Source organism: Rhodococcus sp. D-46 (assembly GCF_011290655.1).
In the GTDB taxonomy this organism is placed as follows: Bacteria; Actinomycetota; Actinomycetes; order Mycobacteriales; family Mycobacteriaceae; genus Rhodococcus_F; species Rhodococcus_F qingshengii.
The window spans coordinates 515,550-964,093 of record NZ_JAANTF010000001.1; the positions used below are offsets into that span (position 1 = coordinate 515,550).

The 448,544-nt window shown below is 62.8% G+C and carries 420 protein-coding genes, 7 tRNA genes and 4 pseudogenes (1 of these 431 only partly in view); 260 read left to right on the top strand and 171 right to left on the bottom strand.

Translation table 11 applies throughout. From position 1 onward, the window contains the following. The 3 genes in view from G9U53_RS02495 to cofC are tightly spaced (at most 51 nt apart) and all read right to left on the bottom strand, a layout consistent with a single transcriptional unit that may run on beyond the window. A protein-coding gene (locus G9U53_RS02495) for an NUDIX hydrolase (RefSeq protein ID WP_007729338.1) crosses the window boundary here: on the bottom strand, nt 1-73 show its beginning. Its footprint begins 854 nt before the window's first position; the window shows 73 of its 927 coding nt (coding positions 1-73); its start codon is at nt 71-73; its stop codon lies beyond the left edge, outside the window. A 17-nt stretch (nt 74-90) separates the two neighbouring features. After that, on the bottom strand, nt 91-2,334 hold the full coding sequence (locus G9U53_RS02500) for an RNA degradosome polyphosphate kinase (protein WP_003942685.1): 2,244 nt from the start codon (nt 2,332-2,334) through the stop codon (nt 91-93). 51 nt (nt 2,335-2,385) lie between these two features. Then, nucleotides 2,386-3,135, bottom strand: a complete 750-nt coding sequence (gene cofC / locus G9U53_RS02505; protein ID WP_080552786.1) for a 2-phospho-L-lactate guanylyltransferase — start codon at nt 3,133-3,135, stop codon at nt 2,386-2,388. 126 nt (nt 3,136-3,261) lie between these two features. On the opposite strand from cofC, the gene G9U53_RS02510 reads away from it, so the two are divergent. The 3 genes from G9U53_RS02510 to G9U53_RS02520 all read left to right on the top strand — a co-directional run bounded on the left by G9U53_RS02510 (nt 3,262) and on the right by G9U53_RS02520 (nt 6,586). Then, complete coding sequence (locus G9U53_RS02510; protein WP_030535420.1) at nt 3,262-4,260, top strand: NAD(P)H-dependent glycerol-3-phosphate dehydrogenase; 999 nt, start codon at nt 3,262-3,264, stop codon at nt 4,258-4,260. Beyond that, the gene (locus G9U53_RS02515) at nt 4,257-5,408 is read left to right on the top strand and encodes a cystathionine gamma-lyase (protein WP_003942728.1); all 1,152 of its coding nucleotides are present in this window, start codon (nt 4,257-4,259) and stop codon (nt 5,406-5,408) included. The genes G9U53_RS02510 and G9U53_RS02515 overlap by 4 nt, the downstream gene beginning before the upstream one ends. 71 nt (nt 5,409-5,479) lie before the next feature. Further along, a complete protein-coding gene (locus G9U53_RS02520; RefSeq protein WP_165638291.1) occupies nt 5,480-6,586 on the top strand; it encodes a D-alanine--D-alanine ligase family protein in 1,107 nt (368 codons plus the stop codon). On the opposite strand, the gene G9U53_RS02525 is transcribed toward G9U53_RS02520, so the two are convergent. Then, nucleotides 6,587-7,279: a DUF3515 domain-containing protein gene (locus G9U53_RS02525; RefSeq protein WP_003942765.1), complete on the bottom strand. Its 693-nt coding sequence runs from the start codon at nt 7,277-7,279 to the stop codon at nt 6,587-6,589. Nucleotides 7,280-7,356: 77 nt separating this feature from the next. On the opposite strand from G9U53_RS02525, the gene G9U53_RS02530 reads away from it, so the two are divergent. From G9U53_RS02530 to G9U53_RS02540, 3 genes are read left to right on the top strand one after another with little or no spacing between them, the layout of a single operon-like run. Further along, a complete protein-coding gene (locus G9U53_RS02530; RefSeq protein ID WP_080726669.1) occupies nt 7,357-8,388 on the top strand; it encodes a thiamine-phosphate kinase in 1,032 nt (343 codons plus the stop codon). Nucleotides 8,389-8,397: 9 nt separating this feature from the next. Beyond that, on the top strand, nt 8,398-8,919 hold the full coding sequence (locus G9U53_RS02535; protein ID WP_042450835.1) for a gamma carbonic anhydrase family protein: 522 nt from the start codon (nt 8,398-8,400) through the stop codon (nt 8,917-8,919). After that, nucleotides 8,919-9,590, top strand: coding sequence for a uracil-DNA glycosylase (locus G9U53_RS02540; RefSeq protein WP_042450832.1), 672 nt, complete (start codon nt 8,919-8,921; stop codon nt 9,588-9,590). Before G9U53_RS02535 ends, G9U53_RS02540 begins: the two co-directional genes overlap by 1 nt. A gap of 66 nt (nt 9,591-9,656) precedes the next feature. Here the strand turns inward: G9U53_RS02540 and G9U53_RS02545 are convergent, their stop codons facing one another. Together G9U53_RS02545 and rpmB are read right to left on the bottom strand one after the other, a co-directional pair. Then, nucleotides 9,657-10,451, bottom strand: a complete 795-nt coding sequence (locus tag G9U53_RS02545; RefSeq protein WP_042450830.1) for an enoyl-CoA hydratase-related protein — start codon at nt 10,449-10,451, stop codon at nt 9,657-9,659. A gap of 145 nt (nt 10,452-10,596) precedes the next feature. Beyond that, nucleotides 10,597-10,788 (bottom strand): 50S ribosomal protein L28, encoded by a 192-nt coding sequence (gene rpmB, locus G9U53_RS02550; protein WP_003942669.1) that lies wholly within the window; start codon nt 10,786-10,788, stop codon nt 10,597-10,599. A 333-nt stretch (nt 10,789-11,121) separates the two neighbouring features. Here rpmB and G9U53_RS02555 point away from each other — a divergent pair, with 333 nt between their 5' ends. The 24 genes from G9U53_RS02555 (at nt 11,122) to trmD (ending at nt 39,440) form a co-directional block, all read left to right on the top strand. Further along, nucleotides 11,122-12,831 carry a DAK2 domain-containing protein gene (locus G9U53_RS02555; RefSeq protein ID WP_003942755.1) on the top strand — a complete coding sequence of 570 codons (1,710 nt, stop codon included), beginning with the start codon at nt 11,122-11,124 and terminating at the stop codon, nt 12,829-12,831. 73 nt (nt 12,832-12,904) lie between these two features. Next, nucleotides 12,905-15,166, top strand: a complete 2,262-nt coding sequence (recG, locus tag G9U53_RS02560; RefSeq protein ID WP_003942757.1) for an ATP-dependent DNA helicase RecG — start codon at nt 12,905-12,907, stop codon at nt 15,164-15,166. A gap of 120 nt (nt 15,167-15,286) precedes the next feature. Beyond that, on the top strand, nt 15,287-18,691 hold the full coding sequence (locus G9U53_RS02565; protein ID WP_003942675.1) for a pyruvate carboxylase: 3,405 nt from the start codon (nt 15,287-15,289) through the stop codon (nt 18,689-18,691). Further along, nucleotides 18,688-19,254, top strand: coding sequence for a 16S rRNA (guanine(966)-N(2))-methyltransferase RsmD (rsmD, locus tag G9U53_RS02570; RefSeq protein WP_003942746.1), 567 nt, complete (start codon nt 18,688-18,690; stop codon nt 19,252-19,254). The genes G9U53_RS02565 and rsmD overlap by 4 nt, the downstream gene beginning before the upstream one ends. Further along, nucleotides 19,251-19,745, top strand: coding sequence for a pantetheine-phosphate adenylyltransferase (gene coaD, locus G9U53_RS02575; RefSeq protein WP_003942776.1), 495 nt, complete (start codon nt 19,251-19,253; stop codon nt 19,743-19,745). The genes rsmD and coaD overlap by 4 nt, the downstream gene beginning before the upstream one ends. Nucleotides 19,746-19,876: 131 nt before the next feature. Then, nucleotides 19,877-20,638, top strand: coding sequence for a DivIVA domain-containing protein (locus tag G9U53_RS02580; RefSeq protein ID WP_003942696.1), 762 nt, complete (start codon nt 19,877-19,879; stop codon nt 20,636-20,638). Between the two features lie 189 nt (nt 20,639-20,827). Then, complete coding sequence (locus G9U53_RS02585; RefSeq protein ID WP_007729319.1) at nt 20,828-21,388, top strand: YceD family protein; 561 nt, start codon at nt 20,828-20,830, stop codon at nt 21,386-21,388. A gap of 2 nt (nt 21,389-21,390) precedes the next feature. Continuing rightward, nucleotides 21,391-21,573, top strand: a complete 183-nt coding sequence (gene rpmF, locus G9U53_RS02590) for a 50S ribosomal protein L32 (RefSeq protein WP_007729318.1) — start codon at nt 21,391-21,393, stop codon at nt 21,571-21,573. A 19-nt stretch (nt 21,574-21,592) separates the two neighbouring features. Then, the gene (gene rnc / locus G9U53_RS02595; RefSeq protein ID WP_003942759.1) at nt 21,593-22,366 is read left to right on the top strand and encodes a ribonuclease III; all 774 of its coding nucleotides are present in this window, start codon (nt 21,593-21,595) and stop codon (nt 22,364-22,366) included. A gap of 8 nt (nt 22,367-22,374) precedes the next feature. After that, nucleotides 22,375-23,244, top strand: a complete 870-nt coding sequence (mutM, locus tag G9U53_RS02600; protein ID WP_165638292.1) for a bifunctional DNA-formamidopyrimidine glycosylase/DNA-(apurinic or apyrimidinic site) lyase — start codon at nt 22,375-22,377, stop codon at nt 23,242-23,244. 42 nt (nt 23,245-23,286) lie between these two features. Continuing rightward, the gene (locus G9U53_RS02605; protein WP_003942740.1) at nt 23,287-23,739 is read left to right on the top strand and encodes an OsmC family protein; all 453 of its coding nucleotides are present in this window, start codon (nt 23,287-23,289) and stop codon (nt 23,737-23,739) included. Beyond that, on the top strand, nt 23,739-24,662 hold the full coding sequence (locus G9U53_RS02610) for an SMP-30/gluconolactonase/LRE family protein (RefSeq protein WP_064444395.1): 924 nt from the start codon (nt 23,739-23,741) through the stop codon (nt 24,660-24,662). Before G9U53_RS02605 ends, G9U53_RS02610 begins: the two co-directional genes overlap by 1 nt. 5 nt (nt 24,663-24,667) lie before the next feature. Further along, on the top strand, nt 24,668-24,952 hold the full coding sequence (locus G9U53_RS02615; RefSeq protein ID WP_007729313.1) for an acylphosphatase: 285 nt from the start codon (nt 24,668-24,670) through the stop codon (nt 24,950-24,952). Nucleotides 24,953-24,978: 26 nt separating this feature from the next. Beyond that, nucleotides 24,979-28,566 carry a chromosome segregation protein SMC gene (gene smc / locus G9U53_RS02620; protein ID WP_165638293.1) on the top strand — a complete coding sequence of 1,196 codons (3,588 nt, stop codon included), beginning with the start codon at nt 24,979-24,981 and terminating at the stop codon, nt 28,564-28,566. Nucleotides 28,567-28,608: 42 nt separating this feature from the next. Continuing rightward, entirely contained in the window at nt 28,609-30,042 is a 1,434-nt protein-coding gene (gene ftsY, locus G9U53_RS02625) for a signal recognition particle-docking protein FtsY (RefSeq protein WP_165638294.1), read from the top strand. Nucleotides 30,043-30,289: 247 nt separating this feature from the next. Beyond that, nucleotides 30,290-31,549: an ammonium transporter gene (locus tag G9U53_RS02630; protein WP_042450902.1), complete on the top strand. Its 1,260-nt coding sequence runs from the start codon at nt 30,290-30,292 to the stop codon at nt 31,547-31,549. A 56-nt stretch (nt 31,550-31,605) separates the two neighbouring features. Next, nucleotides 31,606-31,944, top strand: coding sequence for a P-II family nitrogen regulator (locus G9U53_RS02635; protein WP_003942772.1), 339 nt, complete (start codon nt 31,606-31,608; stop codon nt 31,942-31,944). Continuing rightward, a complete protein-coding gene (locus tag G9U53_RS02640; RefSeq protein WP_003942689.1) occupies nt 31,934-34,441 on the top strand; it encodes a [protein-PII] uridylyltransferase in 2,508 nt (835 codons plus the stop codon). Before G9U53_RS02635 ends, G9U53_RS02640 begins: the two co-directional genes overlap by 11 nt. Nucleotides 34,442-34,556: 115 nt before the next feature. Further along, complete coding sequence (gene ffh, locus G9U53_RS02645; protein ID WP_003942713.1) at nt 34,557-36,134, top strand: signal recognition particle protein; 1,578 nt, start codon at nt 34,557-34,559, stop codon at nt 36,132-36,134. A 3-nt stretch (nt 36,135-36,137) separates the two neighbouring features. Further along, the gene (locus tag G9U53_RS02650) at nt 36,138-37,220 is read left to right on the top strand and encodes an amidohydrolase family protein (protein ID WP_050656640.1); all 1,083 of its coding nucleotides are present in this window, start codon (nt 36,138-36,140) and stop codon (nt 37,218-37,220) included. A 209-nt stretch (nt 37,221-37,429) separates the two neighbouring features. Then, nucleotides 37,430-37,900 (top strand): 30S ribosomal protein S16, encoded by a 471-nt coding sequence (gene rpsP, locus G9U53_RS02655; RefSeq protein WP_003942818.1) that lies wholly within the window; start codon nt 37,430-37,432, stop codon nt 37,898-37,900. Further along, nucleotides 37,897-38,139, top strand: a complete 243-nt coding sequence (locus tag G9U53_RS02660) for an RNA-binding protein (RefSeq protein ID WP_003939023.1) — start codon at nt 37,897-37,899, stop codon at nt 38,137-38,139. Before rpsP ends, G9U53_RS02660 begins: the two co-directional genes overlap by 4 nt. Nucleotides 38,140-38,153: 14 nt before the next feature. Next, on the top strand, nt 38,154-38,726 hold the full coding sequence (rimM, locus tag G9U53_RS02665) for a ribosome maturation factor RimM (RefSeq protein ID WP_050656639.1): 573 nt from the start codon (nt 38,154-38,156) through the stop codon (nt 38,724-38,726). A 9-nt stretch (nt 38,727-38,735) separates the two neighbouring features. Beyond that, nucleotides 38,736-39,440 carry a tRNA (guanosine(37)-N1)-methyltransferase TrmD gene (gene trmD / locus G9U53_RS02670; protein WP_003942745.1) on the top strand — a complete coding sequence of 235 codons (705 nt, stop codon included), beginning with the start codon at nt 38,736-38,738 and terminating at the stop codon, nt 39,438-39,440. Here trmD and G9U53_RS02675 read toward each other — a convergent pair. Next, nucleotides 39,437-40,012 (bottom strand): dihydrofolate reductase family protein, encoded by a 576-nt coding sequence (locus tag G9U53_RS02675; RefSeq protein WP_063316583.1) that lies wholly within the window; start codon nt 40,010-40,012, stop codon nt 39,437-39,439. The two genes, trmD and G9U53_RS02675, sit on opposite strands and share 4 nt — an antisense overlap. 68 nt (nt 40,013-40,080) lie before the next feature. Between G9U53_RS02675 and G9U53_RS02680 the strand changes: the two genes are divergently transcribed. After that, nucleotides 40,081-40,659 (top strand): TetR/AcrR family transcriptional regulator, encoded by a 579-nt coding sequence (locus tag G9U53_RS02680; RefSeq protein WP_003942695.1) that lies wholly within the window; start codon nt 40,081-40,083, stop codon nt 40,657-40,659. Nucleotides 40,660-40,663: 4 nt separating this feature from the next. Here the strand turns inward: G9U53_RS02680 and G9U53_RS02685 are convergent, their stop codons facing one another. Then, nucleotides 40,664-41,110 (bottom strand): GtrA family protein, encoded by a 447-nt coding sequence (locus G9U53_RS02685; protein WP_063316582.1) that lies wholly within the window; start codon nt 41,108-41,110, stop codon nt 40,664-40,666. Continuing rightward, nucleotides 41,107-43,305 (bottom strand): hypothetical protein, encoded by a 2,199-nt coding sequence (locus G9U53_RS02690; protein WP_063316740.1) that lies wholly within the window; start codon nt 43,303-43,305, stop codon nt 41,107-41,109. Before G9U53_RS02690 ends, G9U53_RS02685 begins: the two co-directional genes overlap by 4 nt. A gap of 172 nt (nt 43,306-43,477) precedes the next feature. Between G9U53_RS02690 and G9U53_RS02695 the strand changes: the two genes are divergently transcribed. Beyond that, nucleotides 43,478-44,464, top strand: a complete 987-nt coding sequence (locus tag G9U53_RS02695; protein ID WP_003942691.1) for a glycosyltransferase — start codon at nt 43,478-43,480, stop codon at nt 44,462-44,464. Beyond that, a complete protein-coding gene (rffA, locus tag G9U53_RS02700) occupies nt 44,454-45,596 on the top strand; it encodes a dTDP-4-amino-4,6-dideoxygalactose transaminase (RefSeq protein ID WP_003942806.1) in 1,143 nt (380 codons plus the stop codon). The genes G9U53_RS02695 and rffA overlap by 11 nt, the downstream gene beginning before the upstream one ends. 26 nt (nt 45,597-45,622) lie before the next feature. Here rffA and G9U53_RS02705 read toward each other — a convergent pair whose 3' ends face one another. Continuing rightward, nucleotides 45,623-46,609, bottom strand: coding sequence for a serine hydrolase (locus G9U53_RS02705; protein ID WP_007729299.1), 987 nt, complete (start codon nt 46,607-46,609; stop codon nt 45,623-45,625). Nucleotides 46,610-46,684: 75 nt separating this feature from the next. On the opposite strand from G9U53_RS02705, the gene G9U53_RS02710 reads away from it, so the two are divergent. From G9U53_RS02710 to G9U53_RS02735, 6 genes are all read left to right on the top strand, one after another. Then, nucleotides 46,685-49,024, top strand: coding sequence for a Tex family protein (locus G9U53_RS02710; protein WP_003942690.1), 2,340 nt, complete (start codon nt 46,685-46,687; stop codon nt 49,022-49,024). 104 nt (nt 49,025-49,128) lie between these two features. Further along, nucleotides 49,129-50,016: a hypothetical protein gene (locus tag G9U53_RS02715; protein ID WP_003942742.1), complete on the top strand. Its 888-nt coding sequence runs from the start codon at nt 49,129-49,131 to the stop codon at nt 50,014-50,016. An 89-nt stretch (nt 50,017-50,105) separates the two neighbouring features. Beyond that, nucleotides 50,106-50,447, top strand: a complete 342-nt coding sequence (gene rplS / locus G9U53_RS02720; protein ID WP_003942791.1) for a 50S ribosomal protein L19 — start codon at nt 50,106-50,108, stop codon at nt 50,445-50,447. Between the two features lie 55 nt (nt 50,448-50,502). Beyond that, on the top strand, nt 50,503-51,306 hold the full coding sequence (gene lepB / locus G9U53_RS02725) for a signal peptidase I (protein ID WP_003942787.1): 804 nt from the start codon (nt 50,503-50,505) through the stop codon (nt 51,304-51,306). A gap of 50 nt (nt 51,307-51,356) precedes the next feature. Then, nucleotides 51,357-52,037: a ribonuclease HII gene (locus G9U53_RS02730; RefSeq protein ID WP_165638295.1), complete on the top strand. Its 681-nt coding sequence runs from the start codon at nt 51,357-51,359 to the stop codon at nt 52,035-52,037. Nucleotides 52,038-52,074: 37 nt separating this feature from the next. After that, a complete protein-coding gene (locus G9U53_RS02735) occupies nt 52,075-52,380 on the top strand; it encodes a DUF2469 domain-containing protein (protein WP_003942715.1) in 306 nt (101 codons plus the stop codon). An 84-nt stretch (nt 52,381-52,464) separates the two neighbouring features. Here G9U53_RS02735 and G9U53_RS02740 read toward each other — a convergent pair whose 3' ends face one another. The 3 genes from G9U53_RS02740 to G9U53_RS02750 form a co-directional block, all read right to left on the bottom strand. After that, nucleotides 52,465-53,646, bottom strand: coding sequence for an RtcB family protein (locus G9U53_RS02740; protein WP_050656825.1), 1,182 nt, complete (start codon nt 53,644-53,646; stop codon nt 52,465-52,467). A gap of 97 nt (nt 53,647-53,743) precedes the next feature. Continuing rightward, nucleotides 53,744-53,962 carry a hypothetical protein gene (locus tag G9U53_RS02745; RefSeq protein ID WP_003942716.1) on the bottom strand — a complete coding sequence of 73 codons (219 nt, stop codon included), beginning with the start codon at nt 53,960-53,962 and terminating at the stop codon, nt 53,744-53,746. An 81-nt stretch (nt 53,963-54,043) separates the two neighbouring features. Beyond that, on the bottom strand, nt 54,044-55,051 hold the full coding sequence (locus G9U53_RS02750) for an iron-siderophore ABC transporter substrate-binding protein (protein WP_207623858.1): 1,008 nt from the start codon (nt 55,049-55,051) through the stop codon (nt 54,044-54,046). 144 nt (nt 55,052-55,195) lie between these two features. Here G9U53_RS02750 and G9U53_RS02755 point away from each other — a divergent pair, with 144 nt between their 5' ends. Continuing rightward, entirely contained in the window at nt 55,196-56,002 is an 807-nt protein-coding gene (locus G9U53_RS02755) for an AraC family transcriptional regulator (protein ID WP_165638296.1), read from the top strand. 114 nt (nt 56,003-56,116) lie between these two features. On the opposite strand, the gene G9U53_RS02760 is transcribed toward G9U53_RS02755, so the two are convergent. Next, nucleotides 56,117-56,851, bottom strand: a complete 735-nt coding sequence (locus G9U53_RS02760; RefSeq protein WP_165638297.1) for a hypothetical protein — start codon at nt 56,849-56,851, stop codon at nt 56,117-56,119. 433 nt (nt 56,852-57,284) lie between these two features. Here G9U53_RS02760 and G9U53_RS02765 point away from each other — a divergent pair, with 433 nt between their 5' ends. Continuing rightward, entirely contained in the window at nt 57,285-59,717 is a 2,433-nt protein-coding gene (locus G9U53_RS02765) for a DUF262 domain-containing protein (RefSeq protein ID WP_165638298.1), read from the top strand. Nucleotides 59,718-59,989: 272 nt separating this feature from the next. On the opposite strand, the gene G9U53_RS02770 is transcribed toward G9U53_RS02765, so the two are convergent. From G9U53_RS02770 to G9U53_RS02780, 3 genes are all read right to left on the bottom strand, one after another. After that, nucleotides 59,990-60,238, bottom strand: a complete 249-nt coding sequence (locus G9U53_RS02770) for a hypothetical protein (RefSeq protein WP_165638299.1) — start codon at nt 60,236-60,238, stop codon at nt 59,990-59,992. 572 nt (nt 60,239-60,810) lie between these two features. Then, on the bottom strand, nt 60,811-61,041 hold the full coding sequence (locus G9U53_RS02775) for a hypothetical protein (protein ID WP_156888919.1): 231 nt from the start codon (nt 61,039-61,041) through the stop codon (nt 60,811-60,813). A 50-nt stretch (nt 61,042-61,091) separates the two neighbouring features. After that, entirely contained in the window at nt 61,092-61,739 is a 648-nt protein-coding gene (locus tag G9U53_RS02780; RefSeq protein ID WP_081557719.1) for a hypothetical protein, read from the bottom strand. A gap of 95 nt (nt 61,740-61,834) precedes the next feature. Here G9U53_RS02780 and G9U53_RS02785 point away from each other — a divergent pair, with 95 nt between their 5' ends. From G9U53_RS02785 to G9U53_RS02795, 3 genes are all read left to right on the top strand, one after another. Then, on the top strand, nt 61,835-62,440 hold the full coding sequence (locus tag G9U53_RS02785) for a GIY-YIG nuclease family protein (RefSeq protein WP_081557720.1): 606 nt from the start codon (nt 61,835-61,837) through the stop codon (nt 62,438-62,440). A gap of 465 nt (nt 62,441-62,905) precedes the next feature. Beyond that, nucleotides 62,906-63,256 carry a hypothetical protein gene (locus G9U53_RS02790; RefSeq protein WP_165638300.1) on the top strand — a complete coding sequence of 117 codons (351 nt, stop codon included), beginning with the start codon at nt 62,906-62,908 and terminating at the stop codon, nt 63,254-63,256. Nucleotides 63,257-63,618: 362 nt separating this feature from the next. After that, nucleotides 63,619-64,179, top strand: a complete 561-nt coding sequence (locus G9U53_RS02795) for a CAP domain-containing protein (RefSeq protein WP_081557722.1) — start codon at nt 63,619-63,621, stop codon at nt 64,177-64,179. A gap of 111 nt (nt 64,180-64,290) precedes the next feature. Here the strand turns inward: G9U53_RS02795 and G9U53_RS02800 are convergent, their stop codons facing one another. Further along, the gene (locus G9U53_RS02800; RefSeq protein ID WP_232330022.1) at nt 64,291-64,713 is read right to left on the bottom strand and encodes a hypothetical protein; all 423 of its coding nucleotides are present in this window, start codon (nt 64,711-64,713) and stop codon (nt 64,291-64,293) included. Nucleotides 64,714-65,201: 488 nt separating this feature from the next. Here G9U53_RS02800 and G9U53_RS02805 point away from each other — a divergent pair, with 488 nt between their 5' ends. Continuing rightward, a complete protein-coding gene (locus tag G9U53_RS02805; protein ID WP_081557724.1) occupies nt 65,202-65,465 on the top strand; it encodes a hypothetical protein in 264 nt (87 codons plus the stop codon). A gap of 128 nt (nt 65,466-65,593) precedes the next feature. Continuing rightward, nucleotides 65,594-66,298: a hypothetical protein gene (locus G9U53_RS02810; RefSeq protein WP_156888920.1), complete on the top strand. Its 705-nt coding sequence runs from the start codon at nt 65,594-65,596 to the stop codon at nt 66,296-66,298. A 729-nt stretch (nt 66,299-67,027) separates the two neighbouring features. On the opposite strand, the gene G9U53_RS02815 is transcribed toward G9U53_RS02810, so the two are convergent. After that, nucleotides 67,028-67,819: a transglycosylase domain-containing protein gene (locus tag G9U53_RS02815; protein ID WP_165638301.1), complete on the bottom strand. Its 792-nt coding sequence runs from the start codon at nt 67,817-67,819 to the stop codon at nt 67,028-67,030. 193 nt (nt 67,820-68,012) lie between these two features. On the opposite strand from G9U53_RS02815, the gene G9U53_RS02820 reads away from it, so the two are divergent. From G9U53_RS02820 to G9U53_RS02840, 5 genes are all read left to right on the top strand, one after another. Further along, nucleotides 68,013-68,369, top strand: a complete 357-nt coding sequence (locus tag G9U53_RS02820) for a YraN family protein (RefSeq protein ID WP_037130401.1) — start codon at nt 68,013-68,015, stop codon at nt 68,367-68,369. Continuing rightward, nucleotides 68,369-69,877 (top strand): YifB family Mg chelatase-like AAA ATPase, encoded by a 1,509-nt coding sequence (locus G9U53_RS02825; protein WP_007734866.1) that lies wholly within the window; start codon nt 68,369-68,371, stop codon nt 69,875-69,877. The genes G9U53_RS02820 and G9U53_RS02825 overlap by 1 nt, the downstream gene beginning before the upstream one ends. Then, nucleotides 69,874-71,001 carry a DNA-processing protein DprA gene (gene dprA / locus G9U53_RS02830; RefSeq protein WP_165638302.1) on the top strand — a complete coding sequence of 376 codons (1,128 nt, stop codon included), beginning with the start codon at nt 69,874-69,876 and terminating at the stop codon, nt 70,999-71,001. Before G9U53_RS02825 ends, dprA begins: the two co-directional genes overlap by 4 nt. Before the next feature lie 461 nt (nt 71,002-71,462). Continuing rightward, nucleotides 71,463-71,822 carry an Lsr2 family protein gene (locus tag G9U53_RS02835; protein ID WP_003942721.1) on the top strand — a complete coding sequence of 120 codons (360 nt, stop codon included), beginning with the start codon at nt 71,463-71,465 and terminating at the stop codon, nt 71,820-71,822. A 293-nt stretch (nt 71,823-72,115) separates the two neighbouring features. Next, nucleotides 72,116-72,886 carry a siderophore-interacting protein gene (locus G9U53_RS02840; RefSeq protein WP_030535667.1) on the top strand — a complete coding sequence of 257 codons (771 nt, stop codon included), beginning with the start codon at nt 72,116-72,118 and terminating at the stop codon, nt 72,884-72,886. On the opposite strand, the gene G9U53_RS02845 is transcribed toward G9U53_RS02840, so the two are convergent. Then, entirely contained in the window at nt 72,883-74,055 is a 1,173-nt protein-coding gene (locus tag G9U53_RS02845) for a multidrug effflux MFS transporter (RefSeq protein ID WP_165638371.1), read from the bottom strand. The two genes, G9U53_RS02840 and G9U53_RS02845, sit on opposite strands and share 4 nt — an antisense overlap. A gap of 84 nt (nt 74,056-74,139) precedes the next feature. Between G9U53_RS02845 and G9U53_RS02850 the strand changes: the two genes are divergently transcribed. Beyond that, a complete protein-coding gene (locus G9U53_RS02850; RefSeq protein WP_165638303.1) occupies nt 74,140-75,066 on the top strand; it encodes a tyrosine recombinase XerC in 927 nt (308 codons plus the stop codon). Nucleotides 75,067-75,189: 123 nt separating this feature from the next. Beyond that, nucleotides 75,190-76,299 carry a MinD/ParA family protein gene (locus tag G9U53_RS02855; protein ID WP_003942711.1) on the top strand — a complete coding sequence of 370 codons (1,110 nt, stop codon included), beginning with the start codon at nt 75,190-75,192 and terminating at the stop codon, nt 76,297-76,299. A gap of 25 nt (nt 76,300-76,324) precedes the next feature. On the opposite strand, the gene G9U53_RS02860 is transcribed toward G9U53_RS02855, so the two are convergent. Next, nucleotides 76,325-76,825, bottom strand: coding sequence for a M23 family metallopeptidase (locus tag G9U53_RS02860; protein ID WP_047271297.1), 501 nt, complete (start codon nt 76,823-76,825; stop codon nt 76,325-76,327). 307 nt (nt 76,826-77,132) lie between these two features. Here G9U53_RS02860 and rpsB point away from each other — a divergent pair, with 307 nt between their 5' ends. The 6 genes from rpsB (at nt 77,133) to G9U53_RS02890 (ending at nt 82,180) form a co-directional block, all read left to right on the top strand. Beyond that, nucleotides 77,133-77,990 carry a 30S ribosomal protein S2 gene (rpsB, locus tag G9U53_RS02865; RefSeq protein ID WP_003942709.1) on the top strand — a complete coding sequence of 286 codons (858 nt, stop codon included), beginning with the start codon at nt 77,133-77,135 and terminating at the stop codon, nt 77,988-77,990. Between the two features lie 152 nt (nt 77,991-78,142). After that, nucleotides 78,143-78,970, top strand: a complete 828-nt coding sequence (gene tsf, locus G9U53_RS02870) for a translation elongation factor Ts (RefSeq protein ID WP_007734877.1) — start codon at nt 78,143-78,145, stop codon at nt 78,968-78,970. 200 nt (nt 78,971-79,170) lie between these two features. Further along, nucleotides 79,171-79,899 carry a UMP kinase gene (gene pyrH / locus G9U53_RS02875; protein ID WP_003942722.1) on the top strand — a complete coding sequence of 243 codons (729 nt, stop codon included), beginning with the start codon at nt 79,171-79,173 and terminating at the stop codon, nt 79,897-79,899. 43 nt (nt 79,900-79,942) lie between these two features. Beyond that, nucleotides 79,943-80,500, top strand: a complete 558-nt coding sequence (frr, locus tag G9U53_RS02880; protein WP_003942777.1) for a ribosome recycling factor — start codon at nt 79,943-79,945, stop codon at nt 80,498-80,500. Nucleotides 80,501-80,548: 48 nt separating this feature from the next. After that, nucleotides 80,549-81,445, top strand: coding sequence for a phosphatidate cytidylyltransferase (locus G9U53_RS02885; protein WP_003942673.1), 897 nt, complete (start codon nt 80,549-80,551; stop codon nt 81,443-81,445). 6 nt (nt 81,446-81,451) lie between these two features. Continuing rightward, nucleotides 81,452-82,180 (top strand): class I SAM-dependent methyltransferase, encoded by a 729-nt coding sequence (locus tag G9U53_RS02890; protein WP_047271300.1) that lies wholly within the window; start codon nt 81,452-81,454, stop codon nt 82,178-82,180. A gap of 79 nt (nt 82,181-82,259) precedes the next feature. Here the strand turns inward: G9U53_RS02890 and G9U53_RS02895 are convergent, their stop codons facing one another. Both G9U53_RS02895 and G9U53_RS02900 read right to left on the bottom strand, forming a co-directional pair. Then, the gene (locus G9U53_RS02895; protein ID WP_030535660.1) at nt 82,260-83,102 is read right to left on the bottom strand and encodes a CoA ester lyase; all 843 of its coding nucleotides are present in this window, start codon (nt 83,100-83,102) and stop codon (nt 82,260-82,262) included. A 95-nt stretch (nt 83,103-83,197) separates the two neighbouring features. Then, nucleotides 83,198-83,608, bottom strand: coding sequence for a lipopolysaccharide assembly protein LapA domain-containing protein (locus tag G9U53_RS02900; protein WP_207623860.1), 411 nt, complete (start codon nt 83,606-83,608; stop codon nt 83,198-83,200). A 102-nt stretch (nt 83,609-83,710) separates the two neighbouring features. Between G9U53_RS02900 and rlmN the strand changes: the two genes are divergently transcribed. Next, nucleotides 83,711-84,820, top strand: coding sequence for a 23S rRNA (adenine(2503)-C(2))-methyltransferase RlmN (rlmN, locus tag G9U53_RS02905; RefSeq protein WP_003942816.1), 1,110 nt, complete (start codon nt 83,711-83,713; stop codon nt 84,818-84,820). Nucleotides 84,821-84,898: 78 nt separating this feature from the next. Here rlmN and G9U53_RS02910 read toward each other — a convergent pair whose 3' ends face one another. Beyond that, nucleotides 84,899-85,168 (bottom strand): DUF2631 domain-containing protein, encoded by a 270-nt coding sequence (locus G9U53_RS02910; RefSeq protein WP_003942762.1) that lies wholly within the window; start codon nt 85,166-85,168, stop codon nt 84,899-84,901. 120 nt (nt 85,169-85,288) lie between these two features. Between G9U53_RS02910 and dxr the strand changes: the two genes are divergently transcribed. The 5 genes from dxr to G9U53_RS02935 all read left to right on the top strand — a co-directional run bounded on the left by dxr (nt 85,289) and on the right by G9U53_RS02935 (nt 91,748). Further along, nucleotides 85,289-86,446 carry a 1-deoxy-D-xylulose-5-phosphate reductoisomerase gene (dxr, locus tag G9U53_RS02915; RefSeq protein ID WP_003942815.1) on the top strand — a complete coding sequence of 386 codons (1,158 nt, stop codon included), beginning with the start codon at nt 85,289-85,291 and terminating at the stop codon, nt 86,444-86,446. 7 nt (nt 86,447-86,453) lie between these two features. Next, nucleotides 86,454-87,671 carry a site-2 protease family protein gene (locus G9U53_RS02920; protein WP_007734886.1) on the top strand — a complete coding sequence of 406 codons (1,218 nt, stop codon included), beginning with the start codon at nt 86,454-86,456 and terminating at the stop codon, nt 87,669-87,671. Between the two features lie 87 nt (nt 87,672-87,758). Continuing rightward, nucleotides 87,759-88,916 carry a flavodoxin-dependent (E)-4-hydroxy-3-methylbut-2-enyl-diphosphate synthase gene (ispG, locus tag G9U53_RS02925; RefSeq protein ID WP_007734888.1) on the top strand — a complete coding sequence of 386 codons (1,158 nt, stop codon included), beginning with the start codon at nt 87,759-87,761 and terminating at the stop codon, nt 88,914-88,916. A 111-nt stretch (nt 88,917-89,027) separates the two neighbouring features. Further along, nucleotides 89,028-89,864 carry a GNAT family N-acetyltransferase gene (locus G9U53_RS02930; protein ID WP_003942692.1) on the top strand — a complete coding sequence of 279 codons (837 nt, stop codon included), beginning with the start codon at nt 89,028-89,030 and terminating at the stop codon, nt 89,862-89,864. A 69-nt stretch (nt 89,865-89,933) separates the two neighbouring features. Continuing rightward, complete coding sequence (locus G9U53_RS02935) at nt 89,934-91,748, top strand: penicillin-binding transpeptidase domain-containing protein (protein WP_042450801.1); 1,815 nt, start codon at nt 89,934-89,936, stop codon at nt 91,746-91,748. A gap of 4 nt (nt 91,749-91,752) precedes the next feature. On the opposite strand, the gene G9U53_RS02940 is transcribed toward G9U53_RS02935, so the two are convergent. Further along, a complete protein-coding gene (locus G9U53_RS02940; protein ID WP_058038632.1) occupies nt 91,753-92,562 on the bottom strand; it encodes a LuxR C-terminal-related transcriptional regulator in 810 nt (269 codons plus the stop codon). 178 nt (nt 92,563-92,740) lie between these two features. On the opposite strand from G9U53_RS02940, the gene G9U53_RS02945 reads away from it, so the two are divergent. Beyond that, on the top strand, nt 92,741-94,363 hold the full coding sequence (locus tag G9U53_RS02945) for an AMP-binding protein (protein ID WP_042450797.1): 1,623 nt from the start codon (nt 92,741-92,743) through the stop codon (nt 94,361-94,363). Between the two features lie 55 nt (nt 94,364-94,418). Here G9U53_RS02945 and G9U53_RS02950 read toward each other — a convergent pair whose 3' ends face one another. Genes G9U53_RS02950 through G9U53_RS02975 form a run of 6 tightly spaced genes read right to left on the bottom strand, consistent with a single transcriptional unit; the run spans nt 94,419 to nt 100,161 of the window. Beyond that, nucleotides 94,419-95,204: an ABC transporter permease subunit gene (locus G9U53_RS02950; protein ID WP_058038633.1), complete on the bottom strand. Its 786-nt coding sequence runs from the start codon at nt 95,202-95,204 to the stop codon at nt 94,419-94,421. Further along, complete coding sequence (locus tag G9U53_RS02955) at nt 95,179-96,081, bottom strand: 2-aminoethylphosphonate ABC transporter permease subunit (protein WP_042450795.1); 903 nt, start codon at nt 96,079-96,081, stop codon at nt 95,179-95,181. Before G9U53_RS02955 ends, G9U53_RS02950 begins: the two co-directional genes overlap by 26 nt. After that, a complete protein-coding gene (locus G9U53_RS02960; protein WP_058038634.1) occupies nt 96,078-97,253 on the bottom strand; it encodes an ABC transporter ATP-binding protein in 1,176 nt (391 codons plus the stop codon). The genes G9U53_RS02955 and G9U53_RS02960 overlap by 4 nt, the downstream gene beginning before the upstream one ends. Before the next feature lie 2 nt (nt 97,254-97,255). After that, nucleotides 97,256-98,305, bottom strand: a complete 1,050-nt coding sequence (locus tag G9U53_RS02965; RefSeq protein WP_165638304.1) for a 2-aminoethylphosphonate ABC transporter substrate-binding protein — start codon at nt 98,303-98,305, stop codon at nt 97,256-97,258. A gap of 25 nt (nt 98,306-98,330) precedes the next feature. Beyond that, nucleotides 98,331-99,008 (bottom strand): phosphonatase-like hydrolase, encoded by a 678-nt coding sequence (locus G9U53_RS02970; protein ID WP_058038635.1) that lies wholly within the window; start codon nt 99,006-99,008, stop codon nt 98,331-98,333. Nucleotides 99,009-99,033: 25 nt separating this feature from the next. Further along, nucleotides 99,034-100,161 (bottom strand): TIGR03364 family FAD-dependent oxidoreductase, encoded by a 1,128-nt coding sequence (locus G9U53_RS02975; RefSeq protein WP_007734899.1) that lies wholly within the window; start codon nt 100,159-100,161, stop codon nt 99,034-99,036. A gap of 96 nt (nt 100,162-100,257) precedes the next feature. Between G9U53_RS02975 and G9U53_RS02980 the strand changes: the two genes are divergently transcribed. Both G9U53_RS02980 and G9U53_RS02985 read left to right on the top strand, forming a co-directional pair. After that, nucleotides 100,258-101,001, top strand: a complete 744-nt coding sequence (locus G9U53_RS02980; RefSeq protein ID WP_165638305.1) for a GntR family transcriptional regulator — start codon at nt 100,258-100,260, stop codon at nt 100,999-101,001. A gap of 5 nt (nt 101,002-101,006) precedes the next feature. Further along, complete coding sequence (locus tag G9U53_RS02985; protein WP_165638306.1) at nt 101,007-101,603, top strand: methyltransferase domain-containing protein; 597 nt, start codon at nt 101,007-101,009, stop codon at nt 101,601-101,603. A 20-nt stretch (nt 101,604-101,623) separates the two neighbouring features. On the opposite strand, the gene G9U53_RS02990 is transcribed toward G9U53_RS02985, so the two are convergent. The 7 genes and pseudogenes from G9U53_RS02990 to G9U53_RS33420 form a co-directional block, all read right to left on the bottom strand. Then, the gene (locus G9U53_RS02990) at nt 101,624-102,751 is read right to left on the bottom strand and encodes an NAD(P)/FAD-dependent oxidoreductase (RefSeq protein WP_165638307.1); all 1,128 of its coding nucleotides are present in this window, start codon (nt 102,749-102,751) and stop codon (nt 101,624-101,626) included. Nucleotides 102,752-102,760: 9 nt separating this feature from the next. After that, nucleotides 102,761-103,447 carry a TetR/AcrR family transcriptional regulator C-terminal domain-containing protein gene (locus G9U53_RS02995; protein ID WP_064688877.1) on the bottom strand — a complete coding sequence of 229 codons (687 nt, stop codon included), beginning with the start codon at nt 103,445-103,447 and terminating at the stop codon, nt 102,761-102,763. Nucleotides 103,448-103,753: 306 nt separating this feature from the next. Next, nucleotides 103,754-104,899 (bottom strand): serine hydrolase domain-containing protein, encoded by a 1,146-nt coding sequence (locus G9U53_RS03000; protein ID WP_165638308.1) that lies wholly within the window; start codon nt 104,897-104,899, stop codon nt 103,754-103,756. Between the two features lie 126 nt (nt 104,900-105,025). Beyond that, nucleotides 105,026-105,931, bottom strand: a complete 906-nt coding sequence (locus tag G9U53_RS03005) for a hypothetical protein (RefSeq protein WP_207623864.1) — start codon at nt 105,929-105,931, stop codon at nt 105,026-105,028. A gap of 126 nt (nt 105,932-106,057) precedes the next feature. Continuing rightward, entirely contained in the window at nt 106,058-107,416 is a 1,359-nt protein-coding gene (locus tag G9U53_RS03010; protein WP_165638310.1) for an L-serine ammonia-lyase, read from the bottom strand. Continuing rightward, the gene (locus tag G9U53_RS03015; protein ID WP_165638311.1) at nt 107,413-108,627 is read right to left on the bottom strand and encodes an amidohydrolase; all 1,215 of its coding nucleotides are present in this window, start codon (nt 108,625-108,627) and stop codon (nt 107,413-107,415) included. Before G9U53_RS03015 ends, G9U53_RS03010 begins: the two co-directional genes overlap by 4 nt. A gap of 655 nt (nt 108,628-109,282) precedes the next feature. Continuing rightward, a pseudogene (locus G9U53_RS33420) lies at nt 109,283-110,056 on the bottom strand (DUF3100 domain-containing protein); the annotation flags it as partial. Nucleotides 110,057-110,192: 136 nt separating this feature from the next. Between G9U53_RS33420 and G9U53_RS03025 the strand changes: the two are divergent. Next, nucleotides 110,193-111,191 carry an Lrp/AsnC family transcriptional regulator gene (locus G9U53_RS03025; protein ID WP_228402203.1) on the top strand — a complete coding sequence of 333 codons (999 nt, stop codon included), beginning with the start codon at nt 110,193-110,195 and terminating at the stop codon, nt 111,189-111,191. Between the two features lie 36 nt (nt 111,192-111,227). Here the strand turns inward: G9U53_RS03025 and G9U53_RS03030 are convergent, their stop codons facing one another. From G9U53_RS03030 to ppk2, 4 genes are read right to left on the bottom strand one after another with little or no spacing between them, the layout of a single operon-like run. Continuing rightward, nucleotides 111,228-112,193 (bottom strand): endonuclease/exonuclease/phosphatase family protein, encoded by a 966-nt coding sequence (locus G9U53_RS03030; protein ID WP_083057411.1) that lies wholly within the window; start codon nt 112,191-112,193, stop codon nt 111,228-111,230. A gap of 48 nt (nt 112,194-112,241) precedes the next feature. Further along, entirely contained in the window at nt 112,242-113,936 is a 1,695-nt protein-coding gene (locus G9U53_RS03035) for a SulP family inorganic anion transporter (protein ID WP_003942720.1), read from the bottom strand. 17 nt (nt 113,937-113,953) lie between these two features. After that, entirely contained in the window at nt 113,954-116,695 is a 2,742-nt protein-coding gene (locus tag G9U53_RS03040) for a cation-transporting P-type ATPase (protein WP_118602629.1), read from the bottom strand. 27 nt (nt 116,696-116,722) lie between these two features. Further along, nucleotides 116,723-117,553, bottom strand: a complete 831-nt coding sequence (gene ppk2, locus G9U53_RS03045) for a polyphosphate kinase 2 (RefSeq protein WP_347570801.1) — start codon at nt 117,551-117,553, stop codon at nt 116,723-116,725. Nucleotides 117,554-117,744: 191 nt separating this feature from the next. Between ppk2 and G9U53_RS33425 the strand changes: the two genes are divergently transcribed. Both G9U53_RS33425 and G9U53_RS03055 read left to right on the top strand, forming a co-directional pair. Then, nucleotides 117,745-117,996, top strand: a complete 252-nt coding sequence (locus tag G9U53_RS33425) for a hypothetical protein (protein WP_007734945.1) — start codon at nt 117,745-117,747, stop codon at nt 117,994-117,996. A gap of 133 nt (nt 117,997-118,129) precedes the next feature. Beyond that, nucleotides 118,130-118,507 carry an SHOCT domain-containing protein gene (locus G9U53_RS03055; RefSeq protein ID WP_007734948.1) on the top strand — a complete coding sequence of 126 codons (378 nt, stop codon included), beginning with the start codon at nt 118,130-118,132 and terminating at the stop codon, nt 118,505-118,507. Here the strand turns inward: G9U53_RS03055 and G9U53_RS03060 are convergent. Beyond that, a complete protein-coding gene (locus tag G9U53_RS03060) occupies nt 118,485-119,930 on the bottom strand; it encodes a hypothetical protein (protein WP_165638313.1) in 1,446 nt (481 codons plus the stop codon). The genes G9U53_RS03055 and G9U53_RS03060 overlap by 23 nt on opposite strands. Nucleotides 119,931-120,005: 75 nt before the next feature. Beyond that, nucleotides 120,006-120,404: a hypothetical protein gene (locus G9U53_RS03065; RefSeq protein ID WP_007734954.1), complete on the bottom strand. Its 399-nt coding sequence runs from the start codon at nt 120,402-120,404 to the stop codon at nt 120,006-120,008. Between the two features lie 162 nt (nt 120,405-120,566). On the opposite strand from G9U53_RS03065, the gene G9U53_RS03070 reads away from it, so the two are divergent. Further along, nucleotides 120,567-121,160, top strand: a complete 594-nt coding sequence (locus G9U53_RS03070) for a GNAT family protein (RefSeq protein WP_050656477.1) — start codon at nt 120,567-120,569, stop codon at nt 121,158-121,160. Nucleotides 121,161-121,177: 17 nt separating this feature from the next. On the opposite strand, the gene G9U53_RS03075 is transcribed toward G9U53_RS03070, so the two are convergent. The 4 genes and pseudogenes from G9U53_RS03075 to G9U53_RS03090 all read right to left on the bottom strand — a co-directional run bounded on the left by G9U53_RS03075 (nt 121,178) and on the right by G9U53_RS03090 (nt 123,962). Continuing rightward, nucleotides 121,178-122,254 carry an iron-siderophore ABC transporter substrate-binding protein gene (locus G9U53_RS03075; RefSeq protein WP_223304443.1) on the bottom strand — a complete coding sequence of 359 codons (1,077 nt, stop codon included), beginning with the start codon at nt 122,252-122,254 and terminating at the stop codon, nt 121,178-121,180. Between the two features lie 142 nt (nt 122,255-122,396). Beyond that, a complete protein-coding gene (locus tag G9U53_RS03080) occupies nt 122,397-123,233 on the bottom strand; it encodes an AraC family transcriptional regulator (RefSeq protein WP_063316566.1) in 837 nt (278 codons plus the stop codon). 55 nt (nt 123,234-123,288) lie between these two features. Beyond that, nucleotides 123,289-123,615, bottom strand: a pseudogene (locus tag G9U53_RS03085) (SMR family transporter). After that, nucleotides 123,612-123,962: an SMR family transporter gene (locus tag G9U53_RS03090; RefSeq protein ID WP_003942817.1), complete on the bottom strand. Its 351-nt coding sequence runs from the start codon at nt 123,960-123,962 to the stop codon at nt 123,612-123,614. The pseudogene G9U53_RS03085 and the gene G9U53_RS03090 overlap by 4 nt, the downstream one beginning before the upstream one ends. A 53-nt stretch (nt 123,963-124,015) precedes the next feature. Here G9U53_RS03090 and G9U53_RS03095 point away from each other — a divergent pair, with 53 nt between their 5' ends. From G9U53_RS03095 to G9U53_RS03115, 5 genes and pseudogenes are all read left to right on the top strand, one after another. Continuing rightward, on the top strand, nt 124,016-124,600 hold the full coding sequence (locus tag G9U53_RS03095; protein WP_165638314.1) for a transglutaminase domain-containing protein: 585 nt from the start codon (nt 124,016-124,018) through the stop codon (nt 124,598-124,600). 29 nt (nt 124,601-124,629) lie between these two features. Further along, entirely contained in the window at nt 124,630-125,487 is an 858-nt protein-coding gene (map, locus tag G9U53_RS03100) for a type I methionyl aminopeptidase (protein WP_007734970.1), read from the top strand. Between the two features lie 8 nt (nt 125,488-125,495). Beyond that, a complete protein-coding gene (locus tag G9U53_RS03105; protein ID WP_003942774.1) occupies nt 125,496-127,007 on the top strand; it encodes a cobyric acid synthase in 1,512 nt (503 codons plus the stop codon). An 84-nt stretch (nt 127,008-127,091) separates the two neighbouring features. Beyond that, nucleotides 127,092-127,661: a sigma-70 family RNA polymerase sigma factor gene (locus G9U53_RS03110; RefSeq protein ID WP_007734974.1), complete on the top strand. Its 570-nt coding sequence runs from the start codon at nt 127,092-127,094 to the stop codon at nt 127,659-127,661. 76 nt (nt 127,662-127,737) lie between these two features. Next, nucleotides 127,738-128,570: pseudogene (locus tag G9U53_RS03115) on the top strand (GAF and ANTAR domain-containing protein). On the opposite strand, the gene G9U53_RS03120 reads toward G9U53_RS03115, so the two are convergent. Together G9U53_RS03120 and G9U53_RS03125 are read right to left on the bottom strand one after the other, a co-directional pair. After that, a complete protein-coding gene (locus G9U53_RS03120; RefSeq protein ID WP_165638315.1) occupies nt 128,567-128,992 on the bottom strand; it encodes a DUF6069 family protein in 426 nt (141 codons plus the stop codon). The pseudogene G9U53_RS03115 and the gene G9U53_RS03120 overlap by 4 nt on opposite strands. Before the next feature lie 88 nt (nt 128,993-129,080). Next, nucleotides 129,081-129,950: a PhzF family phenazine biosynthesis protein gene (locus G9U53_RS03125; protein WP_228232590.1), complete on the bottom strand. Its 870-nt coding sequence runs from the start codon at nt 129,948-129,950 to the stop codon at nt 129,081-129,083. A 121-nt stretch (nt 129,951-130,071) separates the two neighbouring features. Between G9U53_RS03125 and G9U53_RS03130 the strand changes: the two genes are divergently transcribed. Together G9U53_RS03130 and G9U53_RS03135 are read left to right on the top strand one after the other, a co-directional pair. Then, nucleotides 130,072-130,533 (top strand): PPOX class F420-dependent oxidoreductase, encoded by a 462-nt coding sequence (locus tag G9U53_RS03130; protein ID WP_063316564.1) that lies wholly within the window; start codon nt 130,072-130,074, stop codon nt 130,531-130,533. A 211-nt stretch (nt 130,534-130,744) separates the two neighbouring features. Continuing rightward, entirely contained in the window at nt 130,745-131,290 is a 546-nt protein-coding gene (locus G9U53_RS03135) for a hypothetical protein (RefSeq protein ID WP_003942671.1), read from the top strand. Nucleotides 131,291-131,367: 77 nt separating this feature from the next. Here G9U53_RS03135 and mtr read toward each other — a convergent pair whose 3' ends face one another. Beyond that, nucleotides 131,368-132,744 carry a mycothione reductase gene (gene mtr, locus G9U53_RS03140; RefSeq protein WP_165638316.1) on the bottom strand — a complete coding sequence of 459 codons (1,377 nt, stop codon included), beginning with the start codon at nt 132,742-132,744 and terminating at the stop codon, nt 131,368-131,370. Further along, nucleotides 132,741-133,790 (bottom strand): alpha/beta hydrolase, encoded by a 1,050-nt coding sequence (locus G9U53_RS03145; protein ID WP_003942674.1) that lies wholly within the window; start codon nt 133,788-133,790, stop codon nt 132,741-132,743. The genes mtr and G9U53_RS03145 overlap by 4 nt, the downstream gene beginning before the upstream one ends. Nucleotides 133,791-133,936: 146 nt before the next feature. Between G9U53_RS03145 and mqo the strand changes: the two genes are divergently transcribed. The 10 genes from mqo (at nt 133,937) to G9U53_RS03195 (ending at nt 145,336) form a co-directional block, all read left to right on the top strand. Further along, complete coding sequence (gene mqo, locus G9U53_RS03150; RefSeq protein ID WP_083057389.1) at nt 133,937-135,475, top strand: malate dehydrogenase (quinone); 1,539 nt, start codon at nt 133,937-133,939, stop codon at nt 135,473-135,475. Between the two features lie 11 nt (nt 135,476-135,486). Continuing rightward, nucleotides 135,487-135,963, top strand: a complete 477-nt coding sequence (locus tag G9U53_RS03155; protein WP_003942808.1) for a GNAT family N-acetyltransferase — start codon at nt 135,487-135,489, stop codon at nt 135,961-135,963. 224 nt (nt 135,964-136,187) lie between these two features. Next, nucleotides 136,188-138,149 carry a magnesium chelatase subunit D family protein gene (locus G9U53_RS03160; protein WP_054188596.1) on the top strand — a complete coding sequence of 654 codons (1,962 nt, stop codon included), beginning with the start codon at nt 136,188-136,190 and terminating at the stop codon, nt 138,147-138,149. Between the two features lie 21 nt (nt 138,150-138,170). After that, complete coding sequence (cobO, locus tag G9U53_RS03165; protein ID WP_165638317.1) at nt 138,171-138,785, top strand: cob(I)yrinic acid a,c-diamide adenosyltransferase; 615 nt, start codon at nt 138,171-138,173, stop codon at nt 138,783-138,785. Beyond that, a complete protein-coding gene (locus G9U53_RS03170; RefSeq protein ID WP_054828139.1) occupies nt 138,779-140,155 on the top strand; it encodes a cobyrinate a,c-diamide synthase in 1,377 nt (458 codons plus the stop codon). The genes cobO and G9U53_RS03170 overlap by 7 nt, the downstream gene beginning before the upstream one ends. 13 nt (nt 140,156-140,168) lie before the next feature. Next, a complete protein-coding gene (locus tag G9U53_RS03175; RefSeq protein WP_007734999.1) occupies nt 140,169-140,552 on the top strand; it encodes a cobalamin biosynthesis protein in 384 nt (127 codons plus the stop codon). After that, nucleotides 140,549-141,775: a uroporphyrinogen-III C-methyltransferase gene (gene cobA, locus G9U53_RS03180; protein ID WP_047271356.1), complete on the top strand. Its 1,227-nt coding sequence runs from the start codon at nt 140,549-140,551 to the stop codon at nt 141,773-141,775. The genes G9U53_RS03175 and cobA overlap by 4 nt, the downstream gene beginning before the upstream one ends. A gap of 107 nt (nt 141,776-141,882) precedes the next feature. Continuing rightward, entirely contained in the window at nt 141,883-143,283 is a 1,401-nt protein-coding gene (locus G9U53_RS03185) for an MFS transporter (protein WP_228402275.1), read from the top strand. 80 nt (nt 143,284-143,363) lie between these two features. Next, nucleotides 143,364-143,792, top strand: coding sequence for a CBS domain-containing protein (locus tag G9U53_RS03190; protein WP_007735005.1), 429 nt, complete (start codon nt 143,364-143,366; stop codon nt 143,790-143,792). Between the two features lie 35 nt (nt 143,793-143,827). After that, on the top strand, nt 143,828-145,336 hold the full coding sequence (locus tag G9U53_RS03195) for a protein adenylyltransferase SelO (RefSeq protein WP_165638318.1): 1,509 nt from the start codon (nt 143,828-143,830) through the stop codon (nt 145,334-145,336). A 12-nt stretch (nt 145,337-145,348) separates the two neighbouring features. Here G9U53_RS03195 and yaaA read toward each other — a convergent pair whose 3' ends face one another. Then, the gene (gene yaaA / locus G9U53_RS03200; protein ID WP_047271360.1) at nt 145,349-146,092 is read right to left on the bottom strand and encodes a peroxide stress protein YaaA; all 744 of its coding nucleotides are present in this window, start codon (nt 146,090-146,092) and stop codon (nt 145,349-145,351) included. Nucleotides 146,093-146,147: 55 nt separating this feature from the next. Between yaaA and G9U53_RS03205 the strand changes: the two genes are divergently transcribed. The 5 genes from G9U53_RS03205 to G9U53_RS03225 all read left to right on the top strand — a co-directional run bounded on the left by G9U53_RS03205 (nt 146,148) and on the right by G9U53_RS03225 (nt 151,891). Continuing rightward, nucleotides 146,148-147,893 carry a proline--tRNA ligase gene (locus G9U53_RS03205; protein WP_054188575.1) on the top strand — a complete coding sequence of 582 codons (1,746 nt, stop codon included), beginning with the start codon at nt 146,148-146,150 and terminating at the stop codon, nt 147,891-147,893. A 79-nt stretch (nt 147,894-147,972) separates the two neighbouring features. Then, complete coding sequence (locus G9U53_RS03210; protein ID WP_020969392.1) at nt 147,973-148,644, top strand: O-methyltransferase; 672 nt, start codon at nt 147,973-147,975, stop codon at nt 148,642-148,644. Between the two features lie 22 nt (nt 148,645-148,666). Continuing rightward, nucleotides 148,667-149,326, top strand: coding sequence for a rhomboid-like protein (locus G9U53_RS03215; RefSeq protein ID WP_165638373.1), 660 nt, complete (start codon nt 148,667-148,669; stop codon nt 149,324-149,326). A 58-nt stretch (nt 149,327-149,384) separates the two neighbouring features. Further along, on the top strand, nt 149,385-151,115 hold the full coding sequence (locus tag G9U53_RS03220; protein WP_007735018.1) for an acyl-CoA dehydrogenase family protein: 1,731 nt from the start codon (nt 149,385-149,387) through the stop codon (nt 151,113-151,115). Further along, the gene (locus G9U53_RS03225) at nt 151,112-151,891 is read left to right on the top strand and encodes a ketosteroid isomerase family protein (RefSeq protein ID WP_081557748.1); all 780 of its coding nucleotides are present in this window, start codon (nt 151,112-151,114) and stop codon (nt 151,889-151,891) included. Before G9U53_RS03220 ends, G9U53_RS03225 begins: the two co-directional genes overlap by 4 nt. A 75-nt stretch (nt 151,892-151,966) precedes the next feature. Here G9U53_RS03225 and G9U53_RS03230 read toward each other — a convergent pair whose 3' ends face one another. Further along, nucleotides 151,967-152,392, bottom strand: coding sequence for a pyridoxamine 5'-phosphate oxidase family protein (locus G9U53_RS03230; RefSeq protein ID WP_003942732.1), 426 nt, complete (start codon nt 152,390-152,392; stop codon nt 151,967-151,969). Between the two features lie 159 nt (nt 152,393-152,551). Here G9U53_RS03230 and G9U53_RS03235 point away from each other — a divergent pair, with 159 nt between their 5' ends. Further along, nucleotides 152,552-153,847, top strand: a complete 1,296-nt coding sequence (locus G9U53_RS03235) for an aromatic acid/H+ symport family MFS transporter (RefSeq protein ID WP_165638374.1) — start codon at nt 152,552-152,554, stop codon at nt 153,845-153,847. Between the two features lie 91 nt (nt 153,848-153,938). Further along, nucleotides 153,939-154,895, top strand: coding sequence for a DMT family transporter (locus G9U53_RS03240; protein ID WP_030535619.1), 957 nt, complete (start codon nt 153,939-153,941; stop codon nt 154,893-154,895). Here the strand turns inward: G9U53_RS03240 and G9U53_RS03245 are convergent. From G9U53_RS03245 to G9U53_RS03255, 3 genes are all read right to left on the bottom strand, one after another. Next, a complete protein-coding gene (locus tag G9U53_RS03245; RefSeq protein ID WP_003942723.1) occupies nt 154,857-155,690 on the bottom strand; it encodes an SDR family NAD(P)-dependent oxidoreductase in 834 nt (277 codons plus the stop codon). The two genes, G9U53_RS03240 and G9U53_RS03245, sit on opposite strands and share 39 nt — an antisense overlap. Then, on the bottom strand, nt 155,687-156,184 hold the full coding sequence (locus G9U53_RS03250) for a nuclear transport factor 2 family protein (protein ID WP_165638319.1): 498 nt from the start codon (nt 156,182-156,184) through the stop codon (nt 155,687-155,689). The genes G9U53_RS03245 and G9U53_RS03250 overlap by 4 nt, the downstream gene beginning before the upstream one ends. A 93-nt stretch (nt 156,185-156,277) precedes the next feature. After that, nucleotides 156,278-156,913, bottom strand: a complete 636-nt coding sequence (locus G9U53_RS03255) for a helix-turn-helix domain-containing protein (RefSeq protein ID WP_003942694.1) — start codon at nt 156,911-156,913, stop codon at nt 156,278-156,280. Between the two features lie 83 nt (nt 156,914-156,996). Between G9U53_RS03255 and G9U53_RS03260 the strand changes: the two genes are divergently transcribed. Then, a complete protein-coding gene (locus G9U53_RS03260; RefSeq protein WP_165638320.1) occupies nt 156,997-158,421 on the top strand; it encodes an MFS transporter in 1,425 nt (474 codons plus the stop codon). A 51-nt stretch (nt 158,422-158,472) separates the two neighbouring features. Here the strand turns inward: G9U53_RS03260 and G9U53_RS03265 are convergent, their stop codons facing one another. Continuing rightward, on the bottom strand, nt 158,473-158,928 hold the full coding sequence (locus G9U53_RS03265; RefSeq protein ID WP_003942700.1) for a ferritin-like domain-containing protein: 456 nt from the start codon (nt 158,926-158,928) through the stop codon (nt 158,473-158,475). Beyond that, complete coding sequence (locus tag G9U53_RS03270; RefSeq protein ID WP_063316736.1) at nt 158,925-159,374, bottom strand: hypothetical protein; 450 nt, start codon at nt 159,372-159,374, stop codon at nt 158,925-158,927. The genes G9U53_RS03265 and G9U53_RS03270 overlap by 4 nt, the downstream gene beginning before the upstream one ends. A gap of 271 nt (nt 159,375-159,645) precedes the next feature. Between G9U53_RS03270 and rimP the strand changes: the two genes are divergently transcribed. From rimP to G9U53_RS03330, 12 genes are all read left to right on the top strand, one after another. Beyond that, nucleotides 159,646-160,266, top strand: a complete 621-nt coding sequence (gene rimP, locus G9U53_RS03275; protein WP_063316556.1) for a ribosome maturation factor RimP — start codon at nt 159,646-159,648, stop codon at nt 160,264-160,266. Continuing rightward, nucleotides 160,263-161,294 carry a transcription termination factor NusA gene (gene nusA, locus G9U53_RS03280; protein WP_003942738.1) on the top strand — a complete coding sequence of 344 codons (1,032 nt, stop codon included), beginning with the start codon at nt 160,263-160,265 and terminating at the stop codon, nt 161,292-161,294. Before rimP ends, nusA begins: the two co-directional genes overlap by 4 nt. A 44-nt stretch (nt 161,295-161,338) precedes the next feature. Then, nucleotides 161,339-161,689, top strand: a complete 351-nt coding sequence (locus tag G9U53_RS03285; protein ID WP_019748063.1) for a YlxR family protein — start codon at nt 161,339-161,341, stop codon at nt 161,687-161,689. Between the two features lie 108 nt (nt 161,690-161,797). Further along, nucleotides 161,798-164,743, top strand: a complete 2,946-nt coding sequence (infB, locus tag G9U53_RS03290; protein WP_063316555.1) for a translation initiation factor IF-2 — start codon at nt 161,798-161,800, stop codon at nt 164,741-164,743. Nucleotides 164,744-164,856: 113 nt separating this feature from the next. Then, entirely contained in the window at nt 164,857-165,147 is a 291-nt protein-coding gene (locus G9U53_RS03295; protein WP_003942205.1) for a DUF503 domain-containing protein, read from the top strand. Between the two features lie 266 nt (nt 165,148-165,413). Then, nucleotides 165,414-165,893, top strand: a complete 480-nt coding sequence (gene rbfA, locus G9U53_RS03300; protein ID WP_003942248.1) for a 30S ribosome-binding factor RbfA — start codon at nt 165,414-165,416, stop codon at nt 165,891-165,893. Between the two features lie 12 nt (nt 165,894-165,905). Beyond that, nucleotides 165,906-166,898, top strand: a complete 993-nt coding sequence (locus tag G9U53_RS03305) for a bifunctional oligoribonuclease/PAP phosphatase NrnA (RefSeq protein ID WP_165638321.1) — start codon at nt 165,906-165,908, stop codon at nt 166,896-166,898. Between the two features lie 76 nt (nt 166,899-166,974). Further along, nucleotides 166,975-168,312 carry an MATE family efflux transporter gene (locus tag G9U53_RS03310; RefSeq protein WP_347570802.1) on the top strand — a complete coding sequence of 446 codons (1,338 nt, stop codon included), beginning with the start codon at nt 166,975-166,977 and terminating at the stop codon, nt 168,310-168,312. Continuing rightward, a complete protein-coding gene (locus G9U53_RS03315) occupies nt 168,297-169,220 on the top strand; it encodes a metallophosphoesterase (protein ID WP_007735051.1) in 924 nt (307 codons plus the stop codon). Before G9U53_RS03310 ends, G9U53_RS03315 begins: the two co-directional genes overlap by 16 nt. 13 nt (nt 169,221-169,233) lie before the next feature. Continuing rightward, nucleotides 169,234-169,893, top strand: coding sequence for a 4'-phosphopantetheinyl transferase (locus tag G9U53_RS03320; protein WP_003942126.1), 660 nt, complete (start codon nt 169,234-169,236; stop codon nt 169,891-169,893). A 24-nt stretch (nt 169,894-169,917) separates the two neighbouring features. After that, nucleotides 169,918-170,838 carry a tRNA pseudouridine(55) synthase TruB gene (gene truB / locus G9U53_RS03325; RefSeq protein WP_020907442.1) on the top strand — a complete coding sequence of 307 codons (921 nt, stop codon included), beginning with the start codon at nt 169,918-169,920 and terminating at the stop codon, nt 170,836-170,838. Next, on the top strand, nt 170,835-171,311 hold the full coding sequence (locus tag G9U53_RS03330) for a GNAT family N-acetyltransferase (protein ID WP_030535608.1): 477 nt from the start codon (nt 170,835-170,837) through the stop codon (nt 171,309-171,311). Before truB ends, G9U53_RS03330 begins: the two co-directional genes overlap by 4 nt. 9 nt (nt 171,312-171,320) lie before the next feature. Here G9U53_RS03330 and G9U53_RS03335 read toward each other — a convergent pair whose 3' ends face one another. Continuing rightward, nucleotides 171,321-172,067 carry a metal-dependent transcriptional regulator gene (locus tag G9U53_RS03335; protein ID WP_030535607.1) on the bottom strand — a complete coding sequence of 249 codons (747 nt, stop codon included), beginning with the start codon at nt 172,065-172,067 and terminating at the stop codon, nt 171,321-171,323. A gap of 117 nt (nt 172,068-172,184) precedes the next feature. Between G9U53_RS03335 and G9U53_RS03340 the strand changes: the two genes are divergently transcribed. The 22 genes from G9U53_RS03340 (at nt 172,185) to G9U53_RS03445 (ending at nt 197,164) form a co-directional block, all read left to right on the top strand. Then, nucleotides 172,185-173,165: a bifunctional riboflavin kinase/FAD synthetase gene (locus G9U53_RS03340; protein ID WP_003942148.1), complete on the top strand. Its 981-nt coding sequence runs from the start codon at nt 172,185-172,187 to the stop codon at nt 173,163-173,165. A 158-nt stretch (nt 173,166-173,323) separates the two neighbouring features. After that, complete coding sequence (gene rpsO / locus G9U53_RS03345; RefSeq protein ID WP_007735061.1) at nt 173,324-173,593, top strand: 30S ribosomal protein S15; 270 nt, start codon at nt 173,324-173,326, stop codon at nt 173,591-173,593. A 480-nt stretch (nt 173,594-174,073) separates the two neighbouring features. Beyond that, entirely contained in the window at nt 174,074-176,344 is a 2,271-nt protein-coding gene (locus G9U53_RS03350; RefSeq protein ID WP_003942275.1) for a polyribonucleotide nucleotidyltransferase, read from the top strand. Nucleotides 176,345-176,471: 127 nt separating this feature from the next. After that, nucleotides 176,472-177,830, top strand: a complete 1,359-nt coding sequence (locus tag G9U53_RS03355; RefSeq protein ID WP_003942169.1) for a pitrilysin family protein — start codon at nt 176,472-176,474, stop codon at nt 177,828-177,830. 28 nt (nt 177,831-177,858) lie between these two features. Beyond that, nucleotides 177,859-178,971, top strand: coding sequence for an alcohol dehydrogenase catalytic domain-containing protein (locus G9U53_RS03360; RefSeq protein WP_207624013.1), 1,113 nt, complete (start codon nt 177,859-177,861; stop codon nt 178,969-178,971). 181 nt (nt 178,972-179,152) lie between these two features. Continuing rightward, a complete protein-coding gene (locus tag G9U53_RS03365; RefSeq protein ID WP_007735070.1) occupies nt 179,153-180,847 on the top strand; it encodes a cutinase family protein in 1,695 nt (564 codons plus the stop codon). 160 nt (nt 180,848-181,007) lie between these two features. Further along, entirely contained in the window at nt 181,008-181,337 is a 330-nt protein-coding gene (gene hypA, locus G9U53_RS03370) for a hydrogenase maturation nickel metallochaperone HypA (protein ID WP_075835262.1), read from the top strand. A gap of 2 nt (nt 181,338-181,339) precedes the next feature. Continuing rightward, on the top strand, nt 181,340-182,152 hold the full coding sequence (gene hypB, locus G9U53_RS03375) for a hydrogenase nickel incorporation protein HypB (protein WP_030535604.1): 813 nt from the start codon (nt 181,340-181,342) through the stop codon (nt 182,150-182,152). 181 nt (nt 182,153-182,333) lie between these two features. Continuing rightward, nucleotides 182,334-183,449 carry a hydrogenase expression protein HypE gene (locus G9U53_RS03380; protein WP_042922651.1) on the top strand — a complete coding sequence of 372 codons (1,116 nt, stop codon included), beginning with the start codon at nt 182,334-182,336 and terminating at the stop codon, nt 183,447-183,449. Between the two features lie 54 nt (nt 183,450-183,503). Then, nucleotides 183,504-185,297, top strand: coding sequence for a nickel-dependent hydrogenase large subunit (locus tag G9U53_RS03385; protein ID WP_058038665.1), 1,794 nt, complete (start codon nt 183,504-183,506; stop codon nt 185,295-185,297). A 3-nt stretch (nt 185,298-185,300) separates the two neighbouring features. Then, nucleotides 185,301-186,203 carry a NifU family protein gene (locus G9U53_RS03390; RefSeq protein WP_003942277.1) on the top strand — a complete coding sequence of 301 codons (903 nt, stop codon included), beginning with the start codon at nt 185,301-185,303 and terminating at the stop codon, nt 186,201-186,203. A gap of 19 nt (nt 186,204-186,222) precedes the next feature. Further along, nucleotides 186,223-186,843 (top strand): DUF5947 family protein, encoded by a 621-nt coding sequence (locus tag G9U53_RS03395; protein ID WP_058038667.1) that lies wholly within the window; start codon nt 186,223-186,225, stop codon nt 186,841-186,843. After that, complete coding sequence (locus G9U53_RS03400) at nt 186,840-187,478, top strand: DUF6084 family protein (protein WP_007735081.1); 639 nt, start codon at nt 186,840-186,842, stop codon at nt 187,476-187,478. The genes G9U53_RS03395 and G9U53_RS03400 overlap by 4 nt, the downstream gene beginning before the upstream one ends. Continuing rightward, on the top strand, nt 187,475-188,836 hold the full coding sequence (locus G9U53_RS03405) for a hypothetical protein (protein ID WP_058038668.1): 1,362 nt from the start codon (nt 187,475-187,477) through the stop codon (nt 188,834-188,836). Before G9U53_RS03400 ends, G9U53_RS03405 begins: the two co-directional genes overlap by 4 nt. Before the next feature lie 174 nt (nt 188,837-189,010). Beyond that, the gene (locus G9U53_RS03410; protein ID WP_047271381.1) at nt 189,011-189,505 is read left to right on the top strand and encodes a hydrogenase maturation protease; all 495 of its coding nucleotides are present in this window, start codon (nt 189,011-189,013) and stop codon (nt 189,503-189,505) included. Between the two features lie 3 nt (nt 189,506-189,508). Next, entirely contained in the window at nt 189,509-189,796 is a 288-nt protein-coding gene (locus tag G9U53_RS03415) for a HypC/HybG/HupF family hydrogenase formation chaperone (protein ID WP_007735086.1), read from the top strand. Then, nucleotides 189,793-192,081 (top strand): carbamoyltransferase HypF, encoded by a 2,289-nt coding sequence (hypF, locus tag G9U53_RS03420; RefSeq protein ID WP_050655148.1) that lies wholly within the window; start codon nt 189,793-189,795, stop codon nt 192,079-192,081. Before G9U53_RS03415 ends, hypF begins: the two co-directional genes overlap by 4 nt. 16 nt (nt 192,082-192,097) lie before the next feature. Beyond that, the gene (locus G9U53_RS03425; protein WP_003942168.1) at nt 192,098-192,397 is read left to right on the top strand and encodes a HypC/HybG/HupF family hydrogenase formation chaperone; all 300 of its coding nucleotides are present in this window, start codon (nt 192,098-192,100) and stop codon (nt 192,395-192,397) included. Then, entirely contained in the window at nt 192,394-193,506 is a 1,113-nt protein-coding gene (hypD, locus tag G9U53_RS03430) for a hydrogenase formation protein HypD (protein WP_007735088.1), read from the top strand. Before G9U53_RS03425 ends, hypD begins: the two co-directional genes overlap by 4 nt. Continuing rightward, nucleotides 193,496-194,566 carry a hydrogenase expression/formation protein HypE gene (gene hypE / locus G9U53_RS03435; RefSeq protein WP_058038669.1) on the top strand — a complete coding sequence of 357 codons (1,071 nt, stop codon included), beginning with the start codon at nt 193,496-193,498 and terminating at the stop codon, nt 194,564-194,566. The genes hypD and hypE overlap by 11 nt, the downstream gene beginning before the upstream one ends. After that, nucleotides 194,566-195,315, top strand: coding sequence for a DUF6390 family protein (locus G9U53_RS03440; RefSeq protein WP_054825611.1), 750 nt, complete (start codon nt 194,566-194,568; stop codon nt 195,313-195,315). The genes hypE and G9U53_RS03440 overlap by 1 nt, the downstream gene beginning before the upstream one ends. A gap of 31 nt (nt 195,316-195,346) precedes the next feature. After that, entirely contained in the window at nt 195,347-197,164 is a 1,818-nt protein-coding gene (locus G9U53_RS03445) for an ABC transporter ATP-binding protein/permease (RefSeq protein ID WP_058038670.1), read from the top strand. A gap of 82 nt (nt 197,165-197,246) precedes the next feature. On the opposite strand, the gene G9U53_RS03450 is transcribed toward G9U53_RS03445, so the two are convergent. After that, nucleotides 197,247-199,652 (bottom strand): LuxR C-terminal-related transcriptional regulator, encoded by a 2,406-nt coding sequence (locus tag G9U53_RS03450; RefSeq protein ID WP_082661457.1) that lies wholly within the window; start codon nt 199,650-199,652, stop codon nt 197,247-197,249. 153 nt (nt 199,653-199,805) lie between these two features. Between G9U53_RS03450 and G9U53_RS03455 the strand changes: the two genes are divergently transcribed. The 3 genes from G9U53_RS03455 (at nt 199,806) to G9U53_RS03465 (ending at nt 203,977) form a co-directional block, all read left to right on the top strand. Next, on the top strand, nt 199,806-201,470 hold the full coding sequence (locus G9U53_RS03455; protein ID WP_047271397.1) for an alpha/beta-hydrolase family protein: 1,665 nt from the start codon (nt 199,806-199,808) through the stop codon (nt 201,468-201,470). A 103-nt stretch (nt 201,471-201,573) separates the two neighbouring features. Further along, a complete protein-coding gene (locus G9U53_RS03460) occupies nt 201,574-203,001 on the top strand; it encodes a hypothetical protein (protein WP_058038671.1) in 1,428 nt (475 codons plus the stop codon). A 313-nt stretch (nt 203,002-203,314) separates the two neighbouring features. After that, complete coding sequence (locus G9U53_RS03465; protein WP_058038672.1) at nt 203,315-203,977, top strand: GAP family protein; 663 nt, start codon at nt 203,315-203,317, stop codon at nt 203,975-203,977. A gap of 51 nt (nt 203,978-204,028) precedes the next feature. Here G9U53_RS03465 and G9U53_RS03470 read toward each other — a convergent pair whose 3' ends face one another. Beyond that, nucleotides 204,029-205,492 (bottom strand): cellulase family glycosylhydrolase, encoded by a 1,464-nt coding sequence (locus tag G9U53_RS03470; protein ID WP_165638324.1) that lies wholly within the window; start codon nt 205,490-205,492, stop codon nt 204,029-204,031. A gap of 176 nt (nt 205,493-205,668) precedes the next feature. On the opposite strand from G9U53_RS03470, the gene G9U53_RS03475 reads away from it, so the two are divergent. Then, the gene (locus G9U53_RS03475; RefSeq protein ID WP_030535590.1) at nt 205,669-206,589 is read left to right on the top strand and encodes an alpha/beta hydrolase; all 921 of its coding nucleotides are present in this window, start codon (nt 205,669-205,671) and stop codon (nt 206,587-206,589) included. A 51-nt stretch (nt 206,590-206,640) separates the two neighbouring features. Here the strand turns inward: G9U53_RS03475 and G9U53_RS03480 are convergent, their stop codons facing one another. Continuing rightward, on the bottom strand, nt 206,641-207,804 hold the full coding sequence (locus tag G9U53_RS03480; RefSeq protein WP_063316732.1) for a helix-turn-helix domain-containing protein: 1,164 nt from the start codon (nt 207,802-207,804) through the stop codon (nt 206,641-206,643). Between the two features lie 196 nt (nt 207,805-208,000). Here G9U53_RS03480 and G9U53_RS03485 point away from each other — a divergent pair, with 196 nt between their 5' ends. The 5 genes from G9U53_RS03485 (at nt 208,001) to G9U53_RS03505 (ending at nt 212,565) form a co-directional block, all read left to right on the top strand. Next, entirely contained in the window at nt 208,001-208,258 is a 258-nt protein-coding gene (locus G9U53_RS03485; protein WP_003942271.1) for a DUF3311 domain-containing protein, read from the top strand. Next, nucleotides 208,255-209,751, top strand: a complete 1,497-nt coding sequence (locus tag G9U53_RS03490; protein ID WP_003942149.1) for a sodium:solute symporter — start codon at nt 208,255-208,257, stop codon at nt 209,749-209,751. The genes G9U53_RS03485 and G9U53_RS03490 overlap by 4 nt, the downstream gene beginning before the upstream one ends. Continuing rightward, a complete protein-coding gene (locus G9U53_RS03495) occupies nt 209,748-211,337 on the top strand; it encodes an amidohydrolase (RefSeq protein WP_063316540.1) in 1,590 nt (529 codons plus the stop codon). The genes G9U53_RS03490 and G9U53_RS03495 overlap by 4 nt, the downstream gene beginning before the upstream one ends. 50 nt (nt 211,338-211,387) lie before the next feature. Further along, on the top strand, nt 211,388-211,543 hold the full coding sequence (locus G9U53_RS03500) for a hypothetical protein (RefSeq protein ID WP_155419219.1): 156 nt from the start codon (nt 211,388-211,390) through the stop codon (nt 211,541-211,543). A gap of 107 nt (nt 211,544-211,650) precedes the next feature. Beyond that, nucleotides 211,651-212,565: a tyrosine-protein phosphatase gene (locus tag G9U53_RS03505; RefSeq protein WP_007735104.1), complete on the top strand. Its 915-nt coding sequence runs from the start codon at nt 211,651-211,653 to the stop codon at nt 212,563-212,565. 174 nt (nt 212,566-212,739) lie between these two features. Here the strand turns inward: G9U53_RS03505 and G9U53_RS03510 are convergent, their stop codons facing one another. Beyond that, nucleotides 212,740-213,315 carry a TetR/AcrR family transcriptional regulator gene (locus G9U53_RS03510; RefSeq protein ID WP_030535586.1) on the bottom strand — a complete coding sequence of 192 codons (576 nt, stop codon included), beginning with the start codon at nt 213,313-213,315 and terminating at the stop codon, nt 212,740-212,742. Between the two features lie 108 nt (nt 213,316-213,423). On the opposite strand from G9U53_RS03510, the gene G9U53_RS03515 reads away from it, so the two are divergent. The 3 genes from G9U53_RS03515 (at nt 213,424) to G9U53_RS03525 (ending at nt 216,051) form a co-directional block, all read left to right on the top strand. Next, nucleotides 213,424-214,605, top strand: coding sequence for a GDSL-type esterase/lipase family protein (locus G9U53_RS03515; protein WP_030535585.1), 1,182 nt, complete (start codon nt 213,424-213,426; stop codon nt 214,603-214,605). Between the two features lie 71 nt (nt 214,606-214,676). Then, entirely contained in the window at nt 214,677-215,183 is a 507-nt protein-coding gene (locus tag G9U53_RS03520) for a glyoxalase/bleomycin resistance/dioxygenase family protein (protein WP_030535584.1), read from the top strand. A 52-nt stretch (nt 215,184-215,235) separates the two neighbouring features. Further along, nucleotides 215,236-216,051 carry a MerR family transcriptional regulator gene (locus G9U53_RS03525; RefSeq protein WP_064688888.1) on the top strand — a complete coding sequence of 272 codons (816 nt, stop codon included), beginning with the start codon at nt 215,236-215,238 and terminating at the stop codon, nt 216,049-216,051. A 19-nt stretch (nt 216,052-216,070) separates the two neighbouring features. On the opposite strand, the gene G9U53_RS03530 is transcribed toward G9U53_RS03525, so the two are convergent. After that, nucleotides 216,071-216,226, bottom strand: a complete 156-nt coding sequence (locus G9U53_RS03530) for a hypothetical protein (RefSeq protein ID WP_165638325.1) — start codon at nt 216,224-216,226, stop codon at nt 216,071-216,073. A gap of 276 nt (nt 216,227-216,502) precedes the next feature. On the opposite strand from G9U53_RS03530, the gene G9U53_RS03535 reads away from it, so the two are divergent. After that, nucleotides 216,503-217,552, top strand: coding sequence for a biotin/lipoate A/B protein ligase family protein (locus G9U53_RS03535; RefSeq protein ID WP_003942269.1), 1,050 nt, complete (start codon nt 216,503-216,505; stop codon nt 217,550-217,552). 45 nt (nt 217,553-217,597) lie between these two features. Here the strand turns inward: G9U53_RS03535 and G9U53_RS03540 are convergent, their stop codons facing one another. Both G9U53_RS03540 and G9U53_RS03545 read right to left on the bottom strand, forming a co-directional pair. Continuing rightward, nucleotides 217,598-218,758 carry a hypothetical protein gene (locus G9U53_RS03540; RefSeq protein ID WP_058038677.1) on the bottom strand — a complete coding sequence of 387 codons (1,161 nt, stop codon included), beginning with the start codon at nt 218,756-218,758 and terminating at the stop codon, nt 217,598-217,600. Then, the gene (locus G9U53_RS03545; protein WP_030535581.1) at nt 218,758-219,705 is read right to left on the bottom strand and encodes a metal-dependent hydrolase; all 948 of its coding nucleotides are present in this window, start codon (nt 219,703-219,705) and stop codon (nt 218,758-218,760) included. Before G9U53_RS03545 ends, G9U53_RS03540 begins: the two co-directional genes overlap by 1 nt. Before the next feature lie 225 nt (nt 219,706-219,930). On the opposite strand from G9U53_RS03545, the gene G9U53_RS03550 reads away from it, so the two are divergent. Further along, nucleotides 219,931-220,587, top strand: coding sequence for a TetR/AcrR family transcriptional regulator (locus G9U53_RS03550; RefSeq protein ID WP_007735111.1), 657 nt, complete (start codon nt 219,931-219,933; stop codon nt 220,585-220,587). Here the strand turns inward: G9U53_RS03550 and G9U53_RS03555 are convergent. Next, entirely contained in the window at nt 220,553-221,287 is a 735-nt protein-coding gene (locus G9U53_RS03555; protein WP_042450697.1) for an energy-coupling factor transporter transmembrane protein EcfT, read from the bottom strand. The two genes, G9U53_RS03550 and G9U53_RS03555, sit on opposite strands and share 35 nt — an antisense overlap. Then, nucleotides 221,284-223,323: an ATP-binding cassette domain-containing protein gene (locus G9U53_RS03560; protein ID WP_030535578.1), complete on the bottom strand. Its 2,040-nt coding sequence runs from the start codon at nt 223,321-223,323 to the stop codon at nt 221,284-221,286. The genes G9U53_RS03555 and G9U53_RS03560 overlap by 4 nt, the downstream gene beginning before the upstream one ends. A 102-nt stretch (nt 223,324-223,425) precedes the next feature. On the opposite strand from G9U53_RS03560, the gene dapB reads away from it, so the two are divergent. Further along, nucleotides 223,426-224,190, top strand: coding sequence for a 4-hydroxy-tetrahydrodipicolinate reductase (gene dapB / locus G9U53_RS03565; protein ID WP_003942179.1), 765 nt, complete (start codon nt 223,426-223,428; stop codon nt 224,188-224,190). Then, nucleotides 224,187-224,651: a hypothetical protein gene (locus tag G9U53_RS03570; protein WP_003942246.1), complete on the top strand. Its 465-nt coding sequence runs from the start codon at nt 224,187-224,189 to the stop codon at nt 224,649-224,651. Before dapB ends, G9U53_RS03570 begins: the two co-directional genes overlap by 4 nt. A 34-nt stretch (nt 224,652-224,685) precedes the next feature. Here G9U53_RS03570 and G9U53_RS03575 read toward each other — a convergent pair whose 3' ends face one another. Then, on the bottom strand, nt 224,686-225,294 hold the full coding sequence (locus G9U53_RS03575; RefSeq protein ID WP_202427056.1) for a DUF3105 domain-containing protein: 609 nt from the start codon (nt 225,292-225,294) through the stop codon (nt 224,686-224,688). 96 nt (nt 225,295-225,390) lie between these two features. Further along, entirely contained in the window at nt 225,391-226,338 is a 948-nt protein-coding gene (locus G9U53_RS03580) for a hypothetical protein (protein WP_165638326.1), read from the bottom strand. Between the two features lie 200 nt (nt 226,339-226,538). Between G9U53_RS03580 and G9U53_RS03585 the strand changes: the two genes are divergently transcribed. Further along, nucleotides 226,539-226,937, top strand: a complete 399-nt coding sequence (locus G9U53_RS03585; protein WP_007735116.1) for a DUF1801 domain-containing protein — start codon at nt 226,539-226,541, stop codon at nt 226,935-226,937. Between the two features lie 7 nt (nt 226,938-226,944). Here the strand turns inward: G9U53_RS03585 and G9U53_RS03590 are convergent, their stop codons facing one another. After that, nucleotides 226,945-228,102, bottom strand: a complete 1,158-nt coding sequence (locus G9U53_RS03590) for an isochorismate synthase (protein WP_020969440.1) — start codon at nt 228,100-228,102, stop codon at nt 226,945-226,947. 199 nt (nt 228,103-228,301) lie between these two features. Between G9U53_RS03590 and G9U53_RS03595 the strand changes: the two genes are divergently transcribed. The 9 genes from G9U53_RS03595 to G9U53_RS03635 all read left to right on the top strand — a co-directional run bounded on the left by G9U53_RS03595 (nt 228,302) and on the right by G9U53_RS03635 (nt 248,071). Beyond that, entirely contained in the window at nt 228,302-228,532 is a 231-nt protein-coding gene (locus G9U53_RS03595) for a phosphopantetheine-binding protein (protein WP_003942230.1), read from the top strand. Beyond that, the gene (locus G9U53_RS03600) at nt 228,520-229,320 is read left to right on the top strand and encodes a 2,3-dihydro-2,3-dihydroxybenzoate dehydrogenase (RefSeq protein ID WP_003942103.1); all 801 of its coding nucleotides are present in this window, start codon (nt 228,520-228,522) and stop codon (nt 229,318-229,320) included. Before G9U53_RS03595 ends, G9U53_RS03600 begins: the two co-directional genes overlap by 13 nt. Before the next feature lie 41 nt (nt 229,321-229,361). Beyond that, complete coding sequence (locus G9U53_RS03605; protein ID WP_165638327.1) at nt 229,362-231,026, top strand: AMP-binding protein; 1,665 nt, start codon at nt 229,362-229,364, stop codon at nt 231,024-231,026. 34 nt (nt 231,027-231,060) lie between these two features. Next, entirely contained in the window at nt 231,061-231,708 is a 648-nt protein-coding gene (locus G9U53_RS03610; RefSeq protein ID WP_003942132.1) for an isochorismatase family protein, read from the top strand. A 47-nt stretch (nt 231,709-231,755) separates the two neighbouring features. Beyond that, the gene (locus G9U53_RS03615; protein WP_165638328.1) at nt 231,756-232,208 is read left to right on the top strand and encodes a flavodoxin family protein; all 453 of its coding nucleotides are present in this window, start codon (nt 231,756-231,758) and stop codon (nt 232,206-232,208) included. 207 nt (nt 232,209-232,415) lie between these two features. Then, nucleotides 232,416-244,877 (top strand): amino acid adenylation domain-containing protein, encoded by a 12,462-nt coding sequence (locus tag G9U53_RS03620; protein ID WP_347570799.1) that lies wholly within the window; start codon nt 232,416-232,418, stop codon nt 244,875-244,877. A 40-nt stretch (nt 244,878-244,917) separates the two neighbouring features. Then, nucleotides 244,918-245,931: an ABC transporter substrate-binding protein gene (locus G9U53_RS03625; protein WP_003942170.1), complete on the top strand. Its 1,014-nt coding sequence runs from the start codon at nt 244,918-244,920 to the stop codon at nt 245,929-245,931. After that, nucleotides 245,928-247,229, top strand: a complete 1,302-nt coding sequence (entS, locus tag G9U53_RS03630) for an enterobactin transporter EntS (protein ID WP_165638330.1) — start codon at nt 245,928-245,930, stop codon at nt 247,227-247,229. The genes G9U53_RS03625 and entS overlap by 4 nt, the downstream gene beginning before the upstream one ends. Beyond that, the gene (locus G9U53_RS03635; protein ID WP_165638331.1) at nt 247,226-248,071 is read left to right on the top strand and encodes a siderophore-interacting protein; all 846 of its coding nucleotides are present in this window, start codon (nt 247,226-247,228) and stop codon (nt 248,069-248,071) included. The genes entS and G9U53_RS03635 overlap by 4 nt, the downstream gene beginning before the upstream one ends. Here G9U53_RS03635 and G9U53_RS03640 read toward each other — a convergent pair. Then, a complete protein-coding gene (locus G9U53_RS03640) occupies nt 248,020-249,468 on the bottom strand; it encodes an MFS transporter (protein WP_165638332.1) in 1,449 nt (482 codons plus the stop codon). The genes G9U53_RS03635 and G9U53_RS03640 overlap by 52 nt on opposite strands. Before the next feature lie 522 nt (nt 249,469-249,990). On the opposite strand from G9U53_RS03640, the gene G9U53_RS03645 reads away from it, so the two are divergent. Further along, nucleotides 249,991-250,401: a hypothetical protein gene (locus G9U53_RS03645; RefSeq protein WP_050655779.1), complete on the top strand. Its 411-nt coding sequence runs from the start codon at nt 249,991-249,993 to the stop codon at nt 250,399-250,401. An 88-nt stretch (nt 250,402-250,489) separates the two neighbouring features. Here G9U53_RS03645 and G9U53_RS03650 read toward each other — a convergent pair whose 3' ends face one another. From G9U53_RS03650 to G9U53_RS03765, 24 genes are all read right to left on the bottom strand, one after another. After that, nucleotides 250,490-252,115 carry an ABC transporter permease gene (locus G9U53_RS03650; RefSeq protein WP_165638333.1) on the bottom strand — a complete coding sequence of 542 codons (1,626 nt, stop codon included), beginning with the start codon at nt 252,113-252,115 and terminating at the stop codon, nt 250,490-250,492. Next, entirely contained in the window at nt 252,112-252,903 is a 792-nt protein-coding gene (locus G9U53_RS03655) for an ABC transporter ATP-binding protein (protein WP_019748159.1), read from the bottom strand. Before G9U53_RS03655 ends, G9U53_RS03650 begins: the two co-directional genes overlap by 4 nt. A 120-nt stretch (nt 252,904-253,023) precedes the next feature. After that, a tRNA-Cys gene (locus G9U53_RS03660) sits at nt 253,024-253,094 on the bottom strand. 104 nt (nt 253,095-253,198) lie between these two features. Next, entirely contained in the window at nt 253,199-253,825 is a 627-nt protein-coding gene (locus tag G9U53_RS03665; RefSeq protein WP_003942244.1) for a class I SAM-dependent methyltransferase, read from the bottom strand. A 20-nt stretch (nt 253,826-253,845) separates the two neighbouring features. Continuing rightward, entirely contained in the window at nt 253,846-254,562 is a 717-nt protein-coding gene (locus tag G9U53_RS03670; RefSeq protein WP_030535570.1) for a hypothetical protein, read from the bottom strand. Continuing rightward, nucleotides 254,559-255,143 (bottom strand): sigma-70 family RNA polymerase sigma factor, encoded by a 585-nt coding sequence (locus G9U53_RS03675; protein ID WP_165638334.1) that lies wholly within the window; start codon nt 255,141-255,143, stop codon nt 254,559-254,561. Before G9U53_RS03675 ends, G9U53_RS03670 begins: the two co-directional genes overlap by 4 nt. A gap of 30 nt (nt 255,144-255,173) precedes the next feature. Beyond that, a complete protein-coding gene (locus tag G9U53_RS03680; protein ID WP_065455660.1) occupies nt 255,174-255,857 on the bottom strand; it encodes a lysoplasmalogenase in 684 nt (227 codons plus the stop codon). A gap of 4 nt (nt 255,858-255,861) precedes the next feature. Further along, nucleotides 255,862-257,457: an NADH-quinone oxidoreductase subunit NuoN gene (nuoN, locus tag G9U53_RS03685; RefSeq protein WP_165638335.1), complete on the bottom strand. Its 1,596-nt coding sequence runs from the start codon at nt 257,455-257,457 to the stop codon at nt 255,862-255,864. Further along, on the bottom strand, nt 257,454-259,058 hold the full coding sequence (locus G9U53_RS03690; RefSeq protein ID WP_070161253.1) for an NADH-quinone oxidoreductase subunit M: 1,605 nt from the start codon (nt 259,056-259,058) through the stop codon (nt 257,454-257,456). The genes nuoN and G9U53_RS03690 overlap by 4 nt, the downstream gene beginning before the upstream one ends. Beyond that, complete coding sequence (gene nuoL, locus G9U53_RS03695) at nt 259,052-260,944, bottom strand: NADH-quinone oxidoreductase subunit L (protein ID WP_165638336.1); 1,893 nt, start codon at nt 260,942-260,944, stop codon at nt 259,052-259,054. Before nuoL ends, G9U53_RS03690 begins: the two co-directional genes overlap by 7 nt. Before the next feature lies 1 nt (nt 260,945). Then, the gene (gene nuoK / locus G9U53_RS03700; protein ID WP_003942238.1) at nt 260,946-261,245 is read right to left on the bottom strand and encodes an NADH-quinone oxidoreductase subunit NuoK; all 300 of its coding nucleotides are present in this window, start codon (nt 261,243-261,245) and stop codon (nt 260,946-260,948) included. Then, a complete protein-coding gene (locus tag G9U53_RS03705) occupies nt 261,242-262,039 on the bottom strand; it encodes an NADH-quinone oxidoreductase subunit J (RefSeq protein ID WP_165638337.1) in 798 nt (265 codons plus the stop codon). Before G9U53_RS03705 ends, nuoK begins: the two co-directional genes overlap by 4 nt. Then, on the bottom strand, nt 262,036-262,593 hold the full coding sequence (gene nuoI, locus G9U53_RS03710; protein ID WP_003942192.1) for an NADH-quinone oxidoreductase subunit NuoI: 558 nt from the start codon (nt 262,591-262,593) through the stop codon (nt 262,036-262,038). Before nuoI ends, G9U53_RS03705 begins: the two co-directional genes overlap by 4 nt. Then, entirely contained in the window at nt 262,586-263,926 is a 1,341-nt protein-coding gene (gene nuoH / locus G9U53_RS03715; protein ID WP_054827146.1) for an NADH-quinone oxidoreductase subunit NuoH, read from the bottom strand. Before nuoH ends, nuoI begins: the two co-directional genes overlap by 8 nt. Continuing rightward, nucleotides 263,923-266,352 (bottom strand): NADH-quinone oxidoreductase subunit G, encoded by a 2,430-nt coding sequence (locus G9U53_RS03720; RefSeq protein WP_165638338.1) that lies wholly within the window; start codon nt 266,350-266,352, stop codon nt 263,923-263,925. Before G9U53_RS03720 ends, nuoH begins: the two co-directional genes overlap by 4 nt. Next, complete coding sequence (gene nuoF, locus G9U53_RS03725) at nt 266,349-267,668, bottom strand: NADH-quinone oxidoreductase subunit NuoF (protein ID WP_007735149.1); 1,320 nt, start codon at nt 267,666-267,668, stop codon at nt 266,349-266,351. The genes G9U53_RS03720 and nuoF overlap by 4 nt, the downstream gene beginning before the upstream one ends. 1 nt (nt 267,669) lies before the next feature. Beyond that, entirely contained in the window at nt 267,670-268,494 is an 825-nt protein-coding gene (gene nuoE, locus G9U53_RS03730; protein ID WP_003942123.1) for an NADH-quinone oxidoreductase subunit NuoE, read from the bottom strand. Beyond that, nucleotides 268,491-269,822: an NADH dehydrogenase (quinone) subunit D gene (gene nuoD / locus G9U53_RS03735; RefSeq protein WP_007735150.1), complete on the bottom strand. Its 1,332-nt coding sequence runs from the start codon at nt 269,820-269,822 to the stop codon at nt 268,491-268,493. Before nuoD ends, nuoE begins: the two co-directional genes overlap by 4 nt. Then, nucleotides 269,822-270,484 carry an NADH-quinone oxidoreductase subunit C gene (locus tag G9U53_RS03740; RefSeq protein WP_030535562.1) on the bottom strand — a complete coding sequence of 221 codons (663 nt, stop codon included), beginning with the start codon at nt 270,482-270,484 and terminating at the stop codon, nt 269,822-269,824. The genes nuoD and G9U53_RS03740 overlap by 1 nt, the downstream gene beginning before the upstream one ends. Then, the gene (locus tag G9U53_RS03745) at nt 270,481-271,035 is read right to left on the bottom strand and encodes an NADH-quinone oxidoreductase subunit B (RefSeq protein ID WP_003942234.1); all 555 of its coding nucleotides are present in this window, start codon (nt 271,033-271,035) and stop codon (nt 270,481-270,483) included. The genes G9U53_RS03740 and G9U53_RS03745 overlap by 4 nt, the downstream gene beginning before the upstream one ends. 80 nt (nt 271,036-271,115) lie before the next feature. Further along, nucleotides 271,116-271,475 carry an NADH-quinone oxidoreductase subunit A gene (locus G9U53_RS03750; protein ID WP_064688795.1) on the bottom strand — a complete coding sequence of 120 codons (360 nt, stop codon included), beginning with the start codon at nt 271,473-271,475 and terminating at the stop codon, nt 271,116-271,118. A 211-nt stretch (nt 271,476-271,686) separates the two neighbouring features. Beyond that, nucleotides 271,687-272,079, bottom strand: coding sequence for a response regulator transcription factor (locus G9U53_RS03755; protein ID WP_042450864.1), 393 nt, complete (start codon nt 272,077-272,079; stop codon nt 271,687-271,689). Nucleotides 272,080-272,260: 181 nt separating this feature from the next. Continuing rightward, on the bottom strand, nt 272,261-272,695 hold the full coding sequence (locus G9U53_RS03760; RefSeq protein WP_003942203.1) for an SRPBCC family protein: 435 nt from the start codon (nt 272,693-272,695) through the stop codon (nt 272,261-272,263). 87 nt (nt 272,696-272,782) lie between these two features. Beyond that, the gene (locus G9U53_RS03765) at nt 272,783-273,262 is read right to left on the bottom strand and encodes a toxin-antitoxin system HicB family antitoxin (RefSeq protein WP_003942206.1); all 480 of its coding nucleotides are present in this window, start codon (nt 273,260-273,262) and stop codon (nt 272,783-272,785) included. Between the two features lie 154 nt (nt 273,263-273,416). On the opposite strand from G9U53_RS03765, the gene thyX reads away from it, so the two are divergent. From thyX to G9U53_RS03795, 6 genes are all read left to right on the top strand, one after another. Next, on the top strand, nt 273,417-274,169 hold the full coding sequence (gene thyX, locus G9U53_RS03770; RefSeq protein ID WP_003942250.1) for an FAD-dependent thymidylate synthase: 753 nt from the start codon (nt 273,417-273,419) through the stop codon (nt 274,167-274,169). Between the two features lie 43 nt (nt 274,170-274,212). Further along, entirely contained in the window at nt 274,213-275,118 is a 906-nt protein-coding gene (gene dapA, locus G9U53_RS03775; protein WP_003942142.1) for a 4-hydroxy-tetrahydrodipicolinate synthase, read from the top strand. Continuing rightward, nucleotides 275,119-277,128: a ribonuclease J gene (locus G9U53_RS03780; RefSeq protein WP_054188536.1), complete on the top strand. Its 2,010-nt coding sequence runs from the start codon at nt 275,119-275,121 to the stop codon at nt 277,126-277,128. It abuts the gene before it with no gap. Between the two features lie 59 nt (nt 277,129-277,187). Further along, nucleotides 277,188-277,811: a TIGR03085 family metal-binding protein gene (locus G9U53_RS03785; RefSeq protein WP_003942175.1), complete on the top strand. Its 624-nt coding sequence runs from the start codon at nt 277,188-277,190 to the stop codon at nt 277,809-277,811. A 124-nt stretch (nt 277,812-277,935) separates the two neighbouring features. After that, nucleotides 277,936-280,707 carry a DNA translocase FtsK gene (locus G9U53_RS03790; protein ID WP_030535561.1) on the top strand — a complete coding sequence of 924 codons (2,772 nt, stop codon included), beginning with the start codon at nt 277,936-277,938 and terminating at the stop codon, nt 280,705-280,707. Between the two features lie 45 nt (nt 280,708-280,752). Then, entirely contained in the window at nt 280,753-281,733 is a 981-nt protein-coding gene (locus tag G9U53_RS03795) for a TerC family protein (protein ID WP_019748181.1), read from the top strand. 16 nt (nt 281,734-281,749) lie between these two features. Here G9U53_RS03795 and G9U53_RS03800 read toward each other — a convergent pair whose 3' ends face one another. Together G9U53_RS03800 and G9U53_RS03805 are read right to left on the bottom strand one after the other, a co-directional pair. Further along, nucleotides 281,750-282,034, bottom strand: a complete 285-nt coding sequence (locus tag G9U53_RS03800) for a YciI family protein (protein ID WP_003942124.1) — start codon at nt 282,032-282,034, stop codon at nt 281,750-281,752. A gap of 58 nt (nt 282,035-282,092) precedes the next feature. Further along, a complete protein-coding gene (locus G9U53_RS03805; protein ID WP_007735157.1) occupies nt 282,093-282,617 on the bottom strand; it encodes an amino-acid N-acetyltransferase in 525 nt (174 codons plus the stop codon). Between the two features lie 120 nt (nt 282,618-282,737). On the opposite strand from G9U53_RS03805, the gene pgsA (G9U53_RS03810) reads away from it, so the two are divergent. The 5 genes from pgsA (G9U53_RS03810) (at nt 282,738) to G9U53_RS03830 (ending at nt 286,190) form a co-directional block, all read left to right on the top strand. Then, nucleotides 282,738-283,379 carry a CDP-diacylglycerol--glycerol-3-phosphate 3-phosphatidyltransferase gene (pgsA, locus tag G9U53_RS03810; RefSeq protein ID WP_003942125.1) on the top strand — a complete coding sequence of 214 codons (642 nt, stop codon included), beginning with the start codon at nt 282,738-282,740 and terminating at the stop codon, nt 283,377-283,379. Further along, nucleotides 283,376-283,873 carry a CinA family protein gene (locus G9U53_RS03815; RefSeq protein ID WP_030535560.1) on the top strand — a complete coding sequence of 166 codons (498 nt, stop codon included), beginning with the start codon at nt 283,376-283,378 and terminating at the stop codon, nt 283,871-283,873. The genes pgsA (G9U53_RS03810) and G9U53_RS03815 overlap by 4 nt, the downstream gene beginning before the upstream one ends. A gap of 90 nt (nt 283,874-283,963) precedes the next feature. Continuing rightward, the gene (locus G9U53_RS03820) at nt 283,964-284,344 is read left to right on the top strand and encodes a helix-turn-helix transcriptional regulator (protein WP_003942191.1); all 381 of its coding nucleotides are present in this window, start codon (nt 283,964-283,966) and stop codon (nt 284,342-284,344) included. Nucleotides 284,345-284,500: 156 nt separating this feature from the next. Next, nucleotides 284,501-285,313: a phage shock protein PspA gene (gene pspA, locus G9U53_RS03825; RefSeq protein ID WP_054188533.1), complete on the top strand. Its 813-nt coding sequence runs from the start codon at nt 284,501-284,503 to the stop codon at nt 285,311-285,313. A 31-nt stretch (nt 285,314-285,344) separates the two neighbouring features. Beyond that, entirely contained in the window at nt 285,345-286,190 is an 846-nt protein-coding gene (locus G9U53_RS03830) for a hypothetical protein (RefSeq protein WP_234551380.1), read from the top strand. 38 nt (nt 286,191-286,228) lie between these two features. On the opposite strand, the gene G9U53_RS03835 is transcribed toward G9U53_RS03830, so the two are convergent. From G9U53_RS03835 to G9U53_RS03845, 3 genes are read right to left on the bottom strand one after another with little or no spacing between them, the layout of a single operon-like run. Then, the gene (locus tag G9U53_RS03835; RefSeq protein WP_042450682.1) at nt 286,229-286,834 is read right to left on the bottom strand and encodes an energy-coupling factor transporter transmembrane protein EcfT; all 606 of its coding nucleotides are present in this window, start codon (nt 286,832-286,834) and stop codon (nt 286,229-286,231) included. Next, nucleotides 286,831-287,511 (bottom strand): ABC transporter ATP-binding protein, encoded by a 681-nt coding sequence (locus tag G9U53_RS03840; protein WP_007735161.1) that lies wholly within the window; start codon nt 287,509-287,511, stop codon nt 286,831-286,833. The genes G9U53_RS03835 and G9U53_RS03840 overlap by 4 nt, the downstream gene beginning before the upstream one ends. A 6-nt stretch (nt 287,512-287,517) precedes the next feature. Continuing rightward, nucleotides 287,518-288,114: a biotin transporter BioY gene (locus tag G9U53_RS03845; protein WP_007735162.1), complete on the bottom strand. Its 597-nt coding sequence runs from the start codon at nt 288,112-288,114 to the stop codon at nt 287,518-287,520. Between the two features lie 237 nt (nt 288,115-288,351). On the opposite strand from G9U53_RS03845, the gene G9U53_RS03850 reads away from it, so the two are divergent. The 8 genes from G9U53_RS03850 to recX all read left to right on the top strand — a co-directional run bounded on the left by G9U53_RS03850 (nt 288,352) and on the right by recX (nt 294,830). Next, nucleotides 288,352-288,528, top strand: a complete 177-nt coding sequence (locus G9U53_RS03850) for a hypothetical protein (RefSeq protein WP_003942133.1) — start codon at nt 288,352-288,354, stop codon at nt 288,526-288,528. Between the two features lie 17 nt (nt 288,529-288,545). Then, on the top strand, nt 288,546-289,259 hold the full coding sequence (locus tag G9U53_RS03855) for a PIG-L deacetylase family protein (protein ID WP_050655791.1): 714 nt from the start codon (nt 288,546-288,548) through the stop codon (nt 289,257-289,259). Nucleotides 289,260-289,332: 73 nt separating this feature from the next. Further along, entirely contained in the window at nt 289,333-289,971 is a 639-nt protein-coding gene (locus G9U53_RS03860; protein ID WP_050655792.1) for a TetR/AcrR family transcriptional regulator, read from the top strand. A gap of 2 nt (nt 289,972-289,973) precedes the next feature. After that, complete coding sequence (locus G9U53_RS03865; RefSeq protein WP_058226267.1) at nt 289,974-291,509, top strand: glycerol-3-phosphate dehydrogenase/oxidase; 1,536 nt, start codon at nt 289,974-289,976, stop codon at nt 291,507-291,509. A gap of 12 nt (nt 291,510-291,521) precedes the next feature. Continuing rightward, the gene (locus G9U53_RS03870; RefSeq protein ID WP_042450679.1) at nt 291,522-292,685 is read left to right on the top strand and encodes a nucleotide disphospho-sugar-binding domain-containing protein; all 1,164 of its coding nucleotides are present in this window, start codon (nt 291,522-291,524) and stop codon (nt 292,683-292,685) included. A 52-nt stretch (nt 292,686-292,737) separates the two neighbouring features. Next, on the top strand, nt 292,738-292,932 hold the full coding sequence (locus G9U53_RS03875) for a DUF3046 domain-containing protein (protein WP_003942185.1): 195 nt from the start codon (nt 292,738-292,740) through the stop codon (nt 292,930-292,932). Between the two features lie 273 nt (nt 292,933-293,205). Continuing rightward, entirely contained in the window at nt 293,206-294,243 is a 1,038-nt protein-coding gene (recA, locus tag G9U53_RS03880) for a recombinase RecA (RefSeq protein WP_007735170.1), read from the top strand. A gap of 8 nt (nt 294,244-294,251) precedes the next feature. Then, on the top strand, nt 294,252-294,830 hold the full coding sequence (recX, locus tag G9U53_RS03885) for a recombination regulator RecX (RefSeq protein WP_050655795.1): 579 nt from the start codon (nt 294,252-294,254) through the stop codon (nt 294,828-294,830). A gap of 115 nt (nt 294,831-294,945) precedes the next feature. Here the strand turns inward: recX and G9U53_RS03890 are convergent, their stop codons facing one another. From G9U53_RS03890 to gluA, 4 genes are all read right to left on the bottom strand, one after another. Further along, nucleotides 294,946-295,842, bottom strand: a complete 897-nt coding sequence (locus tag G9U53_RS03890) for an amino acid ABC transporter permease (protein ID WP_054188531.1) — start codon at nt 295,840-295,842, stop codon at nt 294,946-294,948. Further along, a complete protein-coding gene (locus G9U53_RS03895) occupies nt 295,839-296,519 on the bottom strand; it encodes an amino acid ABC transporter permease (RefSeq protein WP_019748198.1) in 681 nt (226 codons plus the stop codon). Before G9U53_RS03895 ends, G9U53_RS03890 begins: the two co-directional genes overlap by 4 nt. 99 nt (nt 296,520-296,618) lie before the next feature. Continuing rightward, nucleotides 296,619-297,455 (bottom strand): glutamate ABC transporter substrate-binding protein, encoded by an 837-nt coding sequence (locus G9U53_RS03900; protein WP_020907523.1) that lies wholly within the window; start codon nt 297,453-297,455, stop codon nt 296,619-296,621. Nucleotides 297,456-297,581: 126 nt separating this feature from the next. After that, nucleotides 297,582-298,310 carry a glutamate ABC transporter ATP-binding protein GluA gene (gluA, locus tag G9U53_RS03905; protein ID WP_007735175.1) on the bottom strand — a complete coding sequence of 243 codons (729 nt, stop codon included), beginning with the start codon at nt 298,308-298,310 and terminating at the stop codon, nt 297,582-297,584. A gap of 231 nt (nt 298,311-298,541) precedes the next feature. Here gluA and miaB point away from each other — a divergent pair, with 231 nt between their 5' ends. Both miaB and G9U53_RS03915 read left to right on the top strand, forming a co-directional pair. Further along, nucleotides 298,542-300,089, top strand: coding sequence for a tRNA (N6-isopentenyl adenosine(37)-C2)-methylthiotransferase MiaB (miaB, locus tag G9U53_RS03910; RefSeq protein ID WP_047271495.1), 1,548 nt, complete (start codon nt 298,542-298,544; stop codon nt 300,087-300,089). Beyond that, the gene (locus G9U53_RS03915) at nt 300,086-300,676 is read left to right on the top strand and encodes a hypothetical protein (RefSeq protein ID WP_003942155.1); all 591 of its coding nucleotides are present in this window, start codon (nt 300,086-300,088) and stop codon (nt 300,674-300,676) included. Before miaB ends, G9U53_RS03915 begins: the two co-directional genes overlap by 4 nt. A gap of 94 nt (nt 300,677-300,770) precedes the next feature. Here the strand turns inward: G9U53_RS03915 and G9U53_RS03920 are convergent, their stop codons facing one another. Beyond that, on the bottom strand, nt 300,771-302,156 hold the full coding sequence (locus G9U53_RS03920) for a DUF349 domain-containing protein (protein ID WP_003942193.1): 1,386 nt from the start codon (nt 302,154-302,156) through the stop codon (nt 300,771-300,773). A 139-nt stretch (nt 302,157-302,295) separates the two neighbouring features. On the opposite strand from G9U53_RS03920, the gene G9U53_RS03925 reads away from it, so the two are divergent. The 7 genes from G9U53_RS03925 (at nt 302,296) to G9U53_RS03955 (ending at nt 309,571) form a co-directional block, all read left to right on the top strand. Then, the gene (locus tag G9U53_RS03925; protein ID WP_075833047.1) at nt 302,296-303,057 is read left to right on the top strand and encodes a class III extradiol dioxygenase subunit B-like domain-containing protein; all 762 of its coding nucleotides are present in this window, start codon (nt 302,296-302,298) and stop codon (nt 303,055-303,057) included. After that, nucleotides 303,045-303,980: a tRNA (adenosine(37)-N6)-dimethylallyltransferase MiaA gene (miaA, locus tag G9U53_RS03930; protein ID WP_007735177.1), complete on the top strand. Its 936-nt coding sequence runs from the start codon at nt 303,045-303,047 to the stop codon at nt 303,978-303,980. Before G9U53_RS03925 ends, miaA begins: the two co-directional genes overlap by 13 nt. A gap of 84 nt (nt 303,981-304,064) precedes the next feature. Next, the gene (locus G9U53_RS03935; protein WP_003942243.1) at nt 304,065-304,736 is read left to right on the top strand and encodes a class F sortase; all 672 of its coding nucleotides are present in this window, start codon (nt 304,065-304,067) and stop codon (nt 304,734-304,736) included. A 32-nt stretch (nt 304,737-304,768) separates the two neighbouring features. Then, nucleotides 304,769-305,638, top strand: coding sequence for a diaminopimelate epimerase (gene dapF / locus G9U53_RS03940; RefSeq protein ID WP_054188586.1), 870 nt, complete (start codon nt 304,769-304,771; stop codon nt 305,636-305,638). A 75-nt stretch (nt 305,639-305,713) separates the two neighbouring features. Further along, a complete protein-coding gene (gene hflX / locus G9U53_RS03945; protein ID WP_003942213.1) occupies nt 305,714-307,189 on the top strand; it encodes a GTPase HflX in 1,476 nt (491 codons plus the stop codon). Next, nucleotides 307,182-308,189 carry a hypothetical protein gene (locus G9U53_RS03950; RefSeq protein WP_073512239.1) on the top strand — a complete coding sequence of 336 codons (1,008 nt, stop codon included), beginning with the start codon at nt 307,182-307,184 and terminating at the stop codon, nt 308,187-308,189. The genes hflX and G9U53_RS03950 overlap by 8 nt, the downstream gene beginning before the upstream one ends. Before the next feature lie 56 nt (nt 308,190-308,245). Further along, nucleotides 308,246-309,571 (top strand): alpha/beta hydrolase-fold protein, encoded by a 1,326-nt coding sequence (locus G9U53_RS03955; protein ID WP_228232994.1) that lies wholly within the window; start codon nt 308,246-308,248, stop codon nt 309,569-309,571. 39 nt (nt 309,572-309,610) lie between these two features. Here the strand turns inward: G9U53_RS03955 and G9U53_RS03960 are convergent, their stop codons facing one another. The 4 genes from G9U53_RS03960 to G9U53_RS03975 all read right to left on the bottom strand — a co-directional run bounded on the left by G9U53_RS03960 (nt 309,611) and on the right by G9U53_RS03975 (nt 313,813). Next, nucleotides 309,611-309,868 carry an HPr family phosphocarrier protein gene (locus G9U53_RS03960; RefSeq protein WP_003942144.1) on the bottom strand — a complete coding sequence of 86 codons (258 nt, stop codon included), beginning with the start codon at nt 309,866-309,868 and terminating at the stop codon, nt 309,611-309,613. 97 nt (nt 309,869-309,965) lie between these two features. Next, entirely contained in the window at nt 309,966-312,035 is a 2,070-nt protein-coding gene (locus G9U53_RS03965) for a fructose-specific PTS transporter subunit EIIC (protein ID WP_064075597.1), read from the bottom strand. 18 nt (nt 312,036-312,053) lie between these two features. Beyond that, the gene (locus G9U53_RS03970; RefSeq protein ID WP_042450660.1) at nt 312,054-313,049 is read right to left on the bottom strand and encodes a 1-phosphofructokinase family hexose kinase; all 996 of its coding nucleotides are present in this window, start codon (nt 313,047-313,049) and stop codon (nt 312,054-312,056) included. Next, nucleotides 313,046-313,813, bottom strand: a complete 768-nt coding sequence (locus G9U53_RS03975; protein ID WP_003942134.1) for a DeoR/GlpR family DNA-binding transcription regulator — start codon at nt 313,811-313,813, stop codon at nt 313,046-313,048. Before G9U53_RS03975 ends, G9U53_RS03970 begins: the two co-directional genes overlap by 4 nt. Before the next feature lie 191 nt (nt 313,814-314,004). Here G9U53_RS03975 and G9U53_RS03980 point away from each other — a divergent pair, with 191 nt between their 5' ends. The 3 genes from G9U53_RS03980 to G9U53_RS03990 all read left to right on the top strand — a co-directional run bounded on the left by G9U53_RS03980 (nt 314,005) and on the right by G9U53_RS03990 (nt 318,366). Continuing rightward, nucleotides 314,005-315,678, top strand: a complete 1,674-nt coding sequence (locus G9U53_RS03980; RefSeq protein WP_050655800.1) for a putative PEP-binding protein — start codon at nt 314,005-314,007, stop codon at nt 315,676-315,678. 75 nt (nt 315,679-315,753) lie between these two features. Next, nucleotides 315,754-317,034, top strand: a complete 1,281-nt coding sequence (locus tag G9U53_RS03985; RefSeq protein ID WP_020907537.1) for a solute carrier family 23 protein — start codon at nt 315,754-315,756, stop codon at nt 317,032-317,034. A gap of 189 nt (nt 317,035-317,223) precedes the next feature. Then, nucleotides 317,224-318,366, top strand: coding sequence for an acyl-CoA dehydrogenase family protein (locus tag G9U53_RS03990; RefSeq protein ID WP_007735194.1), 1,143 nt, complete (start codon nt 317,224-317,226; stop codon nt 318,364-318,366). Between the two features lie 92 nt (nt 318,367-318,458). On the opposite strand, the gene lexA is transcribed toward G9U53_RS03990, so the two are convergent. Further along, nucleotides 318,459-319,187: a transcriptional repressor LexA gene (lexA, locus tag G9U53_RS03995; RefSeq protein ID WP_007735195.1), complete on the bottom strand. Its 729-nt coding sequence runs from the start codon at nt 319,185-319,187 to the stop codon at nt 318,459-318,461. A gap of 278 nt (nt 319,188-319,465) precedes the next feature. On the opposite strand from lexA, the gene G9U53_RS04000 reads away from it, so the two are divergent. After that, nucleotides 319,466-320,179, top strand: coding sequence for a LysM peptidoglycan-binding domain-containing protein (locus G9U53_RS04000; protein ID WP_030535544.1), 714 nt, complete (start codon nt 319,466-319,468; stop codon nt 320,177-320,179). Nucleotides 320,180-320,373: 194 nt separating this feature from the next. Then, nucleotides 320,374-320,871 (top strand): transcriptional regulator NrdR, encoded by a 498-nt coding sequence (gene nrdR, locus G9U53_RS04005; protein ID WP_030535543.1) that lies wholly within the window; start codon nt 320,374-320,376, stop codon nt 320,869-320,871. Nucleotides 320,872-321,157: 286 nt separating this feature from the next. On the opposite strand, the gene hrpA is transcribed toward nrdR, so the two are convergent. Continuing rightward, entirely contained in the window at nt 321,158-325,063 is a 3,906-nt protein-coding gene (gene hrpA, locus G9U53_RS04010; protein ID WP_165638339.1) for an ATP-dependent RNA helicase HrpA, read from the bottom strand. 101 nt (nt 325,064-325,164) lie between these two features. Here hrpA and G9U53_RS04015 point away from each other — a divergent pair, with 101 nt between their 5' ends. Continuing rightward, nucleotides 325,165-325,794, top strand: a complete 630-nt coding sequence (locus G9U53_RS04015; RefSeq protein WP_003942129.1) for a Pr6Pr family membrane protein — start codon at nt 325,165-325,167, stop codon at nt 325,792-325,794. On the opposite strand, the gene G9U53_RS04020 is transcribed toward G9U53_RS04015, so the two are convergent. Then, complete coding sequence (locus G9U53_RS04020; protein WP_003942194.1) at nt 325,765-326,082, bottom strand: DUF2322 family protein; 318 nt, start codon at nt 326,080-326,082, stop codon at nt 325,765-325,767. The genes G9U53_RS04015 and G9U53_RS04020 overlap by 30 nt on opposite strands. A gap of 132 nt (nt 326,083-326,214) precedes the next feature. On the opposite strand from G9U53_RS04020, the gene G9U53_RS04025 reads away from it, so the two are divergent. Then, nucleotides 326,215-327,438, top strand: a complete 1,224-nt coding sequence (locus G9U53_RS04025; RefSeq protein ID WP_172827079.1) for an aminotransferase class III-fold pyridoxal phosphate-dependent enzyme — start codon at nt 326,215-326,217, stop codon at nt 327,436-327,438. 2 nt (nt 327,439-327,440) lie between these two features. On the opposite strand, the gene G9U53_RS04030 is transcribed toward G9U53_RS04025, so the two are convergent. After that, entirely contained in the window at nt 327,441-327,707 is a 267-nt protein-coding gene (locus G9U53_RS04030; protein WP_007732799.1) for a hypothetical protein, read from the bottom strand. Between the two features lie 17 nt (nt 327,708-327,724). Between G9U53_RS04030 and G9U53_RS04035 the strand changes: the two genes are divergently transcribed. Then, nucleotides 327,725-328,423, top strand: a complete 699-nt coding sequence (locus G9U53_RS04035) for a hypothetical protein (protein WP_030536898.1) — start codon at nt 327,725-327,727, stop codon at nt 328,421-328,423. On the opposite strand, the gene G9U53_RS04040 is transcribed toward G9U53_RS04035, so the two are convergent. From G9U53_RS04040 to G9U53_RS04050, 3 genes are all read right to left on the bottom strand, one after another. Continuing rightward, nucleotides 328,409-329,089, bottom strand: a complete 681-nt coding sequence (locus tag G9U53_RS04040) for a PhzF family phenazine biosynthesis protein (RefSeq protein ID WP_003942237.1) — start codon at nt 329,087-329,089, stop codon at nt 328,409-328,411. The two genes, G9U53_RS04035 and G9U53_RS04040, sit on opposite strands and share 15 nt — an antisense overlap. An 80-nt stretch (nt 329,090-329,169) precedes the next feature. Continuing rightward, the gene (locus tag G9U53_RS04045) at nt 329,170-329,709 is read right to left on the bottom strand and encodes a carboxymuconolactone decarboxylase family protein (protein WP_003942122.1); all 540 of its coding nucleotides are present in this window, start codon (nt 329,707-329,709) and stop codon (nt 329,170-329,172) included. Nucleotides 329,710-329,711: 2 nt separating this feature from the next. Further along, nucleotides 329,712-330,299, bottom strand: a complete 588-nt coding sequence (locus G9U53_RS04050; RefSeq protein WP_003942119.1) for a peroxiredoxin — start codon at nt 330,297-330,299, stop codon at nt 329,712-329,714. 229 nt (nt 330,300-330,528) lie between these two features. Here G9U53_RS04050 and G9U53_RS04055 point away from each other — a divergent pair, with 229 nt between their 5' ends. Then, nucleotides 330,529-331,449 carry a hydrogen peroxide-inducible genes activator gene (locus G9U53_RS04055; RefSeq protein WP_020907545.1) on the top strand — a complete coding sequence of 307 codons (921 nt, stop codon included), beginning with the start codon at nt 330,529-330,531 and terminating at the stop codon, nt 331,447-331,449. A gap of 28 nt (nt 331,450-331,477) precedes the next feature. Here the strand turns inward: G9U53_RS04055 and G9U53_RS04060 are convergent, their stop codons facing one another. Then, nucleotides 331,478-332,878, bottom strand: coding sequence for an FAD-linked oxidase C-terminal domain-containing protein (locus tag G9U53_RS04060; protein ID WP_165638340.1), 1,401 nt, complete (start codon nt 332,876-332,878; stop codon nt 331,478-331,480). A 122-nt stretch (nt 332,879-333,000) separates the two neighbouring features. Beyond that, complete coding sequence (locus tag G9U53_RS04065) at nt 333,001-333,849, bottom strand: LysR substrate-binding domain-containing protein (protein WP_003942255.1); 849 nt, start codon at nt 333,847-333,849, stop codon at nt 333,001-333,003. 56 nt (nt 333,850-333,905) lie between these two features. On the opposite strand from G9U53_RS04065, the gene G9U53_RS04070 reads away from it, so the two are divergent. Next, nucleotides 333,906-334,313, top strand: a complete 408-nt coding sequence (locus tag G9U53_RS04070) for a DUF5997 family protein (protein ID WP_007732807.1) — start codon at nt 333,906-333,908, stop codon at nt 334,311-334,313. A gap of 53 nt (nt 334,314-334,366) precedes the next feature. Here the strand turns inward: G9U53_RS04070 and G9U53_RS04075 are convergent, their stop codons facing one another. From G9U53_RS04075 to G9U53_RS04085, 3 genes are all read right to left on the bottom strand, one after another. After that, nucleotides 334,367-336,871, bottom strand: coding sequence for a DEAD/DEAH box helicase (locus tag G9U53_RS04075; protein WP_165638341.1), 2,505 nt, complete (start codon nt 336,869-336,871; stop codon nt 334,367-334,369). Nucleotides 336,872-336,897: 26 nt separating this feature from the next. Next, on the bottom strand, nt 336,898-337,935 hold the full coding sequence (locus tag G9U53_RS04080; protein WP_007732813.1) for an alpha/beta hydrolase: 1,038 nt from the start codon (nt 337,933-337,935) through the stop codon (nt 336,898-336,900). Between the two features lie 181 nt (nt 337,936-338,116). Further along, nucleotides 338,117-339,076, bottom strand: coding sequence for a PAC2 family protein (locus tag G9U53_RS04085; protein ID WP_003942198.1), 960 nt, complete (start codon nt 339,074-339,076; stop codon nt 338,117-338,119). A 355-nt stretch (nt 339,077-339,431) separates the two neighbouring features. Between G9U53_RS04085 and G9U53_RS04090 the strand changes: the two genes are divergently transcribed. Both G9U53_RS04090 and G9U53_RS04095 read left to right on the top strand, forming a co-directional pair. Next, nucleotides 339,432-340,187, top strand: coding sequence for a sensor domain-containing protein (locus G9U53_RS04090; RefSeq protein WP_007732815.1), 756 nt, complete (start codon nt 339,432-339,434; stop codon nt 340,185-340,187). A gap of 155 nt (nt 340,188-340,342) precedes the next feature. After that, the gene (locus tag G9U53_RS04095; protein WP_207623870.1) at nt 340,343-341,476 is read left to right on the top strand and encodes a DUF4192 domain-containing protein; all 1,134 of its coding nucleotides are present in this window, start codon (nt 340,343-340,345) and stop codon (nt 341,474-341,476) included. On the opposite strand, the gene galE is transcribed toward G9U53_RS04095, so the two are convergent. Both galE and G9U53_RS04105 read right to left on the bottom strand, forming a co-directional pair. Next, nucleotides 341,473-342,462 (bottom strand): UDP-glucose 4-epimerase GalE, encoded by a 990-nt coding sequence (gene galE / locus G9U53_RS04100; RefSeq protein WP_003942257.1) that lies wholly within the window; start codon nt 342,460-342,462, stop codon nt 341,473-341,475. The two genes, G9U53_RS04095 and galE, sit on opposite strands and share 4 nt — an antisense overlap. Before the next feature lie 8 nt (nt 342,463-342,470). Beyond that, nucleotides 342,471-343,157 carry a metal-dependent transcriptional regulator gene (locus G9U53_RS04105; protein WP_003942150.1) on the bottom strand — a complete coding sequence of 229 codons (687 nt, stop codon included), beginning with the start codon at nt 343,155-343,157 and terminating at the stop codon, nt 342,471-342,473. A 176-nt stretch (nt 343,158-343,333) separates the two neighbouring features. Between G9U53_RS04105 and G9U53_RS04110 the strand changes: the two genes are divergently transcribed. Next, the gene (locus G9U53_RS04110; RefSeq protein ID WP_165638343.1) at nt 343,334-344,605 is read left to right on the top strand and encodes an acetoin utilization protein AcuC; all 1,272 of its coding nucleotides are present in this window, start codon (nt 343,334-343,336) and stop codon (nt 344,603-344,605) included. Further along, entirely contained in the window at nt 344,598-347,309 is a 2,712-nt protein-coding gene (locus G9U53_RS04115; RefSeq protein ID WP_030536893.1) for a bifunctional GNAT family N-acetyltransferase/acetate--CoA ligase family protein, read from the top strand. The genes G9U53_RS04110 and G9U53_RS04115 overlap by 8 nt, the downstream gene beginning before the upstream one ends. A gap of 124 nt (nt 347,310-347,433) precedes the next feature. Here the strand turns inward: G9U53_RS04115 and G9U53_RS04120 are convergent, their stop codons facing one another. From G9U53_RS04120 to G9U53_RS04130, 3 genes are all read right to left on the bottom strand, one after another. After that, nucleotides 347,434-348,405: a sigma-70 family RNA polymerase sigma factor gene (locus tag G9U53_RS04120; RefSeq protein WP_003942639.1), complete on the bottom strand. Its 972-nt coding sequence runs from the start codon at nt 348,403-348,405 to the stop codon at nt 347,434-347,436. Nucleotides 348,406-348,564: 159 nt separating this feature from the next. Further along, entirely contained in the window at nt 348,565-350,064 is a 1,500-nt protein-coding gene (locus tag G9U53_RS04125; RefSeq protein WP_075833058.1) for a methyltransferase, read from the bottom strand. Between the two features lie 26 nt (nt 350,065-350,090). Then, entirely contained in the window at nt 350,091-350,450 is a 360-nt protein-coding gene (locus G9U53_RS04130; RefSeq protein WP_003942638.1) for a DUF3099 domain-containing protein, read from the bottom strand. An 83-nt stretch (nt 350,451-350,533) separates the two neighbouring features. Between G9U53_RS04130 and G9U53_RS04135 the strand changes: the two genes are divergently transcribed. Continuing rightward, nucleotides 350,534-350,770 (top strand): DUF3039 domain-containing protein, encoded by a 237-nt coding sequence (locus G9U53_RS04135; RefSeq protein WP_003942602.1) that lies wholly within the window; start codon nt 350,534-350,536, stop codon nt 350,768-350,770. Here G9U53_RS04135 and G9U53_RS04140 read toward each other — a convergent pair. After that, entirely contained in the window at nt 350,743-352,005 is a 1,263-nt protein-coding gene (locus G9U53_RS04140) for a YihY/virulence factor BrkB family protein (RefSeq protein WP_165638344.1), read from the bottom strand. The genes G9U53_RS04135 and G9U53_RS04140 overlap by 28 nt on opposite strands. A 256-nt stretch (nt 352,006-352,261) precedes the next feature. Here G9U53_RS04140 and G9U53_RS04145 point away from each other — a divergent pair, with 256 nt between their 5' ends. Then, nucleotides 352,262-354,040 (top strand): DEAD/DEAH box helicase, encoded by a 1,779-nt coding sequence (locus G9U53_RS04145; RefSeq protein ID WP_003942642.1) that lies wholly within the window; start codon nt 352,262-352,264, stop codon nt 354,038-354,040. Nucleotides 354,041-354,173: 133 nt separating this feature from the next. Here the strand turns inward: G9U53_RS04145 and G9U53_RS04150 are convergent, their stop codons facing one another. Next, nucleotides 354,174-354,365: a hypothetical protein gene (locus G9U53_RS04150; protein WP_003942643.1), complete on the bottom strand. Its 192-nt coding sequence runs from the start codon at nt 354,363-354,365 to the stop codon at nt 354,174-354,176. A 234-nt stretch (nt 354,366-354,599) separates the two neighbouring features. Here G9U53_RS04150 and G9U53_RS04155 point away from each other — a divergent pair, with 234 nt between their 5' ends. The 4 genes from G9U53_RS04155 (at nt 354,600) to G9U53_RS04170 (ending at nt 357,557) form a co-directional block, all read left to right on the top strand. Continuing rightward, entirely contained in the window at nt 354,600-354,977 is a 378-nt protein-coding gene (locus tag G9U53_RS04155; RefSeq protein WP_007732832.1) for a DUF952 domain-containing protein, read from the top strand. 86 nt (nt 354,978-355,063) lie between these two features. Next, nucleotides 355,064-355,546, top strand: coding sequence for a cation:proton antiporter regulatory subunit (locus G9U53_RS04160; protein ID WP_021344116.1), 483 nt, complete (start codon nt 355,064-355,066; stop codon nt 355,544-355,546). A gap of 7 nt (nt 355,547-355,553) precedes the next feature. Continuing rightward, nucleotides 355,554-356,726 (top strand): cation:proton antiporter, encoded by a 1,173-nt coding sequence (locus G9U53_RS04165; RefSeq protein ID WP_003942634.1) that lies wholly within the window; start codon nt 355,554-355,556, stop codon nt 356,724-356,726. 21 nt (nt 356,727-356,747) lie between these two features. Then, nucleotides 356,748-357,557: a tyrosine-protein phosphatase gene (locus G9U53_RS04170; RefSeq protein WP_054781895.1), complete on the top strand. Its 810-nt coding sequence runs from the start codon at nt 356,748-356,750 to the stop codon at nt 357,555-357,557. A gap of 69 nt (nt 357,558-357,626) precedes the next feature. On the opposite strand, the gene G9U53_RS04175 is transcribed toward G9U53_RS04170, so the two are convergent. Together G9U53_RS04175 and ppgK are read right to left on the bottom strand one after the other, a co-directional pair. Further along, the gene (locus tag G9U53_RS04175; protein WP_019748245.1) at nt 357,627-358,985 is read right to left on the bottom strand and encodes an RNA polymerase sigma factor; all 1,359 of its coding nucleotides are present in this window, start codon (nt 358,983-358,985) and stop codon (nt 357,627-357,629) included. A 178-nt stretch (nt 358,986-359,163) separates the two neighbouring features. Then, nucleotides 359,164-359,931, bottom strand: a complete 768-nt coding sequence (gene ppgK, locus G9U53_RS04180) for a polyphosphate--glucose phosphotransferase (protein ID WP_042449945.1) — start codon at nt 359,929-359,931, stop codon at nt 359,164-359,166. A 169-nt stretch (nt 359,932-360,100) separates the two neighbouring features. On the opposite strand from ppgK, the gene G9U53_RS04185 reads away from it, so the two are divergent. Next, complete coding sequence (locus tag G9U53_RS04185; RefSeq protein WP_165638345.1) at nt 360,101-360,979, top strand: inositol monophosphatase family protein; 879 nt, start codon at nt 360,101-360,103, stop codon at nt 360,977-360,979. 6 nt (nt 360,980-360,985) lie between these two features. Here the strand turns inward: G9U53_RS04185 and cei are convergent, their stop codons facing one another. After that, the gene (gene cei / locus G9U53_RS04190; protein WP_003942618.1) at nt 360,986-361,669 is read right to left on the bottom strand and encodes an envelope integrity protein Cei; all 684 of its coding nucleotides are present in this window, start codon (nt 361,667-361,669) and stop codon (nt 360,986-360,988) included. 533 nt (nt 361,670-362,202) lie between these two features. Between cei and G9U53_RS04195 the strand changes: the two genes are divergently transcribed. Next, nucleotides 362,203-362,505: a DUF4193 domain-containing protein gene (locus G9U53_RS04195; protein WP_003942593.1), complete on the top strand. Its 303-nt coding sequence runs from the start codon at nt 362,203-362,205 to the stop codon at nt 362,503-362,505. 80 nt (nt 362,506-362,585) lie between these two features. Here G9U53_RS04195 and G9U53_RS04200 read toward each other — a convergent pair whose 3' ends face one another. Continuing rightward, nucleotides 362,586-363,083 carry a DUF3093 domain-containing protein gene (locus G9U53_RS04200; protein ID WP_003942596.1) on the bottom strand — a complete coding sequence of 166 codons (498 nt, stop codon included), beginning with the start codon at nt 363,081-363,083 and terminating at the stop codon, nt 362,586-362,588. Between the two features lie 41 nt (nt 363,084-363,124). On the opposite strand from G9U53_RS04200, the gene dut reads away from it, so the two are divergent. Then, a complete protein-coding gene (gene dut / locus G9U53_RS04205; RefSeq protein ID WP_003942635.1) occupies nt 363,125-363,619 on the top strand; it encodes a dUTP diphosphatase in 495 nt (164 codons plus the stop codon). Between the two features lie 3 nt (nt 363,620-363,622). Next, nucleotides 363,623-364,462 (top strand): DUF3710 domain-containing protein, encoded by an 840-nt coding sequence (locus G9U53_RS04210; RefSeq protein WP_003942585.1) that lies wholly within the window; start codon nt 363,623-363,625, stop codon nt 364,460-364,462. An 11-nt stretch (nt 364,463-364,473) separates the two neighbouring features. On the opposite strand, the gene G9U53_RS04215 is transcribed toward G9U53_RS04210, so the two are convergent. Continuing rightward, complete coding sequence (locus G9U53_RS04215; protein WP_058038715.1) at nt 364,474-365,199, bottom strand: alpha/beta hydrolase; 726 nt, start codon at nt 365,197-365,199, stop codon at nt 364,474-364,476. Between the two features lie 138 nt (nt 365,200-365,337). On the opposite strand from G9U53_RS04215, the gene G9U53_RS04220 reads away from it, so the two are divergent. Beyond that, nucleotides 365,338-365,712: an OB-fold nucleic acid binding domain-containing protein gene (locus G9U53_RS04220; RefSeq protein ID WP_030536883.1), complete on the top strand. Its 375-nt coding sequence runs from the start codon at nt 365,338-365,340 to the stop codon at nt 365,710-365,712. Nucleotides 365,713-365,764: 52 nt separating this feature from the next. After that, nucleotides 365,765-366,478 carry a DUF3159 domain-containing protein gene (locus tag G9U53_RS04225; protein WP_003942611.1) on the top strand — a complete coding sequence of 238 codons (714 nt, stop codon included), beginning with the start codon at nt 365,765-365,767 and terminating at the stop codon, nt 366,476-366,478. Here the strand turns inward: G9U53_RS04225 and G9U53_RS04230 are convergent. The 3 genes from G9U53_RS04230 to G9U53_RS04240 all read right to left on the bottom strand — a co-directional run bounded on the left by G9U53_RS04230 (nt 366,471) and on the right by G9U53_RS04240 (nt 368,212). Next, on the bottom strand, nt 366,471-366,764 hold the full coding sequence (locus G9U53_RS04230; protein ID WP_003942641.1) for a GNAT family N-acetyltransferase: 294 nt from the start codon (nt 366,762-366,764) through the stop codon (nt 366,471-366,473). The genes G9U53_RS04225 and G9U53_RS04230 overlap by 8 nt on opposite strands. Nucleotides 366,765-366,797: 33 nt before the next feature. Beyond that, nucleotides 366,798-367,460 carry a TrkA family potassium uptake protein gene (locus tag G9U53_RS04235; RefSeq protein WP_003942632.1) on the bottom strand — a complete coding sequence of 221 codons (663 nt, stop codon included), beginning with the start codon at nt 367,458-367,460 and terminating at the stop codon, nt 366,798-366,800. Between the two features lie 86 nt (nt 367,461-367,546). After that, nucleotides 367,547-368,212: a TrkA family potassium uptake protein gene (locus G9U53_RS04240; protein ID WP_003942587.1), complete on the bottom strand. Its 666-nt coding sequence runs from the start codon at nt 368,210-368,212 to the stop codon at nt 367,547-367,549. Nucleotides 368,213-368,383: 171 nt separating this feature from the next. Here G9U53_RS04240 and G9U53_RS04245 point away from each other — a divergent pair, with 171 nt between their 5' ends. The 4 genes from G9U53_RS04245 to G9U53_RS04260 all read left to right on the top strand — a co-directional run bounded on the left by G9U53_RS04245 (nt 368,384) and on the right by G9U53_RS04260 (nt 373,990). After that, nucleotides 368,384-370,378, top strand: coding sequence for an APC family permease (locus G9U53_RS04245; RefSeq protein WP_007732857.1), 1,995 nt, complete (start codon nt 368,384-368,386; stop codon nt 370,376-370,378). Between the two features lie 48 nt (nt 370,379-370,426). After that, nucleotides 370,427-371,695: a TRAM domain-containing protein gene (locus G9U53_RS04250; protein WP_050656625.1), complete on the top strand. Its 1,269-nt coding sequence runs from the start codon at nt 370,427-370,429 to the stop codon at nt 371,693-371,695. A gap of 154 nt (nt 371,696-371,849) precedes the next feature. Next, nucleotides 371,850-372,338, top strand: a complete 489-nt coding sequence (locus tag G9U53_RS04255) for a MarR family winged helix-turn-helix transcriptional regulator (protein ID WP_003942624.1) — start codon at nt 371,850-371,852, stop codon at nt 372,336-372,338. A gap of 74 nt (nt 372,339-372,412) precedes the next feature. Next, nucleotides 372,413-373,990: an MDR family MFS transporter gene (locus tag G9U53_RS04260; protein WP_047269338.1), complete on the top strand. Its 1,578-nt coding sequence runs from the start codon at nt 372,413-372,415 to the stop codon at nt 373,988-373,990. A gap of 51 nt (nt 373,991-374,041) precedes the next feature. Here the strand turns inward: G9U53_RS04260 and G9U53_RS04265 are convergent, their stop codons facing one another. Together G9U53_RS04265 and glsA are read right to left on the bottom strand one after the other, a co-directional pair. After that, nucleotides 374,042-374,707, bottom strand: a complete 666-nt coding sequence (locus G9U53_RS04265) for an SIMPL domain-containing protein (protein ID WP_003942616.1) — start codon at nt 374,705-374,707, stop codon at nt 374,042-374,044. A 9-nt stretch (nt 374,708-374,716) separates the two neighbouring features. Beyond that, the gene (glsA, locus tag G9U53_RS04270) at nt 374,717-376,543 is read right to left on the bottom strand and encodes a glutaminase A (protein ID WP_003942619.1); all 1,827 of its coding nucleotides are present in this window, start codon (nt 376,541-376,543) and stop codon (nt 374,717-374,719) included. Between the two features lie 252 nt (nt 376,544-376,795). On the opposite strand from glsA, the gene dxs reads away from it, so the two are divergent. Next, nucleotides 376,796-378,742, top strand: coding sequence for a 1-deoxy-D-xylulose-5-phosphate synthase (gene dxs / locus G9U53_RS04275; RefSeq protein WP_058038717.1), 1,947 nt, complete (start codon nt 376,796-376,798; stop codon nt 378,740-378,742). Nucleotides 378,743-378,839: 97 nt separating this feature from the next. Here dxs and G9U53_RS04280 read toward each other — a convergent pair whose 3' ends face one another. The 3 genes from G9U53_RS04280 to G9U53_RS04290 all read right to left on the bottom strand — a co-directional run bounded on the left by G9U53_RS04280 (nt 378,840) and on the right by G9U53_RS04290 (nt 382,023). Then, the gene (locus G9U53_RS04280; RefSeq protein WP_007732869.1) at nt 378,840-380,282 is read right to left on the bottom strand and encodes a sugar porter family MFS transporter; all 1,443 of its coding nucleotides are present in this window, start codon (nt 380,280-380,282) and stop codon (nt 378,840-378,842) included. A gap of 213 nt (nt 380,283-380,495) precedes the next feature. Beyond that, on the bottom strand, nt 380,496-380,966 hold the full coding sequence (locus G9U53_RS04285) for an SRPBCC family protein (protein ID WP_242692391.1): 471 nt from the start codon (nt 380,964-380,966) through the stop codon (nt 380,496-380,498). A 40-nt stretch (nt 380,967-381,006) separates the two neighbouring features. Next, nucleotides 381,007-382,023, bottom strand: coding sequence for an iron-siderophore ABC transporter substrate-binding protein (locus tag G9U53_RS04290; RefSeq protein ID WP_007732870.1), 1,017 nt, complete (start codon nt 382,021-382,023; stop codon nt 381,007-381,009). Between the two features lie 124 nt (nt 382,024-382,147). Here G9U53_RS04290 and G9U53_RS04295 point away from each other — a divergent pair, with 124 nt between their 5' ends. Together G9U53_RS04295 and G9U53_RS04300 are read left to right on the top strand one after the other, a co-directional pair. Then, nucleotides 382,148-382,699: a TetR/AcrR family transcriptional regulator gene (locus tag G9U53_RS04295; RefSeq protein ID WP_003942617.1), complete on the top strand. Its 552-nt coding sequence runs from the start codon at nt 382,148-382,150 to the stop codon at nt 382,697-382,699. 102 nt (nt 382,700-382,801) lie between these two features. Next, nucleotides 382,802-384,373, top strand: a complete 1,572-nt coding sequence (locus tag G9U53_RS04300; protein WP_082661446.1) for a GMC oxidoreductase — start codon at nt 382,802-382,804, stop codon at nt 384,371-384,373. 65 nt (nt 384,374-384,438) lie between these two features. Here the strand turns inward: G9U53_RS04300 and G9U53_RS04305 are convergent, their stop codons facing one another. The 5 genes from G9U53_RS04305 to G9U53_RS04325 form a co-directional block, all read right to left on the bottom strand. Next, a complete protein-coding gene (locus G9U53_RS04305; RefSeq protein WP_007732875.1) occupies nt 384,439-386,544 on the bottom strand; it encodes a 3-hydroxyacyl-CoA dehydrogenase NAD-binding domain-containing protein in 2,106 nt (701 codons plus the stop codon). Next, a complete protein-coding gene (locus G9U53_RS04310) occupies nt 386,545-387,765 on the bottom strand; it encodes a thiolase family protein (protein ID WP_003942598.1) in 1,221 nt (406 codons plus the stop codon). 161 nt (nt 387,766-387,926) lie between these two features. Next, on the bottom strand, nt 387,927-389,216 hold the full coding sequence (locus G9U53_RS04315; protein WP_064688814.1) for a ribonuclease D: 1,290 nt from the start codon (nt 389,214-389,216) through the stop codon (nt 387,927-387,929). An 11-nt stretch (nt 389,217-389,227) separates the two neighbouring features. Next, the gene (locus G9U53_RS04320) at nt 389,228-390,634 is read right to left on the bottom strand and encodes a wax ester/triacylglycerol synthase family O-acyltransferase (protein ID WP_058038720.1); all 1,407 of its coding nucleotides are present in this window, start codon (nt 390,632-390,634) and stop codon (nt 389,228-389,230) included. A 60-nt stretch (nt 390,635-390,694) separates the two neighbouring features. Continuing rightward, on the bottom strand, nt 390,695-391,285 hold the full coding sequence (locus G9U53_RS04325) for a DUF3000 domain-containing protein (protein WP_003942604.1): 591 nt from the start codon (nt 391,283-391,285) through the stop codon (nt 390,695-390,697). 198 nt (nt 391,286-391,483) lie between these two features. Between G9U53_RS04325 and hemE the strand changes: the two genes are divergently transcribed. The 7 genes from hemE (at nt 391,484) to G9U53_RS04360 (ending at nt 398,720) form a co-directional block, all read left to right on the top strand. Further along, entirely contained in the window at nt 391,484-392,551 is a 1,068-nt protein-coding gene (hemE, locus tag G9U53_RS04330) for a uroporphyrinogen decarboxylase (RefSeq protein ID WP_172403457.1), read from the top strand. Beyond that, a complete protein-coding gene (locus G9U53_RS04335) occupies nt 392,548-393,909 on the top strand; it encodes a protoporphyrinogen oxidase (protein WP_165638346.1) in 1,362 nt (453 codons plus the stop codon). The genes hemE and G9U53_RS04335 overlap by 4 nt, the downstream gene beginning before the upstream one ends. 4 nt (nt 393,910-393,913) lie before the next feature. Then, nucleotides 393,914-394,609, top strand: a complete 696-nt coding sequence (gene hemQ, locus G9U53_RS04340; protein ID WP_003942644.1) for a hydrogen peroxide-dependent heme synthase — start codon at nt 393,914-393,916, stop codon at nt 394,607-394,609. Between the two features lie 54 nt (nt 394,610-394,663). Continuing rightward, nucleotides 394,664-396,940, top strand: a complete 2,277-nt coding sequence (locus tag G9U53_RS04345) for a molybdopterin guanine dinucleotide-containing S/N-oxide reductase (protein ID WP_042449932.1) — start codon at nt 394,664-394,666, stop codon at nt 396,938-396,940. 82 nt (nt 396,941-397,022) lie between these two features. After that, nucleotides 397,023-397,496 carry a YbaB/EbfC family nucleoid-associated protein gene (locus G9U53_RS04350; RefSeq protein WP_244993305.1) on the top strand — a complete coding sequence of 158 codons (474 nt, stop codon included), beginning with the start codon at nt 397,023-397,025 and terminating at the stop codon, nt 397,494-397,496. Continuing rightward, nucleotides 397,489-397,800, top strand: coding sequence for a hypothetical protein (locus G9U53_RS04355; RefSeq protein ID WP_165638347.1), 312 nt, complete (start codon nt 397,489-397,491; stop codon nt 397,798-397,800). The genes G9U53_RS04350 and G9U53_RS04355 overlap by 8 nt, the downstream gene beginning before the upstream one ends. Next, entirely contained in the window at nt 397,800-398,720 is a 921-nt protein-coding gene (locus G9U53_RS04360) for a hypothetical protein (RefSeq protein WP_165638348.1), read from the top strand. The genes G9U53_RS04355 and G9U53_RS04360 overlap by 1 nt, the downstream gene beginning before the upstream one ends. Nucleotides 398,721-398,774: 54 nt before the next feature. On the opposite strand, the gene msrB is transcribed toward G9U53_RS04360, so the two are convergent. From msrB to G9U53_RS04380, 4 genes are read right to left on the bottom strand one after another with little or no spacing between them, the layout of a single operon-like run. After that, nucleotides 398,775-399,206, bottom strand: a complete 432-nt coding sequence (msrB, locus tag G9U53_RS04365; protein ID WP_003942631.1) for a peptide-methionine (R)-S-oxide reductase MsrB — start codon at nt 399,204-399,206, stop codon at nt 398,775-398,777. Between the two features lie 9 nt (nt 399,207-399,215). Further along, complete coding sequence (locus tag G9U53_RS04370) at nt 399,216-400,499, bottom strand: glycosyltransferase family 87 protein (RefSeq protein WP_054828358.1); 1,284 nt, start codon at nt 400,497-400,499, stop codon at nt 399,216-399,218. Nucleotides 400,500-400,559: 60 nt separating this feature from the next. Continuing rightward, complete coding sequence (locus tag G9U53_RS04375) at nt 400,560-402,113, bottom strand: alpha/beta hydrolase (RefSeq protein WP_063316496.1); 1,554 nt, start codon at nt 402,111-402,113, stop codon at nt 400,560-400,562. A 19-nt stretch (nt 402,114-402,132) separates the two neighbouring features. After that, nucleotides 402,133-402,882: a pyrimidine reductase family protein gene (locus tag G9U53_RS04380; RefSeq protein ID WP_165638349.1), complete on the bottom strand. Its 750-nt coding sequence runs from the start codon at nt 402,880-402,882 to the stop codon at nt 402,133-402,135. Nucleotides 402,883-402,925: 43 nt separating this feature from the next. Here G9U53_RS04380 and zapE point away from each other — a divergent pair, with 43 nt between their 5' ends. After that, nucleotides 402,926-403,942 carry a cell division protein ZapE gene (gene zapE / locus G9U53_RS04385; RefSeq protein WP_003942629.1) on the top strand — a complete coding sequence of 339 codons (1,017 nt, stop codon included), beginning with the start codon at nt 402,926-402,928 and terminating at the stop codon, nt 403,940-403,942. A gap of 12 nt (nt 403,943-403,954) precedes the next feature. Here zapE and G9U53_RS04390 read toward each other — a convergent pair whose 3' ends face one another. Then, nucleotides 403,955-404,488, bottom strand: coding sequence for a GNAT family N-acetyltransferase (locus G9U53_RS04390; RefSeq protein ID WP_007732909.1), 534 nt, complete (start codon nt 404,486-404,488; stop codon nt 403,955-403,957). A 67-nt stretch (nt 404,489-404,555) separates the two neighbouring features. Continuing rightward, entirely contained in the window at nt 404,556-405,752 is a 1,197-nt protein-coding gene (locus G9U53_RS04395) for an MFS transporter (protein ID WP_165638350.1), read from the bottom strand. A gap of 116 nt (nt 405,753-405,868) precedes the next feature. On the opposite strand from G9U53_RS04395, the gene G9U53_RS04400 reads away from it, so the two are divergent. Then, nucleotides 405,869-407,254: a GH1 family beta-glucosidase gene (locus G9U53_RS04400; protein ID WP_003942640.1), complete on the top strand. Its 1,386-nt coding sequence runs from the start codon at nt 405,869-405,871 to the stop codon at nt 407,252-407,254. 174 nt (nt 407,255-407,428) lie between these two features. After that, nucleotides 407,429-407,905 carry an alpha-isopropylmalate synthase regulatory domain-containing protein gene (locus G9U53_RS04405; protein WP_042919911.1) on the top strand — a complete coding sequence of 159 codons (477 nt, stop codon included), beginning with the start codon at nt 407,429-407,431 and terminating at the stop codon, nt 407,903-407,905. 146 nt (nt 407,906-408,051) lie between these two features. Here the strand turns inward: G9U53_RS04405 and G9U53_RS04410 are convergent. The 5 genes from G9U53_RS04410 to G9U53_RS04430 all read right to left on the bottom strand — a co-directional run bounded on the left by G9U53_RS04410 (nt 408,052) and on the right by G9U53_RS04430 (nt 408,555). Then, a tRNA-Val gene (locus G9U53_RS04410) sits at nt 408,052-408,126 on the bottom strand. A gap of 16 nt (nt 408,127-408,142) precedes the next feature. Then, a tRNA-Gly gene (locus G9U53_RS04415) sits at nt 408,143-408,218 on the bottom strand. Nucleotides 408,219-408,310: 92 nt separating this feature from the next. Then, nucleotides 408,311-408,385, bottom strand: a tRNA-Val gene (locus G9U53_RS04420). 1 nt (nt 408,386) lies between these two features. Continuing rightward, a tRNA-Cys gene (locus G9U53_RS04425) sits at nt 408,387-408,457 on the bottom strand. Nucleotides 408,458-408,482: 25 nt separating this feature from the next. Further along, nucleotides 408,483-408,555: transfer RNA gene (locus G9U53_RS04430), tRNA-Gly, on the bottom strand. Nucleotides 408,556-408,848: 293 nt separating this feature from the next. Here G9U53_RS04430 and G9U53_RS04435 point away from each other — a divergent pair. The 9 genes from G9U53_RS04435 to pdxS all read left to right on the top strand — a co-directional run bounded on the left by G9U53_RS04435 (nt 408,849) and on the right by pdxS (nt 417,167). After that, a tRNA-Val gene (locus G9U53_RS04435) sits at nt 408,849-408,920 on the top strand. 171 nt (nt 408,921-409,091) lie between these two features. Beyond that, nucleotides 409,092-409,544 (top strand): TIGR02611 family protein, encoded by a 453-nt coding sequence (locus G9U53_RS04440; protein ID WP_030536868.1) that lies wholly within the window; start codon nt 409,092-409,094, stop codon nt 409,542-409,544. A gap of 133 nt (nt 409,545-409,677) precedes the next feature. Continuing rightward, entirely contained in the window at nt 409,678-411,735 is a 2,058-nt protein-coding gene (gene thrS / locus G9U53_RS04445; RefSeq protein WP_063316453.1) for a threonine--tRNA ligase, read from the top strand. Then, the gene (locus G9U53_RS04450) at nt 411,732-412,286 is read left to right on the top strand and encodes an HIT domain-containing protein (protein ID WP_003943307.1); all 555 of its coding nucleotides are present in this window, start codon (nt 411,732-411,734) and stop codon (nt 412,284-412,286) included. The genes thrS and G9U53_RS04450 overlap by 4 nt, the downstream gene beginning before the upstream one ends. A gap of 81 nt (nt 412,287-412,367) precedes the next feature. Further along, nucleotides 412,368-413,045, top strand: a complete 678-nt coding sequence (pgsA, locus tag G9U53_RS04455) for a phosphatidylinositol phosphate synthase (protein WP_037130749.1) — start codon at nt 412,368-412,370, stop codon at nt 413,043-413,045. Beyond that, complete coding sequence (locus G9U53_RS04460) at nt 413,042-413,944, top strand: phosphatidylinositol mannoside acyltransferase (protein ID WP_042919909.1); 903 nt, start codon at nt 413,042-413,044, stop codon at nt 413,942-413,944. The genes pgsA (G9U53_RS04455) and G9U53_RS04460 overlap by 4 nt, the downstream gene beginning before the upstream one ends. Then, nucleotides 413,941-415,068 (top strand): glycosyltransferase family 4 protein, encoded by a 1,128-nt coding sequence (locus G9U53_RS04465; protein ID WP_003943332.1) that lies wholly within the window; start codon nt 413,941-413,943, stop codon nt 415,066-415,068. Before G9U53_RS04460 ends, G9U53_RS04465 begins: the two co-directional genes overlap by 4 nt. Then, complete coding sequence (locus tag G9U53_RS04470) at nt 415,065-416,087, top strand: NUDIX domain-containing protein (RefSeq protein WP_083057282.1); 1,023 nt, start codon at nt 415,065-415,067, stop codon at nt 416,085-416,087. Before G9U53_RS04465 ends, G9U53_RS04470 begins: the two co-directional genes overlap by 4 nt. A 171-nt stretch (nt 416,088-416,258) precedes the next feature. Then, nucleotides 416,259-417,167 carry a pyridoxal 5'-phosphate synthase lyase subunit PdxS gene (pdxS, locus tag G9U53_RS04475; RefSeq protein WP_003943338.1) on the top strand — a complete coding sequence of 303 codons (909 nt, stop codon included), beginning with the start codon at nt 416,259-416,261 and terminating at the stop codon, nt 417,165-417,167. 101 nt (nt 417,168-417,268) lie between these two features. Here the strand turns inward: pdxS and G9U53_RS04480 are convergent, their stop codons facing one another. Next, on the bottom strand, nt 417,269-417,745 hold the full coding sequence (locus tag G9U53_RS04480; protein WP_050656607.1) for a RidA family protein: 477 nt from the start codon (nt 417,743-417,745) through the stop codon (nt 417,269-417,271). Between the two features lie 162 nt (nt 417,746-417,907). Between G9U53_RS04480 and G9U53_RS04485 the strand changes: the two genes are divergently transcribed. The 3 genes from G9U53_RS04485 (at nt 417,908) to G9U53_RS04495 (ending at nt 420,906) form a co-directional block, all read left to right on the top strand. Continuing rightward, nucleotides 417,908-418,330, top strand: a complete 423-nt coding sequence (locus G9U53_RS04485) for an NUDIX domain-containing protein (protein WP_054827788.1) — start codon at nt 417,908-417,910, stop codon at nt 418,328-418,330. Between the two features lie 128 nt (nt 418,331-418,458). Then, entirely contained in the window at nt 418,459-419,970 is a 1,512-nt protein-coding gene (locus tag G9U53_RS04490) for an HNH endonuclease signature motif containing protein (protein WP_083057280.1), read from the top strand. 114 nt (nt 419,971-420,084) lie between these two features. After that, nucleotides 420,085-420,906, top strand: a complete 822-nt coding sequence (locus G9U53_RS04495) for an acyl-CoA thioesterase II (protein ID WP_003943337.1) — start codon at nt 420,085-420,087, stop codon at nt 420,904-420,906. 35 nt (nt 420,907-420,941) lie between these two features. On the opposite strand, the gene G9U53_RS04500 is transcribed toward G9U53_RS04495, so the two are convergent. Then, entirely contained in the window at nt 420,942-421,565 is a 624-nt protein-coding gene (locus G9U53_RS04500; protein ID WP_003943324.1) for a hypothetical protein, read from the bottom strand. A 79-nt stretch (nt 421,566-421,644) separates the two neighbouring features. Between G9U53_RS04500 and tesB the strand changes: the two genes are divergently transcribed. Continuing rightward, nucleotides 421,645-422,514, top strand: a complete 870-nt coding sequence (tesB, locus tag G9U53_RS04505; RefSeq protein ID WP_165638351.1) for an acyl-CoA thioesterase II — start codon at nt 421,645-421,647, stop codon at nt 422,512-422,514. Beyond that, entirely contained in the window at nt 422,514-423,119 is a 606-nt protein-coding gene (gene pdxT / locus G9U53_RS04510) for a pyridoxal 5'-phosphate synthase glutaminase subunit PdxT (RefSeq protein ID WP_007732937.1), read from the top strand. The genes tesB and pdxT overlap by 1 nt, the downstream gene beginning before the upstream one ends. A gap of 25 nt (nt 423,120-423,144) precedes the next feature. Here pdxT and G9U53_RS04515 read toward each other — a convergent pair whose 3' ends face one another. Continuing rightward, a complete protein-coding gene (locus G9U53_RS04515; RefSeq protein ID WP_165638352.1) occupies nt 423,145-423,822 on the bottom strand; it encodes a response regulator transcription factor in 678 nt (225 codons plus the stop codon). Then, nucleotides 423,777-424,991 (bottom strand): histidine kinase, encoded by a 1,215-nt coding sequence (locus G9U53_RS04520; protein WP_230359835.1) that lies wholly within the window; start codon nt 424,989-424,991, stop codon nt 423,777-423,779. Before G9U53_RS04520 ends, G9U53_RS04515 begins: the two co-directional genes overlap by 46 nt. 111 nt (nt 424,992-425,102) lie before the next feature. On the opposite strand from G9U53_RS04520, the gene G9U53_RS04525 reads away from it, so the two are divergent. Both G9U53_RS04525 and G9U53_RS04530 read left to right on the top strand, forming a co-directional pair. Continuing rightward, nucleotides 425,103-425,303 (top strand): hypothetical protein, encoded by a 201-nt coding sequence (locus G9U53_RS04525; RefSeq protein ID WP_003943331.1) that lies wholly within the window; start codon nt 425,103-425,105, stop codon nt 425,301-425,303. A gap of 1 nt (nt 425,304) precedes the next feature. After that, nucleotides 425,305-426,006 carry a GAP family protein gene (locus G9U53_RS04530; RefSeq protein WP_081557824.1) on the top strand — a complete coding sequence of 234 codons (702 nt, stop codon included), beginning with the start codon at nt 425,305-425,307 and terminating at the stop codon, nt 426,004-426,006. Nucleotides 426,007-426,019: 13 nt separating this feature from the next. Here G9U53_RS04530 and G9U53_RS04535 read toward each other — a convergent pair whose 3' ends face one another. Both G9U53_RS04535 and G9U53_RS04540 read right to left on the bottom strand, forming a co-directional pair. Continuing rightward, entirely contained in the window at nt 426,020-426,940 is a 921-nt protein-coding gene (locus G9U53_RS04535; protein ID WP_042919898.1) for a hypothetical protein, read from the bottom strand. Beyond that, complete coding sequence (locus tag G9U53_RS04540; protein WP_030536855.1) at nt 426,937-427,293, bottom strand: GntR family transcriptional regulator; 357 nt, start codon at nt 427,291-427,293, stop codon at nt 426,937-426,939. The genes G9U53_RS04535 and G9U53_RS04540 overlap by 4 nt, the downstream gene beginning before the upstream one ends. A 145-nt stretch (nt 427,294-427,438) precedes the next feature. On the opposite strand from G9U53_RS04540, the gene G9U53_RS04545 reads away from it, so the two are divergent. The 10 genes from G9U53_RS04545 to G9U53_RS04590 all read left to right on the top strand — a co-directional run bounded on the left by G9U53_RS04545 (nt 427,439) and on the right by G9U53_RS04590 (nt 439,018). After that, nucleotides 427,439-428,191: a YebC/PmpR family DNA-binding transcriptional regulator gene (locus G9U53_RS04545; RefSeq protein ID WP_007732951.1), complete on the top strand. Its 753-nt coding sequence runs from the start codon at nt 427,439-427,441 to the stop codon at nt 428,189-428,191. 124 nt (nt 428,192-428,315) lie between these two features. After that, nucleotides 428,316-428,885, top strand: coding sequence for a crossover junction endodeoxyribonuclease RuvC (ruvC, locus tag G9U53_RS04550; RefSeq protein ID WP_003943325.1), 570 nt, complete (start codon nt 428,316-428,318; stop codon nt 428,883-428,885). Continuing rightward, a complete protein-coding gene (gene ruvA / locus G9U53_RS04555) occupies nt 428,882-429,481 on the top strand; it encodes a Holliday junction branch migration protein RuvA (protein ID WP_007732953.1) in 600 nt (199 codons plus the stop codon). Before ruvC ends, ruvA begins: the two co-directional genes overlap by 4 nt. Next, a complete protein-coding gene (gene ruvB, locus G9U53_RS04560; RefSeq protein ID WP_003943304.1) occupies nt 429,478-430,575 on the top strand; it encodes a Holliday junction branch migration DNA helicase RuvB in 1,098 nt (365 codons plus the stop codon). The genes ruvA and ruvB overlap by 4 nt, the downstream gene beginning before the upstream one ends. Nucleotides 430,576-430,713: 138 nt before the next feature. Beyond that, complete coding sequence (gene yajC, locus G9U53_RS04565; protein ID WP_003943339.1) at nt 430,714-431,061, top strand: preprotein translocase subunit YajC; 348 nt, start codon at nt 430,714-430,716, stop codon at nt 431,059-431,061. A 197-nt stretch (nt 431,062-431,258) separates the two neighbouring features. Next, nucleotides 431,259-432,980: a protein translocase subunit SecD gene (secD, locus tag G9U53_RS04570; protein ID WP_007732956.1), complete on the top strand. Its 1,722-nt coding sequence runs from the start codon at nt 431,259-431,261 to the stop codon at nt 432,978-432,980. Further along, a complete protein-coding gene (gene secF / locus G9U53_RS04575) occupies nt 432,977-434,200 on the top strand; it encodes a protein translocase subunit SecF (RefSeq protein WP_165638353.1) in 1,224 nt (407 codons plus the stop codon). The genes secD and secF overlap by 4 nt, the downstream gene beginning before the upstream one ends. Before the next feature lie 2 nt (nt 434,201-434,202). Continuing rightward, nucleotides 434,203-435,933, top strand: a complete 1,731-nt coding sequence (locus G9U53_RS04580) for an ABC transporter substrate-binding protein (protein ID WP_165638354.1) — start codon at nt 434,203-434,205, stop codon at nt 435,931-435,933. A 41-nt stretch (nt 435,934-435,974) separates the two neighbouring features. Beyond that, nucleotides 435,975-436,508, top strand: coding sequence for an adenine phosphoribosyltransferase (locus G9U53_RS04585; RefSeq protein WP_209448728.1), 534 nt, complete (start codon nt 435,975-435,977; stop codon nt 436,506-436,508). A 98-nt stretch (nt 436,509-436,606) separates the two neighbouring features. Beyond that, nucleotides 436,607-439,018, top strand: a complete 2,412-nt coding sequence (locus tag G9U53_RS04590; RefSeq protein WP_003943344.1) for a RelA/SpoT family protein — start codon at nt 436,607-436,609, stop codon at nt 439,016-439,018. 52 nt (nt 439,019-439,070) lie between these two features. Here G9U53_RS04590 and G9U53_RS04595 read toward each other — a convergent pair whose 3' ends face one another. Then, complete coding sequence (locus G9U53_RS04595) at nt 439,071-439,865, bottom strand: peptidylprolyl isomerase (RefSeq protein ID WP_165638377.1); 795 nt, start codon at nt 439,863-439,865, stop codon at nt 439,071-439,073. Between the two features lie 17 nt (nt 439,866-439,882). After that, complete coding sequence (locus G9U53_RS04600; RefSeq protein WP_165638355.1) at nt 439,883-440,764, bottom strand: peptidylprolyl isomerase; 882 nt, start codon at nt 440,762-440,764, stop codon at nt 439,883-439,885. Nucleotides 440,765-440,959: 195 nt separating this feature from the next. On the opposite strand from G9U53_RS04600, the gene G9U53_RS04605 reads away from it, so the two are divergent. The 4 genes from G9U53_RS04605 (at nt 440,960) to G9U53_RS04620 (ending at nt 444,602) form a co-directional block, all read left to right on the top strand. Then, entirely contained in the window at nt 440,960-441,640 is a 681-nt protein-coding gene (locus G9U53_RS04605) for an MBL fold metallo-hydrolase (protein WP_007732970.1), read from the top strand. Nucleotides 441,641-441,655: 15 nt separating this feature from the next. Beyond that, nucleotides 441,656-442,927 (top strand): histidine--tRNA ligase, encoded by a 1,272-nt coding sequence (gene hisS / locus G9U53_RS04610; protein WP_007732972.1) that lies wholly within the window; start codon nt 441,656-441,658, stop codon nt 442,925-442,927. Further along, nucleotides 442,917-443,546 (top strand): hypothetical protein, encoded by a 630-nt coding sequence (locus G9U53_RS04615; RefSeq protein ID WP_007732974.1) that lies wholly within the window; start codon nt 442,917-442,919, stop codon nt 443,544-443,546. Before hisS ends, G9U53_RS04615 begins: the two co-directional genes overlap by 11 nt. Nucleotides 443,547-443,612: 66 nt before the next feature. Next, nucleotides 443,613-444,602, top strand: a complete 990-nt coding sequence (locus G9U53_RS04620; protein WP_042452093.1) for a malate dehydrogenase — start codon at nt 443,613-443,615, stop codon at nt 444,600-444,602. Between the two features lie 12 nt (nt 444,603-444,614). Here G9U53_RS04620 and G9U53_RS04625 read toward each other — a convergent pair whose 3' ends face one another. Together G9U53_RS04625 and G9U53_RS04630 are read right to left on the bottom strand one after the other, a co-directional pair. Continuing rightward, nucleotides 444,615-445,850: a hypothetical protein gene (locus G9U53_RS04625; protein ID WP_347570800.1), complete on the bottom strand. Its 1,236-nt coding sequence runs from the start codon at nt 445,848-445,850 to the stop codon at nt 444,615-444,617. Then, nucleotides 445,847-446,176, bottom strand: coding sequence for a type VII secretion target (locus tag G9U53_RS04630; protein WP_037130770.1), 330 nt, complete (start codon nt 446,174-446,176; stop codon nt 445,847-445,849). Before G9U53_RS04630 ends, G9U53_RS04625 begins: the two co-directional genes overlap by 4 nt. A gap of 173 nt (nt 446,177-446,349) precedes the next feature. On the opposite strand from G9U53_RS04630, the gene otsB reads away from it, so the two are divergent. After that, a complete protein-coding gene (otsB, locus tag G9U53_RS04635; RefSeq protein WP_207623875.1) occupies nt 446,350-447,138 on the top strand; it encodes a trehalose-phosphatase in 789 nt (262 codons plus the stop codon). Nucleotides 447,139-447,337: 199 nt separating this feature from the next. Here the strand turns inward: otsB and G9U53_RS04640 are convergent, their stop codons facing one another. Beyond that, the gene (locus G9U53_RS04640; protein WP_007732982.1) at nt 447,338-448,129 is read right to left on the bottom strand and encodes an ABC transporter permease subunit; all 792 of its coding nucleotides are present in this window, start codon (nt 448,127-448,129) and stop codon (nt 447,338-447,340) included. Beyond that, a pseudogene (locus G9U53_RS04645) lies at nt 448,129-448,544 on the bottom strand (ABC transporter ATP-binding protein); the annotation flags it as partial. The gene G9U53_RS04640 and the pseudogene G9U53_RS04645, both read right to left, overlap by 1 nt.

A 448,544-nucleotide genomic window follows, 5' to 3' on the forward strand; every position in this document is an offset into this window, starting at 1 on the left:
GATCCTGAGGAGCCTTCCGCCACAGAACCGCGCCTGCGGCAAAGATGTTGGCTTTGACCGGCTTGTCGCTCATTGTGTGATCCGAGCCCGTCAAGACCCGCTGGCGGTGCGGCTGCGCATCAACGACTGTTGATGCTCACGTACGTCCTCACCGCGTTCGGGGGCAGCGACCCAACTCCCGTCCGGATGCAGTACCCAGCAGCGAGTTCGGGGATCGAGCGCGGAGTCGAAGATGTCACCGAGTTGCTTCGACAGTTTCGGGTCCTTGACCTGCACCATGACCTCGACGCGGCGATCGAGGTTGCGGTGCATCATGTCTGCGCTGCCGATCCAGAATTCGTCGGCCGAGCGGAAATGGAACATTCGCGAGTGTTCGAGGAAGCGTCCGAGAATGGAACGTACTTCGATGTTTTCGCTGAGGCCGGGAACGCCCGGCTTGAGCGCGCAGATTCCGCGAACCACGATCTCGACGGGGATACCGGCCTTGGACGCGCGGTACAACGCGTCGATGACCTGCTCGTCGACCAATGCGTTGGCCTTCAAGCGGATACCGGCATCGCGGCCTGCGAGCTTGTGCGCGATCTCGTTGTCGATCCGCTCGATGATCCCGCGGCGAACCCCATACGGCGCTACGAGAAGGTTGCGGTAGCTCGTCTTTCGGGAGTATCCGGTCAGCGAGTTGAAGAGGTCGGTGAGGTCTGCACCGATCTCCGGTGCTGCAGTGAGCAATCCGACGTCCTCGTACATGCGCGCGGTCTTCGGATTGTAGTTGCCCGTGCCGATGTGGCAGTAACGACGAATGGTCGAGCCCTCTCGCCTGACGACGAGGCACGTCTTGCAGTGAGTCTTGAGACCGACGAGACCGTAGACGACGTGAACGCCGGCCTGCTCGAGTTTGCGTGCCCACTTGATGTTGGCCTGCTCGTCGAAGCGGGCCTTGATCTCCACCAGCGCGACAACCTGCTTGCCCGCTTCGGCGGCGTCGATCAGTGCATTGACGATGGGGGAGTCGCCGGAAGTGCGGTACAGGGTCTGCTTGATCGCGAGCACCTGGGGGTCGGCGGCGGCCTGTTCGATGAAGCGTTGAACGCTTGTGGAAAACGAGTCGTATGGGTGGTGGACGAGCACGTCGCCTTCGCGCAGGGTCGAGAACACGCTCTTCGGAGTCTCGCGTTCACCGAACGCCGGATGCGTCGCCGGGACGAACGGAGCGTCTTTGAGAGCGGGGCGGTCGACGGCGTAAACCTGCCAGAGGCAGGACAAGTCGAGGAGACCGGAAACCTCGATCACGTCGGCCGGATCGACGTCGAGTTCACGCAGAAGCAGTTCGAGCATGTGCTCGGTCATGTCGTCGGCAACTTCGAGGCGAACGGGTGAACCGAAACGACGACGCGCCAATTCACGTTCGAGTGCCTGCAGCAGATCCTCGTCCCGATCTTCTTCGACCTCGAAATCGGCGTTGCGTGTGATTCGGAAAGCGTGATGTTCGACGATTTCCATTCCGGGGAACAGCACGTCCAGATGAGCCGAAATCAGTTCTTCCATCGGGAGGAAAGAATCGATGGTGGACGAAGATGTCGTGCTCTTGACTCGCACGAACCGGCCGACGTTGTCGGGAACCTTGACGCGAGCGAAGTGTTCGCCGCGGGTGACGGAGTCCTTCACTGTCACGGCGAGGTTGAGGCTCAGTCCGCTGATGTAGGGGAACGGGTGGGCGTGATCGACTGCCAACGGCGTCAGTACCGGGAAGACCTGCTCGTGGAAATGCGCCGAGAGCCGGCCGTGATCGTCGGCACTGAGGTCGGCCCATCGAACAATTGAAATGCCTTCTGCCGCCAGGGCAGGGCGGACCGAGTCGAGAAACACGTGTGCGTGCTTGTCAGCGAGTTCCTGGGTGCGACGCGCGATGAGCGCCAATTGTTCGCGTGGGGAGAGGCCGTCGGCGGACCTGACCGACAGTCCCGTCTCGTCGCGGCGCTTGAGTCCGGCGACCCGGACCATGAAAAATTCGTCGAGATTGGAAGCGAAGATGGCGAGGAACTTTGCGCGTTCGAGCAACGGCAGTGACTCGTCGGCAGCCAATGCGAGAACACGGGCATTGAAATCGAGCCAGCTGAGTTCGCGGTTGAGGTAACGATCCTCGGGAAGTCCGACGAGCAATTCGGGTAGCTCTGCCTTGGTAGCTGCAGGGGGAGCGCCCGGGATGTTGGTGGCGACCGCGACGGCCTGAGATCGCGGCGAGGTGGCCGCGCCGTTCTCGTGCCGGCCGGAGCTGTGGTCTCCGTCCGACTGGTCTTCGGAAATACGGTTTTCGAGTGCTTCGCCATTGCTCACTCGTCGATCATCCCCCACAATCGCGCGGTCCGACAATCGATGAAAGAAAATTCATCGACTGTTCGACGGCGTGGCCTTGAGTCTGGTCAACGAAGCCGATGTCGCGGGGCCTACTCCCAGTGCTCGCACAGTGCCGAGATCGGCATGGGTGTCGACGTCGGTGCGCAGTCCCGGCCATTGGCCGTTGAGTGGACGAGCACCTGAATTGGCATGTCCAAGTGCGGATTCCGGCCCGAACCGAGGGTCGAGCGCGCTTTCGCCGCACGCAAACAATGCGGAAGTGCCGGTGCCGTGGTGATCGACGACGACTGAACGTCCGCCGCTTCGGGCCGCGGCCACGGCCTCCGTCAGTTCGCTCGGTTGCATGGCGGGCAAGTCGGCTTGCAGCACAACGAGGTCGACCACTCCGCGCTTGGCTCGGATATCGGCGGCCGCTGCACTCAACGCCGCGTTGAGGGTTTCCTCCGTGCGCGGTGTTGCGCCGTTGGTTCGGGCGCCGTCGGGAGCTGGATCGGCGTAGACCGTCACGCCGACGGAATATGCAAGGGCGGCAACGGTGGGGTCTGGGGTGACCACTGTGACGCTGTCGATGGCCGAGACGGCTGCAACTGTGGCGAGGGTGTCGTGAAGCATGGCCAACACGAGGTCTGCACGCGCGTCCGAGTCGAGTTCGCCCGCGAGGCGGGACTTGGCCGATCTCAAGGACTTGACGGCCACTATCGCATGCATGGGGCGTTCGATCTCCGTGCGCGCATGCGGTGTCTCCACGGCGTGTGGGTACGGGGGTTCCGCGCTGTCCATCCCTCGATCTTGCCAGTCATCACGCTCGGTGTCCGCGGCTGCCCACCGCAGTGCACCACAGGCGATACTCTGTGCAGACGATTTTTCTGGCGGCGACCCGCTTCGCCGGGTAGACGGGGTGAGCGTGTGAGTAAGGCAGCTGTATTGGGCGCAGGTTCGTGGGGAACGGCGTTGGCGAAGGTGATGGCCGAGGCCGGAACCGACGTGACGATGTGGGCCAGGCGTGAAGAGGTCGCGAAGCGCATCGACACCACGCACGAGAACAGCGACTATCTGCCAGGCATTGCTTTGCCTTCGTCGATTCGCGCGACCCACCACCACGAGGAGGCGATGGCAGGTGCTGACTTCATCGTGCTGGCGGTTCCCTCGCAGTCGCTACGAGCAAACCTGGAGCAGTGGAAAGGCTCGATCGGACCCGATGCGACTCTGCTGAGTCTGGCCAAGGGAATCGAGACCGGGACGCTCATGCGCATGAGCCAGGTCATCGTGTCGGTGACCGGCGTGGAACCGGGGCGCGTCGCGGTGCTCTCGGGCCCGAACCTTGCACACGAGATCGCCGGCGGGCAGCCCGCGGCGACGGTGATCGCCTGTTCGGATTCCTCGCGTGCCCTCGCTCTCCAGGATGCTTGTGCTACCGGCTATTTCAGGCCGTACACCAACTCCGACGTCATCGGATGCGAGATCGGTGGTGCGTGTAAGAACGTGATCGCGCTGGCCTGCGGCATGGCCGCCGGCAGTGGATTCGGCGACAACACGGTTGCCAGCATCATCACCCGTGGGCTCGCCGAGACGATTCGTCTCGGCGTTGCGCTCGGCGCCAAGGCGTCGACTCTTGCAGGCTTGGCGGGTGTCGGTGACCTGGTAGCGACATGCACGTCCGAGTTGTCGCGAAACCGGACGTTCGGAGAGCGGCTCGGACGAGGAGGGTCGATGGAGTCGGCACAGAAGGCAACCAACGGTCAGGTCGCCGAGGGCGTGAAGTCGTGCACGTCGGTACGCGCACTCGCTGCCGGATACGACGTGGAGATGCCGTTGACCGACGCGGTCCACCGGGTGTGCCACGAAGGCATGGCCGTCAGCGATGCGATCGGTCAGTTGCTCGGACGCCGGACGAAGCCGGAATGAGTGAAATCGGTGTGGGTCGCTTCGAGGATTACGGGGATTCGACGCGCAGCGTGAGCGCCGTCGCGCGCGAACACGCCGCGGGTCAGCCCATGCAACTGGGCCCGATATTCGCTGCGCCGTACCAACTTTCGGCGGACGAAGGTTCCGAGTCCGATACCTATGCACGTGCGTCGAACCCGGGTTGGCGCGGACTCGAATCCGCGCTCGCGGCGCTCGAGAGAGCGGACCACGCCCTCGTCATGGGATCGGGGATGTCCGCGATCACCGCTACCTTGCGCAGCGTCCTCGTCGCGGGGGATACCGTCGTCGTGCCCTCGGACGGGTACTACCAAGTGCGGTTGTACGCGAACGAGCGCCTCGCGCCGTTGGGAATCACCGTTCGCGAGGTTTCGACTCTGCAGATGGGCGACGCGAGCTTCGTAGATCTGCTCGACGCGTCACCGGGCCGCGTGGTCGTCGTCGCCGAGACGCCGTCCAACCCGGTGCTGGACGTGGTCGACCTTCGCGTGCTCGCCGACGTGTGCCACCGTTCGGGTGCGCTGCTGATCGTCGACAACACGACCGCGACACCGCTGGGTCAGCGCCCGCTCGAATTGGGTGCCGACGTCGTGGTGGCCAGCGGTACCAAGGCTCTCAGCGGGCACAGTGACCTCCTGATGGGTTACGTCGCCACCTCCGATGCGGCAGTGAGTCGGCGAATCGAGCGTGAGCGACTTCTCTCGGGAACGGTGCTCGGCCCCTTCGAGACGTGGCTTGCGCACCGGAGCCTCGGCACGGCAGGCCTGCGATTCGGGCGTCAGTGCGACAACGCGCTGGCGCTTGCCGAGATGTTGGTAAATCACAAAGCAGTCCGGTCCGTTCGTTACCCCGGCCTTCGCGGTGACCCGTCCTATGCAACGGCATCCGGTCAGATGAATCGATTCGGTGGATTGGTGAGCGTCGAGTTGGATTCGGCTCAGGCATTCCACTCGTTCGTCGAAGCGAGCGCTCTCGTCACGGCTGCTACCAGCTTCGGCGGGATCCACACGACGGCGGATCGCCGTGCGCGCTGGGGCGATCCGGTCAGTGCGGGGTTTGTCCGAATCGCTTGTGGCATCGAGGACACCGCCGATCTCCTGGCCGACATCGAGCGCGCACTCGACGCGTAAACGGGCCGGGTCGACGAAATCGGTCCGGCCCGATCGCGTGCCGCAGTCGATTCGGCGGTACGGTTTGACGCGTGAACAGCAGTCGTACCCGCGTGGCCGTGATCTTCGGTGGCCGGAGCAATGAGCATTCAGTGTCCTGTGTTTCCGCCGGAAGCGTCCTGAGCAACCTCGACCCCGATCGGTACGACGTCATACCGATCGGCATCACTGTCGACGGTTCCTGGGTGCTCGGTTCGAGCGACCCCAGTTCCCTCGCGATCAGCGGGCGCGCGCTGCCGTCGGTCGACAAAGACGGAACGTCGGTGGTCCTCAGCGCGGACCCCACCCGCGAGGGCGAGGTCATCTCCTTCGACGGCTCCGACGCCGGTGCTGTGCTCGCGTCGGTCGACGTCGTGTTCCCCGTTCTTCATGGGGCTTACGGCGAAGACGGCACGATCCAGGGTCTGCTCGAACTTGCCGGGGTTCCGTACGTCGGACCCGGAGTTCTGGCCAGCGCCGCCGGCATGGACAAAGAGTTCACGAAGAAGCTTCTTGCTGCTGAAGGACTTCCCGTCGGAGTGCAGGTCGTGCTTCGACCGGGAACCGCAACGCTGACCGAAGAGCAGAAGGCGGAATTGCGCCTTCCGGTTTTCGTCAAGCCCGCTCGTGGAGGCTCGTCCATCGGCATCACTCGGGTGAGCAATTGGGACGGTCTGGACGGGGCGATCGCTCATGCACGCCTGCATGATCCCAAGGTGATCGTCGAAGGCGCGATCATCGGCCGCGAGGTGGAATGCGGCGTCCTCGAATTCCCGAACGGCGACGTCAAGGCGAGTGTGGTCGCCGAGATCCGGATGCCGGATTCCGACGCCGATTCGGACGCGTTCTACGACTTCGACACCAAGTACCTCGACGACGTCTGTGAATTCGACATCCCCGCGAAACTCGACGAGTCGGTGAGCGACCAGATTCGAGAGCTTGCTGTCCGCGCGTTCAAGGCACTCGATTGCCAGGGACTCTCGCGGGTCGATTTCTTCGTCACGGCTGACGGCCCGGTGATCAACGAGATCAACACGATGCCCGGGTTCACTTCCATCTCGATGTACCCGAAGATGTGGAACGCCACCGGAATCGATTACCGCACTTTGATTTCGACTCTGGTCGACACCGCCATCGCTCGCGGCACCGGCCTTCGCTGATCAGGGAACCGCGACCGGCGCCGGGTCGAGAGGCTTCTGTTCGAGAGTCGCCGTGATGGTGTCGGAGATTTCCTGAATCGGCGTCGGACCGGTCCCGTCGGGGATCGTGATACCGATGTATTCACCGCGGTCTACGGCAAACCAAGTGCTCGCCGCCAAACCGATGTCGGTTCCCGAGACCTGGAACCACTGGACACCGTTCACGACCTGTAGTGCTGCAGCCTGGTCGAACTCGGACGGACGGTCGAGTCCGCAGCGCAAGACGATCGGCTCTCCTTCGCTGCGCTGCCACGCTGCCGCACCGGCCGGAGCAGGTTCCACCAATTCGGCTTTCGTGAAGTCGTCGATCTTGTCGGGGAGCGCGCCGAGAAGGGAAACGCAGGCCGGCGACTCCGCTGCCGGTGCCGGTACGGGTCCCAATGCAACCGGCGAGAGTTCAGGGTTGTTTCCCGCGACGACGGCCGCGATCACTACTCCGACGATCAGGGCTACCGGGAGTGCGATGGCGGTGGCGATCAGCGCCGGACTGCGGCGCTCTGACGGATCGTCGTCGCCGTCGGGGTCGATGTCGGCGTTGTCTGCGGTGGAGGTGTTTTCTGCCATGCTCAGTTCTTCGCTCGGGTCCTGGTCCAGTCGATCAGCGGTCTTGTCACTTCTGAGAGCATGTCGGTGAATCGGTAGGATTGCCGACACACGCGTGAGCTTGCAGAAGCATTCACGACCACAGCTAGAAGGTACCGCAGGCCGCTTACGAGCGAATTGCGTCGGCATTGGAGAGACTCATCGCATCATCGGAGTTCACTGCATCATCGGAGTTCGGGTCGGAGCCCACTGTCGAGCAGGTGGGGGAGTTCGACGTGATCGCGCGATCTCTTCTCGGCCGAATCCAACCGGTCACCACTGAATTGGGGCCGGGTGACGATGCCGCCATCGTGACTTCCGGAGACGGCCGTGTGGTTGTCTCGTCCGACATGTTGGTCGAAGGTCGACATTTCCGAATGGATTGGTCTTCACCACGCGACATCGGCCGGAAGGCAGTGGCACAGAACGCTGCTGATGTGGTCTCGATGGGAGCGCGGCCGACGGCCTTCACGGTGTCTCTGGGGTGCCCGCCTTCGACACCCGTCGACGTGGTCGACGCAATCTCCGCGGGAATCTGGGACGCGGCAACCGATCTGGGTGCCGGTGTGGTCGGCGGTGACCTGGTCCAGTCACCGGTGATCGTGGTGTCGGTGACCGTGCTCGGCGATCTCGGTGGCCGTGCGGCAGTTCTGCGTTCGGGAGCAAAGATCGGTGACAAGATCGCGGTCGCCGGGTTGTTCGGTTGCTCGGCAGCAGGGTTGGCACTACTGCTCGACGAAGCCGTACTGCTCGACAAGCCCGCAAACTTTCCAGATTTGCTTGCCTCCCATCGCGTTCCGAATCCGCCGTATCAATCGGCATGGGACGCCGCAGAATCAGCACATTCCATGACGGACGTGTCCGACGGATTGATCGCGGACCTTCGACATCTCGCAGAGGCCTCGCACGTGCGGTTCGACATCTTCTCGGCTGCGGTTCCGACCTCACCGGATGTCGCATCGGCGGCCGAGGCGCTCGACGTCGATCCGCTGGACTGGATCCTCTCCGGTGGTGAAGATCACGGATTTGCAGCAACTTTCGGGCCTGAGGTCGAGATTCCGTCGGGTTGGATCGTGATCGGTGAGGTTGCCGCCGGTTCGGGCGTGAGCGTCGACGGTTCGCTTCGCGAGAGCGGCGGGGGCTGGCACAGCTTTTCGACCACCGGTACCACCGCGGTATAGGTTGCTTTCATGGCTGTATACGCACTTGGAGACAGAGTTCCGGACATTCATCCGGACGCATACGTCCACCCGGACGCGGTGGTGATCGGCGCCGTGACTCTCGCATCGGGTACCTCGATCTGGCCGCAAGCGGTATTGCGTGGTGACTACGGAACCATTTCGGTGGGAATCGGATCGAACATCCAGGACGGAACCGTCATCCATTGCACCGCCGTCGATGCGACTGTCATCGGTTCCGGTTGCGTCGTGGGCCACAACGCGCACATCGAGGGATCGACCATCGAGGACCATTGCCTGATCGCGTCGGGGTCAGTTGTTCTCAACGGAACGGTGATCGGGACGGGGTCGATCGTCGCCGCTGGTGCGGTGGTGGCCAACAAGATGCAGGTTCCGCCGCGCAGCATGGCACTCGGTGTCCCCGCCAAGGTCCGTGCGGGATACGAGGTTCCGCTCGGTCACCTCGACGGCAACGTCAAGATGTACGCAGCCAATGCGGCGTACTACCGCGACGCGTTGCGCAGGCTCGACTGATGGCGCCGCTTGCAGAGATCGTCGACCCAGGGTGGGCGCGAGCACTCGAACCGGTGTCGGAGCAGATCACCGCGATGGGTAAGTTCTTGCGCGAAGAGATCGCTGCGGGACGGGAGTACCTACCGGCGGGGGAGAACGTCTTGCGTGCGTTCACGAACCCTTTCGAGGACGTTCGAGTGCTCATCGTCGGTCAGGACCCTTATCCGACGCCCGGTCACGCTGTCGGGTTGAGCTTTTCGGTTGCACCGGACGTGCGGCCGGTTCCGCGAAGTCTCGGCAACATCTACAAGGAGTATCACCAGGATCTCGGGTTGCCGATACCGCCGAACGGCGATCTGACGCCGTGGTCGAAACAAGGTGTGCTGCTTCTCAATCGCGTTCTCACCGTGCAGCCGGGTCAAGCCGCTTCTCATCGTAAGAAGGGCTGGGAGCCGGTGACCGAGCAGGCTATCCGCGCTCTGGTCGCGCGGTCGTCGCCGATGGTGGCGATCTTGTGGGGTCGTGACGCGGCCACTCTCGCGCCGATGCTCGGCGACACACCGATCATCGAATCCGCGCACCCGTCACCGCTTTCGGCCTCGCGTGGCTTCTTCGGTTCGCGCCCCTTCAGTCGTGCGAACGAACTCTTGACCGGACTCGGAGCCGATCCGGTCGACTGGAATCTGGGCTGATCGAACGGTGTCTGCACGAACCGGCCTGCCGAACGTCGAGTCGCGACGTTCGGCACGGCAGTTCGACTAGCCCTGCTTTGCGGAAGTGAAATCGGGCCGACGCTTGTCGACGAACGCGTCGACGCCCTCGCGTCCGATCGGGCTGTTCGCTGCGATGGCGATGGACGCGGCTTCGGCGTCGAGTTGCTCGGCGAGCGAGTTCGTCCGCGACGAACGCAGCAGTGCTTTGATTCCCGAGTACGACGTACTCGGTCCGTTGGCCAGAGCGCGGGCGAGGCGAGCTGCCTCTTCTTGGACCTCGTCGTCGCCGACGAGTCGGGTGAGGATCCCCAGGCGGACGGCTTCGTCGCCACCGATCACCGAATCGTTGAGAAGAATCTCGCGAGCGCGTGCCACGCCGACGATGCGTGGAAGCGTCCACGACATTCCGCCGTCCGGGGTGAAACCGATGGAGGGGTACGCGGGGCGAAGCTTGGTGCCGGTGCCGCCGATTGCGACGTCGGCGAGGCAGACCAGGCTCATTCCGGCGCCGGCAGCCCATCCGTGGACCCCGGCCACCACTGGAGCGGTCGCAGCGTCGAGCGCGCGAACGAACACGTGGAAGACGCGGGCAACCTCGGCGACGTACTCGCCGCGGTCAGGGGCTGCGGCGAACGCACGGACGTTGCCGCCGGCACAGAAGTTTGCGCCTTCGCCGACCAGAAGGATGCTCCCGATGTCGTTTCCGACTGTCTCGAGCGCCTGCGCGCCCTGAACCAGTCCTTCGTCGTCGAGGGAGGTGCCGTTGGCGGCGGTGGAAATGGTGATGCGGAGTACGCCCTCGTCGAGGGTCACTTTGCTCAGGTCATCGATGGAAGTCACTCAACGCACATTACGGGTGTCGGACAGCCATGCGAAACACGGGGACACATAGATACAGCCACATAGATACAGCCACATGGATACAGCTCTGCCCCCGTCACCGAAGTGACGGGGGCAGAGCCTGCAATAGTTTGTGCTCGGGCAATCAGCCCCGAGCGACCTTGCCTGCCTTCAGGCAGGAGGTGCACACGTTGACCTTACGGGTGTTACCCGGGGCAACCTCGGTACGAACAGACTGAATGTTCGGGTTCCAGCGACGATTGGTACGCCGGTGCGAGTGCGAGACCGACTTACCGAAGCCGGGCCCCTTGGCGCATACGTCGCAGACGGCAGCCATAGTCGCGAACTCCTTGTTAGAAATGAATATTGAAGTGGTTACCCTACACGGTAGGGCAGCCAGAATTACAATCCGAATATACTCGACTTCGAACCGATCCTTGACCGCTCACTGTGCAGTCGAACGTGAAAACAGTCAATCAGCAACAAACAAAGTGCAGCATTATTTCGTGTAGCCCGTTCGAGGCAACCGTGTAAGAGTAACCGCTTCCGGCCCGAATGGCCAAACCGCCCGGTAATGACGGTTGCGCAGAAGCGTCGGACTACCCTCGACTGCACCGATCACCGATCTCTTTTTCATCGTCAGTCTTTCCATCGTCGAGGGGAACCGTCAGTGGGGGAAGTGCAACGCGTCGCCGAGGAAGCGGAATCCGTCGCGGACGGACATCTGCTGCGGCGCTGGGCCCGCCGGGCGGTCGACAGCCTCCAGAAACGTCGCGGTGAGATCAACAGCCTCAACGTCTTTCCCATCCCTGATTCGGATACCGGCACCAATCTGCTGTTCACGATGCGGGCTGCACTCGATTCCGCCGAGACGATCGAGGACGACGTCCGCAGTGCGGGCCGCGTCGCCAACGCTCTGGCTCGGGGCGCCGTGTCCGGTGCTCGCGGTAATTCCGGAGTGATCCTCTCCCAGGTGATCCGGGGCATCGCCGAGAGCGTTCAAGGTGAGCACATCGACGGCCGTAGCTTCGCGAACTCGCTGACCACGGCGACGACGCTGGCCTCTCGGGCTGTCTCCGATCTGGTGGAAGGCACCATCGTCACGGTATTGCGCGCATCGGGAGAAGCAGCGCAGGAGTGCGTCGACACCAGGACACCGAGCGGCGAGGATCTTGCATCCGTGGTTGCCGCCGCTGCCGACGCCGCTGCGGTCGCACTGAACAAGACGCCGGAGCAACTGGACGTTCTCGCGTCCGCCGGGGTGGTCGATGCCGGGGGATTCGGTCTGGTTCTGATCCTCGACGCTTTTGTCGAGGTGCTGACCGGGAAGCCGCAGGTTCGCGAAGATCTGGGGACGCCGGACCCGAGGTCGAGCGCAGTTGTCGACGTCAGCGCATTCGATCACGATTGGGCTCACAAGAGCCCGATCGAATGTGGTGATCACTCGGAACAGGATTTCGAGGTCATGTACCTCGTCGACGACTCCGACGACGATCGCATGACGGCGCTGCGCACGCGGCTGTCCGTCCTCGGAGATTCGACGGTCATCGTCAGCGACGGTTTCGGCGGCTGGTCGGTGCACGTGCATTGCTGCGATGCCGGTGCAGCCGTGGAAGCCGGCCTCGAGGCCGGGAAGGTGCACGGTATTCGCATCAGCAGTTTTCTCGTCGACGAACGCGACCAGTTGGTGGCACGGGCGGAGAGGCGATTCCCCGGGGCCGGCGCGCGCGGCGTACTGGCCGTCGTTGCCGGTGACAGCGCGGCGGCGTTGTTCGAGAGTGAGGGTGCGACGGTTCTTCGGTGCGACGATGCGCCGGTGACACGCGCACAACTGCTCGGCCGCATTCGTCAGATGGAACGCAGCGAAGTTCTGGTGCTTCCGAACGGAGCTTTGACCGCGCAGGAACTCGTCGCAGTCAGTGCCGCTGCACGCGATCCGCTTCACCAGGTTCTGCTGCTGTCGACATCGTCGATGGTCCAGGGCTTGGCAGCACTTGCCGTTCACGACCCTCAGCGCAACGTCGCCGACGACGGCTTCACGATGTCCGAGGCGGCGGCCGCCACGCGCTGGGGATCGTTGCGGATCGCGGTCGAGCGTTCGCTGACCTACGTCGGGACATGTGATCCGGGTGACGCGATCGGTCTGATGGGGCACGAGGTGGTGCTCATCGGTCCCGACGTCGCGGAGTCGAGTGCGCGACTGGTCGACCTCGCGCTCGGATCCGGTGGCGAACTCGTGACCCTACTCATGGGCGCCGACGCGCCGGACGACCTGGCCGGGCAGCTCGAGGCGCACGTCGTCGCGCACCACCCGGGCGTCGACGTGCTCGTCTATCAGGGTGATCAGCCGGGTGACCTGTTCCAGTTGGGCGTGGAGTGATCGAACCGGGTCTGTCGGTGACTGCTGATATACGAACACGTGTGCTTACCGCGACACTATGCTGGAGGAACTGATGGCGACGCTCGCCGACCCACTCGATCGGCTGCTGGGAAAGAAGACCGCGGACGCGCTCGACGAGGCATTCGAGATCCGCACCGTCGAGGACCTGCTGCGTCACTACCCACACCGGTACGCGTCGGCAGGCAAGGAACTTGCCGAGAAGGAGCCGCCCGAGGGTGAGCACATCACCATCATCGCGCGGGTGGCGTCGGCCGCCGTCGTGAAGATGAAGAACCGTCCGGGGCAGATGTTGCGAGTATCGCTGGCGACTGATTCGCAGACCGTCGACGTCACGTTCTTCAACCCGCAGAAGGTGCGGCACGTCATCAAGCCCGGCGTTCGGGCGATGTTCTCCGGGACGGTGAAGTACTTCCGCGGCAAGTGGTCTCTCACTCATCCGAGCTACCTGATTCTCCCGGAACCTCGTGTCGGCGAAGAGGATTCGGTAGTTCCGCTTGCATCCATCAAGGGAGCCGGTGACCTTGCGGGCCTGGCTCGCGCAAATCAGGATCCCGGCGCCGAACTCGATCTGTCCGTCTTCGACCGCGCGTTGATCCCGCTGTACCCGGCGACCCGCGAGGTCGAGAGCTGGACCATCATGCGATGCGTGCGGCAAGTGCTCGACCAACTCGATCCGATCGAGGAGCCGTTGCCCGCCGAGACTCGGGCCGAGCACGGATTCATCGGTTTGGACGAGGCGCTGCGCACCGTTCACCTGCCAGATACCAAGGAAGACATCGAACGAGCACAGGATCGTCTGCGTTTCGACGAGGCGCTGTCTCTGCAGTTGGTCCTCGCGATGCGTCGTCACGACAATTCCGAGCGTGTGGCTCCGGCCTGCGCTCCGGTCGCCGGCGGGATCGCGGACCAGTTCGAGGAGATGCTCCCGTTCACTCTGACGGAGGGACAGCAAGCAGTCGCGGAGGAGATCTCCACCGACCTTGCCCGCCCACACCCGATGAGCCGCCTTCTTCAGGGCGAGGTCGGGTCAGGCAAGACGATCGTGGCTCTGCGCGCGATGCTGCAGGTCGTCGATGCGGGTTATCAGTGCGCGTTGCTCGCACCCACCGAGGTCCTGGCAAATCAGCACGCGCGATCACTGCGCAAGATGATGGGCTCGCTGGCTGCAGGTGGTGAACTCGGTTCTGCCGAACATTCCACCCGTATCGCCCTTCTTACCGGTTCGCTGCCTGTCGCTGCGAAGCGCGCAGCGCTGCTCGAAGCCGTGACCGGCGACGCCGGGATCGTCATCGGTACCCATGCGCTCATTCAGGACAACGTCGAGTTCTTCAACCTCGGCATGGTTGTCGTCGACGAGCAACACCGCTTCGGCGTCGAGCAACGTGATCAGTTGCGATCACGTGCCCGTGAAGGACTGAGTCCGCATCTGCTGGTGATGACGGCAACGCCGATTCCGCGAACCATCGCCATGACCGTGCTCGGCGACCTCGAGGTCTCGACCCTGCGAGAGCTTCCACGTGGGCGAACCCCGATCAAGAGCAGTGTCGTGCCCGCGAAGCAGAAGCCGCAGTGGGTCGATCGCGCATGGGAACGAATCCGTGAGGACGTCGCCGACGGCCGTCAGGCGTATGTCGTGTGCTCGCGGATCGGTGACGGCGAGCAGGGTGCAGGCGAAGATCAGTTCACCGAGGAGAAGCAGCCCGAGACCAAGTCGGCGGTCGACGTCTTCGAAGAGCTGTCGAGTGGTCCGCTGGCCGATCTGCGAGTCGGGTTGCTGCACGGTCGACTGCCTTCCGACGAAAAGGACGTGGTGATGAGCGCGTTCAACGTCGGTGACATCGACGTCCTCGTCTGTACGACCGTTGTCGAAGTCGGTGTCGACGTTCCGAATGCGACGGTGATGGTGATCGTCGACGCCGAGCGGTTCGGCGTCAGTCAGCTCCATCAGTTGCGTGGCCGCGTCGGTCGAGGGAAACACCAGGGACTGTGCATCCTCGTCACCGGAAGCAATCCCGGGGGGCCGGCGTACGAGCGGCTCTCGGCGGTGGCAGCGACCAACGACGGGTTCGAACTGGCTCAACTCGACCTCGCGACCAGACGTGAAGGAGACATCCTCGGTGCGGCGCAGTCGGGCACAACCTCGAATCTGCGGCTGCTTTCCCTCATGGCCCATGGAGACATCCTCGAGTCCGCCAGGGAGTTCGCTCAGGGAATCGTCGACTCCGATCCGTCGCTCGACGGTCATCCCGCCCTCGCTTCCATGGTGACCGCTGCCCTGGACTCCGACCGGATCGAGTACCTCGAGAAGTCGTGAAGGGTATGACGACAAGCTGAAATCGAATAGCACGAGGACCGCCGGGTTGGTTTCTCGATTCAGTCCGAAATATGAGACTCCGCATGTAGACGCAAGATGAAATCGGGGTAGTTTTCTCGAATGTTCTCCAAAGTGCTCGTCGCGAACCGCGGCGAAATTGCGATCCGTGCCTTCCGCGCCGCCTACGAACTAGGTGCCGGAACCGTCGCGGTGTTCCCGTACGAGGATCGGAATTCGATCCACCGTCTCAAGGCAGACGAGAGCTACCAGATCGGGGAGAAGGGTCACCCCGTTCGCGCGTATCTCTCGGTCGAGGAAATCGTCGCCGCCGCCAAGAGCGCCGGAGCCGACGCCATCTACCCCGGTTACGGCTTCCTCTCCGAGAACCCGGACTTGTCGGCGGCGTGTGCCGAGGCAGGCATCAAGTTCGTCGGCCCGTCCGCCGAGATCCTCGAGTTGACCGGAAACAAGGCTCGGGCCATCGCAGCGGCAAAGGCCGCCGGTCTCCCGGTGCTCGCGTCTTCGGAGCCGTCAGCGGACATCGACGAGTTGCTCGCAGCCGCCGAGGACATGACCTTCCCGCTCTTCGTCAAGGCTGTCGCAGGCGGCGGTGGGCGCGGAATGCGCCGCGTTGCGGAGCGCTCACAGCTCAAGGAATCGATCGAAGCCGCAGCACGCGAAGCGGAATCGGCCTTCGGCGATTCGACGGTCTTCCTCGAGCAGGCCGTCATCGACCCCCGGCACATCGAAGTGCAGATCCTCGCCGACGAGCAGGGCAACGTCATCCACCTCTTCGAGCGTGACTGCTCGCTGCAACGTCGCCACCAGAAGGTGATCGAGCTCGCTCCGGCGCCCAATCTCTCGGAAGAGTTGCGCGCCAAGATCTGTGCCGACGCCGTCGCCTTCGCGAAGGAGATCGGATACACGTGCGCGGGCACCGTCGAGTTCCTTCTCGACAAGCGCGGCAACCACGTCTTCATCGAGATGAACCCGCGAATTCAGGTCGAGCACACCGTCACCGAAGAAGTGACGGACGTGGACCTGGTCCAGTCGCAGCTCAAGATCGCGTCCGGTTCGACGCTTGCAGAACTTGGTCTGTCACAGGAGACGATCAAGCTTCGCGGCGCGGCGCTGCAGTGCCGCATCACGACCGAGGATCCGGCAAACGGATTCCGCCCGGACACCGGCCGTATCACCGCGTACCGCACCCCGGGCGGAGCCGGTATCCGCTTGGACGGTGGCGCCACACTCGGCGCCGAGGTCGGAGCGTACTTCGATTCCATGCTGGTCAAACTCACTTGTCGCGGTCGCGACCTAGAAGCCGCTGTGGCGCGAGCTCGCCGCGCGGTCACCGAGTTCCGCATTCGTGGTGTCTCGACCAACATTCCGTTCCTGCAGGCGGTTCTCGACGACCCGGACTTCCGGGCCGGACGCGTGACAACCTCCTTCATCGAGGAACGTCCTCAGTTGCTGACTCTGCGTTCTTCGGCAGACCGCGGCACGAAGATCCTGACCTACCTCGCGGATGTGACTGTCAACAAGCCGCACGGGGAGCGTCCCTCGGCGGTGTACCCGCAGGACAAGCTGCCCAAGATCGATCTTTCGACACCCCCTCCTGCCGGTAGCCGTCAGCGCCTGCTCGAACTCGGACCCGAAGGTTTCGCGAAGGCACTGCGTGAGCAGAAGGCCGTCGGCGTCACCGACACCACCTTCCGTGACGCGCACCAGTCGTTGTTGGCCACGCGAGTTCGAACCAGCGGACTGCTCGGAGTTGCCGGGCACGTTGCGCGGTTGACGCCGGAACTGCTCTCGATCGAAGCCTGGGGCGGCGCGACCTACGATGTGGGACTTCGCTTCCTGCACGAGGATCCGTGGTACCGGCTTGCCGCATTGCGCGAGGCGATTCCCAACATCTGCCTCCAGATGCTTCTTCGCGGTCGAAACACGGTGGGCTACACGCCGTATCCCGAAAAGGTCACGCGCGCATTCGTTCAGGAAGCCACCGACACCGGCATCGACATCTTCCGAATCTTCGACGCGCTCAACAACGTCGACCAGATGCGCCCTGCCATCGACGCGGTGCGTGAGACCGGAACGGCCCTCGCCGAGGTGGCGTTGAGCTACACCGGCGATCTGTCGGATCCGAACGAAACGCTGTACACGCTCGACTACTACCTGAAGTTGGCAGAAGAGATCGTCGATGCGGGCGCTCACGTGCTCGCGATCAAGGACATGGCGGGCCTGCTGCGCGCTCCGGCGGCCACCAAGCTCGTGACGGCGCTACGCAGCAACTTCGATCTTCCGGTTCACGTCCACACGCATGACACCCCCGGTGGACAGTTGGCCACGTATTTCGCCGCGTGGCAGGCGGGCGCCGACGCAGTCGACGGTGCTTCGGCGGCACTGGCCGGAACCACCAGTCAGCCTGCGCTCTCGGCCATCGTTGCCGCCGCTGCGCACTCCGAGTTCGACACCGGACTGAACCTGCAGAACGTGTGCGACCTCGAACCGTACTGGGAGGCGCTGCGAAAGGTGTACGCGCCGTTCGAATCCGGACTGCCGGCGCCGACGGGACGTGTGTACACGCACGAGATTCCGGGCGGCCAGCTCTCCAATCTCCGGACCCAGGCCGTTGCTCTCGGTCTCGGCGACCGGTTCGAAGAGGTCGAAGCCAAGTACGCCGACGCGGACCGCATGCTCGGGCATCTCGTGAAGGTGACGCCGTCGTCGAAGGTCGTCGGCGACCTCGCCCTCCACCTTGTCGGCGCCGGCGTGCCTTCGGAGGAGTTTGCCGCAGATCCGGCGAAGTTCGACATTCCCGACTCCGTGGTGGGCTTCCTGCGCGGTGAACTCGGTACGCCTCCCGGTGGTTGGCCGGAACCGTTCCGCAGCAAGGCACTCGAAGGACGTGGCCAGGCCAAGCCCGAAGCGACGTTGTCCGCTGAGGACGAGGTGCTGCTCGAGGGCTCGTCGAAGGACCGTCAGGCGACGCTGAACCGTCTGCTGTTCCCCGGCCCGACAAAGGAATTCCTCGAACACCGCGAGAAGTACGGTGACACGTCGCGGCTTTCGGCGAACCAGTTCTTCTACGGTTTGCGGCGCGGCGACGAGCACCGGGTCGAGTTGGCTCCCGGCGTGGAACTGATCATCGGTCTCGAGGCGATCTCCGAGCCCGACGAGCGCGGCTACCGCACTGTCATGTGCATCCTGAACGGCCAGCTGCGCCCGGTCTCGATCCGCGATCGCTCCATTGCCAGTGACGTACCGGTGGCGGAGAAGGCCGACAAGAACAACCCGGGCCACGTGGCTGCACCGTTCGCGGGCGTCGTGACGCTCGCGGTGAAGGAAGGCCAGAAGATCGAGGCCGGCGACACCGTGGCCACGATCGAAGCAATGAAGATGGAAGCGGCGATCACCTCGCCGCGCGCCGGCGTCGTCTCTCGGATCGCGATCAGCGCCGTCCAACAGGTCGAGGGCGGAGACCTGCTGGTAGTCGTCTCGACGGGGGAGAGCGCCGCAGAGTGACACGCATCATCTCGGGACTCGCGGGCGGTCGACGCCTGCGAGTCCCGCCGAGCGGCACCCGTCCGACGTCGGATCGGGTTCGTGAGGCGCTGTTCAGTGCTCTCGAAGCGCGCATCGATCTCGAAGGGTGCGCGGTTCTCGACCTCTTTGCGGGTTCGGGTGCTCTCGGCCTCGAGGCGCTCTCGCGGGGAGCCGAGCACGTTGTTCTCGTGGAATCGGATGCCAAGGCTGCTGCCGTCATCAAGGCGAACATCGGCACTGTCGCGTTGCCTGGGGCGACGGTTCGCGCCGCTCCGGTTGCGGCCGTGGTCTCGGGTCCGAGCGCGCGTGAATACGACATCGTGATCGCGGACCCACCGTATGCGGTGACCGACGAAGCCGTCGTGTCCATGCTCGCTGATCTGCAGGCCAACAAATGGGTGGGGGAGGGCACGATCGTGGTACTCGAACGATCGTCGCGCTCGCCGGAGACCGTGTGGCCTCAGGGCTACGAGCCGATCAAGGCCAAGAACTACGGTGAAGCCCGCATCGAGCTGGCCACCTGCTACGGTCTGGACTCATGACTGGCGCCGTCTGCCCCGGATCCTTCGACCCTGTGACCAACGGTCACCTCGACGTAATCGGAAGAGTTGCTGCGCAATTCGACGAGGTCGTGGTCACCGTGCTGATCAACAAGAGCAAGCGTGGCATGTTCACGATCGACGAGCGGATCGAGATGCTCGAAGACGCGACGAGTCACCTGCCCAACGTTCGCGTCACGTCGTGGCACGGATTGTTGGTCGACTACGCGAAACAAGAAGGCCTCAGCGCGATCGTCAAGGGTCTGCGCGGCGCGAACGACTTCGATTACGAGCTGCAGATGGCTCAGATGAATCAGAAGCTCACGGGCGTCGACACACTGTTCGTCGCCACGAATCCGACGTACAGCTACCTGTCGAGTTCTCTGGTGAAGGAAGTCGCGACTTTCGGCGGCGACGTCTCCGACATGTTGCCGGCCAAAGTGCATTCTCGGCTACTTGCACGTATCGCCGAGCGAGCAGCCGAAAACAGCTGATCCCCGACACACCGACCGCGACGACACCCCGTTGGCCGTTCTTCCGGCAAACTTGGACAGGAACGGGCACAGGTCCGAGTGGACCGGTGACGATGTGGGCCGATTTCGGCCGGTAGAGATTGGGGTTGCTTGTGTACCGCGTATTCGAGGCACTGGACGAACTGGTCGCAATTGTCGAAGAGGCGCGCGGTGTTCCCATGACCGCAGGGTGTGTTGTGCCTCGCGGTGACGTACTCGAGCTACTCGACGACGTCCGGGACGCAATTCCGAGCGAGCTGGACGACGCTCAGGACGTCCTCGATCATCGCGACAAATTGGTCGGTGATGCGCGAGCAAACGCCGAGAAGACTGTCAGCAGCGCCAATGCCGAGGCAACCTCGACTGTGGAGAACGCACGCGACGACGCCGACCGGATTCTGTCCGATGCCAAGGCTCAGGCCGATCGCATGGTTGCCGAAGCGCGTGCGCACGCCGATCAGTTGGTCGAGGACGCCGAAGCAGAAGCGGAACGGACCGTCACCGACGGCCGTCGTGAGTACGAGGCCGTCACCGGGCGGGCGCGTGCCGAGGCCGATCGGATGATCGAGTCCGGCCAGGCCTCGTACGAACATTCGGTGGCGGAGGGAACGGCAGAGCAGGCTCGTCTGGTGTCCCAGACCGAGGTTGTCCAGTCAGCTCACGCGGAATCCGCGCGAGTGATCGACGCCGCTCATGCCGAGTCCGACAGGATGCGTTCGGAGTGTGACCTGTACGTGGACACCAAGTTGGCCGAGTTCGAAGAGTTCCTCACCGGAACGGTTCGATCGGTCGGGCGTGGTCGTCAACAGCTTCGAACGGGTTCGGGGGTTCCCGACTACCAGGACGACGATCGTCGTTCCGAGCGGCGCCGATAGAGCAGACAAGTCAGTCGAGGGTCGGTCGTCCGATATGGGGCGGCCCACTTTTTCGTGGATCGAATTGGGATTTGCCTTGTAGCTGCCGTATTGTGGAGTGGTTGCCCATACCAGTTTCAACAGTTAGGTGAGTTCTCTTTGTCAACGCATCGTCGTAGTTCGTCGCATCAGTCAAGTGATGCGGGATTTTTGCTGGACACGGTCAAGCTCGGTCGTCGTCCAGGGTCGATGCGTACCGTCGAGAGAACAATTCAGTCCCCGAACCGTATCGGTCTCGATCTGATCGCGATCGAAGCGGGCGCGGACATAGATCTCGATCTTCGTCTCGAAGCAGTGTCCGAAGGCGTTCTCGTCACCGGAAACGTGCACGCACCCACCAAGGGTGAATGCTCGCGGTGCCTTGAACCTTTCACCGACACCGTGGACATCTATCTCACGGAGTTGTTCGCTTACCCGGACAGCACCACCGAGGAGACGACGGAAGAGGGAGAGGTCTACGCGGTCGAAGACGACGAAATCGACCTCGAACCGGTCATCGTCGATGCAGTCGGGCTGGCGCTTCCGCTCCAGCCTCTGTGCAGTGACGATTGCCTGGGATTGTGCTCAGAATGTGGCATTCGCCTGGCGATTGCGGAATCTGGGCATGGGCATGACATACTTGATCCTCGCTGGGCTGGTCTCGCGGCCAAATTTGGCGTGGAATCAAACACCAGCGAAAATCTTGTGATCACCGAAGCCGAGGAGAAGTAGAAGTGGCTGTCCCCAAGCGCAAAATGTCGCGATCCAACACGCGGTCGCGTCGTAGCCAGTGGAAGACCACTGTGCCCACCCTCGTTACCTGCCCCAACCGTGGCTGTGGCGAGCAGACCCTTCCCCACATCGCATGCCCGTCATGCGGTACTTACAAGGGCCGCCAGGTAACCGCTGCTGTCTAGTTCTCCCCGGAGAAAGACTATGACGAGCGAAAATACAGTTTCAGCCGCCGGCGGCGAGGGCAATCACGACAAGCTCCTCGCCGCTGTCGGCGTAGATATAGAGCCCGGTCTTCTGACCCTGGCTCTCACGCACCGCTCGTACGCGTACGAGAACGGCGGACTGCCCACGAACGAGCGCCTCGAGTTCCTCGGGGATTCCGTTCTCGGCGTCACGGTGACCGAAAATCTCTACCTGTCCCACCCGGACAAATCCGAAGGTGATCTGGCGAAGATCCGTGCCAGCGTGGTCAACATGCATGCACTCGCCGAGGTTGCCAGGACTCTGGGTGAAGGTGGACTCGGAGCACACCTGCTGCTGGGTAAGGGCGAGGAAATGACGGGCGGCCGTGACAAGCCGTCCATTCTCGCCGACGGTATGGAGTCGATTCTCGGCGCCATCCACCTGCAGCACGGCATCGAGACTGCGCGACGCGTCGTCCTCGATCTGTTCGACGATCTACTCACTCGCGCACCGCTTCTGGGCGCGGGTCTGGATTGGAAGACGAGTCTGCAGGAACTGACCGCAGAACACGGTGCCGGAGTTCCCGTTTACGAGATCACCGCCACCGGACCCGATCACGACAAGGAATTCACGGCCACCGTTCTCATCAGTGGCAAACCCTTGGGTGTCGGTGTCGGTCGTTCCAAGAAGGAAGCCGAGCAGAAGGCAGCAAGTTCGGCATGGAAGACGATGTCGGAGAATGCCGCTGCTACCGCAGTCGCTGCTGACGACACGCCTGATCTTGCCGGCTGAGTTCACTCTTGCCTGAGCTTCCCGAAGTCGAAGTCGTTCGCCGCGGCCTACAGTCTCATGCTGTAGGTGCGGCGATCGAGGCCGTCGAGGTACTCCATCCCCGCGCGATCAGGCGCCACATTCTCGGTTCCGAGGACTTGATCGGCCAACTCACCGGGCAGACCATCGCTTCGGCAGAGCGTCGCGGCAAGTACCTGTGGCTGGTTCTCGAGCCTGCCGGTGTCGGACTGGTGGTTCATCTCGGGATGAGCGGACAGATGCTGGTCCAACCCCCGACAGTCGACTGGGAAAAGCACCTACGCATTCGGTTGGCCCTCGATTCCGGGGCCGATCTTCGATTCGTCGATCAGCGGACCTTCGGTGGCTGGTCGATTTCACCCCTCGTCGAGGTCGACGGAACGATGCTGCCCGAGTCGGTGGCGCACATCGCCCGCGATCCCATGGATGCGGCGTTCGATCTCGAATCCGTCGTGAAAGTCCTGCGGGGCAAGCACACCGAGATCAAGCGCGCGATTCTCGACCAGACGGTGGTCTCCGGAATCGGAAACATCTACGCCGACGAATCATTGTGGCGCGCCAAGATTCACGGCAACCGAATCGCCGAAACGCTTACCAGGCCCAAACTTCGAGAACTGTTGACCGCGGCACACTCGGTGATGGGTGAAGCGCTCGATCAGGGCGGTACGTCCTTCGACGCGCTGTACGTGAACGTCAACGGGGAATCGGGCTACTTCGACCGGTCGCTGTCGGCGTACGGGCAGGAAAACCTCCCGTGCCCGCGATGCGGCGCGCCGATCAAGCGTGAGAAGTTCATGAATCGATCGTCGTTCAGTTGCCCGCGGTGCCAGCCGACCCCGAGGGTACGGCGAATCGCCTAGGTCTCCCGCCCCTTCGGTTCGGCGGAGTGGCAAGATTGCGTCATGGCTGAACAGACTCCCGACACCACTGCAACCGCCCCGGCTCACACGGAGCTTTGGGTCGAACGAACCGGAACCCGCCTCTACACCGGCAAGAGTTCGCGCGGCGCAGAGGTTCTCATCGGCTCCGAATCGGTGCCAGGAGTCTTCACGCCCGGCGAACTCCTCAAAATTGCACTGGCCGCATGCACCGGGATGAGCTCCGACTTCCCGATCTCGCGCCGGCTCGGTGACAACTACGACGCGACGGTCCGAGTGTCCGGAGCCGCCGATCGTGAAAACGAGGTCTACCCGCAGCTCGACGAGGTCCTCGAGCTCGATCTCAGCGAGTTGGATGCCGAGGCACAGCAGCGCCTCATCACTCTCGTCGAGCGTTCCGTGGACAAGGTATGCACGGTCGGGCGCACGCTCAAGGCCGGAACCAAGGTCACTCTGTCGTTCGACACGGAAGCCTGATGTTCCGCGCCGGCAGCGTTGTCGCTGCGATCGCACTGGGTTCCGTTGTGGCGCTGAGTGCTCCAGCGCAGGCCTCGGTCCCGGCCGACGGCTCGGCCGGTAGTTGCGGCACATGGACGTCGAGCGTCGTGACGACTGGTGCCGGAATGCTCGAGAACCTCGAATTCGACGGCAACGGATCGATGGTGTTGTCGCAGTCGGCTCTGATCGGGCCGGGTGCACTGCTGAAGGTGGCGCCGGACGGAACACGGACAACTTTGGTCGGTGACGTCACCGGACCCGGCGGTCTGGTCGCGCGTGAGGGATCCGTGTACTTCACCACGGGCAACTCGACTGTCTCGGGACTGTTCGGAATCGCCGACGGCAGCCTCCGCAAGGTCGACGTCGCAGACGGGTCGGTGACAACGATCGCCGACGGTCTGGTGATGCCGAACGGGCTTGTGCAGCTGGACGATAACCGTTTCCTCACTGCCCGCACACTCACCAGGCCGGGGCTCACGGTCGTCAACAGTGACGGAAGCAGTTCGATCGTTCGTGAAGACCTCGGCACCGTCGACGGCCTCGCACGCTCCGGTTCGACGATCTACGTGAGCACGACCTTCGACATGGTCACCGCCGTCCACATCCTCGACGCAAACGATCTGGGCGGGCCGGTGCGAACGATCACGCTCCCCGGGTTCGGTCCGGCAAACATGGCGGACGATCTGACCGTCGGACCGGACGGCGCGTTGTACGTCGCATTCAATGCAGGCGGCAAAGTTGTTCGCGTCGATCCGGATTCGGGATCTTCGTGTGAGATCGCCTCGGGTCTGCCGTTCACATCTGCGGTCAAGTTCGGCGCCGGACCGGGCTGGGATCCCAACGCGCTCTACACCACCGGATTCCTGGGTGACGTTCACCGTCTCGAACGTGTGGCGGGCTGAGCGTCATGGCTGAAGCAGCGCCTGTGCGGTTGACGGCGTGGGTTCACGGATACGTTCAAGGCGTCGGGTTCCGGTGGTGGACCAGGGCCCGCGCTCTCGAACTCGGATTGATCGGATATGCGTCCAATCAGCGTGACGGTCGAGTGCTCGTCGTGGCGGAAGGCCAACGCACGCAGCTCGAGCGATTGGTGGAGCTGCTGCGCTCCGGCACTACCCCGGGCACGGTGGATCTCGTGGTCGACAGCTGGGACACCGCCAGGGGCGACCTGACAGGGTTCGTCGAACGCTGACCGGTTTGGCGGTAAAGTTTCCCCCCATGCACCTCAAGAGTCTGACACTCAAGGGATTCAAATCCTTTGCGTCGGCAACGACTCTTCGGTTCGAGCCGGGAATTACCTGTGTGGTCGGCCCGAACGGCTCGGGTAAATCCAACGTCGTCGATGCGTTGACCTGGGTGATGGGCGAGCAGGGCGCCAAGGCCCTGCGCGGCGGCAAGATGGAAGATGTCATCTTTGCCGGCACCTCCGGCCGCGCGCCGCTGGGCCGCGCCGAGGTGACCTTGACCATCGACAACGCCGACGGGGCGCTCCCGATCGAGTACTCCGAGGTGTCGATCACGCGCCGCATGTTCCGCGACGGCGCGGGGGAGTACGAGATCAACGGCTCGTCCTGCCGTCTGATGGACGTCCAGGAACTGCTCAGCGACTCCGGCATCGGCCGCGAAATGCATGTCATCGTCGGGCAGGGACGGCTCGCCGCGATCCTCGAATCCCGTCCCGAAGATCGACGCGCCTTCATCGAAGAAGCCGCGGGAGTCCTCAAACATCGCCGCCGCAAGGAAAAAGCGGTGCGCAAACTCGATTCCATGCAGGCCAATCTCGCTCGCCTCAGTGACCTCACCGCGGAACTGCGTCGGCAACTCAAACCGCTGGGACGCCAAGCCGAGGTTGCTCGGCGAGCACAGACGGTCCAGGCTGACCTGCGTGATGCAAAGATGCGTCTGGCCGCTGACGATCTGGTGACCCGTCGAAACCAGTTGAACGACCAGGCACAGGACGAGAAAGCGGCCCGTGAACAGCACAACCAGGTGGCGGCTGCGCTCGACGAGGCCAACCTCGAACTCGGGCGCCAGGAGCAAGCTCTCGCTCGTCTGACTCCGGGATCGGAAGCCGCTGCGCAGAGTTGGTTCCAGCTTTCCGCGCTTGCCGAACGCGTGAACGCCACTGTGCGCATCGCCCGCGAGCGTGCGCGTCATCTCGACTCCGAACCCGTCGGCAACCGCGGCCAGGACCCGGACGAGATGGAGGCGCGCGCCGAACGTCTTGCTGCCGAGGAGGCCGAACTCCTCGAAGGCGTCGAAATCGCGCGAGCGGCCTCGGAAGCTGCTCGGGACCAGCTCGCAGCCACCGAAGATGCTGCAGCAGAAGCGGAACGGGCGCACATGGCGGAAGTTCGTGCCGTCGCCGACCGCCGTGAAGGTCTTGCTCGACTCTCCGGTCAGGTCGACACTCTGCGTACCCGCGTCGAATCCGTCGACGCGGAAGTGTCTCGGCTGACCGAGGCGATCGACGAGGCTCGTCTGCGTGGCGATGCCGCACAGGCCGAGTTCGACACGGTGCAAGAAAGCATCGGGGACCTCGACGCCGGTGAAGTCGGCCTCGATACCAATCACGAACGCGCCATCGAGGCTCTCGAGATGATCGACGCGCGCGTCGAAGAGCTTCGTGAGGAAGAAAAAACGAGCGGGCAACGCATCGCTTCGCTCCGGGCGCGCATCGAGGCACTGTCGATGGGTTTGCAGCGCAAGGACGGTGGCGGCTGGCTGCTCGAACACCGCGGCGACGACGGCATCACCTCGCTGGTCGGATTGATTCACGTCGAACCCGGCTACGAGGCCGCGATCGCTGCCGCGATGGGGCCGGCGGCGGACGCCGTCGTGGCGCAGTCGCTGGACTCTGCTCGTTCCGCTGTCACAGCACTGGCCGATCAGGACGGTGGACGTGCATCACTGATCGTGAGCGGTGAACCGGCGATCAAGCGCGAGGCCGAGATCGCGCCGGGTAGTCGTCCGGCCGTCGACGTCATCGACTGCCCTGACGAGTTGCGTGCCGGATTGACCGCCATCCTCGATGGCGTCGTCCTGGTCGAGACTCTCGATGACGCGATTCGAGTTGTTGCTGACCACAAGGGAATTCGCGCAGTGACGCGTTCTGGCGATCTGCACGGTTCGGGGTGGATGATCGGTGGCTCGGATCGGCAACCGAGCACGCTCGAGGTGCAGGCGGCGATCGACGCGTCAGCAGCGGAACTGGCGGCAACGGAGAGCCGATCCGAGGAACTCGACGCGGCGCTGTCCGGCGCTCTGGCCGAACAGGCCGCTCGACGCGAGACCGCGGAGCAAACTTTGGCCGCGCTCAACGAGTCGGACGCTGCCATGTCCGCCATCTACGAGCAGTTGGGCAGATTGGGGCAGGCAGCACGAGTCGCCCACGCGGAATCCGAGCGGTTGACCGCCCAGCGAGTGCGTGCCGAGGAGGGCCGCGGTGAGTCGCTGACAAAGCTCGCGGATCTGGAGGAACGTCTGCGCGTCGCCGAAACCGACGGCAGTGCACCGGGACACGGTGCGGAATCGACCGCTGCCGATCGCGAAATGGCCGCAGCAGCGCTCGCCGAAGTGCGCATCGTCGAAATGGATGCTCGCCTTGCCGTGCGCACCGCCGAAGAGCGTGCGGAATCCGTACGCGGAAAGGCTGATTCGCTTCGCCGCGCCGCGGCCGCCGAACGAGAAGCGCGGATCCGCGCCGAACGGGCTCTGCGCGCCAGGGCGCACGCTGCGGAGGTCGCAGCTGCCGTGGCCGAATCGGGACAGCGTGTGGCGGCCGAACTCGAGACCGTCGTCGCCGCGGCTCTTGCTCACCGTGACGAGTTGGCTCGGGCCCGCACCGAGTGCACGGCCAAGCTGGATCAGGTCCGCGAGATAGTCCGAGCACTGACTGGACAACTCGCTTCGCTCACCGACGCCGTCCACCGCGACGAGGTAGCGAAGGCACAGGCAGCGCTGCGCATCGAACAACTCGAGGAGTCGATCCTCGATCAGTACGGTATCGGCCTCGACGATCTGATCGCCGAGTACGGGCCCGAGGTCGAACTGCCGCCGACCGCTCGCGAAATCGAGGAGTACGAGCAGGCCAAGGAGCGTGGGGAGCAGGTCACCGCCCCCGCTCCGCTTCCGTACGACCGCGCGACTCAGGAACGGCGCGCCAAGCGGGCCGAGAAGGACCTCGCCACCCTCGGCAAGGTCAATCCGCTGGCGCTCGAGGAATTCGCAGCTCTCGAGGAGCGGTACACCTTCCTCTCCACTCAGCTCGAGGACGTCAAGACCGCACGCAAGGACCTTCTTGCTGTGGTCGCAGACGTCGACGCACGAATTCTGCAGGTGTTCACCGAGGCCTATGCCGACGTCGAGCGTGAGTTCGTGGGAGTGTTCGAGAAATTGTTTCCCGGGGGAGAAGGGCGGCTGGTCCTCACCGATCCCTCGGACATGCTCACCACCGGCATCGAAGTCGAGGCGCGTCCGCCCGGTAAGAAGGTCAAACGGTTGTCGTTGCTGTCGGGCGGCGAGAAGTCGTTGACCGCGGTGGCCATGCTGGTCGCGATCTTCCGGGCACGCCCGTCCCCGTTCTACGTGATGGACGAAGTCGAGGCGGCGTTGGACGACACCAACCTGCGGCGGCTGATCGGACTCTTCGAACAATTGCGGGAGAAGTCGCAGTTGATCGTGATCACTCACCAGAAACCGACGATGGAAATCGCCGATGCGTTGTACGGCGTCAGCATGCGCGGCGACGGCATCACCACCGTGATTTCGCAGCGACTTCGCGGTCAAGACATGGCCTCGACGTAAGCCCTGCTCACTTTCCGGGTCGGAGCCTGAAACAATGGGCCGGTGACTACCCAGGCTTGGATCATCATCGCGGCTGTAGCGGCCGTACTACTCGTCGTTCTCGTTGCCGGATTCCTGCGCTACCGCAAGGGGCAGGTATCGCTGAAGGCACCCGAGACGAAGCCGGAGCTCGGCGCCCCCGAGAAGGACAAGTCAGGCGGCTACAGGGCCGGCGGCGGGTTCAACTTCAGTCAAGGCTCGACGGCAACGGCGCCACCTCCGGTGGTTCCGACACCTCCGGTCGCCGAGAAGCCGCCCGTCGTCGAAGAACCTGTCGTCGAAAAACCGATCGTCGAAGAACCGGTTGCAGAGAAGCCGGCCGTCGTCGAGGAGCCGGTTGTCGAAGAACCCGCTGTCGTCGAGGAACCGGTTGTCGAAGAGCAGGTAGTAGAAGAGGCGCCGGTAGCAGAACCGGTCGTCGAAGAACCTGTTGCCGTTCCCGAGCCCGTTGTCGTACCCGAGCCCGTCGTCGTTCCCGCGCCAGTCGAGCCTGCACCGCGCGTGCTGGACGAGATCGACCCGACCGAGGGTCGGCTGGACCGATTGCGCGGGCGCCTTTCCCGCTCGCAGTCAGCAGTCGGCAAGAGCTTGCTGGGTCTGCTCGGTGGCGGCGATCTGGACGAGGATTCGTGGGAAGAAGTCGAGGACACCCTCCTCATCGCAGACCTCGGCTCCGCGACCACGGAAAAAGTCGTCACGAAGCTTCGTGAGCAGATGGCGGCCCGCAGCGTCCGGACCGAGGCTGCCGCCCGCGCCCTTCTGCGCGAGGTGTTGATCGCCGAACTGCGTCCCGAACTGGACCGCTCCATCCGCGCATTGCCGCACGATGATCACCCGGCTGTTCTGCTCGTCGTCGGCGTCAACGGGACCGGCAAGACAACGACCACCGGCAAGCTGGCTCGCGTGCTCGTCGCCGACGGTCGTCGCGTAGTGCTCGGTGCCGCGGACACGTTCCGCGCCGCCGCCGCCGATCAGCTCCAGACGTGGGCCGAGCGTGTCGGCGCTGAAGTTGTTCGTGGCAAGGAGGGTGGCGATCCCGCTGCGATTGCCTTCGACGCCGTCTCACGGGGCATCGCGGACGGCGTCGACGTGGTCCTGATCGACACCGCCGGCCGTCTGCACACCAAGACCGGTCTGATGGACGAGCTCGGCAAGGTCAAGCGGGTTATCGAGAAGAAGGCCTCGGTCGACGACGTTCTGCTGGTTCTCGATGCGACGGTCGGCCAGAACGGACTGGCGCAGGCTCGAGTGTTCGCGGAGGTCGTGGACATCACCGGCGTCGTACTGACCAAGCTGGACGGAACCGCCAAGGGCGGAATCGTCTTCCAGGTTCAGCATGAACTGGGTGTGCCGGTGAAGTTGGTCGGTCTCGGTGAAGGTGCCGACGACCTGGCGCCCTTCGAGCCGGGTGCGTTCGTCGACGCCCTCCTGGGCTGACGCCCCCGTGCGCCTTTTTGGTAGCGCGAACTACCAAAAAGGCGCACAGGGTCGGTAGAACTCCCTGGCGAAACCTGTTTGCAACAAAGTTGGGCAATTGGTTCACGTCTGCGAAACGCGACAGCGCCATGGACGAAACACCAGCCCAGCACTCTTCTCCTTAACGACGTGCTGCCCGGCACGTGCGACTAGGAGGTAGTAAGTGAGTACCGACGATTTGTTGGCGAACTCCGGTAACGCCGCATGGATGCTGATGGCTGCATCTCTGGTCTTGCTGATGACACCCGGCCTCGCTTTCTTCTACGGCGGGATGTCTCGGTCCAAGTCCGTCCTGAACATGATGATGATGTCCTTCGGGGCCATGGCCGTCATCGGCGTCATCTACGTTCTGTGGGGATGGTCGATGTCCTACGGCACCGAGAACATCGGGGGCATTTTTGCCAACCCGTTCGAGTTCTTCGGCCTCAAGAACAGCATCACCGATGCTGACGGCAACTTCATCGCCGGCGCCTGGGGCTACCCCAACGTCATCGACATCGCGTTCCAGGTGACGTTCGCGATCATCACCACCGCCCTCATCAGTGGTGCCCTGGCCGAGCGGGTCAAGTTCGGCACCTGGCTCCTGTTCTCGGGTATCTGGGTCACCGTCGTCTACTTCCCGCTCGCACACATGGTGTGGGGCGGCGGACTCCTCTCGGGCTCCGAGGACGGCATCGCGGCAAAGCTCTTCGGCACCACGGTCAACGACGACGGAGTCACCGTCGCCAACGTCGCTCCGATCGACTTCGCCGGTGGCACAGTCGTTCACATCAACGCGGGTATGGCCGGTCTGGTCCTCGCACTCATCGTCGGCAAGCGTCTCGGCTTCGGCAAGACCGCCTTCCGTCCGCACAACCTGCCCTTCGTGATGCTCGGCGCCGCACTCCTCTGGTTCGGTTGGTTCGGCTTCAACGCCGGCTCGGCATTCGCCGCCGACGGTAACGCCGGTCTCGCCTGGGTCAACACGACCACCGCGACGTGTGCCGCAGTCCTGGCCTGGCTCGCTACCGAGCGTATTCGTGACGGCCACGCCACCAGCCTCGGCGCAGCTTCCGGTGCGGTCGCCGGTCTGGTCGCCATCACCCCTGCTGCCGGTGCGCTCAACCCGGTCGGTTCCATCTTCCTCGGCGCAGTAGCCGGCATCCTGTCCGCTCTCGCAGTCGGCCTGAAGTTCCGCTTCGGCTTCGACGACTCGCTCGACGTCGTCGGTGTTCACCTTGTCTCCGGCCTGTGGGGCACGATCGGTATCGGATTCTTCGGCACCGCAACCGGCCTCTTCTACGGCGGCGACTACAAGCAACTGGTGGTTCAGATCGTGATCGCACTCGCAGCACTCGTCTTCACCGGCGTTCTGACGACGATCATCGGCTTCGCACTCAAGCCCCTGGGCTGGCGAATCTCGGCCGAGGACGAGGCACGCGGCATCGATGAGACCGAACACGCAGAGACCGCATACGACCTCGCGTGATCAGCACGTGATTAAAGTGAATTCAGGCACTTCAGAGTTTGGAAAGGGATGAGCACATGAAGCTGATCACAGCAATCGTCAAGCCGTTCACGCTCGAGGACGTCAAGACCGGACTCGAGCAGGCCGGAGTGCTGGGTATGACAGTCAGCGAAGTTCAGGGCTACGGCCGACAGAAGGGCCACACCGAGGTGTACCGAGGCGCGGAGTACTCCGTGGACTTCGTACCCAAGGTCCGGGTCGAGGTCGTCGTCGACGACGCGGCCGTTGACAAGGTGGTCGAGGTGATCGTCGAGGCCGCTCGAACCGGCAAGATCGGTGACGGCAAGGTGTGGGTCTCGCCAGTCGAGTCGGTCATCCGGGTTCGCACCGGGGAACGCGGTGGCGATGCACTCTGACCCGAAAGGGTCCGAGAACTTCGGCCCTGGTTCCGTCGCGAAAGCGACGGGGCCAGGGCCGGTCTCGTCAGGGGGATCCGACGAAGCTGCGGACCTGGCCCGCGCACGCAAGGCCCTACTCACCGGAGGCGTCAAGAACAGGAGGCTCGACGCCCCCGCGCTGCGACATGCACTGGTCGATTTGCACGAATTCTGGTTGACCACCAAGGGGACCGAACTGGGCATCAAACCGGATTGTGGGTTTGCCATCGTCGCCGTGGGTGGTCTCGGCCGACGCGAACTGCTGCCGTATTCCGATCTCGATCTGATTCTGCTGCACGACGACATGGACCCGGCGGTCGTGGCCCAGGTCGCGGACAGCCTGTGGTACCCGCTGTGGGACGCGCACATCAAACTCGACCACAGCGTGCGGACGCTTCCGCAGGCGCTTCAGGTTGCGGCCACCGACATGACGGCAGCACTCGGAATGCTCGAAGCACGCCACATTGCCGGCGACGTGGAGCTGAGCAACCTGTTGATCAGTGGTGTCCGACGACAGTGGCGCATGGACATCCGCAGCCGATTCGACGAATTGATCACCCAGACCCGTACGAGGTGGGAGCGCAGCGGCGAGATCGCCCATCGCGCCGAACCGGATCTCAAGAGCGGTCGTGGCGGGCTGCGAGACGTCCAACTGCTCAACGCCCTGTCCATCGCGCAATTGACCGACGGGATGCCGGGGCTGGGACCCAACTCGCCCGGCGGCGGTCTGGCACTTGCGCACAGGCGGTTGCTCGACGTGCGCACCGAACTTCACCGCGTTGCCGGTCGCGCCCGCGACCAACTGCGAGCACAGGACGCCGACGAGATCGGTGCGGCGCTACGGATCGGTGATCGCTTCGATCTGGCGCGACTTCTCAGCGAATCGGCGCGCACCATCAGCTATTCGGTCGACGTCGGTATCCGTACCGCCGGAAACTCCTTGCCCCGGCGTGGTTTGTCGCGGCTGCGTCGCGCGCCGGTGCGACGGCCACTGGACGAGGGCGTCGTCGAGCATGCCGGCGAAGTAGTTCTGGCGCGCGATGCGAGACCGAAGAAGGATCCCGGTCTGGTGATGCGGGTCGCGGCAGCGGCGGCCACCAACGGCATGCCGATCTCCGCGTCGACGCTCAATCGCCTGGCCGACAATGCCCCCGAATTGCGTGAGCCGTGGCCGAAAAATGCAGTCAACGATCTCTTGGTCGTGCTGGGTTCGGGATCGCGTGCGGTTCCGGTGATCGAGGCGATGGACCGGACCGGGCTCTGGGGTCGACTCCTGCCGGAGTGGGGGACCATTCGCGATCTTCCGCCGCGCGACGCCGTCCACACGTGGACGGTGGATCGGCACCTGGTCGAAACCGCCGCGTATGCAAGCGGATTCACCACTCGCGTCGCTCGGCCGGATCTGCTCATGCTCGGTGCGTTGATCCACGACATCGGGAAGGGGCGAGGGGGAGACCACAGCGTCGTCGGTGCCGAATTGGCCACCGCGATCGGAAATCGCTTGGGACTCTGGCCTTCCGACGTCGCGACGTTGACGGCGATGGTGCGCTACCACTTGCTGTTGCCGGAAACCGCCACCCGTCGCGACCTCGACGATCCGGCAACGGTGCAGCGAGTGGTCGACGCACTCGAGGGAGACGGGACCCTTCTCGATCTCCTGCATTCGTTGGCGGAAGCGGATTCGCTGGCCACCGGGCCTGGTGTCTGGGGCGACTGGAAGTCGTCGTTGATCGGCGAGCTGGTGCGTCGTTGTCGTTTGCTGATGGCAGGGGAGGAGCTCCCGCAACCCGATCCACTCGCTCCCGAGCAATTGGCCATCGCCGAGGAGGGCGGGGTTCACGTCTCGCTCGTTCCGGCCGAGAATGCGCACACCTACGTCGTGACCGTCATCGCGCCCGACGCTCCCGGGCTGCTGTCTCGGGCTGCCGGAGTTCTGGCGCTGCAGTCCTTGCGGGTGCATTCCGCATCGCTGGGGTCGCATGCAGGTTCGGCGGTCAACTCGTTTGTCGTGACGCCGAGGTTCGGCACACCCCCGCAGGCGGTGCTGCTCCGGCAGGAATTGATCCGGGCTTCGGCCGGTGAACTGAATTTGCTCGAACTTCTCGACGCGAAGGACGAGGAGGCACGGGCAGAGCAGTGGGACGACCCGATCCAGACCAACAAGGATTCCGCGGTTCCAGTGCTCTATGCGCAGGCGCCACCGCGGGTCATCTGGTTCGACGCGCCCGGTGACGGTCAGGCGATCCTCGAATTGCGTACCGAGGACCGCGTCGGCCTGCTCTGCCGACTGGCCGCAGCACTCGAACACAGTGGAGCCGACATCCGGTGGGCGAAGGTCGCCACCTTGGGTTCCTCGGTGGTCGACGCGTTCTGCCTCGACTTCGGTGAGGCCGATACCCGCGCGGCGCGAGAGCGCGTCGAGGAGGCGGTGCTGGCGGTGGTTCCGGTGCCACAACCCAAGAAGAAAGAGGATTGACGGACCGGTTTCGGCAGTTACGCCCGCATCGGCTGGGATCGGTGCGGGCGTAGCGGCTAGGCTGGTGCCCGAGAATATCCACGGCTAACTCGCACGACCTTCAGGAGCGCACTCGGTGTTCGAATCCCTTTCCGACAGATTGACCGGATCTCTCAAGGATCTGCGTGGCAAGGGTCGTCTGTCCGGCGCCGACATCGACGCTACGGCCCGCGAGATCCGCCTTGCCCTGCTCGAGGCCGACGTCGCGCTTCCCGTAGTGCGCAGCTTCATCGCCAAGATCAAGGAACGCGCCAAGGGCGCCGAGGTCTCGGGTGCACTGAACCCGGCTCAGCAGGTCGTCAAGATCGTCAACGAAGAACTGGTCGAGGTTCTCGGCGGCGAAACTCGTCGACTGCAGTTCGCCAAGACGCCGCCGACGGTCATCATGTTGGCCGGTCTGCAGGGTTCCGGTAAGACCACGCTGGCCGGAAAGTTGGCCAAGTGGCTCAAGGATCAGGGGCACACGCCCCTCCTCGTCGCCTGTGACCTTCAGCGTCCCGGCGCCGTCACTCAGCTTCAGATCGTCGGTGAGCGTGCAGGCGCCGCAGTCTTCGCGCCGCACCCCGGCACCTCCATCGGCGGCGGCGAGAACGCACTGGGCGTTTCCGCAGCCGACCCCGTCGAGGTCGCCCGCGCCGGCGTCGAAGAAGCACGCAACAAGCATTACGACGTCGTGATCGTCGACACCGCCGGTCGCCTCGGTATCGACTCGGAGCTGATGGCGCAGGCCGCCGGTATCCGTGACGCCGTCAACCCGGACGAGACCATCTTCGTCCTCGACGCCATGATCGGTCAGGACGCGGTCAGCACGGCCGACGCTTTCCGTGAGGGAGTCGGCATCACCGGTGTCGTCCTCACCAAGCTCGACGGCGACGCCCGCGGTGGTGCCGCGCTGAGCGTCCGCGAGGTCACCGGCCAGCCGATCCTCTTCGCGTCCACCGGCGAGAAGCTCGAAGACTTCGACGTCTTCCATCCCGATCGCATGGCCAGCCGGATCCTCGGTATGGGCGATGTCCTGAGCCTCATCGAGCAGGCCGAGCAGGTTTTCGACGCCGATCAGGCCGAAGCGACCGCAGCGAAGATCGGTTCCGGTCAGCTCACCCTCGAAGACTTCCTCGATCAGATGATGGCCGTCCGCAAGATGGGCCCGATCGGCAACCTCCTCGGTATGTTGCCGGGTGCCGGCGGCATGAAGGACGCGCTGGCCAACGTCGACGAGAAGCAACTCGATCGCATTCAGGCCATCATCCGCGGTATGACGCCGGCCGAGCGCGACGATCCGAAGATCATCAACGCCTCACGCCGACTGCGCATCGCGAACGGTTCGGGCGTCAAGGTTTCCGACGTCAACCAGTTGGTGGACCGTTTCTTCGAAGCCCGCAAGATGATGGCTGCCATGGCCGGCCGTATGGGTATGCCCGGCGCGCGTAAGCAGGTTCGCAGCAAGAAGGGCAAGAAGGGCAAGAAGGGCGGCAAGGGCCCGACGCAGCCCAAGATGCGCGGAGGATTCCCCGGCATGGGCGGATTCCCGGGTATGCCCGGCGGAATGCCGGCCGGCATGCCCGACCTGTCGAACATGCCCAAGGGTCTCGATCAGTTGCCGCCCGGACTGGAAGGCATCGATCTCTCCCAGCTCAAGCTGCCCAAGAAGTAGTCGGTGGCTGCGCTTCATCTGCGGGGTATCGGTCTGCCCGATGCCGAGCCGATCGAATTGTGGATCGTCGACGGGCTAATTTCCTTCGAGCCGGTGTCCGGTGCGGAGACGATCGTCGAATCGGGTTGGATCACACCGGGTCTCGTGGATGCGCACTGTCACGTCGGTATCCGCTACGGCGGTGGCGGGGGCGAAACCGTCGACGGCTTGCTGGGGCAGGCGAAGACCGAACGTGACGCGGGCGTGCTGTTGCTCCGCGACGCCGGATCGCCGGTCGACACCAGGTTCATCGACGAGCGCCTCGATCTGCCGCGGATCATTCGCGCAGGCCAGCACATCGCAGCACCGAAGCGGTACATCCCGGGCCTGCCGGTCGACCTGGACGACGAATCTCAGTTGCCGGCCGAGGTGGTGCGTCAGGCACGCGCCGGTGACGGTTGGGTCAAGCTCGTCGGGGACTGGATCGATCGTTCCATCGGTGACCTCGCCCCGTTGTGGAGCGACGAGATTCTGGTCGAGGCCATCGCTGCCGCCCATGCCGAAGGCGCAAGGGTCACCGCTCACGTCTTTGCCGAGGATGCTCTGCCCGGCCTGATCAACGCCGGCATCGACTGCATCGAGCACGGCACCGGATTGACGGACGCGACCATCGAGTTGATGGTCGCTCACGGCACGGCCTTGGTTCCGACGCTGATCAACATCGCAACTTTCCCCGAGATCGCGGACTCTGCCACGCGGTATCCGATCTACGCGGCGCACATGCGGGATCTGCACGCTCGTCGACATCGGACGATCGGTGCCGCTCACGAGGCCGGGATTCCGATCTATGCCGGAACGGATGCCGGCGGATCGATCAGGCACGGGCGGATCGCCGACGAGATCGCCGAACTCGAAGTTGCCGGTTTGACGGCGCATCAGGCGCTGGGCGCAGCCTGCTGGGACGCGCGGAGTTGGCTGGGTGCGCAGGGGATCGAAGAAGGAGCGCCCGCCGACCTGGTGGTTTATTCCGAAGATCCGCGCGGAAACCCCGATGTGCTCGCGAAGCCGATGCGTGTGATCCTCCGCGGAACCCCCGTGAGTGGTTAGGGAGTCCCCGCACTCTCGAAGCGCGCACAGGGTGGTTTCCGAACGAGCCCACACATCTGGCACAATGGACCATTGTTCGTCGCAACCGGTTACGTACCGCTGCGACGGTCACAGGATAGAGGCAAAACCGGGCTCACAAATCGTGTGGGTCGCTGAATTGCACGTGACATGCGCAGCACTGTTGTGCGCGCTGAAGGAGAACTGCAGCTGTGGCTGTCAAAATCAAGCTCACCCGCCTCGGCAAGATCCGCAACGCTCAGTACCGCGTTGTCATCGCCGACTCGCGCACCCGTCGTGACGGCCGTGCGATCGAGACCATCGGCAAGTACCACCCCAAGGAAGAGCCCTCGCTGATCGACATCGATTCCGAGCGCGCTCAGTACTGGCTGTCCGTGGGCGCACAGCCCACCGAGCCCGTCGAGGCACTCCTCAAGATCACCGGTGACTGGCAGAAGTTCAAGGGCCTGCCGGGCACCGAAGGCACCCTGCGCGTCAAGGAAGCCAAGCCCACCAAGCTCGAGCTCTTCCAGGCTGCGCTCGCGCAGGCCGAGAACGAGCCGGTTGCAGAAGCAATCACCCCCAAGAAGAAGAAGGCTGCAAAGGCTGACGAGGCCAAGGCAGAAGACACCGCGGCTGACGCCGAGGCTCCCGCTGCAGACGCCGAGGCTGCTGACAAGTGAGTGCCGTCGTCGCTGATGCGGTAGAGCATCTCGTGCGTGGCATCGTCGCCAATCCCGACGATGTGCGTGTCGAGCTGATCACCGGACGTCGGGGACGGACCGTCGAGGTGCACGTGCACCCCGACGATCTCGGCAAGGTCATCGGTCGGGGTGGTCGCACGGCGACCGCTCTGCGGACCTTGGTCTCCGGCATCGGTGGCCGCGGTATCCGTGTTGATGTCGTCGACACCGATCAGTAGACGGCAGTAAACAGGTGGAACTCGTAGTCGGTCGTGTCGCGAAGTCGCATGGCATCAAAGGTGAATTGGTAGTCGAGGTTCGTACAGACGAGCCCGAGGATCGTTTTGCCGTAGGTTCCGTGCTGCGTGGGCGCAAGCCGCGCGAGTCCACACTGAAGTCGTACACAGTGGAAGCCGCCCGGGATCATTCCGGGCGGCTTCTGCTGCGCCTGGAAGGCGTCAGTGACCGTGGCGACGCAGATGCGTTGCGCGGCACACTGTTTGTCATCGACAGTTCCGAACTCGAGCCTTCGGATGATCCGGACGAGTTCTACGATCACGAACTCGAAGGACTGAAGGTCGTCCTCACGGACGGCACCGAGATCGGTTCGGTCATCGAGGTATTGCATTCCGCCGCAGGTGAATTGCTATCGATTCGCCGCGCCGGTGAGACGTCCGGTGAATTGCTGATCCCGTTTGTCGCAGCCATCGTCACCTCGGTGTCGATCGCCGACGGCGTCGTGGTGATCGAGCCCCCCGAGGGACTGCTCGACCCGGACTTCGGTGACAAGTCGAACAGCGACAATTCGAACGCCGACAGCGACTGATCGCTTGTCATGCGTCTCGATGTAGTCACCATCTTTCCCGAGTATCTCGAACCGCTTCGTGCTGCCTTGCTGGGCAAGGCAATCGAACGCGGCTTGATCTCGGTCGACGTCCACGATCTGCGGTCGTGGACCCATGACGTACACAAAGCCGTCGACGATTCCCCGTACGGCGGCGGACCCGGCATGGTCATGAAACCCACCGTCTGGGGCCCGGCACTGGACGACGTGATCGGGCGCTCCGATTCTTCCGGCCCCGATGATGCCGAGACCATTCTGGTGGTGCCCACCCCCGCCGGCGTTCCGTTCACCCAGGAGACCGCGCACCGCTGGTCCAACGCCAAGCACCTTGTGTTTGCCTGCGGCCGATACGAAGGTATCGATCAACGGGTTTTCGACGACGCCGCCAAGCGGGTCAGAGTCGAAGAAGTCAGCATCGGCGATTACGTCCTGATCGGCGGCGAAGCAGCCGTGCTGGTGATGGTCGAGGCTGTCGTGCGACTGATGCCCGGCGTTCTCGGCAATCAGCTGTCACACCAAGAGGATTCATTCTCCGACGGCCTTCTCGAAGGGCCTAGCTACACTCGCCCGGCTGTGTGGCGCGACCTCGAAGTTCCGCCGGTGCTTCTCTCCGGTGATCACGCGAAGATCAAAGCGTGGCGCCATGAGCAGTCGCTGCAGCGCACGGCCGAGCGTCGACCGGATCTACTTCCTTAGGTATTTCGCTTCAACCAGGTGATGCTTGCGCCGTCGTCGAGCGATTCGGTTGCAGTCGGTGTGAACAGTGTCGGCTCGAAGTTACCTCTGATCATCGGTATGCCTGCGCCGGCGACTACCGGATACCTCTTGATGATCAACTCGTCGATCTCTGGTAGTAGTTCGCCGGCGAGAGTTCCGCCGCCGCACAGCCAGATATATTGTCCTTCTTCCTCTTTGAGAGATCTGACTACCCCAAGCGGATCGGCGCGAACGATGGTGACGGGGGGATCCTCGGCGTCAGGGATGGTTGTGGAGACGACGAACTGACGCAGGTGCGCGAAGGGGCTTTTCACTCCGGCGGCCAGCCCGGGCTCGTAGGAGCCGCGGCCCATGACGACCGTGTCGAAGGTCTTGTTGGGAGCGTCCTCGATTCCGAGAGCGGGCCGCACATGCGTTGGCACGGTTTCAGGATATCGATCGCATATCCAGGCCGTGATCTGTTCGGAGACCGGGAGGAAATCGAATTCGCCACCAGGCCCCGCGATGTATCCGTCGAGGGAAGCTCCCACGTAGTACACAAGCTTTCGCATATAACGCTCCGTTCGTAGTACTATGTTTGTAGTGGTTTAACTTAGGGTCGTGTCAGGAGTGATGTCAAGTGCGAAAGAACCCGGAACGCCGGCTTGCCCTGATCGACGCGGCAATCGAGGTGTTGGCCCGAGAGGGTGCTCGAGGCTTGACGTTTCGAGCCGTCGACGCCCAGGCAGCAGTGCCGAACGGGACAGCGTCGAACTACTTCTCCAATCGCGACGACCTGCTCACTCAAGCGGGTGGCCGGATCTACGAGCGACTGATTCCGGAGGACCTCGAAGGGATGATCGATCCCGTCAACGGCACCGATCGTGAGCGCCTGGTGACGCTCATGCTCGACGTGGTCGAGCGCGTCACCTCGTTCGGAACGGGTTTCCTCGCGCTCATGGAGTTGCGACTGGAGGCGACGCGTCGACCGGACCTGCGAGCGGTGCTGACCGTCCGCATCCGAGAAGACTTCGATCTGAACGTAGCCAATCATCTGGCGTCGGGCGTGCCGGGTGATGCGATGACCGTTCGCCTGCTCTATTTGTCGCTGAACTGGCTCGCACTGGATCGACTCACATTGCCGAACCTGTTTGGAGAGGAAGATATTCGGACGATCGTCGAGGCGGCAGTGGATCGAGCGCTACCCCGCGAATCGTAGAAGGTCAGTGCCGTTCGGCAGGTTTGCGGCGGAACGAGAAGTATCGATGACCGAAGAAGCTCACACCGGCGACGATCAACATGACAACCGCCTGGGCGGGAAGCGGCGGGGCATGCAGAATCGACACCGCGATTGTTCCGAGTATCAGATTCAGCACCAGGCCACCGGAATTGACGACGATGAACGCTCCCAGGTCGCGTGCCACATGTCCGCGGACACGGAAAACCAGAGTCCGATGCAGAACGAAAGCGATGAGCACGCTGATGGAGTACGCGCCGATCACAGCCACTTGATACAGATCCTTGTTGTCGAGGATCAACGACCACATCACGAAGAGCACGTATCCGATCGCCGTATTAGCCACTCCGACAATGGCAAATGCGATGGGCTGATGCTTGACCACCCGAAGCAGTGGGCCGGGGTTCTCGGGTGATGCGATGTCTTCGGTCATGAAGACTCGGTTTTCACGGTGTTGATCCCGTCCTTGCGTCGGTTCCGCAGATACATCCACTCGAGCACGCCGAGTCCGAGGACTCCGGCGACCATCGAAGCGCCGCCGACCTTCCATCCCGGGGGACGCCACGTCAGGACAAGTTCCGCGTCTTTCGTACCGGCTGGAACGTCTACGGTGACAAAGGACTTCGCGACGACGTCGATCGGGACAGGCTGACCGTCGATGCTCGCCCGATATCCGGGCCAGCCGAGCCGTGCGAACACAACCTTGCCGCCGGTCTCCGAACTGACACGAAGGGTGCTCGACATGTTCGATTCCGCGATCGACGTAGCCTCGACGCCGTGGGCGTCGGCGATGCGTCCGTTGCGTGTCGAGACGGGGCCGTCGACGCGTTCGAGTACCGAGATGTAGTTCTCGTGTCCGGGGTAGTCGACCCATTTCCATCCGTCGGGAGCCGGGTTCTTGCGTGCATCGGGGTAGAGAGCGTTCTGAAGTACGACGCGGTCCACGTTCATCAGGTCGACGATGGTGCTGCCGGTGGTGGGTTCGACGGTGAATGCGCGCCGAAAGGCGTCGGGGCAGACGCTCATGTCCCAGCGCATGCAGAGCAGATCACCGAAGTAGAAGTGCCCGTTGGGGGTGTAGCCGCTGGTGTAGGTCAGTTCGAGGTCTTTGGGGTAGTTGCCGAAAGCCAGGGAACCGTACGCTCCGTCGAGGGTTTTGTCCCCGGGTGCGATGAGTGCACGGTCGCCCAGTTGCAGTGTCGTGCCTTCGAAGTCGGGGAAGGCCTCTTTCATCTCCGAGCGGGATTCGGGCAGGTTCCAGCTCATCGGGGTGGGTTGCGCGGCCCGAACCTGGGCGTAGGCGATGGGGGAGACCGCGACGATCGCTACGAGGCATGCGAAAGCAGTGCCCTTGGTACGGCCGAGCCAGACCATCGCGGCGCCGAGTGCGGCAACGAGCAGGGCCGAGATCACATGCCATTTCGCGAGCCCGGGAGCTGCCGAGGCTGACCGAATCAGAAGCAGGCCCACGAGGATTCCCGCTGCAACGCAGCGCCCGCGCAACTTGTCGGTCGTGGCGTAACGCCCGAGCAGGATGCACACCAGAAGCAGGAGTCCGATGGCCACCATCGGAAGTACGCGCGCGGGCCACCGCAGTGGGCCGATCGTGCTCGGCCCGGCAGTCCACATGAGGACGGCGACCGTGAAGATCCCGACGGCGGTCAATTCGCGTGCCGCGGCGCGTGCCTTGCCCCAGTCGATGAATGCCAGGGCGGGTATGAGGAACCAGGCGATGTAGACCATGGGCATGGTCTGGATGTATCCCCACCACGAGGTGAACGCGGGCATCGTGCTCGGCAGGCTCGCGTTCAGCGATTCCGACCACGGGACGGCGAGGAATGCATCGTTCTTGACTTCGGATGCACCGCGCCAGGTGACGTCCGCGGTGAGCAGGCTCGGCAGATACGTCGCGAGACCGGCCAGAGCGGCACACGCGGACACCGCCAGAAGCCGCAGTGACGGCAGCCAACGCCGCTGATAGACAACTTCGCCGATTGCGACCGCGCCGATCATCAAGCCGGATTCGACTGCGGGGAAAACATATTGGACCGACATCGCGAGATACAAGAACACGAAGGTCGGGATCGGACCGCTCTTACCTCGGGCGTAGCGGATTGCCGACGCCCACGCCTGAACCATCCAGGCAGTGCCGGTGAAGGCAGTCATCCAACTGGCCGAGTCGAAGAACAGCAGGAAACCGGTGAACGGAATCGAGACGCCGGCGACGGCAGCCCACGTGGGCTTCGAGCCGTACTCGAGGCAGATCCGATAGACGCCGAGTGCAAGGATGATCGCGAAGATCAACTTCACGATCGTCGCGTACAACGCCAGGTTGTCGAAGGACGGTGCGATCAGGTCGATCAGGAGTTGCGGTGGATTGAGAAGGCCTGCTTCCTCGATCGCGTAGTTGCCCGCCATCCAGTTCTCGGGGACGAGCACCGGGAGGTGTCCTTCTCGCAGACTGCGGCCGAGCATGACCCACAGCGGCGCGTATTGGGACTCGGTGTCGTCGGTGTAGAAGTGACGAGCATTCGCGAGCACCACGGCCAGATAACCGGCGATGACACCGATCGCCGTGACGGCGCCCCACTTGTACACGTCTGCCCGGGCGAGAGTGCGAGTTTCCACCACGAGTTCCAGACCTTAACAGGGCAGGTGGGGCGTGCGGAGACGCGAGCGCGTCACGCGCCGCCGGCATCCGAAGTCAAGACATCTCTGCGTGTTAAAGTTCGCGACGGTGTGGGCCCGATCGTGCCTGTCTCTCGGCGCCAGTCGAGCCCCCTGAAGGGAGTGGAAGCGAGTGCACTCGATTTCCGTCGTAGTGCCCGTTTATCAGGGCGAAAAGACGATCACGGCGCTCGTCGAGGAGTTGGACGGCCTGGGCACACCGAGTGCGACGCCCGGTGGTGCGCAGTTCTCCGTCGACGAGATCGTGCTGGTTCACGACAACGGCCCGGATCGCTCCGACGTCGTGTTACTCGAATTGGAGCGCCGTTTCGAGCAGGTGCGTGTCGTGTGGCTCAGCCGCAACTACGGCCAGGACGCGGCGACCATCGCCGGCATGGCCGCTGCAACTGGACAGTGGATCGTGACGATGGACGAGGACGGCCAGCACGACCCGGTGCACATCGGGGCTTTCCTCGACACCGCGCTGACGGAGCGATCCGATCTCGTGTATTCCAAACCCACGAACACACGCCCGCACGGATTCTTGCGGAACCTGACCTCGCGCGGCGCAAAGATCGTCTTGGCGACGGTATTCGCGTTCCCTGATTCGACGAGATTCGAAAGTTATCGCCTGATCCGCGGTGACATCGGCCGACAGTTGGCCGGCGTCGCGGCCAACGGCGTGTATCTGGACGTTGCGCTGACGTGGGTTGTCGGTAACACGGCCACGGCGCCGGTGACACTTCGAGCCGAAGGCCGCGAAGAATCCGGGTACAACTACCGCCGTTTGTTCTCGTTGTTCTGGAAGATGGTGTTGTGTAGCGGAACACGCGGTCTGCGGCTGGTCAGCCTGCTCGGAGTCACCCTGGCGTCGGCCGGCGTGATCATGGCCGCGGTGATCTTCATCGGGGCCATGACCGGCGACAACAATGATCCCGAAGGATGGGCGTCGATCATCATGGCGCTGCTGGTCTGTTCGGGTGCGATTCTGTTCTCGCTCGGGCTCATTGCCGAATATCTCGGTGTGGCACTGCACGTCCTTGTCGGAAAGCCGCTGTATCTGACTGTCGACTCCCCGCGGCCCGGAACCTCGATCGATCGGCGTAGTCGTGAGCACTGATCGCATCATCTTCTCCCGCCCCTATCGGGCATCGAACGAATTGTCGAATCTGGCAACGGTTCTGGAGTCCGACCACATTCACGGTGACGGACGTTTCACCAAGTCCGCGACTGCAGCGCTCAAGGCGATCACCGGATCCACGCATGCTCTGCTGACCACCTCGTGCACGCATGCACTCGAATTGGGTGCGCTGCTGCTCGAATTGGGCCCGGGCGACGAGGTAATAGTTCCGAGCTTCGCGTTCAGTTCGGCGGCGACCGCCGTCGCGTTGCGCGGGGCCACTGTTGTTTTCGTCGACATCGATCCGAGTACCGGCAACATCGACCCGGCGTGCGTCGCGGCGGCGATCACCGAACGCACCAAAGCTGTACTGGTCATGCATTACGGCGGAGTCGCCGCGGACATGGAACCTCTCCTCGACCTCGCGGAACTCCACGGCGTTGCGTTGATCGAAGACAACGCTCACGGACTCGGCGGAAAGTGGCGCGGGCGCTCGCTCGGCACCATCGGAACAATCGGAACGCAGAGTTTTCACGACACCAAGAACGTTCACTGCGGTGAGGGCGGCGCGCTGTTGCTCTCCGACGATCAGTTGATGACTCGCGCCGAAATCATCCGTGAGAAGGGGACCGACCGTGCGCGTTTCCTGCGCGGGCAGGTCGACAAGTATTCGTGGCAGGACATCGGGTCGAGTTATCTGCCCAGTGAACTCAATGCCGCCGTCCTCGACGCACAACTCTCCGAGTTCGACGCGATTCAGGCGGCCAGGCATCGCGTCTGGGATGCCTACAGCGTGAGTCTGGGCGAGTGGGCGGCCGCGAACGGTGTCGTGCCCATGGCGGTGCCCGATGATCGCGAGCACACTGCGCACCTGTTCTATCTCAAGATGCCGACCGAAGAGAGCCGTGACGGCTTGATTCGGCACCTTGCCGGTGACGGAATCGTGGCGCCGTTCCACTACGTTCCGCTCGATACGAGTGCGGCCGGTGTGCGCTACGGACGAACACCGCAGCCGTGCGTGCGTAGTGCCGAGTTCTCCGCGTCGATCCTTCGACTGCCGCTGTGGCCCATGCTCACGTTCGAACAACAGGACCGTGTCATCGGTTCGGTGCTCGAGTACAAGCAGGCTTGAGGACGAACACGACCGCGTGGATCGAATCAGGGCCCGGAAGCTTCGGGCATCGCCGAATCCGCGGTCGTGGATGCCGCTGCCCAGTCGTCGATGCTTCCGCTCGGGAAGAGAATCTGCGTGACGCCGGTGACCGTGTCGCGAGCGTGCAATGCACTTTCGTCGTCGACGGCATCGGTGAACGAGGTGTCGGGATAGAAGCTGTCCTCATCCGTGTACTGGACGTCTTCTCGCGAACCGATCGCGATGATGTATCGGTTGTCGTCACCGACGATGCCGGTGGACAGATGGATCCACTTGTCCTCGACACAGCACATCCAGCCCTGTTTGACTCCTATGACGGGCTCGCCGAACAAGGCCTCGGGCAGGCCGAATCTCTGGTCGTAACCGTCGGTTCCTTCGGGAGTGGATTGCCGCAGGTACTCGACGAACTGCTCGACCCGTTCAGGTCCGAGTTGATCGGAGTCGTCGAGGACACCGCTGTAGAAGGTGACCAGGTCACGTGTCGTGGTCTCGGTGTTCCACCACATTCCGTCCCAGGGCGGCGTCGTCGCGGTCAGTGCGTAACGCTCGGCGACGCGGGTGATCACCTCTTGGCCGCCGACCTCGTCCCACAGGAGGTTGGCTGCGGTGTCGTCGGAGGATTCGAGCATCGCCGCCATGAGGGTGCGATCGTCGTCCGTGATGGGTCGCTCACCGCGCGCATCCTGATGAAGTAGATCCTCGGCGATGAAAAGTTTTGCCACCGAGGCTGTTTCGATCTGCTGGTCACCGGCGACGTCGAGGTACTTGTCCGAGGAGCGGTCGAGGATGGCGATGGAGACGTCCGCACCACGCCCGAGCGCAGCCACCTGAGCCTGTCCCAGACGGCCGTCGAGGGTCTCGGCTACCGGAACATTGGTGTCGGGAAAGGCGGGGGTCTGCATCGGATCATCCGGGTTCTGTCCACCGCTGCACGAAGCCGCAAAAGTAACTGCGGCCACCATTGCGGCAATCCGGACGTACCGCGTACTCATTTGTTTCCCCCGGTAGCCCTGACACGGCACTGTTGCCGATCTTCTTGTCTCAGGATAGCGGTAGGGTCGGATCTCGTGATTCTCAAGACCGTGAACCAGCGCATTGCCGAGGAACTCGACGTCCGCGAAGGCCAGGTTGCAGCAGCAGTCGACCTTCTCGACGGCGGAGCCACGGTGCCCTTCATCGCCCGGTACCGCAAGGAAGTCACCGGCACGCTCGACGACGCCCAGCTGCGACTCCTGGACGAGCGGCTGCGGTATCTCCGCGAGCTCGACGACCGTCGTGACGCCGTGCTCACGGAGATCGACTCTCAGGGCAAACTCGACGATCAACTGCGCGGTCAGATCATGCTGGCCGAGACGAAAGCGCGGCTGGAGGACATCTACCTCCCCTTCAAGCCGAAGCGGCGCACCAAGGCGCAGATCGCCCGCGAGGCCGGCCACGAGCCCGTCGCCGATGCTCTCATCGGAGATCCCACCACCGATCCCGCGCAGTATTCGGACGAGCAACTCGACGGTGCCCGGTCGATCCTCGTCGAGCGCTTCGCCGAGGACGCCGATCTGGTCGGTGAGTTGCGTGAGCTGATGTGGAATCGCGGCCAGGTCGTCTCCTCGGTCCGCAAGGGCAAGGAAACCGATGGCTCGAAGTTTGCTGACTACTTCGAGTTCTCGGAACCGTTCTCCAAATTGCCCTCGCACCGCATCCTCGCCGTCCTGCGCGGCGAGAAGGAAGAAGTGCTGTCGCTCAACATGGCGGCAGACACCGAAGAACTCGCGCCGGGGGAGCGCACGGTCTACGAAGGCCGCATCGCGTCGCGGTTCGAGATCGCCGACCGTGGTCGGGCCGCCGACGGGTGGCTTCTCGACACCGTCAAGTGGGCGTGGAAGACGAAGTTCGCCGTCACGCTCGGTATCGACACTCGGATGCGTCTGCGGCAGTCGGCCGAAAAGGACGCCGTCGACGTCTTCGCCACCAACCTCAAGGATCTACTCCTCGCAGCTCCCGCCGGCGCCCGACCCACCATGGGACTCGACCCCGGATTCCGCACCGGAACGAAGGTTGCCGTCGTCGACGGAACCGGCAAAGTTGTTGCCTACGAGACGATTTACCCGCACCAGCCGCAGAACAAGTGGGACGCGGCTCTCGCGACGCTTGCCGGACTGGTCGCCGAACACGGCGTCGAACTGATCGCCATCGGCAACGGCACGGCATCTCGCGAGACCGACACGCTCGCTACCGAACTGATCAAGAAGACCGGCGCGCCCAACCTGACCAAGATCGTCGTCTCCGAGGCAGGCGCATCGGTGTACTCGGCTTCGGCCTACGCGTCGCAGGAACTTCCCGACCTCGACGTCTCGATTCGCGGTGCGGTGTCCATTGCGCGTCGCTTGCAGGATCCGTTGGCGGAGTTGGTCAAGATCGATCCCAAGTCCATCGGCGTCGGTCAGTACCAGCACGACATCACCGAATCGCTGCTCTCGCGTTCCCTCGACGCCGTCGTCGAGGATGCCGTCAACTCGGTCGGCGTCGACGTCAACACCGCGTCCGTGCCGCTGCTTGCTCGGGTGTCCGGAATTGCAGGATCCCTTGCAGAGAGCATCGTCGCGCATCGGGACCAGAACGGTCCGTTCAAATCCCGCAAGGGTCTCAAGGATGTCTCCCGACTGGGACCCAAGGCATTCGAGCAGTGCGCAGGCTTCCTGCGGATCACCGACGGCGACGACCCTCTCGACGCGTCGAGCGTCCACCCGGAGGCATATCCGGTGGTTCGCAAGATCGTCGCGAGTGCAGGCGGGGACGTGCGCACCGTGATCGGAAACTCGCAGGCACTTCGATCGGTCAAGGCGTCCGACTACGTCGACGAGCGATTCGGTCTACCGACCGTCACCGACATCATCTCCGAGTTGGAGAAGCCGGGACGAGATCCACGACCCGAATTCAAGACCGCAACCTTTGCCGCAGGTATCGAGAAGGTCGCGCATCTCAAGCCCGGCATGACCCTCGAAGGCGTGGTCACCAACGTCGCAGCCTTCGGTGCCTTCGTCGACATCGGAGTTCATCAGGACGGTCTGGTTCACGTCTCGGCGATGTCACACAACTTCGTCAAGGACCCACGCGAGGTCGTCAAGTCAGGTGACGTCGTCAAGGTGAAGGTCCTCGAAGTGGACGAGGCACGCCAACGCATCGGGCTGACGCTTCGTCTCGACGACGAGGTGGGAGCGCCCCGCAAGTCCGAAGGCCAGCGAGGTGGGCAACCCCAGCGTCAGGGCCAGCCGCAGGGCCAGCGTCAGGGGCAGGGTCAGCAACGAGGAAATGGCGGACGCCAGGGCGGACGCGAGCAGCGACCGGACAACCGCGCGCCTGCTGCCGGGTCGATGGCCGACGCTCTGCGCAAGGCGGGCTTCGGCAAGTAAATTTGTCCGCCGGGTTTTCGAAGTCCGTATCGTCACAATCGAGTCGGTTGGCGGTATGAATCCGATCAGGGTCGGATCATGAATTCGGTGAAGGGAGGACAGTGATGCGGGAGTGGCTCGAGCGCGAGATCATCGCCCATGGCCGATTGCCGTTGCTGTTCTTCCTGCTCGGGTTCCTGTCCGCCTTCCTTTTCATCCGCCTCAGCGTCCGGATGATTCGCGCGCAAGTGAAATGGTGGCCGGGCAACATCGCGCCCGGAGGCCAGCATGTGCATCACGTCGTGTTCGGTGTGATCGCCATGATGATCTCCGGTGGTGCGTTGATCGCGGTCTACGTCGATGGTTCGCAGACCACCGGTGCCGTCCTGGCGGCGATCTTCGGTATGGGTGCGGCGTTGGTGCTCGACGAGTTCGCACTGATCTTCTATCTGAAGGACGTGTACTGGTCCGAACAAGGTCGGACCTCGGTGGATGCGGTCTTCGTCGCGATCGCCGTGACCGGCCTGGTGCTGCTGGGTTTCCGCCCGCTCGAACTTCTCGACGTCGCCGGATTCCGTGAAGAACGCGATCCGTGGATCAAGTTGGTCTTCGTTTTCGTCGCGTTGATCAACTTCGCCTTGGCAGCCATCGTGATTCTCAAGGGGAAGATCTGGACGGGGCTCGTCGGTCTGTTCGTTTTCCCGTTGCTGGTAATCGGAGCGGTCCGCCTGAGCCGGCCGGGTGCGCCGTGGGCTCGCTGGCGGTACACGCGCAAGCCTAAACGGATGAACCGCGCGCTCGAGCGTGAGCGGAAGTGGCGGCGACCGGTCATCAGGGCCAAGATCTACGTCCAGGATCTGATTGCCGGATCGCCGAGCGTCGAGCATGCGATGACGGCGGCCGAGCAGGAACTGGACCACACCATCCACGCAGCTCCGCCGCCACCGATTTCCCCGCTGGTATCCGCGTCTGGCACAATGGACGGGTTGCCTGGACCAGGCAGCAGCACTTGATCTGGGCACGAACCAGACGAGCGCCGTTTCGGGAGACCGAAACGCGTGCCGCTCGGTTCCTCTGCTCCTGCGAAATACAAGGATGACATATGAACACCCTGGACTTCCTGGACAAAAAGTCGCTCCGCGACGACATCCCCGAGTTCCGTCCCGGCGACACGCTCAACGTGAACGTCAAGGTTATCGAAGGCTCCAAGGAGCGCGTGCAGGTCTTCAAGGGCGTCGTTATTCGTCGCCAGGGCGGCGGCGTTCGCGAGACCTTCACCGTCCGTAAGGTCTCCTTCGGCGTCGGCGTCGAGCGCACCTTCCCGGTTCACAGCCCCACGCTGGCCTCCATCGAGGTTCTGACCCGCGGTGACGTCCGTCGCGCCAAGCTGTACTACCTCCGTGAGCTTCGTGGCAAGAAGGCGAAGATCAAGGAAAAGCGCTGATCTTTCCGATGAGCCCGGCACCGCGTACGCGCGGTGTCGGGCTAATCTGGTTTCTGTGGCAGATTCTTCGAAGGAGCAGGCATTGTCGTCCGGACCCGAGAATCACGAGGGATCAAGCGGTTCCGCGGAACCGACCTCACATCGGCCGCAGAAGAAACAGCGATCGTTTCTGCGAGAACTCCCTGTTCTGATCGGCGTAGCGCTGGTACTGAGCATCGTCCTTCAGGCATTTGTCTTCAGAGTTTTTCTCATCCCATCCGAGTCGATGGAACCGACACTGCACGGCTGTGCGGGATGTACCGGTGACCGCATCGTGGTGGAGAAGATCGGATACCGCTTCGGCGATCCGGAACCCGGCGACGTCGTCGTCTTCAAGGGACCCGATTCGTGGAACACGAAATATGTGTCCAATCGGTCCGACAACGTTGTCGTCCGCGGCATTCAAGAGGTCGGTTCGTGGGTCGGCCTCGTTCCGCCGGACGAGAACGACTTGGTCAAGCGAGTGATCGCTACCGGCGGCCAGACCGTCGAATGCTGTGACGATCAGGGCCGAGTCCTGGTCGACGGCAAGCCGCTCGACGAGCCGTACATCAAGATGGATTTCCCGTTCACCCCGGGAACACAGACGTGTGACACCGAACTGAAGTCGGGCCGCTGCTTCGGGCCGATCACCGTTCCCGAGGGCCACGTGTGGGTCATGGGTGACAACCGCAGCAATTCTGCCGACTCGCGCTACCACGTCGACGACGAGTTCCAGGGAACCGTCCCGATCGACAACATCATCGGTCAAGCGCGATTCATCGTCCTTCCCCCGTCGCGAATGGGCGGCATCGATGCGCCTGATATTCAGGGCAACTGAGTTGTCGGACCGCACACATGGATTCGCGTAGTTCCGAGTAGGCAGAGACAGTGAGTAGTTGGCCCCCTCGCGTTGTCATTCGCAGATCGGCAGGTCTGCGGACGATGGAGTCTGCGTTGGCGCGAACCGGACTCGGTCCGGTGGCCGGCGTCGACGAGGCCGGGCGCGGAGCGTGCGCTGGTCCACTTGTCATTGCAGCGTGTGTCCTGGCGCCGAAACCGCAAGCAGCCCTCGCGCGGCTCGACGATTCGAAGAAGCTGACCGAACGTGCGCGCGAGGAGCTTTTCCCGGCGATCAAGCGCTTGGCTTTGGCGTGGAGTGTCATCTCTGTTCCCGCTGCGGAAGTCGATCAGATCGGCATCCACGTCGCCAACATCGAGGGGATGCGGCGAGCAGTTGCGGGCCTCGACCTCGAACCGGGCTACGTTCTCACCGACGGATTCCGGGTTCCGGGTCTGACGGCTCCGTCGCTACCCGTCATCGGCGGTGACGGCGCCGCTGCATGCATCGCCGCGGCGAGCGTTCTCGCGAAGGTGACCCGAGATCGTGTGATGACCGAGATGGACGGCACTCATCCGGGATACGGCTTCGCGATTCACAAGGGATACAGCACGCCACTGCACATGGACGCACTCGACGAGCTGGGGCCGTGCCCTGAGCACCGCATGACCTATGCCAACGTGGTGGCTGCGGGAGTCCGGTTGGAACAACGCGCGGGCCGTACGGGATGATGGACGTTCAGACGAACTGGGAGGACTGGCTAAACCGATGAGTGCCGAGGATCTCGAGAAGTACGAAACCGAGATGGAGCTGTCGCTCTACCGTGAATACCGGGACATCGTCGGACAGTTCTCCTACGTCGTGGAGACCGAACGACGTTTCTACCTGGCCAACACGGTCGAGTTGCTGCCCCACAATTCAGACGGGGAGATCTACTTCGAGCTGCGGATGTCCGACGCCTGGGTGTGGGACATGTACCGCCCGGCGCGATTCGTGAAATACGTACGCGTCGTGACCTTCAAGGACGTCAACATCGAAGAGCTGGACAAGCCGGATCTGCGCCTTCCTGACTGATCTGCGCTTGCCAAACTGATCTCGACAACGAAGTGCCCCGCCGATATCGGCGGGGCACTTCGTATTTCGTGGAGTTGTGCGGGGTCAGTTGCCCTTGACGTTCACAATCTGACGCAGCGTGTGTCGAATCTCGACCAAGTCCTTCGCGTCGTCCATCACGACGTCGATGTCCTTGTACGCACCCGGGATCTCGTCGAGGAACGCCGCGGAACGCTTGTATTCGATGCCGACCATTGCCTTGTCGAGATCTTCGATGGTGAAGGTCTTGCGTGCCTGGTTACGTCCGTACACCCGACCCGCGCCGTGGGGGCTGGACTTGAACGACGGTACGTTTCCCTTCCCGACGACGACGTAACTCGCCGTCCCCATCGAACCGGGGATGAGCCCGGGCGTGCCCTCGTCTGCCTTGATCGCACCCTTACGGCTCAGCCACACACCCCTGCCCATGTGGAACTCCTTCTGGGTGAAGTTGTGGTGGCAGTTGATCCGCTCGACTTCGTCGATGATCGCGGGTTTGCCGTCTCCCATGAAGTGCGCGAAGTCCTTCACGACGCGGTCCATCATCTCTTCGCGGTTGAGCAGAGCGAAGTGCTGAGCCCAGTTGAGATCGGTGATGTACGAGTCGAATTCGGGTGTCTTCTCGACCAGGTAGGCAAGATCCGGATCGGGAAGGTTGATGTACCACCGCTCGCACAAGTCCTTGGCGATCTTGATGTGATGCTGCGCGAGCTTGTTTCCGATACCGCGGCTTCCCGAGTGCAGGAACAGCCAGACGCCGTCGCTTTCATCGAGTGTCACCTCGATGAAGTGGTTACCAGAGCCCAGCGTTCCGAGCTGAAACCTCCAGTTGTTCTTGAACTTGTCGTAGAAGGCCAGGCGATCGCCCGCCATTGCCTCGAGTTCTGCGATGCGGATTTTCGCCGTGTCGCTCAGCGTCTTGTTGTAGACACCTGCCGAGAGCGGAACGGAGCGTTCGATGCTGTGGCGAAGTACGCTCAGGTCGCGGCCTTGAAGGTCGCGTGCGTTGAACTGGGTTTTGACCGCGATCATTCCGCAGCCGATATCGACTCCGACGGCGGCGGGCATGATTGCGCCTTCCGTCGGAATGACCGAACCCACCGTCGCTCCCGCACCGAGGTGCGCATCCGGCATCAATGCCAGATGTGGACGGACAAAAGGCATCTGGGACGTGCGCAGCGCTTGCTCGCGAGTGTTTTCGTCGAGTATCGATGCCCAGTTCCACAGCCTCTTGGTGATCTTCTCCATCAGATTTCTCCCACATAGTTCACAGCCGAACCGATCGGTCCGGTGTGTCGTGCAGGAATGACCATGCGCTCGGTCAGTGGTTGTGTGCAACCCCTTTTCAGGTTCGCAGGCCGTCTGCGAGTTCGTAGATTCGTCCGACGTACTTCTCCTGGAAGGCTTTTCGGGCAGCATCTGCTTGTTGCCGTGCGCCCATCTGGGAGTAGAGGTACTCGAGATGAACCAAACTCTCGCCGATGTCGACGCGTCGCTGGTCGAGAACCGTCAGCTCGTCGACCAGTCGAGCCAGATCTAACGCGGTGTCCGGTACCTCGTCCATGGTGATCCTCGATGTCCGTGAGTGCTTCCTGACCCCGAGGCTAACACTCTTCGAACATATTTTCGATACCTGCCCTGTAGTTTACTTCGACAACGTGGCTGTCAGTTGGTCGATGGCATACGGAATGCTCAGGACGGTATTGCCGGACATCGCCGCGCCGACGGGTGGATCTGCGGTGTACCGCACGACCATCGCATTTCCGCTCTTCACGGCGGGTAGTCGCTGGTAGAGCGTGTTGCCGGCGAGGGCCTTCTCTCCCTCCGGGTCGGCCATCACGATCAAACGATCAACGGGTTCGAGGATGTCGTATCGCTCGTTCGGCATCCAGTCGCCGAACTGGTCGCCGACGAATGCGTCGACGGTCGCGGGGAGGGTGAACCCGAGTGACGAGAGGAAAATGCCGCGTGGATCGTGCGACGAGAACACGTAGCCCTCGGGAGTGTCGAGGTTGACGATCGTTGCGGTTTGCCCGGCAAACTCCGGGTGTGCAGCGCGGGCGGCGGCAAACGCGTTTTCGGTATCCGTGATCAGTTGCTGAGCTTGTGGTCCTTTGCCGAGGGCGCGCCCGGCGGTGAGCGTCATGTCGGTCCACGGCGTTGTGTACGCGTCGTAGTCCTTGCTCTGCGCGACAGTCGGCGCAATCGAGGTCAGCTTCTTGTAGGTTTCCGTGTCGATGTCGGCGTACAGCGCGAGGATCAGATCTGGTGCGAGGGAGGCGATTTGCTCGAAGTTGAAGTCTCCGCCGCTGTTGATGTAGGTCGGAGTTTTCCCCTTCCAGTAATTCTTCGTCCACGGCCAGCTTTCATCCATGCCGGACCCCCACCATTCGGCCATGCCTACGGGTTCGACTCCCAAGGCGAGCAGTGGTTCGTGATCGGTGTATCCGAGTGTCACTACCCGCTGCGGTTCGGCATCGATTGTCGTCGAACCCTGTGCGTGCTCGATCGTCACGGGGAATGCGTCGTTGCTCTGGGTCGCTGATGCGGTGTCGAAGCCTTGCGAGGTTCCACAGGCGGTCGAGAACCCGATGATCGCGGCCGTCGTGAATAAGGCGGCGAGGATTCGGGTGCTATGTGAGGGCACGTGCATGCTCCTTCGAAGTGGTGGGCGAAGTGATCTGAGGTCCGCGTGAAGTGCTGAGCTGGTCGCGTCAGCAATAAAGTGAGGCTAACCTTTGCAGGATCGTCGGTCCATCCTTCAGGATGGACTCGGATACGCTCAGAAAGACGCAAAATGTCCACTATCGAGTACTCGACTCGCCCAAAGTCCTTGCTAGCGCTGCCCGATAGTCGCGGACGGACATTCAAAGATTTTCAGGTCTACACCAACGTCGTCGAGGGCGTGACCGCGTACGGGGCTCACCGCCACCCGGAGCATCAGATCGCCTGGATGAGTGAAGGGACGATGCAGATTGCTGCCGGGGGCAACGTGTGGCACCTGCACAGCGAGCACTTGGTCTGGTTGCCGGGCACCGTTCTCCACGACATGACGCTTCTGTCGGCGGGATGCATGATCGCGGCCTATGCGCGTCCGGATCTACGCCCTGGCGAGCCCAGGTGGACTCAGCCACTGGTTCTCGAAGTCGATGCTTTGTCCGCTCAATTGCTGCGCCATCTCGCAGATCGGACCATCGACGATGCTCGGCGGTTGATGAGTCAGGAGTTGCTCTACGACATTCTTGCTGCCGCGCCCGAACGGCACGACGTCCTCGCGGTTCCTCGCAATGCTGCGGCGAGTTCGGTTTCTGCCCGCATCCTTGCCGATCCGGCAGACGCACGGACGCTGGGGGAGTGGGCGGGCGAACTCGGGGTCAGTTCCAAGACCTTGATGCGCGCCTTTGTCGCCGATACCGGGATTACCTTCGGGCAGTGGCGGACTCGCGCCCGAATGTATGCGTCGCTCGAGATGCTCGCGCGGGGTGAGGGTGTCAACGACGTTGCCCCGCAGGTGGGTTACCGAACCAGTAGCGGGTTCATCGCCGCATTTCGGGAAACCTTCGGTACAACGCCGGCCCGGTACGGCGGAAAGCTGACGCGGTGATTTGCTGATGATTTCTTGAACTCGGTTGACGGCAGAGCTTTGTTCGGCAACGTAGAAATGGGCCGAGCTACCAGCATGTGCTGGTGGCTCGGCCCATTTCTAATTCGAACTGAGTCAGCTCATGTTGCCGAGCACATTGCCCAGGACACCGCTGATGACATTGGTCATCGACCCCTGCGGGTCGGTGAGGGAGCCGAATACCTGGCCCGATCCGGAGTTGAGTGAGCCGAAGCCCATGTCCTCGAGGCTTCCGGCGCCCGCCTCGACGGGGTTCGGCTGCCGGATGGTGACGCAGACGCCCATCGGATTGATGTTCCAGTCGCCCGCCGCCAGCACAATGTTGGTGCCGGCGCCGCTGTCGAGCTGCGTGCCTACAACTGCGTTATCGGGAACCTTGTAGGTGGTCTCCAATGCGATGACGCCGCCGCCCGCAGTGGTCCATCCGCCGCCTTTTGCCACCACGGAGTTGTTGCCGACGACGACGGTCTTGGTGACGTCGTCCCACTTCTGGTCGCCGATAAGCCATTTGACGTTCAGGCGAGCCTTGACCAGCTGGAATCCTGCCGGGTGGAAATCGCGGATCTGATTGACGAGTGCTCCCGAACCGGAAACCTTTGTCAGGTAGGTGACCGTCTGTCCCGGGGCGACCTTGCCGTCGCCGACAACCTCCTTGCTGACGGTGTACGGCGTCCCGAGGGAACCGGCCCAACTGTCGGTGACCGACTGGTTGAGTGCGCATGCCGGTGCTGCTTGCGCCACCGAGGCTCCAAGTCCAACAGTGACGCCGGCGGCGATGAGAACGAGGGATGTAGTGGTTGCTACTGCGTGGCGAAGTGAGCGGCGGGCCATGTAGAACTCCATTCGGCGGGGTGCGTGACGGTTTGAGCAAAACTGTAACTAGTTCTACTGGACTTTCGTCCAAATTGTGAGGATTTCAGAAAATTGTGGGGGTCTTGCCGAATTCCGCAGGCTCTGGGTTGTCAACAGGTCGTCCGGCTGAGGGCAAGCGGGGGTAGCGATGGCCACGGGAACAGATGGTGGTTTGCTGCACAGTCCTAAGCCGAGTCGGTTTAAAAGTGATACCTGAGAGGCTGTCGCCCGATCAGGGAGCGTGAACCGGTCCGGCTTGCTCTCCTCGCGTCGAGGTATTACCGGCCAAGTTGCCCGAACTTGTCTGCGGTGGCAGGCATGATGCCCCAAGGAATATTGGCCGCGTCACTACCCAGGATTGGTGGCGCCTAGTGTCCGTCGACGCGACGAGCGGCGTAGAGAAGGAATATTGATGGAGACCACCGTACTCACCCCGCAGCAGGTGTTCTTCCTCCCTCAGCATCTGATGGTGCCGCTCTTTCAGCGCCCGTACGTGTGGGAGGAGATGGACCAGTGGCAGCCGCTGTGGCGGGACATCGCAAGATTGGCAGAGTTGCGCTACCGCGATCCCTATAGCGGTGCGCAACACTTCCTGGGGGCAGTGGTGTTGCAGGCCAACGACGTGGCCCACGGATCGACGCCGACGAAGAACGTGATCGATGGGCAGCAGCGGCTTACTAGCCTCCAGCTACTCATCGATGCCACTGCTGCGGTCCTGAGTGAGCTCGGGGTCGACAGCCTCGCGAGGCAGCTTGATGACCTCACCCACAACAGGTCCTATGACGCTGCTGTCGAGCCGACGTTGAAACTGCTGCACACCAACCGCGATCGGGATGCGTTCGTGGAGGTAATGAATGCTGAGCCCCCGGTAGATTACGCCGACCTCACGCACTCGGGTTCGTTAATCGTTGGCGCGCACAGGTACTTCTGCCAGACGGTCGCCGGATGGCTTGCAGATTCAGACGGCGAAGTGGACCAAGCGCGTGCCGGTGCGCTGGTGCACGTTCTCTCCAAAGGGCTTCAGATCGTGGTTATCGACTTGAAGGCGCAGGAGAACTCCCAGGAGATATTCGAAACGCTCAATGCTCGCGGCACCCCGTTGACTGCTGCTGACTTGATCAAGAACTTCGTGTTCCAACGGCTGGAAGCAGAGGGCGTCGACACTGCGAAGGCATACGCCGAGGACTGGCCTTTTGAGACGGCGTTCTGGGAGGCAGATGTCAGCGTCGGCCGGGTGACGATGAGTCGCGGCTCTCTGTTCCTTGGTCAGTGGCTCGCGGCTCGGCTGGGCGAGGAGATCTCGCCGAAGCAGACGTTCAGCCGCTTCAAGCACCATGTCGACTACGAGGCGAACACGAAGATGAGCGATCTGCTCGCCACCATTAAGACCCAGGCCAGAATGTATCAGCAGTGGACATTGGGGGCCGCGGACACCAGCCGGATCCTGTCGGTCCCCGAGCGCGCCGTATACCGGATGCAGTGTGCTGGGATGGAACTCCTCAAGCCGGTTCTAATTTGGGTCCACGACCCTGCGCTCGACATACCGCAGGGCGTAGCCGACAAGGTGATTGGTTATTTCGAATCGTGGGTGATCCGACGCCAGTTGCTCCGATTAACGACAGCCCAGCTGGGTGCGGTCGTCTCCGACGTCATCCATACCCATCGAACCGCTCCGCCCGCTGAGCTCGGGCAACGCGTCAGTGCGCACCTCGCACGTCTGTCAGTTGCTTCGACGTACTGGCCGGGCGACGAAGAACTCCGGGGACATCTGCGCACCGAGCAGGTCTATCGCCGCTTCCAACGGCCCCGGCTGCGGATGTATCTGGAGGCCATCGAGGACAGCCTTCGTGCCCGCCACGGATACCCGGCCATGCCTCGGCAGAACAATCCGATCGAGCATGTTCTCCCGCAGAAGTGGCAGACGCATTGGCCTGTCAGCGGGCTCGAAGCGGAGGTTGCCCGTAGTGAGCACGTCCACCGGCTCGGCAATCTAACCTTGCTCTCGAAGAGCCTCAATAGCAGCGTTTCGAACGGTCCTTGGACTGGCGAGAAGGGAAAGCGGTCCCGAATCGTCGAACATGACGTCTTTCTGATCAACCGCAGCTTCCTCGACGCGCAGTCATGGGACGAGAACGCTGTCGACGCTCGCACCGAGTCCATGATTGGCGCGCTGCTCATCACCTGGCCCGTACCTGATGGGCACACGGGGAAGATCGACGATCCAGATATCAAGAGTCAGACTTGGGTGGAGATCAAACATCTCGTCGCTGCTGGAATTCTTGAGCCCGGCACAGTCATTCGACCGAAAGGTGCGAGCGACGTCGTCGCTCGGATTACCGATCAGGCGCACATCGAAATCGGTGGTCAAATATTCGAGAGCCCCTCGGCTGCAGCGCGTCACGTTCGTGAAGGCAGGCACACGAACGGTTGGAGGTACTGGCAACTCGACGACGGTCGTAGCCTCTTCGACGTGCGAGCCGAGTTCAGGGGAGATCAGGCGGACAACCAAGCCGGATTCGACTGGTCACCATTGCATCAGATCCTCGAGCAACTCCCCGAGGGGCGCTGGACCTCCTACGGTGAGCTTGCCGATGCGATCGGTACCGCCCCGCAGCCGCTCGGCAATCACATCGTCAACTGTCGCCATTGCGTCAACGGCTGGCGCGTCTTAACCTTTGACGGCCGGATCGCACCGGCATTCCGGTGGAACGATTCAGACGATGATCGTGACCCCGTCGACGTCCTACAACATGAGGGCATCGCCTTCGCCAAGGGCAAGGCCGCTGCTGAGCGACAGCTCGGGAGCGAGGATCTCGCTGCCTTGGCGCAGGCCCGGACCGTTTGAAGATCCTAGACTTGACGCCATTGTCGAGGACTTCGCCATAGTCACGGCGCGAAACAGACATCTAATCATCTTAGGTACCTCGCCGATATGCTCGAAGCTACCGATGCTGTTCACCTGAAGAGTTCGAGGATAGGGAGAACGCATGAATAGATCGCCATCTTCAGTGCCTCCGGCTACAGCGATCAGGCCATCAAGTGCGCCAACCAGGTGAACATCTTGCTGATGACCTACGACCCGCTCGGCGCAGTAGAAGGCGTGAACCAACCGGCGAATCAGTTCCTAGCGACGGTGACCACAGTGCCGACTACGTATAGTCCTTCTACCGACTGGCGACTTGTCGGCATCGTGGTCTTCATCTTGATCGTGGTGACGACCGCGATCGTCGTGAGGAGTCCCGCGAGTCCCTGTAGGCACAGCGCTATCGTGGCGATGCGGGCTTTAACTCCTATTGCACGTCCGAGAGATTCGATGACATCGATGTCGGTATCGGCGCAGATCCGCCGCACTCCGACATACCCCATGCGTCGTTGCGGCTGACGAAGTTGCGAAGAGTCTCGGTTGTCGCCGCACTGGACCGCCACGTGGAGTTTTGAGCAAAGATCCGTAAGGCGATGACGAAGAGGGCCATGGCGACCAGAAGCACCACGACGGCGACCGGACTCGTCACTTTGGCGCCCTGGTCAGTCCGCTGACTAGGAAGGTTAGCCCAAAGATGAAGGAAACTAGAGCCCCACTCGATGCAACAATTGTGGACCCGCGATCTTCAATTCTTTTTCGGGCCTCGAACTCAGTCATTTTACGCTCAGCGATATATGCGCACAGCGTCTCGTAACCATCGTCAGTCATTCAGCGTTTGCGACGTGTCTCAGACTGCGGCGGCTTGCTGTTGTAAGAGCTGGGTGTGTCGGTGTTCTATGACGACCGAACTGATGTGTGCGACTTTTTAGGTGCCAACGGAATCATGGCTTTGCGGGTTTCTCGGCGGGATCGGTCGATTTGCGACGCTCGGGCTGAATCACGAACTCGATAGGAAGCTCACTCGGTATCTCAATGTCATCGGCGAAGAATCGGTAGGCGGCCTTCTTTTGTAGATTCATTCCTGCTTCGTTCGCATCGTTGGTCTTGCGTAGAGCTTCTTCCCAGTCGTTGTCTTGGTCAGCCGTGGTAAAGCACTTCGCTGCTCTTGCATGTTCTTAAACACGCTCGACACCGCCTTGACGAGTTCGGGAGTGGTGATCTGGAACATCGCAGTGCGGACAGTCATCATGCAGTCGTTCACCGTGCCCAGCAGTGCCATCTGACTGGTCTCGTTTCGGATGATCATCTGGACTGTGTATCGAGTCTTGTCGGGATCGGACATAGTCTTCGAATTCCCTAGGTCCTCAGTGATGCCGTCGCTGGTTTCGAGTACACGGACTGGTTGTAAACGCCGGCGATGAACTTGCCGAGAGCGCCGAGTATTGCCTGAGCGGAGTTGTACTCGCGCTGGCGAACCTCCTCACGCTGCCGGTCGTTGGATTCTTTTGCGATCCGGGTGACGTCTGCCTCGTAGCGAGCCTTCTGGGTGTTCATCTGTTCACGGTGCCGTTCTCCAGCCGCTTCAGCGTCGCGCTCGTTTTGAGCTTCGGCGGCGTCAAGTTGGACCTTCAATCGTTTCTCAGCAGCATCGATTTCTTCCTGGTGCCGCCGAGCTGTGAGGGCAGCCTCGTCCTTCGCCCGCTGTTCGGCTTCCCGTGCCTGGCCGTTGGCCTGCACAGCCAACCAGACCGACGCGAGGGCAAGAGCCGTGGCACCAACTGCACTGGCCCATGCTCCAGCCGATGCAGCCTTGGTCTCGCTCTCGTTTTCTCCGGCAATCCAGCCGAACAGTGTGAATCCAAGCAATCCGGCCGCCACTGCGAGCACGATTCCGATGACCCCGCCGAGTATTGCACGGACCCACGGCACCCGAGATATGTCAATCGGTTCGAGGTCATTCGACTTCCGCAAGTCGGGGTCTTTGTCGACGTTCTCAAGGGTCACCCGCTGATTTAAGCAGATCCGACCGATCGTCCTTCACTGTCAGACAACTATGCGAACATCCTCGCTATGAACCTGACCCCACCACTGGCGCTGCCATGGAGGAAAGCACCCTTTACCTGGCAGCGTCCCCCCACACTCGCGCTCAGGTTCTAACAACTCCGTGCCCCGTGCCGGCCACTCCAGGTTCCTACGGCTGGTGGTTCCGAGAGTTGCCCGCTGAGATCAACACGTCAGGGTGTGCGAAGAAGGACGGGCTGACCTTGCTGTATCCGGGGATCAGCCCATCAGCACTTCTCGTTAATGGGAAAGCTCCGAGCAAGCAGACTCTTCGGACTCGGATCAAGACTCACTACAGGGGCAATGCCGCAGGTTCGACGTTGCGGCTGGCTCTCGGGTGCTTAATGTCGGATCAACTGGGGGTCGAGCTGCGTCTGGTTGGTTCAGGCAAACGGCTGACGTTCGTTGCAGGCGAGAAGGTGCTGTCCGAGTGGATGGCTGAGAACGCGTTGGTCTCGTGGGTTCTGAACCCCGAGCCTTGGGTATTGGAGCACCAGCTCATCTCAAGCCTGGACGGTTCTTTTAACTTGGATGCCAACGCGCACAACAGTTTCTTCCCAACTCTGAAGGCTGCGCGACAGTCGGCACGCGATCGGGCGCGGGAATTGCCAGTGGTGCCGAACCCTGGAGTTGGCGGTAAGTAGCTCATCCATCGTGCTTTGTCCGAGATGTAACGATTTCATGATGCTCTACGACTTCGTGGTGAGAATCGTTCATTTAAAGAGGGGGATCGGCTATGGGCAAGGTCGTTGTAGTGGTGCTAGGAATGCTTCTGCTCTTCTGGATGGTCGGTTCCTGTTCGGAAGATGAAACAGACGATTCACCTGGAGGTGGATACACCAGGGGAGTCACATACAGCGAAGATGAATGCCTTGTGCTGAGGTTCATCATGCTTGACGATTCAGAAAGTGCTTCGCGTCAGAGTTCAGCTGCGGCGGACTACGCGAGCTATTGCTGAACGAGTGCAGTCACTCCTGGCCTGTGGTCATTCGTCTATTGTGCAGGGTAACGCACGAGTTTTCCACAGGCCAGGATAGCTTCGCTATTGCGTTTTTGATTAGTTTGGCTCAAAGTTATTTGCATAGTAAATAAGCAGGAATCAATTCAATATGAGTTCATACGATCAACCTAATAAGAACCGCCGCGGCCTCGTAGTCTTTCTACCATTAATCGTCGCCTCCGTCGCCTCCGTCGCCGTCGCAGCCTTCAATCAAAAGACCGACCAACCAACTGGCCTCATAGTTCCGACTGAAACCTCGACACCAGCACCCGCGCAACAGAAGTCTTGGCGCAAGGTCATCGAGCTGTCCGGCTCGACAAGCAAGCACAATGACATCTTTCAGCTGAACAGCTCCAAGCAACGGATCACTTACACAGTGAACGGTGAGTACAGCCCGTTCGTGAACATCTATGTGATGACAGAGGGTAAGTCCCTCGACAAGAACGGCGGAATCCCTTAGGTCGCCATGGCTCCAGTATGTGGAGATACGCTGATGTACAAGGCATCTGGCGGCTACTACCTCGATGTTTCGGGGAATGGTGAGTGGACGGTGATCGTCGAGGAAGAGATCTAGGATGGGGACTTTTCCACAAACCCTCACAGTCGGACCTTTGCAATTCCGTATCTGCGGCGTCACTTACGACGGTGTCTATGGTCGTGCGTACTACGCCACCGTTAGTATTGAGTATCGCACTGACGAAGTCTCGGTCGTCGGTAGCGCTGCGGCGATAGACGCCGCACTTACTGTCAAAGGTAGTGGTCAATCAATGGATGATGCTGAGGTAGCAGCACTCGCTGAGATCAGCGCCTTGAGGGTAAGTCATGAAGTCTGGAAGCTTCAAATTCACACTCCGCCCACTCGACATCGTTGCGTTAATCATGCTGATCGGCGGAATCGGATTCGTAGGGATCTTGAATCTCGCTGGGGTGTTCACGGTCCACAGAACCGGACCAACGCTAGTTGAACCCGCCGCCGTCTCTACCGACGAAGTTATCCCGAATCCCCTCGAATCCTTGGTCAACGCCGAGCGAACCAAAGCAGGAAAACAACCCTTCACAACAAATGAAACGCTCAGATCGAGTGCGTGCGCCAAAGCGGATCACATGCTCGCACAGGACTATTGGGCGCATACCTCACCAGATGGCGTGACTTCCTGGACCTTCATCGAGAAGGCCGGCTACCGCTACACAACTGCGGGGGAGAACCTTGCGAAGTCATACCCCGACGATGCGAGTCTTGTTGCTGCCTGGATGAACAGTCCATCTCACCGAGAGTACGTACTTGGAGACTTCAAAGACCAAGGGATCTGCCAGAAGACTGCCACATTGCAAGGGAAGACGACGACGGTGACTGTGCAGCATGTTGGAGTGCGGTCACGCTGAAGCCTCTTGTGTACTAGATCAAATCTGCAATGTGTACGAACCCAGGTTGTTAGCCGTAAAGCCGTAGGAGATCGTTAAATACGCTCCTACGGCTTTTTGGCGGCCAGGTCGTTACGAGCGTTTTGCCATAGCCCGAGCCACTGTGAATGAGGTGACGCAGAGCGCAGCGCCACAGAGTAGGACGACCCAGAGGCCCCATCCGATCGAGGGTCCGATGGTCGATCGCAAGACAGTGGTTTCTTGGTTGGAGAGGTTCGCCGCGTCGACAATTGCGATGACAAGGGTGATTGCGCCTAGTGCAGGGGCAACCCACCGGTCGCCGAACTTGGCCTTGCCTCCCCTGGAAAGAATGCTGAAGAGTGCGATTGCCGCGATGACGCCGAGGATCATGGTCAACATGCCATCGCCGTCGATCCCTGCCTTCGAGAAGTTGAGGAAGGTCGCCCATGGTCCGAGACTGCCGACCACTATCCCGACGCACGCCAGTAGACCCGCGATCATGTTGGGCATGTAATTGGTAGGCAGTGCAGACAACACCGCTGCCTGCCCGACTGGGGGGACACCCGCGAAGTGTGGCGCCGGTGTTGGTTGCTGGATTTGTGGAGGAGGTTGTTGGTTACGGGCCCGCCATGCTTCCGCTGATGCCGGCTCGCGATTAGGCGGGCGATAGGGTTGATTAGTCATAGTGCCGTTTCTCTCAGTGCAGTGATTCGATAGAACTTGGAATGGATTGTAAAGCGCGTTCGTTTTCCAGGGATCAGAGTTGAAGTAAATAGGGAACCCGAGCGTTATTCGTAAAACTTCAACCTGAAAGTCGATATGTGTGGTAGTGACTAAATCGTCTCGCTGTCGTACGTTAAGAACATATGGGTAACCAACCAATCATGATCCGGCGCAGTCTCTTTGGTCTAGTTGGGCTGATTCTGGTTGGCCTTCTGATTGCTTGATTCATCTACGGTCTGGCGTGCTTCCTCCGCACTCAGAATTCACGGGACACGACACCGATTGCGATCCTCCAGTTGATGGAAGTAGTCGTCCTGATCTCCATAGCGGTAACGGCCATCGTCTACAACCTGCACTCCATGACGCTCAACGAGAGCGGCGTGATGATCAAGAACTGGGGGAGTCTGTTCTTCAGCAGCGAGACACACTGCGATTGGAATGAGATCGAAGACCTCAGCGTGCAGCGAGGGGGGCTGTTGGCGTTCGTTGGTGGTTACGGCAATTCTAATCCAGACAGCAGGCACCGAGACGAACCTTCGTTTCAACTACTGCCCACGTCCTGAGTACTGGCGTGACTACGTCGACCAACGCAGCGAGGCGTCGCCTCAGCTAGTTCAGAGTGTCTCGTAATCACGTTTGTCGGTTATGCCCTACTGTTTGACGACCAGACTTACTGCAAGGAGAAACCGACGTGGGATATCCCGCACCGCCAGGCGGACAGCAGCCTTTTCAACAACCATCACGTAACAACACTCCGCTGTTCATTGCGTTGGGTGTCTGTCTTGTGGTGATAGTGGCGCTTGCCGTTGTCGTGGTGGCGCTTACTCGCGGCAATACGGATGCGAGTCAGGCGGTATCTGCGCCTTCTTCATCGAACCAGGTTTTACCGGGGGCGAATGCAACACCTGGCTCAGTAACCGAAGTGGTGGAGACAACCGAGCCTCCATCAACGACGGCGGTGTCTGGTGCGGGTCTCTTTGACAAGCAGCAAGTGTCGCCAGGGATGTGCGAGTCCAACGGCGTCTGTCGAATCGCTAGTCCTAGTGGCAATTTCATGTGCTATATCACCCCGGACAGTGCGCACTGTTCAGCCCCACAAGGCGAGCCGCTCGTCACTGGATTGCTTGTCCCTCTAGATGGTGGATCGGATAGAGAGATTCCAGCCACGTCAATCTCCGTAGACAAGACAGGGAAGACCTCGGTCTACGCGATCACCGCTGGCGTATCGAAGATGGAAACCCGTGATCAGTTGCAGCCATACATCTTCCCGTACGGCAGCCAGATTCAGGTGCTGGGTTTCACGTGCGCAATGGATGCTGATACCGGGGTTAGCTGCCGCAATGATTCGACCGATACAGGGTTCTCGGTGACACGCCAGGGATACACGTTCTTCTGAGCGTTCCAAGATTTCATATCTAGTAGGGAGTGCAGTGTTGCGTAGGTCAACTGGCTACAGGTTCGCCGCGTCATTTGCGTTGATCGGATTGGCACTTGCGTCTGGGGTGGCTTGTTCATCCGATCAGGATGAAAACTCTGGCGTAAACCGATCCTGGCCGAACGGAATTGAGCGCGCTCCGGTGCCAGAAGACGGCGACGAGGGATTCGTTGACGCGAATGTGCGGGACTATCGAGAATCAGGCGTCTACCCGCGTGCGCGTGCACACGTCAGCTACGTTGCCGACTCCACCGATCCGGTCGTGATGCAAAATCTCGCAAAAGCTTGTATCCAGCACTATCTCCCCGACTTTCCAGGTGTTGATTGTCGGGTGTACCCGACCCAGGCTGACTTCGAAGTATTGCCCCCAGGAGCGGAAGAGATTCCAGTTGAGGATCTTTTGCGGCCGTGTTTCAGCGTTTTCGGCTACATTCCGCCGTCTGGAGGCGACTACAACTTCGTTCCCTTCGACGGAACTGGACCTCTCCCTCCCGAGTGCCCTAGCGCGGGGTGAACCTCAGCGGAATCCGTCTGAGATCAATCGCTCAGCAACGCTGTCAGGCATGGTCGAGCAAGAATCTTCGCCGCGATCTTCCGCGTGGTCGAGTGCGGAGTCGGGAATCCCCACGGTTGCAACCGTGCCTTCCCATCCACCAAGCGCAGCTATCGAACCAGGGTTGAACCTCGCGGCTATGTCCACCTTCTCAATCGCGAGCTGATCAGCATCGGGCCCGAGGTAGATCCCGCCGTCTGCTTCCCGTTCGATGTATGCGGGTAGAGGGAGTCTCCCGATAGTTGGTTGGCGTTGTACTCACTCATGAACCAAGGCGGGGTGTTGAAGTAGTACCAACTCGCAGCACAGACCCCGTAAAGGTCAGAACTGAACTGTGTGTAGTTGAGGTACAGCTCCAAGATCCGCTGGTCTGACATCGAGTAGCTGAACTCGGTCGCCATAATTGCTTCGAGTCCCTTACGGATAGCACTACGTCCAGGCCAGAGGAAGATGTTCTTCACCAACTGCTGGAGGATGGTTGATCCACCTACTCCAGCATTGCCGTCCATGTATTCCCTTGCCTTAGAGGTCAAGTCGCTGATCTCAAACCCACCAGCTCGCATACCAAGTCGCTGATCTTCGTGAGCGATTACTGCTGCAATCATGTATCGGCTGATGTGGTCGAGATCGACGTACTGATAAACGATCGGGCCTTCGTCTTGCACCATGAACGATGTCCGAGGTGGCGTGAACCATCGGTGTAAGAGGGTCATCATCTCCGAAAGCACTAGGGGAGTGAGCATTACGAGCGCAACGTATATCGTCCATCGACGCCAGCGGGGGCGATGCCTGCGGGTGGCCGGCAGGTGTTCCGGCTCGTAGATCTCGTACTCGGGTTCCGGTGTGTGTACCCGCTGAGACTCGGGGAGCAGATCGTCGAGGGAGAGTCCCCGTGACCTGTCGAAAGCTGTGGTGTTGGCGGTATCCATGGGTGGCCTCCCAATTCTCTGGAAAATCACGCACGGGACAAATAGCCAGTGCATGTTGAGTTTGTCCACAGGTTCTGAGTTGTCAACAGGTTGTTTTCGGATGGCTTGGTTTTGTGGTGGTGGGTTGAGGGTGGTGGTTGGGACGCGCTTCGTATGGGGCGGGCGCGCGGTCGTGTGAGTGGTGGGGGCTGCGATGGCGAGGAATATGGCGTTGGGGGCTCGGGGCGAGGATGTGGCTGTCGAGTTCCTGATCGATGCGGGTTTGGAGATTGTCGAACGCAATTGGCGTTGTCGGTACGGCGAGTTGGATGTTGTTGCGACGTCCGGTGATCGGATTGTGTTCGTGGAGGTGAAGACTCGCTCTGGTGTCGGGTACGGGAGTCCGGCGGAGTCGGTGACGTTCGCGAAGCAGCGTCGGATTCGGGTGTTGGCGATGCAGTGGCTCACTGATTCGGGTCGGTCGTGGTCGAGGGTGCGTTTTGATGTGGTGGCTGTGTTGATCGGTCGCGACGGTGTGCCTTCGGTCGAGCATTTTGTGGATGCGTTCTGATGGCGTTGGGGCGGGCGCATTCTGTTGCGGTCAGTGGTGTGGACGGGCAGATCGTGGAGATCGAGGCGGATATCGGGCGCGGGTTGCCTGCGGTGCATTTGGTGGGGCTGCCTGATACGGCGTTGCACGAGTCGCGTGATCGGATTCGGGCCGCGGTGACCAATTCTGGTGAGGAGTGGCCGGACAGCAAGGTGATTTTGGCGTTGTCGCCGGCGACGTTGCCGAAGGTGGGCAGTGTTTACGATTTGGCGTTGTCGTTGTCGGTTCTCGATGCGGCGAAGAAGTTGCCGCGGAAGTTGTTGCGGGAGACTGTGTTTTTGGGGGAGTTGGCGCTCGACGGTCGTTTGCGGACGGTGCGTGGTGTGTTGCCTGCGGTGCTTGCGGCGAAGCGGGCGGGGTGGGGGACTGTGGTGGTTCCGGCTCGGGCGTTGGCTGAGGCGGGCTTGGTGAAGGGGATCGAGGTGCTGGGCGCTGACGATCTGTCCGCGGTGATCGGGTGGTTGCGTGGGGAGTTGGCGCTGGCTGTTCCTGATGTTTTCGAGCGTGCTGGTGTGGTGGCGGTGCGGGATTTGAGTGAGGTTGTCGGGCAGACGGATGCTCGGTGGGCGATCGAGGTTGCTGCGGCGGGTGCGCATCATTTGATGTTGACGGGTCCGCCGGGGATCGGGAAAACGATGTTGGCGCAGAGGCTTCCGGGGATTCTTCCGCCGTTGACGGAGGGGGAGTCGTTGGAGGTGACGGCGATTCATTCGGTGGCGGGGGTGTTGCCGGAGGATCGGCCGTTGATCGATATGCCGCCTTTCATTGCGCCGCATCACAGTTCGTCGGTCAGTTCGCTGGTGGGTGGTGGTAGTGGGATGGCTCGTCCTGGTGCGGTCAGCCGCGCCCATCGCGGCGTGCTGTTTCTCGACGAATGTGCCGAGATCGGGGTGAAGGTGCTCGAAGCGTTACGCACGCCACTCGAAGACGGGGAAGTGCGAATCGCCCGGCGGGACGGAGTTGCGCGGTACCCGGCGCGGTTCCAGCTGATCCTGGCCGCCAATCCCTGCCCATGCGCGCCGCCGCGAGACGCGGACTGCGTCTGCGCACCCGCGGCGCGTCGCCGTTACCTGGGGAAATTGTCCGGCCCGCTCTTGGACCGAGTCGACATCAGGGTCCGGATGCAGGCCGTTGCAACCGGCGCGCTGATCGACGAAGTGGGAGAAAGCACCAGCGATGTTCGTGCGCGCGTGGCGGCGGCTCGAGACACTGCGGCCCAGCGGTGGAGTGAGTACGGGTGGCGGACCAACGCGGAGGTACCAGGGCCGGCGTTGAGACAGAAGTTCAGACTCTCGCGTGCAGCGCTGGCGCCGGTGGAACGGGCGCTGCGTAAAGGTGTCATCACTGCTCGTGGGGCGGACCGAGCGTTGCGGGTTGCCTGGAGTGTCGCCGATCTGGCAGGTGAGGCGATGCCCGGACCAGACCAAGTTGTCACCGCACTCGACTTCCGAGACAGGGGATTCCAATGACTACACACGATCCACGACTACTCGCTTGGGCATATCTGTCCCGCGTCGTGCAGGGCCCAAGCGCGTATATGTCCATGTTGATCGACGAGCTCGGGGTCGAAGAAACTGCGAGGGCGGTCCGCAACGGCGATCTGCCACCCGCGATCGAGGAGAAGACACGAGCCCGCGCTCACATCGACACAGCCCAACGAGACCTCGACCTGATGGAGGCGATGGGTGGCAGGCTCGTAACACCGAACTGCGCCGATTGGCCGGCGTGGCGAATGCTTTCCTTCGACGGACTCGATCCCTCCGGGGGTGAGACGGCGCCATTTGTGTTGTGGGTGTTGGGGTCCGGGGATTTGGTTGATCTGACCGAGAGATCGGTTGGAATTGTGGGCACGCGGGCATCTACTGCGTACGGCGAACACGTGACGGCAGAGATTGCCGGTGACCTCGCTGTCGACGGATGGACCGTGATTTCCGGGGCGGCCTTCGGTATCGACGGGGCCGCGCACCGCGCTGCATTGGGCGTAGGTGGAAACACACTGGCTGTCTTGGCCTGTGGCGTGGATCGAGCGTATCCGTCAGGGCATGCGCGACTACTCAAACAGATAGCGAGTTCGGGTGCAGTGATAAGTGAATATCCGCCGGGCACAACACCTGCAAAGTTCCGGTTTCTGGCAAGGAATCGACTGGTAGCTGCGTTGTCGGACGGAGTAGTGGTGGTCGAGGCGGGTTGGCGCAGTGGTGCACGCAATACCGCCAATTGGGCTCGGAAGTTAGGCCGTCCCGTGATGGCGGTGCCCGGACCGGTTACCTCGGCATCGTCGACCGGATGCCACCGGATGATCCGAGAAGGTGAAGCGCAACTCGTGTCCAATGCCGTGGATGTAGTCGAAGCGTCAGGCCCATTTGGTGTCGGGGATTCCGCGGAGGATGCGGCCGCGACGCGTGACATCGACGCATTGCGAGGCAATTCTCGATTGGTATACGAAGCATTGCCGGGAACGGGGTCTCGCAGTACGCGTGAGTTGTCCGAGGAATCGGGATTGCTCATAGCTCAGGTTCGTGCCACTCTTCCTCTGCTCGAACTGGAGGGATTTGCAAGTTCTGATTCCAGTGGTTGGTTTCGGACGCGGTAGTACGTGAACTACTTCTGCGCCCGTCAGACCATGCGTGGCGATGCTCACTAATCGTTTGCGAAGACCGTGAATCGTCAATACCCGCAGCGCATCGGAAATGGCACGTCAGGGCTATTTTTCACGAATTTGCTCGACTGTGTGCAATGTAATTCTCGATGCGTTTCGCCGACCCGACCTGCAAGTTCGACGGGTCTCAGGAAAGCCTCAGGTCAATGTGCATGGAAGTCCGATTAGTCTGGATCACGATGACGGCGGGCATTGATTGACACCCGGCATCCGAGGGATGAATGGGCAGAATTTTCAGGGTCGTGTTCGGTCGAGGCAATGCCGCTAACCCGCTGCTAATTCGGACCATTGAGTCTGTTCGGAAACGGTGAAGGCTTTCGAACTTCTTTTGTTCATCAACGCTCTATCTGTGTATTGTGAAGGAGAATTGAATCGATCATTGAAAGAGGAGTGCAATGGCTGAGAAGCTGATTCGGCAACTCATCGACGACCTTGATGGTAAGCCGATTGACGATGGATTCGGTGATCGAATTGAGTTCTCTTACCAGGGAACGGATTACGTGATCGATCTGCGCGCCACCAATGCAGAGAAGTTCGACGCTGCGGTGAAGCCGTTCGTGGAGGCTGCTGCGAAGGTGAGCGGGAAGCGCGGCAAGAAGGCTCAGGCTGCATCTCCGCAGGCCACATCAGGTTCCGGACGCTCCAAGGAAACGCTCCAGGCCATCCGTGACTGGGCAGGTAAGAACGGTTACGAAGTTGCTCCGCGTGGGCGTATCAAAGCGGAAATCATCGACGCTTTCGACGCTGCACACTAGATCGAATTAAATACACCTCTGGCTCTCGGCGAACTCGCCGGGAGCCAGAGGTGTATTTTACTGTTGCTTTGCCGAGTTCTCGGACAGCTTTGTCCGACAGGTCGTCCGTGTGAAGCTGATCAGATAATTCGTCTAAACAGCACCGAATTTACCCAGCAGATTGGTCGGTTTCTTTCGCTCTGCACAAAGGTCGACAGAGCGCTATGTGGAGTCGCCGGCGAGGTATTTCGCCCTCGTGCTGCAATTGTCGTGTACATTAGTTAGGTAACACTAACTTTCGGAAGGATCTTTCTGTGGCCAAGCCGACAACTGCATTGACGGTTCTGCGGACCGAACAATTGACCCCCCATATGGTACGAGTGTTTCTCGGGGGACCAGGCTTCGAGTCGTTCACTCCCAGCGAATACAGCGATTCCTATGTAAAGATCGAATTCGGCACTCCTGATCAGCCGACACTGCGCACCTACACGATTCGTTCGTACGATCTTGATGCCAAAGAGATTGCAATCGATTTTGTCGTCCACGGCGACATGGGTGTCGCAGGTCCTTGGGCCGCGTCAGTTCAGCCGGGCGCTGAGATTACTCTGCGGGGACCCGGTGGCGCGTTTTTGCCGTCACCAACCGCTGATTGGTATCTCTTCGTCGGAGACGAGACCGCAATACCCGCTATTTCCGCGTCGATAGCGCGATTGGCGCCGAATGCGGTCGGCTACGCCGTCGTCGAGGTCGGGGGACCGGAAGACGAAATCGCGCTCGATGCCCCAGAAGGTATTGCCGTGACCTGGCTGCATCGCGGGGCATCGTCCGACGCGGTCGGCGAAGAATTGGCGGGCGACAACGCTCCGGTTGTCGCCGCGGTCAAGGCGCTCGAGTGGTTGCCGGGCGAACCGCACGTGTTCATTCACGGTGAAGCGCAAGCCGTCATGCACAACCTCCGGCCGTACATTCGCAAGGAACGAAATGTCCCGGCGTCGGCCGCTTCTATTTCCGGCTATTGGCGTCGTGGTCGCACCGAAGAGGGCTTCCGGGTCTGGAAGTCCGAACTCGCTGCGGCCGAAAACTAACTTGCGGCGGCCGTGCCGCGAGTCAGCAACACGAGCGCAACGGCCGCAAGAACTCCGAAGGTGGGAATTGCGATTGCCATCGGAACTGCCGTGTCTTCTCCCGCAATTCCCACCAACGGCGAAACCAGCGCCGCCAAGCCGAACTGGCCCGCTCCCATCAGCGCTGAACCGGTCCCGGCCGCGTTGGTGACCTCTCCTTGGGCGAGAGCGGTCGCATTGCCCATGATGAACCCGATGCTCGAAATTGCCACCAACAGTGGGACCAAGATCAACCAGGTATTCGTGGAACTGAAAACCACGCTGGTGCAGAACAATACGGCGCCGCCCATGAGGAGTAGGCACACGCCGAAACGCAGCAGCGTGCGTGCTCCGACGCGACCGAGCAGGCGAGTGGTGATCATCGCTGCCGTGACCATTCCGGTGGCGTTCACTGCGAACACGATCGAGAATTGTGACGGACTCAGTCCGAGAACGTTCTGAACGACGAACGGTGACGCGGAGATGTACGCGAACAAGGCGCCGAATCCGAAGACGAATGCGAGCGCATATCCGAGGTAGTGCCGATTGCGGACCACGTATCGCAGATTCGAGATCAGGGCCTTCAATCCGCCGCCGTGGCGTCGCTCGGGCGGAAGTGTCTCGGGAACGAGCAAAACGACACCAGCCACCATCACGGCGCCCGCGACAGCCAGGACCCAGAAGATTCCGCGCCATCCGACGGGGCCGAGAAGTGCGCCGCCGATCAGTGGCGCGACGACGGGAGCGATACCGCCGATGATCATCATGATGCTGAAGAGCTTCGCTGCGTCGTCGCCGCGCGCTCGGTCGGCAATACAAGCGCGGGCAAGAACGATGGCAGCGCCTCCACTCAAGCCCTGGACGAGTCGTGCACCGATGAGAAACTCGATGTTCGGCGCCACCGCGCATGCCGCGCCGCTCAGTGCCGTGATGATTGTCGCGGCCAGCAGTATTCGTCGCCTGCCAAGTCCGTCGGAGATCGGACCGATGATCAGCTGGCCGATTCCGAGGCCTGCCATGAAGGTGGTCAGCGTGAGCTGAACGCTGGCCGCAGTAGTGTCGAGTGCATCCGCCATCAACGGTAGGCCGGGCAGGTACATGTCGATGGACAGTGGAGCGATTGCGGAAATCAGTGCCAGTACGCACAACATCTTCAGAGGAATTGCTCGATTCACCGATCAACCCTATCGGCGAGGGAGCTTGCAGTTTCAATCGCGGCGAGCGAGCGTGTGTTCATGACTGACGCATTGCCGGCGAGCTTGAGCGTTCACCTCGATGCGTATGCCGAGCACCTCCGACTGAGCCGAGGCCGGTCGGAACACACGATCCGCGCCTACGTCGGTGACGCGCGGGCATTGCTGACCCATTTCTCCGCGGGTTCGGAGAATGCAGATCTCGACCGCCTCGACCTAAGTGTCATGCGTTCGTGGTTGGCCGCCCAGAATGCCGTTCGAACAGCCCGTACGACGGTAGCTCGACGGGCTTCTTCGGCGCGTGGGTTCACTGCGTGGCTCGCGCAGACCGGACGCATTTCCGTCGACCCGGGCACACGTCTGGCGGCTCCACCAGCTCGCCGGACGCTGCCGACGGTGCTGCGTCAGAGCCAGGCCCTCGACGCAATGGATGCGGCGGAAAGCGGTGCGCAGCAACAAGAGCCGCTCGCTCTGCGAGACCGACTCATCGTGGAATTGTTGTACTCCACCGGAATTCGCGTCGGCGAGTTGTGTGGACTGGACGTCGAGTCGGTCGATGCCGATCGACGATTGCTTCGTGTTCTCGGCAAGGGGAACAAGGAGCGGTCGGTGCCATACGGCCTGCCCGCAGAATCGGCACTGAACGGCTGGCTGGAGCACGGACGACCCGCGCTGTGTTCGGATCGGTCCGGGCGAGCGTTGCTCCTCGGAGTTCGAGGCGGCCGGCTCGATCAGCGTCAGGCGCGTTCGGTGGTCCACGAAACCATGGCTGCAATTCCAGGGGCTCCCGACATGGGTCCGCACGGGCTTCGGCACTCGGCTGCGACACATTTGCTGGAGGGTGGTGCGGACCTTCGTGTGGTCCAAGAACTCCTCGGTCATGCGAGTTTGGCGACCACTCAGCTGTACACGCACGTGTCGGTCGAACGGCTTCGATCCGTCCACGATCAGGCCCATCCGCGCGCCTGATTTGTGGAGCGACGCGAGTTCTCGGCTGGTATTTGGTAGCGTCGCAGCTCAGAAGAGTGAACAATCGGCAAAGTTCGATCGTCGTATCGAGACACTCGATTACATGCGATATCCGGGGGATTCGTGAACCGCCAAGATGTGAAGCACCTGCCGAACAGCGGCCAACCAGCCTGGCTGTCCGAATCGCCGCAACCGGCTCCCGAGCCGGCGCCGACGCCGGAGCCTGTGGCGCGACTGCAAGAGGTCTGGTCCACGCCACCGCCACCGTCGAGCCAACAGCAGGTGACAAACCAGGATCTGGTTGCCGAAGCTTTACTGAAACGCCCGAAACGGACGCCGCGTGGCGGCTGGCGTAGGGGATTGCATCGTGCGACCGGAGGTGTGGTCAATCTGGGGGATTCGACCAACGAACAGCGCAACCGTGCACTGGCCGCCCGAATCGAGCAGCCGATCCGCAACGACTACCGAGTCGCTCTGCTCTCGCTCAAAGGGGGAGTGGGCAAGACGACGGTCACGGTCGGACTCGGTGCGACGTTTGCTTCGCTGCGTGGTGACTGCGTCGTGGCGGTTGACGCCAATCCCGATTTCGGGACCTTGGCACAACGTGTTCCGCTGCAGACCAATTCGACAGTGCGCGATCTGATTGCTGCTAGACCGGACATAAAGAGCTATTCGGACGTTCGAGTGCACACATCCCAGTCGTCGAGTCGTCTCGAGGTGCTGGCGAGTGAGCAGGATCCGGCGATTTCGGAGGCATTCAGCGAGGCCGACTATCGCCAGGTCATCGACATCTTGCAGGTCTACTACAACATCATCCTCACTGATTGCGGTACCGGGATCATGCACTCGGCGATGAACGGCGTTCTCGATCTTGCCAATTCGTTGGTTCTGGTCAGTTCGCCGGCAATCGACGGAGCGCGCAGTGCAGCGGCAACGCTCGACTGGCTTCAGTTGCACGGATACGGCCATCTGGTCGAGCGGACCGTCGTCGTCATCAGCGCCGCCAGACCAGGGTCGAGCGTCATCGACATGGACGCGTTGGTGGACTATTTCATGCGTCGATGCCGCGCCGTCGAGGTCATTCCTTTCGACGAGCATCTCGCGGAGGGGTCGGTGATGGACCTCGAATTGATGCGACCGGCCACCAGACGAGCGTTCATGGAACTGGCAGCGATGGTGGCCGACGACTTCGCGGACGCTGTGGGTCGGCACGCCGTTTCCGAGTGGCACTGATTCTGCGACCGATTTCTGCGACCGATCAGCCTCCTTTCAATGGCTTGAGCCTGAGCGGTTGCGACCGAACCAGTCCGAGTGGATCGAGATACTCGCGTCCTCTGCGCAAGCCCCAGTGCAAACATGCTTCGACAGCGCACCCTTCGTGCCCCGTTTCGAGGGTTCCGATCACTGACCTGGCTGCGACGCGTTCACCTGTGCGAACGACTGCGGTGACGGGTTCGTAGGTCGTGCGTAGGCCGCCGGAATGATCGATCGACACCGTCGGCTTTCCGGCGACCACTCCCGCGAACACCACGATGCCGTCGCCGGCCGCGAGGACGGATTGGCCGGCGCTGCCGCCGAGATCGACCCCGCGATGACCCGGCAGCCAGTTCTCGGCCGGTTTGTCGAAAGCGCGTTCCACGTGCGGCCGAGGAGCGAGCGGCCAGTCGAATCGCGTGTCTGCTGACGCCGTGCCTACGGCGACACAGCAGGAGATCACGGCGAAGGCCACGCCTCGTCGAGCTCCGCGCAACATCGTCATTCCTTGATCTTGCGTGGAGTAGCGCACGCTTCAATGCAGATCAGACGGGTAATCCACAAGGTAGCCGCCGATCCACAACCGCCGGTTCGGTCTGTTGCTTCCGGGGTGGTTATGGCATCGGGGGACGAGGACGTACACTTGTCGAGCGGTCTGTGCTCGCACAGTCCGACTTCGCGCGCCCGCGCACGTTTTCCGGCCTCGGCTGGTCCTGGTTCTCACGAAACAGGTCCGACGGCCGTGCGGGTGCCAGGGCAGGGATCACCCGATCGCCTGCATCAACCGGATTGAAAGTTTGAGGTACACAGCCATGGCTGTCGTAACCATGAAGCAGATGCTCGATAGTGGAACCCACTTCGGACATCAGACCCGTCGCTGGAACCCGAAGATGAAGCGATTCATCTTGACCGACCGCAACGGCATCTACATCATCGACCTCCAGCAGACGCTGACGTACATCGACAAGGCGTACGAGTTCGTCAAGGAGACCGTTGCCCACGGCGGCACCGTTCTCTTCGTCGGTACCAAGAAGCAGGCGCAGGAGTCCATCGCTTCCGAAGCGACTCGCGTCGGAATGCCCTACGTCAACCAGCGTTGGCTCGGCGGCATGCTCACCAACTTCACCACCGTTCACAAGCGTCTGCTTCGCCTCAAGGAGCTCGAGGCAATGGAGCAGACCGGTGGATTCGAAGGTCGCACCAAGAAGGAAATCCTCATGCTCACGCGTGAGATGACCAAGCTGGATCGCACCCTCGGTGGTATCCGCGACATGGCCAAGGTTCCTTCCGCGGTGTGGATCGTCGACACCAACAAGGAGCACCTGGCAGTTGCCGAGGCTCGCAAGCTGAACATCCCGGTCATCGCGATCCTGGACACCAACTGCGACCCTGACCTCGTCGACTACCCGATCCCGGGCAACGACGACGCCATCCGTTCCGCAGCACTGCTGACCAAGGTTGTCGCTTCCGCGGTTGCCGAAGGTGTGCAGGCACGTGCAGGACTGAGCGCCGACAAGGACGCGAAGCCCGAAGCCGGCGCAGGCGAGCCCCTCGCCGAGTGGGAGCAGGAACTGCTCTCGCAGGCAGCTCCGGCCGCAGAGGCTGAGGCAGCTCCGGCTGCAGAGGCTGAGGCAGCCCCCGCCGCAGAGGCACCGGCCACCGAGGCCTGATTCGTTGAAACCGGCCCTGACCAAGAGTTCTTTTGGTCAGGGCCGTTTCACCGTTAGGCCCGAGCACCACCGTCAGGCCGTGCTTCACCGTTAGGCCGTGCTTCACCGTTAGTCCTAGGTCCGAAACAGACACATGAGGAGGCTCGCTAATCATGGCGAACTACACCGCCGCTGACGTCAAGCGGCTCCGTGAGCTCACCGGCTCCGGAATGATGGCATGTAAGAACGCACTCGCAGATGCAGACGGCGATTTCGACAAGGCCGTCGAGCAGCTGCGCATCAAGGGCGCGAAGGATGTCGGAAAGCGCGCAGAGCGCACCACCGCTGAGGGTCTCGTCGTCGCCAAGGACGGCGTCATGATCGAGATCAACTGCGAGACCGACTTCGTCGCCAAGAACGACGAGTTCATCAAGCTGGCCGACGAGATCGTGACCGTCGCTGCTGCTGGTAAGCCTGCTGACCTCGACGCTCTCAAGGCGCTCGAGCTCGACGGCAAGACCATCGACACCGTCATTGCGGAGCAGTCCGCGAAGATCGGTGAGAAGCTCGAACTGAGCCGCGTCGCTTCCTTCGACGGCCCCGTTGCCGTTTACCTGCACAAGCGCAGCTCCGACTTGCCGCCCGCTGTCGGCGTTCTCGTCGAGTACACCGGTGAAGGCGATGCTGCTGCTGAGGCCGCTCGCGGCGCTGCAATGCAGGTCGCAGCACTCAAGGCGAAGTACGTCACGCGTGACGAGGTTCCCGAGGAGATCGTCGCTTCCGAGCGTCACATCGCCGAAGAGACCGCCCGCGCAGAAGGCAAGCCCGAGCAGGCACTGCCGAAGATCATCGAAGGCCGCGTCAACGGTTACTTCAAGGACGTCGTTCTGACCGAGCAGTCTTCGGTCACGGACTCCAAGAAGACCGTCAAGGCGATCCTCGACGAGGCAGGCGTGACCATCAAGCGCTTCGTGCGTTTCGAGGTCGGCGCCTCCGCTTAATTCGGAGCCCGCACACATGGACCCCGCCTGAAGAGCATTTGCTCTACCGGCGGGGTCTACGTGTACCTGGGGCCTCCGATGAGGCAGGATGAGAGTGCCTCGGGACGAGTCCCGGGGGCTTTCCTATGCCGCGGTGTCCGATTCGGCGGCAGAAGAAGAATGAAGGACCTACACGGTCTTGTATCGAACTGAGGAGAACAATGTCCGAACCAGCCAACGAACGTCCAGGATTCAAGCGGGTCCTGCTCAAACTCGGCGGCGAAATGTTCGGAGGCGGCAAAGTCGGTCTCGATCCCGACGTGGTCACCAAGGTGGCTGAGCAGATCGCAGAGGTCGTTCGATCGGGCGTACAGGTTGCAGTGGTCATCGGCGGCGGAAACTTCTTCCGCGGAGCGGAACTGCAGCAGCGTGGCCTCGATCGCGCGCGCTCCGACTACATGGGCATGCTAGGCACCGTCATGAACTGCCTCGCTCTGCAGGATTTCCTGGAGAAGGCGGGCGTCGATTCTCGCGTGCAGACGGCCATCACCATGGGCCAGGTCGCCGAGCCGTACCTCCCCCTTCGCGCACGCAGGCACCTCGAGAAGGGGCGCGTAGTCATCTTCGGTGCCGGGATGGGTATGCCCTACTTCTCGACTGACACCACTGCTGCGCAGCGCGCGCTGGAGATCGGTGCCGAGGTAGTGCTGATGGCCAAGGCTGTCGACGGCGTCTACTCGGCCGACCCGCGTCTCGACCCGGACGCGACGATGTACGAACAGATCACGCACCGTGAGGTCATCGAACGTGAGCTCAAGGTCGCGGACGCGACGGCATTCAGCCTGTGCATGGACAACTCGATGCCGATGATGGTCTTCAACCTCCTCACCGAAGGAAACATCGCTCGCGCGGTGTCCGGTGAGAAGATCGGCACCCTGATCAAGTCGTGAGTGACACCCAAAAAATGATGCAGAACAACATGGAGGAACAGCCGTGATCGATGAAGCGCTCTTCGAGGCAGAAGAGAAGATGGAAAAGGCTGTCACGGTAGCCAAGGACGATCTCGGCTCGGTTCGCACCGGACGCGCGAACCCCGGTATGTTCTCGCGCATCGTGATCGACTACTACGGTTCGATCACGCCGATCACGCAGCTCGCGAGCATCAACGTCCCCGAGGCCCGCATGGTCATCGTCAAGCCGTACGAGGCTTCGCAGCTCAACGCGATCGAGACGGCGATCCGCAACTCGGATCTCGGGGTGAACCCGTCCAACGACGGCAGCATCATTCGCATTTCGGTTCCGCAGCTCACGGAAGAGCGTCGACGTGAACTGGTGAAGCAGGCCAAGTCCAAGGGCGAGGATTCGAAGGTCACGCTGCGCAACATCCGCCGCAAGGCGATGGACGAACTCGGCCGGATCCAGAAGGACGGTGAAGCCGGCGAGGACGAGGTCGGTCGCGCAGAGAAAGAACTCGACAAGACCACGGCGAAGTACGTGCACACGGTCGAGGAACTCGTCAAGCACAAGGAAGCAGAGTTGATGGAGGTATAGCCTCCTCATTTGCAGTGTTTGTCGTCGGGAGTAGATCAGGGAGTTTGGGTGCACGCACAAGAGGGAACCGCCGGTGGTCCCGTCACGGACGGGCCTACGGGCGGCGCTGAGGGCGCGCAACCGCCGAAGTCGAAGGCGGGCAGGAACCTACCTGCCGCCATCGGCGTCGGAGCTGGCCTCGGCGCCTTGGTCATCGGCACTTTGATCTTCCTGCCCCCCGGATGGATCGCCGTCGTTGCGATCGCGATGTTCATCGCGACGTGGGAGGTCACCACGCGGCTTCGTGAAGCCGACATCGAGGTGCCGCGAATTCCGCTTCTCGTCGGCGGGCAAGCCACGATCTGGCTCGGCTGGCCGTGGGGACCGGTCGGGGTGCTCAGCGGATTCACCGCGACCGTCCTGGTATGCATGGTGTGGCGGTTGTTCGACCACGGCCTCAAGGCGACCCCGAAGAACTTCCTGAGAGACACCTCCATCACGGTGTTCGTTCTGGCGTGGATCCCGCTGTTGGCGTCATTCGGTGCGTTGATGGTGCTCGAAGACGACGGCCCCGGTCGCGTCTTCGTCCTGATGATCGGTGTCGTGTGCTCCGACATCGGCGGCTACGCGGCTGGAGTGCTGTTCGGGAAGCACCCGATGGTGCCGGCTGTGAGCCCGAAGAAGTCCTGGGAAGGATTCGTCGGCTCCCTCATTTTCTGCGTCATCGGCAGTCTGCTTTCGGTGACGTTGATACTCGACGCGAATTCGATGATCGGCGTCCTGCTCGGTGTCGTCCTGGTGGTAGTCGCGACGGTCGGCGACCTGATCGAATCGCAGATCAAGCGTGAACTCGGCATCAAGGACATGGGAACCTTGCTTCCCGGCCACGGCGGAATCATGGACCGCCTGGATTCACTCCTGCCGTCGGCATTTGTCACCTGGCTGATTCTGTACGCACTCGTCTGATTTCTCGTGCGTGATTTTTTCTCCGGCCGATCCAAGCCCATTCCCAGTCCGAACATCTGGCATTGGCCGGACGTCTACGAGGTCGAGAACCGCGCGCAGGACGTCGACGGTTCCATCTGGGCCGCGATGGGAGCCCAGGTCGACTGGTCTGGACGCGATGTCGTCGATGTCGGCTGTGGGGCAGGGTTCCATCTACCGGAGTTCGCTCGTACTGCCCGTCGTGTTGTCGGAGTGGAGCCGCATGCACCGCTGGTGAAGTCCGCACGGGAACGAACCCGCGATTCGGCGTCGATCGACGTAGTCCAGGGTTCAGCAGAGTCCACGGGTCTGGTGGATGCTTCAGTCGATCTCGTCCATGCCCGTACGGCGTACTTCTTCGGAAAAGGCTGCGGCCCGGGAATTCGTGAAGCAATGCGCATCCTGAGGCCCGGGGGAGCCCTGCTGATCGTGGATCTCGATGTGAGCGCCGGCCCGTACGGGGAGTGGATGAGGGCGGATCTGCCCAAATACGATCCCGCGGCGGTCGAAGCGTTCTTCGAGGCTCAAGGATTCTCGCTCACGCGCGTCGACACCCGGTGGGAGTTCGAGAATCGAGACGATATGCGGCGGGTGCTCGGAATCGAATTCACCGAGAAGACTGCCGAGCGTGCGTTCTCGCAAGTAACAGGGCTTGCCTTCTCGGTGCGATACCGGATCCATGTTCGATCCAAACCACGATCGCTCGAACTTGCGTGAGGGCGGGCCCAAAAGACGAACGTCAGGCGCTCCGACTTGAGCGCCTGACGTTTTCTGCACCGATTCAGTAGTAAAAAAATCAGTGATCGGTGGGGATGTGGAACAGGGTGGCCAGCTTGTGAATCTTCTTGGCCTTGGCAAGCTTGGGCAGGTCGCTGCCGTCGCGCACGCGTGAGCCGTCTTCGCCGAGATCGTCGATGACATTCTGAGCCCAGATCGCGTCGGCCACGGAGGGACTCAGTCCCGCGTTGACGGGGGCAGTCTGTGCGGTGGTCATGCAGAGTTTGCCGGCCATGCCGAGTGACAAGGTGATCGCACAGTCTCGGGCGAGCAGATCCAGATCGGGGCCGAGCGTGGGACCGTCGATCGGCGGAGCGATGCGTGCCGCGCGGCTGGCGATGGTGAGCCGCGAACGCGGGTACGACATCGACGTGGGGGAGTCGTCCATCCCAGTGTCGCGCCGGAAGTCGCCGCTGCCGAATGCGAGACGGAAGATGCCGTCAGTGCGTGCGATCTCGGGCGCAGCCTCGAGTCCCACCGCGGATTCGACGAGAGCAAGAATCTTGGTGCCGTCGGGAAGTCGCTCGGCCGTGGCGTCGGCCTGCTGACCGCTTTCGGTCTTTGCGAGCATGACACCCTCGAGTCCGGGGAGGCCCGCGAGTACGGCCAGATCCTCTTCCCAGAACGGTGTCGTGGCGTCGTTGATCCGAACCCAGGCGTGATTGTGTTCGCTCAGGAATGCGGCGACATCGCGGCGGGCAGCTGGTTTGTTGGGTGCGGTGACGGCATCCTCGAGGTCGAGAATGACGGCGTCGGCCGCACTCGCGAGTGCGGCGTCGAAGGTGTCCGGTTTGGACGCGGGGACGAGGAGCCAGGATCTTGCCTGCTGCGGGGCAATTCGCGAGGTCACAGGTCTCTCCATGTGAGTAGTCACATCAGGGCCTTTCCGGTGATTTCCACGACATCAATGATGCCTGCTGGCCCATCGATCGACCCAATTGCGTAACTAGATTTCAGTCACATCTGCCGCTTCGCTGCGCGCCGGATCTGAATGATGCGAACGCCACCTGCCAACGCCATGATCAACGCGCCCGCGATGGCGGAAAGCAGGATCGTGATTCCGAGCGGAAAGTCGATCTGCCAGGCGAGGATCTTGACGGAGACGCTCTCGAGGTTCTGCAGGATGAACACCAGCAGTAAGATCAGCACAATTGCGCCTATAACCAGGCCAACCCAGGTCGTCGCAGCCCTGGTTCGGTCGGTGACCGACGTTCCGGTCGGCACCGGTTCAGGCGTCGGTGTCGGTTCCGGATCGTGTTTTTCCACTGCCTTTTTCTCGTCCACCTTCGGAAGTTCCGGATCGGGGCCGAAACCGTCGGCTGGGCCGTACACGGGGGAATTCGACGGATCCTCTGGTGTGGTTGACATGACATGATCATCACTCAACCTGCGCGAAGTTGCACGGGTAATCCGGCCACAATCGGGTGGCAGTGGGGTAGCACCCCAAAACAATGGGACAATGGTGTAACTATGGCTGCCTCTCTTCCCCTCGTTTTCACTGCACCCAAGCGCGGAATGCCTCCACGGCACCTCGCCGATCTCGATTCCGCCGAGCGCAAAGAAGCGGTGAAAGAGCTCGGCCTTCCGGCTTTCCGGGCCGATCAGCTGGCGCGTCAGTACTACGCGCGGCTGGAAGCCGATCCGGAGAAGATGACCGATCTCCCCGCATCGGTGCGCGAGAAGGTTGGGGAGTCGCTGTTCCCGACCTTGTTGACCCCGATCAAGCACCTCGCGTGCGATTCGGGCGACACTCGCAAGACCCTGTGGAAGGCACATGACGGAACGCTCCTCGAAAGCGTCTTGATGCGCTATCCCGACCGGGCAACACTTTGCATCTCGAGTCAGGCAGGCTGCGGAATGGCCTGCCCGTTCTGTGCGACGGGTCAGGGCGGCCTCGACCGCAACCTCTCGACCGCCGAGATCGTCGATCAGGTTCGCGAGGCAGCGGCTGCCATGCGCGACGGTGAAGTTGCCGGCGGCCCCGGACGCCTCTCGAACGTCGTGTTCATGGGTATGGGCGAGCCTTTGGCGAACTACAAGCGCGTGGTGGCAGCGGTACGACGGATCACCTCGCCTGCACCCGACGGCCTCGGCCTGTCTCAGCGGTCCGTCACGGTCTCGACCGTCGGCCTAGCTCCCGCTATCCGCAAGCTCGCTGACGAAGGCCTGAGCGTCACGCTGGCGGTATCGCTGCACACACCGGACGACGAACTGCGCGACACTCTTGTCCCGGTCAACAATCGCTGGTCAGTTTCGGAGGTACTTCAGGCTGCCCGGTACTACGCAGACAAGACCGGTCGCCGTGTGTCCATCGAGTACGCGATGATCAAGAACGTCAACGATCAGCCGTGGCGCGCGGACATGCTGGGCAAGAAGCTGAAGAAAGCACTTGGCGGGTTGGTGCACGTCAACCTGATTCCGCTCAACCCGACTCCGGGCAGCGAGTGGGACGCGAGCCCCAAGGACGTCGAGCGTGAGTTCGTGCGTCGGGTCATCGCCCAGGGCGTCTCGTGCACGGTGCGCGATACGCGCGGTCAGGAAATCGCCGCAGCCTGTGGCCAGCTGGCAGCCGAGAACTGAAGCGTTCCAGGCCTGAAACACGTAAAGAGAAGGCCTCCACGAACTTTCGTTCGTGGAGGCCTTCTCTTTGTCAGGTTTCTAGCGCGGGCGGCGACGGATGACGATGTCGCGGACCAGAATGAAGATCATCAATCCGGCGGTGCCGATGAGCCACAGATCCTCGACCTTGCCGTGATGGTTTCCGATCATCATCAGAAGCAGGAATATTGCGAAGAACCATCCGAGGAAACGGAAAAACTTGAGTCCTTCACCACTCCACCCCCATGCGGCAGAGGGAACCTCGGCCTCATCGACGTGCGAGACCACGACGGGGGCGCTGGACTTGACGTCCAACTGGGTATCGGCCACGGTCGATCCTCCTGCTCATTCGGTTGCACTACTGCCCAATATGGTGACATACGACTGCCTGTCGTACGTAGTTGGGCGTCGATAAGGTTGTTCTCAGGTGTTATCAGGAACAATGGGCGAGTGCAGGAAACCACACGTACCCGCGTCCTCCTCCTCGGCAGTACCGGTTCGATCGGTACCCAAGCGCTGGAGGTCATCGCTGCCAACCCCGACCGTTTCGAAGTAGTCGGTCTTGCAGCGGGCGGCAACAACGTCGAGTTGTTGGCCGAACAGATTCGTGCAACCGGCGTCACGGACGTCGCCGTCGCCGATCCTGCAGCGGCATCGGCGCTGGAATCGGTAACCGCCCGTTCGGGACCGAGCGCCGTGACAGAACTGGTTCGGGACAGCGGTGCCGATGTTGTCCTCAATGCGCTCGTCGGTTCGTTGGGACTCGAACCGACACTGGCGGCTTTGAACTCGGGAGCGCGCCTGGCGCTGGCGAACAAGGAATCGCTTGTCGCCGGCGGAGCTCTGGTGACGAAAGCCGCCGCCCCCGGTCAGATCGTGCCGGTCGACTCGGAGCATTCGGCGCTTGCCCAGTGCCTACGTGGTGGAACAGGCGACGAAGTGGCCCGGTTGGTTCTCACCGCTTCGGGTGGGCCGTTCCGTGGCTGGAGCGCCGAGGATCTCGAAAGTGTGAATCCGGCTCAGGCAGGTGCGCACCCCACCTGGTCGATGGGCCCCATGAACACCCTCAACTCGGCAACTCTGGTCAACAAGGGCCTCGAGTTGATCGAGACGAACCTGCTGTTCGGGATCGACTACGACCGCATCGACGTCACCGTGCATCCGCAGTCGATCGTGCATTCCATGGTGACCTTCTTCGACGGATCGACGCTGGCACAGGCGAGTCCACCGGACATGAAGCTCCCGATCGCTCTCGCTCTCGGCTGGCCGGACCGCATCGAAGGTGCGGCGTCGGCATGCGACTTCACCACCGCCTCCACCTGGGAATTCGAGCCGCTCGATTCGTCGGTGTTCCCCGCCGTCGATCTGGCGCGAAGCGCAGGCAAATCCGGAGGTTGCTTCACCGCGATCTACAACGCGGCCAACGAAGTGGCGGCTCAGGCATTCCTCGACGGTGTCATTTCCTTCCCGGCGATCGTCCGCACGGTGGCTGCTGTTCTCGACGATGCAGGTCAATGGTCCGCAGAACCGGTTACCGTGGACGACGTTCTGGCCGCAGACGGCTGGGCACGCACACGAGCGCGTCAGCTCGTGAAGCAGGAGGGCTAGAGCTTTCATGGTTTTTGCACTGGGCGTAGTGCTGTTTGCCCTCGGCATCGGCGTGTCCATCGCCCTGCACGAAGCCGGTCACATGTGGACGGCCAAGGCTTTGGGAATGAAGGTTCGCCGCTACTACATCGGCTTCGGACCGAAAATCTTCTCGTTCCGTCGAGGTGAGACCGAGTACGGCCTCAAGGCGCTGCCGCTGGGCGGATTCTGCGACATCGCGGGCATGACGGCCCTCGACGAGATGACGCCTGAAGAAGAGCCGCACGCGATGTACAAGAAGGCGGCGTGGAAGCGCGTCGTCGTCATGTCCGGCGGTATCGCGATGAACTTCATTCTCGGGTTCCTCCTGATCTACGCATTGCTCCTCGGTTGGGGTCGAACCAGTACGGAGCCGGCACCGCCTGTTGTCAAGGGCGTGACGTGTGTTGCTCCGACGCAGCTCGGACAGGATCAGGGGTGGAAACTCGCGGATTGCACCGGTACCGGCCCGGCGGAGGCAGCCGGAATTGCTGCCGGCGATCGGATCGTCGCGGTGGACGGTCAACCGACGGACACTTTCGCCAAGGTTTCCGCGGCGATCCGCGACAAGTCCGGGACAGTCACGCTCACAGTCGAGCGCGGCGACGAGACTGTTCAAGTTCCGGTCGACGTATCGCCGGTTGAGCGTTACGTAGCCAAAGACGGCAGCACAACGCCGGAACTGGCAAAGGTAGGCGCTGTCGGAATTGAGGGTGTCAGCAATCTGATCGAGTACAACGCGCTCACTGCTGTTCCGGCGGCCTTCGACTTCACCGGCCAGATCATGGTCGACTCGGTAAAGGCGTTGGCTGACATTCCGTCGAAGGTGGGGGCTCTGTGGGAGTCGATCACGGGCGGCGAACGCGCCCAGGACACACCGATCAGCGTGGTTGGTGCCAGCGTGATCGGCGGTGAAGCGGCGGACCGTGCACAGTGGGCGACGTTCGTCGGACTGCTCGCATCGATCAACTTCTTCCTCGGTGTTTTCAACATTCTGCCGCTGTTGCCGCTCGACGGCGGTCACATCGCGGTGGTCTTCTACGAGAAGATCCGTGATTGGTTCCGCGCCCGCCGAGGCTTGATTCCCGGCGGCCCGGTCGACTACACCAGACTCCTTCCGATTACTTACGTATTCATCGTGATCGGTGGCGCGTTCATGTTGCTGACACTCACGGCTGACATCGTCAATCCGATCAAGATCTTCTGACCGTGTGAGAAGGGTGACGGTTGCCGCGCGGTAGTGCGGCGATCGCCCGGCTAAACTTGCAGTGAAGCTATGAAAGAAGGCACAGACGTGACCATCCCTATCGGACTGGGAATGCCCTCGGCACCCGCAGCGATTCTTGCTCCTCGACGCAAGACACGGCAGCTGCAGGTCGGCACGGTAGGTGTGGGCAGCGATTTCCCCATCTCGGTGCAGTCCATGTGCACCACGAAGACGCACGACGTCAATGCAACGCTGCAGCAGATCGCGGAACTGACCGCGTCCGGTTGCGACATCGTTCGTGTCGCCTGCCCGCGTCAGGAAGACGCGGACGCTTTGTCGATCATTGCGAAGAAGAGCCAGATCCCGGTTATCGCCGACATCCACTTCCAGCCGCGCTACATCTTCGCGGCAATCGATGCGGGATGCGCTGCGGTGCGCGTCAATCCGGGCAACATCAAGGAATTCGACGGCCGTGTCAAAGAGGTGGCCAAGGCTGCCGGTGACGCAGGCATTCCGATCCGTATCGGTGTCAACGCGGGATCGCTCGATCCTCGGTTGATGGAGAAGTACGGCAAGGCGACGCCCGAAGCGTTGGTCGAGTCCGCGCTGTGGGAGGCCGGGTTGTTCGAAGAGCACGGCTTCGGTGACATCAAGATCTCCGTCAAGCACAACGATCCGGTGATCATGGTCGAGGCTTACCGCCAACTCGCCGCCAAATGCGATTACCCGTTGCACCTCGGCGTCACGGAGGCAGGGCCGGCGTTTCAGGGCACGATAAAGTCCGCGGTCGCCTTCGGTGCGCTGCTCGCGGAGGGTATCGGCGACACGATCCGGGTTTCGCTCTCGGCCCCGCCGGCCGAGGAAATCAAGGTCGGTAACCAGATTCTGCAGTCTCTGAACCTGCGTCCCCGCAAGCTCGAGATCGTCTCTTGCCCCTCGTGTGGCCGTGCACAGGTCGATGTCTACACCCTTGCCGACGAGGTCTCTGCCGGCCTCGAAGGCATGGAGATCCCGCTGCGCGTGGCAGTCATGGGTTGCGTTGTGAACGGACCGGGCGAAGCGCGTGAGGCCGACCTCGGTGTGGCGTCCGGCAACGGCAAGGGCCAGATCTTCGTCAAGGGCAAGGTCATCAAGACGGTGCCCGAGGCACAGATCGTCGAGACGTTGATCGAAGAGGCGATGAAAATTGCCGAAAGCATGGAGGGTGACGCCTCGGAGGGTGCGCCGGTCGTCACCGTGAGTTGAGTGATTGCCGGATGAATCTTCCCCGTCGGTGTCAGGTTCGTGGCAATCTGAGTGCATCATGATCGGGTAGTGATATTCGTGGACGCGCAGTCGAGTCGAGGGGGTTGACGGATGCTCAAACTCCTCGGAGCCAAGCAGGTCGGAAGTCGAGATCTCGAAGACGTCCGACGGGTACTCGACGCCGATCCGGTGGCGGCCTGCATGATTGCCGCGCGCGTCGAAGAATGCGGCGTCGACCCACGAATGATTCACGGCGAGCTGTGGAGTCGAGGGGGGCCGTTGTCCTCACTGTGCTTTGCCGGGGCGAACCTGGTTCCGCTTCGAGGCGATCCGGATGACATTCGGGCATTCGCCGACCGTGCCTGTCGGATTCCGCGCATGTGCTCGTCGGTGGTCGGCCGCGCCGAATTGGCGTTGCCGCTGTGGGAGATGCTCGAGCTCGACTGGGGAACTGCGCGGGAGGTTCGCCCCGAACAGCCGTTGCTCGCGGTTTCCGAGCCGCTGGCGTGCCCGTCGGATCCACTGGTCCGGCAGGTTCGCTCGGACGAACTCGAGATCTATCTGCCTGCCGCGATCGCGATGTTCATCGAAGAGGTCGGAGTCGACCCGCGTGCCAACGACGGTGGGCGCGGATACCGGCACCGTGTCGCTAGCCTGATCGCCGCTGGTCGAGCGTGGGCGCACATCGAGGACGGCCAGGTCGTTTTCAAGGCGGAGGTCGGTTCGATGTCTGCTCGCTGTGGCCAGATCCAGGGTGTGTGGGTCAACCCGGAATTTCGTGGGCAGGGCTTCGGCGTGACCGGTACAGCGGCTGTAGCGGAGTCGATCATGGCGACCGGTCGCATTGCGAGCCTGTACGTCAACAGCTTCAATACGATTGCGCGGTCGACCTATTCGCGGGTGGGGTTCCGACAGGTCGCGACCTTCTCGACGGTGCTGCTCGACTGACCGTACAAGCTGCGTGCAATGGTCGCGCCTACGCTGGGTGGAGCATTTGTCGCCCTACTATGGGGCTCGATGAACACTCGGCATTTCTCTCGTAGTCGCTCGGCCCAACTGTTGGCCTCCTGCACCGTGATTTTCTTGGCGGTGGGGATCAGTTCGTGTACTCCGAAACCCGCCGGCCCCGAGCCCGTCGCGCAGCAGTTCCTGAGTGCGTTCGGTGACAGGGATATCGACGAGGCAGCAAAACTGACGGACCGGCCTGACTCCGCGGGTCCTGTATTGAGTGACACCTGGGATGCGCTCCAGGCCGAGTCGATGACTGCCGAGACCACGTCGGTGAAGATGAACGGTGACACTGCGACGGTCGGCTACACCTACGAGTGGCACCTTCCGAAAGACCGCGTGTGGACGTACGACGGCGAGCTGCAGATGGGACGCAAGGACGGCGACTGGTCCGTCCGGTGGAGTTCGACGGACGTTCACCCGCGCCTCGGTGACAAGCAGACGATGTCGTTGCGGGCAACCGCGGCGCCGCGAGCGCGGGTCAACGAGCATTCGGGCACGGATGTCCTGGTGCCGGGAATTGTCTACCGAGTGAAGTTCGATCGCTCCAAGAGCAACGACATCATCGGTTCCGCAAACAATCTCGCAAGTGTTCTCGGTCGGTTCGATTCTTCGCTGACGGGTCAATCGATCGCCGAATCCTCGACGGCCGTCAAGGGCGACTATCTGGTGACCCGCCTGCGCAGTGACGACTACGACCAGGTATCGGCGCAACTGGGAGCCATCTCGGGAGTATCTGTCTCGGACGAATCGGATCTCGTCTCGACGGACCCGGAGTTCGCGCCGGACCTTCTCGGGCAGATCAAGAAGACGATCATCGACGAGGTCGACGGCAAAGCCGGCTGGAGTGTCGTCACGGTCAACCAGAACGGCGTCGACACCGATGTGCTGACCGAGACTGCGCCGCAACCTGTTCCGTCGTTCAGTATCAGTTTGGATCGCAACATTCAGATCGCTGCTCAGCGTGCCGTGAACGTGAACAAGGATCAGGCGATGATGGTAGTCATCGAACCGTCGAGTGGGGCGATCCTGGCTGTCGCACAGAACAAGGCAGCAGACCGCGACGGACCGGTCGCGACGATGGGTCAGTACCCGCCCGGTTCGACGTTCAAGATCATCACGGCAGGCGCCGCAATTTCGACCGGTCAGGCGACCCCCGACACGATGGTGCCCTGCCCGGGCCGGATCGAGATCGGTGAGCGCAGCGTCCCCAACTACAACGAGTTCTCACTCGGCACGGTGCCGATGGCAACGGCCTTCGCGCGTTCGTGCAACACGTCCTTCGCCAAGCTGGCCAGCGAGATGCAACCAGACACGTTGACCACTGCCGCAGCGCAGTTCGGCATCGGCCAGGACTACAACGTGGTGGGATTGCCGATCGATTCCGGTTCGGTGCCGCCGGCGTCGGACCTGGTGCAGCGGACCGAAGACGGGTTCGGTCAGGGAAAGGTCGTGGTCAGTCCGTTCGGAATGGCGATGGCAGCGGCGACGGTCGCGAACGGTTCGACTCCGGTGCCGCAACTGATTTCAGGGCGCGAAACCACCATCGACGGTGAGCGCCCGGCGATCTCGCCCGCCATGGTCGACGGCCTGCGCGGCATGATGCGACTCGTGGTCACCAGCGGTACTGCAGAACGCGTCGAAGATCAGGGTGAGGTGTACGGCAAGACCGGTGAAGCCGAGGTCGAAGGGGGATCGCACGCGTGGTTCGTCGGCTATCGCGGGAACCTGGCCTTCGCGACTCTGGTTGTGCGGGGCGGAAGTTCGGACAACGCCGTCGCAGTCACCCGCGACATGCTCACCGCCCTGCCTGAAGGCTACTGACCCGTCAGGGGAGCAGTCCCAACCTCCGGGCGGTCACCACGGCTTCGTGGCGTGAGCTCGCGTCCAGCTTTCCCATCGCGCTTCGCAGATAGCTCTTGACTGTTTCCGGGCGAAGGGAAAGCCGTTGGCCGGCTTCGATGTTGGTGCAGCCGAGTGCGACCTGAGAGAGAACGTCCACTTCACGCGGGGTGAGCGTGACTTCGGATTCGGCGTCGGCGGTAGGACGCAGCAGGTTGGCCAAACGCTGGGAGAGTCCGCGGAGTTTGGTCTGCAAGTCGGTGTCGGTGACGGTCTGGGCGACACTGCGTAGTTCGGCGTGGACTCCGCGGATCTCTTCCGAAGACATACCGTCGGCGGTAGTCGCGGCGGCGGCCTGCAGTAGTTGCAGGCGACGATCGACTTCGTCGCGGATGGCGAACTCCATCCCGAGACGCCGGGATGCGCCGACCATGACGTCTGCTGTGCGGTCACCCAACGGAGCGGAATCGCGGATCGCGGCGTAGAGCACAGCGCGCGATTTTCCCGAAACCATGACCGGAACGGCGATGATCGAATGCAGGCCCTCGCTGAGAACAGGACGGTCGAAGTGATGAGTGATGGACTGCGAATTGCCGTAATCGTTGACGGTGATCGGTGAACCCTGGGCTACGACGCGTCCGCCCATGCCCGAGCGCGGCGGGATGGCCAAGCCCTTGAGGTTGTTGGTGCGGGTGCCGACGAATTCGCTCAGGTGCAGGGTTCCGTCCTGGACCTCGCCTCCGAACAGCACGGGAACAACGCCCTGAGCTGCGATTGTGCGGAGTTCACCTCGCATTGCGTCCCCGTCGCGGGGGCGCAGAAGTGACGAAGCATGTCGGTTCACGCAGGTACCCCTTTCTGGGGGTAGTGAAGTTCTCTTGTGAGCTAGATCATAGGGGGTGAACAGTACGTATGACGAGCCGCCAACGTAACCGGTCGGGCCAACCATACGACGATCGATAAGGAGCAAGTTGATGAGCACCGATCCCACCGCACGGGTGCGCGAGCTGCTGGACCAGTACGACACCCCGCATGCCAGCGCCGCAGAATTGCTCTGCGATCGGCATCCCGCGGATGGCGTTGCATTCACCGTCGTCGAGGCAGACCTTAGCTCGGTGGACCTCACGTACGGTCATCTACGTGAGCAGTCGGCGCGTTTCGCAGCAGCTCTGGCGGACCTCGGAGTCGAGCCGGGTGACAACGTAGCGACTCTCATGGGCAAGTCAGCGGATCTCGTGGTCGCGCTCCTCGGGATCTGGCGCCGCGGCGCGGTCCACGTGCCGTTGTTCACGGCATTCGCCTCGCCCGCCATCGCATTCCGCTTGACGGCCAGCGGTGCGAAGGTCGTCATTTCCGACGCCAATCAGCTCGAGAAGCTCGCGCCGGGAGAGGACATCCCCGCCGACGCAGCGTGGCAGGTCATCGTCGCGGGCGGCGCGGCCGGTGACGAGTTGGACTTCGACGCACTTGTCGCAGCTCAGGATGCCGAAGACGCGAAGGGCGCTGCTCAGGCCGTCGGCGGAAATGCACCGATGGTGCAGTTGTTCACCAGTGGCACCACGGGAACACCCAAGGGCGTGCCGGTACCGGTGCGTGCGCTCGCGTCGTTCCACGCCTACCAGGAGTTCGGCCTCGACGTCCGAGAGGACGACGTGTTCTGGAACGCCGCAGACCCGGGCTGGGCGTACGGGCTGTACTACGCGTTGCTCGGCCCGCTTGCCGCCGGCACGCGAAGCCTTCTGCTGCACGCCGGATTCTCCGCGCCGCTGACGTGGCAGATCATCGAGAAGTTCGGTGTCACCAATTTTGCCGCCGCTCCGACCGTCTACCGCAGTCTGCGTGCCGACAAGGCGCCGGTTCCGGAAGGCATCTCGCTGCGCCGCGCTTCCTCGGCCGGTGAGCCCTTGACTCCGGATGTTGTTGCGTGGTCGAAGAACTCGTTGGGCGTCGAGGTCCGTGATCACTACGGCCAGACCGAGCACGGCATGTTCATCGTCAACGCCTGGGCCGACGGACTTCGCGACGATGTCCGTCCCGGATCCATGGGTCGTCCGTTGCCGGGTTGGTCTGCCGCTGTGCTGGAAGACAATTCGGATGACATTGCACCGGCCCGCACTCAGGGCCGCGTGGCGATCGATACTCACAACAGCCCGTTGATGTGGTTCACCGGGTACGTCGATGCGCCGGAGAAGACGAAGCAGCGATTCAGCGAAGACGGCCGCTGGTACATCACCGGTGATGCGGGAATGACGGACGAGGACGGATTCTTCTTCTTCTCCTCGCGCGACGACGACGTCATCATCATGGCGGGCTACCGCATCGGTCCCTTCGACGTCGAGAGCGTGCTGGTCATGCACGAGCACGTCATCGAGGCCGCCGTGGTGGGCATGCCCGACGAGTTGCGTGGTGAGGTTCTCGAGGCGTTCGTCGTTCTTCGCGAAGGTGTCGACGGTGACGACGAACTCGAGAAGGAACTGCAAACCCTGGTGAAGAAGAAGTTTGCAGCGCACGCATACCCGCGCACAGTGCACTTTGTTCCGAACCTGCCCAAGACCCCGAGTGGCAAGGTTCAGCGGTACATCTTGAGGAAGGGATAAACCCTGCTGTGCGCCTTTATTAACCCCCGGCGGTTAATAAAGGCGCACAGCAAGGTCAGCGCCGACGAATTCTGCCGACCACCATGAGGGCGACCAGGGTGACTGCGAGCAGCAGTGTCGTATTTGCTGCGGCAAGAAATACCTGGCCACGGTCGGTGAGTCCGAAGATGCTGACCGGCAAGGTCTTCCATGTCGCCGGGTAGACCATGACCGTTGCGCCCAGCTCACCCATCGACAGTGCGATGGAAAGCCCGGCGGCCGCACCCAACGCTGGGAGCAGCAGCGGTAGCGTTACCCGTGTCAGCACCCGCACCGGGCCGGCGCCGAGTGATTCGGCAGCTTGACGGTAGGCGGGATCGAGCCGTTCGAGCGCGGCCGATACGGAACTGAAGGCAAAGGCAAGCACCAAAACCGTGTGAGCGAGAATCACGATCCACTTGGTGCCGCCGAGCAGTAGCGGGCGCTCGTTGAAAGTGATGAGCAGACCCAAGCCGATCGAGACCGACGGAACCGCAATCGGTAAATGGAATACGGCATCGGTGATGCGCCGCAGCCACATCGGTGCCTCACGCGAGGCCAGCGCGGCCCACGTTCCGACGATCAATGCCAATGCCCCCGCGATGAATGCAGTCTGCAAACTGACGATCAGGCTGGCGAAGTGCTCATCGGACAGCGCCGTGGAGAAGTTCTTGCCGCCGAGATTCGACGGGAGTGGACCGGTCCACGATCCGGCCAAGGCAGCCGCGACGACGGTGGCGATGGGCGCGACGAAAACCACCGCGACGACCAGGGTGAAGAATCCGAGTACGAGGGCCCTAGAGCTTCGTGTCCACAGCAGCACGGCTGCCTCCCATCAATCTGTTGAAGGTGAATCGGTAGAGGCAGTACAGGCCGAGTGAGAGTGCGACCTGGACCGTCGCGATCACTGCCGCGCCGGGCAAGTCGAAGGTGACAATCCCGCGGGTGTAGATGAGGACCGGAAGAGTTACGACGTCTTTAGCCCCGGTGAAGAGCACGATGCCGAATTCATTCAGTGTCATCAGAAGTACGAGCGATCCACCGGCCAGGAGGGCCGGCCACGCTTCCGGCATCACCACCTGCCGCAGAACTCGGACGGGTGACGCGCCGAGACTGGCTGCCACGTCGAGTTGTTCACGCGGAATCTGGGTGAACGCTGCCAATAGCGGACGCACGACAAAGGGTGTGAAGAAAGTGATTTCGGCCGCGATCACACCGAACGGAGTGTTGAGGAAATTCAGTGGGCCGCTCGCATCGCCGGTGATGCGGACGATCAAGGCGTTGACGGCGCCGGCTGTCCCGTACAGGAACGTGAACGCCAGCGTGATCAGGAAAGACGGCAGGGCGAGCACCGTGTCGATCAATCGCCCCACCACCTTGGATCCGGCGAACGGAACGAAGGCCAGCACCAAGGCGAGGAAGGTTCCCAGGATCAGGCAACCCAGGGTCGACGCCACGGCGATTTGGATGGTCCGCCAGAGCGCGGTTCTGAACAGTTCCGAACCGAGCACCGAAGACCACGTGGACAACCCGGTGCCATCTGCGGTGCTCAGAGATTCCGTGAGGACACGCGCAGTGGGATAGACAGCAAACACGAGGACAAGAAGCAGTGGTGGCAGCGTCCAGCCGATCCGGCGCCACGCGATCGGGTCTTTGTGCTGGGGCGCAGCGGTTTCGGGGCGTTCCAGGGTTGTCGTCATGGGTGGCGATCCGCCGGAACCAGGACACTGCCGTCCGTGGGCAGGACGACGCCCACTTCGGTGTCGACCGGTCGTTCGTCGTGCCCTGGAACATCCGCGTCGACGCGGACATCGTCGAGGCCACGTACAGCCAGCGTCAGACGCGTCGTGGAACCGCGCCAGACGCTCGAGACGATGCGCGCCGGGAATGATCCTCGTGCGCCGAGGCCGGTTACGGCTACCGCGTGTGGACGAACACACAGGTAGGCGTCCATGTCGGACTCCCATTCGATGTGCCCGATCTCGGGCTGCGGGGCGTGAGCAGTGAACGGCGTGCCACCGATCGAGACCAGCGCGGAGGTGCCGATGACGCGTGTGACGGTGCAGGGCAGCAGGTTGGCACCCCCGAGGAACGCCGCGGTGAAGCTGGACGGCGGACGTTTCCACAAGGCCTCAGCGGTGTCGATGTCCGCGAGTGTGGCGTTGCGCATCACTGCGATTCGGTCTGCCAGCGCCAGGGCTTCACTCTGATCGTGCGTCACATAGAGCATGGCTGTGTCAGGTAGTGCTGCGCGCAGTCTCGCCAGTTCGCCGAGCATGCTCTCGCGAAGTTGAGCATCCAGGGCGGCCAGTGGTTCGTCGAGGAGGAGTACTCCAGGGCGAATTGCCAACGCTCGGGCAATGGCGATTCGCTGCTGTTGACCGCCGGAAAGTTCACGGGGAAGCCGCTTTCCGTACGCCGACATCCCGACCATGTCGAGGGCTTCGGCCACGCGAGGGCCGATCTCCGACCGCGGCACGCGATGGGCTCGGAGTCCGAAGGCTACGTTTTCGGATACTCGCATGTGCGGGAAGAGAGCGTACGACTGAACGACGACGCCGATACCGCGTTGTGCGGGAGGCAGATTGGTGATGTCTCGGGTGCCGAGCTTGACGGAACCGGACGTGGGGCGGACAAATCCCGCGAGGGCCTTCAGAGCGGTCGACTTGCCGGATCCACTGGGCCCCAGCAGTGCCACAGTTTCACCCGGCGCCACTCGTAGATTGAAATCGACGAGTGCATGGGTTGCGGTCTTCCCGCGGCCGTAGGCGACGTTGACGCGATCGAAGGTGATGGCCGGAGCAGAATGTTCGATCGCTCCGTGAACACCGACGGTCTCGGGGAGCGTCCGCCCCAGTCTGGTTCTTGCCATGATCAGCTCCCGGTGGCTTTCTGGTAAGCGGCGATGTCGGCGTCGAGCGAGCTGAGGACGTCGTTCCAGTCCGGGGTCCACACATTCACGCCCTGCAGAACTCCGGAAGGCGTGTTCTTGTCGGTGGATTCTCCGGCAGCGCTTCGGACGTCCTCGCGGACTGATACGCCGAGTGCATCGGTGGCGACGGTCTTCTGCGATTCTTCGGAGAGCAGGAACTCCATCAACTTCTTGGCTTGTTCGCTGCTCGGTGCGCTCTTGGCGAGGCCCATCACGTAGGGCAGTGCAATGGTGGTGCGAGTGCCGTCGGCTCCAGCGGGGAAGAAGATGTCGAACTTCGATCCGTCGTCGGCGATGGAGGCGAGGTTCATCTGGACGTCACCGTTGGCGACCAGCAGCTCTCCGTTACTGACCTTGGGCTGGAGCTTTCCGGTGGAAGACGAGGGTCCGACGTTGTTGGCCTGGAGCTTTCCGAGGTAGTCGAGTGCTCCTTCCTTACCCATCAGGTGCTGGAGCAGCAAGAGCACCGCGGTACCGTCGCCGGCCTGGCCGGGCGTGGAGTACTGCAACTTGCCCTTGAACTGGTCAGTGAGCAGATCGTCCCAAGATTGTGGGGCGGGTGATGCAGTCGGATTGGCGATGAACGAGAGGTAATTCTCGACGACGGGTACGTACTTGCCGGCGTCGTCCTTCTCGTCGGCAGGAACGGCGGAGGTGTCGATTCCGCTGGGCTCGAGCAGACCTTGGGCGTCGGCCTTCTGGATGAACGGGGGCAGCGTGATGATCACGTCTGCCTGTGGGTTGGACTGCTCCTTTTCGACGCGGGAGACGACCTCGCCGGATCCGGCTTCCACGAGGTTGACGGCGATACCGGTCTGCGCGGTGAAGGCGTCGAATCTTCCCTTGTACCAACCGGACAGGCCGTCGGCGCTGTATACGGTGACGGTCTCGGTGTCTGATCCGGCAGCAGTGCCGGTGCCACCGCAGGCAGTGGTGAACGAAAGGACGGACACGGCGAGAGCGGCCGCAGCGATGCTCGGGCGTAGACGCATGACGATTCCTTTTTCGGAGGTGAGATCAGGAGTGGGTGAGGAGTTCGGCGAACTCCGTCACGGACGGGACGATGTGGGTGGCTCCGGCGTCGCGAAGCTGTTGCTCGTCGTGTGCGCCGGTCAGAGTTCCGGCGACGATGGATGCGCCGGAACGAATGCCGCTGAGCACGTCGTTGGACGTGTCGCCGAGTACGGCGATCTGGTGGACGTCGTCGATCGAAAGTTTGAGCAGGGCAGCCAGAATCAGGTCCGGGTGCGGTCGACCGCGACCGGCCTCGGCGGGGGAGAGGGTGAGATCGGCGAGGGTTTCCCAGCCGAGCGCGACGAGGAGTTTGTCCTGCGTCGATCGGCTGAACCCGGTGGTCAAGGCAACTTTGATGCCGGCCTCGCGCAAAGTGGTGATGGCTTGCTCGGCGCCGGGGATCGGCTCGGCCAGGCCCTGGTCGATGAGGGAGTCGTACGTGGTTTCGAAGGCGGCGTTCGCGGCCTGGGCGCGGTCTTCGTCACCGAAGATCGCCCGGAACACGACGATCTTCGACTGGCCCATCGTGTCGAGGACGTACTGGCGAGCGGCGTCGGCTTCCGGGCCTTCGGCGGGCAGTCCGCCGGCTTCAGCGGCGGCAGCGAAGGCGCGAAGAACCAGTCCGTCGTCGGCGACGGTGGTGCCGGCCATGTCGAGAACGGCAAGGGTGATCGGAGACATGAGAAGTCTTTCTTGTCGGAGAGATTCAGAGACCGAGCTGGTCGGCGGTTTGTTCCGCCAGTGCCGGGCCGAGCGTCATACCGCGGCCACCGGGGCCGGCAACCACCCAGACGTTGTCGGCAGCTTGTGCGCGGTGAACAAGTTGTGAGGGGTCGATGCACTGGCTGTAGACGCCCGCCCAACGCTTGACGATTGGCGGAAGATCGCGTCCCAGAAGTGTTTCCACGACTCCGGACAGATGGCGATAGGGCGCCTCGTCGACATCGAAGTCGAAGGGTTCTTCGTATTCGTGGGTATCGCCGATGGTCAGCCCGCCGTGCAAGCGCTGCACGCACAGGAGTTGCATGCGGTGCTCCTCGGCAGTCGGTTCCTGCGGCTGTACTGTACGGAGGTGATCGAGGGCAGATCCGGCGAAACCCGGGTAGTAGCGGAAGCTGTCACCGTCAGCGATTGCGGTGGTGAGCTTTTCGCCGAGTGGGGCGCTCTGCATCATCTGCAGGCGCACACGGCGCAACGGGAGATCGCCGGCGAGATCGCGAGCCAATCCGCCGAGTGTTGCTCCGGGGCAGACGATCACGAGATCGGCGTCGAAGCTGCGACCGTGGTCGTCGCGGATGTGTGCGCCGGAGGTGGTCGTCGTGATCTCGCGGGCTTCCGTTCCGGCGTGGAAGGTGTAACGGCCGGTGGATTCGAGGTAAGAACGGATGGCGGGGAGCGCTTGCCGTGACTCGACAGCGGCGTCCAGCGTGCAGTGCAGTCCGCCGAGAAACTTGCCCCGGAGCGCGGGGTTGACGACGCGAACGGCGTCGGGATCCAGAAGCGCGAACCCTCGGTTGTCGGCGTCCGGCCGAGAGAACGCTTCCTGCGCGACCGCGACCTCCTCCTCGGTGCGCATGAGGGTGATGGAGCCGGCTGGGCGGTATCCGACGCCGGGGACACGGGCGGCAAGGTCTGCCCACAGTTCGCGCGAGCGCAGCGCAGCTTCGAGTTCGTGCGGGGCTCGCCCGGATACCCAGACGAGGCCGAAGTTCCGTACCGTGGCACCGCGGGCTTCGGGCTCACGTTCGAGATGGATGACGTCGTGTCCCCGACGGATTGCCTCGTCGGCGTGCGCCGTTCCGAGGATCCCTCCGCCCACAATCAAAATTCGCATGTAGAGATAGTGACGTTTGGTCTAGACCAATAGGGGGAATCGAGACGAACTCCAGGTTAACAATTGGTATAGACCGAATTCTTGTACGCTTGCGCCATGAATCAGCAGACGTCCACCGGGCCGGGGACCTCGAGCGTCGTGATCGAACCGGAGTTGAAGTACTACCGGGTGCACACCGAGATCGAGACCATTCTCAGTGGGCTCGAGGAGGGCGACGCAGTCCCGTCCGAGCGGGAATTGGCGGCGCGGTTCACAGTCGCTCGCGAGACGGTCCGTCAAGCGCTTCGTGATCTTCTTGTCGAAGGGCGAATCGAGCGGCGGGGGCGGGGCACTGTCGTCGCGAGTCCGAAGTTGGTTCAGCCGCTATCGATTCGTTCCTATACCGAAGGTGCTCTGAGCGCTGGGCGAGTACCCAGTCGTAAGGTTGTGACCTTCGAACGAATGTCGGCCGACGACGGTCTCGCCACGGAATTGGGTATCGAACCAGGTGACAGCGTCGTTCACCTCGAGCGTGTTCTCTTCGCCGACGGAGAGAAGATCGGACTCGAATCAACGTTCCTGCCGGACAGCAGGTTCGGTGAGATGCTCGACGCTTTCGATGCGACGACGTCGCTGTACGCGGCTATCCGTTCCATCGGCGTGGTCTTTGCCTCCGCAACCGAACGGATCGAGACGGTGCTCGCTTCACCGCGGGAGGCAACCCTCGTCGAGTCCACCACCTCGATGCCGATGCTTCTATTGCACCGGACCTCCGTCGATCCGGACGGTGTGCCGATCGAGCGGGTTCGCTCGCTCTACCGCGGCGACCGCATTGCCTTCTTGACGACGTTGCGGGAGTGATGGCCGTGGACGACGCAGGCGACATCACACTCGCGAGTTATGAGGCCGGTGCGAATCTGTATGCAGCTAGACCGTATGTCATGGGGGAGGCGATGGTCCGGTACCTCGCCCGGATCGCCAAGCTGGTGGACGGAGGGACGATTCTGGAACTCGGCAGTGGTCCCGGCCGTGATGCCGAGTACCTCGAATCTCTCGGAGTATCGGTGGCGCGCACTGACGGCGCACTCGCCTTCGTGGAAATGATGAGGGCAGAGGGTTTTACAGCTGAGGTTCTCGACATGCGAACTGGGCAGTTCAACGGAACGTACGATGCCGTGGTGGCAAATGCAGTCCTGCTTCATTTGCGACGCGACGAGTTCGAATTCGTCGCGAGAAAGTCGCGAGGTGTAGTCGGGGCAGAGGGAATTTTCGCGTTCACGGTCAAGAGGGGCGACGGAACCAGTTGGAGCAAAGCGAAATTGGGGTTGCCGCGCCACTTCACATTTTGGCAGGAGGACCAACTTCGTCAGGTGCTCGGCAGAAGCGGGTGGGAAACTTTGTCAATCGACGCCGTGGTCGGTCCCACTGCCGATTGGTTGCATGTCATTGCACGGGCGAACTGACAATCAGGCAACGGCTCCGGTCACGCGTGTGAGGTGAACATGTCCACGAGCCCCTGGGGTGCGTTCTCGCCGAAGCACATGTCCAGTCCATCAGCGGACTGTTGTGCCTCCGCGGCGCTGCGTGGGAATAGGCGCTCTTCGTAGACAGCTAGCCCTTCCTCCGTGCTGCTGTGCGACGCGATCGCCTGGCCGAGTTCCGCGCCGTCGAGCATTGCCAGGTTCGCACCCTCTCCGGCAAACGGCGACATGACGTGTGCCGCGTCCCCGAGCAGAGTGACCCCGGGAGTACGGCTCCAACTGTGGCCGATGGGAAGGGCATGGATGGGGCGAGGGGTCAGCGAGCTGTCGGCTTCGACGATCAGTGAACGCAGTGACTCGTCCCAGTCCGAGAAGTGTTCCAGCAGAACCTTCTTCGCGATGTGATCGTCGGAGAAGTCGACACTCGCTGCCCAGCTCTCGGGAACTCGCAGGGCGGCATAGATGTGCAGACTGTTGTCGGTCTCACGGTGGGCAAGGAAGCCCTTGTCGGCACTGAGTGCGAACATCATTCCGCCGCCGACGGTTTCAGCGGCATCCACGTGCTGGTTGTCGGCGTCGTGAAGGTCGAACTCCACGAATGATATTCCGGTGTACGCAGGAGTGTCGTTTGAAACCAATGGACGGATTTTCGACCACGCACCGTCGGCGCCGACCAGGAGATCGGTGGTGAAGTGGGTTCCATCCGCGAGGTGAACTTCGTGTCGACCATCCGGCAACGGATGAGCACTGCGGACCTTGGCTCCCCAGTGGATTGTTTCCTTCGGAATTGAGCTGAGCAGTAGGTCACGGAGCTGGCCGCGGTCGATTTCCGGGCGGTCGCCGTCTCCGGTGTCCTGCTCGCTCAGGTGCACGACGGCATTTCGATCGAGGACGCGTGTCTCTTCCCCGCCTTGATGAACGAGGGCGCGGAACTCCTCATAGAGGCCGGCGGCACGAAGCGCGATCTGACCCGAGTCTTCGTGGATGTCGAGCATCCCGCCTTGAGTTCTGGCTGTCGGTCCGGATTCGAGATCGAATACCGCCGAATCGATTCCGCGGAGATGGAGGACTCGGGCGAGGGTGAGGCCGCCGAGGCCGGCGCCGATGATTGCGATGGGGTAGTGGTTCATGGTGGGTTCCTAAGAAGTGAGTGGGGTGTTCTCGATGCCGGTGATGAGCGTGCGGAATCCCCAGGAGAGGCGCGCCGAGGGTTCACCGGCAAGTAGAGCTGTTGCATGTCTTGCGACGAGTGGGTGCGTCTGCGGGTTTGCGTTCTGGATTGCGTCGGTCAACGCGCTCCATCGGGCATCCGCGTCGGCGGAATTGTTCGGCGCCGAGTGTTCGGCAGCAGTGGACGTCGCGTACTGCAGTAGCAAGTCCACGCCCCACGCGGCTTGACCTGGAGGGACTTCGCCTTCGTCGAGCAATGCCAGCAGGCGCTCGAGCAGGCGTACGTAGTGAACTCCGCTGGGTCGGGAAACGAGTGCCGACTGGGCGAGACCGGGATGATCGAACAGCACGGCCGTGTACGAGGTCAACACCCGTTCAAGGCGAGCTTGCCAAGTGCCGGAGGAATTTTCGGCGAGGTCAACCACTCCGAGAAGTGTGTCCAGAACGGCGGCGTGCAATTCGGCGGTATTGCGCACGTACACGTACATCGATGCCGGCCCGGTGTCGAGTTCGAGGGCGAGTCGACGCATGGTCAACTTCTGCAACCCCTCCGATCGCAAGATTTCCACCGCGGTACTGACGATGCCCTCGCGTGTCAGAGCGGGTTTGGCCGGACGATTGCGTCGGCTCGATGGACTTGCTGGCTGGTTGGGCATGTTTTTACCGTACACGAACATGTTCGTAACGAACATGTTCGTTGGATCACGCACTGAACGTCCACCGCTGTGCGGAGCCATATCGGGAGCGGTGGGTTACATGCCTGTACCGCCGGAGAGCATTGCGATCGTCAGCAGGATGCCGCCGACTATGCCCACGAGCGGGCTATCGCTGTCGAGAAGCCAGTCGTTCAACGATCCCATGAGTGCCTCTTTCGGGTTTCGATCTGTCGACGGTCGAGCCTATCGACAGATCGAAACCCGAGATGTCACTTTCGTCCGAATTGTGGATCGGACCCGAGGTGATCAGCCGTAGACGTTGCCCGGGCTGATCAACTTGGTGATCGGCACCATCAAAGCACTGGTCAGGTCGGTCTCTCCGTCGATGTCGGTGTTGATGAAGACGACCAGGGTTGTGTCCTTCTCGGGCAAGTAGACCGAGACTGTCTTGTAGCCGGGCAGGCTTCCGTTGTGACCGATCCAGCCGCCGCTGTTGAACAATCCGAGTCCGTACCCGGAGTTGTCGTCCCCTTCGCCCAGGGGCTCGGTGTGCAGGCGCTGCTTCTGAGTGTCGTCGGCGAGGAGATCGCCCTTGGCCAAGGCCGGAACCCAGATGCGCAGGTCGTCCAACGACGAGATCATTGCGCCCGCGGCGCCTCCCCACGACGGGTTCCAGTCCGTTGCTGCGGTCACGGATTCGTCGAGTGTTTGGTTGGTGTATCCCTGTGCGTGGGGGTTCGGGAACGCGTTGGTGGTGGGAAAGCTGGTGTGCTCCATTCCGAGTGGTGTGGTGATCTTGGTGTCGATGACGTCCGACAGTGTTGAGCCGGTGACCTTCTCGATGACCATGCCGAGCAGAAGGGTGTTGGTATTCGAGTAGTCGACAGTGGTTCCTGGTCGAATTTGGAGTGGGAGGTCCTTGACGTATCCGAAGAGCTCTTCGGATGTGAATGATCGGCGAGGGTCGGAAAGAACATCCATGACAAACTGTTCGGACGTCGTGTAGGCCACGAGGCCGCTGCGCATCCCCGCCAGCTGGCGCAGGCTGATCGCATCGCCTTCCATGACGCCGTCGACGTACTTGGAGATCGGATCATCGAGACCGATCTTTCCCTCGTCGACCAATTGCAGCAGGGCGGTCACGGTAAATGTTTTGGTGACGCTACCGATCCGGTGGTAGAAGTCGGTTTCCATCGGCGCTTTGGTTGCCGTATCCGAGACTCCTGCAACCTTGACGTAGTTGCCGTCGGGCCCCCAAATGCCCACCATCGCACCGGGAATCCCGGTCGAATTCACCGCTGCGTCGACGATCGAATCGAGCTGGTCGGTGATGGTCGAGTCCATGATCTTGTCGGATGTGTCTGTGGATTTGTCCGTGCTGCAGCTGATTACAGCTCCAACCATGGCGCTGCACAGGCCGACAAGCAGGATGCGTCTTGCTCCGGTTTTCATGAGTCGAACTCTGCCTGCCCGAGGGCACTCACACATCGACCCCGGGTACGGCAGACGCAGTCCCCAGGTACCTCCTCAACCGGTACCGGGGGACTACGGAACCCTGGCCTGAACCCTTGACTTGGGTCAGAGTCCGCCGTCGAAGAACGCCGCCAGCGCGGGTGCCGGGTCTGCCGCGGTGCCCATATTTGCTACGCCGACAACGATCAATCCCAGCGTGAACAGTGCAGCGAGAAGACCGATCGACCCCGACACGAATCTCGTCCGTCGCTCGGATCGCGCCGTTCTCGCGAAGCGTGCCCACACGACCACAGTCACGGCCAGTGATATTGCTGCCGCGATCAGCGCGATCACCGCCATGGCCAAGTGATACCGCGCGAAGTCGCTGATTATCAGTTCGAGGACAGGGCTTTGCTGGTTTCCGGTGCCCGTCGACTGAGCGAGCTGTTGGCGGACCTGCCCGACAGTGTCGCCAGGTGCCCCATCCGCCTGGGCCACGGGCAACATCGAGATCAGCGAAGAGAAGGGTGCAACGACACCTTGGATATTTGCCATCACGAGTACCGAGGAAAACATCGCGAGGAGCGTGACCAGCCCTCCCGCCGAGACGAATGCGAGCTTCTTTCCAGCCGTCAGGGGGCCGGCGTTCACGAACGACGCCTTGAGCATCCGGCCGAGTGCGAGCAGAACCGTCAGCAGGATTACCGCGATCACGGCCTTGGCCACGTGGTACCGCAGCCAGTAGTCGACAGCGGACTCCAAGCTCGGCGAGAAGGCTTGGACACCGGAACTCCAGTATTCGACGAACGCGGCGCGGACCGTCTCGACGAGTTCTCCCTGGTCTGCGTACCCATCACCCGGCCTACTCGTCAGCATGCCCGGGGCGAGAACGAAGGCAGCGGAGAAACCGGCGACCAGCGCGATCAACGCGGCGATCTTGCGACCTGAGGACTGCGTCGAGCGCGACGGCCCCGCAGTGTTGTGCCGTGAAGAATTGTGCAGTGGGATTCCTCCAGCGTGATGAGCGATCATCTGGTCACCGTCCACAAAGTCATGTCACCGAGTGTAGAAATCGGTACACCGGACTTCATCGTTCGAGAGGATGATATTTCCGGCGACGGCGTCCGCCCGCCCTCGCCGCTGCCGTCGACATCCTCCTCAGCACTCGACGACATTGACGGCGAGCCCGCCTTCACTGGTTTCCTTGTAACGCACGGACATGTCGTTTCCGGTTTGGCGCATGGTTTCGATGACGGTATCGAGGCTCACCACATGCGTCCCGTCGCCGAGGTATGCGAGCTGAGCTGCGGTGACTGCAGTCGAGGCGGCTACGGCATTTCGTTCGATGCATGGGATTTGGACCAGGCCACCAACCGGATCGCAGGTCAGCCCCAGATGGTGTTCCATGGCAATCTCAGCGGCATTCTCGATTTGTCGTGGCGATCCGCCCATGACAGCGCACAAGCCGGCTGCCGCCATCGCGCAGGCAGCTCCGACCTCGCCTTGGCACCCCGCCTCCGCGCCCGAGATCGAGGCATTCGCCTTGATGATCGATCCGATTGCGGCAGCGGTGAGGAGAAAGGTTCGAACGTCGTGAACACCGGCGCCCGCCGCACGTATGTGGTGGTATAGCACTGCCGGCACGATGCCTGCGGCACCGTTCGTCGGAGCCGTTACCACGCGGCCACCTGCTGCATTTTCTTCGTTGACCGCCATGGCGTAGACGGTCAGCCACTCGCGTGAGGAGGGTGCGCAGTTACGTTGTTCCAGTTGAATGTTCGCAGACCGTGCTCTTCGGCGAACTCCGAGACGCCCGGGCAATACACCTTCGGTCTGGGTGCCGCGTTCGATGCAGTCGCGCATCGCGGACCAGATCGCGTCGATGCCGGTGAATGCCCGATCCTGGCCGTGTATCGCGATTTCGTCCGACAGTGCCAGTTCGGCGATAGTTCCGGAGCCGCATTCCGCCAGTAGCTCTTTCGCGGTTCGATAGCGTGAGTTGATCGAATGCGCGCTTGCTTGCGTCTCCGTTCCGGCACGCAGTACGAATCCGCCACCGATCGACAGATATGTACTCGTACAGACGATTTCGCGACCGCTGAAGGCGGTCAGTGTCATCGAGTTGGGGTGCCCGTGACGGCGAACTAGCGGCTCGAACACCATGTCCTCGTGAGTGAACACAACGTGCCCGAGTGAGCCGCCGACGAGCTTCACCGATCCGCCGTCCGAGAGCTCGGCCCAACGCCCGTGAACGTCGTTCGGCTCGCACGTTTCAGGATCCATCCCACGAAGTCCCGCGATCACCGCGTCGGGAGTGCAGTGCCCTATTCCGGTGGCGGCGAGAGAGCCGTGCAGATTGCAGCGAATTCGGTCGACCGACGCGGTCAAGCCGGCGTCGGAGAGCTCGCCGACAAAAGTGCGGGCGGCTCGCATCGGACCGACCGTGTGTGAACTGGAGGGCCCGATGCCGATGGAGAAGAATTCGAGCGCGGAAACATAGACGCCGGTGGTGCTCATTCGGCGCTCGTGACGGTAGTCGCTCCTGACTCGCGCTGGGCCGCAATCGTCAGTAGGTTGGAGCGCGAGTCCCCGGTGGCGGCTCGGATCACAGTGCGTGCCATTGCAATTGCTCCGTGCAGAACAGCTTCGTCGCCCGCTGCGGAGCGGGCATCAGCGGCAAACTCGATCGTGTGAGGAACTCCGGTAACGCCGCGTAACGCGATCATCGGGTGGATCGAGGGAACCACCTTCGACACGTTGCCCATGTCTGTCGAGCCGCCGGTCAGGGGAGTTCGGGCGGCCGCGGTGCGGCCCAGGCTCGCGATCTCCTCGTCCCAGATCGTCGCCAGCACGCGATGTTGAACAAGCTCCTCGTAGCGCGGTTCGGCGCGTTCAGTCGACCAGGAGCAGTCGCTGGCCACAGCTGCGCCCTCGAAGCAGGCGAGCATACGACGCTTGGCGTCCAACAGCACGTCGAGTTCTGCGGCCCGAACTTCCGCTCGCACCAATGTCGAGGCCGGAATGATGTTTGTTGCTTCGCCGCCGTGCTCGACATAGGCGTTGAGCCTGACGTCGGAAGGAAGTTGTTGACGGAGAAGTCCGATGGCGACCAAGGCGATCGTGGCGGCGTCACCTGCGTTGATGCCCTTGTGTGGCGCAGCGGCCGCGTGTGCGGCTCTTCCGGTGTAGGTCACGTCGAACCGGTCGACTGCCTGCGTTCCGGTGACGGTGCAGCTGACGTCTTCACCTGCAGCGCCGTGGACCATGATCGACATCGCCGCGCCCTCCCATGCGCCACGTTCGAGCAGCAAGACTTTCCCGCCGCCATGTTCTTCGGCCGGCGTACCGAGAAGGACGACGGTCAGGCCGTGTTCCTCCGCGACCTCTCCGAGCGCGATCGCTGCTCCCAGTCCGGCAGCGGCGATGACATTGTGTCCACACGCATGACCGATGTCGGGAAGGGCGTCGTACTCGGCGCAGACGACGACGCGGAAATGGCCGGAGCCCCGCACCGCTTCGAATGCCGTCTCGAGGCCGTAGGCGGCGCGAGTAACCGTGAAGCCGGCTTCCTGCGCGGCGTCCGCCAAGAGGGCCGACGCATGATGCTCTTCGAATGCCAATTCTGGGTGAGCATGGATGGTGTGGCTGACGTCGATGAGGCGTGATGCCCACTTCTCGATCGTGCTCGAAACCGAGTCTGTGCGGGTGCGGGTGTCTGCGATGGACATGGGTATTGTTTCCTTTCAACATCTTTGGTTCTCTGTGTCTTCGGATCGCGGTGTCTTCGGTTCTCAGCGTCTTCGGGTGCAGTTCTAGTGCCAGAGGCCCAGCGCGAACCTCCGCGACGACCACGGAAAGTAGGTAAGAGGCGAGGATCGCGACGATTCCGACGGGCACGATCTTCCAGCCGATCGTCTTGAGCAAGGGAAGGTCCTTGCCGAGGCTGAGACCTGCGACAGTCAAGGTGAGGGTGCAGATCGAGAGAAAGTCGACACTCCCGACGGTGCTCGAGACGAAATCACCGATGGGGGACCACGGTGTTGTCGCCAAGGCGCCGATGGTGATGATTGCGATCATCGCCGCGATCTTGCCGCGGGTCAGGCGGGCCACGCCGACGCCCAGGAGCAACAATCCGGTGAGGATCAAGTAACCGACGATGATCGATCGAGATACGCCACCCGCTGCGATCGAGGAGACGATGACCCCACCGACGAACAGAATCGGAACGATCGTGGTCAGCGGCACGGTGGCGCTCGGCGCAACCGCTCGTGGGGCAGTGTCGGCTTTCCGTTCGCTGGTCGTCTTCGAGCGCTTGGTGAGTGCGCCGTAGATTCGATCAGCAAGGGGGAGTGCGACATACATGCCGACATACACGCCGAGGAGGCCGGTGATGATGTTGGATGTGGCCGCCACGGCGAGTACCTGGTCGGCCATCTCGGGGTGCGCCGAAACGACGCTGGCGGCAGCGGCAGCCATCATCGAGCCGGATCCGACGCCGGCACCCATCGCCAACGCGAGGGGGTCGAAGATGTTGAAGGATGTAGCCAGTGACGCAATCAGGCTGATCAGCACGGCACCGAACAGAGTGCCGAAGACGTACATCGACAGGACTCCACGGTACTGGTCGGAATCGGGGCCGTAGCGTTCGCTGACCATCGCGAAGGAACCCTCGCGGTCGATGGAGAAGGTTGCTCCGACGGTGGCCGGCCCCATCCGAAGGAGTACCGCCAGCGGGAGTGCGAGAGCGATAGTGCCGAACAAGTGCCCCAATTCCTGCAGTAGCAGTGCGGGGCCCGCCTCGAACAACAATTGGATGTTCGGGCCGATGGTGAAAGACAACCTTGCACAAAGCAAGAGAACAGCCAGGCCCATGATTGCCGAGGCCGCAGCCTGAAGGTCGAGGCCGAGTGGTTTCCACTTCTGGCTCGAGACGACACCGCCGGCAATCAGTCCCCACACCATGGGCAGGATCGTGATGGCGGCAGCGCCGACGGGAATCACTGCGGGGCCGATCAGTTGCGCGCCTGCCGCAAGCCCGAGGAGCAAAGTCACCACGATCCACAGGCGTGGCGTCTGCATGGCGAAAACGACTTTTTGCGTCGCGTTTTGATCGCTGACTGGGGAATCGTCATGCGAGACAGGGAATGCTTCGGTCATGTCGGTGTCTTTCTCGAGGGGGCGAACGAACGCAAGAAGTAAGGGTTCTCGAGGCTCAGGATTTGGTGGACTATTGATGTGATGAAGTTAGGATCGACGCGTTTCGATCCTGTTTCGGTGCAGCATTCTTTTGAAAGTGAGGTCCTCGGTGCAGGATCAGATGCTCAAGGACGACGATCTTCGGCTGTTGAACGCACTGCAGATCAGGCCGCGAGCGTCGTGGTCCGAGCTTTCACGCGCGATCGGTTCCGACCCGGTCACCCTGACCAGGCGTTGGGAGCGTCTGCACTCGCAAGGAATAGCGTGGATCGCTGCGTACCGTGGTGGACCCATCGTGTCGGCGACCGCACTTCTCGAGATCGAATGCGCACCGGCACAGACCATGAGCGTTGCCGAACAGATCGCGCACGATCCCGAAGTTCTCACAGTCGATCTCACAACCGGCAATCGGGATCTGCTCGTCACGCTCACCTGCACTGACCTCGATCAATTGTCCAGGTACGTGTTGGAGCGAACACAATCCCTGCCGATGATCACCGCGATGCGAACTCAGATCGTGTCCTCGGCGAACTCCGACGCGAGGAACTGGCGTCTACGTGCTCTCGATGCGGAAGAAATTGCCGCGCTCGAGTCGGCCCCGGCGGGAAAGATTCGTGGTGTACGCGCCGGCGAAGAGGAACAGTCGCAGCTGTTCGACATTCTTTCTCGCGAACCACGTGTCACCGTCTCGGCACTCGCTGCGGCCCTCGGAGTCACGCCGGCTCGCGCTGGGGCGCTCCTTTCTCACGAGCTGTCGACGGGGCGACTGGTCGTCCGCACGGAGATTGCTCGGCCCTACTCCGGCTGGCCGGTCTACGCCTGGTACTTCTTACGTCTCGACGGGCGAAAGGAGGCAATTGCTCAGCGTCTTTCGCACCTGCGTGAGGCGAGGCTTGTTGCTTCTACGATCGGCAGCTACGACATCGCATTGGCGGTGTGGCTGCGCTCGATCGACGACGTGCAGCGTCTGGAAGGTTATCTCGCCGAGCAGTTTCCGGGCGTATCCGTGGTGGACCGGTCGATCGTCCTGCGTACGCCGCATCACCTGCATCGGACGATCGATGTGTCGGGTCGAAGCATGCCGAAGCACGGGTGATCCGCAACTCGTTCGCTCGGGTCGGGTGCTCTCCGACTAGTTGGGGATCGCCACGTCGACGATCAAGCCGAAGTGATCGGAACCTTCGATCTCGATCCGCTCGAGTGACTTCGCCTGTCCGCCCCGCAGAAGTACATGGTCGATGCCGACGATCGCGGGAAATTTCTTGTCCGCCGGATAGGTGCGCACGATGCCTACTCCCAATTGGTCTGCGGCATCGGAGTAGCCGACATCGAGGAGGTCACGGAATTGCTTGTGCGTGAATGTGGTGTTGAAGTCGCCACTGACGATGACGGTTTCCTCGGCGGCAGCAGCGTCGAGCGCGTTTCGCAAAGTGCTCAGCTCGGCAGTCCACACGTCGGGCGGGGTCACGTACGCCGGTCCGGGGTGAACCGCCAGAAGGGTGAACGGAGTCGAGAAGCCGACTTCGGCAACAAGATTGGTCGGTCCGAATCCGTTCAATTCCCGAGTTTCCGTCAGCGGATAACGGCTGTAAATACCGGCGCCACCCCCGCCGGCCTCGTCCGGTACCAAGTAGTGATGCGGCAGCAGTTGCTCGAGTCCTTGATCTCTGAGAGAGCCTTCGAGTGATGTGGTCAGTTCCTGAACCGTCAGGACGTCGACTGCCTTCTCGCGCACCGTCGCAGTCAAACTGGCGGGATCTGCCTGCCCGAAGAGAAGGTTTGCTTGCATTACGCGCAGAGTCGGCCCGTCGATTTCGGAACTGTTTGCCACATACAGTGGACTGATCACCGACGCGCCCACCGCAATCAGTACCACCGAGATCGCCAGCAGGATCCAGCGGCGAAAGACCAGGCATATCAGGGACGCTGCGAGTGTGACCGCAAGCAGTATCGGGACGAAGGAGGCCACGGCGATCAACGGGTTGATCGGCTTGGTGGAGTACAACGCGATCAGCGAGACAACGCCGACGGCGATACCGCCCACGCCGGCGACCTGAGCGATACGGCGTGCCGGAACATTGTCCGTCGTGAATCCCATACCAAACGGTACCCAATGCAGCCACGGCTCCCGACTGCTTGGCGTTTGTCAGTCGCCGGTTCGGGTGCGGAATGCGTTCACGGCGGCTTCGACGGTCGGGTAGAAGTGCGTCGAATCGAATCGATCCCCGACTCCGAATCGGATGAGTCGATCCTTGATCGGACCTTTCATCTCTGCGAATGCCAACCGAATTCCTTTGCCTTCGAGGAATGTATCCAGATCGACGAGTTCGTCGACTGCCGTTGTGTCGAGTCCGGTGATCGGTTCGGCGGCTATAACCACCCAGTCGACCGGATCTGGCGCCTTGGCGACGACGGAGCGAACGTATTCGTCGAAGATCTCGCCGTTCGCGAAAAACAGTGGCGCGTCAAACCTCACCAACACCAGGCCGGGGATGCGATGCCCATCTGGATGGCGTTCGATGTCGTGGAATCCAGCGGGTTCGCCCGTCTCGACGAGTTCGGTTCGATGTGGCTGCCATACCTGCGCGATGACCGCTGCGAAGGACAGTCCGATCGCTACAAGGATGCCTTGTAGCACACCGACCAGGGCGACGCCCAGAAACGCCGCGACGGCGAGGCCGAATTCCACGGTGCTCATGCGCCACATGCGGACCATGCCGCCCACGTCGATCAGTGCACACGCGGCGACGATGACGACGGCGGCCAGTGTTGCATCGGGCAGATATGCCGTGAGTCCGGGAGCGACGAGGACGAACACCAGGACCGCGAGCGCCCCGACGACGCCGGCCAATTGTGTGTGCGCCCCACTCTGTTCGGCTACCGGAGTTCGTGACCCGCTCGCCGAGATCGGAAACCCGCCGAACAGCCCGCCGGCCACGTTCGCGACACCGATCGCCTTCATTTCGGTACTGCCGTTCACGTCCTCGCCGTGGCGGGCGGCGAAGGTGCGCGAGAGAACGCCGGTGTCGGCGAAGGCAATCAATGCGATACCGGCGGCGGGCCCGATCAGATGGCCGACGTCCTGCCAGGTGACTCCACCGACGGAAGGGAGGGGGAGTCCTTCCGGCAGTGCGCCGACCATGCCGATGTCATCGGTGAGACCGGCGGCAGCGGACAAGACTATGGCCGCGACAACGGCCACCAGAACGCCGGGAACAACAGGTACCCAGAGCCGGAAGGCGACTATGACGACTAGCGAACCGACACCGATGGCGGCAGCGAGGGGGTCGACGTCGCCACCCACCAGGGCCTTTGAGATTCCGCCGATTTCACCGAGTAGACCGGACGCGTCGACGGAGAATCCGAGCAGCTTGGGAATCTGACCAACTACGACGACGAGTGCAATGGCGTTGAGGTAGCCGAGGCGGATCGGTTTCGAGAGGAGTTCGGTCACGAAGCCGAGACGAAGGAATCCGCCGATCACGAGGATGAGTCCGACAAGAATGGCGAGAACACCGGCTAGTGCAAGCGCATTCTCCGAATCGCCGACCACTGCCAGCGGTATGACCGCGGCGGCAATCAGCGGCGCCAGTGACGAATCAGGTCCGAGTACAAGGATTTTCGAGGGCCCGACTACCGCGTAGGCGAGCAAAGGCACGATGGTGGCGTACAGCCCGGCGTACGCAGGCAACCCGGCGGCCTCGGCGTAGCCCATGCCTGCCGGGATGAGCAGGGCAGTCAAGACGAGTCCGGCAGTGACGTCTGTTCGCAACCACTCGCGGCGATACCCACGGGCAGTCGCGACGCCCGGTAGCCGACCTAGACTCTCCGCCCACATCATCGTTTGATTGTCCTCCCTCAGTGGAGCGAACGGGCGCGCTCGGGGGCAACCGCGGTGGTCGCAGGGAGGGGCGCAGGTGCCTGTGCGAGGCGGCGGCGTCGAATTGCCTTGTCCAACTCGACGACAACCGGGATGATCAGCGACCAACCCAGGCAGGCGAGCCACTGGGCGCCGGTCAGTGAGGTTGTCATGAGGAGGTCCTGGAGGACGCCCGCCTCGACGGCGAATACGGTCACGACCGTGGGGATCGTCAAGATCTTGATGGCACCGAGAACCGGTGGAACCACGCCGGACTCGGGATCACGCCGCATGGTAAGCCCCGCGAGAATCGAACCGAGAGAGAGCACTACGAATGCTGTGGTCATGGGAACATTCGCCTCGGAAGTACTCATTTCACCGGGTGCGAGAAGCATCGCCGCGAGTGTCACGGCAAATTGCAGGACACCGTACGCGAGCCACTGAGCGACTGCGCTTCGATGTGCGATCGGCATCTTGGGATCGCGCGGAGGCTTGTTCATCAGATCCGGTGGCGGCGGGTCGAGCATGATCACGGCGACGGGGAACAGTGTGATGAAGAAGTGCTGGAACAGCACCATCAGTGGCGTCAGTGCCACACCCTCGTTGATGTTGAAGATGCTCGCAGCGAGGAAGAGGAGAACCAAGGAGAAGAGTTTCGACATCTGGTAGCGGATGTACGAGACGATTTTTCCGTAGATGTTGCGGCCCAAAGTGATCGCGGTGATGAGGGTGCCGAAGTTGTCGTCGGTGAGCACCATCTTGCCCGCCTGTTTGGTCACCTCACTGCCCGAGCCCATGGCGACGCCGATGTCTGCCTTCTTCAACGCGGCGGCGTCGTTGACCGCGTCTCCGGTCATCGCGACGACGGCGCCACCGCTCTGCATGACATCGACCAAGCGAAGTTTGTCCTGCGGAGTGACGCGGCCGAACACGTGCAGGTTCGGCAACGCGGTCGACAGTTCTTCATCGGTCATCGCTTGCAACTCGCCTCCGCCCACCGAGCCCGGGCCGAGTCCGAGTTCGGCACCGATCGCTGCGGCGGTGATGGCATGGTCGCCGGTGATCATGCGGACCTCGATGCCGGCCCGGTGTGCGGTGCGCACCGAATCGACCGCCTCCGGGCGTAGCGGGTCGATGATGCCTGCCATGCCGACAAACGTCAGGTCCTCGACGCAGGACATGGGGTCGGCCACGACAGCGTCTTCCCGTCCGTCGAGTCGCCTCACAGCGAATGCAAGCACCCGAAGGCCCTTTTCGGACATCGACTGATTGGCGGCCGTGAGTTCCTCTCGGACTTCCTCGATCGGTACCGGTCGGCGGCCGGGGAGGAAGGCCGAAGAACACCGAGCGAGGACGACATCGGGTCCGCCTTTGACCAATCCGACGAACTGGCTTTCGCCGTCGACTTCGAGGTGGTGGTACGTGGCCATGAACTTGTACGCGGAATCGAACGGAACCGTTGCCACCCGCGGGTAGGTCCGTCTGGTCAGTGGGGCGTCGGCACCGATCTTTGCCGCGAGCACCACGAGCGCGGCCTCGGTCGGGTCGCCGACAACTTCCCCGGAATCGGAAACCGTGGCATCGCTGTCGAGACACAGTCCGTATGCGAGAAGGGTGAAGTCGGGCGGCGCCTCGCCGGCAACCTGCGTTATCCTTCCCGCTTTGGCATAGCCTTCGCCCTCGACCGTGTACCAACGGCCGTGGACGTACAGCGATCGGACGGTCATCTGGTTCATGGTCAGCGTGCCGGTCTTGTCCGAGTTGATTGCACTGGTCGCGCCGAGTGTTTCGACGTCGGTCAGGTTCTTCACGACGGCCTTGGCGTCGGCCAGTTGACGGGCACCGTAGGCCAGCATCGCCTGGACGAATGTTGGCAGGCCGGTCGGAATCGCGGACACTCCCATTGCGATACCAAGGAGCAGAAGCGTAGTCAGATCCTGCCCACGAATGAGCCCGATGACGACGATGACGATCACTGCCGTCCACGCGATGATTCCGAGAAGTTTGGTGAGAGAGTCCAATTCACGTTGAAGTGGCGACTTGCCAGGGGCGACCGCCGACAACATCGACGCGATCCGGCCTATCTGCGTCTGCATCCCGGTCTCGGTGACCACCATGGTCGCCGTGCCGCGGGTGACCGAGGTGTTCTGGAAGACCAGATTGCTGCGGTCTCCGAGCGGAATATCCTCGTTGTTCAGCGTATTCGGGTCCTTCGGTATCGGCGCGCTTTCCCCGGTCAATGCGGCTTCCTGTGTCTCCAGGGTGGTGGTGGCGAGCAACCGTCCGTCGGCAGCGATGATGTCTCCTGCCTCGACTTGGACGATGTCACCCGGCACCAGTTCGGTAGCGTCGAGTTGTATCAGGTTCCCGTCACGAATGACCCGTGCTTGGGGCGTCTGCATCTTGGCGAGGGCGTCGACGCTGGCCCGTGCCTTCAACTCCTGTCGAGTTCCGAGGACGATGTTGAGCACGACGAGCACCGCCACCACGATTGCTGTCGGCACTTCACCGATGGCGATGCTGACCGCGGCCACGGCGACGAGCATCAAGTTCATCGGATCTTTCAGCTGCAACAGCGCGATCGACCACGTCGACGGCGGTGGCGTCGAGGTGATTTCGTTCGACCCGTAGCGTCGTCGCCGTTGGTCGGCCTCATCCGACTGCAGTCCGCGCTCCGGGTCCGACTGCAGTACGGACACGACTGATTCGCCACTCTGCGCATGCCACGGCGTGGGGCTCATGACCGCACATCCTTTCCTTGGCGATCGTCAATACCGGGTCGGAATCCAGTGCAGCGGTTGTTTGGGCGTCTGGTAGCCGTGAGCCTTCTGCCGTTTCGGCAGGGTGATGTCCGTGGATTGCACGGGCTCGTAGGGGATCTGACTCAGAATGTGGCTGATGATGTTGAGTCGTCCGCGTTTCTTGTCATTGTTGTTTGCGACATACCATGGCGCCCAGCCGGTGTCGGTGAAGCGAAACATCTCGTCGCGGGCACGCGAGTAGTCGTACCAATGACTGAACGACTTCAGATCGAGATTCGACAGCTTCCAGATCTTTCGAGGGTCGTCGATCCGGCTCTGCAGACGTAAGAGCTGCTGTTCTTCGCTGACCTCGAGCCAGTACTTGAGCAGAATGACTCCCGATTCGACGATCGCGCGTTCGACGGTCGGAATGAGCTGGAGAAATTGATGTGCTTGTTCTTCGGTGCAAAAGCCCATTACTCGTTCTACACCGGCACGGTTGTACCAACTTCGGTCGAAGATGACGATCTCACCGCCAGCCGGAAGATGCGGGACGTAGCGCTGGACATACATCTGCGAATGCTCTCGCTCGGTCGGGGCGGGTAACGCAACGACCCGGAACACTCGCGGACTCACTCGCTCGGTGATGGCTTTGATGACACCGCCCTTCCCCGCGGTATCTCGACCTTCGAATACGATGCAGACCTTGGCTCCAGACGATTTGACCCACTCCTGCAAAGCCACGAGTTCGCCGTGCAACGGCTTGAGTTTGCGGCGGTACACCTTGTTCTTCATCGGCTTTTCTGCCACGGGCGGCGTGTCGTCGGTAAGGGTCGACGGGGTGTCGTCGTGAAGAATCCGAGCGTTCTTTCCCACTTCCACTCCCTGGCATCATGAGCGCAACGCGAGCGCGCGGGGAACCGTCCGCCCTTATGTGTATGCCCCATATTCGGTGAACCTATTCTCTTCGCAATCGAGACCCGAATCGTGTTGTTTTCGAACCCTTTCCGAGTCTTGACGTGCTCGGCTGGACGGACGACCATTAATGGATGACTGGCGACGAAGAGTTGCTCCACGTCGAGCGGGTGATCACTCGCCTCATTTCCCGCTATCCCGCCGTTCCTCCACCGGAGATCGAAAACAGAGTGCGAACAATTCACCAGCGTTTTGCGGGATGTCGGATCCGCGACTTCGTGCCTCTTCTGGTCGAAAAAGCGGCCAGACAAGAGATCTCGGATCGGAGAATCGTGATTCCGATAATGGATGAGCGGTCGGCGAGTCTGAACTCTCTCGAGCTGTAGCCGGAACGGGGATCGTCGGCGCATACTGAAATGACCTTGGACCAGGGAGTTCTGGCCGAATGCAGGAGCTCAGGCGCGGAACGTCAGCCTCCCGAACTCCTGATGTGTAAAACCGAGTACAGGGAGCGTTGACATGGAAGGCTTCTGGGAATTCTTCTGGTTCATCTTCGTCTGCTTTGCCTTTGTGGCGTACTTGAGCGTGTTGTTCTCGATCATCACCGACTTGTTCCGTGATCACGAGACTTCGGGCTGGGCCAAGGCGTTGTGGATGATATTCCTCTTCGTCATTCCATTCCTGTCCGCGATGATCTACGTGGTCGTCAAGAATGACGGAATGACGAGGCGGTCGATGGAAGCCGCTCAAGAGCACATACACGCGCAGAGTGATTACATTCGAAAGGTCGCCGGGAAATCGCCGACTCAGCAGATCGCCGACGCCAGAGAGCTTCTCGACTCAGGCGCGATCAACGAAGAGGAATTCCAGGCCATCAAGGCAAAGGCGCTGGCGTAGTTTTCGTATCTTCTGCCCCGGGCCTGGCGTCGTCGGTTCCGCCGTCGTCAGGCCCGGCGTCCTGCGCGGCGGCGCGTGCGGGACGAACCAACACTTCCAGTGCGACGAGAGCAACGAGCGCAATGACGACGATCCAACCAACGACCCATCCGGTGGGGTAGCGCCAGAAGAGCAGCAACAGGGCGGCGATGCCGATGATGGCACAGCGCAGTGGGACACGAAGCTGATTGGCCCACCGCTCCACCTGATTCGGCGTTCGGCCGCTTGCAGAATGCCGGACGAAGTCCAACGCCTGCCCGTAGCCTCGACGAACGGCGATCGCCGACGACGACCCACCGATCAGGTAGGCGCCGAGCCCCACCACCACACCGAGGACCGCAACCGCGCGAAGGCTCGTCCGAAGCGGAACCAGAACTGTGTCGATGACAGCGGTGGCGGCGTCTGGCGAGAGGATATCGGTAGGGACACTGTCGAGGTAGATTGCGCGCCCGATCAGAATTCCGATCGCAAGAACAAGCATTCCCAACGCAATCGACAGTCCGACCAGGGACAGCGTACGAAGCCTGCGACCGGTTGGCGCAACGGCGACAGCGGCTGCTGCGCAAGCAATTCCCAACCACGGCAGCACCGCCGAGACCTTGTCGAGTGCCGAGACGGCTCGCTGCGCCTTCACCAGCTCGGGGGACTGGAAGAGAACAAACTCCTTGTCCACGGACGGGATTTTGTCTGCGAAAGCGAAGCCGCGGTCGGTCAGCGCCGTTTTCACCCGGTCGATGATCGTGCTCAGTGAAATGCTGACCGTTCCGCTCTGGTCGACCTCGACCGAGTCGGGTCCGTAGTTTCCGGTCATGACGGCGACGAGGGAGTTGTGCGCCGCTCGGTTCGCCTGAATCCAAAGGTCTTCGAACTGCTGCGTCCGAACGAGCGAGGCCACTGTGTCGTGGACGAAACTCTTCGCCTGGCCGGCGATCACCGGGGCCAAACCCACCAACGCCTGGTCCACGCGAGGCGCGTTGGCTTCGAGATTCGACACATCCGTCAATGCCGTGAGTGCCTCGGTGGTGAGCCCTTCGACGTCGACGCGATCGAAGATCTCGTCCGTGACTTGATTCGTGATCTCCGCTTGCACGGCTGGATTCTCACCCAGTGGCGCTACCGTGCTGACGTAGCGGTCCGTGTCGAGGATCTGACTACGTACGAAGCGGGTGGTTACCGACAAGACTGCGAGCAGTGCGACCAGCACCAGCAGGATTGTCACCGCGGTCCACCGCAGCCCATGTCGAGGTGGTCGGGAGACTTTCTCGACGGTCGTTTCGCGGGCGCTGGGAGTCTGCTCGCGAAGTGTTGCTACCTCTTCGCGCAACCGGGCTAGTTCGGCACGTTCGTCCTCCTGGAGTGGTCCGTCGCTCGTGCCGTTTGCCATGATGGTCCTCCCGGGACGGAAACTACTGGCGCACAGTTGAAATGCTGAACTGCGAAGATGATTCGGCGGGTGACCTCAGATGACCTCGGGATTCCAGGTCGCGACGGCCCAGATGACGAATACGTCGAGCGCGATGATGATGATCGACCACCACGGCGAGTGGGGTAGCCACAGGAAATTCGCGAGGATCGACAGAGAACAGATGACTATCGCGCCTACCCGTGCCCACGTCGCGCCGGTGAAGAGCATGATTCCGACAGCGGTGACGAGCACACCGAGTACGAGGTGGATCCATCCCCACGAAGTGAGGTCGAATTGGTACGTGTATTCCGGGCCGACGACTGTCACGTCGTCCTCCGATATCGCCGAGATGCCTTGGAGGATTTCGAGCACGCCGACTGTGATGAGGAGAACGGCTCCGCCCAGCGCGCTTCCTTTTGCCACACCCTGCTTTACCAGTGAATCCTCGGACATGACCGCCCCTAGATTTCAAGCGCGAAATAGCCTGGCATATTTCCCTGTCCCGACCTTTTACGGTGGTGAAGTAGCCCGTCGGAGGGCAAATCAAACATTGAGCGCTGCACAGCATTGCGATATTCATTCGCCTACGAATTCGAAAGAACCTACCGTGACGGCATGGATATGGCGGACGTAGGTGTGGCGATGAGGCCTGCACCGGGTGTGATCCGGACGGACCGGCTGGTGCTCCGTACCTACCGCCCAGGCGATCACCGGGATCTTCTCACCTTCTACGGGCGCAGCGACGTATGCCGATATTTGCTCAACGAACCCTGGAGTCTCGCGGAGGCTCGGGAGGCCGTGCAGACCAGAATGTCTCGCCGCGACCTGGCATCGGGCGCGGTGGCACTTGTTGTCGAGTACGGGGGCCGGGTTGTCGGAAGCGTGAGTGCTTGGCGAGTCGAAGAATCTGATTGCACAGCCGAAGTCGAGCACACCGCCGAACTCGGGTGGGCATTTTCGCCCGAGTTCGGCGGCCGAGGATTCGCGACGGAAGCAGTGACCGCTCTGATCGACCTCGCGTTCGCGACACCCCGATTGCGCCGCGTGGTCGCGCGAATGGATTCGAGAAACGAATCCTCGGCGCGACTCGCGCAGCGGATCGGTATGAGGCGAGAGGGACATTTTCGGCAGAACGCGTGGATCAAGAACGAGTGGACCGACACCGTGGTTTTCGCGACACTTCGCGGTGAGTGGCCTTCAGTTGCTTGATCAGACCGAGCGGGCTGCTATTTTGCGACCAGTTCGGTCAACTGTGGCACGAGTTCGTCGGTCGCCCACGGAACACTCAGAAGGCTGACGTACATTGTCGCTGCAGTCAGGCGATTGTCGGTGATCCACAGGTCCTTGCCGTTGGCGATGACCGGCCACCGCGAGAACAGAGTGTTGGCCAATGTGCTGTCGACTTCCGACTGATCGCTTGCCCAACCGAGATACACGTCGGTGTCGATCGTGTCGAGCTTTTCCATACTGATGCCGAAAAGGAACGAGTCGCCGGCAAAGTTCTTGGCGCCGTTCACCACGTCGGGAGCGACTGTGAGCCCGAGGTTTTCGACAAACTTGACGCGCGGATCGTCCGGACCGTAGATGGCGGTTTCGGTTTCTCCTTCACGGATGTAGGAACCGAAGGCGAAAGTGACTCCGTTGAATTCGGGATGACTCGCCTTCGATTCCTGGACCGATTCCTCAACCGACTTGATCAGCGCCGCGGTTTGAGCGGGACGCCCGAGTGCCTTGCCGACATCGGTGGCGAGGTTTTGCCACGAGCTGGGCTGATACGGCTTGGTGTCGTACGGGAGGGTCGGGGCGATCGAGCTCAGGCGCTGGTAATCCTGCTCGGAGAAGCCCGAGTACGGGGCAAGAATCAGATCAGGCGCGGCATTGAGAATCTGCTCGAACAGTAGCTCGCCGCTGTCGGAGTAGTACGGCGCAGGCGTGGGCAGCGTCTGGCCCGACTTTTCGAGTTCGGCGCGGGTCCACGGCAGGAACCCGTCGGCGTCGCCGGCCCAAGAGTCCTTCTGCATCGCGATCGGAGTGACACCCAGGGCGATGACCGTGTCTGCCGCTGCGGAATCGAGGGTGAGGATCCGTGTCGGCTCCTTGTCGATGGTGGTCCCGCCGAAAGCGTGCTTGATCGTCACGGGATAGGCGCCGTCCTCGACGGCGGATGCCGATGAATTGTTTTCCTGGGCGTCCGATGACGACTGTGTGCAGGCGGTCAGAGGCAGTGCCGCCGCCAGCATGAGCGCAACAACGATTCGTCGCCTCCGCTGGGGACGAATTCTCTGACGGGCAGATCTGAACACGCGAAACTCCTCGGGATTGATCAGGGAAGTGCTTGCACGACTCAGCGCAGTACGCGCATGAGAGCAGGCTTACCTAAGTGAATGTAGGGCGCGTGCGTGTAGCGAAGGGGCCAGCTGATGTCGACAACAGGTCAGGCTCGAGTCAGTTGGCAGCGGCGAGCGCATTGCCGGGGGTGTAGCCGACCGTCTTGCGAAAAGCGGCGATGAAGGAACTCGACGTCCCGTAACCGACACGGCGGCTGACGGCGTTCACACTCATTCCGGTCCCGAGCATGCCGAGGGCCGTGCTCATACGAACCAGAGTGCGCCACTGCGCAAAGCTCAAGGCGAGTTCCGCGGCAAAAATCCGGGTGACCGTACGTCGGCTGAGATTGAGAACGTGAGCCCACTGATCGAGTGATCGATCGTCGGCGGGATCCGACAGCACTTTGTCGACGAGCATCCGTAGCCGCGGATCTCGGGGGATCGGTACGTCGAAGTGAGGTGCCGATGCCGGGGTGAGGAGATCGACACAAACCTGCTGTGCCCGAAGGCGTTGTTCTGCAGGCATTCCGGTGTGGGCGAGGTGTATCAGCAGTGCCCGGGCTGCCTCACTCAGTGTCACGATGCACGGTTCGTTCCAGGCGGGAGTCCACAGCTCGGGGGTGAAGAGCGTGGCGCGGAATGCGACGTGGGGATTTGCCTGACCTTCGTGGAGGACCCCGCGGGGGATCCACAGGCCGACGCCAGGCGTGACGGTCCAGAGTTGATTGTCGATGATCATGTTGACGACACCGCGGTCGGACCAGATCAGTTCGTGCTCGACGTGAGCGTGCTCTGGCCACCGGGTGATGTGGTCGGTCTCGACGATGTAAGTCGTGAGTTGGAACGGCGCCGGGACGGCGCGCGCCATCGGAGTGTGGCGGTCGGATTCCCGTAAGTGGGAATCGTCGTCCAGCTGTGGACCGTCGGCGATTTCACGAAGGGCAGGGATCAGCACCGTGGACTACCTCCAGAGCAAAGTTAGGTAAACCTTACACTGATGTGTGCAGCGATCAGTGACTCGCACCGAGTTCGATGAGAAGCACGCCTGCCGCGATGAGGCCGATCCCGACCATCATGAGCCTGGTCAGCGGTTCGCGAAAGAGAATGCGGGATGCGATTGCCGTCAACGCCACTCCACATGCGGTCCAGATTCCGTATGCGACGCCGATGGTGAGGCCCGCGTCGAGCGCGAGGGTCAGGAAGGCGAAAGCGGCGAGATACCCCACGGTGACAACCGCGAGCCATCGTTTGTCGCTGCCGTCCTACGACGCCATCCGTAGTGACAACGTCGCGGTGACCTCGGAAATAATTGCAGCGATCAGAAATACGAAGGTCATGCTGGGTCCGCCGGCCCGCTGTCGGCGGCAGCCTGAGAGCCGAGTTCGACGCACAGCACTCCGCCGATGACCAGTGCAATCCCGACGCCCATGGTGGCCGTCAGAGGATCTCCGAAAAGGGCCGTTGCGAATACTGCGGTCAGGACAACTCCGGTTGCGCCCCAGATTCCGTATGCAACACCGAGTCCCATGCCCTCCCGCAGGACGAACGACAAGGCGGTGAATGCTGCGAGATATCCGCCGACGACCACGATGTACCAAGCCGGGTGATCGAGGGCGGCGCGCAACGACAGCGTCGCAGACACCTCGGTGAGGATCGCGGTGATCAACAACAGCCATTTCTTCACGGTTGGGATTCTGTCAGGCTCCACCGATTCCGGTCGCGCACTACGGTCGAGACATGACGTGCGTACTGCTCGGTGGAATCCGCAAAGGTGACATCCGCCACGACGCGTCGGTTGGCGATGTGGCCGCAACTCCGATCCTCGACTGGGGCCACGACGACGTGGCCCGCCTCTACGAGGACATTGCAGAAGGTGCGATCCAGTCGGCGCAGGAGTTCCTGGTGTCGGCGCATCGCAGCGTCGCTGCAAATATTCGGCCGGTGTACGGCCTCGACGACCGGCAACCCGTCTCGGTGACATTGAGTCGAGAGCGCGGATCCTGCAGTCAGAGACTGGCTATCGTCGAAGCGTTGGCTCGCCGCCGAGGTATCGCCACCCGAGTATGCGGTCTCGTACTACGCGGGGAATTCTGGTACCCGAGATTTCGGCGTCTACATGCGGTGATTCCGAAGTCAGTGCTGCTGGCGTGGCCGGAATTTCTGGTCGACGGACGCTGGCAGGACATCTCCGAATTCGTCGACCGCGATCTGGGCACCTTCGAATCTCGCGACGTGCTCTTCGAGGAATTCGGACAGACGATGTCGACCCCCGTCAGAATTCTCGTCGACCCGGTTTTCCGGAACTGGAGTGCATCCGGCTGACGCGCGACGCGAGGTCTAGGCTGTTCTGCATGTCTGTGCGTACCCCATTGGTCCCTGGAACCGTCTCTCCCGTCCTCGCTGTGCCCTCGAAGATCGAGCGGCCCGAGTACGCGTGGAAGCCGACCGCCAAAGAGGGCAACGAGCCCTGGGTTCAGACGCCGGAAACGATCGAGGCGATGCGCATCGCCAGCAAGATCGCTGCAGGCGCGCTGCAGGAAGCCGGCAAGGCTGTCGCTCCCGGTGTCACGACCGACGAACTCGACCGCATCGCACACGAGTTCATGCTCGACCACGGTGCATACCCGTCGACGTTGGGCTACAAGAGCTTTCCCAAGTCGTGCTGCACGTCTCTCAACGAGGTGATCTGCCACGGAATCCCCGACTCGACTGTGATCCAGGACGGCGACATCGTCAATATCGACGTCACCGCGTACATCAACGGGGTACACGGCGACACCAATGCGACATTCCTCGCCGGTGACGTGTCCGAAGAGAACCGCTTGCTCGTCGAGCGCACACACGAGGCAACGATGCGGGCCATCAAAGCCGTCAAGCCCGGCCGCGCGCTCAACGTGATCGGACGTGTCATCGAGTCCTACGCCCATCGGTTCGGGTACGGCGTCGTCCGGGACTTCACCGGACACGGAATCGGCGAGACCTTCCACAACGGCCTCGTGATCCTGCACTACGACGAGCCCGCGGTCGAGACGATCATCGAACCGGGCATGGTCTTCACGATCGAACCGATGATCAACCTCGGTGGTATCGACTACGAGATCTGGGAGGACGGTTGGACCGTCGTCACCAAGGACCGTAAGTGGACGGCGCAGTTCGAGCACACCTTGGTGGTCACCGAGACCGGTGCAGAGATTCTCACCCTGCCTTGAGTTCGGAGATGCGCGGCGCTCTGCTGGTAGCCGGCACGACTTCCGACGCAGGCAAGAGCGTTCTGGTGGCCGGATTGTGTCGCATGTTGGCGCGTCGAGGCGTCCGAGTGGCGCCGTTCAAGGCGCAGAACATGTCGAACAACTCCGTGGTCACGCTGGACGGCGGAGAGATCGGCCGTGCGCAGGCACTTCAGGCGCGGGCATGCGGTCTGGAGCCGAGTGTTCGATTCAATCCCGTGCTGCTCAAGCCTGGAAGTGACCGCACTTCGCAACTGGTCGTTCGGGGCAAGGCGATGACCACAGTGGGTGCTCGCGACTACATGCAGCATCGGCAGTGGCTTCGCGCCGTCGTGGCCGAAGATCTCGAATCGCTTCGATCCGAGTTCGACGTCGTGATCTGTGAAGGCGCCGGTTCACCGGCCGAAATCAACTTGCGCGCAACGGATCTTGCCAACATGGGATTGGCTGAGGCTGCGCGGATTCCGGTCGTCGTCGTCGGTGACATCGATCGCGGCGGCGTCCTGGCCCATCTGTTCGGGACCGTTGCTGTGCTCTCGCCGAGCGACCAGGCATTGATCGCGGGATTTGTGATCAACAAATTCCGCGGTGACGTTGCACTGTTGGAACCCGGACTGGAACAACTGCGCAGCCTCACCGGTCGACCCACTCTCGGAGTGATCCCGTTTGCCGACGATCTTTGGCTCGACGCCGAGGATTCGCTTGGCGTCACCGGCAATGCCCCGGTAGGGCGCCCTGGCCCACCCGTCGGTTCGGCCTGGCTCACCGTTGCTGCGGTTCGGCTCCCGCGCATCTCCAACTCCACGGACGTCGAGGCACTGGCATGTGAACCGGGCGTGGCAGTTTCGTGGGTGACCGATCCGTCGCGGATTCGCGACGCGGACCTCGTGGTGATCCCCGGTAGTAAGTCCACCGTGAGTGACCTCGAGTGGTTGCGAAGTACCGGCCTGGCCGACGAGATCGTCGCGCGAGCAGGTCGCGGGCAAGCAGTCCTGGGAATCTGCGGCGGTTACCAGATGCTGGGTAATTCCATCGTCGACGACGTCGAATCAGGATCAGGGACCACCGCGGGACTGGGTCTGCTGGACCTCGATGTCGAGTTCGCTCCGGACAAGGTGCTGGCGCAGATGACCGGTACGGCAGACGGTATCTCGGTGTCCGGGTACGAGATTCATCACGGACGCGTCGTGCGCAACGGGGACCACCCATTGCTGGCGGACTCGAGCGGTATGCCGGAAGGCAGTGTGCGAGGGCCTGTTCGAGGGACACACTGGCACGGTCTCCTGGAAAGTGACGACTTTCGGCGCAGCCTGCTGCGTGAGCTCGCGGTTCCCGGTTTTGTTGCTGCACCCGACACCGCGGTTGCCGCGGTGCGAGAACAACAACTCGACCTTCTCGCTGATCTCGTCGAGCAGCACCTCGATCAGGATCTACTCGAGAAACTGATCAACGGTGGGGCGCCTATCGGGCTCCCCGTCATTGCTTCCGCACTCGAAGCCTGAGAGCGCTCCCGCGGGTGTCGACGTGGACGCGGTAGAATAGCCAGGCCTCACTCCCGCGACGGCTCCCTAGTAGGAGTGTGCGCGGTGACAGATCAATTCGACGGCTTGCTGACCGACTTCAGTGACGAGGTGCTGGTCGACTCGGCAATGCTCGGCGATCACGCGGCCTTCGACGTCATCGTCCGCCGATACGGCCCGCACTTGTATCGATTTGCCCGTCGACTGCTCGCGAGCGAGAGTGACGTCGACGACATCGTCCAGGAAACCTGCGTCGCTGCGTGGCGCCAACTTCCGGGGTTTCAGCGGCGCTCGAGCACCAAGACCTGGTTGTTCGCGATCTGTTCTCGCAAGATCTCGGATTTCTATCGAAAAGTCGGCTCCTGCGCCGCCGATATGGACGAACTCCGGGAAGAAGCTGATCCCCGTTTGCGTGATCCGAGCGAAGAAGTCTGCGGCACAGCATTTCTCGACGCCCTGGAATCCGAACTCGATCGCCTGCCACTGCGTCAGCGTGCTGCCTGGGTCTTGCGAGAAGTGGAGGGCATGACGTATCCACAGATCGCTGTTGTCCTGGAACTGAGTCCGGACGCGGTTCGTGGCCAGCACACTCGGGCGAGGCGGAATCTCGGTGTCGCACTCGATCGATGGCGATGACGACTCGGCGGTTTGCCGGGGTCTGTCACCGAACTCACTCTCCTTGGTGCCCGTGAAACTGGAAGAATGCTTCGTCGTGGATACCGCTTTCGACCCCAGAGGCTTCGACCCGAGAACCGAGGATTCGGTGCCGTCGGTACTGCCGGACGATGCGACGGCAACGGGTGCTGACGTCGCCGTCGAGGCTGCGGAAACTCGGCTGACGGCACGTGCGGTCAGAGAGTTGCTGGCAGCGCTCGGGGAAGTATCGGCGACGAGGACGAACTCGTGGTTCTCCTCCAACGCGCCGTCGAAATCGCGAACGACGCCATCGACGGCGCCGACAGCATCGGCGTCACCATCGATCTTGCCGGGCAGACCTACACCGCCGTTCACACCGATTCGCGGACCCTGCGCGTCGACATCGAGCAATACGACGCCGGCGACGGACCATGTCTGCACGCGGCTCGAACCGGTGAAACCGTAGTCGTTGATGCCGAGACCAGCGCAGATCGCTGGCCGCGGTTCGCGGCGGCCGCGAAGGACGAAGGGATCAAGTCCTTTCTCGCGGCGCCGCTCTTCACGCCGGATCAGCGACTCGGTTCGTTCAACTTGTACGGACGTGCCCCAGCGGCCTTCGACAGCGTCGACGCGGAAGTCATGGAGATTCTCACGACAACAGTCTCACGCGCGATCGGAGACTTCTCCCGTTTCAAATCTGCCAAGGCCGTAGCTGACGCCCTGCAACGCGCGCTCGAGACTCGGGCGCCGATCGAACAGGCCAAAGGCATGCTGATGGCCATCCATCGGATCGACGCCGACACCGCATTTCACATGCTGCGCAGGCAGTCTCAGACCACGAACACCAAGTTGCGTGACGTGGCAGCCGAGATCGTCGAGACGTATTCCGCGCCGCCTACCGCGGTCTAGTTCGACGGAGACCGACGTACGGCCTCGAGCGCGACGACCACGCTCGCGGCGACAACCACGTGCATCAGCGCGAGCGTGACCGTGCTGGCGGCGTCGAAGTCCGCGGCAATCGTCAGGGCGATGGTGCCGAGCGCAAACACTGCACCCACGACCTGAGCGATGCGGATGATCGGCTCCCACTTCAGTGAGATCAACATTGCGAGCGACAAACCGACCAGCAACGGCACTACCGTAAGTGTGATGACCCCGCCGGGAGCTACGCTCGCCACCTTTCCCTGATCTGTCATCTCGAACGATCCGCCCGATGCCAGGCCGATCAACCACAGGATCAGGTTGGCGACGAGGGCCATGACCGTGGCCCCGAGTACGGCACGCGGCTTGGTGAGGTGGAGGTTGTGTGCGGTTGAAGCGATTGTAGACATGATGTTCTCCCGGCTCGATGCGATGCTCTTGTGACGTCGCTCTGGTGAATAGACCCGCCGGCGGGGAGAAACTCATCGCTGAGGTTGACTATTGCCCGTCGACGACGGGCACTGCGGTGCCGGTGACCGAGATACCGCCGTCGACCGGGATGTCGACTTCGAGCACACTGGGACGCCCGACGTGTCGGCCCTGGTGGATGGTGATCCGCCGCGGAGTGGCCGCGGGTTCGAGTTTGCGCAGGTAACCGCCGGTCGATGCCGCTGCGGACCCGGTTGCGGGATCCTCGACGATGTTTCCCACCGGAAACAGATTTCGGGCTTCGAAGGTGTTGTCGTCGAGGGGATGCAGGATCGTCACCGTGCCGGCCCACCCCTGCGCGTCCATCAGAATTCGCATTGCGGATGGATCGAAGGTGAACTCGTCGAATGTCGACTGATCACGAAGTACGACGATCGGGTGAGTGTTGCCGGCGTACGAAAGCATTGCGGGATACCGCGCGTCGAGCGCAGACGAATCGACGCCGATGAGCCCGAGCAGCGCTGTCAGCACGGCGTGATCGATCGGCGAGACCGACGGTTCGACGCTGGTGAAGGTCGCGGTGGACCTTCCGTCCTCGTCGGTCGCCGTGTCGATGGATACCGGTCCGATCGGTGTTTCGAATGTGAAGGTTCCCTCACCGTCTCGCTCGGTGAGAGCGATGGCCGTCGCAATAGTGGCATGACCGCAGAACGGTACTTCGGCGATAGGGGAGAAGTACCGGATCCGGCTGTGGCGCGGGTTGCCTCCGAGCACCGGTTCGATGAGGAACGCCGTCTCGGCATACCCGACTTCGGCTGCAACAGATTGTAATTCGGAGTCGTCGAGTCCACGCGCGTCGAGCACTACGCCGGCCGGATTACCGCCGGCCGGATCCGAACTGAACGCAGTCAGCCGGAGGATGTCGCGAGAAGTTGCCATGTCGACCATCTTTGTCCGCTGTCGTCCATCGAGGGAAGAGTGATCGCGCGATTGCGGTCCGCGATCTTCGAACTGGACTGCCTCCGGAACAAACCGGCCGCACGGCGTCGTTGGTGCAGACATGAGCAATGACACAGACACCGACGACGCGTTGTTCGCACTCGTGGCCGAGGGAAAACAAGGTGTGCTGGCAACCGTCAAGCGTGACGGCCGCCCACAGTTGTCCAACATCATTTACCGCTGGGATGACGAGTCGAAGACGGCTTCCGTGTCCGTCACGGCCGATCGCGCCAAGAGTAAAAATGCGATCCGCGATCCGCGGGTTTCCCTTCACGTCAGCGCGCCCGACTTCTGGAGCTACGCCGTGATCGAAGGACTTGCTGTGGTGACACCCGCAGCGGCCGATCCTCACGACGAAGTGTCGGACGCCCTGGTCGAGCTGTACCGGGACATCAGCGGCCAGGAGCATCCCGATTGGGAGGAGTACCGCGAAGCGATGGTGGCAGAGCGTCGACAGATCCTCACGGTGCGCGCTGATCACGTCTACGGAATGACGAGGCTCCCCAAACCGTCCGGTACCTAGAGCCGCGCCCCACTGGAGTTCGGCCCACCCCCACTTTCGAGCGAACGGTACGTCCGTCGCCTCAGATGCGCCGAAAGCCACTTTCGCTCCGAGTGGAGGCGGTACAGAGCGAACAAATCGGACTCGCCGCCGGTGGTGAGAGTGTATGAGTGGTCATACTTCTGTCGACTCCAGGGTCCTCCACTGTGTGGATCGCGTACCGTTTCCAGACATGGAATTGACTCGAGTAGCGGTGGGCAGTGGTTCGTGCACCGTTCGGATCGACGGGCCGGTCAGCAAGCATGCGGTACTCCTGCTCCCCGGCAAGGGCGACCCCGTCGACTTGTACGACGATGTGTGTGAGCGACTGCATCATTCGGACCTGCGGACCGTCGCGGTGGAATCGATCGAGAATCTCGACGAGACCTCGGCAGTGGTACTTCTGGACGAGTTGAACATCGCCTGGGTGAATCTGGTCGGTCACCGGGAGGGCGCCGATCTCGCGTGGCTGTTGGCTGCACGTCAGTTCGGCCGCTTCGCGAGTTTGATCGCCGTGGACCGTGGGCATCCGTCGGCCAGCGATATTGCCGGCGTTCCGCCGGTCGAGGTTCCGACCACCGTAGTCGTGGGCAGTGGAGGTCGGGCCATCGCCGACGCCAGCGGTCGTTTCGTGTACTCCGACTTCCGCGTGACGGAACTTCCGGGTGTCGACGACGTCGTCAAGTCGGCACCGGCCGAACTCGCAACCGAGATCGTGCTGCGTACCAGCCCCTGGTGAAACTCTGACCTACGAAAAGGCGGGCATTCCCATTGCGAGGAGTGCCCGCCTTTTCGGCGTCATAAGGGCTGCGGGGCTCAGATGTCGAGGCCGAGCAGCGCGTTCTCGACCACTTCGGCCAAGGCCGGGTGGATCCAGTACTGGCCGCGCGCCATGTCCTGAGCTGACAAACCGAAGCTCATCGCCTGAATGAGCGGCTGGATCACCGTCGGAGCCTGCGTACCCATGACGTGGGCACCGAGAATGCGTCCGGTGCCGCGCTCGGCGATCACCTTGCAGATGCCCTCCTGATCCTCCATCGCCCAGCCGTAAGCGACGTCGCCGTAAGCCTGCACCTTGACCGTGATGTCGAGTCCGGCGTCGCGAGCCTGCTTCTCCGTCATTCCGACGTCGGCGATCTGCGGGTCGGTGAACACGGCTGCCGGTACGAAGCGGTGATCGGTGCTGCGAAGCCCGGACGTGTCCTTCCACGCGTCCTGGAGCAGGTTGTGTTGAACAACGCGCGCTTCATGGTTGGCGACGTGCTTGAGTTGGTACGGCGAGGAGACGTCACCGAGTGCGAAGACGCCCTCGGCGGTGGTGCGTTGGTATTCGTCGACCACAATCGAGCCCTTGTCGTCGAGTTCGACGCCGGCCTTGTCGAGACCGAGTAGGTCACCGTTCGGCTGACGACCGACCGCGACGAGGAGAACGTCACCGGAAACGACTGTGCCGTTTGCCAGTTCGACGGCGATGTTGTCGCCGTCGCCGCCTACCGACGTGAGGGGGGAGCCCAGATGGACGTCCCACTTCTGTTCGGCCAACTCGGTGAAGCGCTCGGAGATCTCGTCGTCGAGGTGCCGCAGCAGTCGCTGGCTGCGACCGATGATCGACACGCGAGAACCCAACGCGGAGAACACGTGTGCGAACTCGGTGGCGATGAATCCAGAGCCGACGATCACGAGGTGCTCGGGAAGTTCGGGCAGTCGCATGATGTCTTCGTTGGTGTAGTACTTCACACCACTCGACGCGATCTCGTCCGGGATGATCGGACGCGAACCGGCTGCGATGACCACCTGGTCAGCGGTGATCGTCCCGCCGGTTCCGGTGTCGATCGTCTTGTCGCCGGTGAACGTGGCGTGGCCGCGGTAGACGGTGGTGTTGGGACTGTCTTCGCTGCGGTACCGCTCACCACCTGCAGAAATGGGATCGATGCGGCCGAAGACGCGCTTGACGATGTCGGACCAACGAACGCCGTCGAGCGTGGCGTCGACGCCGTACTTCTCGGCAGTGGTGACGGTTCGTGCCACCTCGGCGGCGTAGACGAACATCTTGGTCGGGATACACCCGACATTGAGGCACGTTCCGCCGAAGGTGCCCTCTTCGAGGATTGCGATCTTCTTGCCGTCGAACCGCTCGTCGGGCAGCGAGTTTCCGGATCCGCTGCCGATGATTGCAAGGTCGTAGTGCGTCACTGCGCGATCTCCTGTGTGTTGCTTGCTGTGCTTGCCGAACTTTCTGCGGCCGGGGTGAGGTGGCCGTCGAGCCACTCCAACCACAGGTCGAGTTCGGAAAAGGCTGTGGCCAAAGGCTTCTCGGTCGAAAGGAACACGTCGTGACGGGCGCCGTCGATCGGGACGATGGTGGTGCGATCGCCGAGGCAACCGGCCCAACGTGCGATCTGCTTGACGTCGAGCACGGAATCGGCGAGGTCGACGCTCGGGTTGTACGCCTTCGCGAACTGCGACTTCTTCGAGCGCAGAATCAGCGCGGGCACTCCGATGTCTAGGCCGCGGTGAAGTTTTGCGTGACCCGCTCGGACGGCCCGCATCCAGCCGAAGGTAACGGGGCAGCCTGCCAGCGGCTTCCAGTCGAGGTTGTAATCCCAGACGCCGTTGGCCGAAACATGAAGACTGGAACCGTAAGTCGGTAGCCCAGTTCCCGGGATCACCGTCTTCGCCGATACCCGTCCGAGCGCATCGATCGCCGTAGTACCGACGTTGCGCACCACTGAGGGACCCTGAAGGTCGAACCAGGGGCTGTTGAGTACCAGCCCGCAGATTCCGGCGCCGTCGCTGCCACCGGGCTTGCGCTGCAAACGGTTCAGCCAGAGCGGAACGATCAGACCGCCGGTGGAGTGCGCCATGAGCAGCACCTCGCTGCCCTCGGTCTCGCTGCGGACGATGCGCAGCGCTTCGTTCAGTTCGGCGTCGTAGAGCGCAAGGTCGGAGACGTAATGAGCTGTGTGCCCCGGTTTGAGGGAGCGGCCGCACTTACGCAGGTCGAGTGCGAAGAAGGCGTAACCCTGCTCGGCAAAGTGCTCGGCGAGGTGCTTCTGGAAGAAGTAATCGGTGAAACCGTGCACGTACAAAACGGCACGGTGTGTCTTCACCGCCTCCTTCTGCGGTTGGTAGCGGACCAGTGTTGCGTCCACCTCGCCTTCGCCGTCCGGATCCGTTCCGAGCGGGATCGTCAGCTGCTGATATCCGTCACCGAGGACGTCTGGAACCCAAGTAGTCACAAATCACAATCTAATCGTCGTTTCGAGTGCGCGTTGTAGAGCACAATTGGGGGTGGTGAACCGCGCGTGTACGCACGGGTAACCTATTCGGCGTAACACAGCAGGCGGATGCGCGCACGGCTAATGACAAGGAAGTCGATTCTCCAGTGTCGAATCAGAACGCGGTAGAGACGAAGACGGATGTAGTGCTCGTGGGCGCAGGCATCATGAGCGCCACGCTGGGTGCATTGCTGCGCCAGCTGCAGCCCGATTGGTCGATCTCGACCTTCGAGCGGCTCGATGCCGTCGCAGCCGAGAGCAGCGACCCCTGGAACAACGCGGGAACCGGTCACTCAGCCCTGTGTGAGCTCAATTACACACCTGAGAACTCGGACGGCACGGTCGACATCAAGAAGGCCGTCAACGTCAACGAACAGTTCCAGGTGTCACGCCAGTTCTGGGCACACGCGGTAGAGCAGGGCGTCCTGACGCAGCCCAAGGAATTCATCAACCCCATCGCGCACGTGAGCTTCGTTCACGGTGAGGCCAACGCCAAGTACCTCCGTGCTCGTTACGACGCACTTGCCGGCCACACGCTCTTCCGCGGTATGGAGTACATCGACGATCCGGCCGAGTTCAGCAAGCGTTTGCCGCTCATGGCCAAGGGACGCGACTTCTCCGATCCCATCGCCCTGAACTGGAGCCAGGACGGCACCGACGTCGATTTCGGAGCGCTCACCAAGCAGCTCATCGGCTACATCGGCAAGACCGGCGGCAAGATGTACTTCGGCCACGAGGTCACCAACCTGACCCAGAACTCGGACAAGTCCTGGACCGTCAAGGTCACCAACCGTCGCACCGGTGAAAAGCGCACCGTTCGCTCGCGCTTCGTGTTCGTCGGTGCCGGTGGCGGCGCCCTGCACCTGCTGCAGAAGTCGGGCATCAAGGAAGCCAAGGGCTTCGGTGGCTTCCCGGTCAGCGGTGCCTTCCTGCGATGCACCAACCCCGAACTCATCGACCAGCACAGCGCCAAGGTCTACGGCAAGGCTGCCGTCGGCGCCCCGCCCATGTCGGTGCCTCACCTGGACACCCGTGTCATCGGCAACAAGCCGGGTCTGCTGTTCGGTCCCTACGCTGGTTGGTCGCCGAAGTTCCTCAAGCAGGGTCGCGTCACCGACCTGCCCGGCTCGGTCAAGCCGAACAACATCCTCTCGATGCTCGGTGTCGGTGTCAGCGAGCTCGGCCTGGTCAAGTACCTGGTCAGCGAGCTTGCCAAGAACGAAGCCGGTCGCATCTGGGATCTGCGTGAGTTCGCGCCCAAGGCGCAGGCCCAGGACTGGGAACTCATCACCGCGGGCCAGCGCGTCCAGGTGATCCGCCGTGCCAAGGGCAAGGGTGGTGTCCTCGAATTCGGTACCGCTGTGGTCGCCGCTGAGGACGGTTCCATCGCCGGCCTGCTCGGTGCTTCGCCCGGTGCGTCCACGGCCGTCCCGGCGATGCTGGACGTACTCGAGCGCTGCTTCCCGACCGAGTTCCAGGGTTGGAAGGGCAAGCTCCGCGAGATGGTTCCGTCCATCGGCGTCAAGCTCACCGACAACGAAGGCCTGTTCAACCAGGTCTGGGATTGGTCCTCGAAGGTTCTCGAGCTCGATTCCGCCGGTGCTTCCGAATCGTCTCCGGTCGCGGATACCGCCGCGACTGTGTGATAGTCCAACCCATGACGGCAACAGCAGCTTTGAAGCGTTCATGGGCACTCGATCTCGACAACAAGACGTTCTACGAGTTGTTGAAGCTTCGAGTGGAGGTCTTTGTCGTCGAGCAGGCTTGCCCGTATCCCGAGTTGGACGGGCGGGACCTGCTGACGGAAACACGCCACTTCTGGCTCGAGCAGGACGGCCAGGTGGTGTGCACGCTCCGGCTGCTCGAAGAGCACGACGACGGAAACAAGAGCTTCCGAATCGGACGCCTGTGCACGTCGCGTCAGGCGCGCGGCCAGGGCCACACGACCCGCCTCCTGCAGGCCGCACTGGCCGAGGTCGGCGAAGCGCCGTGTCGGATCAACGCCCAGACCTACTTGGTCGAGATGTACGCCAAGCACGGATTCAAGGCTGACGGCGAAGAGTTCATCGAAGACGGCATCCCGCACACCCCGATGCGTCGTGGTGGGGGAGAGCCTTTCGTGGCCGTCAGCTAGTTTGTCGGAGAATTGACCCTGGTCGGCTCGTGGGAAAGCGAGCCGACTAGGGTTTTTTCGATACCGAATGTTCGCGGGGAAGTCCTGTTCGATCCAGGCGCGGTCCCGCCACTGTGAAAGATCTCTCCTCTACCGATAAACCGGGAGATCTCAGCCAGGTCGCCGCGACATTCGAGTGCAGCCAAATTCTCGGCGAGGAAACCGAGAGGTGGAGGGATATCGACGTGCGAAGTGAAGAAGATCGACCAGTGGCGGGCTTCCCGTTCAGTGCTGTGGTCGGCCAGGATCAATTGCGATTGGCGCTGATCCTGTGTGCGGTGCATCCAGGGATCGGCGGGGTCTTGGTCCGCGGTGAGAAGGGAACTGCCAAGTCGACGGTCGTGCGCGCGCTGACTGCGCTGCTGCCCGCGGTCGACGACGCCGGAACGACACGACCGGCCCGCTTGGTCGAACTGCCCGTGGGCGCCACCGAAGACCGGGTGATCGGTTCGATCGACCTGGAGAAGGTTCTGCGTGACGGTGAGCGCGCATTCCAACCTGGACTGCTCGCCGCCGCTCACCAGGGTGTTCTGTACGTCGACGAGGTGAATCTGCTTCACGACCACCTGGTCGACGTGCTTCTCGACGCCGCGGCGATGGGCCGGGTTCACATCGAGCGTGACGGCATCTCCCATTCGCATCCGGCCAAGTTCGTACTCGTCGGCACGATGAATCCCGAAGAGGGAGAACTGCGTCCGCAACTTCTGGACCGTTTCGGTCTGGCTGTCGACGTCGCCGCTTCCCGCGACGTCGACATTCGCATGGAAGTGGTGCGTCGCCGACTCGACTACGAGCGTGACCCCGAGGCATTTGTCGCTCGGTACGTATCCGCCGATGAGGAGTTGGCGTCCGAAATCCTCACGGCGCGTGAGAAATTGGACTCGGTCGAGCTGAGCAACCGCGAACTGCGTCGTATCGCCTCGCTGTGTGCGTCGTTCGACGTCGACGGTATGCGCGCGGACTTGGTGCTGGCGCGCACCGCGACGGCCCACGCTGCCTGGCGCGGCGACAGTGAAGTCACTGCGGAGGACGTACGAGTAGCGGCGGAACTGACGCTGCCGCATCGCCGCCGCCGCGATCCGTTCGACGAGCCCGGCTTGGATCAGCAGCAGTTGGACGATGCGCTCGAGCAGGCCGATCAGGATGCTCAGTCGCAGGTAGAGGACGACGCGCGCGACGGAGAGCCCGAACCTCCCGAGAATCCCGAAGACCGTGGCCCGGAAGATGGCGGCTCCGATGACGGCGGTCCCGGAGACGAAGGGCCGGACGACGACGGGCCTGACGACGACGGCCCGGACGACCCTGACGGACCTGGTGGGGGAGTGCGCGCCACCGATCGTCCCTCGGCTCCACCGGCCGGCGAATTCAAGGCCAAGCTCCTCGAAGTTCCGGGAGTCGGTGAAGGTGCACCGGGACGACGCTCGCGGTCCATGTCGTCCCGTGGACGAGTTGTGCGGTCCACGCGGGAGCGTGGGCACGGATTGCATCTGACGAGCACGGTCTTTGCCGCAGCCGAGTCTCAAGTTGCCCGTGGTCGCACTGCTGGACGGTTGCGGCTGGCACCGGCTGACCTCCGCGGCGCGATACGTGAAGGGCGAGAAGGCAATCTGATCGTTTTCGTTGTCGACGCGTCGGGGTCGATGGCAGCACGCGACCGCCTCTCCGCGGTCACCGGTGCGGTTGTCTCGTTGCTCCGCGACGCCTATCAGCGCCGCGACAAGGTCGCCGTCATCACTGTCCGTGGTCGTGAAGCGGAGCTCGTACTGCCGCCGACATCTTCGGTGGACATCGCTGTCCGTCGCTTGCAGTCGATGCGTACCGGCGGCAAATCCCCACTCGCAGAGGGATTCCTGCGTGCTCGCGAAGTGGTTCTGCGTGAACGACTTCGTGACCCGCAGCGTCGCGCCCTCGTCGTCACACTCACCGACGGCCGGGCAACCGGCGGCAAGGACGCGCTGCACCGCGCCCGCGTCGCCGCGCATCTTCTCGCCGACGCGTCCGTCGCGTCCATCGTCGTCGACTGCGAGACCGGCCTCGTGCGTCTGGGGCTGGCGGCCGAGTTGGCGCGAGAACTACGTGGCGGATACGTCCGCCTCGCCGAATTGTCAGCGCAGCAGGTCGCGGGTGTCGTCCGCGCCGCAGCCTAGATCCCAGCTCAGGAGTTCACGATGCCCAAGGGTGTTCCCGAGACAGTTCCCGACGACGGTCTGACCACGCGTCAGCGTCGTAACGCGCCGGTACTTGCCGTGCACACCGGCGCGGGAAAGGGTAAGTCCACCGCCGCTTTCGGCATGGCGCTGCGTGCCTGGAATCAGGGGCTCGACATCGGCGTGTTCCAGTTCGTGAAGAGTGCCAAGTGGAAGGTCGGAGAGGAAGCCGCGTTCCGCGCGCTCGGAAACCTGCACGACGAAACCGGCGTCGGTGGGCCGGTGCAGTGGCACAAGATGGGCGAAGGTTGGTCATGGACACGCAAGGCCGGTAGCGAGGAAGATCATGCTGCTGCCGCTGCGGAGGGTTGGCAGGAGATCGCGAGAAGGCTTGCGAGCGAGGAACATCGATTCTATGTCCTCGACGAGTTCACCTATCCGCTCAAGTGGGGCTGGGTCGACGTCGACGAGGTCGTGCAGACACTGCGCGATCGTCCGGGCAACCAGCACGTTGTCATCACGGGACGCGACGCCCCGCAGGCGTTGATCGACGCCGCCGACCTCGTGACCGAGATGACCAAGATCAAGCACCCGATGGATGCCGGCCGAAAGGGCCAACGGGGCATCGAATGGTAAGTCCTTCCACTCCGGCCGTGGTGATTGCCGCTCCTGCCTCGGGTAGCGGAAAGACCACGGTGGCAACGGGATTGATCGGCGCGCTGCGACGGTCCGGTAGCAGCGTTGCACCCTTCAAGGTGGGGCCGGACTACATCGACCCGGGTTATCACGGACTCGCGGCAGGGCGGCCCGGACGCAACCTCGACACTGTTCTGGTGGGCCCGGATCGCATCGGACCGCTCTACCGGCATGGAACCGCTGGTTGCGACATCGCCGTGGTCGAAGGCGTCATGGGTCTGTTCGACGGGAAGATCGACGAGGCAAACTCGCAGCCGTCGGCGGAGGGATCGACGGCGCAGGTCGCGTCGATCCTCGGTTCGCCGGTAGTGCTCGTGATCGACGCCCGTGGGCACAGTCAGAGTCTGGCCGCCGTACTCCACGGCTTCGCGACCTACGACGCAGGTGTGCGCATCGGCGGCGTCATTCTCAATCGCGTCGGGAGCGCTCGTCACGAGCAGGTGTTGCGTCATGCGTGCGACAAGGTCGGCGTCGCAGTGCTCGGGGTTGTGCCACGGTTGACGGAACTCGAAGTTCCCTCCCGGCACCTCGGCCTGATTCCGGCGGCCGAGCACGGCGCCGCCGCTGTGGCCGCAGTGGACGCTATGTCCGATTTGATTGCCTCGCACGTCGATCTGGGTGCTGTTCGCGCACTGGCCGCCTCGAACGTGAGTGCAGCTGCATGGGATCCGGTTGGCGAGGTCGGCGCACACGCAGAGTCTCGGCCTGTGGTTGCCATGGCGGGTGGCCCGGCCTTCACCTTCGGCTACGCCGAGCACCGGGAGCTGTTGACTGCTGCCGGCGCGGACGTGCAGGTGTTCGACCCGTTGCGGGACGAGCTTCCTGCGGGAACTGCCGCTCTGGTCCTTCCCGGTGGCTTCCCGGAAGAACACGCGGTAGACCTTGCGGCCAATACCGTACTGCTGCAGCAGGTTCGCGATCTGGCGGACGGCGGCGCACCGATCCACGCCGAGTGTGCCGGTCTGCTCTACCTCGCTCGCAGCTTGGACGGTCACAGCATGGCCGGTGTTGTCGGGGTGGATGCGACATTCGGGAAACGCCTGACCCTCGGGTACCGCGAAGCAGTGGCGATCAGCGACTCCAGCCTCTTCGAAGCAGGCTCCCGCGTCACCGGTCACGAGTTCCACCGAACGTCTCTCGTCTCGGCAGACGCGGACGGTTGCGGAAGTGCGTGGGGGTGGCGGCCCTGGGACGGCGGCAGTGTCCGCGAAGGATTTGTTCGCGGCGGCGTCCACGCGTCGTATCTCCACACTCATCCGGTGGGGCAGCCCGAATCGATCGCGAAGTTCGTCGATGCCGCACGGGGATGACCTCTGTATAGGCGTGGGATTCACGACGAGTGTCACCGCGAAGAACATCGTCGCTGCGGTGAAGGCTGTGCCGGCGGCGCAAGGGAAGATCGTGGTACTCGCCACTGTGGCGGCAAAAGCTGAGTCTTCGGCTCTTCTGACAGCGGCCCATGAACTGAACGTCCCGATTGTGAGTTTCGCCCCGGACGTACTTGCGCGAGTTCAAGTTCCGTCACCATCGCCTCGCGTCGAGAACGCCGTCGGAACGGCAAGCGTCGCGGAAGCGGCTGCGATCCTCGCGTCCGGGGGCGGCCGACTTGTGCTGGCCAAGACTGCCAGGGATGGAGTGACCGTGGCCGCGGCCCGTAAAGTTCCCTCCAGCTTGACCAATTCTGACAACGAAACGGAGTGCGAGTGAGCGAGTCCACCGCAGACGAGACCAACTACCTGGTCGGCCTCAACCTGACCGATCGACGCGTGGTCGTGTTCGGCGGCGGCACTGTGGCTCAGCGCCGACTCGGACTGCTGGTCGCCTCTGGTGCCCGCGTTCACGTCATCAGTCGCGCGTTCACTCCAGCCGTCGAAGGTATGGCCACTGCCGGTCAGATCACGGTCGAAGAGCGCCCGTACGCCGACGGCGACCTCGAAGGTGCGTGGTACGCCATCGCCTCGACCGACGAGCCGGAAACCAATGCGGCGATCGTCGCCGAAGCGGAGCGTCGCCACATCTTCTGCGTGCGCGCCGACAACGCGAAGCACGGCACCGCCGTCACTCCCGCGAGCGCCGAGTACGACGGTATGAGCATCGGAATTCTGGCGGGCGGCGATCACCGCCGTTCGGCAGCAGTCCGCACCGCCGTCGTCGAAGGTCTTCAGTCGGGCGTGCTCGCCGATACGGCCGAGCCTGCCGCTGCGGGTGTTGCTCTCGTCGGTGGTGGCCCCGGTGATCCCGATCTGATCACCGTGCGCGGACGCCGTTTGCTCGCCCGCGCCGACGTCGTCGTGGCCGACCGATTGGCTCCGCCGGAGTTGCTCGCCGAACTGGGTCCGGACGTAGAGGTGATCGACGCCGCGAAGATCCCGTACGGCCGTGCCATGGCTCAGGAGGCCATCAACGCCGCGCTGATCGACAACGCGAAGGCAGGCAAGTTCGTGGTCCGCCTCAAGGGCGGGGACCCGTACGTCTTCGGACGGGGATACGAAGAACTCGAAGCGTGTGCCGCTGCCGGCGTTCCGGTGACCGTAGTGCCCGGAATCACGAGCGCGATCTCGGTCCCGTCGGCCGCAGGCATCCCGGTCACCCACCGCGGGGTCACCCACGAGTTCGTCGTCGTCAGTGGGCACGTGGCTCCGGATCATCCGGATTCGCTGGTCGACTGGTCGGCGCTGGCCAAGTTGCGCGGCACGATCGTGCTGCTCATGGCGGTCGAGCGCATCGATCAGTTCGCGAAGGCACTCGTCGACGGTGGACGCCCGTCAACCACGCCGGTCACCGTGATCCAAGAGGGCACTCTGCGCACCCAGCGTGAACTTCGGGCCGATCTGGCGACCGTTGCTCAGCGCGTCAAGGACGAGGAGATCAAGCCTCCGGCGATCATCGTGATCGGGCCGGTCGCGGGCTTTTCCGTCGACGCTGGGTAACGTGAAGTCTTGTGTCTGACTCCCCAACATCTGAAACCGCTTCGGCGAATGCCCCGGTAGCGACTCGAGTCATCGGGCTTGCCATCATCGTCCTGAGTGGTTTGCAGATGATGGTGGTGCTCGACGGTACTGTCGCGAACCTCGCTCTGGCGCCATTGCAGGCCGACCTCGGGCTGAGCGACAGCGGCCGCAACTGGGTGTTGACCTCCTACGCGCTTGCGTTTGGTGGGCTCATGCTCCTCGGTGGTCGGCTCGGCGACGCGTTCGGACGCAAGAAGATGTTCATCGCGGGAGTCTCGCTGTTCACGGTGGCGTCGTTGCTCTGTGGACTCGCCCTGAACGAGGGCATGTTGATCGCAGCGCGGGCGCTTCAAGGTGTCGGCGCAGCCGTGGCGTCGCCCACTGCCTTCGCCCTTGTTGCCACGACTTTCGCCGCGGGTCCGGCTCGTAATCAGGCCATCGCGATTTTTGCCGCCATGACGGGCGTCGGATCGATCGCCGGTCTGATCATCGGCGGCGCATTGACCGAGGTGTCGTGGCGTCTGATCTTCCTCATCAACGTCCCGATCGGCATCGCGCTCGTCGGCATGGCGTTCCGCGCCCTTCGCGAGACGAATCAGACGCGTCTGGCTTTGGATGTCCCCGGCGCGATCCTCGCGACTCTCGGGTGCACCGGTGTTGTTTTTGCTCTCACCGAAGGCCCGGAAATGGGATGGGGGAGTATCGCCGTCATCGGGGCATTGGCGGCCGGATTGGTCGCCCTCGCCGCCTTCCTCTTCGTCGAGCGAACTGCGGACAACCCGCTCTTGCCCTTCTCGTTGTTCGCCGATCGCAACCGTGTCGCGACGTTCCTCGCCATCTTCTTCGTCGGTGGCGCGATGTTCAGCATGACGGCTTTCGTCGCGCTGTTCGTGCAGGACATCATGCAGTATTCGCCGTTGCGTGCCGGTATCGCGTTCATTCCGTTCGCGTTCGGATTGGGCGCCGCCGCGTCGGTTGCTTCCAAGCTCGCCGTGAAGGTTCAACCCCGCTGGCTGGTCCTCACCGGCGTCGTGATCATGATCGTCGGACTCCTCTACGGCTCTACTCTCGATTCCGACTCCACCTACCTGGCCAACTTGTTCGTGCCCGTGATCGGGATCGGATTCGGTATCGGCCTCGCGATGGTGCCCTTGCCACTGTGCGCGATCGCCGGTGTCCCGGAGACCGAGATCGGCCCGCTGACCGCAATCTCCCAAGTTGCCCAGACGCTCGGTGGACCATTGGCGCTGTCGGTGATCGGTGCAATGGCGACGTCCAAGACGCTCTCGCTCGGCGGCACTTCGGGCAAGGCAGCGGACATGAATCCGGCGCAATTGATCGCACTCGGAGAGGGGTACACCTTCGCACTTGTGGGCTGCGCGGTCTGCGCCGTGTTCGCCGGTATCGCGGCGCTGTGCATCAGGTTCACACCTTCTCAGGTAGCCCAGGCTCAGGCTGCGGAGAAGGCAGCTCAGGGAATCGCCTGATCAGTCCTGTTTTTCCGCTTCGCTAGCCGATACGATCGTTGCAGGACGTGCCGAGAGTCTCGACGGATCGGGGTGCCGTGATGCGGATCGCGGACATATTGCGAAACAAGGGCAACAGCATCGTCACGATCGACGCCCACACGACGGTCAACGGGCTGCTGTGCGATCTTGCCCGCCACAACATCGGAGCCATGGTGGTGGTCGACGACGACGCGGTGGTCGGCATCATCTCCGAACGCGATGTCGTTCGACGCCTGCACGAGCGTGGCCCGGACCTTCTCGGGATCCAGGTTTCCGAGGTCATGACCGCTCTGATGTACACGTGCGTTCCGGCAGACGCAGTGGACAGCATTGCCGCGATCATGACCGAGCGTCGAATCCGGCATCTGCCGGTGATCGAGGACGGCAACCTCCTCGGCATCGTCAGTATCGGTGACGTGGTGAAGAGCCGCATCGACGAGCTCAAGAGCGAACGCGATCAGCTCGAGTCGTACATCGATCAGGGCTGATCGATAGGTTGTCGCACGGTGACTACTCTCGTGTGATGGCCGCATTCCAGGAATCCACAGCAGACACGGTCACCATCGTGGCCGGCCTCGAGAGCACGTTCGCCGACGAACTCGGCGCTCTGACGGTGCCGTGGCAAGGTGCTGCCGCCCCTGACCCGCAGTTGCTCGTGGTGAACGAGCAGCTGGCTGCGTCGTTGAGATTGGACGTAGCAGCGCTGCGAAGTGTGGACGGGATCGGCGTCCTGTCCGGGTCGACGGTGCCGGACGGGGCCACACCGGTGGCGATGGCGTATGCGGGTCATCAGTTCGGTGGGTATGCACCAATTCTCGGAGACGGTCGGGCGTTGTTACTCGGCGAACTCGTCAGCAGTGCCGGGCAGCGAGTGGACTTGCATCTGAAAGGCTCCGGGCGCACACCGTTCTCTCGGGGCGGCGACGGGTATGCGGTCGTAGGGCCGATGCTGCGCGAATATCTCGTCAGCGAGGCGATGAATGCCCTCGGTGTCCCCACTACGCGCGCGCTGTCGGTGGTGGCGACGGGCCGAGACGTTCGCCGCAACGGCGCAGAACCCGGTGCCGTGCTTGCACGGATCGCGTCGAGTCACCTACGCGTTGGGACCTTCGAGTTCGCGGCCCGGCAGGGCGAGGTCTTGCAGCCGCTCACCGACTACGCGATCGCCCGGCACTACCCGGAGCTGACCGAACTTCCGTCAACGGGTACACACAATCGCTATCTGAGGTTCCTCGAGGCGGTCGTCGAGGCGCAGGCGTCACTGGTGGCGAGGTGGATGCTCATCGGTTTCGTGCACGGGGTCATGAACACCGACAACACGACAATTTCGGGAGAGACCATCGATTACGGTCCGTGCGCCTTCCTCGACGCATTCGATCCGGCGGCAGTGTTCAGCTCGATCGACCACGGGGGCCGCTATGCGTTCGGCAATCAGCCCGCTGTACTGAAGTGGAATCTGGCGCGCTTGGCAGAAACACTGTTGCCGCTGATCGATTCCGCACCCGACAATGCGATTTCCGCGGCGTCGGCAGTTCTCGAGACCTTCGACGAGCGCTACGAGGGACACTATGCGGCCGGTCTCGCGGCAAAGATCGGTCTGGCCCAGCCGTTTGTCGATCGGGCGCTCGTCGACGATCTGCTGACGTTGTTGGCGGAACACGGAGCAGATTGGACAGGCAGTTTCCGCGCACTCGCAGACGAATTGCGCGGAAATTCGGCGCCTCTCGACCAACTCGTGCCACGGGAGCACATCGCGCCCTGGTTGCAGCGGTGGCAGGGAGCCCTGACCGAAAACGGACAAGGGGCCGCGGAGACCGCGAGCGCGATGGATCGCGTCAACCCGCTGTACATTCCGCGTAATCATCGGCTCGACGCTGCCCTGCGCGCCGCGACCGACGGCGACCTCGCTCCATTCGAGAAGCTGCTGGAGGTTGTCACGCATCCATTCGACCGACGCGACGAGTGGGCTGACTACACCGAGGCGGCTCCGCGGTCTTTCAGCGAGACGTTCCAAACCTTCTGCGGCACTTGACAGACGAAGCCATCAATCCGTCAGGATGATCAGTTCACGCTCCGACGCGATTTCCACCCGCAGGCCGGCCTTCGACGCCACCCGCGCGACACCCTTGATATCGGTCGGTTCGGCGCGCGAGACCACCAGCGCACGGGCGAGCAGACCCTTGTGGTGCTTGTTGAAGTGACTGACCACCGTCCGGGTGCCGTCCGGCTTCTCGGTGAGGACCGTTGCAATCAAGGCGTCCGGAACGGGACCGAGGTCTTGGTACGTACCCGATCGCAGATCGACGACCAGCCCGTCGGCTTCGGCAGCCAACGCCTTCGGCAGTTCCGGCTTCCACAGGGAGCGGAGCGTGCCCATTCCGGGCAGCTTGGACCCGCCGGAAAGGCGGTAGGCGGGGATCAGATCTCCTGCGCGGACAGCACCGAACAGAGCGGAACCAATGGCGATCCGATCGAGCGCCTTCGCCTTCTGGGCGCGGGTGAACGACTTTGCGTCGAGGGCGTCGAAGAGCACGCCGGTGTAGCGCTGCAGTGCGGGCCGCGTCGCGGACACCCACAGCTTGGCGTTGCGTTCCACTTCGTCTGCTTGCGTCGGACCGAGCCCGAGCGCTTCGCACGACGCCTCGACGTCAGCGGCCAGATCGACCAGCGTCTGAACCAGCAATTCGCGCGTTTCGGTCAACTGTGGCATCGACAGTTCGGCCAGATCGAGGGGCGCATCCTTGCCGCCGTCGGACTTGGTTTCTGAGGGAGGCAGCAGTACAAGCACGCTGTAACCGTACCGAGGCCCGCTCGGCCGACTGCGGCGACTATCCTTACACCTCGTGATTACCCGTCTGTCCCACCTGTTCCTGCGTACCCTGCGTGACGATCCCTCGGACGCCGAAGTTGCCAGCCACAAACTGCTGGTTCGTGCCGGCTACGTGCGTCGTATCGCTCCAGGCGTCTACTCGTGGTTGCCGCTGGGATTGCGGGTGCTGCGCGAGGTTGAGCGTGTTGTCCGTGAAGAAATGAATGCAATTGGCGGACAGGAAATCCTGCTGCCTGCGCTGCTCCCGCGCGATCCCTACGAAGCGTCGAACCGCTGGACCGAGTACGGCCCCAACCTGTTCCGCCTCAAGGACCGCAAGGGCAACGACTACATGCTCGGCCCGACCCACGAGGAGCTCTTTGCTCTGACGGTCAAGGGTGAGTACAACTCCTACAAGGACTTCCCGGTCACCCTGTACCAGGTGCAGACCAAGTACCGCGACGAAGAGCGTCCGCGTGCCGGCATTCTGCGCGGCCGCGAGTTCCTGATGAAGGATTCCTACTCCTTCGACCTGACCGACGAAGGCCTGACGGAGTCGTACCAGGCGCATCGCGGCGCCTACGAGAAGATCTTCACGCGTCTGGGCGTCAAGTACGTCATCGTCTCGGCCACCTCCGGTGCGATGGGCGGCAGCGCGTCCGAGGAGTTCCTTGCCGAGAGCGAGATCGGCGAAGACACCTACGTCCGCTGCCTCGAATCCGGCTACGCCGCCAACGTCGAGGCCGTCAAGACTGTTGTTCCCGATTCGATTCCGTTCGACGGGCTGCCCGAAGCCAAGGTGTACGACACCGCGAACACACCCACCATCGACACCCTGGTGGACTGGGCGAACGGCGCTGATCTCGGCCGTACCGTCACCGCCGCCGACACACTCAAGAACATCATGGTCAAGACCCGCCTGCCCGGCGGCGAGTGGGAACTGCTCGGTATCGGCATCCCCGGCGACCGTGAGGTCGACGAAAAGCGCCTCGAAGCTTCGCTCGAGCCGGCCGAGTTCGTGATGATCACCGAGACCGACTTCAAGAACAACCCGTTCCTGGCCAAGGGTTACATCGGCCCGAAGGCTCTGCAGGCCAACGGCGTTCGCTATCTTGTCGATCCGCGTGTCGTCGACGGCACCAGCTGGATTACCGGCGCCGACGAAGACGGCAAGCACGTGGTCGGCCTCGTTGCCGGTCGCGACTTCACCCCTGACGGAACCATCGAAGCCGCCGAGGTTCGTGACGGCGACGCCTCTCCCGATGGAGCCGGCACGCTGGTCTCGGCTCGCGGTATCGAGATCGGGCACGTTTTCCAGCTCGGCCGCAAGTACACCGACGTCTTCACCGTCGACGTCCTCGCCGAGAACGGCAAGCCCGTCCGCCCGACCATGGGTTCGTACGGCGTCGGCGTCTCGCGTCTGGTGGCCGTCATTGCCGAGCAGCATCACGACGAAAAGGGCCTGCGCTGGCCTGCCGAGGTTTCACCGGCCGACGTCTACCTCGTCATCGCGAACAAGGACGAGACCGCGCGCGAAGGCGCCGAAGGCCTCGCCGCGCAACTCGACCGTGCCGGACTCGAAGTAATCCTCGACGACCGCAAGGCATCGCCGGGCGTGAAGTTCAAGGACTCCGAGCTGATCGGCGTTCCACTGATCGTTGTCGTCGGACGCGGTTGGGCCGACGGCAAGGTCGAAATTCGCGACCGCTTCACTGGCGAGAGCCGTGAGATCGACGCCGACTCGGCGATCGAGGAGATCATCAGCGCAGTTCGCGGCTGATTCGAATAGTCGTCTGGGCCGCCGCAGCCACCTTCCGAGGTGTCTGCGGCGGCCCTTCTTTTCTGCCACAATCGTGGCTATGGAACGCGAACCGGATTGGGCAGAAGTCGACGGTTACCTTGTCTCCACGTTGGTAGGTGAAGATCCGGTTCTCGACGCGGCACTCGCCGCCAATTCCGAGGCAGGTCTCCCGCCCATCGACGTGGCGCCGAACCAGGGCAAGCTCCTCAATCTTCTGGCGCGAATGTGCCTGGCGCGCAATGTTCTCGAGATCGGAACGCTCGGCGGATACAGCACGATCTGGCTCGCTCGCGCGGTCGGCCCCTCGGGCCAGGTCATCACGCTGGAATTCGATCCCACCCATGCGGATGTCGCTCGGGCGAATATCGAGCGCGCCGGCTTGGCTGACCGTGTCGACGTCCGCGTCGGGGCCGCGCTCGACAGCCTCCCGTCGATCGCGAAGGAAGAGTTGGGACCTTTCGACTTGGTCTTCATCGACGCCGACAAGGAGAACAACACCGAGTACGTGCGGTGGGCGTTGGCCCTTTCGCATCCCGGAACCGTCATCATCGTGGACAACGTGGTGCGTGGGGGACATGTGTCCAACCCGGATATCGACGACGAGCGCGTCAAAGCGAGTCGAGCGGTGTTGGAGATGATCGCGGCCGAGCCGAAACTCGACGGCACCGCCATTCAAACCGTGGGTTCGAAGGGATGGGACGGGTTTGCCGTTGCAGTAGTGAACGAGTGAGCGCAGACTCGAAGCGGTGAGGATGCTGGGGGCAGCAAAGGCGGCATGGCGATGGGTGCGCAGTGCTCCCGGTACCTACGTCTGGTTGCTGGCCCTGCTGTTCACCACGCTCTTCCTTCGGCATCTGCCCGACAATGTCGAGGAGCGTTTTCTCGGCAAGCGCTCGACCAATCTGCATCACCTGGCCGAAGACCCGCTGCGAGTCCTGTTCTCGAGTGCCTTCTGGCTCGAAGGTGGCGGTTGGTTGGGATACCTGGTTCTCTTCACCATCTTTCATGCAACGGCTGAGCGTTGGCTCGGGACGTGGCGGTGGCTGTGTGTTGTCGTCATCGCCCACGTCGGAGCCACGTACATCAGCGAAGGTGTTCTGTACGAAGGTATTCGGCACGGATACGTGGCGGATTCGGCGGTCAACACTCTCGACGTGGGAGTGAGCTACGGTCTGGCCGGCATCATGGGGATTCTGGTGTACCGCATCGTCGATCCGTGGCGATACATCTATCTCGCGGGGTTGCTGCTCTTCTATGGTGTACCTCTGATTTTCGCCACCAATTTCACCGCCATCGGCCACATGTCTGCGTTGTTGCTCGGGTTGGCGTGCTACCCGATGACGCGCGCTCGGGCCGGCACGTGGAATCCGATGGACCTGTGGCATTCGCGAAGAATCGCAGGTCTTCCATGAATCGCACCGCGGAAAGTTACCCGCTGGTAGTTTAGCGTCATCGACGAAAGGTAATGACGTGTCTGGCACCGATGGATTGCTCTTCAACCCCCATACTTACGACCCAGCTCAGTTCGATCCGGAGACCCGCCGTTTGCTGCGAGCCACCATCGAATGGTTCGAGAGCCGCGGCAAGAAGCAACTTCTTCAGGACGACCTCGACGCCGTGTGGGTCTCCGACTTTCTCGAATTTGTCGGCAAGGAGAAGTTGTTCGCGACGTTCCAGACTCCGGCGGCATTCGCCGACGGTGACGAGAACCGTCGTTGGGACGGTGCCCGCAACGCAGCTCTGAGCGAGATCTTCGGTTTCTACGGGCTGGCGTACTGGTACGCGTGGCAGGTCACGATCCTCGGACTCGGACCGATCTGGATGAGTGACAACGACGCTGCGAAGAAGCGTGCAGCGCAGGAACTTGCCGACGGTGGTGTCATGGCGTTCGGGCTGTCCGAGCGCGACCACGGCGCCGACGTGTACTCCACCGACATGCTCCTCACTCCCACCGACGGCGACGTCGCCTTCCGCGCGAGCGGCGAGAAGTACTACATCGGAAACGGCAACGTAGCCGGAATGGTGTCTGTGTTCGGGCGTCGTACCGACGTCGAGGGCCCCGAAGGCTACGTGTTCTTTGTCGCCGACAGTGCACATCCGAACTATCAGCTCGTGGACAACGTCCTGCGCGGGCAGATGTATGTCAGCAATTTCCGCCTCGACGATTACCCGGTGCGCGAGGAAGACATTCTGCACACCGGCGTCGCCGCATTCGAGGCCGCGCTCAACACGGTCAACGTCGGAAAGTTCAACCTCTGCACCGGCTCCATCGGCATCACCGAGCATGCGTTCTTCGAGGCAATCACTCACGCGCAGAATCGAATTCTGTACGGCAATCCCGTCACGGATTTCGCCCACGTTCGCGCCGCCTTCGTCGACGCGTACTCACGTCTGATCGCGATGAAGCAGTTCAGTGCGCGGGCGGTCGACTACTTCCGCAGCGCCAGCCTCGAGGACCGTCGCTACCTGCTGTTCAATCCCATGACCAAGGCCAAGGTCACCTCCGAAGGTGAGAAGGTGGTCGGGTTGCTGCACGATGTGATCGCAGCCAAGGGATACGAGAAGTCCACGTACTTCCGCGAGGCAGCGCAGATGATCGGCACGCTGCCCAAGCTCGAGGGCACCGTCCACGTCAACGTCGGCCTGATTCTCAAGTTCTTGCCGAACTATCTGTTCAACTCGGCGCAGTTCCCGGAGATCGTCACGCGCGACGACGCCGCCGACGACGAGTTCTTCTGGAACCAGGGGCCTACCCGCGGCGCTGCGAAGATTCAGTTCCACGAGTGGAAGCCCGTCTACGAGAAGCACTCTTCGATTCCGAACGTCGCCCGTTTTTACGAGCAGGCGATCGCGCTCACCGAATTGCTCACTGCTGCAGCGCCGGACGCGCAGCAGCAGAAGGATCTCGATTTCATGCTCAACGTCGGGCACCTGTTCTCTCTCGTCGTCTACGGTCATCTGATTCTCGAACAGGCCGAGATCAGCGGGCTCGACGCCGACGTTGTCGATCAGATCTTCGACTTCCAGATTCGTGACTTCTCGGGATACGCGATCGCACTGCACGGAAAGCCGTCGTCGACACCCGAGCAACAGAAGTGGGCCCTGGCCGCGGTGCGGAAGCCTGTTGTCGACAGTGAACGCTTCGACCGGGTGTGGCAGCAGGTCAAGGCGTACGACGGTGCATACGAGATGCGCGCATGACCGCGCCGGTGACGCGCGAGCAGTTGATGGCCGTCGTGGAGGGATCCCCGAAAGCCGTCGGCGCGCATGACCGCTCGACCTGGGTGGCCCTGTTTGCCGGCGACGGACAGGTCAACGACCCTGTAGGTTCACGTCCGCACAACGGTCAGGCGGCGATCGAGAGTTTCTACGACACGTTCATCGCCCCCAATTCGATCACCTTCCATGTCGAGCGCGACATCGTGTGCGGCCGGACGGTGTGGCGCGATCTGGGCCTCGCTACCGAGATGTCGACCGGAGTCGTTCTCGACGTTCCGATGCACTTGCGCTACGACTTGGTGGGGGAGCCCGATTCCTTGCGGATCGGAACCCTCTACGCGCATTGGGAATTGGCGACGATGTTGAGCCAGCTCGCGACTGCTGGTGTGGCGGGGGTGAAGGCGGCCGCGAAGTTGACGCCGCAGTTGCTCTCGAACCAGGGGATCGGCGGGGCGCTCGGGTTCTCGCGCGGCATCTTCGGCGTCGGAGACAAAGGCAAGAAGGCAGCGTCGCGGTTCCTCGATGCGGCCGCTGTCGGCCGAACGCCGCCGGTACCCGTCGAGCTTCCGGCGGGGACGCAGTTGTCCAACGCTGATGTCAACGCTCTGCTCACCGGCGTGACGAAGAGCAAGATGCTGGTTGCCGGTCGCACCGTGACGGCGAGCGTCATCGTGTGCGGGGAACCGGCCATCGCATTATTCGGCTTCGAGGCGAGCGGTCATCGACTCAATCGGGTGCGTTTCTTCACCGAGAGCTGACATAGAGCCCTCCACATGCAGGTCAGGCTCGGCGCGCCACTCCGGCGCGCCGAGCCTTCGCTTTTCTGAGAATTGTCAGATCGCCCCGAGATCCGCAGACAGCCAGTGCTGCGGATTCATGTAGATCGCTACCTGTTCGCCCAACTGCGATCGCGCGAATTCGAGATACCCGTCGACCTTGTCCGGAGCCAGGTAACGCCGCGAGACTTCGACCAGCATCTCGTCGGTGCCCGGAACGATCTTGTCGACGGATCCGCTGACGCTGACGTAACGGATTGTCGGATCGAGCCTTTCGGCCATCAACGAGAAATGCCCGGCCGACTCGATGAGTCGTGCCTTTCGCGAATCCTTGCCCGTGAGGATCCATGGTTTGCCACCGGGTGAGTACAGGTACCAGATCGGGACGGTCAACGGACCGCGCTCGGTGCCGTCCGCCACGGACAGCGCCCCGATGTGGGGTTCGGCCAGGAACTGTTCACGCTCATTTTCGGAGAGTGCCATTCCTCGAGATTACCGCGACGTTTGACATGGCGTTGTGACTCCGTACACAATCGGTGTGCTCATTATGAACAGGCGTTCGCAATGCGAACACGTTTCGATCCGAACTACTGGATCCCAACCGGTCGCGAACGCCCACAAGCAGTGAATGTCGAGGATCCGATGACCGCACCGCATACGCAGTCGAGTTCAATCACCGGTTCGCCTGGGGCGCGTGCCGCAATGTGGGTAGCACCGTTGTGTTGGATCGCTGTGCTTCTGGACGGATTCGACCTGGTCGTACTCGGCGCGGTCATTCCTTCGCTTCTCGACTACGACGCGTGGGGTTTGAGTACCGGCACGATCACGATGATCTCGACCTTCGGGCTCATCGGCATGACCATCGGCGCCCTCGTCATCGGCACTCTCACCGACGTCATCGGTCGACGCCGCGCGCTGCTGTACGCCGTTGCCGCATTCTCGATTCTGACTCTGTTGTGCGCAATTGCGCCCAATCCGTTCATCTTCGGGCTGCTGCGCTTCTTTGCCGGTGTGGGGCTGGGTGGCGCCCTACCGACGGCATTGGCTCTGGTCAACGAATTCTCGAAGAAACAAGGCGGTGGATCTGCGTCGACCATGCTGATGACCGGCTACCACGTCGGCGCCGTTGCCACCGCAGCGCTGGCGCTCGTCGTGATCGAACCTTTCGGTTGGCGAGCGATGTTCGTTGTCGGCGCACTTCCTGCCGTCGCCCTGATTCCACTCATGTTGCGGTATCTGCCGGAATCCCCGTCGTACCTTCTCGCTCACGGAAAGCGTGCCGAAGCCGAGGAAATCGCTGCCCGTTACGGAGTCGAACTCGAGATTGCGCCCACGTCCGAAGTTGAGCGCGCCGAAGCCGCCAATCCCGTTCGCGCACTGTTCTCTTCGAAGTTCCTGCGCAACAGCATCGCCATCTGGATCACCAGTTTCATGGGCTTGCTGCTCGTCTACGGATTGAACACGTGGCTTCCGACGATCATGCGTGAGGACGGTTACAACCTCGGGGCGTCGTTGACGTTCCTTCTGATCCTCAATGCCGGCGCCGTCGTCGGACTCTTGATCGCCGGGGGCGTCGCGAACAAGATCGGCCCGCGGACTGCAGCCATCGTGTGGTTCGCCGGAGCTGCACTGTTCCTGGCGCTTCTGAGTGTGAAGGTGTCGTTCGGAATCTACGTGATGGTCTTCCTCGCCGGATGCTTCGTATTCAGTGCGCAGGTACTGGTCTACGCCTTCACGAGCGCCAATCACCCACCTCAGATTCGCGCGACCGCGCTCGGATGGTCGGCAGGTGTCGGCCGGGTCGGTGCGATCTGTGGCCCGATCCTGGGCGGAGTCCTCCTGGGTGCGGGTTACGCCGTGCCGTGGGGCTTCTACGCTTTCGCGCTCGTCGGACTGCTCGGAGCAATTTCGATCTCCTGCACACGGGTGCGCACCTGAAATACCAGTTTCGCTGGTTGGCGTGCTACTGCTATCGTAAAACATGAGTATGAAGAGTAGCGCTATCGTCGCGCCGCAGGAACCGCTACCGATGCCATCGTCTCGATCCGGTTTGTGGTGGGGCTTGCTCGGTGTGCTGGCGTTCTCGTTCACCGTTCCGCTCACGAGGGTCGCCGTCGCGGATCTCGACCCCCTGTTCGTCGGTGCGGGCCGCGCTGTCGTTGCCGGGGCCCTTGCGATTGTGATGCTGTCGGTTACTCGCGCGACGCTTCCGACGCTTCGGCAGTGGTTTCGCATCGCACTCGTGACTGTTGGTGCGGTACTGGGGTTTTCACTGTTCACCACGTTTGCGTTGCAGACATCGCCGGCGAGTCACGCGGCAGTCGTGATCGGGCTACTTCCCGCTGCGACCGCGGTATTTGCGGTCGTCCGAGGAAAAGAGCGTCCCAGTAAGGGATTTTGGTGGGCAAGCGCCGCCGGCGCGGTATCGGTCGTAGGGTTCGTGGCGATTGCAAACGGCGGACTCGGCTCGTTTCATCTCGCTGATCTTCTTCTGTTCGCCGCGGTGGTGTGTGCAGCGCTGGCATATTCGGAAGGTGCGTTGCTGGCCCGCGAGATCGGGTCGTGGCAGACGATTGCCTGGGCATTGATTCTCGGACTGCCGGTCACGATTGCGTTGACGGTGGCGTCCATGGCCCAGGCTCCGGTCTCTGCCGATGTGAATTCGTGGCTTTCGTTTGCCTACCTGGGATGCGTGAGTATGTTTCTCGGGTTCTTTCCTTGGTACCGGGGTCTGGCGATCGGTCCCATTTCCACTGTGAGCCAAACACAGTTGGTTCAACCGGTGCTCAGCATTGCCTGGTCGGCGCTGATACTCGGTGAGACGTTGTCACCCTCGATCGTGGCCGGCGGTGTCGTCGTCATCGGGTGTGCCTGGCTTGCCCTGAAGGCGCGAGTGGCAGCGCCGCGTGCTGTGCCGGCACGCGACGCGACCACTGCTACTGATGAATCAGAAAAGCGGGCCGCCACCGAAGGCACTGCGGTGTGACGCCGGTTGTTTCCCGTTGGCGTCGGTGATTCCGTACTCGACGGCCGTCTCGGCGGTGATCAGTGTGTGACCGCTGCGCGCGTTCACTTCTGGATCGTTGGCCAATGCAGTGATGACTTGGCCGACGAATTCCGGGGTTTCGGCCTCGGCCAGTGAGAAGCCTTCGAAGCTCTCGATCCCACTCGCCTCCATCCGCTCGTTGCGGATCAACCCGAGCCAGAAGGAAAGTGCGGTGACGCCGGTCCCCTTCAATTCGACAGCCATGTCCGCGGCCATCTTGTCCAAACCTGCCTTCGACATCCCGTACAGGACAGAGTGCAGGTACCCGCGGGTGCCGAACGACGAGATGTTGCCGATCACTCCACTGCCCCGGGGAACCATCAACTTCGCCGCTTCCACCGAAGCAACGTAGTGGGCGCGCAGTCCGATTCCGATCAGCGAATCCCAATCGTCGATCGGCCTCTTCCAGAACGGATCGGCGAAGCCTGCATAACCCGCCGGGTTTGCCCAGACGTTGTTGACCAGAAGATCGAGGCGGCCTGACTGTTCCTCGGCGATGCGTGCAAACAGGTCGACGATCTGTTGATCGTCGGCGTGATCGCACTGCACGGCAATGCCGTGACCACCGCGCTCGGTGATCTCGGCTGCGGTGCGATCGAGTGGGCCGTCGTCGCCGACGGTTCCTCGGGCCGTCACGTACACCGTCCATCCGTCGCTTCCCAGCGCGAGGGCAATGCCCTTGCCGACGCTCCGGCTGGCACCGGTTACGAGCGCAACTTTTCCGTTCGTCGTCATCGCGGCCCACCCAACGAACCCTCGGCGATGTCAGCGTCCGGGGAAAGGGGAGTGGTGTTCGACCACGTCTCCGTGAAATGGCATTGACTCATTTTCCACATACCGTCCTCGATCACGTACTTGTCGTCGTATTCGCCGGTCATCAACTTCTCGGTGCGCCCGACGGTGTCGATCTGGCGGAACTGCAGAGCCCATCGCCCCACCGCCGACGTCTCCGAGGTCAGTGTGATGTCGGGATGCAATCCGTGATGCATGTCGAGGACCGCGTACCGGCCGTCGACCTTGCGAAGAGCGATCTTCTCGAAGATGTCCGCCATCGGCCCCGCGTCGTCGAAGGCGCCGAGGCGGCCGTAGTCGATCGACGCTCCGGAACGGATGAAGCTGTTGCGGAACCCAACTGGATCCTTGGCATCACATGCTCGCCAGTAGCCGTGCTTGAGCTTCTTGATTTCCTCGATCTGTTCGAGCGCGTCGAGGCGTTGTGCGAGATCCAACGTCGGTCCTTTTCGTCTGGGTTTCCCGGAGACATGTCGGATCGACTGTAGGGTGTCCTCAGTCACATGTGTGTAGTTTTTCCCAGTGACCGGTCAGGAATCGGTGTCGGTTTCGCTCGAGGATTCGTCGCCGGTGAGCGTGATCGCAGTCGAGTCGCTGAAGACGCTGCCCCAGAGCTCGCCGAGGGCTGGATCTTCTTCGGCGTGTTCGGGCGCCATCATTGCGAGCAGATTGTTGATCAGCATCCCGTTCGCGATGAACAAACGCGCTTGCTCGGGTGTGCAACCGGTGCGCTCGCGCAGCAAGGTGTAGATGCCGGACATGGCGTTCCGGGAGACGGCGGCGACATCATCGGTGCTGGTGGCGAAGCCGTGCAACATGACAAGCAGTAGATCTCGGTCGAGAACCAGCTCGCCGTAGGCGGATCCGAGTTCGGCCCAGAACTGCGGATTGCTCGGATCGATCGTGACCGTATCCAATTTGTCGTTGAAGGTGCGGACGATTTCGTCGAGCGCGCGCGTGAACACTGCGTGGAACAAATCTGCCTTGGTTCCGAACATACGCACGACGTAGGGCTGCGAGACACCGGCTTCCTTGGCGACGGCGTCCGTACTGGTCCCCGAGTATCCACCCTTTGCGAATGCTCGCGTTGCCGCGGCAAGGACCAACGCGCGACGTTCCGGTGCGCTCATCCTGCGGGTACGTGGTTCAGCTGCACCGATCGACATGTTGACACGTTATCACCGGATAGCTTAGTTTCGACCTAAGTAATCATTCGATGCCTTAAGGCACCTTCACTCGAGGAATCACGATGACCGTTTTGACGAAGTCCGGATCGGACGCCGCATCCGGGTCGGAAAGCAGTGGAGGACGTAAGGTTCCGATCGCGATAGTGATGGTTGCTGCCTCTCTGCCCATGTTCATGGCCACCCTCGACAACCTCGTGATGACGAGCGCGCTGCCGGTGATCGAGAAGGAGCTGAATGCGTCCGTCGGGCAACTTCAGTGGTTCATGAATGCGTACACGCTCTGCTTTGCGACGCTGATGCTTTCGGCGACGACGCTCGGCGATCGGTGGGGGCGCCGCAAGATGTTCGTGTTCGGGATCGGGCTGTTCACGGCGGCGTCGATTGCTTCGGCGTTGTCGACGACACCAAGCCTGCTCATCGCGGCCCGAGCCTTTCAGGGCGCCGGCGCTGCCGCGATCATGCCGCTCTCACTCACTCTCCTCGTGGCAGCGGTACCGGAAGCCAAGCGTGCCATGGCAATCGGCGTGTGGGGTGGCGTCTCCGGCCTGGGGATCGCGATGGGTCCCGTGGTCGGTGGAGCGGTAGTCGACGGGTTCTCGTGGCAGGGGATCTTCTGGATCAACGTGCCGGTTGCGATCGTCGCTGTTCCTCTCGCGTTGTATGCGTTGCGTGAATCGACCGGTCGCACACAGCCTCTCGACCTTCCCGGTGTCGCACTCGCCGGACTCGGTGTGTTCCTGGCGGTGTGGGGGATCGTTCACGGCAACGACGAGGGCTGGGGATCGCTTGGAGTAGTTGCGTCGTTGGTCGGTTCCGCAGTCGCGTTGGCACTGTTCGTTTTTCGCGAGATGAAGACCTCGCATCCGGTCATGCCCCTACGTCTGTTCCGCTCACGCAGCCTCTCGATGGCGAACGTCATCGGCTTGACCTTCTCGATCGGAATCTTCGGGGCGGTGTTCCTGCTCTCGCAGTACCTCCAGATCGTGATGGGCTACAGCCCGTTCCAAGCAGGCCTGCGGACGCTTCCGTGGACGGCAGCGCCGATGATCTTCGCGCCTCTCGCCGGTTTTCTGGCGCCGAAGGTCGGGCTCCGTTCGCTTCTGCTGACCGGTCTGTTGCTCCAGGCCGGAGCATTGTTCTGGTTGGCAGCGTTGATCGGTCCCGACGTGACGTACGGGTCGCTGGTTCCGGCTCTACTGATGGCGGGCATCGGCATGGGCCTGACCTTCGCGCCGAGCTCGACGGCGGTACTCGTCGACATGGACGAGCCTGATCACGGAACGGCCAGTTCGACCAACTCGACGCTTCGTGAGATCGGTGTTGCACTGGGAATCGCGGTTCTCACTGCAGTCTTCCTTGCCGCCGGCGGTGCCCTCACGCCACTCGGTTACGGAGATGCGCTGACACCTGCACTGCGCGTCGGCGGTTGCTTCGTGTTGGTGGCCGTGGTCGCGGCGTGGTTCGTGCCCTCGCATCGCAAGGCCTGAGCCGCTGTGCGCCTTTATTAACCGCCGGGGGTTAATAAAGGCGCACAGCAGTTACGAAGTCGGGTCCCCCGGGAACGCTGAGGTGGCCGGAGCGGTTCCCAGCGCGGACCGCCATCCGGCACCGCGGATTGCCGCATCGGTCAGGCCGTCGATTCCGAACGTGCGGAGTTGGTCGGTATCGACCTGTTCGACGAATGCCCGGTAGGTCACGGCGGTGTCGGATTCGATCTGTGCTGCCAGCTGTGCCGCGGTAACGGCGTCCGTCACCGGAAACGGGATCTCGTACGCTGCCGCGGCTGTCGGCGGGGTCACGCCCGCGTCGGTCGACAGGGCAACCAGCGCATCACGTCGCGCGCGGTGCGCTGCTGTGTGCGTGGCAACCTCGTTGACACGGGCAGGATTCGAAAACGCGGCAACCACTCCGTAAGCGAAGATCGCGGCATTCTCTGATTCGATTGCGGTCAGCAAGGCAGAACTCTCGGATCGACGGGTGTGCGAAGTGATCACGGAAGCAACACCGCAACCTGAGTCGAGCACGACGCGCTGATCGAACCGAGCAGGCCCGCGCGATAGCCGGACATCGTCCGAGCGAGGTCCGCGGCACTGCGCGCCGAATCGGCCAGCGAGGTACTCAAGGTTTCGACGCCCGCAGGAGCGTTTGCGACCGAGGTCGACGGGGGCGCTGTGGTCGTAGCGGCGCCGCTGCCCGCTGCTCGCGCAATCTCGGCGTCGAGTTCGAGTGCATGCGCTGTGCGTTCGGCGCTGATCGTGGTCAGTGATGCCGACTTGTCCGGTGCGAGTGCGATGGCGGCGGTTGCGGCTGCCGCGTCGGAGCGGGCTCGATCGGCCTGGGCCGTCAGCTGGTCGACTTCTGCAGCCGCCTCCGCTGTGCCGTTGTCGGTGCAGGCGGACAACGAGAAGGCAGCAGCGCCCAACGCTGCTGTTCCCGTCATCTTGAGCGCACTCCGCCGGGAGAGTGGGGTAGTAGTCATGGGCGTCAGCACCAGTCCATCGTGCCAGGTGGTCGGCCGATCGTTCGAATCCGCGGCACGTGTTCAAGTGTGACGTGCGTCGGGCACTCTGGTCACGGAGACGCGCAATGAGCGGTACTCTTGGATGCTTGCAGCATGTGGCACCTGGTGTCTTTTCATGCTCGCAGCCGCCCACGTCGACAGTCGACACAAGTCGGACAATCGACGACAACTGAAATGAGGAGTTCGCGAGATGCCGGTGCCATCCAGGGAGAGGGTGATCGAGCTGATCTCCGAACTCGTGCACGCCCAGGGTTATGACGTCGAAGACGTTGTCGTGACCAGTGCGGGCAAGCACAGCGCGGTGCGCATCATGGTCGACAGCGATGCCGGGATCGAGCTCGATGCCGCCGCGGAGATCAGCAGACTCGTTTCGGAACTTTTCGACACCCTCGAGGAAATCGGTGAAACGCCGTACACCCTCGAGGTGACCTCTCCGGGAATCGATCGCCCACTGACGCTCGATCGTCACTGGCGTCGGGCTCGCGGACGTAAAGCGCGAATCGATCTGGCCGGCGAGACCGTGGTGGGCCGTATCGGAACGTTGAACGACGATTCCGTGGCAGTTGTCATCGGTGGCCGTGGCGGACTGACCGTGCGCGAGATTGCACTGGGCGACGTTCAGAAGGCTGTAGTTCAGGTGGAGTTCTCGAAGCCCAGTGAGGCGGAGTTGGAACTCGCGGGCGGCATCCCGGAGGGGCGCGCAGTTCCCTCCGATGCGGTTGACCTCACCGAGGACTCGGGCGTGGACAGTGTCGAAGACGACGAAACAGAATTAGAAGACGTAGAAAACGAAGAAGGGTTCGACAAGTGAATATCGACATTGCAGCGTTGCGAGCGATCGAAGCCGAAAAAGGTGTCTCGATCGAAACTGTGATCGCCACGATCCAGACCGCGCTGCTGACGGCGTACCGCCACACCGAGGGGCACAAGCAGAACGCTCGGATCGATGTCAACATCAAGACCGGTTCGGTGCGAGTGATGGCGCACGACACCGATGCCGACGGCAACATGATCGGTGAGGAGTGGGACGACACTCCCGAGGGATTCGGACGCATCGCGGCCACCACCGCACGCCAGGTCATCCTGCAGCGTCTGCGCGACGCCGAGCACGAGCGCAGTTTCGGTGAGTTCTCGACCCATGAGGGTGAAATCGTCGGCGGTGTCATTCAGCGTGACACGCGTGCGAATTCCCGCGGAATGGTCGTCGTCCGAATCGGCAGCGAATCCAATGGCGCCGAAGGATTGTTGCCGCCTGCAGAACAGGTTCCCGGCGAGAACTACGAGCACGGTGAGCGCATCAAGTGCTACGTCGTCGGGGTTGCTCGCGGAGCCCGCGGCCCACAGATCACCCTCTCGCGGACCCACCCGAACCTGGTTCGCAAGTTGTTCGCACTCGAGGTTCCAGAGATTGCGGACGGCAGCGTCGAGATCATCAACGTCGCGCGCGAAGCGGGGCATCGTTCCAAGATCGCCGTCGCCTCACGTGTGCAAGGGCTCAACGCAAAGGGTGCATGCATCGGCCCGATGGGTCAGCGCGTCCGCAACGTCATGAGCGAACTCGCGGGGGAGAAGATCGACATCATCGACTTCGACGAAGATCCCGCGACGTTTGTGGGCAACGCACTTTCCCCGTCGAAAGTGGTCTCCGTCACTGTCGTCGATCCCGAGGCTCGTGCGGCCCGTGTCATCGTGCCCGATTTCCAGCTTTCGTTGGCCATCGGAAAAGAGGGTCAAAATGCCCGCCTGGCTGCGCGGTTGACGGGTTGGCGTATCGACATTCGTAGCGATGCGGCACCCGTTGGCGACGCGTCCGACCGGCCCGCCACGTCCAACGGATAACGGTGGAATGCAGTGATCGAGACGGTTCGGCGGTAGAGTGGACAATGGTTCGACGTGAGTCCTCGGATTCGGCGCGCGTGAAACCCGGTTCGCCGGTAAGAACGTGTGTGGGATGCAGGGAACAAGGGTCGGCTGTCGATCTGTTGAGGGTCGTGGTTGGTGAGCAGGGGCCGGAGGGTTCCCCGCTCGTCCCCGACGTATCGCGAAGACTCCCCGGTCGAGGTGCATGGCTGCACCTGGATCCGAGTTGTCTGAGCCTGGCAGAGCGGCGCCGAGCATTCAGCAGAGCACTGCGAGTGTCCGGAAATCTGGACACGTCCGCTGTCGACCAGCTGGTCGACGCAGTTCACACAAAAGCAGTACCTCTCGAGAAGAACAGGCACAAGCACTCATGAGCACACCGTGAAGCACCAACGATGAACGTCCATCGGCGATAACCCGAGGTCGTGCGGGACCCACATCTGTGGGATGCCTCCTGCTCGACCTCATCAGTGAGGAGAGCAGTGGCAGGCAAGGCCCGCGTGCACGAGTTGGCTAAAGAACTCGGTGTCACCAGCAAGGAACTACTCGCAACGCTCAAGGAGCAAGGCGAGTTCGTGAAGTCTGCGTCATCCACAGTGGAGGCGCCCGTCGCCCGTCGTCTGCGGGAGTCGTTCCCGTCGGCAGGCGGAGCAGAAACCAAGTCCGAGACCGGCGCAGCCGCTCCGGCGGCTCGCCCCGCGGCAAAGCCCGGCGCACCGTCGCCGTCGGCGGCAAAGCCTGGCGCACCGCGTCCCGGCCCCAAGCCGGCCGCACCCGCACCGGCTGCTCCCGCAGCTCCGGCCCCGGCAGCCCCCGCGGCTCCCGCAGCCGCTGCTCCAGCAGCACCGTCAGCGCCGGTCCCCACACCGACGTTCAACGCTCCGAAACCAGCACAGCCGGCACGTCCGGCTCCGGCTGCTCCCGCAGCGTCGGCACCGGCAGCCCCCGCGGCTCCGGTCGCACCGTCCACCGGCGCAAAGCCCGGCGGACCGCGTCCGGGACCGAAGGCACCTCGCGTCGGTAACAACCCGTACTCCTCGGCACCCGCCGAGCGTCCGGCACCTCGTCCGGCTCCCGGCGCACCGCGTCCGGGCGCAGGTCAGGGCGGTTCTCGTCCGGCTCCGGGTCAGGGCGGTCCCCGTCCGGCTCCCGGTCAGGGTGGACCTCGTCCGGCTCCGGGTCAGGGCGGTCCCCGTCCGGCTCCCGGCCAGGGTGGACCCCGTCCGCCTGCAGGTCAGGGCGGACCCCGTCCCAGCCCCGGCTCCATGCCTCCTCGCCCGAACCCGGGTGCAATGCCTGCTCGTTCCGCTCGTCCCGCGCCCGGTGGCGGCGGACGTCCGGGTCGTCCCGGTGGCGCTCCCGGTGGTCGTCCGGGTGGCGGCGGCGGTGGATACCGCGGCGGCGGCGCTCCCGGCGCCGGTGCTGGTGCAGGTGCTCCCGGTGGAGCAGCTCCGGCCGGTGGATTCCGCGGTCGTCCCGGCGGCGGTGGCCGTCCCGGTCAGCGCGGCGCAGCGGCAGGTGCATTCGGTCGTCCCGGCGGAGCAGTTCGCCGTGGACGTAAGTCGAAGCGGGCGAAGCGCGCCGAGTACGAAAGCATGCAGGCTCCCGCAGTCGGCGGCGTCAGGCTGCCACGCGGCAACGGCGAGACCATCCGTCTCGCTCGCGGCGCATCTCTGTCGGACTTCGCGGACAAGATCGACGCGAACCCCGCAGCACTCGTGCAGGCGTTGTTCAACCTCGGTGAGATGGTCACGGCAACTCAGTCGGTCAACGACGAGACGCTGGAGCTGCTCGGCGGCGAAATGAACTACGTCGTGCAGGTCGTCAGCCCGGAGGACGAGGATCGCGAGCTGCTCGACAGCTTCGACCTCACCTACGGCGAGGACGCCGGCGGAGAAGAGGACCTCGAGTCCCGTCCGCCTGTGGTCACCGTCATGGGCCACGTCGACCACGGTAAGACCCGTCTGCTCGACGTGATCCGTAAGGCGAATGTCCGTGAGGGCGAAGCCGGCGGCATCACGCAGCACATCGGTGCCTACCAGGTGCTGACCGAGCTCGAGGGCAACGAGCGTCTCGTGACGTTCATCGACACCCCGGGTCACGAGGCCTTCACGGCCATGCGTGCTCGTGGTGCCAAGGCCACCGACCTCGCGATCCTTGTTGTCGCAGCCGACGACGGCGTCATGCCGCAGACGGTGGAAGCGATCAACCACGCCCAGGCGGCCGACGTGCCGATCGTGGTCGCGGTGAACAAGATCGACAAGGAAGGCGCGAACCCGGACAAGATCAGGCAGCAGCTCACCGAGTACGGACTGGTGGCCGAGGAGTACGGCGGAGACACCATGTTCGTCGACATCTCGGCGAAGCAGGGTCTCAACATCGACGCACTGCTCGAAGCAGTGCTGTTGACGGCCGACGCTTCCCTGGATCTGCGCGCCAACCCGGACATGGACGCTCAGGGTGTTGCCATCGAGGCGCACCTCGACCGTGGCCGCGGCCCCGTCGCTACCGTGCTCATTCAGCGCGGAACGCTGCGGGTCGGCGACTCGATCGTTGCCGGCGATGCTTACGGCCGCGTCCGCCGCATGGTGGACGAGCACGGTCAGGACGTCCACGAGGCACTGCCTTCACGTCCGGTCCAGGTCATCGGCTTCACGTCGGTCCCCGGTGCAGGCGACAACCTGCTCGTGGTCGACGAGGACCGTATCGCTCGTCAGATCGCGGACCGTCGCAACGCACGTAAGCGCAACGCGCTTGCAGCGAAGAGTCGTAAGCGCATCAGCCTCGACGATCTCGATGCAGCTCTGAAGGAACATTCACAGCTGAACTTGATCCTCAAGGGTGACAACTCGGGAACCGTGGAGGCCCTCGAAGAGGCTCTCCTCGGAATTCCGATCGACGACGAGGTGCAGTTGCGCGTCATCGACCGCGGTGTCGGTGGCATCACGGAGACCAACGTCAACCTGGCTGCTGCGTCCAACGCGATCATCATCGGCTTCAACGTCCGCGCCGAAGGCAAGGCAACGGAGCTGGCGAACCGCGAGGGCGTCGACATTCGCTACTACTCGGTGATCTACCAGGCCATCGACGAGGTCGAGAAGGCACTCAAGGGTCTGCTCAAGCCGGTGTACGAAGAGGTCGAGCTGGGCAAGGCAGAGATCCGCGCCATGTTCCGTTCGTCCAAGATCGGCAACATTGCCGGTTGCTTGGTCACGTCGGGCAGCATCCGTCGCAACGCCAAGGCACGTCTCATCCGCGACAGCAAGGTCATTGCCGAGACGGTCACCATCTCCTCGCTCAAGCGGGAGAAGGAAGACGCTACCGAGGTTCGCGAAGGCTACGAATGTGGTTTGACCGTCACCTATTCCGATATCAAGATCGGTGACGTTCTCGAGTGCTACGAGCTTCGCGAGAAGCCGCGCGACTGATTATGTCGACACGGGCGTTGGGGCGGACGCACGTGAGTACTAGCTGACATGGACTCTCTCGGACTTGAACATACAAGTCCGAGAGAGTCCATTCGGCTCTGTATAGGGGGAAAATGTTTGTAGGGGCACTGGAGTTCGACATCCTTTTCGGCGATGTCCACTCACTCAAGGAAAAGCGTTCGATGCTGTCGCCGATCCTGACGGAACTCCGTCGATTCGGTGTGAGTGCAGCGGAGGCGGGGGAGCAGGGACGCCTGCGTCGTGCGCTCGTGGGCGTCGGTGTGGTCAGTTCGTCTGTCGATCACCTGCACGACGTTCTCGATCATTGTGAGCGGGCGGTCGCCGAGCGTCCGGAGATTCAGTTGCTGGCTGTGCGAAGGCGAATCTTCGGCCCGGAAGACTGAGCGTCATCGGGCGGTGTCGATGAGCCACGCTTCCAGACGGCGTACCGAATCGAGTTCGTCGGCAAGGGATTCGGTGGCTTCGGGACCAACTGTGGCGGTGTTTGTGCTCACGCTCGACGCATGCGACAACTGACCTCTACCGATGGTGATTTGGTTGCCGGGTAGCCGATGGACGAGACTGTTGTCGGTAATAATTCTTGTTAACCAGAACTTTGATCGATCGAGTCACCTCGATTCGAGTGGCCAGGTAGAGGAGACTGACAGTCATGGTAGATCCAGCCCGGGCACGCAAGTTGGCAAAGCGTATCGGAACCATCGTCGCGACCGCGATCGATCACGAGATCAAGGATCCGCGACTCGCATTCGTGACCATCACGGACACCAAGGTCACCAACGATCTGCACGACGCGACGGTGTACTACACAGTCATGGGCGAGAAGGTCGATTCCGCACCCGATGTGGAAGCCGCCGCCGCAGGTCTCGAGAAGGCCAAGGGTGTTCTCCGCTCGAAGGTCGGTGCCGGAACCGGAGTTCGCTTCACACCGACTCTGACGTTTGTCGCCGATACCGTTCCAGACACCGCGCGTCATATGGAAGAACTGCTGGCCCGTGCCAAGGCCGCCGACGACGAGGTCGCCAAGGCGCGTGAGAATGCACAGCCGGCCGGAGATGCAGATCCGTACAAGGAGCCGCGAGTGGCTTCGGACGAAGACGAGGCGTCGCCAGATGTTCGTGAAGCCGACTGACGCGCACCGAGAATGACGATCACCGCACTTTCGGACGTCGACCCCTGCGAGGCGAAGTTCGCTCAGGTGGCCGAGGTTCTCGAATCGGCACACACGGTGACAATTCTCTGCCATGTGCAGCCGGATGCGGACACGATCGGCAGCGGACTTGCGCTCGGTCTCGTTCTCGAGCGTCGGGGAGTTTCGGTGCAGGTCGCGTTCAGTCGGCCGTCGGCGCTGCCCGAGTCGATGCGCGATTTCCCCGGTCTCCACTTGCTCGTGGCGCCCACTGATGTTCGGGAAAGTGTCGATGTACTGGTGACGGTGGATGTCGGCAGCGAGGGCCGTCTCGGTGAGTTGTCGAGTCGACTCGCCGGCGCGAATCGCACGATCGTCCTTGATCACCATCGCTCCAATTCCGAATTCGGAAGTATCAACGTCGTCGACGAAGCCGCGGCTTCGACGACGGCGCTCATCGCACGATTCTTCGATGCGTGGGGAGTCGCGATCGATCGCGATATCGCGCACTGTCTCTATGCCGGACTGGTCACCGACACCGGCTCCTTCCGGTGGGGAGGTCCGCTTCCGCACGTGCTCGCGGCGCGTTTGCTGGCGACCGGCATCGACGGCGACGCGATTGCGCGAAAGCTGCTCGACACCCATCCGTTCGGGTGGTTGCCGATGCTGGCTTCGGTACTCGGGTCCGCGGTGCTGGTCCCGGAAGCCGCGGACGGCCGTGGGCTGGTGTACGCGGTCATCCGACGCAGTGACATCGGCGATCTTCGCTCCGAGGAGATCGAGAGCGTCGTCGATATCGTGCGAACCACTTCGGAAGCCGAAGTTGCCGCAGTACTCAAAGAGTCGGTTTCCGGAAGCTGGTCGATCTCGTTGCGTGCAAAGTCGGCGATCGACGTGTCGGCGGTCGCTGAAAGTCTTGGTGGCGGCGGGCACCGGCTGTCGGCCGGATACACGTCGACCAGTTCCAGCGACGAGATTGTTGCCGCGCTCGTCGCGGCACTCGGCTGAATCCGCGGCATTGAGCGAATCTGACGCCACCTCGGCGGGATCTTCGGCAGCTGATTTCGACGTCACTGGGCGACGAATCTTTTCCCTGGCGTTTCCGGCACTCGGGGTGCTGGCAGCCGAGCCCCTCTATCTGTTGTTCGACATCGCCGTGGTCGGCCGACTCGGGGCACTCCCGCTGGCCGGGTTGGCGGTCGGTGGTCTGATCCTGTCGTTGGTGAGTACGCAGCTGACCTTCTTGTCGTATGGGACGACGGCGCGCGCGGCACGGCTGCACGGAGCGGGGCGCGAGCGTGATGCGGTGGGCGAGGGTGTTCAGGCGACCTGGCTGGCGGCCGCGATCGGCCTGGCCTTGGTCGTGATCGTGCAGGTGATCGCCGGCCCGCTGACTTCGGCGGTGGCCGGGACTCCCGACATCGCCGCGGCTGCGGAAAGTTGGCTCCGGATAGCGGTGTTGGGTGTTCCACTCATCCTGGTGGCCCTGGCCGGCAACGGCTGGATGCGCGGGGTTCAGAACACGGTGCGACCGCTGCGGTTCGTCCTTGTCGGCCTGGGTATTTCGGCGGTGTTGTGTCCAATTCTGGTGCACGGCTTGCTCGGTGCTCCGCGTCTGGAACTCGAAGGATCAGCTGTTGCGAATCTGGTGGGCCAGAGTGTTTCGGGTGTGCTGTTCGCCTGGGCGCTCTTTCGTGAACCGGTTTCGGCTCGACCACATTTTGCGATCATGCGGGCGCAGATGCTGATGGGCCGTGACCTGATTCTGCGCAGCCTCGCATTCCAAGCGTGTTTCGTTTCCGCGGCTGCAGTGGCGTCGAGGTTCGGTGCGGCCGTAGTCGGTGCACACCAAGTCGTCCTCCAACTGTGGAACCTGGTTTCGCTCCTTCTCGATTCCTTGGCGATCGCAGCTCAGACGCTGATCGGAGCGGCGCTCGGCGGTGGATTCGCAGCCGCGGCGAAAAGGATGACCTGGCGGATCACCGCATGGTCGACGGTATTTGCCGTGGTGCTCGCGATCTTCTTCGCCGCCGGCCACTCCGTGATCCCCGGACTCTTCACGTCCGACGCCGAGGTGCTCGGTCAGATGTCGATCGCATGGTGGTTCTTCGTCGCGATCATGCCGGTGGCGGGAATCGTCTTCGCACTCGACGGTGTTCTACTCGGCGCCGGGGACGTGGTGTTTCTGCGCAACGCGACCATGCTGTGCGCAGTTCTCGGGTTTCTGCCCGCGATCTGGCTCTCTCTCGCCTACGACTGGGGGCTCGCCGGAATTTGGGCAGGGCTTACCGTGTTCGTAGTACTTCGGATGGTCGCGGTGTCGTGGCGAGCGTTTTCCGGCAAGTGGGCAGTGACAGGTCCGGCGCCGGCGAAGCGCGGAAGTTCAACTGAGGAAGCAGAGGGATCGTGGCAGCAAAGCTGATGGCGGTGAGCGACATTCATGTCGGTCACAACGGCAACAAGCCGATGACGGAGGAACTGTTTCCGGATTCGCCTGACGACTGGCTCATTCTCGCCGGAGATGTTTCCGAGAAAACTGACGACATTCGGTGGGCGTTGAAGCTCCTTCGCAGCCGATTCGCAAAGGTCATCTGGATTCCGGGCAACCACGAACTGTGGACGACCGCCAAGGATCCGGTTCAGATTCACGGAGCGCCGCGCTACGAGTATCTGGTCAACATGTGCCGCGAACTCGACGTCATCACACCCGAGGACCCGTTCCCGGTGTGGGAGGGAGACGAGGGACCGGTCACGGTCGTCCCGATGTTTCTTCTCTACGACTACTCCTTCCTGCCGGAAGGTGCGCGAGACAAGGAACACGGGCTCGAGATCGCGCGTGACAAGAACGTCGTCGCCACCGACGAGTTCCTACTGTCACCGCAGCCGTATGCGACGCGCGACGCATGGTGCCGGGCGAGGATCGAGTACACCCAGGCGCGGTTGGATGCGCTTCCCGAAGGCACAAGAACCGTTCTCGTGAACCATTTCCCGATGGTCCGGCAGCCGACGGACGTGCTCATGTATCCGGAGTTCGCACTGTGGTGCGGAACCACCGCTACCGCCGACTGGCACGTGAAGTACAACGCGGTGTGCTCGGTGTACGGGCACCTGCACATCCCTCGAACCACGTACTACGACGGCGTCCGCTTCGAGGAAGTCTCACTCGGATACCCGCGCGAGTGGCGTCGGCGTGGACTGCCGGAGAAGTTGTTGCGTCAGATTCTTCCCGTTCCGGAGTACCCGCCGGGAACGCTCAACAAGTGGGGTGGCCACTTCAAGGTCACGCCGGAGCAGGAAGCCGAAGTCGAGCGCATGCGCGCCGCACGCTGAGAGGTATCGCTACGTGATCGAACAGATTCTTCCCGGTGGAGTTGCGACGGCCGAGGCCTTCGTCGATCCGCCCGGTCTGGTTCCGCACCCCAGTGAGGAAGCGTTGATCGGCCGCGCGGTCGAGAAGCGTCGTCGTGAGTTCGTGACCACCCGGCACCTTGCGCGTCAGGCGATGGGCAAGCTCGGTGTTCCGTCTGCCGCTGTCATGCGCGGTGAGCGTGGTGCTCCACTCTGGCCGCAGGGAGTGGTCGGGAGCCTCGCCCATTGCGACGGCTACCGCGGCGCTGTCCTGGCGTACTCCATGCAGGTCCGCTCACTCGGTATCGACGCCGAACCGCACGGCCCGCTGCCGGACGGGGTATTGCCCGCGGTCAGCATCGAGGCGGAACGAACGTGGTTGGACACTCAGGAAACCGGCGGTCCGGTGCACTGGGATCGAGTGCTCTTCTGCGCGAAGGAAGCCACGTACAAGGCGTGGTTTCCGCTCACCGGGCGCTGGTTGGGTTTCGAGGACGCCCACATCACGTTCGAGGCGGAGTCGGAAACGTCCGGCACTTTCAACTCGCGTCTGCTGGTCCCCGGTGAGGCGACGTCCGGTCCGCCGCTCACCTCTTTCGACGGCAGGTGGTTGGTGTCGGACGGACTCATCCTGACGGCAATTTCGGTGCAGTGAGCGCGACTGGCAGAATCGGCACACGTGTCAGCTCGTGAAAAGCCTTCCTCCGGTCTTGTCGGCGCCGGAATTCTGATTGTCGACAAAGAGGCGGGTATCACCAGCCACGACGTGGTCGCTCGGTGCCGCAAGTTGTTGAACACCCGGAAGGTGGGACACGCCGGGACGCTGGATCCCATGGCGACCGGTGTTCTCGTTCTCGGCGTCGAGCGTGCGACCAAGTTGCTCGGACTCCTGGCGCTGACAACCAAGGCGTACTCGGCGACCATTCGCCTCGGGGCAGCGACGGACACGGACGATGCCGAGGGGGAGGTCCTGACCTCCGCAGACGCTTCGCAGGTGACGGACGCGGAGATCGCGGCGATCGTGGCCACGCTGACCGGGGACATCAAGCAGATCCCGGCAAGCGTGAGCGCTATCAAGGTCGACGGTCAGCGCGCACATGCTCTGGTGCGTGCGGGAGAAACCGTCGAGCTGGCGCCGCGTCCGGTAACGGTGTCGACTTTCGAGGTTCTGGCTCGGCGAGATGTCCCGGGTGGCTTCGTCGATCTGGACGTCGACGTGGAGTGCTCGTCCGGTACGTACATCCGCTCGCTTGCCCGCGACCTCGGTCGTGAATTGGGCGTCGGCGGTCATTTGACGGCACTGCGCCGCACCCGCGTCGGGCCGTTCACTCTCGAACATGCGCGCACGCTCGAAGATCTCGCGGATCAGCCGGGTGTGAGCCTCGACATCGATCAGGCCGCGCAGACGGCTTTTCCGCATCGGCAGATCACGGCGGAAGAAGCCGAGGCGATCAGCCAGGGGCGCTGGCTCGAGCCGATCGGGATGAAGGGGATCTGTGCGGCGATCGATCCCACCGGTCACACGATTGCGCTTCTGCAGGAGAAGGGTCGACGCGCCAGTTCGGTGATGGTCGTGCGACCGGCGACGCTTCGCGGGTGATCGTCCGCGAGCGTGTCGACGGCGACCTCGACGGTTGCGTCGATGCGCTGGCACAGGTCCACGAGTGCGACGGATATCCGAACACGTGGCCGCAGAACCCGCACCGCTGGCTCAGTTCGCCCACGGTGGTGAAGGCGTGGGTCGGTGAGAGCGACGGTCGTGTTGTCGGTCATGTGGCCGTCGACAGCGAGGTCGCAGGTGCGCCCACAACCGCGGGATCGATAGCCGTGTCGCGACTGTTCGTTCATCCTGGCTCACGTGGAAACGGCCTCAGCGATGCGCTACTCGATGCCGTGACGGATTTCGCAGCCGAGAGTCGGTTGGAACTGGTGCTCGACGTCGTCGACGACGCTCTGCCGGCGATCGCACTGTACGAGCGTCGAGGGTGGGTGTACGTCGACGAGAGGCTCGCCGACTGGACCCGGACCGACGGCGTCCGGCCCGTGGAACGCCGATACCGACTGCCGCTTTGACTACCTCGGCTAGACGAGCCAAATTGCTTGAGCGACTGGACTTCCCAAGTCGATGGTGTTGGGGCTGTCGCCGAGTCGAACGGATACTGTCCCGGCGAAATCGCGGCGCTCCTCGACGGTGATCTCGACATCGAGACTGACGCCGACGGAATCGAAGTACCGGAGCATTTCGGGATCGGAATCGGAGATCCGGGCAACGCGGCCCCGCTCACCGTTGGCGAAGTCGCTGAGCTGGCGGGCCGGGGGAGTCGGCACCGAACCGTCGGTGGCGGGAATGGGATCACCGTGCGGGTCACGTTCGGGGAAGCCCAGTTTGGCGTCCATCCGAGAGATCATCAGATCGGAAACGGCGTGTTCGAGGACTTCGGCCTCGTCGTGGACTTCGTCCCAGCCGTATCCGAGTTCCTGAACCAGATAGGTCTCGATCAACCGGTGGCGCCGGACCATGGAGACGGCGGCGGCGCGGCCGCTGTCGGTCAGGGCGATGGATCCGTAGCGGGCGTGATCGACCAGGCCTTGGTCCGAGAGTTTGCGGATCGCCTCGGAGACCGTCGAGGCCGAGACGCTCATTTTCTCGGACAGGAGCTTGGTGGAAACCCGCTCGTGGGACCATTCCTGGATAGTCCAGATGACCTTGAGGTAGTCCTGGGCCACCGACGAGAGTGCGAGCGTGTCGATTGCCGCGTCGTGCGCCGAAGTGCTGTCGCCGTCCGACGTCGATGATGCTTCCGAGGTTCCGGTCTTGTGAGCTGCCACAACGCTTAGCTTAGGCTACGAAATCCGGAACTTCCGTACGTGAGCGGCAGCACAGCGGTGATTCGCTGGGCGGGTCCGAACGTGACCCGCCGCCGGTGGACCCGTAGGCTGCCAATCGTGCTGAGATGGCGTGGTCTCGACGAAGTTCCGGCCGATTGGGGTCGTTGTGTGCTCACTATCGGTGTGTTCGACGGTGTGCATCGTGGGCATGCCCAATTGATAGCGAGAGCGGTTACCGCTGCCCGCAAACGTGGTGTTCCGAGCGTGTTGATGACGTTCGACCCGCATCCCATGGAGGTTGTGCGGCCGGGTAGTCATCCAGCCCAGTTGACGACGCTGCAACGGCGTGCGGAATTGGCTCAGGATCTGGGCATCGACGTGTTCTGCGTGATGCCGTTCACCGCTGATTTCATGAAGCTGACGCCGGAGCGCTACGTCCACGAGATTCTCGTCGAACGTCTACATGTCGCCGAGGTCGTGGTGGGGGACAACTTCACCTTCGGCAAGAAGGCGCTCGGCAATGTCGATCTTCTTCGTGAAATGGGCGCTCGCTTCGGCTTTGCCGTCGACGGCGTCCAGCTGCTCGCCGAGCATGCGGTGACGTTCTCGTCGACCTACATCCGCTCGTGCGTCGACGCAGGCGACATGGAAGCGGCTACCGAAGCTCTGGGCCGTCCACATCGTGTCGAAGGTGTGGTCGTCCACGGTGACAAGCGTGGACGCGAGTTGGGGTTCCCGACGGCCAACGTTGCACCGCCGATGTTTTCGGCGATTCCGGCCGACGGCGTGTACGCGGCGTGGTTCACGGTGCTCGGTGCCGGCGAGGAACTCGGAACCGTCGTTCCCGGTCGCCGATACCAAGCCGCGGTATCTGTGGGTACCAATCCGACCTTCTCCGGCCGGACCCGAACCGTCGAGGCATACGTTCTCGACACCGAAGCAGACCTGTACGGACAACACGTCGCGGTCGACCTGGTTTCGCGGATTCGCGGTATGGAGAAGTTCGACTCGATCGAGTCGCTCATCACGGCGATGAACCGAGATGTCGAACGCGCACGCCGGATTCTGAGTGAGGATGCAGAACGTAGCGTCGGTTGAGTTCCTCCTGTGTCAGTGGCGGCCGCCACATTCGCTCCAGGTGGGCGAGAGCGCCTCATTGCTGCTGGTAGGATCTTCTCTCGGTGCGTGCTGCGGTTTGCGGTGGCCGCGCCCGATCTAGTTCCTTTCACGCAAACGTCATCACAGGAGTGAATCAAGTGGCATTGACCACGGAAGAAAAGAAGGCCGTTCTCGGCGAGTACGGCTTGCACGAGACCGACACGGGATCGCCTGAAGCTCAGGTGGCAATGCTCACCAAGCGCATCACCGATCTCACCGAGCACCTCAAGACCCACAAGCATGACCACCACTCGCGTCGTGGACTGCTCTTGATGGTCGGTCGCCGTCGTCGTCTGCTGAAGTACGTGGCAAAGACCGACGTCGCTCGCTACCGCACGCTCATCGAGCGTCTCGGCCTGCGTCGCTAGATTTTTCTCACGACGCTGATCGAAAGCAACACGGCATGCTTCGGTTTGCCGAACACTCCGTCAGCCGGCGAAGCCACGCATATACTGGGCTTCGCTGGCTTTCGGCGTTAGCTGCCGCAAGGCAGTTTCCGCTGTCGGCGCTATGCGCAGTTGTTTATGCGCAGTTGTTTATGCGCAGTTGTTTATGCGCAGTTGTTTATGCGCAGTTGTGCAGTACGCAGCCAGCACACCGTATGCACCAGAGAACGTGGTGTCGGTTGTCGGTAGTGGTTCTCCGGACCGGGCAAGAGCCCGAAAGCTCCGGCGGACTTCGATCGACGGCCGCCCGAACGTCGTGACGTCCCGAAGCAGAAATCGCTCGCATCGCAAGGAGCGTCTGCAATTCAAGAGGGGGACGTCCCTCGGTGCGCAGTTTCCACCAGGAGGGTGGAAACGCCCGCGCGGGTACGGCGAAGACGAGAGGGAAGTGAAGAGAAAAGAATGACAGAGAATTCCGTAGTAGAGGTCGACGAAGGCGTGTTCGAATCCACCGCCGTGATCGACAACGGGTCCTTCGGTACCCGCACCATCCGTTTCGAGACCGGACGCCTTGCTCAGCAGGCCGCCGGCGCCGTCGTTGCTTACCTGGACGACGAGACCATGCTGCTGTCCGCCACGAGCGCCAGCAAGCACCCCAAGGAGCACTTCGACTTCTTCCCCCTGACGGTGGACGTCGAAGAGCGTATGTACGCAGCGGGCCGCATCCCCGGTTCGTTCTTCCGTCGTGAGGGACGCCCCTCCACCGACGCGATCCTGACTTGCCGCCTCATCGACCGGCCGCTGCGCCCGTCCTTCGTCGACGGTCTCCGTAACGAGATCCAGGTCGTCGTCACGGTCATGAGCCTCAACCCGCAGGATCTGTACGACGTCGTGGCCATCAACGCTGCTTCCGCGTCGACGCAGATCGCGGGCCTGCCGTTCTCCGGACCCGTCGGTGGCGTGCGCGTTGCACTCATCGTCTCGGACGAGAACAAGACCGGCCAGTGGGTTGCATTCCCGACGGTCGATCAGCTCGAGAACGCCGTCTTCGACATGGTCGTCGCCGGCCGCGTCGTTTCCGGTAGCGGTGACAACGCCGACGTCGCGATCATGATGGTCGAGGCCGAGGCCACCGACAACGTCATCGCGAAGATCGCCGACGGCGCTCAGGCACCGACCGAGGCCATTGTCGCCGAGGGCCTCGAGGCCGCCAAGCCGTTCATCGCACGCCTGTGCGCTGCACAGGCAGCACTTGCATCCAAGGCTGCAAAGCCCACGGGTGACTATCCGGTCTTCCCGGCGTACCAGGACGACGTTTTTGCTGCCGTCGAGGCTGCTGCGTCCGAAAAGCTCAATGCCGCACTGACAATCGCCGGCAAGCAGGAACGCGACGACAAGACCGACGAGGTCAAGGTCGAGGTTCTCGAGCAGGTTGCACCCAACTTCGAAGGCCGCGAGAAGGAACTGGGAGCAGCGTTCCGCTCGCTCACCAAGAAGCTGGTTCGCCAGCGCATCCTGCGCGATCAGTTCCGCATCGACGGCCGCGGCGTCACGGACATCCGTTCGCTGTCCGCCGAGGTCGCGATCATCCCGCGCGCACACGGCTCCGCACTGTTCGAGCGTGGCGAGACCCAGATCCTGGGTGTCACCACTCTCGACATGGTGAAGATGGCTCAGCAGGTCGACTCGCTCGGTCCCGAGACCACCAAGCGCTACATGCATCATTACAACTTCCCGCCGTACTCCACCGGTGAGACGGGCCGCGTCGGTTCGCCGAAGCGTCGCGAAATCGGTCACGGTGCACTCGCCGAGCGCGCTCTCATGCCGGTTCTGCCCAGCGTCGAAGAGTTCCCTTACGCGATTCGCCAGGTCTCCGAGGCTCTGAGCTCCAACGGTTCCACCTCGATGGGCTCGGTGTGCGCGTCCACGCTCGCACTGCTCAACGCCGGTGTGCCGCTTCGCGCTCCGGTTGCCGGTATCGCCATGGGTCTGGTCTCCGACCAGGTCGACGGCGAAACCCGCTACGTCGCGCTGACCGACATCCTCGGCGCCGAAGACGCCTTCGGCGACATGGACTTCAAGGTCGCAGGTACCAAGGACTTCGTCACGGCCCTGCAGCTGGACACGAAGCTCGACGGCATCCCGTCGCAGGTCCTCGCCGGTGCACTCTCGCAGGCGAAGGACGCACGGACCACGATCCTCGAGGTCATGGCGGAAGCCATCGACACCCCGGACGAGATGAGCCCGTTCGCTCCCCGCGTGACGGCCATCAAGGTCCCCGTCGACAAGATCGGTGAGGTCATCGGCCCCAAGGGCAAGATGATCAACTCCATCACCGAGCAGACCGGTGCCAACATCTCCATCGAAGACGACGGCACCGTGTTCGTCGGCGCCACCGATGGACCGTCTGCACAGGCCGCGATCGACATGATCAACGCCATTGCCAACCCGCAGCTCCCCAAGGTCGGCGAGCGGTTCCTGGGCACGGTCGTCAAGACCACCGCCTTCGGTGCCTTCGTTTCGCTCCTGCCGGGACGCGACGGACTGGTGCACATCTCGAAGCTGGGCAGCGGTAAGCGCATTGCCAAGGTCGAAGACGTGGTCAACGTCGGATCCAAGATTCGCGTCGAGATCGCTGACATCGACGCACGTGGCAAGATCTCGCTGATCCCGGTCGAAGAGGGCAACGACGAGGCTGCCGCTCCGGCCGCCGACGAGGCTGCTTCCGAGTAGATCTCACTTCGTACTCTGATGCGGCCCCGCGCGGATTTCCGTGCGGGGCCGCATCTGTACTGTCTGTAGACACAGAGCCTGTAGATACCTGATTGACCACTTGCACCGAGGACTGCTGAACCTTTTCATGGCAAAGACCACTCCCAACACCACGCGCAGCCGCAGCGCTGTGCTGAAATCTCCGATCGATGCGACTCCCGAATCCGGAGTACAGCGCACGGTCCTTCCCGGCGGCCTGCGCGTCGTCACCGAGTTCATTCCCGGTGTGCGTTCCGCCTCCGTCGGTGTGTGGGTCGGAGTCGGCTCGCGCGACGAGCAGCCGAGTGTGGCCGGTGCCGCGCATTTTCTCGAGCACCTGCTGTTCAAGTCGACGCCGTCACGGACGGCGTTGGACATCGCGCAGGTCATGGATGGTGTGGGCGGCGAACTCAATGCATTCACGTCGAAGGAACACACCTGTTTCTACGCGCACGTGATCGACGACGACCTTCCGATGGCGGTTGACCTTGTCGCCGACGTCGTGCTGCGAGGGCGTTGCAGAACCGCGGACGTCGATGTCGAGCGGCAAGTAGTGCTCGAAGAGATCGCGATGCGTGACGACGATCCGGAAGACTTGCTCGGCGACGCGTTCCTGACCGCGTTGTTCGGCGATCATCCTGTCGGCCGTCCGATCATCGGTAGCGTCGAATCGATCGAGTCGATGTCGCGCAATCAGTTGCATTCCTTCCATGTTCGGCGTTACACACCGCAGCGGATGGTGCTGGCCGTAGCGGGAAACGTCGACCACAAGCAGGTTGTGACGCTCGCTCGCCGTGCATTTGCCGGACATCTCGAGCGCGGGGTCAAGCCGGCGCCGCGGCGCGAAGGCACTCTGCGTTTGCGAACGATGCCTGAACTGAGCTTGACCCACCGCGACAGCGAGCAGGTCCACCTTGCGCTCGGGGTACGCGCGTTCGGCCGGCACGAGGGCCATCGCTGGGCGCTGTCGGTGCTCAACGCCGCAGTGGGCGGTGGGCTGAGTTCTCGTCTGTTCCAAGAGATTCGGGAGAAGCGCGGGCTGGCGTACTCCGTCTATTCCGGCGTCGACACCTTCGCGGACACCGGAGCGTTCTCCGTGTATGCAGGTTGCCAGCCGGAGAACCTCGGGGAGGTTGCTACGGTGATCCGCGAGGTACTCGCGAACGTGGCGACGGACGGAATCACCGATGCCGAGATCGCCCGCGCCAAGGGATCGCTGCGCGGCGGATTGGTTCTGGCACTGGAAGATTCAGGCTCACGCATGAACCGTATCGGTCGCAGCGAACTGAACTACGGCAACCATCGCAGTGTTGCTCAGACGCTCGCAACCATCGACGCAGTCACCTCCGAAGAGGTGCTCGAGGTGGCGCAGGTGCTCTTGACGAGGCCGTTTGCAGCCGCCGTCGTGGGTCCGTACAAGCGGGTTCGTGACCTCCCCGCGTCGGTACGCGGGATCGTGGGCAAGTAGTTCGAACTATCGAAATCGGGGTGTGCAGTTGAAGATCCGTGGTGCAGTGCTCGAAGAGATCGGCCGGAAGCGTCCCTTCGCAGAGTCGACTCCGATTTCGATTTCGGAACTCGACCTCGAATCCCCGGGCCCGGGTGAGATCCTGGTCAAGATCGAAGCTGCCGGGCTTTGTCACTCCGACCTCTCCGTGGTCGACGGCAATCGGGTACGAACCGTGCCGATGTTGTTGGGCCATGAGGCGGCAGGTCGAATCATCGAACTCGGCGACGGAGTTGATTCGTTGTCGGTGGGCACCCGCGTCGTGATGACTTTTCTTCCGCGGTGCGGTGAATGTGCGGGATGCGCCACTGACGGCCGGATGCCTTGCACGGTGGGTAGCGCTGCCAACAACGACGGCAGTTTGCTCGGTGGCGCGCATCGACTGCGGCGCTCCGGCGAGAACGTCAAACATCATCTCGGTGTTTCGGGTTTCGCGACGCATGCTGTGGTCAACGCCAAGTCGGTTGTTCCCGTCGACGACGACATCCCGGCCGAAATTGCAGCCGTACTCGGTTGTGCGGTGTTGACCGGTGGGGGAGCGCTCCTCAACGCGGCGAAGCCTCGCCCGGCAGACACCGTGATGGTGGTCGGCTTGGGTGGCGTCGGGATGGCCGCAATCCTGACGGCGAGGGCACTCGGGGTCGAGAACGTCATCGGTGTCGACGCACTGGAATCCAAGCTGGCTCAGGCGCTGGAACTGGGCGCGACCGAGGTCTTCACACCGTCCGGCCTGTCCGAGAGTGGCGTTCGCGCAGACATCGTCGTCGAGGCCGCGGGAAATGCTCGGGCCTTCGAGACAGCGGTGGCTGCGACGGCAGCGGGTGGCACGACCGTCACGGTCGGGTTGCCGGCGCCTGACGCGCGCTCGTCGATCTCACCTCTCGGACTGGTCGCCGAAGCGCGGACCATTATCGGCAGCTACCTGGGATCTGCGGTCCCGTCCCGCGACATCCCGATCTACGCGCAGTTGTGGCGCGACGGGAAGCTGCCGGTCGAGAAGCTCATTTCCTCGCGAATCGAATTGGCCGACATCAATTCGGGTATGGACGAACTCGCCGACGGAAAAGCAATCCGACAGGTCATTATCTTCGACGCGGAGTAGGTGCACGTCGGTGTTATGCAGCGGAAATGAGGCGTTTGCGCTCCCGATTCCCTCCCGAGTCGCCACGGAAAATCGTTACCCGTTGTAACGCTCCTCTCGTACTGGACGACTACTCGAATGACGTTGCGTGACGCCCCGGGGGTCGGTCGTACGTTTTCCAAAAGTTGATTGGGGAGAAGATATGCCGGTTCGTGGGTTCTTTTCGCGACATCGAATACTGGCGGGTGCAGTAGCGCCCGCAGCGCTCGGCGTGGCCGCACTGGTCGCGGTTGCGGTCGCTGTGGACTCTCCGGAGTCACGCACGATCGAGACACAATTGACGTCGTCGGTCACCGAGTGTCACGACATGGTCAGCATCGCGGTTGCCGGTCGACACGACACACCGGACGCTTCGACGGTGAAGATGTTGCTGGGAGCCGACGGGAAGCCGCTGCCGGCCGCCCTGTCCGGTGACTACAAGAGTGAACGCGTCGACCAGGTGATCAACCCGGCAGGCTCCGTCAACGCGAACAAGCCCGGCTCGTACGCGGCTGTGTATATCGCGTACCCGGCCAACATGGCGTCCTACGAGGATGCCGTCGCTGCCGGCGCTGCAAATACGCAGTCCGTGATGAGTGCCATCGCCAAGGAATGCCCGAAGACTCAGTTCTCGATCGTCGGGTACAGCGAAGGCGCCGATGTGGTGCGTCGCGTCGCGATGGACATCGGTACGCAGGAGAACAACGAGTTCGGGGTCGACCCGGACAAGGTTGTCGGTGTGGTCATGCTGGCGGATGCAGGCCGTGAAGCGGGCGACGGCACGTTCCTCGGTGCCACGAATCCGTTCACGAACCCGGATAACTTCAATACGAAGTACCAGAACGGCACCTCCGCGACACCTGGCGAAGGTGTACTCCCCGGCACTGCCGGAGGTTTCGGCAAGCTGAACGGCAAGGTCGCGTCCTTCTGCTCGGACGGTGACTTCACCTGCTCGGCTCCCAGCAACATCTCTCTGTTGATCTTGGCGGCAAATGTCGGTCGGCAGTTGAACATCGACCAACTCGAAGCGCAGGGTCTGAACCCGGCCACCGGTCAGGACGTCGCGGTGGTGTTCGGCCAGATCGTCTTCGAGGCGTTCGCAGACATTTCGTCCAATCCCAACTGGATGCAGAGTGACGAGACATTCCTTCAGGTGATGCTCAAGGTCTCGGATCCGGAGTACAAGCCCGGAAAAACACCCGCGCCGGCGCCGGTAGCCGAGGGCGAGACGGTGTCCACCGACAAGGTGTCTCCGCTGGCATATCTGCCGCAGAAGCTTTTCAAGGAGATTGTCGGTCTGATTGCTACCAACCAGAACACGATTCCCGTGATCTTGAGCGACCCCTACCAGCAGACACTCGCTCCAGACGTCGGACACCACTTCGATTACTGGCGAGATGCGGATGCGGCCAACGGCAAGCCGTTGACTTCAGCTGAGTACGCAGCGGCCTGGCTCACCTACCTCGCCCAGCAGGCGAAGGAAGGAAAGCCCGTCGACACAACTGCGAAGCCGACCCCGGAACAGATCAGTGCCGCTGTCGATGCCTACATGGCTGACGGCAATGCTGAGGGCGACGCCGCGGTGGCTGAAGGCACCGGAACCGGTCAGGCACCGGCCGGGACCACTGGCTCCACGGGATCTGCTGGAGCGCCCGCAACCACGTCACAGGTGCCTGCGGCAGGATCGGCGTCGGTCACATCGGGAGCGGTTGCCACTCCGACGGGTTCGGCGGCAGTGACGCCGACGTCGACAGTTCCGACCACACCGGTAGCGGGAACGGATGCAACGACGGCGCCCCCGACTACGACAGTGACGTCGACGACCACGACGACGAAGGTGCCGGTTCCGAACCCGTAATCCTTCTCGCCGGCGTTCGTCACACGAATAACGCTGTCACAGGCTGCGATCCGCAATTAGTTGCGGATCGCAGCCTGTTTTCGTGTACGGGTTACGCACAACGACCGTTGGTGCTTATCGTGGAAGGGAGGTTTCCGGATCACGAATCGTGGGTTTCACCGTGCACGAGCTGTCCATTGCGCAGAGTGTGGTCGAAGCCGTGTGTGAGCGTGCCGGCGAGCGACGAGTATCGAGCGTGCGGCTTGAAGTAGGGCAACTCTGCGCGGTGGTTCCACACTCTCTGCTGTTCTGCTTCGACGTCGTCACCGCGGGTACTCACGCCGAAGGTGCCAGCTTGCACATCGATGAGATTGCAACCAGCGCGCGATGCAGAAGCTGCGGCGTGATGTTCTCGCCGCCCGACATGTTCTTGCTGTGTGAATGCGGCAGTGCTGATGTCGAGGTGCTTGCCGGCCGAGAGTTACGGATCCTGTCGATGGAAGTGAGCTGAGCATGTGCGCGACGTGTGGGTGCGGGGACACCACAGGACCTCGGGTGTCGGTTGTCGCAGACGGAGAACACGAGCAGGAACACGACGATCATGGGCACGGTCATGGGCACGGTCACGAGCATGACCATGAGCGCGGCCACCCCGACCACACCGTGATTCTCGAGCAGCAGGTGCTCGCCAAGAACGACGGCATTGCGGTTCACAATCGTCAGTGGATGCGGAACCGCCGAATCACGGCGCTCAACATCATGAGTTCCCCCGGCGCGGGGAAGACGACATTGCTGGCGCGAACTATCCGGGAGCTCGGATGTCAGCGACCGATAGCCGTGATCGAAGGTGACCAGGAAACCCGGCTCGACGCCGAGCGGATCCGAGAGACCGGCGCGTCGGTGGTGCAGGTGAATACCGGGGCCGGATGTCACCTCGATGCCGCGATGATCGACCGCGCACTGCGCGCCTTGGATCCCGCTGAAGAATCGCTGCTTCTGATCGAAAACGTCGGAAACCTGGTGTGCCCCGCGCTCTTCGACCTCGGCGAGGAAGGCAAGGTTGTCCTAATTTCTACGCCGGAGGGGGCAGACAAACCGAAAAAGTACCCACACATCTTCGCTGTCGCGGACCTCGTGGTGATCAACAAGATCGACTTGCTCCCGTACGTCGAGTTCGACGTCGATGCCTGCGTCGAGCAGGCGAGAATACTCAATCCTGCTGTGCGCGTTGTTGTTCTGTCTGCCACGACAGGTGAGGGCATGGACGAGTGGTACGAGTGGATCGGTAGTCGTTCGGCGATTTCTCCGGTGGCCGTTGACAACTGATCTGCTCGGGTAGTTAATGAAATGAGTGGGTGCCACGCAAGTGGGCCGAGGTTCGACTCCGGTGGCGTCAGCGTTTCGGTGCCGCGGCAATTCGAGGCCACAGAGTCTTGAGGCCATAGCGTGTCAGGCCAGTCGCGGCGCTGAGAGTCAAGGCGCAAGTGCACCCGTGAAAGCGGCTGACATGGACACACAAAAATCGACTGCTGGCACCACGGCGGAACCTGCCTCCGAAAGCGCAGCTACCCCCGCAAGCGCAGCGGCCAAAGCGGAAGAAACTCTGATCCACGTGCTGTGGATCAATGCCGGTCTCAGTTGCGACGGAGATTCGGTGGCGCTCACTGCAGCCACGCAACCCAGTATCGAGGAGATCGCGCTCGGCGCCTTGCCCGGCCTGCCGCAGGTAGCGGTTCATTGGCCGCTCATCGACTTCGAATGCGGACCGCAGGGTGGCGCTGACGATTTCCTGGAGTGGTTTTGGAAAGCCGACCGCGGAGAACTGGAACCCTTTGTTCTTGTCGTCGAAGGATCGATACCGAACGAGAAACTTCACGACGAGGGGTATTGGTGCGGCTTCGGGAACAATCGCGAAACCGGCCAACCGGTCACCACGAGCGAATGGCTCGACAAGCTGGCACCGAAAGCCACTGCGGTAGTTGCGGTCGGTACGTGCGCGACCTACGGCGGCATACATGCGATGGCCGGCAATCCGACCGGTGCGATGGGCGTGCCGGACTATCTCGGGTGGACCTGGAAATCGAAGGCGGGCATCCCGATCGTCTGCGTTCCCGGGTGTCCCATTCAGCCGGACAACCTCTCCGAGACCCTGACCTACCTTCTGTACATGGCCACTGATCAGGCGCCGATGATTCCCTTGGACGAATCCCTGCGCCCGCAGTGGCTTTTCGGTGCCACCGTACACGAGGGCTGTGACCGTGGTGGGTACTACGAGCAGGGTGAGTTCGCGACGGAGTACGGGTCACCGAAGTGCATCGTCAAACTCGGATGTTGGGGACCGGTCGTGAAATGCAATGTCCCCAAACGTGGTTGGATCAACGGAGTCGGCGGGTGTCCTAATGTCGGCGGGATCTGCATCGGGTGCACGATGCCGGGATTCCCCGACAAGTTCATGCCGTTCATGGATGAACCACCTGGCGGCAAACTCTCCACCAATGCGGTGGGAATGTACGGGTCCGTGATCCACAGTCTCCGCCGGATCACCGGAAACACGTTGGACAAGGAACCGCACTGGCGCGAGCGCGGGTCGAAATTACTCACCGGTGCGACGCGTACGTGGTGACCGACCGGATACATTCAAATCAGTTCGTGAGCAACGTCTCTGGGAGGCACTGCAATGACGGCCATCGTTCCCGAACCCACCTCGACTGCGGACCGCGACGGTCTTGTCGAGATGGCGTGGGACCCCATCACCCGAATCGTCGGCAGTCTGGGCATCTACACCAAGATCGACTTCGCCAATCGCGAAGTGGTGGAGTGCCACAGCACGTCGTCGATCTTTCGCGGGTATTCCCTGTTCATGAAGGGGAAGGACCCGCGCGACGCGCATTTCATCACCAGTCGTATCTGCGGCATCTGCGGTGACAATCACGCCACATGCTCGTGCTACGCACAGAACATGGCGTACGGCGTCAAGCCGCCGCATCTGGGCGAGTGGATCGTCAATCTCGGCGAGGCCGCCGAGTACATGTTCGACCACAACATCTTTCAAGAGAATCTTGTCGCCGTCGACTACTGCGAGAAGATGGTCTCCGAGACGAATCCCGGTGTGCTGGCGCAGGCAGAGAACACGCGCTGCCCGCACGAGGAGCAGCACGGGTATCGCACGATCGCGGACATCATGCGGACTCTCAATCCGTTCACGGGTGAGTTCTATCGCGAAGCGTTGCAAGTCTCGCGTTCGACTCGCGAAATGTTCTGCTTGATGGAGGGCAGGCACGTTCACCCGTCGACGCTCTATCCCGGCGGCGTCGGCACCGTCGCGACGATCGAACTGATGACGGACTACATGTCGCGGCTGATGCGGTACGTCGAATTCATGAAGAAGGTCGTGCCGATGCACGACGACCTGTTCGACTTCTTCTACCAGGCGATGCCTGGTTACGAAAAGGTTGGCCTGCGGCGGACCCTGCTGGGTTGTTGGGGATCGTTCCAAGACCCCGAGTACTGCAATTTCTCCTACAAGGACATGACCGACTGGGGCCGGAAGATGTTTGTCACTCCCGGTGTGGTTGTCGACGGAAAGTTGGTCACCACGGATCTGGTGGACATCAACCTCGGTATCCGAATCATGCTGGGCTCCTCGTATTACGAGGACTGGAGTGATCAGGAGATGTTCGTCAAAACCGATCCGCTGGGTAACCCGGTCGATCGCAGGCACCCGTGGAATCAGCACACCAACCCTCACCCGCAGAAGCGGAACCTCGAGGACAAGTACAGCTGGGTCATGTCACCGCGATGGTTCGACGGAAAAGACAACCTTGCTCTGGATACGGGCGGGGGAGCATTGGCTCGCCTGTGGAGCACCGCTCTGGCCGGCCTGGTCGACATCGGATACCTGGAGTCGACCGGACACAGTGTGAAGATCAATCTTCCGAAAACAGCACTGAAGGCTCCTGTCTCGCTCGAGTGGAAGATTCCCGAACATGGCAGCAATACCCTCGAAAGAAACCGCGCGCGAACGTATTTCCAGGCATACGCAGCCGCGGCTGCCCTTCATTTCGCTGAGAAGGCGCTTGTCGAGATCCGGGCCGGCCGGACCAAGACGTGGGAGTCGTTCGAGGTCCCGGACGAGGGTATCGGTTGCGGATTCACCGAAGCCGTCCGCGGAGTTCTCTCACATCACATGGTGATTCGTGACGGAAAAATCGCGAACTATCACCCGTACCCACCGACACCGTGGAATGCGAGCCCGCGCGACAGCTACGGAACCCCCGGTCCGTACGAGGATGCCGTGCAGGGTCAGCCGATCTTCGAGGAGAACGATCGAGACCACTTCAAGGGCATCGACATCATGCGGACCGTGCGTAGTTTCGATCCCTGCCTGCCGTGTGGTGTTCACATGTATCTCGGCGGTGGCAAGACTCTGGAGAAGTTGCACTCTCCGACGCAGTCCGTGACCGGGGAGTGATCGATGGAGCAATCGGCCGACTACTGGCGCGGAGCAGGTGAGCGCATCGAGACGTTGTTGCAGGCCAATGCCGGCGCAGGCCCGGTGGCGAGAGATCGCGCCGAGCAACTGGTGCGTGAAGTCGTGCAGTTGTACGGCGCAGCACTCGAACGCACCGTCGCTCTGGCAGATCCGGCCACGATGGATGCGATGGTTCGCGACGATCTGGTGTCCAGCCTGCTACTGGTGCACGGACTTCACCCGCACGACGTGGAGACCCGCGTCCGCACTGCGCTCGACAGCGTGCGTCCGTACCTCGGTTCGCACGGAGGCGACGTCGAACTGATCGAGGTGGCGGACGGCGTAGTGCGACTACGGCTTCTCGGAAGCTGTAACAGTTGCCCTTCGTCCTCGGTGACCCTCGAAACCGCGGTCCAGGACGCGGTGCAGGCGGCGGCACCCGAGACCACCGGAATCGACGTCGAAACACCGGATTCGCATGAGCTGAAGTCGGGTGTGATTTCGGTCGAGTCCCTGTTCTCGCACGTTCACGCCGACGGGGGAGGTACGCACTGGGTGGAGGTCCCCGAATTCGCCGAAGTCGAGGTGGGAGAGGTCGCGGGCTTCCGCGTGTCGGGCACCGATCTGTTGGTCTGCCGCTCCGGTGACGATCTGTACGCGTATCGCGACCGTTGCCCGGTGTGTGAGCACTCGATGGCGGGGGCTGTGCTCGAACGCATGATGGGCCGTCCTGCCCGAGACGCCGCTGTCCTCACCTGTCCGACGTGCTCTGCCCACTTCAGTGTGTACGGGGCGGGAGCGCGGGTGGGCACCGGCTCCGAGCACCTGGCGCCTGTGCCGGTGCTGATTCGCGACGGAGTGCTCTCGGTCGCGCTTGCTGACGATTCTGTGATACCGGTGACCTAGCCGTGAACGCAGCCCGGTCATGAAAGTCACTGTGGGAGAGGTGCTCACACGAATCGCCTCGTCGCGTGTCGTTCCGACCGGACCGAGGTGTGAGATGTGTGCGGCGGGCATAGGCGACGAACACCAGCACGTCGTGGACGTACAGGTCCGGAGCCTGATGTGCGTGTGCCGACCCTGCTATCTACTCTTTGCACCGGTCGACGCGGACCTTCGATACAAAGCGGTTCCCGATCGGTACCTCGAGTTTCCGGACTTCGACCTCGGCCCTGGCCGGTGGGAGTCTCTGGAAATCCCCGTCGGCCTGGCATTCTTCTTCCGCAACTCACTCCTCGACAAGTACATAGTCCTCTATCCGGGACCGGCCGGAGCTACCGAATCCGAGTTGCCCATCGACTCGTTCGAGACTGTGCTCGAGGAGAATCCGGGGCTCGCGCAGATGCGGGCCGACGTCGAGGCGTTGATCGTGTCGGTGCCCACGTCAGGACAATCGCCGAGATGCTTCGTTGTTCCCATCGACGCCTGTTACGAACTGGTGGGACGATTGCGCACCGTGTGGCGCGGATTCGACGGTGGCCAGGATGCCGCACGCGCAGTGGACGAGTTCTTCGGGCGCGTCGAGGCGCGAAGCAGGTCGGCATGACTGTTCTCGACTTCTCGATCGACAACATGGAGGTGGAACCGTACGCGGTTACGCCGAATCTGACGGTGAGATTGAGAATGTCGGAATCCACCGGCACGACCGTCCGTGCGGTGGCTCTGCGCGCGCAGGTACGAATCGAACCACACCGCCGACCGTACTCCGACGCCGAAGGCGAAGGTCTGCGCGATCTCTTCGGTCCGCGGGAGCGTTGGTCGAGTACGCTGCGCACCTTCCTGTGGATGGAATGTTCCACGGTCGTTCAAGGATTCACCGGAACAACGGTCGCGGCCTTGCCCATGGCGTGTACGTACGACTTCTCGGTGACGGCGTCGAAGTACATGCACGCACTCGGAGACGGAACGATTCCGATCGTGGTTCTACTGAGCGGCACGGTATTCACCGACGGACCGCGTGGTTTCTCCGTGCAGCAGATCCCGTGGGACAGATCTGCTGCCTACGAATTGCCGGTCGACGTGTGGAAACAGCTGATGGCTGCGCATTATCCGGCGTCTGGTTGGGTACGCCTCGACCATGAGACGATTGCCGATCTCGTGCGGTTCAAGGCAGCGCACGGCCTCACGGACCTCGATTCAGCCGTGCGGCAGTTGCTGACGGCGAGCCAGGTGCCGCGATGACTCGAACGGGGATGGATCACGACGTTCGGGCCGTGGCCGACGCCGTCCTGTACGAGGGATATCTTCTCTATCCCTACCGGGCCGGCTCGGCGAAGAATCAATCCCGTTGGCAGTTCGGGGTTCTCGGACCGCCCGGCGCCGCCGAGGTCGGAGTCGGCGAGGAACCGTCGATGTCCGCGCAATGTCTGCTCGGCGAATTCGAGCGGAACGGCGTCGAGGTTTCTGCGACTGTGAGATTTCTGCACCACCAGTCGCGGACGGTTGAACGACTCGGCGCCGGCGGGGCGTGGATCCCGGTCGATCGGTTGGTAGTCGGCGAGCGGGAGTCGATCTCGTGGGACGAAGCCACCGAGTCCGAGATCGTGTTGGGTCCGTGGGGTCTGGACGAACTCGAGGCCGGCGTCGAAGAAACCTTCTGTGCGGCCGGAGTTGTCGAAGGAGAGACTTTGTCGGGCTCTCGGGGCAGGGTGGTCGGACGGATCGTTCGGACACGGCTTCCGGTGAATGGCCTCTTGGCAGTGAGCGCCTCCGCCGGGGACGGACGCACGGTGATTTCCGTGACGATCATGAACGCCACGAGCGTCGACGCACGGGACAAGGGCACGGCCACCGCGCAATCGATGCTGGGGACTCACGTCATTGTGAACTGCACAGGCTCGAGGTTCCTGTCGTTGTTCGAAGAAGCAGATCACTCGGAGCAGTTGCGGCAAAATCGCTGTTATCCGGTGCTTGCGGGGACCGAGGACCCCACTCACCCTGGCACATCTCCCACCGTTCTGGTGTCACCGATCATCCTGTACGACTTTCCCGAGATTGCGCCGCAGAGCGAGGGATCTCTCTTCGACTCGACCGAGATCGACGAAATTCTCACCCTGAGAATCCTTGCCATGACCGACGAGGAAAAGGCGCGGGCGCGAGCTACCGACTCCAGAGCTGCCGACATCATCGACCGATGTGAGCGATTGACGGACGACGATCTAGCCGGCCTGCACGGTGTGCTGCGAAATCCGCACGCCGGTTCTGATCTGATACCCGAGGTGCCTGACGGTGTGGACTGGTGGACCCCGGAAGCCGACACCAGTGTCCAACCACGCACCGACGCAGTTCTGATCAACGGCGTCCGTGTCTCTGGTGGAAGTACAGTTCGGCTCCACCCCTCACGCCGCGCTGATGCTCAGGACCTGTTCTTCGACGGCCGGATCGCCCACGTCGCCACCATTCATGAAGACGTGGACGGCGACATTCATGTTGGGGTGACACTGTTGGACGATCCGGCCGCCGATCTGCACAACTGGTACGGCCGCTACCTGTACTTCGCGCCGGACGAGATAGAGCCGATGCCGCGCGACAGCGCGTGACGTACTCACAGCTATCGAACTTCACAGCTATCGAGAGGAGAACTCGCCATGAGGAGCATGGGATTGCTGTCGACGGCACTTCTCGGCGCCACCGCGATCGCAGCCGCGATCGTCCTGGTGGTGTCGATGCCGGACATCCAGCGCTATCTGCGAATGCGAAAGATGTAAAGCGCTGTGCGCGTGCTGATTGCAGGTGTCGGAAACATATTTCTCGAAGACGACGGATTCGGCCCCGAAGTTGTTCGGGCGCTGCAGCATGAGAATCTCCCATCGGGAGCTCACCTGGTCGACTACGGGATTCGGGGCGTGCATCTGGCGTACGACTTGTTGGAGTCGTGGGACGCCCTGGTCCTGATCGATGCCTTACCGGCGACCGGAGTCCCGGGCAAGCTCGCGATCATCGAAGTGGACCCCGAAAGTGAAGGCCCGCAAGGAGGTTTCGACGCGCACTCGATGCATCCGAGTTCGGTGTTTGCCAGCCTGCAGGCCCTCGGCGGAACACTCCCGCGGACGTTCGTGGTGGGGGCACATGCGAAATCGATCGGCGACGGAATCGGATTGAGTGCGGAGATGCGTGATTCGGTAAGGCAAGCCGCTTCTGCGGTGCTGGCACTCGTCCGGTCCATCGACGTGGACTGTGATGCCACCACACTGGGGCCGGAGGTGTGAGTCATGTGTCTGGGGATTCCGGGACGGGTACGCGAACTACTGGACGGATACGGAGGTCAACTCGCTCTCGTCGACGTGGAGGGGGCACCACGCAAGGTCAACATCGGAATGCTCGACGAAGGCACCGTCACGGCAGGTGACTGGGTGGTGATCCACATGGGCTTTGCAGTCGAGAAGGTCGACGAGCAGGGAGCTCGCCATGCTCGGGCCGGCCTCGAACTGATGGGCCGTGGTGGCCACGACGGTGAGGTAGTCGACTCCGATACTGGTAACGGCGAGGTCGGGACATGAAGATCGCCTGCCGTGTCATCGTTCGTGGCGTAGTCCAGGGGGTGGGCTTCCGGCCGTTCGTCCATGCGACCGCCACCGAACTGGGACTGTCGGGTTCGGTGGGAAATTCTGCTCTCGGTGTCGTGATCGACGTCGAAGGCGACGGAGAGACAATCGATGCATTTGTCGCTCGGGTGCGAAACCGCCCCCCACCGCTGGCACGGGTGGAGTCGGTGGAGCGCGAGGACTCGCGGCCGGTTGGTCGTGAGGGGTTTCGCATAGTCGAGACGGATGCGGGGTCGGTCGGGCGAACCTTGGCGCCGGCGGATGTCGGGATCTGCGACGACTGCCTCCGGGAACTGACTGATCCGAGCGATCGGCGATATCGTCATCCATTCATCACCTGCACCAACTGCGGTCCGCGATTCACGATCATCGAATCGCTGCCCTACGACCGGGCCGCTACGACGATGAAGCGATTCCCGTTGTGCGCGAACTGTGCGGCGGAGTACGTGGATCCCGCCGACCGCCGGTTTCATGCGCAACCGATTGCCTGCCCGCAGTGCGGTCCAACGCTATCGTTCGTGGAAGGGGACGCGCCCGCCGTGACCGGTGAGGGTGCACTGCTACGAGCCCGATCCCTACTGCGAGACGGGAAGATTCTTGCTGTCAAGGGAATCGGAGGATTTCACCTGGCTTGTGATGCCCGCGACGACCGCGCGGTTCACGAGTTGCGTGAACGCAAGCATCGAGCAAGCAAGCCGTTGGCGGTGATGGTGCGCGATGTGCCAGAAGCCAGAGAGTTGGGTGTGGTCGGTGATGCCGAGGCTGATGCCATGTCCTCGCGCGAGCGCCCGATTGTGCTGGTTGCCAAAGCGTCTGGATACGCGCTTTCCCCCTTGATTGCCCCCGGCATTCCGGATATCGGAATCATGCTGGCCTACAACCCGATTCAGCATCTTCTTCTGGGTTTGGCCGGAGAAGAGGCGGGCCCAGCGGTGTTGGTCATGACATCGGCGAACATCGGCGGTGAGCCGATTCTGTACTCCGACAACGATCTCGAACGATTGGGTGACCTGGCCGACGGGGTATTGACCCACAACCGTCCGATCTTGATGCCGTGTGACGACTCGGTGATGCGAATAGTCGGCAGTGGAAGACAGTTGCTTCGTCGCTCGCGCGGATATGCTCCGCTGCCCGTCACCGCGCCGTTCGACGTACCGCCTACCTTGGCGGTCGGGGCCGACCTGAAGAACACCTTCTGTCTTGCCGAGGACGGATATGTGTGGCCGAGTCAGCACATCGGAGACATGGGCGACCTCGCTGTCATCGACAGTTTTGCTGCGTCGGAGAGTCACTTCGAATCGATCACGGGGGTGGTGCCGCACCAGATCGCCTGTGACGAGCATCCTCGGTATCGCTCGTCCTCGTGGGCTCGCAGTCGTAGTGGTGACCGACCGGTGCGCATCGTCGGGCATCACCACGCACATGTGGCTTCCGTGATGGGGGAGAACGGCCGGGACGGGAGCGAACCAGTTCTCGGAATAGCGTTCGACGGCACCGGCTACGGGGCGGACGGCGCAGTGTGGGGAGGGGAACTACTGCTGGCGACGTACAAGGGTTATCGCCGTCTCGCGCATCTGGGATACGTACTGCTGCCCGGTGGCGATGCCGGAGTGGAACGGCCGTACCGAATGGCGCTCGCCCACCTGTGGCATGCCGGGTTGGACTGGGAATCCGACCTCGCGCCCGTGGCAGCCTGTCCGCCCCGAGAGCAGTCGGTCCTACTTCACCAGATGGAAACCGGTTTCGGGTGCGTGGACACCTCGAGCATGGGGCGGTTGTTCGACGCAGTCTCCTCGCTGACCGGGGTCCGTCAGAGGGTCGACTACGAAGCGCAGGCTGCCATCGAGTTGGAGGGGGTGTCGAGGGGAGTCGACAGCGCCGGTTCGCGGTACACCTTCGATTGGACGCAGTCGGACGACGATTCGTGGACAGCAGATCCGCGGTCGGTCATTCGGGCTGTTGTCCGCGATCTCCGGGAGAAGTTGCCCGCTGAAGTGATCGGCGCCCGTTTCCACGAATCCGTAGCGCACCTGGTGCTCGAGTGGGCAATTCGTGGCCGGGAACTGGCGGGAGTGGACGAGGTAGTACTCACCGGAGGTGTCTTTCAGAACCCTCTACTGCTCGTTCGGGCGTGTGCTCTGCTCTCAGACGCTGGATTCACGCCGTTGACAGGACTGGAGTTGCCGCCGAACGACGGCGGTCTCGCCTACGGCCAAGTGCTGGTGGGGAGTTCGTCATGAGGTCAGGAGTTGTGTCATGTGCCTAGCCGTACCGGGACGTATCGAGTCCCTGGAGGAACGCGACGGAACGACGATGTCGGTGGTGAACTTCGGTGGCGTCCGAAAAGAAGTGTGTCTCGAGTACATTCCGGGCGCCCAAGTCGGCGAGTACGTCGTGGTGCACGTCGGATTTGCCATCCAGCGACTCGACGAGGAATCCGCTCGCAGCACGCTGGCGGAATTCGAGCACCTCGGCGTACTGGAAGAGGAATTCGGTGACGGGTTCGAAAGGGCTGCCCGGGCCGCGGGGATCGAACCGAAGGAGACGGAATCATGAAATATCTGGACGAGTTCTCCGATCCGGAACTGGCCGGCAAACTGCTGGATCAGATCCGTGCGCTGGCCACACGGCGATGGGCGATCATGGAAGTGTGTGGTGGTCAGACACATTCGATCATCAGACACGGCATCGATCAATTACTTCCCCAACAGATCGAGATGATCCACGGACCCGGATGCCCGGTCTGTGTCACCCCGCTCGAGATCATCGACAAAGCTCTCGAAATCGCGGCAAGACCCGATGTCATTTTCTGCTCCTTCGGGGACATGTTGCGAGTTCCGGGGAGTTCGTCGGATCTGTTCCGCATCAAGAGCGCCGGCGGTGACGTGCGGGTGGTGTACTCACCGTTGGATGCACTGACTATTGCCAAGGAGAATCCGGGCCGGCAAGTGGTGTTCTTCGGGATCGGATTCGAGACCACCGCGCCGGCCAACGCCATGACCGTCTATCAGGCCAATCGCCTGGGTATCGAGAACTTCTCGCTACTCGTTTCGCACGTTCTGGTCCCGCCGGCGATGGCCGCGATCATGGATTCGCCAGAGTGCCGCGTGCAGGCATTTCTGGCGGCCGGGCATGTGTGCAGTGTGATGGGAACGTCGGAGTACCCGGCGCTGGCCGAGAAGTACAAGGTCCCGATCGTCGTCACCGGATTCGAGCCGCTGGATCTGCTGGAGGGCATCCGAAAGACGGTGCTGCAGTTGGAATCGGGTCGATACGAGGTCGAAAATGCCTACGCCCGTGCCGTCACCGCGCAGGGCAACACCGCAGCGAAAGCGATGCTCGAGGATGTGTTCGCCGTGTCGGACCGGACGTGGCGCGGCATCGGATCGATCCCGGACAGCGGTTGGCAGCTGGCACCGAAGTATGCGTATTTTGATGCCGAAGAGCGTTTTTCGGTGACCGATATCCACACTGACGAGTCGAGCGTCTGCCGTTCCGGAGAAGTGTTGCAAGGTTTGATCAAGCCACACGAGTGCAGTGCCTTCGGGAAGGAATGCACTCCGCGGAATCCGCTCGGTGCCACGATGGTGTCGTCCGAGGGGGCGTGCGCCGCGTACTACCTGTACCGGCGCCTGGAACTTCAGGAGGCGGGTCATGCCGGCTGAGGAGACCGCTGTCGTGGACTTGTCGGCGTGGGTCTGCCCACTGCCGCTGCGTGATTCGCCGAACATCGTCATGGGGCACGGTGGTGGAGGAGCGATGTCCGCCGAGCTCATCGAGCACCTGTTCCTGCCCTCGTTCGGAAGCGCTGCCGATGCAGAACTCGGTGACTCGGCCGTATTCGACGTCGGCGGGGTGCGGCTCGCGTTCTCGACCGACTCGTATGTCGTCAAACCCATGGTGTTTCCCGGCGGAACTATCGGCGATCTCGCTGTCAACGGAACGGTGAACGACCTGGCGATGACTGGAGCGCAGCCATTGGTGATGTCGACGGCATTCATCCTGGAAGAAGGGACGGCACTGACCGACATCGCGGGAATCGCGAAGGCGCTCGGTGAGGCCGCGCACGTTGCCGGCGTTCGGCTGGTGACAGGTGATACCAAGGTCGTCGATGCCGGTCACGGCGACGGAGTCTTCATCAACACCGCAGGAATCGGGATTGTCGCAGACGGGGTGGACATCAGCCCCACTCGCGCACAAGTGGGTGACGTCGTGATCGTCAGCGGCGACATCGGCGTTCACGGCGTGGCCGTGATGAGTTGTCGCGAAGGTCTCGAATTCGGGACCGAAGTGCGCAGTGATTGTGCGGCCCTGAACGGCGTGGTGGCCGACATGATTGCCACCGGTGTCGACATCCACGTCCTGCGCGACCCTACGCGGGGCGGAGTCGCCGCGACCCTCAACGAGATCGCTCAGGCGTCGAACATCGGGGTTGCGCTGGTGGAGCGAGATCTGCCGATTCCCGCTGACGTGCGCGACGCCTGTGGGCTACTCGGCTTGGATCCGTTGTACGTCGCAAACGAGGGCAAGTTGATCGCTTTCGTTCCACGCGAAGATGCCGCCCTGGTTCTGGAAGCGATGCACGGCAATCCACTGAGTGTGGGAGCCGCCGTGATCGGGGAGTGCGTGGCCGAACATCGCACAATGGTGGTGGCGCGTACGGCATTGGGAGGCAATCGGGTAGTGGATTTGCCGGCAGGTGAACAACTTCCTCGGATCTGCTGATGACTGCCGTCGGTATGAACGGGCCGGCGTTGTTTGCCCGCTACGCGTATCCGCCGAACGAGTTGGGTTACTGCGGACCCGACGATCCTTCAGTGCTGCTTCGTCTGGCCAGCGGCAACTCGGGCAGCGGCGACCGTGATCACGCTCGTCAATTCGACGGTGCGTGGCCGTACCTCGAGGCATTGGCTGTAGGAGCGGGCATCGACGACCCCCTGGATTCGCGAGTGATCGAAGCCTATTGGGTGGGAGGTGATCTCCTCGACTCTCTCGATTCGGGGAAGTTGTTACAGCACTTGAGGGGGGCATTCGGTGAACGCGAGAACACCGGGTTCCTCCCCGTCCTCGGGGGTCGGGACCGCGCGCTCGCGCACCACAGTTTTCACGTATTTCTGGTGTATCCGTGGGTCAAGCTTCTTCGGAAGCGCGGTGCGGTCCCACTGTCCGTCCTCCAGAACTGCCGGATCAGATGGGGAGTGGTCGAGGACGTCGGCGAGGAGCATGCATTGGTGGTTTCGTCCCCGCTCGAGTTCGACGGTGAGCAACTCGCACGCGGCCGACCGGCAACGCAGAGAGTGCGGTGGAGGGTCGAGGGCAACGCGCTTGCGGCGATGCCCGTCCCCGGCGCTGTGGTGACGATGCACTGGGATTGGGTGTGCGACAGGATAACGGCAGAGCAATCACGTGCATTGGATGCCGCGGAAGACTCGGGATTGCGGATCGCGAACCGAATGCTGTCGACCGATATGTGATCGTCAGTTCCCCTCCAGGACGGAGGCTACGGTGAATTGGGGTAGCGCGGTACCGGACAGCGCACTGTGGTTGGCAGAGGCATATGCGATCACGGTAGCGGTTCTCGTCGTCACCGCGCTGCTGCTTGCTCGGTATACCGTCTGGGGCAACCAGTTTCGGCGAATGGCTTGGCCCTACTTCGATCCCCGGCGCACCGTCATTCCGCTGTCGATTCTCGCGTTACTGCTGCTGCTCACGATATTCGGTGTCCGCGTGACGGTGTTGTTCTCGTACTGGTACAAGGATTTCTACGACGCCATTCAGAACCTCGACGAAACCGCTTTCTGGCACTACCTGCGAGTGTTCGCGATATTGGCCGCAGTCCACGTCGCTAGCTCACTCGTCGTCTACCTGGTAGGCCAAACACTCGATATCAATTGGCGCAGTTGGCTCAATGACACATTGACCGACGATTGGCTCGACGGCCGCGCGTACTATCGCGGAAACTTCCTGGAGAACCCGGTCGACAATCCGGACCAACGTATTCAGGCAGACATCACCGCATTCGCGACGTCGTCCCGCACGTTGTCCATGGGCGCCGTCGCCGCAATGGTCTCGATCGTCAGCTTCACCAAGATCCTGTGGGATCTGTCCGGTCCCTTGACTGTTTTCGGTGCCGAGATTCCGCGAGCGATGATCTTTTTCGTCTACATCTACGTGTTGGTGACCACGGCACTCGCATTCTGGATCGGCCGGCCTTTGATCATGCTGAACTTCTTGAACGAGAAACTCGGCGCCAGCTTCCGGTACGCGTTGGTTCGACTACGGGAGTACGGCGAAAGCATCGCCTTCTATCGCGGAGAGAACGTCGAACGACGCACGCTCGGACTACGTTTTGCTGCAGTGATCCGCAATATGTGGGCGATCGTCTTCCGGACGCTCAAGTTCAGTGGCTTCAATCTGGCAGTGGATCAGACAGCGGTGGTGTTTCCGTTTCTGGTCCAGGGATCTCGATTGTTCAGCGGGCAGATCACTTTCGGCGACGTGATGCAAACTGCTCAAGCATTCGGCCAGGTGCACAATTCGTTGTCGTTCTTTCGAGAGTCTTATGCCGATTTTGCAAGTTTCCGGGCCACACTGATCCGTTTGACCGGGCTCGCCGATGCCAATCGACGTGCCCGCGCACTTCCCGTGCTCGACGCGTTCTCCGCTGGCAGTCATTTGGTTGTTCGGGGACTCGACGTGCGCACGCCGGTTGGTGAGGCGTTGATCTCCGAACTCGACATGTCACTGGGGCCCGGCGATGCACTGCTGGTGAAGGGTCCGTCGGGTAGCGGCAAAACCACGCTGCTCCGCAGCATCGCGCAGTTGTGGCCGTACACAAACGGTTCCGTGACCACCCCGGTCGGAGACGTCCTGTTCCTCTCACAACGGCCATACCTACCATTGGGTTCTCTGCGCGCGGGTTTGGCATATCCGGACCAGTTGCCCTCAGGTCAGCCGAACACCGGGCGCTCGAACTTCGACGACCGCAGGCTCCACGATGCGCTCGCCGAGGTGCATCTCGCACATTTGATCGGTCGGCTCGACGAGCCGGCTGATTGGACTCGAATTCTGTCGCCGGGCGAACAACAACGGTTGGCGTTCGCCCGAGTCCTCCTGATCCGACCGCGAACCGCATTTCTCGACGAGGCGACATCCGGAATCGACGAAGGCCTCGAGTACACGCTCTACGACATCCTTCGCCGTGAACTGCCCGACAGCATCATTGTCAGCGTCGGGCATCGCAGCACCCTCGACGTTTTTCACAATCGACAACTCGAACTGCGCGGTGCGGGACACTGGACTCTCGCTGATCACGAAGGCTGAGAAAACTTTCGACAGTCGGATTCTTGCGACAGGATTCGGCCGGGTTACCCGCCGCGCCGCGATCGATCGGAGACACGGACCGTCACGAGGTCGAAGGGTTGCGGAAGTCGTTTGTGCGCTGGAGCACCCAGGCCGCAATCCTGGTGCGCGAGCCGTACCCCAGTTTGTTCAGTATGTGATCGACGTGGCCGTCGACAGTGCGCTGAGAAATGACCAGCTTGTCCGCGATTGCTCGGTTGGTCAGGCCCTGTGCGACGAGTTCGGCCACCTGCTGCTCCCGCGGAGTCAGCACTTCGTCGGCCGCCGATTTCGGTGATCCACCGGGCGGTTGCTCTCTCAGCGCGCGGGCCGCTGCGTCGTCGAGAGTCAGAGCTCGTCCATGAGCGAATGCTGTTTGAAACACCCTGTCTCCGATCCGGTTACGAGCCTCGGTCACGCTGTTTTCGTGGTACGGGACCATGCTCCTGAAGGTGTCCATCGGGCTGCCCGTGGCGGTGAACAGCGTGTCGGCAGCTCCCATCAGTGTGGCTGCCAGCTTTGTGTCCCGGTCGACAAGCGTCCACGCGATTTCCTCGAGGCACCATGCACATCCGAACTGGTTACCCAGCCCTCGCAGCAATCGGAGAGAATCTTCGAGTAGCTCGATACCGCGAGCGTGGTTGCCATGACGCCACAGGGCGGATCCGTAGTCCGACATCGTCATCGACCGCCACAAGATTTCGCCGCGCGATTCGGTGAGGGCCAACTCCTCCTCGTAAATACTTGCAGCCCGGTCGGTTTCGCCGAGTGCGTCGACGACGAAGGCGAACCAGTAGAGCGCGGGTACCAGACGGGCGATGTCGTCGTTTGCCCGGAATGCTGCGACAGCCTGCTCCAGGTACTCGGCGCCGCGCACGAGATCGCCGTCGGCGACCGCGACGAATCCGAGCGTGTACCGCGCCAGTATGCGTCCGTCGTCGTTCCGCTGCATCTCGGCCTGTCGCCGAGCCTCTTCGGCAATGCTTGTCGCCGAAGCGATATCTCGTTGGAGGGCTGCCAGCAGTGCGCCTGTCGCGGCGGCCTCGACTACCGCCTCATCGAGAGTGCCCTCGGTCAGTTCGGGCACCTCGGCCAGGGCGCGACCCAACCAGTAGCGACCTTCGTTGAATCGACCACGTGCAAGCCAGTAATCATGCAAGGCACTTGCGGTACGCAATGTGGCTTCGACCGAGTCGGGTTCGGTCAGACCGAATTCCAACGCGGTGCGCACGTTGGGTAAGTCGCGGTCGATCCGCGTCATCCAATCGATTTGGTGCGGCCCCGTCCAGTCGACTCCGGCGCGGAAGACGAGTTGCCTGAACCACTCACTGTGCCTGCGCTGCAGCGAGACCCACTCGTCGACTGACACCAGTTCACGCCCGTAGTCGCGAAGAGTCTCGAGTAGGCGGTAGCGGACGTAAGAGCCGTTTTGTTCACGGATGAGGATCGACTTGTCGACAAGGGACATCACGAGATCGCCCAAGTCGTCGTTCTGTGCTTCGTCGGCGAGAATTCCTTCGACGGACCCGAGATCGAAGCTACCCGCAAATACGCTCGAGTTCGCCCACAACGACTTCTCCGGCGGCGTACACAGAGCGAAGCTCCAGTCGATACTCTGTGCAAGCGTTTGTTGACGCGCTGGAGCGTTCCGGCTGCCCCGCGTCAGCAGTTGGAAGCGGTCGTCGAGTTTTTGCAGGATCTGATCGACCGACATCGCCCTCAGTCGGGCAGCCGCCAACTCGATCGGCAGTGGTAGTCCTTCCAACCGGCGGACGATCTTCTCCACAGCCGCGCTGTTCTCGCTGGTGATGCGGAAGTCCGTCACGGAGGAACGTGCCCGCTGCTCGAACAGCATCATCGCATCACCATCACGGGTGTCGGTTGGCGACGGCGCCTCGGTGGGAAATCGCAGAGGCGGCACCCGTAATACCATCTCGCCGGGAATGTCGAGCGGTTCTCGGCTGGTCGCCAGAAGTGCCAATCGGGCACAGCACCGGAGAAGTTCGGCGGCGGTGTCGGCAACCCAGCCGATGAGGTGTTCGCAATTGTCCAGAACAAGCAGGACACGTTCGTCGACGAGACGGCCGATCAGTACCGATCGCGGTGACCGCGTAGATCGGTCTTGTACTCCGAGTGCGGCAAGAATCGTCTGATCGAGAAGTGCCGGCTCCCGCAGTTCGCTGAAGTCGACGAACCAGACGCCCCCGGGGAACGCACGGGAGGAATCATCGGCGGCACGGAGCGCCAAGCGGGTTTTGCCGACCCCACCCAGGCCCGTAAGGGTCACAAGCCGGTAGTCCGACAGCAGGCGTCGGACTTCTTTGGCCTCGGACCGACGACCGACGAAACTGCTCAGTTCGATCGGTAGGTTTCCTCGTTTTGCCGCCATGAGAATCGCGCCGAATTTGTACGTCCTGAGTGGATTGACCCCACACAGTGTACGCGGAATCGCGTGTGCGAAATCTGTCAAGGCACCACCGGTGTTCGCCCGTGATTGCCGTTGGGCCGAAGCTTTTCGGTGCATGACGCGGAATAGCGAGCACTTTCCACCGACGTAGTTCGCGCCTCATTCGAAAGGGATGAGAGGCGCATTTCATCTTTCTGGCGCACTTACGATTCGGGCATGAAACGTGTGTGGGAAGGTGTGCGGCGCTACGGCAAAACGCTGCACTCGGTCGGGTTGTCGTTCGGTCTGGTGTTTTTCGTCCTCTCGATGAGCCCGTCCCTCTTACCGCGCGCGTGGTACCTGCAGGGCGTGGCAACCGGTATTTCCGTCGCCACCGGGTACGGCATCGGTGTGAGCGTGGCGTGGATGATCCGCAAATGCGGAGTCGAACCGAGATGGTCGGACCGGACCAAGCGGATCGGTTGGGCCGTACTCGCCGTACTGGCAGTGATATTGGTGCCTCTGTTTCTGATCTTGGGTTCGTGGTGGCAGCAGATCGTCCGTGATCTGGTCGAGGCGCCTCGCGTGAACCGGGCGAACTATCTTCTGGTGCTGCTGATTTCGCTGGTGGTGTGGTTGACCTTGTTGGAGGTGGGTCGTGGTCTGCGGTATCTCACCAGAGGGCTCGCTGCCGTTGCTCTGCGGTTTGTTCCCAAGGAAGCAGCGAAAGTCGCGAGCTTGGTCGTCGTCTTCGCGTTGGCGATCTTCGTCGTCAACGGTGCCCTCTACAACGGGCTCATCGCTTTTGCGAACTGGAGTTTCTCCGGCGCGGACAACGACACGCCCGATGGTATCGACCAGCCTCTGATCGCCGAACGCAGTGGTTCACCCATGTCTGCCGAGGCATGGGATTCGCTGGGCAAGGAGGGTCGCACTTTCATGGGTAGCGGGCCGTCTGCGGTGCAGATTTCCGCGCTGACCGGCCGGGACGCGAAGCAACCCATCCGCGTGTACGCCGGCCGTGAGTCGTCGGATTCCGTCGACGGTGTCGCGCAGCGGGTCGTCAACGAACTCGAGCGCACCGGCGGCTTCGACCGTGCCGTCCTGGCAGTAGTGACCACCACCGGCCGCGGCTGGGTGAACGACGACGTGGCGTCCGCTTTCGAATACGTCCAGGGCGGCGACACCGCCATCGCGGCGATGCAGTACTCGTTCCTTCCCAGCCCTTTGGCATTCATCGCCGATCGCGAAACCCCGATGGCCGCAGGCCGGGCGCTGTTCAACTCTGTCTATGCGAAGTGGATCGATCTGCCGCTCGACAAGCGCCCCAAGCTTGTCGTTTTCGGCGAGAGCCTCGGATCGTACGGGGGGCAGGCCGCGTTCGCGGGAGCACAGGACATGGCGACGCGGGTGGATGGGGCGTTGTGGTCGGGGACTCCGAACTTCACCGCTCAATGGCAGGAGATCACCAGCAGTCGTGACTCCGGCTCACGGGAAGCCGTGCCGGTGATCGACGACGGGCAGTCGATTCGTTTCGCTGCCTATCCGGAGGATCTCGAACTGGATGCGCCGTGGAACGACTCACGCGTCATGTACTGGCAGCACGCCAGCGACCCAATTGTCTGGTGGTCTTTCGACCTGCTTCTGAACAAGCCGGACTGGCTTGCCGAGCCTCTCGGCCGTGATGTCGATCCGGGAATGACGTGGATACCGTTCGTGACATTCTGGCAGGTGACACTCGACATGGTCTTCTCGGCGGACGTTCCGCCAGGTCACGGGCACAACTACGGTGCCGAGGCGGCGGACATGTGGGCGCGGATCCTGCACCCCGACAACTGGTCTCAGTCGGACACCGACGCGATTCGCGGCGCTCTGACGAACGACTTTCAACCCACCAAGTAGTAGTGCGGAGTGCGGACCTCGTGACGGTCTCTCGTCGTTGGACCGGGAGTACTCGCTCTAGATCGTTCTATCACTGTTTGTCAGCTATCTAACAAGGAGCGCGATGCATTCATCAAGAACACTCGTAGCTGCGGTGGCGCTGAGCGCGATCACTGTATTTGCCGGGGCTGGGTCCGCGGTTGCCGCGCCGGCGGTCGGATCTGTCGATTTCGGTTCGTCGAGCGGATCCGGATCAGGAACCGGTTCGGCTAGCGGATCCGAATCTGGTTCTGTCGATTTCGGATCCGGCGGACCGGACGTCGAGCATCCGGTGTCGACCTGCTTCTGGTCCGTGCCGATCAATCCCGAGCGCGCGGACCCACAGCTCAACTACGCCTTTCCTGACACTGCGGCGATTTACTGGGCTGCGCAGTTCACAATCCCCGAGAACGCCGAGTTGGTTATCCGAGGGCAGTATGCGCATGCGCGCTATCAGTCGTTGAACTCGTACAACGCGGCAACCGCGATGCCGACCGCCGTCCTCAATGACATTTCGACAGCTCCCGACGCAGGTTCGCGCAACACCTATCTTCCCGGTGCCGATCGATCGAACGAAAGTGCCAGGTCGTACACGGCTTCCGTCCTCAACGAGGCCTCGCCTGTTGAGCCGAAACCCAACACCTTGTATGCCGGTGTGCCAGGTCAGGACCGGATAAGCCTGCTTTATCGCATCTACCTGCCGGACAACGGGCGTGATCTCACCGGCGGCGTTGGACTGCCTGAGCCAGAGCTGCACCTTCCCGGTGGTCAAGTGCTGCGGGGGCAGGATCTGTGTTCAGCGGTCGGTGCGGACAACGGAATCTTGAAGCCGGCTTCGCTGCCGTTAGACACGTACAAGGCATTGCGTGACCAACCGGGCAAGCCTGCGACATTCCCTTCCGAGCAGGCACCAGTCTGGCGGGCGTACTACAGCGCCGAGTTCACGCTCGGCTGTACCTATCTCGGCAAATGCGATGGCACACCCCAGCGGGTGGGCGGGCAGTACTCCAACATCGACAACAGCTACGTCACAGCCGAAGTCAACCGTGGGTTCGGCGAAGTTCTAGTACTTCGGGGAGAGTTGCCGAGGACTCCGAAGACTACAGGCGGCGCAAAGAATCTCGACAGCGCGGTCGACATGCGGTTCTGGTCGATGTGCAGCAATGAATCGCTGGCAACGACGAAGGTAGCGACGTGTCTGTTCGACGAGCAGATGGCCACTGATGCGGATGGTCGCTACACGATTGTCGCGTCGCTCCCTGAAGACCGACCCGCAAACGCTACGAAGGAATGTGGGGTGTCATGGCTTTCGCTCTCGCCGGCCGGTGACGGCGCAGGGCATCCCGACGATTCCCTCTTGATCATGCGGAACATGCTGCCGGCCAAGGACTTCAGCCACGCTGCACACGATACCAAGACGCCCGGCGACGAGAAGGCCGTGATGGGAGAGTATTTGCCGGACGGGCAATATACGTCCAAGCTCGCGTTCGAGGGCAGTGGCTGCGCGAAGTAACCCGTCTTTACGCGTGAGGTCACTACTCGAGATTGTGTCTGGTGATCCTCCTCGATGATGTCGGCTGCGCTCTGCTGCGAGCGCAGCCGACACACCGTTAGCCAAGTCTTTTCGCGATCTTCGGTGGGGAATCGAGGCCTGCGGTTCAGGCACTCATCCCTTTCGAATGAGGCATCAACTACGCAGGCGCTCGCAGTGTCAGCATTGTCGCGCAGCGGTATCAGCTGTGCTCTGTTGTCCGCCGTGGCGGACAGGGGCGCCTTTTCTCGCCTACCGCCTATCCTGCTTGCTGCAATCAGAAATGAGTTTTGACATGGGTTCCGTTGTCGGAGAACTTCTCCCATTGGCCGTCGGTGTCGCCGTGTCGCCGGTGGCCGTCATCGCCACTATCTTGATGTTGCTCTCCAAGCGAGCGGGTAGCACCAGCGCCGGGTTCGCGGTGGGCTGGTTACTCGGAATCTTCATCGCTACAGTTCTTTTCGTCATCTTGTCCAGTGCCGTCAGCACGTCAGACGACGGACCGTCCGCCACGGTTTCGTGGATCAAACTAGCTCTCGGTGTCCTCCTGTTGGCCGTCGGGGTCAAGCAGTGGCGGGGGCGCAGCGGCGAGCACGAAACACCGAAGTGGATGCAAGCCGTCGACGAGATGACCGCGGTCAAGGGATTGGGCCTTGGATTCGCGCTCGCCGCGATCAACCCGAAGAACCTGCTCATGTGCATCGCGGCCGGAGTGTCGATCGGCTCGGCGTCGTTGGCGACCAGCGGAGCGATCACCTCGATTCTCGTATTCACGGTCATCGCCAGTTCAACTGTCGCGATCCCGGTCATCGGATACCTGGTGGCTGCTGATCGCCTGCGAAAGCCATTGGCCTATCTCAAAGTCTGGCTCGAGGACAACAACACCACGGTGATGAGTGTGTTGATCTTGGTCGTCGGAGTTGTTCTGATCGGCAAGGGAATTGGCGGAATCTTCTGATACCCGCTCTTTCGCGTGGTGTGAACGCGCGATTCCCGGATGATCGTTCGATCAGGCGCGCTTGACCGCGTAGTCGCCGTCGGCGTGACCGATCAGTTGCCATCCGCCCTCGATCGGGGACAGTCGGACGTCGGAGAGATTCGTGGTCTCGAGCTGTGGCCGGTCGGTGCCGGGGTACCAGGCCTCGACCCGTCCGGTGCCGCTCCCGTCAAACCCGTCACGCGATACCTCCGTCAGCGAGCCGGGCGCTGCCCGCGGATACGCTCGCGAGAGTGGCGCGGCGAATCCCTCTACGAGCCCGAGTGATTCACCGGACGGGCAGTCGATGCGATTCAGATTTCCCTGCGGCTGGTGGGTATTGCCGTCGCGAACCGGGTGGGGGTCACCGCACGCTTGTGTCCACGACCACCACGCGCCGCCCATCCGGTACCTGTCGGTGGCATCGACGAAGCGGTCGACGTCTGCTCTCTGCTCGTCGGCATCCCCGAACCAACCCCATTCACCCGTCCACAACGGGGCGTCGTACCAGGCGGCAGCGCGGTCGGCGATCTTGAACCCGTCTTCGATTCCGGGAAATTCGCTACTGACCGTTATCGATTCGCTGTAGAGATGGGGCGAGAAGACCACCAGAGGATCGGTCAGGTAATGGCGAGGGGGCAGCGCGTCGAGGCCGAAAGCCGACCAGATCGCGCTGGGCTCGAAGAACACGAGGTGTGGAAATCCTCCTGCTTCGGCCTGCCTGATGGCGTGGGTGGCCCGCTTGTAGAACTGCCCGATCTGATCAGCTGCCGTGAATGGATCGCGCAGGCCGGGGTTCGGTTCGTTCAACAGGTCGTATCCGGCTACAGCTGGTTCGTCTTTGAACTCGGCAGCCAACCGCGCCCACGTCGCGACGAGGCGACTCTGGATTCCTTGCTCGTCGTCGTAGAACGCCTGGAAGGCATGGGCGATCGCGGGTGCGGCTTCCCTGAGTCCACCGATGTTGCAGGTTGTCCATCCGCCGGTCAGGGTTGCCCACTCGGGTGCGCCGTCCCAGCCGACTCCCGGCCGCATGAATGACGGGCACGACTGGTCGCTCGGGGTGCCGACGTACGGGCCCCATGCATCCTGATGCATGTCGAGAACGGTGTAGATGCCGTGGTCTTTTGCATCCTCGACCGCTACTCGAACGCGGTCGACGTACGCAGTGTCGAATGCACCGCGGATCGGTTCCAGGAGGGACCACGCGACGTTGAGTCGGACGACGTTGAAGCCCAGCGCTGCCATCTGCGCGAAGTCCGTTCTTCCCAGCGGCGTAACGGTGGGTAGACCGGTGCCGTTGGTTGCGTAGTCATTGAGACCGTTGGCGTTCACGCCGCGGAGCAACACCGTTCGTCCGTCGACGTCCTTGATCGTTCGATCTGCGACGGTCAGTTGGGGGAGAGTCCAGCCCGGATCCGGTGGTGCAGCGTTCGCCGCCGGAGTTGCAATCTGGAGGACCAGGATTGCGAGGGTGGCAAGCAACAGCGCACGCATCCATCGACCTTTCTAGACAAACGTCCAATTCCGAGTCGAGGCTAGCGTGAGAAGACCTCTTTCCGGCGCGGTTTGCTCATACCTGTCACGGCCCCGCGTTGCCGAGAACACGTCGGACACGTGCTCCTGCTGGAGGTGTCATCATTGTCGACAAGTCTCGACCCGAGGGAGCCCCGGTGAAGCTTGCATTGACTGATCTGATCGAACAAATGCCTCGTGACGATTTGGCGAGTACGCGAGCGTTCTATGCGTCGCGGCCTGCCGGTGTCGGTCCGAGTTCCCTGCAGGAACTGCTTGTGGTGCGAGCATCCAGGGTGGTTGATCCCACGGCGAGCCGGGCTGTTGAACACACACTCGACATCGAGGGCCGATCCGTTTCGGTGCGCGTAGTCACTCCGAAAGACGGCGATGTCAACGGGGTCTATCTGTATCTTCCGGGTGGGGGTTTCTACATGAGTTCAGCGGCCAGCGCTGACGCCCGAAGCATGAGACTTGCCGACGAGGTCGGGGTGGTAGTGGTTACCGTCGATTACCGGCTTGCACCGGAATTCCCTTGGCCGGCAGCGCCGGACGATTGTGAGGCAGTCGCCTTGTGGCTGCTTGAGGTCGCTGCCGAACGGTTCGGGACGACCAGGCTCGCCATCGGTGGCATGTCGGCGGGAGCAACCTTGGTGACGACGACGTTGCTGCGCCTTCGTGATCGAGGTCTGGCCAAGGCATTTTCGGGTGCGGTGCTGGAAGCGGGCACGTACGACGTCAGTGCCCAGACTCCCGCGGGCCGCACCATCAGCGACGAATACTTCATCGAAGCCTACGTCGGCCATGTCGATGATCGCACTCTTCCGGATATTTCTCCGACATTCGGCGACCTCAGCGGCCTGCCGCCGACCCTCGTTGTCGTTGGATCAGAAGACGTGGTCCTGGCAGAGAACCTTGCCATGGTGGCGCGACTGTCGGCGGCCGGAAACGACGTCGACTTGCGTCTCTATCCTGATGTCCCGCATGGATTTACAAACCATCCAACGCCTGTTGCCCGGCGTGCTGCGCTAGATATGGGTGCTTGGCTTCGGAATCGACTCGACTCCGACCCCGCGTGACAAGCACGGGCGCGGTTCAGTGTGCCGAGGAAAAGCGGACTGTGTTCGGTGTCAGATCTTGGCGAGCGTTTTACGATGAAACAATTCGAGGCTCACCATGGATTTCATCAGGCCGTCGAGGGTTCGCGCATCCCATCCAGTCAGATGCTGCCAGCGGTCGAGTCGATAGGTGACAGAGTTCGCATGTAGGTGGATGTCACGGGCGGCGGCGCTGACAGAGAACCCGCTTCGCGCGAAGGCGCGGACGGCGTCCATCAGATGTGAGTGCTCTTCGGCCACAGATGCCCCGGCCTGTAGAAGCGGCAGCAGCTCGTCCTGGTGGGTGGCAAGAGTGGCGATGAGCCATTCGTCGGCAAAACTGACCGTCGTGCCCGGCGCTGTCGCCAACTGCAATGTGCGCTCGGCGTCGGTGATGCTTTGAGCTGCGCCGACGAGCCCGACCCGGGGCATCCCGATACCTAGTGACGTTCGTGGATGATCTCGCATGATTGCGTGGATGACTTCGGTTGGTTCGCCCTGACACATCACGATTACTCGGGAGCCATGTCGACTGCAATGCGCGACAACATGCACGGAATCCAGGGTTCGTTGCAGGTGTTCCACTTGTGCTTCTGACCATTCGTCCTCGACGGCCGACAGTGCTTGGAACGATTTCTGTGTATCGAATCCGAGGGTTTGTGCCAGCTCTCGGGCGTTGCTCAGTTCCATATCCGTTGCACTGTGCAGTGTTTCGAAGAATCGGTATCGAACGCCGGCGCGGATGGCCTGCTCGCTGCGCGTTGCCTCGGAGTGTCCGACTGCGACTGCGCTCGTCGCGGCGTGAACGAGGTCCCAAAGTTTGCCGCCTGCTTGCAGCAGCTCGTGTGTTGGTTTCGTGGACCGCTGGACCATCGTGTCCCAGAGCTCACGAGATGCAATGTGATAGGTCTCGATGACATCGGAGAGGGGGAGCCCTTGCATCGCGCGACGGCGCCCGAGTTCGCGGTTTCGGTCGGTGTCTTCTGTGGTGATCGTTTCGTTCTCGGCGACGGCACACAGCATTGCGGACAACTGTTTGCGGATGTAGTTGCCTTGCTCGGCCACTGGTACCGCGGAGTAGGCCGGGAGTTCGCTGCGAATCTGTTGTACCGCGCGCTCGGTGAGCGCTTCGAGCTCGTCGGAAACCTCGCGACACAACCGTCGGATCGTGTCTTCTTCGACGTCGGTTACGTCCACGGGGTTACTCCTTTGTGCGTGCTTGGTCTTGCGTCCCGTGAATTTCACGAACGAGCGTCGTGGATTCCGGGGTTCACCCATGGTCCCGCCATAGTGACGGGAGGCACACTCAACGCTAGACCGGACGACGATTCGACGGCAAAACGCCCCTCGCCTCATCTGCTCCGGATCGATCAACGGCTAAGGAGCCACAATCATGTCCAACGAGGCGAAGAGTGCCTTGCTCGCAATCGGAGTTCCGTTCGTCGGGGTGCTGGGCGGGATAGTTGCGCTCTCCGGATCCGAACTGACTGTTCTCGGATTTCCCATTTTGTTCGCGTGGCTTTTCCTGTGGATGCCGCTGACCTCGTTGTGTCTCCACATGGCATGGAAGTTCTTTGACCGCAAGGACTTCGAGGAAGCGGAACGAAACGAACTGGCTCAGGCCAAGACCGAGATCGGGGATCCGACATGATCGCTGCAACATTTACGCTCGTGCTACTCCTCGCGCTCGGCGCCGGAGTGCTTTCACGCCGTGGAAGCAAAAAAGAGATCTCCGACTACCTCGTGGGCGGGCGGTCTTTCGGTCCCGTGCTGGTTTTCATCCTGGGAGCAGGTGAGGCCTACAGCATCGGCACGCTCATTGGATTTCCCGGGGGTGTGTACGCCCACGGGGCAAGCTACGGCGTCTGGTTCATCGGATACATCTTGCTTGCCTACCCGATCGGATACTTCTTTGCGCCCTATCTCTGGCGGGCAGGCAAGCGGTATAACGCGATGACGCTGCCCGATGTGGCAGGGCGGCACTTTCGGTCGCGCGGGTTGGAACTGACAATCGCGATTGCCTCGGTAGTCTTCCTCATTCCCTGGGGGCAGTTGCAGCTTGCCGGCCTCCAGGTCGCACTGAGCGGACTTGGCATCACCATCAACCCGACGGTGGCGGTTTTCGTCGGCGCTGCGCTTGCTCTGCTCTTCCTCCTGCTTTCGGGTGTGCGTGCACCGGCGTTCGTGTCTTACGTCAAGGACGCAGCTCTGCTGTTGGGAGCGATCCTGATCGGACTGGCCGCCACGGCCAAATCGGGCGGTATCACGAAGCTCTTTGCCGATGCGGCATCCCATGGGGCCGGGCAGGCCTCGCAATCCACCGTCACCGGTTCGTCGCTGACCTTCGTTCTCACCACAATTGTGTTCCAGTCACTCGGTTTTTTCGTTTTCCCCTTCATCGTGCAAGCGGTGCTATCGGCGAAGTCCGAGGCAACCCTCAAGCGAGTCGCCCGATTCAACCCGCTGTACATGCTCATGTATCCCTTCCTCGTCGCTGCTGCCTTCGGCGCAATTTCATTGCTGCCCAACAAGCTCGAGGGCGCAGAGTCCAATGAGGTCCTCCTGCAACTGTCCCGCCTCGTGCTCCCGGACTGGCTGACCGGAGTGGTGGCGGGTGGTGCGGCACTGTGCGCGATCGTTGTTCTGTGTGGCTCGGCGCTGGGAATCGGCTCGATCGTCTCGCGAAACATCGTTCCTGGAATACCCGAATCACGTCAGAGAGTGTGGGTGCGCGGGGTCATAGTCGCCTACCTCGGCCTCTCGCTGATCCTCACCCTCGCCGCACCCCAATTGCTGCTGACGCTGGTGAATACCGCGTATTACGGGGTGACCCAGGCCGTGGTGGTGTTCGCGACGATGATCTTCGGATGGAAGCTGCGACCGGCAGCGCTCGCGATGGGCGTGGTGCTCGGCGACGTGCTGGTGCTCTGGCTGTACCTCGACACACACGGCACGGTATCGATGTGGTTGGCGGACAAAGGCATGAACATCGGTGCCGCAGCCCTTGTTCTGAACGTGTTGTTCGTGTCCGCCACCCGGGTGATGTGGCCTCCTGTCGAAGCGGTTTCGGGCCTCCGTGCAGAAAATCGATCGGCACCAGTGCCTTGCCCCGCAGTCCCGACCGCGAAGGCGGATATCCGATGACTCGGACACTACTCACCGCAGATGCAATCCTCACCCAAGACGCAGCGTCACCCCAGGTTGAGGCGCTCGTCCTCGATGGAGGCCTGGTTGTCGCCACCGGAAGTCGAAAGGACATGGGGGAGTACGCCGGACCGGAAACTCGTCGGCTCGATCTCGCCGGCGCTACTGTGATCCCGGGGCTGATCGAGTCGCACATTCACCCGACCTACTCCGGCTTGACTGACGGATGGGCCGATTGCCGGACGCCACCGTGCGCCTCGATCACGGATATCCAAGGGGCTCTGCGGAACTCCACTCCCACTCACGGCTGGATACGTGGATGGGGGTACGACGACACACAACTTCGAGAAGGTCGCCATCTCACACGCGATGACCTCGACGCAGTCTGCACCGACCGCCCGATCATCGTTCTGCATATCTCGGGGCACTTTGCGGTGGCAAACACTGTTGCGCTTGCAACTGCAGGCATCGACGAATCGACGGTGGATCCCGGGGACTCGCAGTTTCCGCGTGGGGCGGACGGGAGGCTCACAGGGATGGCCTGGGAAATCGACGCCGTGGCACGGTTGAGTGGCGCGATACCAGACCTGACACAGGCAGAGGTGCAGACCGCGTTGCTGCGTAGCTTGACACTGGCGCGTTCGCGAGGAATCACGACCGTCCACGATCTAGGGGTCGGCCTGTCGGCGGGCATGCAGGAGTTGGCCGCCTATCGTGCCCTGGACACCATGGGCGAGATGCCCGTGCACACGGTTGGCTTCCTTCGGGGTGATCTCGCGATCGCAGAACTGGAGGAAAGGAACATCGCTTTCACGGCTGCACCGGCCCCAGGGTCACGCTTCCGCCTGGCCGGCGCCAAATTCTGGGCGGATGGGTCCATTCAAGGATTGTCTGCAGCCTTGCGAACTCCGTATACCTGCAGCCCGAACCATCACGGTGATCTGCTCTATCCGCAGGAGCAACTCGACGACATGGTTCTCCAGGTGCACCGCGAGGGAGGTCAGGTCGCGGTGCACGCCAACGGCGATGCGGCTGTAGCCGCCGCCATCGCGGCGCTGCGCAGTGCGCACCGCAGTGACGGACGTCGAGCGCGGCACCGTATCGAGCACTGCCAGGTGAGTGGGCCTGCGGATCTCGAGGCGATACGTGATGCCGAGATCGGGGTGAGCTTTTTCGTCAACCATGTTTTTCATTGGGGCGATCGTCACCGTGACCGTTTCCTCGGTCCTGAGAGAGCCGGCAACCTGGACCCGCTGGCGTGCGCCGATGACATCGGCTTGAAATTCGGGCTGCACTCGGATTGCCCGATAACGCCGATGGATCCCCTCCAGACGATTAGGACTGCTGTGAATCGGCTGACCATGGGCGGTGCCGTGCTTGGCGCCCACCAACGGATCGGAGTGCAGCGTGCAGTGCAGGCCATGACTGTGGACAGTGCGTACTTGGTCCATGACGAAGGACGGGTGGGGATCTTGGCGCCGGGTCGTCGTGCGGACCTTGTCGCGCTCGACGGCACTCTTGCTGCTCTCGCAGACGCTTCGTCCGACATTCCTCAGCCTGCACTGGTCATGGTCGACGGCCGGTAGCGCATGAGATTGATTTCGTCCCAACGGATACCAGCTCGAGGTGGAGATTCGTGCAGTTGCTCGACAGTGAAGTTGTTCGGCGCTGTGCAGTTACGGCTGCCGCCGCGGCCGCGGTCTGTCGTTCGATCGGGCCCGGCGTGGTCGATGGCGACGCAGTGACGGGCAAGAGTTTCTTCCTGCAGGATGGCGGCTGGCCGGGCACCTGAACACATGTCCGGTTTCTGGAGCAAAGTCGGGACGAGGAGCGTGCCACCCTTGTAATCTCGCACGGGAGTTTGCGGGGCGCGGGGTATCCCGCACAGCGAATGAGAGGATGAAGGTGACAACTGTCTACACGCGCCGCCGAGGGGCGCGCCCTTTCGGAATCGCCCTCGCTGCGCTGGTCGCTATGGGTGCGGCCCTGACAGGCCCCACACTCGCCTCCGCTTCGAGCGGCGACCTGCAATTGGGTTCGAGTCAGTTCGGATCGTCCGGGGAGCAACCGCCGCTGCCGGAGATCCCACCGCCGTCCGCGGCCGAGATCAGGCTCGACGAGGCGCGGAACTTCCGCGATATCGGCGGGTATCGGACTACCGACGGCAGGACCGTCCGGACAGGCCTGGTGTTCCGTTCCAACAAGCTCAGCTCGCTCAATGAGACTGATCTGGCAAAACTCACCGCCGCGAACCTGACCCTCGACGTCGACCTGCGCAACGCCTCCGAACGTGCGGAGGATCCCGATCGGATCCCCGCCGGGGTCACCTACCAGGTCGCCGACGTCGTCAGTATCGAACACGGCATCGCGTTCCACGAGTTCGTTCCCCTGACCCTCGGTCGCGCGTTGATCGACGGCGCAGTCAAGGGAACCTCGAACATCGGCCAGAGCATCGGCTACCCGTTCATGGTCAACTACCGTGGTTCCGATGTCGCCTTCCGTGACCTGCTGACTGCGATCGCGAACAACTCCGACGGCGCAACCGTCTACCACTGCAGTGCAGGGAAGGACCGCACCGGTTGGGGTACCGCGATCCTGCTGACCATTCTGGGTGTCCCGCGTGAGTTCATCAGTGCCGATTTCATGGCGTCGAACACGTACCTGGGCCGGGACGACGCGGTGGACCTGTCGTGGCTCGATGCGGCGTATGCACAGGTGGACCGGCTCTACGGCGGTATGGATACTTACGTACGGGAGGGCCTCGGCGTCGACCAGGGCACTGTCGACTCTCTGCGCGCCAAGCTTCTCCTCTAAGCGGAGCTCCACGCCCGGCTTCTTGCCTACTCGGACCTTCTTCTGTCCCAGTGCGACCTGTGGTTGCGGGAGCGCGCGATTGTGTGGCGCCGCTCCTGGGGTGGGCCCGAGGTTTCTTGGCCGTGTGCGATCACCAAGTGGCGCAAGAACTTGGCGCGCAAGAATCACGACTGGTCATGGACTCGACGCTGGCCAATTGGTCAGCATCGAATCGAGAGCCTCGAGGATTCTTGCCCAGCTTTCGGCGCTGTCCGGTGCACTGTGGCTGAACGATCCACCCAGCTCGAGGCTGGCGTACCCATGAAAAACGCTGCCGAGCAACCGAACTGCGTGGGTCTGATCGAGATCGGTGAGGTTGTACCCGCGCAGAATCGATCGCATCATCTGCGAGTGTCTGAAACCCGCGCTCGCGGCCGCGGCCTCCGGGGTGAGGCGCATCTGTGACGCGGCGTACCGACCAGGGTGTGACCTCGCGTAGTTGCGGTACACGTTCGCGAAGGCGGTCAAGGCGTCGCGGCCGGACCGACCGGCCACGGCGTCGGCAGCCTGGTCGGCCATCTCTTCCAAGGCAAGCAGCGCGATTCTGGTTTTGAGGTCGTTCGAACTTTTCACGTGCGAGTACAGGCTTGCGACCTTGACGTCGAACGCTCTGGCGACCGCCGATACGGTCACCTGCTCGAAGCCCACCTCGTCGGCCAATTCGGCGCCCGCCACGGCGAGGCGTTCGGGTGTCAGTCCTGCGCGAGGCATGTCCGTTGGTCCTGTTCGTCGAGAAGTGAAACCGCTTGCCTAAATAGTATAGGCAAATTACTGTGTGCTGTAGTTAAAACCTTCGCAACTTATCTACAGGTGAATGAGATGAACAGCCAGAGCAGCTGGATTACTACCGTAATTTCCGAGGACATCGTGCGCGGAGCCCTCGAGCTCGAGCGGACCGAACGCGGTGTGCTGACACACCGTCTGCCTGCCAGAGCTCGCACGCAATTCGCTGACGGGCAGATGGCAATGGCGCAATCACAACCGTCCGGAGTGCGGCTGGTGTTCCGAACCAGCGCTACGGCCATCGAACTCGACACTCTGCCCACGAAAATGATCTACATCGGTGCTCCGCCGAGGCCGCAAGGGGTGTACGACCTGATCGTCGACGGCGAACCAACCGGGCACGCAATCGCTGAGGGTGGCAACACGGTGACGATCGACATGGCGACCGGTACCGCTCAGAGACAATCCGGACCCGTCAGCACCATCCGCTTCGCGGACTTGCCCGCGCGATCCAAGACCGTCGAGATCTGGTTGCCGCACAACGAAACCACCGAACTTGTCGCATTGCGAACCGACGCCCCGCTCGAACTCGCAGTCGGCACGAAGCGTGATGTGTGGCTCCATCACGGAAGCTCGATCAGTCAAGGCTCCGGCGCTGAAAGTCCCTCCCGCACTTGGCCTGCTCTCGCAGCCTCCCTCGGCGGCGTGGATCTGATCAACCTCGGGTTCAGCGGCAGCGCTCTGCTGGACCAGTACGTCGCCCGCGCTATGCGAGACACTCCTGCCGACCTCATCAGCATCAAGATGGGCATCAATCTGGTCAACTCCGACGTGATGCGCCTGCGGGCCTTCACGTCGGCAATGCACGGCTTCCTCGACACGGTCCGCGACGGTCATCCAGTGGCTCCACTGCTGGTCGTCTCGCCTGTCTATTGCCCGATTCACGAAGACACGCCTGGACCTGGTGCATTCGATTTCGACGCGCTTGCCAGAGGCGAAATGCGATTCGTTGCTACCGGCGATCCCGCCGAGCGCGCAGCCGGAAAGCTGACGCTGCGCTCTATTCGGGAAGAGTTGGCGCGCATCGTAACCCAGCGATCGGCGGATGATCCCAATCTGCATTACGTCGACGGGTGCGATCTCTATGGTGCGGCCGAGAACGAAGAGTTGCCGCTTCCCGATCAGCTCCATCCGGACGCTGCGACGCACCGTCTCATCGGCGAACGCTTTGCCCAACGGGTATTCGCAGACGACGGCGCATTCGCACGCACGGTGTGATCGCGCAATCTGGTTCGATCGGATTTCACACGATTTGACCCTGACGTAGCGTGAGGGCTCACGATGGCTTCATGACCGATACTTACCCGGCATTCGACATCAGCCCCGTCCCTGTCCCCGCTACAGACGCCGTGCCTCCGGAACAGTTCCGAGGTCTCTACGGAATGCCCATGTTCGTGTCGGTTCCGACATCGGATCTGGCCGAATCTGCCGACTTCTGGATCCGTGGGCTCGGTTTCTTCGACCTCTTTTCGGTACCGGATCGACTGACGCACCTGCGACGCTGGGCATTTCAAGACGTTCTGCTCGTGCCCGGCGAATGTGCAGATTCACCACCGTCCGTCAGTGTGAGCTTTGCGTGTGTGCTGAGTCAGATGGACCAGATAGCACAGGCGTGTGAGGAATTGCGGCCCGGATGCACCAGCGGTCCACATCTGAAGCCGTGGAATTCACTGGAGTTGGAGATTGTGACACCGGAGAACGCGCGCGTGATCATGACGGCCGCTCGTCCGTACGACCCGAACAGTGCCGAGGCCGAGCATCTGCGAGGCATGGGAATTGACGGACCCGACGACTGAACCGAGGTCTGACGCTGTGGCCTCCCGAACCGCGTCTGTCAGACTGGATCACGTGACGGACCAACTCTTCGGAGACGAGGCAGACAGTGCTCTCACTGTCGGTGCTGCCGCATCACGACTAGGCATAACCGTACGTACCCTCCATCATTGGGACGCAATCGGTTTGGTGCGTCCGTCCGGGCGCAGTGACGGGGGCTACCGGCTGTACACCGACGCGGACCTCGGTCGCATCGGCCGGGTGCTTGTCTACCGTGACGTGGGTTTGTCGCTCGACGAGATCGGGATATTGCTCGATGCGCCCGCAGCCCACGTGGACGAGACGCTGCGTGGGCAGCGCGCCGAGTTGCGGCAACGGATAGCCGACTTGGAGGAACTGGGCGAGTCCTTGGATCGCATCATCGATGCCAGGAAGTCGGGTGTGCTGTTGCCGGCACACGAGCAGGTCTCGATCTTCGGCCGACACTGGCAGCCGTCATGGGGACCTGAGGCGCACGAGCGTTGGGGTGACAGTGCGCAGTGGGCGCAGCACGCGGAACGGTCGGTGGGTAGGACCGCTGAGGATTGGCAGAAGATCGCCGACTGCGTCGAGACGCTCAACGAAGATCTGGCGCTGGCCTGCCGATCCGGTGTCGAACCGGGAAGCGGCGAGGCGAATTTGCTGGCAGAACGGCACCGAGCGTCGATCGGGGTTTACTTCGACTGCACACATTCGATGCAGGTGTGTCTGGGACGGATGTACGTGGCCGATCCGGGATTCACCGCGTTCTACGAGCAGGTCGAGACCGGTCTGACAGTGTGGCTCCGCGCTGTCATCGATGCGAATGCTCGGGCCAACGGGGTTGCCCCCGAATCGGCGACGTGGGTGTGAGTGAGCTGGTGGTCGCTCGTCAGTCCAAAGACGCACACGCAGTGCACCACGGTCGGCCGTCGACTCCGTGGGCACGATGGGACACTGCGATGCGCGCGGCCAAAATGCAGCTTTCGTTGTCGTGATAGACGTCGAGATCCGAAGGAACCGTCGAGTGGAACGCCGGGACCTTCATGTCTACCTCCGTTGTGGCTCGCCAGGGAGTTGGCTCGTTGCGGCAATCCTCCCACCACAGAGATCATCTCGCCTGTCGGCACAAGCAGGGCCGTTGCTCGGCCAAATTGCCAGGGGTCGACACGTGCGGTCCCGTCCGCGCGATTGTGCAGCCCCGCAGCGACTTACAGGTGTGGTTACTTGATCGCCCTGCCTTCCGAACAGATGCGCACTGCGCGCGGGGTGTGATCTTCGACGGCGCTCACCGCAGAGAATCCCGCAGGGATAGGCTGGACGGATGCGTGGAGAGTACAAGGTTCCTGGTGGAAAACTGGTCGCGGTCGACGTCGAGGTGGCGGACGGTCGGCTGTCCGAAGTCGCAGTCTCGGGGGACTTCTTCCTCGAGCCCGACAGCGCGCTCGACGACATCAACGCGGCGTTGCGCGGAATGCCCGCCGACTCGGATGCAGAACAGTTGGCGCATGCCATCTCCACTGCGCTCGACGAGTCCGTCTCGATGATCGGCTTCACGCCGCAGTCGGTCGGCATCGCGATCCGGCGCGCACTCGGCCACGCCACGAGCTGGGCGGATCACACCTTCGACCTCATCCCGCCGGTGGTTCTCGATCCCGCGATGCACGTCGCGCTGGACGAGGTCATCGCGCGTGAGGTCGCATCGGGTGAGCGTCCGCCGACATTGCGTTTCTGGGACTGGGACTCGCCCTTGGTCGTGATCGGATCGTTCCAGTCCGTGCGTAACGAGGTCGACTCCGAGGCGGCTGCGCGGTACGGCATCGGGGTGGTGCGCCGAATCTCCGGTGGCGGCGCGATGTTCATGGAACCGGGCAACTGCATCACGTACTCGTTGGCAGTACCGGCGTCATTGGTCGAGGGTTTGAGTTTCGAGCAGTCCTACGCGTTTCTCGATCAGTGGGTCATGGGAGCGCTTGCCGAGGTCGGTATCAACGCTCGGTATGTGCCGCTCAACGATATCGCCTCGGACAAGGGCAAGATCGCCGGCGCCGCTCAGAAGCGATTCGCGTCCGGCACTGTGCTCCATCACGTGACCATGGCCTACGACATCGACGCTGAGAAGATGACGCAGGTGTTGCGAATCGGACGAGAGAAGATGTCGGACAAGGGAACCAAGAGTGCGGCCAAGCGCGTCGATCCGCTGCGTTCGCAGACCGGAATGACGCGTGCAGCAATCCTGGAGTCGTTTGCGCAGCACTTTCGAGGTCAATACGACACCCACGACAGCGATTACACGGACTCGGAGTTGGAGCAGGCGCGCAAGCTGGTGGACACGAAGTTCAGAACCGAAGAGTGGACTCACCGCGTCCCGTGAAACCGAGAAACCGGGACGAGACCCGAGCGGTCTCGTCCCGGTCGCCTAGGTAGCCGGAGTCGCTGAGTTTGCCCCGAGGAGCTCGGCGTCGGCCGTCCCGGAGTTCCGCTTCGGAATGGTGAAAGTTGCGCTCACGCACAGGATTGCGATGACGAAGCACGCCACTGTGTACCAGAGGTTCCCGATGGGATCTCCAGCGCTGGTGGAACCGTCGACCGCGTCGAAGAAGTCGGGAAGCGCACTCGCCCACAGGACGGCCATGACAACCAGGTACACCACGCTGTAGATCTGCACGAACCTGTTGGTGTGTGCAGGAGTGTTCGATTCTGCCGAGCGCAGGTGCGTCCATTGGCGGACGAGAACCACGATCGCGACCACTGTGAGGACTGCAAGTTCAGCGGCGTAGAGGAACCCGCGGACAGTGTCGCTTCCCATACCGAAGACCGTCGCCGGGAGCGGGAGAATGAACGTACCCAGCGAGGCCAGCAGGCCGATCACGATGGTGCGCCATACCAATTGAAGTCCGGAGAAGTGCTTGCCGGCATCGACGTGCCGTCCGACGAAGTACTGGACGCAGAATGCCAACGACATCGGCCACAGCGCGGCGAAGACGACCACGCTGGGAAGTGGAACCGCGTTGAACATGGGTTGGTTGATCGGGTTCGACGTCGACCACTCCCACCACCGCAACTGGGGCCCCAGGTGGTCGAAGATTTCGTAGAACGCATGGTGGACGAAGCCGACGCAGACAGCGCCCAGTAGTGGACCGTATCTGCGGAAAACGCCGAGCATTCTGACTATTTCGAAGGCCAACGTCGCCATCAGTGGATAGATGGCAACGATGTACAGCGGCAGTCGACCCCACATGAAGTCGACGGTGAACACGTTGTGCGCGAACATCGTGTCCACTTGTTCTTCGATGCCGAACGCCGCCGGGAAGTACAGCGGAGGCTCGATGATGAACAGGTAGGCGGTGGCGCCGAACCAGAGAACCAGATTGGTGGGGTCGCCGTTGCGGCGCAACCGCACGATCGCCAGGACCAGTGCGAGCACCGAGCCGACGATGATGGTCCATTCGAGGACGGGCAGGGTCCAGTTCTCCAGCGCCGCCGGGTTACGGAACTCGACGAGTCCACCTGCTTCCTGACAGGAGAAACCGAGTTCTGTTGCGAGCTGGGAAAACGTGGGGGAGCAGTGTTCTGCCATCAGTTGGCCCCTGACGTGATCGACTCGGCTTGTGCCTGAGATTCGGCGGTGTACCAGCGTGTGCAGTCGTAGCCGTCGTCGTAACGCTTGAACCACTGGTCGGCGAGTGCGGGGAGTTTCTCGTGGTCCGGGTTGTGATTGGGCATCTGGCTGCGGAAGACACCGCCGAGTGCAACGAGTTGTTCTCCGAGTTGAAGGTGATCGAAGGCGCGAGGCATCGTGCCCTTGGTCAGATACGGAGCGAACGACGTCAGAATCTTCTGCTTGGTGCGGTGGGTGGCGAACATCGACAGTGAGTCGACTTGCCGCTCGGAGAGCGGAACGTGCTGGTTGAAGCCTGCGCAGGCGATACGAATCACCTTCATCACGTGCGCGAAGATCGACGGTGCCATCCGCATCCGGTAAAGCTCGCTTCCGACAACGGAATTGAAGATGATCAGAGCCGAGCTGCGATGCTCGACCTCCTCGACGAAGTGCCAGATGAACAGCGACGCGACGCGGTCGTCTCCCGGGCGGAACAAGGTCGCCTCGTTGTCGAGCATCAGCTTGAACACCGGAGTGAAGGTCGCCTCCAGGTCCGCGGTGTATGCAAGCCGGTAGTTCAGCGAGGTCGCCTCGGTCAGTAGATCGAATTCACCGATCACAGCGTCGAGCGTGTTCTGTAGTCCGGGGTAGCGCCTGATCAGAGCCTTCACATGCTGGCGGTGCGCGGTCGAGTGATGGCCTTCCTGACGCATGAACGCCACGGCTTCCTCGGCCACTTCAGGATCGCTGATCCGCGACTTGGTCTGCATGATCATCTTCACGATCATCTTCTCGAAACCGATGGCCAGGAACGAGACCGCGTTGGACATGCTCGACCAGGCCGGATTCTCCGGGTTCCACAGGAAGGGAACGTCCTGATCCTCGAATCCGAAGTCCATTTTTCGGGGTTGAAGGTTGGTCACTTGTCGAACCTCGTCTTTCGGAGGGGCTGGTCAGGTGGCCGCTCTGGCACTCGAAGCCACGTGTGGCGGTAATCATACATATTGGTGTGCAGTTGTATGTTCACTTTCGGCGAGGGGAGTGAATTCGAGGGGCGCAGATGCAAAACCTGCCTGTGTTAGCCTGTGGCTCTTGGACTTCGAGCGCAAAGACATGGTTCGAGCCTCGTTCGAGCGAGGAAGTGGGCAGTGGCACGAAGGCGTGGGTGGGGCGGCAATCCACCGGACAGTGACGAAGATGCGTCTCGTCGCATTGTCGAGGCCGCGGTCGAGTTGATCGGACGGACGAGTTCGGAAATCAGCATCGGCGACGTCGCCGAGTCACTGGGCGTGATCCGGCAGACCGTGTATCGATACTTCCCCAGCGCTGACGCTCTGATGCGGGCAGCTGCAATCGCGTCGGTCGACGGCTACCTCGATCGGCTCACCACACACGTGAGCGGCATCGAAGATCCCGTCGAGGCGATGACCGAGGGTGTCGTCTACACCCTGACCCAGGTCCACCGAACGCCGCATCTCGGCATTCTGCTCACCAGCACGAATTCGAGTCTTCATCCCGAAGGTCTGACCTCTCAGGAGGCGCAGGCCTTCGGAATGGCGATGATCACCCGCTTCGACGTGGACTGGGTGCGTTTCGGATACGACGACGCATCACTTCAGGAACTGGTCGAATACGTCCTGCGGACGATGCAGTCGTTTTTCCTCGCGCCCGGCGACCCGAAGCGGAGCGACGAGGAACTGCGGCGATACCTACGGCGCTGGATGGGTTCTGCGATCATCGCCCAGGGAAATTCTGTCAGCGGTGATCCGATCAGCGCAGAACCAGAGTCAAAACAACCGCGCTGACGCACGCGGCGATGACGACGATCAGCGCGAACAGGTCGGCGAGCTGAGGGCGCTTGGGGTACGCCGCGATCAAACCGGTGCCCCCGCGAGCGGAGATCGCTTCACCCATCTCGGCAGAGCGCCGAATTGCCACCGACATGGTCGTGGTGATCAGATCGACTATCGAATTGTCGGCAGCGCTGTTCACCACAGCTTTCGGGCGTAGTCGTCGCGCCGCCACCAGGGTGAGCATCTCGTCGATCAAGAGCGGAAGTGAACGAATGCAGAGGGCCGTCGCGATCGCCCACTCGTCGACCGGGATCTTGAGGAATCGCAGCGGTCTACCGAGCGTTGCCAGTGCCGGCGCCACATCGCTCATCGACGTGGTCCATGCCAACATCAGTGAGACGCAGAGCAATACAAGACCGAACGTCACAGCTTGCAGGTAGATGAAGACTGCGTCGAGGCCGATCGGAAGATTGATCAACGCGCCGAGCAGGATCAGCGCCCACAACCACCACGGAGGTCGCGGAACTGCAGTCGGGGGGATGCGTCCGATCACCGCGGTCAGCAACAACAATCCGAGTACGACGCCGATCGCCGGCCAGGACGGAGCGGTCACGACCACGATGCTGACGAGAACGACGGCAACGATCTTCGTTCCGGCCCACAATCGGTGGATCGGCGATGAAGTCGGGACTTCGCGCAGAAGTGTTGTCACGTCGTCGATCCTTCCAAGGCGCTGCTGGCGGCAGGGTCGAGGATGCGACCCTCCGACAGTCGAATTGTTCTGCTGCACACGGCGTCCATGCCGTCGACATCGTGGGAGATGACGACTACTGCGGTTCCGTTCCGACGAATCCACCTGAGTACGTTCAGGATTTCGTGTCGACCGGGTGGATCGAGACCGGCCAACGGTTCGTCGAGGATGAGTACCCGCGGTTGGCGCACGAGGAGACCGGCCAGGACGACGCGTCGCATCTGTCCGCCGCTCAACTCGTCGATGCTGCGGCCGGCGATGTGACGGTCGAGTCCGACGGCGTCGAGCGCCCACGAGACTTGCACCGATCCGATCTCCGGACCTCCGGCGGCCTCGATGTCTTCGGCGACGGTTCGGCGTTGCAGCTGCAGTCGCGAATGCTGGAACGTGAGACCGACGGTGCCGAGTTGGCGTGAGACGGGTTTGCCGTCGAAGACTGCGGTTCCCTTGCTCGGTGCGATCAAGCCCGCCATGATCCAGGCCAGAGTCGATTTACCGGAACCGTTGCCGCCCAGAACCAGCAGCCCGTCGCCGTCGCCGATTGTGAGATTGACGTCCGACAAGGCGCGCCGCGACCACGGAGTCCGGTCGTTGTACGTGTGGGTGACATCGGTGAGTTGGAGGACAGCTCGAGTGCTGACCGGCCACGGCGCAGACGGAGGACCCCCGAACGTCGACGTCATCCAACCTGGTTGGTGATCGATCTGCCGTCCGCGTTGTAGTTGAATCACCCGATCTGCGTTGCGGGTGTCGGCGTGGTGATGGGTGACCAGTACCACGGCCATCGGGTGGCGTCGCGGAAGTTCGGCAAGGAGCGAGACCAATTCCTCCCGGCCGGCCTGATCGACCATCGCGGTGGCTTCGTCCGCGATCAGCAGAGCGGGGCGCCGCGCCAGCGCGGCTGCAACAGCCAGACGTTGCATCTCGCCACCGGACAGCCCGGAGGTCTCACGCATACCCATGCCCGCGAGTCCCACCTCGGCCAGCAGTGCATCGACGTCGGGATGCGACTCGGGGGGGAGCCCCCAGACGACGTCGTCCGCGACGCGGGTTCCGAGGATCTGGCTTTCGGGTCGTTGGAGGACGACGGCGGTTCCGCCGTGTCGGCCGAGACCGGCGGACCCGGGTCTCGTCAGCGTCCCGACAGTCGGCGCGCGACCGGCGAGCAACCGGGTGAGTGTGGACTTGCCCGAGCCGTTGTGGCCGACGACGGTGACGAACTCTCCTCGTCGCACGGTGAAGTTGACGTCGACGAGGGCCGGTGTCGTTGCACCCGGATAGGTGAAGCCCACGTGATCGAAAGTGACCGGCAACGGATCGATCGGACGGTCGTCGGGTGCTGTCTGGAGCGGGTCGGCCGAAGGGAGTGCAGCCAATCGGTCGAGGACGGCGCCGAGGACGAAATAGGAGACGACGGTACTGAGGACGATTCCGGAGATGATGGACACGCCGATCCACAACCACCAGTAGTCGATGATCGAGCCGATGCTGTTCTCGATCCATTCGGCTGCGCCGACGAGTGTGGGGGCACGCTTCAAGATCTCGGCCACGCCCAACGCGGTGTTCTCGAGCGAGGTCAACAACAAGGTGCGCAGCGGAGCGAGAACAAGCAACAGGACTATGGAGAACAACGCCAGCGCGGGCCCGATGACCAATGACGACAGCAATGCGGAGACGAAGCCGAGACCGCGCCGCTTGACCGTACCGATGATTCCGCCGAGGAGAGCGCTCAATGCGACCGCCGCCGCAGATCCCGAACCCGCCGCGACGAAGGCGACTGCCGTAGCCGAGATACCGGCCGTCGTCACGGCGCGGACTCGGAAGCGCTGGGCAACAATTCCCATCGGAACGGCGGCCACGAGGTTGAGGGCGCTGGCCATGGGGATGACCGTGGCAATGACGGACAACGCGACCGTGAATCCGGCCATGACGGCACCCGTTGCCAACTCGAGTGGTCGAAGGTTGCCGGTTTCGCGGACTTGCGGACGGTTGCTCACTACGTCCAGTGTGCCAGTGGTGACATAACTCCCGCCCGACTGATGGTGAGCGCATCGGGGTGATTGCGTAGGCTTCACCTCAAACAATGCATCGGACGGAGCGTGGAAGACGTGAGTGCAGCACCCATCAGGGTCGGGGTTCTGGGAGCCAAGGGCAAGGTCGGTCGAGCGATCTGCGAGGCAGTGGAAGCTGCTCCCGATCTGGAACTCGTCGCTCAGGTCGACACCGGTGATCGCATCGAGACGTTTGTCGACACCCGCACTCAGGTAGTGGTCGATTTCACGCACCCCGACGTCGTCATGGGAAATCTGGAATTCCTCGTGGCCAACGGAATTCACGCAGTGATCGGCACCACCGGTTTCGACGAGTCCAGGCTTGCGACTGTGCAGTCCTGGCTCGACGCCCAGCCGGCAACGGGTGTTCTGATCGCCCCGAACTTCGCCATCGGTGCTGTGCTGTTGATGCGCTTCTCGGCTGCCGCGGCGCGCTTCTTCGATTCCGTCGAGGTCATCGAACTCCATCACCCCAACAAGGCAGATGCTCCCTCGGGCACCGCATACCGAACGGCCGCGATGATCGCCGAGGCTCGCGCGGAAGCAGGCGTGGGACGCAGTCCTGACGCCACCACGACCGAGCTCGAGGGTGCGCGCGGAGCGGACGTCGACGGCGTCCGGGTTCACTCCGTGCGGATGGCCGGACTGGTCGCGCATCAGGAAGTGATTCTCGGAACTCAGGGCGAGACGCTGACCATTCGCCACGACTCGATCGACCGGAATTCGTTCGCGCCGGGCGTTCTGCTCGGTGTCCGCCAGATCGGCTCGCGTCCGGGTCTGACGGTCGGTATCGATTCCTTTCTCGATCTATGAACAAGACCACCCGCACCGTCGCACTGATCGTCGCGATTTGCATTGCGCTCGCGGTGTACTTCGTGCTGCTCGGCCAGCGCGGAATCCAGCTCATCCAGGACGGTGGCGGCGCCGCGATCGGTCTCGGGATCGGCGTGCTGATCCTGCCGTTCCTGGGGCTGTGGCTCGTCATCGCCACGCTCCGTGCCGGCTTCACGCACCAGCGCCTCGCGCAGCAGATTCACGACGAGGGCCTCGCTGTCGATGCGTCTGCGCTTCCGAAATTGCCTTCGGGCCGGATCGAGCGAGCGGCTGCCGACGAGTTGTTCGCCCAGATCAAGGTCGACTGGGAAGCAGACCCGGACAACTGGAAGCAGAACTTCCGACTTGCTCGCGCCTACGACTATGCCGGTGACCGAAGCCGGGCTCGGGAAACCATGCGACGGGCAGTCGAACTGGAACGCCGTTCACGAGGCAAGTAGGTGTCTACGCCGCGGAGCGGGGCCTGCTGAGACGCTACCGCTCCGGAACGGTTGTGGGAGATGACGGATCCGGAGTGGTGGGGTCGAATGGCGGCGGGTTGTTCGGGTCGAAGCTCGTCACCGGCACCGAACAGGTCGCGCCCACTTCGGGATACGTGTTCGGGTTGACGCGCAGAGCCGAGACGAACTGATCGATGCGCGCGTCCGCGGCGTTGTCGAGCTTGAGCTGACGGCCCCACGACTGCAGCGAGATCGGCGAATCCAGGGTCGGATACGGCGACATCAACGTGTAGCTCATGCCCTCGACTCGCTGTGCCAAGCGAGCCTGATCCTCGCTCGAGACGAGGTCGGGGTTGTACGTGATCCACACGGCCCCGTGCTCGAGAGAATGGACCGCATTCTCGGTCCGAATCGCTTGTGGATAAACAACTCCGGTGCAGTTTGCCCAGACCGAGTCATGACGGCCGCCGAAGGGCGGTGAATATGTGTACGCCACGCGTTCGTTCGGGCGTACGTGTTGGGCTGCTGGGTAGTCGACCGTGACAACTCCGTCGATGGCTTCGGACGGATCCGGGTTGTCGATGCTCGGAACAAACGCATCCGGGCGCGGTGATCCTTCGAGGGAATTCGCACACGAAGCCAGTGCGAGAACTGCCGAGACCACCACTGTCGCTCGAAGTTGTTTGTTCACTCGGCCATGATAGCGGCGCCTGTCCGCTTTCCCGGGGACGCGAATCGACTACGACCCGAGAGAGCCGCTCGCTCCGCCCGACAGTGCGATGTCGTTGGCGCCGCGAAGAATTCGGATTGGTGGTAATGGCCCTCGGTATGCCTCGGAGCCACTGATCAGATCACCGGCAGCGTCGAACGCGATCGCCTCACCTTGTGGTTCGTCGGGAAGGGGGACGCGAATCGGGTTGGTGTTCAACGCTTTCACGACATCGCCGTCGGGAGCTGCGTACAGGTAAGCGTCGGTATACGTGCGGAGCGCTACCACCGTGCCGTCCTTGCTCACGGCGCCGCCGGTGACAGCCATCGTGCCGGCGTGGGGGACGGGCCCACCGGGTGTGAGGGTGGGAGTAAATCTGAGCTGACCTACTTTGGCCAACATGGTCGGCGAGCCCGTACTCAGATCCTGAACCTGCTGTCGCTCAGCGGTTGTGTAGACCACGCTTGCACCCAGGTAGTCCTTGGTGACGATGACGGGAACCCCGTCGCTCTGGATCAGTAGTGTCTCGGCGTCGTGCCCGCCGTCGGGATAGACCAGGGGGTAGGAGGTCGCCGCACCTGAAGCCGGATCGAGGTCGATCAGCCCGACCGACGTTCGTACCGCGTTGTTGTCGCCGATGTCTGCCAGCCACAGATGGCCGTCGGGAGTCGACGACAGATCCTCGACGTCGACACGAGGGGTGCCCACGCTGATCCAGCGCTGCACGTGGCAGTTCGAATCGAGTTCGGCGACCCGATCGTCGGAGCCGCTGTCGCCGATTGCGTACATCCCGGCCGCGGTGACGGTGAGTCCGGACAGCTCGGAAAGGCCTGCATCGGTGGGTGTGCACAGTACGTCGAAGACGCGGGCCTGTTGCGCCGCCGCAGGAACGGTGTGAACGCCGACAATCGCGGCGGCGAGAACAACCGATCCGGCAGCCCAAGCGACTGAGTGGGTGAGCGGTCGATTCCAGATCACGATGCAGTCCTCCAGGCCGAAGAATCGGGACTTAGTACCCAGAGAATACTGGACGTCCGTCTCACTTTGACCGAAACTGCAAGAAATCGCATCTGCCGAGACGCCGTGATGCGTCAGTGATTCACCGAGTGAATCCGCGTGCAGGAGGGGATACTCGACTCACCGGAGATCGGCGGCGACGAGCAGGAAGTGACGAAGCGATGGCGAAGAGTGAGTCCGACAAGCAAGGCGCAGATTCCCCGTCTCGGTTGATCGACAAGCGAATCGAGGAACTCGGAGACTGGCGGGGCGAGATGCTCGCCCGGATACGAACTCTGATCAAAGAAGTGGATCCGGATGTGGTGGAGGAATGGAAGTGGCGAGGTGTTCCCGTGTGGTACCACGCCGGAATGATCTGTACCGGTGAGACTTACAAGAGCGCAGTGAAGGTGACCTTTGCCAAAGGCGCATCACTCGACGACGCTTCAGGACTCTTCAACTCCAGCCTCGAGGGCAATACGCGACGGGCGATCGATTTCCACGAGGGCCAAGCCGTCGACGAAAAGGCGTTCAAGGCACTCGTTCACGCCGCGATTGCCCTGAACACCTCGAAGAAGTGACGCCCTGTCAGAGATGATGTTCAGCGAGGTCGAACGCACTGAGTAGCGTGCGGAATTTTGTACTGGTCTCTCTCAATTCGATTTCCGGGTCGGAAGTAGCGACGATGCCGCCGCCGGCGTAGGCCCGCGCCGAGAGGCCGTCTGCTGCGATCTCGGCGCAACGAATAGCTACCATCCACTCGCCGTCTCCAGTCCGGTCGCACCAGCCCACGGCACCGGCATAGAACCCACGATCGGCTTCGGTTGCGGTGATGTGCTCGCGTGCGGCGACCGTCGGTGTGCCGCAGACAGCGGGAGTCGGATGCAGCGCCATAGCGAGTTCGAGCGAGGTCAGGCTCGGGTCGATCAGGACACCTTCGATCTTGGTCCCGAGATGCCACAGTTGCGGTGTCCGAAGGATTTCCGGTGCGCTGGGTGCATTGAAGGACGTGCACAGTGGTCCGAGTATCGCGCTGATGGAGTCGACGACAAACGCGTGTTCGGCCAGATCTTTGGTCGACGCGCGGAGTTGCTCGGCATTCGCCTCGTCCTGATCCGAATTCGGATGGCGTGCAATCGAGCCCGCCAGCGGGTGGCAGGTGACGACGCCGCCTCGCCTTTCGATCAGAACCTCGGGCGTCGAACCGACCAGCGAACGCCCGCGGTACTTTCCTCCGGCGGGGGACAGGTCGACGCAGAAACCGTTGTGCGCGTGATCGAGTGCAATCAGTTTCTCGGCCAGAGCGGCGGGGAAGATCGTGGACTCGGCCTCGATGGTCAGGGAGCGTGCGAGGACAACTTTGTCGAGTTCGCCTGCTCGAAGTCGTTCGATGGCTCCGCGGACCCTGTCGGTGTGGATCTGCGGGCTGGGTTCGAATCCGGCTACCCGCGAAGTGGGTAATGACGGGATGTTCGAGTGATATAGATCACCGCGGACTCGTGTGAAACTCAGTGGCGCGGTGAGGGCGGACGGCGTCTCCGGGGAGAACGGCAGGGCGCCGACGACCGAGTCGATGCGCCCGGTCTTGAGGGCTTCGGCAGCGTCGAAGGCCGAGTCGAATTCTTCGACTACTCCCGAAGTGCGGATCGACGTTTGCCTACGTGAGAGCAGGAAAACGGAGTCCGTTTCATCGTCAGTCCGGTTGTTGCGCAACGGGAATTCGGAGACTTCGGCGAGTGCTGACATGGACACCCTTCCAGTTCGACAGATTGCTTGTTATGTTGAGGCTAGCCTTAGTTTGGGTGAATTTGTGTTGCGAGCGTCCGGGTTGTGTACTTCCGTACCGTTATGGTTAGGCTGGCCTAAAGTCAAGGCGTGCGGACGGGGTCGACACGAGGTTGGGTTGGCTCGATCTGAGCGCGTCGACCACTACTCGAGGAGACCGATGAGCAACACCGTGGACCGTGACCAGATCGTGCGCGACGTCGCCGAGGTTCTGTCGATGAGGGCAGAACAACTCGGCGACGACGCGGACCTGGGTGACGAAGGCCTTGACTCGGTTCGCTTGATGACGCTCGTCGAACGGTGGCGGGGAGCGGGCGCGGATGCCGACTTCGCGGAGTTGGCAGAAGAGCCCACGATCAATGCCTGGGTTCAGGTCCTGTGCCCGCAGTGAGCGAGCGCCGAATCGCCGTGGTCACCGGTGCTGCGGCGGGGATCGGCGCCGCAGTGGCCCGTACGCTTGCGCGCGACGGGTATTCGCTGGCGTTGCTCGATCGCGACGACGTCGAATTGAAGCGGGTAACTGCGGAATTGGCAGAAACAATCGTCGAAGGCGCCGATATCGAGAGTCACGTCGTGGACGTGACCGATCGGCAGGCAGTCGACGCTGCAGTGGCCTCGACGATGGACACGTTCGGCCGGATCGACGCGCTCGCGCACGTCGCCGGAATTCTCGACACCGGATCGGTGCTGGACTCCGATCCGGACCAGTGGCGGAAGATATTCGGCGTCAACGTCTTCGGATTGCTGAACGTGCTGCAAAGCGTGGGACTGGAAATGCGTCGCCGTCGGGCCGGGGCGATCGTGGTCGTCTCGTCGAACGCGGCCGGTGTCCCACGTATCGGGATGGGTGCTTACGGTTCGTCCAAAGCTGCTGCCACCATGTTGGTTCGAACCGCTGGACTGGAGCTGGCTACTGACGGCATTCGTGTCAACGTGGTCGCTCCGGGATCCACCGACACAGCGATGCAGCGGTCACTGTGGTCGGACCCTTCCGACGATTCGGGTGCCGACGCGGTCATCGAAGGCAATCTGGCGAGCTATCGCCTGGGTATTCCGCTCGGAAAACTGGCCACCGCAGACGATATCGCGGACTCGGTGCACTTCCTGCTGTCCGACCGGGCGGCCCACATCACCATGCAGGCGCTGTACGTCGACGGTGGAGCGACGCTCAAAGCGTGAGACGTATTTGCTGACAGTACTTTCGAACAGGAGTCACTTGCATGACCTCGAGGATCGCTCGCGAGCCCTTGGCACCCGTCGCACAGTATCCACCCGATTTGGTGACGTATTATCGGGAACGAGGCTATTGGACTGACGAGACGCTGGCCGGATTCGTCACGGCCGCGGCCGCACGGCATCCCGACAACGAAGCGGTGGTCGGCAGCGATGCCTTTGGCACACAGACACGGCTGACGTATTCCGACCTCGATCGTCGCAGCTCGGCCGTGGCCGGAGGCCTGTCCGGCTTGGGTGTTCGCGCCGGTGACCGGGTGCTTCTGCAGCTGCCGAACATCGTGGAATACGTCGAAGCATTGTTCGGTGTGTTGAAGCTCGGCGCCCTGCCGGTATTCGGGTTGCCGGCGCATCGCCGAACCGAAATCGGATACTTCTGCCAGTTCGCTGATGTCGCTGCCTATATCGTCGCCGACCGTCATGGCGGGTTCGACTACCGCGCGCTGGCGCGTGAGGTGAACGAAGGCCTCGAGACTCCGCCTGTTGTGATCGTGGCCGGTGACCCCGAAGAGTTTGTCGGTTTCGATTCGCTGCGCGGATACGAGGTTCCCGTTCTTGCCGACGTCGATCCGTTGTCGGTCGCCTTTCTTCAGCTTTCCGGTGGCACGACCGGTGTTCCGAAGCTGATTCCGCGAACGCACGCCGACTACCTCTACTCGGTGCGAGCGTCCAACCCGATCTGTGGCGTCGACGACGCGACGCGCATGTTGGTGGTTCTTCCTGCAGCGCATAATTTTCCGATGAGTTCGCCGGGCATCCTGGGTGTTCTCCACGCGGGCGGCTCCGTGGTTCTGGCGCCGGACACCATGCCCTCCACAGCTTTCGGTCTGATCGAATCAGAGCGAGTCACGCACGCTTCCTTGGTTCCACCGATCGCGTTGGCCTGGATGGCCGCCCCCAGTAAGGCAGATCACGATCTGTCGAGCTTGCGGGTTCTCGGCGTCGGCGGAGCGAAGTTCAGCGCCGAAGCCGCTGCACGCGTACCCACGGAGTTGGGCTGCACCCTCCAGCAGGTGTTCGGGATGGCCGAGGGGCTGGTCAACTACACCCGCCTCGACGACACGCAAGAATTGATCGTCAGCACTCAGGGCCGGCCCATTTCACCCGACGACGAGGTTCGTGTGGTCGACGACGAAGGCGCGCTCGTCGCGCCCGGAACCACGGGGCACTTACTGACTCGGGGTCCGTACACGATCCGCGGCTATTACCGGGCGGATGCGCACAATGCCGAGGTCTTCGACGCCGAAGGTTTCTATCGCACCGGCGATCTGGTCAGCGTCACCGATTCAGGACATCTGATAGTCGAGGGGCGCGCAAAAGACCAGATCAACCGCGGCGGTGAGAAGGTTGCGGCCGAGGAGATCGAGAACCACCTGCTCTCGCATCCGGCTGTCCACGATGCGGCCGTCGTCGCCGTTCCCGACGAGTACCTGGGCGAACGAACCTGTGCTGTTCTGGTGATTTCCGGAGATGCACCGACCGTCGGCGAGATCAAGCGATACATACGAGGCCGAGGCGTTGCGGCGTACAAGGTTCCGGATCGAGTGGAGTTCGTGACCGAGTTCCCCGTCACCGGCGTCGGAAAGACCAGCAAGGCGGCCTTGCGCCGTGTTCTCAGCGAATCGATTGCCGCACAGACTCTGTCGAGTTGATCGGTTCCCACCCCCATTTTCGAGGAGATTCATCATGGCGCTACCCACAGCAGTGCGATACGAGATGCCCACCGAGTTTCCGCAGAATCGGGTCGACTGGACTCTCGATCCTTCCCGAGCGGTGTTGCTTCTGCACGACATGCAGGAATATTTCGTGAACGCGTACGACCGAAGCGTCGACCCGCTCCAAACCGTGGTTCCGAACATCGACCGGCTTCGTTCGTCGGCGCGAGCTGCCGGAATCCCGATCGTCTACACCGCCCAACCCGGTGATCAGGATCCCGAGGAGCGTGCGTTGCTGTCGGATTTCTGGGGACCGGGTCTGAAGGCAGATCCCGCTCACACCGACGTGATCGCCGAGTTGGCTCCGCATTCGGACGACGTGATGCTCACAAAATGGCGCTACAGCGCCTTCATCAAGACGGATCTGCGTGAGCGGCTGCGCGAGAGTGGGCGTGACCAGCTGATCATCACCGGAATCTATGCCCACATCGGTTGCCTGACTACCGCTTTGGACGGGTTCATGCAAGACGTGCAGATCTTCTTCGTGGGCGACGCGGTAGCCGACTTCTCCCTGGACGAGCATGTCGGTGCGCTCGAGTACGCGGCCGGGCGCTGCGCCTCGGTCACCCGAACCGACGACCTGGTCAAGGCGATGAGCGCGGAAACCGTTTCGGCGTAGGCGTGAACGGCGACGGGTGCGCCACCCGTCGCCGTATTGTCAGATGTGTGAAGACTCTGTTGGTGGTTCACCACTCGCCCTCGCCGACAACCCACGCATTGTTGGATGCAGTCCTGGCCGGGGCTCGCGATCCCGAGATCGAGGGCGTCGAGGTGAAGGTGATGCCGGCGTTGGCGGCGACGGTGCCCGACGTCCTCGCTGCTGACGGCTATCTTTTCGGAACCACCGCCAATTTCGGTTACATGTCGGGCGCGCTGAAATACTTCTTCGACACCACGTACTACCAATGCCTCGGCGCGGTTTCGGATCGACCGTACGGCCTGTGGGTTCACGGCAACAACGACACTGCCGGTGCAGTGTCCTCGGTGCGCAAACTCGCCACCGGGCTCGGATTGGTCGCGGTGGCGGATCCGCTCGAAGTGACTGTGAGCGTGGACAAATCTGTCCGCGATGGTTGTTATGAACTGGGCGGAACCGTCGCGGCAACGCTGATGGACTAGCCTTCACTTTCTCGTTTCGATTCACGAAAGAGACTGTCCCGCAAGCGGTTGTAGAAGCGCGTGTCCTCTGATTGACGCGTCGGGAGCCGTCGGTTCTCGGGTCACCGGCGAGGCGGATTCCCCGATTCATTGACATTTAGTTTAGGCTACCCAAAACGACGTTAGGTCACCCTTGGGTGACGTGTGTCCACAGACGAGGGGATCAGTGTGAGCGTTCTTCCAGGTTCGAACTCCGGAGCGGCGAGCGAAGCTACGTTTGCTCTCACAGGAGCTCAACTCGGGATTTGGAACGCACAGAGGCTTGATCCCGAATCTCGGAGCTACCTCGTCGGCGAGGTGCTCGAAATCTCGGGTGACGAACCGATCGACACCGAACTGCTGACAGCTGCCATCACGGCGACGATCGGTGAAGCCGAAACCATGCGGCTGCGGATGATCGAGACGGCGGACGGCCCGCGTCAGTACATCTCCGACGAGCCGGTTGGCATCATCCCGATCACCGACGTCCGTGACGAGCGCGATCCCGTAGCCGTGGCGCACGCACTGGTCGACGCCGAGCGCAGCCGGGCGTCCGAGTACTGCCGCCTGATGGTGGAGCGTCCGCTGTACACGTACTCGCTGATCAGGCTCTCCGATCGCGAGATCTGGTGCATCCAGCTCTATCACCACTTGATCGTCGACGGCTACAGCGCAGCCATGATTTCGCGTCGTGTCGCCGCGCACTACACGGCCGCGAAGAAGGGAACCGACGTCGCACCAACGCGATTCGGTTCTATGACAGATCTGGTCAGCGAGGACGAGGCGTACCGGGCTGGCGAGCAGTTCGCGGAAGATCGTGACTACTGGCGTGATGTCCTGACGCCGTTGCCCGCGTTGGACGGACGCGGCCAGCAGGTCACCGGTCCGGCGGAACGAACGATCCAGGTTCGCGAGATCATTACCGCCGACGCCCTCAACCGCCTCAAAGACGTGGCAGACGCGACGGGAACAACGTGGGCCGAGGCACTGATCGCCTGCTACGGCGCGTTTCTCCACCGACTGCTCGGCGAGACGGATGTTGTCATCGCGATGCCACTCATGGCGCGCGTAGGTCGCACGGCACTCAAGACGCCGGCCATGGCAGTCAACGTTCTGCCTCTCCGGTTGACGATTCGCAGCCACGATCGACTCGGTGACCTGAGCAAGCAGGTGGCCGCCACGATGAAAAGCCTGCGCGCACACCAGCGCTACCGCGGTGAGAATCTTGCTCGGGACCTGGGCGTCGCCGGAACCGGCGCACTGCTTCACGGGATCGGAATCAATCTCAAGGCTTTCGACTTCGCCCTCGATTTCGCCGGCGCTGTGGGTGTACTGCGAAACGTCGCCGGGGGACCGCCGGAGGACCTGGGTTTGACGGTTACGCCCATTGCGGACGGCGAAGTTCTACTCGGATTCGAAGTGGACGCGCGTACCAATACTCGGGAATCGGTTCAGCGTCGCCTCGCCGGTTTCGTCAGCATCGTCAACGCGATGGTCGGGGAGGGAGATCCTGCCGTCGGTCAGGTGGAGATGATGCCTGCGGCCGAAGCCGCGCGGATTCTCGCCGGCCGCGAAACTGCACCGCTGCCCGGCTCGGTCGAACTCGTTCCCGACGTGTTCGACCGCATCGTTGTCGAGCACGCGGATGACACAGTCCTCGTGTGCGGTGACGAACGTTTGACAGGCGCAGAACTCGGTGGCCGCGTCCACAAGCTCGCCCGGTTGCTTCGGGCCCGCAATGTCGGCCCGGACGACATTGTCGGACTTGCGCTTCCGCGTACTTCCGAGATGGTGGTGGCTCTGCTCGCGACATTGAACGCGGGCGCAGCGTACGTGGCCCTGGATCCGCAGCACCCGGCCGAGCGGTTGCGAGATCTGATCGACGACGCGCAGCCGAAGGTCGTGATCACCACTTCCACTCTGGCCGAGCAACTCGTCGGAGGTTTTCGGCCCGACCCCCTCGTCATCGATTCCGACGCAGTCCGCGAAGAACTCCGTGCTAATTCCGAGCTTCCACTCGAACTCGGTGAACTGGCGACAGCACGGCATGGTGATCACCTGGCGTATGTCATCTACACCTCGGGATCGACAGGCAAGCCCAAGGGTGTGCTGGTCAGAGGCGGTGGATTGGCGCACCTGCTTCACCACCATCGCGCCACCATCTACCGGGACACCGCCGAGCGCGTCGGGAACCGCCAACTGCACACCGCGCACACAGCGTCGTTCGCCTTCGATGCGTCTCTCGATCAACTGTTGTGGCTGCTGTGTGGTCATCGTGTGCACGTATACGACGAGGAACTGCAGAAGGACGCGGTTGCTCTGGTCGCGGCGTTCGAGCGAGATTGCGTCGACGTGGTCGACACGACGCCGTCGATGGCGGCAGCGATGGTGGACAACGGGTTGCTGCGTACGCATCGGTTGCAGCTCCTCGTCGTGGGTGGCGAGGCGGCACCGCCCGCACTGTGGGACGCGATCATCGAATCCGGTGTTCCGGCTCGAAACCTGTACGGCCCCACAGAAACGACGGTCGACGCGATCGCGACCACGGTCGAAGGTGCCGGACCGCGTATCGGGTACCCGCTCGCGGGTACCCGTGCGTACCTGCTCGACAGCGCGCTCGAGCCGGTCGCCGACGGTGAACGAGGTGAGCTCTACCTGGCGGGACCGCAATTGGCCAGGGGCTACCTCGGCCGCGCCGGCGCGACCTCCGAGCGTTTTGTCGCAGATCCTTTCGGGGCTCCGGGAGATCTGATGTACCGCGCCGGGGACGTGGCGCGGTGGGTGCCGGGGCGGGGCTACGACTTCATCGGTCGCAGCGACAAGCAGGTGAAGATTCGCGGACATCGAGTCGAGTTGAGCGAGGTCGAGGCTGTTCTCGGATCGGTACCCCGAATCGGCGCGGCTGCTGCGTTGATCCGCACGGATGGGGGACGGCCCAGCCTCGTCGGCTACGTTGTAGCCGCCGCCGGCGCGACGCTTCCGCCGCAGGAAGAATTGCGCCGTGACCTCGCCGGTCGCGTACCGGATCATCTGGTTCCCGCCGCAATCGTCGTTCTGGACGAACTGCCCGTCACGGTGAACGGAAAGCTCGATCGTGCGGCACTACCTGCCCCGGCTGCCGAATCGGCAGGGCGCGCCGCATCCACACCGCGCGAGGAAATCCTCTGTGACGTGGTGGCCGAGGTGCTCGGCCGCGAACGCGTCGGCGTGGACGAGGACTTCTTCGGCCTCGGTGGTGACAGCATCACGGCGATCAGTGTCAGCAGTCGACTGCGGGTGCGCGGACTGATCGTTGCTCCCAAAGAACTACTGGCACAGCGAGATCTGGGAACCATCGCCGCTGCGGCACGTGAGATTGCCGATGACGCCGACGCCGTAGCCTCGGTTGCGGACGTGGCGACCGGCACCGTGATCGCCCCGCCGATCGTTCGAGCACTGATCGACAAGAATCCGACAGACGAGGCAATCGCGGGCTACGCGCAGTGGACCGCAGTGCGCATCGACGACGGCCTTTCACTGGGTGACCTGCAGTCCGGCGTGCAGACGATCCTCGATCACCATGACGCTCTACGCCTGCTCCTGCGCCGTGACAACGACAGCGGCACTACCGAATTGATCGTCCGGGACCCCGGCGCGGTGCGCAGCGAGGGACTCGTTCGAGAGGTGTCCGACACCTCCGAGCCGTCCCGGATCAGAGACCTCGCGGAGGCGTCGGCGGCGGGTCTCGACCCACGTGCCGGTGAACTCCTGCGAGTCGTACTGGTCAATACCGAGGCCGGACGACCCGACCAATTGATCGTCGTGGCTCACCATTTGATCGTCGACGGTGTGTCCTGGCGAATTCTGCTTCCAGACCTCCACGAAGCCACCGATGCTGCACGCGAGCGTAGGTCGGCCCGGTTGGCTGCAGGCGGAAGTTCGTGGCGTCGATACGCAGGGTTGCTCGCGGAATTCGGGGCCTCTGGCAGCAGGGCGTCAGAGCTCGAGTACTGGAAGTCCGCGTCGGTACAGGCGGACGACGAGCCGATCGGCAGTCGTCGTCTCGACCCGAAGATCGACGTGACCGCAACCGCCTCTCGCACGACAACCATTGCGCCCCCGGCCGTCACCGACGCGCTGTTGACCACGCTTCCGGCGGCGTATCGAGCCAAGGCCGACGAAGTGCTTCTCTCGGGTTTGATGCTTGCCTTGCGCTCATGGCAGCACGGCCGCGGCCTCATCGGGCTGCCCGCGCAGACAGTTACCGTCGAAGGTCATGGCCGCGACGCGCTCACCAGCGACACCGACTTCGCCGGAACCATCGGGTGGTTCACCAGTGAGTTCCCCGTCCGGGTTCCCACCGATGCACTGCTCACCGCAGACGATCTTGCCGACGCACTGAGCGGCGGAGCAGCTGCGGGGCATCTCCTTCGTGCGGTGAAGGAGGCAAAACGCGCCGTACCCGGAGGTGGAGTCGGCTACGGAGTTCTGCGGCATCTGGATCGCGACACCGCACCTGACCTTTCCGCGTGCGCTACACCCGAACTGCTGCTCAACTATCTGGGCCGCTTCCCGTCCTTGCCCGGAACCGGATGGCGATTGCCGGAGCAGGATCCATTCGCGGTCATCGAGCCGGCGACGAAGGTTATGTCGGAAGTGCTGGCGCTCAACGCATTTGTCCGAGAGGACGACTCGACGACGCTGGCGGTCGAATGGACTGCGGCGGGTTCAGTGCTCGACGGCGCGACGATCGTCGAGCTGCAAGAGCATTGGGAACGTGCGCTCGCTGCCCTGACCGCGCATGCCGCGCTCTTCGAGGGTGGTTTGACGCCTTCCGATTGCTCGGCGACGATCTTCGGCCAGGGCGCGGTGGTCGATCAGGCAGGGATCAACGAACTCGAAGCCGTCCACGGACCGCTTGCCGACGTCCTTCCGCTCTCGCCGCTACAAGAAGGTCTCCTGTTCCATGCGGTCCGTGACGGAGCCGCAGACGTCTACACGCTCACTGCACGCTTCGACCTCTCCGGGCCACTGGACGAGGCGAAGTTGGCCGACGCGTTCGAGACCGTGATCGACAGGCACCCGAACCTTCGCGCAGCTTTTCACTACGAGCAGTTCGAACGGCCCGTTCAGATCATTCCGCGCGGCGCAAAAGTCGAGTGGCGTTCGGTCGACCTGACCTCCGTTCCAGCTGACACTGCATTCCGCTCTGCAGATCAGCTCGAGGACGAGGCCGCCAAGCATGTCTTCGACGTCAGTACACCGCCTCTGCTGCGTGCACTACTGGTTCGGCTGCCCGGCGGGGTGCACCGTTTGGTCCTCAACGCGCACCACCTGCTCACCGACGGTTGGTCGACTCCGATCGTCCTGCGCGAGCTGATGAACGTCTACCACGACGGCGACAGCCGCCTCCCTGCGCCGACGCCGTATCGCGACTACTTGGCATGGATCGCCGGCCGTGATCAGGACTCTGCCCGCGCAGCGTGGAGCGAGCGTTTGCGTGGGCTCACCGCGCCGACTCTCGTTGCCGATGCCGGAGCGCCGCGAAGTGTGCCCGTCGCGCTCGAGGTTCCTCTCGCGACATCGGACGCCGAAGCGCTGATCGAACTCGGCCGTGCGCGAGCGCTGACGGTCAACACCCTGGTTCAGGGTGCGTGGGCAGCAGCGCTCGCCGAAGCGACAGGACAGTGGGACGTCGTGTTCGGGGCCACGGTGTCCGGCCGACCTGCCGAACTCTCGGGGGTGGAGGGAATGGTCGGGTTGTTCAGCAACACGATTCCGGCCCGCCTCGACATCGTCGCGCACCGGCCTTTGCTCGATCAGTTCGTCGGTCTGCAGAACGCCCAATTCGACATCGTGGACGTCGAACACACCAGTTTGGCCGAGATCGAACGCATCGCCGGAATCGGGCAACTGTTCGACACGCTCCTGGTGTTCGAGAACTTCCCGAACTCCGGTGCGGGACAGCCTGCATCGCACACACTGCGGGTCGAGGGATTCACCAACCGCGGGGTCACACACTATCCGATGACGTTGATGGCGCCGCCGAGCACCGGTCTGGATCTGGTTCTGTACCACGATCCGGCAGTTGTCTCCGACGCCACGGCGCAGCGAATGGTCACACGGCTCGCGGAGATCCTGCGTGGGTTGCTGACCGAACCGACAGCTCCCGCATCCGCGGTGCTCACGGTAGTCCGACAGGCGGCGTCCGTTGCCGTTGCGGTGTCTGCCGCGAAAAATGTCGCTGTCACGAAAAAGGTGGCCGCGCCCGATCCTGCGATCGATGTCGATCCCGCGGTCGTGGATGCAGTGTGCGCCTGTGTCGCAACGGTGTTGGAGATTCCCGACGTCGATCCAGGTGACAATTTCTTCACTCTCGGCGGTCACTCGCTCACTGCGATGCGGTTGGTGGGAAGCCTGCGCAAGCTGGGAATTCGCGTCGTCGTCTCGGATGTCTTCGACACCCCGACCCCCCTCGGTCTTGCCGTGGCCGCACGCGTCGATCGGACGAAGTTCTCGCCGGATTCGGTCGTTGGCGTCGATCGACCCGTCGTGACCGTGGCGACGTTCCGCGCCCCGGCGGTGGCGGGAAATCCTGATCACGAGCGGTACTGGGTTCGCACGCTCGCGGACCTGCCCCTCGAAACGGACCTTCCGTATGACCGCCCGCGCGGCGAAGAGTACCGCCCGCACACCTACCTCCGTCAGCTACGCGATGCCCGGTTCGGTGACGAACCAGGATTCGACGCGGTGCTGTTGGCTGCCGTGGCGGCGACGCTGAACAGCTTCGGCGGTGGTCGGGACCTTGCGGTCGGACTGGTCTCGGAAGGGACTGACACCCTGATTCGGGTCGACCTGTCCGGTCGGCCGAGAATTGCCGATGTCGTTCGGCGAGTCGAAAACGCTGTCACCGAGGCACTTGCGCATTCCGATGTCAGCCTCGACCGAATCGCGGATCTACTCGGGCGTCGGACGAGCAGCCTGTTCGCTGCCCGTGTCGGTCACTCGCCCGGAAAGAGCGTCGACCTCGAATTCGTCCGAACCGCAACAGAACTTCGATTGACGGTTGATGCCGGGCTGTTCGACGCCGCGACTGCGGACGCATTGCTCGACGGTGTGATCGCGGTCCTCGGTCACGAAATCAGCACTGTCGTCGCGGATCTGCGACTGGCGGAAAACAAGCCGGATCGCGACCCGGGCCGACGCGCGACGCCGCCGTCGGGGATCTCGCAGTTGTTCGCTCGACACGTCAGCCGTCACCCCGACGACATCGCGGTGATCTCCGGCGAGGTCGGAATTACCTACGGGGAACTGTCGGCGCGCGTCGACGAGCTGGCCCGCGAACTTCTCGCGGTCGGCGCCGGACCCGAGAAGGTAGTCGCCGTCGCGCTGGATCGAAATGCGGATCTGGTGGCCGGACTGCTCGCGGTACTGCGCATCGGCGCTGCGTACCTGCCACTCGACGTCGATTACCCGTCTGAGCGGCTCGAGTTCATGATCGAGGACGCGGCTCCGGTGTGTGTCCTGACCAGTATCGACAGCGCCGGGCAACTTCCGTTGACGGTCGCCACGAGTGTCTTCGTGGACGGTGAGTTCACCAACTCGGGTGTCGTGCTTCCTCCGCCGCCCGCGGCGGGTGATCACCTCGCCTACATGATCCACACCTCCGGTTCGACGGGTCGCCCCAAGGGCGTGATGGTCTCGACGGGCAACCTCGCAGCCTTCGCGGACACGGTACTCGAGGATTGCTGGATCAGGCCGGGCGATCGCATCGTCGCGGTGACAACGGTGTCGTTCGACATCGCGGCACTCGAGTTGCTGTGCCCGCTCGCGGCGGGCGCGACTGTCGTGATCGCAGACCGCAGGACGGTTCGCGACCCGGATGCGTTGTCGGCGTTGATCATCGCAAGCGATGCGACAGTGATGCAGGCAACGCCGGCGCTGTGGCGAGTGGTCACCGAACACGAGAACGCAGTCGGACTCGCGATGGTGCGAGCCCTGGTGGGAGGGGAAGCCCTCCCGCAGGATCTGGCCGACGATCTGGTGACCAACGCTGCTTCGGTCCGGAATGTCTATGGACCCACCGAGGCCACGGTGTGGGCGACATCTTCGGTCATCACGACCGGCGACCGAGTCACGATCGGTCAGCCCTGGACCGATGTGCACGTGCGAATCCTCGACGACGACCTGCGTGAGGTTCCGGAAGGCGTTGCGGGCGAGCTGTATCTGGGCGGTGCGCAGGTGGTACGCGGATACCTGAACCGCCCCGATCTGACCGTCGCTCGGTTCGTCGCCGATCCTTCTCTGCCGGGGGCACGCCTCTACCGCACCGGCGATCTGGTCCGACGCCGGCGAGGGGTTTTGCACTTCCTTCGTCGTGCGGACGATCAGGTGAAGGTTCGCGGTTTCCGCATCGAGCTCGGCGAAGTCGAAGGCGCGCTCGGATCGGTGGCAGGTGTGTTCCGCGCGGCAGCCACCGTTCGCGTCGATGCGGCGGGTACCGGAAGTTTGCACGGGTATGTGGTTCCCGAAGGTGCAACCACGCTCGATTCGGTACTGGTGCGCAAGGAGATTGCGCGGCTCCTACCCGAACACATGGTGCCGCAGACCATCACGGTGCTCGAGGCACTACCACTCACCCTCAACGGGAAGGTGGACCGGAAGGCATTGCCCGACACCGCGCCGGATCGCGTGCCGAGTCCGCTCGTGGCCGTCGATGCGGATCGTCGGGCACGGCTCGAGTCGCTGAGCCCGGGCTGGCAGGACGTGCTGCCACTCGGTCCCTTGCAGGAAGGCATGTACTTCCAGTCGGTTCTCGACGGCGCCGGCGGCACGGATGTCTATCACATGCAGCCGCGATTCGAGTTCTCCGCCGATGCCGCCGTCGACGTTCGCTCACTCCGCGCAGCAGGGGATGCGCTCTTGCGGCGCTATCCGAACCTGCGGGCCGGCTTCACACACGCCGGTTTCGACGCTCCGGTGCAGTTCGTGCCCAGGGCAGCCGAAATGCCTTTCCGCGAAATCGATCTGAGCGCAGTCGCACCCGACGACTTGGATATCGAGGTCCGCGCCGTCGACGAGGCTGAATTCGGCAGGCTGTTCGACTTGAGTGCGCCGCCACTCATTCGAATGGTGTTGGTCTGGTTGCCAGGTGGGGGAGCGCACCTCGTCTTCACTCAGCACCACCTGCTGACCGACGGTTGGTCGCAGACCTTGATGTACGCGGAGTTGTTTGCGCTCTACGAGTTTGCTCGCACACACGGCACGGACCCGGTTGGACTCGACGGCGCGCTCGACAAGCCTGCGGACTTCCGTGATCACCTGCGATGGATCGCCGAAGCGGATCGCACGGACGCCATCTCGTCCTGGAAGGACTACCTCGCGGATCTCGAGCAACCCACACTCGTGGGTGGTACGGGATCAGGCGGGCGCGCTCCGTTGCCGGTGTTCACCCGGGCTCAGCTCGAACAGAGCATCACCGAGCACGTACGCGAGCTGGCCAGACGTAGCGGAGTGACGCTGTCCACCGTGGTTTCTGCGGCGTGGGGCCTGGCATTGCGCGCCGTGACGGGCCGTGACGACGTGGTCTTCGGATCGACGGTTTCGGGACGTTCACCCGAGGTCGAGGGCGCCGACCGCATGGTGGGATTGGCGCTCAACACCATTCCCGTGCGTGTCCGGGTCCGGCCAGGCGAGGAGATCTCGGCGTTGCTCGGACGCCTGTTCCGTGAACAAGGTTCGCTGCTGGGGCATCACCATCTCGGGCTCGGCGACGTGCAGCGAAGTGCAGGGTTCGCCACGCTCTTCGACACGCTCTACGTTTTCCGCAACACCCCTCGCGACGAACAGGCACGTCGAGACACGTTCGGTCGCAGTGGAATCGTCGGGTTCGATGCGGTGGACGGCACGCACTATGCGCTCACGCTCGACGTGGATCCGGGTGTCGGGGACGCGGCGATGGCGCTCACACTCGAAAACCGTCCTGACCTGATTCCGCACGACGTGGCTCAGGACATCCTGTCCCGCACCATCACGATTCTCGAAGTGATGGCGAATTCCGATACCGCCACGGTGGCGGACACGGCGGTTCCGCTTTCGCGCACCCCCGCGGAATTCGCTTCGGAGTACGTCGTGATGCCACGGCCGGACCAGGCCGGCGGTAGCGTGGACGCACTACTGCGCGAAAGGGCAGCGGCAACTCCGGACGAGACGGCGCTGGTCTTCGGAGACGTCACACTGAGCGCAGCCGAGATGAACTCTCGGGTGGACAGACTGGCACGGATACTCGCTTCGGCGCTGGGGCAGTCGGTACCAGGCGGGGGACCGACCCGTGTTGTCGCGCTCGCGCTTCCGCGTACTGCCGATCACGTCGTCGCAATCTTCGCCGTCATGAGAACCGGAGCGGCCTACCTTCCCTTGGATCTGGCTCACCCGCCGGCACGCCTGCGCGAACTCATCCTCGACAGCGATGCGGCGCTGGTAGTCACCACGACTCAGAGGCGTGACCTCGTAGTTCCCGATGGACAGGCATGTCTGGTACTCGACGACCCGGACGTGGCCGGGGTACTCGACGGGCAGTCTTCGGCACCAGTTGTCGACGAGGCTGCGGTCTGCGGGCCGACCTCACCGGACCAGCCTGCCTACGTCATCTACACCTCGGGCAGTACCGGAAAACCCAAGGGCGTCGTGGTGGGTCACCGCGGGTTGACGACGATGTATCACAATCACAAGGCCGAGATATTCACTCCGACCGAAAACAGTGTGGGTGGCCGACGTCTGCGCATCGCGCATACGGTCTCGTTCTCGTTCGACATGTCGTGGGAGGAACTGTTCTGGTTGCTCGCGGGGCACGAAGTTCACGTGATCGACGAGCAGGCGCGACTGGACCCCGCGTCTCTGGTGAAGCATTACCGCGAAGTCGGTATCGACGTCGTGAATGTAACCCCCTCGTATGCACGGGAACTGATGGCCGCCGGTCTCCTCGACGGTGAGCGGACGCCGGTGTTGGTGATGCTCGGCGGAGAAGCTGTACCTGCCGAGTTGTGGTCGCGATTGCGCGATCAGGACGGTGTCGACGGGTACGACCTTTACGGGCCGACGGAGTTCACGATCAACGCGATGGGATCCCCGGTTCAGGGGAGCGAGACACCCTGCTTGGGTCGTCCGATTCTGAACGCGTCTGCGCGGGTACTCGATTCGGGTCTGCGGGAGGTACCGATCGGAGCGGCGGGCGAGCTGTACATGTCCGGAGACGGAACGGCGATGGGTTACCTTCACCGGACCGCGTTGACCTCCGCTGTGTTCGTTGCTGATCCCTACTCCGTCGGCAAGCGCATGTACCGCACGGGCGATGTCGTACTGCGTCGTCGCGACGGTGAACTCGAATACCTGGGTCGCGCGGACCATCAGGTCAAGATCCGAGGCATTCGGATCGAATTGGGTGAAGTGGAATCCGCGTTGGCGTCGTTGCCGGGAGTGTTGCGAGCGGCAGCGTCCGTCCGTAGCGAAGGCGGTGCGCCGCCGAGACTGGTCGGCTACGTCATCGAAGAACCCGGTGCCGATTCAACCGATCTGCGAGCTGCGTTGCGGGAACGCGTACCGGCACACCTGGTTCCGTCGGACATCGTCGTCGTGGATTCGATTCCGCTGACGCCCAACGGAAAACTGGACCGCGGTGCGTTGCCGGCACCCCCCGCCCGAGTAGCTGCCCGAGCACCGCGAACCGAGATGGAAAGGCAACTGTGCCAGGTCTTTGCGCGGGTACTCGGCGTCGAGGCAGTCGATCCCGAAGAGAGTTTCTTCGATCTCGGCGGCGACTCGCTTCGAGCAATGCGACTGGTGGGGGAGATGGAGCACGACCTGTCGGTGAGCGTCGGTGTGGCAACGCTGATGGCCCGTCCGACAGTCGCCGAGCTCGCAGCACACCTTGACGAGTCGGCGTCCGAAATCGATCTGAGTCGCGATCGCCTCCTGACACTGCGAGCCGAAGGCAGCGGAGAACCACTGTTCTGCGTGCATCCGGCCGGTGGATTCGCTTGGCCCTTTGCGCCTTTGACCGGTGTTCTCGAGGCCGACCGTCCACTGTTCGGCCTGCAACTGCCCACAGTTGCCGGTGAGCCACTCGAACCGACGAACGTGGACCAACTGGCAGCGATGTACGTCGACACGATTCGCGGCGTGCAACCGAGCGGGCCGTACCACCTGCTCGGCTACTCGTTCGGTGGCAACGTCGTTGCCGCGATGGCGGCTCAGCTGGTCGATATCGGCGAGACGGTGGAGTTCGCCGGTCTGATCGATACTCATCCACTGGGAGATCGTGACGATCACGGTCGCGACGATTCCGACGACCGAGATCTGGCCGCCGCCCTGCCACCCGAGATCCTCACTCAGGCACCGGGACTGGTCGACGCTGTTCGGGCGGGTTTTGATGCCACTCGTTTGCTCGTGGCCAGTTCGACCGACACAACCTACGACGGACCGGTTACTCTGATCACCGCCGACGCCGAGGCGTCCGGACAGCTGCTGGCCGATCGCTGGCGCAGAGTCCGCGGGGACCGGGACATGGCAGTACACCATCTGCCGTACGACCACGCCGGATTGGTGACCCCAGCCGGGTGGGCGGCGATCGCCCCGCTGCTCGACAGCCATTTGTCGAAACGCACGGCCACATAGTTCGAAAACCACACAGTTGAAACACAATGGGAGCTCAATGATGAAGTCCACACCGCCCCTCGCGATACGGAGTTGGCGACGATTCGTCGCCATCGCAGGGTTGCTGATCGTCGCACTCGTGGCGATGATCGGTTGCAGTAGCGATTCGAACGACGAACCGACCAAGGCTGCAGAGCCCACGACCCGTGTGATCGAGACCGAGAAGGGCTCGGTCACCGTGCCCGCGTCGGCGGAGCGCATCGTGGTTCTGAGCGGCGGTCTCGCCGGATACCTGTACGCCCTGGACGCACCGGTGGTTGCCACCGATACCCGCGTCCTCGGTGTCACGAACCTCGACGGTGGATTCCCGCCGGCTTGGGCGGACGCCGCAAAGGCGCAGGGCACCAAGGAATTGCCGGCCGGCGAGCAGCTCAACATCGAAGCCGTCGCGGCGGCTGAGCCCGACCTGATCATCGGCGGTGGCCAGGGAATCACCTCTGTTCAGTCCGAGGAACTCTACGATCAGCTCACTGCTATCGCACCCACCGTCTTGGTCCCCAAGACGGTCGCCGCGTGGGACAAGCAGCTCGAAATCGTCGCCGACGCGGCGGGCCGTTCCGACCAGGTTCCGGCGCTGATGAGCGCATACGAGGACAAGGTCAAAGAGGTCAAGGGCAAGATCAAGGTTCCCGAGGGCAACGTCGTCTACTTCCTCTCGGTCTCGAGCAACAAGCCGTACCTCGTTCCGCCGACGGCCGCGCTGCCCGCGATGCTCGCCGAGCTCGGTTTCAAGGCCGACGACGTCATGGCCAAGGCCGGCAACCCGCAGCTCTTCGGCTCGGGTGACTCGTTCGAGGTCAGCCCGGAACTGCTCTCGCAGGTCGCCGATGCTCCTGTCGCCTTTGTGATTCCGGTGTCCGGTCGCCCGATGGCCGAACTTGCCACCGATCCGCTTTACTCGCAGTTGCCGTCCTTCAAGGCAGGCACGACGTTCGAGCTCCCCGCCAGCAGCTACCGTCCTGACTACGACGGCGCAATGGCTACCCTCGACCTGATCGGCCAGACCTTCGCATGACTCGATTCGGTGGGCTGGTGATCGATGTTTCACCCTTGCGGACCAGCCGTCCCTTCAGGTACGCCTTTTCCGCGCGATTGATCTCGCTGCTCGGGATCGGACTGCTCGTCGTAGCCGTCCCCGCGCAGACGTACCAGCTCACCGGCTCGACCTTGCAGGTTGCCGGAGTGTCCACGGCGATGGCCATCGCCATGTTCTTCGGCAGCCTGTTCGGCGGCGTGCTCGCTGACCGTTACGATCGGCGACGCACCATCCAGTTGGCCCGCAGTGCTGCGGGTCTCGGCTTTGTCATTCTCGGGTGCAATGCGCTCTTGCCACACCCGTCGATGTGGGTCATCTACGTCGCGGCAGCTGTCGACGGCTTGGCCGGCGGTGTCAGCAGCTCGGCCTTGATGGCTTTGATGCCGACGTTGTTGCCGCGCAACAAGATGGCTGCGGCCGGCGCTTTGGTAGCGCTGACCACCGACATCGGGACGATGATCTCGCCGGCAATCGCCGGCGTGATCATCGCCTCCGGCGGTATTCCCGCGACATACTTTGTTGCTGCGGTGGCCACCGCAGCAACTGTCACGTTGTTCCAAGCCATCGGCCCTTCCCCTGCACCGGGCACGAATCACGAAAGCCCGATGCGCGCGCTGGTGACCGGCGTGAAATTCGCCGGCACGCACACAGTCATTCGCGGCATCCTGATCAGCGGTCTGTTGGTCATGTTCGTCAGCGGGCCGATGGTGTTGCTGCCTGCCTTCGTCGACCAGGTTCTCGGCGGCGGACCCACCATGCTCGGTCTGCTCTACGGCGCCCCCGCTGTCGGCGCTGTGGTCGGTTCCCTCACCAGCGGTTGGACCGGACGAGTCCACCGCAACGGCGCCGCGATGTTGATCTCTGTTGCGCTGATGCCTCTCGGCCTGGTGGTACTGGGTGCGTCGGGAGCAGCGATTGTCGCGTTCCTGGGCCTGGCCGGATTCGGCCTCGGCCGCGCACTCAACGACATTCTGAGATTTGCAGTCCTTCAACAGAACACGCCGGACGAATTGCGCGGACGCGTGTCCAGTCTGTGGATGGTGCAAGCCGTCACGGGTACGGCGATCGGTTCGATGGCAGCCGGGTTCCTCGGGCAGTGGCTCGAGCCTGGCCCCGCGCTACTGGTCTTGGGGCTCGCCGGTGTGACACTGGGCCTGGTGCTCCTGGCAGCATTGGGTTCGGTGCGCCGGGTAACTTCGGAGATCAACGAAGTCGATCTCTCCGAAAACACTGTGCCGGTGGGGAATGCTCCGCCGGAAAAGGAAGGTAGTTCATGAACCGAGGAGACCACCTCGCGACCATCGCCGAAGTTCTGGCGGGAACCACCGGCGCAAAAGTGCCGTACCCCATCGGCATTCGCGAACTCGAAGTTGTTCGCAGCGAAATGGTCGGGACCGGACTGTTGCGTCTGACCTTGGGTGGACCGGAGTTGGCGGGCTTCGAATCGCACGCTCCCGACGAGCATGTTCGCCTGGTCTACCCGGATGCAGACGGAACTTTACGTCTACCCGAACGCGACGGATTCAGCCTGAAGTGGCCTCGTCCATTGCCGATCTCGCGTGAGTACACCGTCCGTCGATACGACGCCGAGGCGGGGGAGCTGGACCTCGATTTCGCGCTCCACGATGGTGGGTACGCCTCTGATTGGGCTCAGGCGGCCACCGTCGGCACTCGGGTGCACGTGGCAGGTCCGCCCGGTGGCGTCGTGGTTCCGTGGACGTACGACCGCTATCTGCTGGCCGGTGACATCACCGCCCTTCCTGCCATTGCTCGTTGGCTCGAGATGATGCCCGCTGCTGCCGCCGGGTGGGTGTTCGTCGAGATCACCGACCCTTCACAGGAAATCGAACTCACTGTTCCGGAAGGCGTCGAGGTGCGATGGCTGCACCGCGGTGACGTCCCAGCCGGTCACTCGGATCTGCTCGAGCAGGCAGTACGGACGGTCACCGTGCCCGAAGGTGAGCGCCTCTACGCCTGGATCTCCGGTGAGGCCACCAGTCTCAAGCCGATTCGCAGATTCGTGCGCGACGAACTCGGCCTGAGTTCGGGCGACCACCTGATCACGGGCTACTGGAAGCGCGGAGTCGCAGACTTCGACGAGGACGAGGACGACCACTGAACATCGGTTGACGCCGGTTTCGGCATCGTCACCGCGACAACGAGTCCGACAATCGCAACGATTGCCGCCACTCCGAAAGCCGTGGCGAATGCCGAGTGCTGGGGAAGGCCGCCGGATGAAGTCGCGCTCGCGATGATCCCGGCGGCAATTTGGGTTCCCACAGCAGAACCCAGCGATCTGGCGATCGTGACTATTGCCGTCGTGACACCTACGCGGTCTGCCGGTGCGCTGTCGGCGGAGATGACGAACACTGCCGTCGACGCGGCGGCAACGCCGGTACCCGCAAGGATCAGCACCACAACGATCTGCCACATCGTGGTTGCGAAGACCCCGACGGCGCCGCTCAGGCCGAGGAAGGCAACTCCCGCTACCGCAATGGCTTTCGTGCCGACCCGTTGTGCGAGCTTTCCGGAAATCACCGACGCGATCACCGCTGCGCCGTAACCGATGCACAGCAGGATTCCGATGGCACTTGTCGATGCACCGCGGCCGAATCCGCTCTCTGCCGGCACGGCGAGTTGTTGCGGAAGTAGATAGACAACAGCGCCGTAGGTGAACCCGAAAACCACGCCGACGACCACGGCGCTCCACATCGAACGATGCCGCATCATCGTCAGGTCGACCATCGGCTCGGTTGTCCAGCTCTGATACCTGGCCCAGATCGTGAACACGGCAGCGGAAGCGAGAACCAGCAGCATCGACGTCGGTGCGCCCCACCCGTTGCTCGACGCGCTCGCAAGCCACGCCGTCAGCGTCAACAACCCCAGAGCCAATCCGCCCGCTCCCGGCCAATCGAGTCGGCCGCCGACGTTCGACATGTGATCTCGTGGTGTGCTCACGGCAAAAGCAATTGCGCCGAGCAAAACGAACGCGGTCGGAACTGCATACATCGCGCTGCGTGAGACGTTTTCCGCGACGGGTCCCGCCAGCACGACTCCCAGAGCGCCGCCGGCCACTACGACAGCCCCGAGCAAACCCGTGGCCGTCTTCAGTCGGTCCGAGGACAAAGTGCGTCGTAGGACCACGAAGCTCACGGGAAGCAACCCGAGCCCGAATCCCTGGAGAAATTGGCCGAGGACGAACAGCGGGAAGATCGTTGCGAGAGCGGACACGCTGCCGCCCAGGACAACGATTGTCGTGATCGCGAGCAAGGTGGGGCGGGCGCCGTACACGTCGGCTATTCGCCCGGCCATCGGCGTGACGAGGACAGTGCTCAACGTCAGAGCGACGGATGCGAGCGCTCCGACGTCGGCCGTCACTCCGAAGTCTCTCTGTATCAGGGGGAGTGCGGGGACGATGATGCTTTCGAGCGCGGCCACGGCAGCGATCAGCAGGGTCAGGCTTGCGATAGTTGCTACCGGTCGCGGCTGATTGCCGGAGGCGCTCTCTGTGGTCATCGTGCTCTCTTTCGATCGGGGAGTGAGGAGCTTATGGACGCGACGAAACGCCGCCCCTCCAAGAGTCCGGAAGGGTTGTGGCACTGGATATATCGGGCTGTGAAGTAGACCGTCTCTTTATTTCGTTACGCGTACCGTTATTGTGGAGAAATGTAATCGGATTCAGCGCACAAAGCAAGAGTCGGATGGGGTGGAAATGGTGTCATGTATCGCCAGATCGCAACGGGCAGACTTTTGCTGCCACCGTCGGTCGGTGTCAGGTGATGTGACGATGGGGCTCATTTCTCGATGAGCATGACGCTGGTCACCAAAATGCTTCTCCGAGCAGGGAGTTCATCTGCCGGACACATCCAAGGTCCCCGTTTGAATGCCGGGTTTGTTAGCTTTCTGCCTGTGACGCGACGTCACGGAAAGTTCACGAATCACGGAGGATCATCATGGGTTCTATTTCAACGATCATCGGAATCTTCGACCTCTACAAGCTTCTCGAGCCGCTGCTGAGCTCGCTGAGCTGATTCAGGTGTGATTTCGCTGTCGAGCCGGGGCGCCGAGGGACTCGGCTCGACAGCGGATCTCGAGGATCCGGCGCGATCAGGACCCGTGGAACGGATGTCGGCACCGGCAGAATTCCATCGCTCCGGTGTAGTGGTCCATCACCAGGATTTCTGCACACCGAGCGGGCTGCGGAGCGAACCTGAGGCAGCGCTCGATCCACCCACGCTCCAGCGAAGGGGCGGGGTGCGCGCAGTTCCCGCATCGGCCGGGACGTTCGGCGACACGTACGGAACCGTGGTGCTCCGGGGGCATGCCAAACATCTTGGTGGTGCGATGTTTCCAGGGCAATGGTTCGGCTCGAGCGGAAGCTATGTCACGAAAGCCCGGCGGCGATATCCGAGGACCGAACCCGTTGAGCTGCGCTACCTGGATCCCTGATAATCCGATTGCCCAGACTGAGTTTTTTTGGTGCAAGTTGCGGCTACTGCGCTGACGCCCAGAAATTCTCGGACTATCTGGGCAACGATCATGTGGTGGTAACCGCGAACAGAATCCGATCCGGCTCGCGTTGCATACGGGTGATCGCGACGCGGCCCCCGATCCAAGCACCAAGTGCACCAATCGCAACAGCGACAGGGATGGCGAAATAGTTCACCGGGTTCGGTAGCAGCGCCCCGAGTAGAACGCCGGGCGCCGTTGTCGCGGCGAAGATGACGATGGCGAGGATGATCAGTCCGAAGGACGAGCCGTTGAAGGACCCGCGGGTGTTGAAGGAGAACGTCTTCTTCATCTCCGGAACCGGGTAGGGCGCTTTGGCGGATATCGCCACTACCAATCCTGCACCGACTCCCATCATCGAAATGCCGACGGCGAGCGGCACGGCCAGTCGGTCGGTCCCGAGGTCCCCGAAGATCCGTACAGCAGCTGTTGCGACGACCACGAAGGGTGTCATCACGATTGCCCACGCGATTTGTCGGCCCCGGACGTCAGCGGCAGCGGCTTCGGGGATCATCACCAGATGCCAGATCGATGCGCCGTCGAATCCGTACAGATTCGATCCGGCTGCCATTGCCAGGTAGATCAGGAACCAGGCACCCCATGCGGCGGAGAAGGGGATCGATGACGAGATCAGCGGTCCGAAGCCGGAGACCAAGGTCATGATGGCAACGGAGAGCAGTTGTGTTCGTCGGCGCATGTCTCCGTGCCAGAGCGAAAGCTCGCGAGAGATGACGGTGCCCAGTCGGGATGCGCGCCAACCGGTTCGAATGTCGCGGCCCTGGTTCTTCAATTGCACGGAAGTGGCGCCCGCTGATTCTGCGACCTTCCCGTTGAAGTAGCGAACGACCAGGCGTTGCCATGACCACAGCAGTGCGAGATCGACCAGCACCAGGGCGAGGACTGCTCCGGCGGCGAGGAGCCAGGCGCCTCCTGCTGCTGCGTCGACACTGGTGATTCCCCACGCGAACGGGATCGAATGCGCGATCGTGAGCGGCCACGTGACGTCGCCGTCCACGACCGTGCCGAGGTGACTCTGCAGCGGAAATTGCAGCAGATACAGTCCGCCGAAGAACGTGCCGAATGCCAACAGTCCCAGTTCGCGGCTGCGACGACTCCGCAGGAGTTGCGACATCGCCAGCATTGCGACCCGTGAGGTGCCGACAATGAGCAGGACCGTTGCGGGCCAAGCGATAATGGCCAATGGCAGTGCGGCAGGGTGGTGTGTAGCGGCATAAATTGGAATCGCTGCTGCAGCCAACGCGGTAATCGGGACGGTCATACCGACCAGCGACGTCGAGAACAGTGCTCTGGCGAGTCGGACGGGTTCCAGGGGGAGTAGTTGGAAATGTCTGGGGTGAAGATTGTCATCTGACAGACCAGACATGATCGGCATCAAGATCCACATCACGGCGATAGCCGAAAGTGCGAGACTGGTTGTGCCGCTGACGAGATCGGGAGAAACACCGTTCTTTCCCGAAGCTCGTAGGCACAGTAGCGCTGCCCCCAGAACCCCGAACAACGCTGCAATGACCTTGATTACAGCTCTTCCACCGGTGAACTGACGTTTGTAGAGGGTCATGCGCATGCGGAGAACAGTGCGCCACACAGAGACCGACGGGTTCCAGCGTGTCGGTGAAAAGCTGGTGGTGGTCATGCGCGCATCCATGACAGTCCGTCGGGATTGGGACTGCGGCTACCGACAAGGCGAACGAATGCCTCGTCGAGAGTGTTGCCTGCGCGCACCTCGTCGACCGTTCCTGAAGCCACGACGCGACCGTCTGCGATGACTCCGATGTGAGTACACAGTTGTTCGACAAGGGCCATCACGTGACTGGAAAGAATGACCGAGCCACCTGAGTGGACGAACGAGAGCAGAATGCTCCGAATTCCGGCCGAAGAAATGGGGTCGACAGCTTCGAACGGCTCATCCAGTACCAGTAAGCGAGGGCCGTGCAACAAGGCCGAGGCCAACCCGATTTTCTTCGTCATGCCCGCTGAATAATCGGCGATGACCGTTCCACCTGCATCGGCGAGATCGAGCGCGGCCAACAGTTCGTCGCGTCGTGACGCGATGACGTCCTCTGGCATACCGCGCAGGCGTCCGAAATAGGTGAGTAGTTCATGGCCGGTGAACTGGGCGGGTAGCGCCAGACCGTCGGGTAGGACGCCGAGCAGACTCTTCGCTGCGACAGGGTCGTTCCACACGTCGTAGCCGTACACCAGGCTGCGACCGTAGTGCGGGCGAAGCAATCCGACAGCCATCGACAGTGTGGTCGTTTTTCCCGCACCATTCGGCCCAACCAGACCGAACAACGAACCTGAGGGCACCGCAAGGGAAAGGTCGTTCACAGCAACTTTCGCGCCGAACGCCATGCAGAGGTGTTCCACTTGCAAAGCCATCGGTCCGGGAGGTAGCTGTCCTGTCTCGGGGAGAGGGTGCATCGATCGAGGGTAACTGTGCGGAGCCATGTGCGCGGAGACGGAGCGGAGCGATGCAGGCTGCGTGCACCGAATGTCATTCCTAGGTGGGGGTTGCGACATGAGTCGCTGGTTCGCAAGGGGAGCGGATGGCAGGAGTCGAACCTGCGTGGACGGTTTTGCAGACCGCTGCCTTGCCGCTCGGCCACACCCGCATTGATCCAATTATGTTCGTAGTGAACAACAGTCGCCACCATTGTGATCAGGGTGAGTTGATCGCCGTGTGACGGATCGCAGGGACTGCGGGGGAAGTGCCGGGTCAGGCGCGGGAGAACACCGCGACCAGGAATTCGGAATCCTCCTTGAACGGGCGAAGATCCCACGTGGAGAGCAGCAGATCAGCCTCGAGGCCACTCGCGGTCGCGTCGGCGAGAAACTCGGGGAACTCGTAGCCACGGCCGGCACCGAATCCGATGACTACTCGGCCGCTCGGAGCGAGATGACGAGCAAATCCTGACAATACTGCTTGCCTGGTGGACGGCGCGAGAAACGCCACCACGTTGCCTGCCGACACGATGACGTCGAAATCTGCCTCGACACCGCGGGCCGGCAGATCGAGTTCGGCGAGATCGCCGACAAGCCACGTCGGTCCGGGGTGGTCTTCTTCTGCGGCAGCGATGAGAACCGGGTCGACATCGACTCCGACAACCACATGCCCGACGTCGTGCAGATAACCGCCGAGTCGGCCAGGCCCGCACCCTGCATCGAGAACCCGGCCACCGCGTCCGAGCATCGCGTCGATCAAACGTGCTTCCCCGACAATGTCCTTGCCGTCCGCTCTCATGGAACGGAAACGCTCGACATATCGTGTGGAATGCGTCGAGTCGGCTGCAGTGATCTCTTCCCACTGGCTGGGGATGCGCTCGTTCGGGGCGTGTGCAGTCATCTTTCGAGGGTACCGACAGCTCACCGGGTGCCGACGACCGTCCCGTCTGCGGCATATCCGACGAGGGTTGGACGAGGGGACGTGAGCGACAGGGGAATCCATCCGTAGAAGCGGTCTTCGGCAAGAATTGTCGGATAGATCTGGCCGTCTGCGGTGTGAAGTTCGGCTCGGACAGCACCTCCCGCCCCTGCGTCGTAGGTCGCCTCGTGCGGACCGGCCTCGTACCCGGCGCCGCCCCCGAATGAATCTGCGCCGTACAAGTCAATTGATCTGCAGCCGTGTCCGAGGCCGATGAATTTCGACGGACCAACCTTGTCGATGTCGGCTGACGCCTCGAAAACCGGGGCGACGCACCTCCAGCCATTGGCGCCGTGGGCGACAAAGACGCTGAACAAGGTTCCGTCAGGTCCGGGAATGGACCCGACCCGCTCGGCGGTGGACGGATCTATTCCGCCGTTGGTTCCCGGCATCGTCTGCCAACCCGAGTACATGTCGGTGAACGCTTTCGGCATCATCCCCGTGGCAGCGGCGCAGCCCACCACCACTGCTGCGCAGATCGCCGCGACGAGAACGATGGCACCGACGCGACGGCGTGGAGCCTTGGTTGCCCCAATGTTGTTTTCGGTAGCCATGATTCGGGTGCGTACGGCATCTTGGACGTTCTCGGGCCAGAGTTCGGCGGAAACCGTATCGCTCGGCCGCAGCTTCTCGAGCGTGGTCAGCAGATCTTTGGTCATGGGGTACTCCCGTGTTCGGCGGCAGCGCAAGGTCGGGCGGTGTTCATCGGGATTACGGTGACGGATTCTGAAGTCAACCCGGCGCGCAATCGACGCCGAGCGCGAAAGAGACGAACATGCATGGCCGGAACCGAACACCCAGCGACCCGCGCGGCTTCGGTGGCGGTCAACCCGTCCCAGGCAGTCAGGAGCAGGGCTTCACGTTCGGTGACGGTGAGTGTTGCCAGTGCTTCGAGCAGTTCCGTGCGTTCGGTGACAGTGACGTCGGCGCCCGGCGTCGATGCCGCAATCTGCTCGATGCGTCCCATCTTCTCGGTGAGCGCGTCAAGGCGCCGAACGCTGCGACGGTTATTGTTCACGGTGTTTCGAGCCACCACCAACAGCCATTGCAGTGCCGGCTCGGGCACTTCGTCCAAGCGTCGCCAGGCAACGAGGAACGTCTCGGAGACAACCTCCTGCGCGCTGTGATGATCAACGTGGCGACAGGTATACGCGAACACCCGACCGGCGTAGGCGTCCCACAGGGCGGTGAACCGGTCTTCGCCGCTCGGCGGCGGTTGTTCCTCGGATTTCGGGGTCATATGAAGAGATGTCCGGCTGGTTGCTGATCCTTACAGCCGCTGAGCTAATGGACGGTTTGGCGTCTTACTCCGGCCGAGAACTCCCACTGTCAGAAGCAACAGAGCGAGGATGTACAGCGTCATGATCCAGATGCCCGCAGCGGCGGGCTGCCACTTGTTCGCCTGGCCGAGCAGGATGAGGGCGTCAGAGGTGAGGAACAGCGCGCCGCCGATACCGGTGATCGAGTTGTACGTCAGTGCGGTTGATGCGGTTCCCACCAGGATTGCGGCGTACACGGGGACGGCAATTCGAAGTTCAGGTTCGAGACCGGTCCAGGTGTACGACACTAGAGCGATCCCAGCGACGGTGTAAGCGCACAGAAACCATGGCCGCCTTCGTATCTCCCGAAGCGCGCCGTGTGAGAGAAAGAATCGGATGAAGCAGAGGTGACCGATCGCGAAGGCTGCCATCCCGATGACAAACGTGGAGTCCCAGATCAGGAACAAATCTCCGAAAGCACAGGCAATCAGCGCAGCAGCAACAATTCGAGGTCCGCGTCGGGCGACAACCCAGGCAGCCAGAATCGGCGCGAGCATGACCTTGGTGATCCCGTCCCAGGGCGCAGCATCAGCGGCATTGAGGATCAGATGGACAATCGCTACCGCTGAAAACCCGACAAACCATGGCGACCGGATGGTGCTCGGCAGTCCGGCGTCGCAATCAGATTCACGCATCGGCTCAGTGTAGGAAGTCCGCTGCACGCTCGGCGAGGTCGAGCGCCGGCTGGGGGAGTATGCCGAGGATGAGCGTGACACCGGCGCCGAGGCCGATCACACTGCTGGTCAGTGCACTCGGTACCACGACGGTCGGAGCGTCTGCGGCCGATTCGGTGAAGAACATCAACACGATCACTCGCACGTAGAAGTACGCGGCGATCGCGCTGCACAGGACACCGACGATCACGAGAGGTGCGGCCCCGCCCTCGGCTGCCGCGCTGAACACCGCGAACTTTCCGATGAACCCACTGGTCAACGGGATCCCGGCGAAAGCCAACAGGAACAGTGCAAACACAACTCCGACCAGCGGTGAGCGCCGGCCCAATCCGGCCCAGCGCGAGAGCGTCGCGACCTCACCGTCTGCGTCCCGAACCAGACTCACGACGGCGAACGCGCCCACGGTGCTGAATCCGTAGGCCAGAAGGTAGAACATCGCCGAGGCCAGGCCGGCATCCGAATCCGCAACCACAGCGGTCAGAATGAATCCGGTGTGCGCGATGGCCGAATACGCGAGCATCCGCTTCATATCGGTTTGCGTCACAGCGACGATCGATCCGACAACCATCGTGAGAATCGCGACCGCCCACATCAGTGGACGCCAGTTCACGTACTCGTTCGGCAGAGCCACATAGAAGACACGAAGGATGGCACCGAATGCGGCGATCTTGGTCGCAGTAGCCATGAAACTGGTGATCGGCGTCGGCGCCCCTTGATAGACGTCGGGAATCCACGAATGGAACGGCACGGCACCGACTTTGAACAGTAATCCCACGGCCACGAGTGCTGTCCCGAGCCACAGGAAGGCGTCGGTACCCGACCCGCTGCGTGCTGCGTCGGCGATACCGGAGAGCGTGACCGTCCCGGCATAGCCGTACAGCAACGCGATTCCGAAAACGAAGAACGCCGACGAAAATGCCCCGAGCAGAAAGTACTTGAGCGCAGCTTCCTGGGAGAGCATGCGACGTCGGCGTGCCAGACCACACAGGAGATACAGAGGTAGTGAGAACACCTCGAGCGCAACGAACATCGTCAGCAGATCGTTGGACGCGGGAAAAAGGAGCATGCCGCCGACAGCGAAGAGGGTGAGCGGAAAGACCTCGGTCTGGGCGATACCGACCTTGACCGCTTCTTGTTCCGCAACACTTCCGGGGACGCTCGACGCTTGAGGGGTGAAACCGCCGAGCGCGTCGTGTTGCGCGATCACCTCGGCGGTGTTGCCCGAGCCTCGCTCGGCGATCAGCAGTACTGCGGGGATCGACACGAGAAGGATCGTGGCCTGTAGGAAAAGGGTCGGACCGTCGACCGCTACAGAACCCATCATCGCCGTCGACCGCGTGCCGGCGAGTAGAAGCACTGCCACGAACGCGGCCGCCAAACCTGCGACACCGAGGACGAGTTGCACGGGGTATCGAATGCGCCGGGGTGCAAACGCCTCGATGAGTACGCCCACAACCGCAACACCGAACACGATCAACATTGGCGAGAGCAAGCTGTATTCGACAGTGGGTGACGCCGTGCCGGCTGAGCCGAGGATGGTCACGTCGTTGAAGGAACTCATTTGTGGGCACCTCCTTCGTGGTCGGCGACGAGCGGGGTCGGAGCCTCGTCGACGACCGTATGGCTCACTGCAGGAGTGATGACGTCCAAGGCAGGCTTGGGGTAGATGCCGAGAAGCAACAGGAGTGCGATCAGAGGGGCGACCACCACAAGTTCGCGTCGAGCGAGGTCGCGGATCGTTCCCTGCCCTTCCTTCACAGGTCCGCCCATCATGCGCTGGTAGAGCCAGAGTATGTAGATCGCGGACAGGACAAGCGCGGCAGTCGCCGCGATAGCGGCCACGTGGTATCGCGAATACGTCCCGATCAGCACCAGGAACTCACTGACGAACGGCGCGAGACCCGGCAGCGACAGCGTTGCCAACCCCGCAACGAGGAATGTGCCGGCAAGTACGGGTGCAACTTTCTGGACGCCGCCGTACGCCGCGATCGATCGAGTACCTCGCTGCGAGACGAGGAATCCCGCAATCAAGAACAGAGCCGCAGTGGAGACTCCGTGATTGACCATGTACAGCGCGGAACCCGCCTGGCTCTGGCTGGTCATCGCGAAGATTCCGAGAATGATGAAGCCGAAGTGCGAAATCGACGTGTAGGCGATCAGTCTCATGACGTCTGTTTGCGCGATCGCCAGTGTTGCGCCGTAGACGATCCCGATAACGGCGAGCGTGATGATCCACGGTGCAAAGGTCGACGACGACTCCGGGAACAGTTGCAGGCAGTAGCGAATCATCGCGAACGTGCCCACCTTGTCCACGACCGCCATCATCAACACTGCTGTCGACGGAGTCGATTCCACCGCGGAGTCCGGCAACCAACTGTGCAGCGGCCAGAGCGGTGCTTTCACCGCGAACGCGAACATGAATCCGAGGAACAAGGCGTTGAGCACCCCGGGTCCAACACCGAGTTCACCGCTGTTTGCCGCTGAGGCGATCGCCCGGAAGTCGAAAGTGCCGCTGGCGAAGGGACTCTCGTCGCGCGTGGTGACCACGTACAGGCCGATGACTGCAGCGAGCATGACCAGGCCGCCGAGGAGGTTGTAGAGCAGAAACTTCACGGCTGCGCGAGATCTGCCCACTCCGCCGAACCCGCCGATGAGGAAATACATCGGTATCAGCATTGCCTCGAAGAAAATGTAGAACAAGAGAATGTCCAAGGCGCTGAACGAAATCATCACCATGGACTCGACAACAAGGATCAGCGCGAAATAGGTGTGCGGCATTCTCTTGGGTGATTCCGCGTCTGCCGGGACGTCGTTCCAGCCCGCGATCAGTAGTAATGGCACCAGCACTGCGGTGAGAAGAACCAGAACGAGTGCGATCCCGTCGAGTCCGAGTGTGTAGCTGGTGCCGAAAGCCGGTATCCAGCTGTGGCTTTCGACAAATTGAAATTGTTCGCCGCCGCGGTCGAACGCAACTCCGAGAACGGCGGCGACCACCAGGACTGCCACGGACACAGCCAATGCGAGAGACTTCGCAAATTGGTACGACCGTGCCGGCAGAGCGAGGACAACACCCGCTCCGATGAGCGGAAGCAACCAGAGCACCGTCAGCGCGGGGAAGCCGGTATTGGTCACAGAGTCGCTCACCGCCGCTTCGATCACCACAGTGTCACCGCCATCATTGTCGCGACCACGAGTGTTGCTCCGACAAACATCACCAGCGCGTACGAGCGAACAAACCCGGTCTGTAGCTTCCGCGTGAGCGCGGACAGCCCGGTGACGACCACCGCAAAGCTGCCCACGACGCCGCCTATTCCCTTGGTGTCGAACACTTCCAACGACTTGGTGAGTTGTTGTCCAGGCTTCATGAACACCGTCTCGTTGAAGGCGTCACCGTACAGATCGCGGCGAGCCGCACCGGTCAACGGTGAAACCGGAGTCGGTGCCACAAGTGGAATCTCCCGGGTGGCGTACTCGCGATACGCAATCGCGACGCCGGCGGCAACTGCGAGCAGCGCCAGCGCGGTGATCGACCATGCGGGTATCGGCGGTTCGACGTGATGTGAGCCGACAACCGGTTCGAGCCAGTTCTGCAAGCTGGACCCGATGGTCAGGAGCATCCCGGCGCCGACGGACCCCACCGCCAGGATGATCATCGGAGACGTCATCACCGCCGGAGATTCGTGAGGTTTCTGGTTCTCCCAGCGGGCCTTCCCGAAGAAGGTCATCAGCATCACGCGGCTCATGTAGAAGGCAGTGAGCGTCGCACCCAACAGCGTGACGATGCCCAGCACAACACCCTTGATGCCGCCCTCGCCGATCGCAACCTCGATGATCTTGTCCTTGGAGAAGAACCCGGCAAACGGCGGAACACCGATGATGGCAAGGTATCCGAGCCCGAACGTGACAAAAGTCAGTGGCATGAACGCTCGGAGCCCGCCGTAGCGCCGCATGTCGGTTTCGTCGTTCATCGCGTGCATCACCGAACCCGCGCCGAGGAACAGGCCTGCCTTGAAGAATCCGTGGGTGATCAGATGAAGGATTGCGAAGGCGTATCCAGCTGGTCCGAGACCCGCTGCCAGGACCATGTATCCGATCTGACTCATGGTCGATGCGGCGAGCGCTTTCTTGATGTCGTCCTTCGCGCAGCCGATGATCGCACCGAACAGCAGCGTCACGGCACCGACGATGACAACCACGAGCTGAGCGTCGGGTGCGAGATCGAAGATCGGATTGGAGCGCACGATCAGGTAGACGCCGGCCGTGACCATCGTGGCCGCGTGAATCAGAGCCGAGACGGGGGTGGGGCCCTCCATCGCGTCGCCGAGCCACGACTGCAGTGGCACCTGCGCGGACTTCGCGCATGCAGCGAGGAGGAGCATCAGGCCGATCGCCGTCAGGACACCTTCGCTTGCACCAGACGCGTCGGCGAAGACGCTGCTGAACGAGAGCGAGCCGAACGTGCTGAACATCAACATCATCGCGATCATCAATCCGATGTCGCCCACCCGATTGACGACAAAAGCCTTCTTGGCAGCGGTCGCCGCCGACGGCTTGTGCTGCCAGAAACCGATCAGCAGGTACGACGCCAAACCGACGCCTTCCCAGCCGACGTAGAGCCCGAGGAAGTTGTCGGCGAGCACGAGGAGCAGCATCGCAGCGAGGAAGAGATTGAGGTAGGCGAAGAACTTCCGACGCTCGGGGTCGTGCGCCATGTAGCCGACCGAGTAGATGTGGATCAGCGAACCTACACCGGTGATGAGCAGGACGAAACACATCGACAGTTGATCAAGCTGCAGTCCGAACTCGACCTGAAGACTGTCGACCGGGACCCAACTGAACAGGTGCTCGGTGACGGTGCGGTCGGCGGTGTCGCGGCCGAGCATGGCGATGAAAGACACCACTGCGACGACAAACGACGCGAGTGTCATGACGCAGGCGAATAGGTGGCCCCACGCGTTCGTGCGACGACCCGCCAGCAACAGGACAGCGGCGCCGCACAGGGGCAGGGCGGGGAGCAACCAGATGGCGGACGTGATTCCTCCTGACATGTCAGTACTTCAGCAGGTCTGCGTCGTCGACGGATACAGAACGCCGAGATCGGAAGATGATCATGATGATTGCCAAGCCGACGACTACTTCGGCCGCAGCTACCACCATCGTGAAGAAGGCGAAGATCTGGCCGTCCAGATTGCCGTGCATGCGCGCGAAGGTCACGAATGCCAGGTTCGCGGCGTTGAGCATCAATTCGATACACATGAACACCACGATGGCGTTGCGTCGCAGGAGGACTCCCGCAGCCCCGATGGTGAACAACAGGACCGACAGATACAGGTAATTCTCGGGATTCATCGCGCAGACTCCTCACCGGTACTCGGATCCGGGGAACGCGGAGTGAGTGCGCTGCTGACGGAGAGCGTCGAGAACGTTCCGTCGGGCAACAGTGCCGGCATGTCCACTGCGTTGTGACGTGCGTACACGCCGGGACTGGGGAGGGGAGTGGCCGAGCCCTTGTCGGGATTGCTCTCATCGCTGCCCAGGTACGCGAATCGTTGCTGCGAGAGTTCGCGTTGGCTGAGCGTGGATCCGATCTTCTCCCGATGCGCGAGCATCATCGCGCCAAGTGTCGCCGTGATCAGCAGTGCGCCGGTCAGTTCGAAGGCCCATACGTAGCGGATGAAGATGAGATCGGCGAGAGCGTCGATGTTGCCCTGGTCGAGTCCGGTGAATCCGGTGAACCCCGAGATCGACGCATTTCCGAGGCCGCCGATAAGGAGTAGCCCGAATCCGACGCCGATCACGATCGCGCTGACGCGTTGTCCCCGTAGCGTTTCGACCAAGGAGTCCGAAGAATCCACGCCGACCAGCATCAGGACGAACAGGAACAACATCATCACTGCGCCGGTATAGACGACGATCTGGACGACACCGAGGAACAGTGCGCCCTGCACGATGTAGAAGACGGCCAGGATGATCATCGTCATTGCAAGGAAGAGCGCAGAGTAGACGGCCTTGGGGGCGGCGACCACACCCAAAGCGCTGATCACCGCAAGGGTTCCGAGGATCCAGAACTGCACCGCCTCGCCGGTGGAGGTCGATGTCATCGTTCCCTCCGCCAGGATCGTAGTCGTGACCGCCGCGATCATTTCTCGGTCTCCGGGTTCGGCTCTTGCTCGGGTACTGCCTGTTCGGGAGCTGCTGTGATGTCGCCGCGGTAGTAGTCGTCCTGAGTTGTGCCGGGACGCAGCGCGTGTGGTGGCGCTGCCATGTCGGGTTTCAGGGGCGCGAGAAGGCGGTCCTTCTCGTAGATCAACCCGGCTCGGTTGTCGTCGGTCATCTCGTACTCGTTGGTCATGGTGAGAGCCCGAGTGGGGCAAGCCTCGACGCAGAGGCCACAGCCGATGCACCGCAGGTAGTTGATCTGATACACCCGCCCGTAACGCTCGCCGGGGGAGAACCGTTCTTCTTCGGTGTTGTCAGCACCCTCGACATAGATCGCGTCGGCGGGGCAGGCCCAGGCACACAGTTCGCAACCGATGCACTTCTCGAGTCCGTCCGCATACCGGTTGAGTTGATGGCGACCGTGGTATCCGGGCGCGGTGGGCCGCTTCTCCTCCGGATAGAACTCGGTCTCGGGTTTCTTGAACATTGTCGAGAGCGTCACTCCGAAACCCGCGATAGGTCCGAGGAAATCAGGCATGGGAGTCCTCCGATGTGTCGGAAACATCTGTCCGCCGCGGCGGTGGCACGTTCTGACCCGGTAGTTTTCGGGTCGGCAGCGTTTGACCAGGTAGGGGTGGAACCGGGAAGCCGCCCGACATTGCATCGAAAGGCCGGGTCCCCGAATCGGGCACCAACGCGGCAGTACGGCGTCGGCTGCGGTAAGTCCCGGCCAACACGATCAGGAGCGCAGCTCCGAGAACCAGTGCGACGCAGAGAAGTACGACCCAGGTGTTGTAACCCTCGTTGCGGAACGCACGAACGGTCGCGATCACCATCACCCACACCAAGGCAGCGGGGATGAGAATCTTCCATCCGAGATTCATGAACTGGTCGTAGCGCAATCGAGGAAGCGTGCTGCGCAACCAGATGAAGACGAAGAGGAAGCCCCACACCTTGGCGACAAACCACAGCACCGGCCACCAACCGGAATTGGCGCCGTCCCACAGGTTGAACGGGAACGGTGCGTGCCACCCGCCCAGGAACAGTGTCGTGGCCAGAGCGGACACCGTCACCATGTTCACGTACTCGGCCAGCATGAACATCGCGAACTTGAGTGAGGAGTACTCGGTGTGGAACCCACCCACCAGTTCACCCTCGGCCTCGGGAAGGTCGAAGGGAGCCCTGTTGGTTTCGCCGACCATGGCTGTCACGTAGATCAGGAAGGACGGCAGGAGGAGAAAGACGTACCAGGCACCTTGTTGGGCGCTGACGATGCCGGACGTGGACATCGTGCCGGCGTAGAGGAAGACTGCGGCGAAGGACAGCCCCATTGCTACTTCGTAGGAGATGACCTGCGCGGTCGATCGAAGTGCGCCCAGTAGTGGATACGTCGATCCGGACGACCAGCCGGCAAGCACGATCCCGTACACACCGATTGAAGTCACGGCGAGGATGTAGAGAACTCCGACCGGCAGATCGGTCAGTTGCAGGGGTGAAAGGGTTCCGAAGATCGACACCTGCGGACCGAACGGGATGACGGCAAAGGCCATGAACGCGGGCACGACTGCGATGACGGGCGCGAGGAGATAAATCGGTTTGTCGGCGCCGGTCGGTGTGATGCCCTCCTTGAGGGCGAGCTTGATTCCGTCAGCGAGACTCTGGAGCATTCCACGGGGGCCGACGCGGTTCGGTCCGACACGCATCTGCATGCGTGCCATGACCTTTCGTTCCGCGTAAATTGCCACCAGCGGTGTGAGTACGAGGAACACGAAAATGGCGAGAGCCTTGCCGATCACCAACCACCACGGGTCGTGCCCGAACGCCGACAGGTCGACCGGAGCTGCCACGGTCCCGTACTCGTGGGTGGTCATTGCGCTCCCGCCTTCGCAATCTTCACCACGGAACCCGCGGTAACGCAGAGCGTTTCGTAGATCGTGCTACCCGGTGAATTGAGTGGGAGCCAGACTGTTCGAGGCGGGAGTTCGGTGATCTCCAACGGTAATGTGATGGAACCGGATTCAGTCGACACCGCAACGTGATCGCCGTTGTCGGCGCCGATCTCGGCAGCGGTCTCGGCAGACAAACGCACGAGTGGGAGCCGTGCCGTACCCGCCAGGTTGGGCTCGCCGTCTTGCAATCGGCCGTTGTCGAGCAACATTCGCCAACTCGACAACACTGCCTCGCCCAGTGCCGGTGTGGGCATGGTGCCTGGCGGGACCTGAGGCGAGGTGGGGCGCGATCCGGACCACGCGCCGAGGCGGTGTATCTCCGAGCGTGCGGAATCTGCGTCGGGTAGGCCCAGATCGATGCTCATCTCGGCTGCGATCGCGTGAAGGACGCGCTGATCCGGCATCACTCCTGTCGTTCTCAATGCGGTGTCGAACACGCGCTCGCGGCCTTCCCAATCGAGGAAGGTTCCGGGCTTCTCGGCGACCGGCGCCACGGGGAAGACGACGTCGGCGAGTTCGGTGACTCCGCTGTGACGGATCTCCAAACTCACCACGAAACCTGCTGCTTCGATCGCGGCCCTTGCCTTCGCCGGGTTCGGGAGATCACTCAATTCGACGCCGCCGACAAGAAGGGCAGCAGTCGTCTGCCCCGGATCCAGCAGACTCGCGGCGTCGCGCCCGTCGGATGCCGGGATGGAGACCCCCCACACTGATTCCACCTCCTGACGTGCTGCCGGGTCCGCAACGGGGCGTCCGCCGGGAAGCAATCCCGGTAGTGCGCCGGCCTCGACGGCGCCGCGATCACCAGCGCGGCGTGGGACCCAAGCCAAACAAGCTCCTGTCGCTTCGGCGAGACGTACCGCCGCGGCGAAGCCGCCCGCCACCTCACTGAGTCGTTCGCCCAACAGGATCACTGCACCGGGCTGCCGGAGCAGCTGGCCCTCCTCACTGCTGGGGTGAGACAACGAATCCATCAGAGCTGCTTCACTTCCGGGTACGGTCCGAAGCAAAGAGCCGCCCATCTTCTGCAGGCCGCGCGTAGCGAATGGCGCGCTGGAGAGCACCGTCGTCTTGCCGAAACGTGCGGCCTTGCGTAGCCGCAGGAAGATGATCGGTGACTCCTCCTCGGGCTCGAGAGCTACCAGCAATGCGGCCGGGGCCGACTCGAGGTCCTGGTACGTTACCGACTCTTCGAGTGTGCGGCCGGCGACGTGTGCTGAGAGGAAACCTGCCTCTTCGGCAGAATGAGCACGGATTCGGAAGTCGATGTTGTTGGTAGCGAGAGCAACTCGCGCGAACTTGCCGTAGGCGTAGGCGTCCTCCAAGGTAGAGCGTCCGCCGACGAGTACGCCTGCGTCACCGCGGGCCTGCGCGAAGGATCGCGCAACGAGGTCGAGTGCCATGGGCCACGACGCCGGAATCAATTCGCCGTCAGCGTTGCGGATCAGGGGAGTGGTGATCCGATCACCTTGGGTCGTGTACGTGAATGCGAAACGGCCCTTGTCGCAGTTCCATTCCTCGTTGATTTCGGGGTCGTCCCCGGCGAGACGGCGGAGAACCTTTCCGCGACGGTGGTCCGTGCGCTGAGCACATCCGTCGGCGCAGTGTTCACACACGCTGGGGCTGGACACCAGATCGAACGGTCGCGCCCGGAATCGGTATGCCGTACTGGTAAGCGCGCCGACCGGGCACACCTGGATGGTGTTGCCCGAGAAGTAGGACTCGAAGGGCTCGTTGGCGTAGATCCCGACCTGTTGAAGCGCGCCGCGCTCGAGGAGATCGATGAACGGGTCGCCGGCGATCTGGCCCGAAAACCGTGTGCATCTGGCGCAGAGGACGCAACGCTCGCGGTCGAGGAGGATTTCGGACGAGAGTGGGATGGGCTTGGGGTAGGTCCTTTTCTCCTCACCGAACCGGGATTCGGTGCGACCGGTCGACATCGCCTGGTTTTGAAGCGGACACTCGCCGCCCTTGTCGCACACGGGGCAGTCCAGAGGGTGGTTGATGAGCAGGAGTTCCATCACCCCGCGCTGCGCCTTCTCCGCCACCGGTGACGTGAGCTGTGTGGTGACGACCATTCCGTCCGCAACCGGTGTCGTGCAGGACGCCACCGGCTTGCGTTGACCTTCGACCTCCACGATGCACTGTCGGCACGCCCCGACCGGGTCCAGAAGAGGATGATCGCAGAACCGCGGAATCTGTGTGCCGATCATCTCTGCAGCGCGAATGATCAACGTGCCCTTGGGTACCTGGAGTTCCCGGCCGTCGATGGTGAGGGTGACCAGATCAGTGGGCGGTGCCGTGTCGGTCTTGGTGGCGTCGTTCTTGGTAGCGTCGGCTGCAGTCATGAGACGAACGCTCCTGTCGCGAGAACGGACCGGCGAGGATCGAAAGGGCATCCGTTGCCGTCGAAATGCGCTACGTATTCCTCGCGGAAGTACTTCAGGGAGGACATGATCGGGCTGGTCGCTCCGTCGCCCAACGCGCAGAAGGATTTTCCGAGGATGGTGTCCGAGATGTCGAGAAGTTTGGTGAGATCAGCTTCAGTACCTGTTCCGCCTTCGAGTCGCCGCAGGATCTGCACCAGCCAGTACGTGCCTTCGCGGCACGGCGTGCATTTACCGCAAGATTCGTGGGCGTAGAACTCGGTCCACCGCAGCACCGCGCGCACGATGCAGGTTGTGTCGTCGAATATCTGCAGTGCCTTGGTGCCGAGCATCGATCCCGCCGCGCCGACACCCTCGTAGTCGAGTGGGACATCGAGATGTTCGTCGGTGAAGATCGGAGTCGAGGATCCGCCGGGAGTCCAGAACTTGAGGGTGTGCCCGGTGCGAACGCCGCCCGCGTAGTCGAGAAGTTCTCGCAACGTGATGCCGAGCGGCGCCTCGTACTGGCCGGGAGTGGTGACATGACCAGAGAGCGAGTACAACGTGAACCCCGGCGACTTCTCGCTTCCCATCGACCGGAACCACTCCGGGCCGCCCAGGACGATCGACGGCACACTCGCGATGGACTCGACGTTGTTGACGACGGTCGGGCAGGCGTAGAGGCCGGCGACGGCGGGGAATGGCGGCCGCAGTCGAGGCTGACCGCGTCGTCCCTCCAACGAATCGAGGAGGGCTGTCTCCTCACCACAGATGTACGCGCCTGCTCCGGCGTGCACGACGAGATCCAAGTCGAATCCCGAACCGAGGATGTTGCGGCCCAGGTATCCGGCCGCGTAGGCCTCGGCCACGGCGGTCTGCAGACGTCGCAGGACCGGGACCACCTCGCCCCGGACGTAGATGAACGCCTTGGCCGCTCGAATTGCATACGCCGCGATGATGACTCCCTCGACCAACGTGTGTGGGGTCGCCATCATCAACGGCATGTCCTTGCATGTGCCCGGTTCGGACTCGTCGGCATTGACGACGAGATAGTGAGGCTTGCCGTCTCCTGGCTTGTCTTCGGTGCTCTGTGGGATGAAACTCCACTTGAGGCCCGTCGGGAAACCGGCGCCACCGCGCCCACGAAGGCCCGCGTCCTTGACCGTTTCGATCACGGCGTCGGGGGACATGGCTAGCGCTTTGCGTAGGGCTTGGTAGCCGTCGTGACGAAGGTAGCTGTCGAGAGTCCACGAGTTCGGTTGATCCCAGTAGCGACTCAGTACGGGGGCGAGTGTCATGTCACTTCCCTTCGCCGGGAGCGTCGGCTGCTGAGGCCGAGCCGGGTGGGTTGTCGTCGTGAGATCGGCTGATACGCAGTCCGGCAAGAGTTGCCCCGCCGATTGTTTGTGCTTCGGCTGCTTCGATTCGCGTATCCGGGAACCCGGCCAAGGTGCGTGCGGTCTGTCGGAACGAACACAGTGTGGCACCGCGACTGGGTGTCACGCGCTCTCCGGCGCGGAGCGCATCGACGAGTGAGCGCGCCGATTCCGGAGTCTGGTTGTCGAAGAACTCCCAGTTGATCATCATGACGGGGGCGTAGTCGCACGCCGCATTGCACTCGATGTGTTCGAGGGTGATCTTGCCGTCGGACGTCGAGATGGAGTGTCCGCCTTCGTCTCTGGAGCCTGCTGACCCGAGATGCTCTTCGAGTGCTGCGAGGATGTCGTCTCCGCCCATGATCGCGCACAGCGTGTTGGTGCAGACTCCGACCAGATACTCACCCGTCGGACCACGGCGATACATCGAGTAGAAGGTGGAAACGGCGGCAACCTCGGCGCCGGTCAAACCCAGCTTGGCACTGCAGAAATCGATCCCGGCCGGGGTGATGTACCCGTCCTCGGACTGCACGAGATGAAGGAGCGGCAGGAGGGCTGATCGACTGGTGGTCGCCGCGGCGTCAGGCTCACGGTAACGAGCGATGACGGTTTCGGCATCGGCGTCGAGTCGGGCGAGTACGTCAGGCGGATAACTCGATCGTGCGCCAGGGCGTACCAGTTGCGTGGGCTCGTCCGGGCGCGGCCCGAGTTCGATGAACACCCGTGACGAGCCGTTCGGGCCGGTCATCGGTCCACTCCGCCCATGACGGGATCGATACTGGCAACCGAGGCGATCACGTCGGACACCATGCCTCCCTCGCACATCGCCGCTACCGCTTGAAGGTTGGTGAATGACGGATCCCGGAAATGGACGCGGTACGGCCGGGTTCCCCCGTCGCTGACCATGTGCACACCCAACTCGCCACGCGGGGACTCGACGGCGACGTACACCTGGCCGGGCGGCACGCGGATTCCTTCGGTGACCAGTTTGAAATGGTGAATCAGACCCTCCATGGACGACTCCATGATCTTGGCGATGTGCTTCTGCGAATTGCCGAGGCCATCCGGTCCGACAGCGAGATCGGCAGGCCAGGCGATCTTCTTGTCGTCCACCATGACCGGCCCCGGTTGCAGTTTGTCGAGGCACTGCTCGACGATCTTGAGGGACTCCTTCATCTCCTCGACACGGATGACGTACCTTCCGTAGCAATCGGATCCGTCGTGCGTCACGACGTCGAACTCGTAGTTCTCGTAGCCGCAGTAGGGCTGCGCTCGACGCTGATCGTGGGGGAGACCCGTGGCGCGTAGGACCGGCCCCGTCACGCCGAGCGCCATGCAGCCGGTGAGATCGAGATATCCGATTCCCTGGGTGCGGGCTTTCCAGATGGAGTTGTCGCTGAGCATCAGTTCGACGTCACGCAACCGTTTCGGTAGGACCTTCAACAGTTCTCGTACCTTCGCGACCGACCCGTCGGGTAGATCCTGAGCGAGACCACCAGGCCTGATGTAGGCGTGATTCATCCGCAGTCCGGTGATCGTCTCGAACACGTCCAGAATCAATTCGCGTTCGCGGAATCCGAACAGCATCGCCGTCACGGCGCCCAGTTCCATTCCACCGGTTGCCAGGGCGACAAGGTGCGACGAGATTCGATTGAGCTCCATCATCATCACGCGAATGACGGTGGCTCGCTCGGGAATGTCGTCGGTGATGCCGAGAAGTTTTTCGACTCCGAGGCAGTACGCGGTTTCGTTGAAGAACGGTGACAGGTAGTCCATTCGAGTAACGAAAGTGACGCCCTGCGTCCAGTTCCGGTATTCGAGATTCTTTTCGATTCCGGTGTGCAGGTAGCCGATTCCACACCGAGCTTCCACGACTGTCTCACCCTCGATTTCGAGAATGAGGCGCAAGACGCCGTGAGTGGACGGATGCTGCGGGCCCATGTTGACCACGATCCGTTCGGCCTCGCCGGTTCGCTGGCGAGCGGCCGCGGTGACGATGTCGTCCCAGTCCTGACCCGATGCTGTGACGACGGTTTCCGTCGTGGCACCGGAGTTGCTTCCTGTCGTCTCGTTCATCAGTTGTACGACCTACGCTCGTCGGGTGGAGGAGTCTGGGCGCCCTTGTACTCGACCGGGATACCGCCGAGCGGATAGTCCTTGCGCTGTGGGTGGCCCTTCCAGTCGTCGGGCATCTCGATACGGGTCAGGGCCGGGTGACCGTCGAAGACGATCCCGAAGAAGTCGTAGGTCTCACGCTCGTGCCAATCGTTGGTGGGGTATATCCCGACGATGGACGGAATATGTGGATCGGTGTCCGGCACGGACACTTCCAGTCTGATCCGGCGGTTGTGCGTGATCGAAGCAAATGGATACACGGCGTGGAGCTCGCGACCGGTGTCCTGCGGATAGTGGACTCCATCGACACCCAGGCAAAGTTCGAAGCGCAGTTCCGATTCGTCGCGCAGTCTGCGCGCGACCTGCGGGAGGTGAGACCGTTCGACATGCAGCGTCATCTCGTCTCGAAAGATCACTACCCGCTCGATTGCATCGGTGAAAGTGCTGCCCGCGCTGCGCAATGCGGCATCCAAGGAGTCTGCAACTTCGTCGAAGTATCCACCGAACGGTCGAGAGGCCTTGTCCTCTACTGAGATCGGCGGGGCGAGCCGGCTGTAGCCCGAGGTGTCACCACTGCCGCGGACCCCGAACATCCCCCTCGATCCGTTGTTGCCCGCGGTCATCGCAGAAGCCCCTTCATGTCGATGGTGGGGGTGGATGCCAGTGCGGCGCGCTCGGCTGCCGCGCGTGCCTCTTCGCGGTTCACGCCGAGGGGCATCTCCTGGATCTTTCGGTGCAGTTCGATGATCGCGTTCAGGAGCATCTCCGGCCGCGGCGGACAGCCGGGCAAGTAGATGTCGACCGGCACGATGTGGTCGACGCCCTGTACCACTGCGTAGTTGTTGAACATACCGCCGGACGACGCACACACACCCATGGCCAGAACCCATTTCGGCTCGGCCATCTGGTCGTAGACCTGACGAAGTACCGGCCCCATCTTTTGACTGACCCGCCCGGCCACGATCAGAAGGTCTGCCTGTCGCGGCGACGCGCGGAATGCCTCCATGCCGAACCGCGCCAGGTCGAAGCGACCTGACGTGGTTGCCATCATCTCGATCGCGCAGCACGCGAGCCCGAAGGTGGCAGGCCACAGTGATCCTTTGCGGGCATACCCTGCCAGGCCCTCGACAGTGGTCAGTAGAAATCCGCTGGGGAGCTTTTCTTCGAGACCCATAACCGACTCTTTTCAGTCGTAACAGCTGCGGTGTGACCGGTTTTGTCTGACGTATGTGTGCTGTACCTGTGTCCGCTGGCCTAGTCCCAACCGAGACCGCCTCGTCGCCATTCGTATGCGTATGCCACCGAGACGTTGACTATGAAAAGGCCCATCGCCGCGAGGCCGAACAAGCCGAGCGAATCGAAATGCACCGCCCACGGGTAGAGGAAAACGATCTCGATGTCGAAGATGATGAACAGCATTGCCGTCAGATAGAACTTGACGGGAAACCGCCCGCTACCGGCGGTACGGGGTGCCGGTTCGATTCCGCATTCGTAGGCTTCGAGTTTCGCCCTGTTGTACCGCTTCGGGCCGACCACGGACGCGAGAACAACCGACACCACAGCGAAGGCCATCGCGATGACCCCGAGGACGAGAATGGGGATGTAAGCGTTCATGTCACCCGAACTCCTCTCCGCTGTGCGGATGTCCGCCCAGCCCGAAGGTGCCGTTCGATTTCGATACTGCCAGCAATTCGATACTTATGTGACCTGCGACACCCACACTAGGGGAGGCCTCCGACATTGGGTTCGTTTTCGGGGTGCCGAGTTTCGCTCTCGAAAGTCCGAAGTAGTCGGCGCCGCAACGAATCACCGCTGCAACGGGTGCTCACCGGCTCAGTTGTCGACGCAGAAGCGCGATGACGGTGGAAGCAAGTTCGATCGGATCTATCGGCTGCGGCACTGAGGCTTCCGCTCTCGACCACGACGCCAGCCACGCATCGTCGGGTCGACCGGTCAGTACGAGGATCGGTGGACAGTCGGCGATCTCGTCCTTGAGTTGTTTCGCGACGCCCATGCCGCCCGCCGGACTCGCCTCGCCGTCGAGAATGGCGAGGTCGATTCCGCCGGCATCGAGCTTGGCTACGACGATCGGTGCCGTCGCGACCTCGATGTAGTCGATGGTGGGCATCGACGGATGTGGGCGCTCTCCGAGAGCGAGCCGAACTTGCTCGCGCGTGTGTGCGTCGTCGCTGTAGACGAGGATGCGCACGGGTGCCATGGAGTTGGGCTCTGCGGTCTCGGCGGACACGCGGCCGACGTTACTCCGGGCGGTCCCCGGCTACCGGCGAATCTTCAACATCGGCAGGGACTTCCGCGAAAACACAGCTCGGCTTCACGGCAAACGGCCCCTACCCGGCGATGAACGCCGGAAGTAAGGGCCGCCTGAATTGCGTGTGCGCTCAGAAGTTTTCGACGAACTTCGTCAGGCCCTTGCTCGCTGTTTCCAGCGCCGTCTTCTGTGCCTTCTTCACCAGGAAGCCCGGCAGCGGGATCTTGGGATCGATGGTCAGTTCGAAGGTGACTTTGGTTCCACCGTCGGTGGGAGTCAAGACGTACGAGCCGTCCTGCTGGTTCTGCTGACCGCTCTCCACGAGGGTCCAGGTCACCTTCTCGTCGCCCTCGAAGGTGTAGTCGACTACCTGCTCGTCGTTGATTCCCAGAATGGACACGGCCATGCGAACGCGATGGGGGCGACCGTCGTCGTGGGTGCTCTCGATGGTGATCTTCTTGTGTGCAGACGACCACTCCGGCAGCCGATCGACGGCTGCTACGGCCTTCATCACCGTTTCCGGATCAGCCTTGATCTCGAATTCCTTGACGCCCGAAACGGCCATGAACGTGCTCCTTCTCGCCTTGCGGCAACGGTTCGTGATTACTGCAGTTGCGCAATTAGATCATTCGGTGATCGGGTTGGCGTCGAGCTAGTCCATGCCGTTCTTGCGCATCTGGTCCCGCAATGCGCCCTGGACGGCTTGTGAAACCCACGAGTTGAGGGAGACTCCGTTCTGATTGGCGGCCTCCTCGGCGCGGGCTTTGATCTGTTCCATCATCCTCAACGTCACCCGGCTGATATCTCCGCTGACGTCGTCGAACGAGTAGGTTGAGTCCTTCTTCTCGTCGTCTGCCTTCTCGTTTGCACCCTCGCCGCCGGTCGAGTTCGGCGGGCGAACAACGTCGACCAGTAATTCGCTTCCGTCGAGATTCACCTTGACCTCTCGGTCGCCCAGCTTCGCCCCGATCTCCTTGGCCAGTTCCGTCGCCGCGGCCAACAAGACCAGGCGGACCGAGGGTTCGATGGCGGCGGACAACGACGCCGCAATCCGGCGCGTGTGATCGTCGCCGAGTTCGGCTGCAGTGGCGAGGTCGTTCTGCAGCTTTGCGGTGTACTCCGAAATGTCCATGACACCACAGTGGCGTCAAAAGTGACGTCAGTCAAGGATGTGATGACGTCACTCGGTATCGAGGGCGGTCGACCGCTATAGAGTTGCCCAGCACCTGAGGCGAACGGCGCCCGGGTTTCGTGCTGGTCGTTTCGTGCTTGTCGAGGAGTGGGTTGTGCCGAACACGGTGTCGCTGAAGGTGCAGTTGGTGGCGAAGTCCGAGTTCTTCCCGCCCGAGGACATTCCGTGGGAGACGGACGCGGATGGTGGCGAAGCGCTGGTCGAGTTCTCCGGTCGAGCCTGCTACCAGAGTTGGTCCAAGCCGAATCCGCGAACCGCAACCAACGCCGGCTATCTGAGGCATCTGCTCGAGGTCGGACACGTTTCGGTGCTCGAGCATGCGACAGTGAGCTTCTACATCACCGGTATCTCGCGCTCGTGCACTCACGAATTGATTCGTCACCGGCACTTCTCGTACTCGCAACTCTCGCAGCGATTCGTCCGTGAGAACGATGCAAACGTCGTCGTGCCTCCTGCTGTCGAAGGTGATCCCGAGCTCGAAGCACTGTTTCTGAATGCCACCGACGAAAGCCGTCGCGCTTACGGGGAACTGCTGACTGCCCTCGAAGGGAAACTGCAATCGGTGCCCGGTGCCCCGATGCGGGGCAAGCAAGCCAGGCAGGCTGCGCGCTCGGTGCTGCCCAACGCCACCGAGACGCGCTTGGTCGTGACCGGGAACTATCGGGCCTGGCGGCACTTCGTCGAGATGCGTGCCACCGAACATGCGGATGTCGAGATCCGGCGAGTCGCGGTCGAGTGCCTGCGTCAGCTTCGTGATGTCGCGCCAAATGTGTTCGGGGACTACGAGATTCTTCGCGGAAGCGACGGATCGGAAATTGCCGTCAGCGCATTTGCGGCCGAGTCGTGACTCGTGTGCAGAAGTAAGAGCTGAACCGGGTAACCTTCTGACCATGACCTACGGTGATTCCGCTTCTCTTGTCGAGCGTCCGTTCGGCACCATTTCCGTTGCGATGGTGACCCCGTTCACTGCCGACGGGAAGTTGGACGTCGACGCGGGAGTGCGCCTCGCAGCCCATCTCGTCGACAACGGCTGTGACGGCCTCGTTCTTGCCGGTACCACCGGTGAATCTCCCACCACCACCGAGTCCGAGAAGCTCGACCTGCTCCGCGCAGTGATCGACGCCGTCGGTAACCGCGCGAAGATCGTTGCAGGCGCCGGCAGCAACGACACCGCTCACAGCGTCGAACTCGCACGTGACGCGGCTCGCGCCGGAGCGCACGGTCTGCTCGTCGTCACCCCGTATTACTCACGTCCGCCCCAGGCCGGACTGTTTGCACACTTCACCGCCGTCGCCAACGCGACCGACCTGCCCGTCATGTTGTACGACATTCCGCCCCGCTCCGTCGTTCCCATCGAGACCGAGACGATCCGCCGACTCGCCGAGCACCCGCGAATCAAGGCCGTCAAGGACGCCAAGGGCGACCTCAACGCCGGCGCAGAGTTGATCGGCACCACCGAGCTTCAGTTCTTCTCCGGCGACGACCCGCTGAATCTGCCGTGGCTCGCTGTCGGCGCCACCGGCTTCGTCAGCGTCATCGGCCATCTTGTTCCGGGTCGTCTCCGTGACCTTCACACCGCGTTCGTGTCCGGCGACATCGCCCGCGCACGCGAGATAAACCTCAGTTTGATCCCTGTGATTCGTTCCGTTGCCCGCCTCGGCGGTGTCAGCGCTTCGAAGGCGGGTCTGCGACTCATCGGAATCGATGTCGGAGAACCACGCCTTCCGCAGGTTGCACCCACTAAAGAGCAGATCGACGGTCTTGCCGCCGATCTGCATGCGGCAGGAGTTTTGTAAATGACCCGTCCCCCCCGACGTCGTAGTGCCAGTCGTCAAGCCGGTCCGCCTTCGCCTCCGGCTCCCGAAACGGCCGCAAAGGCCGCACCGGTAGAGGCACCAGCTGCGCCGGCGGCAGAAGCGGCCCCCGCCGCAGCCGCCCCGCCCAAGAAGGCCGCAGCAACCAAATCTGCAGCAACCAAGTCCACTGCCACCAAATCTGCTGCACCCAAGAAGTCGACCGAAGAGAGGTCGCCGCGCAAATCTTCCGGCGGTAACCGACCGGCAGCATCGAAGTCGGGCAACGGGCGCGGAAACAAGCGCCCCGAGAACCGTCCGGCCGTCGATCCCACGGGTCGCCTCGGAACACCCCCGAAGGCGCCGGCATCGGGTCTGCGCATCGTCGCGCTGGGCGGCATCGGCGAAATCGGTCGCAACATGACGGTGTTCGAGCACCGTGGCAAGTTGCTGATCGTCGACTGCGGTGTGCTGTTCCCCGAGGACCAGCAGCCTGGCGTCGACCTGATCCTCCCGGACTTCCGCTACATCGAAGACCGTATGGACGACGTCGAAGCCGTCATCTTGACTCACGGACACGAGGACCACATCGGTGCTCTGCCGTTCTTGCTGCGTCTGCGCGCGGACATTCCGGTCATCGGCGCGAAGTTCACTCTCGCTCTCGTTGCCGCCAAGTGCCGCGAGCATCGCCTGCGTCCGAACCTGGTCGAGGTCGTCGAGGGAAACACCACCACCCATGGCCCGTTCGACTGCGAGTACTTCGCGGTCAACCACTCGATTCCCGACGCTCTCGCGATCGCGATTCGCACCGACGCCGGCGTCGTACTGCACACCGGTGACATCAAGCTCGATCAGCTGCCTCTCGACGGCCGCCTGACCGACCTCGCCGGATTCTCCCGCCTGGGCGACGAGGGCGTCGACCTGTTCCTCGTCGACTCGACGAACGCCGAAGTTCCGGGATTCGTCACACCCGAGCGCGAAATCGGGGGAGTGCTCGACAACGTCATCGGCAAGGCGAAGCAGCGCGTCATCGTGGCATCTTTCGCCAGCCATGTGCATCGCATCCAGCAGGTCGTCGACGTAGCCGCTCGGTACAACCGCCGCATCGTCTTCGTCGGCCGCTCGATGGTCCGCAACATGCAGATCGCCCAGGATCTGGGCTACCTGACGGTGCCCGACGGCCTCGTCGTAGATATCGACACCGCCGCCACCCTTCCCGACGATCGCCTGGTGCTCATTTCGACGGGTTCGCAGGGTGAGCCGTTGGCAGCGCTCTCGCGGATGGCGCGCGGCGAACACCGTCAGATCAACATCCGCGCCAACGACCTTGTCGTTCTCGCGTCTTCGCTGATCCCGGGCAACGAGAACTCCGTTTTTGCCGTGGTCAACGGTTTGGCCAAGCGCGGTGCCACCGTCGTGACCCAGCAGAGCGCCAAGGTTCACGTCTCGGGCCACGCGTCCGCCGGTGAGTTGCTCTACCTGTACAACGCGGTTCGGCCCACCAATGCCATGCCCGTCCACGGTGAATGGCGGCACCTGCGTGCCAACGCCGCGCTGGCAAAGGCAACCGGCGTGCCGGAAGAGCGCATCGTATTGGCCGAGGACGGCGTCGTGGTCGACATGGTGGACGGCCTCGCCGAGATCGTCGGACGCGTACCGGTCGGACACGTCTACGTCGACGGTCTGTCCGTCGGCGACGTCGGTGAGCCGACGCTGTCCGATCGCCTCGTGCTCGGTGAGGGCGGCTTCATCGCGATCACCATCGTCATCAACGAGTCGACGGGCCGTGCGGTCAGCACCCCCGAGGTGTCCGGTCGCGGCTTCTCCGACGATCCGACAGCGCTCAAGGCTGCCGCGGATCTCGTGGAATCGGACCTGGCCCGGTTGGCGAGCGAAGGCGTCATCGACGCTCATCGCATCGCGCAGTCGGTGCGCCGCGTCGTCGGACGCTGGGTCGCGGACAAGTACCGCCGCCGTCCGATGATCATTCCGACGGTCATCGCGGTTCCGTAGATTCGGCACAGCAGGTCGCTTCCGCTCGAACCCGGTCCGGTTCGAGTACTTTGGCGAAGGTGACCTTCGCTCATGACGAACGACTCGCCCTGGTGGACAGCATGGTCGAATTCGGCCCCGATGCTCCGACACTGTGTGGGGAGTGGACCAATCGTGACCTGGCAGCACATCTGATAGTCCGGGAGCGGCGTCTCGACGCCGCTCCCGGAATCATGTTGAGCCCTCTTGCCGGTCACACCGAGAGCGTGCGTAAGGCCGCAGCGGCGCGTCCGTGGGAGGAGATCCTCGACGACGTTCGGAGTGGGCCGCCTCGGTGGTCGCCGATGTACTGGCTCGACGCGCAGGTGAATACCACGGAAATGTTCGTCCACCACGAAGATGTACGACGCGCACATCTGAACTGGGCGCCGCGTCCGTTGTCGGAGGGTCGGCAGGCTCAGCTGTGGAAGTACGCCCGGCAGATCGGCAAGATGGGTTACCGCAAAGCCGCTGTCGAGGTCATTTTCGAACTTCCGTCCGGCGAGAGTGCGGTCGTCCACAAATCCGGCTCTCGCAGTGTTGTCCTGCAGGGTGAACCCGCCGAGTTGCTGCTGCACGCTTTCGGTCGCAACGAGGTGAAGATCGAAGCCAAAGGTGAACTGGCCGACGTTCAATCCGTGATGGCGCTCGATCGCAGTTTCTGATGGCCCCCTTCTGCCGGAGCCGAGCTCGACAGACGGGTTGTGAAGATCACGTTTCGCACTCGCCACCAGTGTTGCTGGTGTTGCGGATGGTCCAGATGGGGTCGCACAGACTAGCCTGAACTCCATGGCAGGTAAGTCGAGCGCCCGGGGATCCAGTACAAGCACGTCTACGTCCAGGGCATCGACCAGGTCGTCAGCCTCTACTCCGAGCGCGCGCGCAACCGCAAAACCTCGTGCCTCGCGCACCACGCGAACCGTATCGACTCCTCGAAATGTCACGACTTCGGCCAGGGCTGGTGGGCGCCCCGCGTCGGGCAAAGGCTCCAAGCCGGCGCCCAAGAAGGCGTCCGGTACGTCGTCGGCCGCGCGCCGCCCGGTATCGAAAACCTCTCAGCGGGCCAGCCCGTTGGCCGCTGTAGGCAAGGGAATCGGAGCCGGGTGGTCCCTGGCTGCCCGCGGCGTCGGCGCCACCACACGCACCGTCAGTAAGGTCGGCGAGATCGAAGCCGGCCACCGCCGCGACGGAATAGCGCTCGGCCTGATCGCATTCAGCGTCGTCATCGCCGGTGGCGTCTGGTTCAAGGCCGGTGGTCCGATCGGCGGCGGCATCGACACCCTCGTGCGGGCGATCTTCGGCGCGGCCTCGGCCGTGCTCCCCATCGTCGGCGTCGGCCTCGCGATCCTGTTGATGCGCACCGAACCGAAACCTGAGATCCGGCCCCGACTGATCATGGGATCCTTGCTGGTCGGTCTGCCGGCGCTCGGCCTCTGGCACATCATCTCGGGTTCACCGACAGACGCCACCGGTCGCTCCAACGGCGCAGGGTTTGTCGGATACGTCGTGGGCGGCCCGCTCACCAACGGGCTCACCGTCTGGCTGTCTGCGCCGCTGCTGGTCATCGCCGCCGGATTCGGAATCCTCCTTCTGACCGGAACGACTCTGCGTGAGGTGCCGAGCAAGTTCCAGTCCTTCTTCGGCGCCTCGTATCGCTCGGATGAATACGGCGACTACGGATCCGAATTCGACGAGGACGGTGAGCACCACTACGGCGAATCTGCTTACGATCCTTCACTGTTCGACGCCGACGGCTACCCGGTCGACACCTACGCCGAGCCGCCGCTCAAGCCCGCCAAGCGGACCAGCCGACGCGCACCGATCGACAACTACCCGACGGACGAGTTCGAATCCGGAGACAAGAAGACCGAAGTCCTCGGTCTGTGGAACGCCGACGACACCGCAGTACCCGACGAGCCCGTCGCGGCTGCGGCAGCGCCCGTCGTGGAGACGCCGGCACCGCGCCCCAAGGTGCCTGCGCGTTCGGTCCCCATCGCCAAGCCCGTGCCGAAACCCGAACCGGAGCCGGAGGAGAAGGAACACTTCGTCACCGATCGGGTCACCGACGGCGACTACAACCTCCCGCCGACGACGTTGCTGATCGAGGGAGACCCGCCCAAGCTCCGCAGTTCTGCGAACGACGCGATGATCGAGGCGATCAGCGAAGTCCTAGAACAGTTCAAGATCGATGCCGCTGTTACCGGTTTCACCCGCGGACCGACGGTGACGCGCTACGAGGTCGAACTCGGCCCAGGCGTGAAGGTCGAGAAGATCACCGCGCTCGCCCGCAACATCGCGTACGCCGTGGCAACCGACAACGTCCGCCTCCTGGCCCCCATTCCGGGTAAGTCCGCAGTGGGCATCGAGGTACCGAACTCCGACCGCGAAATGGTTCGCCTCGCCGACGTTTTGAACGCGCCGAGCACCCGACGCGATCACCACCCACTGGTGATAGGTCTGGGCAAGGACATCGAAGGTGACTTCGTCAGTGCGAACCTCGCGAAGATGCCCCACCTTCTGGTGGCAGGTTCGACCGGCTCGGGTAAGTCGAGCTTCGTGAACTCGATGCTCGTCTCGTTGCTCACCCGAGCAACGCCGGAAGAAGTACGGATGATCCTCATCGACCCCAAGATGGTCGAGCTCACGCCGTACGAAGGTATCCCGCACCTGATCACGCCGATCATCACTCAGCCGAAGAAGGCAGCGGCAGCGCTGGCCTGGTTGGTCGAGGAGATGGAACAGCGCTACCAGGACATGCAGGCCAACCGGGTGCGTCATATCGACGACTTCAACTCCAAGGTCAAGTCCGGCGAAATCACCGCCCCGCTGGGCAGCGAGCGCGTCTACCGTCCGTACCCCTACATCCTGGCGATCGTGGACGAGCTGGCAGACCTCATGATGACCGCGCCGCGCGACGTCGAAGAAGCAATCGTCCGCATCACGCAGAAAGCCCGTGCTGCCGGTATCCACCTGGTGCTGGCAACGCAGCGCCCGTCCGTCGACGTCGTCACCGGCCTGATCAAGACCAACGTGCCTTCGCGTCTGGCGTTCGCGACGTCTTCACTGACGGACTCGCGAGTCATCCTCGATCAGCCCGGCGCCGAGAAGCTCATCGGTATGGGTGACGGCCTCTTCCTGCCCATGGGCGCGGGTAAGCCGACCCGTATGCAGGGCGCGTTCATCACCGACGAGGAAATCTCGGCGGTTGTCGACTTCGCGAAGAACCAGGCCGAGCCCGAGTACACCGAAGGTGTCACCGCGCAGAAGGCAGGGGAGAAGAAAGACGTCGATCCTGACATCGGGGACGACATGGATGTCCTCCTGCAGGCCGTGGAATTGGTCATCACGAGTCAATTCGGTTCGACGTCGATGTTGCAGCGCAAGCTACGAGTCGGGTTCGCCAAGGCCGGCAGACTGATGGACCTCATGGAAAACCGCGGCGTCGTCGGACCCAGCGAGGGCTCGAAGGCACGCGAGGTGCTCATGAAGCCCGAGGAGCTCGACGGTCTGCTGTGGTCGATACGCGGCGGCGACCCGGATGAGGCACCTGCAGACGAGTAGGGACACCTCGGCGGAGAAGCCGTCGACAGACGACCGGAGGAACCCGTGCATGTGACGCCGTTGGCTTGGGGAATCACGATCGTGGTGATCCTAGGCCTGTTCGTCTTCGACTTCTTCGCCCACGTCCGCACTCCGCATGCGCCGACCTTCCGGGAGTCCGCATTCTGGTCGACGGTCTACATTTCGATCGCCATCGTCTTCGGCCTCGTCGTGATGTGGATCTGGGGCACCACGTACGGCGGTGAGTACTTCGCCGGCTACGTCACGGAGAAGGCGCTCTCGGTCGACAATCTGTTCGTCTTCGTGATCATCATGTCGACGTTCGCCGTCCCGCGAGAGTTCCAGCAGAAAGTCCTGCTGATCGGCATCGTCCTCGCATTGGTGATGCGCGGAATCTTCATCGGAGTCGGTGCGGCCGCCATCAATGCGTACAGCTGGGTGTTCTACCTCTTCGGTGCGTTCCTGATCTACACCGCGTACACCCTGATCCGCGATCACGGGCATGAGAAGGAAGCCGAGGAGAAGCGCGACAGTCGCATCATCTCACTCGTGAAGCGGGTGCTGCCGACAACCGAGGAATACGACGGGGACAAACTGATCACCCGGATCGACGGCAAGCGCGTCGTGACACCGTTGTTGTTGGCGCTCATCGCAATCGGGTTTGCCGACGTGCTCTTCGCGCTCGATTCGATTCCGGCGATCTACGGTCTGACCCAGGAACCGTATCTGGTGTTCACCGCCAACGCCTTCGCGCTGATGGGTCTACGGCAGCTGTACTTCCTGATCGGTGGGTTGCTCGAACGGCTGGTCTATCTCTCGTACGGGCTCTCGATAATCCTGGCGTTCATCGGTGTGAAATTGGTACTTCACGCGTTGCACGAGAACACCCTCTCGTTCGTCAACGGAGGTGAACACGTCTCCGTCCCGGAAATCTCCACGGCACTCTCACTCGGAGTGATCATCGGAGTATTGGCGGTGACGACGGTCGCGAGCCTGTTGAAGACTCGCGACCGGGCGGGGGAGTAAGCCGGGGCCGGGGCTCTCAGGCGCTGAACTGACCCAACACCGGAACCCACTCGGTGATCCGGACCTTCTCGATCAAATCGGCGATCGCGAACGGATCGTGGGTGAAGAGGAGGGAAACGGTGTCGGCGTCTGCGGCGTCGACGATGATCAGCGCGCCGTTTCCATCTGCAAACGGGCCGGATGACAAGACGATCGAGCGGGAAACCAGATCCGCGAGCCACGCGCGGTGATCGCTACGGACTTCGTCGCGCTGAGCGTTCTTCTCGGGCGCGTAGGTGTATTCGACGAGGAACAACGACATCGTGAACCGCTTTCGGGGCTGGTGATCGAGAGGGTGGTGTGTGAAGAGTCTGAACGGTTCAGAGAGTCAGGAGCATGCGAGTATTGCCGAGTGTGTTGGGTTTCACATAGCTCAGATCGAGGAACTCGGCGACGCCGGCGTCGTAGGACCGACACATTTCCGCATAGACCTCGGCGGTGACGGGGGTGCCGTCGATCTCCGCGAATCCGTGACGGTGGAAGAACTCGGTCTCGAACGTCAAAACGAACAACCGTTCCAACTCCAATTCCTTGGCGACCTCGATGAGTTTGTCGACGACGTGGAAACCTGCGCCCTGGCCTTTGGCAGTCGGATCGACTGCGACGGTGCGGATCTCACCCAGGTCCGCCCACAGCACATGCAGTGCGCCGCAAGCGATTACCTGGCCGCCTCGCTCGGCGACCCAGAACTCCTGGACTGCCTCGTACAGCGTCACGAGATTCTTCTCGAGGAGGATCTTGCCGGCGTAGATGTCGATCAGACGCTTGATTTCGGGGATGTCCGACGTTCGCGCGCGACGCACGATCAACTGGCTCTCGGTATAGGTCGGCGCGGTCGAAGTCATGTGGTGCACATTAGTCAATGGCCCTACCGATATTCTAAGTCGCGTGCCTGTCCGCCCCACGCAATTCCCGCGCCGCTCGGCTTTGTCCCGGGTTCGGCTCACCGCCTGTGCGGTGATCCGATGAGTACCCCGCGCGATCAGACCGACGCCCATCGCGCCGCCGTCGGCCCGTCCGACGGCACACCTGTCGCGGACAACCCGGTTCCGTTGCTGAACATCGCGAACATTCTCACGATGGTCCGAATGGTTCTCGTTCCGGTTTTTCTCGTTGTTCTGTTCGTCGACGGCGGACACTCGACGTGGTGGCGTCTCGGGGCAATGGGCGTGTTCATCGTCGCCGCGATCACGGATCGGATCGACGGCCAATTGGCTCGGAAGTACGGTCTGGTCACCGATTTCGGCAAACTCATGGACCCGATCGCGGACAAGGCACTGATCGGCGCCGCGCTGATCGGTCTTTCGGTTCTCGGTGACCTGTCGTGGTGGGTGACCGGAGTGATCATCGCCAGAGAACTCGGAATCACGCTGTTGCGGTTCGCGGTACTGCGGCACGCGGTCATCCCGGCGGGCAAGGGCGGCAAGCTCAAGACCCTCGTGCAGGCCGTCGCGATCGGGTTCTACCTCTGCCCGCTGCCGAGCAGTTGGGACATCGTCAGCGGATTGCTGATGGCTGCTGCCGTCGTGCTGACGGTGGCGACGGGAATCGAATACATCGTGCAGGCGATCAGGCTTCGCGCCGGAGTTCGCGCAGTCGAGTCATGACGGACCCGCTGCTCGCACTCGGAGTGGTCGAACTCGTCGACGCCCTTGGCGCCGCGAGGCATACTGTCGCCGCCGCCGAATCTCTGACGGCTGGCTTGTTCACGGCTGCGGTCGCGTCCGTGCCAGGGTCGAGCGCGGTGCTGCGTGGGGGCCTGGTCGTGTACGCGACCGACTTGAAAGCGACGCTGGCGGGCGTGGATCCTGAGCGTCTGGCAACGGACGGCCCCGTGTCCGAGAGCACCGCCGTGGCATTGGCGCTCGGCGCCCGGACGAGGTGCGGCGCCGACTGGGGTATCGGACTGACCGGAGTCGCCGGTCCGAGTGAGCAGGACGGACACCCGGTCGGAACGGTGTTTCTCGGTATCGCCGGCCCGGACGGAACCGAATGCGTACCGCTCGCGCTCGGCGGCGAACGGTGGGAGATTCGGACAACCGCGGTCGCAACTGCCGTGTCGCGGTTACGTGATCGTGTCGCAGAGCGTGCGGCACGATAGGCTCGGGAACCAATCGGATGTGTTCGGACGTTGACGATTGTGAAGACGTACGACCATGCACGATGAGGTCACGGATGAAGGAGGAGCGAGATGGCGCTGCTATTGCGTGAGGCAATCGGTGACAGTCTCCGGCGTACGCGCGTTTCGCAGAGCCGCACGCTACGTGAGGTGTCGAACAGCGCGCGTGTGAGCTTGGGCTATCTGTCCGAAGTGGAACGTGGACGTAAGGAAGCATCGAGCGAACTGTTGGCGGCGATCTGTGATGCGCTCGCAGTCCCACTGTCCGACGTGCTGGTCGACGTGAGCGAGACCCTGGCCACGAAGAAGAGCGCTCCGGTAGCTGGTCGACAGGTCGCCGAACCCGCCGTGTCGGCTTCCGGTTCGGTCTCGGCTTCCGGTTCGCCGACAATCGCACGCGATACCCGCGTCGTGATTCCGGCACCGAACGCTCGAAGGTTGGCGGCGGCGTAGCCACTACCGGCCGTAACCGATAGATTTTGTACGTAACCGCCGGTTTCCAGCAGGTGGGGTCAGAGCAGATAGGGCGCAGCCCTTGTTTCGGTGCGCGACGGTCGCGCTCCGGGTCGCGTTCGGCGCGGCGCATCAGATGGAGGCAGGATCAAACCAATGGCTAATCCTTTCGTCAAGGGCTGGAAGTACCTGATGGCGCTCTTCAATTCGAAGATCGATGAGAAGGCAGATCCAAAGGTTCAGATTCAGCAGGCGATCGAGGACGCACAGCGCCAGCATCAGGCGTTGTCCCAGCAGGCTGCGTCGGTGATCGGTAATCAGCGTCAACTCGAGATGAAGCTCAGCCGTCAACTCGACGAGGTCGAAAAGCTCAACGCCAACGCGCGCCAGGCCGTCAACCTCGCCGATCAGGCCGCTGCTGCCGGCGACAACGACAAGGCGATCCAGTACACCAACGCTGCCGAAGCTTTTGCGGCCCAGTTGGTGACGGCCGAGCAGGGCGTCGAAGATCTGAAGGCACTGCACGACCAGTCCTTGCAGGCCGCCGCTCAGGCCAAGAAGGCTGTCGAGCAGAACGCGATGACTCTGCAGGCAAAGGTTGCCGAGCGCACCAAGCTGCTCAGCCAGCTGGAGCAGGCCAAGATGCAGGAGCGCGTGAGCGAGTCCCTTCGGTCCATGGACAGCACGCTGTCGGCTCCCGGCAACACCCCCAGCCTCGATGCTGTGCGCGACAAGATCGAGCGGCGTTACGCCGACGCACTCGGCTCTGCCGAGCTCGCCCAGAACTCCGTTCAAGGCCGCATGATGGAGGTCCAGCAGGCCTCGGTCCAGATGGCAGGGCACAGTCGCCTCGAGCAGATTCGTGCCTCCATGAAGGGCGAGGCACTGCCTTCCGGCGGCTCAGCTGCCACTCCTGCGACGCCGTCCGTCGAGAAGCAGCCCCCGGCTGCCGGTCAGACCGGGCAGTAGCCGAATCCTCGATGTCGGCAGTGATGCTCTGATGTTTTCTTCACGAGACGGTCGACCTGGGCGCGAGCCCCGGTCGACCGTTCCCGTTTCCGTATCCGGCGCCTTCGGAGCGTTGGGACGCACCGCGGACACATTGCGCGAGGTCGGACTGTCTGCGGCGGATGCCGCTCGGCGGTGGCAAGACCCGCGCGCCAAATTCGAGCGCAAACGTGCCCGTGCACGTCGACGCGCTCAGCGTTGGGGTTTCATGTCCGGCGGATCAGTGGTCGGCACGGCCGGCCTTGCTGTTGCGTCGGCCCCCGAGTGGTCGGTGGTCGTGGCAGGCGGGGGAGCGGCACTGTTCGCGGTTCCCGCCGTCATCGCGGTCGGCCGTTACCGTTCGATGAGTTCCGGCCCACCGCCGTCGGCGCCGATTCGCCGGCGCTTGCCACCGTCGTCGTCTCGCGCGTTCATCCCGATGTCTCGCCTCATCGGCGCCGAGACTTCGTTGTTCGAGATCTTGAGTGTGCTCAGGCGCGCCGACACCATCGACCCCGGTGAGTTGGACGAAATCACTGTTACCGCCGATTCGGCATTGAGAGCGATGTTCGCGGTGTCTTCGGATGTCGTCGCGATGGAACGCGCCGTGGCCGCTACACCCAAGGTGACCGAACCTCTTGATCCCACCATCGACGGCGCAGTTCGTGAGTTGCAGTCGGGGTTGGATCAGTACGAGGATCTGGTGACCTCCACAGCTGCATTGACAGCGCCTCACAGCCCTTCGGCTCTGGTGGGATTCAACCGAGAACTCTCGGCGCTGCACGCGGCCGCCGAGCGACTCTCGGCGCTTGCCGACGCCATCGGTGAGGTGGACGACATCACCCGCAAGTACAACTGATCGGTCCTCGCGCCTGATCGATGCACCTGTTCGAAATCTCAGTCGTCGGCGCCGCGGGCCGCCAATGCTTCACCCATTGCGTCAGCGGTCATCAGGGTGCCGACGATGACCGGAACTGCGAAGGATCGCAGCGAGAATCCGAGCCCTCGCGCCTTGCGTGCCTCGGACACCTGTGTGATGACCTCGAACATCAGCGGGATGCACCGGATCGTCATTGCGAGGAGCAAAGCGATCCGTTCGGGATTGACGCCGAAGCGTCGCAAGGGTGTCAGGAACCGGGTGATCGCGTCGAGCATCTCGGAGATCCGTGTGGTCAGACCCATGATCGCCGCGAAGGCGATCGAAATGATCAGAACCCCGCACACGACGGCCGCTCGCTGCCATCCCGCGACTATCAGCTGGAACGCCCCGATGAAGAGCAACATCCACAGCGCCGGACGCAGCTGCCGGATCGCAGTCATCGGAGGAATGCGCGCAATCGCGTACAGGGCCACAACGACGATCGTGGGAGCTGCCAGTTGCCACGGCTCGCGCACGAAGATCGAGACGGCGAGGATGGCCACGACCAAGGCGAAGAGCTTGATCCCCGTCGGCATCCGGTGCAGGAGTGAGCGGCCCGGACGGTAGACGCCGAGAGTGGTCACGAGACCAACGACCGGTAGTGATCGATGGAGTCGGCGGGGGAGCCGTCAGCGACGACGCGGCCTTGGTCGACGACCAACACCCGTTCGAAGGACTCGAGGAGATCGAGTTGGTGGGTCACGACGATCAGTTGCTGATCGAGTGACTCGAATACCGAGCTGATCAGCCGAGAGTTGCGAAGGTCGAGGAGCGTGGTGGGTTCGTCGGCGACGAGTACGTTCGGTTCCGTCACCATGATGGCCGCGAGCGCGAGGAGCTGTTTCTGCCCGCCCGAAAGCTGGTGGGTGGGATGGTCGGCGTGCCCGGCGAGGCCGTAGCGTTCGAGCACCGAGGCCACCTTTGCGGCGCGCTCGGCTTTGCCCAATCCGCTACGGCGGAGCGAGAATTCGATGTCCTCGGCAACCGTCGGCATCACGATCTGGTGGTTGGGATCGGTGAAGACGAATCCGACCTGCTTGCGTACGTCGCGGCCCTTCTTCGCCGTGTCCAAGCCGTTGACGTGGACGTGTCCTTCCGTTGGAACGACCAGTCCGTTGATCATGCGAGCGAGCGTCGACTTGCCGCTTCCGTTCGCACCCACGATTCCGATTCGCTGCTCGCTCAGTCGCAGATCTATCTGCTGCAGGACCGTTCGTTCACCGAAGCTGTGTCCGACGTTCTCGAAGACGATCTCACTCATCGGAGATTAATTCGCCACCACGGTCTTGTTCGACGAGATCACCGAGTCGCGCAGTAGTGCCGGGTATGCCCGGTGTACCTGGGACGCGACCAACGCGGTGACGACTGCTTTTGCGGCGTCGAGCGGGATGAAGGCGGCGTTGGCCGACCATGCGGCAACGAAGCTCATGTGTCCGCGGACCATCATTCCAACGATGCCGAACGCGTAGAGAACGACGACGCCGCCGAGAAGGTTGATGCCGATGCCCGCGATGATCCGGTACTTGGGCAGCATCTTGGCGGTCAGCCATCCGATGACAAATGCCGTCGGGATCCAACCGATGAGGAATCCGGCTGTCGGGCTCGATAGAGACACGAGTGCGGTGCGACCGCCGGCAAGGACCGGTAGACCGACCAATCCCAGAGCAATGACCGTCAGGACGGCGAGAACACCCTTGCGCGGTCCGAGTAGAGCGCCGGCCATCATGACGCCCATGGACTGAAGGGTGATCGGCACGCCGGAAATGCCGATGTTGATCGACCCGGGTAGGCCCAGCGCGATGATGAGTGCGGCGAAGACGGCTACATGCGCGAGATCGCGAGCGGGGAAACGGGTCGTAGACACTGCGGACGTGCTCCTTCGGCATACGGGATCGAACTTCGCGAGTTTACGCCAGGAGCAAGCTCCCATGGGTTGGACACCTGACCTGCGTGAGGGCCGGTCTCGGGGTGAACCCTGATCTTTACCTGAACTTGCCGCTGAGCTGCTGCTTTGTCACGCCAGACCTGTCAGGCTGGTTCTACGGACGACGCAGCACCTGTCCGATTCGACTGATTATTCAACGGCACGTTGGAGGTAAGCATGTTTTGGAAGATCGTTTTGGCCGTCGTACTGGTGTGGGTCGCACTCGCGGTGGTCGGTGCGCTGATCAAGGGGCTTTTCTGGGTTCTGGTGGTCGGCGCTGTCGGCTTCGGAATCTACTTCCTGGTGAAGGCGATGTCGGGAAGTGACGACAATTCGCCCGCTTCGCGGTTCTGACGGGCAAGATCTGCCCTATGGAAAACTTCCCCGAGGACTGGCAGCGCGCGATTGTCATCGTGGCGCATCCCGATGACATCGAATACGGCGCAGCAGCAGCAGTGGCGCAGTGGACCGATCGCGGCAAAGACGTGCGATATGTCCTGGCCACGCGCGGCGAGGCCGGAATCGCCGGTCTGTCGCCCGAAGAGTCCGGCCCGATCCGCGAGGAAGAAGAGCGTCGCTCGGCCGCGATCGTCGGTGTCGGTGAGGTGGAGTTCCTCGGCCTGCCCGACGGTCGTCTCGCGGAAGGCTTGGAGTTGCGCTCGACTCTCGCCGCAGCAATTCGCCGCCACCGTCCGGAATTGGTGGTGACGATGAACTTCTCCCACACCTGGGGCCCCGGCTATCTGAACAGCGCAGATCACCGTGCACTCGGGATCAGCGTTCTCGACGCAACTGCCGACGCAGCAAACGAATGGATCTTTCCCTCGTTGACGGCGCAGGGACTGGCGCCGTGGCCCGGTGTTCGGTGGGTTGCGGTCAATACGATGACTCCCACACACTGCGTCGACGTGACGTCGACGGTCGATCGCGCCGTGGATTCGCTCGCGGAACATGCGCGATATCTGGCGGCGCTGAGTTCCACGCCGATCCGGGAACAGGCGCGCGCACAGATCGACATGGTCAGCGGACCGAAGCCTGGTTTCGACGCCGAGCGAGCAGTTGGTTTCGAGTTGTACTATTTCTGATGATCTCTGAGCGAGAGAAATCGCAAGTCCCGACGGGATTACCGGTGACTTGTCCGGTATTGTGTTACACACGATGGTAATCCGTAACGCAGATGACTCATTTGCCCCTCGCAAGGCAGATGGTCAGCGCATCCCCAGCCGCGAGATCGACGACGTGATTCTCGACGCAGCAAGGTCGTGTGTCCTCGATTTCGGAATGCAGCGAACCACACTTGCCGAGATCTCGCGTCGCGCCGGCGTGAGCCGACCGACGGTCTACCGGCGATGGCCGGACACGCGAGCTGTCGTCGCGGACCTGCTCACCCGGGAGATCCGATCGGTGCTGCCCGAGGTGACCTTCAACGGGTCTGCCGGCACGTTGCTCGTGGAGGCGATCGGTGACGTCGTCGGCCAGATTCGCGACCATCCGCTCTTCGTGAAAATTCGGCAAGCCGATCAAGAATTGCTGACGACCTACATCGTGGACCGGCTCGGCGCGAGCCAGAAGTCGATTCTCGAGCTGATCACATCCGTTGTCGCGGCCGGCCAACAGGATGGTTCGATTCGCGAGGGAAGCGTCAACGAGATCGCGGCGATGGTTCTATTGATGGCTCAGTCCGTCGTCATTTCTGCCCCGACTCTCGAGCCGGAGCTTTCCTCCGATGCGTCGGTCGAGCAACTTCGATATGCGGTCGCTGCTTATCTGGCACCCGTCAAGAATTCGGGAGAATAGCTGTGAGCCCCCTAGATTCAGCAGGCAGCGATTCAGCGCTCAACGCACAACGGCGTACTCGTGAACTCGAGCAGTTGGCGAACGGCGATTCGGTCGACGTCCTGGTGATCGGCGGCGGAATCACCGGTGTCGGTGTCGCTCTCGACGCCGTGACTCGTGGGCTCAGTGTTGCGCTGGTCGAAAAGCACGACCTCGCGTTCGGCACCAGCCGCTGGAGTTCGAAACTCGCACACGGCGGCCTTCGGTACCTGGCTTCCGGCAATGTCGGTATAGCGCGTGAAAGTGCGGTCGAGCGCGGCATTCTCATGACGCGCACCGCGCCGCACCTCGTTCGCGCCATGCCCCAACTCGTACCGCTGTTGCCCGAAACGTCGTTCTTTGGGAAGGCCCTGGTGCGTACCGGTTTCCTGGCTGGTGACGCTCTGCGCATGTCGGCGCGAACCCCGGCTTCGGTGCTGCCCAGATCGCGGACGGTCAGCGCTGCTCGAGCGCGCGAATTGGCTCCCGCGGTCAAGCGGGAAAACCTACGAGGCGCCTTGACCGCGTTCGACGGGCAGCTCATCGACGACGCCCGCCTCGTCGTCGGTATCGCCAGAACCGCAGCGTCGCACGGCGCGCGAATCCTGACCCGCGTCGGTGCATACGACGTATCCGGAACGTCGGCCACCTTGCGTGACGAGTTGACCGGGTCCGAGTTCTTGATGCGTGCCCGCGTCGTGGTCAATGCGACCGGTGTCTGGGCTGATCAGGTCGACTCCAGCATCACCCTGCGCCCCAGCCGCGGGACGCACCTGGTGCTCGATGCAGCGCGATTGGGGAACCCCACGGCAGCACTGACCGTGCCGATTCCCGGCGAGACCAACCGTTTCGTCTTCGCCCTGCCCGCCCAGCTCGGCCGGATCTACCTCGGGTTGACCGACGAAGCAGCGCCGGGACCGGTGCCTGACGTACCGACGGCGTCCGAGGACGAGATCGGCTTCCTGCTCGACACCGTGAACACGGCGTTGGAAGTTCCGCTGACCCGTGGGGACGTCTTGGGGACCTTCGCGGGTCTGCGTCCGCTGCTGGACACCGGTGAAGGCTCGACGGCCGACCTCTCGCGCAATCACGCTGTAGTCCGTTCGGACTCGGGCTTGGTCACGGTGGTAGGCGGAAAACTCACGACGTACCGCAAGATGGCCGAAGACGCCGTCGACGCTGCGGTCGAGGTCGGGTCGCTGAGCGCCGGGGCGTGTCGGACACGTGCGTTGCCGCTGGTAGGCGCTGCATCACCGGCGGAATTGAAGAAGATCAAGGCACCCGCGTCATTGGTGGCGCGATACGGCACCGAGGCCGAGGTCGTTGCCGCGGCGAGCGGCGATCGTCTCCGGTCGGTTGCGGACTTGGAGATCTGCGGTGCCGAGTTCGATTTCGCGGTGTCGCATGAAGGCGCCCTCGACGTCGACGACGTCCTCGATCGCAGGACGAGAATCGGATTGGTGGCTTCGGATCGCGAACGCGCACTGGGTGCGGCGGAACAGGCCTTTCACTCGGTGTGACACTCTGATCCGGTGCGTGTAGCCGTTGTTGCCGGGCCGGACCCGGGTCATGCTTTTCCCGCAATAGCGTTGTCGCTGGCGTTGATCCAGGCCGGCGACGAACCGATCCTGTACACGGGGACCCGGTGGGTCGAGGCAGCGCGAGCAGCCGGCGTGGAAGCCGAGCCGCTCAAGGGCTTGGCCCCGCGGCCGGGAGACGACGATCTTGATGCAGGCGCTCGGATTCATTCGCGCGCCGCCTATATTTCCACCGAACTGCTTCCCGACCTGAAGTCCGTCTCCCCGGATCTCGTCGTTTCCGACATCCTCACTGCCGGAGGCGGATTGGCCGCCGAAAGACTTGGCATCCCCTGGGTGGAACTCTCGCCTCACCCGCTGTACTCACCTTCACGGGGGTTGCCGCCGATCGGCAGTGGGCTCGCTCCCGGCGTCGGAATTCGTGGTCGACTCCGCGATACCCTGATGCGCGCAGCGACGGGACGTTCGATCAAGCAAGGGTTGGCTCAGCGATCCCAGGCCCGTGTCGGTGTCGGACTGCCCGCTCTGGATCCCGGTCCGCAAGCGCGGCTGATCGCAACACTTCCGGCACTCGAAGTGCCTCGCCCCGACTGGCCGGAGCGCGCTCACGTCGTCGGACCGCTTCTGTGGGAGCCGACCGAGGTGATTCTGGATCCACCGCCAGGTGACGAACCGCTGGTTATGGTGGCGCCCTCCACGGCGCACACCGGCGCAGTGGGAATGTTCGAGGGCACGGTCGAAGGACTCGGCGGAGCCGGTGTGCGGCTGATCGCGTCGATGCTCGACGGGGCTGAAGGTGAGCATCCTGATTGGGTTCGTGCAGGTCTCGGACGCCAGGACGCGATGCTGCGTGACGCGTCGGTGTTGGTATGTGGCGGCGGGCACGGCATGTTGGCGAAGGCCCTGCTGGCCGGCGTGCCGACGGTCGTCGTTCCCGGGGGCGGGGACCAGTGGGAGTTGGCCAATCGCGCTGCGCGGGCAGGGACGTCGGTGATCGTGCGGCCCGCAGATGCTCAGTCGATTCGCGATGCCGTACTGCAGGTGCTCTCCGACAAACGATTCGCGGAAGCTGCGAGAGCGGCTGCCGCGACTGCGTCGCAGGTCACCGATCCGGTGGCGGTGTGCCGACAGGTGGTCAACGGTGGTGTGACGGCGTGAGCACGTTGCGCCTGAATGCAGGTGCACCGCTCTGTGGACTACGGTGGCGGCTGTGCGGTTGACCGAATTTCATGAAATGGTGCGCGAAGAGTTCGGGCAGGTACGAGGCGACTCGATGCTGATCGACCATGTACTCCAGAGTCTCGACGGAATGACTGCCGCGGAGGCCGTCGAAGCAGGCTGGGAGCCTCGCGAGGTGTGGCGTGCGCTCTGTGTGGAGTTCGACGTACCACCCGCCCGCCGCTGATTCTTCGGCGTGTCGAACGTCTCCCATCTTCTGTTCGAACACGTGTTCGTCTATGCTGAAGCTGTTCGGTGGTGACGCTCCTTTCGTAACTGCGAACTTTCGGTTATCGACAAAGCACAGTGATCGACAAGCGCTAAAGCAAGATCGAAAAGTCTGTCGGTGGCCGGATCTACTCTGATCGCAACACACCAACAGGGTCGGCTCAGGCAGGCGCTGAAGAGACGGAGTCTGCTCAGGCAGGCACTGAAGACTGAAACAAGGATGGGGATCACGATGGCACCACAGGCACCTGATCGGGACAAGGCACTCGACCTCGCGTTGGCGCAGATCGACAAGAACTTCGGCAAGGGTTCGGTGATGCGCCTGGGTGAGGGTGTCCGCCAGCCCATCGCCGTCATTCCCACCGGTTCCATCGCGCTCGACGTCGCGCTGGGTATCGGCGGACTGCCGCGTGGCCGCGTCATCGAGATCTACGGCCCGGAGTCCTCGGGTAAGACCACCGTGGCACTGCACGCAGTTGCCAATGCTCAGGCCAACGGCGGCATCGCGGCGTTCATCGACGCGGAGCACGCACTCGATCCCGACTATGCAGCCAAGCTGGGCGTCGATACCGATGCACTCCTGGTCTCGCAGCCCGATACGGGTGAGCAGGCCCTCGAAATCACCGACATGCTGATCCGTTCAGGCGCCCTCGACATCGTCGTGATCGACTCCGTGGCCGCTCTTGTTCCTCGCGCCGAGATCGAAGGCGAGATGGGTGACAGCCACGTCGGTTTGCAGGCTCGACTGATGAGCCAGGCGCTGCGCAAGATCACCGGTGCCATGAACAACTCGGGCACCACCGTCATCTTCATCAACCAGCTTCGCGAGAAGATCGGTGTGATGTTCGGTTCTCCCGAAACCACCACCGGTGGTAAGGCACTGAAGTTCTACGCTTCGGTCCGCCTCGACATCCGTCGTATCGAAACTCTCAAGGACGGTACCGACGCAGTGGGTAACCGCACTCGCGTCAAGGTCGTCAAGAACAAGGTCGCGCCGCCGTTCAAGCAGGCCGAGTTCGACATTCTCTACGGCCAGGGCATCAGCAAGGAAGGCTCGCTCATCGACATGGGTGTCGAGCACGGGTTCATCCGCAAGTCCGGCTCCTGGTACACCTACGAAGGTGACCAGTTGGGTCAGGGCAAGGAAAATGCTCGTAAGTTCTTGCTGGAGAACACCGATATCCGCGACGAGATCGAGAAGAAGATCAAGGAAAAGCTCGGTATCGGTGCTGACGTCACTGCAACCGACGAAGCTCCCGCCGACTTCTGAGTTCAGTCATGAGCTTCGACGACGGCGACAACGGCGAGAATGCTCGTGAAGAGTACGGCGCTCCTCGGCGTCGATCCCGTCAACGATCCGAGAAGCCGTCGCAACGCGCAGAAGGTGGGACGGAGGCGCAGGCCAAAGATGCTTGCCTACGCCTCCTGACCGACCGGGCGCGCAGTCGTTCCGAGCTGGAAACCAAGCTGAGCGGGCGCGGCTTCGAGCCCGAGATCATTGCCAAGGTCCTCGATCGACTCCAGGAAATCGGGTTGATCGACGACGCGGACTTCGCGAACCAGTGGGTTCATTCGCGGCATACGTACTCGGGCAAGGGAAAGCGTGCGCTTGCAGTCGAGTTGCGGCTCAAAGGAATCGACCAGGACACCGCTTCCGAAGCGTTGTCACAGATCGATCCGGAAGATGAACGCGAGCGAGCAGCGGAGCTGGTTCGGCGGAAGCTGAAGAACAAGCCCGTCGATGATCGCGACAAGGCCACGCGTCGACTGGTCTCGATGCTGGCACGCAAGGGATATTCAGCGGGGATGTCCTACGAGGTGGTCAAAGCCGAGATGGCGGCGGTCACCGACTCGTAGCGAAGTGCAGCATTCAGAACAAAAGGGCGGGGGTACCACCGAAATTCGGTGGTACCCCCGCCCTGTTGTGTATTCGCGCTAACGCGGCTGGATTCGACTCACGGCTCCATCTGATTCACGGCTTGGTCAAGTCCATGCCCGGAACCGAAACGGCGGGGTCGGCGGACGGCGCCGCGATGGGGCCCTTGCCCTTTCGCTTTCCCGAACGCAGGCGCTTCTCCACCTTGGTTGCCAGGAAGGTCAGAGCCGAGTTGAGAGCGATCATGATCGCTGCGACCACGATGAGCGCCGGCAAGAAGTTTCCGTAGAAGGTGCCGAGCTGTTGGGCCTGACGCACCAACTCGACATACCCGATCAGGTAACCGAGGGCGGAGTCCTTCAGCGCCACGACCATCTGCGAGATCAGGGCCGGGAGCATGGCGGTAACCGCTTGGGGGAGCAGGATTGTCACCATGATCTGCGTCTTGCGCATGCCAAGTGCCTTGGCGGCCTCACTTTGCCCACGGGGGAGTGAGTTGATTCCGGCGCGGACGATCTCGGCGATCACGGAACCGTTGTACAGGGTCAAGCCCACCACGACTGCGGCGAGTGCGAGGTACTTCGACTTGAAGACTTCGTATTCGGCAAACACCTGATACGAGAAGATCATCAGAATCAGCACCGGTACCGCGCGGAACAATTCGACGATGACGCCGCAGATCTTCCGAATGATGTTGTGCTCGGAGAGTCGACCGATACCCAGGGCAGAACCGAGGATGAGCGCGAAGACGATGGACATCGCAGCCGCGATCAACGTCCCTCGGATACCGGGTATCAGATACGTTGTCCACGAGGTGGATTCGAGGAACGGATCCCACTTCGCTGCTGTCAGCTGGCCCTTTTCGTCGAGCGCGCGGTAGACGACGTACCCGATTGCCACCATGAGTGCGGCGACGACAAGGGACGCGAATCGGTAGAGATTTCGCGCTCTCGGACCGGGCGCGTCGTAGAGAACTGTTGCGCGGTTGCTCATCGTGAAACCTCGAATCGCTTGCTCAGCTTGCCGAAGATCAAGCCCATGGGAAGTGTCAGGATCACGAAACCGACAGCGAAGATTCCACCGACGACGAAGATCGCGGCTTCGTTCTCGATCATCTTCTTCATCAGCGCTGACGCTTCGGAAACGCCGATCACCGCGGCGATGGTCGAGTTCTTGGTCAGTGCGATCAGCACGCTACCCAGCGGTGCTGTGACCGCGCGAAAAGCCTGAGGCAGGACGATCAGCCGAAGATTTTGTGCAAACGACAGACCGAGTGATCGGCCCGCTTCGGCCTGGCCGACCGGAACGGTATTGATTCCCGATCGAAGTGACTCACACACGAACGCGGCGGTGTAGACACTGAGGCCGAGTACGGCGAGTCGGAAGTTGTTGTCTGTCAAGAACGTCGGTGAGTCCGACTTGGCGAGGTTGACTCCGAGCGTCTGCGAAAGACCGAACAGGCAGAACAGCAGAATCAGTGTCAGGGGGGTGTTTCGGAACACGGTCACGTACGCGGTACCCAGGAATCGGGCGACCGGGACCGGTGACACGCGCATTGCCGCAATCAGGACACCGATGATGACGGCGCCGATCGCGGAGAAGAACGTCAGCTGGATCGTGGTCCAGAAGGCTTCCAGAATCTGGTCGCCGTACTTGCTCAGAAGGTTCACTTGCCGTCTCCCCAGATCACGGGATCTCCGTTGGTGGCGTCACGCGCTGCGGCTCCCGAAGTGGGGAGCCGCAGCGAGATTGACGGTGAAAAAAGCAGGTCAGTAACGATCAACGGTGGGCGGTGCCGGGATGGGGTAGCCCGAAGCGCCAACGGTGTTGTTGAAGGCTTCTTCCCATGCGCCGGTGGAGATCATCTTCTCGATGGCGTCGTTGATCTTGCCGCGACCCTCGGAATCGTCCTTGGCCAGGCCGACGCCGTACTTTTCGGTCGTGAACGGTTCTCCGACTACCTTCAGCTCGCCCGGGTACTGGGCAGCGTAGCCGGCGAGGATGATGTCGTCGGTGGTGACAGCGTCGACAGCGCCGTTACGCAGAGCCTCGACACAAGCGGAGTACGTGTCGAGCGGCTGGAGCTGGACATCCTTGGCGTAGTTGTCCTGGATGTTCTGCGCCGGAGTCGAACCCGACACCGAGCAGAGCTTCTTGCCGCCGGTCAGGGAATCGGGGCCGGTGATGTCGGTGTTGTCGGAGCGAACGAGCAGCGACTGGCCTGCGATGAAGTACGGGCCGCCGAAGCTGACCTTTTCCTTGCGCGTGTCGGTGATCGAGTACGTCGCGACGATGTAGTCGACCTCGCCGTTCTGGATCAGGGTCTCGCGCTGGGCTGACGGAGATTCCTTGAAGGTGATGCCTTCGGGCTTTACGCCCAGTTCGTTTGCGATGTAACGGGCTACCTCGACGTCGAAGCCGGAGAAGGTGCCGTCAGGGTTGCGCTGACCGAGGCCGGGCTGATCGAACTTGATGCCGACGGTGAGAGTGCCGTCGGAAGCGCTCTCGGTGATCGACTTGTTCTCCTCGCCGCCGCCACAGGCCGTGGCAGCGAACGCGATGGCCATGATTCCGATTCCGAAACGGACGGAACGATTGATCTTCATGAAGATCCTCTCAGTTGTCGACACACGAACAGTGCAGTCGAGATGAACGGTGCAGCCGAGGTGAACGGTGCAGTCGAGCAAGTTGTCTTGTGGACGAGGACAGGACTGTCGGAGGGGAGACTGTAATCAGTGCGTGAGGATCTTGCCGAGGAAGTCCTTGGCCCGATCCGACTTGGGATGGGTGAAGAACTCTTCGGGCGTGGTGTCTTCGACGACCTGGCCGTCAGCCATGAACAGCACACGATCGCCGGCTTTGCGGGCGAATCCCATCTCGTGCGTGACCACGAGCATGGTCATGCCTTCCTTGGCGAGGGAAGTCATGACGTCGAGGACCTCGTTGACCATCTCGGGATCGAGAGCGGAGGTGGGCTCGTCGAACAACATCACCTTCGGCTGCATCGCAAGAGCGCGAGCAATCGCGACACGCTGTTGCTGACCGCCGGAAAGCTGCGCCGGGTACTTGTCGGCCTGATTGGCGATACCGACGCGCTCGAGCAATGCCTGCGCCGTCTTCTTGGCTTCGTCCTTCTTCGCCTTGCGGACCTTCATCGGTGCGAGCATGACGTTCTCGAGGATCGTCTTGTGTGCGAACAGGTTGAAGGACTGAAAGACCATCCCGACGTCGGCACGAAGTGCGGCAAGTGCTTTGCCCTCCTCGGGGAGCGTCTTGCCGTCGACGGCGATGGTGCCCGAGTCGATGGGTTCCAGGCGATTGATGGTGCGGCACAGAGTCGACTTACCGGAGCCCGACGGACCAAGGACGATCACCACTTGGCCCTTGGGTACTTCGAGATTGACCTCTTGCAGGACGTGAAGTTCCCCGAAGTGTTTGTTCACCGAGGTCATCGAAATCATGGATGTGGAATCGCCGGAGGTGGTCGGCGTCGTCGCATCGTCGGCTTGGGTCATAAACGAGAACCTTAGGCGTAGTTTGCGTCGACGCCCGTGATTTCGCCATGGTTCTTGCCATATGTAATGGAAATTTTACTGTGACGACGTTTATGTCGCGTTTCGGCTGTTTATCAGGGCGTTATTACACGTCGTAGTGGACGTGAGCTAGGCTGAAGCGTGTCACTGATCGACGAAATGTCCCCTGCACTTCCGGAGCCGACTGCAGTTCCGGAGCCGACTGCGAAGTCTGTTCGCACCTACGAGGTGCGGACGTACGGCTGTCAGATGAACGTCCACGATTCCGAGCGACTGTCCGGTCTGCTCGAGGACGCCGGGTATTCGAAGGCGGAGACCGGAACCGATCCTGATCTTGTCGTCTTCAACACGTGTGCGGTCCGCGAGAACGCGGACAACAAGTTGTACGGCAACCTCAGCCAGCTCGCCCCGAACAAGGAGGCGAACCCCGACATGCAGATCGCGGTCGGCGGGTGCCTGGCGCAGAAGGATCGTGACACCGTCGTCAAGAAGGCGCCGTTCGTCGATGTCGTCTTCGGCACTCACAACATCGGCTCGCTGCCCGCGCTGCTCGATCGTGCGCGTCACAATCAGCGCGCCGAGGTCGAAATCCTCGACGCACTCGAGGCGTTTCCGTCGACACTGCCAGCCAAGCGCGAATCTGCTTATGCAGGTTGGGTTTCCATCTCGGTGGGCTGCAACAACACGTGTACGTTCTGCATCGTTCCGGCCCTGCGTGGCAAGGAAGTGGATCGACGTCCCGGCGACATTCTGGCCGAGGTGCAGGCACTCGTCGACGAGGGTGTCTCGGAAGTAACCCTGCTCGGACAGAACGTCAATGCCTACGGCGTGTCGTTCGCCGATCCGGAACAACCGCGCGATCGCGGAGCCTTCGCCTCCCTCTTGAAGGCATGTGGACACATCGACGGCCTCGAACGGGTGAGGTTCACATCGCCGCACCCGGCAGAATTCACTGACGACGTCATCGAAGCGATGGCAACCACTCCCAACGTCTGCCCGCAGCTGCACATGCCGTTGCAGTCCGGTTCGGACAAGGTTCTCAAAGCGATGAAGCGCTCGTACCGCAAGTCGAAGTACCTCGGGATCATCGAGAAGGTGCGCGCCGCAATGCCGCACGCCGCCATCACCACGGACATCATCGTCGGGTTCCCGGGGGAGACGGAGGAGGATTTCGAGGAGACGCTGGACGTCGTGCGTAAGGCGCGATTCTCCAACGCCTACACCTTCCAGTACTCCAAGCGCCCGGGCACGCCGGCGGCGGAGATGGCCGATCAGCTTCCCAAAGAGGTTGTCCAGGAACGCTACATGCGATTGCTCGCCGTTCAGGAAGAAGTGAACATCGAGGAGAATCGCAAGCTCGTCGGCACCGAGGTCGAACTCTTGGTGGCAGCGGGGGAGGGTCGGAAGAACGCGGCGACTCAACGTCTCAGTGGTCGCGCGCGAGACGGTCGCCTGGTGCATTTCCGCCCCGAGGGAAACCTCGACGGCACAATCCGACCCGGTGACGTGGTGACGGTCGTCGTCACCCACGGAGCCCCTCATCACCTCGTGGCAGATGACGGAGTGCTCACGCACCGTCGGACCCGCGCCGGTGATTCGTTCGAAAAGGGCATCACACCCAAGACCCCGCCCATCGGCGTAGGTCTCGGACTACCGAAGATCGGTGCCCCGGCCCCACAACCCGTCCAGATGGGATGCAACGCATGACCTCGCAACACGAGAACACGACACCACAGCCGGGCGACGACGCCTTCGAGGGCTACCGCAAGGATCTCGACGACGCGGAACGCAAGGTCGCGGGAGAAATCGATCCGGGTGTGCGCGCCATGGTTGTCGCGGTTGCGGTGCTCGTGCTGGTCGGCACCCTTGCACTGCCCCATGCGGGAGTTGCGAACGGCTGGGATGTGCTCGCGTACAACCAGGACGCGGAAACCGAACGGATTGCACTGTTCTCACGCTTGTTCGTGTGGTTCGTCGTCATCTTCGGCATCGGATTCTCGATGCTCGCGCTGGTCACGCGGCGTTGGAGTCTGGCCTGGGTCGCACTCGCCGGCAGTGCCGTGGCGAGCGCTCTCGGCATGATGGCCGTCTGGTCGCGTCAGACCATTCCCGCCGGTTTCAATGTGGCAGGACCGTCGATCGGGCTGATCATCGGATGGTTTGCCGTCGTGTTCTTGACGTTCCATTGGCTCAAGGTGGTCTGGACACGAACCAACATTCAGCTCGCTGCCGAGGAGCAACGCCGGATCGCTGCGGCCGAAGCCGAGAAGCATCAGGAATGGAACGTCGGCTGACACAGCAGGCCGTCCATCCAAAGCACAAGACAACGCCGGCTGACTCCTTTCGGAGTCAGCCGGCGTTTTTGTTGTCTTTACAGCTCGTCGTCGATTACTCGTTGACGGCGCTTTCGGCAGCTTCGGCCCACTCACGCCACTGCTTGGCCTGAGCGAGAGCCTTCTCGGCGTCCTTCGTCTTGCCGGCAGCCTGAGCCTTGGCGGCCTGCTCCTCGAACTGGCTCACCCGCTCCTTGAACTGCGCGACCCGGGCAAGTGCTTCCGGATCGGTGCGACGCCACTCGGCGTCGACCGCGTCGCGCACCTTGGTTTCGATGGCCCGGAGCTTCGCTTCGAGTTCCTGCATTCGGTCGCGCGGCACCTTGCCGATCGCGTCCCACTTCTCCTGCAGGTCGCGAAGCGCTGCGCGGGCGTTCTCGAGTCCGTGCGCCGGATCGATGTTCGCATTGGCAGCGAGCAGCTCTTCCTTCGCGACTGCGTTCTGCTCGAATTCGGCGTCGCGCTCGGATGCAGCAGCGTTGCGCGCGGCGAAGAACACGTCCTGAGCGCCCTTGAAGCGCTTCCACAGGTTGTCGTCGGCCTCGCGCGGTGCGCGGCCGGCAGCCTTCCACTCGCTGAGCAGATCGCGGAATTCCCCGGCGGTCTGTCCCCATTCAGTGGAGGTCGACAGCTTCTCGGCGCGCTCGACCAGTTCTTCCTTCGTCGAACGGGCGCTCGCACGATCCCGGTCGAGTTCGGCGAAGTGCGCTCCACGTCGTCGGTTGAAGGACTCGCGAGCCTTGGAGTACCGCTTCCACAGCGCGTCGTCGACCTTGCGGTCGATTCCGCGAATCGTCTTCCACTCGTCGAGAATCTCGCGCAGTCGATCACCCGCGGTCTTCCACTGGGTCGACTCCGAGCCGATCTGCTCGGCCTCGACTGCGAGGGCCTCCTTGCGGGCGGTGCTTGCCGCGCGAGACTGTTCCTTCTCTTCCTTCGCGTGCGCTGCGGCCTCGTCGGAACCGGCAACGATCACGTCGAGTCGGCGAGCCAAAGCGTCGAGGTCACCGATTACTGCAGCGGTCGAGAGGGATTCGGACAGAGCGATGGCGGCAGCCTTGGTTTTCTTGGCGTCTCCGGCGCCCGACGTCAGTCGCGCCTCGAGTAGCGAGACCTCGGTCGCGAGGTCGTCGTAGCGACGACCGAAATGGGCGAGGCCCTCGGTGGCGTCGCCGGCCTGCCACGAACCGATCTGACGTTCACCGTCAGCGGTCTTCACCCAGGCGGTTCCGTCTTCCTCGACGCGTCCGAACTTGCTCGGGTCGCTGGCCGGTGCGGCGGTGACGGCATGCGAGGCTGCTGGTCCGGGGCGAGGTGCTCCGGGGCGGGGCGCACCGGGGCGTGGTCCACCAGGTTTGGGAGCGCCGGGTTTGGGTGCTGCCGGGCTCGGGCTGGCCGAACTGCTGTCGGCGCCGGTGGTGGGTTCACTGTTCTCGGTCATCGGTCCTCGTCTCTGCCGCGCGTCACGGCTGCCTGATCGCATTCCTGGTTCCATTGAACCCGGTACTCACGTTCTCCGACTATTGAATCAGGTAAGAGGGTGTGAGGTCGCCACCTCGGGGTCGACTAGCGTGGCAACTGTGTTGACTTCCGCTGTTCTCGTCCCCTCGGCGCCGTTACTCGTGCCGGAATTGTCCGGTGATTCGGCCGAGTCCGCTCAGGTGCGTGCTGCAGCGACAACCGCCGTGAGCCGGCTCGCTCACGAGGCGGTGCACTGGGTGGGCGTCGGCGTCGGCCCCGAGAATGCAGAACCCGAGAAAGCAGCAGGCGAACTCTGGCGATCGGGCGTCGGACGTGGGCAGATCGGTACGTTCGCTGGATTCGGCGCCGATGTCCGGACGTCACTGGACGCGGATGCGGCAGGCGAACCGGTGCCATCTCTCGAACTGTGCGCCCTTGTTGCCGGCTGGTTGCGTGGCCGAACAGACGTGGAGATAACCGTCGACATGCACGTCGTCAGTGCAAAGGCGTCGGCGAATGAATGTCGTGAGTTCGGGCAGCAGCTGCGCAAGCAACTCGACAGCGACAACCGACCGCAAGGGCTTCTGATCGTTGCTGACGGTGCGTCCACGCTGACGGCAAAGGCGCCAGGAAGCTTCGACGAGCGCGCCGCGGGTGTGCAGTCGGCCATCGACGACGCCCTGACGGCCGGTGACCCGGAGGCGCTTCTTGCTCTCGACCCGCGGCTCTGCCGCAGTGTCGGAGCCCAGGGGCGCGCGGCGTGGCAGGTCCTGGCCGGTGCCTTTACTGGCTCGTCTCGGTCAGCCCATCCTCGCGCGACGGTCGACTACAGCGATGCGCCGTTCGGCGTCGGTTACCACGTCGGGACGTGGCGGCCGTGAACGTCCCTGAAGAACTTCGCCCGATCGCAGTTGTCGGTCCGACAGCGTCGGGAAAGTCCGATCTCGCGTTGGCACTGGCCGAGGAATTCGGCGGTGAAATCATCAACATCGACGCGATGCAGCTCTATCGCGGCATGGATATCGGGACCGCCAAACTGACACCGGCCGAGCGCCGTGGGATTCCGCATCACCTGCTCGACGTTCTCGATGTGAAGGAGACCGCCACCGTCGCGCGTTATCAAAGCGACGCGATCGCGATCGCCGAGGATCTGATCGCGGCGGGCAAGGTTCCGGTGATCGTCGGCGGATCCATGATGTACGTCCAGTCTTTGCTCGACGAATGGTCCTTTCCGGCAACCGATCCCGAGGTTCGTGCGAAGTGGGAGGCGGTGCTCGCCGAAGGAGGGGTCGGTGCGGTGCATACGGCGCTTGTTGCTGCTGATCCGGTAGCGGCGGCGTCGATACTGCCGACGGACGGCCGGCGGATGGTTCGGGCGCTCGAGGTCGTCGAGCTGACAGGTCTGCCGTTCGCGGCCTCGGCGCCGCAGATCGGTGACCCTCGATGGGGAACTCGCATTCTCGGCGTGGATCGGGATACGGAAGAACTCGACGCCCGGATTCGGTTGCGAACAGAGCTGATGTTTTCAGACGGACTTGTCGACGAAGTTGCCGTGCTCGTCGAGCAAGGATTGCGTGATGGCGTCACCGCGCCGCGAGCCATCGGCTACGCACAGGTGCTCGCACATTTCGACGGTGAATACGATCTGGCCGAAGCACTCGAACGGACGTTCATCGGGACGCGGCGCTACGTTCGCCGCCAACGATCATGGTTCCGTCGTGACGCACGCGTGCACTGGCTCGACGGTGCCGATCCGGAGCTGCCCAACTCCGCCTTCGCGGCGCTCGCAGATCGCGGTCTGTAACACGATCGAGCGGATCAGCTATCTTACAGTTAGCTATTTCGCGATCGATCGGTTTCGCGAGCGATGAACTGGAGGTCAACGAGCATGGCGCAGACCGCGGCGCACGCGCATCCGAAACGTCGACGCGCGGGTCGGCTACCGCTGGTTCTTCTGCTCGTCACATTTCTCACGGTCGGCGGGGTACTGATCTACTTTGCGGTGAGTGCGGCCGGGAAGCCCATCAGCGCACCTGTTCCCGAAGCGCCCTTCGATGTGGGAGCCCCAACCGATCCAGGGGCGACGTGGGCGCCTGCGCCGACGGATCTGCCGCCGAACACGCTCGCGATTCCCGATCTGGATGTGCGAGCCGACATCGTGACCAGTGGGTTCGGCGCCAACCGCGGAATGATCCTTCCGCATCCTGACAAGGTTTCGCATTTCACCAACGGCGTGCAGTTCGGATCTTCGGAGGGTACCAATCTTGTTGCCGGCCACGTCGACGACGGTGACCGCACGCACGGCGCCTTGTGGGCGCTGCACCAGATGAAGCCTGGAACACCGATCTATGTCAGTGACGACACCGGAACGATGTTCACCTATCACGCAGCGAGCCTGAAGTTGTACGAAAAGGTGGCTTTGCCTGCGGAGTTCTTCTCCGAATCCGGTGCGCCCAGGCTTGTCCTGGTGACCTGCGGCGGCGCAACCGTGCCCGACCCCTCGTTGCCGTCTGGATTCACGTACGAACAGAACGTCGTGGTCACCGCGTCACCTGCGTAAGTCGCTCGGTAGGTCCGGATAGGATGGTGACCATGGATTTCAGTAAGGGCCACGGCACGCAGAACGACTTCGTTGTTCTCCCTGACCTCGACGTTCGGATCGATCTCGAGTCGGCGCGAGTTTCAGCGTTGTGTGATCGTCAGCGTGGCCTCGGCGCCGACGGCATCCTTCGGGTCGCCCGGGCAGGCGCACTTGCGGACGCGGGCGTGCTCGGTGCGCTGCCCGACGGCGTCGCTGCCGAAGACTGGTTCATGGACTACCGCAACAGCGACGGCTCCATCGCCGAGATGTGCGGAAACGGCGTTCGCGTATTCGCCCACTATCTCAAGGCCTCGGGCTTGGAGAGCAAGGACGAGTTCGTGGTCGGCAGCCGCGCCGGAGCGCGTCCGGTCGTGGTGCACGGCTACGACGCCACACATGGTGACGTGACTGTGGCGATGGGCCCGATCAAGGACCTCGGCACCAGTTCGGCAACAATCGACGGCCGCGTCTTCGCCGGCGTCGGCATCGACGTCGGTAATCCGCATTTGGCGTGTGTCGACGAGCACGTGACGGCAGAAGTTTTGAGTGCGCTCGATTTGAGTGTTTCTCCGGGCTTCGATCCCGGGTTCTTCCCGCACGGGGTCAACATCGAGATCGTGACGCCGATCCACGACGGTGGGGTCCACATGCGCGTACACGAGCGTGGTGTGGGCGAGACTCGTTCCTGCGGAACCGGAACGGTCGCAGCGGCGGCCGCGGCGCTGAGGTACGACGGCCGCGATGAAGGCTCGGTACTGGTGCGCGTGCTCGGTGGCGAGGTGCAGGTCACCGTCGAAGGCGGCAAAGGGTCGTTGCGGGGGCCCTCGGTTCTGGTGGCGAACGGGACGATCAGCGATGCCTGGTGGCAATCGCTGGTGTGATATCGCCCGCGGGAAATACGCCTGCAGGAAATACGGATGCACCGTGGCCAGGTTTCGTGGGACCATGGATCTTGTATGACGAACACACATGAAAACGAAGAGTCCACCGCTCACGAGCAGTCCGAGTACGCGCAAGCCGAATACACGGCAGCGTCCGCATCGGGCAACCCGTCGACCGGTGAGATGCAACTCGCAGATCGCGGCGCCCTGCGCCGCGTGGCCGGTCTGTCGACCGAGCTCGAGGACGTCACCGAAGTCGAGTACCGCCAGCTTCGACTCGAAAGAGTTGTCCTGGTCGGCGTCTGGACGCAGGGAACTGCCGAGCAGGCCGAGGCGAGCATGACCGAGTTGGCCGCACTTGCCGAGACGGCCGGCTCCGAGGTCCTCGAAGGACTGGTTCAGCGTCGCGACAAACCCGACGCTGCCACCTACATCGGTTCCGGCAAGGCGCAGGAACTGCGCGAAGTAGTCCTGGCGACCGGCGCCGACACCGTCGTCTGCGACGGTGAGCTGACGCCGGCGCAGCTCACGGCGCTGGAGAAGATCGTCAAGGTCAAGGTCATCGACCGGACAGCTCTCATTCTCGACATCTTTGCTCAGCACGCCACTTCGCGTGAGGGTAAGGCGCAGGTCGCTTTTGCTCAGATGGAGTACATGCTCCCGCGTCTGCGTGGTTGGGGCGAGTCGATGTCGCGCCAGGCCGGTGGCCGTGCCGGCAGTAACGGCGGTGTGGGTCTGCGTGGTCCCGGTGAAACGAAAATCGAGACGGACCGCCGCCGTATTCGTGAGCGCATGGCAAAACTACGCCGCGAGATCAAGGGCATGAAGGCCGCTCGCGACACCAAGCGCACACGTCGACTGCAGAGCGACATCCCGTCGATCGCCATCGTCGGATACACCAACGCGGGCAAGTCGAGTCTGCTCAATTCGCTCACCGGATCGGGTGTGCTCGTGGAGAACGCGTTGTTCGCCACCTTGGACCCGACCACTCGCCGCGCAGCACTCGACGACGGCCGCGAGTACGTACTCACCGACACGGTCGGCTTCGTGCGACACCTGCCGACTCAGTTGGTCGAGGCATTCCGCTCGACTCTCGAGGAAGTAACCGACGCGGATCTACTGCTGCACGTCGTCGACGGTTCGGATCCGTTGCCGACAGAACAGATCAAGGCTGTTCGGGAAGTCGTCACCGATGTTCTGCGCGAGACGGATTCGAAGGCTCCGCCGGAGTTGATCGTGGTCAACAAGATCGACGCGGCAGATCCGGTTACGTTGACGCAACTACGTGGTCTGTTGCCTGGTGCCGTGTTCGTCTCGGCGCGGACGGGTGAGGGAATCGCCGAACTAAGAGCACATCTCAGCGAGGTGCTGGTTCGGCCGGAGGTCGAGGTCGACGTGCTGGTGCCGTACACGCGCGGTGACTTGATGGCTCGAATCCACTCGGACGGAACGATTTTGGAATCGACTCACGAAGAGGCGGGAACGCGGGTGCACGCACGCGTGCCACAGATGTTGGCCTCGGCATTGGTCGAGTACGCACCTAGTGCGTAGTTTCGGGGCCGTGGTCGCGGTGATTGCTGCGACTACGGCAACCGCACTGCTTCCCGGAGCGCTCGCACAGGCGTCGTCGTTCGAACCGAGCGAGTTCGCCCCACTCTGTACGCCTACCGATCCTGCGCTCCAGGAGTTGTCGGGGATGGTCGTCGTCGACGATCGGATCTACGCGATGGGCGACGGCGGCAGTGACGACTTCGTATTCGAAATGGACCTGAACTGTGTTGTCCAGAAACAGATTCCGGTCCCGATAGATCCTTACGACGTCGAAGATCTTGCGGTGAGTGGGCGAACGCTCGTTCTGTCGGACACCGGTGACAACCTCCGGACCCGCGAAACAGTGGCGTTCATCACGATGGACCTCGATTCCGGTGGCGGTACGTTGCACCGCCTCACGTACCCGGACGGTGCGCACGACACCGAGTCGATACTGCTCGACCCCGACGGCCACGTTTTTGTCGTGACCAAGGAATTGTTCGGCGAAAGCAGTGTCTACACACCGGTCGGGGATCAGAAACTGAGTGACTTGGCGCAGCCCGGCCCGACGCCGCTCGAGCGCGTCGGAGCCGTGTCCCTCGGACCGGAGAAGCCCGTGTCGGTGATGTTCACCGGGGGAGCGGTGTCGTCGGACGGTTCGGCGATCGCACTTCGGAGTTACTCCGACCTGTACCTGTACGAAGTCGTGGACGGCGGAATCGGCGCGACGCTCACCGGTACCGAACCGCTGCGGATCCCGCTCCCGAAGGAGCCTCAGGGTGAGGCGGTGGCATTCAACGATGCGGGCGATGTTCTGATCGGTTCTGAATCTGCCGGCGGAGCGTTGCCGCCGGTGTACGTGATGCGAGCGCTCGTGGACGCGACAGAAGCGACGGCTGACTCGTCTGACGGTTCGGTCGGTGTCGGGGTCGATCCGTGGACATTCGTGTGGGCCGGGTTGGTCGCGGCAGGATGTGCGATCGGGGGCGCGGCGTTCGTGAGATTTCGACGACGCCGCTGATTCCCAAATAATTCCACGAATTCGCAGACCGCCGGTAGATGTGGATACTGGAACGAATGCACGGGCATCAACTCCTGACGCGGCTCTCGCGTATGTCACTCGAGCACGGACACATCACCGCAGTGCTGCTCGTGGGTTCCGTCATCGTCGGCGTCGGCACGTTGCTTCTGCTTCGGTGGTTGCCGCGTAGGGCCGCGTTGGTTGCGCTAGTTCTGTCAGTGCTCGGATCAGCCACCGGTGCGACGTTCGTGTGGCTCAGCTTTCGGCCGCTGCCCGCGCAGCTACCGGCGTCGAATTTTGTCTGGATAGCGCTGGCGATGTTCGGAGTCATCGGCGCCGCACTCGTTCTCCTTCGGCGCCCAGGGCTTGCGCGTGGCCTTTCGGTGACGGCATTCGCCGGGCTGGCCGCGATCGTCGCAGTAGGTCAGGTCAACGCGCAGACCGGCACCTATCCCACACTCGGCTCACTGGTCGGGCACTGGCCGGTGGGCTCGGTCGAGAACGTTGCCTTCGATTCGCTCCCCGGGGCCGAACCTTGGGTACAACGGGGACTGCCCACCGAAACTCATTGGCAGGTTCCGGTGCGGATGCCGAGCAACGGTGTCGTGACGGAAGCGGCGATTCCAGGAAACGTTTCGGGATTCGACGCGAGGCCTGCGACGCTGTATCTCCCGCCGGCCTATCTTGCCGATCCGCGTGCCGAGTTGCCCGTACTGGTGTTGGTGGCGGGTGAACCCGGCAGCCCCAGCGACTGGCTGGACAGTGGCCGGCTCGCGACCACCGTCGACGCCTATGCGTCGAGGCATTCCGGGCTTGCTCCCGTGGTGGTGGTGCCCGACGCGTTGGGGGACTACGACGCCAACCCCGGCTGCATGGATTCGGCGCTCGGCAACGTCGCGACGTATCTGGACCAGGACGTCCCGAACTGGATCGAATCGAACCTTCAAGTGAATCCGGACGCTGCGCAATGGGCTATCGGTGGGTTTTCGTACGGCGGGACATGCGCGATCGAAATGGCCGTGAACTTCCCGGACCGATACCCGTCGTTCCTGGACTTCTCCGGCCAGGACGAACCGTCGACCGGTGACCACGAGGACACTGTGGCTGCCATGTTCGACGGCGACGAAGACGCTTTCGACGCGGTCAACGCCCGAGACCTGATGGCGCAGAATCGGTATCCGCAGTTGTCTGGTGTATTTGTCGCGGGTGAGGACGACGACATCTACCGCCCTCAGCAGGAGATCATGTTCGAGGCTGCACGCGCCGCCGACATGAACGTGGACTACTACACCCTTCCCGGCGGGCACTCGGGTGATGTGTGGGGCACTGCTCTGGAACTCGAAATGGACTGGCTGGGCCGGACACTCGCACTGACTCCGTGAGAGTGTCCGGCCCGCTACACAGCACCGACTGATATCAGGTCAGGCGTCGAGATCAGCGGCTACCAGCTCGGCGACCTTGGCGAGTGCGTCGGCGTCGTCGGACTCGATGGTTACTTCGGTGTCCTTGGCGGCTCCGAGCGTCATGATCATCAGTGCCGAACCTGCATCCACGGGTTCGCCGTCGGCGACTGCGAGGGTGACCGTGGCGCCGGAGGCTCCGACTGCTTCGGCGATGAGAGCGGCGGGGCGGGCGTGGAGGCCGACTGCGGAACCGACGGCAACTGTCTTGCTGGGCATGGGATCTCCTCGTTGTAGAACTGTCGTTGCGGACGTTATGGGGTGTTCGGGCAGATCTGGTGACTCAGGTGGTGACTGCAGTGTTGCCTGCTGTCGATCATGCCGCAGCGGGCACGATTTCGGGGTCGAGTTCGGCATCGGACGGCCCCTTGCGGAAGAACTCCTTGGCTCCGACGACGGCGAGCGCAGCTACCACGGTTCCCGCGGCGAGCGAGACCAGGAACCAGCCGATTCCGCCGACTGCGAAGAAGACGAAGATCCCGCCGTGCGGGGCGCTGAGAGTGACGTCGAAAGCCATGATCAGCGCGCCGGTGACCGCGCCGCCCGCCATCATCGAGGGGATCACGCGAAGCGGGTCGGCAGCGGCGAACGGAATCGCGCCCTCGGAGATGAATGCCGAACCCAGCAACCAGGCAGCCTTTCCGTTCTCCCGTTCGGCTTCGCTGAAGAGCTTGGGACGCAGCACCGTCGAGGCAAGTGCCATGGCAAGCGGCGGAACCATACCGGCAGCCATGACAGCCGCCATGATGCGCAAAGTGGCCGGGTCGTTGACGTTGAGTCCGGCGACGGCGAAGGCGTAAGCCGCCTTGTTGACCGGTCCACCGAGGTCGAAGCACATCATCAGGCCGAGAATGATGCCGAGGAAGATGGCCGAGCTGCCGGACAGTCCGTTGAGCCAGTCGGTGAGACCGGAGGTGATCGCGGCGAGCGGACGCCCGAGGACGATGAACATCAGTGCTCCGACGACCAGCGTCGCGAACAGCGGAATGATCACCACCGGCATCAGGCCTCGCAGCCACTGCGGGACGGCGATCCGGCCGATGTAGAGCGCGACGACACCGGCGATGAGACCACCGACCAAGCCGCCGATGAAACCGGCACCGACGAACACGGCGACCGCGCCGGCTGTGAAGCCGGGAGCGATGCCAGGCCGGTCGGCGATGGCGAAGGCGATGTAGCCGGCCAAGGCGGGCACCAGGAAGCTGAATGCCAAGGAACCGATCTGGAACAGCACTGCGCCGAGATAGGTGGCCAGACCACCGTCGGGAAGGTTGGTGATCGAGTTGTTGAGAACGATGTCCTTGGCCGGACCGGAGATCTCGTATCCGCCGAGCAGGAAGCCGAGTGCGATCAGCAGACCGCCGGCCGCGACGAACGGGATCATGTAGCTGACACCGGTCAAGAGGACCTGACGGAGGTGGGTGCCGAACCCTACGGAACCGGCATCGGAATCCGCGGCCGCTGCGGCGGTGCCGTCAACGGTGGCGGCGGCGGGATTCTCGGAGGCGCGCAACGCTTCTGCGAGCATCTTGTCCGGCTCGTTGATTGCCCGCTTCACACCGGAAGCGACGACGGGCTTACCGGCGAATCGTTCGCGGCCCTTCACTCCGACGTCGGTGGCGAAGATGACCGCGGCGGCTCCCGCGATCACCGAAGGGTCAAGGGGGGTGCTTCCGCTCGAACCTTGCGTTTCGACGTGCACCTTGACGCCGGCGCGTTCACCCGCGGCGACGAGTGAGTCCGCCGCCATGTAGGTGTGAGCGATTCCGGTCGGGCAGGCGGTGACCGCGACGATGTGACGCTCCGCGGGCGCTGGTGCCGGGGTCTCCTCGGTAGCGTGTTTCCCGGTGGAAACAGGTGCCGGGGGTGTCGCTGCCGCAGCATTTGCTGCAGGATCCTTCGGTGCGGGATTGAGTACCTCGTCGACCAGTCTCACGATCTCGTCCGGCGTCGACGCTTCACGAAGTGACGTGACGAACGCGGGCCTGACGAGTGCTCGGGCCAAGGAGGAGAGCAGCTTCATGTGCTCGGCCCCGGCGCCTTCGGGTGCCGCGATCAGGAAGACCAGATCGGCGGGGCCGTCGGGTGCACCGAAGTCGACCTTCGGATCGAGTCGAGCAAACCCCAGGGACGCGGACGAGACAGCCTCGGCGCGGCAGTGGGGAATTGCGATTCCGCCGGGCAGTCCGGTCGCGGACTGCGCTTCGCGAGCGAGTGCGGCATCGACCAGTCCCGCGGCGTCGCTCGCCCGTCCCGCTGCAGTCAATCGCGCTGCGAGAGAACGAATGACATCTTCCTTGGTCGAACCCAGGTCGGTGTCGAGTGAGATCAGTTCGGGACTGATGATCTCCGGGCCGGAACTGCCGGCTGCGGTGGTATCGGACATGTCAGGTTCCTTAGGGCGTCAGGCGAGTTCGGTGGGGACGGGGATGGGAGAGGCGGCATCTGCTGCAGATACCGAAACCGCTGCCAGATCGATCTGTTCGGGTGTGGGAAGGGTTGTGCCGGGAAGGGAGGCAGCGGCGCTTCCGTAGGCGACCGCGTGACGTAGCCGCTCGGATTCCGAGCCGCCGCCCGCTTCGGCGAGGATGTAGCCGGCCAGCGACGAATCGCCTGCGCCGACGGTACTGACTGCGACAATCGGGGGAGCGGTGGCGATCCACGCGCCGTCGGCCGTGACGAGGACGGCCCCGGCTGCGCCGAGCGTGGCGAGCACGCTGCCGACTCCGCGATCGACCAATCGCTGCGCCGCCGTGATTGCAGGCCCGGGATCACCGTTCTCGGCAGCACGTTCGAGGACGTGGCCGTCGACGCCGGTCAGTTGCGCGAGTTCCTCGCCGTTGGGTTTGAGCAGATCAGGTGCCGAGCCGGGGAAGCCTTCGGCGAGTGCCGTCAGTGGGGCGTCCGAGGTGTCGACCGCCACCTTGCACGGGTGATCGCGCAGCGCGGCGACCAGTTCGCCGTACCACCCCAGCGGAACGCCGGGAGGCAGTGAGCCGGACAGCGCGAACCACAGTGCGGTATCGGCGCGGGCGATCAACTCCTGTGCCAGGGCGTCGAGCGTCGAACCGGACAGCGTTGCGCCCGGTTCGTTGATCTTCGTCGTGGTCCCGTCCGGTTCCGCGATGGTGATGTTGGTGCGAGCCGGACCCGTTGTGGCGACGCCGATGTGGGGAATCCCACCGGTTGCGAGCGCCGAGAGCAGAGGGTCACCACCGTTTCCCGGCAGCACCGCGAGCACGTCGAGGTCGGCTGCGGCGAGAACGCGCGCCACGTTGACCCCCTTGCCGCCGGGGTCGCTGCGAGTGGAGTGGGCGCGTAGGACGGAGCCTCGTTCGAGCCGTTGCTCGAGTTGTACGGTCCGATCGATACTCGGGTTGGCTGTCAGTGTGACGATCATGCGATCACCACCTCGATTCCGTGGTCGTGGAACTCGGATGTGTCTGTGGGACTGATCTCTTCGTCGGTGATGAGGACGTCGATGCTGTCGAGTGGTGCGAAGCTGATCAAGTGCTCGCGGCCGACTTTGCTGGAATCGGCCACCACGACAACGTGATTGGCGGCCTTGACCATCGCTCGTTTGACGGCGGCCTCTTCGCTGTCCGGGGTGGAGAGTCCGTGCCCGACGCTGATCGCGTTGGTTCCGACGAAGGCGACGTCGACCCGCAACGTGCTCAGCAGGCGCAGAGCGTCCTCGCCGACCGCGGCTTGCGTCACCCCGCGTACTCGTCCGCCGAGCAGGATCAGGGAAATCGAGTTCATCGATGCCAGTCGTGCGCCGATCGGCACGGAATTGGTCACGGCCGTGAAGTCGTTCTCGGTCGGAAGTTCGGGGATCATGCGGCCCGTGGTCGTGCCCGCGTCGAAGATGACGCTGCCGCCGGTAGGAGGGAGATAGGTGACCGCGCAGCGGGCGATCCGGTCCTTCTGTTGCGCGCGGGTCTGATCGCGTTCCGCCATGCCCGGTTCGGTCACGTGGAGGGATCCGGTCGGAACGGCGCCGCCGTGTACACGCCTGATCTGTCCGATCCGCTCGAGGAAGGCCAGATCGCGACGCACGGTCTCGGTGGTCACACCGAAGGTCTCCGACAGCGCCGCCACGGACATGCGTCCGCGCTGCGACACCATGGTGCCGATCGCTTGTTGGCGTTCTTCCGCGTACACGTGCTCTCCGATTCCGAAATGTGATCCGACGGTGCGTTGTGGATCACAGTGAATGTTGCTTTATGTTGTTTTACGCCCGAGTGTGTTGACATGTCAAGACTTGGGAGTAATCTTCGTCACAACGAAGGTGAGGGCTTTACGCGCTCGAGGTGATCCGGTGTGACACCGGGCCCATCGCTCAAGGAGGACAGATGACCGAACAGCTCAACCGAATCACCGTGCACGGCACCCCCGTCGTGCCCGGAATTGCCTACGGCCCGGCTATCTGGCCGTCCAGCCGACCAGAACTCGTCACCGATGCGCCCGCACTCGACGAGGCCGATCGAGAGGCCGCTGCAGACGCCTTCGTCGCAGCAGCGAAGGCTGTCGAGAACCGCCTTCTCGGACGGGCTGCCGAAGCCACAGGCGCGGCCGCCGAGGTCTTGCAGGCCAACGCGGCGATGGCAGCCGATCGCGGCTGGATCGGGGCGGCAAAGAAGTCGATCGCCGGCGGAGTGCCCCCGGTGCAGGCTGCGATCGCGGCGACGGAGCAGTTCGTGGTGCTGTTCACCAAGGTCGGCGGTGTGATGGCCGAGCGCGTCACCGATCTCGAGGACATCCGCGACCGCGTGATCGCCGAACTCTCCGGATTGCCCGAACCCGGAGTTCCGATGCCCGAGACGCCGTCGGTGCTGTGCGCGGACGATCTGGCTCCTGCGGACACCGCGGGCCTCGATGCAACCAAGATCATCGGACTCGTGACCATCTTCGGCGGCCCGACCAGCCACACGGCAATCATCGCGAGGCAGTTGGGCATCCCGTGCATCGTGGCTGCGAAGGAATTGGAATCCATCGCGGCCGGAACACCGATTCTGATCGACGGAACCACCGGCGACGTGATCGCGGAGCCGGATCCCGAACAGGCGCGCGAACTGGTCGAACAATCCCGGATCGATCGCGAACGCGTCAGCACGTGGACCGGACCAGGCCGGACGTCGGACGGTCGGCCGGTAGACGTTCTCGCCAATGTTCAAGACGGCGCGGGCGCTCGCGCCGCGGCGTTGACCGCAGCGGGAGGCATCGGGCTCTTCCGGACCGAACTCTGCTTCCTCGGCCGTGAGACCGAACCGACCGTAGACGAGCAGGCGGCGATCTACGCCGAAGTTCTCGAGGCCTTCGCAGGAAAGAAGGTCATCATTCGCACGTTGGACGCGGGTTCGGACAAGCCGCTCAAATTCGCCAACCATCAAGAGGAAGCGAATCCGGCACTCGGCGTTCGTGGGGTCCGAATCGCCTGGCAGGACATGGGAATTCTCGACCGCCAGCTCGACGCGATCGCGGCAGCCGCGGCGTCGACCAACTCGTCCCCGTGGGTCATGGCACCGATGATCGCCACCCCGGCCGAGGCGAAACGTTTTGCCGATGCGGTGCGGGCACGCGATCTTGTTCCCGGTGTGATGGTGGAGATCCCGGCGGCGGCGCTGTTGGCCGACCAGATTCTCGAACACGTCGAATTCCTCTCGATCGGTACCAACGACCTCGCTCAGTACACGATGGCCGCTGATCGGATGTCCTCCGAACTCGCCGACCTGACCGATCCGTGGCAGCCCGCGGTGCTCGCCCTTGTCGCACGTACGGCCCAGGCCGGTCAGGCGGCAGGCAAGCGCGTCGGCGTCTGCGGTGAGGCGGCCGCCGATCCACTGTTGGCGTGTGTTCTGGCCGGACTCGGAGTTTCCTCGCTGTCGTGCGCTGCGGCGTCGGTCGCGGGTGTGGGAGCGAAGGTCGGGTCAGTCACCATGGCGCAATGTGAGGCGGCTGCGGCGGCGGTGCTGGCAACCGGTGATCCGGTGGCAGCGCGCAAAGCGGCGGCCGACGCAATCAGCTGAACTGGTTTCGTTGGTCTCGGTCGGAGACCGAGCGCCTGACCTCTAGTATTTCGACCTGTGATCGAACGAGAAACAATGACCGGGGCCGGCGGAATCGGCTGGACTGTCCACGGAGACGGCAAGCGGATCGCCGACGGAGCCGTCGTGGCGCCGGACGAACGACTGAGTTGGCCGCGCACCATCGGAATCGGGATGCAACACGTCATCGCGATGTTCGGAGCGACACTGCTCGTTCCGACCATCACCGGCTTCCCCGTCACGACGACGCTGTTGTTCTCGGGTATCGGCACCGCGCTGTTCCTGCTCATCACCCGGGGCCGGATCCCGAGCTATCTCGGTTCGTCCTTCGCGTTCATCGCCCCGCTGACAGCGTCGGCAGGATCGGGCCCGGCCGCGCAGCTCGGTGCCGTCATGGCCGTCGGCATCGTGTTGATGTTGATCGGCGTCGCCGTACGTCTGATCGGCAGCCGGGTCATCGACGCCGTCATGCCGCCGGTAGTGACAGGCGCCGTCGTCGCGCTGATCGGTCTCAACCTCGCTCCGACGGCGGTCGGTTCCTTCGAATCGCAGCCGCTGATCGCCACGGTCACGCTCGTTTCGATCCTGCTGGTCACGGTCGTCGGTCCCGGGCTGCTCGGCCGGTTGGGCATTCTGGTCGGCGTCGTGATCGGCTGGGTCTTCGCCGCGGTCATCGGTGGTCTCGACAGTGAACGAGTGTCCGCTCTGCGCGAAGCCGACTGGTTCGGGCTGCCGAGTCTGCACGGACCGTCGTTCGACTGGTCGGTGATCGTGCTCGCGCTGCCCGTGGTGATCGTTCTGGTCGCCGAGAACGTCGGACATGTCAAGGCGGTGTCCGCCATGACGGGTAAGTCCCTCGATGACCTGGCCGGCAATGCGCTGTTTGCAGACGGTCTCGCCACGACCTTGGCGGGCGCCGGCGGCGGATCCGGAACCACCACGTATGCCGAGAACATCGGGGTCATGGCAGCGACGCGTGTGTACTCGACCGCGGCGTACTGGGTAGCGGCCGCCACCGCCGTGATCCTGGCATTTTCGCCCAAATTCGGTGCACTGGTCTTCACGGTTCCGAACGGCGTCATCGGCGGTGCGACGATGGTTCTCTATGGACTCATCGGCATTCTCGGTGTGCGCATCTGGATGGAAGCGAAGGTGGACTTCACCGATCCGGTCAACCTGACCGTCGCCGCTGCCGCACTGGTTGCCGGCATCGGGAACCTGACGCTGACCATTGGTTCGGTCGAGCTGGGCGGCATCGCTTGGGGGTCGATCGGCATCTTGGTCGCCTACCCGATCATGCGATACCTCGCCAAATTCCGTACTTCGAGTAACAGATAACCGCTACAGTCACGAATCGTGATCGTTCGGGTCATCGACGGGTATCGCAACAGGTTCTACCGTCGGAGGCAGTGACGTGGGCCCGCGAACTTCGGCGTGCCCAGTCTCAGCGAAAGCATCCCGACCGGGTACATCGTCCCCACCGGGTACATCACTGAAGTGCCGTATATCGAATTGCAAGGAGTCGGCGTGGAGCGCACCCTGTTCGAACCGGAACATGAACTCTTCCGGGAGTCGTACCAGAAGTTCTTGGCACAGCACGTGGCACCGAACCACGAGAAGTGGGAAGAGCAGAACATCGTCGATCGTGACGTCTGGGTCGAGGCCGGAAAGCAGGGATTCCTGGGAACCGCGGTACCTGAGGAATTCGGCGGCGGCGGTGTCAAGGATTTCCGCTACAACGCGATCATCACCGAGGAAACCACCAAGGGTGGCTTCAGTGGTATCGGCTTCACGCTGCACAACGACGTGGTGGCGCCGTACCTCCTGGAGTTGACCAACGAGGAGCAGAAGCAGCGTTGGCTACCCGGATTCGCGTCGGGTGAGCTGATCTCGGCGATCGCGATGACCGAACCGGGTACCGGTAGCGACCTGCAGGGCATCAAGACGAAAGCAGTTCGCGACGGGGACCACTGGGTACTCAACGGTTCGAAGACCTTCATCACCAACGGAATCAACGCCGACATCATCATCGTTGTCGCGTGCACCGACCCGGACAAGGGTGCTCAGGGCTTCAGCCTCCTCGTGGTCGAGCGGGACATGCCCGGCTTCGAGCGTGGACGCAATCTCGACAAGATCGGCATGAAGGCTCAGGACACCGCCGAACTCAGCTTCACCGACGTACGCGTTCCCGCTGCCAACCTGCTGGGCGAAGAGGGAATGGGCTTCTTCTACTTGATGAAGAACCTTCCCCAGGAACGACTCTCGATCGCCGTCGTTGCTGCCGCCGCAATGGAATCGGTTCTCGAGAGCACGATCCAGTACTGCCGTGACCGCAAGGCATTCGGCAAGTCGATCGGCAGCTTCCAGAACACCCGATTCGTACTGGCCGAATTGGCAACAGAGACCACGGCAGTGCGCATCCTGGTGGACAAGTTCATCGAGCAGCTCAATGCCGAGAAGCTGACCGTGCAGGAAGCTGCGATGGCGAAGTGGTGGACCACCGAAGCTCAGGTCAAGCTCATCGACCGCTGCCTCCAGCTGCACGGAGGCTACGGCTACATGAAGGAATACCCGGTTGCCAAGGCGTATATGGACTCTCGTGTGCAGACCATCTACGGTGGCACAACCGAGATCATGAAGGAGATCATCGGACGTTCGCTGAATCTCTGATTCGGGTGATGGACCGCTGATCGTCACGAAAAGACTCTGGGCCCCGGCTGATGCCGGGGCCCAGAGTTTTGTGATCGAGGGTGCGAGCGAACTCAGATCTTCCGCATGACCGTGACAACCTTGCCCAAGATGACGGCGTTGTTGCCGGGAATCGGCTCGAAGAGGTCGTTGTGCGGCATCAGCCACACCTCCTTCTTCGTACGCTTGAACGTCTTCACGGTGGCTTCGCCGTCGATCATTGCGGCCACGATGTCACCGTTCTCGGCGACGTTCTGCTGACGGACGACAACCCAGTCGCCATCGCAGATCGCTGCATCGATCATCGACTCACCGACAACCTTGAGCATGAAGAGCGAACCTTGGCCGACGAGCTCGCGGGGGAGTGGAAACACATCCTCCACAGCTTCCTCGGCGAGGATCGGTCCGCCGGCAGCGATGCGGCCCAGGATGGGGACGAACGCCGGCTCTGGCAGCGGGTCGGCACTGTTGTACTCGCCGGAATGCTTCGACACCGACGCGATGGCGGTATCGGCCGCAACCTCGTCGAGACCCCGAACATCGACTGCACGAGGGCGATTGGGATCGCGTCGAAGGAAGCCCTTGCGCTCCAACGTTCGCAGTTGATGCGCGACCGACGACGTGGAGGTAAGCCCCACCGCATCCCCGATTTCGCGAATGCTCGGCGGATACCCGCGCTCCGTCACCGAATCGCGGATCACTTCGAGAACGCGCCGCTGACGCTCGGTGAGCGTCTCGCTCGACGGAGACGGAACTGCAGAAGCTCCTGCCTCCGCGGCTGTGCTGGAGCGATCGTCCTTCATGGCCTGTTGCCTCCGTGTCTGAAGAAGTCGTGTCTGAAAAAGTCGTGTCTGAAAACTGCCTGCAAAAGTGCCTGCAAAGTGCCTGGTGCAAGTCGCGCAGAAACCTGTCGGTGCCTCCTGCCAACATTCGAGCTGTCGACAAACACGGAGGCTTTCGCAATTCCCGCTGTGTGGTCTGACACGAATCTAGCCGGATTTGCTCGCGGTTTCAAACATCTGTTCGATTCGTGTCGCTCCAAGTAGAGACATTGTCGGCCAGGCGTGGTAGAAATTCGAACATGCGTTCCATCGAACGCATGATCGAACACATCGATCGGTGTCGACCAGCGGAGGTCACGATGGGTAACGCAGCACTGAAAAGCAACAGGGTTTTCGACGACGCGATTGGTTTCGACGCGTTTGGTTTCGACGGTACGTCGGCACTGAAGTACCACCCCTCGTTCTATGGGCCCGATGCAGACGCTGTGTCCTTCGAACGGCGCGGAGCGGCCGAAATGCATGGCGTGGCCAGGGATGTCGACAACGAACCGCAGGCGGCCGTCGTTCGCCGGGTTCCGGCGGTGGGCGCGGTTTCAGGTTCGCGTTCATTGCGCGAATCTCCTCGCCGGTGGGACAGCGAGCACGATTCGTCACGCCCGTACGGAGGAAGTTTCGCGCACCGAAACAGGGTCGGTGTGTCACGGGTCGAACATGAAGTGGCCGCCGAGGATGTCAGTTGGAAGACGGTTTTCCTGGGCGCCGTATTCACCGCATTCGCAGTGTTGGCGTTGGTGGGGATCGGCGCTTTGTCGAGTGGTGACGTAGCTGCGACAAACGGCGCGACCGAAGTGGTTCGCGTTGCCGCGGGTGAATCCCTCAGTGATATTGCTGCCAAGGTTGCACCTGGCCAGGCTGTCGGTTCGGTGATCGAGCAGATCATGGATCTCAATGCGATGTCGAGTTCCGGACTGTCAGTGGGACAAACGCTGATCGTGCCGGCCTCGGGGCGCTGACCTACCCCGTACCAGGCGGGGGCGTACCGAGCGTGAGAGCAGTCCGTTCACAGCGAGTAAGCTGTCCACTTGACAGTCCCACCACCTCGGGTGGTCGCGTTGAGTACGTGGATCTGCTCTGTAAATCGTCGGAGGATTTGCAGTCGGTAGCGAATCTGAGTTGCGGCCATTTCGGCGACAACGAAGGAACCCCGATGCATTGCCCGTTCTGCCGGCACCCTGATTCCCGAGTGGTCGATTCGCGCGAGGCCGACGAGGGCCAGGCGATCAGGCGGCGCCGTTCGTGCCCCGAGTGTGGCCGCCGATTCACCACGGTCGAGACGGCAGTTCTCTCGGTCGTGAAGCGCAGCGGCGTCACGGAGCCTTTCAGCCGAGAAAAGGTTGTCAAAGGTGTGCGTCGCGCATGCCAGGGCCGCCAAGTGGACAACGATTCGCTGAATTTGCTCGCCCAGCAGGTCGAAGATGCCGTTCGAGCTTCGGGTTCTGCCGAAATTCCCAGTAACGAGGTAGGGCTCGCGATCCTCGATCCGCTTCGAAATCTCGACGAAGTCGCCTACCTGCGATTCGCATCGGTGTACAAGTCCTTCAGCTCGGCTGCGGATTTCGAACGTGAGATCACCGACATGCGCGAGCATGCAGAGACCCGTGCCGCCGAGAAGGCTCCCGGCGCCGAGACCGTTTCCGTCGACTGAGGCCTTCGCCTCAGATAACGCTGAGAGCACAGAGCGGTCTTAGGTAACGCTGAGAACACAAAGCGAACAATCGAACAAATCGGGCACGTTATTCGCTTAGTGTCTACCAGGTACGTTCGTCCGCATCTCGGATCTTCACGGAGGCGTTATGAACTTAGTTGCAGTTCTCGGAGTCGTGAACAGCCTGGTAACCCTCGGGTTCGCCAACACTGTTGCCACCTTTGGCGGTTTCCTCACCAACGTCAACATTCAGACAATCTACTGATCGCGCAATTCTCGCCGAACATCAACGCTTGATCGCTTCGATAGCTTTCAGGACTCGCTTTTCGGAAATCGGTGTGGGTGTACCGAGGGACTGCGCAAACAGGCTCACGCGCAGTTCCTCGATCATCCAACTGATCGCGTCGACATCTCGAGCAGTGCGACGCTCTTCGGGAAGCGAACTCAACAACCGGTCGTACGCTGCGTACACCCGGTCGAGGACATCCATAGCCTGCTGATCTCGTTGTGCACTTGCGGGCAGAGCTTCGAGACGGAATTTTGCTGCGGCAAGATACCGCGGTAAATCGCGTAGGCGGGCCGATCCCAGTTCGGCGACAAATCCCGGAAACAGCAGTGAGGTCAACTGTTCTCGGACGTCGTCGGCTGCCTCGCCGCGCGAGCGGTCCAGCACGACGCTCAGTTGGTGTGCTTGTTCGAGGATCGGAACAATCATGCGCAGGATCGCGGAAACGCGTCCGGCCAGTTCGGAGCGTGCGATCTTCACCAGGGCATCGAACGCTTCAGGCGTGCGTACCGGTCCACCGTGAGCCGCGATCACTTCGTTGGCAGCTGCCACCCGGCAATCTTCGACGAGGGCCTCCAAGCCGCCGTCCGGATTCTGGCCGAGAGCCAGACGCTGCGTGTTCGACAAGCCGGCGGTCACTGCCTTGAGTTGGGTGGGAACGGCCGCGAGGAGAAGCGCCCGCGTACCTTCCCTCATCGCCTGCGCCTGCGCGGCCGGCGTACTCAGGACACGAACGGCAACTCCGCCGTTCTCCGGCACCAGAGCTGGGTAGCCGGTCACCTGCTGTCCGCCGATGGAGCGAGTGATGGTCTGTTCCAATGCGCCCAGCGTTTCGGATGTCCAGACGGTTGCCGCTGCCCGTTCGGTTCCGGTTGCCGCCTTGGCCACTTCCTTCTGCACGCGCGGGGCGAGCGTGCGTCGTAGCTGCGCCAGATCCTTACCCTTCGCGAGAACCTTGCCCGATTCGTCCTCGACGACAAATGTCATCCGAAGATGGTCGGGCAGCGCGGCGGGATCGAAGTCCTTGGCGTCGATCTGGATCCCGCCCAAGTGCGAGAGTTCGCGGGCCATCGCGGTCATCAACGGCTCTGATCGAGGTTTGACTGCTGCCAATGCTGCGGCGGCATAATCCGGAGCCGGAACGACAGCGCGTCGAATGTTCTTGGGCAACGTCTTGATCAGAGCGGTAACGAGATCGACGCGCATACCGGGGACCAACCAGTCGAAGCCGACCGGCTGAAGTTGCGCGAGCAGGCCGACCGGGATGTGCGCGCTGACGCCGTCGTCGTCCTTTCCCGGCTCGAATTGGTAAGTGAGTGGAAACTGCATGTCGCCTTGGCGCCAGGCGTCCGGGTACTCGCCGCCCAGTACTGCAGCTGCGTCGGAGTTGACCACCGTTTCCGGTGTGAAAGTCAGCAGACTCGGATTCTTGCGCCGCTCGGTCTTCCACCACTGGTCGAAATGCTTGGCGGATACGGCTTCCTGGCCGATACGTTCGTCGTAGAACTCGTAGAGAGTTTCGTCGTCGACGAGGATGTCGCGTCGGCGCGCGCGGTTCTCGAGTTCTTCGACGTTGTCGAGGAGTGCACGGTTTTCGTGGAAGAACTTGTGGTTCGTCTGCCATTCGCCCTGCACGAGCGCATGGCGGATGAAGAGATCGCGAGAGGCCTCGGGATCGATTCGTGAGTACGTCACTGCGCGGCCGGTTACCAGAGGAACTCCGTAGAGAGTGACCCGCTCGTATGCCATCGCCGAGCCGCGCTTGGAGGACCAGTGCGGTTCGGAATAGGTCCGTTTCACCAGGTGCGGGGCGAGCTTTTCAGCCCACTCGGGTTCGATACGCGCGGACATGCGCGCCCACAGCCTCGACGTTTCCACGAGTTCGGCGGCCATGACCCAGCGTGGTGGCTTCTTGAACAGTCCCGATCCGGGGAAGATCGCGAAGTGGCTGCCCCTGGCGCCGAGGTAGTCCCGCTTCTCGCCCTCGCGTAGCCCGATATGCGAGAGCAACCCGGCAAGGAGCGACTGATGGATCGCGTTCTCGCTTGCCGGTGTCTCTCCCACTGTCCAGCCGAGACCGCGGGTGATCTGCCGGAGTTGCCCGTGCAGATCCTGCCATTCGCGGATGCGGAGCCAGTGCAGGAACTCGTTCCGGCACATCTTGCGAAACTGGTTGGAGGACAGATCGTTACGTTGTTCGCGTAAGTAGTCCCACAGTTTCAGGTAGGCCAGGAAGTCGGAGTTCTCGACGTTGAAGCGGGCGTGCTTTTCGTCGGCGGCTTGCTGGAACTCGGCGGGCCGCTCGCGAACGTCCTGGATGGACAACGCCGCGACGATGACAAGGGTTTCGTGAAGGCAACCGTTGTTCTTGGCTTCCACCAGCATCCGTGCCATCCGCGGATCCACCGGAATCTGGGCCAGCTCGCGGCCGACCGGCGTCAGTTCGGGGTGGCTGGCCTCGGAACCTCGCGCGATGGCGCCGAGTTCCTCGAGGAGTCCGATTCCGTCCTTCACGGCGCGCTGGTCCGGCGGTTCGACGAAGGGGAATGCCGCGATGTCGCCCAGGCCGAGGGCCGTCATCTGCAAGATCACGGATGCGAGGTTGGTTCGCAGGATCTCCGGTTCGGTGAATGCCGGCCGTGACTCGAAGTCCTCCTCGGAATACAGGCGGATGCAGATTCCTTCGGCGACGCGGCCGCAACGCCCGGAACGCTGACGGGCTGACGCCTGCGAAATGGGCTCGATCGGCAACCGCTGAACCTTGGTGCGCACCGAATATCGCGAAATGCGCGCGGTTCCCGGATCGACGACGTACCGAATGCCGGGAACGGTCAGCGAGGTCTCGGCCACGTTGGTGGCAAGGACGACGCGTCGGCCGGTGTGCGGCGAGAACACTTTGTGTTGCTCGGCGGCAGGCAGCCGCGCGTACAGCGGGACGATTTCGGTGTTGCGAAGACGCCGATCGCGTAAAGCATCTGCGGTGTCGCGAATTTCGCGTTCGCCGGAGAGGAAGACCAAGATGTCGCCTTCGCCCTCCGCGCTCAGCTCGTCGACCGCCTCGCAGACCGCGTCGACGGGATCGCGGTCGAAGGTGATGTCGCCGGATTCGACGGTCAGTGGCCGGTAACGCATTTCGACAGGGAATGTTCGCCCGGATACCTCGACGATCGGCGCGGGCTTACCGTCGACAGCGAAGTGCTTGGCGAAGCGCTCGGGATCGATGGTCGCCGACGTGATGATGACCTTGAGATCGGGTCGGCGGGGGAGCAGCTGAGCCAGGTAACCGAGGATGAAGTCGATGTTGAGACTGCGTTCGTGCGCTTCGTCGATGATCAGCGTGTCGTAGCGTCGGAGCATACGGTCGCGCTGAATTTCGGCGAGGAGAATGCCGTCGGTCATGAGCTTGACGTAGGTGCGGTCCGAGACCTGGTCGGTGAACCGCACGGTGTATCCGACGGCGTCGCCGAGTTCGGTGTCGAGTTCTTCGGCGATACGTTCGGCAACGGTGCGTGCTGCCAACCGGCGCGGCTGTGTGTGTCCGATCAAACCGCGGACGCCACGTCCGAGTTCGAGACAGATCTTCGGGATCTGGGTTGTCTTACCCGAGCCAGTCTCGCCGGCGACGATGACAACCTGATTCTCCGAGATCGCGGTCGCGATGTCGTCCTTGCGCTGACTGACGGGCAGAGCTTCCGGATACGAGACTGCGGGAACATTGGCGGAGCGTGCGGCCAACCGCGTGCGCGCCGTTTCGATTTCCTCGGCCAGCGCCACCAAAGCGTCTGGTGTGCGGGCACGGTCGAGTTTGCGACGGAGTCGACTCTCGTCGCGGAGTGAGACCTGCGCCAGCGCGCTCTTCAGGTCACTCCGCTTGGGGGAGAGCGGGGCCGGTGGTGTTGTAGACATGCTGATGACAGCCTATCGAACGCGTTCACAACTACCGCTCGCAGATCGTGCTGATGTGCAAATATCGACCAGTGACGACAAATACCGCAAATGAGTCATCGGTGCCTGTCTTGTCGACGCCGATCGCCGTGCGAGCCCTGAGACTGTTGTTTGCTGTGTTCGGACTTGCCGCTTTGCTGTGGATCCCGATCCGTGACGCGGCTGAGCTGTCTCTGTCGAACTATCTGAGCTACTTCACCATCGAGAGCAACATTCTTGCGGTGATCGTGTTGCTGGTCGGTGCAATTCGAGATCCACAATCGCAGGCGTGGCAGTCGATCCGAGGGGCGGTGACGCTGTACATGGTGATCACCGGGATCATCTACGCCGTGCTCCTGGCCGATATCGACGTCAATTTGAACGATGCCTGGATCAACTCGGCACTGCATCGGATTCTTCCCCTGGTCATGCTTCTCGACTGGGTGTTCTTCGCTTCGAGGCACAGGATCTCCGAAGCCCGCTCACTGCAGTGGCTGCTGTTTCCGGTGATCTACGCGGTGTACACGTTGATTCGAGGGCCGATCGTCGACTGGTATCCGTATCCGTTCATGGATCCTCGCCACCAGGGCTATCTGGCCCTGTTCATCGGATTCGTCGTACTGGGCATCGCGATGGCCCTGATGGCGTTGGCGGTCAATGCCGTCGGACGGCTGGGAGCCGGGTTACGCGGACGGAACGCTGCGAAGTCCTAGGGGATTGCCGGAGGCGAGCACCTGCTCGAGGCGGTCCACGTTCGGGTGCTTACCGGGGTTCGCCCGGGCGTCCTCGGTGTGCTCGGCGAAGATCGTCAATCCTGCCGAGGCGGCTTCGGGTGTCAGCGCGCCGTAGACCTGAGCGAGATGGTTGTACACCTTGACCGAGCCGGACTTTCCGGGCTTGTTCTCCACGGTGTCGATGACGTTTCCGTCGGCGTCGAGTACCTCGATGGCGGCCAGATGATCGATGGCGGGCAGTGCGGCGAGATTGTCGGCAAAAGTCATGGTCGACAGATTACGGGTGCGCCCGTGAAAGCCGGTGCCGGGCGAGCGCCGTCGTGCGCGGATTCCTGGTGTCGATATAGTCGCAGCACATCGTTTGCACACCAGCATCGTTTGTATTCGAAGGGGACAATGATGGCTTCGGCATTGTGGCACGGGTTCGCGGACATGGGCGCTGTGGAGAAGAACGGCGCGTTTGTCGTCTCTCGCGGTGAGGGCGCGTACATCTGGGACCGCGAGGGCACGCGGTATCTGGATGCGACGGCGGGCCTGTGGTTCACCAATGTCGGGCACGGGCGCACCGAGATCGCGGATGCGGTGGCGGCTCAGTTGTCGAAGATCGCTCATTTCTCGAATTTCGGTGATTTTGTTCCCGAGACCACGCAGGTGTTGGCGGAGCGGTTGGCGACGATCGCGCCGGTTGCCGGGAGCAAGATCTTCTTCACTTCGGGTGGTTCGGATTCGGTGGACACTGCGGCGAAGCTGGCTCGTCGGTACTGGCACGAGGTGGGGCAGCCGGAGAAGGCGATTATCGTCGGTCGTCAGAAGGCGTATCACGGAATGCACGTTGCGGGAACGGCTCTCGCTGGTATTCCGGTGAACCGTGAGGGGTACGGCGAGCTGATGGCGGATGCGGCGACCGTCGGCTGGGATGATGCGAAGAGCCTGCTCGAGTTGATCGAGAAGATCGGTGCGAACAAGATCGCGGCGTTCTTCGCGGAGCCGATCATCGGTGCGGGTGGGGTGTATCTTCCGCCGGAGGGGTACCTGGCCGAGGTGCGTGACATCTGCCGCGAGCACGACATCCTCTTTGTCGTCGACGAGGTCGTGACCGGTTTCGGCCGGATCGGTGGTGAGTGGTTCGCGTCCACTCGTTTCGATTTGCAGCCCGACATGATGACCACGGCAAAGGGTTTGACGTCGGGTTACGTGCCGATGGGTGCGGTGTTCATCGCGCCGCGGGTGGCGGAGCCGTTCTATGCCGGTTCGTGGTGGCGCCATGGGTACACCTACGGCGGTCATGCCGGTGCTGCTGCTGCGGCGATGGCGAACCTCGACATTCTCGAGCGTGAGAATCTGCTCGCGGAGTCGAAGCGTCTGGAGGCATCGTTGCATACGCATCTGCAACCGCTGGCCGAGCATCCGCGGGTGGCGGAGGTTCGCAGTGGGCTCGGTGCGGTCGCCGCGGTGCAGTTGGCTGATCCGGCGGAGGCGTTGCCGTTCGTGAAGACGCTTCGTGAGCACGGTATTTCGGGTCGCGCCGCGGGTCAGGGTGCGATGCAGATTTCGCCGACGTTTGTCATGACCGATGATCAGGTCGCGGAGATGGCAGCAGGAATCCTCGCAGCTCTCGGATGAGTTCAGTTGCGGCGCCGGAAGAGTTTCTCGATTCGGCGCCGCACAGCGTTGGGTGCAGGTTCGAGTTCCAGAACCTCTTGTTCCGACTGCTTGGCGTAGGCCTGGGTGTACCGCTCGTGCAGTACCGAGCGAATCTCGTCCGGAGAGTAGGCCCGACGCTGGCGTTCGCCGCGCGCAACGAGGACCCCGGTGGCGGCAACGCCCATCGCGCCGGCGAGGCCGACCAGTTTCCAAACGTGCGAGGCGCGCAGAGGAGTAGGAAGTTTCATCCCTCTACGCTAGAGGCATGGACCGACGATTGCTTTCGCAGGTGAGTCTCGACGAGGCCGCCGCGGCGACCCGCACGGGCGACATCTGGATCTTCCGCGGAGAGTCGACGGCGGACCGGGCCATCCAGACGCTGACCAACAGCCCGGTCAACCACGTCGGAATGTCGGTCGTGATCGACGACCTCCCGCCGCTGATGTGGCATGCGGAACTCGGTCACTCGCTGCAGGACATGTGGACCGGACGCTTCCAGCGTGGTGTCCAACTGCACGATCTGCGATCGGCCGTTCAGGTTTGGGGCGCCAAGTACGGGCAGCGTGGATGGTTGCGCCAGCTCGACCACGAGATCACCCGGGAGCAGGAAGACGCTCTGCTCGAGACGATCGCGCGGCTGGACGGTACGCCTTTCCCGTCGACGGCCAAGCTTGCTTCGCGCTGGTTCGGCGGCCGAATCCCGAAGCTGCGCAAGAAGTCCGACGTATCGGCAGTAGCCGTCGAGAGCGCCTACTGCGCCGAAGTGGTTGCCAAGACCTATGAAGCGATGGGTCTGCTCGTCGGTAATCGTCGTGTCAACTGGTTCGACCCGGGCAAGTTCTGGAGTGGAGATCAGTTGCCCCTCGCGCCGGGAGTTGCGCTCGGTGACGAGATCTCGGTATCACTGAGTGCACGTGACCTCGAGGCCGGACGCAATCCCGCCGGGTACTCACAAGGTTCGTGACGGCTCGGCGACGACGCGGCCGCCGACTTCGAGCCAACCTTCCGGAGAGAAGGTCGTGTGAAGGACCGATCCGCGTCCCTGGGTGATGAGCAATGATTTCCTCAATCGGTCCGTGATGCGCAGCGCTGCAGATCCGGTCGCCTCGTCCTCGGCGATTCCCATCACCGGTGCGAACATGCGTGCGCGGATGGCAGCTTCGAGCTTGTCCTGCCATGCCCACAGATACGAATGATCCGCCTCGTAGTCGGACGGATCTGCGTCGATGACGTCGTCCACCGTGTCCATCGGATAGATCGCGAATTCCGGTGCCCATTCGGCACGCGCGCGTACCCACGTCAAAGCGCCGGATTGGCGGACGTCGACACTGCCGGCAGGAACGTCGAGGGCGCTCACGCGACGGCCCTGTTCGCCCAGCCACCACGTGGCACCGACGGTCGGGTGTCCGGCGAAGGGGAGTTCTGCTGCCGGAGTGAAGATCTGGACCCGCGCACGCGAGGCGCCGTCATCCGGAACGTCGATGAAGATGGTCTCGCTGTAGTCGAGTTCCTTCGCGACGGCTTGTCGATCCGATTCTGCAACCGTGGACGCGTCGACGATTCCCAGCGGATTCCCGTGCTTGCCGTTCTCGTCCGTGAAGACCCGGACCACACTCACCTCGATACCCATCGGTCCACCCTAGCGCGCGAAAAGCCCTCCCCACCTTCACGGTGGGGAGGGCTCGTCGAACTGCACTCAGGTCCGAGTGATCAGACCTGTGCGGCAGAGAGGATCTCGTTGGCTTCGACAGCCTGTGCGACGCCCGCGACGATGGAACCGGCGCGGATCGCTTCGAAGATGACCTCGCGGTCGACACCTTCCTGGCGGAGGGTGTTCTCGTGAGCTTCGAGGCAGTGGTTGCAGCCGTTGATCGCGGACACTGCAAGCGACCACAATTCGAAGTCGGCCTTGTCGACGCCCGGGTTGCCGATGATGTTCATCCGCAGGCCGGCACGAAGGTCGTCGTACTTACCGTCGAGGTAGCCCTTGGTGCGGTAGAAGACGTTGTTCATGCCCATGATCGACGCTGCGCCGAGAGCGGCGTTGTATGCCTCTGCCGACAGGTTGTCGGCAGCCTCGGAAGCAATCTCCTTGAGCGTGGACGCAGACTTGGTGGCTGCGGCCGTTGCGAGGAGCGTTCCCCACAACTGCTGCTCGTTCAGGACCGTCGTGCGCGCAATGGAACTCAGGTTGAGCTTGAGGTCCTTCGCGTACTCGGGAAGCGAGTTCTTGAGGTTCTCGACGCTCATACTCAGACGCTCGCAGTCAGGAGCTCGCCGGCGTTGATGGTCGGGTCGCCCTTCTTCCAGTTGCATGCGCACAGCTCGTCGCTCTGGAGAGCGTCGAGGACGCGGAGAACCTCGTCGACGTTACGGCCGACGGAACCGGCTGTGACGGAGACGAACTGGATCTCGTTGTTGGGGTCGACGATGAACGTCGCGCGGTCTGCAACGCCGTCGGCGTTGAGGACGCCGGTGGCCTCGGCAAGCTCGCGCTTGAGGTCCGAGAGCATCGGGAAGGGGAGGGTCTTGAGCTCTTCGTGCTGTGCACGCCACTGGAAGTGCACGAACTCGTTGTCGACGGAAGCGCCGAGAACCTGAGCGTCACGGTCTGCGAACTCTTCGTTGAGCTTGCCGAATGCAGCAATCTCGGTGGGGCACACGAAGGTGAAGTCCTTGGGCCAGAAGAAGACGATGCGCCACTTGCCTGCGTAGTCGTCACTGGTGACGGTGGTGAAGTAGTCATCGGGCTGCTGGGCATCGACCTTGGACAGGTCGCCGCCGATGACAGCCGTGAGGTTGTAAGCGGGGAACTGGTCGCCGATTGTGAGCAGAGCCATGTGTCTCATTCTCCTACGTGTCTCGTGAACAGGAATTTCTTGCGCACACGATCCGGCTGTTCGGACTGTCACGGCCGAACGTGCTGGATCGAGAGGGTTTGTCACCGTCAGCGGGTCGGACGGTTTCGACTGGAGTGTCGAGGTTGTGACCGGCGCTTTTTGGTATGAGTCCATTCTGCATCAAACCGTTCAAAAGGTAAAGGTGATGGGTGGCACTACACTGATAGGCATGTCTGATCAGACTTATCAACCTTCCTTGTCACAGCTGCGTGCCTTTGTGTCGGTGGCCGAGTACCGGCACTTCGGTACTGCCGCAGCGCGTTCCGGTGTGAGCCAACCCACACTGTCGCAGGCGCTGGCAGCTCTCGAGGCGGGACTAGGGGTCAAACTGATCGAACGTAGTACGCGGCGCGTGCTCGTGACCGCGGACGGACAGCGCTTGCTCGGTCAGGCCAAGCAAATCCTCGAAGCTGCCGACGGTTTCGTCGCGAGCGCGGCCGGCTCCGGCGACTCTCTGACCGGACCGCTACGCATCGGGTTGATCCCGACCGTTGCGCCCTACATTCTTCCGGGGTTGTTGCCGGAGCTGCGCGAGAAGCTGCCGTCGTTGGCGCCGCAAATAGTCGAGGATCAAACGGCGCGCCTACTCGATGCACTGCGATCGGGAGCGCTCGACGTCGCGGTGTTGGCGCTTCCTGCCGGAACACCTGGCCTGGTGGAAGTTCCTGTGTACGAAGAGGATTTTGTGATGGTCGTGCCGAACGATCATTCCTTGGCCGGACGTGTCGATCTCACGGCGGACGTGCTCGACGCGCTGCCGTTGCTCTTGCTCGACGACGGCCACTGCCTGCGCGACCAGACGTTGGATCTGTGCCGTTCGGTAGACGCCCATCCGCTTGCCGGCGACACGCGGGCTACCTCTCTCGCGACAGTCGTGCAATGTGTGGCCGGGGGACTCGGGGTGACTTTGGTCCCGGAATCGGCTGTTGCCGTGGAGGTTCGACGCGGGGACTTGTCGACGGCGCATTTCGCTTCGCCGGCTCCAGGTCGCACGATCGGCGTCGTGTTCCGCTCGTCGAGTGGCCGAGCAGAAGGATTCCGTCAGCTGGCCGAGCTGGTCCGTTCGGTCAGCCCGACGGTTCCTCGATGACGTAACTCGTTCGACGTCGACGTGAAAGCTAGTCGAGAGAGCCTTCTTTCACGGCAATGACCGCTCCGGGATTGAGAATTCCCAGCGGGTCGAGCGCATCCTTGACCCTGCGATTGAGGGCCATGACGTCTTCACCCAACTGTGACGGCAGCCAGTCGCGCTTGAGTCGACCCACCCCGTGTTCGCCGGTGATCGTGCCGCCGAGCGCGATGGCGAGATCCATCACCCGTCCGAATGCGATCTGTGCGCGTTCGGACATGTCCGGGTCTGCGGGGTCGAAGACGATGAGCGGGTGGGTGTTTCCGTCTCCGGCGTGCGCTACCGTGCAGATCAGGACGTCGAGGTCGTTTGCGATGGCTTCGACCCCGGTTACCAGCTGGGGGAGTGCGCGCATGGGAACGCCCACGTCTTCGAGAAGCAGACTTCCCATCGCGAGCACGGCCGGGAACACCGCTCGCCGTGCCGCCGCAAAAGCGTCACCTTCGGCCTGGTCATCGGTGGCGAATACTTCGGTGGCTCCGTTGTTTTCGCACGCCTGAACAATCGTCTCGATTTCCAGCACGCCTGCCGCGCCGGGTGCGTCGGACTGCGCGAGCAGTAGTGCGTGAGCCTTGCGGTTCAGACCCATGCGTACCGAATCCTCGACAGCATTGATACTGGCGTGATCCATGAACTCGAGCATCGCCGGACGCATGTTGCTGGTGATCGCCAAGACCGCGTCGGCAGCTTCTTGTACCGAGTCGAACGACGCGACGACGGTTGATGCGGGCGGCTGCGCGGGAATCAAACGCAACGTGATTTCCGTGATGATGCCGAGAGTGCCCTCGCTGCCCACGAACAGTTTGGTGAGTGAGAGTCCGGCGACGTCCTTGAGAAGGGGACCTCCGAGGCTGACAGCTGTACCGTCCGCCAGCACGACCCGGAGTCCGAGAACGTAGTCGGTGGTAACTCCGTACTTGACGCAGCAGAGCCCGCCGGCGTTGGTGGCTGCATTGCCGCCGATGGAACAGATCTCGAAGGACGACGGGTCAGGTGGGTACCAGAGTCCGTGCTCTGCGGCGGCTTTCTTGACCTCCGCATTCATCAAGCCGGGCTGAGTAACCGCCACCCGGGCGACCGGGTCGATCGTGATCTGTCGCATTCGCTCGGTGCTGACCACGATGCAACCGTCGACGGCGCTGGATCCACCGGAAAGGCCCGAGCCGGCACCTCTGGGAACCACCGGAACGCGGTGGGCGGTTGCCCATCGCATCACGGTTTGGATGTCTTCGGTGCACGTAGCGCGAACCACGGCAGCGGGATGGCCGGCGGTCGGGTCGGCGGCCCAGTCCTGGCGGTAGCCCGCGGTCACATCCGGATCCAGCAGGACGGCTCCCTCGGGGAGTGCCGCTACCAATTCGTCGAGGGCTGAAGAACTCGCGGGAGTCATACTCTCATCATGCTCGACGGAGTTCGACGATGCGCCAATTCGCGAGACCACAGCCCGAGTCTGTCGCGCCTGATCAGTTCAGCATTGTCCGGCAGCGATCCTCCGAGTTGCCAGTTGAAGCCCTAGCGGCCCTTCTGCTTTCCGGAGAACCGGCCACCCGAACTCTTGGTCCCACCGGACTTGCCGCTGCCTGATTTGCCGCCCGCCTTGGCCTTACCGGAACCGGCGTTGCGTCCGGATATGTTCTTTGCGGTGCCGGCGCCCTTAGCTTTCTGCCCGTTCTTGGCAGCTTCTGCGCGACGCTCGCGGGCCGCGATCTTGGCCTTGACGGAGCCCTTGATCTTCTCCGCCGGCTCACCGTTTCGGCCGCGGGAACTCTGCGCCGTTCGGCCCCGCACGATGCCGATCAGTTCCTCGACCAGATCTGTGGTCTTGGACTCCATCCATGCCAAAGCCACAGGAGCCTCGGGCGCACCGTCCACCGGACGGAAGGTCAGGTCCTTGCGATGGTGGAACCGCGCCAGCGAATGGGGAACCACGACAACTCCGACGCCGGCGGCCACCAACTCGATGGCGTCGGCGATGGTCGCGGGTCGCTCGGCGGCGGTCTTTCCGGGACGGGTCGGCCAGTCGAGTCTGTCGTCGAGAGGATCGAGCACTATCTCGTCGGCCAGATCGTCGACGGAAATCTGATCGACAGTAGTGAATACGTGATCTTTCGGTACCACCACCACCGGGGTTTCCGCGTACAGCGAGATGGCGCTGATGCCGGTCCGGTCGATCGGCAGTCGAACCAACCCTGCATCTGCTTCACCGGCGCGAAGTGCAGCTTCGAGTTCGAGAACCGGGAACTGAACAAGTTCCAGACGCACCTCGGGGAGCCGCTCGTGCCACACCCGGACCCACTTGGTGGGCGTCACCCCCGGGGCGTACGCGAGTCGAAAAATTGCCTGACTATCCGCGTCTGTCACCAGGCAAGGCTACCGCCTTGGTAAAAGCACCCGTATCGGCTGGTTACTCTTGTTGCATGACGTCGAACAAAACTCCCCAGACGATGAAGCCGACGACGGCTGCCAAGAAGCTGGGTGTGTACCTGGAAGCAACACCTGCGCAGTTCCAGGAAGGCGACGTGACTCGTGACGAGCTGACCGCTCTGCAGACCGATCCGCCGGAGTGGCTGCTGGAGCTGCGACGCACCGGACCGCACCCTCGCCCGGTCATCGCCGCCAAGCTGGGCGTATCGATCGCCGGGCTGGCCCGCGGCGGCGTCGAAGAAGCACTCACCACGGATCAGATCGCCGCACTCCTCGAAGAGAAGCCCGAATGGCTCGAAAAGGAACGCGCTGTTCAGGCCGAGGTGCGGGCCGAGAACGTTCGCATCAAGGAAAAGCGCGCTGCTCGCCGCAACCAGCCGCGGAAGGCTCGAAGGGGCTGACGCCCCCTGTGCGCCTTTTTGGTAGCGCCGACTACCAGAAAGGCGCACAGGCGCTAGCCTTCTACGACGCTCAGCTCGTCGAACACGATTTCACCCGCGGCATCCGATTCCGGGATGTCGACGACGGTAAGCAGTGCCCATCCGTGATCGCCCTCCGGATCCTCGAGCACCTGCCGCACCCGCCAGAACTCACCCTCTTCGGTGACCTGGAAGAGCGCCGGCCCGCGCGCCGATGGCCCGGTTCCGATTGTTGCGTACTCCTCGAAGTACGGGAGTAGTTGCTCCTCCCACTCGGCGGCGTCGATACCGTCCTCGAGGTTTTCCAGCTCATTCCACTGCCGACGCGACGCGAGGTCGATGCGTCGGAACATCGCATTGCGCACCATGACGCGGAATGCGCGCGGGTTCGCCGAGATGGGACGGGGAATGTCGGCGCCGAACGCAACCTCTTCCGTGTCTGCCTCGGCTCCGGGGTCGGTGAGTGACTCCCATTCGTCGAGCAGGCTCGAGTCGACCTGACGGATCAGCTCACCCAACCACTCGATGATGTCTTCGAGTTCCTCGGTGCGCGCTTCCGTCGGGACGGTCTGTCGCAGCGCGCGGTAGGCGTCGGCGAGGTAGCGCAGGACGAGGCCCTCGGACCGGGTGAGTCCGTAATGGCTGATCAACTCGGCAAACGTCATGGCGCGTTCGATCATGTCGCGCACCACGGACTTGGGGGAGAGGGCGAACTCGGTGATCCACGGGTGGCCACCCCGGTACATTTCGAAAGCCGGGAACAGCAAGTCCGACAACGGTTTCGGCCACGTAACCTCTTCGAGGAGTTCCATGCGCTCCTCGTACTCGATGCCGTCGGCCTTCATCTGCGCAACCGCTTCGCCACGAGCGAAGTGCTGCTGCGCCATCAGAACCTGACGCGGATCGTCGAGCGTCGACTCGATGATCGAGACGACATCGAGTGCGTAACTGTCGGATTCGACGTCGAGAAGTTCGAATGCCGCCAAGGCGAACGGTGAGAGTGGCTGGTTCAAGGCGAAGTCGCGTTGCAGGTCCATCGTCAACCGAGCCATGCGGCCGTACTCGTCGGGTTCGTCGAGGCGTTCCACGATGCCGGCGCTGAGCAATCCGCGATACAGCGAGATCGCTTTGAGGATGTGCTTGCGCTGCGCCGGACGCGATTCGTGGTTGTCCTCCAACAGGTGCCGCATCGCGTCGAAGCAGTTACCCGGGCGGGCAATGACATTGAGCAGCATCGAGTTGCTGACCGAGAATCGCGACACCAACGGCTCGGGCGATGCGGCGACCAAGCGATCGAACGTCGCTTCGCTCCAGGACACAAACCCCTCGGGAGCCTTCTTGCGTTGAATCTTTTTGATCTTCTTCGGATCGTCGCCGGCCTTGGCGACTGCCCGCAGATTCTCTACTTCGTGTTCCGGTGCCTGGACGACGACGGTGCCCATCGTGTCGTAGCCTGCACGACCCGCGCGACCGGCGATCTGATGGAACTCGCGGGCTTTCAGATGCCGAGTACGGACGCCGTCGTACTTGGCCAGACCCGTGAGCAGCACCGTGCGGATCGGGACGTTGATGCCGACGCCGAGGGTGTCGGTACCGCAAATCACCTTGAGAAGCCCGTCCTGTGCGAGAACTTCGATGAGCCGTCGGTACTTGGGCAGCATGCCCGCATGGTGTACGCCGATGCCGTGCCGGACCAGGCGGGAGAGTGTTTTTCCGAACCCGGTGGTGAAGCGGAAACCACCCAGCGCCTCGGCGATCGCTTCCTTCTCTTCTTTGGAACAGAAGTTGACGCTCGTCAGTGCCTGGGCGCGTTCGAGGGCGGCGGCCTGCGTGAAATGCACGATGTAGACGGGGGACTGGTTGGTGGTCACCAGATCTTCGATGGTTTCGCCGACCGGCGTGGTCGCGTACGAGAACATCAGCGGCACGGGGCGTTCTGTGCCGGAGACGACGGTGGTGGGTTTCCCGGTACGGCGCGTCAGATCTTCGGAGAAGAAGTCGACTTCACCGAGAGTTGCCGACATCAACAGGAACTGGGCGTGCGGCAACTCGATGAGCGGAACCTGCCACGCCCAACCTCGATCGGGTTCGGAGTAGAAGTGGAACTCGTCCATCACGACCTGGCCGATATCGGAGTTCGGGCCCTCGCGCAGTGCAAGATTCGCGACGATTTCGGCCGTCGCACAAATGATCGGCGCCGACGAGTTCACGGCGGCGTCGCCGGTCATCATGCCGACGTTCTCGGCACCGAAGACCTCACACAGTGCAAAGAACTTCTCGCTCACGAGCGCCTTGATCGGCGCTGTGTAGTACGTGCGCTTGCCGAGCGACATCGCATAGAAATGCGCGCCGATCGCCACCATCGACTTGCCTGACCCGGTCGGCGTCGCAAGGATCACGTTTGCACCCGAGACCAACTCCATGACGGCCTCTTCTTGGGCCGGGTAGAGCGTCAAACCTCGTTCGATGGTCCACGAAGAGAAGGCGTCGAAAACGGAATCAGGATCCGCGTTGTCGGGGAGAAGTTCCGTCAGCAGCACTCGTACAGGCTAGCCGCAACCGTGGATCAGGTTGCGCTTCGCTCGTCCGAGCCCATGGCGTCGAGCACCGCCATGCGGGTGGACGACGTTCCGGTGATGGTGTTCTCGCCGACCCCGGAGATCAGCATGTGGCGCCAGCGAGCCTCGTCGAAGACGAGTGGTGCGGTGCTGGAAAGAAAATCTTCGACGATCTGCAGGAAACGCATCGGATCGTCGCGGAACGGGAAGTGGCCCGAGCCGCGGAAGACTTCGAGGCGTGAGTTCGGCATCGCCGCGTGCGCGAGGTGAGCGTGGGAGACGGGAATGACGGAGTCGTCGTCGCCCCAGATCAGTTGAACCGGCAGATTCTCGGTCAGATAACAGCGGTCGAGCATCGTGACGACCTGTCCGCGCCAGTCCACGACGGCCCGCAGCGTACGAAGGTAGGCCTCGTAGGCAGTGGGGTCGGGGAGATCAGCGAGCACGCGAATCAGGTCCGGTGTGTCGTGCAACATGGTGCCGGGACGCAAATTTGAACCGTGAACTACGCCGGCAAGGTTCCCGGCCATCCGGACGAGCGGCATCGCACCAGGTATCCGGAGCAGCTTTACCACCTCGTTGACCACCGGAACGGACATGAGCCGCAGCAGCGGGTGGACGTCCTTGGTGACGCCACCGGCTGAGACCAGCACGAGGCGATCCACCATGTGTGGGAATTGGTAGGAGAACTGCATCGCTACGCCGCCGCCGAGCGAGTGCCCGATGACGGTGACGTGCTCGATGCCGAGCGTCGACAGAAGATCCCGCATGCCGTTGGCGTACGCGGCTACCGAGTAATCCGCGCGTGGCTTGTCGGAACGGCCGTGACCCAACAGGTCAGGTGCGATGACCGTGTACTTCTTGGCGAGGTGGGGAATGATCTCGGTCCACGTCGACGAGTTGTCGCCGATTCCGTGCAGGAGCAGTACTGCCGGACCCTCGCCGGCTATCCGAAATGCGCGTCGGTAGCCGTGAATCGTCCGGAACATCATCCGCGGTTCCTCGTCGGGGACCGGTCGGAGCTGACGGTTCCGTGGTCTGCTCATGTCGCCTCCTGGCTCGGCGTGTGACCACGTTGACTGTCTGCTCCAGTTGTTGAGCCGTCAACGAAAATCACACAGAGTTTGAGGCTATCCGACGGATGTGTCCTGAACAACAGCCCAGGTAACGGAGGGGTTGCGGAATGCGCACAATGTCGAATTATGCGCCCCGCCCGTCACATTTTCGTCAGTTGTCGCCTCGATCGAGGTCTCCAGCTGAGCCGAAGTCGTCATTTCCTGCCTGTTCGGCCAGGAACTTTTCGAACTCTGCGCCGATCTCGTCACCGCTGGGAAGGTCGGCCTCGCCGGCCAGAAGGGACGACTGTTGTTCCTGAGCGGCGACAAAAGTGTCGTATTGACGCTCCAAAGCGTGGACTACAGTCTGAACTTCTTCGTTCCCGGCTATGTGCTCGTTAACCTGTTCCCGAACGCGCGCCGCGGCCTCACCCAGTGCAACCAACGGCAACTCCAGATCCGAAACCTCGGAAACGTTTTCGAGCAAAGTTTCTGCGGCGCCCGGGTAGTCCGTTTGCGCGAGGTAGTGGGGGACATGCACCGAAAAGCCCATCGCCTCGTGCCCGTGCTGAGACATACGAAGCTCGAGCAGTGATGATGCGCTGCCGGGAACCTGCAGTTCACCTGACCAACGCTGATGGTCCTGGATCAGGTCCTTGTTGGTCGAATGTGCTGTCACGCCGAGCGGTCGGGTGTGCGGGATTGCCATCGGAATCGCGTTGAGCCCGATGGTTCGACGCACTCCCAACTGTTCGGACAACAGACGAACGGCTGTGGTGAACCGCTCCCACTTGAGGTCCGGTTCCATCCCGGCAAGCAGCAGGAACGGCGTGCCGGCCGTATCGCGCAGTGCGTACAGATTGAGCGCCGGAGCGTCGTAGTCGGAGAAATGATCGGCCTTGAACGTCATCGTTGGTCGACGTGAGCGGTAGTCGATCAGCTCGTCGACAGCAAACGACGCGACAAGCTCGGTCTCGAGGCTTTCGCGCAGATGCGTCGTCGCCAACTTCACGGCGTGACCGGCGTCGGAGTAACCCTCGAGTCCGTGAATCAGGATCGGTCCCTGGCCGTCGGCAGCCGCCAACTGGGGCGCCGGAAATTCCAGCTCGTACATCCTCGACTGTTCGTCCATCGCAGTCCCCTTCGCTCTTCGGTCTTGATCTCAAGTGTCCACTATCGGCGCACGCTCGACAGCATCGGAGTCAGGTGCCCGACAGCACTGGATCAGACGTTCATCGGTAAGAACACCGAGTCGGTGACCGATCATTCCCGATCCGACGAGACGGGCGTTCGCCGAGAGCGAAGCCGAGCGGTATCTTTCGACACTTGGCCTGGGCGTTCGCTAGATGTCGGGTGCGCGGCTTCGGACATGGCAGAGTGGAACACAAGGTCGGCACGGCTGATTTGTCCGAAATGGATTGGTCGATTGTCGGGATCGGTCGAGTGCGGAGGCTTACATGCGGGTGTGTCCACGATCGTCCAGGCGAGTGGCCGCATGCTCACTTGCTGCGGTGGCCGCCGTTGCACTACTCGCGGGCTGCTCCGGGTCGGTCCAAGGAGCACCCGTTCCGGACTCCGCGCCGGCGACTGCCGGTGCGACCGACAGCGGCACGGCGGCGCCGAGTACGACGGCTGCACCCAAATCCTCGACGCCGAAATCCACCTCTCCGAAAACGGCGGCACCGCTGTCCGAACTGCTGCTGACTCCCGAGGAATTCCCCGAGCCCTTCGGCGCTGTTGTGCTGCCCCCGCAGGCCGTTCCGATGGCAGCGCCGGATCTAGTCGGCGTCCCGCGCGGTGCCACCGTCGATCCGTCCGAATGTGAGCCACCGGAACAGGATTACGGTCCGAACGGGACCGTGATGGCGGTCGGGACCGACAACGCGACGAGGGCAACGATTTCGGTTGAACTCACGAAGGTCGATGCACCACTGGACGAGTTGGAAGCGCAAACTCGGCAGTGCCCGTCCATGACTGTCACTGCGAACGGCGTCACTACGGCAGTGACGACGGAAATTCTTCCGCCGTCGCCGATCGATGCCGACAAGACGATGTCACTTCGCCGCACTGTCGTGTCCCCCAAGGCCACAGCCGGTGATCAGACGATGCTGACCTTGATCGCGCAGGTCGGCGACGTACGGGTGGCGACAACACTGATGACGTTCGGTTCTGCGACGCCCTCGACGGCACCGCTGGATCAAGCGTTCACCGCAGCCGTGCAGAAGGTCAAAGCAGGCAAGTGATTTCACAGCACACAGGTCCGACAAGTAGCGGAGCTGCTCGGTGCGGCGCGGTACTTGGTCCCCAACAAATGCGGTAATCCACAGACGAGTTGGACGCAGCTGTTTTCCCTGCTCGAGCAGACGGTCGGGTCAGGGTGATCAGCGACGGTGTGTGCATGACGACATCACCTCTTCCGGGAGAATTCGAATTCTCCGACGACGACCTTGCCGCCCTTCTCGGATGCGTCGAACGCGTCTCCGATCCAGGCGAATTGATCGCGGCAATACCCGCACTCCTGGGCTTCCATCCGTCCAACTCTGTGGTTGCGCTGTCTCTGATGGGCGCCTCCGCCTCGACGCTCGGACCAGTGATGCGGCACGACTACTTTCCCAGTGTCAGGGGAAAGCCCGCGAGGCAGATGAGCGCGGCGCTGCGCCAGTTCGCCGCCGTCTGTGACGGGGAAGGCGCGCGTGCGGTCGTTCTCGTGGTGATCACCGATTGCTCGGCGGCTGAAACTCTGATCGATGAAACCATCGAGCTGGCCGAGGTATTCGAAGACATGCTCGGCGGAACCTGCGTCGAGCTGGCCGACGTATTGTGCACGGCCGCAATAGAATCTGGCCAGCCGTGGACGAGCGTCATGCGTTCGATTCACCGCGGCACCCTGCCAGACCCGGCATCTTCGTCGGTTGCAGCAGCACAGGTGTTGGGCGGGAGGGTCATTCGCCGTTCGCGTGAGGAACTGGTCCGGTGGGTACACGGCGCCGCTCGCAATCACGACACGATTGCCCGACTGATCGCGAGCCGACGAGAGTCGAGCGCGCACAGTGGAGGACCGAGCGGTGAAACCGCAGTTCAGCGCCGGATCGATCTGGTGTTGGAACATGTCCGCCGTGTCGAGGCAGGCGCTCACTGCCCTGACCCGCAGGAATGCGCCGATCTGGTGGTCGCTTTGACGGACGTACGCGTGCGCGACGTGGTGCTGGGATTGGCGATCACGTCGGTTGCGGCACATGCTGAGCAATTGTGGCTCGTGCTCACCCATGAAGTACCGTCGCCCGAACGAGCTTGGCCGGCAACACTTCTCGGCTTCTTTGCATACGTGCGTGGCGACGGCCCTCTGGCAGGTGTTGCGCTGTCGGCCGCACTGTCGGCCGATTCGGAACACACCTTGGCGGGATTGCTGGATCTATCGCTGCAATCCGGTATGCGCCCCGACGGAATCCGTGACCTCGCGGCCGTCGGATTGTCCATCGGGGAATCGCTCGGAATCACCGGCTTGCCGCCGGCACTGCCGAATGGAAGCTAGCGAGCAGCGTGTGAGCGGTCGCCCAGATCCTGGAGGAACTGCCATGCGTCGGCGACGATGACGTCGAGATCGGTACGCGTGGGCGTCCAACCCAACTCGGCAATCGCCTTGTCGCTCGATGCGATCAGTACCGCCGGATCACCCAGCCGCCGTGACGCGTCCTCGACGTTGATCGGCAGGCCGGTGACCCGCGCACAGGCGGCGATCACCTCGCGCACGCTGAAGCCGGCACCGCTTCCGAGGTTGTAGATGCGGTGCTCGCCGGGAACCGAGGATTCGAGCGCCAGTAGATGTGCTTCGGCGAGGTCCAGCACGTGGATGTAGTCGCGTACCGCGGTTCCGTCCGGCGTGGGCCAGTCGGTTCCGAAGACCGAGATCTTGTCCCGCTGTTCGAGCGCGACCTGCAGGACGAGTGGAATCAGGTGGGTTTCGATCACCCGGTTCTCGCCGGCGGACTTGTACGCACCTGCGACGTTGAAGTAGCGCAAGCTCGTCGCACCGAGGCCGTGGGCGATCGAGTACGAGGTGATCGCATGATCGATCGCGAGCTTGGTCGCGCCGTACGGATTGGTGGGGCGGGTCGGAGCGGTCTCCACGATGGGGGACTGCTCCGGTTCGCCGTACGTAGCGGCGGTGGACGAGAACACGAGGCGCGGAGTACCGGAGACACGGATCGCCTCGAGCAACTCGATGGTCGTGACGACGTTTCCGCGCCAGTACTTTTCGGGGTGCAGCACCGATTCGCCGACCAGCGACTGCGCCGCGAAGTGAAGCACACCGTCGAAAACCGGTGAACCCGCACTGCCGAGGACGTCGGCAGCAAGCGCTCCCACGTCTCCTTCGATGAACTCGGCACCGGCAGGCACCGCGTCGGCATTTCCGGTGGAGAGGTCGTCGATGACGACAACCTCGTGTCCACGCTCGAGCAACACAGTGCTGCACACACTGCCGACGTAACCGGCGCCGCCGGTGACCAGGAGTTTCATCTACTTCCTCAGACCTGCTTGACCTGAACGGCGTGAGCCATTTCCTCGGACAGGTCGAACCCGCTGTGACCCGGCACGATGATCGTCACCGAGCCCGGACGGGTTTCGACCGTCACCCTGGCGTCGGGAACGACGCCGGCGTCACGCAGCTGCGCGATCACCTCGGGATCGGACTGCACGTGCTCGGCCAGTCGCCGAACGACCACAGCTGTCTGTGCGCCGTGCGGAATATCGGTCAGGCGCACCAATGTTTCGGTGGTGGCAACCGGGCCGTCGAGTCCCAACTGGTCCAAGCCCGGAATCGGGTTGCCGTAGGGCGACGTCGTGGGGTTGTTCAGAACGACGACGAGCCGACGCTCGACCTCCTCGCTCATCACGTGCTCCCAACGGCATGCCTCGGCATGTACGTCTTCCCATTTGAGACCGATGACGTCCACCAGCAGGCGCTCTGCCAACCGGTGCTTACGCATGACAGAGATCGCGAGATCGCGACCCTTGTCGGTGAGTTCCAGATGTCGATCGCCGGCGACCATCAGCAAGCCGTCACGCTCCATACGCGCAACAGTCTGGCTGACGGTGGGTCCGCTCTGTTCGAGCCGTTCGGCGATCCGCGCCCGGAGTGGGACTACGCCCTCTTCTTCCAAGTCGTAGATCGTCCGGAGATACATCTCCGTGGTGTCGACTAGATCCTTCACACTCAACCCCTTCGTCAGTTGATCATTCTACCGTTCAGTTCGTGGTTCCGGTGCCGCCTCCACCGCGGCGAGTCCAGCGCGTGTCCGAATTGGATTCGTGTCACTCGATCTCGGTCTCCGAAGCGGGCCACGAGTGTGGTGTGCAGCACGAAACGAGAAGGAAGTAGCGTGATCCCATGACCGCGTCGATCAGATCTGACGGGGACCCCGCGGCGTCTCGAGCGAATCGAGTCGTGGTGTGGAGTCCGGAGTACCTGAGCTATCGGTGGAGCGCCGATCACCCGATGAACCCCACTCGCCTCGATCTCACGATGGCACTCTCGCGAAGCCTCGGACTTCTCGAGGGCGTCGAATTTCTCGAACCGAGTGCCGCGTCCGATGCCGACCTCCTCAGAATCCACACACCGGCATATCTTGCAGCGGTCAAAGACGCGGGTAACTCTGCGAACAACGGTGTGAGCGGCCAGGATGTTCCCCACGGGCTCGGTACCGAGGACAACCCGGTCTTCCCGCACATGCACGAAGCCAGTGCGATCCTCGCCGGCGGCTCGCTGGCCGCAGCGCAGGAAATCGCTTCGGGACGTACGAGGCGCGCGGTCAGCATCGGCGGCGGCATGCACCACGCGATGGCGGATTGGGCCTCTGGATTCTGCGTCTACAACGATGCGGCGGTTGCGATTTCGTGGCTGCTCGACAACGGCTACGACCGCATCGCCTACATCGACGTCGACGCTCACCACGGCGACGGAGTGCAACATGCGTTCCTCGGGGACCCGCGGGTGCTCACGGTCTCGCTGCATCAGCACCCGGCAACCTTGTGGCCGAACACCGGATGGTCGAGCGAGGTCGGCGACGGGGCCGCCGAAGGTACGGCGGTGAACATCCCGGTGCTGCCCGGAACCGTCGACGCGTTGTGGCTGCGTGCATTTCACGCCGTCGTCCCGGGAGCCATTGCAGCCTTCCGCCCGCAGATCATCATCAGCCAGTGCGGAGTCGACTCGCACCGCGAGGACCCGCTCGCGGATCTCGCCCTCACCGTCGACGGTCAGCGCGCCGCGTTTTTGGCGATGCGTGACCTCGCCGACCGCTACTCCGAGGGGCGGTGGCTGGCAGTCGGAGGCGGGGGATACGGACTGGTGCGCGTCGTGCCGAGGGCATGGACTCACTTGATCGCTGCAGCGCTCGATCGCGAGATCGACGTCGACACCGCTGTCCCGGAAGACTGGAAGGAATCGACGAAGCTGCGAGCGCCGAGCGTCGACCTCCCGCCGACCATGGGGGACGGCGGCGATGTCGCCTACACGCCGTGGGACGGCCCGGGTGGTACACCGGAGACAGGTGTCGCCTCGGTGGACCGTGCACTCACCCGTATCGACTCGGCGATCATCGCGACACGTCGCGCTTCGTTCCCGCTACTCGGACTCGACCCGGAGGATCCCCGTGACTGAACAGTCCGATACCGAAGCTGCAGGCGGCGAGGCGAGCGGCCAGGCGCCGAAGACCGACCCCGCTCACACCTATCCCCATTCCTGGGTAGTCGATGTTCTCGCCTCCGACGGCGGAGCGGTGGCGTTGCGACCCATCGTTCCCGAAGACGCGGACAAGCTCGTCGAATTCCACGGCAAACTCTCCGAGCGCACCCGGTATCTGCGCTACTTCGGCCCGTACCCCACGATGTCGGCGCGCGACGTCAAGAACTTCACGACGGTCGACCACCACAACCGCGTGGCGTTCGTGATGATGCTCGGCGACGAGATCATCGCGGTGGGTCGATACGAGCGACTGCTCGACGTCGGTGACGGAAAGTCTGCCGAGGTCGCCTTCGTCGTCGCCGACGCACACCAGGGGCGCGGCCTCGGCCCGATCCTGCTCGAGTACCTGGCAGCGGCAGCGGCCGAGAACGGTCTGACGATGTTCGTCGCCGAGGTCCTCTCCGAGAACCGCAACATGGTGACGGTGTTCCGTGAGGCGGGGTATCAGGTGAGCCGCTCTTTCGACGGTGGCGTGCTGAGACTCGAATTCGCGATCGACCCGACGGAAGCGCTTGTTTCAGTACGCAATTCGCGTGAGCGGGCAGCTGAGGCCCGCAGCATGGGAAACGTGCTCAGCCCGCGATCGGTGGCGGTGATCGGCGCATCAGCGGACCCGGCCAAAGTGGGTAACGCGGTGTTGACCAACCTGCTGCGCGGCGGATTCACCGGACCGGTCTATCCCGTCAACGCGGAGCATCGTTCGGTACACGGCGTTCGGGCATATCCGACGGTTCGTGACATCCCCGACGACGTCGATCTCGCCGTCGTGGCTGTACCTGCAGAATCGATCAATTCGGTACTCGACGACTGCCTCGACAAGGGCGTCAAAGCGCTGGTGGTCGTCTCGTCGGGCTTCAGTGAGAGTGGTCCGGACGGGCGCTCGTCCGAACGCAAACTGGTCCATGCAGCGCGCGCTCACGGTATGCGCCTCATCGGCCCGAATGCGCTGGGTGTCGCGAACAACGACCCGGCGATTTCGTTGAATGCGACGCTCGCGCCGGTCTTGCCGGTGGCAGGCAACGTCGGCTTCTTCTGTCAGTCCGGCGCGCTCGGTATCGCCATTCTCGACGAAGCCGCGCGCAGCCGAATCGGATTGTCCGCCTTCGTTTCCGCCGGTAACCGTGCGGACGTCTCGGGTAACGACCTTCTGCAGTACTGGGATTCCGACCAGTCCACCGAAGTGGTCCTTCTCTATCTGGAGAGCTTCGGCAACCCACGGAAGTTCTCTCGCATCGCGCGTCGAGTTGCGCGGAAGAAGCCGATCGTCGCAGTGAAGAGCGGTCGGCACGCGGTTCCGCCGGTGCTCGCCGCCACCGGAGTCGAGATCGACGATTCGATCGTCCGCGCCCTCTTCGAACAGGCGGGCGTCATTCAGGTCGGGTCCATTTCACAATTGTTCGACTGCGCCTTGCTCTTCGGATACCAACCGTTGCCCGCCGGCCCCCGGCTTGCGGTCATCGGCAACTCGACCGCGCTCGGTGTCCTTGCTGCGGACGCGGCCCGCAGTGAAGGTCTGCAGGTCAGCGACCCGGTCGACCTCGGCGCCCAGGCGAGTCCGGAACTGTTCGCCACTGCCGTGCGCGACGCTTTGGCGTCGTTCGACGTCGATGCCGTCATTGCCGTCTTCGTTCCTCCGGTCGCCATTCCGGTCGAGCCGTTCGCGAAAGCACTCAAGGACGCCGTCGCAGGCTCGGACAAGCCGATTCTCACCACGTTCCTCGCAGCTGAGGGTGTGCCGGACGTCCTGGCGGTTCGTGACGAAGTCGGTAACCCGACCCGCGGTTCGGTGCCGTCCTACCCGGGGCCGGAGCGTGCCGCCCTGGCGTTGGCGAGGGCTTGGCGATATGCGGAGTGGCGCAGCAAGCCTGCGTCGAAGGTGGTTCGCCCCGTGGGTATCGACTCCGAGCGAGCCCAGAAGATGGTGGCAGATTGGCTTGAAAACTCTCCTGGCCGTTGGCTTTCAGATGTGGAAGCGGCGGCGCTGCTCGAGTGTTACGGGGTCGCCGTCGTCGAATTCCGTTCGGTCCTGAGCGAAGACGAAGCAGTAGAGGCAGCGGATGCTGTCGGCTACCCGGTCGCGGTCAAGGCAACCGGCGAAATGTGGCGACACCGACCGGATCTGGGCGGCGTCAGGCTGGATCTGAGTGGACCGGAATCGGTGCGCCTCGCTTACCGAGATCTTGCGGCCGCGTCGGGTGAACCGCTGCTGCACGTGCAGAAAATGGCAACCAAGGGCATCGGATGTGTGGTTGGTGTCCAAGACGACCCGTCGTTCGGTTCGCTGATCTCGTTCGGGCTTGCCGGTGTGATCTCCGATCTCCTCGGTGACCGTGCCTATCGCGTACTGCCTCTCACCGAGGACGCTGCTACGGAATTGATCGACGCGCCCAAGGCCGCGCCGCTTCTCTCCGGATACCGCAACGCCGTTCCGGTCAACAAGGGTGCGTTGGTTGATCTGGTTCAGCGCATCTCGGCGCTGGCCGACGACATTCCCGAAGTCCGCGAACTGGCCTGTGAGCCGGTACTCGCTTCGGCTACCGGCGCGGAGATCACCGATTCACGTGTCCGAATCGGACCTGAGCCGAGCGCAATCGACCTGGGGCCCAGGCGGCTGCGGTAGACACAGTGAACAACACCGGCCACCGCACATTCCCGAGGGGGAGGGAAGTAGCGGTGGCCGGTGCTTTGTGCGGTGCGTCAGCGCGAGTGGTGTGGCGCGCTGACGCACGTGCTGTGTTGTTTGATCAGCTCGCGTAGGACCGCAATTTCTCGGCGCGATCGCCGACGCGGAGCTTGCCCATGACCTCACGCTCGATCTGACGAACCCGCTCACGCGAGAGGCCGAAGAGCTTACCGATCTGATCGAGGGTGCGGGGCTGGCCGTCGTCGAGACCGTAGCGAAGTCGGATGACCTGCTGCTCCCGCTCGTCGAGCGTCCCGAGCACGCTGCGCACATCGCTGTGCAGCAGACCGGCGATGACGGCGTTCTCGGCCGAGGTCGCCTCGGAATCTTCGATGAAATCGCCCAAGGGCGCTTCTTCGTCGTTGCCCACAGGCATGTCCAGGCTTACCGGGTCGCGGCTGTGGTCGAGCAGGTCGGCAATCTTGTGCGCCGGGATGCCCGACTCTTCGGCCAACTCGTCGTCCGTGGCTTCTCGCCCGAGCTGCTGGTGCAGTTCGCGCTTGATGCGGGCGAGCTTGTTGACCTGCTCCACGAGGTGGACTGGGAGCCGGATGGTGCGGCTCTGATCAGCCATTCCGCGGGTGATCGCCTGACGGATCCACCAGGTGGCGTACGTCGAGAACTTGAAGCCCTTGGCGTAGTCGAACTTCTCCATTGCACGGATGAGTCCGAGGTTGCCTTCTTGAATCAGATCGAGGAGCGGCATGCCGCGGCCGGTGTAGCGCTTGGCCAGCGACACGACGAGTCGCAGGTTCGCTTCCAGGAGGTGGCTACGTGCCGACTGTCCCTCGCGAACGATCGTTGCGAGATCCCTCTTCTTGGCGACTGTCAGGCGCTTTCCCGTGGCAAGGACGTGGCTGGCGTACAGCCCCGCTTCGATTCGCTTCGCCAGTTCGACCTCGTCTGCTGCTGTCAGCAGTGCGGTACGACCGATCCCGTTCAGGTAGACGCGGACCAGGTCTGCGGCCGGGCTCTGGGCGTCCAGATCTGCGGCGCTCGGACGAATGCGAGTAGTGGTGCTGGGGCTTGTCATGACTTGCCTCCCTATCGGCGGTCTCTCACACAGTTCAACGTGTGAGAGTTCCGGGAAAGTTCCCGTGCCGATTTCCGCTAAATCGCCGTGACCTGCAGTTATTTCCCAGTCGTCCTGAGAAGTTGCTGAGAACACAAAAATCTGCAACTCACCGGGAACTCAGTTCGTGACGGGAAGCACCAACCCGTGTCGAACCAGCGAGACCATCATTGTGACGACGGCCTCACGTAGCTGGTCCGGGTCTTCGCCGTTCGCCGCGGCAAGAAGTTCGATCAATTCGTCGACCACCAGTCCATCCGCTCGGAGTCCGGCCAACAGCGCAGCACCGAGCTCGTCGATCTCGTGCTGCCAGTGCGGTCCGTTGCCGCGGTGCACGCGCGTGACCACTTGTTGCCATCCCTCGTCACCGGGGAGGTAGACGCGTTCGAGAGCCGTGTCCGGATCGAGGACGAAGCGTTCCTCGAGGACGTCGTGTTCACGCAACCAGGCAAGACGGTCGAAGTATGCGAGCGCCTCGGCCCCGAGCGGGTCCGAGAAGCCGTGCATGAGGTCCTCGGCCATCAGGTCGGTGGGGGAGTCGGTGCGGCGAAGAAACACGAAACCGAAGCCGACGCCCTCGACATCGGCTTCTTCGAGGTGATCCAGCCAGGCGTTTGCTCTCGATGCCGTTTCCGGATCTCGAGGATCCTGCCCGCCGTCCTTGAGCCACGTGCCGACGTACAGAGCCGGATCCGCGACATCGCGCTGGACCACCCAGGCATCGACGCCGTGGGCCGGCAGCCACGACGCGATCCGCGACCGCCAGTCCTGCCCTTCGACGTGCACCCAGGACGCCAGCAGAGCTGCCGTGCCGCCGGGGTTCAGGTAGTCGATCGATTGCGAGATCATCAATTCGCTCGCACCGTCGAGATCGAGGCCGGAATCGCGGTACGTGTGATGGACGCGTGCCTCGCCGACGACAAACGGCGGATTGGCGACCACCTGGTCGAAGGTTCGACCCTCGACGGGTTCGAACCAGGACCCTTGAAGGAGTTCGACGTCCAGTCCGTTGAGGGCCATGGTTGCTGCCGTGAGGTCGACAGCGCGTTGATTGATGTCGGTTGCGGTGACCGAATCGGCGTACGTGTTCGCGTGCAGGGCTTGGATGCCGCATCCGGTACCGAGGTCGAGCACGCTGCCGACCCTCGCGGTGGGCGTGGCCTGCAGCAAGGACAGTGACGCATGCCCGACGCCCAGCACATGATCGGCCGTGGCCTTCTTGGGACGGATTCCGCCGTCGAGATCCGAGATCACCCAACGATCGCCGTCGCCGACGTCGATGGGGCGAAGATCCACCGCGGCCCGCACGAGCGGATTCTCACTGTCGAAGTTCTCACCTTCGAGCAGACCGGCGTCGACGCACTGCGCGATTGTCAGCGGAGCCAGCGCCGCGGCGACGTCGCCCGCCGGGCAGTCATCGGCGAGAAGGAACAGTCTGATGAGAACGCCCAGGTCCCCGAGTTCTCGGGTGGCGCGGCGCACGGGCACCGGCTCACTTCGACCGAGAGCAGCGTGAACTTCGGGACCCAACGCCTCGAGCATGGTTCCGGTGTCGAATCGATTGCGAAGCAGAGCCTCACGCAGCGCAGGGGTGATGGACAGGAGCGTTTCGCTTCTCACCCTGTCATTCTCGCAGGCGGAACTTGTCAGCCTTCGATGGTGTGGTGCGTCGCGGATTCGATCTCGCCTGCGGTCTTCTTTCGTCCGTCGTATCGACTCGGTTCGTCCTTGGTGCGCGGTGGTCGGTCGTTGGCGATCAGGACGGCGATCCAGGGAAGCGGAATGGATGCACCGATGATGAGCATCGAGATCCAGGCGTTGGCCCAGATGCCGTACGCGATCGCCGCGAGGATCAACGCCGGGAACCGGAAGGACATGATGATCATGTACTTGCGCACTCGGGCTTTGTGCTGTTCTTCGACGGACTGCTGCGCTTCGGTGATCAGTACGGGATTGTCGGGAGTCCCGGCCTCGTCGGACCTGCCGAACGCGCCATTTCGTGCCATGACTCCACTGTTCCACTCTCGGCCGACAATTGCACACGACCCGTGGGTCGCACCGCTGTGACGGAGACGGCATTATTGGAGGGGTGAGCACTCAAACCAAGGAACGTCCCGACGTCTCCACCGACGAAACGACCGACGACGACACCCCGAAGTTCTTCCACTACGTGAAGAAGAACAAGATCGCCGAGAGCGCCGTCATGGGAACCCATGTCGTCGCGCTGTGCGGTGAGGTGTTTCCCGTGACGAAGTCCGCCAAGCCGGGATCACCGGTGTGCCCGGACTGCAAGAAGATTTACGAAGGACTCCGTAAGGGCGACTGACCTCGGGTCACGCGAGCGGGAGTACTTCCGGAGCTCGGCGGATCGACAGCCTCGACGCAGTCGGCCGCCGGGCCCTTCGCGTCTGCGTGCGGTTCATCGCAGGGATCTTGGTCGACGCACGAGTTCTGGCGCGACTCCGATTGTCTGCTCTCGGTTTGTCTGCTGCGGGGCCGCCCGTACGAGGGGACCGTGGCCGGGTCCGCTTTGTCGCCCGAGATGCGGATCGGGCTGGTGGCCAGGTGCCAGGTCAGGTTGGTGACCGGACCGGTCTTTTCGTCGGTGTTCTGAGCCGCAAGCCACTCTCGCATCTGCTCCATCCGAGTGGCACGAGCGGGCCAGAACTCCTGAACCGTCGCGTTGAACTCGGCGCCGAGCACGACGGCAAAACCGAGGAAGAACGTGAAGAGCAGAAACGCGATCGGCGTTGCCAGTGCGCCGTACGTGTAGCCGGTGCTGGTGACGAATCCCAGGTACCAGCGCAATCCGGTGCTGGCGGCCATGAAGAACACACCGGCGACCAGGGCGCCCGCGAGCAGCCGATGCCACGGCAGCGACTTCGGCAGAGCGACTTTGTAGAGCGTCGTGAGGCCGATGATCACCAGCAGACCGACAGCGGGGTAGTAGAACGTGTCGACCAGATTCGATCCGACCACGTACCAGGAGGCCGGCAGTGCTCGCCCGACGAGCGTCGGCCCCAGAGCTACCAGCGGCAGGATGAACACCGCCATCACCAGGAACATCACGTAGAGCAGCAGGGCGAAGATGCGCTGCCAGATGGGATTGCGGGCATCCTGCTGCCCGTGTGCTTCCACGATCGAGTCGACGAACGTACTGATCGCCGATGATCCCGCCCACAGGGACAGCAGGAAGCCCACCGAGATGATCTCCGGGCGTCCGCGCTGAAGGACGTCCGTCACCGTCGGGCGGATGATCTGGTCGACGACGCTTTCGCTGAAGATCGTTCCGCTGAACGTGACGATCTTGGATTCGATGATCTCGACGGTGTTGGGTCCGAACCACCCACCGATGTAGCCGATCATTCCCAGAAGGCCGAGCAGCAGGGGAGCAAGCGACAGCGTTTGCCAGAACGCGGCCGTAGCCGCCTTTCCGAAGATGGAATCGTCCCAGGCCTTGCTCAGGGTTCGACCGATCAACTGCCCGGTGCGGCGTAGCGGATGCCATCTGCGGTGGTGCAGATCACTTCCGCTCGACTTCTCGCCTCGCGCTTCACTCATGATGTCTCCAGCATCCCTGACGACACACCCGGTTGCCCAACCATGGCGCCGACGTGTCGCACATTTCTGAGACAATTCGCGTGCAGGTCGGCAGGATGCGAGAGAAGCGAAACCTCGCCGGCCGGAGTGAGAACGGCCATGAGTACGCGCTTCGAGTGCGGCTTTGGTCGGTGGCGGCGGCTAGGCTCGTCGCCGGACATTGATGAAAATTCGAGGAGCGCGAGACAACAGTGCGATTCCAGTGGAGGCGCGGCCTATGACGTCTGAGACCGTGGCAGCCGAGTTCGGCAAGTCGCCCGAACCCGCCGGAGCTCAATCCGCGGGAACCCAACCTGGCGCCCCTACCGGTTCCCTTCGTGCATGGCAGCGCCGTGCACTGACCAAGTACCTTTCCAGCAGTCCGCGTGACTTTCTGGCGGTCGCAACGCCGGGAGCAGGTAAGACCACCTTCGCTCTGCGGGTAGCTTCGGAATTGCTCCGTGACCGGACGGTCGACCAGATAACCGTCGTGGCGCCGACCGAGCACCTCAAGCACCAGTGGGCGGAGTCCGCTCAGCGCTCCGGCCTCGCATTGGACTCGCGGTTCTCCAACTCGACTGGCCAGACCTCGAGTGACTATCACGGCGTCGTGCTGACCTACGCCCAGGTTGCCTCGCACCCGTCGAAGCATCGTGTGCGCACCGAGGGCCGCAAGACGCTGGTCATCCTCGACGAGATCCACCACGGCGGCGACGCCAAGAGCTGGGGCGACGCCATTCGTGAAGCTTTCGGCGACGCGACCAGGCGTCTCGCACTGACCGGAACCCCGTTCCGCAGTGACGACAGTGCCATTCCTTTTGTCGAGTACGAGCCGGACAAGGAAGGTCTGCTCCGCTCGAAAGCCGACCACTCCTACGGATATTCGGATGCCCTCAAGGACGGCGTGGTTCGCCCCGTCGTGTTTCTCGCCTACTCGGGCGAGGCACGGTGGCGAAACAACGCCGGCGAGGAATTCACCGCTCGACTCGGCGAGCCGCTGAGCGCCGAGCAGACGACTCGGGCATGGCGTACGGCCTTGGACCCTGCCGGCGACTGGATTCCTGCCGTGCTGCAAGCAGCAGACACCCGTTTGGCGCAGCTGCGCAGTACCGGTATGCCCGATGCCGGCGGACTTGTCATCGCGACGGACCAGACAGTGGCCCGCGAGTACGCGAAGGCCCTGACCGCGATCACCGGCGAACAGCCGGCTGTCGTGCTGTCCGACGACCCCACCGCGTCCAAGCGAATCGCCGAATTCGGTGCGAGCGACCAGAAATGGATGGTCGCGGTCCGCATGGTGTCCGAGGGCGTCGACGTTCCCCGTCTGGCGGTCGGTGTGTACGCGACCAGCGCGTCGACTCCGCTGTACTTCGCTCAGGCGATCGGGCGCTTCGTACGTTCGCGTCGTAAGGGCGAAACTGCCAGCGTCTTCCTACCGTCGGTGCCGGTGCTTCTCGACCTTGCTGCACAGCTCGAGGCTCAGCGTGACCACGTACTCGGCAAGCCGCACCGTGAGAAGGACGGCCTCGAAGACGACCTGCTCGCCGATGCGAACAAGCAGAAGGACGAGCTGGGCGAGGAGGAGAAGGCGTTCACGTCCCTGGGCGCCGATGCCGAACTCGACCAGGTGATCTACGACGGATCATCCTTCGGTACCGCGACATTCGCCGGAAGTGACGAGGAAGCCGACTACCTCGGTCTCCCCGGTCTACTCGACGCCGATCAGATGCGGGCATTGCTGCGTCAACGCCAGCAGACACAGGTCGAGGCCAACTCGGCCAAGGCCGCCGCACCGCAACCCACGGCGGCAGTGGTATCCGATCGAGCGGCCACGGCAGATCAGCTCGGTGCGCTCCGCAAGGAGCTGAACGGGTTGGTGGCGATGAACGTTCACCGCACCGGCAAACCACACGGCATCATTCACGCGGAACTGCGCCGGGTGTGCGGCGGTCCGCCGACGGCCATCGCTACTGTCGATCAGCTGACCGAACGCATCGCGATTCTCCGCAGCTGGTAGCAGCCGATACCGGTCCCGCACGCTTCGCGTGCTTGCGGCCCCGGAACGGCAGAACGGGCGATCACAGTGACTGTGATCGCCCGTTCTGGCGTTCATGGCGCGCCTCGTGAAGAGGCCACCCCCGGCTGACAGGTCAGATTGCGGGTTCGCTTTCGGAGACGACGGCATTCATCTCGCGAAGTCGATCCGCGTGTTCGGTTGCGTGGTGTCCGCAGAAGAGAAGCTCGCCGCCGGTGGGAAGCACGGCGCGTACGCGTGCTCCGGCACCGCACCGGTCGCACCGGTCGGCAGCGGTCAACTGTGGGCTGGTCAGTGTTCCGGGCATGACTCCTCCGTACTGGCTTTGCGGCATTCGGGCCGCGTGCCTGGGGCCTGGTCCGCCGCGTCGGAATGGCGCGGTAGATCCACTCTTACAGACGTTTGGGGTTTACGGGTTGTTCCCGAAGGCGTTTCTTAGTGTTGTGTCTCACTGGAAATGCGCTGGGCAGGCATTCTCGGGTGAAGATTGTTCGCTGACAGCTGATTCGGATCGCCGACCTCAGCCCGATATTCTGGGCGGATGAACCCGGGACGCGAACCACTTGTCGACGAGAGCGTCGAGTTGCTCCACATGTGCACGCGCGAGGAGTGGGCGCGGGCACAACAGCTCGGTGAACGTATCCCCGACGGATTCGAGGCGGAGGGATTTGTCCACATGTCGACTCCGGCGCAAGTTCATCTCCCGGCCAATCGGATCTTTGCCGGCCGTGACGACATAGTCCTTCTGGCTATCGATCCGGCCTTGCTCGGCGGTCAGGTCAAGTACGAACCGGGTGTCCCCTCGGACCCGGAATCGATGCGATTCCCGCATCTGTACGCCCCGATTCCCGTCGCAGCCGTCACCGCTGTCGTCGAGTATTTTCCGGGCGAGAACGGCGTGTTTTCGCCGGTTCGGTAGGTCGCCGGTTGGCCGGTCGTGAACTGTGCCCCGCGGATTACGGCCCTCCCGCGATGCAGGTCACCGATCGGCGCTACCGTTGGTCTATGAACGTAGAAGTCACCCCACTACCGGGGATCGGGACACGCAAGGATTTTGTTCTGTCTTCCGGTCGTCGCGTGGGTGTCGTCACCCATCGGGACGGTCATACCGACCTCATCGTTTCCAAGGCAGACGACCCTGACGCGTGTGCTGCCTCGCTGCCTCTGACCACCGAGGAAGCGGCAGCGCTCAGCAATCTCCTGGGTGCCCCACAGCTCGTTGCTCAGCTCGAGGAAGAGCACCGTGACCTTCCGGGCATTCGAACCAAACAGCTCTACATCAAGGACGGTTCTCGCTACGACGGACAGACCCTCGGGGACACCGGCATGCGCACGCGCACCGGAGTGTCCATCGTCGCCGTCATGCGCGCAGGACAGGTGAGCCCGTCTCCGAACCCCGACTTCACGTTCACCGGGGGAGACCTTCTCGTGGCAGTCGGAACGCCGGACGGTTTGGCTGCAGCGGCAAAAATCTTGGCCAACGGCTGACTGGCGCGTGGACACAACCACCCTCGCACTGATCGAACTCGGCGCGGTCTTCTTCGCGCTCGGACTGCTCGGACGGCTCGCTGCTCGCGTCGGCATGTCGCCGATCCCGTTCTACCTGATCGGCGGCCTGTGCTTCGGACAGGGCGGTTTCATCCAGCTCGGCGACATCGGCGAGTTCTCCCATCTGGCAAGTGAGATCGGGATCGTCCTGCTCTTGCTGCTGTTGGGGCTCGAATACACTGCGGCCGAGCTCGTCACCGGTCTCAAACGCTCGCGGGTAGCCGGCATCGTCGACATCGTCCTCAACGCCACCCCTGGCGCGGTTGTCGGCTTGATGCTCGGCTGGGGCGTCGTGGGGGCGACGGTCATGGCCGGCGTCACTTACATCTCGTCTTCGGGAATCATCGCCAAGGTGCTCAGCGACCTGGGGCGCCTCGGTAACCGCGAGACACCGGTCGTGCTGTCGATTCTGGTGTTCGAAGACCTGGCGATGGCGCTGTACCTGCCGATTCTGACCGCGATGCTCGCGGGCGTGAGCTTCATGGGCGGGCTCGAAGCGGTCGGGATCTCGTTGTTGGTCATCACCGTGGTTCTTGTCGTGGCCCTCCGATACGGACGGTACGTCTCCGCCCTCCTCGACAGTCCCGACAGTGAGACGCTCCTGCTCAAGCTGCTCGGTGCCGCACTGTTGGTCGCCGGCATCAGTTCGGCGATGCAGGTGTCGGCGGCTGTGGGCGCATTCCTCCTCGGAATCGCGATCTCGGGGTCGACGGCGCACAATGCCAGTCGCGTGCTCGAGCCCCTTCGAGATCTGTTCGCCGCAATGTTCTTCGTGGTCTTCGGTCTCAACACCGATCCCAGTTCCATTCCGCCAGTCCTCGGATGGGCCGCGATCCTGGCAGTGGTCACGGCGATCACGAAGCTGGTAACCGGCGCTTGGGCGGCCAGACGTCAGGGTGTCGCGCGAATGGGTCAGGCGCGCGCCGGTGCCGCTCTGATCGCCCGCGGTGAGTTCTCCATCATCATCGCAGGCCTCGCGGTGTCCGCAGGCGCCGTCGACGCCGAACTTGCCGCATTGGCAACTGCTTACGTGCTCCTGATGGCGGTCATCGGCCCGGTGGCGGCAAGAGTTATCGAACCGGTCGCCTCGTTGTACATCAAGGTTCGTACGAAGTCCTGATTGCGGTCCTATTCTGTCCGGATGTCGAACAGAATCGCCCGTCCCGCCGCGACCGCTCTGTGTGCGCTGATCATCTCGTGTGCACCGGTCCCGGCGCTCGCCGGTGGAATTCCCGCTCTCGACCACGCCGGACCCACAGCTGCGCAGGTTGCCGCGGATCGATCGCTACACCTCGAGGGTGCGTCGAACGCGCGTGACATCGGTGGCTACGTCGCCGCGGACGGGCAGACCGTTCGGTGGGGGAAGGTATTTCGCTCGAATGCCCTCGACAAGCTGACACCGTCGGATCTCGCGTCGTTGAGCGAACGCGGAGTGGAATCGGTCGACGACTTCCGTACGGTCGTCGAACGAACGCTCTCGCAGGATCGCCTTCCGAACGGGGCGCGAAGCAACTGGTTCGACGTCATCGGAACCAACCCCGCCAACCTCCCGGCGCTGGTGGACATGCCGACGATGTACGCGTTGATGGTGACCGATCCGGGGGCGAGCCGCGCATTCCACGACGCGCTGGTGAACGTCGCGAACACCGACGGTGCAGTCCTCTACCACTGCTCGGCGGGCAAGGACCGTACCGGTTGGATGACCGCAGTTCTCCTGACCGTCCTCGGCGTGAGTCGCACCGACGTGAACGCCGATTACATGCTCAGCAATCAGTACCTCACCGGACCCCGCACGGGGAGCGCGTTCATCGACGGCGTCGAACAGTCTTGGCTGGACACGTCTTTCGCCACGGTGGATCGGGTGTACGGCAACTTCGACAACTACGTCCGGGACGGCCTTCAGTTGAGCGAGGACGATGTCGCACAACTCCGGGACACACTCTTGGTCTGAGGCGGCAAACGCACAAGAGCCGCTCTCCGGCGATCCGGAGAGCGGCTCTTGTGTGCATAGCTGGTGTGACTAGTCGAGGTAGTCGCGCAGAACCTGCGAACGCGACGGGTGGCGCAGCTTCGACATCGTCTTCGATTCGATCTGGCGGATACGCTCACGCGTGACGCCGTAGACCTGTCCGATTTCGTCTAAAGTCCTCGGCTGACCGTCGGTGAGACCGAAGCGGAGGCGAACCACGCCGGCTTCGCGCTCGGACAGCGTCTCGAGTACCGACTGCAGCTGATCCTGCAGCAAGGTGAACGAGACGGCATCGACTGCGACAACAGCTTCGGAGTCCTCGATGAAGTCACCGAGCTGGCTGTCGCCCTCGTCGCCGATGGTCTGGTCGAGAGAGATCGGCTCACGCGCGTACTGCTGGATTTCCAGCACCTTCTCCGGCGTGATGTCCATTTCCTTGGCGAGCTCTTCCGGCGTGGGCTCACGGCCCAGGTCCTGGAGCAGCTCACGCTGGATACGGCCGAGCTTGTTGATGACCTCGACCATGTGCACCGGGATACGGATGGTGCGAGCCTGGTCGGCCATTGCGCGGGTGATGGCCTGACGGATCCACCACGTGGCGTAGGTCGAGAACTTGTAACCCTTGGTGTAGTCGAACTTCTCGACTGCACGGATCAGACCGAGGTTGCCTTCCTGGATGAGGTCCAGGAACGCCATGCCGCGGCCCGTGTAGCGCTTGGCCAGCGAGACGACCAGGCGGAGGTTGGCCTCGAGGAGGTGGTTCTTGGCGCGGTTGCCGTCGCGGCAGATCCAGCTCATGTCGCGTCGCTGAGCCGCAGGCAACTTCTCGCCCTTGTCAGCGAGGTCCTGCATGATCTGCACGGCGTAGAGGCCGGCCTCGATGCGCTTGGCCAGTTCGACTTCCTCTTCGGCGTTGAGGAGTGCGACCTTGCCGATCTGCTTGAGGTAGGCGCGAACCGAGTCGGCGGACGCCGTCAGTTCGGCATCCTTGCGTGCCTGACGGAGAGCCTCGGACTCTTCCTCGTCCCAGACGAAGTCGCCGGAAGCCTTGTCCTTCTCGGACGGCTCTGCAGCGGTCTCTTCGTCTTCGCCGACTGCTACGACCTCGACGACATCGGACTCGACCTCGGCAAGGTCGCCGTCCGTGATGTCGATGTCTTCCAACTCGACATCGCCGTCTTCGGCGTCAGGATCGCCGGCCTTCTTGGGGCTGGCCTTCTTAGCTGCTGCCTTCTTGGCCGGAGCTTTCTTGGCCGGAGCCTTCTTTGCTGCTGCCTTCTTGGCGGGGGCCTTTTTCGCCGGAGCCTTCTTGGCTGCCGGAGCGGTGACGGTGGCCGCCTCCACGGCTGGAGATTGTGGCTCTGACTCTGATGGAGAATCAGCAGTCTGACGTGTATCGGTGGCTGCCACGTACGCCCTTTCGTGACGGTGTCGTGCGGCGTCACGCCAGAGTGGTGATCCGGCGGAGAGGTCAATGGTTGTTGGCCGGCGCGCAGCCGGACTTCACCATTGTAACGACTCTCAGGAAACTCTTACGTCACGGCGGGCCGTAACAGGTAGATTTTCCGCTTTTCACGTGCGGGTTTTCTCATCCGGCGACGGAGGCCGGCCTAGTCAGTCCGACCGATGCGAGCGCAGCTCCGGCGATTCCCGCGGTGTTGAGGAGGGTGGCGGGGACGACCTTCGTGCGGTTGGTCAGGTGCGGAATCCACTTCTCGTGCTTGCGGCTGATTCCGCCTCCGGCGATGAAGAGATCAGGCCACAGCAGGTTCTCGAAGGTGGTCAGAACTCGGGAGACCTCGACCGCCCACTCCTTGTAGCTCCAGTCCTTCTTTTCCTTCACCGACGACGCCGCTCGATGCTCGGCTTCCTTGCCGTCGACCTCGAGGTGGCCGAACTCGGTGTTGGGCAACAGAACTCCGTTGTGCAACACGGCAGATCCGATTCCGGTGCCGAAGGTCAACAAGATCACGACGCCGGAGGTGTCCTTGCCCGCTCCGAACGAGTCCTCGGCGATTCCGGCAGCGTCGGCGTCGTTGAGGACGGTGACTTCGCGCCCGCCCAGTGCCTTGCCGAACAGAGCGGCGGCGTCGGTGTCGATCCAGGACTTGTCGATATTCGCGGCGCTTCGCGCGACGCCGCCGGTCACGACAGCGGGCAAGGTAATGCCGACCGGACCGGTCCACTTGGCCTGCTCGACGATCTCGGCGACAGTGCCCGCGATCGCATCGGGTGTGGACGGCTGCGGGGTCAGGATCTTGATGCGGTCACCGATCATTTCCCCGGTGCTCAGGTCGATCGTGCCGCCCTTGACGCCGCTACCGCCGACGTCGATCCCGAAACCTGTGGTTGTCATCGTCCTGCGCTCCTGAGTGTCGAATTCGAGGTCACGATCTACCGTTGCAAACACTAACCCGAACAAGGACCCGGGCGCGTCCTCTCGAACCGTCCACCTCGAGACGTTCGAGTGGTGCCCCTCGGTAGAGATGTGTTGCGATGGTCCGGTGCGCCCTTCAGAAAGAACGTTGCCCGACTTTTCCGCCGATTCTCTGGACCCCGCACAGTTGCGGGAAGTAGCCGTAGCCGTCGCCGAACGCGCAGCCGAACACGTCCGCTTGCGTCGGCCCGAGGTATTCGGCCTGGTGGGTTCCGGTGCCGCCGAGGGTGGTTCGGTTGCGGCGAAGAGCACGCCCACCGATCCCGTCACGGTGGTCGATACCGAAACCGAACAGGTGATTCGCGACCTTCTGGCGCAATTGCGCCCTGCAGATTCGATCCTGGGTGAGGAAGGTGGCGGAGACACCGACGATTCCGCGGGAGTTCGATGGGTTGTCGATCCCATCGACGGCACGGTGAATTTTCTCTACGGAATCCCCGCGTTCGCCATCTCGGTGGCCGTACAGATCGACGGGGTCTCGGTAGCCGGGGCTGTCGTCGACGTGTCGTTGGAAACCACGTACGCCGCTCATCGGGGCGGCGGTGCAACCATGACCACGGCCGACGGCGTCGTCAGCGACCTGCAAGCCAATGAAGTGACCGAGCTGTCAATGGCGCTGTTGGCCACCGGCTTCGGTTACGGAGCGGATCGCCGGAAGGTGCAGGGCACGTTGATCGGGCAGATCCTGCCGCAGGTTCGCGACATCCGACGCATCGGTTCGGCGGCTTTGGATCTGTGCATGGTTGCCACCGGCCGGGTCGACGCTCACTTCGAACACGGACTGAGTCCATGGGACTGGGCAGCCGGCTCCTTGATCGCTTCCGAAGCGGGCGCCGTCATCAACGTCCCGGCGCCCAATTCCACGTCCGCCGACGGCGATGTCGTTTACGCAGTCGCTCCGGCGATCGCCGAGCAGTTCGCGCACATGCTAGGAGCTACCGGCGCAGATCAGCCGATTCCGAGCTGAGGCTTGTCAGCAGCGCGCCGTGCGCGCTGCTTTGAGCAGTGCGATGTCCATCGGAGCGACTTCGGCGTTTGCGGGTTGCTCGGCCAGAGCATGCAAAATCGCGGTGGCGTCGGTGTTGGGGGTCAGGGCGCCCTTGTTGTACGTGCCGAGAGCCAGGTCGACGGTGTCGTCGCCGCGGCCGTCCTGGACCAGTTCGGCGCAGGGGGCGACCAGCCAGACGGAACTGGCGGCGGCAAGGCCGTTCGCTCCGAATCGGATCTGACCCTGGCACTCCATGTTCTGGTCGACGTAGACGGGGTCGTTTCCGACCTGGACGTCCGGCGCGCTGGAGAAGCCGAACTCGCTCAGTTGCGCTGCCACCTGGGCCGCCTGACCGTGTTCACCGTTGGCGTTGAACACACGAACCTTGGTGGCGGCGAGGGGAGCGGGATCCACGTCGAGCAGCTTCGAGCGGTCGACGACGGTTCCCAGCGGTAGTGGCGCCGCTGCCGAAGGATCGGACGAAGGTTGCGGCAGGTTGCAGGCGACGGTGTCACTGACTTCCGCCTCGGCGCTCAGGATGCGGACCCACAAGACACTGCCGATCAATGCGAGTACCGCGAACACGGCGATCACCGGCCACGCGCGCCGACGGCGGAACGGACGTCCCTGGTCATCGGTAGAGCTGCCTTCGGTGATCAGAGAAACCACGGTATCCCTCGACTTTCTTGACGAAACTTCTACTTCGCCATCGGGCCGAGCGGCGCCGGCATGACGTTCGGTGCCTACCTTAGAGGGCCTGTGTGACGAGACAGCCGAAGCGAGGCTCGACGCGTCGAGTCCTTGTCGATTGAGAAACGGCAGTTGGCCGATTACCGGCCTGTTTCTACCCGGATTCGGCCCGAAAACATCGTGGAAAGGTCACAGCTTGCTCTTGCCTTGGTGACAATTCGCAGTCATTTTTCGGAAATTTCCGATTCGGTTACTACTTTCGTGCTCACGTCGGCTACTGTCTGGCGGCCCAGGTCGTTCAACTGGGCATCGGCCGGACGCCGAAATGACAACCAAATGAGGCGCAGATCACGTTCTCGGAAGGAACTTCCGGGCACTAATTCCGGTCCTGCAGCGTTATGCAGCGACAGGGAATGATCTGGATGCCACGGCGGTTTCCATGCGCATCAAGGATCTACCGGATTCTCGGCGCACACGGGACCGGGATACACGAAGAGGATGGGGTAGACGAGATGGCAACTGACTACGACGCACCGAGGCGTACAGAGTCCGACGAGGTTTCGGAGGACTCGCTCGAGGAGCTGAAGGCGCGACGCAACGAAGCGCAGTCAGCCGTCGTCGACATCGACGAGACGGACACCGCGGAGTCCTTCGAGCTGCCGGGTGCCGACCTTTCCGGCGAGGAACTCTCGGTTCGAGTTGTTCCGAAGCAGGCAGACGAGTTCACGTGTTCGAGCTGCTTCCTGGTTCATCACCGCAGCCGCCTGGCCAGTGATGCCAACGGACAGCTCGTATGCATGGACTGCGCTGCCTGATCTCCCTTCCCGGTGGTCGACCCGTCAGCGCGAGGGTCGACCAAGGGTCGGGAAGTACTGCTTTGCTGTGACCGCGCTGGTCAGAGATCCAGCGCAGCCAGCAGATCAGCGGGACGACGTGTGCTCACCAACCAGTACGGCGTGGGATCCTCCGGGTCGTCGAGCACGATCAACACCATTGTCTTGACCCATGGGCGATGCTGGACGAACGCCGACGGATCGAGTTGGCGCCCCATCGCAGCACTCTTCGCGGAAGCCGGCACTGCTGCCGCCCGTGAAATCAATTCGACCGGCAGGTGGGCTCTACCCACGTGCAGTTCCTTCACCCCTGCTGTCTCCACCACCTCGACGCGCATCCGGCTGAGCCAGAATGCCGCCCAGATCGGGATCGGGAGTAGTACGACGTACGCCAGGTACGAGAGAAGCCCCGGGCGGCCCATGTGGACCTCGGCCGCGAGGAGTCCGGCTACGGCCAACCCGGCGATCCACCACCAGATCGGCACCCACAGGCGCTCGGAGTACAGCGTCGTGGACGGGGGCGTTGTGGTGGCGACGTCAGGTCGAGATGTTTCGGGCACCTGTCAAGGATAGTCCGTCGCTACGAGTAGTCTTGGCCCACGTGAGCGACCATCTCTCCATCGCCTTGAAGCGACTGGATCCAGACCTGCCCGTTCCACAGCGTGCGCATCCCGGAGATGCGGGTGTGGATCTGTGCTCCACCAGCGACGTCACCATCGAACCCGGACACCGAACACTGGTCGGAACGGGGATCGCGATCGCTTTGCCGGTGGGCACCGTCGGGTTGATCCATCCGCGTTCCGGACTCGCCGCCAAATCGGGACTGTCGATCGTGAATGCGCCCGGAACCGTGGACGCGGGATACCGGGGCGAACTCAAGGTCTGCTTGATCAATCTCGATCCGGCCACAGCCATCGACATCCGCCGCGGTGACCGAATCGCTCAGCTCGTGGTTCAACGAGTCGAACTTCCGGTTTTCGAGGAAGTCGAATCGCTGGACGACACGACCAGAGGAACCGGAGGCTACGGTTCCAGCGGCGGGCACGCGATACTCGATACCGATGCGCCTGGCGCGGTAGTCGGAGAGGGAGTCTGAATCATGTTCGGACGCAAGAAGAAGACAGACGTCGACGAGGAAACCACCAGCTTCTTCGGTGACGAGAACGACGAGTCGGTGGAGATCGACGAGGTCGAAGACGATCTCGAAGTCACCGGCGACGAGTTCGGTGACGAATCGGAAGGCCCTTACGACATCTCGGAGATCGATTCCGACGATCCGACGGCAGGCCGTGACGGTCAGCGTCTTGATCTCGGTTCCGTTCTGGTGCCGATGCCGACCGGCGGGCAGTTGCAGGTCGAGATGGCGCCCAACGGTTCGCCGCAGGCCGTGCACCTGGTCACCGAGCACGGCCGCATCACGGTTGCTGCCTACGCCGCCCCGAAATCGCCCGGTCAGTGGCGTGAGGTCGTTGCCGAGCTCGCGCAGTCGCTTCGCGACGACAATTCCGCGGTGAGCGTCGAGAACGGCCCGTGGGGCCGTGAACTGGCTGCTGTGACGGCCAACATGGACCTGCGGTTCATCGGCGTCGACGGTCCCCGGTGGATGGTGCGCTGCGTGGTCGCGGGTCCGAGTGGATCCACCGCCGCGAACGCTCCTCTGGTGGCAATCGCACGGGACATCTTGCGTGACACCGTCGTCAACCGAGGATCAGAGCCGCATCCGGTGCGGACACCGCTGCCCGTGGTGCTCCCGCAGGTGCTCGCCGAGCAGTTGGCGGCCGCACACGAGCAGCAGTTGGCGGCAGCGCAGCAGCAACAGGTCGCCGCCCAGCAGCAACAGCAGTCAGCACCGCCCGCTCCGCCGGCACCTCCAGCACGGCCGACCCCGCCGCCTCGTAGCGGCGAATCCGGTTCTGCCATGCAGCAATTGGGTCAGTAACAGAATTTTCTTCAGGCGCTCGCGGTGGTATCGGATTCGATCGCCGCGAGCGCTTTGATGCAGGTGGACCCGAGAATCGCGGGGTCGCGCCCGATCATGTCGAGCGTCGTCGTGGCGACTGCGCCGCGGGGGAGTGAAGCCGCCCAGGCCTGCGCCACTGACGCGGGATGAACCGGATCGTCCACCGCCGACGCAATGCCGACCGGAACGCCTACCGCCCGTAGCGCGCTCTCGCCGAGTGAGTGGTACGACGCCGCCTCGTCGAGCGCAGCCGGGAGATCGGGCCACTGAGAGCGCCAGGAGCGCTCGAGTTCGGCTCCGAGCCACGCCGGACTCGACGCGAGCATCGCAGCGATCACCGACTCCAAGCCTTCGGAGCGCAGTTGCCCGGCGGTGAACCGCGCGCTCGCTGCTGCGGGGGCGTCGTCGGCCGAGCCCGTCCAGGCCGGAAGCGCTGCCAACACACTCACCGTTCGATCGGGATTGTCGGCGGCCCACTGGAGTGCAACGGCCGCTCCGATCGAGACCCCTCCGACGATGATTCGGCCGTGCGTGTCCGCGGCTCTGTCCATCGCGTCCAGATAACCGTCCACGACACGCCGAGGGTCCGGTTCAATTGCGATGATGCGCACACCCAGAGCCTCCAGCGGCGCCCGGAATGCGCGGTCCGCGAAGTGGGCGTCAGAGCCTGTACCTGGGAGAACGACGGCAACGGTCGCCGATTCAGAGTTCTGCATCTCTTGATCTTGCCCGGTGCCCCCGAGACGCGGACTGACCGGTGTGGTTACACGCTCGTAATGGGTCTACAGTGGCGATCACACAGCCCTTCACGTGACGCGAAACCCTTGCGTCACACATGTTCGCAGGAGCGCGCAATGGCACCCGCCGCCGCAGGATATTTTCGTCGACTGACCCAGCGTCTGACCGAGGACGTCGACCAGTTGGACGCCCAGGAGATGGCCGAGTCCAACAAGGCTTCCGGAGGTCAGAAGGCATGCGATTGTCGTCGCGGTGAAGAAGTCACGATGGTGGGCCGGCTCCGCAGCGTCGACGCGTGTCCCAAGTCGGGAAATGCCAGCATCGAGGCCGAGTTCTTCGATGGCACCGAGATGATCAATCTCGTCTGGATCGGGCGTCGCCGGATCCCGGGAATCGAGACCGGTAAGACCCTGCTGATCCGCGGTCGTGTGGGCGAGCGTGACGGTCGCAAGGCGATCTTCAACCCTTACTACGAACTGCGCGGCGAATAGGCGCGTTTCCCGCATTTACCGTGCAACTCGGTGACTGTGGCACCCTCGACAGGTGACTGAAACACAACAGCGATCGGTAATCGACCAACTCGGCGGGCTGAGTGGTCTGATCTATTCGTCTTTGCCGATTCTGATTTTTGTCCCGGTCAACAGCATCTGGAATCTCACCGCGGCAATCTGGGCCGCATTGGGCGTCGCTGTCGCTATCGCGGCCTGGCGCCTCTTCCGCAAGGATTCCCTCCAACCCGCTATTTCCGGTTTTCTCGGAGTCGGAGTTTCCGCATTCATCGCCTACCGCACCGGCGACGCCAAAGGATATTTCCTCTTCGGTATCTACACGAGCCTCGCCTACGGTGCGGTCTTCCTGATTTCCATCCTCGTGCGCTGGCCCCTCGTCGGAATCATCTGGGGTTATCTCAACGGGCACGGCAATCTCTGGCGCAAGCACAGCTCCGCCGTCCGGCTCTACGACGTCGCGACGGCAGCGTGGGCGCTGGTCTTCGGTGCGCGGTATCTCGTTCAGTCACAGCTCTACGACACCGACCACACCGGATGGCTCGCAGTCGCGCGTATCGGCATGGGGTGGCCGTTGACCGGTTTGGTGCTGCTCGTGACGGTCTGGGCTGTGCGTAAGGCCGATCGCATCGTCGAGCCTGAACCGGTTGTGGAGCCCGAAAGCAGCGAGCCCACCGCCACGGACGCAGGGTCCGAAGAGGTGGGCTCGGTGAATCTGACGAAGCCGCGCGAAGACCGCGATCTCAGCTGATCAGGTCCTGGTACTCGGGGTGCTTGTCGAGGAACTTCACGACGTACGGGCACACCGGATGAACCTTGAGGCCGCGTGCTCGTAGGTCGTCCAGAGCCTGGCGGACGAGAACCCCGGCCAATCCGAAACCTTCGAAGGCGGGGTAGATCTCGGTGTGGTTGAACGAGACGACGTCACCGGAGGTGGTGTAGTCCTCGATCCCGGCGAGGTCGCCGTCGGCATGGATCTCGTACCGGCTCTGGGCCGGATTGTCGGTGACTACGGTGTTTTCGGGCGCTTGTGCCATGTGATTCCCTTTCGTCGTCAGTGTGTTCGTCGGTCAATTCTCCAGGCGGAGTGCAACGCGCAACTGATCCTCGGCGTCGACGGCCGCAACGAAGAGCAGTTCGTCCCCGCCTTCGATGGGATCGTCCATCTGCGGGACGATCACGCGTCCGCCACGCAGGATGGTGACCAGTGCGCAGTCTCGCGGAAGTTCGAGTTTCTTGACGGCTTTTCCGGCAAGAGGTGTGTTGTCGGGCAACGTGATCTCGACGAGGTTGGCCTGTCCCTGCCGCAGTGTCATCAGTTTGACCAGGTCACCGACCGAGACGGCCTCTTCGACGAGCGAAGCGAGCATCCGCGGTGTCGAGACGGCGACGTCCACGCCCCAGGACTCGTCGAAGAGCCACTCGTTGCGGGGATCGTTGACGCGGGCGACAACTCGGCGAACACCGAACTCGGTTTTCGCGAGCAGACTGAGGACCAGGTTTGCCTTGTCGTCTCCGGTCGCGGCAATCACGACCTCGTACGACTCCATCGACGCGTCCTCGAGTCTGCTGAGTTCGCAGGCGTCCGCGTGCACCCACTTCGCCTCGGGCACCGACTCCGGTTCGATGTGATCGAGTTTGCGTTCGATCAGCATGACGTCATGTGAGCTTCGAATCAGCTCTCGCGCAATGGAACGGCCTACGGCGCCGGCTCCGGCGATGGCGACCTTCATCGAGAACTTCCAATCACGTTGTAGTGCAACACAGTCGCAGTCTTGTTGTGGGGGGCGGCGTACGGATCAGTCATCTGCGGCCTCCCTCAGTCGTCGCTCGGCGGCGGGTTGCCGGCCAGTGCGACAGCTTCGGCGACGGTTCCCGACACGGCGGCGATGTAGACCTGATCGTCGGCCTGGATGACAGTCTTGCGGTCGGGGAGAATGCCGGTCCCGAAGCGGATGATGAAGGCGACTCTCGAACTGGTCGCGCCCTCGAGGAGCGCGATCGGCTTGCCCGCCCAATCCTCGTGCAGGGCAAGTTCGGTGATGGCGACAGTGCCCGAAGGATCGCGCCACTTCGCAGTCTGACTTTCCTTGGTCAACGTGTGCAGGAAACGATCCGTCGACCACGGCACGGTGGCGACCGTGGGAATGCCGAGTCGCTCGTAAACGGCGGCACGCTTGGCGTCGTAAATACGTGCGACGACGCGTTCGACGCCGAAAGTCTCGCGTGCGACTCGCGCTGCGATGATGTTGGAATTGTCTCCCGAGGACACCGCGGCAAAGGCGTCGGCCCGCTCGATTCCCGCCCGGACCAGCACGTCACGGTCGAACCCCATTCCCAGAACCTTGGTTCCCGGGAAGTCGAGATCGAGACGCAGAAACGCACTCTGATCGCGGTCGATGACGGCGACCTCATGTCCGATCCTGGTCAGAGACGCGGCGAGGGAAGAACCCACTCGACCGCACCCCATGATGACGACATACACGCCCTACTCCGTTCATGGACCCTCATGGCGCGATTGCACGCCGAATCGAACGGTACAGCCCCTCACGGGAAGAGCAAGTACAACGGTCGCTCGCGTGCCGGTTGTCACGACAAAAGGTGAAGTTGGGGCTCTGATGACTCCGAATCGGGCGAGACGGCTTACGCTTTGCACGTGTCTAAGCTCTCGACCGCTACCAAGCGGCTCCTGCTCGGTCGGCCGTTCCGAAGCGACAAACTCGGGCACACGCTGCTACCCAAGCGAATTGCACTACCGGTCTTCGCGTCCGACGCGATGTCGTCCGTCGCGTATGCCCCCGAAGAAATCTTCCTGGTTCTCTCCGTCGCGGGTATTTCCGCGTATGCGTACACCCCCTGGATCGGATTGTCCGTCGCCATCGTCATGGCTGTGGTGGTGGCGAGCTACCGCCAGAACGTCCACGCATACCCCTCCGGTGGCGGCGACTACGAGGTCGCGACGGTCAACCTCGGCCCGACCGCCGGTCTGACCGTCGGTAGTGCGCTGATGGTCGACTACGTGCTGACGGTCGCCGTGTCGATCTCGTCGGCGGCGTCGAACATCGGCTCGGCTCTGCCGTTCGTCGCGCAGCACAAGGTGTTGTTCGCGGTTGCGGCGATCGTGTTGCTGACCGCGGTCAACCTTCGCGGTATCCGTGAATCGGGGACCGCGTTCGCAATTCCGACCTACGCATTCATCGTCGGCATGTTCCTGATGCTCGGGTGGGGATTCTTCCGGATCTACGTCCTCGGTGAGGATGTGCACGCGGAATCGTCGTCGTTCACGCTCAACGCCGAGGATTCGCATCTGTACGGAATTGCCTTCGCGTTCCTGATCGCCCGCGCATTCTCCTCGGGCTGTGCCGCACTGACCGGCGTCGAGGCCATCAGCAACGGCGTACCGGCGTTCCAGAAGCCGAAGTCGCGCAACGCTGCCACGACCTTGCTGCTGCTCGGGTCGATCGCCATCGTCCTGCTGATGGGCATCATCATCCTGGCTCAGAAGATCGGCATCGTCTACGCACACAATCCGCAGGAACAGCTGGTCGGAGCGCCGGAGGGCTACCATCAGAAGACCTTGATCGCGCAGATCGCCGAAGCCGTGTTCAGTGGTTTCCCGATCGGTTTCTTCTTCATGGCGATCGTCACGGCACTGATCCTGGTTCTGGCCGCGAACACCGCGTTCAACGGATTTCCGGTACTCGGATCGATCCTGGCGCAGGATCGGTACCTACCGCGTCAGCTGCACACGCGCGGCGACCGACTGGCATTCAGCAACGGAATCCTCTTCCTCTCCGGTGCTGCCATCGCATTCGTCGTGGTGTTCGGCGCCGAGGTCACCAAGCTCATCCAGTTGTACATCGTCGGCGTCTTCGTCTCGTTCGTGCTCAGCCAGACGGGCATGATCAAGCACTGGACTCGGCATCTGAAGTCCGAGACCGACAAGGCGCAACGGGCCCGTATGCAGCGCTCGCGAGTGATCAATTCGATCGGTCTGGCAATGACTGCCACCGTCTTGATCATCGTTCTGATCACCAAGTTCGCTGCCGGCGCATGGATCGCCATCGTCGCGATGGTCGCGATCTTCATCGTGATGAAGATGATCCGCAAGCACTACGACAGCGTCGCAGCCGAGCTCGAGGAGCAGGAGTGGGACGGCGTACTGCCCAGCCGCACGCACTCGATCGTGCTCGTCTCGAAGTTGCACATGCCGACGATGCGAGCTCTCGCCTACGCGCGAGCCACGCGACCGGACACCCTCGAAGCCATCACGGTCAATGTCGACGAGCCGGACACCCGTGCACTCGTGCGTGAGTGGGAGAAGAGCGACGTGACGGTTCCGCTCAAGGTGATCGAGTCGCCGTACCGCGAAATCACCAAGCCGGTTCTCGATTACGTCAAGCGTGTACGACGCGATGCTCCGCGTGACGTCGTCACCGTCTTCATTCCCGAGTACGTCGTCGGACACTGGTGGGAGCAGATCCTGCACAATCAGAGCGCGCTTCGTCTGAAGAGTCGTCTGCTTTTCCAGCCCGGCGTGATGGTGACCAGCGTTCCGTGGCAGCTGAGTTCGTCGGCAAAGGCGAAGCCGCTCGACATCGAGAAGACCGCAGGTGCCACGCGTCGCGGTTACGACACCGGCGAGAAATGATCACCGGCGAAAAATGATCGGCAACATCGAAATGGCAGGCGTAGTTCGTTGAGTGAGAATTGGACCGGACAGACCTTCGAGGTCGATCTGGGCAACCCCGGTCACGGCGGGTTCGTCGTCGCCCGGCACGAGGGGCGGGTCGTGTTCGTCCGTCACGGTTTGCCGGGGGAGCGGGCGCTGGTCCGGGTGACCGAGGACAAGGGCGGATCGTTCTGCCGCGCCGACGCGATCACCGTTCTCGACGCTTCTCCGCATCGGATCGATCCGACATGCCCGATCTCCGGCCCGGGCGGGGCGGGCTGCTGCGACTACTCGCACGCGGATCTGAGCGTCCAACGTGAGATGAAGACCTCGGTCGTGCGGGAGCAGCTTCTGCGACTGGCTCGTGTCGAATCGGACGTCGAGGTAGAGGAACTGCCCGGAACCGGAGGCGGAACGGGTTGGCGCACGCGAGTCCGGTTGGCGGTGGACGGGCACGGTGTCGCCGGATACCACGCGTACCGCAGCAACCGGATCGTCACAGACCTGCGGTGCACCCAGATCGATCAGAGCGCGTACGACGGTCTCGGCGGTGCGCAGTGGGCGCCAGGTAGCGAGCTGCAGGTCGTTCTCGACGCTGCGGGCGAGCGGCACGTCGTGGAAATCGCGGCACCCGCGGTGTCCAAGACGGGACGGCGGACGCCCGGGCGACGCGGCGCGATGGCACGCCGAGCGGCAAGCGGCGGCCCGCGAAAGACCCGAGTTGCCATCGGATCGGACACAGTGACCGAGCGCGTCGGCAGTCGAGAATGGGCGCTGGCCGCGACCGGTTTCTGGCAGGCCCATCGCGGCGCTGCGGCCGCGTACTCACAGGTGGTCGGGGAGTGGGCCGGAGCCGCTACCGCGGACACGGCCTGGGATCTCTACGGCGGTGTCGGCGTGTTCGCAGCTGTGCTCGCCGAGCTTGTCGGGCCGTCCGGCGTGGTGGAGTCCGTCGAATCTTCGGCGCGTGCAGTCGCGGACGGGCAGGCAGCGCTGTCCGATCTCGGTCAGGTGCGCTTCCACAGCGCCCGCGTCGAGAACATCATCGCGGATCTGGAGCGTTCGCCTGCTGTCGTCGTGCTCGACCCGCCACGTGCGGGGGCCGGCCGTCCGGTCGTGGAAGCTCTCGCCTCAACGGGCGCTGAGCGGATAGTCCACATCGGGTGCGACCCGGCGTCGTTCGGTCGCGATATCGGCCTCTACCTGGAGCAGGGCTTCAGAATCGGTGGCCTCCGGGCGTTCGACGCGTTCCCCCAGACTCACCACATGGAGTGCATCGCGCTCCTCGAACGCTGAGACGTCCCGAAATCTTTCCCTGAAACGGTGTGACGCTTCTCGCGTTCACAACAGTTGCTTGCATTACGCAACTAATCGTATAGTTTCGTTCTGCAAGTAGTTTTCCGTTTTCAAGTCACGGCTCGTTCGGGCCACTCGAATTCAGGGGTAGGCAATGTCGGTACAGCCGGAGACGGCCCAAGCGCTCGTCGACACGATCTTCATGTTCGGCAGATCGCTGCGAGCCGCGGTCACCACCGGTGCAGACAGCCTGCTGCCGCCTGCGCTGGTCAGTGTGTTGTTCATGCTGGCAGCGCGTGGGGAGTGCCGACAGAACGAATTGGCCGTCGATCTGTGTGTCAGTCAGTCGTCGCTCAGCCGACAAATGTCGGATCTGGTCGACGCTGGGTATGTCGAGAGAAATCCCGATCCGGCTGACAAGCGGGCGTTCCGCATCCGAGTATCGGAAGAGGGACACGACGTTTTACGGAGAACCACGCAGCGGCGTGCGGCGCGTTTGCGCAACATGCTCGAAGACTGGAGCCAGGAAGAGGCCATGGCCGCAGTGACATCGCTGCAACGTCTCAACGAGACGTTCGGCGCATCGAATCGGCAGGCCTCACCGGCAGTTCCGCACACGGGCGTAGAAAGTATTGGGAGATAAGGCACATGGCAGCAACAGTAGGAGAAACCCGGGCAAGTACCGGAGGTGACGGATCGGCTCGCGAAGCGGGCGCGATGACTCACCGCGAAATTCTCGAAGCACTCACCGGACTCATCGCAGCGCTGTTCACCGCGCTGCTCAGTAGCACCATCGTTTCCACAGCGCTTCCCACGATCATCGGTGAACTGCACGGAACTCAGACGCAGTACGCCTGGATCATCACGACAGCGTTGCTCGCCACCGCGGCGTCGACGCCGATCTGGGGCAAGCTTGCCGACCTCTACAACAAGAAGGTCCTGGTCCAGACCGCGATCGTCATCTTCGTGATCGGCTCGGTCATCGCCGGCGCGGCGCACAACGTTCCGTTGCTGCTCGGTGCGCGTGTCATCCAGGGCATCGGTATGGGCGGTCTGACCGCTCTCGTCGTAGCCATCATCGGCACGATCATCCCGCCGCGAGATCGCGGTCGCTATTCCGGATACATGGGTGCGGCCATGGCCGTCTCGATGTCCGGTGGACCGATCCTCGGCGGCGTCCTCGTGGACACTGCCGGCTGGCGCTGGTGCTTCTATGTATGTGTTCCGCTGGCAGTCATCGCATTGTTCCTGCTTCAGCGCACACTGCACGTCGAGACCGTGAAGAAGGACAACGTCTCCATCGACTGGATGGGCGCCACCTTGCTCACCGCCGGTGTCAGCGTCCTGCTGATCTGGGTTTCGTTTGCCGGTCAGGACGACTACTACGCCTGGTTCTCGAAGGAGTCGGCCTTCTTCGTCATCGGTGGTCTGGCCCTGCTCGGCCTGACGATGTTCGTCGAATCCAAGGTCAAGGATCCGATCCTGCCGATCAAGATCATCACCGAGCGCACCACGGCTCTCGCGATCATCGCCTCGATCGCAGTTGGTGTCGGCCTCTTCGGCGCGACGACGTTCCTGACGCAGTACTTCCAGACCGCACGCGGATTCGATCCCACCGAAGCCGGATTGCTCACCATTCCGATGGTCGCAGGCATGCTCGTCGCCTCGGTCGGCTCGGGCCAGCTGATCACCAAGTTCGGTCAGTGGAAGCCCTTCATCGTCGCCGGCGCAGTTCTGCTGCTGGTCGGTTTCGGGCTGCTGTCGACGATCGACCACGCAACCAGCCTGTGGACAATCGGAATCTTCATCGCCATCGTGGGTCTCGGTACCGGCATGCTGATGCAGAACATCGTTCTCGCCGTGCAGAACACGGTCAGCGTCGAGAACATCGGCGCGGCCAGCAGTATCGTGGCGTTCTTCCGCACCTTCGGCGGCGCGATCGGCGTGTCGGTGCTCGGTTCGATTCTTGCGACCCGCGTCAAGACACTGACAGTCGATTCGGTCTCCACCTTGCCGCCCGAGCAGCAGGCAGTAGCTGGCAAGAGCCTCCAGGACGGCCTCGACCTGAGCAATATGCCTGACTTCGTCTCGCAGATCGTTCGGTTCGCCTACGGCGACGCAACAGGACGGATCTTCCTGGTCGCAGCGGTCGTCGCCGTGGTCACGCTCGTGTCGGTCATCTTCATCCCGAACCGTCCGTTGCGCACCACCATCGACATGGCAACCCCCGACGCCGAGCAGAAGTTCGAAGAAGAACGCGAAGAGAAGAACGAGGAGAAGAACCTCACTCGCTGATCCGCAAGCCCGGCTGGTCTACTGCCGGCCGCGTCTTCTGAATTACTGTTGTCACGCCATAGCCCATCGAACGCGGACCGAGATCGATTCTTCGATCTCTCCGCGTTCGACTGCTATCGGGGCCGAATCCGCTTTCATCGCCGCGACACGTCCGCGCATCGGCACGATCTGGTCGAAGTCCTCGAGCACCTCGAGGACTTCGACCAGATCTTTGTCTGCCAGGTCTGCGAACTGTCTGGCCTTCGATTCGGCTGCCGTCCAGGCCAATTCGCGTGCTCTTGTCGCCAGATCGCTGCGGTCGTCGAGATCGAACTCCAGTCCGTCGAGCCGAATCGCGTCGCCACCCACCGATACACATGCCGCGATGACGGCAGCGGGGGAGTTCGCCGCTTCCGGCTCCAGCTCTCGCAGTACGACTCGGAAAGTTGTCGATGCCGTGAATCCTGTTGTCTCCTGGCGGCCTCCGTCGCTCCACTGAGTCTGCGGATGGACGCTCAGCCCGGCGGTGGTGAGGTCCGCTCCGCGCACACCGCGCGCGTGCAGGGTCTCGGTCAGCGCAGTGGACAGACGCGCGACGGCGTCGAATGCGTCGGAAACGGCCGTCTGTGTCACCGATACTCCGATCGTCAATCGCACGATGTCGGGAACAGCTGTTGCAGTGGCAGTTCCGGTCACCGTGACAGTGGACGGCTCCGAGGTGAAGGCGGTGGTGGGCACGTGTGGCTCCTATCCGATTCGTCCGGCGGATATGACACTCCGCAACATCAGGTCCAATTGCTCGTAGGCGCCCGCAGCCAGTCGTTCGAGAAGCGCAAGTTTCAACTCGGGTGCCTGTGCGGTCAGTTCTGCATATCGCTCCGGAGTCAGCACGGCCACGGTGACCGTGGAATCGGCGCGGATGTCGTTGAGGAACGGAGTGTCGAGGAACATCGTCATCTCGCCGAACGTCATTCCGGCGGAGAGCGTCGTGATGCGGTGCTCGACCCCGTGCGCGTCGGTGAACATGGTGCTGACCTGGCCACTGAGAATCAGGTAGAAGCCAGACGCCGATTCACCTCGGCGGGCGATCTTCTCGCCGCGGGCATAGGTTCGCGTCTCCAACTCTGCCGAGAATCCCTCGATCTGTGCCGCGGACAGAGCATCGAGAACTGGGTGGTCCTCGATCGAGATCGTCGACGCCTGCCGTTCGGCCTCACAATGCACCGCAAGCAGCGTGTCTTCGCACCACTGCATGGCGGAATCGAGATCCGCAAAAACCCGACCACTTCTTCTGGCGGGGTCGATGCTCGAACTTCGTTGTCCCAGCAGTCCTTGCGGATCGACGACGGCCACAGCACAAGCCTGCTCGGCCAGCTGAACCTGCAGCGCAGTGATCATGCGCACCGCGACGTCGCTGGCGTCGTCGACGCGGCGGACGTCGATGACGACAACTTCGAGGCCCTCGTCCACCGAGCCGATTTCGCGGACCGCCGATTCGGCACCGGTGAAGAGGAGATCGCCGTGCAGTTCGTAGACCCGGCTGCGCTTGCCGACGTCGTCGAGCACGGCCTGTTCGGTCGGGGTGCGTCGTACTCGCGACGGTGCTTCGATGACGCTGTATCTGGCCCGGATCGACGAGCGTGACGCCCGCGTCACGTGGAGGAAGTGCAGTTCGAGTTCCTTCGACAGTGCCCGGGCAGAAGCAACTCCGCGAACACTGTTGCCGTGAACGTCGAGCCTGGGGGAGTACACGGCGATGCCGATCTGGCCCGGCAGAACCGCCAGCACTCCGCCGCCGACACCGCTCTTGGCCGGCAATCCGACCTCTACCAGCCACTTGCCGGCGCCGTCGTACATCCCGCAGGTTGCCATGACACTGAGGACCTGTTCGACGCCTGCGGGTGCCAGCGCACGCTCGTGGGTGAGCGGATTGACGCCGTTGTTCGCCATCGTCGCAGCCATCAGACTCAGATCACGGCAGGTCACGTCGATCGAACACTGACGGAAGTACAGGTCGACGGCCTCGTCGGGATTGCCGGTGATGACGTCGAAGGATCGCAGCATGTGGCCGATCGCACGGTTGCGGTGACCGGTGCGGGCCTCGGAGGTGTAGACGGCTTCGTTGAAGGTCAGCTCGCGGCCTGCGTATCGCGAGTACGCCGAGCGGATGCGCTCGAAGCGGGCCTCGGGATTCGGTCCGGCAACCAGTGATGCAGCGGTGATCGCCCCGGCATTGATCATGGGGTTTCGTGGCCGTTCGGTGAGCGGGTCGAGGCTGATTTCGTTGAACGGCTCGCCGGATGGTTCGACGTCGATTTTCGCGGCAACCGCCTCGCTTCCTCGATCGGCGAGAGCCAAGGCGTAGGTGAAGGGCTTCGAGATCGACTGAATGGTGAACGGGATTCGCGAGTCACCGATCTCGTAGACGTAACCGTCTACGGTGGCGATGCAGATTCCGAACGAATCGGGGGCGACCGCCGCGAGTTCGGGGATGTAGTCGGCCAACTCGCCTTCGTCGAGTGATCGGACTTCGTCGAACACTCGCGTTATCAGGTCGTCGACCACAGTTCCCATACGTCGACCTTAAGCTGACATGGCGGTCGTTTTGTGGAAGAAGAGTTGCCGAGTCGATCGCGACGGATCCCATTTGTCTGTGATTGCGATCACGAGCGATCCGCGGGATTTCGCTGTTACGCGAAGTCACACCGGAATCGGGCCGAGTCCGCGTGTCGGTTCGCCGGAACGCTCCGTAGACTGGCAGCACTGTCGCGAAGACAGCCGCGGCGCGCACCGGTGCAGCTGTGAAGCACGGAGGGAGCGATCTCGTTGGGTGTTCTTGCCCGCATTCAGGGTCCTGACGATCTACGTCAGTTGAGCCACGCCGAGATGACGGAGTTGGCCGACGAGATTCGTGAGTTCCTCGTGCTGAAGGTCGCTGCGACCGGTGGTCACCTCGGGCCCAACTTGGGCGTCGTGGAGTTGACCCTCGCACTGCACCGAATTTTCGACTCGCCGCAGGACGCGATCATCTTCGACACGGGCCATCAGGCCTATGTACACAAGATCCTCACCGGTCGTCAGGATCAGTTCGACACTCTGCGTAAGCAGGGTGGACTGTCCGGGTATCCGTGCCGCGCCGAGAGCGAACACGACTGGGTCGAGTCTTCTCACGCTTCCGCCGCGTTGTCCTATGCCGACGGCCTCGCGAAGGCCTTCGCGCTGACGGGTCAGAATCGCCACGTAGTTGCCGTCGTCGGTGACGGCGCGCTGACCGGCGGAATGTGTTGGGAAGCTCTCAACAACATCGCGGCAGGCAAGGACCGTTCGGTGGTGATCGTCGTCAACGACAACGGTCGCTCGTACGCACCGACCATCGGCGGACTCGCCGACCATCTCTCGGCACTGCGCACTGCGCCGAGTTACGAGCGCGCCCTCGACAGTGGCCGACGCATGGTCAAGAGACTGCCCTGGGTGGGGCGCACCGCGTACTCCGTCCTGCACGGAATGAAGGCGGGTCTCAAAGACGCGGTCAGCCCTCAGGTCATGTTCACCGATCTGGGTATCAAGTATCTCGGACCGGTGGACGGACACGACGAAGCCGCCATGGAATCGGCATTGCGCCGGGCAAAGGCCTACGGCGGACCGGTCATCGTCCATGCCGTCACTCGTAAGGGCAACGGTTACGCACACGCCGAGAACGACGTGGCCGACCAGATGCATGCCACCGGTGTCATCGATCCCGTCACCGGTCGCGGCACCAAGTCGTCTGCGCCGGACTGGACGTCGGTCTTCTCGGCCGCGTTGATCGAGCAGGCTTCGCGTCGTGAGGACATCGTCGCCATCACCGCGGCGATGGCCGGGCCCACCGGCCTCGCGGCCTTCGGTGAGAAGTTCCCCGATCGGATCTTCGACGTCGGTATTGCAGAGCAGCATGCGATGACCTCGGCCGCCGGTCTTGCACTTGGCGGACTTCACCCCGTCGTTGCTATCTACTCGACCTTCCTCAATCGGGCTTTCGACCAGTTGTTGATGGACGTCGCTCTACTCAAGCAACCGGTCACAGTCGTGCTCGACCGCGCCGGGGTCACCGGAGTCGACGGCGCCAGCCACAACGGCGTCTGGGATCTTTCGCTGCTCGGAATCATCCCGGGGATCCGCGTCGCGGCACCGCGTGACGCAGACACGCTGCGGGAAGAGTTGGACGAGGCGCTTCTCGTCGACGACGGCCCAACCGTCGTTCGTTTCCCGAAGGGCGCTGTACCCGAAGCGATTCCGGCCGTGAAGCGACTCGACGGAATGGTCGACGTTCTCAAGTCCAGCGAGGGTGAGCGCGGCGACGTGCTCCTCGTCGCGGTGGGCCCGTTTGCATCCCTGGCACTCGAGATTGCCGAGCGGCTCGACAAGCAGGGCATCTCGGTTGCCGTCGTCGATCCGCGGTGGGTTCTGCCGGTCGCGGATTCGCTGGTGAAGATGGCGGACAAGTACGCCCTCGTGGTCACCATCGAAGACGGTGGTCTGCACGGCGGCATCGGTTCGACGGTCTCGGCCGCGATGCGGGCAGCCGGAGTGCACACGTCGTGCCGCGACATGGGCGTTCCCCAGCAGTTCCTCGATCACGCCAGCCGCGAGGCCATCCACAAGGAACTCGGACTCACGGCTCAGGACCTCTCCCGCAAGATCACCGGCTGGGTGGCGGGGATGGGCAGCGTCGGTGTCCACGTCCAGGAAGGCGCGTCCTCGGCGTCGGCTCAGGGCGAAGTCGCGCAAGGCTGACAGCTCGTCTCACGATAATCTTCACTACGATCTCGAAAAGCGGTGGCCCACGGATCAATCCGAGGGCCACCGCTTTCGGTGAAATCGTGAGAGTTCGCTACTGGACGGATTCGAGTGTGCTGCCTCGCGTTTCCTTCACGAACCTCAGGACGACGAACAGCGACAACACTGCCATGACGGCGTAGCCGGCGTAGGTGTACGACAGATTCCAATCGGCCAGTGCCGGGAACGTCCAGGACACCAGGAAGTTCGCGACCCAGTTGGTGGCGGTCGCAATTCCCACTGCTGCAGCACGCACGCGGTTGGGGAACATTTCGGAGATCAACACCCAGACGACCGGGCCCCAGGACAAGGCGAAGAAGAACACGAATGCGTTCGCCCCGATAAGAGCGATAGTGGCATTGGCTCCGGTCAGCGTGGCCACGGATTCGCCGATCTCGTTCTTGGTCACTGTTGCCGAATGGAAACAGAACGCTGCGGTGCCCAGTGAGATGGCCATACCGGCGGAACCGACCAGCAACAACGGCTTTCGACCGACCCGGTCGATGACGGCGATGGCGACGAACGTACCGACGATGTTGACCAAGGCGCTCACGACGCTGATCAGCAGGGACCGGTCAGCGCCGAATCCGACCGCCTGCCAGAGGGTGCTCGAGTAGTAGAAGATCACGTTGATGCCGACCAACTGCTGCAACGCGGCGAGTGCAATACCGACCCACACCAGATGGGAAACCCCGAGCCGCTTCGAGAAGAGTTGGCGGACTGTGGTCTTGGCTTGCTTCTCCGTCAGAGATTCGCGGATCTCGTTCATGCGTTCGGTGACGGCGTCGTGATCTCCACCTTCGAGATCGGAGATGATCTTGCGAGCACGATCGTCCTTGCCCTGCGCCACGAGGAACCGTGGAGACTCGGGAATCGTGGTTGTCATGATCAGGTACAGGACTGCGGGAACCGCCTCGAGCATCAGCATCCACTGCCAGGCTTCGAGGCCTGCGATCTGATTGCGATCACCACCGGCCGCGGCCTGGAGGGCGTAGTTGACCAACTGTGACACGGCGATTCCGAGAACGATAGCCAGTTGGTACATCGAGCCGAGACGTCCGCGAATCGCGGCGGGGGAGATCTCCGCGATGTAGGCCGGGGCGATGACTGACGCGAAACCTACTGCCAGGCCGCCGACCACGCGCCAGAACGTGAGGTCGTAGACGCTGAACGGAATTGCGGAGCCTACGGCGCCGATGATGAACAACACCGCGGCTATCTGCATGACGCGGATGCGGCCGAGTCGGTCGGCGAGTGTGCCTGCGATCCAGGCGCCGAGTGCTGCGCCGAGCAGAGTCAGTGAGACCGTGAGCCCGGTGCCCGAGGCGCCGATGTCGTACTTGTCTCGGATCGCACCGACCGCCCCGTTGATGACGGCGGTGTCGTATCCGAACAGAAAACCGCCGAGCGCGGCGGCGCCGGCGAAGAGCACTGCATGTCCGACGTCGGCGCGAGTAGCGCCTGATCCTCCGCCGGAGGCGGTTCCGCTGAATGCCATTCCTGCCCCCTCAAAGGCCCTACGGTCGACACCCCGATGCGCCGATCCATCCGCGAGCACTCTGCACGCTACGCCCACCCGGGCAGATTTGGCGGGGACTCACGCGCCGTTACCCAGCTGAGTCCATTCCCGCAGCGAATCAGCTGGACACAGTAATGCCGTATTGATTGCAGTTATTATGCAAACAATATGGTAAGTGCAGGTGAGGGCGCTTTACTCGCCCGAGCGGCGCTCGGCTTTTGCTGCGATGTCTTCGAGATCCTTCGCCATGAATTTCCGGGTCACCCGCGCGCCCAACCGACCGAATACCGCTGTGAAGATCTTCGAGATACGTGAAGTGGATTCGGATTCACCGGAGAAATACATCTCGAGGATCGTGCCTGTGGCGTCAGGCTTCAGCGTGAACCCACTCGTGTAGTTCATGCCGTGGGAGTTGGCTTTGACGACGGTGCGGGTGGGAGCCTCGACCTCGGTGACCCACATGTCCTCGGTTGCTTCCTTGCCCATCATCTTCCGAGTTTCACGCCACTTGGTGCCGACGGCGTATCCCTCTCCGGCGAGCCGTTCGATACGGATCACGCCGGAGAGGGTGTCGGCAGCGTTGTCGAGGTCCGTCAGGACCTGCCACACAGTGTCCGCCGGTGCGTTGACGTGCCTGGTTACGGAGATCGAAAGTTCGGCCATGCAGGTGAGCATAAAGACCGTGACCGACACTGCATCTTTTCTAGGCGGAGGCGCGCTTTGCGGCTTCGCTCAACGTCGGTGTGATCTGGCCGAGGACCCAAGGCGTGCTCAGGACGTTGACGTTGCTCAGTCCGCCGATGACGCGGGTGTCGCTGAGGAATGCGGTGGATCCGCGTTTGACCGCGTCGAGTCCACCGACTGCGGGTATGCCGGACGGATCACCGGAGCCGTCGGTGAAGCCGACGATCACATCGGCGTCGATGTCGGCGATGTTCTCGTAGGAGATCGTCTTGAAGAACGATCCACCTGCATTGTCCGCGGCTAGCTTCTCGACGCCCGGTGCGTTGACGAACCCGAGTTCGGTCAGCACCTGGACCCGCGGATCAGTGGGCAGATAGACGTTGATGTTGCTCGAATCGGTGTCGAAGTTGACCACTGCCAATGTCTTTCCGGCGAACTCCGGGTGGGCTGTGGCGGTATCGGCGAGAGTCGCGTCGAGGCCGTCGACGAGCTTGTCGGCCTCTTCGCTCTTGCCGACTGCCTTGCCGACGATGCGGGTCTGGTCCTGCCAGGATGTCTGCCAGGCCGCGCCGGGGTAGGCGGCCGTCGGTGCGATCTTGCTCAGTTGGTTGTAGACGGATTCCTCGAAGCCCTCGTACGGCGCGAGGATGACGTCGGGGGTCAACGACGCGATGGACTCGATCGGCGGTTCTCCGCTGGCCGGCATGTCGAAGAGCGTTGTCTTGTCCGCGTCGAAGTAGTCCTGCGCCCAGGGCATGACGCCGTTGTCGTCCGCGCCGTAGGTGTACTTGGGCTGTCCGACCGGAGTCAGATCGAGTGCGTACAGGATGTCCTGCGCGTTCCATCCGAGGGTGACGAGGCGCTCGGGCTTCGAGTCGATGGTCGTGGTGCCGAAGGTGTTCTCGATGCTGACGGGGAATCCGCCCGTACCTTGGGATGGCGTGGATGTGCCTGAATCCGAGGAGCACGAGACAAGTGCGGTGACCGCGATTGCAGCCGCACCGAGGGCAGTGAAGCCCCGAACAGAAGTTTTCATGAAGGGCAGCCTAACCTACTGAATTTCGGCAGCCAAACGAAACCGATTGTGCCGTTTATGCAGGTGGGAGTCGGATCTGGACCGCGTTTCTCAGTGCACCGTTTCGGTGGGCAATACTTTCCTCGTGCGATCACAGCAGAAGATTCTCGGCGCCGCCCTCGGACTGATCGAAGGTGGCGGATTCGAGGCTGTGAACATTGCCGCAGTTGCCACCGCGGCCGGTGTCTCGCGCCAGACGGTGTACTCGATTTTCGGCACACGTGAGGAGGTCGTCTCCCAGGCGATGGGCGGTCTCGCTGTCGAGGTTCTCGGGGAGATCACGGCACAGGTGGAGTCGGTCGACACGGCGTGTGATTACGTCGTCGAATTCATCGTTGCCGCGCGAACTGCCGTGCGTGCTCACCCGGTGCTCGCGACTCTGCTCCTCGCCGAGCGGGGAAACCCTGTCTTCGATCTCGAAATGATGAGTCGAGCAATACCTTTCGCTGGTCAGATGCTCACCCCTATGGTCGAACGTGGCCTCGCCACCGAGGCGGAGTTGGATGAGATAGTGGAAATTGCCGTGCGACTGGGGCTTTCGGTTGTTGCATTCGACAGTGACCTCGTACATTCCGACGACTCCTTGCGGGCCTTTCTCTCGAGGTGGCTCGGGCCCGCAATCCGGTCGACCTCGTAGTTCCTTGCCTGCTCCGCCAAAACCTTGACACTCGAGCGTCAGAGTGTCTAGTTTTGGCGTGCCCGGAATTCTCTGGCGACATTCTTCGAGGGAGCACCAGTCATGTCCGGAGTGAAACGTAGATCGTTCTTGGCCGGTACGGCCGCCGTGGGAGTCGCGATGATGGCGCCACGCACTGCCAGGGCTGCAACAGGGATTCCGCTGACACGTGAAGTGCACCGTGTCGTGGTTATCGGATCGGGGTTCGGCGGCGGGGTGACGGCACTTCGCCTGGCCGAGGCGGGGGTTCCGGTCACTTTGCTGGAGAGAGGGATTCGGTGGCAGACCGGGCCGAATGCCGAAACTTTCCCGCACCCCGCCAGCCCGGACAAGCGCATCCTCTGGCATCAGTCCAACCCGACTCTGTTCGGCAGGCCGGCGATCTTCGAGCCATACGCGGGTTTGTTGGAGACGGTGACCGGTGAGAACATGACCGCGATCTGCGCAGCCGGTGTGGGCGGCGGATCGCTTGTGTACCAAGGGATGACGCTGCAACCGGAAGAAGCGGTCTTCAACACGCACTTTCCGGAGGAGCTCGATTACGCACGAATGGGCCGCGTCCATTACCCGCGGGTGGCGCGGATGCTGCAAGTGGAAACTGCACCAGACGAACTGATTTCCAGCCCGAACTACGAGGCGGCACGTGTATTCGCGCGTAACGCAACGCGTTCCGGTCTACCCGTGTCGAAGATTCCGATGCCGATCGACTGGAACTTCGCGTTGGCCGAACTGAGGGGTGAGATGAAGCCGTCTTACACCAACGGTGACGGCGCGCTCGGTGTCAACAACGGTGGCAAGCATTCGGTGGATGTCACCTACATTGCGGCTGCGGAAGCGACCGGATTGGTGAATGTGGAGACTCTGCACCAGGTCACCGATGTCGAGCGGGCCGCCGACGGACGGTGGCGCGTGTACGTGGACCGGACCGACATTTCCGGCAAGATTCTCGAGAACAAGATCTTGACGACGGATGCGCTCGTGATGGCTGCAGGCAGCATGAACACCACCAAACTCCTGGTCCGCGCCGCGGCGACGGGGCGGATCACGGATCTGCCGGACGAGCTCGGCGCAGGGTGGGGGACCAATGCCGATCGGATCTACATCTGGTCGGATCTCGCCGAGAACTTCGGTGCGACGCAGGGCGGGCCGGTCGTCTACGGCAGCCGGAACTGGGACGACCCGCATAATGCGTTCACCGTCATTCAGGCGTCGTTCCCGCCCGTTGCGTTCGACGCTCACAGCACGGTGATGGTCGGATTCGGTGTGAGCGGCGACCGAGGTCGGTTCGTGTACGACTCGGCGCGGGGTGAGGCGGTGCTCCGTTGGCCGAAGGACGGGGATTCGGCGATCCAGCAAGGCCACATCGGACCTGCGGCCCAGCAGATCGCGGCAGGAGGACTGCTCACCGACACCAACGCGTTACTGCCGTCCACCTGGCATCCCCTAGGCGGTGCCTGCATGAACTCGGTGTGCGATCTTGATGGGCGGGTTCTGGGCCAGCGGGGGTTGTACGTGCTCGACGGCGCTCTGCTGCCGGGGAACTCCGCTGCGTGCAATCCGTCGATGACCATCGCCGCCGTCGCGGAGCGCGCGCTCGAGAACATCGTGAAAGACGATGTGGGAACACTCTTCTGAGCCTGCAGAACGTCACGGACGGCGCACCCGAGGGCACGCCGTCCGTGACGGGTCGATCGACTGACTCAGACGCTGGCAACACCGGGCGCGAGGAAGCGCTTGCCGTTGACGGCCTCGGAGGTACCGGTCCGGTCCAGGTACGGCGTGATGCCGCCGTTCCAGAATCCGAATCCGCCGCCGAGCAGCAGGCAGAGGTCGATGTCCTCGGCTGCCGCTACGACGCCCTCGTCGAGCATGATCTGAATTTCCTCGGCAAATGCACGACGTGTGCGCTCGAGGACCTCTTCCGAAGTTGACACCTTGTCACCCTGCGGCCACAGTGCGGCGACCTCGGGGTCGACGGCCTGACCGTTCTCGCCCCAGGTCCACACGCCGGGCTTGCGGGCCTCGACGAGTGCTTCGAGTCCGGGTGAGCTCTTGAACCGGTCCGGGTACGACTCCTGCAGGGTCTCACCGGTGTGCAGTGCCACTGCGGGTCCGACGAGGGCCAGCAAGGTGAACGGCGACATGGGCATGCCGAGTTCGGCGATGGCATTGTCTGCGACGTCGAAGGGGGTGCCTTCGTCGACGGCGGACATGACCTCACCCAAGGTGCGGGTGACGAGGCGGTTGAAGACGAAGCCGGCCTTGTCGCCGCAGAGGACGGCGGACTTCTTCAGCGACTTCGCGGTGGCGAAAGCCGTTGCGAGAGTGGCATCATCGGTCTTGCTGCCCTTGATGATCTCGAGGAGGGGAAGAACGGCCACCGGGTTGAAGAAGTGGAAGCCGACCACACGCTCGGGATGCTCGAGGCCGGACGCCATTTCCGTGATGGAGAGCGAAGAGGTGTTGGTGGCGAGGATGGTTTCGGGAGCAATGAACTGCTCGAGTTCCGCGAAGACCTTCTTCTTGACGTCCATGTTCTCGAAGACGGCTTCGATGACGAAGTCGGTCTTGGCGAACGCGGCCTTGTCGAGGGAACCGGAGACGAGCGCCTTGAGGCGGTTCGCAGCGTCGGGGGACAGGCGCCCCTTGCCCTGGAGCTTCTCGATTTCGGTGTGGACGTAGCCGACACCCTTGTCGATGCGTTCCTGGTCGATGTCGGTCAGGATGACCGGCACCTTGAGCTGGCGGACGAAGAGCAGCGCGAGCTGGCTGGCCATGAGGCCGGCGCCGACGATGCCGACGCCGCTGACCTTACGAGCGAGCGAGCGGTCGGGTGCTCCGGCGGGACGCTTGGCGCGCTTGTTCACCAGATCGAAGGCGTACAGACCAGCCCGGAGCTCGTCCGTCAGCAGAAGATCGGCAAGAGCCTCGTCCTCGGCCGCGAAGCCCTTGTCGAGCGAGGCGGCATCGGTGATGTCGGTGCTGCGAGCCAGTTCGAGCAACTCGACGGCCTTGACGGCGCCGGGAGCGTTGCCCTTGGTCTTGCCGTCGACGATCGCCTTCGCACGAGCAATCGCGTCGTCCCAGCCCTGGCCACGATCGATCTCGGGGCGAGCGGGGGTCACTGTGCCGGCGAGGACCTGCGACGCCCAGGCGAGGGACTGCTCGATGAAGTCGGCAGAGTCGAGAACGACGTCGACGACGCCGAGTTCGAGTGCCTTCTTGGGGGAGAGCACCTTGTTCTGGTTCAGCGAGTTCTCGATAACCACGGTGACGGCGTTCGACGGGCCGACGAGGTTGGGGAGCAACTGCGTTCCGCCCCAACCGGGGACCAGACCGAGGAATGCTTCCGGAAGACCCAGTGCGCCCGCATTGGCGGCAACCGTGCGGTAGTGGCTGTGCAGTCCGACCTCGAGGCCGCCGCCCAGAGCGACACCGTTGATGAAGGCGAACGTGGGAACGGACGACTCACGCAGGCGTCGGAACACCTTGTGACCCAAGCGGCCCAGCTCGAGTCCCTGCTCACGAGAGGTGATCGCGGGAACACCCTTGAGATCCGCGCCGGCGGCGAAGATGAACGGCTTGCCGGTGACGGCGATGGCAACCGGGTTGGCGGCAAAGGCTTCGTCGAGGGCGGCGTCGAATGCTGCGAGTCCGCCGGGACCGAAGGACGACGGCTTGGTGTGGTCGAAGCCGTTGTCGAGGGTGATCAGTGCAAACGGGCCCTCGATGCCGGGGACCGAGATGATCTTCGTGTAGGCGTTCGTCACGACCTCGTCGGCGAATGCTGTTGCAATATCAGACATTTAGTTAACTCCTGCCTGGTAGTCAGCGTGGTTCGGGTTCTCCCAGATGACGGTGCCGCCCATGCCGAGGCCGATGCACATGGTGGTCAAGCCGTAGCGCACGTCGGGACGCGTCGCGAACTGGCGGGAGAGCTGCGTCATCAGGCGAACGCCCGAGGAAGCGAGGGGGTGGCCACACGCGATGGCGCCGCCCCACTGGTTGACGCGCGGGTCGTCGTCGGCGATTCCGTAGTGCTCGAGGAACGCGAGGACCTGAACGGCGAACGCCTCGTTGATCTCGAAGAGTCCGATGTCCTCGATCTTGAGGCCGGTGCGTGCCAGCAGCTTCTCAGTGGCGGGAACCGGGCCGATGCCCATGACGGCGGGGTCGACGCCCTGGTAGGCGAAGCCCACCATGCGCATGCCGACCGGCAGGCCGAGCTCGGCTGCGGTGTCCTCACCGGCGAGCAGTGCTGCGGTGGCACCGTCGTTGAGTCCGGCTGCGTTACCGGCGGTGATGCGTCCGGCCGGGCGGAACGGCGTCTTGAGCTTCGCGAGATCTTCGACGGTGGTTCCGGGGCGCGGCGGCTCGTCTTCGGTGGCCAGACCCCAGCCCGCGGAACTGCGGGTGGCGACGGGGACCAGGGTGTCGGCGATGAAGCCGGCCTTCTTGGCAGCGTCGTACTTGTTCTGGCTGTTGACGGCGTAGGCGTCCGTGCGGTCCTTGGTGATGGTCGGGAACCGGTCGTGCAGGTTCTCGGCGGTGTTACCCATCACGAGGGCGCTCGGGTCGACCAGGCGGTCGGCGAGGAAACGCGGGTTGGGGTCTGCGCCCTCACCCATCGGGTGGTGACCCATGTGCTCGACGCCACCGGCGATCACGACGTCGTACTGGCCGAAGCCGATGCCCGACGCGGTGGTGGTGACGGCGGTCATCGCGCCGGCACACATGCGGTCGATGGCGAATCCGGGAACGGTTTCGGGGAGACCGGCGAGGATCGCAGCGGTGCGGCCGATGGTCAGGCCCTGGTCACCGGTCTGCGTGGTGGCTGCGACAGCAACTTCGTCGATCCGTGCGGGATCGAGCTGCGGGTTACGGCGAAGCAGCTCACGAATCGCCTTGACGACGAGATCGTCTGCGCGCGTGTCGGCGTACATGCCTTTCGGGCCGGCCTTGCCGAACGGGGTGCGAATGCCGTCGACGAAGACGACGTTGCGTTGGTTGTTTGTGGATGGAGCCACGCGAATTCCTCCTGATGGAGCTGCCCACCGCACCGAAGGGCGGCGAGACGTTGGTTCGGCGATCACGGCCAGGCGTCCGGCCTCGTATCGAGCGTACTACTGCCCATTACTGACCGGTAACTTAACGTGCCGAATTGCTCCAACCTCACACCGGGGTCAGGTCAGGATTCCGGCTCTTCCACTTCGGGCTCGGCCGGGACCACGGAGTTCAGTGCCTCGGCGAGGACGGGAACGGTCAAAGTGCGTTGCCAGCCACGTGCGCCACCGGAAGTGAGCTTGGTCTCGATCGCACTCTCGACTTCGGCGATGTCCGAGTCGGGTTCCAGTTTCCAGTCCCAGCACAGGCGCCTGACCAGGTCGGGTTGGAGCAGATTCTCCACGGGCACCGAAACCTCTTTGCTCAGGTCCGACAGTGCTGCGCGCGCCGCGGTCAACCGATCAGCCGCCGCTGGATCCTGGCGGGCCCAGCGACCGGCAGCGGGCGGCCCGACGATGGGCGGGGTTTTCGGCGGAAGCTCGCTGTCGGGGAGCCTGCGCGCGGCTTCCAGTGCGTCCATCCAAATACGCGAATACCGGCGTTGACGTGGTCCGCCGAAGACGGGAAGCGAGCGGAGCGCATCCAGCGACCGAGGATCTTTGAGAGCGGCATCGATGATCGCGGAGTCAGGAAGAACCCGACTCGGAGACACGTCGCGCTTGCGTGCGAGATCCTCGCGCGCCTGCCACAGCGCCCGTACCGCCGCCAACTGACGGGTGGTCTTGAGTGAGGTGATGTGCGACGTACGACGCCAGCGGTCCGGTTTGGGCTTGGGCGGGCCGGCCAGACGGATGTACTCGAACTCTTCCTTCGCCCAATCGAGTTTGCCTTGGGATTCGAGTTCGGCTTCCATTGCGTCGCGCAGTTCGAGAAGCACTTCGACGTCGAGGGCGGCGTAGTTCAACCAGGCGTCCGGCAGCGGACGTGTCGACCAGTCCGCAGCCCCGTGACCCTTGCGAAGTTCCACTCGCAGGGTTCGTTCCACGATCGCGGCGAGTCCGACTCGCTCGAACCCGGCCAGTCGTCCGGCCAGTTCGGTGTCGAACAGCTCGGCCGGCGTCAGGCCCAGTTCGGCGAGGCCGGGGAGATCCTGATCGGCAGAGTGCAGCACCCATTGCAACGGGTTGATCACCTCGGCCAACGGCTGCAGGTCTTGCGCTGTCGGAATCGGGTCGAGAAGGAACGATCCTGCTCCTTCGCGGCGAAGCTGGATCAGGTACGCCCGTGCCGAATAGCGGAATCCGGATGCGCGCTCGGCGTCCACGGCGAGCGGGCCGTGGCCGGAGGCCAGCGCGGCCGCGGCGTCGGCGACACCGGCGGCAGTGGTGATGACGTCCGGAACTCCGTCACGCGGAACGAGCAGCGGAACTACGTCGGAGGTGGGCTCGGTTGCATCATCGGTGACTTCGGACATGGTCACTGACTCTACGTCGCAGTCGGGGCCGGGGTTGTCACCTCAGCGTCGAACAGTTCGTCGAGTGCGGCTCCGAAACCTTGCGCGAGCTGGTCCAATTCGGGTGCCAGATCGGAGCAACTGACGATGCCGACGTCGAGTTTTCCGTCGAGAGACATCACCGTCACGTTGAGACCTGCTCCGTGAAAGATCGGGCCGAGCGGGAACATTCCCTTGATCTGGGCACCGAGGAAGTAGAGCGGGACCGGCGGTCCAGGCACATTCGACACGACCAGGTTGGACACGACGGGGTGACGCTCGGCGAGTTTGAGCGACGAGTACACGCGCATGGCGGCGCCGAACACCGCCGGCGAAGCGAACTGCGACCAGTCCTGGAGCATGTTCGCGCCCAGAGCCTCGTTGTGGTTCTTCGAGGTGGCGTTGTAATCGCTGATCGCGTGCAGGCGTTCGACCGGATCGGCGATCTGGGTGCCGAGTTGCGTGAACATGCCCGAGATCTGGTTCGTGCCCGGACGATCGGATTTGCCGTGGACCGACACCGGCACCATGGCGACGAGGGAGTCCTCCGGCAGCTCGTCCCGGTCCTCCAGATACTTACGCAGTGCCCCGGCGCAGAGCGCGAGAACCACGTCGTTGACCTTGACGCCGTGACGGTCCTTGACGGCTTTGACCTTCGCGAGATCGAGTTGGCTGAACGCGACGTTGCGGTGACCGGTGATCGCGCCGTTGAACGAGGTCCGCGGCGCGGTGAACGGAGCAGGCATCGCTTCACCCTTTCGCGCACGCGTCACCCACTTCGGGAGCATGGCGATTCCGCCGGGGACCAGACGGGCAATTCTTGCGGGTCGGGCGATGACGGCCATGAGTCCGCCGATGGCGATGTCCAGCGTTCCCGCGTCGCCCGCACCCTGTGCTGTGGGATCCACGAGCGCCGGTGAATCCGGTTCGAGACTGCACAGCTGAGCCAGGATGTTCGCGCCGGTGACACCGTCGGCAGCGCTGTGATGGATCTTCGACATGATGGCGATCTGTCCGTCGGCAAGTCCCTCGATCACCCACATCTCCCACAGCGGTCGGGAACGATCCAGCGGTTGGCTCGCGATGTGTCCGGCGAGCTCTGCCAGTTCCGCGTGTGTGCCGGGAGCAGGTACCGCGGTCCGGTGGCAGTGCCGCTCGATGTCGAAATCGTGATCGTCGACCCACACGGGGTAGTCGAGATTGAGACGGGAATCTTTGAGTTTGCGCCGGAAGGTCGGCATGGTGGCCATCCGCGAGTCCAACTCGCGAAGCAGCTTCCGGTAGTCGTAGCCGCCCGGGATGGTCGTGGGGTCGAGCAGGACAAGTCCACAAACGTGCAATAGCTGGGTCGGGGTTTCCAAGTAGAGGAAGGTCGCGTCGAGTCCGCTGAGACGTTGCATGACTCATTCTAGAACAGGTTCTAGTATTTTTCCGGGGGAATGCTCAAACGAATAGCAGAGTCAGTCGTTCTGCCGCGACAGCGTGGTTATCCCGGCAGGCGGAAGCCCCGCCGCGTACGCGAGAACCTCGCAGAAAGCCTCGACGTGGTGAGCCAATTCGGACGAAGTTGCAGTCCAGGACGCTCGCAACTCCAGTTGATGGGCTCGCGGAGGCCCGGCGATGTCGCCGTACCGCACGGAAGTTGTGGCTGTGACCGTACCGCCCAGGGCCACAAAAGGTTCCGGTCCGGCCTCCAAAGCGTCCACCAGCCAACTCCAGGCTACTTCGGGAAGTAGTGGATCCGCGGCGACGGCTTCGTCGAGATCGGCCTGGATGTACGCCACCAACCGCATGGTGCCGTTCCACGCCTCGTCGCCGTCCGGATCGAACAACAGGATCAGGCGGCCGAAAGCGTCACCTTCGGACTGCTCGGCCACGACGTCGGAGTCCGGGTGGAGAACCTCAGCCCCCACCGCGTGGCTGTACGGAGCGAGACGCTGCGGCGGGCGGATGGGACCGACCTCTATCTCGGGCCGAACCCGCGCAGCGGTCATCGCCTCCACGGCGGCACGGAACTCGGCCGGGTCGGCTGTCGATCCGGATGTCGTCACAGGTCAGGACGTTAGTCGGGGATGCGGGCGGGGAGGTGGAGGCGCGCCGACCGAGTGTGGCTCGGGTGTGTGGCCGCTCACGAACCGCTCGGGTGTCCGATCCCGAGTGTGGGACGTGGCAGCATTGAGTCGATCGAAGACACACGTTGGCGGAGAGCGCGAGGACTGATGAGCGGGTTGGACAACATGAATTCAGGCATTACCGGGTCGGCGGAGTACAGCGCTCGGCGAGTCTTGCCCGACGCACCGTTGCTTGCCGCGGCGACCGGACGCACTCCGAGTCGACGGCCGGTGTGGTTCATGCGTCAGGCCGGGCGTTCGTTGCCGGAGTACCGCGAGATCCGCGCCGGGATCGGCATGTTGGAATCTTGTTTCGATCCGGCGCTGGTCTGTGAGATCACGATGCAGCCGGTGCGCCGTCACGACGTGGACGCGGCAATCCTGTTCTCGGACATCGTCGTTCCACTCAAAGCCGCGGGAATTGATCTCGACATCGTTGCCGGCGTCGGACCGGTGGTCGCCAATCCGATTCGCTCCATCGCCGACGTTGCAGCACTCCCGCGACTGGTCCCCGAAGAGGTAGGCGCAATCGCACAGGCCGTTCGGCTTCTCACCACCGAGTTGGGCTCCACGCCGCTGATCGGCTTTGCCGGAGCGCCGTTCACTCTGGCGTCGTATCTGGTCGAAGGTGGTCCGAGCCGGAACCACGAGAAGACCAAAGCGCTCATGCACTCCGATCCGAAGACCTGGCACGCGTTGCTCGGAAGTTTGGCCGACACCACGATCTGCTTCCTGCAGGCGCAGCTCAAGGCGGGCGTCGACGCGGTCCAGCTGTTCGACTCGTGGGCCGGCGCGCTCTCGCTGGCCGATTATCGGGAATTTGTCCTGCCGCATTCCGAGCGAGTGTTCGCCGAGGTTGCCGCTGCCGGCGTCCCGCGTATCCACTTCGGTGTCGGCACCGGTGAACTTCTCGGCGCGATGGGGGAGGCAGGCGCCGACGTCGTGGGTGTCGACTGGCGGATTCCGCTCGACGTCGCGGCTGGTCGTGTCGGTCCGGGTAAGGCGCTGCAGGGCAATCTCGATCCCGCCGTACTGTTCGCGGGCCCCGAGGTGATCGATCGTGAGGTGCGCCGGATCGCCGCCGAAGGGGACCGCGCGATCGAGGCCGGTGCCATCGGCCACATCTTCAACCTCGGCCACGGAGTTCTTCCCGACACCGATCCCACGGCGATCACCTCGGCGGTGGAGCTGGTGCACTCGCTGTGACAACGACTCGGCCGTCGGTCGCGGTGATCGGAGGAGGAATCTCCGGTCTGGTTGCCGCGTACCGGCTTCGGCGCAGTCTGGGCTCCGAAGCCGACATCACGATCGTCGACGACTCACCGCGACTGGGCGGGAAGCTGCGAACGATTGATCTGGGCGGTGGCCCGATCGACATCGGTGCCGAGGCTTTCATCGCCCGTCGGCCGGAAGTTCCTGCGCTTCTCGCCGAGCTGGGACTGACCGATCAGATCGTCTACCCTGCGGGGCTGAGCCCGTTGATCTGGTCTCAGGGCTCACTGAACCGGTTGCCCACCGGAACCCTGATGGGAATCCCGGCTTCGGCGGAGTCGGTTCGAGATCTTGTCGACGAGCAGACCCTGGCGCGCATCGCCGCCGAGGCCGGCGTCCCGCTGGAGTGGACCCGCGGTTCCGATTGCAGTGTTGCCGAACTGGTTTCGCAGCGATTCGGTGATCAGGTGGTCAGCCGATCGGTGGATCCGCTTCTGGGCGGGGTGTACTCGGGGCTGGCGGAGACCATCGGCGTGCGTGCAGCTTTGCCGACACTCGCTGCGGCCCTCGATGCGGGCTCTCGGAGCCTCACGGATGCAGTCGCAGCCGCATTGCCGACGCCTGCACCGGGGCCGGTGTTCGGAGCGCTCAGAGACGGGTACGGCATCCTGCTCGATGCGCTGCAGCAGGCCGCCGACGCGACCTTCGTCCGCGGCGAGGCTTCTGGGTTGCGCAGCGACGGGGCTGGTTGGAACGTCGATCCGCTCGGAAGCGTCGACGCGGTGATTCTGGCCGTCCCGGCGCCGCGCGCAGCGGCGCTGTTGGCCGGAGTCGATGCGGATGTTGCGAGTACCGTCGCTCGGATCGAACTGGCGTCGTCCGCGGTGGTGGCGCTCCGGTTGTCCGGGCAGGTCGAACTTCCGCAGAATTCAGGGATCCTGGTAGCCACCGACGCCGACCTGACCGCCAAGGCGTTCACGCTGTCGAGCCGAAAGTGGACACACCTCGCTGATCGCGGTGAGCACCTCGTTCGGGTGTCGTTCGGTCGATTCGGTGCATCGGAGATCGTCGACCGGCCGGATGGTGAGTTGATCGACTTCGCGCGCGCCGATCTCGAGACCGTGACCGGAATCACCGAGGAGCCAGGCGCGACCTTCGTACAGCGGTGGCACGGAGGTCTTCCCCAATACGCCCCAGGTCACACGAAAATCGTGGCTGAAATCGAGTCCGGGATGACGCAGTTCGACGGCCTCGCCCTGGCCGGGTCGTGGCTGCACGGCGTCGGGGTTCCGGCGTGTGTCGCAGTCGGCACGACGGCGGCTACACGGATATTCGAGCGAGTGGCACGATAGACCCATGGCACGCCTTGATTTCGACAAACTGAACTCTGAAATCCGTTACCTCATGTTCTCCGTGTTCCAGGTGGAACCCGGTGTGCTGGGCGATGATCGGGAAGCTGCGGTCAAGGACGCCCGCTTGTTCTTCGAGGGTCTCGAAGACAAGGGCGTCGTGGTTCGCGGGATCTACGACGTCGCCGGCCTGCGCGCCGACGCGGACTTCATGATCTGGACCCACGCGGCCACCATCGAGGAACTGCAGGCCGCGTACGCGGATTTTCGTCGCACCACGGTCCTCGGACAGGCCAGTGCTCCCATCTGGAGCAACTCGGCGGTGCACCGCCCCGCGGAGTTCAACAAGAGCCACGTGCCCTCGTTCATCGCGGGTGAGGATCCGGGCGACTACATCTGCGTCTACCCGTTCGTCCGCTCGTACGAGTGGTACCTGCTCCCCGACGAGGAGCGTCGCAAGATGCTCGCCGATCACGGTATGGCTGCTCGTTCGTACAAGGACGTTCGCGCCAACACGGTCCCGGCCTTCGCCCTGGGGGACTACGAGTGGATTCTCGCGTTCGAAGCACCCGAGCTCATTCGTATCGTCGATCTGATGCGCGATCTACGTGCCACCGAAGCTCGCTTGCACGTTCGCGAAGAGGTGCCGTTCTTCACCGGCCCGCGCGTGGACATCGAGAAGCTGGTTCTTTCCCTTCCCTGATCTGCTTCGAAAGTAGTTCCTGTGACAACTGCACCGAACCGGCGTCGTCAACACATGTCCCATTGGGGAATGTTCACCGCCGAATCGGTCGCCGGCGAGGTGACCGCCGTGCATCCGTACGAGGGTGATGCGAATCCTTCGCCGATGCTCGGGAACCTCGCCGGTTCGGTGCGCAGTCGGGCTCGTGTTTCGGGCCCGGCGGTGCGTCGGGGTTGGCTCGAGAACGGGCCGGGTCCCAGCGACCGACGTGGAGCCGACGAATTCGTCTCGGTCTCCTGGGACGAACTGACCGAACTCCTCTCGCGTGAACTGCGTCGCGTGGTCGACGCGCACGGAAACAACGCGATCTTCGGCGGCTCGTACGGCTGGGCCAGCGCCGGCCGATTCCATCACGCGCAGAGCCAAGTTCACCGATTTCTGAATCAGCTGGGTGGATACACCAAGTCAGTTCACAGCTACTCGCTCGGTGCCACCGGTGTCATCATGCCGCGTGTGGTCGGAACGCACTGGAAGTTGTTCGCGCGCTCCACGTCGTGGGACGTCATCGCGAAGCACTCCGAACTCCTCGTCTCGTTCGGGGGAGTGCCGATCAAGAACACCGGAGTCAATGCCGGTGGTACGAGTGATCATCCGACGCGCGGGGCGCTCGACGCGTTTCGTGCCCGCGGCGGAAAGATCGTCTCCTTCAGTCCGTTGCGTGACGACGTCGAGGGTGACTGCGAGTGGATCGCACCCGTTCCGGGAACCGACGTTGCAATCATGCTTGCCCTGGCGTTTGTCCTGGCGTCGGAGGACCTGCACGATCGCGATTTCCTGGGCCGTTTCTGCGTCGGTTACGAACGCTTCGAGGATTACCTGCTCGGACGTTCCGACGGTGTACCGAAGGATCCGCGCTGGGCGCAGAAGATCTCCGGTGTGTCGGCGGAGTTCATCACCGACCTGGCTCGGAGAATGGCGTCTGGCCGGACGCTGGTGACCGTCACGTGGTCGTTGCAACGCATCAAACACGGTGAACAGGCACCGTGGATGGGCGTGACACTCGCAGCGATGCTCGGCCAATTCGGGCTTCCGGGTGGAGGTTTCGGGCACGGCTACGGTTCGATGAACGAGCCGGGTCTGGCTCCGGTGCCGTATCCCTTGCCGACCTTCTCGCAAGGTGTGAATCCGGTGTCGGATTTCATTCCGGTAGCCGCGATTTCCGACCTGCTGCTTTCGCCCGGGGAGGAGTTCGACTACGACGGCCGACGCCTGACCTATCCTGACATCCGGTTGGTCTATTGGGCCGGTGGCAATCCGTTTCACCACCATCAGGATCTCCCGAGGCTGCGACGGGCATTTGCGCGTCCGGACACGATCGTCGTTCACGATCCGTACTGGACGCCGATGGCCCGCAACGCCGACATCGTGGTCCCGTCGACCACCTCGCTCGAACGAAATGACCTGAGCTGCACTCGAAACGACCCGCTTCTGGTCGCGATGCAGCAGGTCGTTCCACCTTTCGAGAACTCGCGTGACGACTACGACACGTTTGCCGCTCTGGCTTCTGCGCTCGGATTCGGGGAACAGTTCACAGAGGGGCGATCCTCACAGGAGTGGATCGAGCATCTCTACGGTCAATGGCGGCCGTTCGTCGATGCAGACGGCGGCAACACACCGACGTTCGAGGACTTCTGGGCAGAAGGGCACTACCGGATGCGAACCGAAGACAACCTCGTGCTCTTCGGTGACTTCCGTGAGAATCCCGAGAAATATCCGCTCTCGACTCCGAGTGGGAAGATCGAGATCTTCTCCGAGACCATCGAGTCCTTCGGCTACGACGACTGCGCCGGCCATCCGCGCTGGTACGAGCCCGACGAGTGGCTGGGTGGACCGCGAGCCTCGCAATTCCCGCTTCACTTGATCGCCAATCAGCCCAAGACGCGTCTGCACAGCCAACTCGATCACGGCGCTGCGAGCCAGGCGTCGAAGATTCAGGGACGCGAGCCGATTCGTATGCACCCCGATGCAGCGGCCGCGCGCGGCGTCTCGGCAGGAGACGTGGTGCGGGTGTTCAACGATCGCGGAGCGTGCCTTGCTGGTGTGATCGTCGACTCGGACTTGCGGAGCGACGTCGTCCAACTTTCCACCGGTGCCTGGTACGACCCGCTCGATCCTGCCGATCCCGACTCTCTGTGCGTGCACGGCAATCCCAACGTTCTGACACCGGACATCGGTACGTCGTCACTCTCGCACGGGTGCACCGGCCAGCACGTTCTGGTGCAGATCGAGAAATTCGACGGGGCCCTGCCGCCGGTCAAGGCGTTCGATCCGCCCGTGCTTCGTTCACGCTGACGGAACCGATCGGCCACCTCTCGCGTCGAACCTCGTGAGCGCCTGAATCAGGTGTCACGATCTATCGAAGGTGGGGGCCATCGTGAGTGCAGCGGATGTTGGTTCGATGCGGGGGCAAGTCGAAGTACTTCGGGCTCAGATCGGTTCGATGCAGCACGTTCTGTTGGAGCGGACTCGATCGCTGGCGGACTTGCAGGAGAGGATCGCTCGAGCGACGGCGAGCGCGCGTTCGAGTGACGGCAGCGTGGAAATCGTCGTCGACGCCTCGGGGGCGGTGGTGGGAGTCGATCTCTCGGGGAGTTCTTACGCCAAGCATTCGCCGGCAGCGTTGGGGAATCTGATCCTGGCTACGGCCGCGTCTGCGGCAGAAGACATACGCCGACAGGTTGCCGAGATGACGAAGCCGCTCACGGAGGCGGCCGGAATCGACTTGCCGGACCTGGTTCCGGGCGTGCTCGGATTGCGCGAGATTCTCGAACCTCGTCCGAGCTCCACACCGGCTTCCTGCGACGAGAACTGGGACCGCACCGTTCTGAGGAGCTCCGGCAATGTCTGAACTGGGCGTGAATGTGGCCGCGATGAAAAGTGCTGCACCAGCCTTCGCGGTGGTCGCTGGCGATCTCGACGAGGCGCGGAGCGCTCTCGACGCGGTGGTCGCCGCCGAAGAGGGTTGCTGGGGCACTGACCAGTTCGGATCCGCATTCTCAGGCGCATATGTTCCCGGTGCTGAGTCAGCAGTCGGTGGGATGACGCTGGTCGCGGGCGCGCTGCGCGAATTGACCGCCACGCTGATCGAGATCACCGATCGTTTCGAATCGATCGACACCTCGCTTGCCGACGACATGGCGGGTGGGCTCTGATGGGACTCGAGATTCCAGGCTGGTTACAGGCGGTTGCGTCGGTCGCGGTGGGCAGTGACTGGCCGCAAGGAGACGAAACGGCGCTGTGGAGGTTGGGTGATGCCTGGTCAGGCGCGGCTGATCGGATCGAGGCTTCGGCCGCTGCCGGTGGTTACGGATTGCAGGCAGTACTGGCATCGATCGACGGTCGAGCCGGCGACTCGTTGTCTCGGTATTGGTCCGAGGCCGGGGGAGTTGCGGAGGTCTTCGAGCGGTTGTCCTCTGCCGCGGCCGAACTGGGTCAGTCATGCACCGATACCGGCACGGACATCGAGTACACCAAACTGTCGATCCTCGCGGCGCTGGGCGCACTGGCGCTCGAGATTGCCGCCATGGTGGCGGCTGCTGTCCCGACACTGGGCGTCAGTACCGCCGGGGTCGTGGCGGCTGAGGTCGCAACAACACTCACGGTCCGAATGTTGTTGCAGCAATTGTTGATACGAGTGATCGAGGCTGCGGCAGTGGAAGCTGCCGCTGCCGTCTTCTCCGGCCTCGCCATTCAACTCGGGCAGATGACGATGGATCATCGCCAGTCGATCGACGGTGGCAAGGTCGTGACCGAGGGGCGCGACGGTTTCATCAAGGGACTTGCGAACGGAGGGTTGAAGACTACGCCGGATCGTGTCGGCCCTGACCCGAACCGGCTCCCGACCGGTTCGAGAGTGCAGGAGATCGCGCGGGGCGCCTTCGACGACGCGGTGTCGGGAGCGTCCGCTGCGATCGTGACGAAGGAAGTCACGGGCGGCGACGCCTCGTTGACGGACATCACTTCCGGCGCGATCGGTGGCGGGATCGGTTCCGTCAAAGACGGACTTGTCGCTCGCAACGAGGACCTGATTGCGGCTGGTCTGAGCCCGACTGCCCTGAACTGGGACTTCTGAATTGAAAGTCTCGGATCGTGGGCTACCAGTGACACGGGGTAGCCCACGACCTGGCTACTGAGCGGGCTTGAGAACCAGCGAGATCGAGTTGATGCAGTACCGCTGATCGGTCGGCGTCGGGTATCCCTCGCCCTCGAAGACGTGACCGAGGTGGCTATGGCACTTCTTGCAGATGACCTCGACCCGGCGCATTCCGAGTGAGCTGTCTTCTTTCAGGATCACGGCATCCGAATCCGCCGGATCGAAGAAGGACGGCCACCCGCAGTGCGATTCGAACTTCTCGGTGCTGCGGAACAGCTCGGCTCCGCACGCCCGGCAGGAGTAGACACCTTCCGTGGTGGTGTCGGTGTACTCGCCGACGAAGGGGCGTTCGGTGCCGGCTTGGCGCAGGACGGCGAACTCCTCCGGCGTCAGTTTTTCGCGCCACTCGCTCTCGGTGTACGTGACCTCAGGTGTGCTGTCGATGCCATCGTGTGAAGAACTCATGCCTCCACGCTAATGCTTTGTCGCCGTTTCGGCTTCGTGGGCAGGTGAGACGGCATCGAGTGGGGGATCGAGGAGGTACGCGGGATCGATTCCCCGATCCAAACGGCCCTCTCGACGCGCGACCAGATACCGGTATCCGAGGACACAGAAGATCACGATCAGCAGAAGGCTCCAGCCGAGGGTGCTCTTGGTGTATTCGGCCGCCCGGCCGAAGGTCGGCCAGCGGTTCGACCACCAGCTGTCGAACGTCATGAAGCCGTAGACGGCGAGCCAGGCCGGCCAGTTCCGCATGACCGAGTTCTTGAGCACCACGGACATCAGGAGCGGGAGCAGCATCATCGAGTAGTACATCTGGCCGAGCGAGGGCAGCAGGAACGACGCGGTCATGATCACACCGGTCGCGGTGGTGAGGAAGAAAAGTTCGTCGTTGCGGTAGTAGCGGTACAGAAGCCACAGCGAGACGACGACCATGGCGGCCAACACGACGCGCAAGAGCAGGATCAACCATTCGGGCAGACCGAAGTAAGCGCCGTTTCCGACAATCGAACTGTTGAAGTAGTCACGAGATTCGAGCAGGTACGGCACGGTGCGGCGGACGAAGTCCATCGGATCCGACGCCAGCGGCCATGCCACGACCGTGAGAATGAACGGGATGCCCAGGGCGGTGACGAACACCTTCCACTGACCGCGAACGAGTGGCAGCAGGAGCAGCGGCGCGAGAGTGGGTTTCACTGCGATGGTGAGACCGATCGCGGCGCCGGCCCACAGATCCTTCTTGCGCATCAGCAACAGGAGGAAGGCAACTTCGCCGAGCAGGACGAGGCCGTTGATGTTGGTGAACACCAACGTGTTGGTGACCGTCTCCGACATGAACGCGCCGAGCACCAGAATTGGCGCCGCGATGGAACTGATCGTCAGGTCGAACAAGCGCAACAGCAGGTAGAGAGCCACGAGAATGGCGACGGCATTGACACCGATGAACAGCCACCGTGAGCGCTCGGGATCGAGGATCGCCAGGGGGGCCATCAACAAGGAACCCGATGGTGGGTACAGGTAATGGGGGTCTACGGAGTTGAAATCTGCGGTGTAGACGTCGCGCCCGTTCCAGAACGCCAGCGCGGCGTTGTAGACCGGTCGGAAGTCATCGGTGATGGCGCCGTTGACTGCTGTGACGATGACACGATTGAGCACTGTCATCACGGCGATCGGCCACAAAACGAAGTTGACGACTTGTTGGGTTGTCCGCCCGGTACGCGGCTCGAGCTGTCGAAGGAACACTTCGGCACGGTACACCGGAGCAGGGTGTGATCGGGGGATGCACCCCTTTTCGGTCGTGGTGGACGAGCGCCCGAGTCAGGCTGGGCACACGCTTCCGTTACTGGGCAGGGAGGCGTCGCTGAGGTAGAGGCGCATCGCCTGTTGAGCGCAGGTGGATTGTGCCGCGGGGTGACCCGCACCTTGCCAGTCCAGAGTTGCGAAGCGCGATCCTGCATTGGTCACGACGCCGGTGACGGTCGAGAGTCCGGAGTTCCCGACGGCCGGGTCACCTTGACCGCTCAGCACGAGGACTGGGGGCTTCAACTGATTCGGCAGGGGGGAGTTGGCGGTCGACGGCCAGCTGGCGCACGCCAGCAACCCGAGCGCGGCTTCTCGCCCGAACACCGGATAGTTGGTGCCCCAGGTGTCCGCAAGCTCGCGCGCACGCCCGATGCCCGGCCATTGCATGCCGTCGGTGCACCGTCCGATGAACTGGCCGTCGCCGTCCACCTCGTTCTCCGCCCGGGCGGCGCGCTCTCGAATCGGCGAAGCGTTGCCGGTACCGAGCGCGGACAGAGCGTCGGACAGTGAGCGGGTCTCCTGCTCACGGTTGGTTCCGGCAGTCCACAGGCTGGCCGAAATCGCGTTCGACACCGCAGCGGCGGACAGCGGCTGGAATTCATCGGCTCGAGCGCGCTCCATCAAGTCCGTGACCGATTTCTTCGGATCAGGTCCGAGCGAGCACCCCAGCGCCACACATCGCTGAGCGAACGCGGTCAACGCGGCTTCCTCGCCCTGCACGCGACTCTCTGCCTCGGTGGCAGCGTCGGTGGCCACCGGAGCGGGAGAATCGAGGATCAACCTCGCGAGGTTGTTCGGGTGGGCCGCCGCATAGCTCAGCGCGATGTCCGAGCCGGACCCTGCCGACCACAGAGCGATGGTCTCGACGCCCCACCGTGTACGTAGAGCGTCGATGTCCTCGGCTGCGGAGTCGGCGCCGAACTTCAGTTCTTGAGGGTCGAGGTAGTCCGTGCAGGCAATGGTGGCGTCGTGACCGAGGGCCGCGACCGCATCGGCGGCGTCACCGGTGGTGTCCGAGTCGAATTGGCCCAGATCGTGAAGTCCGCGCCGAATCTCCGGCGTCATGCAGTCGATTGCGGTGGACCTGTCGATTCCGCGGCGATCGAGGGCAACCACCGGATGTTCGGCGAGAACCGTGTTCAAGCCGGAAGCGGCGAGCACGGCCAGAGAGTTTCCCGACGAACGATCGGTGCCCGATGTGAACACGATCGGATACGCGTCGGCAGGCGTCGACGAGGTCCGAGCGCGGGTCAAGCCGGCAGTGAAGTTGCCGTCGATGGCGCCGGTCACGTCGATGGGGGCATTGAATTCCGCGCATTCGAGAATGACGCCGGCGCTCGACGCCGCGAGAGCCTGGTCGGCGAGTGACGTGCCGGTGCAGTCTCGCCACGGTATGTCATCGGTCGGGACGCCAGGGTCAACCGGCGGCGCATCGGGCGACGGTCCCTCGCTCTGGGCAGGGCTGCCGTCGGTGCGGCCTTCGACCGCGACGGCGGGCCGAAGCGACGGACCGGCGCCGCACGCACAACACGTCGCGAGGACGACGGCCATCAAAGCAACTCTGCGCATGCCGACCAGAGTGCCAGGTTCACCGACGTGGCTGCTGACGAACCCATCGAGTGAGGATCGTGCCGTCCGTATCGCCGAGAATGTGCGCGGGACGCATGGCTGTGGGCATTGCGTTGGGGGAGAGGGAGATTCGGCCGACTTTGCTCCCCACCAGTTGAGGTGACGTGGTGATGCAGAGTTCGTCGACGGCATTGTCCTCGATCAACTGCCCGAAAAGTGACGGTCCGCCCTCGCACAGCACGTGACGGAGCTTGCGAGCCGACAAGGCCCTGTCGATGTCGCCGCTGGTGACGTTCGGTGAGTCCGTCACCTCCACCTGCGCTCCGGCAGATCTCAGCGCCGAAATTGCTGCGGAGTCCGCGTCGCGACCGACAACAAGGATCGGTGGAACTTCGGTATCGCGAAGGAGTCGGCTTTCGGGGTCGATCGACGCGTGCGCCGAGACGACGAGGATCGGTGGGACCGGAGCGAGGCCGTCGGCAGTGCGACGCGCCCGGGCTTCGTCCGAGACCTGCACACCCCCGTAGTTCTCGGCTCGCGCTGTGCCTGCGCCGACGAGGACGACGTCACAAAGTTCGCGCAAGATCCCGAATACCGACTTGTCTGCCGGTGTGCCCAGTCCACCGCTCACTCCGTCGACGGCGACGCACCCGTCGATGCTGGAAACGAAGTTCACGCGCATCCAGGGTTGCGAGAGGTTCTCCGGATAGGCGTACAAGCCGCGGAGTTCGTCGTCGTGGCCTGGTGTGAAGTAGGTCGCAATATCCATACGGTGCACATGAGAGATCACATCACGTAGATACCCTTGACGGATGCATGAACGTCTTGTCGATCGCAGCCCGGTGGTACCCGCCGATCAACTGGTAGCTCAAATGGTGCCTCCCGCAATGTTCGACGAGGTGAGTTTTGCGTCCTACATTCCTGATCCGAAGGAACCGAGCCAGGCAGCTGCTGTCGCCAAGGCCGAGGAATTCTCCAAGCGCGTCACCAAGATCCGTAGTGGTGGACGCCGCGGACTGTTCGGCAAGAAGACCCAGGCGACCGGCGCCGGCCTGTACCTCGACGGCGGGTTCGGTGTCGGTAAGACTCACTTGCTGGCGTCGATCTTCCACAGCGTTCCGTCGCCTAAGGCTTTCGGAACCTTCGTCGAGCTGACGCACGTCGTCGGCGCTCTCGGCTTCAACAAGGCGGTCGAAGCGCTCGCCGACCACAGCGTTCTCTGCATCGACGAGTTCGAGCTCGACGATCCGGGCGACACCATGCTCGTATCCCGCCTCCTTTCGGAGCTTTCCGCGCGCGGCGTGTCCATCGTCGCGACGTCGAACACGCTTCCCGGCCAGCTCGGGGAGGGTCGCTTCGCCGCCCAGGACTTCCTGCGCGAGATCAAGAAGCTCGGCTCGATCTTCGAGACGATTCGCGTCGACGGCCCCGACTACCGTCACCGCGATCTCCCGCCCGCACCCGAGCCCATCTCCTCGGAGGAGTTGGTCTCTCGGGCCGACGCCATCGACGGCGCCACGCTCGACAACTTCGACGAGCTGTGCAAGCACCTCAGCACCCTGCACCCGTCGCGGTACAACAAGCTGGTCGAGGGTGTGAAGGCCGTGTTCATCGACGGTGTCCACCCGGCAACGGATCAGTCCGTTGCACTGCGCATCGTGGTTCTCGCCGACCGCCTGTACGACGCGAGCATCCCGGTCACCGTTTCCGGCGCACGCCTCGACGAGATCTTCACTCCCGAGATGCTCGCCGGTGGGTACAAGAAGAAGTACTTGCGCGCGACCTCGCGCCTGCTCGCACTTTCTCGTTTCGAGGTCGCGGCCGGCTAGTCTGCACGCCTGTCAGCTGACGGGGCGCTCCATCACGAAATCGTGGTGGAGTTGTGCGCCCACGAGGAAAGTCTTCGTGCCGACCTGGGTGAAACCGTGCTTTGCGTAGAACTTCTGGGCGCGCAGGTTCTCCTGATTGACGCCCAGCCAGATCCCGGCACTTCCGCTGCGTCGTGCGTGGTCGACAACCGCGTCCATCAAGGATGCTGCCGCGCCGGTTCCGTGGTTACCCGGAAGCACGTACAACTTGCTCAGTTCCGTTGTCGGGCGAAGTGTCACAGCAGCTTTGACGTCCGGGTCGGAGGGCTCGTCGTCGACAAGCATCGCGTAGCCGACGATCGAACCGTCGCGAATGACCTTGAGAACGGTTCGCGTCGGATCGGTCAGGTACTCGGAGAACTTGTCGACGGAGAGAACGTTGTCGATGAAGGCACTGATGTCGTCGTCCGACGCGTCGGGCGGACACGCCAGTGGAAATGTCACCGCTGCCACGTCGGCGATTGCTTCGGAATCCCAGATCCCGGCCCGGTCAACGGTGATCGTCACGTCAGTTTCTGCCTCTCGCGCACACAATTCGGTCGATCAAGTACACCACTTTCCTCGGGCGCAATGCTCAAGCGGCGTTCTCGGCGACCGGAGTTGTGGCTCGTTTCGGTGCGAACGCGGGAGCAAGAACTATCAAGATCGCGCAGAACGCCAGCGGAATCAGGAACCCGATTCGAAGGTCACTGAAGGCGGCGACCGCGCCGACGATGCCGCCGCCGACGACTGTGCCGACGTAGTTGAAGAGGTTGATGCGTGCGATCACCGCATCGACCTGATCCGGGGGAGCCATCCTGCCGGCAGCGCTGAAGCAGATCGGAGCGATCACCGGTACCCCGAGCCCGACGATGAGGAACCCGGCGATGGCAACGGCGGGAGATTGCGCGAGGACGGCAACTGTCATACCGACTACGCCGATGAGAGAGCCGATCCGCACGACGGTGGTCTCACCGAATTTCCCGACCCAGTAGTCCCCGGTCAGTCGTGCGACAAGTGCCGCGATCTGATACGCCGCCACGGAAAGGGCAGCGGTCCCGGCGTCGGCGAGCAGTTCGTCCTTGACGTACAGAGTCGACCAGTTTCCGACGCTGAAGTCGACCGCGTAGAACAATGCCATCGCGACGCCGAGGAGGACGAAGGCGCGGGTGGGTACCGCGAATTTCGCGGTGCTCGTGATGTTTGCCTCGGCAACCGGAGACTCGGACCGATCGAGCAGTTGCGGGCCGAAGGCCAGAAGCATCAGTCCGACAACAACTCCCGCGATCACCTGCGTGACGCGGATCGAAATGTCGAGGCCTGCGGTAGCAGAGATGAACAGGGCGCCGACAATCGCTCCGACGCTCCAGGAAGCATGGAACGAGGAGAGGATGAAGCGGCCCTTGGCGTGTTGGATCGAGACTGCCTGCATGTTGGCGGCCGCGTCGACCATGCCGAGTCCGATGCCGTAGATCGCCAGGAAGACGAAGAACATCGCTGCGTTGGGCGCAATTCCGGTTGCCCCGCCGAAGACTGCGATGACGGCGAGCCCAGTTCGCAGGGTCATCTTGCTCGACGTTCTCACGGCCAGCATCTCGGCGAGCACGCTGCCGAGCCCGGCGATGACGGACACGGTGACAACCGCAACCACAACCAGTGTCTCGCTCAGCTCGAACAAGTCCTTGTACTGCGGCAGCTGCGTCAGAATGGCGGCGAGCAGAAATCCTTGAAGTCCGAAGGCCACCGAAGTCGCGATCCGAGCCCTCGTCAGGGTGCGGGTGTTATCCGTCATCAAGCAGGGCCTTTGTCTCGTTCGTTCGGTTAGGCCGAACGGTACTGGATCTTGATACTGGTCGAGTGTCCAACAAAGCTGCGTGTTTTGCACGGTTCTTTGATTAACTGACCGACATGACTCGGCAGCCGACACCAGAATTTCCGACTTCCTTCGTCTGGGGAACCGCCACTGCGGCCTATCAAATCGAAGGAGCTGTGGCCGAAGACGGTCGCGGACCGTCGATCTGGGACGAGTTCTGTGACCGTCCCGGTGTTGTCGTCGGGGGCGACACCGGGACGGTCGCTGCCGATCATTATCACCGCTGGGAGTCGGACATCGAGCTGATGAATCAGCTCGGGCTCGACGCTTATCGGCTGTCTCTGTCGTGGTCGCGCATTCTGCCCACCGGATCGGGGGCAGTGAATGCGAAGGGGCTCGACTTCTACGACCGCCTGATCGACCGACTGTGTTCGGCGGGAATTACTGCCGCTGTCACGCTCTTTCACTGGGATCTGCCCCTTGCCTTGCAGGAGCAGGGCGGCTGGATGAACCGCGACACCTCGTATCGGCTGGGGGAGTATGCGCAGGTCGTCGGCGAGCGGCTGTCGGATCGGGTCGGAATGTGGATGCCGCTCAACGAACCAGTTGTGCACACGCTTTACGGGCATGCCCTCGGAGTTCACGCCCCCGGACTGGCCTTGGGGTTCGAGGCTTTCCAAGCCGCACATCACCAGCTGCTCGGGCATGGCCTCGCTGTCGAAGCGCTTCGGGCAACCGGATGCACGAACATCGGAATCGCCTCGAACCATGCTCCGGTGCGTGCCGCTTCGGATTCGCCGGAAGACGTGATGGCTGCCGACATCTACGACCACGTCGTCAATTGGATGTTCGCCGACCCGGTTCTGGTCGGGAAGTACCCGGCCGACGAATTCGCTCAGCTGCTCAGCGGTCCTGTCGACGAGGACTTGAAAATCATCGGGGCGCCGCTCGACTGGTACGGGATCAACTACTACGAGCCGACGATGATTGCTGCTCCGGTGGAAGGCCAGGGGACCGAAGGTGTGCTCGAAGTCGACCTGCCTCCGGGCCTGCCCTTTGCCCCTGTCGCGATTACCGGTTATCCCACAACCGATTTCGGTTGGCCGATCGTTCCCGAGGGGCTGGGCGAGATCTTGCGGACGTTCCACGCCCGCTTCGGTGACGCACTGCCGCCGATCTACATCACCGAAAGCGGATGTTCATTCCACGACGCCCCGGATGCCGCAGGCGTCGTCGACGACGAAGCACGAATCGACTACCACGATGCGCACCTTCGCGCCCTCCGATCGGCAATGGACGACGGTGTCGACGTCCGCGGTTATTTTGTGTGGTCACTTCTCGACAACTTCGAATGGGCTGCGGGATACAAAGAGCGATTCGGCCTGGTGCACGTCGATTTCGACACCCAGAAGCGCACTCCGAAGACCTCGTTCGAGTGGTATCGCGCCCTCATCGCCGAGCACAAAGCGGCTCAGGTCTGACCTGTGCGGAGTCGGTCTGGGTTGCATTCTCGAACCGGGCCGCCTACCCTCGTCTCTCATGAAGCGAATTCTCGTAGTAAGCCGCCGTAGCGGGGTCTGAATCGGACCGACCCCTCGCTGCGGGTCGTCTTGCTACTAGTTGGTCCTCCACTTCATTCCAGGAAGACCACGATCATGACTTACAACTTCGCTTTCGCTTCTGATTCTTCTTCTGCTGCTGATCCCTTCGCGGCGCGTCACGGCAAATCTCTGCCCGCCGGCTTGCGTGCCGAATGCTCAGCGATGTCGTGGACCGAGTTCGAGTCCACGTATGCGGCTATGAGCGGCCCGATCCGTCTGGGTGCGTGGTCCTCCGAGAAGATTGCGCCGGGTCGTTGGGCCTTCGAAGCGACTCTCGGTCTGGGGGAGCGTATCCAGAAAGCGTCCGCCACCTCGACCGGCGCGATCTCGGCCATGACGTCGATGCTGCACGACGCGGGAATCTCGCTCGAGATCCTGTCTTTCCATCAGCACCAGATCGGCCACCGCACTGCGACGTTCATCTTCACCGAGTGCGACGGCCGTCGGAGCTGGGCGATGGGTATTGCGGAGTCGTCGACGGAGTCCTCGCTGCGCGCGATGACTTCGGCAGCGAACCGCTTCTCTCACTGAGCGGTTACAACAATCTGATCAGCTACATCAACCGCAGTACTGACGTGGATGCCCGAGGGGGCTTGCGTCAGTACTGCGGCCCGTGTGTTCGGCGCTCGAACGCAAAAAGCCGGAACCCTGAGGTTCCGGCTTCTTGCATTCTCAAATGGTGCGCGATACTGGGATTGAACCAGTGACCTCTTCCGTGTCAGGGAAGCGCTCTCCCGCTGAGCTAATCGCGCGGGTTCTGGAGAAAAATGGAGCGGACGACGGGATTCGAACCCGCGACCCCAACCTTGGCAAGGTTGTGCGCTACCAGCTGCGCCACGTCCGCATGAGCAATGAACTCCGTTACCGGAACTCAGTACTTTTCTAACTTATCAGACCTGCAAGCAGGTCTTGACCACCAGGCCCTAGGGCCTGACGTGGTGCGCGATACTGGGATTGAACCAGTGACCTCTTCCGTGTCAGGGAAGCGCTCTCCCGCTGAGCTAATCGCGCGAGGTGGAGACGGGAATCGAACCCGTGTGCACGGCTTTGCAGGCCGTTGCCTCACCACTCGGCCACTCCACCGTAAAAGGTTGAGTCACACCTCTCGAGCGGACGACGGGATTCGAACCCGCGACCCCAACCTTGGCAAGGTTGTGCGCTACCAGCTGCGCCACGTCCGCATCGCACCGTGTTGCTTGGGGAGCTGCTCGCTCTCCTCGGTGCGTTGGAAACATTAGCCGACCGTGTCGGATACACACAAATCCCCAGCTCAGTGGCGTGTTCGGAGTCGAATCGGCCCGTCGCGCACGTTGCAACTGTCCGTCTTGGCGATGAATACGGTCTGAAATCAGTTCGAATTCGTAGATTTCGGGGTCGCCTGGAGCAAAACGAATGCCAACCTGGTGATTCGTATTCATCGCGCAGCCGTGTTAATGTTCCAACTCGTTCGAGCGCATGCGTTCGGATGACTTACGGTCCCGTGGCTCAGTGGGAGAGCGTCCGCTTCACACGCGGAAGGTCGCTGGTTCGATCCCAGCCGGGACCACAGAAAAACACTGAAGGCGTTCCCGATCATCGGGGACGCCTTCAGTCGTTTGAGAGCACAGCTGTTCGAGGGCACGGTTATTTCGGCATGCAGACCGTCGTCGCAGGTCGCCGGGCGACGATTTCGGTAGCCTGGTCGAAGAGACATTTCGCGACCGAAAAGGTGACTGCTTTGAGTACCGAAAAGGTCGATTCTTCCGTCGACGATTCAGACCTGTCCGTCTTCCAGGACGCAGAGTCCCGCTGGGAGCGGTGGCGCGCGGGAATCGCCGCGCGGCCCACCCTCAATCTTGCGTACCGCATCGGCGTCGGAGTCGTGGGCACGATCGTGTTCGCCGCCGGCATCGTGGCTATTCCGTACCCCGGGCCCGGTTGGCTCATCGTTTTCGCCGGCCTCGGCATCCTGGCGTCGGAGTTCGCGTGGGCACATCGACTCCTTCATTTCGCGAAGGCGCGATACGACCGGTTCATGGAATGGTTCGGCAAGCAGTCGCTGTTCGTCAAAGGGTTGGGCGTTCTGTTCACCACAGTGATCGTCTTGGCGACTTTGTGGGTGCTCGGCACTTTCGGCCTGATCGGGACATGGGTGGGCCTGGACTACTCGTGGCTCGAGTCGCCGCTGTGAGTTGAACGCGGCCCGGTTTCCTTCACTCGGTTGTCTCACCATGTCGGTAGGGCCGATAACATGATCGTGCGCGTGCTCGCAGTGGGTACGACGCCTGTCTAACTTGTCGCAATACCTTTAGGAGCACATCGCCGTGACCAGTCCCGCGCCAGAGCACTCAGCCGCCCCACTTCGGGTGCCCGCGGGGACGACCGCCGGGACTGCAGTGCGCGAAGCCGGATACCCCACGAAGGGGCCCGACGTGATCGTCGTTGTCCGCGATGGCGAGGGAACGCTCAAGGATCTGTCGTGGACACCTGATGTCGATGTCGACGTCGAGCCGGTGGCAGCATCCACCGAAGACGGCCGCAGCGTCATCCGGCACTCCGCGGCCCACGTCCTCGCGCAGGCGGTTCAGAAAGAATTCCCCGACGCGAAGCTCGGCATCGGTCCGCCGATCAAGGACGGCTTCTACTACGACTTCGCGGTGGACCGCCCGTTCACTCCGGAGGATCTGGCCAAGCTCGAAAAGCGTATGAAGCAGATCATCAAGGGATCACAGCGCTTTTCGCGTCGAGTGGTCGATTCGATCGAGGACGCTCGGGTCGAGTTGGCCGACGAGCCGTTCAAGCTCGAATTGATCGACGACAAGTCCGGTATCGACGATCCCGAGATCATGGAGGTGGGCGGCAACGAGCTGACCATCTACGACAATCTCGATCCTCGTACCGGCGACAAGATCTGGTCCGATCTGTGCCGCGGCCCGCACATTCCGACCACCAAGCACATCCCGGCCTTCAAGTTGACCCGAAGCTCCGCCGCCTACTGGCGTGGCAACCAGGACAACGCCGATCTTCAGCGTGTCTACGGCACTGCGTGGGAGTCCACCGAGGCTCAGGACGAATACCTCGAACTGCTCGCCGAGGCCGAGCGTCGTGATCACCGCAAGCTCGGTACCGAACTGGACCTCTTCAGCTTCCCCGACGAGCTCGGTTCGGGTCTGCCGGTGTTCCATCCCAAGGGCGGCATCATCCGCACCGAGATGGAGAACTACTCGCGCAGCCGCCACATCGAGGCGGGCTACGAGTTCGTCAACACTCCGCACATCACCAAGGGGCATCTGTACGAGGTTTCCGGTCACCTCGACTGGTACCGCGACGGCATGTTCCCGGCGATGCACGTCGACGAGGAACTGAACGAGGACGGCACCGTGCGCAAGCCGGGCCAGGACTACTACCTCAAGCCGATGAACTGCCCGATGCACAACCTGATCTTCCGTGCTCGCGGACGCTCGTACCGTGAATTGCCGTTGCGGCTCTTCGAATTCGGCTCGGTCTACCGCTACGAGAAGTCCGGCGTCATCCACGGACTGACCCGCGTGCGCGGCATGACCCAGGACGACGCTCACATCTACTGCACCCGTGAGCAGATGCGCGACGAGCTGACCACCACCCTGCAGTTCGTTCTGAACCTGCTCAAGGACTACGGCCTCGACGACTTCTACCTCGAACTGTCCACCAAAAACCCGGACAAGTTCGTCGGTAGCGACGACGTCTGGGAAGAGGCGACCGCAACGCTCGCCGAGGTCGGCGAAGCTTCCGGCCTGACGCTGGTGCCGGATCCGGGCGGAGCCGCCTTCTACGGTCCCAAGATTTCCGTTCAGGTCAAGGACGCCCTCGGCCGCACCTGGCAGATGTCGACCATCCAGCTCGACTTCAACCTGCCCGAGCGGTTCGAGCTCGAATACACCGGCAACGACGGCGTCAAGACTCGTCCGGTCATGATCCACCGCGCGCTGTTCGGCTCGATCGAACGGTTCTTCGGTGTGCTGACCGAGCACTACGCCGGCGCTTTCCCAGCGTGGCTGGCACCGGTGCAGGTTGTCGGAATCCCGGTGGCCGAGGCGTTCGCCGATCACCTGTTCGACGTCACGAAGAAGCTCAAGGCTGCCGGTGTGCGCGCCGAGGTCGACTTCAGTGACGACCGTATGCAGAAGAAGATCCGTAACCACACCACGCAGAAGGTCCCGTTCATGCTCCTCGCGGGCGAGCGTGACGTGGAGGCCGGCGCGGTCAGCTTCCGTTTCCGTGACGGCACGCAGATCAACGGCATTCCCGTCGACGACGCCGTCCGGATCATCACCGAGTGGATCGGCCGCCGCGAGAACGCCTCGCCGACAGCCGAACTGGTGCAGCCAAGCGTGGCGCAGTGAGCGCCCCCGGTGACGACGGTCCGGGTTCGCTGATCGACCACGGCGTCGGTGACCCTGACCATTTGCAGCGCATTTGGTCGCCGCATCGGATGTCGTACATCACCGAGGCGCCCAACACGCCGGGCACGACGGGTGAACCGTTCATCGACATTCCGAAGATGTCGGACGAAGAAGGACTGATCGTTGCCCGCGGTGAGCATGTCTATGCGGTTCTGAACCTGTATCCGTACAACCCGGGGCACCTGATGGTGGTTCCGTACCGCAAGGTCGCGGCACTCGAAGACCTGACGCCGGAGGAGAGCGCCGAGTTGATGGCGTTCACCCAGCAGGCGTTGCGGGTGATCAAGAGCGTGTCGAATCCTCACGGATTCAACGTCGGCCTGAATCTCGGTGCCGCTGCGGGCGGTTCGCTGTCCGAGCACCTTCACCAACACGTAGTGCCACGTTGGGGCGGCGACGCCAACTTCATCACCGTGCTCGGTGGGGTCAAGGTGATGCCGCAATTGCTGCGGGAGACCAGGGGACTACTCGCCGGTGCCTGGCAACAATAGGTTGACGCATCCGGCTTCATGGCAGGATGCATTGCTGCAACGAGTTCCGAACCGGAACTCACGACGGGGAGGGTTCCTGCGGTGTTGAGCTTCTTCGGGCGCGCATCGGTGTCCAAGGTGACGGCACCTATGGGGAAGGCGCTGGTCAAGACCGGTCTGACGCCGGACTCGGTGACGGTGATCGGCACGGTGGCAAGCGTCGCCGGTGCGGTGACGCTGTTTCCGTCCGGACATCTGTTCTGGGGAACCATGTTCATCTGGTTCTTCGTCATGTTCGACATGCTCGACGGCGCAATGGCTCGTGCTCGCGGCGGCGGAACGCGGTACGGGGCGGTACTGGACGCGACCTGCGACCGCGTCGCCGACGGCGCGATTTTTGCCGGCCTGGCCTGGTGGGCGGTCTACCACGAGAACAGCAAGTGGCTGCTCGTCGCGACGCTCATCTGCCTCGTCACCTCGCAGGTCATCTCGTACGCGAAGGCGCGCGCGGAGGCGAGCGGGCTGACTGCGGACGGCGGGTGGATCGAGCGCCCGGACCGATTGATCATCGTGTTGGTCGGATCCGGCCTGACGGGTATGGGTCTTCCGTGGGCAATCCACATCGCGATGTGGGTACTTGCCGCCGGAAGCATCGTGACGGTCTTCCAGCGAGTGCTCGCGGTGCGCAATTCCCCTGGCGCCCGGGAACTTCTGCCGATCGCCCCGGCCGCATCGACGGTCGAAGGTGCGCCGAACACGGACGGCGAGGCAGAGAAATGAGCTTTGCCGAGCGTGCAACCGACCTGGGATACGCCGCGGGTTGGCGTCTGGTGCGAAGCCTGCCGGAATCGGTGGCGGTCAAGCTGTTCGACGCCGGAGCGGATTTCGCGGTACGCAAGGGCGGACCCGAACAACTCAGGAAGAACCTCGCGAGAGTTCTGGGCACGACGCCGGAGGAAGTTCCGGATCAGTTGATCAAGGATTCTATGCGCTCGTACGCCCGGTACTGGCGTGAGGCATTCCGTCTACCGTCGATGGACCTGGTCGCGACAGGTAAGGCGTTGCATGCGCTGGTCGAGGGCCAGGAACATCTGGAAAAAGCAATGGCAGCAGGTCATGGCGCGGTATTGGCGCTGCCCCACAGCGGTAATTGGGACATGGCCGGCGTGTGGTGTGTTCAGCAATGGGGTGGGTTGACCTCCGTTGCCGAACGGCTCAAGCCCGAATCCCTGTACGAACGGTTTGTCGAATACCGCGAGAGTCTCGGTTTCGAGATCTTTCCGCTCAGCGGCGGGGAGCATCCTCCGTTCGTCGAACTGTCCAAGCATCTGCGCGAGAACAAGATCGTGTGCTTGCTGGGGGAGCGCGATCTGGCGAAGAAGGGTGTGCCCGTCACCTTCTTCGGAGAACCCACTCGCATGCCCGCCGGCCCGGCGAAGCTCGCGATCGATACCGGCGCGCCGCTACTTCCGGTCCACTGCTGGTTCACTCCCGACGGTTGGGGTTTCAAGATCGACCCGCCGATCGACGTATCCGGCGGAGTCGGCCCGGCCACGCAGGCACTTGCCGACCGTTTCGCGGTCAACATCGCAGCGCACCCCGCTGACTGGCACATGCTTCAGCCGCTGTGGCGCTCCGACCTCTCCGAATCGCGGCTCGCCCGCATGGAGGGTGAATGAAGATCGGCATGATCTGCCCGTACTCCTTCGACGTCCCCGGTGGTGTGCAGGCGCACGTGGTGGATCTGGCAGAGGTGCTGATCGAACGTGGTCACAAAGTGAGTGTGCTTGCGCCGTCGTCCGATGACGACGAGTTGCCGGATTTTGTGGTTTCCGCAGGTAAAGCCGTCGCGATTCCCTACAACGGTTCTGTTGCACGGTTGTCTTTCGGCCCGACGGCGAACAACCGCCTCCGCAAGTTCATCGCGGAAGGTGACTTCGACGTTCTACATATCCACGAACCCAATGCGCCGAGTCTGTCCATGCTCGCGTTGCGCATCGCGGAAGGCCCGATCGTCGCCACCTTCCACACGTCGACCACGAAGTCGTTGGTGCTGAGCACGTTTCAGGGTGTCTTGGCTCCGTATCTCGAGAAGATCAGCGGCCGGATCGCAGTCTCGGAGTTGGCGCGTCGTTGGCAGGTCGAGTCTCTCGGATCCGACGCGGTCGAGATCCCCAACGGCGTCGATGTCGCAGCGTTTGCCGAGGCCGATCTGTTGCCCGGCTACCCGCGCGAAGGTGGAACCATTCTGTTCCTCGGTCGCTACGACGAACCGCGCAAGGGGATGGCCGTCCTCCTCGGTGCGCTGCCGGAGTTGGTCGAGCGTCACCCGGATCTCGAAGTGATCGTGGTCGGACGCGGCGACGAGGAGAAACTCCGCAAAGAGGCGGGTAAGTACTTCAAGCATCTCCGCCTGCTCGGGCAGGTCAGTGACGAGGAGAAAGCGTCGGCGCTTCGCAGTGCGGACGTCTACTGCGCGCCCAATCTCGGCGGTGAGAGCTTCGGGATCGTGCTGGTCGAGGCCATGGCGGCTGGCACTGCCGTCGTGGCCAGTGAGTTGGACGCTTTTCGCCGTGTTCTTCGCGACGGTCAGGCCGGCTTGCTGGTCCCCATCGGGAACTCCGATGCCTTGGCAGAGGCAATCGATTCCGTTCTCGGTGACCCGGATCGACGACGCGCGCTGGTCAACACCGCGACAAGTGTTGTTGCCGAATACGACTGGCCGGTGGTGGCCGAACAGATCCTGCGTGTCTACGAGACCGTCACGGTTGGCGGCACCGGCGTACGCGTGGTGGGTTCATGACCTTCTCCGCTCTGACAATCTTCATTCTCGGGCTCGTCGCTGCCGTCGTCCTGGTCGTCGGACTGTGGGCGTACGGGACGGCGAACCGACTCGATCGACTGCATGTGCGTTCGGATCAGTCGTGGTTGGCGCTCGATGCGGCTCTGTCCCGTCGTGCCGCGGTTGTCCGCGCGGCGGCTGTGGACATGAGCGCCGACGACGCCCGCAGATTCGTCACCTTGGCGGACGCCGCCGAACGTGCGGATCGTCAGGATCGCGAGCTTGCCGAGAACCGGCTGTCCAATGCTCTCGCTGCCTACGGCACGACGTCGCTGCGACCTCAACTGGTGGCCGAGTTGGCCGATGCCGAGGCGAGGGTCCTGATCGCTCGGCGGTTCCACAACGACGCGGTGCGCGACACTCTCGCGTTGCGTACGCGTCGACTTGTTCGCTGGCTGCACCTCGGGGGAACGGCACTGCTACCTCAGTACTTCGAGATATCGGAGCGCACGACCGCGGCGGCGGTGCCCGAGGGCATCACCGTGGATACGTCACGGACCTCTGCCCGCGTGGTGATGCTGGACGAGGAAGATCGGGTGCTGCTGTTGCGCGGGCACGATCCCAAGATCCCGAACACTTACTTCTGGTTCACCGTCGGCGGCGGGCTCGAACGCGGCGAACATCTGCGAGCGGCCGCGGTTCGTGAGATCGAGGAGGAAACGGGGTTCAAGGTAGCGCCGGAGAATCTGCGAGGTCCGCTTTGGCGTCGGGTGGCGATCTTCCCGTTCGACGGTGAGCTGATCCGTTCGGAAGAGCTGTTCTTTGCTACGCGCACTCACGGCTTCGAGCCGGTCTTCCAAGGCCACACGGAATTGGAACAGCGTGCCATCACCGGCCATCGCTGGTGCAGCGCCGACGAGATCCGCCGACTGGCCAAGTCCGGTGAGCCCGTCTACCCGTTGGATCTGGCAAACCTCCTGGTGGAGGCCGCGACGATTGCGGACGGTTCCGAGGATCCGGAAGTGCGTTCCATCCGCTGATCGTTCGGTCGTTCAGTGCTCGCGGGCAGTTTAAGGCCAGCAATGGCAAATTGGATACGGAATCGAAGGCCGGTTCGTCCTAGAGTTCTGGCCAGAGGCCTCCGCGCGAATGAACTCGTGTGTTCGCCGTGCCTTGTTTCTTTCGTCACGCCACTACTGCAGGAGTTTGCTGTGAGCACCCCCGACTCTGCCCCCACCACCGCCATCGGCACCGCCCGCGTCAAGCGCGGCATGGCTGAAATGCTCAAGGGCGGTGTGATCATGGACGTGGTCACCGCTGAGCAGGCCAAGATCGCCGAAGACGCCGGCGCCGTCGCCGTCATGGCACTCGAGCGGGTCCCCGCAGACATTCGCGCACAGGGCGGCGTCTCGCGCATGAGTGACCCGGACATGATCGACAGCATCATCTCCACCGTCAGCATCCCCGTCATGGCGAAGGCACGCATCGGTCACTTCGTCGAAGCGCAGATCCTGCAGAGCCTCGGCGTCGACTACATCGACGAGTCCGAGGTCCTGACCCCGGCCGACTACGCCAACCACATCGACAAGTGGAAGTTCACCGCTCCCTTCGTCTGTGGCGCCACCAACCTCGGCGAAGCGCTCCGTCGCATCAACGAAGGCGCGGCCATGATCCGCTCGAAGGGTGAAGCAGGCACCGGAGACGTCTCCAACGCCACCACCCACATGCGCACCATCCGCGGCGAGATCCGCCGGTTGACCTCGCTGAGCGAAGACGAACTGTACGTAGCCGCCAAGGAACTGCAGGCCCCCTACGAACTGGTCGTCGAGGTCGCCAAGGCCGGCAAGCTGCCGGTCACCATGTTCACCGCCGGCGGCATCGCCACCCCGGCAGACGCTGCCATGATGATGCAGCTCGGCGCCGAGGGCGTCTTCGTCGGATCGGGCATCTTCAAGTCCGGCAATCCGAAGCAGCGCGCCGAGGCAATCGTCAAGGCCACCACGTTCTACGACGACCCGGACGTGCTCGCCAAGGTCTCGCGCGGACTCGGCGAGGCAATGGTCGGCATCAACGTCGACGACCTGCCTGTCGGACACCGCCTCGCAGAGCGCGGTTGGTGACAGCAGGTTCGACGACCGGGCCCAGTGCCTGAAAGTCCTCACAGACGAAGGGGCGGCGGTTGCGTTGGCAACCGCCGCCCCTTCGGGGTGTGGCAGACCGATCAGATGCTGTCCGATACCTCGAACACGAACTCGACCTCGACGGCACTGTTTCGGGGTAGTTCGGCGACGCCGATCGCTGAGCGGGCGTGTTGTCCAGCCGAACCGAAGATCTCGGCCAGCAGGTCGGACGCACCGTTGATCACCTGGGGTTGCTGCGAGAATCCCGATCCGGAAGCAACAAATCCAACGACCTTGACGACCCGAACGATGCGATCGAGCCCGACTAAGGCATCGACTGCCGCGAGTCCGTTGAGAGTGCACAACCGCGCCGCCTGGGCGGCGTCTTCGACGGAGACGCCCTCGCCCAACTTACCGATGCACGTCGTAGTGCCGTCGACGAGCGGCAATTGCCCCGACGTGTAGACGTATGACCCCGTCTGAACGGCGGGAAGGTATGAGCCTGCGGGGGTGGCAACAGGCGGGAGGGTCAGGTCGAGTGCGGCGAGTCGTGCGGTCCAGGTACTTGCGTCGTTCATCGGTTCCTCAATGGGTTCTTTTGTCCGGGAATGGTGTTCGAGTCTGTCATCGGGAGTCTCGGCAAGTCCAAGTCGTATTTGCGCCCACCCCATCACTTTTGGTGATATTCGCCGTCGTCGGATTCAAAATGGTGTTCGAGTTGGCCACCTAAACTGTGTCGGATGTCGTCAATTCGTAACATCTCACTGGGGATACCTGTCCGTTCCGGTCACGTACTCATGCTCGACGGCACGGACTCTGTCACGGGGGAGAACTTTCATCGATTGATCGGTGGCGGTATCGAGTTCGGTGAGACGGCCGAGGCAGCGCTGCGACGCGAGTTCGCGGAGGAACTCTGTGTCAGGCTGGGAAGCGTCGAGTTGCTCGAGGTCGTCGAGAACATCTTCGAGTTCGAGGGGCGGCCTGGGCATGAGATTGTCCATGTCTTTGCAGTCGACTCAGCTGACATCGATGCGTTTCCGCTCGACGTGCAACTCCGAGTCCTAGACGAAGGTAGTCCAGTCCACTGGGTATTGAGTGGTGGGTCCGACCGCCCTATCTACCCGGCCGAAGCTGCCCGCATTATCAACGCCCTGGTTCAGTAGGGGAATCCGTTGCCGGAACACGAGTGGCCGCAAAGGTTGCTCCGCAACAATTTTCGGTCAATCAGGATTGTTCGGACTGATTCCTGGAAATCATGGATATCGAACGTATATTCGAATAATGTTGAGGAATGTTCGATGACGGAGTAGGAAGTTCAGGTACTGCAGCGCAGCTGTCCGGTGCTGAATCCGACTGCGCCCTCATCGATCTCATCGCCGATCTGCATGCGCGCGAATCGATGCTCGTGGAACGGAAACTGGCTGCCATTGCCGAGTTTTTCGAGCGTCGCAGCGCTGACCACACTGATAACGGTGCTTGGTCGTCTACCGCTCACGAACTGGCTGAGGCCGAGCTCGGCGCGGCATTGACCATGGGCCGTGCCGCAGCGGGAAAGTTGATCGGTCTCGGCTTTTCTCTCAAGACTCGCCTCCATCGCACGCGTGCCGCCATGGCGCGCGGAGAACTGGATCTGTATCGAGTCGGATTGATCGACTCCGCTACGGCCAACGTAGCCGACGATTTGATCGACGAGGTGGAACGGCAACTCCTCAAGAAGATCTCGGCGCCACCGATGCCTGGCGGTACCGGCTTGACGGGTCGCCGATTGACAGCGGCTATCGACCGGATCGTCGCCGTGGTGGATCCCGAGGGGATACGCGAACGTCGACGCCGCGCCCTGGCTGATCGGTTCGTGGGTGTGAGCGCTGCCGAGGACGGAATGGCGCGGATATTGGGGAGTATTCCGGCGGAGGAAGCACGGGCTTTCGACCGTCGGTTGCGGGAGTTGGCAATGTCGGTGTGTCGACACGATTCCCGTAAGTACGAGCAACGACGAGCTGACGCATTGGGAGCGTTGGTATCCGGGTCGACGATTCTGCCGTGCGATTGCGGCCGGGACGAGTGCCCACAAGATCGAAGCGGGATTGTGGTGGTGCGTCGGCCGTTGGTTCACGTGGTCATGCTGGAATCAACGCTTCAGGGCGGTGACGCACCAGGTGCAGACGAACCCGCTCACCTCGACGGTTATGGAGTGATCAGTGCAGAGCATGCGCGTGACATCGCCGCGGGTGCGCTGATTCGGAAGGTGAAGGTACCAGCCGATGCCGCGCTCGAGTCTTCCGGTGAGGGCGAGCCAGTACCTCCGCCCGTTGTTCCTTCGGCGTCGGTCTACCGCCCCGGCGCTGTCCTCGACACCTGGGTGCGGGTGATCGCAGGAAGCTGCCAGTGGTTGCACTGCGATGTCGCTGCATGGAATTCATATCTTGATCACACTGAGCCCTTTGATCATCGCGATCCCACTTGTGGTGGAAAGACCGTGGCGTCGAATCTGAGTGCGTATTGTCGAAACCATCACCGCCTCAAGCATTCCGGTCAGTGGTTGCATATCTCGAACCCGGACCGGAGTGTCATGCTGACCTCGCCGACCGGACATTGCTACCGAACCAGGCCGTCAGGTCTGCTGGCGGGAATGCTCGAGCCTGTGCTGCCCGAGGGTGGTCGGCGTCGGCGCACACGTCTGGAGAACAAGGCCGCTCGTGTGTGGGGGGAACGCCGGCGGCAGCGGTTACGAATGCACCTCCGAATGAAGAAGAAGGCCCGGAGGAGGACCTTCGACGGCGGAGACGATCCACCGCCATTCTGAGTCGATGCGCCCCGTCGCTCAGTGTTTTCGGATGCCCACTTTGGTGGCCGGGGGTGCGTCAGGCATTGTGTGAAGGTCGGTAGACGTCGGTACACGGGAAGATGTGGAGCATCGATGGCGAGGATCGAAGAAATTCTGGAGTTGGAACGCCTCGAGCGGGACATCTTTCGAGGAATCATCGCGGAGACCACCCTGACCCGCACTTTCGGCGGCCAGGTCGCCGGACAGGCATTGGTGTCGGCGGTACGCACGGTCGATCCGGCCTACTCGGTTCATTCGTTGCACGGATATTTCCTGCGTCCGGGAAATCCGATGGAGCCCACGGTTTTTCTGGTTGATCGTGTTCGGGACGGTCGATCGTTCGCGACCCGCTTGGTCACCGGAATTCAAGACGGGCAAGCCATTTTCACGATGTCGGCGTCCTTCCACGTCCAAGACGAAGGCATCGAGCACCAGGACGAGATGCCACCCGTTCCTGACCCCGAGACCTTGGCCATCGCCCAGGATTCGGAGGATCCCGAGACTGCGTGGCTGGCGCGTGAGTGGTCCGATTGGGACCTTCGAATGGTGCCGAAGGCCGACATCGACAAACGTCCGGGCGCTGCCGCGCAGCAGCAAGTGTGGTTCCGTTCCCGCGAGGCACTCCCGGACGACCCGGTATTTCACGTGTGCACGCTTGCCTACATGAGCGACATGACGCTGCTCGGATCTTCTCGCGGCCCCCACATGGACGTCGCCATGCAAAGCGCTTCGCTCGATCACGCCATGTGGTTCCTGCGGCCGTTCCGCGCCGACGAGTGGCTGTTGTACGACCAGACGTCGCCGTCAGCGGGCTTCGGTCGCGCACTGACGCAGGGACGAATCTTCGACAGCCGAGGAAATATGGTTGCTGCAGTCGTCCAGGAGGGTCTGACCAGGCTGTATCGCCCGAAGTGAGGTCGGCCGACGTGAGATCAATCGCAGTGAGACCTTCACTGGCGAGACCGCACCGCAGGCCGGGCCGGATGGTCGTATCTGACCTCGAAATCGACCTCCTCGGACACTTCTGATCGGTGTTCGAGGAGTGCCTCGACGGTCCACAGATCTGCCTCCGGTGTGTGCCGCCGCATGGCAGGTTCGCTCATGTCCAGACGGACGCTGACGTCGAACTCCAGCCCGCGCCCGAGCAACATCGGACCGGCGATCACGATGACCGCGCGCTCATGGACGGGGATACGGGTCGACCGAGCCGATCGATCGGTGGGTTCGTCCCAGAGTTTCGGCAAGAACGCCCGTTTTGTGCGGGCTGCGGTGATCACTTCACGATCGAGTGCCGGATAGTCGAACCAGATAGTACGGTAACTCAGCGCATCCTCGTGGCCGAACTCGTATCGCAGCGAAGCCGGCCGCACGTAGTCGTGCAGTGACACAACAGCACTCGGCCTGTTGCGCGACTCGACGGCGGTGCCGACCAGTTCCGCGAGCCGAGACGGCTGTGCACAATCAGGTCCGTCGATCGCTACTACCGCCACCGACGGAAACGATCCGCTCAGCGTTGCAATCTGCTCGGCCAAGGCGAGGGGACTGGACGGGATGAATGTACTCACGCCCACCATGGTGCCGTGCCCGCTCGCCGAGGCGATATTGTGAACCGTCATCGCGCCCAGTGCGGCGGTCTATGTTTTCGGAGGACTCATGGTTGGTATCGAGGGGATCCTCGCGCTCGAACACCTGGAGAAGGACATCTTCCGTGGTGCGGTCCATCCCACCGCACTTCAACGGACGTTCGGCGGGCAGGTTGCCGGGCAGTCGTTGGTTTCTGCCGTGAGCACCGTTGACGAGAGCTACCACGTGCACTCGTTGCACGGATATTTCCTGCGCCCGGGCAATCCGAAGATTCCGACGGTCTACCTGGTGGACCGCATCCGCGACGGGCGCTCGTTCTGCACCCGCCGGGTGAATGCAGTTCAGGACGGCAAGACGATCTTCACGATGTCGGCCTCGTTCCACGTCGACGACGAAGGTATCGAGCACCAGGACCGGATGCCCTCCGTTCCGGCGCCGGAGGACTTGCCGGATGCGCAGACCGTTCCGAAGTTGGCTGAATCGCAGTTCTATCAGGAGTGGAAGAACTGGGACATCAGAATTGTGCCCGCTGAGCAGAGCGCGTCAGCGCCGGATCTCGCCGCGCAACAACGCGTGTGGATGCGCTACCGCGAGGCTCTGCCGGATCGTCCGCTGCTGCACATCTGCACCCTCGCGTACCTCAGTGACATGACCCTGCTCGGAACTTCCAAAGTCCCGCACCGCGGCGTGAAGACGCAGACTGCTTCGCTCGATCACGCGATGTGGTTCCTGCGTCCGTTCCGGGCCGACGAGTGGTTGCTCTACGACCAGACGTCGCCGTCGGCAGGTTTTGGTCGCGCGCTCACTCAGGGGCGTATCTACGATCGCGATGGCAACATGGTGGCAGCGGTGGTTCAGGAGGGTTTGACGCGTCTCGAACGCGAACCCGACAGCCATGAGAGCAAGAACAGCCGTGAGAACAAGACAGGAACTGTGTGATGACGCGTCCGTTGATCGGTGTACTCGCCCTCCAAGGTGATGTTCGCGAACACCTTGCCGCACTCGATGATTCGGGAGCGGATGCGGTGGGTATCCGGCGCCCGGAGGAACTCGACAAGGTCGACGGCATCGTGATCCCCGGTGGCGAATCCACCACAATGAGCCGGCTTCTGCAGGTATTCGAGCTGCTGGAACCGCTTCGTGAGCGACTCCGCGGCGGGCTGCCGGCTTACGGATCGTGTGCGGGCATGATTCTGCTCGCCAGCGAGGTACTAGACACCCGGCCGGACGCCGAGCATCTCGGCGCCATCGACATGACGGTGCGCCGCAACGCTTTCGGTCGGCAGGTCGATTCTTTCGAGTCCGACCTGGAGTTCGAGGGCATCATCGGTGATCCCATTCGCGCTGTCTTCATCCGCGCGCCGTGGGTGGAGCGAGTTGGGCCGGGCGTTGAGGTCCTTGCGCAGGTTCCCGCCGCCGCGGGGGAGGCCGCGGGCCGGATCGTCGCGGTTCGGCAGGGCTCGGTGATCGCCACTTCTTTCCATCCCGAGGTTACCGGGGACCGTCGAGTGCACGAGATGTTCGTCGATCTGGTTCGCGGATAACTGGAGTAGTCAGCCTCGGCCGAACCTACAGCTCCAGTTCGCGGGCAAGGATCGCCGCCTGGACGCGTGAGGTGAGGTGCAACTTCGACAGAACTCGCGACACGTGCGACTTCACCGTCGGAGCACCGACTCCGAGTTCACGCGACAGTTCGGCGTTGGACATACCCGTCCCCAACAGCGCGAGGACCTCGCGTTCACGGTCGGTGAGCTCGTTCAATCCCAGCGGTTCGGTGGGTTTGGGTGCGCGCTGCACGAACTCGCCGATCAGGACACGCGCCGCGCGCGGAGCGAGCACTGCATCTCCGGCCGCGACGTTGCGGATAGCGCTGGTCAGCTCGTCCGCTGTCGCAGTCTTGAGCAGGAATCCCGAAGCACCGGCGCGCAGGGCCGCGAAGACGTATTCGTCGAGGTCGAAGGTGGTCAACACCAGAACCCGGCTGCGGGTCGTCCCGATGATCTGACGCGTCGCTTCGATGCCGTCGGTGCCTGGCATCCGGACGTCCATGAGTACGACGTCGGGTTGATGCGTGCGGGTGACGGTGATCGCCGACGCTCCGTCACCGGCTTCTGCGACGACATCGATGTCGTCGTGCTGCCGCAGGATCATCGCGAGTCCGGACCGGATCGCGGCGTGGTCGTCGACCAGGGCGACGGTGATCACCGATCCGTTCCGTTCGGCGCGGGGACCGGTATCTGTGCGCATACCGTCCATTCTCCGTCGACCGGAAGTGCGTCGAGTGAACCGCCCAGCAGTTCGGCGCGGTGACGCATGTTTGCAAGTCCGTGCGTTCCCGCCCGAAAACTGGATGTGTCGCGACCGATGGGGTTTCGGATCTCGATCTGTAATGCATTGTGCTGGAGAGAGATCGACATCGAGATCGGTGCACCAGGCGCATGCTTGAGCGCATTGGTCAACGCCTCCTGGGTGATCCGGTACGCCGTGTGATCGACCACGCTCGGCAGGTCGGCAGTATCGATGTCGATCGCAACGTGCACGGCGGCGCCGGCTGCCCGAACTGCGTCCAGGACGACGGGCAACTCGGTCAGCCGCGGGGGAGAGGAACGCGGGTCCGGGGTCTCGTCGTCCCCGGCGTGGAGCAGTTCGATCATCGACCGCATCTCGGAAAGGCCCGCGAGACTGCTCGATCTGATCGCTCCGATCATCTCCCTCAATCCGTCGTCTGGTTGGCCCCGTTCACCGGAGAGAGCTGAGGTGGACAGTGCCGCCTCCGAATGGATTGCGATGGCGGAGAGGTGGCTTGCGATGACGTCGTGCAGATCGCGCGCCATGGTTGCTCGTTCGTGAGCGACTGCGGCCTCGCGGTCCAGAGTGGCGAGTGCTTCGTGGACTCTGGAACGCTCGCGTTCGGCCTCGGTCAGTTCGACTTGTCGACGGATGACCAGTGCCCACCACACCGGTGTACCGAAGAACAGAGCGGTCACCACGCCTGCCCCAGCCGCAGCGCGGACGTCCTGGGTGGACAGGTAGACGAGTGCGGTGAGCGCGGCAACCGTCACCGCGGTCAGAGAACACACCACTCGGCCCAGCCGCGCCGTCCCGTACAGAACTGCGGCGTAGGTGAGATCCGAGAGGACCAGCCACATCGGCAGAGTGGGTCCCAGGGCAGCGTCGACCGCGACGATGACGGCCCCCGCCGCCAAAGCTGTTGCCGGACGCACCCGCCGGAACGAGTCGATCGCACACAGCAGAGCCAGCATCCCGATCCGAACCCCGGCGGGAACGTCGGCGACACCTCCGACATCGGTCCACATTTGGTACAGGCCGACCAGGTAGAGGAGTACCCCGATCGCGAACAGGCCGAAGGCGATGAGCGGATCGTTCCACTTGCCGACACTCCGACTTCTGGTCACCACAGACTTATCAGAGCACATCGGGGCGCCTGACTTGTCATACCAAATGATGAGGTCGGCGTTGTTCCGATGGCTGATGTGCAGATTCGATAGAGAAGACAGGCTCGACGTATGAAAATTCGCTTCGAGTTGATGATCGGCATTCTCTTGGTCGTCGGTGGCGGCTGTCTGTGGCTGTTCGCGCGTGACGCCGAGTTCTTCTGGTTTCGCGGCGGACCACTCGGCGTGATCCTCGCGATCATCGGTGCCTTCGACATCGTGAATGCAGTCCGAACGAGGGAGACAGCGATACCCGAGCGCCGAAACGACTGACGTGGAACTCGTCCTGCTCACCACGCTGGGCGGGCTCGCCCTGCTGGACAGTACGAGCATCGGAACATTGGTCGTCCCGGTCTGGATGTTGTTGATGCCGGGACGACCGCAGGTTCGCAGGCTGCTGACATATCTGGTGGTCATCACGACGTTCTATTTTGTTGTCGGGGTGGTCGTCTGGACGACGGCACGGGTAGGCATGCCAGTCGTCGCCCCGCTACTCGACACCCCCGCCGCCCGCGTTGCGCAGTTGATTCTCGGTATCGCGTTGTTCGCGTGGAGCTTTCGATTCGATTCCGAGAAGAGACGCACATCCGGTCAGGCCGATCGAACCCATGTTTGGCGAGAGCGGGTGCTCGGCTCGGCCAGTTCCGCGAGAAGTGTTGTACTTCTGGCGATTGCTGCCGGAACCGCCGAATTGGTGACGATGTTGCCCTACTTGGCGGCGATCGCGATGATCACCGCTGCTGGGCTGCCCGCAGTCGCGTCTGCGTCGATACTTGCCGGATACTGCCTGATCATGGCCATGCCCGCAGTGCTTCTGTTGTGCGGGCGGGTCGTGGCCGGCAACCGCCTCGACAAGCCGCTGCGCCGAGTGGACTCGCTGATGTCTCGCTACGGCGACAGCGCAATGGGTTGGGTATTCGGCATTGCCGGTTTCTACCTCGCCGGCAATGCCGCTGCCGTGTTGTTCGTGAATTGACGTTGTTCGTGAATCAACCAGCCTGAACCAACGAATTGATCAGCTTCACACCGTCTTCCGGGTGATCGACGGTTACGGCGAACAGTCGTCCGCTCTCGAGAGTGACCACGATGGCCTCACCCGAGCGGAGAGTGACGGCTGTTCCGCGCGGTGTCATTCGGTAACCCCATCCGCCCCATTCGGCTGGACGTATCGCGTCGACCGATGCGGACTTCACCTTCGAGATGGGGATCTTCTTCCATCGAACGCCCCAGGAACTGATGCCGACACCGTGACGGTCGACGCGCACGGTGACCGACGCGAATGCTGTGACGGCGAGGGTGGACACACCCAGGATCACGGCAACCCACCAATCCGAGTACGCGGCAGTCGCGATCACGAGAACTACGAGGCCGGCGGTAGCGATCCACGGCCAGACGCTGCGGACCTGCCCGACCCACACTGCACGTTCGGAGGCCGTCAGCGGAGTGTCGAGCGTCGGGGTCGGCAGTGGCGACTCCGGGCCGCTTCGTTGCTGGTCAGGCAGCGCGTATGCCAGAACTCCTACGAGTACCGCCGCGATCGGCGCAAGAATCCACCAGCCGATACGCGCGGCTTCCGGCGACCCGGCGTCGATCGTCAGGGCGACGCTCAGAATCCAGATCGTCGCCAGTGTCGCACTCGAGATCGAGGTTACGGCGAGAAACAAGGGCGCGTTGTCGCTCGAACGGGCCGCGACGACACAGGCGCAAACGACAGCCACCAGAGAAATCACCAGCGCGATGGCGAAAAACGTCGTCGTGGTGCTGAAGCCGTCCGGGGTCGATCCGGACCAATGGCTCGCGACGGTCTCGGGTAGGCGGTCACCCCACGCGAAGCGTGCGAGAACCAGGATCAGGGTCGGGATCAGAGTCAGCGAAGCTGCTGTCCAGAGTCGGATCTTGCTGGTCGTCATTGTGTGCTGGTCTCCTTGATGAGGTCGAGCATGTGCGCGGTGTCGAGTCCGAGATTTCGGGCTTGCCGTACGAACTCGCGCGCAGATTCGTTGAGAGCTGTTCTTCCCGAGTCGAATTCGGCGCGAATGACGGCGCCACGTCCGCGTCGGAGGTCGAGCAGGCCTTCGTCGCGCAGTGTTGCGTACGCACGAAGAACCGTGTGGAGATTGACGTCGATCGACTCGGCAAGGGCGCGAGCGGACGGCAGGCGGTCACCTGGACCGATCTCACCGCGGATGACCGAGCCACGAACCCCGGCTGCAATCTGCTCCGCGAGTGGAGTTGTGGAGGCGTGATCTATTCGGACCAACATGTTTGCATTCTATGCAAACAATGCGAGGTTTGACTAATTCGTGTCGGGGGATGCAGCGAGTTGTGACGTGGGACGGGTAACATCGGCAGAGCTGAAAGACGCGCATTCGGCGTGCGCAACGCAGCAGGAAAGGGGCTTGAATCGCATGAGCGGCCACTCAAAATGGGCCACCACCAAGCACAAGAAGGCTGTGATCGACGCACGTCGTGGCAAATCCTTCGCGAAGCTGATCAAGAACATCGAGGTGGCGGCACGAACCGGCGGTGGCGATCCCACGGGCAACCCCACCTTGTACGACGCCATCCAGAAGGCGAAGAAGACGTCTGTTCCCAATGACAACATCGAGCGTGCGCGCAAGCGCGGCGCCGGTGAAGAAGCGGGCGGCGCAGACTGGCAGACCATCATGTACGAGGGCTACGGACCCAACGGCGTCGCCGTTCTGATCGAGTGCCTCACCGACAACCGCAACCGCGCAGCCGGTGAAGTTCGCACCGCGATGACCCGTAACGGTGGCAACCTCGCTGACCCGGGTTCCGTCTCCTACCTGTTTGCTCGCAAGGGTGTCGTCACGCTCGAGAAGAACGGCCAGTCGGAGGACGACGTCCTGATGGCTGTGCTCGACGCCGGTGCCGAGGAAGTCACCGATCTCGGTGAAACCTTCGAAATCGTCAGTGAGCCACAGGATCTGGTTGCCGTACGTTCGGCACTTCAGGAAGCCGGCATCGACTACGACTCTGCTGAAGCCGATTTCCGCGCTTCCGTCGAGGTTCCCTTGGATGTCGACGGCGCACGCAAGATCTTCAAGCTCGTCGACGCGCTCGAAGATTCTGACGACGTGCAGAACGTCTACACCAACATCGATCTGTCCGACGAGGTTCTCGCGGCTCTCGAAGACTGATTGCTTTTCAACTCAACCCGGCCCTGACGTCCGCGTCCGGGCCGGGTTGCGTGTTGATGCGGGGTAGTAGTCCCGCGCACCGCTAAGCTATCGAACAGCTGTTCGGTATGGAGAGGTGTGACAAGTGCGCGTGCTCGGAGTGGACCCAGGCTTGACTCGCTGCGGGTTGGGAGTGGTCGACGGGAGCAACGGCAGGAAAGTGCGCCCCATTGCGGTCGACGTGGTGCGGACTCCGGCCGAGATGGACCTCGGTTCTCGGCTTCTGCGGATCTCCGATGCGGCTGAACTGTGGATCGAGCAGTACAAGCCGGAGGTGGTCGCGATCGAGCGCGTGTTCGCGCAGCACAACGTCAGTACCGCGATGGGGACGGCGCAAGCAGGCGGAGTTGTCGCGCTCGCTGCCGCCAGACGCGGCATTCCGGTGTGTTTCCACACGCCCAGCGAGGTGAAGGCCGCCGTCACCGGCAGCGGTAACGCCGACAAGGCGCAGGTCACTGCGATGGTGACGCGAATTCTGAATTTGAAGACGGCGCCGAAACCTGCTGACGCTGCCGACGCTCTGGCGCTGGCGATCTGTCACTGCTGGCGAGCACCGATGATCGAGCGGATGGCCCGCGCCGAGGCGATGGCCGCTGAACAAATGCGTAAGTATCAGGCAAAATTGGCCGAGACGAAGAAGGCAGGTTCACGATGATCGCGTCGGTACGCGGCGAGGTACTCGATATTGCGCTCGATCACGCGGTCATCGAAGCATCAGGTGTCGGCTATCGGGTCAATGCCACCCCGGTGACTCTCGGTGCGCTGCACCGGGGAAGCGAAGCGCGACTGTTCACGACGATGATCGTTCGCGAAGACTCGATGACGCTGTACGGTTTTTCCGATACCGAGTCGAAGGACCTGTTCAGCCTCCTGCAGACGGTTTCCGGAGTCGGACCGCGCCTGGCGATGGCAACTCTCGCAGTTCTCGAACCGGACGCGCTGCGGCGGGCGCTCTCGGAAGGCAACCTGACGGCGTTGACGAGGGTGCCCGGTATCGGAAAACGCGGCGCCGAGCGCATGGTTGTCGAACTGCGTGACAAGGTCGACGCCGTCGCGACGACGGCCGGCGCGGCGTCCGGCGTCGTCGTCGGCAGCTCGATCCGTGATCAGATCGTCGAGGCTCTCGAAGGTCTGGGCTTCCCGATCAAGCAGGCTGAGCAGGCCACGGATTCGGTTCTGGCGGAATCGCCCGAGGCCACCACGTCGGTCGCACTGCGTTCCGCTCTGTCGCTGCTCGGTAAGACTCGATGAACTTCGACCCGATCGACGATTTCGACGACGAGTCGCAGGTCTCTGCCGAATTGGTGGCGGGAGACGGTGATGTCGAAGCGAGTCTGCGCCCCAAGAGTCTCGACGACTTCATCGGTCAACCTCGTGTTCGCGAACAACTGCAGCTCGTGCTCACCGGAGCAAAACTTCGTGGCAGCACGCCTGATCACATCCTGATGTCCGGTCCCCCCGGGCTCGGCAAGACGTCGATGGCGATGATCATCGCGGGGGAGTTGGGCTCTTCTCTGCGGTTGACGTCCGGACCGGCGCTCGAACGCGCCGGAGACCTGGCTGCGATGCTGAGCAACCTCGTCGAGGGCGACGTGTTGTTCATCGACGAGATTCACCGAATCGCTCGTCCGGCCGAGGAGATGTTGTACCTGGCGATGGAAGACTTCCGTGTCGACGTCGTCGTCGGTAAGGGGCCGGGTGCCACGTCGATTCCTCTGGAGGTTGCACCGTTCACGCTGGTCGGTGCGACTACGCGGTCGGGTGCGCTGACCGGTCCGTTACGCGACCGCTTCGGGTTCACCGCTCACATGGATTTCTACGAACCCGAAGAGCTGCAACAGATTCTGATGCGTTCGGCCGGAATTCTGGGCGTCGATCTCGAAGTCGATGCCGGTGCCGAAATCGCACGACGCTCGCGGGGGACACCGCGTATCGCGAACCGATTGCTGCGCCGGGTTCGCGACTTCGCCGAGGTGCGCGCCGACGGAATCGTCACCATGGACGTCGCTCAGGCGGCCTTGGCCGTCTACGACGTGGACCAGTTGGGCTTGGACCGTCTCGACCGTTCGGTACTGAGTGCTTTGGTGCGTTCGTTCGGCGGCGGGCCCGTCGGCGTGTCGACGCTTGCGGTGGCCGTCGGCGAGGAACCGTCGACGGTGGAAGAAGTGTGCGAGCCGTTCCTGGTCCGGGCCGGAATGATCGCCCGGACGCCGCGAGGACGTGTGGCTACCGCCGCTGCTTGGACTCAACTCGGAATGACACCGCCGCCGGATGCCGCAGCGGGCGGTATCGAGGTTCGTGTCAACGAACCGCAGGCCACGTTGTTCGATCCGAACGGCGAGTGAATTTCGACTGGAAAGGCCTACTTGAACGGCCGATCTGTCAGGAATCCTCAGCAACTAATGGCACACTGGTGTATTGCGTAGGTCCATCCGGGACCATCGCGGCGTAAAACGTGCAACACAACCGAGGTTGATCAACACATGTCGAGTTTGCTTTTCCCCCTCTTGATCCTCGCACTGCTGGTGCCCATGTTCCTGGGCATGCGCAAGCAGAAGAAGGCCTTGGCCGCGACTTCCGAGATGCAGGACTCGCTGCAGGTCGGCGATCGGGTGCAGACCACGGCCGGGCTCTACGCCACGATCGCTTCCCTGGACGACGACACCGTGGACCTCGAGATCGCGGACGGTGTCATCACCACCTGGTCGCGTCTGGTCATCCGTGAGCGCGTCGTCGAGACGACCGAGACCGACGAGTACGACGACGACTCGATTTCCGAGATCGAAGAGTCTGCTGCCGACACCGAAATCCGGCTCACCAAGGAGTCCTGACTTCGTCGAACTGGTACGTGTTCTAGAGTTGTGAACTCGGACACACGTCCAGATCGGTTTGTCCGCTCTTACACCAGCAGCTCAGTTCGCCCCGTTGATCAATCGTTGCAGTTCGAACGCCGCAGCTCGGGTGGTCGTCGACCACCCGAGCCGTGCACTTACTGAAGCTCTGCACCTACCGAGGAGACTTAAAGATCGTGGCACCTTCCACCGGAACGGTGCATCCGGTCCGCTACCTGGCCCTTTTCGGGGTCCTGGTAGTGGCACTGTATGCCCTGGTGTTCTTCACTGGAGACAAGTCGGCCACGCCGAAGCTCGGCATCGACCTGCAGGGTGGAACGCGCGTCACGTTGACCGCTCGTACCCCGGACGGCAGCGCTCCCAGTCAGGACAGTCTCAAGCAGGCTCAGGAAATCATCGAGACCCGCGTCAACGGTCTCGGCGTTTCCGGTTCCGAGGTCGTTGTCGACGGTGACAACCTCGTCATCACCGTTCCCGGCGACGACAGTGCGCAGGCTCGCTCGCTCGGCCAGACCGCTCGTCTGTACATCCGCCCGGTGACGGGTTCGATCGACGTCGCCACCCGTGACGCGAATCGGACAGCTACGCCTGAGGCGCCGGCGGCCGAAACTCCGGCCACTGATGCACCGGCCCCCGAAGCACCCGCTGACGGGACGCAGACGCCGCAGAACCGTCCGTTCCTGGCTCAGGACCCGACTACTCCCGAGGCAACGCCCGCGCCGCAGACAACGACTCCGGCCCCCACCGGGGACGCGCCGAGCGACGGCACCGACGAAGGCGACGCAGCAGCAGCGGAAATCGCCGCAGCGCGCGCCCTCCGGCAGAGCAGCGATCCGACAGTGCAGCAGCAAGCAGTGGCGAACCTCGACTGCTCCGTCGCGGATCCGCTCCGTGGAAACGACGACCCGACCCTGCCGCTGGTCGCGTGCTCGCAAGACGGACTGAACATCTATCTCCTCGGTCCTTCGATCATCGACGGCCAGGAGATTGCCGACGCGTCTTCGGTCTTCAACTCGCAGCAGTCGCGCCACGAGATCAGCCTCTCGTTCAAGACGACCGGCAGCAACACCTGGGCCGAGTTCACTTCAGCCAACATCGGCAAGCAGGCAGCGTTCACGCTCGACTCGAAGGTCGTCAGCGCTCCCACGATTCAAGGTGCAACGCCTGCGGGTAGCGCCACCTCGATCACGGGCAGCTTCACTGCCGAGAGTGCCAAAGAACTTGCCAACACACTGAAGTACGGTTCGCTTCCGCTCTCGTTCGCAGCCTCTGAGGCCGAGACGGTCTCGGCCACGCTCGGCCTGGCCTCACTGCAGGCGGCATTGATCGCCGGCGCGGTCGGTCTCGTTCTCGTTCTGCTGTACTGCCTCGTCTACTACCGCATGCTCGGCGTCCTGACGGCGTTGTCGCTGATTCTCTCCGGAGTCATGGTCTACGCGATCATGGTTCTGCTCGGCAGATACATCGGCTTCACGCTCGACTTGGCCGGCATGGCTGGTCTGATCATCGGTATCGGTATGACCGCCGACTCGTTCGTCGTGTTCTTCGAACGCATCAAGGACGAAATGCGTGAGGGCCGTAGCTTCCGCTCGGCGGTGCCACGCGGTTGGGCAAGAGCACGCCGAACAATTCTTTCCGGCAACGCGGTGAGCTTCATCGCCGCTGCAGTTCTGTACGTGCTGGCGGTCGGACAGGTGCGAGGCTTCGCCTTCACCTTGGGTCTGACGACCATTCTCGACGTGATTGTCGTGTTCCTCGTGACGTGGCCACTGGTCAGCATGGCGTCCCGTTCGGCGTTCTGGTCCAAGCCCAGCGTCAACGGTCTCGGCGCAGTGCAAGAGGTTGCCCGCGAACGTAAGGTTGCCGCCGCTGCGTCGGCTAAGGAGACACGAGCATGAGCGAGTCCAACAACTCCCCGGTGGGGTCCACCAACAGTTCCGCCGCCGAGTCCGCCGATGCGGCGGCCCGGTCGGAGATCACTGACTCAGGCGTCGATCAGGGCGCGATGCCCAAGCACAGCTGGCTCTCGCGGTTGTACACCGGAACGGGTGCGTTCGAGGTCGTCGGCAAGCGTCGCTTCTACTACGGACTGACCGGCGCTCTGGTCGCCATTGCGCTGCTGAGCATCATCCTGCGCGGCTTCACCTTCGGTATCGATTTCGAAGGCGGATCACGCATTCAGTTCCCGGCCGAGGGCGGAGTCGAGACGTCGGCGGTGGAAACCGTCTACTCCGACACACTCGGGTTCGAACCGGTCAGCGTGCAGACAGTCGGCTCGGGTGCCAGCGCAACCGTGCAGATCCGGTCGGAGACGTTGAACGCGACGCAGATCAACGATCTTCAGTCGGCTCTCTTCGACGAGTTCCAGCCCAAGGACAAGAACGGGAACCCGTCGGCGCAAGCCATCAGTTTTGCGGACGTGAGTGAAACCTGGGGCGGCCAGATCACCAAGAAGGCGCTGATCGCGCTGATTGTGTTCCTGGTGATCGTGAGTATCTACATCGCCATCCGCTTCGAGCGGGACATGGCGGTAGCTGCGATCGTTGCGTTGTTCTTCGACATCATCGTCACTGCCGGCGTCTACTCGCTCGTCGGTTTCGAGGTGACGCCCGCGACGGTGATCGGTTTGCTCACCATTCTCGGCTTCTCGCTGTACGACACCGTGGTGGTGTTCGACAAGGTCGAAGAGAACACCCGCGGTGTTCTGCATCTGACGCGCCGGACGTACGGCGAGCAGGCCAACCTCGCGGTGAATCAGACCTTGATGCGATCGATCAACACGACCATCATCAGTGTGCTCCCGGTGATCGCTCTGATGGTCGTCGCGGTCTGGATGCTCGGCGTCGGCACACTCAAGGACCTTGCGCTCGTTCAGCTCGTCGGCATCATCGTGGGTGCGTACTCCTCGATCTTCTTCGCGACGCCGCTCCTGGTGTCGATGAAGGAACGCTGGGGACCCGTTGCCGCGCACACTCGTAAGGTGCTCTCGCGCCGGGCTACGCTGGCCGAGAAGGGTACGCAGACGGTTGCCGTCGGCGCACCAGTTGCACGCCGTGCGCCGGTTGCTCCGCAGCCGGGTGCGCGGCCGACCGGAAAGCGAAACAAGAAGGGGCACTGAACATGCTCCCAAGAACACGCACACTGGTTCGATCGATGACGTTCGTTGCGGCCACCGCTGTGGCTGCGGGTTCGTTGGCGGCCTGCTCGGAAAGCGCCGAGCAGGTTCCGTCCATCGGATATGCCATCGACAACTCCATCTCCACGTACAACGCCAACACGACAGCTGGATCGGTGTCCGGGGCGATGGCCGCGTTCGGCCGGGTGCTTCCCGGCTTCACGTTCACCGGCCCGGCCGGAGCACCTGTCTCCGACACCGACATCGGAACGGCGTCTGAGTTGCCCGGTGACGTGCTCACGGTCTCGTACAAGCTCAATCCGGCGTCCGTGTACTCCGACGGGATTCCGATGTCCTGTGACGATCTCGTCCTCACCTGGGCGGCGTCGAGTGGCAAGTTCACCGAAGACGTCGATGGTGCCGTGAAGCCCATGTTCGACACGGCGAACAATCTCGGATACGCGGACATCGACCGGATCGACTGCCAGAGCGGGGCGAAGGACGCGACGGTGTTCTTCAAACCCGGGCGATCGTTCACCGATTGGCGGTCGTTGTTCGGTGCGACTGCGTTGATGCCTTCACACGTCGTGACGCAGCGCACGGGTGTCAGCGACGTGGTGAGCGCGGTGAATGCCGGTGACACCGAAGCGTTGTCGAAGATCGCGGACTTCTGGAACACCGGGTGGAACCTGACTCCAGGTCAGGTGGACACCTCCGTACTGCCCTCCGCTGGTCCGTATCGAATCGACTCGTACAGTACCGACGACGGCCTGGTGCTGGTCGCGAACGAGCGGTGGTGGGGCAACAAGCCTGCGACCGATCGCATCGTCGTCTGGCCACGTGGTGTGAATCTGACCGAGGATCTCGACAAGAACTCGATCGAGGTAGTCGACGTCGCTTCCGGCTCGGCTGGCGAACTCGGTACTCCGTCCGGGTTCGACGTCCAACAGATTCCGTCGCGGTCGATCGAGCAGTTCGTTCTCGCGACCTCTGGTTCGCTGGGCGACGAAGCCGCCCGTCGAGCGTTCGCGCATTGTGTTCCGCGTACGACTCTGTTCGAGAAGTTCGGGCAGACGGAGAATGCGCCGCAGGCGGGTTTGGGTTCCGGCGTGGTCGATTCGCGACTGATGGCGCCGGATTCACTCGTTTACAGCGACGCCGCTGCGGTCGACGGTGATCGGTACGCCAATGCCGACATCGAGGCTGCGAAGACGTCGTTGTCGGAAGCCGACCTCGACCAGTTGACCGTCCGGGTCGGGTACCTCGCACCGGACCCGGTGCGGGCGCAGATCGTCTCCGAAGCGAAAGCCGCGTGTGCTCCGGCGGGAATCACGGTCGAGGACGCAAGTAGCGACAGCTTCGATCCTGCGAGTCTGCAGACTGGGGGAGTCGACGCCGTGCTTTCCGGTATGGCAGGCAAAGTCGGCGCAGGCGGAACAGCGAGCATGATCGACGCGCGTGGAGCGCTGCGATCGGGCAACGGCGCAAACCTCGGTACGTACGGAAATGCCAGGATCGATCAGATCATCGATCAGTTGAACGTGGATGCGAGCACGAGTGCGCAATTGGGACTCTCGGTGGAGGCGGAGAACATCCTGTGGACCCAGGTGCCTACGATTCCACTGTTCAATCAACTACGAACTGTCGCTGTAGCTCCAGGCATGTCGGCAGTGTTGGTCAATCCGACTCGGGCCGCTACCGGCTGGAACATGGACAGATGGGTACTACGCAGATGAGCGTCTCGAATGGTGTTGCCTTGCACACGACTGAAGAATTGATCGCAATCCACCGGGCTGCCGGGGACGCCGTTGTTCGGCTGACCCGCTGGGCTGACAACTTTCCCGGTCCCGGTGTTCGGTTCGCCGATCTGACTCCGGTGTTCGCCGACGCCGAGGGGTTCGGGGCCGTGCTCGATGCCCTTGTCTCCTGTGCTCCGGACGCCGACACGATCGCCGCCGTCGATGCTCGTGGATTCCTGCTCGGTGCCGGTGCGGCCGCGAAGATGGGTGCGGGAGTCGTTGCCGTGCGGAAGGTCGGCAAACTGCCGCCGCCGGTGCTCTCTCGTTCGTACAGCCTCGAGTACGGATCCTCGACTCTCGAGATTCCCGCAAACGGCTTCGATCTCACCGGGCGGAATGTTCTGGTGATCGACGACGTTCTGGCTACCGGAGGGACACTCGAGGCGGCTGTACAGTTGGTCGAGTTGGGTGGAGCGAACGTCGTCGGCGTCGCAGTGGTGCTCGAGATCGAGGAACTGCGCGGTCGAGATCGCTTCTTGAAGTACCCACTGACATCACTGGTGAAGGTCTGAGTATTAAAGTTGTCTCCTGGGGGTCGAGTTAGACCTCCAGGGCAATTACCCGATGCAGGGCGGTTGCCTCAACCAACTCGGTGGTAGGAGGTGGCGACATGACGTCGAATCTTGATCGATCACAGAACTCGGGTGCAGTGTCGCAGGAGACGGGTGCAGTTCCGGCTCCGGAGACGACACCATCGAAGTCCGCGGTGCCCGACGATTCGGGATCTGCGCAAACTACCGGCAATCGGGGTGGGCAGAATCTGGCCGTGCCCGCTTCCGCCTCCCGTAGGGTGCGCGCTCGGCTTGCTCGACGCATCACCGGTCAGCGCAACGCCACCATCCGCCCGGTGCTCGAGCCGTTGGTCAGCCTCCACCGTGAGCTGTATCCGAAGGCCGACCTCGCGCTGCTCCAGCGTGCGTACGACGTCGCCGAGGACAGACATTCGAGCCAGCGGCGCAAGTCCGGCGATCCGTACATCACGCATCCGTTGGCCGTCGCAAGCATTCTGGCCGAGTTGGGTATGGACACCACCACCCTCGTCGCAGCCCTTCTGCACGACACCGTCGAGGACACCGGTTACTCACTCGAAGAGTTGACCAAGGACTTCGGTGACGAGGTCGCTCATCTCGTCGACGGAGTCACCAAACTCGACAAGGTCGTTCTGGGCACCGCAGCCGAGGGCGAAACCATCCGCAAGATGATCATCGCGATGGCGCGGGACCCGCGCGTGCTCGTGATCAAGGTTGCGGATCGTCTGCACAACATGCGCACGATGCGATTCCTGCCGCCCGAAAAGCAGGCACGTAAGGCGCGTGAGACTCTCGAAGTCATTGCACCACTTGCGCATCGGCTCGGAATGGCGACCGTCAAGTGGGAACTCGAGGACCTTTCGTTCGCGATCCTGCACCCGAAGAAGTACGACGAGATCGTTCGACTGGTCGCCGATCGCGCGCCCTCTCGAGACACTTATCTGGCCAAGGTTCGCGCCGAGATCAACTCGACTCTGTCCGCCTCGCGGATCAATGCCATCGTCGAGGGCCGGCCCAAGCACTACTGGTCGATCTACCAGAAGATGATCGTCAAGGGCCGCGATTTCGACGACATCCACGATCTGGTCGGCGTGCGCATTCTGTGCGAAGAGGTGCGTGACTGTTACGCCGCGGTCGGTGTTGTCCACTCGCTGTGGCAGCCGATGGCCGGACGCTTCAAGGACTACATCGCACAGCCGCGCTACGGCGTCTACCAGTCGCTGCACACCACCGTCGTGGGACCGGAAGGCAAGCCCCTGGAGGTCCAGATCCGGACCCAGGACATGCACCGGACCGCGGAGTTCGGTATCGCCGCGCACTGGCGGTACAAGGAGACCAAGGGCAAGCACGCGGGCGACATCGCCGAGGTCGACGACATGGCGTGGATGCGTCAGCTACTCGACTGGCAACGTGAAGCGGCCGATCCGGGGGAGTTCCTCGAATCGTTGCGTTACGACCTCGCGGTCAAGGAGATCTTCGTCTTCACGCCGAAGGGCGACGTCATCACGTTGCCTGCCGGATCGACTCCCGTCGATTTCGCGTATGCGGTGCACACCGAGGTCGGGCACCGATGCATCGGTGCCAGGGTCAACGGTCGGTTGGTCGCGCTGGAACGAACTCTCGAAAACGGCGAAGTGGTGGAGGTCTTCACGTCGAAGGCTGCCACCGCCGGGCCGAGCCGAGATTGGCAGACGTTTGTCGTCTCGCCGCGTGCCAAGGCGAAGATCCGGCAGTGGTTCGCGAAGGAACGCCGCGAAGAGGCGCTTGAGTCCGGCAAGGATCAGATCGCGAAGGAAGTCCGCCGCGTGGGACTTCCGTTGCAGCGGTTGATGAATGCCGAATCGATGAGCACGATCGCGCACGAACTTCGCTATCCCGACGTCTCGGCGTTGTACACGGCCGTAGGCGAGAGTCAGGTGTCGGCGCACCACGTCGTGCAGCGACTGGTTGCTCATCTGGGCGGCGTCGGCGCCGTCGAGGAGGAACTGGCCGAGCGTTCGACGCCGTCGACCATGCCGGTGCGCACCCGCAGTACGGGTGACTCCGGAATTCTGGTTCCCGGAGCACCCGGCACGGTGGCAAAACTCGCGAAGTGTTGCACGCCGGTACCGGGCGATTCGATTCTGGGCTTCGTCACGCGTGGCGGCGCGGTCAGCGTGCACCGTACCGACTGCACCAACGCCAACTCGCTCCACGATCAGTCGGAGCGAATCATCGACGTCGAATGGGCACCGTCAGCGACATCGGTGTTCCTGGTCGCGATCCAGATCGAGGCACTCGATCGTCATCGGTTGCTTTCCGACGTCACCAAGGCGTTGGCAGACGAGAAGGTGAACATCCTGTCGGCCTCGGTCACCACCTCAGGTGACCGAGTGGCGATCAGCAAGTTCACCTTCGAGATGGGCGACCCGAAGCACTTGGGTCATGTTCTCAACGTGGTTCGTAACGTGGAAGGCGTCTACGACGTCTACCGCGTGACCTCTGCTTCGTAAACTGCTGTGCGCCTTTATTAACCGCGGGCGGTTAATAAAGGCGCACAGGGGGTCAGGCGACTACTGCAGTCTCGATGGTGATCGGGGTGTTGGGTGCACCGCCGCCGGTTGCTCCCATGCCACCGTCGTCGCCGTCGGCCGCGATCTTCTCGATCGTCGCCAGGCCGGCGTCGTCGATCTTTCCGAAGACCGTGTAGTTGGGCGGCAAGACCGAATCCTCGTAGACGAGGAAGAACTGACTGCCGTTGCTGCCCGGTTTACCCGAGTTGGCCATTGCCAGCGTGCCGCGGGGGTAGACGGCAGGCAAGGAGAGTGCCGGATCGTTAGCCGGGTAGGCAGTGGTCGGGTACTCGTTGTCGAAGCCATAGCCCGGTCCGCCCGTGCCCTTGCCCGAGGGATCGCCGCACTGCAGGATCTGTAGACCGGGTGTGGTGACGAGTCGATGGCACGGGGTGTCGTCGAAGTACTTCTGCTCGGTCAAGCTCACGATGCTGTTGACCGTGCAGGGGGCTTCCGCCCGGTTCAGTTCCATCCCGATCGGGCCGGCCGTAGTCGTGAGCGCGACGTTGACGGTTCCCTCGGTGGACACACCCGTGGAGTTCGGCGGATTGACGGTTTTTGCTGCACCCGCCGCGCTCGGGTACGAGCAGTCGACGGTCGCCGAGGCCGGAGTCGGGACAGGCGGGAGTGCGTCGAACTGTGACATGTCGAGCGGCGGCATGTCAGCCGTTGTCGTCTTCGCCTTGGAGGTGCTGGACGGCGAGTCCGAGCTACCGGAATCACTGGAACAACCAGCCAGAAGCAGCGCCGCGGCGCTTGCGGCGGCAATAACTACAGGAAAGCGCATCACAGGTTTACGTCGCATCAGTCGAGCCTTACTGTCTTGATGTCGGTGGTCAGATTCGGCTTGCCGTCACCCTCTGGCGTCGATCCGCCGGCCGCGACCTTGTCCAAAGTGGCGAGCCCGGTTTCGTCGATCGTGCCGAAAACCGTGTACTGCGGGGGGAGTTGTGAGTCGCCGTAGACGAGGAAGAACTGGCTGCCGTTGCTACCGGGTGCCCCGGTGTTGGCCATCGCAACCGTGCCGCGCGCGTAGGTGACGGGCTCCTGCGCTGCCGGGTCGGTGGTGGAATACGCCGCGGTGGGGAATTCGTTGTCGAAGCCGTAGCCCGGTCCGCCGGTGCCGGTGCCGGACGGGTCACCGCACTGCAGCACCTGGAGCGAGGGGCTCGTCGTCATGCGGTGGCAGGTGGTGTCGTTGAAGTAGTCCTGCTGCGCCAAGCTCACGAAGCTGTTGACCGTGCACGGAGACTTCGTTCCGTCGAGTGTGAGCCCGATGTTTCCCTGCGAGGTCTCGACGCTGATGCTCGGCGTCGCGTCCGGCGCGGTGGTGGGAATCCCGTCGGTACGAGGAGGGTTGTTGGCCTTGGACGCGGTAGCGCCGTCGGCTGGATACGAGCAGGAAACCGTGTCGGCCAGTGGCGTCGACAGACCGGCCGGCATTGCACCCGCGGTCTGTGGCGTGAGGCTCGAGTCGTCGGCAGCAGTGTTGGTGGTGTTCGCGTCGTCGTCACTGCGATTGCTCAGCCAGATGAGTCCACCGACGACGCCGACTACGACGACCACGCCGAGCGCAGTTCCGGCTATCGTCATCTGCTTGCGCTTGCGGGCACGTTCTGCGCGACGTTCGAGCTGACGCTCGAGCTTGCGTTTCGCCGCCTCGCGGCGTTGCTCGTTACTCGGCACTGCTGTAGTCCTCCGTATCGCGGGTGGATCGTGGTCGGCCGGCCGAGCGACACCCTGGGGGTCGGCTTCGGCAAGCGGCTCTACTCGTCGTCAGAGTCTCCCATTGCAACCTGAGAACTTACTGGCGGGGCAGCAGCTTAGGCTGTAACCGACAGCGTGTTGTTTGTTTCCACCCTTCGAAGAGGAGTTGCCCCCGTGCTCGTCACTGGTTTTCCGGCCGGGATGTTCCAAACCAACTGCTACATACTCGCTCAGGACGACGCGTGCGAGTGCGTAGTCGTAGATCCGGGTCAGGATGCAGCTGAGCCGCTCTTCGAATATCTGGACTCCAAGGACATGTCGGTCACGGCGGTCCTCCTGACGCACGGTCATCTCGATCACGTGTGGTCGGCCCGCGAGGTCTGTGAGCGGTATTCCGTACCCGCGTACATCCATCCCGAGGATCGCTACATGCTCAGCGATCCGGCACGGGGGATCGGCCCGACGATGAAGGAATTCATTCAAGGCATGACGTTCGTGGAGCCGGACGAGGTGATCGAACTGGCCGACGGAGACAAGATCACCGAGGCCGGAATGACGTTCGTCGTGGACCACACACCCGGGCACACGCAGGGATCGGTGGTGTTCCGCACCCAGGCGAACACCGAGAGCGGGCCCGTGGATTTGGCGTTCACCGGTGACACTCTGTTCCAGGGTTCCATCGGGCGCAGCGACCTGCCCGGCGGAAATCACGAGCAGTTGCTCGCTTCGATCGCCCGCAAGCTATTGGTACTCGGTGACGAGACAGTGGTCCTGCCCGGGCATGGCGGAAACAGTTCGATCGGCGCCGAGCGAAGCTCGAATCCGTTTCTCGTTGGACTCAGCGCACAAGAATAAGGAAAAGTACCTCTCGTGAGTAAAGCCAGCACCTTCTCTGCACCCAAGGGCATTCCGGACTACGTTCCGCCGCAGTCAGCCGAATTCGTCGCCGTTCGTGACGGTTTGACGCGCGCCGCGAGGTTGGCCGGATACGGCCACATCGAATTGCCGATCTTCGAGGACACCGGCCTGTTCGCTCGCGGTGTCGGTGAGTCGACCGACGTCGTCAGCAAAGAGATGTACACATTCGCCGACCGCGGTGACCGTTCGGTGACGTTGCGTCCCGAGGGAACCGCCGGAGTCATGCGTGCGGTCATCGAGCACAGCCTCGATCGTGGACAGTTGCCGGTCAAGGTCAGCTACGCGGGCCCGTTCTTCCGCTACGAGCGCCCGCAGGCCGGTCGCTACCGCCAGTTGCAGCAGGTCGGCGTCGAAGCCATCGGGATCGACGACCCCGCGCTCGACGCTGAGGTCATCGCGATCGCCGACGCCGGATTCCGGTCGTTGGGGCTCGACGGCTTCCGCCTCGAAATCACCTCTCTCGGTGACGACACCTGCCGGCCGCAGTATCGCGAACTGCTGCAGGAGTTTCTCTTTGCACTCCCACTCGACGAGGACACGCGTCGACGGGCCGAGATCAACCCGCTCCGCGTGCTCGACGACAAGCGCCCGGATGTTCGTGAGATGACTGCGGGCGCACCGCTCATGCTCGATCACCTGTCCGAGAGCTGCAAGGCGCACTTCGACGAGGTGCTAGCGCACCTGGACGCATTGGGCGTTCCGTACGTCGTCAACCCGCGCATGGTCCGCGGCCTCGACTACTACACCAAGACAACCTTCGAATTCGTGCACGACGGACTGGGTGCGCAGTCCGGAATCGGTGGTGGTGGTCGTTACGACGGTCTGATGGAACAGCTGGGTGGACAGCCGCTCTCGGGCATCGGGTTCGGAATCGGCGTCGACCGCACGGTTCTCGCGCTCGAGGCCGAGGGCAAGTCCGTTGCGCCACCGGCGCGTGTCGACGTCTTCTGTGTACCGATGGGTGCCGAGGCGAAAGCTGCACTGGTGAAGATCGCACATCAGTTGCGTGCCAATGGGATTCGCGTCGACCTGGCGTACGGAAACCGTGGCGTGAAGGGCTCGATGAAGGCAGCTGATCGTTCGGGTGCCGCGATCGCTTTGGTTCTCGGCGAGCGTGAACTCGAAGAGGGCGTTGTCGTTGTCAAACAGTTGGCAACAGGTGAGCAGGAGACAGTGGCGCTCGACCAGGTTGTCGACAAGCTCGGGGAACTCGTTGAGCACTGAGGCCGAACCGGTTTCGCTCGATCTGGTTCCCGTGGCGTTGATCGCGCCGCGGCTGAAGAAATTCGCCGTTGTTGTCGTGGTGTTCGGTGTGGTCGTCGGGTTGATCGTCAGTGTGTTCTCGACGGCGACCGTTGGAGTGATCGTCGGTGCCGTCATCGCGGTGCCGACGTCACTTGCGATCCTGATGACGCTGCGCCGGCACATCACGTTGTACGGCAACAGAGTTCGTGCGCAAGCTGGTTTTCGAACCAACGTCGTCGACGTGGCCGAGGTACTCACGGCGGCATTGACGGTGCGATCCGGCCGGATCAGCGAAGTCAGCTTGACGCTCGGCGACGGACGGTCCACCGTGCGGATCCCGCTCGCGTTGTATACCGCGGGGGGTGGGCGCGAGTTGGAAATCCTTGCACTCCGCAAGCTCGCCGACGCGCTGGCGGCCAGCGAGTTGGTACCGGCTGCCGCGTTGTCCTCGGTGCTGATCGAACAGTTGCGTGCCGAAGCCCGCGGCGCCGGACTCGCCGAGCGTCCGCTCTACCGCGCCGTCGAACTCGTGACGGCGGAGGGACGAGTGCCGAGGACCACACTGACAGACCACGAAGTGGCCGGTTTACTCGACTAGCGTGGAAACCGTTCTTACAGCGTTGTAGAACGGACAGTCGTGAAAACGGCAGGTGAGGAGTCGGCAATGAGTATTGCGCCCGTAACCGTCACGGTAACCGGAGCGTCGGGTCAGATCGCATACGGAATGCTTTTCCGCATAGCTGCGGGGGAGATGCTCGGCGCTGACGTCCCGATCAAACTTCGACTGCTCGAGATTCCTGCCGCCGTGTCCGCTGCCGAAGGCGTTGCGATGGAACTCGAAGACGGCGCATTTCCGTTGCTGAGCTCCATCGACATCACCGACGATCCCGATGTCGCCTTCTCCGGCGCGAACGTCGGGATGCTGGTCGGCGCACGTCCGCGGAGCAAGGGGATGGAGCGTGCCGACTTGCTGAGTGCGAACGGCGCGATTTTCACAGCGCACGGGAAGGCGATCAACAACAACGCAGCCTCGGACGTCAAGGTGCTGGTCGTGGGAAATCCGGCCAACACCAACGCGCTGATCGCGATGAACAATGCACCGGATGTACCCGATACTCGGTTCAGTGCGCTGACACGTCTCGACCACAACCGAGCGATCGCGCAGGTCGTGAAGAAGACCGGGGTTCGTGCGTCGTCGGTGCGCAAGGTGTCCGTCTGGGGAAACCATTCGGCGACGCAGTACCCGGACCTGTCCCACGCGACTGTCGCAGGTGAGCCTGCACTCGCGGTGATCGACGACCGCGACTGGGTGGAGAACGATTTCATCCCGACTGTGCAGGTGCGAGGCACCGCCATCATCGCTGCGCGGGGATCGTCCTCTGCGGCGAGTGCGGCCAGCGCGTCGATCGACCACGTCCGCGACTGGGTGATCGGTACCGCCGAGGACGACTGGGTATCCATGGCCGTCTGTTCGGACGGTTCCTACGGAGTGCCCGAAGGATTGATCTCTTCCTTCCCGGTGACCTGTGCCGATGGCGAGTTCGCTATCGTTCCCGACCTCGCGATCGACGACTTCTCACGCGAACGGATCGACCTGTCCGTCAGCGAACTGGAGCAGGAGCGTGCGGCGGTGCGGGAGTTGGGCTTCGTCTGAGGTTTGTCTTGATCAGAGATCTCGGAACAGGTACTGATCGGGATCGTCAGCCCCGAGCACGGGCGGCGACACCATCGGCAGATCGTCGACCATCGAATTCTCGTCGCCGACAGTGACGAGATACCTCGGGGTAGTGCGTGGCGACTCGTCGTCCCGAGATCCGCGGGGTCCACCGCCCAGCATGCCGCCCGGCGACATGCCGCTACTGCCGACTGCCGACGATGGTGCACCCAGGCCGGGCGGTGTTACCGGAACCGGTTGAACTGCAGCAACTCCCGCTGCACCCCTCACCATTCCGCCGGTAGTGCCACCGCTTCCGCTCACCCATGCTCCGCCTGAACTTGCCGTCGCACTGGGTGACGGCGACGCGCCGGCTGCGAGTGACGTCGACGGATTGCCTGCGCCCCACAGCTTGTCGACGCCGGTCGGAAGCCCGGCGCCGGCCCGTGCAGCCGAAGTTCGAACAGCCTCTGTGCCTGGCTGAGTGGAGTCCGGGTGGGTGGAGTACGGCGCATCACCGGCATCGGTTGAGGCAGAAAGAGGTTGGGCGATCTGACGGGCGGCGTTGTTGATTGCCTCCGCAGTGACCAGGTTGGAGAGTGCCTCACTGGTCGGTGGGGTCGGCACGGGGATCGGTCCGGCAAGGGCGTTCATGGCTGCGGTGTGCCCGAGCATCTCCCCACGCGTCCGAGTCACCGCCGCGACGGCTGCCTGCATGTGTTCAGCTGCCGAGGCAAGCAACATCGCCTGTCCTGGTGGTGTCCACGCGATGGGCGCGGCAGCTGCAACCGTGGTGGCGAAGGACTGCGCGATTGCCGCGAGATTCGCGTTGCCTCGCTGCACCGATTCCGCGGCGGCGGCAGCAGTTTTCGATATCGCGGTTCCGCGTTCGCTCAATTCTGCGCCGCTGCTCTGGGCGGATCGCGACAGTTCGGTCGCGGCGTCACTGCCGGTGCTGTTCCAGGTCTGGCCCACGTCGGCGACCGCGCTTCGGGACAGTCCCATGGCGTGGTCGATGAGAGTGGACGCCTGATCGAAGATGCCGACGGGATCGATGCCCGCAAAAGTGCCTGTGCCGAGACTCTTCCCGAGTTCGATCAAGGGCGCGAACAGATCTTCGATTCCGGGGAGTGCCGGTACCGGTATGCCGGCGAGCATCGATTCGACCACATTGTTCGGCAGTACCGGGGCAGGAGCGCCACCGTGAAGGAATTCGATGACGGTCGTCGAGTCGTCTTCGGTGCTCACGCGGTCGCGCCCGTCGATCCGGCCGCAGCGGTCAGATCTGTTGCGATTGCATGATCTGTGGTGTCGTAGGCCTGCGCGGCTGCACCGGCCGTCGCGGCGTTGCCGGCGTAGAACGTGGCGAGTGCTGCAACATCTTTGGTGTGTGTGGCCTGAGCGCGCGCGAATGCTTCGAGAAATTCGATCCCGACGGGGCCCACGGCCGGTGCGACTGCTGCGATGTTTGCACCCAGATCGACGGCGGCGGCCTGCGCGATGCGTCCTGCCGCTTCGGTCGACGTCGAGCCGTACTTTCGGATGCCGTCAGTGGCGACAGTCAATTCGCTCATCATAACCCCCCAGTTGGTAAGCGTGGTGAGAACTGTATCGGACCACTGTGGGCCCTTACAGGGAGACGACGCGACCTACTCAGCGGTTCCGGACAACCTGGACGAAGTGGCAGAGATTACATTCGGCTCCGGTGTTGGTATTGCGAGTGCGATCGATTTGGCACACTCGAACCATGCGAACCGCTTCGGACGTCATCCTCCGACTCACGTCCGATCCAGCTCGCTGTGGACTGGTGATGGATTTCGACGGCGTGCTTGCACCCATCGTCGACGATCCGTCGGCGAGTGCGCTACTGCCCGGCGCCGAAGACGTGCTTGCGACCCTGGCCGAGCATCTCGGTGTTGTCGGCTTGCTCTCGGGACGGCCTGTGTCGTTCTTGCGAGAGCGGCTCAGCTTGAATTCCGTTGTGCTCATGGGTTCCTACGGCGTCGAGACCTGGACGGACGACGGAATCCACGTGCTTCCGGCCGTCGCGGCGTTCAGTGATGCTGTCGCCGAAGCAGAAGCCGAATTGCGACGCTTGTTCGACTCTCCGGCAGTTCCTGGCATCCATGTCGAGAGCAAAGGCCTTGCGGTGGCCGTGCATTGGCGTCGGGCCGCGGATCGTGCGGTCGCGCAGCGCCTGGTGGAAGCAGCGACGACAGAAATCGCGAGCCGGACCCGGTTGCGGCGTGAGCCCGGCAAGTTGGTCGAGGAATTGCGCCCACCCGTTGAGGAGGACAAGGGGACAGGCCTCCTTCGCGCGATCGCGGCCGCAGGGGTCGACGTCGTCGCGTACGCGGGCGACGACCGGGGTGACCTACCGGCCTTTGCCGCTGTCCTTGCCTCGGGTGGAGAAGCGTTGGTGGTCAAGGGCGACGACATCGCACCGGAAGTGGCTGCTGTCGACGGCGTCCAGTTCGACGGCCCGCAGGCATTCCTCGATTGGATGAAAGAGCTTGCCGCGCAACTGGAACGCTGACATGTGAGGTCAGTCTGCCAAGAACTCGACCAGGTCTTATTTCGAGGTGCCGCGTCCGCGGGGCAGAGTGACGCGAACCCGCGCGTGCCCTGTTCCTTGGCGTGATCGACAAGCGCTGCGGGTTCTGTCAACGCGAAACTGGCCGCACCGGAAGGGCTCCGGTGCGGCCAGTTTCGGTCTTGGTCGGTTTGCGACTCGGTCAGGCGTCGCGCTTGTTGACGACGGCGATGCTGATTCCGAATATCACCAGCACAAACGCTGCGAAGTAGAACAAGCTTCCCCAAGGGCCCCAATGGAAATTGGTGCTCGAACCCGAAGAGAGGAAGTGGTCGGCGTTGGCGAACGGGAGGAACGGTGTGACGTTTCTGCCGAAGGATCCGAACATGCCGAACAGGCTCTCGATGAGCAGTGGCCACAGCAGCAGTAGTGCAATGGCGCCGGCGGACTGACGAAGGAGTGCTCCGACGGCGATGGCAAGGGCAACGCAGAGGAACGCGAAGATCGGTACGCCGTAAACGGCGCGCCAGGCGTCGGCGTTGTCCAGTGCCAGATTGGTGGAACCTTCAGAGCCTGCCGCAGCTTTGGTGATGAATACCGCGCCGAGCATGAGAACGAAGGACAGCACCGCGCCGAAAGCCCCGATCAGGCAGGCTTTGGCGATCAGAACCGAAGCCCGACTCGGGATGGCCTGGAAGGTGGTACGGATGATGCCGAAGCGGTACTCGCTGGTGATCGCGAGCGCCGCCATGATCATCAGGACCATGACGCCGAATCCGGATACTCCTAGCCCCGCGTCGTTGAACGTGGGGAGGAATTTCTCGAAATCAGGAGTTCCTGATGCGGCTTCGTCGTTGTACGCCTGAATGCTCGAACTCGACGAACGCCCGATCATCCAGGCGACGCCCAACCCTAGGACGATGATTGTGATCGTGCACCACAGCGGCGACTTGGTCGTGGTGATCTTGATACGTTCCGCACTGAGAACAGCCATTACAGTGCACCTCCCATAGCGTGCTGTGTGTTTGCGTGGTGGGCTCCGGCGCCCGGATCGATACCGGATGCGTGGTACTGGACATCGTCTCCGGTCAACTTCATGAACGCATCCTCGAGCGATCCCTGAACAGAAGCCAACTCGTGCAACACGATTCCCTGCGAACCAGCCAACCCACCGATCACATCGGTGGTCGAATCCACGACCACCAACACCGGCTCCGATCCTGAATGTTCCTCGCGGACAGTCAGTCCCTGGGCAGTCAATGCGGCATGGAGAGCGTCCAATTGTGGGCTGCGCACGCGCACCGTCGACTCCGACGAACGATCCACGAACTCCGCGACCGTCGAATCCGAAATCAACCGACCCCGACCGATCACCACCAACTGCTCCGCCGTGAGCGCCATCTCCGACA

Bases quoted from the DNA above. Each gene is read 5' to 3' on its own strand.
- cofC (WP_080552786.1), bottom strand. From the start codon at position 3,135: ATGGACAGCGCGGAACCCCCGTACCCACACGCCGTGGAGACACCGCAT.
- G9U53_RS02515 (WP_003942728.1), top strand. From the start codon at position 4,257: ATGAGTGAAATCGGTGTGGGTCGCTTCGAGGATTACGGGGATTCGACG.
- G9U53_RS02535 (WP_042450835.1), top strand. From the start codon at position 8,398: ATGGCTGTATACGCACTTGGAGACAGAGTTCCGGACATTCATCCGGAC.
- G9U53_RS02540 (WP_042450832.1), top strand. From the start codon at position 8,919: ATGGCGCCGCTTGCAGAGATCGTCGACCCAGGGTGGGCGCGAGCACTC.
- rpmB (WP_003942669.1), bottom strand. From the start codon at position 10,788: ATGGCTGCCGTCTGCGACGTATGCGCCAAGGGGCCCGGCTTCGGTAAG.
- recG (WP_003942757.1), top strand. From the start codon at position 12,905: ATGGCGACGCTCGCCGACCCACTCGATCGGCTGCTGGGAAAGAAGACC.
- G9U53_RS02565 (WP_003942675.1), top strand. From the start codon at position 15,287: ATGTTCTCCAAAGTGCTCGTCGCGAACCGCGGCGAAATTGCGATCCGT.
- coaD (WP_003942776.1), top strand. From the start codon at position 19,251: ATGACTGGCGCCGTCTGCCCCGGATCCTTCGACCCTGTGACCAACGGT.
- rnc (WP_003942759.1), top strand. From the start codon at position 21,593: ATGACGAGCGAAAATACAGTTTCAGCCGCCGGCGGCGAGGGCAATCAC.
- G9U53_RS02605 (WP_003942740.1), top strand. From the start codon at position 23,287: ATGGCTGAACAGACTCCCGACACCACTGCAACCGCCCCGGCTCACACG.
- G9U53_RS02610 (WP_064444395.1), top strand. From the start codon at position 23,739: ATGTTCCGCGCCGGCAGCGTTGTCGCTGCGATCGCACTGGGTTCCGTT.
- G9U53_RS02615 (WP_007729313.1), top strand. From the start codon at position 24,668: ATGGCTGAAGCAGCGCCTGTGCGGTTGACGGCGTGGGTTCACGGATAC.
- smc (WP_165638293.1), top strand. From the start codon at position 24,979: ATGCACCTCAAGAGTCTGACACTCAAGGGATTCAAATCCTTTGCGTCG.
- G9U53_RS02630 (WP_042450902.1), top strand. From the start codon at position 30,290: ATGCTGATGGCTGCATCTCTGGTCTTGCTGATGACACCCGGCCTCGCT.
- G9U53_RS02635 (WP_003942772.1), top strand. From the start codon at position 31,606: ATGAAGCTGATCACAGCAATCGTCAAGCCGTTCACGCTCGAGGACGTC.
- G9U53_RS02640 (WP_003942689.1), top strand. From the start codon at position 31,934: ATGCACTCTGACCCGAAAGGGTCCGAGAACTTCGGCCCTGGTTCCGTC.
- trmD (WP_003942745.1), top strand. From the start codon at position 38,736: ATGCGTCTCGATGTAGTCACCATCTTTCCCGAGTATCTCGAACCGCTT.
- G9U53_RS02675 (WP_063316583.1), bottom strand. From the start codon at position 40,012: ATGCGAAAGCTTGTGTACTACGTGGGAGCTTCCCTCGACGGATACATC.
- G9U53_RS02685 (WP_063316582.1), bottom strand. From the start codon at position 41,110: ATGACCGAAGACATCGCATCACCCGAGAACCCCGGCCCACTGCTTCGG.
- G9U53_RS02705 (WP_007729299.1), bottom strand. From the start codon at position 46,609: ATGAGTACGCGGTACGTCCGGATTGCCGCAATGGTGGCCGCAGTTACT.
- G9U53_RS02715 (WP_003942742.1), top strand. From the start codon at position 49,129: ATGCGGGAGTGGCTCGAGCGCGAGATCATCGCCCATGGCCGATTGCCG.
- rplS (WP_003942791.1), top strand. From the start codon at position 50,106: ATGAACACCCTGGACTTCCTGGACAAAAAGTCGCTCCGCGACGACATC.
- G9U53_RS02735 (WP_003942715.1), top strand. From the start codon at position 52,075: ATGAGTGCCGAGGATCTCGAGAAGTACGAAACCGAGATGGAGCTGTCG.
- G9U53_RS02740 (WP_050656825.1), bottom strand. From the start codon at position 53,646: ATGGAGAAGATCACCAAGAGGCTGTGGAACTGGGCATCGATACTCGAC.
- G9U53_RS02745 (WP_003942716.1), bottom strand. From the start codon at position 53,962: ATGGACGAGGTACCGGACACCGCGTTAGATCTGGCTCGACTGGTCGAC.
- G9U53_RS02750 (WP_207623858.1), bottom strand. From the start codon at position 55,051: ATGCACGTGCCCTCACATAGCACCCGAATCCTCGCCGCCTTATTCACG.
- G9U53_RS02755 (WP_165638296.1), top strand. From the start codon at position 55,196: ATGTCCACTATCGAGTACTCGACTCGCCCAAAGTCCTTGCTAGCGCTG.
- G9U53_RS02760 (WP_165638297.1), bottom strand. From the start codon at position 56,851: ATGGCCCGCCGCTCACTTCGCCACGCAGTAGCAACCACTACATCCCTC.
- G9U53_RS02765 (WP_165638298.1), top strand. From the start codon at position 57,285: ATGGAGACCACCGTACTCACCCCGCAGCAGGTGTTCTTCCTCCCTCAG.
- G9U53_RS02770 (WP_165638299.1), bottom strand. From the start codon at position 60,238: ATGGGGTATGTCGGAGTGCGGCGGATCTGCGCCGATACCGACATCGAT.
- G9U53_RS02775 (WP_156888919.1), bottom strand. From the start codon at position 61,041: ATGATCATCCGAAACGAGACCAGTCAGATGGCACTGCTGGGCACGGTG.
- G9U53_RS02785 (WP_081557720.1), top strand. From the start codon at position 61,835: ATGGAGGAAAGCACCCTTTACCTGGCAGCGTCCCCCCACACTCGCGCT.
- G9U53_RS02790 (WP_165638300.1), top strand. From the start codon at position 62,906: ATGAGTTCATACGATCAACCTAATAAGAACCGCCGCGGCCTCGTAGTC.
- G9U53_RS02795 (WP_081557722.1), top strand. From the start codon at position 63,619: ATGAAGTCTGGAAGCTTCAAATTCACACTCCGCCCACTCGACATCGTT.
- G9U53_RS02805 (WP_081557724.1), top strand. From the start codon at position 65,202: ATGGAAGTAGTCGTCCTGATCTCCATAGCGGTAACGGCCATCGTCTAC.
- G9U53_RS02815 (WP_165638301.1), bottom strand. From the start codon at position 67,819: ATGGATACCGCCAACACCACAGCTTTCGACAGGTCACGGGGACTCTCC.
- G9U53_RS02820 (WP_037130401.1), top strand. From the start codon at position 68,013: ATGGCGAGGAATATGGCGTTGGGGGCTCGGGGCGAGGATGTGGCTGTC.
- G9U53_RS02825 (WP_007734866.1), top strand. From the start codon at position 68,369: ATGGCGTTGGGGCGGGCGCATTCTGTTGCGGTCAGTGGTGTGGACGGG.
- dprA (WP_165638302.1), top strand. From the start codon at position 69,874: ATGACTACACACGATCCACGACTACTCGCTTGGGCATATCTGTCCCGC.
- G9U53_RS02835 (WP_003942721.1), top strand. From the start codon at position 71,463: ATGGCTGAGAAGCTGATTCGGCAACTCATCGACGACCTTGATGGTAAG.
- G9U53_RS02845 (WP_165638371.1), bottom strand. From the start codon at position 74,055: ATGTTGTGCGTACTGGCACTGATTTCCGCAATCGCTCCACTGTCCATC.
- G9U53_RS02850 (WP_165638303.1), top strand. From the start codon at position 74,140: ATGACTGACGCATTGCCGGCGAGCTTGAGCGTTCACCTCGATGCGTAT.
- G9U53_RS02860 (WP_047271297.1), bottom strand. From the start codon at position 76,825: ATGACGATGTTGCGCGGAGCTCGACGAGGCGTGGCCTTCGCCGTGATC.
- rpsB (WP_003942709.1), top strand. From the start codon at position 77,133: ATGGCTGTCGTAACCATGAAGCAGATGCTCGATAGTGGAACCCACTTC.
- tsf (WP_007734877.1), top strand. From the start codon at position 78,143: ATGGCGAACTACACCGCCGCTGACGTCAAGCGGCTCCGTGAGCTCACC.
- pyrH (WP_003942722.1), top strand. From the start codon at position 79,171: ATGTCCGAACCAGCCAACGAACGTCCAGGATTCAAGCGGGTCCTGCTC.
- G9U53_RS02895 (WP_030535660.1), bottom strand. From the start codon at position 83,102: ATGGAGAGACCTGTGACCTCGCGAATTGCCCCGCAGCAGGCAAGATCC.
- G9U53_RS02900 (WP_207623860.1), bottom strand. From the start codon at position 83,608: ATGTCAACCACACCAGAGGATCCGTCGAATTCCCCCGTGTACGGCCCA.
- rlmN (WP_003942816.1), top strand. From the start codon at position 83,711: ATGGCTGCCTCTCTTCCCCTCGTTTTCACTGCACCCAAGCGCGGAATG.
- G9U53_RS02920 (WP_007734886.1), top strand. From the start codon at position 86,454: ATGGTTTTTGCACTGGGCGTAGTGCTGTTTGCCCTCGGCATCGGCGTG.
- G9U53_RS02930 (WP_003942692.1), top strand. From the start codon at position 89,028: ATGCTCAAACTCCTCGGAGCCAAGCAGGTCGGAAGTCGAGATCTCGAA.
- G9U53_RS02935 (WP_042450801.1), top strand. From the start codon at position 89,934: ATGAACACTCGGCATTTCTCTCGTAGTCGCTCGGCCCAACTGTTGGCC.
- G9U53_RS02940 (WP_058038632.1), bottom strand. From the start codon at position 92,562: ATGCGAGGTGAACTCCGCACAATCGCAGCTCAGGGCGTTGTTCCCGTG.
- G9U53_RS02945 (WP_042450797.1), top strand. From the start codon at position 92,741: ATGAGCACCGATCCCACCGCACGGGTGCGCGAGCTGCTGGACCAGTAC.
- G9U53_RS02955 (WP_042450795.1), bottom strand. From the start codon at position 96,081: ATGACGACAACCCTGGAACGCCCCGAAACCGCTGCGCCCCAGCACAAA.
- G9U53_RS02960 (WP_058038634.1), bottom strand. From the start codon at position 97,253: ATGGCAAGAACCAGACTGGGGCGGACGCTCCCCGAGACCGTCGGTGTT.
- G9U53_RS02965 (WP_165638304.1), bottom strand. From the start codon at position 98,305: ATGCGTCTACGCCCGAGCATCGCTGCGGCCGCTCTCGCCGTGTCCGTC.
- G9U53_RS02970 (WP_058038635.1), bottom strand. From the start codon at position 99,008: ATGTCTCCGATCACCCTTGCCGTTCTCGACATGGCCGGCACCACCGTC.
- G9U53_RS02975 (WP_007734899.1), bottom strand. From the start codon at position 100,161: ATGCGAATTTTGATTGTGGGCGGAGGGATCCTCGGAACGGCGCACGCC.
- G9U53_RS02980 (WP_165638305.1), top strand. From the start codon at position 100,258: ATGAATCAGCAGACGTCCACCGGGCCGGGGACCTCGAGCGTCGTGATC.
- G9U53_RS02990 (WP_165638307.1), bottom strand. From the start codon at position 102,751: ATGAACCACTACCCCATCGCAATCATCGGCGCCGGCCTCGGCGGCCTC.
- G9U53_RS02995 (WP_064688877.1), bottom strand. From the start codon at position 103,447: ATGCCCAACCAGCCAGCAAGTCCATCGAGCCGACGCAATCGTCCGGCC.
- G9U53_RS03000 (WP_165638308.1), bottom strand. From the start codon at position 104,899: ATGAAAACCGGAGCAAGACGCATCCTGCTTGTCGGCCTGTGCAGCGCC.
- G9U53_RS03005 (WP_207623864.1), bottom strand. From the start codon at position 105,931: ATGATCGCTCATCACGCTGGAGGAATCCCACTGCACAATTCTTCACGG.
- G9U53_RS03010 (WP_165638310.1), bottom strand. From the start codon at position 107,416: ATGAGCACCACCGGCGTCTATGTTTCCGCGCTCGAATTCTTCTCCATC.
- G9U53_RS03015 (WP_165638311.1), bottom strand. From the start codon at position 108,627: ATGTCCATCGCAGACACCCGCACCCGCACAGACTCGGTTTCGAGCACG.
- G9U53_RS03030 (WP_083057411.1), bottom strand. From the start codon at position 112,193: ATGGGATTCACGACGGACAATGTTCCGGCACGCCGTATCGCTCAGGTC.
- G9U53_RS03035 (WP_003942720.1), bottom strand. From the start codon at position 113,936: ATGATGTGGGCGGAGAGTCTAGGTCGGCTACCGGGCGTCGCGACTGCC.
- G9U53_RS03040 (WP_118602629.1), bottom strand. From the start codon at position 116,695: ATGAGCCCCACGCCGTGGCATGCGCAGAGTGGCGAATCAGTCGTGTCC.
- G9U53_RS33425 (WP_007734945.1), top strand. From the start codon at position 117,745: ATGACTGGCGACGAAGAGTTGCTCCACGTCGAGCGGGTGATCACTCGC.
- G9U53_RS03055 (WP_007734948.1), top strand. From the start codon at position 118,130: ATGGAAGGCTTCTGGGAATTCTTCTGGTTCATCTTCGTCTGCTTTGCC.
- G9U53_RS03060 (WP_165638313.1), bottom strand. From the start codon at position 119,930: ATGGCAAACGGCACGAGCGACGGACCACTCCAGGAGGACGAACGTGCC.
- G9U53_RS03065 (WP_007734954.1), bottom strand. From the start codon at position 120,404: ATGTCCGAGGATTCACTGGTAAAGCAGGGTGTGGCAAAAGGAAGCGCG.
- G9U53_RS03070 (WP_050656477.1), top strand. From the start codon at position 120,567: ATGGATATGGCGGACGTAGGTGTGGCGATGAGGCCTGCACCGGGTGTG.
- G9U53_RS03095 (WP_165638314.1), top strand. From the start codon at position 124,016: ATGACGTGCGTACTGCTCGGTGGAATCCGCAAAGGTGACATCCGCCAC.
- map (WP_007734970.1), top strand. From the start codon at position 124,630: ATGTCTGTGCGTACCCCATTGGTCCCTGGAACCGTCTCTCCCGTCCTC.
- G9U53_RS03105 (WP_003942774.1), top strand. From the start codon at position 125,496: ATGCGCGGCGCTCTGCTGGTAGCCGGCACGACTTCCGACGCAGGCAAG.
- G9U53_RS03120 (WP_165638315.1), bottom strand. From the start codon at position 128,992: ATGTCTACAATCGCTTCAACCGCACACAACCTCCACCTCACCAAGCCG.
- G9U53_RS03125 (WP_228232590.1), bottom strand. From the start codon at position 129,950: ATGGCAACTTCTCGCGACATCCTCCGGCTGACTGCGTTCAGTTCGGAT.
- G9U53_RS03130 (WP_063316564.1), top strand. From the start codon at position 130,072: ATGAGCAATGACACAGACACCGACGACGCGTTGTTCGCACTCGTGGCC.
- G9U53_RS03135 (WP_003942671.1), top strand. From the start codon at position 130,745: ATGGAATTGACTCGAGTAGCGGTGGGCAGTGGTTCGTGCACCGTTCGG.
- G9U53_RS03155 (WP_003942808.1), top strand. From the start codon at position 135,487: ATGACGGCAACAGCAGCTTTGAAGCGTTCATGGGCACTCGATCTCGAC.
- cobO (WP_165638317.1), top strand. From the start codon at position 138,171: ATGCCCAAGGGTGTTCCCGAGACAGTTCCCGACGACGGTCTGACCACG.
- G9U53_RS03170 (WP_054828139.1), top strand. From the start codon at position 138,779: ATGGTAAGTCCTTCCACTCCGGCCGTGGTGATTGCCGCTCCTGCCTCG.
- G9U53_RS03185 (WP_228402275.1), top strand. From the start codon at position 141,883: ATGATGGTGGTGCTCGACGGTACTGTCGCGAACCTCGCTCTGGCGCCA.
- G9U53_RS03190 (WP_007735005.1), top strand. From the start codon at position 143,364: ATGCGGATCGCGGACATATTGCGAAACAAGGGCAACAGCATCGTCACG.
- G9U53_RS03195 (WP_165638318.1), top strand. From the start codon at position 143,828: ATGGCCGCATTCCAGGAATCCACAGCAGACACGGTCACCATCGTGGCC.
- G9U53_RS03210 (WP_020969392.1), top strand. From the start codon at position 147,973: ATGGAACGCGAACCGGATTGGGCAGAAGTCGACGGTTACCTTGTCTCC.
- G9U53_RS03215 (WP_165638373.1), top strand. From the start codon at position 148,667: ATGCTGGGGGCAGCAAAGGCGGCATGGCGATGGGTGCGCAGTGCTCCC.
- G9U53_RS03225 (WP_081557748.1), top strand. From the start codon at position 151,112: ATGACCGCGCCGGTGACGCGCGAGCAGTTGATGGCCGTCGTGGAGGGA.
- G9U53_RS03230 (WP_003942732.1), bottom strand. From the start codon at position 152,392: ATGGCACTCTCCGAAAATGAGCGTGAACAGTTCCTGGCCGAACCCCAC.
- G9U53_RS03235 (WP_165638374.1), top strand. From the start codon at position 152,552: ATGACCGCACCGCATACGCAGTCGAGTTCAATCACCGGTTCGCCTGGG.
- G9U53_RS03240 (WP_030535619.1), top strand. From the start codon at position 153,939: ATGCCATCGTCTCGATCCGGTTTGTGGTGGGGCTTGCTCGGTGTGCTG.
- G9U53_RS03245 (WP_003942723.1), bottom strand. From the start codon at position 155,690: ATGACGACGAACGGAAAAGTTGCGCTCGTAACCGGTGCCAGCCGGAGC.
- G9U53_RS03255 (WP_003942694.1), bottom strand. From the start codon at position 156,913: ATGTCGATCGGTGCAGCTGAACCACGTACCCGCAGGATGAGCGCACCG.
- G9U53_RS03260 (WP_165638320.1), top strand. From the start codon at position 156,997: ATGACCGTTTTGACGAAGTCCGGATCGGACGCCGCATCCGGGTCGGAA.
- G9U53_RS03270 (WP_063316736.1), bottom strand. From the start codon at position 159,374: ATGACGGGAACAGCAGCGTTGGGCGCTGCTGCCTTCTCGTTGTCCGCC.
- rimP (WP_063316556.1), top strand. From the start codon at position 159,646: ATGCCGGTGCCATCCAGGGAGAGGGTGATCGAGCTGATCTCCGAACTC.
- G9U53_RS03285 (WP_019748063.1), top strand. From the start codon at position 161,339: ATGGTTCGACGTGAGTCCTCGGATTCGGCGCGCGTGAAACCCGGTTCG.
- G9U53_RS03295 (WP_003942205.1), top strand. From the start codon at position 164,857: ATGTTTGTAGGGGCACTGGAGTTCGACATCCTTTTCGGCGATGTCCAC.
- rbfA (WP_003942248.1), top strand. From the start codon at position 165,414: ATGGTAGATCCAGCCCGGGCACGCAAGTTGGCAAAGCGTATCGGAACC.
- G9U53_RS03305 (WP_165638321.1), top strand. From the start codon at position 165,906: ATGACGATCACCGCACTTTCGGACGTCGACCCCTGCGAGGCGAAGTTC.
- G9U53_RS03350 (WP_003942275.1), top strand. From the start codon at position 174,074: ATGACAGAGAATTCCGTAGTAGAGGTCGACGAAGGCGTGTTCGAATCC.
- G9U53_RS03355 (WP_003942169.1), top strand. From the start codon at position 176,472: ATGGCAAAGACCACTCCCAACACCACGCGCAGCCGCAGCGCTGTGCTG.
- G9U53_RS03365 (WP_007735070.1), top strand. From the start codon at position 179,153: ATGCCGGTTCGTGGGTTCTTTTCGCGACATCGAATACTGGCGGGTGCA.
- hypB (WP_030535604.1), top strand. From the start codon at position 181,340: ATGTGCGCGACGTGTGGGTGCGGGGACACCACAGGACCTCGGGTGTCG.
- G9U53_RS03380 (WP_042922651.1), top strand. From the start codon at position 182,334: ATGGACACACAAAAATCGACTGCTGGCACCACGGCGGAACCTGCCTCC.
- G9U53_RS03385 (WP_058038665.1), top strand. From the start codon at position 183,504: ATGACGGCCATCGTTCCCGAACCCACCTCGACTGCGGACCGCGACGGT.
- G9U53_RS03390 (WP_003942277.1), top strand. From the start codon at position 185,301: ATGGAGCAATCGGCCGACTACTGGCGCGGAGCAGGTGAGCGCATCGAG.
- G9U53_RS03395 (WP_058038667.1), top strand. From the start codon at position 186,223: ATGAAAGTCACTGTGGGAGAGGTGCTCACACGAATCGCCTCGTCGCGT.
- G9U53_RS03400 (WP_007735081.1), top strand. From the start codon at position 186,840: ATGACTGTTCTCGACTTCTCGATCGACAACATGGAGGTGGAACCGTAC.
- G9U53_RS03405 (WP_058038668.1), top strand. From the start codon at position 187,475: ATGACTCGAACGGGGATGGATCACGACGTTCGGGCCGTGGCCGACGCC.
- G9U53_RS03415 (WP_007735086.1), top strand. From the start codon at position 189,509: ATGTGTCTGGGGATTCCGGGACGGGTACGCGAACTACTGGACGGATAC.
- hypF (WP_050655148.1), top strand. From the start codon at position 189,793: ATGAAGATCGCCTGCCGTGTCATCGTTCGTGGCGTAGTCCAGGGGGTG.
- G9U53_RS03425 (WP_003942168.1), top strand. From the start codon at position 192,098: ATGTGCCTAGCCGTACCGGGACGTATCGAGTCCCTGGAGGAACGCGAC.
- hypD (WP_007735088.1), top strand. From the start codon at position 192,394: ATGAAATATCTGGACGAGTTCTCCGATCCGGAACTGGCCGGCAAACTG.
- hypE (WP_058038669.1), top strand. From the start codon at position 193,496: ATGCCGGCTGAGGAGACCGCTGTCGTGGACTTGTCGGCGTGGGTCTGC.
- G9U53_RS03440 (WP_054825611.1), top strand. From the start codon at position 194,566: ATGACTGCCGTCGGTATGAACGGGCCGGCGTTGTTTGCCCGCTACGCG.
- G9U53_RS03455 (WP_047271397.1), top strand. From the start codon at position 199,806: ATGAAACGTGTGTGGGAAGGTGTGCGGCGCTACGGCAAAACGCTGCAC.
- G9U53_RS03460 (WP_058038671.1), top strand. From the start codon at position 201,574: ATGCATTCATCAAGAACACTCGTAGCTGCGGTGGCGCTGAGCGCGATC.
- G9U53_RS03465 (WP_058038672.1), top strand. From the start codon at position 203,315: ATGGGTTCCGTTGTCGGAGAACTTCTCCCATTGGCCGTCGGTGTCGCC.
- G9U53_RS03470 (WP_165638324.1), bottom strand. From the start codon at position 205,492: ATGCGTGCGCTGTTGCTTGCCACCCTCGCAATCCTGGTCCTCCAGATT.
- G9U53_RS03485 (WP_003942271.1), top strand. From the start codon at position 208,001: ATGTCCAACGAGGCGAAGAGTGCCTTGCTCGCAATCGGAGTTCCGTTC.
- G9U53_RS03490 (WP_003942149.1), top strand. From the start codon at position 208,255: ATGATCGCTGCAACATTTACGCTCGTGCTACTCCTCGCGCTCGGCGCC.
- G9U53_RS03495 (WP_063316540.1), top strand. From the start codon at position 209,748: ATGACTCGGACACTACTCACCGCAGATGCAATCCTCACCCAAGACGCA.
- G9U53_RS03505 (WP_007735104.1), top strand. From the start codon at position 211,651: ATGAAGGTGACAACTGTCTACACGCGCCGCCGAGGGGCGCGCCCTTTC.
- G9U53_RS03510 (WP_030535586.1), bottom strand. From the start codon at position 213,315: ATGCCTCGCGCAGGACTGACACCCGAACGCCTCGCCGTGGCGGGCGCC.
- G9U53_RS03515 (WP_030535585.1), top strand. From the start codon at position 213,424: ATGAACAGCCAGAGCAGCTGGATTACTACCGTAATTTCCGAGGACATC.
- G9U53_RS03520 (WP_030535584.1), top strand. From the start codon at position 214,677: ATGACCGATACTTACCCGGCATTCGACATCAGCCCCGTCCCTGTCCCC.
- G9U53_RS03530 (WP_165638325.1), bottom strand. From the start codon at position 216,226: ATGAAGGTCCCGGCGTTCCACTCGACGGTTCCTTCGGATCTCGACGTC.
- G9U53_RS03535 (WP_003942269.1), top strand. From the start codon at position 216,503: ATGCGTGGAGAGTACAAGGTTCCTGGTGGAAAACTGGTCGCGGTCGAC.
- G9U53_RS03540 (WP_058038677.1), bottom strand. From the start codon at position 218,758: ATGGCAGAACACTGCTCCCCCACGTTTTCCCAGCTCGCAACAGAACTC.
- G9U53_RS03570 (WP_003942246.1), top strand. From the start codon at position 224,187: ATGAACAAGACCACCCGCACCGTCGCACTGATCGTCGCGATTTGCATT.
- G9U53_RS03585 (WP_007735116.1), top strand. From the start codon at position 226,539: ATGGCGAAGAGTGAGTCCGACAAGCAAGGCGCAGATTCCCCGTCTCGG.
- G9U53_RS03590 (WP_020969440.1), bottom strand. From the start codon at position 228,102: ATGTCAGCACTCGCCGAAGTCTCCGAATTCCCGTTGCGCAACAACCGG.
- G9U53_RS03595 (WP_003942230.1), top strand. From the start codon at position 228,302: ATGAGCAACACCGTGGACCGTGACCAGATCGTGCGCGACGTCGCCGAG.
- G9U53_RS03605 (WP_165638327.1), top strand. From the start codon at position 229,362: ATGACCTCGAGGATCGCTCGCGAGCCCTTGGCACCCGTCGCACAGTAT.
- G9U53_RS03610 (WP_003942132.1), top strand. From the start codon at position 231,061: ATGGCGCTACCCACAGCAGTGCGATACGAGATGCCCACCGAGTTTCCG.
- G9U53_RS03625 (WP_003942170.1), top strand. From the start codon at position 244,918: ATGAAGTCCACACCGCCCCTCGCGATACGGAGTTGGCGACGATTCGTC.
- entS (WP_165638330.1), top strand. From the start codon at position 245,928: ATGACTCGATTCGGTGGGCTGGTGATCGATGTTTCACCCTTGCGGACC.
- G9U53_RS03635 (WP_165638331.1), top strand. From the start codon at position 247,226: ATGAACCGAGGAGACCACCTCGCGACCATCGCCGAAGTTCTGGCGGGA.
- G9U53_RS03640 (WP_165638332.1), bottom strand. From the start codon at position 249,468: ATGACCACAGAGAGCGCCTCCGGCAATCAGCCGCGACCGGTAGCAACT.
- G9U53_RS03650 (WP_165638333.1), bottom strand. From the start codon at position 252,115: ATGACCACCACCAGCTTTTCACCGACACGCTGGAACCCGTCGGTCTCT.
- G9U53_RS03655 (WP_019748159.1), bottom strand. From the start codon at position 252,903: ATGCACCCTCTCCCCGAGACAGGACAGCTACCTCCCGGACCGATGGCT.
- G9U53_RS03665 (WP_003942244.1), bottom strand. From the start codon at position 253,825: ATGACTGCACACGCCCCGAACGAGCGCATCCCCAGCCAGTGGGAAGAG.
- G9U53_RS03670 (WP_030535570.1), bottom strand. From the start codon at position 254,562: ATGACCAAAGATCTGCTGACCACGCTCGAGAAGCTGCGGCCGAGCGAT.
- G9U53_RS03675 (WP_165638334.1), bottom strand. From the start codon at position 255,143: ATGACCCCGAAATCCGAGGAACAACCGCCGCCGAGCGGCGAAGACCGG.
- G9U53_RS03680 (WP_065455660.1), bottom strand. From the start codon at position 255,857: ATGCGTGAATCTGATTGCGACGCCGGACTGCCGAGCACCATCCGGTCG.
- nuoN (WP_165638335.1), bottom strand. From the start codon at position 257,457: ATGAGTTCCTTCAACGACGTGACCATCCTCGGCTCAGCCGGCACGGCG.
- nuoL (WP_165638336.1), bottom strand. From the start codon at position 260,944: ATGTCAGGAGGAATCACGTCCGCCATCTGGTTGCTCCCCGCCCTGCCC.
- nuoK (WP_003942238.1), bottom strand. From the start codon at position 261,245: ATGAATCCCGAGAATTACCTGTATCTGTCGGTCCTGTTGTTCACCATC.
- G9U53_RS03705 (WP_165638337.1), bottom strand. From the start codon at position 262,039: ATGATCGCGGCGGTCACGACTACGATCCTGGCGGAGGGAACGATGACA.
- nuoI (WP_003942192.1), bottom strand. From the start codon at position 262,593: ATGCCTGATTTCCTCGGACCTATCGCGGGTTTCGGAGTGACGCTCTCG.
- nuoH (WP_054827146.1), bottom strand. From the start codon at position 263,926: ATGACCACCCACGAGTACGGGACCGTGGCAGCTCCGGTCGACCTGTCG.
- G9U53_RS03720 (WP_165638338.1), bottom strand. From the start codon at position 266,352: ATGACTGCAGCCGACGCTACCAAGAACGACGCCACCAAGACCGACACG.
- nuoF (WP_007735149.1), bottom strand. From the start codon at position 267,668: ATGACACTCGCCCCCGTACTGAGTCGCTACTGGGATCAACCGAACTCG.
- nuoE (WP_003942123.1), bottom strand. From the start codon at position 268,494: ATGACCGGCCCGAACGGCTCGTCACGGGTGTTCATCGAACTCGGGCCG.
- nuoD (WP_007735150.1), bottom strand. From the start codon at position 269,822: ATGAACGAGACGACAGGAAGCAACTCCGGTGCCACGACGGAAACCGTC.
- G9U53_RS03740 (WP_030535562.1), bottom strand. From the start codon at position 270,484: ATGACCGCGGGCAACAACGGATCGAGGGGGATGTTCGGGGTCCGCGGC.
- G9U53_RS03745 (WP_003942234.1), bottom strand. From the start codon at position 271,035: ATGGGTCTCGAAGAAAAGCTCCCCAGCGGATTTCTACTGACCACTGTC.
- G9U53_RS03750 (WP_064688795.1), bottom strand. From the start codon at position 271,475: ATGAACGCTTACATCCCCATTCTCGTCCTCGGGGTCATCGCGATGGCC.
- G9U53_RS03755 (WP_042450864.1), bottom strand. From the start codon at position 272,079: ATGGCACCCGTGCGCATCCTCGTCTACAGCGACGACGCACACACGCGC.
- G9U53_RS03760 (WP_003942203.1), bottom strand. From the start codon at position 272,695: ATGGCCGTTTCGGGCGTCAAGGAATTCGAGATCAAGGCTGATCCGGAA.
- G9U53_RS03765 (WP_003942206.1), bottom strand. From the start codon at position 273,262: ATGGACATTTCGGAGTACACCGCAAAGCTGCAGAACGACCTCGCCACT.
- dapA (WP_003942142.1), top strand. From the start codon at position 274,213: ATGACCTACGGTGATTCCGCTTCTCTTGTCGAGCGTCCGTTCGGCACC.
- G9U53_RS03780 (WP_054188536.1), top strand. From the start codon at position 275,119: ATGACCCGTCCCCCCCGACGTCGTAGTGCCAGTCGTCAAGCCGGTCCG.
- G9U53_RS03790 (WP_030535561.1), top strand. From the start codon at position 277,936: ATGGCAGGTAAGTCGAGCGCCCGGGGATCCAGTACAAGCACGTCTACG.
- G9U53_RS03800 (WP_003942124.1), bottom strand. From the start codon at position 282,034: ATGTCGTTGTTCCTCGTCGAATACACCTACGCGCCCGAGAAGAACGCT.
- G9U53_RS03805 (WP_007735157.1), bottom strand. From the start codon at position 282,617: ATGACTTCGACCGCGCCGACCTATACCGAGAGCCAGTTGATCGTGCGT.
- pgsA (WP_003942125.1), top strand. From the start codon at position 282,738: ATGAGTACCCCGCGCGATCAGACCGACGCCCATCGCGCCGCCGTCGGC.
- G9U53_RS03815 (WP_030535560.1), top strand. From the start codon at position 283,376: ATGACGGACCCGCTGCTCGCACTCGGAGTGGTCGAACTCGTCGACGCC.
- G9U53_RS03820 (WP_003942191.1), top strand. From the start codon at position 283,964: ATGGCGCTGCTATTGCGTGAGGCAATCGGTGACAGTCTCCGGCGTACG.
- pspA (WP_054188533.1), top strand. From the start codon at position 284,501: ATGGCTAATCCTTTCGTCAAGGGCTGGAAGTACCTGATGGCGCTCTTC.
- G9U53_RS03830 (WP_234551380.1), top strand. From the start codon at position 285,345: ATGTTTTCTTCACGAGACGGTCGACCTGGGCGCGAGCCCCGGTCGACC.
- G9U53_RS03840 (WP_007735161.1), bottom strand. From the start codon at position 287,511: ATGAGTGAGATCGTCTTCGAGAACGTCGGACACAGCTTCGGTGAACGA.
- G9U53_RS03850 (WP_003942133.1), top strand. From the start codon at position 288,352: ATGTTTTGGAAGATCGTTTTGGCCGTCGTACTGGTGTGGGTCGCACTC.
- G9U53_RS03855 (WP_050655791.1), top strand. From the start codon at position 288,546: ATGGAAAACTTCCCCGAGGACTGGCAGCGCGCGATTGTCATCGTGGCG.
- G9U53_RS03860 (WP_050655792.1), top strand. From the start codon at position 289,333: ATGGTAATCCGTAACGCAGATGACTCATTTGCCCCTCGCAAGGCAGAT.
- recA (WP_007735170.1), top strand. From the start codon at position 293,206: ATGGCACCACAGGCACCTGATCGGGACAAGGCACTCGACCTCGCGTTG.
- recX (WP_050655795.1), top strand. From the start codon at position 294,252: ATGAGCTTCGACGACGGCGACAACGGCGAGAATGCTCGTGAAGAGTAC.
- G9U53_RS03890 (WP_054188531.1), bottom strand. From the start codon at position 295,842: ATGAGCAACCGCGCAACAGTTCTCTACGACGCGCCCGGTCCGAGAGCG.
- G9U53_RS03900 (WP_020907523.1), bottom strand. From the start codon at position 297,455: ATGAAGATCAATCGTTCCGTCCGTTTCGGAATCGGAATCATGGCCATC.
- gluA (WP_007735175.1), bottom strand. From the start codon at position 298,310: ATGATTTCGATGACCTCGGTGAACAAACACTTCGGGGAACTTCACGTC.
- miaB (WP_047271495.1), top strand. From the start codon at position 298,542: ATGTCCCCTGCACTTCCGGAGCCGACTGCAGTTCCGGAGCCGACTGCG.
- G9U53_RS03915 (WP_003942155.1), top strand. From the start codon at position 300,086: ATGACCTCGCAACACGAGAACACGACACCACAGCCGGGCGACGACGCC.
- G9U53_RS03920 (WP_003942193.1), bottom strand. From the start codon at position 302,156: ATGACCGAGAACAGTGAACCCACCACCGGCGCCGACAGCAGTTCGGCC.
- G9U53_RS03935 (WP_003942243.1), top strand. From the start codon at position 304,065: ATGGCGCAGACCGCGGCGCACGCGCATCCGAAACGTCGACGCGCGGGT.
- dapF (WP_054188586.1), top strand. From the start codon at position 304,769: ATGGATTTCAGTAAGGGCCACGGCACGCAGAACGACTTCGTTGTTCTC.
- hflX (WP_003942213.1), top strand. From the start codon at position 305,714: ATGACGAACACACATGAAAACGAAGAGTCCACCGCTCACGAGCAGTCC.
- G9U53_RS03955 (WP_228232994.1), top strand. From the start codon at position 308,246: ATGCACGGGCATCAACTCCTGACGCGGCTCTCGCGTATGTCACTCGAG.
- G9U53_RS03960 (WP_003942144.1), bottom strand. From the start codon at position 309,868: ATGCCCAGCAAGACAGTTGCCGTCGGTTCCGCAGTCGGCCTCCACGCC.
- G9U53_RS03965 (WP_064075597.1), bottom strand. From the start codon at position 312,035: ATGTCCGATACCACCGCAGCCGGCAGTTCCGGCCCGGAGATCATCAGT.
- G9U53_RS03970 (WP_042450660.1), bottom strand. From the start codon at position 313,049: ATGATCGTCACACTGACAGCCAACCCGAGTATCGATCGGACCGTACAA.
- G9U53_RS03980 (WP_050655800.1), top strand. From the start codon at position 314,005: ATGACCGAACAGCTCAACCGAATCACCGTGCACGGCACCCCCGTCGTG.
- G9U53_RS03985 (WP_020907537.1), top strand. From the start codon at position 315,754: ATGACCGGGGCCGGCGGAATCGGCTGGACTGTCCACGGAGACGGCAAG.
- lexA (WP_007735195.1), bottom strand. From the start codon at position 319,187: ATGAAGGACGATCGCTCCAGCACAGCCGCGGAGGCAGGAGCTTCTGCA.
- G9U53_RS04000 (WP_030535544.1), top strand. From the start codon at position 319,466: ATGCGTTCCATCGAACGCATGATCGAACACATCGATCGGTGTCGACCA.
- nrdR (WP_030535543.1), top strand. From the start codon at position 320,374: ATGCATTGCCCGTTCTGCCGGCACCCTGATTCCCGAGTGGTCGATTCG.
- hrpA (WP_165638339.1), bottom strand. From the start codon at position 325,063: ATGTCTACAACACCACCGGCCCCGCTCTCCCCCAAGCGGAGTGACCTG.
- G9U53_RS04020 (WP_003942194.1), bottom strand. From the start codon at position 326,082: ATGACTTTTGCCGACAATCTCGCCGCACTGCCCGCCATCGATCATCTG.
- G9U53_RS04025 (WP_172827079.1), top strand. From the start codon at position 326,215: ATGGCTTCGGCATTGTGGCACGGGTTCGCGGACATGGGCGCTGTGGAG.
- G9U53_RS04030 (WP_007732799.1), bottom strand. From the start codon at position 327,707: ATGAAACTTCCTACTCCTCTGCGCGCCTCGCACGTTTGGAAACTGGTC.
- G9U53_RS04035 (WP_030536898.1), top strand. From the start codon at position 327,725: ATGGACCGACGATTGCTTTCGCAGGTGAGTCTCGACGAGGCCGCCGCG.
- G9U53_RS04040 (WP_003942237.1), bottom strand. From the start codon at position 329,089: ATGGGTATCGAGGTGAGTGTGGTCCGGGTCTTCACGGACGAGAACGGC.
- G9U53_RS04045 (WP_003942122.1), bottom strand. From the start codon at position 329,709: ATGAGCGTCGAGAACCTCAAGAACTCGCTTCCCGAGTACGCGAAGGAC.
- G9U53_RS04050 (WP_003942119.1), bottom strand. From the start codon at position 330,299: ATGGCTCTGCTCACAATCGGCGACCAGTTCCCCGCTTACAACCTCACG.
- G9U53_RS04055 (WP_020907545.1), top strand. From the start codon at position 330,529: ATGTCTGATCAGACTTATCAACCTTCCTTGTCACAGCTGCGTGCCTTT.
- G9U53_RS04060 (WP_165638340.1), bottom strand. From the start codon at position 332,878: ATGACTCCCGCGAGTTCTTCAGCCCTCGACGAATTGGTAGCGGCACTC.
- G9U53_RS04070 (WP_007732807.1), top strand. From the start codon at position 333,906: ATGACGTCGAACAAAACTCCCCAGACGATGAAGCCGACGACGGCTGCC.
- G9U53_RS04080 (WP_007732813.1), bottom strand. From the start codon at position 337,935: ATGAGCAGACCACGGAACCGTCAGCTCCGACCGGTCCCCGACGAGGAA.
- G9U53_RS04085 (WP_003942198.1), bottom strand. From the start codon at position 339,076: ATGGACGAACAGTCGAGGATGTACGAGCTGGAATTTCCGGCGCCCCAG.
- G9U53_RS04095 (WP_207623870.1), top strand. From the start codon at position 340,343: ATGACGACATCACCTCTTCCGGGAGAATTCGAATTCTCCGACGACGAC.
- galE (WP_003942257.1), bottom strand. From the start codon at position 342,462: ATGAAACTCCTGGTCACCGGCGGCGCCGGTTACGTCGGCAGTGTGTGC.
- G9U53_RS04110 (WP_165638343.1), top strand. From the start codon at position 343,334: ATGACCGCGTCGATCAGATCTGACGGGGACCCCGCGGCGTCTCGAGCG.
- G9U53_RS04120 (WP_003942639.1), bottom strand. From the start codon at position 348,405: ATGACAAGCCCCAGCACCACTACTCGCATTCGTCCGAGCGCCGCAGAT.
- G9U53_RS04130 (WP_003942638.1), bottom strand. From the start codon at position 350,450: ATGGCACGAAATGGCGCGTTCGGCAGGTCCGACGAGGCCGGGACTCCC.
- G9U53_RS04140 (WP_165638344.1), bottom strand. From the start codon at position 352,005: ATGAGTGAAGCGCGAGGCGAGAAGTCGAGCGGAAGTGATCTGCACCAC.
- G9U53_RS04145 (WP_003942642.1), top strand. From the start codon at position 352,262: ATGACGTCTGAGACCGTGGCAGCCGAGTTCGGCAAGTCGCCCGAACCC.
- G9U53_RS04150 (WP_003942643.1), bottom strand. From the start codon at position 354,365: ATGCCCGGAACACTGACCAGCCCACAGTTGACCGCTGCCGACCGGTGC.
- G9U53_RS04155 (WP_007732832.1), top strand. From the start codon at position 354,600: ATGAACCCGGGACGCGAACCACTTGTCGACGAGAGCGTCGAGTTGCTC.
- G9U53_RS04160 (WP_021344116.1), top strand. From the start codon at position 355,064: ATGAACGTAGAAGTCACCCCACTACCGGGGATCGGGACACGCAAGGAT.
- G9U53_RS04170 (WP_054781895.1), top strand. From the start codon at position 356,748: ATGTCGAACAGAATCGCCCGTCCCGCCGCGACCGCTCTGTGTGCGCTG.
- ppgK (WP_042449945.1), bottom strand. From the start codon at position 359,931: ATGACAACCACAGGTTTCGGGATCGACGTCGGCGGTAGCGGCGTCAAG.
- G9U53_RS04195 (WP_003942593.1), top strand. From the start codon at position 362,203: ATGGCAACTGACTACGACGCACCGAGGCGTACAGAGTCCGACGAGGTT.
- G9U53_RS04210 (WP_003942585.1), top strand. From the start codon at position 363,623: ATGTTCGGACGCAAGAAGAAGACAGACGTCGACGAGGAAACCACCAGC.
- G9U53_RS04215 (WP_058038715.1), bottom strand. From the start codon at position 365,199: ATGCAGAACTCTGAATCGGCGACCGTTGCCGTCGTTCTCCCAGGTACA.
- G9U53_RS04220 (WP_030536883.1), top strand. From the start codon at position 365,338: ATGGCACCCGCCGCCGCAGGATATTTTCGTCGACTGACCCAGCGTCTG.
- G9U53_RS04230 (WP_003942641.1), bottom strand. From the start codon at position 366,764: ATGGCACAAGCGCCCGAAAACACCGTAGTCACCGACAATCCGGCCCAG.
- G9U53_RS04235 (WP_003942632.1), bottom strand. From the start codon at position 367,460: ATGAAGGTCGCCATCGCCGGAGCCGGCGCCGTAGGCCGTTCCATTGCG.
- G9U53_RS04255 (WP_003942624.1), top strand. From the start codon at position 371,850: ATGTCGGTACAGCCGGAGACGGCCCAAGCGCTCGTCGACACGATCTTC.
- G9U53_RS04260 (WP_047269338.1), top strand. From the start codon at position 372,413: ATGACTCACCGCGAAATTCTCGAAGCACTCACCGGACTCATCGCAGCG.
- glsA (WP_003942619.1), bottom strand. From the start codon at position 376,543: ATGGGAACTGTGGTCGACGACCTGATAACGCGAGTGTTCGACGAAGTC.
- G9U53_RS04280 (WP_007732869.1), bottom strand. From the start codon at position 380,282: ATGGCATTCAGCGGAACCGCCTCCGGCGGAGGATCAGGCGCTACTCGC.
- G9U53_RS04285 (WP_242692391.1), bottom strand. From the start codon at position 380,966: ATGGCCGAACTTTCGATCTCCGTAACCAGGCACGTCAACGCACCGGCG.
- G9U53_RS04290 (WP_007732870.1), bottom strand. From the start codon at position 382,023: ATGAAAACTTCTGTTCGGGGCTTCACTGCCCTCGGTGCGGCTGCAATC.
- G9U53_RS04300 (WP_082661446.1), top strand. From the start codon at position 382,802: ATGTCCGGAGTGAAACGTAGATCGTTCTTGGCCGGTACGGCCGCCGTG.
- G9U53_RS04305 (WP_007732875.1), bottom strand. From the start codon at position 386,544: ATGTCTGATATTGCAACAGCATTCGCCGACGAGGTCGTGACGAACGCC.
- G9U53_RS04315 (WP_064688814.1), bottom strand. From the start codon at position 389,216: ATGTCCGAAGTCACCGATGATGCAACCGAGCCCACCTCCGACGTAGTT.
- G9U53_RS04320 (WP_058038720.1), bottom strand. From the start codon at position 390,634: ATGCAACGTCTCAGCGGACTCGACGCGACCTTCCTCTACTTGGAAACC.
- hemQ (WP_003942644.1), top strand. From the start codon at position 393,914: ATGGCACGCCTTGATTTCGACAAACTGAACTCTGAAATCCGTTACCTC.
- G9U53_RS04345 (WP_042449932.1), top strand. From the start codon at position 394,664: ATGTCCCATTGGGGAATGTTCACCGCCGAATCGGTCGCCGGCGAGGTG.
- G9U53_RS04355 (WP_165638347.1), top strand. From the start codon at position 397,489: ATGTCTGAACTGGGCGTGAATGTGGCCGCGATGAAAAGTGCTGCACCA.
- G9U53_RS04360 (WP_165638348.1), top strand. From the start codon at position 397,800: ATGGGACTCGAGATTCCAGGCTGGTTACAGGCGGTTGCGTCGGTCGCG.
- msrB (WP_003942631.1), bottom strand. From the start codon at position 399,206: ATGAGTTCTTCACACGATGGCATCGACAGCACACCTGAGGTCACGTAC.
- G9U53_RS04375 (WP_063316496.1), bottom strand. From the start codon at position 402,113: ATGCGCAGAGTTGCTTTGATGGCCGTCGTCCTCGCGACGTGTTGTGCG.
- G9U53_RS04380 (WP_165638349.1), bottom strand. From the start codon at position 402,882: ATGGATATTGCGACCTACTTCACACCAGGCCACGACGACGAACTCCGC.
- zapE (WP_003942629.1), top strand. From the start codon at position 402,926: ATGCATGAACGTCTTGTCGATCGCAGCCCGGTGGTACCCGCCGATCAA.
- G9U53_RS04395 (WP_165638350.1), bottom strand. From the start codon at position 405,752: ATGACGGATAACACCCGCACCCTGACGAGGGCTCGGATCGCGACTTCG.
- G9U53_RS04400 (WP_003942640.1), top strand. From the start codon at position 405,869: ATGACTCGGCAGCCGACACCAGAATTTCCGACTTCCTTCGTCTGGGGA.
- G9U53_RS04405 (WP_042919911.1), top strand. From the start codon at position 407,429: ATGACTTACAACTTCGCTTTCGCTTCTGATTCTTCTTCTGCTGCTGAT.
- G9U53_RS04460 (WP_042919909.1), top strand. From the start codon at position 413,042: ATGAGCTTTGCCGAGCGTGCAACCGACCTGGGATACGCCGCGGGTTGG.
- G9U53_RS04465 (WP_003943332.1), top strand. From the start codon at position 413,941: ATGAAGATCGGCATGATCTGCCCGTACTCCTTCGACGTCCCCGGTGGT.
- G9U53_RS04470 (WP_083057282.1), top strand. From the start codon at position 415,065: ATGACCTTCTCCGCTCTGACAATCTTCATTCTCGGGCTCGTCGCTGCC.
- G9U53_RS04480 (WP_050656607.1), bottom strand. From the start codon at position 417,745: ATGAACGACGCAAGTACCTGGACCGCACGACTCGCCGCACTCGACCTG.
- G9U53_RS04485 (WP_054827788.1), top strand. From the start codon at position 417,908: ATGTCGTCAATTCGTAACATCTCACTGGGGATACCTGTCCGTTCCGGT.
- G9U53_RS04490 (WP_083057280.1), top strand. From the start codon at position 418,459: ATGTTCGATGACGGAGTAGGAAGTTCAGGTACTGCAGCGCAGCTGTCC.
- G9U53_RS04495 (WP_003943337.1), top strand. From the start codon at position 420,085: ATGGCGAGGATCGAAGAAATTCTGGAGTTGGAACGCCTCGAGCGGGAC.
- G9U53_RS04500 (WP_003943324.1), bottom strand. From the start codon at position 421,565: ATGGTGGGCGTGAGTACATTCATCCCGTCCAGTCCCCTCGCCTTGGCC.
- tesB (WP_165638351.1), top strand. From the start codon at position 421,645: ATGGTTGGTATCGAGGGGATCCTCGCGCTCGAACACCTGGAGAAGGAC.
- pdxT (WP_007732937.1), top strand. From the start codon at position 422,514: ATGACGCGTCCGTTGATCGGTGTACTCGCCCTCCAAGGTGATGTTCGC.
- G9U53_RS04515 (WP_165638352.1), bottom strand. From the start codon at position 423,822: ATGCGCACAGATACCGGTCCCCGCGCCGAACGGAACGGATCGGTGATC.
- G9U53_RS04525 (WP_003943331.1), top strand. From the start codon at position 425,103: ATGAAAATTCGCTTCGAGTTGATGATCGGCATTCTCTTGGTCGTCGGT.
- G9U53_RS04535 (WP_042919898.1), bottom strand. From the start codon at position 426,940: ATGACGACCAGCAAGATCCGACTCTGGACAGCAGCTTCGCTGACTCTG.
- G9U53_RS04540 (WP_030536855.1), bottom strand. From the start codon at position 427,293: ATGTTGGTCCGAATAGATCACGCCTCCACAACTCCACTCGCGGAGCAG.
- G9U53_RS04545 (WP_007732951.1), top strand. From the start codon at position 427,439: ATGAGCGGCCACTCAAAATGGGCCACCACCAAGCACAAGAAGGCTGTG.
- ruvA (WP_007732953.1), top strand. From the start codon at position 428,882: ATGATCGCGTCGGTACGCGGCGAGGTACTCGATATTGCGCTCGATCAC.
- ruvB (WP_003943304.1), top strand. From the start codon at position 429,478: ATGAACTTCGACCCGATCGACGATTTCGACGACGAGTCGCAGGTCTCT.
- yajC (WP_003943339.1), top strand. From the start codon at position 430,714: ATGTCGAGTTTGCTTTTCCCCCTCTTGATCCTCGCACTGCTGGTGCCC.
- secF (WP_165638353.1), top strand. From the start codon at position 432,977: ATGAGCGAGTCCAACAACTCCCCGGTGGGGTCCACCAACAGTTCCGCC.
- G9U53_RS04580 (WP_165638354.1), top strand. From the start codon at position 434,203: ATGCTCCCAAGAACACGCACACTGGTTCGATCGATGACGTTCGTTGCG.
- G9U53_RS04590 (WP_003943344.1), top strand. From the start codon at position 436,607: ATGACGTCGAATCTTGATCGATCACAGAACTCGGGTGCAGTGTCGCAG.
- G9U53_RS04595 (WP_165638377.1), bottom strand. From the start codon at position 439,865: ATGCGCTTTCCTGTAGTTATTGCCGCCGCAAGCGCCGCGGCGCTGCTT.
- G9U53_RS04620 (WP_042452093.1), top strand. From the start codon at position 443,613: ATGAGTATTGCGCCCGTAACCGTCACGGTAACCGGAGCGTCGGGTCAG.
- G9U53_RS04630 (WP_037130770.1), bottom strand. From the start codon at position 446,176: ATGAGCGAATTGACTGTCGCCACTGACGGCATCCGAAAGTACGGCTCG.
- otsB (WP_207623875.1), top strand. From the start codon at position 446,350: ATGCGAACCGCTTCGGACGTCATCCTCCGACTCACGTCCGATCCAGCT.
- G9U53_RS04640 (WP_007732982.1), bottom strand. From the start codon at position 448,129: ATGGCTGTTCTCAGTGCGGAACGTATCAAGATCACCACGACCAAGTCG.